Source organism: Pedobacter nototheniae (assembly GCF_032678625.1).
GTDB classification, from domain to species: domain Bacteria; phylum Bacteroidota; class Bacteroidia; order Sphingobacteriales; family Sphingobacteriaceae; genus Pedobacter; species Pedobacter nototheniae_A.
In genome coordinates, this window is record NZ_JAVTSO010000002.1 from 1 (window position 1) to 461373 (window position 461373).

The 461373-nt window shown below is 36.1% G+C and carries 406 protein-coding genes, 3 tRNA genes, 1 other RNA gene and 1 riboswitch (1 of these 411 only partly in view); of the genes, 206 read left to right on the forward strand and 204 right to left on the reverse strand.

What is annotated here, in order from left to right; translation table 11 throughout:
- Positions 1-578: 578 nt before the first annotated feature.
- The 4 genes from R2Q77_RS05675 to R2Q77_RS05690 all read right to left on the reverse strand — a co-directional run bounded on the left by R2Q77_RS05675 (position 579) and on the right by R2Q77_RS05690 (position 3614).
- Positions 579-1310 carry a hypothetical protein gene (locus tag R2Q77_RS05675; protein ID WP_316802751.1) on the reverse strand — a complete coding sequence of 244 codons (732 nt, stop codon included), beginning with the start codon at positions 1308-1310 and terminating at the stop codon, positions 579-581.
- Positions 1311-1389: 79 nt separating this feature from the next.
- Positions 1390-2241, reverse strand: a complete 852-nt coding sequence (locus R2Q77_RS05680) for a hypothetical protein (protein ID WP_316802752.1) — start codon at positions 2239-2241, stop codon at positions 1390-1392.
- A gap of 25 nt (positions 2242-2266) precedes the next feature.
- Positions 2267-3061 (reverse strand): hypothetical protein, encoded by a 795-nt coding sequence (locus R2Q77_RS05685; protein ID WP_316802753.1) that lies wholly within the window; start codon positions 3059-3061, stop codon positions 2267-2269.
- Positions 3054-3614 carry an RNA polymerase sigma factor gene (locus R2Q77_RS05690; protein ID WP_316802754.1) on the reverse strand — a complete coding sequence of 187 codons (561 nt, stop codon included), beginning with the start codon at positions 3612-3614 and terminating at the stop codon, positions 3054-3056. The genes R2Q77_RS05685 and R2Q77_RS05690 overlap by 8 nt, the downstream gene beginning before the upstream one ends.
- A 612-nt stretch (positions 3615-4226) precedes the next feature.
- On the opposite strand from R2Q77_RS05690, the gene R2Q77_RS05695 reads away from it, so the two are divergent.
- Complete coding sequence (locus tag R2Q77_RS05695; protein WP_316802755.1) at positions 4227-4631, forward strand: EVE domain-containing protein; 405 nt, start codon at positions 4227-4229, stop codon at positions 4629-4631.
- Positions 4632-4676: 45 nt separating this feature from the next.
- The gene (locus R2Q77_RS05700; RefSeq protein ID WP_316802756.1) at positions 4677-5255 is read left to right on the forward strand and encodes a hypothetical protein; all 579 of its coding nucleotides are present in this window, start codon (positions 4677-4679) and stop codon (positions 5253-5255) included.
- On the opposite strand, the gene R2Q77_RS05705 is transcribed toward R2Q77_RS05700, so the two are convergent.
- Both R2Q77_RS05705 and R2Q77_RS05710 read right to left on the reverse strand, forming a co-directional pair.
- On the reverse strand, positions 5245-6438 hold the full coding sequence (locus tag R2Q77_RS05705) for a sodium:proton antiporter (RefSeq protein ID WP_316802757.1): 1194 nt from the start codon (positions 6436-6438) through the stop codon (positions 5245-5247). The genes R2Q77_RS05700 and R2Q77_RS05705 overlap by 11 nt on opposite strands.
- Before the next feature lie 67 nt (positions 6439-6505).
- The gene (locus R2Q77_RS05710) at positions 6506-7027 is read right to left on the reverse strand and encodes an acyl-CoA thioesterase (protein WP_316802758.1); all 522 of its coding nucleotides are present in this window, start codon (positions 7025-7027) and stop codon (positions 6506-6508) included.
- Between the two features lie 216 nt (positions 7028-7243).
- Between R2Q77_RS05710 and R2Q77_RS05715 the strand changes: the two genes are divergently transcribed.
- Positions 7244-8734 (forward strand): alpha-amylase, encoded by a 1491-nt coding sequence (locus R2Q77_RS05715; protein WP_316802759.1) that lies wholly within the window; start codon positions 7244-7246, stop codon positions 8732-8734.
- A 1016-nt stretch (positions 8735-9750) separates the two neighbouring features.
- Here R2Q77_RS05715 and R2Q77_RS05720 read toward each other — a convergent pair.
- From R2Q77_RS05720 to R2Q77_RS05745, 6 genes are all read right to left on the reverse strand, one after another.
- Positions 9751-10680, reverse strand: coding sequence for a hydroxypyruvate isomerase family protein (locus R2Q77_RS05720; protein WP_316802760.1), 930 nt, complete (start codon positions 10678-10680; stop codon positions 9751-9753).
- Positions 10667-11698 carry an FAD:protein FMN transferase gene (locus tag R2Q77_RS05725; RefSeq protein WP_316802761.1) on the reverse strand — a complete coding sequence of 344 codons (1032 nt, stop codon included), beginning with the start codon at positions 11696-11698 and terminating at the stop codon, positions 10667-10669. The genes R2Q77_RS05720 and R2Q77_RS05725 overlap by 14 nt, the downstream gene beginning before the upstream one ends.
- A gap of 12 nt (positions 11699-11710) precedes the next feature.
- The gene (locus R2Q77_RS05730) at positions 11711-13033 is read right to left on the reverse strand and encodes a Gfo/Idh/MocA family oxidoreductase (protein ID WP_316802762.1); all 1323 of its coding nucleotides are present in this window, start codon (positions 13031-13033) and stop codon (positions 11711-11713) included.
- A gap of 94 nt (positions 13034-13127) precedes the next feature.
- Complete coding sequence (locus tag R2Q77_RS05735) at positions 13128-14093, reverse strand: formylglycine-generating enzyme family protein (RefSeq protein ID WP_316802763.1); 966 nt, start codon at positions 14091-14093, stop codon at positions 13128-13130.
- A 163-nt stretch (positions 14094-14256) separates the two neighbouring features.
- Positions 14257-15534 (reverse strand): DUF5103 domain-containing protein, encoded by a 1278-nt coding sequence (locus tag R2Q77_RS05740; protein ID WP_316802764.1) that lies wholly within the window; start codon positions 15532-15534, stop codon positions 14257-14259.
- 198 nt (positions 15535-15732) lie between these two features.
- The gene (locus R2Q77_RS05745; protein WP_316803604.1) at positions 15733-17640 is read right to left on the reverse strand and encodes an ABC-F family ATP-binding cassette domain-containing protein; all 1908 of its coding nucleotides are present in this window, start codon (positions 17638-17640) and stop codon (positions 15733-15735) included.
- Between the two features lie 178 nt (positions 17641-17818).
- Between R2Q77_RS05745 and nudK the strand changes: the two genes are divergently transcribed.
- The 5 genes from nudK to R2Q77_RS05770 all read left to right on the forward strand — a co-directional run bounded on the left by nudK (position 17819) and on the right by R2Q77_RS05770 (position 21700).
- Positions 17819-18403, forward strand: coding sequence for a GDP-mannose pyrophosphatase NudK (gene nudK / locus R2Q77_RS05750; RefSeq protein ID WP_316802765.1), 585 nt, complete (start codon positions 17819-17821; stop codon positions 18401-18403).
- Between the two features lie 66 nt (positions 18404-18469).
- Positions 18470-18880, forward strand: a complete 411-nt coding sequence (locus R2Q77_RS05755; RefSeq protein WP_316802766.1) for an Rrf2 family transcriptional regulator — start codon at positions 18470-18472, stop codon at positions 18878-18880.
- A gap of 55 nt (positions 18881-18935) precedes the next feature.
- Positions 18936-19820, forward strand: a complete 885-nt coding sequence (locus R2Q77_RS05760; protein ID WP_316802767.1) for an MBL fold metallo-hydrolase — start codon at positions 18936-18938, stop codon at positions 19818-19820.
- A 43-nt stretch (positions 19821-19863) separates the two neighbouring features.
- Entirely contained in the window at positions 19864-20514 is a 651-nt protein-coding gene (locus R2Q77_RS05765; protein WP_316802768.1) for an NAD(P)-dependent oxidoreductase, read from the forward strand.
- Between the two features lie 157 nt (positions 20515-20671).
- Complete coding sequence (locus R2Q77_RS05770; protein WP_316802769.1) at positions 20672-21700, forward strand: quinone-dependent dihydroorotate dehydrogenase; 1029 nt, start codon at positions 20672-20674, stop codon at positions 21698-21700.
- Between the two features lie 54 nt (positions 21701-21754).
- Here R2Q77_RS05770 and R2Q77_RS05775 read toward each other — a convergent pair whose 3' ends face one another.
- The 6 genes from R2Q77_RS05775 to R2Q77_RS05800 form a co-directional block, all read right to left on the reverse strand.
- The gene (locus R2Q77_RS05775; protein WP_316802770.1) at positions 21755-22213 is read right to left on the reverse strand and encodes a GyrI-like domain-containing protein; all 459 of its coding nucleotides are present in this window, start codon (positions 22211-22213) and stop codon (positions 21755-21757) included.
- Between the two features lie 46 nt (positions 22214-22259).
- Entirely contained in the window at positions 22260-22979 is a 720-nt protein-coding gene (locus R2Q77_RS05780) for a YafY family protein (protein ID WP_316802771.1), read from the reverse strand.
- Between the two features lie 20 nt (positions 22980-22999).
- Positions 23000-23800 carry a hypothetical protein gene (locus tag R2Q77_RS05785; RefSeq protein WP_316802772.1) on the reverse strand — a complete coding sequence of 267 codons (801 nt, stop codon included), beginning with the start codon at positions 23798-23800 and terminating at the stop codon, positions 23000-23002.
- Positions 23801-23966: 166 nt separating this feature from the next.
- The gene (locus R2Q77_RS05790) at positions 23967-24137 is read right to left on the reverse strand and encodes a spore protein (protein WP_131538159.1); all 171 of its coding nucleotides are present in this window, start codon (positions 24135-24137) and stop codon (positions 23967-23969) included.
- Between the two features lie 35 nt (positions 24138-24172).
- Positions 24173-24246, reverse strand: a tRNA-Cys gene (locus R2Q77_RS05795).
- An 82-nt stretch (positions 24247-24328) separates the two neighbouring features.
- A complete protein-coding gene (locus R2Q77_RS05800; RefSeq protein ID WP_316802773.1) occupies positions 24329-25075 on the reverse strand; it encodes an RNA methyltransferase in 747 nt (248 codons plus the stop codon).
- Here R2Q77_RS05800 and R2Q77_RS05805 point away from each other — a divergent pair.
- A complete protein-coding gene (locus R2Q77_RS05805; protein WP_316802774.1) occupies positions 25066-27483 on the forward strand; it encodes a BamA/TamA family outer membrane protein in 2418 nt (805 codons plus the stop codon). The two genes, R2Q77_RS05800 and R2Q77_RS05805, sit on opposite strands and share 10 nt — an antisense overlap.
- Here R2Q77_RS05805 and R2Q77_RS05810 read toward each other — a convergent pair.
- The 6 genes from R2Q77_RS05810 to R2Q77_RS05835 all read right to left on the reverse strand — a co-directional run bounded on the left by R2Q77_RS05810 (position 27480) and on the right by R2Q77_RS05835 (position 33626).
- Positions 27480-28055, reverse strand: a complete 576-nt coding sequence (locus R2Q77_RS05810) for a 2'-5' RNA ligase family protein (protein WP_316802775.1) — start codon at positions 28053-28055, stop codon at positions 27480-27482. The genes R2Q77_RS05805 and R2Q77_RS05810 overlap by 4 nt on opposite strands.
- A 67-nt stretch (positions 28056-28122) precedes the next feature.
- On the reverse strand, positions 28123-28653 hold the full coding sequence (locus R2Q77_RS05815) for a hypothetical protein (RefSeq protein ID WP_316802776.1): 531 nt from the start codon (positions 28651-28653) through the stop codon (positions 28123-28125).
- Positions 28650-30941 (reverse strand): patatin-like phospholipase family protein, encoded by a 2292-nt coding sequence (locus R2Q77_RS05820; RefSeq protein ID WP_316802777.1) that lies wholly within the window; start codon positions 30939-30941, stop codon positions 28650-28652. Before R2Q77_RS05820 ends, R2Q77_RS05815 begins: the two co-directional genes overlap by 4 nt.
- A 57-nt stretch (positions 30942-30998) precedes the next feature.
- The gene (locus R2Q77_RS05825; RefSeq protein WP_316802778.1) at positions 30999-31472 is read right to left on the reverse strand and encodes a TspO/MBR family protein; all 474 of its coding nucleotides are present in this window, start codon (positions 31470-31472) and stop codon (positions 30999-31001) included.
- A gap of 44 nt (positions 31473-31516) precedes the next feature.
- Complete coding sequence (locus R2Q77_RS05830; protein WP_316802779.1) at positions 31517-32866, reverse strand: M20/M25/M40 family metallo-hydrolase; 1350 nt, start codon at positions 32864-32866, stop codon at positions 31517-31519.
- A gap of 136 nt (positions 32867-33002) precedes the next feature.
- A complete protein-coding gene (locus R2Q77_RS05835; protein WP_316802780.1) occupies positions 33003-33626 on the reverse strand; it encodes an insulinase family protein in 624 nt (207 codons plus the stop codon).
- 272 nt (positions 33627-33898) lie between these two features.
- Here R2Q77_RS05835 and R2Q77_RS05840 point away from each other — a divergent pair, with 272 nt between their 5' ends.
- On the forward strand, positions 33899-34288 hold the full coding sequence (locus R2Q77_RS05840) for a response regulator (protein ID WP_316802781.1): 390 nt from the start codon (positions 33899-33901) through the stop codon (positions 34286-34288).
- A 76-nt stretch (positions 34289-34364) separates the two neighbouring features.
- Here the strand turns inward: R2Q77_RS05840 and R2Q77_RS05845 are convergent, their stop codons facing one another.
- Genes R2Q77_RS05845 through R2Q77_RS05855 form a run of 3 tightly spaced genes read right to left on the reverse strand, consistent with a single transcriptional unit; the run spans position 34365 to position 36264 of the window.
- On the reverse strand, positions 34365-34766 hold the full coding sequence (locus tag R2Q77_RS05845) for a DUF1634 domain-containing protein (RefSeq protein WP_316802782.1): 402 nt from the start codon (positions 34764-34766) through the stop codon (positions 34365-34367).
- Positions 34767-34769: 3 nt separating this feature from the next.
- A complete protein-coding gene (locus R2Q77_RS05850) occupies positions 34770-35603 on the reverse strand; it encodes a sulfite exporter TauE/SafE family protein (protein ID WP_316802783.1) in 834 nt (277 codons plus the stop codon).
- Positions 35604-35613: 10 nt separating this feature from the next.
- Positions 35614-36264 carry a FadR/GntR family transcriptional regulator gene (locus tag R2Q77_RS05855; RefSeq protein ID WP_316802784.1) on the reverse strand — a complete coding sequence of 217 codons (651 nt, stop codon included), beginning with the start codon at positions 36262-36264 and terminating at the stop codon, positions 35614-35616.
- A gap of 358 nt (positions 36265-36622) precedes the next feature.
- Here R2Q77_RS05855 and xth point away from each other — a divergent pair, with 358 nt between their 5' ends.
- Both xth and R2Q77_RS05865 read left to right on the forward strand, forming a co-directional pair.
- The gene (xth, locus tag R2Q77_RS05860) at positions 36623-37399 is read left to right on the forward strand and encodes an exodeoxyribonuclease III (RefSeq protein ID WP_316802785.1); all 777 of its coding nucleotides are present in this window, start codon (positions 36623-36625) and stop codon (positions 37397-37399) included.
- A gap of 187 nt (positions 37400-37586) precedes the next feature.
- A complete protein-coding gene (locus R2Q77_RS05865; protein ID WP_316802786.1) occupies positions 37587-37766 on the forward strand; it encodes a histone H1 in 180 nt (59 codons plus the stop codon).
- 98 nt (positions 37767-37864) lie between these two features.
- On the opposite strand, the gene R2Q77_RS05870 is transcribed toward R2Q77_RS05865, so the two are convergent.
- Entirely contained in the window at positions 37865-38062 is a 198-nt protein-coding gene (locus tag R2Q77_RS05870; RefSeq protein WP_316802787.1) for a hypothetical protein, read from the reverse strand.
- A gap of 234 nt (positions 38063-38296) precedes the next feature.
- On the opposite strand from R2Q77_RS05870, the gene R2Q77_RS05875 reads away from it, so the two are divergent.
- The 4 genes from R2Q77_RS05875 to R2Q77_RS05890 all read left to right on the forward strand — a co-directional run bounded on the left by R2Q77_RS05875 (position 38297) and on the right by R2Q77_RS05890 (position 41858).
- A tRNA-Arg gene (locus tag R2Q77_RS05875) sits at positions 38297-38368 on the forward strand.
- A gap of 195 nt (positions 38369-38563) precedes the next feature.
- Entirely contained in the window at positions 38564-39940 is a 1377-nt protein-coding gene (gene mgtE, locus R2Q77_RS05880; protein ID WP_316802788.1) for a magnesium transporter, read from the forward strand.
- Positions 39941-40134: 194 nt separating this feature from the next.
- Entirely contained in the window at positions 40135-41214 is a 1080-nt protein-coding gene (locus R2Q77_RS05885) for a class I fructose-bisphosphate aldolase (protein WP_316802789.1), read from the forward strand.
- Between the two features lie 26 nt (positions 41215-41240).
- Positions 41241-41858 (forward strand): HAD hydrolase-like protein, encoded by a 618-nt coding sequence (locus R2Q77_RS05890; protein ID WP_316802790.1) that lies wholly within the window; start codon positions 41241-41243, stop codon positions 41856-41858.
- An 86-nt stretch (positions 41859-41944) separates the two neighbouring features.
- Here R2Q77_RS05890 and ychF read toward each other — a convergent pair whose 3' ends face one another.
- Complete coding sequence (gene ychF / locus R2Q77_RS05895; protein ID WP_316802791.1) at positions 41945-43045, reverse strand: redox-regulated ATPase YchF; 1101 nt, start codon at positions 43043-43045, stop codon at positions 41945-41947.
- Positions 43046-43211: 166 nt separating this feature from the next.
- Here ychF and R2Q77_RS05900 point away from each other — a divergent pair, with 166 nt between their 5' ends.
- Positions 43212-43673, forward strand: a complete 462-nt coding sequence (locus R2Q77_RS05900) for a DUF5362 family protein (protein WP_316802792.1) — start codon at positions 43212-43214, stop codon at positions 43671-43673.
- Positions 43674-43676: 3 nt separating this feature from the next.
- Here R2Q77_RS05900 and R2Q77_RS05905 read toward each other — a convergent pair whose 3' ends face one another.
- The 4 genes from R2Q77_RS05905 to R2Q77_RS05920 form a co-directional block, all read right to left on the reverse strand.
- Complete coding sequence (locus R2Q77_RS05905; RefSeq protein ID WP_316802793.1) at positions 43677-44591, reverse strand: serine hydrolase; 915 nt, start codon at positions 44589-44591, stop codon at positions 43677-43679.
- A 71-nt stretch (positions 44592-44662) separates the two neighbouring features.
- Positions 44663-44986: a DUF3276 family protein gene (locus R2Q77_RS05910; RefSeq protein ID WP_131538137.1), complete on the reverse strand. Its 324-nt coding sequence runs from the start codon at positions 44984-44986 to the stop codon at positions 44663-44665.
- A gap of 78 nt (positions 44987-45064) precedes the next feature.
- Positions 45065-46855, reverse strand: a complete 1791-nt coding sequence (locus tag R2Q77_RS05915; protein WP_316802794.1) for an ABC transporter ATP-binding protein — start codon at positions 46853-46855, stop codon at positions 45065-45067.
- A gap of 144 nt (positions 46856-46999) precedes the next feature.
- A complete protein-coding gene (locus tag R2Q77_RS05920) occupies positions 47000-47200 on the reverse strand; it encodes a hypothetical protein (RefSeq protein ID WP_316802795.1) in 201 nt (66 codons plus the stop codon).
- Positions 47201-47452: 252 nt separating this feature from the next.
- Between R2Q77_RS05920 and R2Q77_RS05925 the strand changes: the two genes are divergently transcribed.
- From R2Q77_RS05925 to R2Q77_RS05960, 8 genes are all read left to right on the forward strand, one after another.
- Positions 47453-48541, forward strand: coding sequence for a Glu/Leu/Phe/Val family dehydrogenase (locus R2Q77_RS05925; RefSeq protein WP_316802796.1), 1089 nt, complete (start codon positions 47453-47455; stop codon positions 48539-48541).
- A 49-nt stretch (positions 48542-48590) separates the two neighbouring features.
- Entirely contained in the window at positions 48591-49541 is a 951-nt protein-coding gene (nusB, locus tag R2Q77_RS05930) for a transcription antitermination factor NusB (protein ID WP_316802797.1), read from the forward strand.
- A 92-nt stretch (positions 49542-49633) separates the two neighbouring features.
- A complete protein-coding gene (locus tag R2Q77_RS05935) occupies positions 49634-50095 on the forward strand; it encodes a DUF1573 domain-containing protein (RefSeq protein ID WP_316802798.1) in 462 nt (153 codons plus the stop codon).
- A gap of 41 nt (positions 50096-50136) precedes the next feature.
- A complete protein-coding gene (yajC, locus tag R2Q77_RS05940) occupies positions 50137-50466 on the forward strand; it encodes a preprotein translocase subunit YajC (protein WP_316802799.1) in 330 nt (109 codons plus the stop codon).
- Positions 50467-50730: 264 nt separating this feature from the next.
- Positions 50731-51678: a YbbR-like domain-containing protein gene (locus tag R2Q77_RS05945; protein ID WP_316802800.1), complete on the forward strand. Its 948-nt coding sequence runs from the start codon at positions 50731-50733 to the stop codon at positions 51676-51678.
- On the forward strand, positions 51678-52277 hold the full coding sequence (coaE, locus tag R2Q77_RS05950; protein WP_316802801.1) for a dephospho-CoA kinase: 600 nt from the start codon (positions 51678-51680) through the stop codon (positions 52275-52277). The genes R2Q77_RS05945 and coaE overlap by 1 nt, the downstream gene beginning before the upstream one ends.
- Positions 52277-53230: an exonuclease gene (locus R2Q77_RS05955; RefSeq protein ID WP_316802802.1), complete on the forward strand. Its 954-nt coding sequence runs from the start codon at positions 52277-52279 to the stop codon at positions 53228-53230. Before coaE ends, R2Q77_RS05955 begins: the two co-directional genes overlap by 1 nt.
- A gap of 58 nt (positions 53231-53288) precedes the next feature.
- Complete coding sequence (locus tag R2Q77_RS05960) at positions 53289-53432, forward strand: DUF5522 domain-containing protein (protein ID WP_162799929.1); 144 nt, start codon at positions 53289-53291, stop codon at positions 53430-53432.
- Here the strand turns inward: R2Q77_RS05960 and R2Q77_RS05965 are convergent, their stop codons facing one another.
- The 4 genes from R2Q77_RS05965 to R2Q77_RS05980 form a co-directional block, all read right to left on the reverse strand.
- Positions 53433-54200, reverse strand: coding sequence for a Uma2 family endonuclease (locus tag R2Q77_RS05965; protein ID WP_316802803.1), 768 nt, complete (start codon positions 54198-54200; stop codon positions 53433-53435).
- Positions 54201-54262: 62 nt separating this feature from the next.
- Positions 54263-54985 carry a ZIP family metal transporter gene (locus R2Q77_RS05970; RefSeq protein ID WP_316802804.1) on the reverse strand — a complete coding sequence of 241 codons (723 nt, stop codon included), beginning with the start codon at positions 54983-54985 and terminating at the stop codon, positions 54263-54265.
- 1 nt (position 54986) lies between these two features.
- Positions 54987-55550 carry a phosphatase PAP2 family protein gene (locus R2Q77_RS05975; RefSeq protein ID WP_316802805.1) on the reverse strand — a complete coding sequence of 188 codons (564 nt, stop codon included), beginning with the start codon at positions 55548-55550 and terminating at the stop codon, positions 54987-54989.
- Positions 55547-56278, reverse strand: a complete 732-nt coding sequence (locus tag R2Q77_RS05980; protein ID WP_316802806.1) for a class I SAM-dependent methyltransferase — start codon at positions 56276-56278, stop codon at positions 55547-55549. Before R2Q77_RS05980 ends, R2Q77_RS05975 begins: the two co-directional genes overlap by 4 nt.
- A gap of 239 nt (positions 56279-56517) precedes the next feature.
- Between R2Q77_RS05980 and glmM the strand changes: the two genes are divergently transcribed.
- From glmM to R2Q77_RS06005, 5 genes are all read left to right on the forward strand, one after another.
- Positions 56518-57900, forward strand: a complete 1383-nt coding sequence (gene glmM / locus R2Q77_RS05985; protein WP_316802807.1) for a phosphoglucosamine mutase — start codon at positions 56518-56520, stop codon at positions 57898-57900.
- Between the two features lie 18 nt (positions 57901-57918).
- Positions 57919-59067 carry a cysteine desulfurase family protein gene (locus tag R2Q77_RS05990; protein ID WP_316802808.1) on the forward strand — a complete coding sequence of 383 codons (1149 nt, stop codon included), beginning with the start codon at positions 57919-57921 and terminating at the stop codon, positions 59065-59067.
- 373 nt (positions 59068-59440) lie between these two features.
- On the forward strand, positions 59441-59644 hold the full coding sequence (locus tag R2Q77_RS05995) for a hypothetical protein (RefSeq protein ID WP_316802809.1): 204 nt from the start codon (positions 59441-59443) through the stop codon (positions 59642-59644).
- 170 nt (positions 59645-59814) lie between these two features.
- Positions 59815-60018, forward strand: a complete 204-nt coding sequence (locus R2Q77_RS06000; protein WP_316802810.1) for a hypothetical protein — start codon at positions 59815-59817, stop codon at positions 60016-60018.
- Positions 60019-60098: 80 nt separating this feature from the next.
- Positions 60099-60998 carry an MBL fold metallo-hydrolase gene (locus R2Q77_RS06005; protein ID WP_316802811.1) on the forward strand — a complete coding sequence of 300 codons (900 nt, stop codon included), beginning with the start codon at positions 60099-60101 and terminating at the stop codon, positions 60996-60998.
- Between the two features lie 2 nt (positions 60999-61000).
- On the opposite strand, the gene R2Q77_RS06010 is transcribed toward R2Q77_RS06005, so the two are convergent.
- A complete protein-coding gene (locus tag R2Q77_RS06010; RefSeq protein WP_316802812.1) occupies positions 61001-62218 on the reverse strand; it encodes a S41 family peptidase in 1218 nt (405 codons plus the stop codon).
- A gap of 194 nt (positions 62219-62412) precedes the next feature.
- On the opposite strand from R2Q77_RS06010, the gene R2Q77_RS06015 reads away from it, so the two are divergent.
- Both R2Q77_RS06015 and R2Q77_RS06020 read left to right on the forward strand, forming a co-directional pair.
- On the forward strand, positions 62413-63744 hold the full coding sequence (locus tag R2Q77_RS06015) for a cytochrome ubiquinol oxidase subunit I (RefSeq protein ID WP_316802813.1): 1332 nt from the start codon (positions 62413-62415) through the stop codon (positions 63742-63744).
- A 2-nt stretch (positions 63745-63746) separates the two neighbouring features.
- Positions 63747-64751 (forward strand): cytochrome d ubiquinol oxidase subunit II, encoded by a 1005-nt coding sequence (locus R2Q77_RS06020; protein ID WP_316802814.1) that lies wholly within the window; start codon positions 63747-63749, stop codon positions 64749-64751.
- Between the two features lie 89 nt (positions 64752-64840).
- Here R2Q77_RS06020 and R2Q77_RS06025 read toward each other — a convergent pair whose 3' ends face one another.
- The 5 genes from R2Q77_RS06025 to accD all read right to left on the reverse strand — a co-directional run bounded on the left by R2Q77_RS06025 (position 64841) and on the right by accD (position 69182).
- Complete coding sequence (locus R2Q77_RS06025; protein WP_316802815.1) at positions 64841-65236, reverse strand: immunity 22 family protein; 396 nt, start codon at positions 65234-65236, stop codon at positions 64841-64843.
- A 100-nt stretch (positions 65237-65336) separates the two neighbouring features.
- Positions 65337-66884 carry a M20/M25/M40 family metallo-hydrolase gene (locus tag R2Q77_RS06030; protein WP_316802816.1) on the reverse strand — a complete coding sequence of 516 codons (1548 nt, stop codon included), beginning with the start codon at positions 66882-66884 and terminating at the stop codon, positions 65337-65339.
- Positions 66885-67032: 148 nt separating this feature from the next.
- Positions 67033-67734 (reverse strand): hypothetical protein, encoded by a 702-nt coding sequence (locus tag R2Q77_RS06035; RefSeq protein ID WP_316802817.1) that lies wholly within the window; start codon positions 67732-67734, stop codon positions 67033-67035.
- 14 nt (positions 67735-67748) lie between these two features.
- Positions 67749-68213 (reverse strand): YciI family protein, encoded by a 465-nt coding sequence (locus R2Q77_RS06040; RefSeq protein WP_316802818.1) that lies wholly within the window; start codon positions 68211-68213, stop codon positions 67749-67751.
- Positions 68214-68336: 123 nt separating this feature from the next.
- Entirely contained in the window at positions 68337-69182 is an 846-nt protein-coding gene (gene accD / locus R2Q77_RS06045; protein ID WP_316802819.1) for an acetyl-CoA carboxylase, carboxyltransferase subunit beta, read from the reverse strand.
- A gap of 287 nt (positions 69183-69469) precedes the next feature.
- Here accD and fbaA point away from each other — a divergent pair, with 287 nt between their 5' ends.
- From fbaA to R2Q77_RS06070, 5 genes are all read left to right on the forward strand, one after another.
- Positions 69470-70549, forward strand: a complete 1080-nt coding sequence (gene fbaA, locus R2Q77_RS06050; protein ID WP_025143873.1) for a class II fructose-bisphosphate aldolase — start codon at positions 69470-69472, stop codon at positions 70547-70549.
- A gap of 130 nt (positions 70550-70679) precedes the next feature.
- Positions 70680-71162, forward strand: a complete 483-nt coding sequence (locus tag R2Q77_RS06055) for a low affinity iron permease family protein (RefSeq protein WP_316802820.1) — start codon at positions 70680-70682, stop codon at positions 71160-71162.
- Entirely contained in the window at positions 71162-71584 is a 423-nt protein-coding gene (locus R2Q77_RS06060; protein ID WP_316802821.1) for a GNAT family N-acetyltransferase, read from the forward strand. Before R2Q77_RS06055 ends, R2Q77_RS06060 begins: the two co-directional genes overlap by 1 nt.
- A 25-nt stretch (positions 71585-71609) precedes the next feature.
- Positions 71610-72191: a Crp/Fnr family transcriptional regulator gene (locus tag R2Q77_RS06065; protein ID WP_316802822.1), complete on the forward strand. Its 582-nt coding sequence runs from the start codon at positions 71610-71612 to the stop codon at positions 72189-72191.
- A 67-nt stretch (positions 72192-72258) separates the two neighbouring features.
- Positions 72259-73047 carry an SDR family oxidoreductase gene (locus tag R2Q77_RS06070; RefSeq protein WP_316802823.1) on the forward strand — a complete coding sequence of 263 codons (789 nt, stop codon included), beginning with the start codon at positions 72259-72261 and terminating at the stop codon, positions 73045-73047.
- Between the two features lie 48 nt (positions 73048-73095).
- On the opposite strand, the gene R2Q77_RS06075 is transcribed toward R2Q77_RS06070, so the two are convergent.
- From R2Q77_RS06075 to R2Q77_RS06105, 7 genes are all read right to left on the reverse strand, one after another.
- On the reverse strand, positions 73096-73956 hold the full coding sequence (locus R2Q77_RS06075) for a hydroxymethylglutaryl-CoA lyase (protein ID WP_316802824.1): 861 nt from the start codon (positions 73954-73956) through the stop codon (positions 73096-73098).
- Between the two features lie 101 nt (positions 73957-74057).
- Entirely contained in the window at positions 74058-74507 is a 450-nt protein-coding gene (locus tag R2Q77_RS06080) for a methylglyoxal synthase (RefSeq protein ID WP_316802825.1), read from the reverse strand.
- Between the two features lie 15 nt (positions 74508-74522).
- Positions 74523-75851, reverse strand: a complete 1329-nt coding sequence (locus R2Q77_RS06085; RefSeq protein WP_316802826.1) for an NAD(P)/FAD-dependent oxidoreductase — start codon at positions 75849-75851, stop codon at positions 74523-74525.
- A gap of 137 nt (positions 75852-75988) precedes the next feature.
- On the reverse strand, positions 75989-76522 hold the full coding sequence (locus R2Q77_RS06090; RefSeq protein WP_316802827.1) for a GNAT family N-acetyltransferase: 534 nt from the start codon (positions 76520-76522) through the stop codon (positions 75989-75991).
- Between the two features lie 99 nt (positions 76523-76621).
- The gene (gene secDF, locus R2Q77_RS06095; RefSeq protein ID WP_316802828.1) at positions 76622-79603 is read right to left on the reverse strand and encodes a protein translocase subunit SecDF; all 2982 of its coding nucleotides are present in this window, start codon (positions 79601-79603) and stop codon (positions 76622-76624) included.
- Positions 79604-79955: 352 nt separating this feature from the next.
- The gene (locus R2Q77_RS06100) at positions 79956-80465 is read right to left on the reverse strand and encodes a dihydrofolate reductase (RefSeq protein ID WP_316802829.1); all 510 of its coding nucleotides are present in this window, start codon (positions 80463-80465) and stop codon (positions 79956-79958) included.
- Positions 80466-80683: 218 nt separating this feature from the next.
- Positions 80684-81478, reverse strand: a complete 795-nt coding sequence (locus tag R2Q77_RS06105; RefSeq protein WP_316802830.1) for a thymidylate synthase — start codon at positions 81476-81478, stop codon at positions 80684-80686.
- A gap of 191 nt (positions 81479-81669) precedes the next feature.
- Between R2Q77_RS06105 and ispE the strand changes: the two genes are divergently transcribed.
- From ispE to R2Q77_RS06120, 3 genes are all read left to right on the forward strand, one after another.
- Positions 81670-82473 (forward strand): 4-(cytidine 5'-diphospho)-2-C-methyl-D-erythritol kinase, encoded by an 804-nt coding sequence (gene ispE, locus R2Q77_RS06110; protein WP_316802831.1) that lies wholly within the window; start codon positions 81670-81672, stop codon positions 82471-82473.
- A 5-nt stretch (positions 82474-82478) separates the two neighbouring features.
- Positions 82479-82895 carry an OsmC family protein gene (locus R2Q77_RS06115; RefSeq protein ID WP_316802832.1) on the forward strand — a complete coding sequence of 139 codons (417 nt, stop codon included), beginning with the start codon at positions 82479-82481 and terminating at the stop codon, positions 82893-82895.
- A 91-nt stretch (positions 82896-82986) separates the two neighbouring features.
- Positions 82987-84153, forward strand: a complete 1167-nt coding sequence (locus R2Q77_RS06120; protein WP_316802833.1) for a trans-sulfuration enzyme family protein — start codon at positions 82987-82989, stop codon at positions 84151-84153.
- A 153-nt stretch (positions 84154-84306) separates the two neighbouring features.
- On the opposite strand, the gene R2Q77_RS06125 is transcribed toward R2Q77_RS06120, so the two are convergent.
- Positions 84307-85050 carry a hypothetical protein gene (locus R2Q77_RS06125; protein WP_316802834.1) on the reverse strand — a complete coding sequence of 248 codons (744 nt, stop codon included), beginning with the start codon at positions 85048-85050 and terminating at the stop codon, positions 84307-84309.
- A 2-nt stretch (positions 85051-85052) separates the two neighbouring features.
- Positions 85053-85970: a hypothetical protein gene (locus R2Q77_RS06130; protein WP_316802835.1), complete on the reverse strand. Its 918-nt coding sequence runs from the start codon at positions 85968-85970 to the stop codon at positions 85053-85055.
- Positions 85971-86231: 261 nt separating this feature from the next.
- Here R2Q77_RS06130 and R2Q77_RS06135 point away from each other — a divergent pair, with 261 nt between their 5' ends.
- Positions 86232-86951, forward strand: coding sequence for a pirin family protein (locus R2Q77_RS06135; protein WP_316802836.1), 720 nt, complete (start codon positions 86232-86234; stop codon positions 86949-86951).
- Positions 86952-87014: 63 nt separating this feature from the next.
- Positions 87015-87314, forward strand: a complete 300-nt coding sequence (locus tag R2Q77_RS06140) for a hypothetical protein (protein WP_316802837.1) — start codon at positions 87015-87017, stop codon at positions 87312-87314.
- A 381-nt stretch (positions 87315-87695) separates the two neighbouring features.
- On the opposite strand, the gene R2Q77_RS06145 is transcribed toward R2Q77_RS06140, so the two are convergent.
- The 5 genes from R2Q77_RS06145 to tgt form a co-directional block, all read right to left on the reverse strand.
- Positions 87696-87977: a lipopolysaccharide assembly protein LapA domain-containing protein gene (locus tag R2Q77_RS06145; protein WP_316802838.1), complete on the reverse strand. Its 282-nt coding sequence runs from the start codon at positions 87975-87977 to the stop codon at positions 87696-87698.
- 5 nt (positions 87978-87982) lie between these two features.
- Positions 87983-90787: a hypothetical protein gene (locus R2Q77_RS06150; RefSeq protein ID WP_316802839.1), complete on the reverse strand. Its 2805-nt coding sequence runs from the start codon at positions 90785-90787 to the stop codon at positions 87983-87985.
- A gap of 1847 nt (positions 90788-92634) precedes the next feature.
- Positions 92635-93513 (reverse strand): DMT family transporter, encoded by an 879-nt coding sequence (locus tag R2Q77_RS06155; RefSeq protein ID WP_316802840.1) that lies wholly within the window; start codon positions 93511-93513, stop codon positions 92635-92637.
- The gene (locus R2Q77_RS06160; protein WP_316802841.1) at positions 93514-94617 is read right to left on the reverse strand and encodes an LptF/LptG family permease; all 1104 of its coding nucleotides are present in this window, start codon (positions 94615-94617) and stop codon (positions 93514-93516) included.
- Position 94618: 1 nt separating this feature from the next.
- The gene (gene tgt, locus R2Q77_RS06165) at positions 94619-95749 is read right to left on the reverse strand and encodes a tRNA guanosine(34) transglycosylase Tgt (protein ID WP_316802842.1); all 1131 of its coding nucleotides are present in this window, start codon (positions 95747-95749) and stop codon (positions 94619-94621) included.
- A 135-nt stretch (positions 95750-95884) separates the two neighbouring features.
- Here tgt and R2Q77_RS06170 point away from each other — a divergent pair, with 135 nt between their 5' ends.
- Both R2Q77_RS06170 and rsmG read left to right on the forward strand, forming a co-directional pair.
- Positions 95885-97012, forward strand: a complete 1128-nt coding sequence (locus R2Q77_RS06170; RefSeq protein WP_316802843.1) for a glycosyltransferase — start codon at positions 95885-95887, stop codon at positions 97010-97012.
- A 20-nt stretch (positions 97013-97032) separates the two neighbouring features.
- Entirely contained in the window at positions 97033-97668 is a 636-nt protein-coding gene (gene rsmG / locus R2Q77_RS06175; protein ID WP_316802844.1) for a 16S rRNA (guanine(527)-N(7))-methyltransferase RsmG, read from the forward strand.
- 2 nt (positions 97669-97670) lie between these two features.
- Here the strand turns inward: rsmG and R2Q77_RS06180 are convergent, their stop codons facing one another.
- From R2Q77_RS06180 to smc, 5 genes are all read right to left on the reverse strand, one after another.
- Positions 97671-99326, reverse strand: coding sequence for a M56 family metallopeptidase (locus R2Q77_RS06180; RefSeq protein WP_316802845.1), 1656 nt, complete (start codon positions 99324-99326; stop codon positions 97671-97673).
- Positions 99323-99694, reverse strand: a complete 372-nt coding sequence (locus R2Q77_RS06185; protein ID WP_316802846.1) for a BlaI/MecI/CopY family transcriptional regulator — start codon at positions 99692-99694, stop codon at positions 99323-99325. The genes R2Q77_RS06180 and R2Q77_RS06185 overlap by 4 nt, the downstream gene beginning before the upstream one ends.
- A gap of 200 nt (positions 99695-99894) precedes the next feature.
- Positions 99895-100839, reverse strand: a complete 945-nt coding sequence (locus tag R2Q77_RS06190; RefSeq protein ID WP_316802847.1) for a M28 family peptidase — start codon at positions 100837-100839, stop codon at positions 99895-99897.
- Positions 100840-101014: 175 nt separating this feature from the next.
- Complete coding sequence (locus R2Q77_RS06195) at positions 101015-101596, reverse strand: rhodanese-like domain-containing protein (RefSeq protein WP_316802848.1); 582 nt, start codon at positions 101594-101596, stop codon at positions 101015-101017.
- Positions 101597-101656: 60 nt separating this feature from the next.
- Entirely contained in the window at positions 101657-105190 is a 3534-nt protein-coding gene (smc, locus tag R2Q77_RS06200) for a chromosome segregation protein SMC (protein ID WP_316802849.1), read from the reverse strand.
- A 244-nt stretch (positions 105191-105434) separates the two neighbouring features.
- On the opposite strand from smc, the gene R2Q77_RS06205 reads away from it, so the two are divergent.
- Complete coding sequence (locus tag R2Q77_RS06205; protein WP_316802850.1) at positions 105435-106418, forward strand: aldo/keto reductase; 984 nt, start codon at positions 105435-105437, stop codon at positions 106416-106418.
- A gap of 165 nt (positions 106419-106583) precedes the next feature.
- Here the strand turns inward: R2Q77_RS06205 and R2Q77_RS06210 are convergent, their stop codons facing one another.
- The 5 genes from R2Q77_RS06210 to R2Q77_RS06230 form a co-directional block, all read right to left on the reverse strand.
- Positions 106584-108893 (reverse strand): ATP-dependent helicase, encoded by a 2310-nt coding sequence (locus R2Q77_RS06210; RefSeq protein WP_316803605.1) that lies wholly within the window; start codon positions 108891-108893, stop codon positions 106584-106586.
- Between the two features lie 376 nt (positions 108894-109269).
- On the reverse strand, positions 109270-109800 hold the full coding sequence (locus R2Q77_RS06215; protein ID WP_316802851.1) for a hypothetical protein: 531 nt from the start codon (positions 109798-109800) through the stop codon (positions 109270-109272).
- 23 nt (positions 109801-109823) lie between these two features.
- A complete protein-coding gene (locus R2Q77_RS06220; protein WP_316802852.1) occupies positions 109824-111332 on the reverse strand; it encodes a PH domain-containing protein in 1509 nt (502 codons plus the stop codon).
- On the reverse strand, positions 111325-111873 hold the full coding sequence (locus tag R2Q77_RS06225; RefSeq protein ID WP_316802853.1) for a PH domain-containing protein: 549 nt from the start codon (positions 111871-111873) through the stop codon (positions 111325-111327). The genes R2Q77_RS06220 and R2Q77_RS06225 overlap by 8 nt, the downstream gene beginning before the upstream one ends.
- A gap of 52 nt (positions 111874-111925) precedes the next feature.
- Positions 111926-112888 carry an SGNH/GDSL hydrolase family protein gene (locus tag R2Q77_RS06230; protein ID WP_316802854.1) on the reverse strand — a complete coding sequence of 321 codons (963 nt, stop codon included), beginning with the start codon at positions 112886-112888 and terminating at the stop codon, positions 111926-111928.
- Between the two features lie 351 nt (positions 112889-113239).
- On the opposite strand from R2Q77_RS06230, the gene R2Q77_RS06235 reads away from it, so the two are divergent.
- Entirely contained in the window at positions 113240-114610 is a 1371-nt protein-coding gene (locus tag R2Q77_RS06235; RefSeq protein ID WP_316802855.1) for a dipeptidase, read from the forward strand.
- Between the two features lie 269 nt (positions 114611-114879).
- Positions 114880-115860, forward strand: coding sequence for a glycoside hydrolase family 43 protein (locus R2Q77_RS06240; RefSeq protein ID WP_316802856.1), 981 nt, complete (start codon positions 114880-114882; stop codon positions 115858-115860).
- A 65-nt stretch (positions 115861-115925) separates the two neighbouring features.
- Here R2Q77_RS06240 and R2Q77_RS06245 read toward each other — a convergent pair whose 3' ends face one another.
- Positions 115926-117134: an MFS transporter gene (locus tag R2Q77_RS06245; RefSeq protein ID WP_316802857.1), complete on the reverse strand. Its 1209-nt coding sequence runs from the start codon at positions 117132-117134 to the stop codon at positions 115926-115928.
- A gap of 104 nt (positions 117135-117238) precedes the next feature.
- Between R2Q77_RS06245 and R2Q77_RS06250 the strand changes: the two genes are divergently transcribed.
- A complete protein-coding gene (locus R2Q77_RS06250; protein ID WP_316802858.1) occupies positions 117239-118123 on the forward strand; it encodes a glycoside hydrolase family 25 protein in 885 nt (294 codons plus the stop codon).
- Positions 118124-118171: 48 nt separating this feature from the next.
- On the opposite strand, the gene R2Q77_RS06255 is transcribed toward R2Q77_RS06250, so the two are convergent.
- On the reverse strand, positions 118172-119269 hold the full coding sequence (locus R2Q77_RS06255; RefSeq protein ID WP_316802859.1) for a dipeptide epimerase: 1098 nt from the start codon (positions 119267-119269) through the stop codon (positions 118172-118174).
- A 116-nt stretch (positions 119270-119385) separates the two neighbouring features.
- Here R2Q77_RS06255 and R2Q77_RS06260 point away from each other — a divergent pair, with 116 nt between their 5' ends.
- The 3 genes from R2Q77_RS06260 to R2Q77_RS06270 all read left to right on the forward strand — a co-directional run bounded on the left by R2Q77_RS06260 (position 119386) and on the right by R2Q77_RS06270 (position 122905).
- Positions 119386-121398, forward strand: a complete 2013-nt coding sequence (locus R2Q77_RS06260) for a thioredoxin domain-containing protein (protein ID WP_316802860.1) — start codon at positions 119386-119388, stop codon at positions 121396-121398.
- A gap of 138 nt (positions 121399-121536) precedes the next feature.
- A complete protein-coding gene (locus tag R2Q77_RS06265) occupies positions 121537-122169 on the forward strand; it encodes a porin family protein (protein WP_316802861.1) in 633 nt (210 codons plus the stop codon).
- Positions 122170-122398: 229 nt separating this feature from the next.
- A complete protein-coding gene (locus tag R2Q77_RS06270) occupies positions 122399-122905 on the forward strand; it encodes a peptidylprolyl isomerase (RefSeq protein ID WP_316802862.1) in 507 nt (168 codons plus the stop codon).
- Between the two features lie 76 nt (positions 122906-122981).
- On the opposite strand, the gene R2Q77_RS06275 is transcribed toward R2Q77_RS06270, so the two are convergent.
- From R2Q77_RS06275 to R2Q77_RS06295, 5 genes are all read right to left on the reverse strand, one after another.
- On the reverse strand, positions 122982-123419 hold the full coding sequence (locus tag R2Q77_RS06275) for a hypothetical protein (protein WP_316802863.1): 438 nt from the start codon (positions 123417-123419) through the stop codon (positions 122982-122984).
- A gap of 99 nt (positions 123420-123518) precedes the next feature.
- On the reverse strand, positions 123519-124787 hold the full coding sequence (locus R2Q77_RS06280) for a hypothetical protein (protein WP_316802864.1): 1269 nt from the start codon (positions 124785-124787) through the stop codon (positions 123519-123521).
- Positions 124780-125364, reverse strand: coding sequence for an RNA polymerase sigma factor (locus tag R2Q77_RS06285; protein WP_316802865.1), 585 nt, complete (start codon positions 125362-125364; stop codon positions 124780-124782). The genes R2Q77_RS06280 and R2Q77_RS06285 overlap by 8 nt, the downstream gene beginning before the upstream one ends.
- 129 nt (positions 125365-125493) lie before the next feature.
- Entirely contained in the window at positions 125494-126204 is a 711-nt protein-coding gene (locus tag R2Q77_RS06290) for a DUF4397 domain-containing protein (RefSeq protein WP_316802866.1), read from the reverse strand.
- Between the two features lie 164 nt (positions 126205-126368).
- A complete protein-coding gene (locus R2Q77_RS06295; protein ID WP_316802867.1) occupies positions 126369-127991 on the reverse strand; it encodes an ABC-F family ATP-binding cassette domain-containing protein in 1623 nt (540 codons plus the stop codon).
- Positions 127992-128230: 239 nt separating this feature from the next.
- On the opposite strand from R2Q77_RS06295, the gene R2Q77_RS06300 reads away from it, so the two are divergent.
- The 4 genes from R2Q77_RS06300 to R2Q77_RS06315 all read left to right on the forward strand — a co-directional run bounded on the left by R2Q77_RS06300 (position 128231) and on the right by R2Q77_RS06315 (position 130370).
- Positions 128231-128788, forward strand: a complete 558-nt coding sequence (locus R2Q77_RS06300) for a hypothetical protein (protein WP_316802868.1) — start codon at positions 128231-128233, stop codon at positions 128786-128788.
- Between the two features lie 108 nt (positions 128789-128896).
- On the forward strand, positions 128897-129472 hold the full coding sequence (locus tag R2Q77_RS06305) for a nitroreductase (RefSeq protein ID WP_316802869.1): 576 nt from the start codon (positions 128897-128899) through the stop codon (positions 129470-129472).
- A gap of 44 nt (positions 129473-129516) precedes the next feature.
- Entirely contained in the window at positions 129517-129861 is a 345-nt protein-coding gene (locus tag R2Q77_RS06310) for a DUF1801 domain-containing protein (RefSeq protein WP_316802870.1), read from the forward strand.
- 47 nt (positions 129862-129908) lie between these two features.
- Positions 129909-130370, forward strand: a complete 462-nt coding sequence (locus tag R2Q77_RS06315) for a 3-oxoacyl-ACP synthase (protein ID WP_316802871.1) — start codon at positions 129909-129911, stop codon at positions 130368-130370.
- Between the two features lie 4 nt (positions 130371-130374).
- On the opposite strand, the gene R2Q77_RS06320 is transcribed toward R2Q77_RS06315, so the two are convergent.
- The 3 genes from R2Q77_RS06320 to R2Q77_RS06330 are packed head-to-tail and all read right to left on the reverse strand — an operon-like array spanning position 130375 to position 133314.
- A complete protein-coding gene (locus R2Q77_RS06320; RefSeq protein WP_316802872.1) occupies positions 130375-131535 on the reverse strand; it encodes a DUF3298 and DUF4163 domain-containing protein in 1161 nt (386 codons plus the stop codon).
- A 37-nt stretch (positions 131536-131572) separates the two neighbouring features.
- Positions 131573-132424, reverse strand: a complete 852-nt coding sequence (locus R2Q77_RS06325) for a polysaccharide deacetylase family protein (RefSeq protein WP_316802873.1) — start codon at positions 132422-132424, stop codon at positions 131573-131575.
- Between the two features lie 5 nt (positions 132425-132429).
- Entirely contained in the window at positions 132430-133314 is an 885-nt protein-coding gene (locus R2Q77_RS06330) for a polysaccharide deacetylase family protein (RefSeq protein WP_316802874.1), read from the reverse strand.
- A 234-nt stretch (positions 133315-133548) separates the two neighbouring features.
- Between R2Q77_RS06330 and R2Q77_RS06335 the strand changes: the two genes are divergently transcribed.
- Positions 133549-136059 carry a S9 family peptidase gene (locus R2Q77_RS06335; protein WP_316802875.1) on the forward strand — a complete coding sequence of 837 codons (2511 nt, stop codon included), beginning with the start codon at positions 133549-133551 and terminating at the stop codon, positions 136057-136059.
- A gap of 143 nt (positions 136060-136202) precedes the next feature.
- Here the strand turns inward: R2Q77_RS06335 and R2Q77_RS06340 are convergent, their stop codons facing one another.
- Positions 136203-137042 (reverse strand): M57 family metalloprotease, encoded by an 840-nt coding sequence (locus R2Q77_RS06340; RefSeq protein WP_316802876.1) that lies wholly within the window; start codon positions 137040-137042, stop codon positions 136203-136205.
- Between the two features lie 642 nt (positions 137043-137684).
- On the opposite strand from R2Q77_RS06340, the gene R2Q77_RS06345 reads away from it, so the two are divergent.
- On the forward strand, positions 137685-140507 hold the full coding sequence (locus tag R2Q77_RS06345; protein WP_316802877.1) for a S8 family peptidase: 2823 nt from the start codon (positions 137685-137687) through the stop codon (positions 140505-140507).
- A 143-nt stretch (positions 140508-140650) separates the two neighbouring features.
- On the opposite strand, the gene R2Q77_RS06350 is transcribed toward R2Q77_RS06345, so the two are convergent.
- Positions 140651-141253 (reverse strand): outer membrane beta-barrel protein, encoded by a 603-nt coding sequence (locus R2Q77_RS06350; protein WP_316802878.1) that lies wholly within the window; start codon positions 141251-141253, stop codon positions 140651-140653.
- Between the two features lie 1268 nt (positions 141254-142521).
- The gene (locus tag R2Q77_RS06355; protein ID WP_316802879.1) at positions 142522-143076 is read right to left on the reverse strand and encodes an NAD(P)H-dependent oxidoreductase; all 555 of its coding nucleotides are present in this window, start codon (positions 143074-143076) and stop codon (positions 142522-142524) included.
- 104 nt (positions 143077-143180) lie between these two features.
- On the opposite strand from R2Q77_RS06355, the gene R2Q77_RS06360 reads away from it, so the two are divergent.
- On the forward strand, positions 143181-144386 hold the full coding sequence (locus tag R2Q77_RS06360) for an MFS transporter (protein ID WP_316802880.1): 1206 nt from the start codon (positions 143181-143183) through the stop codon (positions 144384-144386).
- A gap of 1 nt (position 144387) precedes the next feature.
- Here R2Q77_RS06360 and R2Q77_RS06365 read toward each other — a convergent pair whose 3' ends face one another.
- The 6 genes from R2Q77_RS06365 to pyrE all read right to left on the reverse strand — a co-directional run bounded on the left by R2Q77_RS06365 (position 144388) and on the right by pyrE (position 152763).
- On the reverse strand, positions 144388-144873 hold the full coding sequence (locus tag R2Q77_RS06365) for a cupin domain-containing protein (protein ID WP_316802881.1): 486 nt from the start codon (positions 144871-144873) through the stop codon (positions 144388-144390).
- 180 nt (positions 144874-145053) lie between these two features.
- Complete coding sequence (clpB, locus tag R2Q77_RS06370) at positions 145054-147651, reverse strand: ATP-dependent chaperone ClpB (RefSeq protein WP_316802882.1); 2598 nt, start codon at positions 147649-147651, stop codon at positions 145054-145056.
- Between the two features lie 107 nt (positions 147652-147758).
- Positions 147759-148493 carry a hypothetical protein gene (locus tag R2Q77_RS06375; RefSeq protein WP_316802883.1) on the reverse strand — a complete coding sequence of 245 codons (735 nt, stop codon included), beginning with the start codon at positions 148491-148493 and terminating at the stop codon, positions 147759-147761.
- Positions 148494-148828: 335 nt separating this feature from the next.
- Entirely contained in the window at positions 148829-151447 is a 2619-nt protein-coding gene (locus R2Q77_RS06380; RefSeq protein ID WP_316802884.1) for an alpha-L-rhamnosidase, read from the reverse strand.
- 226 nt (positions 151448-151673) lie between these two features.
- Entirely contained in the window at positions 151674-152072 is a 399-nt protein-coding gene (locus tag R2Q77_RS06385) for an SRPBCC family protein (RefSeq protein ID WP_316802885.1), read from the reverse strand.
- 31 nt (positions 152073-152103) lie between these two features.
- Positions 152104-152763 (reverse strand): orotate phosphoribosyltransferase, encoded by a 660-nt coding sequence (gene pyrE / locus R2Q77_RS06390; RefSeq protein WP_316802886.1) that lies wholly within the window; start codon positions 152761-152763, stop codon positions 152104-152106.
- Between pyrE and R2Q77_RS06395 the strand changes: the two genes are divergently transcribed.
- Positions 152762-153376, forward strand: a complete 615-nt coding sequence (locus R2Q77_RS06395; protein WP_316802887.1) for an NUDIX hydrolase — start codon at positions 152762-152764, stop codon at positions 153374-153376. The two genes, pyrE and R2Q77_RS06395, sit on opposite strands and share 2 nt — an antisense overlap.
- Before the next feature lie 138 nt (positions 153377-153514).
- Here the strand turns inward: R2Q77_RS06395 and R2Q77_RS06400 are convergent, their stop codons facing one another.
- The 5 genes from R2Q77_RS06400 to R2Q77_RS06420 all read right to left on the reverse strand — a co-directional run bounded on the left by R2Q77_RS06400 (position 153515) and on the right by R2Q77_RS06420 (position 156849).
- Entirely contained in the window at positions 153515-154120 is a 606-nt protein-coding gene (locus tag R2Q77_RS06400; RefSeq protein ID WP_316802888.1) for a hypothetical protein, read from the reverse strand.
- Entirely contained in the window at positions 154110-154616 is a 507-nt protein-coding gene (locus R2Q77_RS06405) for a sigma-70 family RNA polymerase sigma factor (protein ID WP_316802889.1), read from the reverse strand. Before R2Q77_RS06405 ends, R2Q77_RS06400 begins: the two co-directional genes overlap by 11 nt.
- Positions 154617-154942: 326 nt before the next feature.
- Positions 154943-155404 carry a pantetheine-phosphate adenylyltransferase gene (coaD, locus tag R2Q77_RS06410; RefSeq protein ID WP_316802890.1) on the reverse strand — a complete coding sequence of 154 codons (462 nt, stop codon included), beginning with the start codon at positions 155402-155404 and terminating at the stop codon, positions 154943-154945.
- 111 nt (positions 155405-155515) lie between these two features.
- Positions 155516-156052 (reverse strand): 16S rRNA (guanine(966)-N(2))-methyltransferase RsmD, encoded by a 537-nt coding sequence (gene rsmD, locus R2Q77_RS06415; RefSeq protein ID WP_316802891.1) that lies wholly within the window; start codon positions 156050-156052, stop codon positions 155516-155518.
- Positions 156043-156849: a DUF3822 family protein gene (locus R2Q77_RS06420; RefSeq protein WP_316802892.1), complete on the reverse strand. Its 807-nt coding sequence runs from the start codon at positions 156847-156849 to the stop codon at positions 156043-156045. The genes rsmD and R2Q77_RS06420 overlap by 10 nt, the downstream gene beginning before the upstream one ends.
- Before the next feature lie 207 nt (positions 156850-157056).
- Between R2Q77_RS06420 and R2Q77_RS06425 the strand changes: the two genes are divergently transcribed.
- The 3 genes from R2Q77_RS06425 to R2Q77_RS06435 all read left to right on the forward strand — a co-directional run bounded on the left by R2Q77_RS06425 (position 157057) and on the right by R2Q77_RS06435 (position 162050).
- Positions 157057-158196, forward strand: a complete 1140-nt coding sequence (locus tag R2Q77_RS06425) for a putative sensor domain DACNV-containing protein (RefSeq protein WP_316802893.1) — start codon at positions 157057-157059, stop codon at positions 158194-158196.
- 170 nt (positions 158197-158366) lie between these two features.
- Positions 158367-159800 carry an ATP-dependent RecD-like DNA helicase gene (locus R2Q77_RS06430; RefSeq protein WP_316802894.1) on the forward strand — a complete coding sequence of 478 codons (1434 nt, stop codon included), beginning with the start codon at positions 158367-158369 and terminating at the stop codon, positions 159798-159800.
- Positions 159801-161366: 1566 nt separating this feature from the next.
- Complete coding sequence (locus R2Q77_RS06435; RefSeq protein ID WP_316802895.1) at positions 161367-162050, forward strand: MCP four helix bundle domain-containing protein; 684 nt, start codon at positions 161367-161369, stop codon at positions 162048-162050.
- 54 nt (positions 162051-162104) lie between these two features.
- Here the strand turns inward: R2Q77_RS06435 and R2Q77_RS06440 are convergent, their stop codons facing one another.
- A complete protein-coding gene (locus R2Q77_RS06440) occupies positions 162105-162950 on the reverse strand; it encodes a S1 RNA-binding domain-containing protein (RefSeq protein WP_316802896.1) in 846 nt (281 codons plus the stop codon).
- Between the two features lie 172 nt (positions 162951-163122).
- On the opposite strand from R2Q77_RS06440, the gene R2Q77_RS06445 reads away from it, so the two are divergent.
- The 4 genes from R2Q77_RS06445 (at position 163123) to R2Q77_RS06460 (ending at position 168441) form a co-directional block, all read left to right on the forward strand.
- Positions 163123-163725: an LURP-one-related/scramblase family protein gene (locus tag R2Q77_RS06445; RefSeq protein ID WP_316802897.1), complete on the forward strand. Its 603-nt coding sequence runs from the start codon at positions 163123-163125 to the stop codon at positions 163723-163725.
- Positions 163726-163951: 226 nt separating this feature from the next.
- Positions 163952-165688 carry an ABC transporter ATP-binding protein gene (locus R2Q77_RS06450; RefSeq protein WP_316802898.1) on the forward strand — a complete coding sequence of 579 codons (1737 nt, stop codon included), beginning with the start codon at positions 163952-163954 and terminating at the stop codon, positions 165686-165688.
- Positions 165672-167432 (forward strand): ABC transporter ATP-binding protein, encoded by a 1761-nt coding sequence (locus tag R2Q77_RS06455; protein WP_316802899.1) that lies wholly within the window; start codon positions 165672-165674, stop codon positions 167430-167432. Before R2Q77_RS06450 ends, R2Q77_RS06455 begins: the two co-directional genes overlap by 17 nt.
- Before the next feature lie 109 nt (positions 167433-167541).
- On the forward strand, positions 167542-168441 hold the full coding sequence (locus tag R2Q77_RS06460; protein WP_316802900.1) for an SMP-30/gluconolactonase/LRE family protein: 900 nt from the start codon (positions 167542-167544) through the stop codon (positions 168439-168441).
- Positions 168442-168636: 195 nt separating this feature from the next.
- On the opposite strand, the gene R2Q77_RS06465 is transcribed toward R2Q77_RS06460, so the two are convergent.
- Complete coding sequence (locus R2Q77_RS06465; RefSeq protein WP_316802901.1) at positions 168637-169203, reverse strand: Crp/Fnr family transcriptional regulator; 567 nt, start codon at positions 169201-169203, stop codon at positions 168637-168639.
- Between the two features lie 202 nt (positions 169204-169405).
- On the opposite strand from R2Q77_RS06465, the gene R2Q77_RS06470 reads away from it, so the two are divergent.
- Positions 169406-170095: a type 1 glutamine amidotransferase domain-containing protein gene (locus R2Q77_RS06470; protein ID WP_316802902.1), complete on the forward strand. Its 690-nt coding sequence runs from the start codon at positions 169406-169408 to the stop codon at positions 170093-170095.
- A 28-nt stretch (positions 170096-170123) separates the two neighbouring features.
- Here R2Q77_RS06470 and R2Q77_RS06475 read toward each other — a convergent pair whose 3' ends face one another.
- Positions 170124-172127, reverse strand: a complete 2004-nt coding sequence (locus tag R2Q77_RS06475; RefSeq protein WP_316802903.1) for an ATP-binding protein — start codon at positions 172125-172127, stop codon at positions 170124-170126.
- A 379-nt stretch (positions 172128-172506) separates the two neighbouring features.
- On the opposite strand from R2Q77_RS06475, the gene R2Q77_RS06480 reads away from it, so the two are divergent.
- Positions 172507-172698, forward strand: a complete 192-nt coding sequence (locus R2Q77_RS06480) for a cold shock domain-containing protein (RefSeq protein ID WP_316802904.1) — start codon at positions 172507-172509, stop codon at positions 172696-172698.
- Between the two features lie 197 nt (positions 172699-172895).
- Here the strand turns inward: R2Q77_RS06480 and R2Q77_RS06485 are convergent, their stop codons facing one another.
- Both R2Q77_RS06485 and R2Q77_RS06490 read right to left on the reverse strand, forming a co-directional pair.
- Positions 172896-175283 (reverse strand): ABC transporter permease, encoded by a 2388-nt coding sequence (locus R2Q77_RS06485; RefSeq protein ID WP_316802905.1) that lies wholly within the window; start codon positions 175281-175283, stop codon positions 172896-172898.
- Between the two features lie 133 nt (positions 175284-175416).
- Positions 175417-176148, reverse strand: a complete 732-nt coding sequence (locus tag R2Q77_RS06490; RefSeq protein ID WP_316802906.1) for an NAD-dependent epimerase/dehydratase family protein — start codon at positions 176146-176148, stop codon at positions 175417-175419.
- Positions 176149-176247: 99 nt separating this feature from the next.
- On the opposite strand from R2Q77_RS06490, the gene R2Q77_RS06495 reads away from it, so the two are divergent.
- The 7 genes from R2Q77_RS06495 (at position 176248) to R2Q77_RS06525 (ending at position 183301) form a co-directional block, all read left to right on the forward strand.
- Positions 176248-176760: a DUF2975 domain-containing protein gene (locus R2Q77_RS06495; protein WP_316802907.1), complete on the forward strand. Its 513-nt coding sequence runs from the start codon at positions 176248-176250 to the stop codon at positions 176758-176760.
- A 2-nt stretch (positions 176761-176762) separates the two neighbouring features.
- Positions 176763-176975, forward strand: coding sequence for a helix-turn-helix transcriptional regulator (locus R2Q77_RS06500; protein WP_316802908.1), 213 nt, complete (start codon positions 176763-176765; stop codon positions 176973-176975).
- Positions 176976-177051: 76 nt separating this feature from the next.
- Positions 177052-177918, forward strand: a complete 867-nt coding sequence (locus tag R2Q77_RS06505) for an ABC transporter ATP-binding protein (RefSeq protein ID WP_316802909.1) — start codon at positions 177052-177054, stop codon at positions 177916-177918.
- A 10-nt stretch (positions 177919-177928) separates the two neighbouring features.
- Positions 177929-181111 (forward strand): M1 family aminopeptidase, encoded by a 3183-nt coding sequence (locus R2Q77_RS06510; RefSeq protein WP_316802910.1) that lies wholly within the window; start codon positions 177929-177931, stop codon positions 181109-181111.
- Positions 181112-181211: 100 nt separating this feature from the next.
- Positions 181212-181643, forward strand: a complete 432-nt coding sequence (locus R2Q77_RS06515; protein ID WP_316802911.1) for a DUF1801 domain-containing protein — start codon at positions 181212-181214, stop codon at positions 181641-181643.
- Between the two features lie 136 nt (positions 181644-181779).
- Positions 181780-182352 (forward strand): hypothetical protein, encoded by a 573-nt coding sequence (locus R2Q77_RS06520; RefSeq protein WP_316802912.1) that lies wholly within the window; start codon positions 181780-181782, stop codon positions 182350-182352.
- Positions 182353-182362: 10 nt separating this feature from the next.
- A complete protein-coding gene (locus tag R2Q77_RS06525) occupies positions 182363-183301 on the forward strand; it encodes a hypothetical protein (protein ID WP_316802913.1) in 939 nt (312 codons plus the stop codon).
- A 144-nt stretch (positions 183302-183445) separates the two neighbouring features.
- Here R2Q77_RS06525 and ssrA read toward each other — a convergent pair.
- The 3 genes from ssrA to R2Q77_RS06540 all read right to left on the reverse strand — a co-directional run bounded on the left by ssrA (position 183446) and on the right by R2Q77_RS06540 (position 185668).
- Positions 183446-183812, reverse strand: a transfer-messenger RNA (tmRNA) gene (gene ssrA / locus R2Q77_RS06530).
- Between the two features lie 202 nt (positions 183813-184014).
- The gene (locus R2Q77_RS06535; RefSeq protein WP_316802914.1) at positions 184015-185214 is read right to left on the reverse strand and encodes a pyridoxal phosphate-dependent aminotransferase; all 1200 of its coding nucleotides are present in this window, start codon (positions 185212-185214) and stop codon (positions 184015-184017) included.
- Positions 185215-185275: 61 nt separating this feature from the next.
- On the reverse strand, positions 185276-185668 hold the full coding sequence (locus R2Q77_RS06540) for a DUF1573 domain-containing protein (RefSeq protein ID WP_316802915.1): 393 nt from the start codon (positions 185666-185668) through the stop codon (positions 185276-185278).
- 175 nt (positions 185669-185843) lie between these two features.
- Between R2Q77_RS06540 and R2Q77_RS06545 the strand changes: the two genes are divergently transcribed.
- Complete coding sequence (locus tag R2Q77_RS06545) at positions 185844-188267, forward strand: thiamine pyrophosphate-dependent enzyme (RefSeq protein WP_316802916.1); 2424 nt, start codon at positions 185844-185846, stop codon at positions 188265-188267.
- Between the two features lie 227 nt (positions 188268-188494).
- Positions 188495-190780, forward strand: a complete 2286-nt coding sequence (locus R2Q77_RS06550) for a tetratricopeptide repeat protein (RefSeq protein WP_316802917.1) — start codon at positions 188495-188497, stop codon at positions 190778-190780.
- A 4-nt stretch (positions 190781-190784) separates the two neighbouring features.
- Here the strand turns inward: R2Q77_RS06550 and R2Q77_RS06555 are convergent, their stop codons facing one another.
- A complete protein-coding gene (locus R2Q77_RS06555; protein WP_316802918.1) occupies positions 190785-191534 on the reverse strand; it encodes a LytTR family DNA-binding domain-containing protein in 750 nt (249 codons plus the stop codon).
- Between the two features lie 402 nt (positions 191535-191936).
- Between R2Q77_RS06555 and R2Q77_RS06560 the strand changes: the two genes are divergently transcribed.
- Both R2Q77_RS06560 and R2Q77_RS06565 read left to right on the forward strand, forming a co-directional pair.
- Positions 191937-197876, forward strand: coding sequence for an MBG domain-containing protein (locus R2Q77_RS06560; protein WP_316802919.1), 5940 nt, complete (start codon positions 191937-191939; stop codon positions 197874-197876).
- Positions 197877-197888: 12 nt separating this feature from the next.
- Complete coding sequence (locus R2Q77_RS06565) at positions 197889-198779, forward strand: PorP/SprF family type IX secretion system membrane protein (protein WP_316802920.1); 891 nt, start codon at positions 197889-197891, stop codon at positions 198777-198779.
- Positions 198780-198832: 53 nt separating this feature from the next.
- Here the strand turns inward: R2Q77_RS06565 and R2Q77_RS06570 are convergent, their stop codons facing one another.
- The 6 genes from R2Q77_RS06570 to R2Q77_RS06595 form a co-directional block, all read right to left on the reverse strand.
- Positions 198833-199441, reverse strand: coding sequence for a DUF1684 domain-containing protein (locus R2Q77_RS06570; RefSeq protein ID WP_316802921.1), 609 nt, complete (start codon positions 199439-199441; stop codon positions 198833-198835).
- Positions 199442-199634: 193 nt separating this feature from the next.
- Positions 199635-200732 carry a chorismate synthase gene (gene aroC, locus R2Q77_RS06575; protein ID WP_316802922.1) on the reverse strand — a complete coding sequence of 366 codons (1098 nt, stop codon included), beginning with the start codon at positions 200730-200732 and terminating at the stop codon, positions 199635-199637.
- A gap of 105 nt (positions 200733-200837) precedes the next feature.
- On the reverse strand, positions 200838-202127 hold the full coding sequence (gene aroA, locus R2Q77_RS06580; protein WP_316802923.1) for a 3-phosphoshikimate 1-carboxyvinyltransferase: 1290 nt from the start codon (positions 202125-202127) through the stop codon (positions 200838-200840).
- Positions 202128-202325: 198 nt separating this feature from the next.
- The gene (locus tag R2Q77_RS06585) at positions 202326-203465 is read right to left on the reverse strand and encodes a chorismate mutase (protein WP_316802924.1); all 1140 of its coding nucleotides are present in this window, start codon (positions 203463-203465) and stop codon (positions 202326-202328) included.
- A 32-nt stretch (positions 203466-203497) separates the two neighbouring features.
- A complete protein-coding gene (locus tag R2Q77_RS06590; RefSeq protein WP_316802925.1) occupies positions 203498-203878 on the reverse strand; it encodes a nuclear transport factor 2 family protein in 381 nt (126 codons plus the stop codon).
- Positions 203879-203895: 17 nt separating this feature from the next.
- On the reverse strand, positions 203896-204729 hold the full coding sequence (locus R2Q77_RS06595; RefSeq protein ID WP_316802926.1) for a prephenate dehydratase: 834 nt from the start codon (positions 204727-204729) through the stop codon (positions 203896-203898).
- A 350-nt stretch (positions 204730-205079) separates the two neighbouring features.
- On the opposite strand from R2Q77_RS06595, the gene R2Q77_RS06600 reads away from it, so the two are divergent.
- Entirely contained in the window at positions 205080-205571 is a 492-nt protein-coding gene (locus R2Q77_RS06600) for a hypothetical protein (protein WP_316802927.1), read from the forward strand.
- 54 nt (positions 205572-205625) lie between these two features.
- Here R2Q77_RS06600 and R2Q77_RS06605 read toward each other — a convergent pair whose 3' ends face one another.
- Genes R2Q77_RS06605 through R2Q77_RS06615 form a run of 3 tightly spaced genes read right to left on the reverse strand, consistent with a single transcriptional unit; the run spans position 205626 to position 207842 of the window.
- Complete coding sequence (locus R2Q77_RS06605) at positions 205626-206576, reverse strand: sterol desaturase family protein (protein ID WP_316802928.1); 951 nt, start codon at positions 206574-206576, stop codon at positions 205626-205628.
- A gap of 1 nt (position 206577) precedes the next feature.
- Positions 206578-207636: a 3-dehydroquinate synthase gene (gene aroB / locus R2Q77_RS06610; RefSeq protein WP_316802929.1), complete on the reverse strand. Its 1059-nt coding sequence runs from the start codon at positions 207634-207636 to the stop codon at positions 206578-206580.
- On the reverse strand, positions 207636-207842 hold the full coding sequence (locus R2Q77_RS06615; protein ID WP_316802930.1) for an RNA-binding S4 domain-containing protein: 207 nt from the start codon (positions 207840-207842) through the stop codon (positions 207636-207638). Before R2Q77_RS06615 ends, aroB begins: the two co-directional genes overlap by 1 nt.
- A gap of 94 nt (positions 207843-207936) precedes the next feature.
- Between R2Q77_RS06615 and R2Q77_RS06620 the strand changes: the two genes are divergently transcribed.
- Positions 207937-209121, forward strand: coding sequence for a proline dehydrogenase family protein (locus tag R2Q77_RS06620; protein ID WP_316802931.1), 1185 nt, complete (start codon positions 207937-207939; stop codon positions 209119-209121).
- A gap of 58 nt (positions 209122-209179) precedes the next feature.
- Here R2Q77_RS06620 and R2Q77_RS06625 read toward each other — a convergent pair whose 3' ends face one another.
- From R2Q77_RS06625 to R2Q77_RS06660, 8 genes are all read right to left on the reverse strand, one after another.
- Positions 209180-209500 (reverse strand): DUF962 domain-containing protein, encoded by a 321-nt coding sequence (locus tag R2Q77_RS06625; protein WP_316802932.1) that lies wholly within the window; start codon positions 209498-209500, stop codon positions 209180-209182.
- Between the two features lie 9 nt (positions 209501-209509).
- Entirely contained in the window at positions 209510-210145 is a 636-nt protein-coding gene (locus R2Q77_RS06630; RefSeq protein ID WP_316802933.1) for an HAD family phosphatase, read from the reverse strand.
- A gap of 177 nt (positions 210146-210322) precedes the next feature.
- A complete protein-coding gene (locus R2Q77_RS06635) occupies positions 210323-213457 on the reverse strand; it encodes a CusA/CzcA family heavy metal efflux RND transporter (protein WP_316802934.1) in 3135 nt (1044 codons plus the stop codon).
- 33 nt (positions 213458-213490) lie between these two features.
- Positions 213491-214585, reverse strand: coding sequence for an efflux RND transporter periplasmic adaptor subunit (locus R2Q77_RS06640; protein ID WP_316802935.1), 1095 nt, complete (start codon positions 214583-214585; stop codon positions 213491-213493).
- Between the two features lie 5 nt (positions 214586-214590).
- Positions 214591-215859: a TolC family protein gene (locus R2Q77_RS06645; RefSeq protein WP_316802936.1), complete on the reverse strand. Its 1269-nt coding sequence runs from the start codon at positions 215857-215859 to the stop codon at positions 214591-214593.
- 56 nt (positions 215860-215915) lie between these two features.
- A complete protein-coding gene (locus R2Q77_RS06650; RefSeq protein ID WP_316802937.1) occupies positions 215916-217262 on the reverse strand; it encodes a HAMP domain-containing sensor histidine kinase in 1347 nt (448 codons plus the stop codon).
- 4 nt (positions 217263-217266) lie between these two features.
- Positions 217267-217944: a response regulator transcription factor gene (locus R2Q77_RS06655; protein ID WP_316802938.1), complete on the reverse strand. Its 678-nt coding sequence runs from the start codon at positions 217942-217944 to the stop codon at positions 217267-217269.
- A 454-nt stretch (positions 217945-218398) separates the two neighbouring features.
- The gene (locus R2Q77_RS06660) at positions 218399-219148 is read right to left on the reverse strand and encodes a DeoR/GlpR family DNA-binding transcription regulator (protein WP_316802939.1); all 750 of its coding nucleotides are present in this window, start codon (positions 219146-219148) and stop codon (positions 218399-218401) included.
- Between the two features lie 81 nt (positions 219149-219229).
- Between R2Q77_RS06660 and R2Q77_RS06665 the strand changes: the two genes are divergently transcribed.
- The gene (locus R2Q77_RS06665; protein WP_316802940.1) at positions 219230-219793 is read left to right on the forward strand and encodes a 5' nucleotidase, NT5C type; all 564 of its coding nucleotides are present in this window, start codon (positions 219230-219232) and stop codon (positions 219791-219793) included.
- A 64-nt stretch (positions 219794-219857) separates the two neighbouring features.
- On the opposite strand, the gene R2Q77_RS06670 is transcribed toward R2Q77_RS06665, so the two are convergent.
- Complete coding sequence (locus R2Q77_RS06670) at positions 219858-220811, reverse strand: M57 family metalloprotease (protein ID WP_316802941.1); 954 nt, start codon at positions 220809-220811, stop codon at positions 219858-219860.
- Between the two features lie 470 nt (positions 220812-221281).
- Here R2Q77_RS06670 and R2Q77_RS06675 point away from each other — a divergent pair, with 470 nt between their 5' ends.
- Together R2Q77_RS06675 and R2Q77_RS06680 are read left to right on the forward strand one after the other, a co-directional pair.
- A complete protein-coding gene (locus R2Q77_RS06675) occupies positions 221282-222178 on the forward strand; it encodes a LysR family transcriptional regulator (RefSeq protein ID WP_316802942.1) in 897 nt (298 codons plus the stop codon).
- Between the two features lie 70 nt (positions 222179-222248).
- Complete coding sequence (locus R2Q77_RS06680) at positions 222249-223217, forward strand: YeiH family protein (protein WP_316802943.1); 969 nt, start codon at positions 222249-222251, stop codon at positions 223215-223217.
- A 129-nt stretch (positions 223218-223346) separates the two neighbouring features.
- Here the strand turns inward: R2Q77_RS06680 and R2Q77_RS06685 are convergent, their stop codons facing one another.
- Entirely contained in the window at positions 223347-224828 is a 1482-nt protein-coding gene (locus tag R2Q77_RS06685) for a hypothetical protein (RefSeq protein ID WP_316802944.1), read from the reverse strand.
- Between the two features lie 295 nt (positions 224829-225123).
- On the opposite strand from R2Q77_RS06685, the gene R2Q77_RS06690 reads away from it, so the two are divergent.
- Positions 225124-225612: a hypothetical protein gene (locus R2Q77_RS06690; RefSeq protein ID WP_316802945.1), complete on the forward strand. Its 489-nt coding sequence runs from the start codon at positions 225124-225126 to the stop codon at positions 225610-225612.
- On the opposite strand, the gene R2Q77_RS06695 is transcribed toward R2Q77_RS06690, so the two are convergent.
- Entirely contained in the window at positions 225602-225775 is a 174-nt protein-coding gene (locus R2Q77_RS06695) for a hypothetical protein (protein ID WP_316802946.1), read from the reverse strand. The two genes, R2Q77_RS06690 and R2Q77_RS06695, sit on opposite strands and share 11 nt — an antisense overlap.
- Positions 225776-225791: 16 nt before the next feature.
- Between R2Q77_RS06695 and R2Q77_RS06700 the strand changes: the two genes are divergently transcribed.
- The 3 genes from R2Q77_RS06700 to R2Q77_RS06710 are packed head-to-tail and all read left to right on the forward strand — an operon-like array spanning position 225792 to position 227646.
- A complete protein-coding gene (locus tag R2Q77_RS06700) occupies positions 225792-226271 on the forward strand; it encodes a hypothetical protein (RefSeq protein WP_316802947.1) in 480 nt (159 codons plus the stop codon).
- Complete coding sequence (locus R2Q77_RS06705; protein ID WP_316802948.1) at positions 226259-227032, forward strand: sensor histidine kinase; 774 nt, start codon at positions 226259-226261, stop codon at positions 227030-227032. The genes R2Q77_RS06700 and R2Q77_RS06705 overlap by 13 nt, the downstream gene beginning before the upstream one ends.
- Positions 227029-227646, forward strand: a complete 618-nt coding sequence (locus tag R2Q77_RS06710) for a response regulator transcription factor (protein ID WP_316802949.1) — start codon at positions 227029-227031, stop codon at positions 227644-227646. Before R2Q77_RS06705 ends, R2Q77_RS06710 begins: the two co-directional genes overlap by 4 nt.
- A gap of 55 nt (positions 227647-227701) precedes the next feature.
- On the opposite strand, the gene R2Q77_RS06715 is transcribed toward R2Q77_RS06710, so the two are convergent.
- From R2Q77_RS06715 to R2Q77_RS06765, 11 genes are all read right to left on the reverse strand, one after another.
- Complete coding sequence (locus R2Q77_RS06715; protein ID WP_316802950.1) at positions 227702-229150, reverse strand: amino acid permease; 1449 nt, start codon at positions 229148-229150, stop codon at positions 227702-227704.
- Between the two features lie 165 nt (positions 229151-229315).
- Positions 229316-231076, reverse strand: coding sequence for a hypothetical protein (locus tag R2Q77_RS06720; protein ID WP_316802951.1), 1761 nt, complete (start codon positions 231074-231076; stop codon positions 229316-229318).
- A 7-nt stretch (positions 231077-231083) separates the two neighbouring features.
- Positions 231084-233900 (reverse strand): M16 family metallopeptidase, encoded by a 2817-nt coding sequence (locus R2Q77_RS06725; RefSeq protein ID WP_316802952.1) that lies wholly within the window; start codon positions 233898-233900, stop codon positions 231084-231086.
- Between the two features lie 7 nt (positions 233901-233907).
- Positions 233908-234372 carry a hypothetical protein gene (locus tag R2Q77_RS06730; protein ID WP_316802953.1) on the reverse strand — a complete coding sequence of 155 codons (465 nt, stop codon included), beginning with the start codon at positions 234370-234372 and terminating at the stop codon, positions 233908-233910.
- Between the two features lie 10 nt (positions 234373-234382).
- On the reverse strand, positions 234383-235831 hold the full coding sequence (locus tag R2Q77_RS06735) for a RagB/SusD family nutrient uptake outer membrane protein (RefSeq protein WP_316802954.1): 1449 nt from the start codon (positions 235829-235831) through the stop codon (positions 234383-234385).
- A 12-nt stretch (positions 235832-235843) separates the two neighbouring features.
- Complete coding sequence (locus R2Q77_RS06740) at positions 235844-239038, reverse strand: SusC/RagA family TonB-linked outer membrane protein (protein WP_316802955.1); 3195 nt, start codon at positions 239036-239038, stop codon at positions 235844-235846.
- A 242-nt stretch (positions 239039-239280) separates the two neighbouring features.
- Complete coding sequence (locus R2Q77_RS06745; protein ID WP_316802956.1) at positions 239281-240444, reverse strand: FecR family protein; 1164 nt, start codon at positions 240442-240444, stop codon at positions 239281-239283.
- Positions 240445-240507: 63 nt separating this feature from the next.
- Positions 240508-241059 (reverse strand): RNA polymerase sigma-70 factor, encoded by a 552-nt coding sequence (locus tag R2Q77_RS06750; RefSeq protein ID WP_316802957.1) that lies wholly within the window; start codon positions 241057-241059, stop codon positions 240508-240510.
- A 432-nt stretch (positions 241060-241491) separates the two neighbouring features.
- Entirely contained in the window at positions 241492-241680 is a 189-nt protein-coding gene (locus R2Q77_RS06755) for a hypothetical protein (RefSeq protein WP_316802958.1), read from the reverse strand.
- 16 nt (positions 241681-241696) lie between these two features.
- Positions 241697-242164 (reverse strand): DUF6428 family protein, encoded by a 468-nt coding sequence (locus R2Q77_RS06760; protein WP_316802959.1) that lies wholly within the window; start codon positions 242162-242164, stop codon positions 241697-241699.
- A gap of 66 nt (positions 242165-242230) precedes the next feature.
- Positions 242231-242560, reverse strand: a complete 330-nt coding sequence (locus R2Q77_RS06765; protein ID WP_316802960.1) for a metalloregulator ArsR/SmtB family transcription factor — start codon at positions 242558-242560, stop codon at positions 242231-242233.
- Between the two features lie 130 nt (positions 242561-242690).
- On the opposite strand from R2Q77_RS06765, the gene R2Q77_RS06770 reads away from it, so the two are divergent.
- Positions 242691-243638: a 2-dehydropantoate 2-reductase gene (locus R2Q77_RS06770; protein ID WP_316802961.1), complete on the forward strand. Its 948-nt coding sequence runs from the start codon at positions 242691-242693 to the stop codon at positions 243636-243638.
- Between the two features lie 161 nt (positions 243639-243799).
- A complete protein-coding gene (locus tag R2Q77_RS06775; RefSeq protein WP_316802962.1) occupies positions 243800-245329 on the forward strand; it encodes a TlpA disulfide reductase family protein in 1530 nt (509 codons plus the stop codon).
- Here R2Q77_RS06775 and R2Q77_RS06780 read toward each other — a convergent pair.
- Complete coding sequence (locus R2Q77_RS06780) at positions 245326-246747, reverse strand: PLP-dependent aminotransferase family protein (protein WP_316802963.1); 1422 nt, start codon at positions 246745-246747, stop codon at positions 245326-245328. The two genes, R2Q77_RS06775 and R2Q77_RS06780, sit on opposite strands and share 4 nt — an antisense overlap.
- Before the next feature lie 107 nt (positions 246748-246854).
- On the opposite strand from R2Q77_RS06780, the gene R2Q77_RS06785 reads away from it, so the two are divergent.
- The 10 genes from R2Q77_RS06785 to R2Q77_RS06830 all read left to right on the forward strand — a co-directional run bounded on the left by R2Q77_RS06785 (position 246855) and on the right by R2Q77_RS06830 (position 262359).
- Positions 246855-247727 (forward strand): DMT family transporter, encoded by an 873-nt coding sequence (locus R2Q77_RS06785; RefSeq protein WP_316802964.1) that lies wholly within the window; start codon positions 246855-246857, stop codon positions 247725-247727.
- A 116-nt stretch (positions 247728-247843) separates the two neighbouring features.
- Positions 247844-248452: an RNA polymerase sigma-70 factor gene (locus tag R2Q77_RS06790; protein WP_316802965.1), complete on the forward strand. Its 609-nt coding sequence runs from the start codon at positions 247844-247846 to the stop codon at positions 248450-248452.
- A gap of 75 nt (positions 248453-248527) precedes the next feature.
- The gene (locus tag R2Q77_RS06795) at positions 248528-249520 is read left to right on the forward strand and encodes a FecR family protein (RefSeq protein ID WP_316802966.1); all 993 of its coding nucleotides are present in this window, start codon (positions 248528-248530) and stop codon (positions 249518-249520) included.
- 188 nt (positions 249521-249708) lie between these two features.
- Positions 249709-252357, forward strand: a complete 2649-nt coding sequence (locus R2Q77_RS06800; RefSeq protein WP_316802967.1) for a TonB-dependent receptor — start codon at positions 249709-249711, stop codon at positions 252355-252357.
- 4 nt (positions 252358-252361) lie between these two features.
- Entirely contained in the window at positions 252362-253153 is a 792-nt protein-coding gene (locus tag R2Q77_RS06805; protein ID WP_316802968.1) for a DUF4249 domain-containing protein, read from the forward strand.
- A 188-nt stretch (positions 253154-253341) separates the two neighbouring features.
- On the forward strand, positions 253342-255726 hold the full coding sequence (locus tag R2Q77_RS06810; protein WP_316802969.1) for an outer membrane beta-barrel protein: 2385 nt from the start codon (positions 253342-253344) through the stop codon (positions 255724-255726).
- Between the two features lie 379 nt (positions 255727-256105).
- Positions 256106-257188, forward strand: coding sequence for an efflux RND transporter periplasmic adaptor subunit (locus tag R2Q77_RS06815; protein WP_316802970.1), 1083 nt, complete (start codon positions 256106-256108; stop codon positions 257186-257188).
- 21 nt (positions 257189-257209) lie between these two features.
- Positions 257210-260386 (forward strand): efflux RND transporter permease subunit, encoded by a 3177-nt coding sequence (locus tag R2Q77_RS06820; protein WP_316802971.1) that lies wholly within the window; start codon positions 257210-257212, stop codon positions 260384-260386.
- Positions 260373-261809 (forward strand): TolC family protein, encoded by a 1437-nt coding sequence (locus R2Q77_RS06825; RefSeq protein WP_316802972.1) that lies wholly within the window; start codon positions 260373-260375, stop codon positions 261807-261809. The genes R2Q77_RS06820 and R2Q77_RS06825 overlap by 14 nt, the downstream gene beginning before the upstream one ends.
- Positions 261810-262005: 196 nt before the next feature.
- On the forward strand, positions 262006-262359 hold the full coding sequence (locus tag R2Q77_RS06830; protein ID WP_316802973.1) for a hypothetical protein: 354 nt from the start codon (positions 262006-262008) through the stop codon (positions 262357-262359).
- A 51-nt stretch (positions 262360-262410) separates the two neighbouring features.
- On the opposite strand, the gene R2Q77_RS06835 is transcribed toward R2Q77_RS06830, so the two are convergent.
- From R2Q77_RS06835 to R2Q77_RS06855, 5 genes are all read right to left on the reverse strand, one after another.
- A complete protein-coding gene (locus R2Q77_RS06835) occupies positions 262411-262602 on the reverse strand; it encodes a hypothetical protein (protein ID WP_316802974.1) in 192 nt (63 codons plus the stop codon).
- Positions 262603-262842: 240 nt separating this feature from the next.
- Positions 262843-263349 carry a hypothetical protein gene (locus R2Q77_RS06840; RefSeq protein ID WP_316802975.1) on the reverse strand — a complete coding sequence of 169 codons (507 nt, stop codon included), beginning with the start codon at positions 263347-263349 and terminating at the stop codon, positions 262843-262845.
- A gap of 56 nt (positions 263350-263405) precedes the next feature.
- Complete coding sequence (locus R2Q77_RS06845; protein WP_316802976.1) at positions 263406-264113, reverse strand: LytTR family DNA-binding domain-containing protein; 708 nt, start codon at positions 264111-264113, stop codon at positions 263406-263408.
- The gene (locus tag R2Q77_RS06850) at positions 264110-265282 is read right to left on the reverse strand and encodes a sensor histidine kinase (protein WP_316802977.1); all 1173 of its coding nucleotides are present in this window, start codon (positions 265280-265282) and stop codon (positions 264110-264112) included. The genes R2Q77_RS06845 and R2Q77_RS06850 overlap by 4 nt, the downstream gene beginning before the upstream one ends.
- A 58-nt stretch (positions 265283-265340) precedes the next feature.
- Positions 265341-266078 (reverse strand): CPBP family intramembrane glutamic endopeptidase, encoded by a 738-nt coding sequence (locus R2Q77_RS06855; protein WP_316802978.1) that lies wholly within the window; start codon positions 266076-266078, stop codon positions 265341-265343.
- Between the two features lie 247 nt (positions 266079-266325).
- Here R2Q77_RS06855 and R2Q77_RS06860 point away from each other — a divergent pair, with 247 nt between their 5' ends.
- Positions 266326-267279 carry a polymer-forming cytoskeletal protein gene (locus R2Q77_RS06860; protein WP_316802979.1) on the forward strand — a complete coding sequence of 318 codons (954 nt, stop codon included), beginning with the start codon at positions 266326-266328 and terminating at the stop codon, positions 267277-267279.
- A gap of 179 nt (positions 267280-267458) precedes the next feature.
- Here R2Q77_RS06860 and R2Q77_RS06865 read toward each other — a convergent pair whose 3' ends face one another.
- Both R2Q77_RS06865 and R2Q77_RS06870 read right to left on the reverse strand, forming a co-directional pair.
- Positions 267459-267932, reverse strand: coding sequence for a thioredoxin family protein (locus R2Q77_RS06865; protein WP_316802980.1), 474 nt, complete (start codon positions 267930-267932; stop codon positions 267459-267461).
- 112 nt (positions 267933-268044) lie between these two features.
- Positions 268045-268779: a peroxiredoxin-like family protein gene (locus R2Q77_RS06870; protein WP_316802981.1), complete on the reverse strand. Its 735-nt coding sequence runs from the start codon at positions 268777-268779 to the stop codon at positions 268045-268047.
- 157 nt (positions 268780-268936) lie between these two features.
- Here R2Q77_RS06870 and R2Q77_RS06875 point away from each other — a divergent pair, with 157 nt between their 5' ends.
- The 3 genes from R2Q77_RS06875 to R2Q77_RS06885 all read left to right on the forward strand — a co-directional run bounded on the left by R2Q77_RS06875 (position 268937) and on the right by R2Q77_RS06885 (position 271313).
- Positions 268937-270244 carry a spondin domain-containing protein gene (locus R2Q77_RS06875; protein WP_316802982.1) on the forward strand — a complete coding sequence of 436 codons (1308 nt, stop codon included), beginning with the start codon at positions 268937-268939 and terminating at the stop codon, positions 270242-270244.
- A gap of 180 nt (positions 270245-270424) precedes the next feature.
- Complete coding sequence (locus R2Q77_RS06880; protein ID WP_316802983.1) at positions 270425-271021, forward strand: sigma-70 family RNA polymerase sigma factor; 597 nt, start codon at positions 270425-270427, stop codon at positions 271019-271021.
- Positions 271022-271031: 10 nt separating this feature from the next.
- Positions 271032-271313, forward strand: coding sequence for a hypothetical protein (locus tag R2Q77_RS06885; RefSeq protein ID WP_316802984.1), 282 nt, complete (start codon positions 271032-271034; stop codon positions 271311-271313).
- 126 nt (positions 271314-271439) lie between these two features.
- Here R2Q77_RS06885 and R2Q77_RS06890 read toward each other — a convergent pair whose 3' ends face one another.
- Together R2Q77_RS06890 and R2Q77_RS06895 are read right to left on the reverse strand one after the other, a co-directional pair.
- Entirely contained in the window at positions 271440-271859 is a 420-nt protein-coding gene (locus R2Q77_RS06890; protein WP_316802985.1) for a DUF417 family protein, read from the reverse strand.
- Positions 271860-272076: 217 nt separating this feature from the next.
- Complete coding sequence (locus R2Q77_RS06895; RefSeq protein ID WP_316802986.1) at positions 272077-272685, reverse strand: hypothetical protein; 609 nt, start codon at positions 272683-272685, stop codon at positions 272077-272079.
- A gap of 464 nt (positions 272686-273149) precedes the next feature.
- Here R2Q77_RS06895 and R2Q77_RS06900 point away from each other — a divergent pair, with 464 nt between their 5' ends.
- Positions 273150-273875 carry a hypothetical protein gene (locus R2Q77_RS06900; RefSeq protein WP_316802987.1) on the forward strand — a complete coding sequence of 242 codons (726 nt, stop codon included), beginning with the start codon at positions 273150-273152 and terminating at the stop codon, positions 273873-273875.
- Between the two features lie 63 nt (positions 273876-273938).
- On the opposite strand, the gene R2Q77_RS06905 is transcribed toward R2Q77_RS06900, so the two are convergent.
- A complete protein-coding gene (locus R2Q77_RS06905; protein WP_316802988.1) occupies positions 273939-274412 on the reverse strand; it encodes a DinB family protein in 474 nt (157 codons plus the stop codon).
- Positions 274413-274774: 362 nt separating this feature from the next.
- Between R2Q77_RS06905 and R2Q77_RS06910 the strand changes: the two genes are divergently transcribed.
- The 6 genes from R2Q77_RS06910 to R2Q77_RS06935 all read left to right on the forward strand — a co-directional run bounded on the left by R2Q77_RS06910 (position 274775) and on the right by R2Q77_RS06935 (position 279529).
- A complete protein-coding gene (locus R2Q77_RS06910; RefSeq protein WP_316802989.1) occupies positions 274775-275152 on the forward strand; it encodes a ribonuclease E inhibitor RraB in 378 nt (125 codons plus the stop codon).
- Positions 275153-275630: 478 nt separating this feature from the next.
- On the forward strand, positions 275631-276257 hold the full coding sequence (locus tag R2Q77_RS06915) for a DUF4145 domain-containing protein (protein ID WP_316802990.1): 627 nt from the start codon (positions 275631-275633) through the stop codon (positions 276255-276257).
- Positions 276258-276259: 2 nt separating this feature from the next.
- Positions 276260-276928: a hypothetical protein gene (locus R2Q77_RS06920; RefSeq protein ID WP_316802991.1), complete on the forward strand. Its 669-nt coding sequence runs from the start codon at positions 276260-276262 to the stop codon at positions 276926-276928.
- A gap of 7 nt (positions 276929-276935) precedes the next feature.
- On the forward strand, positions 276936-278039 hold the full coding sequence (locus R2Q77_RS06925) for a DUF4238 domain-containing protein (protein ID WP_316802992.1): 1104 nt from the start codon (positions 276936-276938) through the stop codon (positions 278037-278039).
- A gap of 321 nt (positions 278040-278360) precedes the next feature.
- Positions 278361-278861: a hypothetical protein gene (locus R2Q77_RS06930; RefSeq protein ID WP_316802993.1), complete on the forward strand. Its 501-nt coding sequence runs from the start codon at positions 278361-278363 to the stop codon at positions 278859-278861.
- An 8-nt stretch (positions 278862-278869) separates the two neighbouring features.
- The gene (locus R2Q77_RS06935) at positions 278870-279529 is read left to right on the forward strand and encodes a JAB domain-containing protein (RefSeq protein ID WP_316802994.1); all 660 of its coding nucleotides are present in this window, start codon (positions 278870-278872) and stop codon (positions 279527-279529) included.
- 193 nt (positions 279530-279722) lie between these two features.
- Here R2Q77_RS06935 and R2Q77_RS06940 read toward each other — a convergent pair.
- Positions 279723-279796, reverse strand: a tRNA-Ile gene (locus R2Q77_RS06940).
- 469 nt (positions 279797-280265) lie between these two features.
- Between R2Q77_RS06940 and R2Q77_RS06945 the strand changes: the two genes are divergently transcribed.
- The 5 genes from R2Q77_RS06945 to R2Q77_RS06965 all read left to right on the forward strand — a co-directional run bounded on the left by R2Q77_RS06945 (position 280266) and on the right by R2Q77_RS06965 (position 290649).
- Positions 280266-281486 carry a Pycsar system effector family protein gene (locus R2Q77_RS06945; RefSeq protein WP_316802995.1) on the forward strand — a complete coding sequence of 407 codons (1221 nt, stop codon included), beginning with the start codon at positions 280266-280268 and terminating at the stop codon, positions 281484-281486.
- 4 nt (positions 281487-281490) lie between these two features.
- Entirely contained in the window at positions 281491-283539 is a 2049-nt protein-coding gene (ppk1, locus tag R2Q77_RS06950) for a polyphosphate kinase 1 (RefSeq protein WP_316802996.1), read from the forward strand.
- A complete protein-coding gene (locus tag R2Q77_RS06955) occupies positions 283540-284451 on the forward strand; it encodes an SdiA-regulated domain-containing protein (RefSeq protein WP_316802997.1) in 912 nt (303 codons plus the stop codon).
- Positions 284452-284490: 39 nt separating this feature from the next.
- Positions 284491-288096 (forward strand): BamA/TamA family outer membrane protein, encoded by a 3606-nt coding sequence (locus R2Q77_RS06960; protein ID WP_316802998.1) that lies wholly within the window; start codon positions 284491-284493, stop codon positions 288094-288096.
- Positions 288097-288246: 150 nt separating this feature from the next.
- On the forward strand, positions 288247-290649 hold the full coding sequence (locus R2Q77_RS06965; RefSeq protein ID WP_316802999.1) for a GAF domain-containing protein: 2403 nt from the start codon (positions 288247-288249) through the stop codon (positions 290647-290649).
- A gap of 60 nt (positions 290650-290709) precedes the next feature.
- Here the strand turns inward: R2Q77_RS06965 and R2Q77_RS06970 are convergent, their stop codons facing one another.
- Positions 290710-292656 (reverse strand): LTA synthase family protein, encoded by a 1947-nt coding sequence (locus R2Q77_RS06970; RefSeq protein ID WP_316803000.1) that lies wholly within the window; start codon positions 292654-292656, stop codon positions 290710-290712.
- A gap of 141 nt (positions 292657-292797) precedes the next feature.
- Entirely contained in the window at positions 292798-293403 is a 606-nt protein-coding gene (locus tag R2Q77_RS06975) for a GIN domain-containing protein (protein WP_316803001.1), read from the reverse strand.
- 257 nt (positions 293404-293660) lie between these two features.
- Here R2Q77_RS06975 and R2Q77_RS06980 point away from each other — a divergent pair, with 257 nt between their 5' ends.
- From R2Q77_RS06980 to R2Q77_RS06995, 4 genes are all read left to right on the forward strand, one after another.
- Positions 293661-294023 (forward strand): two-component system response regulator, encoded by a 363-nt coding sequence (locus R2Q77_RS06980; protein ID WP_316803002.1) that lies wholly within the window; start codon positions 293661-293663, stop codon positions 294021-294023.
- Between the two features lie 282 nt (positions 294024-294305).
- On the forward strand, positions 294306-295160 hold the full coding sequence (locus R2Q77_RS06985; protein WP_316803003.1) for an HD domain-containing protein: 855 nt from the start codon (positions 294306-294308) through the stop codon (positions 295158-295160).
- Between the two features lie 71 nt (positions 295161-295231).
- Entirely contained in the window at positions 295232-295372 is a 141-nt protein-coding gene (locus R2Q77_RS06990; RefSeq protein ID WP_316803004.1) for a twin-arginine translocase TatA/TatE family subunit, read from the forward strand.
- A gap of 45 nt (positions 295373-295417) precedes the next feature.
- Complete coding sequence (locus tag R2Q77_RS06995) at positions 295418-295612, forward strand: hypothetical protein (RefSeq protein WP_316803005.1); 195 nt, start codon at positions 295418-295420, stop codon at positions 295610-295612.
- Positions 295613-295627: 15 nt separating this feature from the next.
- Here R2Q77_RS06995 and R2Q77_RS07000 read toward each other — a convergent pair whose 3' ends face one another.
- Positions 295628-296020 (reverse strand): hypothetical protein, encoded by a 393-nt coding sequence (locus R2Q77_RS07000; RefSeq protein ID WP_316803006.1) that lies wholly within the window; start codon positions 296018-296020, stop codon positions 295628-295630.
- Between the two features lie 297 nt (positions 296021-296317).
- Here R2Q77_RS07000 and R2Q77_RS07005 point away from each other — a divergent pair, with 297 nt between their 5' ends.
- Positions 296318-299881: a PKD domain-containing protein gene (locus R2Q77_RS07005; RefSeq protein WP_316803007.1), complete on the forward strand. Its 3564-nt coding sequence runs from the start codon at positions 296318-296320 to the stop codon at positions 299879-299881.
- A 2-nt stretch (positions 299882-299883) separates the two neighbouring features.
- A complete protein-coding gene (locus tag R2Q77_RS07010) occupies positions 299884-300897 on the forward strand; it encodes a type IX secretion system membrane protein PorP/SprF (protein WP_316803008.1) in 1014 nt (337 codons plus the stop codon).
- Between the two features lie 160 nt (positions 300898-301057).
- On the opposite strand, the gene rpoN is transcribed toward R2Q77_RS07010, so the two are convergent.
- Positions 301058-302530 (reverse strand): RNA polymerase factor sigma-54, encoded by a 1473-nt coding sequence (gene rpoN, locus R2Q77_RS07015; protein ID WP_316803009.1) that lies wholly within the window; start codon positions 302528-302530, stop codon positions 301058-301060.
- Between the two features lie 160 nt (positions 302531-302690).
- Between rpoN and mscL the strand changes: the two genes are divergently transcribed.
- Positions 302691-303080, forward strand: a complete 390-nt coding sequence (gene mscL / locus R2Q77_RS07020; protein ID WP_316803010.1) for a large-conductance mechanosensitive channel protein MscL — start codon at positions 302691-302693, stop codon at positions 303078-303080.
- A 52-nt stretch (positions 303081-303132) separates the two neighbouring features.
- Here the strand turns inward: mscL and R2Q77_RS07025 are convergent, their stop codons facing one another.
- Entirely contained in the window at positions 303133-304005 is an 873-nt protein-coding gene (locus R2Q77_RS07025) for a ChaN family lipoprotein (protein WP_316803011.1), read from the reverse strand.
- 129 nt (positions 304006-304134) lie between these two features.
- Between R2Q77_RS07025 and R2Q77_RS07030 the strand changes: the two genes are divergently transcribed.
- From R2Q77_RS07030 to tsaB, 8 genes are all read left to right on the forward strand, one after another.
- A complete protein-coding gene (locus R2Q77_RS07030) occupies positions 304135-304893 on the forward strand; it encodes a LiaF transmembrane domain-containing protein (protein WP_316803012.1) in 759 nt (252 codons plus the stop codon).
- A gap of 10 nt (positions 304894-304903) precedes the next feature.
- Entirely contained in the window at positions 304904-305239 is a 336-nt protein-coding gene (locus R2Q77_RS07035) for a DUF4288 domain-containing protein (RefSeq protein WP_316803013.1), read from the forward strand.
- A gap of 6 nt (positions 305240-305245) precedes the next feature.
- Positions 305246-306307, forward strand: a complete 1062-nt coding sequence (locus R2Q77_RS07040) for a sensor histidine kinase (protein ID WP_316803014.1) — start codon at positions 305246-305248, stop codon at positions 306305-306307.
- Positions 306285-307019 (forward strand): LytR/AlgR family response regulator transcription factor, encoded by a 735-nt coding sequence (locus R2Q77_RS07045; protein ID WP_316803015.1) that lies wholly within the window; start codon positions 306285-306287, stop codon positions 307017-307019. Before R2Q77_RS07040 ends, R2Q77_RS07045 begins: the two co-directional genes overlap by 23 nt.
- Positions 307020-307207: 188 nt before the next feature.
- Complete coding sequence (rpmH, locus tag R2Q77_RS07050) at positions 307208-307366, forward strand: 50S ribosomal protein L34 (RefSeq protein WP_090883778.1); 159 nt, start codon at positions 307208-307210, stop codon at positions 307364-307366.
- 68 nt (positions 307367-307434) lie between these two features.
- Positions 307435-307830 (forward strand): ribonuclease P protein component, encoded by a 396-nt coding sequence (rnpA, locus tag R2Q77_RS07055; RefSeq protein WP_316803016.1) that lies wholly within the window; start codon positions 307435-307437, stop codon positions 307828-307830.
- Entirely contained in the window at positions 307817-308047 is a 231-nt protein-coding gene (gene yidD, locus R2Q77_RS07060) for a membrane protein insertion efficiency factor YidD (RefSeq protein WP_316803017.1), read from the forward strand. Before rnpA ends, yidD begins: the two co-directional genes overlap by 14 nt.
- A 56-nt stretch (positions 308048-308103) precedes the next feature.
- Positions 308104-308790, forward strand: a complete 687-nt coding sequence (gene tsaB, locus R2Q77_RS07065) for a tRNA (adenosine(37)-N6)-threonylcarbamoyltransferase complex dimerization subunit type 1 TsaB (RefSeq protein WP_316803018.1) — start codon at positions 308104-308106, stop codon at positions 308788-308790.
- Here the strand turns inward: tsaB and R2Q77_RS07070 are convergent, their stop codons facing one another.
- Together R2Q77_RS07070 and R2Q77_RS07075 are read right to left on the reverse strand one after the other, a co-directional pair.
- Positions 308791-310200 carry a DUF5723 family protein gene (locus R2Q77_RS07070; RefSeq protein WP_316803019.1) on the reverse strand — a complete coding sequence of 470 codons (1410 nt, stop codon included), beginning with the start codon at positions 310198-310200 and terminating at the stop codon, positions 308791-308793.
- A gap of 26 nt (positions 310201-310226) precedes the next feature.
- A complete protein-coding gene (locus R2Q77_RS07075; protein ID WP_316803020.1) occupies positions 310227-311798 on the reverse strand; it encodes a hypothetical protein in 1572 nt (523 codons plus the stop codon).
- A gap of 91 nt (positions 311799-311889) precedes the next feature.
- Between R2Q77_RS07075 and R2Q77_RS07080 the strand changes: the two genes are divergently transcribed.
- Both R2Q77_RS07080 and priA read left to right on the forward strand, forming a co-directional pair.
- Entirely contained in the window at positions 311890-312276 is a 387-nt protein-coding gene (locus R2Q77_RS07080; protein WP_316803021.1) for a DUF423 domain-containing protein, read from the forward strand.
- Positions 312276-314756 (forward strand): primosomal protein N', encoded by a 2481-nt coding sequence (gene priA / locus R2Q77_RS07085; RefSeq protein WP_316803022.1) that lies wholly within the window; start codon positions 312276-312278, stop codon positions 314754-314756. Before R2Q77_RS07080 ends, priA begins: the two co-directional genes overlap by 1 nt.
- Here the strand turns inward: priA and R2Q77_RS07090 are convergent.
- Entirely contained in the window at positions 314753-315433 is a 681-nt protein-coding gene (locus tag R2Q77_RS07090) for a hypothetical protein (protein WP_316803023.1), read from the reverse strand. The two genes, priA and R2Q77_RS07090, sit on opposite strands and share 4 nt — an antisense overlap.
- A gap of 178 nt (positions 315434-315611) precedes the next feature.
- Between R2Q77_RS07090 and R2Q77_RS07095 the strand changes: the two genes are divergently transcribed.
- Complete coding sequence (locus tag R2Q77_RS07095; protein WP_316803024.1) at positions 315612-316268, forward strand: protein-L-isoaspartate(D-aspartate) O-methyltransferase; 657 nt, start codon at positions 315612-315614, stop codon at positions 316266-316268.
- Between the two features lie 78 nt (positions 316269-316346).
- On the opposite strand, the gene smpB is transcribed toward R2Q77_RS07095, so the two are convergent.
- Positions 316347-316796: an SsrA-binding protein gene (gene smpB, locus R2Q77_RS07100; RefSeq protein ID WP_131537335.1), complete on the reverse strand. Its 450-nt coding sequence runs from the start codon at positions 316794-316796 to the stop codon at positions 316347-316349.
- 222 nt (positions 316797-317018) lie between these two features.
- Between smpB and R2Q77_RS07105 the strand changes: the two genes are divergently transcribed.
- Positions 317019-317498, forward strand: a complete 480-nt coding sequence (locus tag R2Q77_RS07105; protein WP_316803025.1) for a TlpA family protein disulfide reductase — start codon at positions 317019-317021, stop codon at positions 317496-317498.
- Between the two features lie 5 nt (positions 317499-317503).
- On the opposite strand, the gene R2Q77_RS07110 is transcribed toward R2Q77_RS07105, so the two are convergent.
- Entirely contained in the window at positions 317504-319366 is a 1863-nt protein-coding gene (locus tag R2Q77_RS07110) for an Nramp family divalent metal transporter (protein WP_316803026.1), read from the reverse strand.
- Entirely contained in the window at positions 319353-320015 is a 663-nt protein-coding gene (locus R2Q77_RS07115; protein ID WP_316803027.1) for a metal-dependent transcriptional regulator, read from the reverse strand. Before R2Q77_RS07115 ends, R2Q77_RS07110 begins: the two co-directional genes overlap by 14 nt.
- A 126-nt stretch (positions 320016-320141) precedes the next feature.
- On the opposite strand from R2Q77_RS07115, the gene R2Q77_RS07120 reads away from it, so the two are divergent.
- The gene (locus tag R2Q77_RS07120; protein ID WP_025142637.1) at positions 320142-320612 is read left to right on the forward strand and encodes an Lrp/AsnC family transcriptional regulator; all 471 of its coding nucleotides are present in this window, start codon (positions 320142-320144) and stop codon (positions 320610-320612) included.
- 772 nt (positions 320613-321384) lie between these two features.
- Here R2Q77_RS07120 and R2Q77_RS07125 read toward each other — a convergent pair.
- From R2Q77_RS07125 to R2Q77_RS07135, 3 genes are all read right to left on the reverse strand, one after another.
- A complete protein-coding gene (locus R2Q77_RS07125) occupies positions 321385-321795 on the reverse strand; it encodes a GxxExxY protein (RefSeq protein ID WP_316803028.1) in 411 nt (136 codons plus the stop codon).
- 318 nt (positions 321796-322113) lie between these two features.
- A complete protein-coding gene (ung, locus tag R2Q77_RS07130) occupies positions 322114-322794 on the reverse strand; it encodes a uracil-DNA glycosylase (RefSeq protein WP_316803029.1) in 681 nt (226 codons plus the stop codon).
- Positions 322795-322895: 101 nt separating this feature from the next.
- Complete coding sequence (locus R2Q77_RS07135) at positions 322896-323414, reverse strand: thioredoxin family protein (protein WP_316803030.1); 519 nt, start codon at positions 323412-323414, stop codon at positions 322896-322898.
- 94 nt (positions 323415-323508) lie between these two features.
- On the opposite strand from R2Q77_RS07135, the gene R2Q77_RS07140 reads away from it, so the two are divergent.
- Positions 323509-324048, forward strand: a complete 540-nt coding sequence (locus R2Q77_RS07140) for a DUF2892 domain-containing protein (protein ID WP_316803031.1) — start codon at positions 323509-323511, stop codon at positions 324046-324048.
- A 46-nt stretch (positions 324049-324094) separates the two neighbouring features.
- Here the strand turns inward: R2Q77_RS07140 and R2Q77_RS07145 are convergent, their stop codons facing one another.
- Positions 324095-324595, reverse strand: a complete 501-nt coding sequence (locus R2Q77_RS07145; RefSeq protein WP_316803032.1) for a YdeI/OmpD-associated family protein — start codon at positions 324593-324595, stop codon at positions 324095-324097.
- 146 nt (positions 324596-324741) lie between these two features.
- Between R2Q77_RS07145 and R2Q77_RS07150 the strand changes: the two genes are divergently transcribed.
- Positions 324742-325293, forward strand: coding sequence for a pyridoxamine 5'-phosphate oxidase family protein (locus R2Q77_RS07150; RefSeq protein ID WP_316803033.1), 552 nt, complete (start codon positions 324742-324744; stop codon positions 325291-325293).
- A gap of 70 nt (positions 325294-325363) precedes the next feature.
- Here the strand turns inward: R2Q77_RS07150 and R2Q77_RS07155 are convergent, their stop codons facing one another.
- Both R2Q77_RS07155 and lysS read right to left on the reverse strand, forming a co-directional pair.
- Positions 325364-325570 carry a hypothetical protein gene (locus tag R2Q77_RS07155; RefSeq protein WP_316803034.1) on the reverse strand — a complete coding sequence of 69 codons (207 nt, stop codon included), beginning with the start codon at positions 325568-325570 and terminating at the stop codon, positions 325364-325366.
- 137 nt (positions 325571-325707) lie between these two features.
- On the reverse strand, positions 325708-327417 hold the full coding sequence (gene lysS, locus R2Q77_RS07160; RefSeq protein ID WP_316803035.1) for a lysine--tRNA ligase: 1710 nt from the start codon (positions 327415-327417) through the stop codon (positions 325708-325710).
- 252 nt (positions 327418-327669) lie between these two features.
- On the opposite strand from lysS, the gene R2Q77_RS07165 reads away from it, so the two are divergent.
- Together R2Q77_RS07165 and R2Q77_RS07170 are read left to right on the forward strand one after the other, a co-directional pair.
- Complete coding sequence (locus tag R2Q77_RS07165; RefSeq protein WP_316803036.1) at positions 327670-328911, forward strand: hypothetical protein; 1242 nt, start codon at positions 327670-327672, stop codon at positions 328909-328911.
- 65 nt (positions 328912-328976) lie between these two features.
- A complete protein-coding gene (locus R2Q77_RS07170; protein WP_316803037.1) occupies positions 328977-329666 on the forward strand; it encodes a DUF2461 domain-containing protein in 690 nt (229 codons plus the stop codon).
- A 69-nt stretch (positions 329667-329735) separates the two neighbouring features.
- Here R2Q77_RS07170 and R2Q77_RS07175 read toward each other — a convergent pair whose 3' ends face one another.
- The 4 genes from R2Q77_RS07175 to R2Q77_RS07190 all read right to left on the reverse strand — a co-directional run bounded on the left by R2Q77_RS07175 (position 329736) and on the right by R2Q77_RS07190 (position 334007).
- Complete coding sequence (locus R2Q77_RS07175; protein ID WP_316803038.1) at positions 329736-331652, reverse strand: long-chain fatty acid--CoA ligase; 1917 nt, start codon at positions 331650-331652, stop codon at positions 329736-329738.
- A 211-nt stretch (positions 331653-331863) separates the two neighbouring features.
- A complete protein-coding gene (locus R2Q77_RS07180; protein WP_131537349.1) occupies positions 331864-332190 on the reverse strand; it encodes a HesB/IscA family protein in 327 nt (108 codons plus the stop codon).
- An 80-nt stretch (positions 332191-332270) separates the two neighbouring features.
- The gene (gene iscU, locus R2Q77_RS07185; protein WP_316803039.1) at positions 332271-332684 is read right to left on the reverse strand and encodes a Fe-S cluster assembly scaffold IscU; all 414 of its coding nucleotides are present in this window, start codon (positions 332682-332684) and stop codon (positions 332271-332273) included.
- 111 nt (positions 332685-332795) lie between these two features.
- Positions 332796-334007 (reverse strand): IscS subfamily cysteine desulfurase, encoded by a 1212-nt coding sequence (locus tag R2Q77_RS07190; RefSeq protein WP_316803040.1) that lies wholly within the window; start codon positions 334005-334007, stop codon positions 332796-332798.
- A gap of 118 nt (positions 334008-334125) precedes the next feature.
- On the opposite strand from R2Q77_RS07190, the gene mce reads away from it, so the two are divergent.
- Positions 334126-334533 carry a methylmalonyl-CoA epimerase gene (gene mce, locus R2Q77_RS07195; protein WP_316803041.1) on the forward strand — a complete coding sequence of 136 codons (408 nt, stop codon included), beginning with the start codon at positions 334126-334128 and terminating at the stop codon, positions 334531-334533.
- 119 nt (positions 334534-334652) lie between these two features.
- Positions 334653-334946 carry a hypothetical protein gene (locus R2Q77_RS07200; RefSeq protein WP_316803042.1) on the forward strand — a complete coding sequence of 98 codons (294 nt, stop codon included), beginning with the start codon at positions 334653-334655 and terminating at the stop codon, positions 334944-334946.
- Positions 334947-334983: 37 nt separating this feature from the next.
- Here R2Q77_RS07200 and R2Q77_RS07205 read toward each other — a convergent pair whose 3' ends face one another.
- Positions 334984-335691, reverse strand: coding sequence for a DUF4377 domain-containing protein (locus R2Q77_RS07205; RefSeq protein ID WP_316803043.1), 708 nt, complete (start codon positions 335689-335691; stop codon positions 334984-334986).
- 250 nt (positions 335692-335941) lie between these two features.
- Between R2Q77_RS07205 and R2Q77_RS07210 the strand changes: the two genes are divergently transcribed.
- The 6 genes from R2Q77_RS07210 to R2Q77_RS07235 all read left to right on the forward strand — a co-directional run bounded on the left by R2Q77_RS07210 (position 335942) and on the right by R2Q77_RS07235 (position 340884).
- On the forward strand, positions 335942-336190 hold the full coding sequence (locus R2Q77_RS07210) for a type B 50S ribosomal protein L31 (protein WP_131537355.1): 249 nt from the start codon (positions 335942-335944) through the stop codon (positions 336188-336190).
- Positions 336191-336262: 72 nt separating this feature from the next.
- A complete protein-coding gene (locus R2Q77_RS07215) occupies positions 336263-337438 on the forward strand; it encodes a putative sugar nucleotidyl transferase (protein WP_316803044.1) in 1176 nt (391 codons plus the stop codon).
- A gap of 46 nt (positions 337439-337484) precedes the next feature.
- Entirely contained in the window at positions 337485-338246 is a 762-nt protein-coding gene (tpiA, locus tag R2Q77_RS07220) for a triose-phosphate isomerase (protein WP_316803045.1), read from the forward strand.
- Positions 338246-339085, forward strand: coding sequence for a 50S ribosomal protein L11 methyltransferase (gene prmA, locus R2Q77_RS07225; protein WP_316803046.1), 840 nt, complete (start codon positions 338246-338248; stop codon positions 339083-339085). Before tpiA ends, prmA begins: the two co-directional genes overlap by 1 nt.
- A 107-nt stretch (positions 339086-339192) precedes the next feature.
- Complete coding sequence (locus tag R2Q77_RS07230; protein ID WP_316803047.1) at positions 339193-340545, forward strand: UDP-N-acetylmuramate--L-alanine ligase; 1353 nt, start codon at positions 339193-339195, stop codon at positions 340543-340545.
- Between the two features lie 15 nt (positions 340546-340560).
- A complete protein-coding gene (locus R2Q77_RS07235; protein ID WP_316803048.1) occupies positions 340561-340884 on the forward strand; it encodes a helix-turn-helix transcriptional regulator in 324 nt (107 codons plus the stop codon).
- Positions 340885-340956: 72 nt separating this feature from the next.
- Here R2Q77_RS07235 and R2Q77_RS07240 read toward each other — a convergent pair whose 3' ends face one another.
- The 5 genes from R2Q77_RS07240 to R2Q77_RS07260 all read right to left on the reverse strand — a co-directional run bounded on the left by R2Q77_RS07240 (position 340957) and on the right by R2Q77_RS07260 (position 347024).
- Positions 340957-342075, reverse strand: a complete 1119-nt coding sequence (locus tag R2Q77_RS07240) for a GNAT family N-acetyltransferase (RefSeq protein WP_316803049.1) — start codon at positions 342073-342075, stop codon at positions 340957-340959.
- Positions 342076-342145: 70 nt separating this feature from the next.
- Positions 342146-342340 carry a hypothetical protein gene (locus tag R2Q77_RS07245; protein ID WP_131537362.1) on the reverse strand — a complete coding sequence of 65 codons (195 nt, stop codon included), beginning with the start codon at positions 342338-342340 and terminating at the stop codon, positions 342146-342148.
- 88 nt (positions 342341-342428) lie between these two features.
- On the reverse strand, positions 342429-342995 hold the full coding sequence (gene scpB / locus R2Q77_RS07250) for an SMC-Scp complex subunit ScpB (protein ID WP_316803050.1): 567 nt from the start codon (positions 342993-342995) through the stop codon (positions 342429-342431).
- Between the two features lie 251 nt (positions 342996-343246).
- Positions 343247-346231, reverse strand: coding sequence for a two-component regulator propeller domain-containing protein (locus R2Q77_RS07255; protein WP_316803051.1), 2985 nt, complete (start codon positions 346229-346231; stop codon positions 343247-343249).
- Positions 346232-346241: 10 nt separating this feature from the next.
- On the reverse strand, positions 346242-347024 hold the full coding sequence (locus tag R2Q77_RS07260; RefSeq protein WP_316803052.1) for a LytTR family DNA-binding domain-containing protein: 783 nt from the start codon (positions 347022-347024) through the stop codon (positions 346242-346244).
- Between the two features lie 207 nt (positions 347025-347231).
- Between R2Q77_RS07260 and R2Q77_RS07265 the strand changes: the two genes are divergently transcribed.
- Entirely contained in the window at positions 347232-347942 is a 711-nt protein-coding gene (locus R2Q77_RS07265; protein WP_316803053.1) for a ferritin-like domain-containing protein, read from the forward strand.
- A 19-nt stretch (positions 347943-347961) separates the two neighbouring features.
- On the forward strand, positions 347962-348819 hold the full coding sequence (locus tag R2Q77_RS07270) for a ferritin-like domain-containing protein (RefSeq protein ID WP_316803054.1): 858 nt from the start codon (positions 347962-347964) through the stop codon (positions 348817-348819).
- 86 nt (positions 348820-348905) lie between these two features.
- Here R2Q77_RS07270 and R2Q77_RS07275 read toward each other — a convergent pair whose 3' ends face one another.
- The 5 genes from R2Q77_RS07275 to R2Q77_RS07295 all read right to left on the reverse strand — a co-directional run bounded on the left by R2Q77_RS07275 (position 348906) and on the right by R2Q77_RS07295 (position 354236).
- Positions 348906-349961, reverse strand: a complete 1056-nt coding sequence (locus R2Q77_RS07275; RefSeq protein WP_316803055.1) for a hypothetical protein — start codon at positions 349959-349961, stop codon at positions 348906-348908.
- 162 nt (positions 349962-350123) lie between these two features.
- Positions 350124-351248 carry a CofH family radical SAM protein gene (locus R2Q77_RS07280; protein WP_316803056.1) on the reverse strand — a complete coding sequence of 375 codons (1125 nt, stop codon included), beginning with the start codon at positions 351246-351248 and terminating at the stop codon, positions 350124-350126.
- 122 nt (positions 351249-351370) lie between these two features.
- Complete coding sequence (locus tag R2Q77_RS07285) at positions 351371-352363, reverse strand: hypothetical protein (protein WP_316803057.1); 993 nt, start codon at positions 352361-352363, stop codon at positions 351371-351373.
- Between the two features lie 29 nt (positions 352364-352392).
- A complete protein-coding gene (locus R2Q77_RS07290; RefSeq protein ID WP_316803058.1) occupies positions 352393-353502 on the reverse strand; it encodes a hypothetical protein in 1110 nt (369 codons plus the stop codon).
- Between the two features lie 23 nt (positions 353503-353525).
- On the reverse strand, positions 353526-354236 hold the full coding sequence (locus R2Q77_RS07295; RefSeq protein ID WP_316803059.1) for a hypothetical protein: 711 nt from the start codon (positions 354234-354236) through the stop codon (positions 353526-353528).
- Positions 354237-354415: 179 nt separating this feature from the next.
- On the opposite strand from R2Q77_RS07295, the gene R2Q77_RS07300 reads away from it, so the two are divergent.
- Together R2Q77_RS07300 and R2Q77_RS07305 are read left to right on the forward strand one after the other, a co-directional pair.
- Positions 354416-355660 carry a pitrilysin family protein gene (locus tag R2Q77_RS07300; RefSeq protein WP_316803060.1) on the forward strand — a complete coding sequence of 415 codons (1245 nt, stop codon included), beginning with the start codon at positions 354416-354418 and terminating at the stop codon, positions 355658-355660.
- Entirely contained in the window at positions 355653-356924 is a 1272-nt protein-coding gene (locus R2Q77_RS07305; RefSeq protein WP_316803061.1) for a pitrilysin family protein, read from the forward strand. Before R2Q77_RS07300 ends, R2Q77_RS07305 begins: the two co-directional genes overlap by 8 nt.
- Positions 356925-357046: 122 nt before the next feature.
- Here the strand turns inward: R2Q77_RS07305 and R2Q77_RS07310 are convergent, their stop codons facing one another.
- The 3 genes from R2Q77_RS07310 to R2Q77_RS07320 are packed head-to-tail and all read right to left on the reverse strand — an operon-like array spanning position 357047 to position 361256.
- A complete protein-coding gene (locus R2Q77_RS07310; RefSeq protein WP_316803062.1) occupies positions 357047-357334 on the reverse strand; it encodes a pyrimidine/purine nucleoside phosphorylase in 288 nt (95 codons plus the stop codon).
- Positions 357335-357363: 29 nt separating this feature from the next.
- A complete protein-coding gene (locus tag R2Q77_RS07315; RefSeq protein WP_316803063.1) occupies positions 357364-359259 on the reverse strand; it encodes a DUF3857 domain-containing protein in 1896 nt (631 codons plus the stop codon).
- A complete protein-coding gene (locus R2Q77_RS07320) occupies positions 359259-361256 on the reverse strand; it encodes a DUF3857 domain-containing protein (protein ID WP_316803064.1) in 1998 nt (665 codons plus the stop codon). Before R2Q77_RS07320 ends, R2Q77_RS07315 begins: the two co-directional genes overlap by 1 nt.
- Positions 361257-361451: 195 nt before the next feature.
- On the opposite strand from R2Q77_RS07320, the gene guaB reads away from it, so the two are divergent.
- The 5 genes from guaB (at position 361452) to R2Q77_RS07345 (ending at position 367931) form a co-directional block, all read left to right on the forward strand.
- Positions 361452-362921 (forward strand): IMP dehydrogenase, encoded by a 1470-nt coding sequence (gene guaB / locus R2Q77_RS07325; RefSeq protein WP_316803065.1) that lies wholly within the window; start codon positions 361452-361454, stop codon positions 362919-362921.
- Between the two features lie 359 nt (positions 362922-363280).
- On the forward strand, positions 363281-365860 hold the full coding sequence (locus R2Q77_RS07330; protein WP_316803066.1) for a TonB-dependent receptor: 2580 nt from the start codon (positions 363281-363283) through the stop codon (positions 365858-365860).
- Between the two features lie 195 nt (positions 365861-366055).
- Positions 366056-366649 (forward strand): TIGR00730 family Rossman fold protein, encoded by a 594-nt coding sequence (locus R2Q77_RS07335; RefSeq protein WP_316803067.1) that lies wholly within the window; start codon positions 366056-366058, stop codon positions 366647-366649.
- A gap of 71 nt (positions 366650-366720) precedes the next feature.
- Complete coding sequence (locus R2Q77_RS07340) at positions 366721-367182, forward strand: MaoC family dehydratase (protein WP_316803068.1); 462 nt, start codon at positions 366721-366723, stop codon at positions 367180-367182.
- 191 nt (positions 367183-367373) lie between these two features.
- Complete coding sequence (locus R2Q77_RS07345; protein ID WP_316803069.1) at positions 367374-367931, forward strand: hypothetical protein; 558 nt, start codon at positions 367374-367376, stop codon at positions 367929-367931.
- Between the two features lie 26 nt (positions 367932-367957).
- Here R2Q77_RS07345 and R2Q77_RS07350 read toward each other — a convergent pair whose 3' ends face one another.
- Positions 367958-368419, reverse strand: a complete 462-nt coding sequence (locus tag R2Q77_RS07350; protein ID WP_316803070.1) for a DUF1801 domain-containing protein — start codon at positions 368417-368419, stop codon at positions 367958-367960.
- A 172-nt stretch (positions 368420-368591) separates the two neighbouring features.
- On the opposite strand from R2Q77_RS07350, the gene R2Q77_RS07355 reads away from it, so the two are divergent.
- The 7 genes from R2Q77_RS07355 to R2Q77_RS07385 all read left to right on the forward strand — a co-directional run bounded on the left by R2Q77_RS07355 (position 368592) and on the right by R2Q77_RS07385 (position 376778).
- Positions 368592-370220, forward strand: coding sequence for an acyl-CoA carboxylase subunit beta (locus R2Q77_RS07355; RefSeq protein ID WP_316803071.1), 1629 nt, complete (start codon positions 368592-368594; stop codon positions 370218-370220).
- 43 nt (positions 370221-370263) lie between these two features.
- Positions 370264-370806: a hypothetical protein gene (locus R2Q77_RS07360; RefSeq protein ID WP_316803072.1), complete on the forward strand. Its 543-nt coding sequence runs from the start codon at positions 370264-370266 to the stop codon at positions 370804-370806.
- 166 nt (positions 370807-370972) lie between these two features.
- Entirely contained in the window at positions 370973-372136 is a 1164-nt protein-coding gene (locus tag R2Q77_RS07365) for a dipeptidase (protein WP_316803073.1), read from the forward strand.
- Positions 372137-372255: 119 nt separating this feature from the next.
- The gene (trxB, locus tag R2Q77_RS07370) at positions 372256-373212 is read left to right on the forward strand and encodes a thioredoxin-disulfide reductase (protein WP_316803074.1); all 957 of its coding nucleotides are present in this window, start codon (positions 372256-372258) and stop codon (positions 373210-373212) included.
- Between the two features lie 338 nt (positions 373213-373550).
- On the forward strand, positions 373551-375461 hold the full coding sequence (locus R2Q77_RS07375) for a beta-N-acetylhexosaminidase (RefSeq protein ID WP_316803075.1): 1911 nt from the start codon (positions 373551-373553) through the stop codon (positions 375459-375461).
- Between the two features lie 59 nt (positions 375462-375520).
- The gene (locus R2Q77_RS07380; RefSeq protein WP_316803076.1) at positions 375521-376138 is read left to right on the forward strand and encodes a hypothetical protein; all 618 of its coding nucleotides are present in this window, start codon (positions 375521-375523) and stop codon (positions 376136-376138) included.
- Between the two features lie 253 nt (positions 376139-376391).
- On the forward strand, positions 376392-376778 hold the full coding sequence (locus tag R2Q77_RS07385; RefSeq protein WP_316803077.1) for a diacylglycerol kinase family protein: 387 nt from the start codon (positions 376392-376394) through the stop codon (positions 376776-376778).
- Here R2Q77_RS07385 and R2Q77_RS07390 read toward each other — a convergent pair.
- From R2Q77_RS07390 to R2Q77_RS07400, 3 genes are read right to left on the reverse strand one after another with little or no spacing between them, the layout of a single operon-like run.
- On the reverse strand, positions 376772-377317 hold the full coding sequence (locus R2Q77_RS07390) for a DUF922 domain-containing protein (protein ID WP_316803078.1): 546 nt from the start codon (positions 377315-377317) through the stop codon (positions 376772-376774). The two genes, R2Q77_RS07385 and R2Q77_RS07390, sit on opposite strands and share 7 nt — an antisense overlap.
- A 32-nt stretch (positions 377318-377349) precedes the next feature.
- A complete protein-coding gene (locus tag R2Q77_RS07395) occupies positions 377350-377949 on the reverse strand; it encodes a hypothetical protein (protein ID WP_316803079.1) in 600 nt (199 codons plus the stop codon).
- Positions 377936-378433, reverse strand: a complete 498-nt coding sequence (locus R2Q77_RS07400) for an RNA polymerase sigma factor (RefSeq protein ID WP_316803080.1) — start codon at positions 378431-378433, stop codon at positions 377936-377938. Before R2Q77_RS07400 ends, R2Q77_RS07395 begins: the two co-directional genes overlap by 14 nt.
- A gap of 159 nt (positions 378434-378592) precedes the next feature.
- Between R2Q77_RS07400 and R2Q77_RS07405 the strand changes: the two genes are divergently transcribed.
- The 5 genes from R2Q77_RS07405 to R2Q77_RS07425 all read left to right on the forward strand — a co-directional run bounded on the left by R2Q77_RS07405 (position 378593) and on the right by R2Q77_RS07425 (position 382926).
- On the forward strand, positions 378593-379978 hold the full coding sequence (locus R2Q77_RS07405; protein WP_316803081.1) for a dicarboxylate/amino acid:cation symporter: 1386 nt from the start codon (positions 378593-378595) through the stop codon (positions 379976-379978).
- A gap of 60 nt (positions 379979-380038) precedes the next feature.
- On the forward strand, positions 380039-380539 hold the full coding sequence (locus R2Q77_RS07410; RefSeq protein ID WP_316803082.1) for a hypothetical protein: 501 nt from the start codon (positions 380039-380041) through the stop codon (positions 380537-380539).
- A 119-nt stretch (positions 380540-380658) separates the two neighbouring features.
- On the forward strand, positions 380659-381021 hold the full coding sequence (locus R2Q77_RS07415) for a BlaI/MecI/CopY family transcriptional regulator (RefSeq protein WP_316803083.1): 363 nt from the start codon (positions 380659-380661) through the stop codon (positions 381019-381021).
- Positions 381022-381133: 112 nt separating this feature from the next.
- Positions 381134-382480 carry a M56 family metallopeptidase gene (locus R2Q77_RS07420; RefSeq protein WP_316803084.1) on the forward strand — a complete coding sequence of 449 codons (1347 nt, stop codon included), beginning with the start codon at positions 381134-381136 and terminating at the stop codon, positions 382478-382480.
- Between the two features lie 14 nt (positions 382481-382494).
- Positions 382495-382926 (forward strand): VOC family protein, encoded by a 432-nt coding sequence (locus R2Q77_RS07425; protein ID WP_316803085.1) that lies wholly within the window; start codon positions 382495-382497, stop codon positions 382924-382926.
- 143 nt (positions 382927-383069) lie between these two features.
- On the opposite strand, the gene R2Q77_RS07430 is transcribed toward R2Q77_RS07425, so the two are convergent.
- Both R2Q77_RS07430 and R2Q77_RS07435 read right to left on the reverse strand, forming a co-directional pair.
- The gene (locus R2Q77_RS07430; RefSeq protein ID WP_316803086.1) at positions 383070-385733 is read right to left on the reverse strand and encodes a carboxypeptidase-like regulatory domain-containing protein; all 2664 of its coding nucleotides are present in this window, start codon (positions 385731-385733) and stop codon (positions 383070-383072) included.
- A complete protein-coding gene (locus R2Q77_RS07435; RefSeq protein WP_316803087.1) occupies positions 385730-386650 on the reverse strand; it encodes a GLPGLI family protein in 921 nt (306 codons plus the stop codon). Before R2Q77_RS07435 ends, R2Q77_RS07430 begins: the two co-directional genes overlap by 4 nt.
- A 371-nt stretch (positions 386651-387021) precedes the next feature.
- On the opposite strand from R2Q77_RS07435, the gene rplU reads away from it, so the two are divergent.
- The 3 genes from rplU (at position 387022) to R2Q77_RS07450 (ending at position 388756) form a co-directional block, all read left to right on the forward strand.
- Positions 387022-387333, forward strand: coding sequence for a 50S ribosomal protein L21 (gene rplU, locus R2Q77_RS07440; protein WP_039476071.1), 312 nt, complete (start codon positions 387022-387024; stop codon positions 387331-387333).
- Between the two features lie 51 nt (positions 387334-387384).
- A complete protein-coding gene (gene rpmA, locus R2Q77_RS07445) occupies positions 387385-387789 on the forward strand; it encodes a 50S ribosomal protein L27 (protein WP_316803088.1) in 405 nt (134 codons plus the stop codon).
- Positions 387790-387934: 145 nt separating this feature from the next.
- Positions 387935-388756, forward strand: a complete 822-nt coding sequence (locus R2Q77_RS07450) for a hypothetical protein (protein ID WP_316803089.1) — start codon at positions 387935-387937, stop codon at positions 388754-388756.
- Positions 388757-388819: 63 nt separating this feature from the next.
- Here R2Q77_RS07450 and R2Q77_RS07455 read toward each other — a convergent pair whose 3' ends face one another.
- From R2Q77_RS07455 to R2Q77_RS07490, 8 genes are all read right to left on the reverse strand, one after another.
- The gene (locus R2Q77_RS07455; RefSeq protein ID WP_316803090.1) at positions 388820-389434 is read right to left on the reverse strand and encodes a hypothetical protein; all 615 of its coding nucleotides are present in this window, start codon (positions 389432-389434) and stop codon (positions 388820-388822) included.
- Positions 389435-389539: 105 nt separating this feature from the next.
- Complete coding sequence (locus R2Q77_RS07460) at positions 389540-390319, reverse strand: hypothetical protein (RefSeq protein ID WP_316803091.1); 780 nt, start codon at positions 390317-390319, stop codon at positions 389540-389542.
- Between the two features lie 240 nt (positions 390320-390559).
- Positions 390560-391534 (reverse strand): polyprenyl synthetase family protein, encoded by a 975-nt coding sequence (locus R2Q77_RS07465; RefSeq protein WP_316803092.1) that lies wholly within the window; start codon positions 391532-391534, stop codon positions 390560-390562.
- Positions 391535-391536: 2 nt separating this feature from the next.
- Positions 391537-392661, reverse strand: coding sequence for a carboxypeptidase-like regulatory domain-containing protein (locus tag R2Q77_RS07470; RefSeq protein ID WP_316803093.1), 1125 nt, complete (start codon positions 392659-392661; stop codon positions 391537-391539).
- 39 nt (positions 392662-392700) lie between these two features.
- Positions 392701-394833: a ribonuclease R gene (gene rnr, locus R2Q77_RS07475; RefSeq protein ID WP_316803094.1), complete on the reverse strand. Its 2133-nt coding sequence runs from the start codon at positions 394831-394833 to the stop codon at positions 392701-392703.
- A gap of 162 nt (positions 394834-394995) precedes the next feature.
- Positions 394996-396696, reverse strand: coding sequence for an ABC transporter ATP-binding protein (locus R2Q77_RS07480; protein ID WP_316803095.1), 1701 nt, complete (start codon positions 396694-396696; stop codon positions 394996-394998).
- Positions 396696-397409: a 3'-5' exonuclease gene (locus R2Q77_RS07485; protein ID WP_316803096.1), complete on the reverse strand. Its 714-nt coding sequence runs from the start codon at positions 397407-397409 to the stop codon at positions 396696-396698. Before R2Q77_RS07485 ends, R2Q77_RS07480 begins: the two co-directional genes overlap by 1 nt.
- Before the next feature lie 191 nt (positions 397410-397600).
- Positions 397601-398497 (reverse strand): DUF72 domain-containing protein, encoded by an 897-nt coding sequence (locus R2Q77_RS07490; RefSeq protein WP_316803097.1) that lies wholly within the window; start codon positions 398495-398497, stop codon positions 397601-397603.
- A gap of 218 nt (positions 398498-398715) precedes the next feature.
- Positions 398716-398815, forward strand: a riboswitch (SAM riboswitch).
- Between the two features lie 286 nt (positions 398816-399101).
- Here R2Q77_RS07490 and R2Q77_RS07495 point away from each other — a divergent pair.
- The 3 genes from R2Q77_RS07495 to R2Q77_RS07505 are packed head-to-tail and all read left to right on the forward strand — an operon-like array spanning position 399102 to position 404723.
- Complete coding sequence (locus tag R2Q77_RS07495; protein WP_316803098.1) at positions 399102-402284, forward strand: SusC/RagA family TonB-linked outer membrane protein; 3183 nt, start codon at positions 399102-399104, stop codon at positions 402282-402284.
- A 10-nt stretch (positions 402285-402294) separates the two neighbouring features.
- Entirely contained in the window at positions 402295-403722 is a 1428-nt protein-coding gene (locus R2Q77_RS07500; protein WP_316803099.1) for a SusD/RagB family nutrient-binding outer membrane lipoprotein, read from the forward strand.
- 11 nt (positions 403723-403733) lie between these two features.
- Positions 403734-404723, forward strand: coding sequence for a redoxin domain-containing protein (locus R2Q77_RS07505; RefSeq protein WP_316803100.1), 990 nt, complete (start codon positions 403734-403736; stop codon positions 404721-404723).
- Between the two features lie 52 nt (positions 404724-404775).
- Here R2Q77_RS07505 and R2Q77_RS07510 read toward each other — a convergent pair whose 3' ends face one another.
- A complete protein-coding gene (locus R2Q77_RS07510; RefSeq protein WP_316803101.1) occupies positions 404776-406164 on the reverse strand; it encodes an arginine decarboxylase in 1389 nt (462 codons plus the stop codon).
- Between the two features lie 295 nt (positions 406165-406459).
- Here R2Q77_RS07510 and R2Q77_RS07515 point away from each other — a divergent pair, with 295 nt between their 5' ends.
- On the forward strand, positions 406460-406693 hold the full coding sequence (locus tag R2Q77_RS07515) for a hypothetical protein (RefSeq protein WP_316803102.1): 234 nt from the start codon (positions 406460-406462) through the stop codon (positions 406691-406693).
- A 77-nt stretch (positions 406694-406770) separates the two neighbouring features.
- Here R2Q77_RS07515 and ctlX read toward each other — a convergent pair whose 3' ends face one another.
- Together ctlX and R2Q77_RS07525 are read right to left on the reverse strand one after the other, a co-directional pair.
- The gene (gene ctlX / locus R2Q77_RS07520; RefSeq protein ID WP_316803103.1) at positions 406771-407682 is read right to left on the reverse strand and encodes a citrulline utilization hydrolase CtlX; all 912 of its coding nucleotides are present in this window, start codon (positions 407680-407682) and stop codon (positions 406771-406773) included.
- 30 nt (positions 407683-407712) lie between these two features.
- Entirely contained in the window at positions 407713-409158 is a 1446-nt protein-coding gene (locus R2Q77_RS07525; RefSeq protein WP_316803104.1) for an arginine deiminase family protein, read from the reverse strand.
- Between the two features lie 186 nt (positions 409159-409344).
- Here R2Q77_RS07525 and argS point away from each other — a divergent pair, with 186 nt between their 5' ends.
- Complete coding sequence (gene argS / locus R2Q77_RS07530) at positions 409345-411117, forward strand: arginine--tRNA ligase (protein WP_316803105.1); 1773 nt, start codon at positions 409345-409347, stop codon at positions 411115-411117.
- Positions 411118-411191: 74 nt separating this feature from the next.
- On the opposite strand, the gene R2Q77_RS07535 is transcribed toward argS, so the two are convergent.
- The gene (locus R2Q77_RS07535; protein WP_316803106.1) at positions 411192-412319 is read right to left on the reverse strand and encodes an AI-2E family transporter; all 1128 of its coding nucleotides are present in this window, start codon (positions 412317-412319) and stop codon (positions 411192-411194) included.
- Between the two features lie 359 nt (positions 412320-412678).
- Between R2Q77_RS07535 and mnmE the strand changes: the two genes are divergently transcribed.
- Positions 412679-414037 carry a tRNA uridine-5-carboxymethylaminomethyl(34) synthesis GTPase MnmE gene (gene mnmE / locus R2Q77_RS07540; protein WP_316803107.1) on the forward strand — a complete coding sequence of 453 codons (1359 nt, stop codon included), beginning with the start codon at positions 412679-412681 and terminating at the stop codon, positions 414035-414037.
- Positions 414038-414122: 85 nt separating this feature from the next.
- Here the strand turns inward: mnmE and R2Q77_RS07545 are convergent, their stop codons facing one another.
- From R2Q77_RS07545 to R2Q77_RS07555, 3 genes are all read right to left on the reverse strand, one after another.
- Positions 414123-416825 carry an outer membrane beta-barrel family protein gene (locus R2Q77_RS07545; protein ID WP_316803108.1) on the reverse strand — a complete coding sequence of 901 codons (2703 nt, stop codon included), beginning with the start codon at positions 416823-416825 and terminating at the stop codon, positions 414123-414125.
- A 9-nt stretch (positions 416826-416834) separates the two neighbouring features.
- Entirely contained in the window at positions 416835-417860 is a 1026-nt protein-coding gene (locus R2Q77_RS07550; protein ID WP_316803109.1) for a FecR family protein, read from the reverse strand.
- Positions 417861-417950: 90 nt separating this feature from the next.
- Entirely contained in the window at positions 417951-418550 is a 600-nt protein-coding gene (locus tag R2Q77_RS07555) for an RNA polymerase sigma factor (protein ID WP_316803110.1), read from the reverse strand.
- Positions 418551-419886: 1336 nt separating this feature from the next.
- Here R2Q77_RS07555 and R2Q77_RS07560 point away from each other — a divergent pair.
- Positions 419887-420636 carry a sulfite exporter TauE/SafE family protein gene (locus tag R2Q77_RS07560; RefSeq protein ID WP_316803111.1) on the forward strand — a complete coding sequence of 250 codons (750 nt, stop codon included), beginning with the start codon at positions 419887-419889 and terminating at the stop codon, positions 420634-420636.
- Positions 420637-420854: 218 nt separating this feature from the next.
- Complete coding sequence (locus R2Q77_RS07565; protein ID WP_316803112.1) at positions 420855-421697, forward strand: GNAT family N-acetyltransferase; 843 nt, start codon at positions 420855-420857, stop codon at positions 421695-421697.
- A 110-nt stretch (positions 421698-421807) separates the two neighbouring features.
- On the opposite strand, the gene R2Q77_RS07570 is transcribed toward R2Q77_RS07565, so the two are convergent.
- On the reverse strand, positions 421808-422521 hold the full coding sequence (locus tag R2Q77_RS07570) for a LytTR family DNA-binding domain-containing protein (RefSeq protein WP_316803113.1): 714 nt from the start codon (positions 422519-422521) through the stop codon (positions 421808-421810).
- Positions 422522-422758: 237 nt separating this feature from the next.
- On the opposite strand from R2Q77_RS07570, the gene R2Q77_RS07575 reads away from it, so the two are divergent.
- The 14 genes from R2Q77_RS07575 (at position 422759) to egtD (ending at position 439792) form a co-directional block, all read left to right on the forward strand.
- A complete protein-coding gene (locus R2Q77_RS07575) occupies positions 422759-422938 on the forward strand; it encodes a hypothetical protein (protein ID WP_316803114.1) in 180 nt (59 codons plus the stop codon).
- A gap of 73 nt (positions 422939-423011) precedes the next feature.
- Positions 423012-424052, forward strand: coding sequence for a 2OG-Fe(II) oxygenase (locus R2Q77_RS07580; protein WP_316803115.1), 1041 nt, complete (start codon positions 423012-423014; stop codon positions 424050-424052).
- Between the two features lie 10 nt (positions 424053-424062).
- The gene (locus R2Q77_RS07585) at positions 424063-424458 is read left to right on the forward strand and encodes a hypothetical protein (RefSeq protein ID WP_316803116.1); all 396 of its coding nucleotides are present in this window, start codon (positions 424063-424065) and stop codon (positions 424456-424458) included.
- A gap of 70 nt (positions 424459-424528) precedes the next feature.
- Positions 424529-425791, forward strand: a complete 1263-nt coding sequence (locus R2Q77_RS07590; RefSeq protein ID WP_316803117.1) for a radical SAM protein — start codon at positions 424529-424531, stop codon at positions 425789-425791.
- 14 nt (positions 425792-425805) lie between these two features.
- A complete protein-coding gene (locus R2Q77_RS07595; RefSeq protein ID WP_316803118.1) occupies positions 425806-427086 on the forward strand; it encodes a radical SAM protein in 1281 nt (426 codons plus the stop codon).
- The gene (locus R2Q77_RS07600) at positions 427079-429274 is read left to right on the forward strand and encodes a peptidase domain-containing ABC transporter (protein ID WP_316803119.1); all 2196 of its coding nucleotides are present in this window, start codon (positions 427079-427081) and stop codon (positions 429272-429274) included. Before R2Q77_RS07595 ends, R2Q77_RS07600 begins: the two co-directional genes overlap by 8 nt.
- A gap of 9 nt (positions 429275-429283) precedes the next feature.
- Positions 429284-429820, forward strand: coding sequence for a hypothetical protein (locus R2Q77_RS07605; protein WP_316803120.1), 537 nt, complete (start codon positions 429284-429286; stop codon positions 429818-429820).
- 14 nt (positions 429821-429834) lie between these two features.
- Complete coding sequence (locus R2Q77_RS07610; RefSeq protein WP_316803606.1) at positions 429835-431139, forward strand: radical SAM protein; 1305 nt, start codon at positions 429835-429837, stop codon at positions 431137-431139.
- Positions 431120-433546 (forward strand): outer membrane beta-barrel family protein, encoded by a 2427-nt coding sequence (locus R2Q77_RS07615; protein WP_316803121.1) that lies wholly within the window; start codon positions 431120-431122, stop codon positions 433544-433546. Before R2Q77_RS07610 ends, R2Q77_RS07615 begins: the two co-directional genes overlap by 20 nt.
- A 209-nt stretch (positions 433547-433755) precedes the next feature.
- Entirely contained in the window at positions 433756-435141 is a 1386-nt protein-coding gene (locus tag R2Q77_RS07620; RefSeq protein WP_316803122.1) for a mercuric reductase, read from the forward strand.
- A 3-nt stretch (positions 435142-435144) separates the two neighbouring features.
- Complete coding sequence (locus R2Q77_RS07625; RefSeq protein WP_316803123.1) at positions 435145-436104, forward strand: ABC transporter ATP-binding protein; 960 nt, start codon at positions 435145-435147, stop codon at positions 436102-436104.
- On the forward strand, positions 436097-437665 hold the full coding sequence (locus R2Q77_RS07630; protein WP_316803124.1) for an ABC transporter permease/substrate-binding protein: 1569 nt from the start codon (positions 436097-436099) through the stop codon (positions 437663-437665). The genes R2Q77_RS07625 and R2Q77_RS07630 overlap by 8 nt, the downstream gene beginning before the upstream one ends.
- The gene (gene egtB, locus R2Q77_RS07635) at positions 437665-438813 is read left to right on the forward strand and encodes an ergothioneine biosynthesis protein EgtB (RefSeq protein WP_316803125.1); all 1149 of its coding nucleotides are present in this window, start codon (positions 437665-437667) and stop codon (positions 438811-438813) included. Before R2Q77_RS07630 ends, egtB begins: the two co-directional genes overlap by 1 nt.
- Before the next feature lie 7 nt (positions 438814-438820).
- Positions 438821-439792 carry an L-histidine N(alpha)-methyltransferase gene (egtD, locus tag R2Q77_RS07640; protein WP_316803126.1) on the forward strand — a complete coding sequence of 324 codons (972 nt, stop codon included), beginning with the start codon at positions 438821-438823 and terminating at the stop codon, positions 439790-439792.
- Here the strand turns inward: egtD and R2Q77_RS07645 are convergent, their stop codons facing one another.
- Positions 439793-440863: an aminotransferase class V-fold PLP-dependent enzyme gene (locus R2Q77_RS07645; protein ID WP_316803127.1), complete on the reverse strand. Its 1071-nt coding sequence runs from the start codon at positions 440861-440863 to the stop codon at positions 439793-439795.
- A 103-nt stretch (positions 440864-440966) separates the two neighbouring features.
- On the opposite strand from R2Q77_RS07645, the gene R2Q77_RS07650 reads away from it, so the two are divergent.
- The 5 genes from R2Q77_RS07650 (at position 440967) to R2Q77_RS07670 (ending at position 445558) form a co-directional block, all read left to right on the forward strand.
- Complete coding sequence (locus R2Q77_RS07650) at positions 440967-441440, forward strand: DinB family protein (RefSeq protein ID WP_316803128.1); 474 nt, start codon at positions 440967-440969, stop codon at positions 441438-441440.
- Between the two features lie 24 nt (positions 441441-441464).
- A complete protein-coding gene (locus R2Q77_RS07655) occupies positions 441465-441851 on the forward strand; it encodes a VOC family protein (RefSeq protein WP_316803129.1) in 387 nt (128 codons plus the stop codon).
- 178 nt (positions 441852-442029) lie between these two features.
- Entirely contained in the window at positions 442030-443088 is a 1059-nt protein-coding gene (locus R2Q77_RS07660; RefSeq protein WP_316803130.1) for a sensor histidine kinase, read from the forward strand.
- Positions 443085-443777 carry a LytR/AlgR family response regulator transcription factor gene (locus tag R2Q77_RS07665; RefSeq protein ID WP_316803131.1) on the forward strand — a complete coding sequence of 231 codons (693 nt, stop codon included), beginning with the start codon at positions 443085-443087 and terminating at the stop codon, positions 443775-443777. Before R2Q77_RS07660 ends, R2Q77_RS07665 begins: the two co-directional genes overlap by 4 nt.
- A 14-nt stretch (positions 443778-443791) precedes the next feature.
- Positions 443792-445558 (forward strand): CocE/NonD family hydrolase, encoded by a 1767-nt coding sequence (locus R2Q77_RS07670; protein WP_316803132.1) that lies wholly within the window; start codon positions 443792-443794, stop codon positions 445556-445558.
- Positions 445559-445868: 310 nt separating this feature from the next.
- Here the strand turns inward: R2Q77_RS07670 and R2Q77_RS07675 are convergent, their stop codons facing one another.
- Positions 445869-446156, reverse strand: coding sequence for a hypothetical protein (locus tag R2Q77_RS07675; RefSeq protein ID WP_316803133.1), 288 nt, complete (start codon positions 446154-446156; stop codon positions 445869-445871).
- Positions 446157-446380: 224 nt separating this feature from the next.
- On the opposite strand from R2Q77_RS07675, the gene R2Q77_RS07680 reads away from it, so the two are divergent.
- The gene (locus tag R2Q77_RS07680; protein ID WP_316803134.1) at positions 446381-447298 is read left to right on the forward strand and encodes a bestrophin family protein; all 918 of its coding nucleotides are present in this window, start codon (positions 446381-446383) and stop codon (positions 447296-447298) included.
- A 79-nt stretch (positions 447299-447377) separates the two neighbouring features.
- Here R2Q77_RS07680 and R2Q77_RS07685 read toward each other — a convergent pair whose 3' ends face one another.
- Together R2Q77_RS07685 and pta are read right to left on the reverse strand one after the other, a co-directional pair.
- Positions 447378-448577: an acetate kinase gene (locus tag R2Q77_RS07685; RefSeq protein ID WP_316803135.1), complete on the reverse strand. Its 1200-nt coding sequence runs from the start codon at positions 448575-448577 to the stop codon at positions 447378-447380.
- A 4-nt stretch (positions 448578-448581) separates the two neighbouring features.
- The gene (pta, locus tag R2Q77_RS07690) at positions 448582-450669 is read right to left on the reverse strand and encodes a phosphate acetyltransferase (protein ID WP_316803136.1); all 2088 of its coding nucleotides are present in this window, start codon (positions 450667-450669) and stop codon (positions 448582-448584) included.
- A 193-nt stretch (positions 450670-450862) separates the two neighbouring features.
- Here pta and R2Q77_RS07695 point away from each other — a divergent pair, with 193 nt between their 5' ends.
- From R2Q77_RS07695 to R2Q77_RS07720, 6 genes are all read left to right on the forward strand, one after another.
- Entirely contained in the window at positions 450863-451315 is a 453-nt protein-coding gene (locus R2Q77_RS07695) for a PA2169 family four-helix-bundle protein (protein WP_316803137.1), read from the forward strand.
- A gap of 68 nt (positions 451316-451383) precedes the next feature.
- Positions 451384-452145 (forward strand): DUF72 domain-containing protein, encoded by a 762-nt coding sequence (locus R2Q77_RS07700; RefSeq protein WP_316803138.1) that lies wholly within the window; start codon positions 451384-451386, stop codon positions 452143-452145.
- Positions 452146-452253: 108 nt separating this feature from the next.
- A complete protein-coding gene (locus R2Q77_RS07705; protein WP_316803139.1) occupies positions 452254-453456 on the forward strand; it encodes a DUF2252 family protein in 1203 nt (400 codons plus the stop codon).
- A 151-nt stretch (positions 453457-453607) separates the two neighbouring features.
- The gene (locus R2Q77_RS07710) at positions 453608-454051 is read left to right on the forward strand and encodes a hypothetical protein (protein WP_316803140.1); all 444 of its coding nucleotides are present in this window, start codon (positions 453608-453610) and stop codon (positions 454049-454051) included.
- A gap of 488 nt (positions 454052-454539) precedes the next feature.
- Complete coding sequence (locus R2Q77_RS07715) at positions 454540-455631, forward strand: helix-turn-helix transcriptional regulator (RefSeq protein ID WP_316803141.1); 1092 nt, start codon at positions 454540-454542, stop codon at positions 455629-455631.
- Between the two features lie 234 nt (positions 455632-455865).
- Positions 455866-461373, forward strand: partial view of a gliding motility-associated C-terminal domain-containing protein gene (locus R2Q77_RS07720; protein WP_316803142.1) — the 5' end (the start) only. It continues 9177 nt past the right edge of the window; only the first 5508 of its 14685 coding nucleotides appear in the window; its start codon is at positions 455866-455868; its stop codon lies off the right edge, out of view.

A 461373-nucleotide genomic window follows, 5' to 3' on the forward strand; every position in this document is an offset into this window, starting at 1 on the left:
TACAAGAAGGCCGCGGATCAATCCGCGGCCTTCTTGTGTTATCCGTCTTTGCGAACTGAAGCAGGGGGATTTGATTTCAGCATCTATTGACAATAAAGACCCTGAACTAAATTCAGGGTGACGGATGTATGAATAACTTTTGGTTGGTGTTATTACCAAACAAAGGAAGTTAGCTGGTGATAACACCAGCCAAGGGAAAATATTTAAGGCAAAGGCAAAGCAAACGATGTAACTAAACCCGATCTGAGTGAATGCCCCGATTTTTCATCGGGCAGCAACGGGAGCGGGGCAGGGCTGCCCTAAGTACTACTACACGTTTGTTTCTTAATATTTTTCAGGATATTTTAGTTATACTTTTCGTCCTGCTGAATTTATTTCAGCATTTATTGACAATAAAGACCCTGAACTAAATTCAGGGTGGCGGCTGTATGCGTAACTTTAGGTTAGAAACCATTTATTTACTGAAATCTGATCATCAAATATTTTTTTTTGCAGAATCCATCAAAAAAAAACAGGCTGGACGATCTTTTCGCACAGCCTGTTTGTTATGTTTGGCAATTATAACCGTGTTTCCTTATTTATTTACGGTTACGCACATAAATATTTCCATAATTGGAGCTAATGTCGTAATCCGGACCTTTGCCTGGCGAGGCCGTTATGGAAGTGAAAAAGTTCTTATCCGTTTGTTCAGTTGGTTTTAAGTTCAGGTCAGTATAGATTTTTCCATAATGATTCGTCAATTTTATTTTACCAATTTTTTGCTCGGTTAAACTGGCATCTACACCTCCATACTTCGCATTTGCCTTTATCGGACCGTCAAAATCTTTCAGCTCTATCATACCATATACAGAAACAATATCCGTATTGACATTTGAAGGCACTTTAATTTCTATTGTAATTTCTATATCTTTTTGCTGATAAATTGTGGTAACATTCGAACTGCCTTTTTCTTTTTTGTATTTTTCAAGGTCTTCTTTAGTACTAAACTTAGTTTTTATACCATGATCAACCAAAAAGTAGTCGTTAGGTATTTGATCCATATCCAGCTTATTGCCAATCGAAATTTTCTCGTCTACGCTGGAATCGGTAAGCGTGAAAGCCTGGTTACTTTGTCCATCGTTTATTTTAACAGTTGCTTCAACTAAAACTTCATTTTTATCCCAACTGCTAATCCGTACTATCTTCGGGTAATCAAATCGAAGTTCTATATTTTGCCCCTTCTTAACAGGATAAGTTCTTGTTATTTTAGTTTGAGAAAAGGCAATGCGTGGCACTAAGGCTATAAAAAGCCAGAACAATATTGATTTCATAATTTCTGCGATTTGAGTAAATAACTCCACTAAAGCATTGAACAATGAGCGGCAGGAGCTATTTAGGGTTTAAGAAGAATTACTTTTGTCTTAAGTAGACATTTTTATAGTTCGATTTTAAAATCAGGTCTGCACCACCACCGTTTATCTTACCCTTAAGGCTTTCTTTGTCATTTCTGGAAACGAACCTTTGATTAAATGAGTCGCTTTTCTCAGATTTGTTTTTTTGTAAAGGCTCTGCTTCAAATTCGGCTCCTTTTCCAGCTGCACTCTGATTAACTGCAATTTTGAAACCTTCGGCGGCATATAAATTGCCATAACTGGTACCAAGCTCAACATTAGCTTTTACAGTAGCTGGAAGAGAAACATCAACATAGCCATAAATAGATATAATCGATACCGGACCTTTAATCTCATTTTGGAAAATTGCATCAACTGAACCGTAAAGAGCTTTAATATTCATCGGGCCTGTATTGTTTTCCAATTTTATCTTATTATAGCTTGCGGATACTTCGATCTCATTATTTAAATTTTTGAGAATAATTTCATCATGTACCAGGTTGCTGCTGCTCACAAAAGCCACTTTAATATTTTGCGGAACTTTAATGGTAATAATGCCATTTTGGTTTTTACTTACCGGGTTTACGTTAATTTCTTCTCCCTTCAAAGAAACGTCTATTCCTAAACCCGAATTATCGGTAAATCCAGAACCAGATATTGACCTTAAACCTTTTGCTCGTTCATCAATTTCTTTATCCTCAGGCGCTGACGTGCTGAAAATGATTTCATTTCCGCTGTAACCCTCTACAATGGCTCCATTAAGGAAAAGATTTAACTTTCCTGAATTTTTAGCCAGTTTGTATTCTTTCTGTGCGGATACAGATAAAGAGACTAAAAAAAAGGTGAGCAGTACTAATAGTTGCTTTTTCATTTGTTTGATTTTTTAATGTATATTTTTATAATTTATCTTCTTTGAGGAGTAAAATGTATGCCTCATCTTTAACCGCGTTAAATGTATTTGGATTATTTGCAAGGGCATACAACTCATTATTAATGTCAAGGTTTTTCATTTTACCCAGTAAATTAACGAGCCCTAACTGAACCATTGGATCATTTTGAGTATTTAACGACCGTACTAAAAGGGCAGATACATGACTGTCATAACTGTATTTTTCCATCACACCCAATGCTGCAAGCCTTACATTACTGTTTCCATCTTCATTAAGCGTTTTGTACAACATATCAATTGTACTGTTATTTATTGCGCCGGTTTTTTCAATATCCAGTATCGCTGCAAGCCGGGTACTTGCAGAGGTACTGTCTGTAAGCCGGTTAAAAAGATCACTATGATCGACAGTAAAAGCCGGTTGTTTTACCGCAGTTTTATGTTTTGTTTTAGAAACCACCTGAATAAATTCAGAACTGGTTTTTAAAGGCAGGTTATTGTTTTCTTTTTGTTTTATAGCCAATGGTGCAGCCTGCTCTTGTACAGGTTTTATTTTCTGCACAATTTTGTGAGTCGCTACTGCGCTGTCGTCATTTTTCAAAAAGAAAAAAGTTGTACCAACAGCAATCAGTATGGATGCGGCAACCAACCATTTGGCATTTCCATAAAGAGAAAACACTTTGGTTTTTCTTTTTGGTTCAGGATTTATTCTGGCCTTAAATCCTTCAAGGTTAAAAACTGGTGCCTCAAGATCATCAAATGCTGACCTGTTTTGTTCTATAAATTCTTTTATCGGATCATTCATAATAAGACTTATCTTTTAATGATAATAAAATTTTCTTCTTCGCCCGATGGTATTGCGTCCTTACCGTGGCATGAGATAAACCCAACATGCCTGCAATTTCCTCCTGTGTCAATTTTTCAAACAGATATAAGTTTAATATGGTCTTAAAACCCGGGGCTAAGGCCTCAATACTCTTTTTTATATCTTCCACTTTGTTCTCAAATATTTCATTTTCATTTAGGTCATAATCCTCTTCAGCGGCAAATTGTGTATCGCCCAGTTCCGAAAAGACAATTTTCTTTTTGCGTAAATGAGAAATTGATCTGTTAATCGCCATTCTTCTAACCCAGGCTTCAAAATTATTTATGCCTTTTAATTTATCCAGATCGCCGAATACCGAAAAAAAAGTTTCCTGAAGAATATCCTCTGCTTCTGCGGTGTGGGATATAATACGGCTTATAGAATTGTAAATGCCTTTTGCATATTTATTGTACAATCCAGTATAGCCTGAATCTTTACCCTCCCGGCACATCGTAATTAATTCCTGATCAGTTATTTTTTCTGTCGGTTGCAAAATGAGCTCGTTATTTTTTAGGTTTATGCTATCTCTATATGCAAGTCGCAGGGTTGCCAATAATGTTGCATATTATTTTAAAAAATGTTAATGTCCTTTTTTATGAATTAAAATTAGTGGATTAATCTCCGCGTAATTTAAACTTGGTTTTAAAAACTCAAAAAGATTAATGCTTTTAGTTTTACTGCATTCTGAGCCTTTCTTGGGGTTTCTTTAAAAATTTGTAGGTTCTAAATAATTTTTTTCTTCCGTTAATGGCATAGATAAATGCAGTAACTATACTAACCATAATTAAGCCATAAGTCCACATAATTTTTTCGTTTGAACTAAACTTTTCTGATCTGTTTATTTCAACCAGACAAAGGATAATAAAAGCTAAAAGAAAAAAAGCGCTAACAGAACTGAGCACTTCGGAAAAAGGCAAATGAAAAACTTTAAAAATAAAGGCGGCTGCCAATATCGAATAAGTTAACAGGAAGATGGTGTTAAAATATCTCGGAATGTTCAAAATTTGAGGGTTAAGGTTAATCAAATCTAATATTTTGATTATATTTTACAAGAACCTGCGCCGTTATTTGGTCAATTTATTAGTTTTGCTGCAAATAAAATTCTATGAATCATTGGTTAGTAAAAAGTGAACCTTTTAAATACAGTTGGGATAAATTTAATGAAGATGGACGTACTTTTTGGGATGGTGTTCGTAATTATCAGGCTCGTAATAATCTAAAAGCGATGAAAGAAGGCGATCTGGTTCTTTTTTACCACAGCAATGAAGGTAAAAATGTGGTGGGTATAGCCAAAGTAGTCAGAGAATTTTATCAGGACCCCACAACAGATGATGCCAATTGGGTTGTAGTTGATCTTTCCCCGGTAGAAAGTCTGAAAAATCCGGTTTCGCTGGAGCAAATTAAAGCCGAAGAAAGTTTAAGTGATATTTCGCTGGTTCGTCAGGGCCGTTTATCGGTTATGCCACTAAAAGCTGAAGAATTTGATAAAATTTTGGAAATGGGAAGTTAGCCAGATAATGGCTTAATTTTTGCGCGAATTAATAAACCAAATTTTATGAATAGACGCTCCCTCATACTCCTTGCATTTTTATTTCTGGTTACCATCGGTTTAAAAGCTCAAACTATAAAACCTTATATTGCTATAGTTAAAACGAATTACGGCAAAGAGAAAGGTATTTTGCGCCAGGTACTAAATGACGTATTGATCTTAGAACAGGGCGATTCCTTAAAAACGATCAAAGCAACAGACATCAAAAATATCCGCATCAGGGTTACTAAAAAGCCGTACTCTATTATTACCCCTTTAAAGTACGAACCAATGGGCGAAAATGAATATACAAAAGATATTCAAGGAAACAAGGTTCGCAAAGACGGTAAGCAAGACCCTCCGCTTGAGGAACAAATTGCAGGGCATGTTTTTTTTACCATGGCAAATGTAGCTGTTAACATGTTTGCAGCGCCAATACATGCAATTAACCCAAGCATTAATGAGATCAAAATCAACCAGGATCTTAAAAAATATGCTGAATTTAGATATGAGTTAACACTTTATTCTATCTATTATCAATATAATCCCGATGATCAGGGTGAGCTGGCTAAAATGAAAGCCATCAGTAAAGGTTTTAAACCATAGGTATTTCTTTTTCCTTATTTCTTTTACTCAGCATTAAGCCTATGGTCATAACCAGGCTGGAACCCAATACCACTAAAAATAAAAATGATGGGCCTACCTGTGGTATTTTTAAGGAGCTGGGCAGATTAAAGTATAATAAAATACTAATTAAGCCTCTTGGTGCAATGTACAGTATGGGTGTTGGAAGACCTTCTTTAAAAAACTTTAGTCCTATCCATCGAATAGCATAAATAGAAATTAATATGAATAATCCATTGGCCAATACCGGTTTATCGTTTAATTCGTAAATGTTCATGGTAAAGCCGAAAATAACGAAGAAAAATGTACGTAAAATAAAGGCGCTTTCTGCTGATAACTGGTAAAGTTGAGACAAATCGGCGGTAAGGTTTTTATAAAGAAAAACACTTCTGAACCACGCATTTTGAATGGTATCGGCATTGTTCAGAAATAAGCCTGTACTTAAAATTAAAACCAAAGAAGATAAGTGGTGCGACTGCCCAATGGCATATACCAAAATCAGTATGGAAATGATCAGGAAAAATTTAATGTGGTGCACCAGTTTGCCCATAATATAAAGCAAAACAACGCAGGCAATTGCTGAAAAAAGAATAATCAAAAAAGTGCTTAAACCTAAACTTACAAATGAAGAATAGGAAACTGAAGGATTAGTAATGGCAAAATTGAAAATAATAATACCCAGAATGTCGGAGAAAGAAGATTCGTAAATTACAAATTCCTTATCCTTATTGCCCAAAGCGGCTGCAGATGGAATGGCAATAGCCGAACTGATTACACTAAAAGGAATGGCATTGGCTATGCAAACGTAAAGGCTTTGATGACTGATTTGGTAAATAATAAACGTAATCAGAACAACAGTAGTAAGCAAAATGAAAAATGCAGATAAGAAAGCACTCCTAATAACTTTATTCTTTTCCTTATCGTACTTAAGCTCAAGCGAACCCTCAAAAACAATTAAAATTAAACCCACTGTTCCTAAAGTTGGTAAAATGGATAAGAAATTAAATGTATGGAGTTGCAGGTTGTCAACCAGTAACCGTAGGCCAATTCCAAGCAAAAGTAATAATAAAACCGAAGGTATTTTGGTTTTACTGGCCACTAAATCAAACAGATAGGAAAATATTACTAATCCGCTTAAAATAATTAATATCGTATAAGTTGTCATATTTTTAGCGTATTAAACACCGCTAAAATAGCACAATCAATATAAGTAGTCGAAAAAAAATGTAAAATTATGCTTTAAAGAATAAAGCCTTTAGTTCGCTTGCATCATCAGGGCTCATCTTTCCACCTAAAACCAAACGCAACTGCCTACGGCGTAAAGCGCCATCAAAAAGCTCGATTTCCTCCGCACTTTCGGGAAGTAATTCTGGCACAGGAATAGTTCTGGCGCTTTGATCTACAGCTACAAAAGTATAGTAAGCCTCGTTGCTTTTTTGTCGGGCACCGCTTGGAATATTTTCAGCCCAAACATCAAGTCTAACTTCTACTGAGGTATTAAAAGCACGTGTAACTTTAGCCTCAATGGTAATCACATCACCTAATTTAATAGGGTGTTTAAAAGAAACATTATCTACAGAAGCCGTTACTACAATACGGTTGCAATGTTTTTGAGCTGAAATTGCTGCTGCAATATCCATCCAGTGTAGCAAACGACCGCCCATTAGGTTGTTTAGTGTATTGGTATCATTCGGTAATACCAATTCATTCATTATTGTAAAACTCTCGCGGGCAAATTTCTTTTTCAAACTCATAACTTGCCGCAAAAGTACATAAAATTGTAATAAAACGAGATCTAAATGAGAATTTGAAACGAACGATCTTTATTGAAATATTTGGTTTTAATAATGCAAACCATTAAGTAACCTGAAAAACAAAAAATCAATAACAACTTTAGGTGCAATTAATAGTTGTATAATTCATAAAACAATTGAAAAATTATCATGTTATGTTAGCATAAAACTCAATTAATGCAGAATCAAACCATTATCCAATATTTTCATTGGTACTACAACGAAGAACAAAATTTATGGGTTAAAGTAGCAGAAAATGCTGCACACCTCAAAGAAATTGGGGTTACATCAGTATGGTTGCCGCCAGCTTACAAGGCCAGTACTGGTGGTTATTCTGTGGGTTATGATGTTTACGATTTATTCGATTTAGGTGAATTTGATCAAAAGGGAAGTGTAAATACCCGGTATGGCTCTAAAGATGAGTATATTAAAGCGATAGATGCCTTACACGAGCAGGATATTTCTGTATTGGCTGATGTGGTATTTAACCACAAGGCAGGTGGCGATGAACTTGAAAAAATTCAGGTTAGAACGGTTAATGAAGAAGATCGAAATGAATTTACCAGCGATGTTTTTGAAATAGAGGCCTGGACGAAATTTACATTTCCTGGCAGACAAGGAAAGTATTCCCAATTTATTTGGGATCACCAGTGTTTTAGCGGGGTAGACTGGGCTGAAGATTTAAAACAAACGGCCATATATTCCATTCAAAACCATGCCGGCGAAAGTTTTGAAGAAGTACCCTCAACAGAATTTGGCAATTACGATTACCTGATGTTCAATGATATTGACTATCGGAATTCTGCTGTTGTTGAAGAACTTAAATACTGGGGAGAGTGGCTGGTTGAAACCACTAAAGTTGATGGTTTTCGTTTGGATGCCGTAAAACATATTAATCCCCAGTTTATCAACGATTGGATTGACCACTTGAATCAGAAATTTAACCGCAACTTTTTTATTGTGGCCGAAAACTGGGATGTGATCAGTACAGAAGGTATGGTTGAGTATATTGATATTACGCAGGGCAGGGCGCAGGTATTCGACTCTCTTTTACATCATAACTTTTACTTAGCCAGTCAGGACGGTAATAATTTTGATATGCGCACCATTTTTGATAATACCTTGATTCAGCTTCATCCTGAGCTGGCTATAACCTTTGTAGATAACCACGATTCGCAACCCTTACAGGCTTTAGAATCTTATGTCGAATTTTGGTTCAGGCCAATTGCTTACGCCATTATCCTTTTAAGAATTCAAGGTATCCCATGTTTGTTTTTTCCGGATTTATATGGTGGAATTTATGATGATAAAAATACGGAAGGAGAAGATATACACGTTGAACTGGCGATTTTACCGGGGCTGGAAAATATGAGTAAAATCCGTACAACATTGGCTTATGGAGCGCAAAGGGATTATTTTGACCATGGAAATTGTGTTGGTTGGATTCGGGAAGGAGATGATGAGCGTGAAAATAGCGGGCTTGCCGTATTGTTAAGTACCGGTGAGGAAGGTTTTAAGAGAATGGAAGTAGGTAAACGTTTTGCCGGCCAGAATTTTATTGATGCCATGGGCTATCGCGAGGGAGAGGTATTGATCGATGAAAATGGCTGGGGAGAGTTTCACTGTAATGCCGGAAGTGTTTCCGTGTGGATTCTGAAAACGGAATAAAAAAATCCGTCATTGCGAGGAGGAAGGACGAAGCAATCTTTCAAGGATAGAAAATTACTTTGTTATCAGGAGTTTCGTTTTTTTCTAATCTGGTAATATTTTATGTTTTTTGGAAAGCAGAGGCAGTGGTTCGTAGTCCGTCATTGCGAGGAGGAAGGACGAAGCAATCTTTCAAGGATAGAAAATTACTTTGTTGTCAGGAGTTTCGTTTTTTTCTAATCTGGTAATATTTTGTGTTTTTGGAAAGCAGAGGCAGTAGTTTGTAGTCCGTCATTGCGAGGAGGAAGGACGAAGCAATCTTTTAAGGATAGAAAATTACTTTGTTATCAGGAGTTTCGTTTTTTTCTAATCTGGTAATACTTTATGTTTTTTGGAAAGCAGAGGTTCGTAGTCCGTCATTGCGAGGAGGAAGGACGAAGCAATCTTTCAAGGATAGAAAATTACTTGTTATCAGGAGTTTCGTTTTTTTCTAATCTGGTAATATTTTGTGTTTTTGGAAAGCAGAGGCAGTGGTTCGTAGTCCGTCATTGCGAGGAGGACGAAGCAATCTTTCAAGGATAGAAAATTACTTGTTATCAGGAGTATCGTTCTTTTCTAATCTGGTAATACTTTATGTTTTTTGGAAAGCAGAGGCAGTGGTTCGTAGTCCGTCATTGCGAGGAGAAAGGACGAAGCAATCTTTCAAGGATAGAAAATTACTTGTTATCAGGAGTATCGTTCTTTTCTAATCTGGTAATATTTTATGTTTTTGGAAAGCAGAGGCACTGGTTCGTAGATAACTTTCTTCCTGCTTTGCGCTGTATCCCGATGGAAAAAATCGGGATGCCGCTGCAATCAGGTTTATAGATTTTGAACAGTGCAGGAAACTATAAAAAATCCATCATTGCGAGGAGGAAGTAAACACAAAAGTTGTCAGCATATTAACAACTAAACGTTAAAAGCTGACAACTTTATTTTTAAATATTCATCATTCGGATTATCACACAACCTTTACATGGGTAGAGAAATGGAAAAATCTAAGACAAAAAGTTATCCTCGTTTCTATAAGCACTAATTACAGCCAGTTCGCCGTCTTTTCCACCTTTAGAATTGCCATGTTCCATGCCCATAACTCCTTTGTAACCTTTTTTATATAGGTGTTTGAATAGGTTTTTGTAATTTATCTCCCCTGTGGTTGGTTCTTTCCGCCCAGGATTGTCGCCAATTTGAATGTATGCAATTTCATCCCAGCAACGATCTATAGTTTTAATTAAGTCTCCTTCAGTGCGTTGCATGTGGTAAATGTCGTATAATATTTTGCAGGAGGGACTTTTAACAGCCTTGCAAACGGCATAAGTTTCGTTGGTTTTTTGCAGGAAGAGTTCAGGTGTATCACTCAGGGTTTCTAAAACCATTATTAATCCATGAGGCTCAAAAATTTCAGCTCCTGCACGCATGGCATCAATTACATTGGCAAACTGGTTTCCGTAAGGTAAATTGCGTTCGTAAAATCCAGGTACAACTGTAAGCCATTTGGCATTACAACGTTTGGCTGCCTCCACAGATTTTTTGCAGGTTTCTATAAATTTATCTTTAAATTCTTTTTTTCCGGTGGTCAAAGATGTTTTCCAGTTATCGCCACCATCCACAACAAATACGCCCATGCGCATACCAAGTTTGGATAGTAAATTCCCTATTTTTTCCTGCTCTTCTACCGGACGGTTCAGGTAACCATTATCTTCTACAGACCTAAACCCATGCTCGTACATAAATTGGATCTGATCTGTAAAACTTTTGCCTGCATGATTTTCGAACATGCCCTGGTGCGGGGCATAATCAAGATTGAAAACTTGATCACCAATTGCTACCGTAAGCTTTTCTGAAGCAAAAGTATCGGTAATTCCAGCGCCTGCGGTAACCGCTCCTGCAGTTAATAAGCTATTTCTTATAAATTCACTTCTTTTCATCTGTTTGGTTTTTAAACTGGTTGTTAGAGATGATTAATTTTTTAAATCCCGTGGTCAGCGTATCGGTAATTGTTCCATCCTTTTTATGGTATACAAAATAGGCTTCAAGGTTTTTTCGGTTTTCAACAAAGGTTATGGCATCTTCAATGTGCATGGCCATCAATGCATTGTCATAACCATCCGCCGTAATGGCATCGTTGGCATAAACGGTTACGCTAATCATTTCATTGTTAAGCGGATAACCTGTTTTAGGATCAATAAGGTGGGAGATTTTCCTTTTTCCACTTTGATGGAATTTTCTATAATTACCCGAAGTGGTTATGGCGCCATTGTTAATGGCTGCAATGTGCCTGATTATGGGTGTACCATCTTCATCCGGTCCTTCAATACCAATTTTCATGGCTTGTCCGTTTGGCTTTGGACCCAAAATCCTGATTTCGCCACCCAGCTCGGCTACATACTGTTTTATGCCTTTTTTTTCTAAATAAGCAGCAATCAAATCAACACTATAACCTTGCGCAATTCCATTTAAATCAATCTGTACACAGGGTTTTAATTTACTCAGCCAGTTATCTTTTAATTTTAGATTTTGCATGCCCACACAGTTCAATATCGATTTAATGGTTGCGGGATTGGGTTCGTTTTTGCTTAAATCGGGACCAAAACCCCAGGCTTGTACCAAGGGCGCTACCGTAATGTCAAAAATACCTTTGGTATCCTGGTTAATTTCGAAACTTCTTTTAAGTACATCGTTTATAAAATGATCGGTCTTAATTCCATTTTTTGAAGCATTAAACTGATTTATCAACGATCCTTTTTTGTAAAGAGACATTGATAAATCAATTTCATTTAATAAACTGTCTATACCTTCTTTGCTTGCCAAAAAATCATCAGCATAATACATAATGCTGTAATCTGTTCCTTGTGCATAACCACTAATCTTGTATTGTTTAATTTCCTTTTTAATAGGAAAAATTAAAATCAGCGGAAAAAAGAGTAACAGAAATCTGTAAGGCATCTCGCTAAAATTTTAAAGCACTTTTGCCTGTCCGGGCATCGCTATAGGGTATAAACCTTTTTCATCGGGCATTAATTTCGGGTTGGCATCCCATGCAAAACGTTCGGGTAGTAAGCTATTATCTGCTGCCAATGCTTCATCCCATTTAATGGTTTGGCCTGAGTAAGTAGCGTAACGGCCAATTATTGAAGAAAATGTGCTGGTTGCAGCATATTCTACGTTATTGAATTTGTACTCGCCTTTAGAAATTGCTTCAAACAGTTCATCGTGCTCGGTTTGGTAAGGATTTGCATTTCCTTTGGTGTTGTGGTTATATAATTCTTTGCCACTGTAATTTTTCATAATGGCCTGGTTGCTTCCTGATAAGTAAATTTTACCTTTTGTGCCTTGAAAAGATTCATCAACACGGTTGCTGATGCCTTCAAAATGCCTGCACTGGCTATTAATTACTGCGCCATCGGCGTAAGTTAATTCGATAGAATGGTTATCATAAATTTCACCATAATCTTTACCAGTGCGCCATGCGCGGCTTCCAGTACCCTGTATCGATATTGGATGCGCATTTTTTACCCAGTTCGCAATATCTATATTGTGTACATGCTGCTCTACAATATGATCGCCACATAACCAGTTAAAATAATACCAGTTTCTCATTTGGTACTCCATTTCCGTTTGGCCTGCCGTACGCGGACGAACCCAAACGCCACCACTGTTCCAGTATACCTGTCCTGACATGATATCACCAATGGCGCCATCGTTAATGCGTTTAATGGCCTCGCGGTAATTGGTCTGGTAGCGTCTTTGTAACCCTACCACCACATTTAATTTTTTCTTTTTTGCTTCTTCGGCGGCAGCTAAAACTTTTCTGATTCCGGGTGCATCAACCGCAACAGGTTTTTCCATAAAAATCTGCTTGTTCTGTTTTACAGCTTCTTCAAAATGGATCGGGCGGAAACCCGGAGGGGTAACCAATAAAACCACATCAGCTAATGGAATGGCTTTCTGGTAGGCATCAAAGCCAACAAAACGACGCTCTTTAGGAACATCTACCTTATCAGGAAATTTGGTGAATAATGATTGGTAGCTGGAATCGAGTCTGTCTTGAAAAGCATCAGCCATTGCTACAAGTTTAATATTAAATTTGGTGCTTAATGCCTGAAATGCAGCGCCTGTGCCACGATCGCCACAACCAATTAAGGCAATTTTAATCGTGTCTGATCCTGAAGCATAGGCTCCCGCTAAGGGAATGCTACTTAACATTGCGCCGCCTGCAAGCATGGCTGTTGCCTTTAAGAAGTCGCGGCGTTCCTGTAAATTAATGACTGATTTTTTCATGGTTTGTTTTTCTTTGGTTAGGAAGTTGTTATGATTGGAAAGACTTTCTTACAGCCTTTTAAAAAATCATGACGGTTTTAAGATTCTGGTTATATTAATAGTCTTTTATAGGTTTTTTATCGTAATAAGCATCTATCTCGGCCTTAGAAGGTGTTTTTGCCGGTCGTACCAGGCGCATGCCCACAAATGGAGCTTCCGGAAACCACCAGTTGCTTTTTGGAATTTGTGGATCTAATTGTTTCCAGGAAGGATTTGAAGCTAATCTGACTGTGGAGGTTAAGTTTTCGGGTGTTTCATCATAAGAACCACCACGAACAGCATTTGGGTAAAGTTTTTCGGGGTTGGCAACCGGATTTTCTACCACTTTCCCCTGGCTTTTAGTATAAAAATCAGGGATGTATTGATCGTAAGTCCATTCACTAACATTGCCATACATATCGAACAAGCCCCAGGCATTTGGTTTTTTTTGCCCAACTTGATGTGTTTTATTTTCGCTATTGTCTTTATACCAGGCATATTCCCCCAGTTTGGATGCATCGTTGCCAAAACTATAATTGGTTTCAGTTCCTGCCTTGCAGGCATATTCCCATTCGGCCTCCGTAGGTAAACGGTAAAAAATACCTGTACGCACATACAGCCACTTACAAAACTGGATGGCGTTGTATTGGGTCATGGCTACCGCTGGTTGATGTTCTTTTCCCATACCGAAAGTCATATCAAGATAAGGTTTGGTTGGTCTGGTTACAGCGTCTACTTCTACCGGAATTGCACCTTCGCTGGCTTTTTTTTCATAATCCCGGTATAAAAAAGGCTCGAAAATATCCCAGGTTACTTCGTGTTTTCCAATCCAGAAGGCATCCAGTTTAACCTCGTGTACTGGCTGTTCATCGGGTTTTCCTGTTTTACTTCCCATTTTAAATTTGCCTGCTGGAATGGCCTGCATATCAAATTTTAATTTAGTGCCATTAATAGACTGGGTATACGGACTGTTTGTGCTTTGTGCAAAAATAGGAGCGGAAGGACAGGTTATTAACGCAACGGCAATTAATTTTTTGAACATAGTTTTTGGTTCGAAACGCTTATTTCTTAGGTGTTTATCTGGTTAATCTGATAACGCTAAAATAGATAACCTCAATTAAAACAAAGAAAAATAGTGTAACAATAAAGATAAATACGGAACATTAAAAGTCAGTATTTTATTTAGTACAAATGTTCAAAGATTATTATCTTCTGTCAGTGCCCTTATTGCTCAAGGTAGTGAAACCAATTAATGTATCCCATCGTGCCCCTGGTCTGCGGTAGTAAGCAAAAATTTGATAGGTGTTTTCGGTTTCAAAAAATGAGCCCTCAAAATACCTTGTTGTTGCCACATTTGTTGTTTTATCCAGCCAGGCATATTCGTAATCGTAAAGCCCTTGCTTTAGTAGAATATTGCCATAAAATTGTTTTTTACCGGCATCATAAATAAGCTTATTTTCGTTAGAGAGCGTATAGTTATTGAAACGCCCCAATACATATGCATCGCCATTGGCGGTTGGTGCAGGAGCATTCAGGGTAAACAACACACCGGCATATTCGGCCTCAGTACGGTCATCCCGTCCATCCGTATTGCGGACAAAGAAGTTTCCGTTTTCGTCAAACTGGTTCGCGTAGGCACTCGTATTTCTGGATGGATCCTGGAATAAAATAACATTCACAGCTTCATTGTCTCTATAAATACCCTTTACATTATCTGCTTTATAGCGTAAACTTCTGGTGTCAAACTTTCTGAATTCATTATCTCCCCAAAAATCATTTGTATTTATGTCGTTATAAACCAGTTGGTTTGGTTTAATAAACGAGGGTTTCGTGTTTAGTTGTGCCGTGTTGGTATTAAAATTCTGCATCACCACAACTTTTAAATCCTGATATGGATTGGGTATAGACATTTGATGGTTAATGGTGAAGTTAATTTTCTGCTTCGAATTACGATCAGCTACCTGATAGGAATTAGTTACCTCAGCAGCAATTGCAAATTGATTGTCAACTATATAAAAACGCTGAGAAATAACGGGCTTTTTTAAATCACCATCTTCATAAACTTTAAGCAGGTAATTGCCGCTTATTTTTGGCTTCACCTGGTCGTTGGGTAACGTTAATTCGTAGTGTGTATACTTTCTGGTGGTGTTAACAGAGTAGCGGTAATTGATAATTCTATCGTCGTTAAAGCTTTCTAAATAATCAATGCTCGAAATCCGTGACGATTGCCAGTCTGAAGTGCAATGCTCTACCGTATACCAGTAGTTTTTTGTTCCGGCGAGTAAATCATCAAAAGAAAAGTTTAAGCTTTCGTTAGAGTTTAAGGTAATAATCGGTAAAGATTGCTCTTTGTTGCCATTGTAGCAAAGCACCGTTTTAATGTTGGGTAAATATATTTTGTTTTCGTAAACGAAAGATGTATTGTTTTGGGCGAAGCTTATTGAGGTAATGAAAAATAATATAGGCAGTAGTATTTTTTGCATGGGCTAAAGCTACATTTTTGAAATGAAGAGACAAAATACAACTCTTTTCTTCCGGGTGATTTAAAAAATGTTAAAGCACTGCGTTATTTTTAGAAAAGCATCTTCCGGTTTAAATATAGCTGTACCTAAAAATCGGGTCATAAAAAAAGCCGAAGAATACCTTCGGCTTAAAATAATAAAATTTTGAATGATCGGTTTTTAGCCTTCAAGTTCCATGATCTCGGCAGCTAAACTTTCCCATTTGTTTTGGGTATTATCAAGATCGTTTTTAGCCGCTAAGTAACGTTTGTTGGTTTCAGCCAGTTTATCTGCTTTGCCATAAACATTTTCATCTGCCAATTCAGCTTCTATATTTTTTACAGATGTTTCCAGTTCTGTAATCAGTTTTTCTGTTTTCTGCAGCTCGTCATTTAACTTTTTCAATTGATTTGCTGTATTCGGAGCAGCAGGCTTTGGCTCTTCTTTTTGTTTTTCAGGTACTTTTACCGGTATGGGTTTAGAAATTGGAATTACCCTTTTACTATTCCATTCTTCATACTCGGCATAAGTTCCGGGATACTGTTTAATTTTTTCCTCTTCAATAAACCAGATTTTGTTGGCCACATTATCTAAAAAGTATCTATCGTGAGATACTGAAATGAATGTACCTTCAAACTGCTGTAAGGCCTGGATCAGGATGTTAACAGATTGTATATCCAGGTGATTGGTGGGCTCATCCAGTATCAAAAAGTTTGAATCTGTTGTTAAAGATTTTGCCAGTGCCACCCTCGATTTTTCTCCTCCGGAAAGAACTTTGATTTTCTTAAATACATCATCTCCGGTAAAAAGGAAGCAACCTAAAATGCCTCTTAACTCTGTATCGGTATGTTTTGGGGCGAAAGCCTGTAACTCACCTAAAATGGAATTATCTAAATGTAAAGACTCCAGCTGGTGCTGTGCAAAGAAAGTGGTCGTTACGTTATGGCCGGTTTCGCAAAAACCATCAAAACCTTCGGTGCCGGCAATCATCCTCAATAAAGTAGATTTACCTTTACCATTTGCACCAATCAGGGCTATTTTATCCCCTTTTTCAATTACACCTTCCGCATCTTCTAAAATATGTACGTTAGGATAACTTTTGGTTGCATGTTCAATTCTCACTACGTGCCTGCCAGATGGTTTAGTGAATTTAAAGCTGAAGTTAACCGTTGGGTTATCGTCATCCACATCATCCACGCGCTCCATTTTATCTAAGGCTTTCATACGCGACTGGGCCATTTTGGCTTTACTCGCTTTAGCCTTAAAACGCTCAATTAAACGTTCTTCCTGCTTAATTTTAGCCTGCTGGTTTTTAAATTCACCTTTTTGAATTTCACCGCGTAAAGCTTTCTCCTCTACATAAAAGCTGTAATTACCCGCATATACGTTTAATTTTCCCTTACGAGATTCTACCGTACGGTTTACAATTTTATCTAAGAAATATCTATCGTGAGATACAATTACGATAGCACCTTCAAAGCCCATTAAATAAGTTTCAAGCCATTTAATGGAAGGTAAATCCATGTGGTTGGTCGGCTCATCCAGCAAAAGGATGTCAGGGTTTTGAAGTAGAATTTTCGCAAGCATTACCCGCATACGCCAACCTCCGGAGAAGGTGTTAAGCGGTCTGTGCTGATCTCCAGTACTAAAACCTAATCCGGCCAAAATTTCATTAGCACGGTATTCTATATTGTAACCATCCAGGGCTTCAAATTCCTGTTGCTTATCGCTTAGTTTATATAAAACCTCTTCGCTATAATCAGTCTCGATTTTTTTCAGTAACTCCTCAATTTCGTCATGCAATTGGTTTTGACGCTCGAAAGCCTCCATTGCTACATGCAAAATGCTATGGTGCGAATCATAAGAAAGTAAATCCTGGTTCAGGTATCCAATTTTCAAGTCTTTAGACATTGAAACTGTACCAGAACTTGGGGCGTACTCGCCAACAATTATTTTTAAAAGGGTAGATTTTCCTGTTCCGTTAGCTCCAATTAAGCCGGCTCTATCGCCTGGTTTAATGTGCCAGTTCGCTTCATCATATAAGGCTCTTGAGCCAATCAGGAATGTTAAATTATTTATTGAAATCATTTCGGCTGCAAAAGTACGAATTTTAAAGGCTATTTTTTTGATAAATAAATTCATAACCAGCTTAAATCCTGCAAGTACTTATGTGTATAAGCATTGAGTAAACTTGTTCAAAACAAAATCGCCGTTTGAAGCTTTTGAATCGTTTAAATGCATAGGTTTGATTAAAAATTAATCTAAAATGAATAACGAAAACGTAAAAATCATTAACACGGAAATCCTTTCTGATAACTGGTACACCCTTAATAAAATTACTTTCCAGTATCAAAAAAAAGATGGTACCTGGGAAACCCAAAACCGGGAAGCTTACGACAGGGGCAATGGAGCAACTATTTTACTTTATAATAAAACAAATAAGACCGTTATTTTAACCCGGCAATTCCGTTTGCCAACTTATCTTAATGGAAATGAAAGCGGAATGCTTATTGAAACCTGTGCGGGTTTGCTCGATAAAGATAATCCCGAAACGGCGATTAAACGCGAAACAGAAGAAGAAACAGGTTACAAAATTACAGAAGTAAAAAAGGTTTTTGAAGCGTATATGTCGCCGGGTTCCGTTACAGAAATTGTATACTTTTTTGTTGCCGAATATTCAAAGGATATGAAAGTAAGTGAGGGCGGGGGGCACCACGAGGAGCAGGAGAATATTGAAGTGCTCGAAATTTCTTTAGAGGAAGCACTAAGTATGATTGCAAGCGGAGCCATTAAAGATGGGAAAACAATTATGCTGCTTCAGTACGCTCAAATTAACAATCTTGTTCAATAAAAAAGAAATAATTTGGAAATCTGATTTTTATCTCTAAATTTGTACTGTAATAAAAATAATTACAGAATGAACAGCAGTCGGTTTTCCATTTCTTTACATATACTCACGCTCCTCGATCAGGCGAAAGGAGCGTTGGTATCCTCTGATTGGATTGCCGGCAGTATTAACATTAATGCTGTTTTAGTACGTAAAGAGATTATAAACCTGCGTAAACATGGTTTTGTTCAAAGTAAAGAGGGGAAAGGGGGCGGAACGGCTTTAGCTAAAAACGCAGCTGATATAAATTTAGGTGATGTTTATTTGGCTGTAAAGCAAAAAAGTATTTTGGGCGAGAGTAAAAATGAACCCAATCCAAACTGTCCTGTTGGAAAACAAATTAATAAACATCTTGATCAATTATATAATGATGCAGAAAGCGCATTAATTAAAAGTCTTTCCGCACAAAATCTATTGGATTTTAGTGCGAAATTCAATTAAATTTTTTTTAGTATAAACTGTAATAAAATTAGTTACAATATAAAATAAATATCACATGAAATTAAAATCATTTTTAATCGCTTCGGCCTTATTTACAAGTGCAATGGTACAAGCACAAACTGTTAAAGTGTTTAATACACAGCCGCTTAGTTTAACTGTAATTACTGGTTCTGAGGCCGGGATGGGCGTAAATTCTGTTATTGTTGCTGGTAAAACAGATGCCATTTTAATTGATGCACAGTTTACCAAAACCAATGCTCAAAAAGTAATCGAAGCTTTAAAGGCAAGCGGAAAAACGCTTAAGCAAATTTACATCAGCTATGAAGATCCGGATTATTATTTTGGTTTAGAGTGGATTAAAAGCGTGTATCCAAATGTACTGGTAACAGCGAAGCCTGCAATCATTGATCATATTATTAAAACTGAACAAGCTAAATTAGAGGTGTGGGGAGGAATTTTTAAAGATGAAGCCCCAAGAAATATCGTTCTTCCGCAAGTTCAGAAAAGTGATACATTATGGGTTGAAAACACACCTTTGATTATTAAAAATGCAACTGAAACAGCTAAAAAGGGAACATTTATCTGGATTCCTTCTTCAAAAACAGTGCTTGGCGGTATAAGTGTAATGAGCGGAACGCATGTGTTTACAGCCGATGACCAGACTAAAATAAAACGCGAAAATTGGATTAAATCTTTAAATAACATTAGCAATTTAAAACCGGTTATTGTTATTCCAGGTCATATGGATGTGAACGGCGCATTCGATATTTCGGCTGTTTCATTTACGCAGCAATATCTTAAAGATTTTGAGATTGAATTGGCCAAACATAAAAATTCAAAGGACTTAATATTCGCTATGGAAGCTAAATATCCAAGCTTAAGTGGTAAAGAAAGCTTAAATTTAAGTGCAAAGGTAAATACCGGAGAAATGAAATGGTAAGGAGTTGAATTGATTAATAATTAAAAACATAATAATAAATAATATGAAAATAGCATTAATTGGAGCCTCAGGATTTGTAGGCACCGCAATTTTGAAAGAATTATTAAGCCGTGGCAATGAAGTAATAGCGATTGCCCGTGATGTAAATAAAATTGAAACCGAGAACGATAAATTAATTAAAAAAGAGGTTGATATTTTAGATACTGATAAACTGGCTGAAGCTGTAAAAGGCTCTGATGCAGTGGTAAGTGCATTTAACGCCGGGTGGACTAATCCTAACTTATATGCCGATACCGTTGCTGGAGCAGAAGCCATACAAAAAGGTGTAAAAGCATCTGGTGTTAAACGCTATATTTTTATTGGTGGTGCAGGTACTTTGCAAATTGATGGGAAGCAGATTGTTGATGGACCAGATTTTCCTGAAGCTTATAAACCAGGTGCCACAGCTGTGAGAGATTATTTTAACACCTTAAAAAATGAAAAGGAATTAGACTGGTTATTTTTTAGCCCGGCAATAGAAATGCACCAGGGTATAACAACAGGCCGTACAGGAAAATATCGCTTAGGCAAAACCAGCCCGGTTTTTAACGAAGAAGGCCGCTCTATCTTATCGGTAGAAGATTTGGCAATTGTAATTGCCGATGAGTTAGAAAACAATGCACACCACCAGGAGCAATTCACTGCTGCGTACTAAAACAAGGTGTAAATAGAAGGTGGAAAAAGAATAAAACGGGTTTGAGTTTTTCTTTTCTATGTGATTTATTTGAGGGATTTCGTGAATTTATTTAGTTTTTAAATATATTTTCGATTTCCCTTTTCTATTTTACATTAAGTTATTTTATCTTCGTTGCATGTATCGCCTTATTAAACCAATTTTCTTCAAATTTGATCCTGAAAACGTACATTATTTTGTCGTAAAGCGATTAAAATGGTTTAATGACCGCTTTCCTCTTGGAAAAACCATCATCAGAAGCAGTTTCGACTTTAATGTTAAAGGACTTGAAAAAGAAGTTTTTGGAATTAAGTTCAAAAATCCGATTGGTTTAGCCGCAGGTTTCGATAAAAACGGCGAGTATGTTGAAGCTTTAAGCAATTTAGGCTTTGGCTTTATAGAAGTAGGTACTGTTACGCCAATGCCGCAACCCGGAAATGATAAACCACGCATGTTTCGCCTCCCTAATGATGAAGCGCTGATTAATAGAATGGGTTTCAACAATAAAGGCGTGGATGTAATGGCCGAACGTTTACGGATTTTAAAGGATAAGCACCCTGATATTGTTGTGGGGGGGAATATTGGCAAAAATAAAACAACCCCAAATGAAGATGCTGTAAGCGATTACATCAAGTGTTTTGATCGCTTATTTGATGTGGTTGATTATTTTGTAGTAAATGTAAGTTCTCCAAATACACCAGGTTTACGTGAGTTACAGGAAAAGGGGCCATTAAAAAATATACTGAATACTTTACAACAGCGCAACCTGAAAAATGATATTTCCCGGCCAATTTTATTAAAAATTGCCCCCGATTTAACTGATGCACAGCTGGATGACATTATAGAAATTGTTTCGGAAACCAAAATTGCCGGAATTATTGCTACCAATACAACCATTAGCCGCGAAAACCTGGCAACAGAAAAAGAGCTTGCAAACGAAACCGGAGGTTTAAGTGGAAAACCGGTTAAAGATCGGTCAACAGAAGTTATCCGTTACCTTTCTGAAAAATCTAACCACGCATTTCCGATTATCGGTGTAGGAGGGATTCATTCTCCTGAAGATGCTAAAGAAAAACTGGATGCCGGAGCATGTCTTTTGCAGCTTTATACAGGCTTTATTTACGAAGGCCCCGGTTTGGTTAAGGATATTTGCAAAAGTCTGATTTAAGCGATCAGATTGGGTTTATGAAGCGCAAATAAATTGCGCTCCGGTATAATTCTGTTATTTTACGGCTATAAAGATATCAAGCTCGGCCTGTTCGGGGTTTTGAGCTTTTTCTCCATAAACTTCAAAATCTGCAGTGAAAATTCTTGGTAGGCCCGAATCCCATATTTTCATCCATTCGTTAATTACAGCGCCTTCTAAAAGATTTCCCTGCACGGGGTATTTTTTGTAATTCCCCTGCTCAATGGTTTTAGTAATCATGCCTTCAGGAATAATCTCCTGATTTGAAACTTTACAGCCAATAATTGTTGTATAAGGCCGGGTGTGATCTTTCTCGTAGTCAGTATAAATCACATAAATAGATTGGTCAATTTTGTTGGGAATTTTTTCCAGGATATTTTCTGTCATAAATTTATTCCAGAGTTGAGGAATATCCTGTGCTGCTTGTCCGTTTTCGTTTGTTGTTCTGATCGAAATGCCGGTGACATTAAATTTTTCGACGGTTTGATTGCTCATTTGATTATAGATTAAGGCTCAAAGATAAAATGGGGTTACGACAGCCTTATGTCAGGGGTAGCAAAGATTTTTCAAGGCAAATTCTAAAATATTCCTGAAGTGACATTTTCTGTGGCTCAAACTGCTCGCTAAGTAAACTTAGAGATTTTATCCTGTCAAGCCTGAACGATCTGAAGTCCGTCCTTAGTCTGCACCAGGCTATTAAAAGCCAGTTTTCCTGCGTGCTGTATAAAGCAAAAGGTTCAATTAATCTCTGTGTGGTTGCATCGCTATCAGGTACATAATATTCAATTTGGGTTAACCTGTAATTGGTTAAAGCCAACTGTAGATTGGCTAAGTGGTTACTGGTTTTATCTTCAGTTACGTTTTGCCTGAAAACAATCCGGTTGGCCAGCAGATTGGCCTTTTCCTTAGTATTATTCTTTAAAACAGATTTTATTTTAAAAATAGCTCCGATATATTCTTTTACAAAAGAAGCATCTTTGTTTTTTAAAACAAGCTGTTCGGCGGTAATTAATGCATTTGCCTCGCTTTCCGTAAACATTACTGGTGGTATGTTATAACCATCAATAATGGAGTAGCCTTTACCTTCTGCTGTCAAAATTGGAACGCCAGCCTGTTCTAAGGCTTTAATATCCCTATAAATGGTACGTGTACTGACCGAATATTTTTTAGCCAACTCAGTTGCAGTAATCAGTTTTTTGGTTTGGAGCTGGATTAAAATAGCGGTTAACCGCGAAAGCCGTTTAGTATCGTTGTCGATCATAAAAGTAAAAGTTGCATGGGCTAAAAGGATGCTTTTAAATAACGAATGTGGACTAAAATTTCTTTTCCATCCTTATAGTTCGTCCAGTCTATATATTTCTTGTCATACACTTTTAAAGCAAAACTATTTTCGCTTAACCAAACCGCTTCTTCAATTTGCCATTCCTTTGAATTATAGCCAATAAAGTCTTTATACATTGCATTTTTACCCTGTTTATCTATTTTGATTACAGAGAAGAAAGATATTTTATTTTTATAAATATTATTTACAAAAGCCATGAAATAATTTTTTCCTGGCGATGTAAGCACTTTAGTCATTCCGCCATCAAATGGAGAGGATATTGTGTAGACTTTATTCGAAACCTGGTCTATTGCAATTAAATCTCCCATTTCATTCTGACTGTCGGAATTGTACACCAAAAATAAATTTAATGGTTTTATAAAGCCATTGTAATACGAGAAATAACTATAATCGGATGTATCGCATTTAAAAGTATATAAACTATCAGCAGTTTTTATAGTAAAGGTTAATGATGTTCTTGTTATTTTGGAAGAAGAGGTATCGATTTGATTGTTATATTTCCTTCTCGCCACTAAAAAATCCTTTTCACTGATCGGTTTAAATTTTACCTTAAGAGAAGTATCGGTAAGCATAGAAAATCCTAAATTCAAACTTAAATTCAAGGTGTCGGTCTCTTCAATATGGAAGGAGGAGAAACGGGTCGTTTTTACCTGATCATTAATCTGGCCATATCCTTTTTTGACAGAAGTAATTTGGCACAGCAAAAATATTAGCATTAAGCATAGTTGCTGATATTTCATTTTCGAATTATTTAGGTTTCCGGCTTAAGTACATGTCATTCTGAGTTTAATTTCAGGGCGACAGTATAAAGACTAAAGATAGGGGATTGTTGTCGAAAACAGAAGACATAAAAAAAGCATCCTGTGATCAATAGGATGCTTTAAATTTTTTAGAAGATTCTAAAAACTATTTTGCCAATGCAGCTAAAACAGCGTTGTTTTTTGCTAACTGATCGTTTTTAGGTTGTGCAGAGCGACTTCCTAACTCAATGTTAGTTGCTCTTTTTAAGAAATCAACTTCCTGGTGAGCAAAGTTCTTATTTCTTCTATCTTTTCTTTTTAATCTGGTAACTGCCATGGTAATAACCTTTTATTATATTTTATTTGTACAAATGGAGGTCGAGAGCGGATTCGAACCGCTGTAGAAGGTTTTGCAGACCTCTGCCTAGCCACTCGGCCACTCGACCTGTTAAATTCAAGGCTGCAAAAATAGCAATTATTAATTAGCGAACAAATATTACAGCGTTTAATTTTAAATTAAATTGCTTGTTATTCGCTATCTCTCACTATTTCAGTGCAAAAAATTGCAGCACTAACCGCAACATTTAAAGATTCTGCCAGCCCAATTCTTGGAATCGTTACCGGATGATTGATCTTTTTTATAATTTCTTCAGTAATTCCTTTCCCTTCGTTACCCAAAATAACCAGTCCTTCTTTTTTCCATTTTGTTTTATAAATAGATTCACCATTTAGTAAAGCTCCATAAACCGGAATTTTAACTTCACTAATTAAGGAAGACAAATTTTCGTAATAAACATTTACCCGGGCAAGCGAACCCATAGTTGCTTGTACCGTTTTGGGGTTATAGGCCTCTACAGTATCTTCAGAACATATAATGTTTTGGAAACCAAACCAATCTGCCGTCCTGATTATAGTACCCATATTTCCCGGATCCTGTACGCCATCCAATACAAGTGTAAATGCTCCGTTTAAATCTTTAAGGTTTAACTTTTTATTTTCATTGAACTTTACCAGGGCTAAAAAGCCCTGTGGGGTTTGTAATGTACTAATCTTCGCTAACTCAGCGTTGTTTACTTCAAATAAGTTTATATTTGCAGCCAGTTTGGGTAACAAATTGTGTTGTTCGCTGGTGTAAAATATAGTGTGAATCTGGTAACTTGATGGTATAAATTCTTTTATGGATTTTATACCTTCAACAATAAATAGCCCATGTTCACGGCGATATTTTTTTTGATGTAACGATTTAATAAAACTAATCTGAGATTTTGAAAGCATACAAATACTTAATAAATTTTAAACTGAAAAGCCCTGCAATATTACTTATAATTATTGTTTTAATGCAGGCTTGTTCATCAACTAAATATATTGCAGACTATCAGTCTATTGTTAAGAAAGTTACCATAGACAGCGTTGATAAAAAATTTGAGGAACAGGCTTACAATTATGTTCAAAAGGATATCAGGCCAACTTCTCCCTACAGTATTAACGTTCCGCTCTATAATTTATTTAACACTAAAGATGGTCGTTATAAAACCAATAATATAAAACCTTTTGGTACACCACCCTCTATTTTAGACAGTACACTCGTTGAAATTTCACGAAATCAAATTCAGAAATTTTTAAGGGGAAAAGGGTATTTTCAGGCCAAGGTCGAATCTGATATTCAGGTTAAGGACAAAAAAGCAGAAGTTAAATTTAAGGCAATTCCTGGACCTGCTTCTTTCATAAATAACATTAATGATTCTATTTCTAACAAAAATATTAAAGGTATTTATGAAGCCCAAAGACCTGTTTTAACGCATTTACATAAAGGAATGCAGTACGATACAGATTCTTTAACTTACGAAAGGGAACAGATATACAAAATTATGAAGGAAAATGGTTACTTCTATTTTTTAAGACCCTTTGTAAATTTTGATGTTATTGAAACGGCGAAGGTAAGTGAGGTTGATTTACGCCTAAACATAACCAATCCACCAACAAAAGATGGCCACAAGCAATACAATATTGGTTATACGCATATGGTTATAGCGCCAAATCCGGATGGTTTTCCTGATTCTGCCCGTACAAAACTTAGTAAAGACACCGTTAACGGCATTATTTTTACCGATTTTTCCAAACGTTACAGAAGAAACCCGATTGTGCGTTATGACTTTTTAAAGCAAGGCGAGTTATACGACATCAGGAAGGAAAATTTAACGTATGATCGTTTATACGAACTGAATATTTTTAAAAATGTTAAAATCGATTATTATAACCGGGACAGTACTTCCAATAAAATTAACCCGATTATTTTATTAACTCCTCAAAAGGTAATGAGCAACCGTATAGAAGGCGAGGTGCCTTTTAATGGTGGTACAGTAGGATTTAACTTAAGTAATACCTATACCAATAATAATCTTTTCAGAGGAGCAGAGCGGTTTGAATTACAGGTTAAAGGTGGTTTGCAATCGCGTATTGGTAACGGAGCTTCACCATTTAAGGATATCTACCAGCGCGATTTCTCCATTAGTGCAAGTATAACCGTGCCCAGGTTACTTATTCCATTCTATAAGCCAATTTTAGGCTCTAATGGAATGCCACATACTACCTTCTCGTCGAGTTATATTTATGCCCTGCAAAAAGATATCTCGGTAAGGCGCATTTTTATCAATTCAGTTACGTACGATTGGGTAGAAACAAAATCCAAACTCCACTCCTTTACCCCGTTAAACTTTGAATATCGTTTTGGTAACCTCGATCCTAATGTTGATGCAATTACGCGGTTAAACAATCTTTATTATACGGCATTATTAGATCGTAAGGATTTAACACTGGGTATGAAATACACTTATACCTTGAATGCAGATAAATTAAATCAATTCAGAACTTTTGTTTATTTAAGGACTGGAATGGATATAGCAGGTAATATGTTGCAGGGAATATCTAAACTAACAGGCTCAAAAAGCGATCCTGCAAATGGAAATCCGGCCAAAATTTTAGGCTTACCCTTTAATCAATACATTAAGCCAGAGGCAGATCTTCGGTGGTATAAGCATTTAGGTGGCGAAAGACAATTTGTTGCACGTTTAAATGCAGGTATAGCCTATTCTTATGGCAATTCAATTTTAACTGGCATTCCTTTCGAAAAGCAGTTTTTTGCAGGAGGATCAAATGGTCTTAGAGCATGGCAAGCGAGAACAGTGGGACCTGGAAATTACAACAGGGGAGTACTTGCAACGGATGAACTCAGAAAAGTACTTTTTGGATTAGATCAATTGGGTACTATGCGCATTGAAACCAATTTTGAATACCGCTTTACCCTAACTAAAAAGTTTTTTGGAGGCGCCTTAAAAGGAGCGACATTTATTGATGCCGGTAACATATGGAATATTCGTAAAGGAGAATCAATCAGTTATGATGAGCCGACTTTAGATGATCTTACTGTATTTAAATTAGGTAAATTTGCACAACAAATTGCTATTGGAACAGGTGTTGGATTACGCTATGATGTTCAATATTTTGTATTCCGGTTTGATGTGGGCTTAAAGCTTAAAGATCCTCAGTTTTCGGGGGCAGACCAATGGGTAATCGGCAAATTATTATCTGGAGGCCGCGAATTCAAAAATACTTATAATGCAGCGCATGCCCCGGATACTTATCGCTTTTTTCAATACAATTTTGGTATAGGTATGCCATTCTAATCAAAAAGACTAAGCGGTTTGGGTTTGGTTGCACTGCCTTTAAAACTAAACTCTTTATAAGGTTGCCATCTCTTATCGAGGTGTTTGTATACACAGAAACTATTTACAACAAAAGTTCTTTTGAATTGCTTTTCCCTGTATTCGTGCGTGATGGATTCAAATACAGTAGGTTTAACATCTTTAAAGGCAATCGTTAAATGTGGGTTAAACTTAAAGTTATCTTTATCTGGCAGCAAAGCTAAAGGCCTGAGTTCTTTTTTAATCTGCGCCTGCAGGTTCATAATGCCTGCGTTTTGCAGTACATCAATGTAAACTGTATGCGGTGCAAAACCATTGAAGTTCTTTAAAATCTGCTCAAAAGGATCGGAAAAAATGCTTTGCTCCAAAGCGCTGAAAAATTTCTTTTCCTGTTGTTCAGCAGATAGTTTTACCGGATTATAAAGGGTGATGTGCGCAGGTCTTTTTAGAGATTCATGAACATTATATTTTAAAGAAATATCCTGTCTGATTTCATCAATATCTTCTACAATGCTAACGGGAGGGATTATACAGATTAAAAATAGATTTTCCATAGTTCAAATTTACTAAAAATTTTAGTAAATTTGAACTTGATTAAAGTAGGATTAAGTATTTATTTTTTCAGAAAAGATTTTTTAAACCATCAAATACACTTTCGAAAAATGTTGAGAGATTTAATCCGTTACTGTGGTTAAAATAAATAAATATTAAGAAAACAATCACCACAAATATGATGAGTTTCCTAAAGGCAAAAGCAATTAAAATCAGTACAATTGGAATAATAAATAACCATAGGCTGTTGATGGTGTAAGGGCTTAAATCTGTATCCTTTTTGTACACATAAACAAGCTTGCTGTGCGTGCCGGCATCGTTCTGATGTTTAAGGTACACAAACGTAGAACGTTCTATCGGTAAAGGTAATACAGCCACGCCATCGTTAAATTTTAAGCTTTGGGTAAAACCACTCACGCTAAAAGTATAAATGCCGTTGATGTTTTCGTTGGGATTGTTTAACGAATCGGCCGCAATAATAGCCAGTTTATTGTTTTTAAGCAGGTTTTCTTTAACAAGAAAATTATTGATAGCGGCTGTTTGTGCCGAGCTAAAAAAGCCGATTAAGCAGAGGGAAAATAAGATAAATAATCGTTTCATTCTATAGAACGTTTGTTGTAAATTAAATAGCCAATATGCAATAATACACCATTTCTTTTAACTGCATCATTATATAAATTATAACTTAAACTTACAGGCCCCAAAGGAGTATGGTAAACTAAGCCTGCAGTACCCGCATAACGTATTTTGGTGATGGCTTTGGCATAATCAATATCCTGAAAATTATTGAGTTCAAATTCTTTGTGCGGTAAGAAAAGATAACCTTCAAGACGGAAATCCAGATTCTTTTTAAAACTGTAAATGTTTTTTATCCCTCCGGCAATGTAGGTAGTTGCCCTGAACTTATCAAGAAAGAGCGACCGGCTGTCCTGAAGCGGGTAGAATGCCGGAGACATCAGCAGGGTAGAATAATAATTTTTAAATAAAGGCTGGTTGGATATGACACCTTCAACCAAATAACCAAGCGTATAATTTTTAAGGTGGAGAAAATAATTTTCCTGGGTTAACTTAATGCTTCCCCAATGCCTGATTTGTTGCTCTGGAAGACCTTTAATAAAACCAGGCGTATTTCTGAAAATATTGCCGGGATTATAATTTTCGCGCCCGGTAGTGTAATTAAAGCTTAATGAAAAACTTTGTCCACGGGTTGCATATTGCTTTCTGTTAAGCGAATTTTTCTCGAGATTTACGGAGCCCCTGAACCCGTTGAAAATGGTTTGATCCAAAATATCACCAACGGCAAATGTATTATTTGGACTGTACCGGTCGTTGTTGTTAATAAAAGTAGAATGAAGTACAATTTTGGTATTGTGATTGAGTGGCATTCCCATCATCAAATCGATTTTGCGATCAGATTGTTCAATGTAAATCGGGTGCGGGTTTTCAATAAAAATTTGGCTCGTATTGTAAAAATTCCAGTGGTTATAGGTAAGTTCAGCTGCTAAAAAAAGCGGTAAACGAGTGGGATAATCAACACGGCCATTTACTTGTACAGATTCATAAAAACGCCCCGAGTAAAAACTCGTACCAAAAGTATAGGCTTTTCTGTTTAGGTAATTGTACTCAGCACCTAAAAAAACATTACTAATGGGCCTGGTCGAAATATTGCCGCCCAGTTCAAGCTTGAAGCTTTTTTTCGGTTTGGCTATCACTTCAAATGTGTAACTGTCTGTTGCAGCCTGATAGGATATTCTTGGGTAAATGGTTTCGAAAGTTTGATCGGCTACCAGTTTATAATAACCACGTTTAATATCTTCCAGGTTAAACGTACTTTTGTCACTTTTAAAAAGCCTTTCAACATATTTTTTTTGCTGACTGTTTACTCCGGTTACCGTAACATTGCTAAATACCAGGTCTGGTTTTTTTTCATTAAACCGGGCGCGTTTTTTTTCCAGTTCTTCATCACTAACCCTTCTGCTGATTAAAGCTTTTATTTTAGGCATATCAGCCATGGTAGCTTCATATCCCTTTTGAATAAGTTGTTGCACCGGACTAAAGTTTGAAACACTGAAATCGGCTACTTCCGGCTGGATATAAACCCCGTTTTTGCCAATCATTGTCGAATCTGATTTGGATAAGAACATGAAAACTAAAAAACGGTTCATCAGGCGGTCATCAATATTTTTAGGGTATTCGTTATAGGTTTTTGAAGATACATTTGCCCCAATAATATAATTGGGCTTAAATTCTTTAGTCATTACATCCACCGGGAAGTTGTTGTAAAGGCCGCCGTCAAAAACATATTTACCATCCAGTTTAATGGGGCGATAAACAACAGGAACGGTCATGGTTGCCCTTACAGCTTCGGCTAAACTGCCTTTACTTACCGTAATGCTTTCTTGCGATAAAACATCAGATACCATACACCTGAAGGGGACAAAAAGGTTATTGAAATTATCTTTTGAAACTGCCGATGCCTGTGAAAAAAGCTCTAAAAAAGCAAAGTTTAAAGGAATATCGTTTATTAAGTTTGATCTGAAACTAAAATGGAAGCCCGTATCAATGGCTACTTTTGCAGCGATCATGGAGGCGTTAGGGGCATTTTTTTGAAAGAAAAAAGTGTAATCGCTGGTGTATCGGCCGTTTACCCAGTTTTGGAAATCATCACTCAGGGCAATTTTTTCTATTTGTGCAGGAGAATAACCTGACGCGTACATTGCCCCAACAATGCCTCCCATAGAAGTACCTGTGATGTAATCTATAGGGATATGGTTTTCTTCAAGGGCTTTTAATGTGCCAATATGGGCAAGGCCTTTTGCACCACCACCGCTAAATACAAGACCTACTTTTTGCGCGTGTAACTGGATACAGCACAAAAACAGAAGCATCAGCAAAAAATATTTAAAAGTTACCACTCTCTAAAAATAGGGTTTTACTTTTAAATTTTAGTTTAATATAAAGATGTTATATGTTAATAAGGAAGCAAAAGCTACCCAAAGAATGTATGGAATGAACAACAAACCCGCCCATTTATCAATTTTATAGAAGGTAAAGGCATTAATCATAATAAAAATGAACAGGAGGATAATTTCTGCCAGTGCAAAACCAATTTCGTGCAGGTAGAAAAATATAAAAGACCAACCTAAATTTAAAATTAACTGGATCAGGTAAATGGCCACGGTTCTGGGAAAATGAACAATTTTATCCCTTTTTACCCAAACTAAATAGGCGGCAATGCCAATAAGAACGTAAAGTGTTGTCCATGCATAAGGGAAAACCCAGTTTGGTGGATTAAAAGATGGTTTATTAAGAAACGGATACCAGGTTTTTACAGATTGTGCTGTTGCCCAACCGCCTAATGCGCCCACGCCTAAAGTTAGGACAATACTAAAGATAAAAGCTAAAGGTTTAAATTTCATGCCGCTAATTTGAGTTTAAACAATGATAAAACCTAAAAGTTTCCCTATCTGCCAATACCAGGAACTATGGGCAGGCTTTCATTGTCTTCAATTCCAACACTTTGCACGGCAAATAAATAATTATCTTTACTGTATGGCAAACGTAGTTCTGTAGCTGTGGTATAAAATTTCTTTTGCCAAACGGCACTGCTCGTTTCCCGCATTAATACGTAATAACCTTTAGTTGTGCCCGATGCAGGCGCTTTCCAATATAAAAAAGTAGAATTACTCAGGTTTTTAACATCCAGCTTAACCTCTTGCGGGCTTGAAGATGCCTTCGCTAAATTGGCAAGTACAGCAATGTTTACAGCGGTATTTTTTCTAAGGTATTCAAAATCCATATACTCGATTAAATCACCGTATTTAATGCCGTTTTCAGTTCTTAAATCCTGGTGCTGGTGTTCAAAATTTTCATTCATTTCGGTAATGCGGACTGCTGTGAAACCATTTTCTACAAATGGAGTATGGTCTCCGCCACGTAAAAAACGATCATTTCTATATATAAGTTTAATCTCCAGCTGATCTACATAACGTTCGCCTATTTCTTTTACATACCTGGCCAGCTGTCTGCTCTTGCCATCATTTTCTAATCCAAACTGGCGGATACTTTTAGCATTTTTATCTAAATCCAGCGCTGGTAAACCTTCGCTAAAAACCCTCAGTTTAGTGTTGTCTATAATTTGCGTTTCGTTACTGTTATTGCTGCCAATCATATCGTTGTTAAGCATTGCTTCAATATTCCAGCCTTCTTTTTTGGCTTTATTCGCCATAAAGCCTGAGCCGATTAAAGATTGCTCTTCGCCACTTACAGCTACGAAAATTACCGTCGCTTTAAATTTGTATTTACTCATAATCCTGGCAGCCTCAATTACCCCTGCAACACCACTACCATCATCATTTGCACCCGGCGCATCGCTGGTACGGTTCATTACATCCGTTACCCGACTATCTAAATGGCCACTAACCACAAAAACACGCTTGTCATTTGGATCGGTTCCTTTTAAAACAGCAACAGCATTACCGAGTAAAGTTGGTGCATCAACTCGTTTTCCATCGGCTTTTATCGTGGTGGTATCCAAAAAAGCAGACAAACGTCCGTCGCTTTGTTTTGCAAATTGATTAAACTTGTCAACAACCCAATTTCTCGCTGCGCCAATACCATTTTTTTTGCTTTTCTGATCGCTTAATGTATTTCTGGTTCCAAAAGAAACCATTTTGGTTATGTAGGATTTTAATGAATCCGCATGAACACTTTTTACCATGGTTTCAATGTCAGCATCGCGCTTAACAATTATTTGAGCACTTGCGGAAAGGCCAAAACAGATAGAAAATAATAAAAAGTAATATTTTTTCATAGTAAGTTGATTAAGAAAGCTAAAGTATTCAAAATGATTGTTGAATAGGGTACCTGATATCAGGAATGCTGTAACAATTTAGACATAAAAAAGCCTTCTTTAAATGGAAAAGAAGGCTTTTGCTGAAATATTTGAATTATTTCGTCTCCATAATAGTGACTGTTTTTTTTATTTCTTTATTCCAGTTCCCAAATGCTTTTTTAGCTGCTGTTTTTGCCTCATCTGTATTAATGTTTCCTGCAAGTGTTAAATAGGTGCGGTTAGGGGTAATTTGATTATAAAACTCCTGGACATCCATTAAAGAAAGTGCGGCAATTGATTTGGCAGTTACTGTTTCATCATAATCATAATCCTGGGTTTTTAAGCTCATTAAAAGTTTAGCCTTTGCAATATCGAATGTGTTTTTGGTAAGGTTTGTATTTATAATAATTTTAGCCATTACTTGCAAACTGTTTTCGAAATCAGTTTTCGATACAGATAACGCCCCGCTATTATCTCTAAAGCTAATGCCCCGGTTTTTTTCTAAACCTTCATTTAATACCGCATTTAAAAGCTCTACAATGCCATCTTTTTTGTTTTTAAATGCATTTTTATCTAAAGTGAAACTTGAATAGGCTTGTTCAGAATTATCATTTTCTGAAATGATAATATTCATTCCATTTTTGAGTTTATAACTTACTGGTTCTTTAAAACGGTTTTGGGCAAAACCAGTGTACAATGTTAAGGTGATGAGTGTGGTAAAAAGGATTCTTTTGATCATGAATTTTTTAATTGGGTAATAATTTGTTTGGTACCATAACTTTTGGCTATTTAAATAAAGCGGCATATACGTTATTAACAAGGCTTCAGTTTTATAATTTATTCATTTCGTTCATTTTTACAACTTTCCGCTAATTGAAAATGGTTATATCTAAATTTATTTAGATATGTTAATTTTGAGCTGTTAGCTGGAAAATCCGTAAATCTATTTCATCTAATTATTCTGTATATATCCAATTTATATGGAAACCAGAACCAACAATGAATGAAAAAATGATTTTAAATAAAAGCGCTTCCAAAGTGTTGTTAATTACCGATAATTTAAATACCGACGAATTGATTACAGAATATTTAACTGATGCCGAAATAGGGTTTACCGGTGTTCAAAATATAAATAAAGCTGCTAAATCATTAAAAGAGGAGAATTTCGAATTGATTTTATTAGACATCAATTTTAACAGTTTAAAAGAATATAATACCTTAAGAAGATTAAAAGAAGACCTTGATATTAAAGCCCCCGTTGTTGTACTTGTTAACGAACTGCGAGACGAAGAGGTAGAAAAATATTTCAATCTTGGCATTAAGGGATGCTTGTCTAAACCCGTAAGTAAAATGGATTTAGCTGGCATACTCACACAGTTTTTGCCGGATTTTAATAAATAGTTACCTTATGGTAGTTGCAATCGCATTTATAATCTGTTTTACAGTAAACAAATTATAAATGCTTAAAGAAAATGGATTACACTTTTAATCCGCCAAATATGCTCACCATAATTATGCAAAGCACAATAAAGGTGATGAAAATGTACAATTTGTCTCTTTCTTTAATAAAGGCAAAAAGAGAAAATACGATCCTCAATATAGGTGTGGCAATTAATAATAAAACACCAAATTGAATAATGCCCATTGCATTAAAACCTAAAATGCCCTCAGTAATACCTTTAAATGTTGTAAACCGATCACCTTCGCCTTTAAAGATGTGGTAATCTGGTCTGTTGATTTGGCCATTTTGAGCTAAATAAATAATTCCACCAATTAATACAACACCACTTGCTGTAATTACGCCTACTCTTAAAAGCTGTCCCACGAGTTTTTCAACATCCTGATCGGCCCAATAAGTTTTTGAGATTAACTTCTTCATTTTTTAAAATTTATGGTGATATCCGTTATAAATCATTTCAATAGCAACAAAAGTAATGGCGACGCAAAAAATAATCCTTAGCACCGATGGGTTAATTTTGGTCAGTAATTTCGCTCCTGTAAATGCCCCTCCCAATACACCAAGTACTACCGGAAATGCAATTCCCGGATCCATATAACCCCTTTGCAGGTAAACCACGGCACTGGCTGCTGCGGTTACACCAATCATAAAATTACTTGTTGTGGTGCTTACCTTAAACGGAATACGCATTGCTGTATCCATAGCCAACACTTTTAAAGCACCAGATCCAATGCCCAGTAAGCCCGAAACCACACCAGCAATGGTCATAATTGAAAACCCGGCACCAACATTTTTAAGTTTATATTCAACTTCTCCGGCAGGAGTAGGGTAGCTGCTGTTTAATTTAAGCAGGTAAGATAACTTACTGCCCTCGGTTAAGGCTTCCTGGTTTTTCTTTCTGAGTGTCATCGCGGCAGAGAATAATAAAATAGCCCCAAATAACATTGCAATTGTATTGGTGGGTGTGTAAATGGCTATTAAAGCACCTATTACAGCACCAATGGTCGTGGCAATTTCTAAAAACATACCCAGCCTGATATTGGTTATCCCTTCCTTAATGTAAGCACTGGCCGCGCCTGATGAATTGGCAATAGAGGCTAATAGCGCCGCACCAATGGCGTAACGGATATCGACATGGAAAACTAAGGTAAGCAAGGGGATTACCACAACACCGCCACCAAGGCCGGTAAGCGAACCAACTAAGCCCGCCAAATAGGCCCCTAATAATAAAATGAGGCTAAAAATAAGTATTGACATATTATTGTTTTTAATGATTATTATTCAGGATTGTGGAGAGTATTTCGAGGGCGAGTTCGGATTTTTTTTCTTTAATGGCAGTATAAAGTTGCTCGTGCAAATGATGGCTCATGGCAAAATGGGTAACACCCTTCGGTTCCCTTTTCGAAAAGAAATCACGGATAATAGAAGTAAAACTTTGATATAAATCGGCAAGTACACCATTGGCTGATGCATGTGCAATGGCCATATGAAATTCAATATCAGCATTTACACAATCTTCACGTTGCTCTGCCTGGATGGCTAACTTTCTCTTCTCTAAACTTTGCACCATAAGATTTAAATCAGCCTGCTGATGGTTTTGTAGGGCAAGTTTTAAGATTTCTATTTCGAGTAAGGATCGAACCGCATTTATTTCCTTAAATTCTGCACGCTGCAAACGCTGCTCTATGGGCTCCGTCAGGTTTGGGTTTACAACGGTTCCAAAGCCTTGCTGAACCTTCAAAATTCCCGATATGGAAAGCGTTTTAATGGCTTCCCGGATAGTAGATCGACCTACCTTATATAATGACATTAATTCGGGCTCGGCAGGGATTTTTTCTCCGGCGGGGAATTTACCTTCCGCAATGTCTTGCCTGATTTGCCTGGTTACCCGTTCGAAAAGTTTTTCTGAAGTACTCATGATTTTAAATTACAACACAAACATACGATGTTTAATTTAAACATCAGATGTTTGTGTGTCACGATAACGTCTGATTATAAAATGAGACTTGAAGTGGGTAGTTAGAGAAATAAAATTTACGGCATAAAAAAAGGGAACGAGGCTATTATGCCCCGTCCCCAATCTAAATTAACGCTCTCAGGGGACAAAACTGGATAAATTTTATGAAGATTTTATGAATTTGTATATCCCGGTTAAAATTTATTCAACTGATTTAAATTCTCTTATCCTAAAATAGTGTTGCTAAAGTTTATTTGAGCAGCTTAATTAATGCAAGTGATTAATTAAAAGCATAGCTTTATGTTAATAAATATACCGTATGAAAATAGCAACCTATAATGTTAATGGTGTAAATGGAAGATTACCTGTTTTGTTGCGCTGGCTCGAAGAAACGGCTCCGGATGTGGTTTGCCTGCAAGAGCTAAAAGCCCCGCAAGAAAAATTTCCGGAACAAGCAATAAAAGATGCAGGATATAATGCAATATGGCACGGACAGAAAAGCTGGAACGGTGTGGCTATTCTTGCCCGAAATGTAGAAATTAAGGAACTGAGAAGAGGACTGCCCGGAGATGAAGAGGATTTACATAGCCGTTATATTGAAGCAATCGTGAATAATGTAGTAATCGGGTGTTTATATTTGCCTAATGGAAACCCTGCACCTGGCCCAAAACTGGATTATAAAATGGCTTGGCTGGAAAGATTAAAAATCCATGCAGCATCACTTTTAGAGCGTGGGTTACCAGTTGTATTGGCTGGCGATTTTAATGTAATTCCAACAGAAAATGACGCTTATAAACCCGAACGCTGGGTAGAAGATGCTTTGTTCAGACCTGAAGTTCGTGAATCTTTTAGTGCATTGGTAGGACAGGGTTGGACAGATGCGATAAGAAAAATTTACCCCACAGAAAAGATTTACACTTTTTGGGATTACTTCCGTAATGCTTACGGCCGGGATGCAGGTTTACGCATTGATCATTTTTTGCTCAGTCCTCAACTAAGCAATCGCCTTACAGCGGCAGGTGTTGATAGGCAAGTGCGTGGCTGGGAAAAAACGAGTGATCATGGTCCCGTTTGGATTGAAATATCAAATTCTTAGCATTTTTTATACATAAAGTTGCAAATAAAGTCATTTTGTATCTATTTTGTTTCCACTTGATGGCATGCTTAACAAAATAGTGTTCTATATTTGGGTAAGGGTTTGCGGGTTTAATTACATTTGTTAATTTCGCGGCTCGTTTTTTGTAATGAAGAATGAATCAATTTAAAAATTTAAAATAAATAAAATGGACAAGTTTCAAAAAGTTAAAGATTTAGTTTCTGCAGTAGAAGCTGATGCAGCTAAATTTTATGATGGTGGAAATGCAGCAGCTGGTACTCGCGTACGTAAAGCAATGCAAGATTTAAAAGTTTTAGCTCAGGAGATCAGAGCTGAGGTAACTGAAAAGAAAAACGGCGCGAAATAATTTTTATAGCGTTTTGGGAAATAACAAAGCCCCGTCCATTTGGTCGGGGCTTTGTTTTAACTGCTATTTTAAGAAAAAGAAATGATTTCTTTTTTTGCTTACTTTTTTCTGGTTTTTTTGGTTTCTGTTTGTTCAGTAACTAAAAGCGTTGCCAGTAAATCAAACTTTCCAGGATTAGCATCGTAATCTGCTGATATCTCCTGCCATTTTTTAAGTTCTGACTGCGCATTTTCCAGTTCGGTATGCAGGGCTTCTATTTTATTGCTTAATAATTTTTGGATGTTACTTTGTGTCATAATACAAATGTAATTACTCTGATATTAATTTTTTATTAAACCTTTTAAGGATTGATAAAGGTATTTGTAGATCAGGGATTTAAAATTTTAACAATGCAAACTTTTAAATTAATTATAGCGGATAAAATTTATTAACCTCCTGATTATAAAGATCAGGTATTTAAAGCTGAAAAAAACGTAATAATTAATACGTTTATAAAGGTTTTTCTTCTATTTTTGCAGGCTAATACAATAGCTCCCGTAGTTCAATGGATAGAATTATGGTTTCCGGTACCATCGATATGAGTTCGAATCTCGTCGGGAGCACAAAAAGCCATTTCAGATTTTTGAAATGGCTTTTTAAATTTCAGTGCTTTCCCATTCCTGTCTTTGCTGAATACTTTACCATTGCGTTAATTTAATGTTTCGTGGCGCTTTATGTTGGTATTTTTAAAAATAAAAACGCACATTTGCAAACCGTTAAATAAAGGTTTAAGCATGTAATCATTTTAGTTTTTTGTTATGGAAGAATTGGTTGTAGATGAGATTAGAGAACTACTTGAAAAAGAGAACGATAAGGGCTTAAAGCAATATCTCGACCAGTTGAACATATCAGATGTTGAACAATTAATCGATGAGCTTCCGCAATATGCTGCTAAATTTATTGAAACCATTTCTTTAAACCGTGCGGTAAATGTTTTTCGTATTCTTGATTTCCCTACGCAGGAAAGAATTATCAAAAAACTTTCAGGCAATAAACTCAATCAAATCATAAAAGATCTTCCACCGGATGATCGTACCGCCTTATTTAGTGAGCTTAAGGGCGATGTGGTTAAAAAAATGATTACGCTTTTGCCTCCCGAAGAACGTAAGGAATCTTTAGCATTGCTGGGTTATAAAGAAGATAGTATTGGTCGTTTAATGACGCCTGATTATATCGCTGTTAAGCCAGAATGGTCTGTTTCCAGGGTTTTATCGCACATCAGGCGTTACGGCAAAAATTCTGAAACCATTGATGTGGTTTACGTAATTGACAAGGAAGGTGTTTTGCTGGATGACATCCGTATTCGTGAAGTTTTATTGGCAGATCCCGAAGCAATTATTGGCGAACTTACCGATAAACGTTTCATTGCTTTAAAGGCAAATGATCCACAGGAAGATGCCATCAATATTTTTAGGATGAACAACCGTGTGGCTTTGCCCGTAGTTGATGAAAATAATATTTTATTAGGTATTGTTACCGTTGATGATATTTTATGGATCGCCAACGAAGAATATACGGAAGATATGCATAAAATTGGGGGTACTGAGGCTTTGGATGAACCTTACCTTGATATTCCGATTTTAAAACTGGTTAAAAAACGCGCAGGCTGGCTGGTGGTTTTGTTTTTAGGCGAAATGCTTACGGCAACAGCCATGCAGCATTTCGAAGTAGAGCTGGAAAAAGCCGTTGTTTTATCGCTGTTTATTCCTTTAATTATGAGTAGCGGCGGCAATAGCGGATCTCAGGCTTCAACATTAATTATACAAGCTATGGCACTGGGCGAGGTTACCATTTCAGGCTGGTGGCGGGTTATGCGTCGCGAGTTGGTGTCAGGAGCTATGCTGGGGGTTATTTTAGGTAGTATTGGCTTTATTCGTATTATTACCTGGCAAAAATTGCATTTATACGATTACGGGCAACACTGGTTTTTAATTGCCACAACTATTTTCTTTACTTTAATTGGAATTGTACTTTGGGGAAGCCTAATTGGTTCAATGATGCCAATTATTATGAAAAAACTTAAACTCGATCCTGCCACATCTTCAGCACCTTTTGTGGCTACAATGGTTGATGTTACCGGAATTGTAATTTATTTTAGCGTTGCTGTACTTATTTTAAAAGGCGTATTGCTTTAAAATTTCTTATTAATGGATGCTAAAAATGAACATGGAGCTAAAAAAGCATCCCGGGGTTTCTGTGCCAAATAATTGAATACAGAGATTTGTTTGATCTTAATTTCGTTACTAAATATTTAATAACGATGACATTCTTTATCCAAATTTATACTTAGCTTGTTATTGAATTTAAACCATATCATAAATTCAATAACATGGACTACAAACAAATCAGTGCCCTGCTGGGTAAAGAAAATGAAACTTTATTAACGCACAGCTGCAATACGGTATCGGCAGACCTTTTACACCTGCCATCACCTGGTTTTGTTGATGAGGTGGTTTCAATATCCAATCGCAATCCGCAGGTTTTAAGAAATTTTCAATCTATATTTAATTCCGGGCGTTTAGCCGGGACTGGCTATTTGTCAATCCTTCCAGTAGATCAAGGTATTGAGCATAGTGCAGGTGCTTCATTTGCTGCTAACCCAATTTATTTCGATCCCGAAAATATTGTAAAACTTGCAATAGAAGGGGGATGTAATGCCGTGGCTACAACCTTTGGCGTTTTAGGTTCTGTATCCAGAAAATACGCACATAAAATTCCCTTTTTGGTTAAGCTTAATCATAATGAGCTGTTAACTTATCCGAATAAATTTAGTCAGATTATGTTTGGCTCTGTACAGGACGCCTGGAATTTAGGTGCAGCAGCGGTTGGGGCAACCATTTATTTTGGCTCTGATGATAGCGACCGGCAGATTATAGAAGTGGCAAAGGCTTTTGAAGAAGCGCATAAATTAGGCTTGGTTACAGTTTTATGGTGTTATTTAAGGAATAATGCCTTTAAAAAAGGGGGTGTTGATTACCACGTTTCGGCTGATTTAACTGCACAGGCAAACCACCTTGGGGTAACCATCCAGGCTGATATTATTAAACAGAAACTTGCCGAAAATAATGGCGGTTATAAAGCATTAAATGTTGATGGAGTTAGTTATGGCAAATTTGATGAACGTATGTACACGCAGTTAAGTTCCGATCATCCGATTGATTTGTGCCGTTACCAGGTTGTAAATTGCTACATGGGTAGGGCAGGGCTAATTAATTCCGGAGGTGCATCATCAGGTAAGGAGGAAGAAGATTTAATGGATGCCGTTCGTACTGCCGTTATTAATAAGCGTGCAGGCGGAACGGGTGTTATTTCAGGTCGCAAAGCCTTCCAAAAAACAATGGCCGATGGGGTGAAATTATTAAATGCCATTCAGGATGTGTATTTAGAGAAACAGATTACAGTAGCCTGATTTTAAAATATAAACAAGGATTTTCAATGAAAAAAAATAAAATAACCACGCTCTTTACAGATATTGGCGGTGTTTTACTAACCAATGGATGGGACAGGCAAGCACGGGCCGAAGCTGCAATCTTATTTAAATTAGATTCGGTAGAAGTAGAGGAACGCCATCACCTTACATTTGATACTTACGAGGTAGGAAAAATTACACTTGATGAATATTTAGAGCGACTTGTGTTTTACGAAGACCGCAGTTTTACGCCGGATGATTTTAAGGAATTTATGTTCAAAAAATCATTGCCGTACAATGATATGATTAAACTCATCTGCGATTTAAAGAAGAAGTACAATTTAAAAGTTGCAGTAATAAGTAACGAAGGGCGTGAGCTTAATCAATACAGGATAAATACATTTAAATTAAATGAATTTATCGATTTCTTTATTTCATCAAGTTTTGTGCATTTCAGAAAGCCTGATGCGGATATCTTCAAAGTAGCCATAGATATTTCGCAAAGCGATGTAAAAACCAGTATTTATATTGACGACAGGATGCTGTTTGTACAAATTGCGGAAGGACTGGGTTTAACCGGGATTTGCCATACCGATTACGAAAGTACCAGGTTAAAGCTGGCTGAGTTTGGATTGGAAGTGTAAATAGCCCTGCAGGCTTTTAAAATTTAGAAGGCGTTTACAAAAAAAAAGCTGCCTTTATGGGCAGCTTTTTGGCTCGTTATTATTAATTATACGTTAAATCTAAAGTGCATAATATCACCATCTTCAACAACGTAAGTTTTTCCTTCAACGCCTAATTTACCCGCATCTTTACAGGCATTTTCAGAGCCTAAGGTTACGAAATCATTGTATTTAATTACTTCAGCACGGATAAATCCTTTTTCGAAATCTGTGTGGATAACTCCGGCAGCTTGTGGCGCTGTAAATCCTTTGGTAATGGTCCATGCCCTAACTTCCTGTACACCTGCAGTAAAGTAAGTATAAAGGTTTAATAGTTTATATGCAGCTCGGATAAGCTTATTTACGCCTGATTCTGTTAAACCTAAATCGGCTAAAAATTCCTGGCGTTCTTCATAACTTTCCAGTTCAGCAATCTCAGATTCAATTTTAGCAGAGATTACTAAAACTTCTGCGCGCTCATCAGCAACATTTGCTTTAACTAAATCAACGTATTTATTGCCGTTTACAACTGAAGCCTCATCAACATTACAAACATACATAACAGGCTTTTGAGTTAATAAACCCAAATCTTCAATAAAATCGAAGTCATCTTGTTCTAAAGTCGCTGTACGGATAGATTTACCACCTTCCAGGTGTTTTTTAACGACTGTTAAAATTTCGTAAGTGCGTTTGGCATCTTTATCACCGCCGGTTTTAGCCATTTTCTCCACCTTTTGAATGCGTTTTTCAACAGTGTCCAAATCTTTAAGCTGCAATTCGGTATCAATAATCTCACGGTCTCTTATCGGATCAACAGAACCATCCACGTGAATTACATTTCCGTCATCAAAACAACGTAAAACGTGGATAATGGCATTTGTAGCACGGATATTTCCTAAAAACTGGTTACCTAAACCTTCACCTTTTGATGCACCTTTAACCAAACCGGCAATATCTACAATTTCAATTGTATTGGGTTGTACCTTATTAGGCTTAACCAGTTCAGCAAGTTTAGTAAGCCTTTCATCAGGTACTGTAATTACGCCAATATTAGGCTCAATAGTACAAAACGGAAAGTTTGCAGCTTGTGCTTTTGCGTTAGATAAACAATTAAAAAGAGTTGATTTACCAACATTAGGTAAACCTACTATACCACATTGTAATGCCATTTATATTTTTGATTTACGATTTACGATTTTTGATTTTCATTAGGTTTCATGCCTTCGGCTTAGCCCTAAAAGTCGGCAAAGATAAGCTTTTAAAACCTTTAATAAAACTTATCCATTTGCATCAAATCTATATTTTATCTAAGTTTAACCCAAAATACATATAAAGATGGAAGAATTAGATCAGCAAGTGCCACAAGAGGTAAAGTTAGTTGTAAGCGAAGAAATGCGCAGCTACATTTACGAATTAACAAAATGGGCAAGGTTTTTATCCATCGTAGGTTTTGTGTTTGCTGCTTTTTTAATTATTGGTTCTTTTGGTATTGGCGCTTTTTTGGCCAGTAACCCAGCCATGTTGGCGCAATTGGGTCCATTGGCAAAAAGTGGAAGCACTTTAATTACCATTGTATATCTTTTAATGGGTTTGTTCTATTTCTACCCAAGCTTGTTATTATTCCGTATAGCCCGTAGAGGACAGCAAGGTGTATTATTCGGTGATCAGGAAAGCCTGAATACAGCCATGTTAAACTTAAAATCTCTTTTTAAGTTTTGGGGCATTATGACTATTGTTATTATTGTAGGTTATTTTGGCCTTATATTTATAGCTGGGGCAAGCATGGCCATGCGCTAAACTTTACTTTAAATATTTTTGCATGCCTTCAGGCTGTTTCCAGTTATATTTTGGTTCGTAATAATTCCATAAGGTTTTACTCAGGTTTCTAATTATAGTCCAGCCTTCATTGCTGTAATTCCAGGAAGTATCTTTTTGGTTTTTTGTGGTTATGCAAAATACGTAGTCACCGTGTGGAGCATTTACAAGAGCAACTTCAGACCGTGCTGCATCTACCGCGCCTGATTTAGAGGCAACCTGTACGGTTGGCGGAATTTGTGATAATGCCTCTGTATCCCAATAAATTCGAATTAAATTTCTGTAAATGCGTTCAGAAGCGGCAGGATTAATCATTTTTCCCGCTCTGATTAAAGTTAGAAGGGTAGCCATTTCTCGTGGTGTAGTTTGTCCCCAGCCATATTTCTGCTGGTTTTCCCTTCGGCCGGGTGTACGCGAATTTACCCGGGTAAATTGCATCCCGTTATTGGCCATTACTTCATTAATGGTGGTGCCGGTTCCGGCCATTAACTGGCTCCACAAGCTGGCTGTATTGTCGCTTGTGGTAATCATTAACATTAAAACCTTACCAAGTTCTATTTTTTCACCATCCTTAAACGATCCCAATATATCTTCACCAGCGTAGAGCAAACTATCGCAATACGTCAATTTAGCATGATAATCCAGCTCACCTTTTTCTATTTTATTGAAAATTCCGCAAGTAATGGGCACTTTAACCATACTTGCTGTCGGAAAAATACTGTCTGCATTTACGCTCGCAACCCGTCCTGTTTTTAAGTTTTTAACATAGATCCCTACATCACCACCAAAACCTTTTACCATTTCATTTAATTTCTGTTGTAGCTTTCGATCGGTTTTTTCCTGTGCAGACAAAGAAAACAGAAGTAAACACAAGAGCGAGGAAGAAATAAATTTTTTCATAAGGATGAATTAAAGGCCATAAAAAAAGCCTTTGTAATAAAACAAAGGCTTTCATCATGTAAATATATTACTTAAAAAGAAAAATCATCTGATGATTTTGTAGAGTGTTCTCCATTTTCAGAGTACTCATAACGTTTTTCAACAACATCCTGGTGAGTTTTAATGTAGTCAACCGTTTCATTAAGACCTTCTGCAAATTTTTCAAAATCTTCTTTGTATAAAAAGATTTTATGTTTTACAAATACACCGTCTTCTAATCTTTTCTTGCTCTCGGTAACTGTTAAATAATAATCACCTGAACGAGTAGCCTTCACGTCGAAAAAATAAGTTCTTTTACCTGCCCTTACTTTCTTTGAAAAAACTTCTTCTCTCTCTTTGTTGTCAAATTCTCCCATGGTTGGTATTGATGTTGGTTTTTGGTTTCGGTAAATATAAAGCAAATATTTAAAGTTCAAAATAGAATTTAACACAAATTAAATGCTGCGGCTTTCCTCCTCCAATAATTGGTTATTATAAAGTTCCGTATAAGTTCCGTTTAAGTTAAGTAATTCGTTGTGTGTGCCTTGCTCTATAATGCTACCATTATCCAATACTAAGATTTTATCTGCATTTTTAATGGTCGATATGCGGTGGGCAATCAGGATGCTGGTTTTTCCAAGCATAATTTTACCCAGGTTATGTAAAATTTCTTCCTCTGTTTTAGTGTCAACAGCAGAAAGACAATCGTCGAATATTAAAATTTTAGGCGATTTAATAAGTGCTCTGGCTATAGATACACGCTGTTTTTGTCCGCCAGATAAGGTAATTCCACGTTCGCCCAGCATGGTTTCAAAGCGTTCTTCAAAATCCATAATGTTTTGGTAAACTGAAGCATTTTTTGCAGCCTGATGCACTTCATCATCCGTAGTGCTATCTAGGCCAAAAGCAATATTATTTTTAATGGTATCAGAGAAAAGGAAAACTTCCTGTGGAACAAAACCAATCTGCCCACGGTAGTTTTTTAGGTTAAGTGCTTTAATATTGTCATCATCAATGTTAATTTCGCCTTGCTCAACATCGTACATTCTCATAATTAAATTGGCTAATGTAGATTTTCCTGAGCCTGTTTTGCCAATGATGGCAACAAATTCGCCACTATTTATTTCGAAGTTTAAATTTTTTAAGGCCTGAATGCCAGTATCGGGATAAGTAAAACTTACATTTTTAAAGCTAATATTTCCTTTAATTTCCTGTTCCGTTTCATTGGTAGATTGTATATCAGAAGGGATTTCTAAAAATTCATTTATTCTTTTTTGCGAAGCAGCAGCCCTTTGAATAAGGGAAGTTACCCAGCCCAACATGGTTACCGGAAAAGTAAGCTGATTAATATATATAATAAATTCGGCAATGTTTCCAGCGGTAATACTGCCGTTCATTACCTGGATACCTCCAATATAAATGGTTAAGATGGTACTTAAACCAATAAGTAAAAGCATAGTAGGGTAAAATAATGCCGATACTTTAACCAAACTCATAGAGTCTTTTTTATACGCATTACTTTGGATTTCGAACATATTCCGGGTATAATCTTCTCTTACATAAGATTTGATAATCCTGATCCCAGAAAAACGTTCCTGAACAAAACTCGAAAGATCTGAAAGTCGCTCCTGTATTTTGCCGCTTTTTTTAAAAATTACCGTATTTACATAATATATAATAATAACCAAAAGCGGTAGGGGAGCAAGGCAATAAATAGCCAGTTTGGTATTCACATCAAACATGGAATAAATAATGAGTACCGATAATACCAGTGTATTGGCTGCATACATAATTGCAGGGCCAACATACATTCTTACCCGGTTAACATCCTCAGTAGCGCGCGCCATCAAGTCGCCGGTATTATTTTTACGATAAAAGCCTAAACTTAATGCCTGGTAGTGGGTGTAAATATCGTTCTTCATATCAAATTCTATGTGCCTCGACATTAGGATAATGGTTTGGCGCATAAAGAATAAGAATAAACCCCTGAGCAAATAAAGAGCAATAACTAATAAACCAAAGTATAAAAGGCTGTTGCTAAAAATATCGTAAATAATTTGCTGGCGGTTAAAGCCGTTAAACAGGTTATAAATCTGAATGTTTTCCGTAATCAAATCAAATGCATAACCAATAACCTGTGCTGGAATTACACCGAAAATATTAGAAATAACAACGAAAATGATTCCCGGAATAATCCACCATTTATATTTATAGAAATATTTATTTAAATGACGAAGATGTTTCATGTAAGGCAAACTTAGATAAAACTGAGCAGGAATATACAAACATCACATAAAAACAGGTAGAAAAATACCTTATCCTAACAAAACTAAGTTTGTAGATTATGAAGGGGCTGGCTTGGTTAGAATCAGCCCCATGGTTTTATTTTTTTAAACGGACTCACACCTGTAGCCGGTTTCTTTTGGCCCGCAAGCATATATAACGCATTGCTGGTTTGCCGGACAACTGGAAGATGGACCCTCAAGGTCATCAAAAAAGAAGCAATATGAAATACAAGATTCACCAACGCCACCAGCTACACTTTTCATTTCATTTCTGGTCATTTTCTGACCTTTGGTTAATTTTAACATAGTATAAAATTTAGGATGATTATTTGCCCGGTCTTAAGAGACATCCGGGGCTATGTCTGTTTTGTTGAAGTTAAATAAAGATATAAAATCCTTTAAAGTTCCAGCCATAATTTTAGAGAAGGGGAGTAAATTTAATTCGCACGAGATCAATGATTTTGTCTAAATCGTAAGTAATTTTGTTATAGTTTAGTTAAAAGCGTGTATTAATGGTTTTTTATTTTAATTTTGCAGCAGGTTAGCTCTACGTAAATTATGCCAGCGAATTCTTCATCAGAAACTTCAATTTTAGACCAGTTAAGTGCCTACGGACATAAGAAACTGGTTTTCTGTAACGATGCGGATACAGGTTTAAAAGCTATTATAGCCATTCACGACACCACATTAGGCCCTGCTTTAGGCGGAACCCGCATGTGGAGTTATGCTACAGAGGGTGAGGCTTTAGAAGATGCTTTACGTTTATCACGTGGTATGACCTATAAATCGGCCATAACCGGATTAAACCTGGGCGGTGGTAAAGGTGTAATTATCGGTGATTCCAGAAAGGATAAAACCGAAACTTTAATGCGCAGCTACGGCAGGTTTATTAAAAACCTGAACGGAGAATTTATTACTGCAGAGGAGATGGGGACCAATACACGCGATATGGAATACATCCGCATGGAAACCAGCTATGTTACCGGTGTACCCGAATCTATTGGTGGCGCCGGAAACCCCGCTCCATTTACGGCTCAGGGTGTTTATTTAGGTATAAAAGCAAGTGTAAAGGAAGTGTTTGGTACTGATATGCTTGCAGGTAGAACAATAGTTGTACAAGGTATTGGTAATGTTGGTGAGCATTTGGTTGCTTTACTGAGAAAGGAAAATGCTGAAGTACTGATTAGCGATATAAATCAGGAACAACTTACGTATGTTGCCCGTAAATATAAAGCTAAACCTATTGAGGCTGATAAAATTTTTGGAATTGATGCTGATGTATATGCGCCTTGCGCAATGGGCGCAACGGTAAATAATAAAACCATTGAAAAAATGAAATTTGCAATTATTGCAGGTTCGGCAAACAATCAATTAAAAGATGAACTTGCTGATGGCGAATTGCTGTTAAATAAGGGTATTTTATTTGCCCCGGATTATTTAATTAATGCTGGCGGATTAATTGCATGTTATTCTGAGTTAACGGGTTTTGGTAAAAAGAGAACCGTGCAACTTACCGAGAATATTTATGATGCAACCAGAAATGTAATTAAATTAAGCAAAGCCGAAAAAATATCAACCATTACAGCTGCAAACCGCATTGCCGAAAAGCGGATTGAAGACATTAAAAAAATTAAATCATCATATTAATTATTATTATAAAAAAAAGGTCTAAAAAACCGTATTCGTTCTTACATTCATGTTAAATAGAAGGCACCTAAGAATCAAAGCTTTGCAAAACATTTTTGCTTGGCACATGACAGAAAAAAAAGACATCAGAGGTTATCTGAAAACCTTGATGCAAAGTATCGACAGTGTATACGAAATGTATATTTGGATGCTTTCCTTATTGGTAGAAGTTACAGAGTTTACAGCTAACGATGCTGCTGAACGCGCCAATAAGCACATTAAAACAGCTGACGATATTAATCCCAATTTAAAATTACTGCACAACAAATTCAGTGTTTTAATGCAGCAAAACCCAGAGTATATTGCTGCAATAAAAAAATATAAAGTAGACTGGGGTTTCGATCCAGAAATTCGTAAAACAGTTTATAATTCATTAAAAGCTTCAAAAGAGTATGCTGAATATTTAGCTGATCCGAACGAAAGCTTAGAATCATCTAAGGACATCATCAAATTTATTTTCAGGAAAATTCTTTTAAAAAATCAGGCTATTATCCAGGTTTTCGAAGAGAAATTTATCAACTGGCAGGTAGATCATGAAGTAATGAAAGGCATGGTGGCTAAAACCCTTAAGAATTTTACTTCAGAAGATCCTTTCAAAAACAAACTGACTGAGATTAGTGCAGATTGGATTGAAGACAGCAAGTTTGTTCAGGATTTATTCTTGTACACATTGCAAAATGACGAGAAATACCAGGAAATGATCGCAGAACGTACTAAAAACTGGGAATCTGAACGTATTGCTTTAATGGATACGATTTTAATGAAAATGGCGATTTGCGAATTGCTTAATTTTACTTCAATTCCTGTAAAAGTAACGATAAACGAATACCTTGAATTATCAAAAGATTACAGTACACCGAAAAGTAATTCATTTATAAACGGTATTTTGGACAAAATTTTAGGCGATCTTAAGAAAAACAATACCATTAAAAAGATTGGCCGCGGTTTAATTGAAGAATAAAAAACATTAATGTAATGAGGTTATTATAAGCATATCGTTCAACAGGATAAGCTCATATTACTTCACAACCGATAAAAAACAATTATATACTGATGAAAAAAATATTTATCCTGGCTATAGCTGCATTATCATTTGGAGCTTGTCGCAATGCAAATACGAAGACTCAGGCAGAGGCAACAGGTGTATCGGTAGGTAACGATACTTCTAAATCAGCTTCAAAAATTGCGCCTGCTGATGCTCCTGTAATTTCTTTTGAACGCGAGATTTACGATTTTGAGAAAATCCAGCAGGGCGAAAAAGTTCAGCATGATTTCAAATTTACAAACACAGGTAAAAGTCCTTTAATTATTTCAAATGCAACGGCAACATGTGGTTGTACCATTCCTGAACCACCAAAAGAACCAATATTACCAGGTAAAGAAGGTGTTATTAAAGTAATTTTTAATAGCGAAGGTAAAATGGGGATGCAGGATAAAGTAATTACGGTAAGTTCTAATGCTAACCCGGGTACCAGTACCGTACATTTGGTAGGCGAGGTTTTAGCGAAGAAATAAGGCCTTAAAATAAAATTTAAAACAACACAAATAAATAAGAAATGACATCAACAGTAATTTTACAGGCAGCAGGTGGCAGCAGTATGCTAAGTACCATTGTGCCAATGGTATTAATCATGGTAGTTTTCTACTTCTTCATGATCCGTCCACAAGTTAAAAAAGCTAAAGACCATAAAAAATTGGTTGAAGAATTGAAAAAAGGTGATAAAATTGTAACTACTGCCGGTATTCACGGTCGTATTGCCGATATGAACGATACTACATTTTTAATTGAAGTAGAGGGTGGTGTTAAAATCCGTTTTGATAAAACCTCGGTATCTTTAGATGCAACCAAAGCTGTAGCTCCAAAAGATTTGGCACCTAAAGCTTAATTTAAATATTCTTTAAAAAAAGGTCATCTGAAATTCAGGTGACCTTTTTTGTTATAATTAGCTTACATTCAGGTTGATATTACAGGAAATCTTTTGCCGGAATCCCGTGCTGTTTGCCTGAAAGCCATTTCTGAAATTTTTTAATCTTTGGTGATCTCTTCCTCAAATAAGGCAGTTCAACCTATCTTTTAAAATTTTACTACATTTGGCTAAATTGTTGTGTGGTTATGTGCAAAATGCTCGATAATCCATTTTCATTAGCGTATGCCCTTTATTAAATTAACCCAAATTGAAAAAAGACGTGTTTTTAGCTTACTGGCTTGCCTGGTATTAGCTGTTGCCGCCTGGCTTTTTTTGGCATTAAACAATAAGTATGTGTATACGGCTAAAACCGTACTGATCTATAAAAACTTTCCTCAAAAACGTGCCTTTCATCCATTGCAGTCTGATACAGTTGATTTACAGGTTGAAGGTACAGGCTGGCAGCTTTTATTTGCCCGTTTACGCATTAACCCGCAATCTATTGCTGTAAGTTTAAATCAACTGAATTCAAAAGAGTTTATTGTATTTTCTGATCAGTTATACAATATTAATAAACAGTTAGAAAGCTCGCAAAAGGTTATTTCCGTGAAACCGGATACACTGTATTTCGATTTTACCAAAAGAACGGTAAAAAGGGTAGCCATTAAACTGATTCAGAAAGTTGATTTTACCAAGCAATACGGAATCTCAAGTGATATACAACTAAACCCAAAATATGTAACTGTAACTGGCCCGATTGAAGAATTGGATAAAATTACAGAATGGTCTACCGATACCTTGAAATTGGTTAAGCTACAAAACAATGCAACGGTGAGGGTTGCCATGCAGCATAGCACCCATAAAAATGTAAGCATTTTTCCATCTACAGTAGAGGTTAAGTTGCCCGTTGATGAATTTACAGAGAAAACAATAGAAGTTCCCTTAAAGATTATTAATAACCGCAATTACAATAGTATAAAGCTTTACCCTAAGAAAATAAAAGTAACGTTCATGGTTGCTTTAAGTAATTATGAGCAGGTTGACGAAAGTTTTATTCAGGCCAGCGTAGATGCAGATGAATGGCTGAATTTGCACCACAACCAGTTTACAGTTAAGATTACGGAATTTCCCGATTATTGTAGATTAATTAAGGTATTTCCATCTAAAATAGATTTTGTAGTTGAAAAATAATGTATAAAGTAGGTATAACTGGCGGAATAGGCAGCGGTAAAACAACCGTGTGCAAAGTTTTTGAAGTATTGGGTATTCCTGTTTTTTATGCAGATACAATTGCAAAAGAAATTATGGTTAAAGATATTGTGCTGATTGACGGGATTAAAAATACCTTTGGTCAGGATAGTTATTTTGACGATGGCAGATTAAACAATAAGCATATTGCAGCCATTGTGTTTAATAACGAAAGTGAACTAAGCAAGTTAAATGCATTGGTTCATCCGGCAGTTTTCAGGGCTTTTGATGAATGGGAAAAACAGATTGATCAAAAGGTGCCTTATACTTTAAAAGAGGCGGCTTTATTGTTTGAAAGTGGTTCTTATAAAATGTGTGACACGACCATATTAGTAACCGCACCATTGGAAGTAAAGTTAAACAGGGTAATGCAGCGCGATCATGTTTCTGCAGAACAGGTAAAAGCCAGGATGGATAAACAATTTAACGACGAACAAAAAAAGAAAATGAGCAATCATTTTATTATAAATGATGATGCACATGGAATTATTGAACAGGTTTTGGCATTGCATGAGATATTTTTAGAGGCAGGGAAAAAATAATGATACTGGAAGATTTTATTACAATTACCCCTATGGGATTGTATTGTGTGTATGGAGATTTTTATTTGGATCCTCAGCAACCCGTTAAAGAAGCTGTTATTTCTCATGCGCATGGCGATCATGCGGTGGGCGGCAATCAAAATGTTTATTGTACAGAAGGTACAATGGCGTTTATGAAACATCGTTACCGTAAGTTTGCTGGTGGCGATTTTCATGTTAAAGTTTATCATCAGTCTTTTAAATTAAATAACGTAACCATCACCTTTTATTCTGCAGGGCATATATTAGGTTCTGCACAGGTTATGATGGAATATAAGGGCATTAAATACTTATATACCGGCGATTATAAGATTGAACCTGACGTAACTTGTGAAGCCTTTGAGTTTGTACAGGCCGACGTGTTGATTACAGAAAGTACTTTCGCCGATCCGGAAACGAAACACCCTGAAGCGGCCGACGAAATCAGGAAATTAAATGCTACAACAGCCAATATTATGCTTGGTGCCTATGCCTTGGGGAAAAGTCAACGCATCATTCAGCTTATTAATCAATATTGCCCCGGAAAAAATATATTGGTTCACCACAGCATTATGCCTTTCGTTAAAATTTACGAAGAATATGGTGTGAATTTAGGGAAGTACCAGGTTTACGATCGTAAAGTAATGAAGCAAAATACCGAACATCAGGTTTATATTGTGCCACCCATGGTTTTTCACAGTTATTTTAAAGCGGTAAATGTAGTCAGGGCTTTTGCTTCAGGCTGGAAGAATCTTCAACAGCAAAATGGAATTTCTCTTTACATATCAGACCATGCTGATTGGGCTGCGATATTAGAAACCATAGAAAAAGTAAAGCCTAAAGAAGTATGGACCCTGCATGGAGATGGTAATCAATTAAAAAAGCACTTTGCCGGTCAATTGGAAGTTAAAATACTAAATGGTAAAAATGATTAATGATAATAACGGAAATCATTTTATATGCAAAAAATAATATAAAAATCAATCATTTCAAATGAAAGAAGGAGAGGATTTTTATTTTAATGAAGATGGATTAATGGTTTTTACAGAAGCTTACCATTTAAAAAGAGGTTATTGCTGTAAAAATAAGTGCAAACATTGCCCTTGGGGTTATGGAAAGAAAAAAGAAAAGAAGTAGCTATACCTTAATAGAAACTTTATTGTAAATATCAGACAAAGGGATTTCAAACCCCAATGAAGTAAACTGTAAAGCCTCGTTTATGTTTTTGTATTCTTTTAATTCCCAGTTTCGTTTTTCGTTAATGTAAAACGCTTCCACTGATATAGATTCAGAATCCACTAAAATATATTCTTTTAATGATGGAATATCCCTGTAAAGCTTAAATTTGTTTCCCCTGTCGTAAGTTTTAGTAGAAGCTGATAATATCTCGATAATGATTGATGGGCGGATAGCTGTATTTTCATCAGTAGTATGCTGAGCCATTTCATCACAATAAATAGAAATATCAGGGTATGTAAATAACGTGTTTTCTGGAATTTCCATACGTTTATCACTACCAAAAGGGCGACAAGATTTACCTTTGAGTTTTATGCCAATTTCAATAAAGAGATTACTGAAAATTTCGTTGTGTGCCTCACTTGCCCCAGCCATAGCGAAGATATCTCCTTGGAAATATTCGTGTTTTTCGGCAGATGAATTTTCCTTTTCAAGATATTCTGCAACAGTATATTTTTGTTTAAGATAATCTACAGCAGGTTCATTAACCTCGTTTTCCATACCATCTGAATTAATTAAACTTTGATCGCGTGCCTGGTTCATGGGGTAAATTTCTCCTTGGAAATATTCGTGTTTTTCGGCAGATAAATTTTCCTTTTCAAGATATTCTGCAACGGTATATTTTCGTTTAGGATAATTTACTTCAGGCTCATCAACTCTATTATTCATAAAATCAAGTTAATGAAAATAAATGGGTTAGCACAACAAAGTTCTCAACAGGGAAAAGCAGATTAATGTGAATGGCCTAAGAAAAAACCAATTAAGGCTACGCCAATTCCTAATAAAACGGCGATCATTTTTCTGATATTTATTTTATGATCGGCACTCGACTCAAACAATATCGTTGTAGAAATGTGTAAGAAGATACCAATAACAATACCCATAATTTTATTGAAATAAGCCTCTAGGCCACCAATGGAACCATTGCTTAAACCCATACTTACATAAAAGCCTAATGGAGCCATTATGGCAAATATAACCAGGTAAACCATAATACTGCCTTTTTTAAAATGATTTTGCATTAAAATACTGGCCAGGGCAAATGCTGCAGGAATATGGTGTAGTGATATTCCAAAAATTAATTCATTGTGTTGATCTTTTGCCAAGGGCATTCCTTCCAAAAAAGCATGTAAGCACAAGCTAATCATAATGCCATAAGGAAAGGCATGCCCGTCATGATGTTTATGTATATGCCCATGTTCTACACCTTCAGAGAATTGTTCAAGAAAAACCTGAAGCAAAAATCCAATCAGGATAAAAATTCCAATTTCTCCCTTATCCGGGCCACTGTAAGCATCAGGGATTAAATGTAAAACCGTAATGGCAAATAAATAAGCACCACTAAAAGATAAAATTAACTTTAAAAGTTTTGATTTATCGCTTTTTACTAAAAAGATAGCCGATCCGCCCAAGAAGGCGCAGAAAAAAAGTACACAAATTTTCCAGACTTCCATTTTAAAAATCGGGTTGAAGTTTTTTAAATATTCTTGAACAAATAAAGCCAATTAAACTACCCAGTAAGGCACCTGTGGTTACATCTACAGGATAATGTACCCCAACATAAACCTGAGCAAAACTTATAATAAAAGCCCAGAATAAACCAATAGGTAAAATGGGTTTCCACCGGCTGTAGAATACAAAAATGATGAAAACTGCAATAGCAAAATGATTTGTTGCATGTGCTGAAGGAAAACTCATTCCGCTGCCGCAGGGCACACGATGGATAATATCATTAACCAATGAAGGTTCGTTACAAGGCCTTAATCTGGCTACAAATGGTTTAATTAACCTTGAAGAAATTAAATCACCCATGGCAAAAGTAAAAAGAATCATGCCAATGATGTAATAGCCTTGCTTTTTGTACTGCTTTATGCAAAAAACAATAATAAAGAGGTAAAGGGGTGCCCAGAAAAAGCGGTTGCGCAATAAAGGCATCAGCCAATCAAAAAATCCATTGGATAATCCACGATGGATTTTCAAAAACAACTCTGCATCAAACTGCTGAATGCTTTCTATCATGCTTTTTTGCAAATTAAAATTAACCGGTCAGAATTTTCTTCGTTATACGGCTCAAGCGCATAACTGCCAAAGGTTTTTTCTATCACCATACCAGCTTTGGCTATCATTCTTTCAAAATCTTCTAAACTAAAAGCCTGCACACGCTCTTCAAAGTTGTAGGTTTTATGGTTATCTTCAAAATTTATCTTCTTGATAATCTTACCATCAACAACTTTTTTATCAATATTAAAACTAATTTGATCCAAAACTTTAGTTTCTGTAGAATTTAAATTTCTGATTATTTTTTCAGTATTAAAATAATCAATAACCAATATTCCGTTGGCATTTAAACTTTTTCTAAAGGTTTTTAAAGCGTTTACATGGTCTTTTTCCGTATCAAAATACCCAAAACTTGTAAAAAGGTTCAAGGCAACATCAAAATAGTTGATGTAGAATAAGCGGCGCATATCGTGCACTAAGAAATGCAGTTTTTCATTTTCAAACTGCTTTGCATATTTAATGCTTTGCTCTGATAAATCAATCCCGGTTACATTAAACCCTTTTTTATTCAGGTAAATGGAATGCCTTCCTTTACCACATGCAATATCCAGCATTTTAGAATCAGCAACCGGATTTAAAAAATCAGTTAGGTTGTCGATAAAAAATTCGGCTTCAGCATCGTTTCTTTGTTGGTATAGGATATGATAATAAGGAGAATTAAACCAATATTGAAACCACTTGCGTTGCATAAAAAGCCGTATTTATTTTTGAAAGGGGCAAATATAAGGTTTTGCAATGGCAACAAAACTTTTGAAGATCTATTTTATGCAATATTGTTGCATAATTATATTGTGTTTTAAGCTAAATCTATTAAATACATCGTGTAAATAGATATAAAGCGAATGTAAATTAAACGGTTAGCAAGTTTAAAACTTAAGCACAATCCTGAATTTTTTCTTATTTTTGGGCATATATAAAACGAACATAAGTGACTTTAATAAAATCGATTTCAGGCATAAGAGGAACCATTGGTGGACAAGCAGGAGATGGCTTAACACCTATAGATATTGTGAAATTTACAGCCGCATTTGGTAGCTGGGTAGTTCAGAAAACAAATAATAAAAGAATAGTTTTAGGTCGTGATGCCCGTATATCAGGCGAAATGGTTAATAATTTAGTTATCGGGACCCTTCAGGGGCTTGGTATTGAGGTTATTGATTTGGGCCTGTCTACCACTCCAACAGTAGAAATTGCTGTACCTGATGAAAATGCAGGTGGAGGCATCATTTTAACAGCCAGCCATAATCCAAAACAATGGAATGCGCTTAAGTTATTAAATAGTGATGGCGAATTTATTAGCGATGCTGATGGTAAGGAAGTTTTAGACCTTGCCGAAAGTGCCAGTTTTGATTTTGCCGATGTGGATAAACTGGGTAAAGTAATCAAAAATGATACTTATCTGCAGAAACATATTGATAAAGTTTTGGCTTTACCTTTAGTGGATGTGGAAGCCATTAGAAATGCCGATTTTAAAGTTGTTATTGATTGTGTTAACTCAACAGGTGGTATTTTTATCCCTGCTTTGTTAAAAGCCTTGGGTGTAAATAAGGTTGTAGAATTATACTGTACACCTGATGGGCATTTTCCGCACAATCCCGAACCTCTTCCTGAAAACTTAACGGAGATTTCAAAAGAAGTTCAGAAACAAAATGCTGATTTAGGTATTGTTGTTGATCCGGATGTGGATCGTTTATGTTTTGTAAATGAGGATGGCAGTATGTTTGGTGAAGAGTATACTTTAGTTGCTGTTGCAGATTATATCCTTCAAAATACACCAGGAAACACGGTTTCTAACCTTTCTTCTACAAGAGCTTTACGCGATGTGACCGAAAAAGCAGGATCAGAATATAATGCTTCTGCAGTAGGTGAGGTAAACGTTGTAAATAAAATGAAAGCGACCAATGCCATTATCGGCGGTGAAGGCAATGGCGGTATTATTTACCCTGAATCTCATTATGGTAGAGATGCCTTAGTTGGAATTGCCTTGTTTTTAACGCACTTGGCTAAATTTGGTAAGCCGATTTCAGTTTTAAGAAACAGTTATCCCGGGTATTTCATTTCCAAAAATAAAATTACCCTTACGCCAGAGATGGACATAGATAATTTATTAAAACAGGTTGAAGAAAAATATAAAAATCAGCCATATAGCACCATTGATGGTTTAAAGATAGAGTTTGATAAAACATGGGTGCATTTGCGCCGTTCTAATACTGAGCCTATTATCCGTATATACAGCGAAGCTGAAAATGAAACCGTGGCAGAAAGCCTCGCTAATAAAATTATCTCTGACATAAAAGAGATTTTAAACTAAACACATACAAACACACAAATGAAAAGGGTTTATTTAGATAATGCAGCAACAACGCCTCTTGACCCTGCAGTGATTGCAGAAATGACCAATGTAATGGAGAATTACTTCGGTAATCCATCTGCTATCCATGCTTTAGGGCGTGAGGTTAGAACGTTGGTAGAGAAGGCGCGTAAAAGTGTTGCAGGTTTATTAGGTGCATCGCCCTCCGAAATATTTTTTACGTCGGGAGGTACAGAAGCAGATAATACAGCAATAAGATGTGGTATTTCTGCTTATGGCATTAAACATGCCATTACATCTAAAATAGAGCATCATGCGGTAGAACATACGCTAAACATGATGTTAAAAGATGGACAAATTGATAAACTAAGTTTTGTTAATATTGACGAAAAAGGAAATATCGATTATGCGCACCTGGAAGAATTGCTGCAAAATAACGAACGTACATTTGTTTCTTTAATGCATGCCAATAACGAGTTAGGTACGTTAACGGATATGCAAAAAGTGGGAAACATTTGCGAAAAATACAATGCAATTTATCATGCGGATACGGTGCAGACGATGGGGCATTACCCACATAATGTTCGTGATTTAAAGGCGCATTTTATTGTTTGCGCTGCTCATAAACTGCATGGCCCTAAGGGAGTAGGTTTTTTATACGTAAACAGCAATATTAAAATTCCACCAATGATTTACGGAGGTGCACAAGAACGCAATATGCGTGGTGGTACAGAAAACGTATATGGAATTGTAGGATTGGCTAAAGCTTTAGAAATGGCTTACGCGGATATGGAAGCACATCAAAACCATATTCAGGGCTTAAAGGATTATTTAAAAGAACAATTAATTGCCGAAATTCCAGGTATCGGTTTTAATGGCGAAACAGATGCAGATAAAAGCCTTTATACGGTTTTAAATGTATCGTTCCCTGAAATGGACATGGCAGATATGCTGTTGTTTAATTTAGATATTAACGGCATTTGTGCCTCAGGTGGTAGTGCCTGTTCTTCGGGTTCTAACATTGGTTCGCATGTGTTAAATGGTATCCATGCCGATCCAAACCGTCCTTCGGTGCGTTTTTCTTTTAGTAAGTATACCACTAAAGAAGAGCTTGATTATGTAATCGAAAAAGTTAAAATGGTGGTAAAACAGAATGCTTTAGCATAAAAATATCATTAACCAAATAGGAGCGTCCCGGCATAAACCGGGACTTTTTTTGTGGCCTTGCCAATAGCCAATAATCTATAGTGTTCCATTCCAACCAGGTTTATATCCATGAACCAGTGCTACTGTTTATGCTTTACTGAATCTGGTTTGTGGTTTTTAGCACTAAACTGATTAAAAATCTCTTGCAAAATTCAAAAAATAAACTTACATTTAATTAACATAAAGGCAATTCACGCCATTTTACCTGTTGTTCCATAACGAAACCTTATCAAATATCCTATGGTATAAGGTTAAGCAAATTTTAAAAAGCTTTTTTATACGTATTAAATGTTAACCCTGGAAGCCCGGCAAGTTTTCAATAATCTATATCATCATGGAAAAGAACCACAACACTCAAAATCTGGAAAATGCTAAATTGGAAGAAAAGTTAAATGAAGAAAGAAAACATATTTATAAGTTCATCTTCAATCCTTTTTCTTTCGAATCTTCTAACCATTTTAATAAAATCCATAAAAGAAGGTTTCATTCTTTCGGGTGCATCCATGAGCTGGGAAAGCTACCTGGGGCTATGTTATAAATAAGCTATCCATATCTTTTATTTTAAATGTAAGGAGAGAATCTTTAAAATCTTGTTTGGTCGCTTATCAAGCATTAGATGATTCTTTTGCCTAATCCCATTCCTAAAACAACTAATAAAAACAATCTTGTTTTTTGCTTGTTCCTATAATAAATCAATTTACAATTACTATGGAAACGAATAAAGAAAAAGGTAAAGTTGTTGAGAACGATTTACTGGATAAAACCGCAGAGGACATTAAAGAAGATAGAAAATTGGATGAGAATAAGTCATCCAAGGTAACAACCAACCTGTTTAATAAAGATAAAGACCGTGAAAATAATTCCTTTGGTCCGGGGCACGAACCTGGTGCAACACCTGGTTCGGGAATATAATTATACTTACCGTTTTTTACCTCAAAAAACATTAAATTTAAACCACAGCAATTGCTGTGGTTTTTTAAGTTAACCCTATTATGGAAAGAAGAAATTTCATCAAAAACTCTGCATTAACCCTTGCCTTGTTGGCTATGTATAAAACAGATGTATTGGCCGGGCAAAATTTATTAAGGGCTTATAATTTTAAACCCATACGTAATAATGTAGGTGTATTTACGGAACAAGGTGGTACTATTGGCTGGTTAAACTCTTCGAGTGGTTTTGTAGTTGTTGATGCTCAATTTCCAGCTTCTGCACCCCATGTAATAGAGGAATTAAAAAAACTTGGCGAAAAACCATTTAAATATTTAATCAATACACATCATCACGGAGATCATACGGCCGGTAATATTGCTTTTAAAGGTTTGGCAGAAAAGGTTGTAGCACACCAAAATTCTTTAATTAATCAAAGAAAAGCAGCAGAAAAGGCCAATAACCTGGATCAGCAGCTTTTACCGGATACCACCTTTGGAACCGGTTGGAAAACGAAAGTAGGCGATGAAAAAATCAGCGCTTATTATTATGGATCCGGGCACACTAATGGCGATGCCGTTTATCATTTTGAAAATGCAAATATTGTACATGTTGGCGATTTGGTTTTTAACCGTAAATTTCCATATATAGACCGCGAAAATGGTGCGCATATTGGCAATTGGATTACCGCATTGGATAAAATCACTAATCAGTTTGATCAGGATACCGTATTTATTTGGGGCCATAGTTTAGATCCTGAAAAAGTAACCGGAAATAAGGCCGATGTAAAAGCTTACCAGAATTACCTTCAAAGTTTGCTTGCATTTGTTGGCAGCGAAATTAAAGCCGGTAAAAGTAAGGAAGATATTTTAAAAGCAACCAGCATACCTGGAGCAGCAGAGTGGAAAGGCGAGGGGATACAAAGGAGTATTACGGCCGCTTACGAAGAATTAAGGGGTACTTAAAGCTAATTGCCGCGTGATTGTTTATAAACGTATTCCATAGCTTCATCTTTGCCTTGTATAAAATTTTCGATTAAATAATTAATTTTTACATCTGGAAGGAGGGGACCCTTTTTGCCTTTCCAATTTTCCCAGTATTTGGTCGAATAGCCAACAACAATTTTTGTTTTTGGTAGTGTAAAACCTCTTACTTCGCCATAGTGATTGATGTTGCCACTTGTGCTTTCACCAATTAATTCAGCATTAGTATTTCTTTTTAGTTCAATAGCATTCATTAAGGCTGAAGAAAATGTTCTTTTTCCAATTAATACAAATAGTTTTCCTTTTTTATTGAGGTAGCTTGTTTTAATCGTGTCAATAAAAGGCGATAGTACTCCAGAATTTCCTCCACTGTTTGTTCTTAAATCTAAAACTATTTTATTTGGATGGTTTGTTTCAATTTCTTTAAATAAGCTCTCGTTAAATTTTGAAAATGGATTATTCTTGTCTTCCTGGCATCTCGAATAATTGAAATATAATGTACCCTTCGCTTTATTGTATTTGAACCAATAATTATCCTGGTTCCCCATCGAATAAGTTGTATTTGAGGCATTTGCCAACTCTATTTTTTTATTATTCGTTTTCAAAACTGATTTTAGTATAACTTCAGTTTCCTTTCCATTAGCGTTTTTAAAAGTGTATTGCGCTTCTTCATTAGAATTTAATATGCCCAGGCCTTTCAAAAAAGCCGGGTTATTCAGGAAGTTTAAAAGCCAGACCTCGAAATAAGATTTATTTTCGCTTTGTATAACTTGTTTAAAACGACCGATAATTGATTTTATCGGTTGGCCATTAATGCGGGTAAGTTCAAACGTAAGTTGGTTTGCATGGGCTGAATCAATGCCAACAACATAAATTCCTTTCTTAAAAATATCAAACTGCACAGGTAGAATTTTGGTGTAGGGCGGTTCTATTCTGGTGTGTTCATCACCTATGGAAACAATCAGTTTAAAAAGTTCTGCAGTAAAGGTTTCATAATTCAGCTCATTAACCTGGAGTTTAATGTTGTTGATTTTATTTTCGAAATCCGATTTGTTGATTTTTAAGAATAAATTTTTATGTTTTTGTGGTAATGTATCCTTCAGATATTCCAAATCACTCAAAAAATCACTCGCTGAAGGGGTTTGTGAAAAAGCAGGAGATATAAAAAATAACAGAAATATAAATAAGATGCACTTCTTCATTCGTTTTAGCAATTTTTTAATAGACAACATACGATTTAATAAGTTGCATCGAATACTAAATAATAATTCATTAGCATCTTTTTTTCTCAATTTATAAACGTTCTATATTTGAAATAACCTTTTTAGTACCACTAAATTACCATAAGCTTTAATCATTAACAGTTATATTTGTTACAATTCAAAAATCAGAATTTATGGATGATTTTATAGCTGCCCGTTCCCAAATGGCCCTATCATTGGGTTTTCATATTATTTTTTCCTGTATTGGTATGGTTATGCCGTTTTTTATGGCCGTATCGCACTACAAATGGTTAAAAACAAATAATGAAGTTTATAAGAATATAACCAAAGCCTGGAGCAAAGGTGTTGCTATTTTTTTTGCTACAGGAGCTGTTTCCGGTACCATGTTATCCTTTGAACTGGGTTTATTATGGCCAAAGTTTATGGAACATGCAGGCCCTATTTTTGGTATGCCTTTTTCTTTAGAAGGTACTGCCTTTTTTATTGAAGCCATTGCATTGGGTTTTTTCCTATACGGCTGGAACAAACTTAATAAATGGTTTCACTGGTTTACCGGTATGGTGGTTGGGGTTAGTGGTTTGGCATCGGGCATTTTGGTTGTTGCAGCCAATGCCTGGATGAATAGCCCTGCCGGATTTGACTTTGTAAACGGACAGTATTTAAATATAGATCCTATTCAGGCCATGTTTAATAAAGCCTGGTTTACGCAGGTCCTGCATATGTGTTTAGCTGCTTTTACGGCCACTGGTTTTGCTGTGGCTGGCGTACATGCCTTAATGGTATTGCGAAATAGCAATAAAGAGTTCCATTTAAAGGCATTCAAAATTGCAGCCATTTTTGCCTGCATAGGCGCTTTATTACAACCGTTAAGCGGCGATTTATCTGCCAAGGACGTTGCAAAAAGGCAACCTGCAAAATTAGCGGCCATGGAAGCGCTGTATAAAACCGAAAAACCTGCGCCTTTATTAATTGGTGGTATTGTTAACGAGCAGGAGAAAACAGTTAAAATGGCCATTCAACTTCCAGGCGCATTGAGCTTTTTGGCACATGGTGATTTTAAAGCTGAAGTTAAAGGTTTAGACCAGATTCCTGAAGATCAGCATCCGCCGGTAGCCATAACACATTATGCTTTTCAAATTATGGTTGGCATTGGTACGCTTCTTTTGCTTATTGCCATCATTTATTTTATAACCCTGTTTAAAAAGAAACCGCTTACTGATAAGCGCTGGTTGCTTAAATTATTCGTTTATGCAATTCCTTTAGGTTATATAGCCCTTGAAGCCGGTTGGGTGGTTACAGAAGTTGGGCGGCAACCCTGGATTATTTATGGCATTATGCGAACAAAGGATGCCGTTACACCTATGCCCGGTATTGCTTATTCTTTTTATATTTTCTCGGCTATTTATATTTCCTTAGGCATAATTGTGGCCTTTTTGTTGTACCGTCAGATTAAAATGGTACCCGTTTTATACAATAATTCACCATCAGAAACCCAAAAGAACTAATTATGGAATACGTGGTAATTATCTTTTTGTGTTTAGCCATTTTGCTCTACTTCTTATTGGGTGGGGCCGATTTTGGTGCAGGAATTATCGAACTTTTTACTTCTACAAAAAATAGGAGCAAAACCCGAAAAACCATGTATCAGGCCATTGGGCCGGTTTGGGAGGCCAATCACATGTGGCTCATAATTGCTATTGTGATTCTTTTTGTAGGCTTTCCTCACATTTACACCACCATGTCGGTTTACCTGCATATTCCATTGGCCATTATGCTTATCGGGATTATTGCCCGGGGTACAGCTTTTGTATTCCGTCATTATGATGCTGTTAAAGATGATATGCAGTGGTTGTACAACCGGATATTCAGGTATTCGAGTTTTGTTACCGCATTATTCCTCGGTATTATTGCCGGGAGTGTAATTTCAGGGCATATAGATACCAGCGCAACTGATTTTGTATCCGCCTACGTTTATAGCTGGTTAAACTGGTTTTCCATTTCAGTAGGTTTGTTTACGGTTGCTCTTTGTGGCTTTTTGGCTGCTATTTATTTAATCGGAGAAACAAAAGATGCACACGATAAAAAAAGGTTTATTAAAAAAGCAGAATTTATGAATATTGCTGCAGTTGTATTTGGAGCAATGGTCTTTATTGCAGCGCTAAAAGAAGATGTTCCGCTGGTGGATTGGGTTTTTAAAAATACCGTTGGGCTTTCGGCTGTTGTTTTAGCAAGTTTATCCCTTGTTTTACTCTGGTATTTGCTACTCAAAGGAAAAACTAAAATTCTACGTGTTTTAGCAGGCTTTCAGGTTACTATGATCCTTTTGGCGATAAGTTATGCCCACTTTCCTAATTTCATCCGCTTAAAGGGGGGAAATACAATTTCTTTATTTAATACCATCGGACCAGAGAAAACGATTTACAGTTTGGGTTTAGCTCTTTTATTGGGTAGTGTTTTGATTTTACCTTTCTTAGGGTATTTATTTTATAAGTTTCAGAAAAAGGAGGAGTAGGGGTTTTATTATCCTAAGGTATTTAGCGGCTACAGAGGTTTTTTTTGATAAACTCTGTATGCCTTTTCTCACTTTAAGCGTATATTTTTTTAAACCTCGTATTCAATTTCTCCAAGATAATGCAAATCGAAATTCTTTCTGTTTACACTTACAGGATTTTCAATCTCACTTTTGTTGATAAAAGCAATGGCATTTAAATCGGTTAAGTTAAGTGCATTAATTTTAGTTTCTAAGGCATCCATCCATTTCGCTGCATAAGAATACTTGCCAAACTTTTCGTTAACAGGTTTGGCATTATTTTCAAAACCGCATTCTAAAAAGTCAAAGTCAATCCAGTTTTCTGATTGTGACGCCGAAAATTCTGAAACATAGCCATCTGAATTTGATTCATTTTCATAAAATCGCTTGTCTTCTTCAAAAAAATCATAAAATAAATCTTCTGATTTAAAATTTCCAACCCAAAAATGGCAGATTTCAGTTTTCATACAGTAATAGTATTTTATTATAAAGAGGGCGAAATTAAACAAAAAAGAGGCTTTCCTAAAGAAAAGCCTCTTAATAATAAGATATTATAATGGATAGTCTTTATAATCCTCCTTTTCGGGTAGCTTTCTTTTGCTCAGGCCAGGTATTTGGTTTGCCTGTACGTTCGTTTACGCCCAAATCGGTCACCTTTTCATTTGAGGTCTTCTCAGGATCTTCGCAGGCCATATAAACCATAATCGCCGCTAAAATCACGTTGCTTCTAATTTCATCGAAAACTAATTTATCATAGCTATCGCGGTTTGTATGCCAGGTGTACGTGCCATAATCCCAGCTTGTAGAGCTTAACGAGAAACCAGGCGCACCAACAGCCACAAAAGATGCAAAGTCTGATCCACCACCGCCCGGAGCACCAGGAAAACTCGTCTTAATCTGGTTTTTAATCGTATCAGGAACCTTTGCCAGCCAACGTGTTAAAAAGTCTTTTGCTTTTGCAAATCCCTGTCCTGATAAATTTACGACTCTGCCCGTACCGTTATCCTGGTTAAATAAAGCCTGAAGGTTATTTACGATTTCCGGATGATCTTCGACAAAAGCCCTTGAGCCATTTAAACCTTGCTCTTCGCTGCCCCAATGGCCTACCAGGATGGTTCTTTTAGGGTTAGGATAAAATTTCTTTAATACCCTTAACGCTTCCATCATCATAATTGTACCCGATCCGTTATCGGTTGCACCACTTGCACCATCCCACGAATCGAAATGCGCAGATAACATTACATATTCATTTGGTTTTTCTTTTCCTTTAAGCTCTGCAATGGTATTAAAGGTAGGTACAACACCCATTTCTTTAGATTCTGCCTCAATTTTAATGGTAGGTTTCGAGCCGTATTGTGCCAAACGATAAACCAAGCCATAATCTTCAACAGATAAATCTACAGTAGGGATTTTAGTTGTATTTGCACCAAAAATTTTATCAACGCCAAAGCCCTGAGACCAATTATTGATGATGATACCTGCAGCACCAGCATTTTCTATCGCTAAAGCTAAGTTTTTAGCATTTAAGCCTGTTTTTGCAATTTTTGCTGCCCATGCTTTTGCTGCTTCAGTTTTTTCTTTCTTAAATTTATCAAACAGATCTTTAGTTGCAAATTCTTCCCAGTTTTTTTCAGGACGGCCTGAAATCTGATTCATAGAAATCATAACCAATTTTCCTTTTACAGCCGGCAACCATTTTTGAAATGAAACAGAGTCTGTAATTTCCGGTAAAATAATAGCTTCTGCATTGATGGCTTTTCCATTGGTTGATGGGCTCCAGGCCAGTTGTGTACCCTCTAATGATCGTACCCGCGGGCTAATTAAATCGATATGGGTAATGCCTCTTTGCCAGCCTCTCCATTCGCCCCATTTTTCATTTTTAGCAGAAATACCCCAGTCGCTGTATTTTTTTACAGCCCAGTCATTTGCTTGTTTCATTTGAGGGCTGCCAACTAAACGCGGACCAACAACATCTAAAAGTTCATGTGCCAGTTTTTCCAGCTGCGAATTTTCATTTACCTCTTTAACAATTCCATCAATTACCTTATTGTTTTGCGCAAAAGCAATAGAAGAGGTAAATAAAAGGAGTGAGGGCAATAGTAATTTTTTATTCATAATTTTTCCAGTTAATTGATTAAGCTAAATTAAGAATTAAGCTATGCTTAGCCGGAAGTTAATAGAAATGTTGCACTGGAGGATAAACTATAACAACCTTCCATTGAGAATTTACTCCAATATTGAACTTGAAATAACTTTGTTAGGTTTAATGTCTTTTGATAAGATGAATGTACTTATCACCACACTCTGATAATCGAGTATATTCATTCATGGAGTTTCCATAATTTTGAATTGCAATTTCACCATCATTAAATGCACCTTCCAAATCACCTTGGTTTTCATCGCCTGGTAAACCCGAAAAAGTAATGTAATTACCATCTTCCATTCTGGAAAAGTAAACTTTGCCTTTTTTTTCTCTTTTGGTTGTTTTAAGTAAATAAACATATTCACCTTTAACATAACTAATTTTGATGCTTAGTTTGCAATCATTATCAGATTCGGTTACACTGTAATTTCCAGTGATCACTTTTGGTAGCGGCTTATATTTTATGGGGGATATCCGGAGTTTAACCAGAAGTTCCTTTTGAGTGGTTAAATTTTTCCAGATTCCGATGAAAATTCCATTTTTTAAGGAGCCAGTTATTTTTGCAGTTTTATTGTTTAAATAATCGGTTTCAAAACAGGTAAGTTGATTGTTCTCGAGTTTACCATCCATTAGCTTGATCTCAATTCCTTTTCTTTCGTAAAAATAACTTCCAGAAAATGAGTTTCCATTATTCTTTAAGGTTACATAAACATCATAGTTTCCAATCTTTCCCTTATAGTTCTTTTCCGAATCTTGTTTGAAGAAACTGAAAGATTTTATGGATAAAAATAATATAATTGAAAGTAATAATATAGATTTCATGCAGAAGAGGTTATTTAGAAACTTGCTTTTTGAATTTTATCGTGAAAAGGTAAGTACTCCGATAATGCCGCCGAGCCATACCAATTAAATAACTCAAAATCTAACAGTTTGTTTTTAATGGCCGGATCAGTTTTTAGTAATTGTTTGGCTTCATCCTGCGATTTTGCATTGAGAATGAAAATACCACGATAGGAATGATCGTTCTTGGCAAGTGGTCCGGCTACAATTAGCTTATTAATTTCGACCAGATGACCAATATTTTTCATGTGACCAGCAAAAAGACTATCCGTTTGCACTTTTGAAGCTGTTGTATTTGTGCCCGTTTTTAAAATAACCAGCACATACATTTTCATTCCATAGTTATCAGCATCGAGTTTTTTAGCCAGTACTTCATCGTAAGCAACTTTTGGTTTTTGATCTTGAGCCTTTGCTAAATATCCTGATGCAAATAGGCAGATGAAAAGGAGTAGTTTCTTCATTTGGATTTTATTTATTTTAAAATTAAAATAATTCCTTAAAGAATAGATACAAAAAAAGCAGGGAAGGAGTAACCTAAACTCCAAAGCCCTGCTTTTTAGAAAAAATATAAAAAGTAATACTAATTAATTGTTCATCATTTTAATGAAGGCAGCCACTTTAGCCTTCATTGCCCTTCTGTCAACGATAAAGTCAAGGAAACCATGTTCTAAAACAAATTCAGAGGTTTGAAAGCCTTTAGGCAAATCTTTTTTAATCGTTTCTTTAATTACCCGCGGACCTGCAAAACCAATTAACGCACCAGGTTCTGCAATGTTAATATCGCCCAACATAGCATAAGAAGCTGTAACACCCCCTGTGGTTGGATCGGTTAATAAAGAAATGTAAGGAATTTTAGCCTGACTTAGTAAAGCCAGTTTGGCTGATGTTTTGGCCATTTGCATTAATGAGAATGCAGCCTCCATCATCCGGGCACCACCTGATTTAGAAATCATCAGGAAAGGAATTTTATGTTTAATGCTATAATCAATAGAGCGGGCAATCTTTTCACCAACTACAGATCCCATTGAACCACCGATAAAGGCAAAGTCCATACAAGCAATAACAAGTTCTTGTCCTTCCATTTTACCTACACCAGCACGAATTGCATCTTTCAGGCCTGTTTTAGCCTGGCTTTCAACAACTCTTTCTGTATAAGGTTTGTTATCGTTAAAGTTAAGCGGATCGCCGGAAGTTAAATTAGCAAAAAGCTCTTTAAACTCGTTATTGTCAAATAAAACCTCGAAATATTCTTTTGATCCTACCCTCAAATGGTAATCGCAATAGTGACAAACGTATTTGTTTTCCTGTAGTTCTGCCTGATGTAGCGGTTTTTTACAATTTGGACATTTATTCCACAAACCATCAGGTGCTTCTTTTTTCTCTTCAGTTGTGGTAATGATACCTTTATTTTCTCTTTTAAACCAAGCCATATAATTTTTTAAAGAATCGGATTGCAAAGAAACGAAAAATATAATTAAGATAAAGAATAACCAATCATCAAATCACAATAATCAAACTCGCCTGGTGTTTAGTATGGTTTGATTATTGATTATTGGAATTTGGTAATTTTTCATGGTGTGTAATATTTACACTATGGATAATGTAGTTTATACACTAAATAGGCCTTATTTTGATATTAAAGGTATAAAACTGTTGTTATAAAAGCTTGAAATGTTATTTTTTTTTATAACTTCGGACTTAATAAAATTAACAAGAAATGAGTTTAAAAGGCTATAAAGGCGTAATTTACGGAGATGCCGTTCAAGAATTATTTGAGCAGGCTAAAAAACATCAGTTTGCTTTACCGGCAGTAAACGTTACTGGTACAAATACAGTTAACGCGGTTTTAGAAACTGCAAAGGCAGTAAATTCGCCTGTTATGATTCAGTTATCAAATGGCGGTGCTCAGTTTTATGCGGGCAAATCGTTAGATAATGAGAAACTTCAAGCATGTATTTTAGGTGCTGTATCGGCGGCTAAACATGTACATTTATTGGCAGAACATTATGGTGTTGCTGTGGTTTTACATACAGACCACGCCGCTAAAAAATTATTGCCTTGGATTGATGGCCTTTTAGACCATGGTGAAAAATTCTTCGCTGAAACTGGAAAACCTTTGTTTTCATCGCATATGCTTGATTTATCAGAAGAGCCGATTGAAGAAAACATGGAAATTTCTGCTAAATATTTGGCCCGTATGGCTAAAATGAATATGACTATCGAAATCGAACTTGGTGTAACCGGTGGAGAAGAAGATGGTGTAGACAATAGTGATGTAGACAGCTCAAAATTATATACCCAGCCAAGTGAGGTTGCTTATGCTTACGAAGAATTAAGTAAAGTTTCTCCTCGTTTTACTGTTGCTGCAGCTTTTGGGAACGTACATGGTGTTTATAAACCGGGTAATGTTAAATTGCAACCGGTAATTTTGAAAAATTCTCAGGATTTCATTAAAGAGAAATTTAATTTAACGGCCGAAAAGCCAATTAATTTTGTATTTCACGGTGGTTCAGGTTCTTCTCAGGAAGAAATCAGAGAAGCAATTTCTTATGGTGCGATTAAGATGAATATTGATACTGATATGCAATGGGCATTTTGGGAAGGTATTTTAGAGTATTATAAAAAGAACGAAGCTTATCTTCAAGGTCAGATTGGTAATCCTGATGGTGATGATAAACCAAATAAAAAATATTACGATCCACGCGTTTGGTTACGTAAAGGCGAAGAAACTTTTGTAAAGCGCTTAACTACTGCTTTTGAAGATTTAAATTGCATTAATGTAAACGATAAGTTATAAAAAGCAGAAAGGTTTTTATGTTATAACGATTTTGACATTACACTTTTCTACTAAAAACAAAAGCGCCATAGGTATAAAAACTTATGGCGCTTTTCTTTGTTATGTGTTATATTTAAGCAAATGAAATATAATGAAGAATTCTAATCAAAAAGAGAAAAAAAATAGTTTTTTTGAGCGGTTTGCCAATGCGGCAACAAAATTTACAGGCAGCTCTGTTGCATTTATTGCTGCCACTGCAATTGTAATTATCTGGGCGGTAAGTGGCCCAATATTCAATTATTCTGAAACCTGGCAGTTGGTTATTAATACCGGAACAACAATTATAACCTTTTTAATGGTGTTTTTAATCCAAAAGGCACAAAATAAAGATGGGAAGGCCATTCAGTTAAAATTAAATGAGTTAATTGCAGCGCATGAAAGGGCAAGCAACCGCATGGTGGATATAGAAGACCTGACAGAAAAAGAATTAGATCAGTTGCATAAATTTTACGTTGCGCTGTCTACATTAGCCAAAAAAGAAGCCGATATTCACTGTTCTCACTCAATTGATGTTGCAACAGAACTGAATGAGTTAAAATTGAAAACAAATAAACACTTTAAAAGTCAGAAATAATGAGTTTGCTGGTTCAAAAGGTAAATCACCCTGAAGATTTAGAAAAGGTTTTTGCCATACGCAAAAAAGTCTTTGTAGAAGAACAAAATTGCCCGCCAGAGTTGGAATGGGAATATGAGGATGAGTCTATACATTTCTTGGCAACACACAACGGACAACCCTGCGGCGCGTGCCGTTGGCGTAAAACTGATGCAGGATATAAACTGGAACGTTTTGCAGTGCTAAAAGAATTTAGAGGCATGGGAGTTGGGCGTGCCTTAATTGCTGAAGCCCTGTCTGATTTGCCTGATAATGCACATTATATTTACCTGAATTCTCAATTGGATGCAATGAGTTTATATGCTAAATTCGGCTTTGTTGCCGAAGGCGATCAATTTGAGGAAGCGGGTATACAGCACTTTAAAATGGTTAAAAAAGTTTAATTGCTTTTGCTTTAAACTTACAATTATGGCCCATCACAAACTTTTAGATCTGATTGCTGCCCATATAAATTTAAATGAGGCGGATGTTAATTTAGTAAAAACATTATTTGAGCCTGTTAAACATAAAAAAAATGATTTCTTAGAAGTGGAAGATAAAATTCCACGAAATTTATACTTTATCAACAGTGGTTTTGTCCGTGTTTTTCATTATCAGAATGGCAATGAAATAACCACACATATTAACTGCCCACCTGGATTTATTACTTCATTTAATAGTTTTTTAAACCAAAGAATTTCATCGGATAATGTTAAATGCGTAACAGATTGTATTTTCCTGAAAATCAGTAGAAATAACCTTGATCTTCTTTATCAGAAAAGCGCAAACTGGGATGCTTTCGGCAAAATCATTTACGAAAAATCATTACTTTATAATGAGCAAAGAGCCTTGGACATGATCACACTTCCGGCAGATGAACGTTATTATAATTTGATGAAAAATTATCCAGAAATTATCCAGAATGTTCCTTTACAATATATAGCTTCTTATTTAGGTATAGAACCCCAGTCGTTAAGCCGGATAAGAAAAAAGGCCGCCTCTATTTCTTAACATTTGTTCAGTATTTTTTTTGTGCCGCTGTTGAACTTTACATCTTCAAAATAAGAATATTTTAAAGATGAAAAGTATTAAAGGAAAAGTTGCTTTGGTAACAGGCGCATCATCAGGTATTGGCAAAGCTTTCGCTTATAAATTAGCCGAAATGGGGGCAGATTTGATTTTAACGGCCAGGAGAGAAGATAAATTACAAGAATTAGCTGTAAAGTTGAATCATAAATATGGCATTAGGGTATTTGTTTTTGCAAACGATTTAGTTAGAAAAGAAGCGCCGGAAAAACTCTATGGCCAGGTTATAAAAGCAGGGCTGAGCGTTGATTTATTGGTTAACAATGCAGGCTATGGTAAATGGACTAACTTTTTAGATGAAACTATTGAAGCGTACGATGATATGCTGGAGCTTAATATTAATGCACTCGTTAAACTGACGCATTTATTTATTCCTGGCATGCTGGAAAAAGGAATGGGGGGAATTATAAATGTAGCTTCAACAGGTGCTTTACAGCCTTGTCCATATGTTGGCGTTTATTGTGCAAGTAAATCATTCGTTTTAGCATTTTCGGAGGCCTTGCATGGAGAATACTATAAAAAAGGGTTAACCATTACGGCACTTTGCCCGGGAAATACTACGACCGGTTTTCAGAGCATTGCAAAAGCAAATACGAAAGGAATGAGTGCGGATAGCGCCGAAACTGTAGCCGAAGCGGGAATTAAAAGTATGCTGAATGGAAAAAGCTTTAAAATTGTTGGTTTTGCAAACTATTTAACTTCATTTATTCCAAGAGTTTTCCCACGAAAAACAGTGATTAATATCGTAAGTAATATGATGTATAAAAGAGTTAACGGATAAAATTGGGTATTTCTTACATTATTCTTTTAAAAATAATGTAAGAAATATTTATCCAAAAATCTGACTGGATAAGGCCATTGCCTCATTCCATTTGTCCATATTAAGGTTTAAATTCTCACCTTTAGTATTTAAATAACGAATTACATCTTCAGTGGCAATATTCCCGGTAAGGTCATCAGCTGCCATTGGGCATCCTCCAAAACCTTTCAGGGCAGAATCAATCCTTTTTACGCCCGAATTATAAGCCGCTTCAATTTTTTCAAAACGTTCGGCAGGGGTTGAGTGCAGATGAATACCAATTTCAATATTTTCAAATTTTGAAATGAGCTTTGGTAAGATACTTTCAATTTTTTCAGGAGTAGAAACTCCTACAGTATCGGCCAAAGAAAGTATTTGAACACCCTTATTCACTAAAGTATCAGCCCACTGCTCTACGATTTCATAATTCCACTCATCGCCGTAAGGGTTACCAAAACCCATTGACAAATAAACTACAGCAGTTTTGTTATTTTTACCACAAAGCGAAATCATTTCTTCAACGGTATTTAATGATTGTAAGATGCTCGAATTGGTATTGCGTTGCTGGAAGGTTTCTGAGATCGAAAATGGGAAACCGAGGTAATGAACCTGCTCATGTGTTACTGCTTCTTCAACACCTCTTAAATTGGCTACAATAGCCAGCAATTTTGTATCTGTTTGTTCTAAATTTAAATTAGCAAGCACTTCTTTGGTATCTGCCAGCTGCGGAATGGCTTTTGGCGATACAAAACTTCCAAAATCTAACGTATCAAAACCCACTTGTAGCAATAAATTCAGGTATTTAGATTTAAGTTCAGTAGGGACAAAATCGTGTAAACCCTGCATGGCATCACGGGGGCATTCTACTAATTTAAATGGATTTTGGCTCATTTGGTTATTCTTTTATGATGATTTAAGCGTATGGGAGCAATGTTAAGTGAGGTGCTCTATAAAAAAGGAATTGCTTTTGTTCTGCCTATTACCCAATTTAATTATAAAGTTCTATTTTTATAAGCGTCGTAATCAGTCAGCGCTACCTGATAATTTCCCAGCATATAAGGCGAAGATATTAAAAAATCAGCTGTTGCTACATCGCAGGCCATTGGAATGTTCCAAACTATGCCAATGCGTAAAAGGGCTTTAACATCCGGATCGTGTGGCTGGGCTTCCATTGGATCCCAGAAAAAGATTAAAACATCAATTTCTCCCTGGGCAATCAAAGCGCCAATTTGCTGGTCGCCACCTAAGGGGCCACTTAACAACTTTCTAACAGGTAAGTTTAACCGCTCTTCAATCAGTTTGCCGGTTGTGCCTGTAGCGAGCAATTCATGACCAGCAAATGCATCACGATTTGTAGTTACCCAGTTTAACAGATCATCTTTGCGGTTATCATGCGCAACCAATGCAATCTTTTTATTTGGCGTTAATATTTTATAAGTCATTTATAAATTTTGAGATCAAACTTTTTTAACTTCTTCAACTTCCGCAACATCACGATAATCTATACTTCTGTCTTTAGCAAAAGTTCTGATAATCAGTCTTGCGCCTCTGTCATAACTAAAATAACACCAAAGCCAGTTTACAAATACGATAATTTTATTTCTGAAACCAACCAAAGTCATTAAGTGTACAAACATCCAGGTAAACCAGGCAAAAACGCCTTGAAAACGGATTTTACCTAAATCTACTACTGCCTTATTTCTGCCTACTGTGGCCATCGAGCCTTTATCAAAGTACTTAAATTTCTCTAAAGGTTTATTTTCTTTTATATTAATCAGGTTTTTAGCCAGCTGATGCCCTTGCTGAATAGCAGCGGGAGCAACACCGGGATGTCCGTTTGGCGTTTCTTCATCAATAATTGCGGCAACATCGCCAATGGCATAAATATTTGGGTAACCAGAGATTAAATTCTGTGTATCGGTTTTTAACCTTCCACCTCTAACAATTTCAGCTTTATCCAAACCCGGGATAACCTGTCCTTTAACACCAGCGCTCCAAATTACTGTAGAGGCCAGTATAGCCGGCTTATCCTGTAAAGTAAGTGTTTGCCCATCATAACCCAACACACGTGTGCTGTTCATCACATTCACACCCATTTCCAATAAAAAGTCTTTTGATTTTTTTTGTGCCTGGGGCGACATTACACCTAAAAGTTCGGGCGAATTTTCAATGAGGTAAATATTAACCTTGCTTAGGTTTAATTCGGGATAATCATTAGGAATGACATGCTTTTTAAGCTCTGCAATGGCTCCGGATGTTTCTACACCTGTTGGACCACCACCTACAACAACAAAGTTTAACAAAGCTGTTTTTTTATCCGGATTGGTTTCAATGAGTGACTTTTCGAAATTTTGTAAAATCATACTTCTTAAATCCAAAGCTTCCGGAATAGATTTCATAGGCATAGAGTTGTCTTCTATTTCCTGATTGCCAAAGAAATTACTGGTCGATCCGGTTGCCAATACCAGGTAATCATATTTAATTGAACCTATATCGGTTAAAATGCAGTTTTCTGCAGCGTTGATTTCGGTAACTTTTGTAACCCTGAAAATGAGATTTTTTTGGCCCTTAAAAATTTTTCTAAGTGGAAAAGCAATAGAATCAGGTTCTAAACCTCCAGTAGCAACCTGGTAAAGTAAAGGCTGGAACGTATGGTAATTGTGCTTATCCAGCATAACCACCTGAAAGGGTTTGTTTTTTAATCTTTTTGCTAACTCAATACCACCAAAACCACCACCAACTATCACTATTCTTGGGTATTCACTTTTAGGAAGTTCTAAATCCATTATTTTGGGTTTTATATATACAAATGTAAAATAATTATGCGCTTAAGCAGAACGTGGGGAGGATAGAATAGTTTGAATTTGTTAGAAATATGAAAGTAAAATTATATTAAATAAACATTAAAATGGAGGCGAAACTATTATACATCCAATTCGAGATGTATATCCAATGGTTCCAGTAAAAATAGTTCCTGATCTCTTTCTTTAGCGATACGTGCACCTTCTTTGAAATAAAAATCTATTGTGGCTTTGGTAGGGGTGGCAGAGATATAGAGTTTTTTTGCGCCCATTTTTTTGGCAATATTCCTGATTTCCAAAATTAAACGGTGCCCAATCTGCTTTCCTCGGTACCCTTTACTAACATACAAAATATCCATTTTGCAGTATTCGAGTTTTGAGCCTCTCTTTTTATTTTCAATGGAGCTTACTCCAATTAAAATTCCATTTGTAAATGCGCCTAAAATTTCTCCACCCTGAACCTTGATTTGGATCTGTTTTTGAATGAGATTGTTTATTTCTACAGGCTCAAAAGCTTTAACTACTTCGGGCGTAGGATGCAGCCGGAGTGCACCATTCTCATATAGATAAGATTGTTGTATGTCTTCAGCCCGGTCAATTTCAACGATCTTATGAAGTTCATCCACCGCCAATATTCTGTAAATAATGTTTTGCATCTGGTATCTAAATCTTTTCCGAAAGTAGATTAAGATTTTGGCTAAAACAAAAAAGGGCATCTTAAAAAGATGCCCTTTGCTTTTGAATATGTTTGAGATTTATTTCTTCTCAGCTGAACTACCCAAATCAATTACAATAGGAGTAGAGATGCATAATGATGAATAAGTACCAATAATACGACCGATTAACAATGCGAAGATAAACCCGCGGATGCTATCTCCACCGAAAATAAAGATAACCAATAACACGAAGAATACAGTTAATGAAGTTAAAATGGTACGACTTAATGTACTGTTCAATGCGAAGTTGATTAAGTGGTTACGTTCTTCTCCATGTAAATCTTCTTTACCAGACTCTTTTAATTTCTCACGGATACGGTCAAATACAACAACAGTTTCAGTCATGGTGTAACCCATTACCGTTAAAATTGCTGCGATGAAATCTTGACCAATTTCTAATGAGAATGGCATAATACCGTCTAAAATAGTATAGAAAGATAATACCATTAACACATCATGGAATAATGCAATTACCGCACCTAAACCATACTGCCATTTTTTAAATCGTACTACGATATAGATAAACATGAATAAACATGAGATCAATACAGCGTAGAATGCACCATTTACAATATCACTGGCAATAATTGGCGTAACTTTTTGCGAACTTACAATCTCGTATTTAGAACCGGCTAAACCTTTGTTTAAAGCATCTTCAACAACTTTATCTGTTTTAGGGTCCTGATCTTCGATGTGGAAAGTTGTGGTAATTTTAACCTGGCTGTCTTCACCTGCAGTTTTAACCTCAGGGGTTTCATTACCAAATACAGGGTTTAACTTCGATTTTAAATCTTCAGTATTTACTGCTTTATCAAAGTGAACTAAGTATGTTCTACCACCTTTAAAATCAACACCTAAGTTTAAACCACCATTTTTAAAGTACATTCCAATACCCGCAACAATAATGATGGTAGAGATTACGTAATAAATTTTACGACGGCCAACAAAGTTAAAGCTGATGTTTTTAAATGCGTTACGGGTTACGCTGTTATCAAAACTAACTTCAATTTTGCGGTTTAATAACGATTCGAAAACAACTCTCGAAATGGCTACGGCTGCAAATAATGAAGAAAGGATACCGATACATAATGTAGTTGCGAAACCTTGAACCGGCCCGCTACCGAAAACATAAAGAATACCACCTAAAATAAACAAGGTTACGTTTGAGTCAATGATTGAAGGCATTGCATGTTTAAAACCTTCTTTAACTGCAGCAGAAGTACTTTTGCCATGAGCAAGTTCTTCACGTACACGTTCAAAGATCAGGATGTTTGCATCAACCGATAAACCTATGGTTAGTACGATACCCGCAATACCTGGCAATGTTAGTACTGCACCTAATGATACCAAAATACCAATGATGAAGAATAAGTTTAACAACAAAGCAAAGTTGGCCACCCAGCCTGCACGGTGATAATACAAGGCCATGAAAACCAGGATTACAATAAACGCAATTACGAAAGAGATTAGACCATCGTGAATGGCCTGAGCACCTAAGGTAGGACCAACTACGAAACTACCAGCAATACGTGCCGGAGCAGGTAATTTACCAGCTTTTAAGATGTTTGATAAATCCTTGGTATCGTTTTGAGTAAAATTACCTGTAATGGAAGATACACCATTAGGGATTTCGTTCTGTACGGTTGGAGCAGAATATACTGCGTTATCCAATACAATAGCAATCGCTTTTAAGTTATTCCTGTCAGCAGAAGCTTCAGCAGTAATTTTTTTCCATTTTGCAGCACCTTCGCTGGTCATGTACATGGTTACTTCTGGTTTACCTTTCTGATCAAAGTCATTACGTGAATCGCTGATAGACTCGCCACCTAAATCTGGTTTACCATCAGCATTAACGGCTTTAATGGCATAAAGTTCGAAAACTTTAGTGCTTTCCATTGGCTTAACGCTCCACATAAACTTCATAGTAGAAGGAATAGATGCAGCAACCTCAGGAATTTTGAAATATGCATTTACTTTAGCCGTATCTTTTTGAGCTACCCAACCTACAATTGGTCCCGGACGTAATTGTTGTTGTCCGTTTTCTGCAGTATAAGTAGGAACACTTAATACCGAGAATAGAGGGTTAGATTTTGCTAATTCTGCTTTAACAGCAGTAGAATCTTTTTTACCTAAGCCTGCAAGTTTACCACCTTTATCGGTAGAATCTTTTGCTGCAGCTTTTTCTAAGCCCGCTAATTTACCACCAGCAGCCGGAGCAGCAGCAGTATCTTTAGCAGCAGTTTTAGTATCTTTTAAAGTAGCGGCTAAAGTTTTGTTAATCCCTTCTAATACCGGAAGAACTTCCTGTACCTGGTAAACTTGCCAGAATTGTAATTCGGCAGAACCCTGAAGCAATTTAGAAATACGGTCTTTATCCTGAACACCCGGCATCTCGATTAAGATGCGGTTGCTACCTTCTTGTTTTTGCATGTTAGGACTTACCACACCAAAACCATCAATACGTGAACGTAAGATGTAGAATGAACGGTCGATAGCGCTTGTTGCTTCTTTCTCTAAGAAAGATTGAACTTCACCATTGCTTGCTGTGGATTTTAACTGAGTAGCGTTATCCTGATTAGAAAAGTAATCTGCAAGTTTTACACCAGGGCTTAATTTTTCAAATTCATTAATAAATAATTTGATGTAATCTTTACCACCAGCATTCAGTTGGGTTTGCGCATTTTGCAATGCTTTGTTAAAATTAGCATCAGTAGGGTTGCCCGCTAAAGATTTAACTAATTCTGATAACGATATCTCCATCGTTACGTTCATACCACCTTTTAAGTCTAAACCCAAGTTAATCTCCTTAGATTTAACTTCTTGGTAAGTGAAGCCTAATAAAGGATAAACCTTAACTGTGCTCATCGAATCCAGATAAGCCTTTTCTTTGGCCATATCCCCTTTAGCATAGTTTTTAGCATCTTTCTCTACGCTGGATGATACCAGAGTAAAGGAAAGTGCGTACGCACAAACGATAGCCAATACTACCGCTATAAACTTAATAAAACCTTTTCCTTGCATTGTTTGTTTAAAATAATTTGTCTTTCGCTGTTTTTTAACAAGTCGGCAAATCTAATTAAATTTTTAAATTATAGAACCCCTTAATTGATAATTTATTAAGATTAATTTTTACGAAGCATTTATCATTGCTCCTGTTACACTCAGGTTTGCCAAAATTGCGGCATTTCGTGCTTGCTTTTTATTTGAAAAGCAGGGGCAGTGGCTTTTTATCTCAGTTCCGTCCCGCTAATGCTTCTGCCGGAGAAAACCGGCATCCACGAATATCGGGTTTAGGTGGCAAGGCATTTGCCTTAATCGGGATTTAGACATTGCCGGGTACGAAACTTCGGGCCGCAAATTGTAGTCATTTGATTTATTTACGCGCTAAAACCTCAAAAGTATAATCATACTTGTTTTTTTCGTCGGCTTTATGTGGTTCGCTACTCAATACTTTCCATTCGTTTCTATCAATTTCTGGGAAAAATGTATCCGCATCGAAGTTATGATGGATAGTGGTTAGAAATAAAGTATCTGTTTTGGGTAAAGCCTGCCTGTAAATTTCAGCACCACCAACAATAAATACGTCTTTTTCTTCATCCTTACTAATCGATATAGCCTCATCCAGACTATTTACCACCTCTACACCCTCAATTTTCAAGGTTGTATCACGGGTAATTACAATATTTCTTCTATTTGGCAATGGTTTGCCTACTGATTCAAAAGTTTTACGGCCCATAATAACAGTATGGCCACTGGTGGTTTGCTTAAAAAATTTTAAGTCGGCCGGCATATGCCATAAAAGCTGGTTGTTTTTGCCAATCGCATAATTTTCGCCAACTGCAACTGCAATAGAAAGCGAAGTTTTTTTTGGTTCACTGGTCATTAGTTATTTGTTAATGTGTTTCGCTAAAGTGCTCAAAAAAGTTCCATTTAGGTTGTAATGTCCAAAATTTCATTTGATAAATCCTCAGCAAGAATATAAACTTCCAAATCTTCAAGTTTGTTGTAACTCATAATTCTTCCATTATTTAATTATAAAGGATAATTGGAGATATATACCACTAAAATGAACAATTGAACCAAGGAACAGTTGAATTAACGTTAAACGGCTACAATCCCTTTAATGTGGGGATGTGCCTCATAATTTTCTAAGGTAAAATCCTCAAACTTGAAATCGAATATGCTCTTTACTGCAGGATTGATTTTCATCGTAGGTAAAGTTTTTGGCTCACGGCTTAACTGTAGGTTGGCTTGCTCAATATGGTTGTTGTATAAATGTGCGTCGCCCAAAGTATGGATAAAATCACCGGCCTCCAATCCGCAAACTTGTGCTACCATCAAGGTTAATAAAGCATAAGAAGCAATATTAAAAGGCACGCCCAAAAATATATCGGCACTGCGTTGGTACAACTGGCAGCTTAATTTTCCATCTGCAACATAAAACTGAAAAAATGCGTGGCAGGGCGGTAGGGCCATACTTTCAATTTCAGCCACATTCCAGGCAGAAACAATGATGCGGCGTGAATCGGGGTTGTTTTTTATGGTGTTGATGATGTTACTAATCTGATCAATGTGTTTTCCATCAGGCGTAGGCCAGCTTCTCCACTGCGATCCATAAACAGGGCCAAGGTTTCCATCAGCATCTGCCCATTCGTCCCAAATCCGAACCCCATTGTCTTTTAAATATTTAATATTTGTATCACCAGTTAAAAACCAGATCAACTCATGGATAATAGACTTTAAATGCAATTTCTTGGTCGTTACCATCGGAAAACCTTCTTGAAGGTTAAAGCGCATCTGGTAGCCAAAAACACTAATGGTTCCAGTTCCGGTTCGGTCATGTTTCTGCGCTCCGTTATCCAGCACATGCTGCATTAAATCTAAGTATTGTTTCATAATCTATACGCCGGGAGGCTTCCAAATTCTAAATAATTAATTCACTGCAAATATCTAAATTTAATCAAATGTAACCGTCATTAGTTTTCTACAATTCTCTTTTTTAAACATTTTGTATGTTTGCCCTTAGTGCCTGCAGTTGATTTTGCACCATAGGCCCAAAACTTAAGACTCACAACTCAAGATTTAGCATGTTATCTTTTCCAAACGCAAAAATTAATTTAGGCCTAAACATAACTGGGAAGCGTAATGATGATTACCATAACCTCGAAACTGTTTTTTATCCAATTAAGGTTAACGATGCCCTTGAAATAACGGATGCGCCTAAAACCAATTGTACGGTTAAGGGAATAGATGTTCCTGGAGATGCAACTGACAATATTTGCTTAAAAGCTTTTATGTTGCTTAAAGAAGATTTCAAAATTCCTCCGCAGCAAATTACGTTGTTAAAAAATATACCGGTTGGTGCAGGTTTGGGGGGTGGTTCTGCGGATGCTGCCTTTTTAATTAAACTGGCTAATGAAAAGTTTAATTTAGGTTTGTCTGTTGAGCAAATGCAGGTTTATTGCAGGCAATTAGGTGCAGACTGTGCATTTTTTATCGAAAATAAGCCCGTTTATGCTTTTGGTAAAGGCGATGAATTTGAAAAACTCGAGCTTGATTTGTCATCGCATTATCTTGTTTTGGTAAAACCACCTGTTCATGTAAGCACGGCCGATGCTTACGCCGGTATAAAAGCGCAAAAGCCTTTGCAATCCCTGAAAGAAATCATACATTTGCCCTTAACAACATGGAAATATAAGGTTACCAACGATTTCGAGCAATCGGTATTCGATAAGTACCCCCAAATTCGTCAAATAAAAACCAGTTTATATAATGCAGGCGCTACATTCGCTTTAATGAGTGGCAGCGGCTCGTCGGTATTTGCCATATTTAACCAACCGGTTAAATTGCCCGAACTGGAAAAAAATAACATTGTATATTATAATATTTAAAAGAGATGGAGATAAATCTCATCCGCAAAAGCGGTAAATTTAATTTTGAAGCAGAAAACGAAAGTGGTTTTACTGTGCAATTAGACGCGAAACCAGCCATAGGTGGCGAAGGTAAAGGCTTTAGGCCAATGGAAATGCTGCTGGTTGGCTTAGGTGGCTGTAGCGGTATTGATGTGGTTAATGTTTTAACCAAACAAAAAGAACCTTTAAACGACATTAAAATTAACATTAAAGCAACCCGAAAAGACGAAGAAATGCCACCTATTTTTGATGTAATTGACATTAACTTCGAATTATACGGAGATGTAAGCGAGGCTAAGGTGCAAAGGGCATTACAAATGACTTTTGATAAATATTGTTCTGTTTCCAATATCTTAGGGCGCTCTGCAACTATTAATTTTACATACACAATTAACAAATAATAACTTTAAAGTATCGAGAAAATTGTGGTGCCTATTTGATGTTTAAACAGCTCATGATGCTCGATACACCAATTCTGATAATAACAATACAATGAAATCCGAAAATTTTGAAACCATAGCCATTCGCACTCAAACCGAAAGAAGCGGGCATAAAGAGCATTCATCGCCAATTTACCTAACATCGAGTTATAAATTTGATGATGCCGAGGATATGCGTGCTTTGTTTGCCGGTGAGAAAGAAGGCAATGTATACAGCCGTTACGCAAACCCTAATACCTCAGAGCTGATTGAGAAAATGGCACTTTTAGAAGGAGCCGAAACCGGCTGGGCAACAGCAACAGGTATGGCAGCTATATTTACTACTTTTGGTGCCTTTCTTAAAAGCGGCGACCATGTTTTATCAAGTCGTTCCGTTTTTGGTTCTACGCACCAATTGTTAAGCAATGTATTTAGCAAATGGGGCGTAACTTATGCTTATGCTGATTTAGATAAACCGGAAGCATGGGAGGCCCTGATTCAGCCAAATACTAAAATGATTTTTGTTGAAACGCCTTCGAATCCCGGTATCGATATTATCGATCTTCAGTTTTTGGGCGATTTAGCCAAAAAACACAAGGTGATATTAGCCGTTGATAACTGTTTTGCAACTCCTTACCTGCAAAAGCCACTTAAATTTGGTGCCCACATTTCAATCCATTCTGCAACAAAATACATTGATGGCCAGGGACGTACTTTAGGTGGTGTTATCTTATCGACAAAAGAAATTATTGCAGAAATTGAAGGATTTGCCCGTCATAGCGGTCCGGCAATGTCGCCTTTTAATGCCTGGATTTTATCTAAAAGTTTAGAAACATTAGCTGTTCGTATGGATCGCCATTGCGAAAATGCGTTAAAAGTTGCCGAATACTTAGAAAAGCACCCTAAGGTTAAACTGGTTAAGTATCCATTTTTAAAATCGCATCCGCAATACGAAATTGCTAAAAAACAAATGAGCCAGGGCGGAGGCATTGTGACCATCGTTGTTGAAGGTGGAGTAGACGGTGCCCGTAAATTTATGGATAGCCTTAAAATGTTCTCTATTTCAGCAAACCTTGCCGATACACGTTCCATTGCTACGCATCCTGCAACAAGTACACACTCTAAATTAACAGAAGAGCAGCGTGTAGAAGTTGGTATAGAACAAGGATCAATTCGTTTATCGATCGGTTTAGAGCATATTAATGATATTTTAGAAGATATTGAGCAGGCATTAGCGTAAAAGCAACCACATATTTGATGCAATATTAAAAAGCAGGATGTTTATAGTAAGTTATAAACATCCTGCTTTTTAGATTAAAAATATAAATGATCTTCAGTTCATAATGATCAGCCTAAAGAGCTTAGGCTAAGTAAATTTTCTCACCCCTTTAAATTAATCCCGATTAAAACTCTTTAAACTTCCATTTGAGTTAAACTCGATTGAATAACGTTCGCGACTGCCAGAAATGCTTGAGGGGTACCATTTAACCGTACCATTCCTGACATAAAAATAAACACTTGTGGTTGGTTTTGCCCCTTCAATTTCTGCTGTTTTTTCATTATATGTTTTATTAACCCTTGCAGCACTGGTAAAGCTGATATTATTTAATGAAATTAGGTTGCTCTGGATATTGTCTCTTACTGAAAGTTGTTCAGGCTCAGGTTCAGACCATTTTCCATTTTTATAAGTATAATTATCAACGTATTTTGGATTTTTAGGATGCTGTAGTTTAATTTCAATGCTTCCGTTATCCCTAAAATGAGCAAGTTTATAAATGAAAATTTCCTTTCCTGCATATTGAGGCAGTTGTTTTAAAGCAGCTTCTGCTTTTTCCAGGCCAGTCGTATTGCTTAAAAAATCTTTAACATTTGATTCTATAGGAATGTTAATGCGCTTGGAAGTATGCATTTCTACCTGCTTCATTACATGCTGTATTTGTGAATCAATAACTTTTTTCATCCGGTCCGGACCATGGGAAGAGGTGATATCGTTTGGCTTAACCGTTTCTTTATGAGTGTTTGTGGTGGTGTCTTTCGGATTTAAAGTATCATCCATGCTTTTTGAAACTTGTTTGCAGGCAGAAAAAATTAAGGCCGCTAAAAAAATCTGAAATAAATATTGTGTTTGTTTTTTCATCTCTAACTTGTTTCGTTTAAATCGCTGGCAAATGCAATAACTTTAGGATCTTCCTTAAGGTAAAAAATATCTATATAAGGCTGTTTCGTAATGTCTAAATGGAGTAAGTCGACAACTTTTTTTAAACTGCTTCTATGCACCTGATGTTTATCATCCGTATACTCCAGTTCGAAACGAATCATAGGTTGCTCATTAATATAAGTGCCTGTTTGATTTGCCTCAATGAGTTTGGCCGTAGTTTTTATGCCTTTAAATTTAATAACGGCTGCCTGATCAATTCCCCTGATTTTTTTGAAAATGAGCGCCAATACGAAACTGTACAATAAAAGTATTGCGGGGCACAAAATTAAAGGATGGACAAGACTCAAAAATCGCCAGCCATAACCATAACTTTCTATGTGATACGAATAGGCGTAATAAGCTGCAACAATTGCACATAAGGCAAGCCAACCTAACAATCTTAAAAATAAAGTCGTTTTGTTAATGCTGGCCTCGGTACTGGCAAAAATAAAATACGGGACGCGTTTCATTTCCTGATCAATCAATAGATCAACCCTATGCCCAACAGCAAAGCGGCGTTCGTGCGGTTTTGCGTCATTTACACCTGCTATTTGGGTAATTTCAGTATCAACCAGATTTTTAAAGGAAAGATTAAGTTCGTAAGTGTCGTATTTAGCGTTATCTTTTGAAAGCTTGGTTGCATTCAGAATTTTAGCTTCTCTGCGTAAACCGTGGTTTTTAAGGTAATCTACATTTCTTTTTGATACAAAAACCGATAATATCCATTTTTTAAAATAACGAATTAAAAGAATAAACCATAATATAATGGAAACGCTGAGTATGCTTAGGGCGAACCAGGGGTTTTTATCAATTAATGCATTTAAATCGGATGGATTATTGATGTTGTAATATAGGATCATTGGGAATGGGATGGCAAAAAATAGCATGTACAACGCCCAAAATATTATATAGCCACGTTTCATAGGTTAGCGTTAGCGGTTTTAGATTTACGGTTTGGCTTAAGCACAGCAAATTACAGACCAAGCTTAAAAATGACCAGCGTTATTCTGAACAAATATTGATGCAGCCATCAAAAGCATTTTTAAATATTACTTATCCTACATCAATGTGCACAAAGCAAAACGTTGGTAAATTTGTATCATAAACAAGAAAGGAAATTTATGTCACAATTTATTTTGCACAAAGAAAACACCCGCGGTCATGCAAATCATGGTTGGTTAAATGCACATCACTCATTTAGTTTTGCTAATTATTACAATCCTGAAAGGATGCATTTTGGGGTTTTAAGAGTTTTAAATGATGACAGTATTGATGGCGGGATGGGCTTTGGCTCACATCCGCACGATAACATGGAAATTATTACCATTCCATTGGCTGGTGCAATTGCACACAAAGATAGTATGGGGAATTCTGCTGTAATTAAAAGCGGAGAAATCCAGGTAATGAGTGCCGGTACAGGTGTTAGCCATAGTGAGTTTAATGCTTTGCCTGATGTTCAGTTAAACTTATTGCAGATCTGGTTATTTCCAAACAAAAAGAATGTAACGCCACGTTACGATCAAAAAACTTTGGATGTTGCTGCCCGTCACAATAACTTTCAGCAAATCTTATCGCCAAATGCAGACGATGATAATGTTTGGATTCACCAGGATGCTTGGTTCTCGTTGGGTAAATTTGATGCCGGTTTCGAAACCGAATACAAAATCAAAAAAGCCGGAAACGGTGTTTACGCTTTTGTTATTAACGGTGAAGTAACTATTGATGGGCAAACGTTGAGCAAAAGAGATGGGCTTGGTATCTGGGATACCGATAAAATCAGTTTTAAAGCAGATTCTGCCGATGCAGAAGTATTGCTGATGGATTTGCCAATGGAACTATAGTATAAACCATAAAATGATGTGCCAGGCTTAGCTTGGCACATTATTTTTTTTATAAAAATTAAGATGTTACTTACCATACTTTATGTTGGCAGAGATGCCGAAATTACAACCGTAATGGAACGTTTGCTAAATGCAAGGCCAGAATGGACAGGTATAGCCGTTTGCAGCGATGAAGAAGCAATTTCAGTTTGCGAAAAATTGCACTTGGATTTAGTTTTGCTTGGAAATGGAATTGATGAAGAATGTGAGCAGGTTTTGAAGAAAAACTTAACGTCAATACGCCCGGACTTAAAAATTATCCAGCATTATGGCGGTGGTAGTGGTTTGCTGTACGGCGAAATTTTACAGGCTATTTTAAGTTGAAGTATATCAGTGTTTTAGCTGTGAATTTCCGGGCTAAATTGCACTTGGTCTTATGCCAAATTCTTTAAAAAATGACATGGAGAATGCCGCTGCATTATTATAGCCATAAATTAGTGCTACTTCGGTCACATTGTTTTTCTTATCCTGCAATCATCATAGGCTCTTAGTAGTATTTGTTTCCTTTAAAATTTAATTACCGACACATTAAAAATACTTTGAAAGCCAGTAGGGAGTTTATCGGTTAAGGCCAAACGACCTGCACAGGCCATCAACTGATGTTTCATTCACTTACCAGGCATGCAAGGGTGCTTAATAAAGTTAATGATAGCTTATTGTAAACGCAAAAAGTATAGTCGCAATACCAGTTGCGACTATACTTTTTTAACTGATATAATCTCTGTCTTCGTCGCTCAACGTTTTTTTATTTTCGATTGCCGAATGTTGTTTTTCTATTTCAACATCTAAGTTTTTTACCGTTTTTCTTGGGCGGCCAACTATAAACCCAATGATGAAACCAATAATAATACATACTCCAACAACCAGTAATTTTGATACTGCCAGTGTTGTAACCAGAAAATTAAAGTCTACGGGATCTGTATTTACCATTAAAAAAATAGTTAATAATGCCGTTAGGATGATGATGAAAATGGTTTTTGCGCTCATGTTTTTTAGAAGCTATAGTTAAATGAAAACTCTAATATCGGGTTTTGATTATACATTTGATTAACAAATACTAATCTTGTTCCAATATCAACAACAGGCTGATACCTCAAAATGTTTAAACTTGTATTCAATTCTACACCATAAGTTTTTGGCTGACCCAAATTGCTGTCTTTTCCAATGTTTTCATAATGACAAAATAATCCACCCCTAAAATTGCGAATATAAGCCAACGGTCCGATTTCCCAATCCGGAAAAGCAAACGGAAAACGGTAGTTAAAAAGCAAGCTGTTTTGAAGTTTGCTTTTTGCCAGGATATTGTTGTAACCATATACCGTTGCAATTTCTGTTGCATACTGGTTTACGCCTGTTGCTTCCTGGTAATTAAAGCTTGCCAGGAAAGAATGGTTTTTAGCAAAACCCGGGAAGTATAAAAAACTTTCCAGGGCTAAAATTTCACCTTTTAAATTTTTGTCGAAAGGCTGGTGATCATAAGTTACTCTAAAAACCTGCGCCCATTTTGGCGCAATATCTCTTTCGGTTGTTTGCACGCTATGGTTAAAAGTAAAATTATATTCCATCGGAAATTTAAGCCTTGTGATGAAATTAGTTGGCATATTTTCCGGCAGGTAACGTTGGGTAAAACTGGTTGCCGCATTTAAAGTAAACGAGTAGTTTTGGTTTCTTGCATTAAACGAAAGTGGGAGCGATGCATTAAGCTTAATATAGTTCTCGCGCCAATCGCCTTGCTGTATGCCGTTTTTAGCTCTGTAGAACGTTCTTTTTGGTCTGTTTCGATATAGAACACTAAATATTGGGTAAAGTGCCTTGTAGCTAATGTCTGCGGTGTACTCAAATCTTTTTAAATCACGATGGTATTTTACGCCGGTATAAAAATCCATTGTGTTGAGCAGGTTGTTGGATTGAAGTTCCAAACCAAAAGTATATTCATCATCAATGCTTGGAATAATACTATGAAAACTGAAAAGATTTAAAGCCTGGTGATAAGGTTTCGCTTTGTAAGCACTGTCTGGAATATTTTCAAAAACGGTGCCTGTATTTTCCTGCTTTTCGGCAGCAGCGGCAAAGTCTACAAATCCATCTTTCCCCACTTCTTTTTCTTCAATATTTTTTTCCGAAATTTCATAGCCATTAATTTTATAATCGTTAAAAACAATTTTTTCAGTTTCGGTTTTACTTGGGTTAAAAGCACCGTACTTAGAAGCCGTTAATGCATTAATTTTTCCAGAAGAAATGTTTAGGCCATAAATATTATCAATGCCATTGAAGTGCGCATTGAAAACAATTTGATCGCCAATAAAAATTGGTCTGCTCAATTGTTGCCGGCTGTTGCTGATGAGGTATGTTTTCTTTTCGCCGTTCAGCAGGATTAGATTTTTCCCCTTTTCATTAACCCCAATGTATGTAACCTTTTTTCCTTCCTCATCAAAAGAAGGCGTTTGAATAATCAGGTTTTCAGGGTTGGGGTAGGTTCTCAAAATTTTGCCTGTTGCCGTTTCAATTTCGACCAGGTTAAAATTGTTGTGCAAATCAACTTTTGACGCTATAATTTTCTTTCCATCAGCAGATAAACTTGGAGAAAATATTTTACTCCTGCTGCTTAATTTTTTAAACGTTTTTGTTTTAAAATCGTAACTGCAGATTACACTATAATTTCTTTGTTTGTATCTTGGGTCGTACCTGATTTCGTCCCAAACTAAAATGCCATTTTTAAAGCTAAACCAAGGCTGTTCCTGGTAGCCAATTCCAAATAACTTTTGTTCACTTTTATCTTCATTAATTAAGGCAAAATGCCTGGCCTCAGTTTTACTTTCTTTAAGGACCAGGATCTGGTTTTTATTAATCCTGACCGGAAGAAAATAATTTGTAGCATAGGTTGATTTCTGATTTAAACTTTGGTAGTTTTCTGTTGCTGAATTTTCTGCCTGGCTCTTCCACTTTTTCTCTATTTCATTTTGGGTGGATAAAAAAAAATGACGGGTATTTTCTCCGCTGAATTTTTTTAAGCTTGCAGAAAAAGGATAAGGCCGAACTGGTCTTTTTCTGATGTCATTTAATAAGCTGTCGGAAAAGAATTTTCCATGTTCCGCTTTCATTCTCGCAACCATCAGGTAGCCGGTTTGGTAATAGCCTGAAGTTACATCTTTATTAGATCCAAAATAAGCTTTGCTGTAACTGAATTTTTTGCCTTCCAAAATTGAAGCCCGATAAGGCATGATCCAATTGGGTTGTCTTCCCCTGCCCGAAAAGGTAAGGGCGGTTTCATTAACAACCGCATCTCCCTCAAAAAACCAGGTTGGTATGGCAGCTCCCATGTAGGCGAAGTAAACCAGTTCAGGAAAAGGTTTTGCTTGCCCGCCTGTCAATCTGTCAAATTGGGCAATGTGACGAAGCTCATGTACAGCCAGATTATTTAACCAATCCTGACTGTCGAAGTATTGCGGTGGGGTGGCGTAAAATTCAGATTTCTTCGGTCCCAATTGTACAAAGCCATTTGCAATGGTTCCCTGGTTTTGCAGCAACAGTGGAATGGAGGTTTTTTGCCTGTTTAATCCGCTTCCAATTTTTGGATAAATGAAGGGGAGGGTATTCGCCATTCTTTGTGCTTCTTTCTCCAGTTCGTCGGGATAGATGATTTTAAAGCCGCCAGATGAAATGTAATGCCATTTTACACTAAGTGGGTTCTGTGCAGTGCTGAAAATTTGTCCAAAAACCGATACTGATATAAAGCTTAATGTGATTGTTGATAAGTATCTGATAATTAATTTTTTGTGTGCTTTTATTAGATTCATCTTAGTGGTATGCTAAAATATTTAGTTTTTTAAATTTTACGATCATAATCTTTTGTACATTTTAACTTTATGTAAAAATCATAACATATTGATTTTTATATTTTTATTTGTTTTATTTAAATCAATTAAATAAGAGATTTATGTGTTTACTACCCGGTTTTTAAAATGCTTTTTTAGTGTATTGCGCAACAATTATTGACTGTTTATTTATTGCTTTAAATTACACTTATTATTCGATTTTCCTTGAAATTTTTTTGCGTTCTATGTGTTTTTGTACGCACGAAATTATTTTGAATCCTCTATAATTATTTAATTCTGTGAGCTCCTTTTTGCTTATTTACCAAAGTGCTTCTGATCGGTCAAAGAAACTACACTGATGAATGGATTAAATTGTTTGGACATTATCTTTTTTGGAAGGTTCTTCTTGGATACTTTCTTCAGTTTTTTAAGGCTAATATTTTTGCCTGAAGGAATTTTCTTTTCGACTTTTAAACACCAAAAACTTAATTTTCTTTTTGATTTTATTTGTGACATTAAGTCATGTTTTCTGTTTTAGAAGTAAGTGCTGATAGAATAAATAGAAGCATTAATCAAGGTTTTAGAATTTATAAAACCTCAGTTCTTTGAAAATACTTACTGAATACATTTTGAGATTTATTTAACTTTGGTAAGTTTCTCTTCGTTTTTTCTATGCTTTTGCGTGTTTGAATGAGACCTCTTTTTTATTTTCTGTATGCAAAATGGACTTGAAAAGGCCTTTAATTTTATAGAATTTTGCTTGTTAATGTAATTTTACGCCAATATTTGGCAGGTTTAACTGAAAATGTACTAAATATCGAAAAAATAGAAAATTGAGTTAAGTATTTGATTGTTAGGCATTTGATTGTTTGTTTTAGTGCGTTTGTTTATTCGTCAATTTATTAGCCTGATAAGTAAATTAGGTTGGTTTTTATTAATATCTGGTGAGCTTTCGTTTGGATTTCCACCTAAAATTAAGTTTAATTTTAGGGTTTTGTACTGGAATTATAACCCGAATTTATTTGTGTCTTTTTTCAATTGCACTGGCTGTTTTCTGACTTTTTATTTCTTTAGTTTAATGGAAATCTGCCGGATTATGGTTTGTTTTTTGATGGATTTAAATCCTGTAAAAAGCAATTAATTCGAGATTTATAGGCTTGTTTTTTTGTTAAATATAATATGATTGTTTCCTTACTTTTAACTTGATTCGATCAGGTTTGTTAATATGAAATCATTATCCTTTCGTTAAAAAAGTGCTTTATAATTTGGCCAGTTTTATTGGGTTTTTTGTATTATAAATTTCCAATTAAGCTTTGTTTTATTAACCAATATACCTGGCCTTATAGATTTGATTTTGTGCAAAATACAGTGTGCTTAATTTATATTTTTCAGCCAGCAATGATCGTCGAATTTGGCCCATTCAATTCGTGTTAATTTGCAAGGATTTGGCTTTAAGTTAAGTTGTATGTATTACGAACTTTTAACCTATTTGTGGCTTGGTTAAATAAGCTAAAATTTGAATTTAACTCAAGGATATTATGCTAAATTTCAGGCTTAAATCTTGCGTTATTTTTATCGTTTATACAAGGTAAGTTATATGCTCAATACAATGTAAAACAATAAATCTTGTGCACTGAAAATTGATGTTCCAAATGGCTGTCGAAACCTCGGAATAAGCTTTCTTTTTCACTGTTTATTATAGAAATCCTTGAAGTTTAAGTGGACTGGAAAACTCATTGATATGAATTGTAAGCGCAAATTTAATCACTACTTTAACCTTTGTCCCAATAAAGAATTGTTACAGGTTTTGCGTTTGCAGGTATGCTAAGTTAAGGATGATTTTTCCTGTTTTTGTAGATTGGGTAGAGAAATACAGAAGCTAAAATAATGACTGCTCCAATGTAAAAACCGCCTGTCATCTGCTCTTTGTTTTTGAAAAAAATGAAGGCTAATATTATACCATAAACAGGTTCTAAGTTAGTTACCAGTGCCACACGGAAAGCGGATAAAGTACGCATTACAGATACACCTGCAACATATGCAACCGATGTGCATAAGGTGCCCAAAATGGCTAAATAAAACCAGTCTTTTAAGCTTAAGTTAAAGTGGGTCTGTAGTAATGATCCGTCGTATAAACGGTATAAAGTAATCCAGAATAATCCACCAATGAGTTCGTAAAATCCAATAATCGAAGGTTCGCTTTTTTGAACAAGTGTTGAATTAATGGTTGAAAAAAGACTGGAGGCAACTGCGGCTAAAAGGCCAAAAATTATCCCTAAAGTGTACTGACTTTCGAATTTAAAGATGAGATAAATTCCTGCAATAATTAATAATCCCACAAGGATATCGCCCATAAATATGGGTTGCTTTTTTATTAGCGGTTCTAAAATTGCCGTGAATAAAGTAAAGGACGAGAGGCAAACCAGCGTAACAGAAACTGTTGAAACTTTAATGGCATGGAAAAAAAATATCCAGTGGATGGCTACAATTCCTCCGGTTAAAAAGAACTGGATAAATTGTTTTCGGGTAATTTTAAGATTGGTTTTGGTGATTAGAAACCAGGCTAAAAGTGTTGTGGTTGCAATTAAAACACGGTACCAAACCATGGGTACGGCATCAATTGAAATTACCTTTCCCAATACTCCGGTAAAGCCCCAAACAAATACAGTAAGATGAAGAATAAGCAGGTTTTTTTTATTCGCCTCCATTTATTTTGGCGCTTTGATCAGCAAGTAAACGCCCAGGATTCCGAAGAAGATTGTAGGTGCTAATACGGCTATAAAAGGAGGTAATCCGCCCTTAGTAGAGAACATTTGGGTAAACTGGTTAAATACGATATAAGCAAAGCTTAAAAATATGCCAATCCCGAGCGATACACCAACCCCTCCACGTACTTTTCGGGAAGAAAGCGCTACTCCAATTAAAGTCAATACAAATGCAGAAAGCGGATGTAAATAACGCTTGTATTGTTCAAACCTCAAATCGTTCATTACACCGGTACCCCTGATTTTTTCTTTTCTTATTTTCTCTGAAAGTTCAGCAGTTGTTAAGTTCTGTACCACATTATCATAAGCAGAAAAATCATCGGGACGCATATCCAGAATGGTGTCTTTAAGCTTTCCGTTTCCGTATATCATGGTTTCTTTAAGGCCATCAATTTTGCGGATAGAATAGTTATTCAATTGCCATTTGCGCTTTAAAGAATCCCATTTAATATTTTCTGCAATGATTTTTTTGGTCAGTACGTCACCATCAAAGTTATCTAATGAAAAACGGTAACCTGAATTGGTTTTGTTATCGAAATTATCAATATAAATATAAGTCTTGTCATCCAGTTTCATATGTATGTTAGACTTTGTTGATGGGTCATTTCGTTTAACGTAAGTGTTCTCGAATTTATTTTTTAAGGTATTTGTATAAGGTAAAAGATAAAGGTTTGATAATAAATTGGCCGAAAAAATAATAGTTGCCGAGATAAAATAAGGCCAAAGGAAACGATTAAAACTTACTCCACCACTTAAAATGGGCACAATTTCAGTTTGATCGGCCATTTTTGCTGTAAAAAATATAACCGCAATGAAATTAATTAATGGCGATAACATGTTGATGTAGAATGGTATAGAGCCAGCATAATATTTTGTTAATATGCCCCAAAAACTTAATCCGCTTTTCATAAAGTCGTCCATTTTCTCCGATAAATCGAAAACAACGATAATGATGACAAAAATGGCCAGTGCATATATAAATGTGCCTAAATATTTGCCTATAATGTAGCGGTCTATAATTTTTATGTTGCCCTTTATTATATTCATCTTATAGTTTATTGCCTAATACTTTAACCATTTGGTTTTTCCACTCATAAAACTCACCGGTTAAGATCTTTTCCCGAGCCTGTTTTACCAGCCAAAGATAGAAGTGTAAGTTGTGTAATGTCGCAATTTGCGCACCAAGCATCTCTTTGCTATGTACTAAATGCCTTAAATAAGCCTTACTTGTTACTAAATCTGCATGCAAATCGCTATCCGCTTCTAAAGGAGAAAAATCATTTTCCCATTTCTTGTTGCGAATATTAATAATACCATTTTTAGTAAATAACATGCCGTTTCTGGCATTTCTGGTTGGCATTACACAGTCAAACATATCAACACCAAGTGCAATATTTTCTAATATATTAATAGGTGTACCTACACCCATTAAATAACGCGGTTTTTCTGCTGGTAATATATCACAAACCACTTCGGTCATGGCATACATTTCTTCGGCAGGTTCTCCAACAGATAAACCACCAATTGCATTGCCCTCACGGTTCATGCTGGCGATAAATTCGGCCGATTTTATCCTTAAATCTTTATAAACAGATCCTTGTACAATAGGAAACAAGGTTTGATCAAAGCCATATTTAGGTTCGGTTTGGTCAAAATGCGTACAACAGCGTTTTAACCAGCGGTGTGTCATTTGAATAGACTGTGCAGCATAGGTATAATCACATGGGTAGGGCGTACATTCATCAAATGCCATAATAATATCGGCACCAATGGTTCTTTGAATATCCATTGCGTATTCAGGTGTAAACAAATGTTTCGAACCGTCAATATGTGAATGGAATGTAACACCTTCTTCTTTAATCTTTCTTACTTTACTTAAAGAATATACCTGATAACCGCCACTATCCGTTAAAATTGGGCGGTCCCAACCTATAAATTTATGCAATCCGCCAGCCTGTTCCAAAGTATCCAGTCCTGGCCTTAAATATAAGTGGTAAGTATTGCCTAAAATAATCTGGGCATCTATATCTTGTTTCAACTCACGCTGATGTACTGCTTTTACTGTCCCAGCAGTGCCTACAGGCATAAAAATAGGGGTTTGTATCTCTCCGTGTGCAGTAGTAACGGTTCCTGCCCTGGCTTTTGAAAGTGGATCGTTTGCCTGTAAAGTAAATTTCATATCGTGCTTTTCTCCTCGCTAAAAATCTGCCAAAAATAGCAAATTATGAGGTCATATTTTTGTTTAATTTTTTATCAACATAAAAGTGGATTACTGATTTAAAATGAGAAATTTGTGCCTGTTTATTTTAACATCGTGATATTAACCTTACCCGAACTTTGTTTGCTGGCTTTCCTGGCTTTTTGTTTAATTATACAATTGTATTATGTACTTTTCGTACATTTAAAATTAGCCCGTGTACGCATAGAAGAGTTGCCTCATATAGCTTTAAAGCCAATTAGTGTAATTATTTGTGCCCGTAATGAGATTGTTAACCTTAAAAAGTACCTGCCATCTGTATTTGCTCAGAATTATCCGGATTTTGAAGTCGTTGTTGTTAACGACCGCTCATGGGATGGTACCGAAGATTTTCTTGAGCAGCTGGAAAAGCAATATAAAAACCTGAAAGTAGTTAAGATACTGGATAACGATAAGTTTATTGCTGGAAAGAAGTTCGCCGTAACCATGGGTATAAAGGCTGCAAAAAATGAATGGTTGGTTTTTACCGATGCAGATTGTACCCCAGCTTCAGAAAATTGGTTAATGGACATGCAACAGCCTGCCGAAGACCAGACCGAAATTTTATTGGGTTACTCGCCTTATTTAAAGAAAAGAGGACTATTAAATGCTTTAATTCGTTTTGAAACGTTTTTTACCGCTGTAAATTACTTTTCGTTTGCTTTAAAAGGAATGCCTTATATGGGCGTTGGACGAAATATGGCTTATAAAAAAGCTTTGTTTTTTAAAAATAAGGGTTTTGCGGCACATATGCATATTCCTTCAGGTGACGATGATCTTTTTGTGAATGCCCATGCCAACAATAGAAATACTGCAGTCAGAATTAATAAAGACAGCCATGTTTGGAGTGAACCTAATACGAGTTGGTCAGGATATCTAAAACAGAAAAAACGACATTTTGGTGCTGGGAAGCTGTACAAGCCCGGGCATAAATTTATTTTAAGTGTTCAGATTATTTTTCAGTTCTTATTTTATGCTTCGTTTGCTGCATGCATGTTTTTTAGCAGGGAAACACAATACGTTGCAGGCGGGATTTTGCTGCTTAGCATCCTCATTCGTTGTTTTATATACCCAAAAATTTTAAAACGTTTAAATTATGGCGATTTACGTTGGTGGTTCCCAATATTAGATATACTTTTGTTCTTCTTTTTAACGCTTAATGGCTTTTTAGCACTGTTTGGCAAGAAAAAAGTAAACTGGAAATAAGATTCTCAATTCTTAAAATTATGCTTGAAGTTAAACCTGATATCATCTTAAAATACTTTACAAACTTAACTGAAAAACAGATAAGCCAATTTGGGCAGCTTTTTGAACTTTATAGCTTTTGGAACGCCCAAATCAATGTAATTTCCAGAAAAGATATTGAAGAATTATACGAACGCCATGTTTTGCATTCTTTAGGAATTGCGAAGATATGTACTTTTAAACCTGGAGAAGATGTTTTGGATGTAGGTACCGGCGGTGGTTTTCCTGGTATTCCATTAGCCATCTTGTTCCCCGAAACCAATTTTCATTTGGTGGATTCTATCGGAAAAAAAATTAAGGTGGTTAAAGAAGTAGCTTCTGCATTAGGTTTAGAAAACCTGCAGGCTGATCATTTACGTGCCGAACAAATTAAAAATAAATACAATTTTATTGTTTCAAGGGCAGTAACACGTCTTGGTGAGTTTTATCCATGGATACAAGGGAAATTTAAGAAAGAATCCATCAATGCAATTCCAAACGGGATTTTGTATTTAAAAGGTGGAGATTTAACGGAAGAAATTAAAGAATCAAAGCTGAAAGCAGAATTATACCCGCTTTCAGCTTATTTCGAAGAAGATTTTTTTGATACAAAATATGTGGTTTATGTACCGCAGTAATTTTAATTTGTGATATTAATTTGGCCTCTTTTATTTAGAAGTGGTTTTCCTGTTATTTTCATTAAATATTGATATTTACCGGCGGGAAGGACTGAAAGATATTTTCCGTAATTGCCCCTTTTGCCGTCCCAGTCATTTTGGTAGTCGGTTGTATTGTAAACAACTTTACCTTTTTCATTATACACAGTTAAGGTTTTATTTTCAAAATCCGAATCCGGAATCACCAACAAAGTACTTTTGCTTCGATCAAGAGACAATTTTGGAAATGGTGGTGGTGGAGCTATCGTAATTGTGTTTTTTTGTGGTATTGGTGCTGATTTTTGAGACATTGATTCCAAATCTGGCTTTACAATTGGTGGAGGAGGTGGTGGAAGTTTTTTGATAATCTTTTTAGCTGGTTTTGGTAGTGGTGAAGGTTCGATTGGAGGAGGCGGTGAGGGAATGTCTAAAGCCGTTGCTTGTTTACCGTACACTTCAATTACGCCATTTTTTCCTTTCTCGCCATATTTTTTAACTCCATTTTCAGGATCGAGTAATATAATGTGATCTAAATTTTTAGCCCCACCTGAAGTTCCGGCCTCAATTTCTTTTCCGTTGATAAGGAATAATCTTTTGGTTACCGGCATGGGCTTTTGTAATACCTCATTATACCTGTAGTCGAGGTGTAAGATATTTAAGTTAGGTATATTGATGCCATTTGCATAGAAAGTTTTCTTAATTGTATCTTGCTTAATAAACACTTTCGATTGGTTACTACCCGAATACAGATCTACAATTCCATAATCTTTTTTAAAGGCCATCGTGGATAAAGAAACTATTCCCATCACTAAAGGTAAAGCTAACAAGAACCTCAACCTGGACCATTTGCCTGATTTTTTCTGATTTAACATATTGATTCGTTTTTTTAATATGGATGTACTAAACATTTGATTGGTTAATTGGACAACATTTATGCCTTGCGAATTTTGAATCAGAAATATGGCATAATCGTATTTTTCAATGTTCTTTTCTATGGTTTCTTCATCAGCAAGGTATTCATGGATGGTCCGAATTTCTGTTTTAAATAGGTAGATAACAGGATTAAACCAGTTTATAATTTGGATTAACTCAAAAAATACAATGTCATAACTATGCTTCTGTTGAATGTGTGCCATTTCATGCTTTATAATGATATTTCTTTGTGGCAACTGAGGATCAATAAAGAGCAGATTAAAAAAAGAGAAAGCAAACTTTGAATTTTTTAATTCGACTATTGTTATACCATTTTCCGTCTTTCTGGTTGAGCTTTTTAAAATCTTAATGATTTTAAAAAGGCCGATTATGGTTTTGATGAGCAACACAAGGATTGCTAAACCGTAGATGGTGAGCAGGAGTTGTGGCAGGTTAAATAAGTTGGATTGTGGTTCTGTAATCTGTTGAATATCATATAGTTTATCCTGATGTTGAATGAGGTCTTCTTCCAGGATAAAATTAGGTCTCGCTTGATTAAAATAGCCTATTTTTAATAATGGGAAAATAAACGAAGCCATTGTACATAGGATCAGAAAATAGCGGTTTACAGCATAAAAGGTTTCTTTTTGCAAAAACAATTTATAAAATCCGTAAAATAGGATGAGGTATAAATTTGCTTCGAGTAAATAATATAGCCAGTTCATCATTTATCTTTTTTAAGTTTTTCTGCCAATTGAATAATCTCATTTAGTTCACTTTTGCTTAAACTTTTCTCTTTTACCAGAAAAGAAACCAAACTTTCATAAGAGTTTTCAAAGTAATTATTCATTACCTTATCAAAGGCAAAGTGTTTATAATCAGCTTCTTTTATAAGCGGGAAGTAAATGTGTGTATTTCCAATAGCCTTATGATCTACGAAGCCTTTACCTTCTAAAACCCTGATTACAGTCGAAACTGTATTGTATGCCGGTTTGGGTTCGGGCATTTTCTCAATCACCTCTTTTACCAATGCTTCGTTCAGTTCCCAAAGGATGAGCATAACTTGTTCTTCTGCTTTTGTAAGTTCTTTTATCATTGTAACTATTTTTGTAGTTTGCTTAATTGAATTTACTACTATATTTATAGTTTGCAAACTATTTTTGTAGTTTAATTATTAATCAATTGATTTTCAGATATTTAATTTTTTATTTTCACTGACGTTTAAAAAAAAAGACCTGCCGATAGGGCAGGTCTGATATAATTAATTGTCTTTTATTAATGATTAAACAAGCAGGGCTAATTTTTCATCATTGTTTTATTTTTAAGTGAAAGTTGTAATCCTGTTTGGCGATCAATATTTTTTGCTACATCCAAAACGGCGTTTGCAGCATCGTTAAAGAAAGACTGGGTAATGGTTTCAAATTTATCAGTAGATTGATGGTAGTCTTTATGATCTTCTACACCAAAATACAGGAAAGGAATATTTTTCGAATTAAAAGCGCCCTGGTCACTTTGGTTTGTCCAGTCTTCATGGCCCAGCTTTGGGTCATCGTGTCCTAACAGAACTTTTATTTTAGGATTATTGTTAACCACATATTTTTTAAGTTCGGGGTATTTAAAGGTTCCGCATACATATAATTCAGCTTTATCGCTATGACTGATCATATCCATGTTCAGGTTTATGCTAATGGTATTTATAGGAACAGGCGGATTGGAAACAAATGCTTTAGCACCTTGTAAGCCTACTTCTTCGGCATCAAATGAAGCGAAAATAATTGTATTGTTGGGTTTGTTTTTAGAAAAATAGGCCGCAATTTTTAGTAAACCTGCTACGCCAGAGGCGTTGTCATCTGCACCATTAAATACAACATCTTTCACTACGCCCAAGTGATCATAGTGTGCAGAAATAACCATTACATTATCACTTTTACCCGGGATATAACCTATTATATTTGTGCCGTTTATGGTAGCGCCTTTAGATTTAAATGTAAATTCCTGCGCATAATTAACATTAGCCGGGTAAGATTTTAACCCTAATTTGATAAACCTGTCAACAAGGTAAGCCCTGGCCATTTCAGCTCCTTTAGTTCCTGTTTTTCTACCTTGATATGCATCAGAAGAAAGTGTTTGCACATCTTTTAGTAGCTGATTATCTAAGTTTTGGGGTGTTCCGTTTTGATTTTTAACAGCTGAACAACAGCTTAGCATTAGGGCTAAGGGAATAATATAAAGGATTTTCATTTCAGAATTGATTTGGGCTTAAAGATATTAATTATTGTAAGAAAACGTGGTTTGTTAGGCTGTATTACATCTTTAAGAAATGTTGAAAGAAGTCTTCATTGCATTTAGAATAACTTAAATTTAAAATGCTGGTACTGTAAAGTACTAAAGCCGCTCGTTTAGGAGATGCGACGATCTATTTTACCGTTCCTTCAAATTTAATTCTTTGGTCTTTAATATTTACCAGTTCATCCAGTTCGTAAACGTTTCTATAACCATATCCATAAAGATTAATGTATGTAGGTACATTTAAGGCAAGCATAATTGGTTTTCTGTTTGATAGTATCTGGCTTTCAACAGGAGGTTTAGGTGCTGCAACCTTAGAGGCGAAATCTATTTGGTCTCCTTCAAAATTATTATTGCAATAAATCAATATTTTAGTATTCACATCTGGAATCAGCGCGTTCAGGTTTTGTTGGGTAAAGTCAGTAAAACTTAAAGATACGGCCCCTTTTAAATGCTTTCTTTTATATCGAAAAGTAGAACGCGCATCTAAAATAATTACATTTTTCTCTTTACTCATTTTTAGAAAAGTATCTAAATTAATTAAGCGTTGTTTGCGGTGATTTTCCACTTCTGAGACCAGACTTTTAAAATCATCATAATTAACCAGGGCTTTTTTGTATTTCTGTTGATTGGATGTACTTTCCTGGGAAATAGAATATTTAGCCGATAATAATAAAATCGCTATAAGGCAATATTTGAAAATGATTTTCATACTCATCTTTTATTAACTTAGTTAAAGTTAATAATATTTCCCAGGTACGAGATAAAAAGATTAGGCTGCCACTTCTCTTAAATCTACAGCTACCACTCTCGAAACGCCTTGTTCTACCATGGTTACGCCATAAATAATATCTGTACTGGCAATGGTTCGTTTGTTATGAGATACGATGATAAACTGCGACTGATCAGAAAATTTCCGGATAATATTATTGAATTTATCGATGTTTGTGTCATCCAAAGGCGCATCAACCTCATCAAAAATACAGAATGGAGCAGGTTTTAAAAGGTAAAGTGAAAACAAAAGTGCAGTAGCGGTTAATGTTTTCTCTCCTCCTGATAATTGATTAATGGATAAAGGTCTTTTTCCTTTCGGACGTGCAATAATATCAATATCTGCTTCTAAAGGGTTAGCAGTATCAGATAAAATTAAATCGCAACTGTCTTCATCATTAAATAAAGAACGAAAAACAACGATAAAATGTTCCCTCGCCTGGGTAAAGGCCTGCATAAATTTCTCTTTAGCCGTATCATCAATTTCCTTGATGGTTTGCAAAAGGTCAGTTTTGGCTGCAATTAAATCCTTTTTCTGATTTTGAATAAAGGTATAACGCTCCTCCATTTCTTTATATGCTTCCATAGCCATAGAGTTAATGGCGCCAAACTCATCAAGCTGACGTTTCATTTTTTCTACTTTTTGGCGAAGATCAAATTCACTTTCGTTTACTTCCGTTTCTGTTTCCAGAAGATCGTTAATGTCTATGTTGAATTCGACTGCAAGACGCTCCTTCAGTGCATTTAGATCAATTTTTAGCGCATTCTTTTTATCTTTCAATTCTGTTAAAAGAAAATCAGTTTCCTCTCTGTTTTTGCGTAGGGTTGTGAGGTTACCTTCAACTTCATTTATGTTGCCTTTACTTTCAAAATATTCTTTTTCAGCTTCGGCCAGTCCTTTTTCCATTTCCTCACGCTGCTGATACATTTCTAAAAGTGTGTCATCGTTTAAATCTGTATGTTGCAATGTTTTGGTGATTTCGGATAAGGTTTCCTGTAAGTCTTTATCATTTTGTTCAATCCGTTTATTCAGCGCTTCTTCCTGCACAAAACGGTAGTCTAAATCTTTTTCAAGGCTCGATAGCTTGTTTTGCTGCTGATGAAAACGGATGTTATCCTGATTGTATTTTCCGGCAGATTCATTAACCTGATCGGCAATTTCCTGATAATTAATTTGCTGTTCCTGCAAATTTACATGTGCTTCCTGCTGATTTTTTTGCAAAGCAACCAAAGCCGGAAGTTTTTCAGACAATCCTTTTTCTATCGAAACGATTTTCTGTGCAATGTCTGCCTTGCGGTTTTCGCTCGTCGTAATAAACTCATGGTACTGGTCGCGACGGGTTTGCACTGAAATATGCTCATTATTTAACTTGTTTAATTCCTGTTGTAAGGCTGTAATCTGGTTGATTTTAGAAGCCTCTTTCAGGTTGAAAATGTTGTCTGTTTCGGCTTTAATAGTTGTGTTGTATTGATTGATAAGGTTTTCAGTTGTCTTTATTTCCTTCGCTAAATTTTCTAAATTTTTTGCCCGGCCAATTCTTTTACCTTCAAATAAACCGACCGAACCGCCTGCAAGTGTAAATTTAGTTTGAGCATATTTACCGTTTTTGGCTAAAATTGTCAGCCCTTCTGTTGGTTTTTGCTTAAACAATTGCTCTTGTTCGCCGGTGGCAATGTATACGTTTTGAAGAAGTAAATTACAGAGGTGCTGGTATTTTTTATCTACTTCAATTACCTGTAACGCAGAAATTAATCCTTCATGGTCTACTATTGCAGGATTCTTATCCGGTACATTTTCAAGGATAAAAAAATTAGCGCGACCACGGCTTGCATCTGTTAACAAATTAATTGCCTGCACCGCATCTGCATATTGCTCTACTACATAATGATTCATTACAGGTTCGAGATAATTTTCGATTGCAATGCGATAATCCTCATTACAGAACAAAATGTCGGAAAGGAGTAGGGCACTTTTTGCAAAAGTATTGTTCTTTTTTAAAAAACGAATGGATTCCGGAAAGCCTTCAAGGCTATCTACAAGAGATTTTGTCAGGTTATATTCGTTCTGTTTCGCGTCTCTTTTGCGGTTTTCTGCATTGAGTTTTTCCTTGTTCGAATTTAGATTTAATTCTGCTTCTGCCAGCCTGGTTTTTAAAACCTCTTCAGCTTCTGTATATTGTTTAATATTGCCTTGCTTTTCCCGCACCTGAACATCCAGTTCGGCCAAAGCGTGATCAAAAGCCTTTAATTCCATGCTTTTGGTTTCGGTATCGTCTACATTCCTATTGGTTTCCTGAACCAAAGCATCCTTCTGAATGTTTAAAATGTCTATTTCTTTTTGCGATTGATACACCTGGTTTTGCAAGTCGTTAACCGATTTAACCAGGTTATCAGTTCTGTTTTTTTCGGTTTGTTGTTGTTCTCTTAATGTATCGAGTGTTTGTTTTAATAATTTTAAATCAGCTTCGAGACGGTTAAAAGCTTCAGTTTCCAGGAGCACTTCTTCGTTTAAGCGCTTAATGTTGTATTTAATGTGGTTAACCTGATTTTTATCTTTCTCAAGTTCTGTTGATAAACGATTTTCCTTTTCCTGAAGAAAACGCATCTGTTCATTTTTAACCTTTTTTTCACTTTCGTAAGCCCTGATTTTGGAAACAAATTCGTTTGTGGCTCTTTGCTGTACGGAAAGGTTTTTTTCCTGGTTAATACTGCCCAGTTTAAGCTTTTGTAATTCTGCCTCGCCCGTATCAATTTTAGTGCTCAATTCGGTTCTGTTTACCTGCTGAGATTGTTCCTGAGCTTCCAATGCATTTAAATCGGTACGAAAAAAAGCAATGCGATGTGTAGCCAGCTGAACGCTTAGTTCGCGGTACTGTTCTTTTAATTTATAATAGCGCTCCGCTTTTTTAGCCTGGTTCTCTAAGGTTTTGAGGTTTTTTTCGATTTCGAAAAGTAGATCTTCTACACGCTCTAAATCGGCTTCGGTATCTTTTAACTTATTGAAGGTTTGTTTTTTACGAAGTTTGTATTTCGAAATTCCAGATGCTTCTTCAAATAATGAACGGCGAGAATTTTCTTTATTGGAGATAATCTCGTCAACCATTTTTAATTCAATGATCGAATAACTGTCAGAACCTATACCTGTATCCAGAAATAAGTCGGTAATGTCTTTTAAGCGGCACTGAACATCATTTAAACGATATTCGCTATCACCGTTTCGATATAGTTTGCGCGTTATGGTTACCTGCGAGTAGGCCGTTGGCAATACATTTTTAGTGTTGTCAAAGCTTAATGAAACTTCGGCAAGTTGTGCCTGTTTTCTGTTTTTTGTACCATTAAAAATGATGTTTTCCATCTTTTCCGAGCGCAGTGCACGTGTACTTTGCTCGCCCAAAACCCACCGCATAGCATCGATAACATTGGATTTTCCGCAACCATTAGGACCAACAATAGCCGTAACACCCTCGTTAAAGTTAATGGTAACCTTATCGCCAAAGCTTTTAAAACCTTTAATTTCTAATCGGGTGAGTTGCATTTATATCAATCCCTGGAACGGGAACTCAATAATAAGGATAAAATTTCAAAATTTAGTGCCAAAATGTATAAAGAATTCAGATAAATAATCCTGTTGAATCACTGGTTTTATTCTTTAACTCCTGGAGTTGTCCATCATGTTTGTCATTTGTAAAAAATCCAATAACTAAAACATTCTGTAAATATTAATGGTAGTATTGAGTAATATCTTAACGAATAAATTTAAAATTTAAACAATCAATTATATGGAATATAGAAGATTAGGTAAATCGGGTTTGCAGGTAAGTGCTTTATCATTGGGCAGCTGGTTAACCTTTGGTGCTCAGATCAGTGATAAAGTTGCCGATGAATTGATGGGAATTGCTTATGATGCCGGCGTAAACTTTTTTGATAACGCCGAAGGTTATGCCGAAGGTAAATCGGAACTGGTAATGGGTAAAATTCTTAAATCAAAAGGCTGGAATAGAGAATCTTTTGTTGTATCGAGTAAAGTATTTTTCGGGACAGAAAATAAAGGCCCAAATCAAATGGGTTTGTCACGCAAACACGTTGTTGAAGCCTGCAATGGAGCTTTAAAACGTTTACAGGTAGATTATCTGGATTTATATTTTTGCCATAGACCTGATAAAAATACGCCCATTGAGGAAACGGTTTTAGCAATGAATACGCTGTTGCAACAAGGTAAAATTTTATATTGGGGCACATCAGAATGGAGTGCCGCAGAAATTACCGAAGCTATTGGTATTGCAAAGGATTATCGTTTAATTGGGCCAACAATGGAGCAGCCTCAGTATAATCTTTTTGAACGTAAAAAACTGGAAGATGATTTTTTACTGCTTTTTCGTGATCATGGGCTGGGTACCACAATCTGGTCGCCGTTGGCATCGGGTTTATTATCAGGTAAATATACTAAAGGTGATGTTAAAGATACACGTTTAGCAGATGTTAAATTAGGCTGGTTAAAAGACAACGTTTTACAGGCCGATCGGTTAAAGAAAGTAGAAGAACTGCAGAAAGTTGCAGATAAACTGAATGTTTCTTTAGCAAAATTCTCTTTGGCCTGGTGTCTTAAAAATCCAAATGTAAGTTCAGTTATTCTTGGTGCCTCAAAAGGAGAACAGTTGAAAGAAAATTTAACCGCTTTGGAAGTTGTGCCTTTGCTTACCGATAAAGTGATGGAGCAGGTAGAAGAGATTATGGGTACAAAACCAAAACTTCCACAGTTTTAGAAATTAGATTTTTTAGATGTTCAGCATTCCCCCACAATAAGCGCCTGGAGATGCCGAAATAAATTGTTTAGGATTTAAAAGGCTTATAATTATAATTTATTATGCTGAACTTGTTGAAGTTTAATGTACTCCAACAAGTTCAACATGATGTTTTTTTAACATCCTTTAATTTTTTACAATCATCAATTTGGCAAATTTTAGCAACAATTGCTTATTGCCCAATCCCTGGAAAAATACGGTTGCTTTAACATCAGGTAACTGACCTTCAAGGCTTATGATTTTTCCGAAACCAAATTTTTCGTGTTCCACTTCCATTCCTCCCTGAAATTCGTGTGGTTGCGATGGTGCAAAACCAGGTGTCGGAACATGGGCTTTCGCTAATAGTGATGTGGTTTTTGGGCGAACAGGCGGAGCGCATGTAGTTGCACCGGCAGCAGGTTTAGGCTTGCTAAAGAAATCACGCGGTTGTGAGGTCCATGTTTTGCGTTCATCGTCAAAGTTCCCATCCATAAAGCTACTTTTCGAGGCCGGTTTCACATCCAGTTCTAAAAATTTTTGGCTAATTTCATTGATGAAACGACTTGGTTCGCAGTTTGTTAGTGTTCCCCAACGATAACGTGAAGTTGAATAGGTTAAGGTAAGTTTTTTCTCTGCACGTGTTACGGCTACATAAAATAAACGGCGTTCTTCTTCCAAATCAGCACGGGAATTTACCGACATTTGTGAAGGGAAAAGGTTTTCTTCCAATCCCACAACAAAAACATTTTTAAACTCTAAACCTTTGGCAGAGTGGATGGTCATTAAAGAAACCGTGTCTTTATTTTTGTCGCCATCTTTATCGTCATTGGTTAATAAGGCAACATCCTGCATAAAAATGTCCAGCCCGCGTTCTTCAATATCCTCACGTTCGGCAAATTCTTTAATACCATTTAATAATTCCTGGATGTTTTCGTACCTGCTTCGGCCCTCCACACTATCATCGTTGTATAATTCTTTTAAAATTCCGGCATGTTGTGCAATAAATAAAGCAGTTTCGTAAGCATCGAGCTTTTTAGCTTCTGCGGCAAAACTCTGAATCATCATCGAAAAATCGTTCAACTGGTTTGCTAAACGACCGTCAACATATAAATGCGCATTGGAAATAACTTCCCACATGGTTTTATCGTGCTGATCTGCAGCAACAATAATTTTATCGATTGAAGTGTCGCCAATACCCCGCTTAGGATAATTAATTACACGTTTTACGGCTTCTTCATCGTTAGGATTAAAAGTTAAACGGAAGTAAGCAATTAAATCTTTAATCTCTTTACGCTGGTAAAAAGAAAGTCCGCCATAAATTCTATATGGAACATTAAGCTTGCGTAAAGATTCCTCCATGGCCCTGCTTTGTGCATTGGTTCGGTACAAAATTGCAAAATCGTGGTAATCGTAGCCTTTCGTGCTGCGTTCCTGTATAATGGATTCTACAACCAGTTTACCTTCTTCATTATCGGTAAAAGCACGGGTTACTTTAATGCGATCGCCAGATTCATTATCAGAGAAAACATTTTTTTCCAGCTGATTTTTATTATTTGCAATAATACTGCTGGCGGCATCCACAATATTTTGGGTAGAACGGTAGTTTTGTTCTAATTTATAGACCTTTAAGTCAGGATAATCGCGTTCGAAGTTTAAAATATTCTGAATGTTGGCACCACGGAAAGCATAAATACTTTGTGCATCATCACCTACAACACAGATATTCTGGTAAGCAGCAGCCAGTTTTTTCACAATGGTATATTGCGAAAAGTTGGTATCCTGGTACTCATCCACCATTAAATACCTGAATTTTTGCTGGTATTTATTTAAAACGTCAGGATGGTCTTTTAACAAAATATTGGTTTTGAACAATAAATCATCAAAATCCATAGCTCCAGCCCTGAAACAGCGTTTAGCATAAGTTTCGTAAATCTGGCCAATTAAGGGGCGTTTATTCTGGATATCTTCAGCCTGAATCTGATCGTTAGTGATGTATTCTGCAGGCGAAATAAGGTTATTTTTTGCCGAAGAAATGCGGTTAAATACAAAATTGGCCGCATATAATTTATCATCCAGCTGCATTTCCTTCAAGATACTGCGAATTACACTTTTGCTATCGTCGGTATCGTAAATGGTGAAATTGCTTGGGTAACCAATTTTTTCAGCTTCAACACGAAGAATTTTAGCAAAAACAGAGTGAAAGGTTCCCATCCAAATATTTTTAGCCTCAGCACCTACTACTTTACTGATACGCTCGCGCATGTCCTTACTCGCTTTGTTGGTAAAGGTTAAAACTAAGATGTTAAATGCATCGGTACCCGATTGGATGAGGTGGGCCACACGATATGTAATAACCCGGGTTTTGCCCGATCCGGCACCTGCAACAATCATTACGGGTCCTTTAGTGTTCTCTACTGCTGCTCTTTGTTGTGGGTTTAATCCTTCTAAATAATCCAAATCGGCTCCTGTTTTTTTGAAGTTCAAAAATAACAAATTATGAGCGCTTATTAAAAGGTGTTGGTAAATTGAGTGATTTTGATTTTTAGTGGGTTGAAATTCAGTTTTTTGTTGTTTTAAAAAAGCTTTATGTTTGCTGTATAGTAAAAACAGTGTGGAAATTAAAAGAGATGGTTTTATCCGCTTGCTGCAGGGGCTGTTTTCTTTTTGGCAGCAAAAAGAAACAAAAACTGCCGGCTCGCAATCTTTCTTTTAAAGTTAGTAGTTAGGCTTGTTCTGTGCCAGCCGGTTTAAAAGCTAACGGAGAAATAGTGGTTAGGCTTTGTTGGGTATCCCGTATTAAGCTAAACAAAAAGTGCGAAGGCCGTATAGCAAATTATATCTGTGTACAACTTTCACTAAGCTTTTCTTTAATATATTCATAAAGCCCCTCGTCAAACATACCCTGCGTTTGACTTCTTCCAAACCTTATGGTATTTAATAAGATGTCTTTTCCATCAAATAGTATGGTAACCTGTGTTTTCCAATTGGGGAGGGCGATCATGAGTTTATCATCATTATGCTGTATTTCCCAGTTTAATGGTTTAAATATATTTAATAAACTTTCTTTATTTTCAATTAAATCATTACCCTGAATGCGTTTTAACTTTCGTCCGCCGGTAAATAATTTAAACAAAAAGAAACCCAGCAATAGAGCGGTTAAATTAGCAAGTATAATGTATATGGAATAGCCCTCCTTAAAAAAATGAATATTTTTAATCGTAAGAATGATCGCACTCACCGGAATAATACCAATAATAAACATTTCAATATAAGAAATTAAGAAACGGCTAATTTTACTTCTTTTTAGGTATAATTTATTGTTTTTTAGGCTTTTTACTATATCTATTCTGTCTGCATCAATCATTTTATTGTTTATTAATTTATGTTCTACATCCAATCTTTATTTCCACTTTCAATTTGATACAACCAATAATTTACCAGCTGTTTAATTTGGGTGTAGTTGCCATATTTAAACCTGATTTGGCCTGCTGCTGTATGTAAACACAGGTGGCCCACATCAACACCTTTATGCCAGGGATATTGAAAGGTTGTAATTGCCTGTATCTTATCTGGTGAAATAATTTCAGTCGAAATATCCCAAATGCCACTTTTCTTAATAATAAATTCCTCGTTTACCGTTATGCGATGCCTTTTATAACTGATGTAAATCATAAAGATACCTGTTAAGAAATACAATACTGCTAATGGTAAATAAGGTTTAACCTGCGGAATCTTGAAACCGACAATTAAAAATATAGCCGTAGGTAAAACTAATCTAAAAAAAACCGGGAGATTTAAAAACCTCCAGTTGGGGATAAATTTTTTGCCTTCTGCAGGGATTTTGCCCAATATCATTTTAAGGAGTTCATTTTTTTCTACAGGATTGCACCCTGGAATTTCCAATGTACTGCCATGTAACTCTTCGCCGCTTTTGGCATGTCCGTTTTTAGCTTGTTTTAGCCATACATTAAACATACTGAGTTTTTTCTCAAAATAATTTTGGCTATAGGTGGTAACCTGCACTTTAATGGGGCTTACCAAGGTATTTTTCTTTGCAAATAATCCGGATGATATTAACAAAGAATGATGGTGTTTGCTGATGGTAAGTTCGAAGTACTTGTAAAAGGTTCTAACTAAGTTAAAAATCAAGAATAACAACAATAATGCAACAATTAAAATGGCGACAGAAAACATAGTGGCCATACCACTCATTACTGCCATGTAATGATTACTATCAATTTTAAAAGCTTTAATTATTTGTTGTCCTTCATGAATTAAAGAGCTTAAAAATAAGATTAATAAACCTAAGCTTTTTCCGTAATTAGAGGTTAAACCTACCTTAAATAAGGTCCAATTGCTGATTTTTAGAATTGAATGCTCCTGTAAAGCCGCATTTACCTCATAATGTTCTATACTGCCCGAAGCAGGATCAGTTTGCATGCTAAGCAAGTGTTCTTTTAAATTATAGGCCGAAGTTGCATCAATTGCCATTATACTTGCTTCCACACCATTGGAACCTGCTGTATCAATCTTCAATCCGTAAACACCAATAATTTTTTGGAGAATGGTTTGATCGATATTTACCTGTTGGATTTTATCGAGCTGGATAATAACCTGGTCTCTATTGAAAATACCTTTATTAACAATGAATTCTTGCTTTTGCGGATCTAAAAAGAAGGTAAATTTTAAATACCAGAGGTAGGCAATCAAAAAGCTGAGGAAAATAACAATGGCTAATCCTGTAATTAAAAAGATTATACTATTGGTTCGCATTTTAAATAGGGAAATAGCAAAAGGAATTATAAAAACTTTTGCTATTTGGAAAGCTGTGTGGCTTCCCATGACGATTATACCTGCTGCAGACTGGCGTTGTGGTTTGCTGAAATCGTTATTCATTATTCTCGGTAATGACTGAGTTTTCCGTCAGATTAAGTTTATTCAATAACAAATCACGAATATTTTTAGCTTCGTTGATGGGGATTCCTGTAATTTTTAAATGCCCGCTATCACCCCCAGCGGTAAAAACCTGTAGAGAGCCAAGTTTGAAAATCCTGGAAAAAAGCCCCTCATTTAACTCGATATGCTGAATCCTGTTTAAAGGAACAATTGTAGTGGATTCGGCTATTATGCCACTTTTATAGATCACATCTTTAGACCTGATTGCATAACCTCTTTTTTTAAAACTTGCTAACAATAGCAGTATAATTAAGGTCATAAATACCAGGTATATCGATAAAATTAAGATGGCTTTTGGTTTAAATTCATCTATAAAAGTAACACCTAAACCAATAAGGATACCGAAAATGATAAAAGATATGCTAAAGTTGATGCAAATGATTTTAAGATAATCCCGGTGAGGTTTCCTTAATAAAACGTCTTCATATTTGGGCAAAGAATCAATATCAATAATTTCGTTGGTAAAAGTTTCTGCGGGCATAATTAAAGATAAAACAATTGATCTACTAATAGATTACAGCTGCATTGTTTTGTTACCGAACGACAATGAATTTTTTAATAGCGGAATACTGACCGGAATCGGATGAGATTTTAAAAAAATAAACACCAGGATTAAAACTGGTGGTATTCACATCTAAAGTATGCTTCCCGGTATTCAGGTATTCATTCACAACAGTTTTAACCAGCCTGCCCATCAAATCATAAACCTGTACATTAATCTTATCCGTTTCTGGTAAAACAATGTCAATATAAGTTTGGTTTGCAGCTGGGTTAGGGTAGTTTTGCGAAACTACAAACATCAGAAATTTATCAAAAATAGCTTTATTAATTGCATCGAAAATAACATAACTCACTAACCTGTACCCACGGGCATTTGGATGAAAAGTATCCTGATAAAGTGTAAAATCTCTGCGCATAGCTGCATTTACATCCGCTAAGTATATTTTATATTCTGTTACTAATTTCCGGTAAATCCCATTCAAAGTTCTGATGTTATTGTTTACCGCAACCAAATCCTTATTTGTACGGTCATCAACATATTGTAGCGTACATAGAATGGGAATCAATTTTTGGTTTAAACTTGTTTGAATCAGCGAACGCATATTGGCTTCGGTATTGGCAATTTTAGATCTTCCGGCAGCGATCGCTATAGCATCATTAATACCCATATCAATCACAATAAATCCAGTTCTATTGGCAACAGATCTATCAATACGTAATAATCCTTGCGCAGTTGTTTGTCCTCCAATTCCCTGATTTGTAATGTCTACAATTTTGTTTCTATAACAATTCTGGAAATTATCATTTAACATCGTTTGAAATCCTAACCCATTAACCCCCTCAACGGTACTGGCTCCAAAGGTTACAATATTTATACTGTCTTTAGCATAATATTGGGCCGCTTCAGGGCAGCTTACACGAGTTTGCGCAAAGCTTGAGGCGTTAAAACAAAAAAGCAGCAGTAGAAAAGGGTAAACTATTGCGCTTAATTTCATTGTTAAAGTTCTTGCAGACAGGATTTCAGGATTTAAATATTGGGTCGCAATTTACTAATAAAATTAATTAAATCTGCTTGAAGGAACTCATGTTTTTAAAATAAATATGATAAAATAATATCACTGTTTAAAATCAGAAAATTAGTCGGATTTATACCCTTATTCAGTTTATACAATCTATTTTCTTAGAGTCGGACGAAATGCCCAAAAAGAATTAATCTACCATTAAATAATATCAATTGGATGCCTGAAAGTAGCAGATTGTCAAAACAGCTTAAATTAATTTCCGATTGAAGTAAAATTTAATGCCTTTTACCTTAAAATCCTATATTTGCCCAAATTCATTTTGTTATGCAAGAGATTAAAAATTATGTAGAAACACACAAACAACGTTTTTTAGATGAGTTGTTTGAGTTATTACGTTTTCCATCGGTAAGTGCCGATCCAAAATATAAAGCTGATGTTTTAAAAACGGCTGATTATGTTGCTCAAAAGCTAAAGGATGCAGGTGCAGATAATGTTGAGATATGCCCTACTGCAGGCTATCCAATTGTTTATGGCGAAAAAATTATCGATGCCTCTTTGCCAACGGTGTTAGTTTATGGCCATTATGACGTTCAACCGGCAGACCCAATTGAGCTTTGGAAAACACCTCCTTTTGAACCAACAGTACGCGATGGTAAGATTTATGCCCGTGGCGCATGTGATGATAAGGGACAGTTTTACATGCACGTTAAGGCATTTGAATTGATGATGGAAACCAATACACTTGCCTGCAATGTGAAATTTATGATTGAAGGTGAAGAGGAAGTGGGATCGGCCAATCTTGGTGTTTTTGTTAAAGACAATGCTGAAAGATTAAAAGCTGATGTTGTATTGATATCTGACACGTCGATGATTAGTATGGAAAACCCTTCTATCGAAACTGGTTTACGCGGTTTAGCCTATATGGAAGTTGAGGTTGTTGGTCCTAACCGTGATTTACATTCAGGTGTTTACGGTGGTGCGGTTGCCAACCCGGCAACAATTTTGTGTAAAATGATTGCTTCTTTGCATGATGAAAATAACCACATTACCATTCCTGCGTTTTATGATAAAGTTGTAGAATTGACGGACGAGGAAAAGAAAGCTTTAAATGCCGCACCTTATGATGAGGCCGAATACAAAGAAGATTTAAATATAGAAGAAGTTTGGGGCGAAAAGGGTTACAGTACTTTAGAACGTACCGGAACAAGACCCACTTTAGAAGTAAACGGAATTTGGAGCGGATATATTGGTGAGGGTGCTAAAACGGTATTACCAAGCAAGGCAAATGCGAAAATTTCTATGCGTTTGGTTCCAAACCAAAGTTCGGATGAAATCTCTGAAATTTTTGCCAGACATTTTGAAAGCATCGCTCCGAAAAATGTTAAAGTAAAAGTTACAGCACACCATGGCGGTGAACCAGTAGTTACACCAACAGATAGCATTGCCTACAAAGCTGCAGAAAAAGCCATTGAAGATAGCTTTGGTAAAACAGCAATTCCAACAAGGGGCGGGGGCAGTATTCCAATTGTTGCTTTATTCGAAGATGTTTTGGGAATTAAATCGGTATTGTTTGGTTTTGGTTTAGATAGCGATGCCTTGCACTCTCCAAATGAGAAGTACGACATTTTTAATTATTATAAAGGCATTGAAACGTTGCCTTTATTTCATAAATACTTTGCAGAACTGAGTAAATAATTAGTTCAGAAATTATTTAAATCCCTGTTTAAACAACTTAAACAGGGATTTTTTTTCGGAAATAAATGCTCCGTATTTTATTGGGAAATGATGTCCTGCGATATGCTGAATCCCGGTGAAAAATCAGAATGCCACCATCGGTAGGGTTTATTTTACAAAGCTTAGTGCCTTTTCAGAAGCCTGATTCTACGGTAACAGTATTCAATTTAAATTATACCGCTCAACAGGCATTAATTTTTTTAGACATATTTTTTTTCTAAATTGGTAGAATGAAACACTTTATCTCCTCCCTTTTACTTTTTGCTGCATTTCCTTGTTTTGCACAAAATACTAAAACGATTAACCAGTCTGGTAATCCTATTTTTCCAGGTTGGTATGCTGATCCTGATGCAGCCATTTTCAACAATAAGTACTGGGTTTATCCCACTTACTCTGCAAAGTATAAAGAACAAGTGTTTTTAGATGCTTTTTCCTCAGATGATTTAACCCATTGGAAAAAACATGAACATATTTTAGATACTGCGGCTGTTAAATGGGCTAATAAAGCCATGTGGGCACCAGCAATTGTACAAAAAGATAAAAAGTACTATTTGTTTTTTGGTGCAAACGATATTCAAAGCGATCAGGAGATAGGCGGAATTGGTGTAGCGGTTGCCGATAAGCCGGAAGGACCTTATAAAGATCACCTGGGCAAACCCTTAGTTGATAAATTTTATAATGGGGCGCAACCTATTGATCAGTTTGTGTTTAAAGATAAAGATGGACAGCACTACCTGATTTACGGCGGCTGGCAACATTGTAACATTGCTAAACTGAATAAAGATTTCACCGGTTTTGTTCCCTTTGATGACGGAAAGGTTTTTAAAGAAATTACACCCGAACATTATGTGGAAGGCCCTTACATGTTTATGCGTAACGGAAAGTACTATTTTATGTGGAGTGAGGGCGGTTGGACAGGTCCTGATTATTCGGTTGCCTATGCTATTGGAGATACACCTTTTGGCCCTTTTAAAAGGATTGGCAAAATTTTAAAACAAGATCCGCAGATTGCAACGGGGGCAGGCCATCATTCTGTTATCATGAACGAAAAGAAAAATCAATACTATATTATTTATCACCGAAGACCATTAGGAGATTCTGATGGTAATCATCGTATAACCTGTATTGACGAAATGAAGTTTGATGCTGATGGAAATATTCTCCCTGTAATTATAACTAAAGAAGGTGTAAATGCCCAAAAGGTTAAGTAGATTTTTAGCTCCAGAAGAATAAGTTTTTCTGGAGCTTTTTATTTAAACCGGAATTTTCTCGCTAACTAAGGAATGTGGCGCTTATTTAAAATATGGTATCCATAAGCGCAAAAGAATAAAAGTATAGCTACTCCGGCCCAAAGCCAGTTGTATCCAAATTGGTTGGCTATATAAAACCCCGCCAGCGGACCAACCACCTGGGCAAAAGACCAGCTTAAGGTATAACCTGCCGCATACAAACCCCGATTGTGCTGATTGCTTCTGCTAATAACTAAGGTGTTAATAAAAGGTAAGGCAAACATCTCGCCAATAGTGAGGGTAATGATTGCCAGTACGGCAACGCCAATATGGAAGATTAAAGGAACGCTTAAAAGGAGGTAAGAGGTTGCAAAAAACAAAGCGCCAATAATGATAAAAAACATGGGTGGTCGTTTTTTCTCAATCTTATTAATCATTATCATTTCAAATAAGGCAATTATGGCGCCGTTTAAGCCGATAATCATACCTATAGCAAATTCATTAATGTGCCACTGCTCTTTAAAAAAGATAGGAACCACCCTAAACATTAAAAAGGCACAAGTGATAAAAATTGTGGTTAATAATATAAACTGTATGTAAAAAAGATCTTGCCAGGGCTTTACAATTATCATTTTACTTCTGTTTTCTTTTGCTTGTTTAACAAAGCCCCTAACTTTTGGCAACAACAGTAAGATAGATAAACCTACCAGCATGCTCACTACTCCCTCAACTATAAACAGTAGTTGATAGTTAATGGATGCAATTAAACCTCCCAATGTAATACCGGCCGAAAAACCCATATTGGTTGCCAGGCGGTTTAACGAATAAGATCGTGTTGTAGTACCTTCTTTCGCATAATTTGCAATTGCAGTAAAATTTGCGGGCCTAAAAGCTTCCGAAAAAAAACTAATCACTACGGCTAACACGCAAAGGGTAGAAAAATGTGTAATGGTGGAAAATAATATAAAAAGAATCCCACTTATTGCTGATGATAAGATTTGAACCGGTCTAAAACCAATTACATCTGTTAATTTTCCGCCAGCTGCCGAACCTAAAATAGCACCAACACCAAATAAAGCAACTATCAACCCGGCATCCATTTCAGAGCGATGCAAACTTTGCGTAACATACAAGCCCATAAAAGGAACAGCCATGCTGCCGCAACGGTTTAAAAGCATAACAATACTTAACAGCCAGGTTTCGCGACTTAAACCACTAAAAGATGCTTTGTAAGTATTGAATATAAGCCTGAACATTGGGGAATGGGTTTGAGCTGCAAAAGTACTAAATGCTTTAATTTTATTGTTCAGATATTGGGTAAATTAAATTATGATGACCTGAATTTGTTTATTTTTGCTGCATGCCGGTAAGTAAACCCAAGGCTGCGGTTAGCAGGCCAAAAACTGACACGAATAAACCAAAGCGTGTTGTAAGGAAGAAAAAGAAGAATGGCTTAACTACCAAGTGGAAGGTTGTAATTGCAGGGATATTATTGATTTTGTTATCGCCACTTTATTATGGCTACATTTTAAAAGGCTTTGTTGCCACCTGGAGCTGGGTAAGAGATTGGGGGCAGGATCCAAATTATAGAACCTATAAAAGCTTTAACATTAAAATTCCTAAAAAGTATGTTATCCATGGTATTGATGTTTCTTACTATCAGGGTAAAATAAACTGGCAAAAGGTTAAATCGATGAAAGAGGATGAAGTAAACATTAAATTTGCCTTTATAAAAGCAACAGAAGGTATTTTACTTGTCGATCCTTATTTTCAGCGGAACTGGCGTGAAGCACCAAAAGCCGGAATTGTTTGCGGGGCATATCATTTTTTCAGGCCGAAAAAAGATGGCAAAACGCAGGCTAAATTCTTTTTGCAGGTGGTTAATATTGAAAAGGGCGATTTAGCACCTGTTGTTGATATTGAATCTCTTGATGGTGTTTCGCCACTTAAAATGCGTACCGAGCTGATGGATTTTTTAAATTATGTAGAACTTAAAACCAAAGTACGTCCGATTATTTATAGCGGACTAACCTTTTATAAAGATTACCTGGAAGATTATTTTGAAGGTTATCCATTGTGGATTGCACATTATTACCAACCCAGGTTAAACTTAGATAAAAGCAAATGGAGCTTTTGGCAACATTCTGATAAAGCCAGGATTAATGGCATTGGCCATATTGTAGATTTTAATGCATTTAACGGTGATAGTGTAGCCTTTGAAAAAATGAAAATTAACAAACTTTAATTTTAGTTTGGCATTTCAGTTAACCTACTTTTTAAGGAGCCAATCAACTTATATTGTCCAGCTTTCGCAGGTTTCCAGGAAAAACTCATCGGCTTCGGCACCAATTCCAGCCTCGTCAGGTACATCCAGAAAGTAACCATCATAAGTTAATCCACCCACAACAGGATCAACCAAATGGCCTAATAAACAGGTGTCTAAATCAAAAAACTCAACATTTGGACTGGCCAAAGCGAAGTGTAAATTTGCGCTTAAAGCAATGCGGCTTTCCAGCATGCTGCCAATCATGCATTTTACACCTTTTTGCAAGGCTTCTTCATGGATTTTTTGTGCCTCTAAAATGCCACCTGATTTTGAAAATTTAATGTTTAAATAACTTGCAGATTGGCTATTAATCAACTTCCTGGCATCATGATGGTTGTAACAGCTTTCGTCAGCCATTAACTTAATCGGCGAATTTACATTCAATTCCGGCAGTTGATCATCGTACCAGGTGCGCATCGGTTGTTCGCAAAATTCAATATTATACTTTTCAAGTTCTGTTAAAGCAAATAAAGCATCATCAAAACTCCATCCCTGGTTTGCATCTAAACGCAAAGTCATTTCTTCGCCAACCGCAGTCCTTATTTGTTTAACCCGCTCAATATCGTCATGTATTTTTTTTCCTAATTTAATTTTAATAATCCTGCATCCCTGATTTTGATATTTCAAGGCAGTTTCAGCCATTCCTTCAGGTGTATCAATTCCAATCGTCATATCGGTTTCAATGCGGCGCTTTTGTCCCCCTAAGAATTTATAAAGAGGCAAACCCGCATGTTTGGCTGCAATATCAAATAAAGCCATATCAAAAGCGCTCTTAATTGTACTGTTATGATCCGCATAACCCAATAAATCATTCATCCTTTCTGGTATATCCAAAGGATTTTTTCCCTTCCATATTTGAGCAAAATCTTTTGCCATAACCAAACAGGTATCTTGTGTTTCACCAACAATCATTGGAAAAGCAGAACATTCGCCAATGCCATGTATCCCCGAATCGGTATATACTCTAATGAGTACATTCTGGGCAAAATGCATGGTTCCTGTTGCAATTACAAAAGGTTCCATCGGAATGCTAAAGCGATATATTTCGGTATGGGTAATTATCATTTTCTTGATTTTGGATCTGGAACTAAAGGTATAATGTTCTAACATGAAATTAGAAATTTATGTCAACTTTATCAAAAAACCTATGCCTTAAAGTTTAAACCTTTTAACTTTACAGCATGGAAAATCAACCTAACAATTTAATTAAGGCTTCATCGCCCTATCTTTTACAACACGCTTATAATCCGGTTAACTGGTATGAGTGGGGTGCTGAAGCTTTAGAAAAGGCTAAGGCAGAGAATAAGTTGATTTTGGTTAGCATTGGATATTCGGCCTGCCATTGGTGTCATGTAATGGAACGCGAAAGTTTTGAAAACCATGAGGTGGCCGAAGTGATGAACCAACATTTTATTTGTATTAAAGTAGATCGGGAGGAAAGACCTGATATTGATCAGATTTATATGTATGCCATCCAATTAATGACGGGCAGCGGCGGATGGCCATTAAACTGCATTTGTTTGCCAGATCAACGGCCAATTTATGGAGGCACATATTTCCGTAAAGCCGATTGGATTAATATTTTAGAAAATGTGGCCAATCTTTGGTCAAATGAGCCTGATAAAGCGATTCAGTATGCTGAACGTTTGACCACGGGCATTCGCGATAGCGAAAAAATTATTCCGGCGATAAAAACCGGCGACTATACGGAAACCGATTTAACTGAAATTATTGATCCCTGGAAGCACCATTTTGATATTGGTTTCGGAGGGTATAACCGCGCGCCCAAATTTCCTTTGCCAAATAACTGGGTTTTCTTATTAAGGTATGGTTTCCTGAAAGATGATGAATCTGTTTTTACGGCAACGTGTAATACGCTTGAAGCGATGAGCCGTGGTGGAATTTATGATCAGATAGGAGGCGGTTTTGCCCGCTATTCGGTTGATGATAAATGGCATGTGCCGCATTTTGAGAAAATGCTTTACGATAATGCACAGCTTATTAGCTTATACGCTGAAGCCTATCAATGCACAAAATTCGATTCATTTAAACAAATTGTTGTAGAGTGCATTGAATGGGTATTTAACGAAATGACATCAGCCGAAGGATTATTCTATTCGGCATTGGATGCTGACAGCGAAGGTGTAGAAGGTAAATTTTACATTTGGGACAAGCAAGAGTTTGATCAGGTTTTAGGAGCAGATGCGGCTTTAATTGGAGATTATTATAATATCACGGAAGAAGGAAACTGGGAAGAGGAGCAAACCAATATTTTACGTAAAACCATTAGTGATGATGATTTAATAGCTAAATATAATATAGGGCTTGGGGAACTTTACGATCAAGTGAAAGCCTCAAAAGCAAAACTGATGGAGGTCAGGAATAGAAGGGTAAGACCAGGTTTGGACGATAAATGTTTAACCGCCTGGAATGCCATGATGATTAAAGCATTGGCCGATGCATCGCAGATTTTGAACCACGATTTATATTATAAAAAAGCTTCAGCAGCAGCAAAATTTATTTTAAAGCATTTAAAAACAGAAAACGGAAGTCTGCACAGAAATTATAAAAATAATAAAGCTTCTATAACGGCTTTTTTGGATGATTATGCTTTTTTAATTGAAGCGCTTATTGCCTTATACGAATGTGACTTTAATGAAAAATGGCTTTTAGAAGCTAAAAAATTGGCAGATTATGTGATGGCTAATTTTTCGGATGAAGAATCACCAATGTTTTTTTACACTTCCGCCCAGGCTGAAGATTTAATTGCCCGTAAACATGAGGTAATGGATAATGTTATACCAGCATCGAATTCGGTTATGGCTCAAAACCTTAAAAAATTAGGTTTGCTGTTTGATGAAGATATTTATACAAAAAAGGCTGCCGAAATGCTTGCTGCCGTACATCCAAAAATAAAAACCTATGGTTCTGCTTACGCTAACTGGGCAATTCAAATGCTTAATGAAGTGTATGGAATAAATGAGATTGCCATAACAGGTTTAGAAACAGATGTAATTAAACTGGAGTTAAGCGGACATTATATTCCGAACAAAATTACATTAGGCGGAACAGAAAGCAACCTGCCCTTGTTAGAAGGTAAGCAAAGCAACGAAACAAAAGTTTACATCTGCCGAAATAAAGTGTGCCAGTTGCCAGTTAATTCTATTGAGGAAGCATTAGAATATTTATTATAATTTCTATATGTCTGATTTTTAGCATTGTTCTATTAATTTAAAATGATCAAAGGCATATAAAGAGATTAATTATTTATCTGAATTTTACTAAATTTTAACATTGATAATTTATATTGCAGTATAAATTATCAATGCTCCATGAAAAGAATAATTAGTGCTTTAAGCTTAATGTTATTTACTTTTACAATAACATTAAGCCAAACCAGAACAACCCTTAAAGCGGGAGTTACTTTTCCTGCTATTTCAAGTAATCAATCGCAAGATTTGCAGGATGTCCCAAATGCAGTAGACTATTCAATGTCAACATCTTTTTACATCGGGGCAACATTAGACATCCCAATTTCCAATTCTTTTTACTTTCAAACGGGCGGTCTGTTTATAGGAAAAGGTGGTAAAAATGAGTTTTATGGGAATACCGAAAAAATTAAAACTTACTATGTTGAAGTACCATTGAATTTTTTATTCAAATTTCCGGTGGGGAAGCAACACGTTTTTTTAGGTGCAGGCCCATACTTTGCTATGGCGGTTACTGGAAAAAACAAATTAACCAATTCTTCAGGGCAGGCATATAATACAAACATAACCTTCGGAGAACGTTTTAAACGTGCTGATGCTGGTTTAAGTTTCATCTCAGGGCTTGAGTGTTCCAAACATTTAACACTCAATGTTGGCTATAGTATAGGCTTGTTAAATATTAGAGGGCAGGGTGCAGATTATATTTTTGATAGAAATAAAGTATTATCTGCTGGTTTAGGCTATAGAATTAAATAGTTGTTTGTAGTTTGTGTATTACTGGAATGATCGGTACATGGGTTGCTAATACTGAAATTTTCAATCTCTTTGAACAAATAGACTTACTTTTTTGTTAAACTAATAATTAGGTTATCTTTGCGCTACGAGCGCAAAATCAAGATAAAAAATATTTGCCGAAATAAAATATGCCAGTTACCGGTTAAAACTGTTGAGGAAGCATTAGCGTATTTACATTAAAACAATTTAAATGAATATTTCACCAAACTCAGTAGTAGCATTAACTTACGAATTGCATACTACTAACGAAGAAGGACAACAAGTTTTTGTTGAAAAAGCGGATGAGCAAAACCCGTTAGTATTTTTATATGGCGTAGGCATGATGTTGCCTAAATTTGAAGAGCATTTAACCGGTTTAACAACTGGTGCTGAATATAGCTTTGAATTATCAGCTGCTGATGGTTACGGCGAAATTGATCCAGGTGCTTTTGCTGATTTACCTAAAGCCATGTTTACTGAAGCTGGTGGCGAATTGCCAAACGTTGGTGATGTAATTCCTTTACAGGATAACAATGGTAACCAATTTAGAGCTGGTGTTACCGCCGTACACGATGAAACAATCTCTGTAGATTTAAACCACCCTATGGCTGGTAAAAATTTAGTGTTTAGCGGAACAATTTTAAATGTTCGCGAAGCAACGCAAGATGAATTGGCTCATGGACATGCTCATGGTGCTGATGGACATGCAGCTCACTAAGAATAAACGAATATCAAAAAAGGCTTCAAAATATTTTGAAGCCTTTTTTTTGCTTTAGCTTTTAGCTAAAATGCTTTTATAATTGTTTTGATGCGATTAAGGCAATTGGAGGATTATCCATCGCATTACCTTTATTTAATTTCAATGTGCCTTTAACGCTTATTGGTAAATACGTAAATTTTATAGGTTCAGTCATTTCTACTAAAACCATAATTGGAATTCCGTTTTTGCCACAAAAAAAACATTGATTGATGGGCAGGGTAGAAAGCATGAATTTAGTTTGTTTCATGCCATCTTTAATGGGTACAATATAGCCGGTAAGGTCAAATGATTTATTCTCGTATTTTTTAATGTTTGTGTTGTAAACCGCATACATTTCAGTGGGTTTGATGGTTTTAAATTCAACACCACCAATTACATCCCAGTTTGCAGATTCCATTTGGTCGCTGGGATCGTGCTGTGCTTTAGCCGCAAAACTTAAAAACATTAAAAATATAAAAGCAATTCTTACCATAATTTGTATTAAATGAGCTGTTTTCCAAATACAAATATAAAAAAGCAGAAACTTTTTAAGGGTAATTTATTTGCTACGCGTAGTTAGGAGCTCAGGATATTAAAAATCTATTTTCAACCTCAATCCACCATTGGTTAAATTTAAGTTGTCTTTTGAGAAATTTTTCATAGGCACCCTTAGAAAAGGTTCAACAGCAATATTTTTCTTCGGCGATATTTTCTGTTTATATCCTAAAGAGAAATTATAGAAGCCTAAATATTTTTCAGGCGCAATTACAGTTTCCGATTGCTGTTCAGAGACGCGTTCAGAAACCACAAGCATTCTTTGTTCAGCATAACCCATTGCGTTAACAACGGTTGTGTTTTGTGCCTGTGTAACCACATAATTGTTTTGTTGCTTATTATTTATAATTGCCATGGCAGATATACCAACTCCGGTATAAAACTTATTACTGATGTTATATTTTAATTCTAAAGGGATGCTGATTCCGCGTACACTGGCATCAATAGATTGCAAATTTTTACTTTTATTGTCGGTACTGGCAAATGTATTGGTTGCAGGAGCATCTGCAGCCATATTTCCATTCCCTTTATTTTGATTGGGATCGCTGGTAGAGCTCAACGCCGCATAAGATACACCTGAACTAAGCGATAATTTATCTGCAAGATTATAGGAAAGAGAGAAGCCATAATTCATGTTTACCTTATTATCATTTCCCATGGCTGGTGCTACAAAAATACCAGGTTCCCATTTATTGTTTTCTTTGCTGTTTTTAGTTTTACCATTTTGCTGTGCAATAAAGGTATCTTTCGCTAATAAATCTTCAAAACTGCTTTTCAAAGGAACTTTTTTCTTTTCTTTTACAAGTTCAAAATCTCTTTGTTTTTGCAATGGTAATATTGAAATATGGACTAATTTATTCTCTAACTGATTTGAATTTAAAATGCTTGATTCTGCATTATTTGCTGTTATAGTCGTGTTTTCAGCTTGCAGAGGCTGATTAGAGGTGTTGTCAACCGCTGTATCATTAGTGTAATTTAACGGATGGTTTTTTAATCCTCCCTGGTTTTCCACAAGTTTATTTTCCATGATTGGTGTGATCTCACCAGGTACAGAAGTGGTGGGTTTTACTTGTTCAGTAGCCGGTTTAGATTTAACAATGGTATTTGTCTTTTCGGTTTTGTATAAAGAGAAAAATAAACCGCCGAACACTAATATTAGTGCTGCAGCACTCCATAAGGGCCAGTAAACAAAACCTCGCTTTTTATCTTTTTCCTGAATAGAAAAGCGCTCCCAAGCCCCAGGAGAATAAGATTCTTCATGGTTATTGAGTTGCGTTTTGATATGATCAATTAACTCTTTATCCATTTTTTTTATATGAATTAACCAATGTGTTTTGGTAAAGGGTACGTAATTTGTTTTTTGCTCTCGTTAGGTAAACCCGACTTGAGTTTTCAGGAATGGTTAATAATTTGGAAATTTCATCATGGGCAAAGCCCTCAATTTCGTACAAGTTAAAAACCAGCCTTTGAGTATCAGGTAAATGATTAAGTAAATTTAAAATATCATTCACATGAAGGTCTGAAGCGATTGATACCTGTGTAACCGGATGTTCATCTTCACCCAAATCGTCTACATAAAACTGAGCTTTATTACTCCTTAATTTGTCGATAGCCGTTCTGGACGCAATTTGTGCAATCCACCCCTTAAAAGTCTTTTGTAATTCCTCAGGCCTTTTAGGAGGTTTAAAGCTTCCTACGTTTTTAAAAATTTTTATAAAGCTGTCATTTACAAGTTCTTCGCTATCTGAAATGTTTTTAGTGTACCTTAAAATAATACCCATTAAGTAGCCATAAAATGATTTATACATCATTTCTTTACAGCTGTTGTCGTTTTTTACACAGCCTTTTAAAATTTCCTCAAAACTGAGTATTTTTTTGACCACCCCTGGCGATTGTTTATTAAAAAGGTTGATTAGCTAAGATCAGTCAATTAACTGCAAGGTAAAATTAAGGAAAATAACACCATCCACAACTCTGGATGCAATTGGGATGATGCTAAATTCCAGGTAGAATTAGTTGTTTGACATCACTTTAAGTCCAAATTTGGTGCTGTCGGTTTTGCTTTTTAACCCTTTAGCCCAAATGGTGTAAATTTTTCCTTTTTCAATTTTAACGCTCTCAAGTGTTGTTTTTGCCGTTGGATTGGCACTTTCCTTTACTTCGAAAGTATAACTGTCAGAAGGTGTTACCGAAACAAAACTTGTAAATTCTTTATAAGCCTTTGTTGCAAATAATGCAGGCTGGCCTTGTATTGCCAAGTCTAACGCAGGTGCATCAGGGCTTAAATTTACAAAGCGAACTTTAGCTTTATCTGTTTCAGGTGCTTTTAAATCATCTTCCAAAATCAGGATGCTGTTCTTTTTTAGGGTGTCAATTACAAAAACTGAATAAAACTTACCCGATTTAAAGGCAGTGGTGGTTGTAGTCAGGTATTTTAAAGAATCTCTTTTGGTTACACCAATCAATCTTGATCCGGGGTAAGCGGCAAAATAACCCATATCGTTTGTATACGTAAATATTTTATTATTTACCCTGTTGTTATCCACTATAAAATCCAAAGCACCAGCACCCGGAGAGGCGTGTACAAAACCTATTCCGGCAGCTTCAACTGAATCATTGTTGTTCCAATCTTTTTTACAGGAAGAAAAAATTAATGTTATAGCGAAGAGCGAGAAGATAATTTTTGACGTGATGCCAAAGGATTTGTTCAGATTAGTTTTCATGTAGTTAAATCAATTTTATAAATAAATTGGTTAATGGCCATTAACACTTTTTTCTTAAAACGAGGCTCACTGCAAAAACGCTACAATGAAAGCGCTTTTTTTATTGTATAAAAAAAGCGTCTTGATTTAACATCAAAACGCTTTTAAATATAATTGAGCTCTTATTAAGAATACATGCTTTCGCGTAGTTTTGCAACTTCCTCGCTATTTATGTACTCATCGTAGGTCATTAACTTATCAATTGTGCCTTTTGGCGTAATTTCGATAATTCTGTTTGCCACCGTCTCTGTTAACTGGTGATCTCGGGATGTAAATAAAATTGTTCCTTTAAAATCCTTCATTCCATTGTTCAATGCTTCGATAGATTCAAGATCAAGGTGATTGGTTGGTTCATCAAACATCAATAAATTGGCTTGCTGCAACATCATTCGTGAAAACATACAACGCATTTTTTCACCACCTGAAAGTACTTTTACATTTTTTAAAACTTCCTCACCAGAAAATAGCATACGGCCTAAAAAGCTGCGTACAAATTGTTCATCTGCATCTGTACCAGAGTATTCACGTAACCAATCTACCAGATTTTCATCTTTACCGGCAAAGTATTCTGAGTTGTCATTTGGAATGTCAGCTGTGCTAATGGTTACGCCCCATTTAAACTCACCTTTATGGTCTGAATCACGACCTGCTAAAACATCATAAAATGCTGCAGTTGCTAAACTGTTTTGAGAAAGAACAGCAATTTTATCCCCTTTATTTACCATAAAAGTAATGTCCTGGAATAAAATTCCATCGTTACCGGTTTTGCTTAGCTTTTCTACCTGTAAAATTTGATCTCCGGCTTCTCTGCCTGTATTGTTAAAAATAATAGCCGGATATTTTCTGCTTGATGCTTTAATTTCAGAGATATCGATTTTATCTAATGCTTTTTTACGCGAAGTAGCCTGCTTAGATTTTGAAGCATTGGCACTAAACCTGCGGATAAATTCCTGCAGCTCTTTTACCTTATCTTCCATCTTTTTATTCTGGTCGCTGCGTTGTTTTAAAGCCAGCTGACTTGATTCGTACCAGAAGGTGTAATTACCAGAGTAAGTACTCATTTTAGCAAAATCAATATCCACAATATGTGTACAAACTGCATCTAAAAAGTGCCTATCGTGAGATACCACCAATACAATGTTTTGATAATCAGCTAAGAAATTTTCTAACCAGGCAATGGTTTCAATGTCCAAATCGTTGGTAGGCTCATCCAGCAATAAAATATCAGGATTTCCAAATAATGCCTGCGCTAATAATGCACGCACTTTTTGAGTATTATCCAGTTCTTTAAGCAGTTTATAATGGTTTTCTTCAGTTATACCCAAATTACTCAACATGGTAGCTGCGTTGCTTTCCATATTCCAGCCATCCATTTCGGCAAAAATGTTTTCAAGTTCGCCAGCACGCTCACCATCTTTTTCAGAAAAATCTTCCTTCATATAGATGGCATCTTTTTCTTTCATAATGGAATATAGCTCTTTGTGGCCCATCATTACAGTTTCAAGCACGGTAAACTCATCAAATTCATAATGGTTCTGTTTTAAAACCGCCATTCTCTCGCCCGGAGTAAAAGCTACACTGCCCGAAGTTTGATTGACCTCGCCAGATAAGATTTTAAGGAAAGTAGATTTACCTGCTCCGTTAGCCCCAATTACACCATAGCAGTTGCCTTGTGTAAATTTTAAGTTAACGTCTTCAAATAATGTGCGTTTGCCGTATCGTAATGATAAATTAGAAACTGAAATCATGCTGTATAGAAATAAGCCGCAAAGGTAAGTAAAAAGGTTGAGGGTAGAAAGACTGAAAACAAAAGCTTTAGGTTTAATAATTTGAAAACCAACTTTTTTATAAGCATTAAATGGCACTGCTTAATGTGTTGTTGTGAAAAAAAATGGTCGTTTAAATTTTATTTAACCAGGGATTCGCCTTTGGATAATTTTTAAAAGTGTACCGAATTATTTTCAATCCCATTTTCTATTTTTGAACTATGTACAGCCAACTCCTCAATGCCGTTAAAACAACGCTTTCTAAAGTAAAAGTAGAAAAGTTAGCTTTAATTGCAACGGATGACCGTTTCTCTATTAAAGATTTAATCGATTTAACTTTTCATCCGGATGAGCAAATTGGTTTTAGGGCAGCCTGGATATTGGAAAACATTTATACCAAATTCCCCGAAAGATTTTTGCCTCATGCCACGTATTTTTTTGAAAAACTCCCGCTACAAAATAATTTATCTGCCCGGAGGCACTACAGCAAAATTTTAGCTTTTATAACCAACAAAAAATCAATACCCGAAATAAAAGCGATTATTACCCTTTACAATACGGATAAATTGGTGGAAACCGTTTTCAACTGGTTAATTGATGAAGGGGTTCCCGTTGCCACAAAATCTCATTGTTTAAATGTGTTGGCTAATTTAAGTATTAAACATAGCTGGATCAAAGATGAGCTTTTACAAACGATGGATTACCTGGCAGATAAAGAAAGCATAGGTTTTTATGCGAAGGTAAAGCAAATTAGAAAACAATTTTCAGTCAGCGGTTAATGGTTTTTAGTTGTACTGTGCGCCATGAAAGCGTAAAATATTAATGTTTTTAGATTTTTGTTCTGGCTTTTAAGCCTGAGTCTTTCAGCTTTTAGTTATTTTTACCACATGAGTAGCACATATGAAATTCTATCAAAAGTAATTAAAGAACGCCGAAGCATTTTTCCGGCAAGCTATATAAAAAAAGAAATCCCTGTTGAAGTTATTCAGCAAATTTTGGAAACTGCAAACTACGCCCCAACACATAAATTAACGCAACCCTGGCGCTTTACCGTGATTAGAAAAGAAGGAAAAGCCAAATTGGGTGCAGAGCTGGGCCGGTTATATAAGAACCTGGTAACGGAACAACAATTTTTGCAAAAGAAATACGATAGTTTTGCCGAAAAAACCAACCAGGCAGATTGCATAATAGCTATAAATATGCAATTAAGCGGTAAAATACCAGAGTGGGAAGAACTTGCGGCAGTATCTTGTGCGGTTCAAAATATGGCTTTAACTGCCGAAAGTTTAAAGGTTGGAGCGTACTGGAGTTCGCCACCTTTAATTGATGATTTGGGCGATTTTTTAAGCTTAAATAAAAATGAAAAATGTATTGGTTTGTTTTATATGGGCTATCACAATGAAAAACCCTGGGAACCCAACCGTACCTCAATGGAAGAAAAAGTGCGCTGGATTGAAGGCTAATTTTTAACTGAGAATTTTGAATTTTTAGTATTAAAGTTTTTATTATGCTTAATCCTCTGGATCAATATTTTGAGCAAAAAGATACCCCGGTTAAACTTGCATTACAATATTTAAGAGCACTTTTAACCAGCTATGCAGATATAACAGAGCATTTAAAGTATGGAATGCCTTTTTATTACTATAAAGGTAAAATGTTCTGTTATCTTTGGATTCATAAAAAATACCTCCAACCTTATATTGGCCTGGTTGATGGTCATAAAATGAAACGTAAAGATTTGCTACAAGAAAAAAGAGCACGAATGAAAATCCTATTAATCAATCCTCATAAAGATATTCAAAAAGAGCAGATTTTAGCTGTTTTGGAAGAGGCTTTTAAGCTCCGAAGTTAATCACACCTGCCAATTACCTTTCTATTATTTATCAAATTTTATATTTAATGTCCAAACCCTCAAATATTAAGCCTGTTTTATATCAGCTTTGCCTAAATTTTATCGAAAAAAGAATTGAAAATATTGAATATTCTTTGCTTCAGGCCAGGCAGGCCTCAAATGATGATACGAAAAGCAGTGCCGGGGATAAGTACGAAACTACCCGCGAAATGATGCAGCAGGAAATGGATAGAAATAGTAAATTACTTTATGAAGCAGGGCAGCAAAAAATTGCCTTACAACAGATTGAAAATGTTGATGTAGCTAAAGAGGTTAAAAATGGCAGCCTGGTTTTTACTTCCGAAGGCAATTTCTACATCAGTATAAGTGCCGGCGAATTAAAAGCCAATGAACAAATTTTTTATGCTGTTTCTCAGGCGGCACCTATTGGGAAATTTCTAATCGGGAAAAAGGTTGGCGAAGAATTTAACTTTAACAATAAAACTTATCACCTTAACCAGATCCTTTAAATAATTATTTAAAGCCCATTCTTTCGGCGAAGGATGGCGTAATATACCTCTTTAACTGTTTGAAGGGAATAAATACGATAATTTGTCCTTGCGCGTAACTGGCCACTTCATAAGGGTTGTACAAAAAGGCCAGGCCATTATCATTAAAATAAAAGTTTTTACCAGGCTTTAAATAATCATCAAATAAAACCGTGCTAAGCTTATCACCGTTTTTAACGTTATATTGTTTTTTAAGGTTTTGTTCCAGCAATACCTGTAAAGCATTAGAATCTATTTTAATTACATCATCAAGTTTTAACCGCTTTAGGTTTTTGGTGTCGAGGCAATACATTGTGCTTCCATAATTACCATGTGCACCGCCTGAGTACGAACTATTTAGATGTTCGATAATGGTGTAATTTTTATCGTTGTATAAAATGTTTAAATCGTCGTCGCTGCTGTAATCTAAAGTCGCTGTTAAGCCACCTGCACCGTCAATAAGTTCCTTTACATCATTTTTATATTCGTTCAGGTATTCTTTTGCACCGTTTTTTATATTCTTAGCCCAGTCTGTTTCCTTCTCATTTAATTGGAGCATATTTTTAATCTGCTTGTTTATCCAATTTTCTGTCTCACCATTTCCTGTAGCTGTTAAATACCTATAAGATATAGTGGCAACAGGAGATTTTGCTTTGCCTGGAACAGCAGCGGCAGAGTCAGTATATTCAGCATATGAAAAAGCATAACTTCCGGCAGGATATTTTTCTTCAAGTAAAATAGGATAGGTTTTTACTGTTTTTCCACCTTTCCAGGTTCCGGTAAAACCATTTCCTGTCCAGTTTAACGAAAGTGTAGGTTGTTTTGCGTTTTCATCAGCATTATTATAGCCATCACTCTCTAAAAGCCTTACACTATCTTTGCTGATCAGCGTATCGGTTGATAAACCAAGCCAGGATCCATTATAGTAATAAGCGCCAGAAAAACTTGCGCCTAAACGTTGAAGATGCATAACAACGGGTTTACCTCCAACTGTTCCTTCAAATCTTTTATAAAAGGTTTCTGCTAAGGCTGTTTTAGGTTTAACACTGTCTATAACTTTTTCGGTTTCTTTATGATCAGCTTTTTGATTGTTACAAGCGGTTAATACAGTTAAACTTAAAAGAAATAGATAGATAAGATGCTTCATGTTTTTGGCGGTTAATTAATACATACACCCGGAACTGTTATTTTGTTTTATTAAAGCTTTTGTTTATGCTGTAATACAGATTTTTTGCAGTATATCTTCCCGGATCAATAATGCGCCTTATTGTGTATAATGGGTAGTTTTCATCCTGTTTTGTAGATAGAATGAAAGCTGCCTTAAAACCATGTTCTTTTAACTTATGAAGTGTTGAAGCTTTAGAAACACCGTAAGGAAAAGCAAAATATTCTACCTTTTTACCTGTAATCTGTTCTAAAGTTTTGGTTGGCTTATCAATTTGTGTCGTCCAGTCTTCATCGGTAAACTGGGCATAATTTTTATGGTCGTAAGTATGGCTGGCAATTACATTGCCATTATCAGATAATTCTTTAATCTGCGCTTTACTCATGTATCTTGGGCGACCGATAGAAACCGTCATAATAAAATAAACACCTTTAAAACCATACTTTTTCAACTCGCCGGCACCTGTTGTGTATTGATCCAGGTCAGTATCATCAAAAGTAATCATAATTGGTTTTTCAGGTAGTTTAGCTCCATAAACTAAGTAATTGTAAAGCTGATCGGGCAGTATGGTGTGGTAGCCACTGTCTGCCAGCATCTTCATGTGTGCTTTAAAGTTTGCAGTCGGAATAATATCGTCATGCGCACGTTTGGAATCCGTACTTTTCCAATCTCTGATTTGGTGGTAACATAAAACAGGTACCTCCCTGCGCGATAAAATGGTCTTATTATCTGCAGGTTTCTGGTTCACTGTATCTTTTGTTACCTGGTTTTTTGCTGCAACTTTTTCTTGATCAGTTTTTTCTTTTGAAGAATTAGCGGTGCAGGCAAGTAAAAATAAAGGAATGATCAAGCATAAGGGCTTGTACTTCATATCGTTTAAAAGCTAAGTTTAATGTTATTGCTTAATGTTTTTGGCGACCAGTATCCACTGGCTATAATTCTGCGGACCGTATACAGCGGGTCATTTTGATCACGTTTATCGGCTAATGAAAAAGCCATTCTGAAACCACGTTTCTTTAACTCAGGAAAACCTTGTGAATTCCATAAGCCAAATGGATAGGCAAATTCTGTCATTTTTTTACCGGTAATTTCTTCTAATTTTTTTGTTGGCTTATCCAATTGCTCTTCCCAATCTTTACCAGCGTATTTTTTGAAATTTTTATGGTCATATGTATGGCTTCCAATTACATTACCCTCATCAGAAAGTTGCTTAATTTGCTCCTTAGTCATATAATCAACAAATTTGCCCTTTCTGCCTATAGAAACCGTCATGATAAAATAAACGGCCTTGTAACCATATTTCTGTAAGGTAGGGCGCACAAAAGTAAACTGATCCATGTCAGTATCGTCAAAAGTTAACATTATTGGCTTACTTGGTAAAACTGCACCGGTATTTAGGTATGCATAAAGCTGATCAGGCAAAATGGTATGGTAACCGCTATCAGCAAGCATTTTAATCTGATCTCTGAAGTTTTGCTCTTCAACAATATAATCTTTTCCAACTTTACCATCTGTAGGTTTCCAGTTTCTAACCTGGTGATAACATAAAATAGGCACCTGTTTCCGGGCTAAAATGGTTTTCGCATCAGCTGGTTTAATTTTAGAAACATCTACCGTGCTGGTTGGCGTCGATGCGTCAGCTGTTTTTTCAGTTATGGCCGTAGAATCTTTGGTATTTTTAGATTCTGTTTGTGATTTGGACTGGCAGCCGGCAAATAATATTAATCCTGCTGAGATAATGGTTAAAAAATTGAATTTCATTCGTTTATTTATTGTTTTTGGGGAGGATTAAATGATTATCTAAATCATGGTATATTTAACATATCAGGATTATGGTACAAAACTAAAAAAAGCATTAATTAATCAAATATCAAATAAGATTCTGTTGATAACTATTTAAGAGCAGAATTTAATGAAAACTAACGCATTTATTACAATCTGTGCCACGTTTAATCATCTTTAATTAAATAATTTAGCCGATTAAACCACACATTGATGAATAAACTCTATAAACTCCTTTTATGTGCACCATTTTTGTCATTTACGGTTGCTGCACAAACCAAAACATTTACCATAACAGAAAGTGCACAACCCCAACCTAAAGCAAATTACCAGCTTGCTTCACGGTTTTCGCCTCAAAAATTAAAAAAGATGGTGTATTCTACTGCTGTAGATCCACACTGGTTGAAGTTGAGTAATCGCTTCTGGTATAATTTTGAAAGCCCGAAAGGGAAATTCTGGTACCTGGTTGATGCCAATACAAAAAATAAAAAAGTACTTTTTGATAATGCTAAATTAGCTGCAGATATTACTTTAATCGTTCGCGATCCATTTGATGCGGAGCACCTGCCTTTAGAGAATCTAAAATTTGCAGCCGATGAGAAAACGATTTCGTTTGAAATAAAAAGTTCAATTGAAGAATTAAAGCAAGATAGAAAAGATAAAAAAGCTGCTGATTCAATGCAGAAAAAAGTTTTCTCTTTCAAATACGACCTGGCTTCTGCTAAATTAACGGAAGTGCCAAATTTTAGTAAACCAAAACCTAAGCCTTCCTGGGGTTCAGTAGCGCCAGATTCTTCAGCCATAATTTTTGCCCGCAATTACAATTTGTATTGGATGGACAAGGAGAATTATAAAAAAGCGGTGAAAAATGAGGAAGACAGTACCATTGTAGAGCATCAGTTAACTAAAGATGGCGTTAAATTCTATTCTTATGGCAGCGATGGCGATGGAGAAAATAACGTTGAAAATGAGAAAAACAATAAGAAAAGAAGAGGTGCTTACGTTTTATGGTCGCCTAATTCGAAATACTTTGTTTTAGATAGAACAGATTCACGAAAAGTAAAAGATCTTTGGGTAATTAATAGTGTAACACCCGGACGCCCTACTTTAGAAACCTATAAATATCAAATGCCTGGCGAAGCAGAAGCACCTCAGGACGAAGTTTTGTTGTTTGATTTTTCGGCTAAAACCTATAAAAAAATGCCGGTATCATCGTTTAAAGATCAAAGTGTTTCGGTATGGAGTAAACCTGCTTTAAATAAAGATCGCGACAATGAGTTTCGACCTTCCATCTGGTTGGGGAATGACAGTAAGTTTTATTTTTCGCGCACCAGCCGCGATTTAAAACGCATTGATATTTGTACTGTCGACATTCATACCAACGTTGTTAAGCCCTTAATTGATGAGCGTTTTAATACCTATGTTGAAGTTAACCGTCCGGCATTAATAAACGATGGTAAAGAACTCATTCATTGGAGTGAAAGAGATGGTTGGGCGCATTTTTATCTTTTTGATGGCGATGGAAAGCTGAAAAACCAAATTACCAAAGGTTCTTTCCACTGCGAAAGTATTATAAATGTTGATGAAAAAAATCGTGTGCTTTATTTTACAGCAAATGGAAGGGAACTAAATGAAGATCCTTATTATTTGCATTTATACAGCATTAATTTTGACGGTTCTAATTTAAAACTTCTCAATCCAGGCGATTTTGACCATGCAGTGAGCATGAATGATAACAATACCTTCTTTGTAGATAATTACTCCAGGGTAAATACCATACCAAAATCTTTTTTATGTGATAAAACAGGTAAAAAGGTAATGGAGCTTGAAAGTACAGATTTATCTTTATTAATGGCTGCAGGCTACAAATTTCCTGAACCATTTAAAGTAAAGGCTGATGACGGAATTACCGATTTATATGGTGTAATGTATAAGCCATTTGATTTTGACCCGAATAAGAAATATCCGATTATAGAATATGTGTATCCCGGACCACAAACAGAGGCCGTAAATAAAGCCTTCAGTAAAAGCATGGATCGCACGGAGCGGTTAGCACAATTTGGGTATATTGTAATAACAGTTGGTAACCGTGGCGGAAATCCTTCACGTTCTAAATGGTACCATACCTATGGTTATGGCAACCTGCGTGATTATGGTTTGGCCGATAAAAAAGCGGCAATTGAACAACTGGCCGCAAAATATTCTTTTATCGATGATCAAAAGGTAGGCATTACAGGTCACTCGGGTGGTGGTTTTATGTCAACCGCTGCCATGCTGGTTTACCCTGATTTCTTTAAAGCGGCAGTATCGAATGCCGGAAACCATGATAACAGCATCTATAATCGCTGGTGGAGTGAAAAACACAATGGGGTAAAAGAAATTATATCAACAAAAGGCGATACAATCTTTAAATACAGCATTGATAAAAATCCTGATTTAGCCAAAAACTTAAAAGGACATTTATTATTAATGCATGGCGATGTTGATAATAATGTACATCCGGCAAACTCTATCCGTGTTGCAAACGCACTGATGAAAGCTGGTAAACGTTTCGATTTTCTAATTATTCCGGGTCAGCGCCATGGCTTTGGTGATATGACTGAATTTGCATTCTGGAAACTGGCCGATCATTTTAATAAATACCTGATTGGCGATTTCTCTGGTTCGGAGCAGGTTGATATTATTGAGATGGATCGCGACATAGAACAAAACGGCAAGAACTAATTCTTTATTCTTGCTGTTAAGAGGGGAAAGAGAGCGTCTTTCCAAACGATTCAAAAATAAGAAAGCCCGGATCATCCAGATTCCGGGCTTTTTAATGTAATCACCATACAAAGAAATTAGTTAGTTAATGATTTATGCTAATTTTAGTATAAGTAATCTAATGCAACTCTATCATTTGCATTAAAAGTACGGTTGCCACCGTTAGAGCAAGCCAGCATAAATGAAGCAGCATCTGGTGTAGAAGGTGTACCTGGAATTTGAATAGCACCAACGTTTGATTGGCCTTCGTTTCCGGCACCAGCTGATCCGCAACTAAATGCACGGTTCATATAATCTGTATGGCGTAAACCAATGCAATGTCCAACTTCATGTTGTATAACAGAAGCCAGGTACAATAAATTTGGGTTTGAACCATAAGCAGCAGCGTTGGTGTTCATTCTGATTTGATTAAATGGCTGACCAGAAGAAGTAGGGAAGCCTGCTGAACCTAATGTAATAAAACCACCGCTCGGACCTTCATTAAATCCAACAACATTGATGTTTCCTGTTGTTCCGGCAGCTGCTCTTTGAAAAGTGATACGTAAACCTAAGTTATTGTACCGGGTAATCATTTCATTTACTGCATTGCTATAAACTGTTGGTAAATTGGTTACAGAAACCGTAATTACCCTTGGTAGGGCAGTAACAGTATTTGTGGTTCTATACTGTTCTGTTTCTGCAATGTTTAAAGCTTTACTGTCATTTTTCTCAGATAAATTCTCTTGAGTTAGAAGAATATCTCCCTCAACTAAATATCCGCCATCAATTGTACGTGCATTTTCTGTGCTAAATCCTAAGCTCTTAATTTGAGCTAAAACATTGGCAGGAATGTCACTTTTAGTTTCCGTTTCTTGTGGTGTAGTAGAAACGTTTTTTTTACAGGCATAAATGCCCACCATTAAAGCGCATAACACGCTTAGCGATAAGATTCTTTTGTTTTTCATGAGGTAACTTTAGTTAGTTTGTCTTTGTAGGTGATTATTAAGACCAATTTATGGATTATTTTTATGTAAACAAATATTTACAAAGAAAATATTATAAACATCATGGTTTGTATAATATGTTATTAACAACTACAGGGAATAATTGTGTGTATCAGATCGATCTAAAATTTGATTTATAGTGTTTTATGTACACACTATGCTTTTTTATTTTTTATTTTGGAATAAAAAAGTGCCTCTTAAAGCCTTTTATAAACATTTTATTCCCAATAAATAGGATATTCAGCTAATCTCATAAATCGATTTAATTTGATAAAAAGAACTTAATCGTAGATTTTGCTTTCCACGATTAATTTTATAGTCTCTAAATTAATATTAAATATTTACAAGTAATTTTTTGTAGTATTAATAATGCTTTATTGATTTATATTGATGCAGTTTTTTTACTGTTGATTTAATGTTTTTAATGATTTCAGAAAAATGGTTAAAACTAAATTTATACATGAAAAAATATTTTTATTTTTTTTATGAAAAATAGATATGGCTATAGAATATTATTAGATTTTAATTATGTAATTTGTTATCATTGTTGAAAGCTAACTTATAATGCGCTTAACTTATACTTAAAATACAATCTACATCTGCGTGAAATTTATTTACTGGTACCTCACTATATTGCTTTTATGTTTAGCTAACTCGGTAATGGCACAGGTTGTACCTGGTAAATTGGATAAGAAATTACAAAAATACGTGCGTTTAGATAATGTCAGGTTGCTTAATCCAACTGATAGTTTGGTTTTAGTGGAGTTTAAGACCGCTCTTAGTGCCAAAGATATTGCTAAAATCAATCCTAAAAGGCAATTTTCAGCTTACCAGTTTATTGTTGATGCTAAAAACCTTAATCTGGTAGAAAAACAACCGCTTAGTAAAAATCAAGCTAATAATTTGTGGAAAGCAAGCGATAACCTTATTCAAAAGTGGGAACAGGGCAGTAAAAAGGGACAGGAACTACCGGTTAGGCTTGTTTTTAATGATACATTTAACGGAGTGCCCGATTACCTGAAGCAATACAAATTACTATCTGTAAATAATGTATATAAGCTCATTATAATTAACCTGCCCATTTCTGAGTTGCAAAATGTACTCAATCACAATGAAATTTTGTTCGCTGATGTGGTGCAAGCTGCCAAAGAAGAAATTATAATTAATGATCTGGATCTTTCTTCTGTGGATGTTTTTGCCGCACGCAATAAATTTCCGGAACTTGACGGTAAAAATATGGTACTTTCTTTAAAAGAAGGCGCATTTGATGTAAAAGACCTTGATCTTTTAGGTAAGGTTATACCGGGAAATAATAATTCGCCTGATAATGGCCACGCGGTAATTATGGCTACACTGGCACTGGGTTCGGGGAATTCTTTCTTGCGCGGATTAGGAGTGGCGCCTGCAGCAAAATTAATTACATCTGATTATATTAATTTATTGCCTGATGATATTAAAAAGCTATCAGCGGCCAATGTTTCCGTTCAAAACCATTCGTACGGTACTGTAATAGATAATACTTATGGCATTGAAGCGCAGGCTTACGATCAGCAGGTGTATGATGCAGATACAATTGTCCATGTTTTTTCTGCAGGAAATATTGGTACCACAAAAGCACCTTCTGGCCTTTATCAAAATATTGAAAACGCAGCAAACTTAACAGGCAATTTCAAGCAGGCAAAAAATGTTTTTGTAGTTGGAGGTATCGGACGTGAAAACATTTCGGAAGCATTAAGCAGCAAGGGCCCTGCCTATGATGGACGGGTAAAACCTGATGTAGTGTCTTCTGGTCAGGATGGTACCTCAGGTGCTGCGGCGCTAACTTCAGGCCTTGTAATTCTGTTGCAACAAAAATATCGCAGCCTATCGGGCAAGGGGGCATCTGCAGCGTTAATTAAAAGTATACTTGTGAACTCCGCCGATGATTTAGGTAATCCACATGTAGATTATTTCTATGGTTTTGGAAAAATTAATGCTTTAAAGGCTTTAAATACGCTTGCAGAAAACCGCTTTACAAAAGGAGAGGTGAGCCAGGGGCAGGATTTCTCCTTTCCAATATCAGTACAGCAAACTCAAAAAGAATTGAAAGTTACATTGGCATGGAATGATTTGCCAGCTTCCATTAATAGTGTACAAAGTATTGTTAACCACCTTGATCTTTCATTGGAAGATGTAAATGGTAAAACCGTATTGCCTTGGGTATTAAGTACTTTTCCGCTGGCTGATTCGCTAACGCAGGTAGCTGTTAGAAAGGTAGATCAGGTTAATAATGTACAGCAGGTTACTTTAGATAATTTACAGCCGGGAAAATATACTGTTCATGTTAAAGGCCGAAAAGTAACTCAGGATAAACAAGCATTTTATCTGGCTTACGAACTTGGCTTACCAAATCATTTTCAGTTTACGTTTCCAGATCAGGATGACTATCTATTTGCTACAGAAAGCAATTACATCAGGTGGGAAAATAGTTTTGAAAATAAAACAGGTAAACTTTCTGTAAGTTATGATAATGGGACAACGTGGTTTGTGTTGGCCGAGTCTTTAAATTTAAGCAACAAATTTTTCAATTGGCAACCCCCAAACCGTTTTACACGTGCCCGGTTTAAAATGGAAATAGAAGGGCAGGAATTTAAAGGAAATTCATTTATTATTTCAACGCCGCCAGCTTTAAAAGTTGGCTATAATTGTGAAGATGGGATTTTATTTCACTGGAAACCTCAGCCACTTGCAAAAAATTATACCCTTTACACCATTTTAGATAATAAATTAAGTCCGCTTGCAAATACAACAGATACCATGATGATCGTGAAAAAGGTTGCTGGTGCATCGCCTTATTTCGCCTTATCAGAGAATGGAACAGATTTTACCGGACTTAAAAGTTATACCCTTGATTACCAAACTCAGGGCGTATCATGCTACTTGGTTAGCTTAAATGGTGATATCGTAGGCAATACCGTTCAGCTGGCTTTAAACATAGGAACAACTTACAACCTTAAAAGCTTTATTTGGGAAAAGCAAATCGATGCAAATACTTTCGTGCCTGTAAAAGAAGAAAATGTAACAGCAGGGACATTAAATTATTCTACTGTTGATCCATCGCCCAGAACTGGTATTCAGCGCTATCGGGTTACCTTTTTAACCGAAAATGGCCTAAAAATTCAATCAGATATTATCTCAATAAATTACATTAAAGAGGATGATCTTATTGTTTATCCTAATCCCGTTAATACCGAGTTAAGTGTGTTAAATGGTGCCTTTGATAACTATTCTCTCGCCTTGTTTGATATGCTCGGGCGTAAGGTTTTTGAACAGGCATCGAGCGATAACAACCGATTTAATTTAAGCAGGCTAACCGCTGGCGTTTATGTTGGTGTTATATCTAAAAATAAACAGCAGGTTAAAAAGTTTAAAATTATAAAAAACTGATTTTTATTTCTTATAATTTTGGTTTGGAATTAAAAACAGGCATTAAGAATACCATTTTTAAAATCGATTAAAAAATAAATTTTGAGCATAAAAAAATGCCTTCTGATTAATTCAGAAGGCATTTTTTATGGAGTAAAGGTTTACTAAAAGTGAAACATTACACCTAATTTAGGAGCGAAAGTATTTGCTTCTAAACCGAATGAGTTAGTTTTTACTTTAATACCAGTTCCTTCTGCTTTAACAGAATAGTTTTCGTAACCTAAACCATTAACTGAAACTTCGATACCGATTCTTTTAGTAGGGAAGAAAGCGAAACCTGGAGCAACATTTACACCAATTGAAGTAGAAGTACCTACTTTAGCACCTGTATCGCCATTAAGATCAACAGCTTTAACTGTACCGAATGCCATTGGAACTGATAATTGTCCGAAGAATTTGAATTGATCAGATAAGTTAACATAGTAACGACCAAAAGGAGCAACTTCAAAAGCACCTGTTTGTTTTAATTTGCTTACTGCTTTATTATAAGTGTAACCAACACCTGTACCAATTGCAAAGTTATTTGCAACGAAATAACCAACTTGAGGTACAACTGTAAAATTTACATCAGCTTTGTTAGCGCCATCAACTTTTGTTGAGTTGAAGCCAACATTACCACCTAACATTAATTTTCCTTTTTCTGTTTGTGCATTTGCACCATAAACTAAACCTGCAACTGCAACTAATGATAATAATAGTTTTTTCATCTTTTTTATTATTTATTTTGTTAATATTATAGTCAAATTCTACCTTTTTAATTTCTGACTATATTTGGCTAAAAGTCAATGCTTGTGCCAAAAAACATTCCTAACGTCATCAGAAAATCAGTTTTTAGATAACTCGTTATATAATAAATAGATATAAATTTAATGTTAAATCAATATTATTTTAGTGTGACATAAAATTAATCGATTGATTAATTTTTAATGACTGACAAATTGCCAATCTGACTTTTTTTGTAAAAATGTCAGCTATTTTTATGGGCTTTTTGGCAGGTGAGGTGCTGAGTTTTTGTCTTGATCGTAATTTGCTATTACTACTATGCGCTGTGGTTGGTGATAACACCAACCATGTGGAGAGATCTAATTTTTGCTTAGTGAAAGTTGCACATAGATATAATTTCCTATACGGCTTCATACTTTTTTTGTTTAGTTTGATACGGCACATCCAACAATGCCTAACCACTATTTCTACGTTCAGCTTTTAAAACGGCATGGTCAATGTTTCGGTCGGCACTGAATAAGCCTAACTACTAACTTTAAAAGAAAGATTGCGAGCCGGCAACTTTGCTTCTTTGGTTGCCCAAAGAAGAGAAGCCTCCGTGGCCAGTGGAATAATTGTCTTAGCCAGACGGGCTTCGTACCTTTTTCTTAACAAAAAGGTACCCAAAAGTCAAGGCTTGCATCCTTTCTTGAATAGCAGCATCAGAATTCTTATTGTGGTAATATGAGGCTTAGCCCAATTCACAATGCTTACGCGCGCTGCATATTCCCTTGGTTATTCGAAGCACGAAAGCGAGTACAAGAATTCTAATGTCCTATTCAGCGAAATGCTGCTATGCCGGATGCGTGCTTGGGTTAAAACAATAGAAAATTTAAAGTTAGTTTAGCATGATGCAGGAATCTATATCCCAACAAGGCCTAAGCACTATTTCTACGTTCAGCTTTTAAACCGGCATGGTCAATGTTTCGGTCGGCACTGAATAAGCCTAACTACTAACTTTAAAGGAAAGATTGCGAGCCGGCAACTATTAATAGTTGTTTATGTTTTTATTTGCATTAATGAGCTCGCAGAAATGCTCGGTTTTGCTTCTTTGGTTGCCCAAAGAAGAGAAGCCCCCGCGGCAAGCGGATAGATAATATTGTCTTTGCTAAACAGGCTTGATCTCTGCTTGGTGATAACATCAACTAAGTAGAGAACACCAACGAAGTAAAGACGTTAATCCTAAAGTCGGTATTATCACTAACTTTAAATACTAAACACTGCAGGCTTTGCCTAAATTTTCAAGCTTTCTTTTAATTAAATCAACAGCTTTTTCATCTGTTAAGTTGCCCTCAGCATCAAATTTATTTTGTGCTTGTGCAACCAATACTTCAGGTTGTAAAACAGGGTTCATATTTAAAAAAGTAAATACAGGTAAAAACGCAGTTTGCATTCTAACAGTTCCCCACATGCCCTGAGTTGCGCCCATTAAAGCAACAGGTTTATGCATCAATGGCGAATCTTTACCACGGCTGGCCCAGTCTATGGCATTTTTTAATCCTCCAGGTATGGAATAGTTGTATTCGGGCGATACAATTACAAAAGCTTCTGCTTTAGCCAGGGCATCTCTAAATTTTGCAACGCTGGCCGGTCGCTCGGCAACTTCAGGTATATCATGGTCAGCATAATATATGGGCAAGTCATCAAAAGAAACGATTTCCATCTCCATGCCATCGGGCAACAAGCCGGTTACCGCCTTTAATAACATCGCATTGTACGATCCTTTTCTTAAACTGCCACAAAGGCCAACTATCTTTTTGTTTTCCATAATAGTTAAACTTTAACATTGTAATAAAAGTTTTAAAGTATTTAGAACTTTAATTTTAAGCGAACTTAGAGATAATTTATAACTTTGGCTTTAACCTCGTTTTTATGATTGATACCTCATCCCCAAAAAGTTTAGTCGAGAAAACCGTTTTTCCTATCCTTTTTGCATTAAGCTTTTCGCATTTATTAAATGATACCATCCAATCTTTAATTCCTGCCATTTACCCGGTTATTAAAACCAATTATCATTTAAATTTCTCTCAAATTGGATTAATTACCCTTACTTTTCAGTTGGCCGCCTCATTGCTGCAACCTTTTGTAGGTTTGTATACAGATAAAAAGCCTCAGCCATATTCTTTGGCTATCGGAATGGGTTTTACATTAATTGGGTTAGTTACCCTGTCTATGTCGCAACATTTTTATACCATGCTTATTTCGGTATGTTTTATTGGAATAGGTTCTTCAATTTTTCATCCTGAAGCATCAAGGATGGCGCATGCTGCATCAGGTGGAAAACGCGGGCTTGCTCAATCTGTTTTTCAGTTGGGTGGTAATGCAGGAAGTTCTTTAGGTCCTTTATTAGCGGCCTGGATTATTGTACCTTACGGACAGTTCAGCATAATCTGGTTTTCCATTATCGCACTTTTAGCCATTACGATATTAAGTTATGTTGGTAATTGGTATAAAGGTTTTGTTTTGGCCAAAAGTAAAAGTAAAGCCAATATTCAAACTGTAGTTAATCAGTTTTCTAAAGGGAAAGTAATTTTTGCGGTGAGTATTTTATTGCTGCTTATATTCTCTAAGTACTTTTATATGGCCAGTTTAACTAATTATTTTACTTTTTATCTGATTGATAAATTCCATATTTCAGTTCAAACTTCTCAAATTTACCTGTTTGTATTCCTGTTTTCAGTTGCTGCAGGTACTTTGTTAGGCGGGCCAATAGGCGATAAAATTGGGCGTAAATATGTAATCTGGGCTTCAATTTTAGGTACTGCACCATTTGCTTTATTGTTGCCACACGCCAATTTATTTTGGGTAGGCGTGTTAATTGTGCCCATTGGGATGATTTTAGCCTCAGCATTTTCCGCAATCCTGGTGTATGCGCAGGAATTAATTCCAGGTAAAGTAGGATTGGTAGCGGGCTTATTTTTCGGCTTCGCTTTCGGAATGGGCGGAATAGGATCTGCACTACTCGGAAAGCTTGCCGATGCAACAAGCATTGAATATGTATTTAATATTTGTGCATTTTTACCCTTAATAGGTTTGTTAACAGGTTTTCTGCCAAATATCGAGGCTAAAAAGAAATAATTTATTTTGTCTGATTCGCATCGATCAGGATGGCAAGCTGAATGCATGGCTCTTCTGATCGATTGCTCCAGGCATGGTTTGTACCCCTCTGCACAACAATATCGCCTGTTTTTAAAAGTGTTTCTTCCTGGTCCAGAATCAAATAAATTTCTCCTGACAGAATAATAATATAATCCAGCGTATCGGTTTTGTGCATCAATGGATGAGGTTTTCCTTTTTCCAATTCGATTCCCAGCTCACGATCTGAGGGAATACTTACGTACCTAAAGTAAGTGCCGCTTTTTGGCGTATTTGGGAATGGTGTATTGGGTATTGATACCGTTTTATCCAAATTCACAGGCATGGTATCTGTAGCCCAAATGTCGGAAATAACCAAGCCAGGTATGTCTTCAGAAACGTTAGTAACCACCGCGTCTTCTATAATAACAGATTGGCCATCTTTCAAACCTGTAACAATTCTCCTTGGAATTTTCGCTATTTTACTCATTGTATTTCGATTTTATTTTCTTGAATAGCTAAACTATTCATAAGAAAATAACTTCTGAACACGGGATAGTAATATTAAAAATTAAAGGGCCACAAATGCATGCATTTACGGCCCTTCTTAAATTGATGATAAATGGCTAATCTTCTTGTCCGGAAACAGGTGATTAGCCATTTATAAATTTTACGCTTCCTGATTGAGGAATACAAAATTATGATCGAACATATCTAACTTGATCTTGCTGTCTTTGTCAATTTTGCCAGCCAGTATTTCCTTCGATAATTCGTTTAATATTCTTTTCTGAATTACACGTTTTAATGGGCGGGCACCAAACTGTGGATCGTAACCCAACTGGGCAAGCCAATCTAAAGCTTCCGGAGATGCTTCCATTTCTATACCCATCTCTGCTAAAGTATCTTGTACCTGTTTAAACTGTAAACTCACAATATTCCTGATCTCGTTGCGGTTTAATGGTGTAAACATAATTAATTCATCTATACGGTTTAAAAACTCCGGACGAATGGTTTGTTTCAGCACCTCAAAAAGCTCATTTTTGGTTTTGGCAATTACTTCATCACGATTGTCATCATCCAGGTTTTTAAAATTATCCTGGATCAAATGTGCGCCAATATTTGATGTCATGATGATGATGGTATTTTTAAAATTTACGGTTCTACCTTTATTATCTGTTAAACGACCATCATCCAAAACCTGCAATAAAATGTTAAAAACATCAGGATGTGCTTTTTCAATTTCATCCAGCAATACCACCGAGTAGGGCTTACGTCTAACGGCTTCGGTCAACTGTCCGCCTTCATCATAACCAACATAACCGGGAGGCGCTCCAATTAAGCGCGAAACTGCATGGCGTTCCTGGTATTCACTCATGTCAATGCGGGTTAAAGCATTTTCATCGTTAAATAAAAATTCGGCCAGTGCTTTTGCCAGCTCCGTTTTACCTACACCTGTTGTGCCCAAAAAGATAAAAGAGCCAATTGGTTTGCGTTTATCCTGTAAACCTGCACGTGAGCGGCGAATGGCGTCAGAAATCGCTTCAATAGCTTCATCCTGTCCGGCAACCCTTTTATGTAATTCGGTTTCCAGGTTTAGCAATTTTTCTCTTTCTCCTGCAATTAATTTTGTAACCGGAATGCCGGTCCAACGCCCAACTACACCTGCAATATCATCGGCAGTTACTTCTTCTTTAAGCATCCTGCTATCGCTCTGCTGACTTTCTAAATCAGCTTTTAGTTTTTCTACAGTATCCTGTGCTTCTTTAATTTTTCCATAGCGGATTTCGGCAACCTTACCATAATCTCCGGCACGTTCTGCTTGTTCTGCTTCAAGTTTATAATGCTCAATTTGTTCTAATTGATTATTTACCGCATCAACTAAATCTTTTTCACCTTGCCACTTCGCTTTTAACTGATCGCGTTCTGCTGATAAATTGGCAATATCTTCTGATAGCTCCTTAATTTTACGATCATCTTTTTCCCGCTTAATGGCTTCGCGCTCGATTTCAAGGCGCATAATTTCGCGATCTAACGCATCTACATTTTCGGGAACACTATCCATTTCCATCCGTAATTTAGAAGCGGCCTCGTCCATTAAATCAATTGCTTTATCAGGCAAAAACCGATCGGAAATATAGCGTTGGCTCATTTCTACCGCGGCAATAATGGCTTCATCTTTAATTCTTACTTTATGGTGTGTTTCGTAGCGCTCTTTTAAGCCGCGTAAAATAGAAATGGCATCCTGTGTATCAGGTTCTTCAACCATTACCTTTTGGAAACGGCGCTCCAACGCTTTATCTTTCTCTAAATATTTTTGATATTCATCCAAGGTAGTTGCACCAATTGCCCTTAATTCGCCACGGGCCAAAGCAGGTTTTAAAATGTTTGCGGCATCCATAGCACCTTCGCCACCACCTGCACCAACTAAAGTGTGAATTTCATCGATGAAAAGAATAATATCGCCATCGCTTTGTGTTACCTCTTTAACCACAGCTTTTAAGCGTTCTTCAAATTCTCCTTTATATTTTGCACCTGCAATTAAAGCACCCATATCTAAAGAGTACACCGTTTTACTTTTCAAATTTTCGGGCACATCACCTTTAATAATTCTGAAAGCAATGCCCTCGGCAATGGCCGTTTTACCTACACCTGGTTCTCCAATTAAAATGGGGTTATTCTTGGTTCTACGAGATAAGATCTGGATTACACGGCGGATTTCTTCATCGCGCCCAATAACAGGGTCAAGTTTTCCGCTTTCCGCATACTCATTTAGGTTTCTGGCATATTTGCCTAAAGCCTGGTAAGTAGCTTCGGCATTTTGATCTGTTACCCGATTATCACCCCGTAATTCTACTATGGCTTTTTTAAGGTCTTTTTCGGTAACGCCCTGCTCTTTTAATAATTTTGAGGTATTGTCGTTAACCGCTAAAATGCCTAATAACAGGTGTTCAACCGAAACAAATTCATCTTTAAATTCCTTTAAAAAAGATTGTGCTTTTTGTAAAACGGTATTGGTATTTGATGACAGATAAACATTGCTTCCACTTACTTTTGGAAGTTTGGCAATCTCCTGGTCTAAATTTTGATTTAATACATTCAGGTTTACATTTAATTTCTTTAGTACATAAGAAACCACATTCTCATCAACAGTAAGCAAACCTTTTAACAGATGTACCGTTTCAATAGCCTGTTGCTGGTTGCCTTGGGCTATTTCGGAAGCCTGTTGAACAGCTTCCTGGGCTTTGATTGTAAAATTGTTGAAGTTCATATTCCTTTTAAGTCAAAACAAATGCCACGGCAAATTGCTTTAAGTAATTCGGAAATTTCGTCAGGTGTGTTTTAATTTAGATGTCTAAACGTCTGTTTTTTAGTCAGTTATGCTGAAATTTTGTCTGCTTTATTTAAATAAATATATGAGCCAAGCCATGCAGCTATTACAGATTCTACAATTAAAAAGGAAGCCGTGGTTAATATATAGGTAATGCTAAACCACTCGAGGTTGGAGAATTGAATAAATAAGCTGGCTAAATTCCATAACTGAGCAATTACGCTGATCGTAAAAACTAAAAGGAAACTTTCGGCAAGCATACTTTTTAAAACCGGTAATGGAGTTGTTGTTTTGAAATAGCGAAAAATTACAAGGCTAAAAAAAGTGCTATATATTAACATGCTAATGCCCGACAATATATAAGAGGTGATTTGTCTGTTTTGAGGTTTATCTAAACCGAAGAATTCACCGGAATAGGCCGCTGATATTCCAAAAGACATGAATACGCTTAAAATTTGAACTAAACAAAATGATTTTAGCAGGTAGAAAACCCTGAATGTCTGGATGTCTTTTGCCTGGTTGCAACGGTACTGGAGTAAAAGAAATAAAACAGCGTAAATAGGGACGGAGAGTGCCTGACTCTCTGATATACCCATTGGAAAAATACCTAAAGAGGACGAATTGAAAGATAAAATGGTATTTGCAATAGCAAGAATGAGTATACAAGCCCAGGCGATAACTTCTAAAGTGAGTTTTTTAGCTTTAAAATTTATAATGGCTAAAACCAATCCTAAAATAAAAATAAAAAAGGGGATGGCAAAGAGTATAAGATAAATTTCCATGATTAGCGAATTAGATTAGATCAAAATACAGTAAGTTGCTCGTTTAACTGCGATTTATAATGTATTATATTAATTACAATTGGTACATACTTAAAATGGTTTTTAGTTTAACGTGCTGTTTAACAGTGTTTTGTGATTTATTTTTCAGGTGGTTAATGTTAAATTTTGTAAAAGAACAAAACAGACGTTAAACCATAGTCATTCTCAAACGTTCTAAACCGTATGAAAATATTGGAAAACTTTGTATATGGAATTTTAGCTGTATTTAGTTTGGTTGTACTTTTTATTGTTGATTTTTTTAACAGCGAAAAAGATAAAAATTAAGGTCTTTCTATTTAATTCTTAATCCAGTTAAAAATATAATGCCCTGAAGGTAATTCCTGCTTAAGGCTCGTAACTGCCTTTCCATCCAAATAAACCTTTAAGTTTTTCTCTGCAGGCAGAATAACTGTTGCTGTAGAATTTGCAGGAATAGTAACGCTATAGTTTATGGCAGATTCGTTCCTTTTCCATGCAGACGTAATTTCTCCGTAGGGCCCTGTATGCTTCGCTTCATAAAAAGATAAATCTTTAATAAAATGAGGTTCGAGGATAACATTTTTAAAACCAGGTTTGTTCTCATCCGGTTTAATGCCTGCTATGCCTTTATATAACCAGGCTCCAATTTCTCCAAACATAATGTGGTTCATTGAAATATCTGATTTTGCATCTATTGGCCAATTCTCGTATAAAGTGGTGGCTCCGTTTTCCATCCACCAGCCCCAGCTTGGATAGGTTTTTTGAGCAGCAACTTTATAAGCTACCTCTGCATATCCGTTTTCGCTCAAGGCATTTAGGATGGCTTTTGTTCCCAATAATCCAACATCAAGATGAAATCCATCTGTTTCTACACGTTTGGCTAAATTGGCAGCCACTTTAGCTTTATATGCTTCAGGTACAATGCCCCAAAAAAGAGGTACACTTAATTCAGTTTGTACACCTTTATTATAAATTCCGGTTTCTTTGTTCAGGTATTTTGAATTGAAGGCGTCTTTAATTTTTCCAACTAAAGCGGTGTACTTTTCAAAATCCTGATTCTTACCCAAAATTTTTGCTGCTTTGGCTAATATTAAAGCATCTGCATAGTAATAGCAGGTAGAGGTGAGTTCAACAGGTGTTGTTGATTTAACAGGCACCCAATCGCCCAAACCCCAGCTTGTTAATCCGGCTGGATAGGTTTCATCAATGTGGTTCACGTATTTTTTGATGTTTTCGTAGCAGTCTGCTAATAATTTTTTATCCCCGTAAAAAAGGTACACATTCCACGGAATAATGGCAATTGTACTGGTCCAGTCAGGCCCATTTCCCCATTCATAACCCCAGCCATCTGTAGGGATAATTGATGGTAAAACACCATTAGGCTGCTGCTCATCGCGATGATCTGCAAGCCATTTTTCATAAACTGTGATTCCATCAAATCCATACAAGCCTGTTTCTATCGCAATCTGTGCATCACCAGTCCAACCATTTTTTTCCCTTTGCGGGCAATCTGTTGGATAACCAAATAAGTTTGATAAATAAGAATTATTGGTTGCCTCATAGATCTTATTTAAAATATTGTCTGATGATTTCATGCTTCCAGCTACCGGAACATCGCTGTGCATAAAATAACCAACCAAACTTGCTTGAGTTAATTCAATAGGTGCAGAGCTGATGACTTCGACATACTGAAAACCTTTGTAATTAAAATGAGGCATAAAAGTTTCCTGGTCTTTTCCACTGAGCGTTAAAATATCGGTTTGAAAAGGGTCTAAATTATCTGTAGGACGATAATGCACATCAATATTTGATAAATCGACATGTCCGTTTGGATAAAGACGTTCTGCATGTTTTAGTTTTAGTACAGTTCCGGCCGGTCCTTTAAGCGTAATTTTACTTACGCCAGAAATATTTCGGCCAAGATCAAAAAGGTAAGTGGTATCATTAAATTTCCGAATACTTTTACTTGCAACTTCTTCAACATTGCGGATAGGGTGTAATGCTTGGGCCACGATATTTTTAGATGGAGCAGACCGAAACATTACCTCTTTCCATTTAGAATCATCAAAATTAGCGGTGTTCCAGCCTTCTTTTTGTAATCGGGCATCGTAATGTTCGGCGGTGTAAATGCTGTTAAATACAATAGGACTTAGGGCTGTTTTCCAATCTTTGCCTGATTTTATGATTTCAACAGTTCCATCGTCGTATGTAATTCTTAAATCAAGGCAAAAAGCAGGTCGGTTGCGCCAGGGTGCCCGATCGAAATACCATACTGCAGTAGATTGATGATTGTACCACCCATTTCCCAAGAGTACACCAATGGCATTTTTACCTGAAATTATGGCCTGGGTTACATCATAAGTTACGTATAAAGTTCGCCTGTCAAAGCGGGTATACATGGGGTCGAGGCGGTGATTACCAATTTTATTACCATTGATTGATAGTTCATATAAACCAGCAGCAGCTATATAGGCCCTTGCCGATTTTATTTTTCTCGAAATAGCAAAGGAACGACGGAAATAGGGGGCAGGTTTTAATTTTATATTTTCGCTATCCGAAATCCACGCACCTTGCCAGTTTTCGGCATTCATCATCCCGGTTTCAAAACTGGAAATTGTAATTTTATCGTTTTTCTTTTGCTTGTTATTGGTAACATCAAGTTTCCAGAAATATTTGGTAAAAGGTTTTAGTAACTGACCCGAATAAAAGGCAAGGTTAGCATCCGATTTGATCCAGCCTGTATTCCATAGTTGACCAATATTGTTACTTAAAGCAATTGAATCTGTACTCACTAAAATACGGTAGTTTAATTGTTTTGCACCTTGATCAGCATTAGCCATTCTCCAGGTAAAGCGAGGATTTGGGCTATCTAAACCAATTGGATTTTCGAGATATTCTGTCTTTAAGCCCGTTAAAATTGGAACTGACTGTGCCATTAAGGGTAAAACCGGCAAGCTGCAGAGTAAAACGGCGGAAATTTTTAAGGATTTAAATAGCATGGCTGGATAGGGTTGTACCAACTAAGATATTAAAATTAAATGCTTTGCAGAAGCGCGATTAATTTTTTGCGAATAAAAAAACACTTCCCGTATTTGGCGAAGTGTTTATATATTATTTAAAGCAGAGCAACCTTAATCATTGCATCTGATTTTTTAGATGTGACTATCCTAAAATTTCTTTTAGCTTTTGAGTTTGGTGATCGGCCAGTTTTTGTAAAGGACCTGATGCAAGCATCTTCATCATCATATTTAAATCGGCAGAAATGATGTGTTTGGCCGTTGTAGTACCATTTCCATTATCGGTAACTGTCCATTTAAGTTCTACATCAAAAGGCGCTTTTTCAGTAGGGATTGCTGTTAATTCCTGATTTTCGACCCTGTTAGAAATTTTTATAGCAAGTTTTGCCATATTCTGTATTGTAAAACGGGCTTCATCTTCAGTAGATGACCAGTTATAAATATTTTCAGGCATCAGTTGCTCATGATTGTTCATGTTTGCTAAGAAAGCATAAACTTGATCAACAGGCAGATTAACCTCTGTTGCGCTCTCAATAATTGTCATTATCTATTTATATTTAGTTCGTATTCTATAATTAAGAATTTTGAGTTTCGTTTTGTCCCCATTCTGAAGGGCTTAAACGCCATTTACCCAGCATTTCCATTTCGCTTTTGGCAATGATGCTGTGTTCTGCAGCATAATCAATTAATGCGCCATAATTTGAAAGGGTTTGATAACGACATTTTGCTGCGGTGAAGTTTTCGTCAGCCTGTGCAAAGCCGTAAGTAAAAATTGCAGCTAAACCAGCGACAGAAAGCCCTGCATTTCTTAAGGCTTCAACAGCTTGCAAACTGCTTTTTCCTGTCGAAATTAAGTCTTCAATAACCACTACACGTTGGCCCTCTACCACTTCACCTTCAATAAGGCTGCCAGTACCATGTTCTTTGGCTTTTGATCTTACATAGATAAAAGGTAAGCCCAGTTCTTGCGCAACTAACACGCCTTGAGGAATACCTGCTGTAGCTACGCCAGCAATTACATCAACGGCTCCAAATTCTTCCTGGATAAGTTGAGCAAGTTTTTGACGGATGAATGTTCTAACCTGTGGATGGGATAGGGTAATTCGGTTATCGCAATAAATTGGCGATTTCCAACCAGACGCCCAGGTAAAAGGATTATTAGGTTGTAATTTAATTGCCTTTATTTGTAATAAAAATTCCGCTACCTTTAATTCAATATCACTTTTATTATACATGGCCCAAAATTACAGAATATTTATTAACGATAACACTTTGTTTATCTCAGATGTTTTACCTGATGTAACAGAAAAGATTCAACAACTTGAAATACAGGATTTTGATTTAGAAATATTTTACAAAAAACTGAAAAATGGTAGTAAAAGGAACTACATTTTCTTATCGAAAAAGCCGCAGGAAACCTTTAGGAAACTTAAAAAGGATTGTGTGATGATTAAAGCGGCGGGTGGCCTTGTGGAAAGTTCAAATGGTAATTTTCTGTTTATTTTCAGAAATAAACGCTGGGATTTGCCAAAAGGAAAGCTTGAGGATGGAGAAAATATGAAAGAAACTGCCGTTCGTGAAGTTGAAGAGGAATGTGGAATAAAAGTTTTAAAACGCGAAGAAAAATTATGCAAAACTTACCACGTATATCCTTTTAACGGGAAAATGGCCCTTAAAAAAACCAACTGGTACAAAATGAAGGTAAAAGGCGAACCTAAATTAATTCCTCAAAAAGAAGAAGGGATAGATAAAGCGGTTTGGTTACATGGCAAAGAAATAGGACCTGTACTAAAAAATACTTACCCTTCTATTATGGATGTGTTGAGGGCAGGCAAACTAATTAGTTAAATTGCGGCTTTTATAAGGAGCTAAGAAAGATTTTAAAATCTTTTTTATCAATTCTGTTTATTAAGCCTGTTGAAATGCTAAAGCAATCCTTCAACAGGCTTAACTTTTAAATCCCTTTTTATTTAAAGCTTTAAGGTTTTACTCATTGTCGAGTTTATCGATAATTTTTTTAAGCACTTTAACGTATTTTCCATAGTAAAATTTAGCCCACAATTCCGTTATCACACCCACAATTAAAATGGTGAAAAAACAGTTCAAAATAATGTATATCATTGAAACCTTATCCAATACCTGTTGTAAAATACTACCCTTAACCATTAATAAATAAACGGTAACAAAAGAAAGCGCAATAAAACCAAGGATATAAGTAAGTGCTTTGTAAAGTTCAATATTCAGTTTCATTTCATAGTAAAACCATAAAAGATTTTTCCTGGTATCCAGGCTTAAATCGTAAGAATGTTTGTAGAAGGTGTAAAATTTGAAGAAATAATATGCTGTAAAACCACACATCACAGCATAAAAGACAAAAAATACAGGTCTTATTTCAAGCGGAAAATTAAATATTGCAGGTGTAAATGCAATGAAAAGCATGGAGGCCAGTTGAACAAAAAATTCGCATTTCATTTGTCTCCTTATTTTATCTATAGGCGTATGGGCTTCTTTCATATCCAGCATATCCTGCGAGATCCCAGCTTCTTCTGCTTCCGGTTTATTCCAGTCATTTTTTATTTGATCAAAATTCATAACCATTCTTTTTTATAATGAATTGTAATTTTTCTTTAGTTCGGTTTAATTTAACTCTTGCATTTACTTCTGTAATACCAAGGTTTTGGGCAATTTCTTTATGAGATTGACTTTCTAAAAAGAGAAATATCAATGCTTTCTCGATTGCGTTTAACTCCTGTACAGCTTTGTACAGGTAGGCGAGCTTTTCTTCTTTATCGTAGCTGTAATTTACATCTGCGATATCTATATTTTCGGTAAGTGGTGTTTTATCTACTTTTCTGGTTTCCTTTTTTAAAAATAAAAGTGCTGTATTTAATGCAACGCGGTACATCCATGTGGTAAATTTGCTGTTGCCTTTAAAACCTGGGTAAGCTTTCCATAACTGCATTACAATTTCCTGGAATAAATCCCTGCGGTCTTCCTCATCATCCATATACATTTTAGAAACCTTATGTATAATGGCTTTATTATCATTAACCAGCTTTAGAAATACCTGCTCTATTGTTTGCTGCATGTTTTTATAGGCGTTTGAACAGTTTATTTTAAATCATGCACCCAGGTAATGGCATATGCATTCTCTTTAGCAAATACACTACATCTCCGGTAATTAGTAAGCGTGTTGTTAGCCATGCGTGTTCTTGGTTAGGCTGTGTAAAAACAGAGGAGCTTATAAATACGCAAAGGGTAATTAATGATGTAAATAATTTCGATCGTGGTAATGTCAGGGTTTTCATATCAAATAATTTGATTTACCCCATTAGTAATGGATTTGACAATCCGTTACATTAAAAAGCGATATTTTTTTATTTAAATTTAAGTTATTGACGGATAGTGGTTTGGCTACAGGAAAGCCAGGGCTTCTTGTGGCACAAACGGACTTACATCGCCATGGTTTCTTAATATATCACGAACGATGGTAGAGCTGATGGCTGAATATTCGGGTTTGCTTAATAGTAAAATGGTTTCTACTTCAGGCATCATGGTTTGGTTTATTTGGGCAATGGCTCTTTCATATTCAAAATCGGCTGCCGAGCGGATACCACGAACCATATATTTTGCATTAATTTTACGGCAAAAATCAACGGTTAAACCTTCGTATGTTTGAACTTCAATATTGCTGTACCCTTTAAAAACAGTATTTAAAATTTGTTCACGCTGTTCTGCACTTAAAAAATTCTGCTTAGAGCTGTTTAATCCAATCCCAACCACAATTTTATCAAAAAGCGGTGTAGCACGTTGTAAAATGTTTACGTGAGCAATCGTTATCGGATCAAATGAACCTGGGAATAGCGCTATTTTCATAATTCAAATATAGATGTTTAAGCGGAAAGTGTTAACTTTTATGGCGATGTTAAAGCAGTAAGGCGGAAAAAGTTAAAAAGATTTGATATTCAAAACGGTTAAACCATCAAACTAAGTAAACTCAAAAAAACTGAAAGATGAGTTTCCATATTTGCGGGTTTCGGTATATCCGGGTTGGTTATCGAGTTTCATATTGCTTTGGTGTTCTACCACAAGCAAGCCGCCGGGCTTTAAAAGCTGTTGTTCTTTTACCAGGGTCGGAATTTGAGGTATGTTAGGCAGGTTATAAGGTGGATCGGCGAAAATTAAATGATAACTGCCTGTAAGCTGTTTTAGCAATTTGAAAACATCACCTTTTCTAACTTCAACCTGCTCAAATTCATATTGTTTAGCTGTATTTTTAATCCAGTTTACGCAACCAAAATTTAAATCAATAGCCAAAATACTTTCCGCATTGCGGGAAGCAAATTCGAAAGTAAGATTGCCCGTGCCGCTAAATAAATCCAAAACATTGCAACTTTCGAAATCGAACTTATTATTCAAAATGTTAAACAGGGCCTCTTTGGCCATATCAGTAGTTGGCCTAACCGGTAAATTTGCAGGGGGCTGCAAACGAATACCTTTTAATTTACCTCCAATTATTCGCATAAATTTAAAGCAAGCAGGCCACTGAAATAATGCTTAGGCATATCGGCCAGTAATTCACTGTTTTTGTTTCCGGTTGGAAAAAAGAAATAGAGTTGATTAAAATATTTCAATAAACAATTATAAAGATCATCATCTTCATTTATGATGCCTGCCAAATAAACAGATACTGTATCGTTTAAATTTAATTGTTCAATAATGAGCAATAAAAAATAGTTAAATTCTTCTGTTGTTTCTGATTGATAATGATTTTGAAAACTTATTTTTTTATCCTTAACATATAAAACGTTAAAGGAAGATGCTGTGAAATCAATCAGCAAAGCTTCATCAGTTAAATGGCCAGATAAAGCCAATAATGGCTCTGATTGTGCAAAAAGGGCAGCTTCGCTGGGTAAGGAATTTTCAAACTTTTCATCAAGTGAGAAAAAAGTATTAAAACCTAAATTTTTATTATGGCGGGTATAAACTTTACCATCTAAACCTAAATATTTGGAATAAACCGCTAAATTATCAGCATCAAACCATTCATCAGGTACAAAAATGAAATTTGAAGTATGTACTGCAACTTTTATGGCGCCATAATTAAGAGCAAGATAACGGTCGTTTTCAAAAGCTAATTTTAAGTCCTGTTCAATATTTGTACAAGCCTGTTTATCAAAAACTAAATTAATCTGTTCATCGTTTTTGTTTACTACAGCATAAGAAAAACTATCATTTGTTATCTTTAATAATAAATGGCAATTCACTGATGCATCAGCTTTAAAATTCGGATCGACTAATAAAAGACTGTTGTTACTCATTAAAACAAAAGTAAAATTTTTTAAGGATTAACCGCAATGGATTTACGATTTTAGAGAGGAGATAGGATATTTGAGGGATTAAGTATCGGATATCAGGAGATAAGGTTAGGATATTTCCTTTTGACTGAATGGTCTTTCAGTTCTTTTTTACCTAAATCAAACTATTTTCATATTAGATATTAGAAATTTTCGGCTTAAATTCGGAACATGAGTTATAAACCTACTTATAAAGCTGCCAATACCATTGCAGCTACAATTGAGCAGCATTTTATTAAGCTTCACGCTACGGCAATTGCACAGGGCGAGATTGATTTGGCTACGCAGCCGGATAAAAAAACAATTGAAGCCATAATTGATGTTGCTTTCTGGAGTAGTTTACGAAAAGAAGAGGGCCATTCGCCGCGCATTTCTATTGCTTTTATGCCGCCCTCACAAACTTCTAAACCTTTACTTTTTGCAAAAAGAATGGCCCTAAACGCCAATACATTAACTAAAGTTGCGCCAGGTATTGAAAGATCAGGGATACACTTGGGCGTATGGGAAGAAGATGGAGAACTTTACATCTGGGGGACAACATTAAATATCCCAAATTTTTGTTTTGTGGTTGATGTATCCGAACCAGGCCTAATTGTAATTAAACACCGCCGTATTTATGGCATTGGCAAATATACCAATGTTGCGGTTTTAAAAGGTGAGCAAATTAGAATAGTTGATGATACAAGTTGCAAAAACCGCGATTGTCCGCCTATTTTAAAAGCCTTGCTTGATTTGACGGTATTGGCCAGCTGGAACGACCCGATTAATATTTTAATCCAGTTTGCTGTTTCCATGCGTGGCCACGGGCGGGGAGGAGCGCTCCTTATTGTTCCGAAAAGTGATGGTAAATGGGAAGAATCTATTATACATCCAATTCAATATTTAATAAAACCACCTTTTTGTGGCTTATCCAATCTTGCAAAACAAGGCGGCAATCAAAGTGAAATCTTCTCGCAAGGTGCATTAAGAAGAGAAGTAGAGCATTTGGCAGGTTTAACAGCTGTAGATGGGGCAACTATTATTAATGAAGAATTTGACCTGATTGCCTTTGGTGCAAAAATTGGCCGGGCAAAAGGAAAACCAACAGTAGAGCAAATTGCGTTTTCAGAACCGATTGTTGGCGGAGAAGATAAAATTCTATTTCCAGGGCAATTGGGCGGGACAAGGCATTTCTCTGTTGCTCAATTTGTTAACGATCAACCGCAGGCCATTGGCTTAGTGGCGTCTCAGGATGGTCATTTTACGATATTTAGCTGGAGTAAACTGCAAAATATGGTTATGGCACATCGTATAGAAACCTTACTTTTGTAATCTGTAAATTGTAATTACCGGAAAAAGCAAGCATAGTGTAATGGATTTTAAAATGCATGGTCTTATTAACCGGCTTTTTTCTAAATATAGAATGGTATTTATATGGCCTTTTCTCTCTGATTTTGCACTACAGCCCAAATAATTAACTACAAAACAATTTTATCATACCCATGATTCTCGACAAAAGTCATCTTATTGCTCAAGCCTATCAGCATACACCAACTAAAGAGCAATTGCTTTTTTGCGAACGCATGTCGGTATTTTTGCAGCAAGAAGATGAGTACCGTTGTTTCGTGTTAAAAGGGTATGCCGGTACCGGTAAAACCACCTCTGTAGCAGCGCTGGTAAAAGCATTACCAAAATTTGGTTTAAAAAGTGAATTGCTGGCACCTACAGGTCGTGCTGCAAAGGTAATGAGCCAATATGCATCGAGAAAGGCACTTACGGTACACAAAAGAATTTACAGAAAAAGGTCTGCTACATCGCCTGAAATGCTTTTTCAAATTGCACCCAATCTTTCGGAGAATACGCTTTTCATTATAGATGAGGCTTCAATGATTGCTGATGAATGGAATGACGCAGGTTCATCTATTCTGAAAGATCTTTTAGAATTTGTGTATAATGGTAAAAATTGTTTTTTGCTGTTTGTTGGGGATACCGCTCAGTTACCACCTGTCGGCAGTTTAGATAGCCCAGCTTTAAATGAGGAATACCTTAAAGATAAATTTGCATTAACGATTAGTGCCGTTGAGCTAAAAGAAGTGGTACGCCAGGAGAAGAAGTCGGGTATTTTGGCAAATGCCACTATGCTTAGAAAGCAAATTTCACAAAATCCTGAAAATCCATTGCCAAAGTTTTTAACTAAATCCTACAAAGATATTTTTAACATGGGCGGAGCCCGTTTGGTAGAAGGTTTAGAGTACGCTTATCGTAAATATGGAATGGAAAATACATTGGTGGTTTGCCGTTCCAATAAATCGGCCAATGTGTACAATCAGCAAATCAGGGCCAGATTGTTGTACCGCGAAGAAGAATTAACCGGTGGCGATCAGATTATGGTGGTTCGTAATAACTATTTCTGGTTGCCTGATAATGAGGAAACAGCTTTTATTGCCAATGGCGATATGGCAAAGGTTGTACGGGTACGTGGAGAAGAAGAGCGTTATGGATTTCGTTTTGCAGAAGCAACACTGGAGTTTATGGATTTCCCTTCTGCTGGCGCCATAAGCTGTAAAGTAATGCTGGATACTTTAAATATTGAAACGGCAAACCTGCCTTACGAACAAAATAAACAACTATTTGAGGGATTAAATGAAGATTATTCGCATATCGCGAATAAAAGACAACGTATGCTTGCAATTAAACAAGATCCATTTTACAATGCCCTGCAAATTAAGTTTGCTTATGCGGTTACATGCCACAAGGCACAAGGTGGACAATGGGATGCTATTTTTGCCGATCAGGGATATTTGACGGAAGAAATGATTGACCTTGATTTTTTGCGCTGGTTATATACTGCAGTAACAAGGGCTAAAAAGGAATTGTATCTGGTTAATTTTGCACCACAGCTTTTTGCAACAACAACAGGAGAAGATTATTTTTAAAATAATATTATTTATCCGCTTGCCGCGGTGGCTGTTTTCTTTTTGACAGCAAAAAGAAACAAAAACTGCCGGCTCGCAATCTTTCTTTTAAAGCTATTGGTGAGGCTTTTTCAGTGCCTGCCGAAATATTGACCATGCCGGTTTAAAAGCTGAACGTAGAAATGGTGGTTTGGCCTTGTTGAGTGGTAATGCTAAACCAACTTTAAATTTTCTACTGCTTTAACCTAAGCACGCATCCGGCATAGCAGCATTTCGTAGGAGAGCATATTAGAATTCTTGCCGAAACTTTGATATTCCGAATAACCAAGGGAATATGCAGCGGGCGTCGGGTCGTGAATTGGGCTAAGCCTCATATTGCCGCTATTGGAATTCTGATGCTGCTATTCATGAAAGGATGCAAGCCTTGAATTTGGGTACCTTTTTGTTAAGAAAAGGTACGAAGCCTGTTTAGCTAAGGCAATATTCTTTATCCGCTTGCCGCGGGGGCTGTTTTCTTTTTGACAGCAAAAAGAAACAAAAACTGCCGGCTCGCAATGTTTCTTTTAAAGCTATTGGTGAGGCTTTTTCGGTGCCAGCCGAAATATTGACCATGCCGGTTTAAAAGCTGAACGGAGAAATCGTACTTTGGCCTTGCTGGGAGGTAATTACAGTTGCTAAATCATGCTAAACAACTTTAAATTTTCTACTGCTTTAACCCAAGCACGCATCCGGCATAGCAGCATTTCGCTGAATAGGACATTAGAATTCTTGCAGAAATTTTAGTGTTACGAATAGCCAAGGGAATATGCAGCGAGTGTTGGATTGTGAAATGGGCTAAGCCTCATATTGCCGCAATTGGAATTCTGATGCTGCTATTCAAGAAAGGATGCAAGCCTTGATTTTTGTTTCTTTTTATCAAGAAAAAGAAAAGAGCCCGTCTGGCTAAGACAATACTATCCAGCCGCTCGTTGCGGGGGTTTCTCTTCTTTGGGCAACCAAAGAAGCAAAGTTGCCGGCTCGCAATCTTTCTTTTAAAGCTATTGGTGAGGCTTTTTCAGTGCCACCCGAAACATTGACCATGCCGGTTTAAAAGCTGAACGGAGAAATGGTGGTTTGGCCTTGTTGAGTGGTAATGCTAAGCCAACTTTAAATTTTCTACTGCTTTAACCTAAGCACGCATCCGGCATAGCACCATTTCGCTGAGTAGGACATTAGAATTCTTGCAGAAATTTTAGTGTTGCGAATAGCCAAGGGAATATGCAGCGGGCGTAGGCATTGTGAAAAGGGCTAAGCCTCATATTGCCGCCATCAGAATTCTGATGATGCTATTCAAGAAAGGATGCAAGCCTTGATTTTTGTTTCTTTTTATCAAGAAAAAGAAAAAAGCCCGTCTGGCCAAGACAATACTATCCAACCGCTCGCTGCAGAGGGCTCTTCTTTGGGTAACCAAAGAAGCAAAGTTAAACTTCATATTAATTCCTGTCGGGTATGCCATTTAAGAAAACATTTGTAATGTTACAGTTGATTTATCAACCTGTTTTCGCGTTAAACTTTTTAATGCTTACATTTAAAGTTTAACCGCTTATTATGAAATTTGCTTTTAGTCTTAAGAACAAAATAAAAATCGCATTCCTGCTTTTCTGTATTATGTGTTGTTCTCTTCTTATTCGTTTTTTAGAGGACAAAAGCGTTAAAAAAATTAATGAATCTTTTGTTTCAATGTATAACGATAGGTTGGTGCCGGCCACAGATCTTTATTTTATTGCCGAAAATTTATATCAGAAAAGCCTGGTTCTACAAAATATATTAATATTCACCGATCATCAGATTACACCGTCAACAGGTATTTTGAAATTAACCCAGCACAATAATAAAATAGATTCGATTATTAATAAATACCAGCTTACTTTCCTGGTAAAACAGGAGCAACGTTTTCTAAATGATTTAAAAAATACATTGTTTATTCAAAAAGAATTTGAAAATAAGATATTGGCTATTGCCAGTCAGGATTTGGCAAACGGACGTAAAATTTATGAGTCGGCAGGCCGCGATATTTCGGCTAATACACTAAATAAGCTATCAGATTTAATTAAAATCCAATCCAATGTGGGAGATGAGTTGATTAATGATTCTAAAATTTTTGTTTCAGGAACTAAAATTTATTCCACTTTCCAGGTTATCCTGGCCATTGCGATTGGAGTTTTAATTGTTGGAATTGTCTCCGCATCTAATGCCGTAAAAGTTCAGAACAATAAGTTTAACTTAAATTAAGTAAAGAAAAAGCCCCTGACTGTTTAATCGAACTCAAGGGCTTTTAAATTTTATTTAATCGGCATCTTCATCCGTTAGAAGCTTAATTTCATCATCAGATATGCTAATTAAACGTTCTTTATATAAGGAACCGATGGTTTTTTTGAATGCACTTTTGCTGATTTGAAATCTGTGGTAAATTTCATCGGGAGAACTTTTATCACCCAATTCAATTATACCTCCGCTTTTTTTCAATTCTTTAATGATCATTACTTTCGAATCCAGAATATGGCCATATCCACTGGGTTGTAAGGTTAAATCAATTTTACCTTCTACCCGTATCTTTTTTATCCAGCCTTTTCTAACATCACCGGGTTGTACATCAACAAAAACTTCGTTAAAGTATAATAAACCAATATATTTATTGTTAATTATGGCATTAAAACCCAAATCTGTCTCTTCGGTAATCAATAAGTTTACTTCATCACCTTCCTCAAAATCAAAACCTTCTTCTTCTACAAAGTCGTATAATTTTGATGAAGCCAGTAAACGGTCATTACCTTCATCAAGAAAAACATAGACAACATATTTATATCCCTTTTGCATGGGCCTTTTTTGTTCGCGTTGCGGAACATAAATATCCTTATCGATCCCAAGATCCATAAAAACACCATCTTCACCATCAGAAACCACTTTAAGAAAAGCAAAATCGCCTACTGAAGCGTATGCCTTTTGAGTTGTTGCCGTTAATCTACCATCTTTCTGTACAAAAACAAATACGTTTAAGTTGTCGCCAATTTCAGCACCCGTAGGTACATGAACATATGGCAGCAGAACCAATTTATCGCCATCAGTTAAATTTAGTCCGGCTTCAGTTTTACTTAAAATCCGTAATTCATTGTATTTTCCTATCTCAATCATGTTCAATGTTTAGCCATTACCTTCAATGGCAGTTTTTTAATTTTGCAAAGTTAACAATCTTTAACTGGTAAATGGGATGTAAAATTGAAGGCTGTATTAACAATTATCAACAAAAAATAATCTGTTTAGAAAAAATAACTATTTTCGGACTTAACCTAAGGAAATTAAAAAAATGAGTAAACAAATCCCAACGTTCTTTCTAAGTGACGAGTATTTTATTGATGAAAAAGTAAATTTCTTAAAATTTGCTAACGAATATAAGGTTTATAACGACCAGGGCGCGCAAATTGGCATTATTAAACAACGGATTAGCGGCTGGCATAAAGCACTAACATTGTTAATTAATAAAGCAATGATGCCATTCAAATTAGAGATTACAGATGTTAACGGCCAGTTGCAGGCAACGATCAGCAGGGGCTGGACTTTCTGGATGTCTAAAATTACCGTTACCGATCCACTGGGTGCAGAAGTAGGAATAATTAAACAAAAGTTCAAATTTTTTAAACCAACCTTTACCATTAGCGATCCTGTTACAGGCGCAAACATTGCACAAATTTCGGGTGACTGGAAAGCCTGGAATTTTACCATTACCAACAATGCAGGTGCTGAAATGGGGAAGATCAGTAAAAAATGGGCGGGTGCCTTAAAAGAGGTTTTTACTACCGCTGATAAATATAACGTATCAATTGATCCCAATTATGCAGAAAATAGTCAAAAAGTAGCCATTGTAGCTACGGCTATTACCATTGATATGGTACTTAAAGAAGGCAAATAATATTTTTATCCACGCATGTATAATCATTCATTCTTGCTAAGCAGGGTAGAAGATGATACACAGCTGTAAAGCCATTTTCGTGTTTAATTACATTTAGAAAACCCGGAAATGGCTTTTTTCCTTTCTTTAAGGCATTTTTTATTGGATAAAACCGGTTTTTCAATACTATTTTAATTCGTTTCAAATAAATCAGTTAAATTTGAAGAATACAAAGTATCTTCAATAAATGGACAAAACAAAAGAAGCCAAAAAAAGCAGTATTTTTAGCTTGTTAGGCTCTTACAGAGGTTTAATTTCCTTACTCATACTTTTTGCACTTTTAAGTAACGGCATAAATTTGCTATTACCTAAAATTATTGCACACGGAATTGATGCCTATACCAATAAAACTTTTCGTGCAGAACCGATTCTTATACAGTTTTCTGGCGCAATAATCCTGGTTTTTATTTTTACATACCTGCAAAGTATTGTACAAACTTACGCTTCTGAAAGGGTAGCAAGGGATTTAAGAACAAAACTTTCCGATCAGATTTCGAGGCAAAGCCATGCTTTTATAATTGAGGCTAACCCATCAAAACTGCTTACAAATCTAACTTCAGATGCAGACGCAATCAAAATGTTTGTTTCTCAGGCTATCGTTTCCATTGCTTCTTCTATTTTTTTAATTGTAGGTGCCAGCATTTTATTATTAATGATTAACTGGAAACTGGCACTATGTGTAATTGCCATTGTACCCATTATTGGTGGCGCTTTTTTCTTTGTGCTAAGCAAGGTAAAAGTATTATTTAAGAAAAGCCGTGAGGTAATCGACTGGTTAAATAAGGTAATAAACGAAAGTATTTTAGGTTCTGCATTAATTCGGGTTATTAATTCGCAACAGCTTGAATACAATAAATTTATGGATGCCAATTCTAAAGCCAGAGATCTTGGTTTATCCATTTTAAGGCTTTTTGCTGGCTTAATTCCTATAATCATATTTGTTTCTAACCTTGCCGGATTAACCATTTTAGTATTGGGTGGCCATTATGTAATTACCAACAGCATGAGTTTGGGTGAGTTTACTGCTTTCAGCAGTTACCTTTCCATCTTAATTTTCCCTATCCTGGTTATTGGTTTTATGAGTAATGTAATTGCGCAGGCATCAGCCTCGTACCAAAGGATAGAAAGCATATTAAATGCTGCTGAGGTAAAACATGATGGCTCTATTATGGAAAAACTGGATGGTGATTTAGAAATGAAAAACATTTCCTTACTATTTGGACAAAAACCAGTTTTAAAAGATGTTTCCTTTAAGGTTAAAGCAGGATCAAGAACAGCGGTTATCGGCCCAACAGCAGCCGGAAAAACACAGTTATTGTATATTTTGACCGGTTTAATTGAGCCCAACAGCGGCGAGGTACTTTTTGACGGTCAGCTAATTAAAAATTACAACCAGGAAAATTTCCATAAACAAGTTGGCTTTGTATTTCAGGACAGTATCATTTTCAATATGAGCATTCGCGAAAATATTGCATTTAGTGATACCGTAACGGATGAATCTTTAGAAAAAGCAATTGAAACTGCCGAACTGAAAGATTTTGTGGATGCCCTTCCCGAAAAATTAAATACCATTGTTTCGGAAAGAGGAAGCAGCCTTTCTGGTGGACAGAAACAGCGAATTATGCTGGCAAGAGCACTTGCTGTAAACCCGAAGGTACTATTGCTTGATGATTTTACCGCAAGGGTAGATAATAATACCGAGAAAAGAATTTTAGAAAATATCCAGCGCAATTACCCGGGTTTAACTTTACTTTCAGTAACCCAAAAAATAGCCTCTGTGGAGCATTATGAACAAGTTGTTTTATTAATGCAAGGAGAAGTTCTTGCAAAAGGAACGCATCAGGAACTTTTAAAAACCAGTCCGGAGTACGTTCAGATTTATACTTCACAACAGAGTACCAGCAATTATGAATTACAATCTTAACGAGCTTAGCCCACAACAGGAAAAGCAATCTACATATAAGGCGCTTAAACGGTTATTGAAATTAATTTCTGCAGAGCGGAGAAATCTCTGGCTTGCTTTAATTGCCATTTTAGTTAATTCAGGTTTATTGCTTTTAGGGCCCCTAATTTTCGGGCATACCATTGATGCCTATATCCGTACCAAACAATATCATGGGGTATTAATTTTCGGCGCTATTTTGTTATGTATGTACCTCTTAGCTATGGTTACCGGATATACGCAAACCAAATTAATGGGAGGAGTGGGCCAAAGAATGCTGTACACGCTACGCAACGCCATTTTTAATAAACTACAGGAATTGCCTGTTTCTTTCTTTAGCCAGAATAAAGCCGGGGATTTAATTTCGAGGGTAAATAATGATACGGATAAGCTCAATCAGTTTTTCTCTCAATCTTTAATGCAGTTTATCGGCAGTATTGTAACCATGATTGGTGCCGGAATTTTTCTGCTGTCGATCCATATTGATTTGGGCGCGGCAACTTTAGCACCCGCTGTTTTTATCGTATTGTTTACTACGATTTTATCTCCTTGGGTAAAAAGAAAAAATGCAAAAAATCTTAAAAGTGTTGGCGGAATGAGTGCTGAAATTCAGGAAAGCCTGAATAATTTTAAAGTTATTATTGCCTTTAACCGTCGTGATTATTTTAGAAAACGTTTCGACGAAGCGAATAAAGAAAATTATAAAACGGCTATTGGTGCAGGTTTGGCAAATAATATTTTTGTACCGGTTTATGGCTTGTTTTCAAGTGTTGCACAGCTTATTGTATTGTTGTATGGTATTTACTTAATTTCTATTGGCCATTTTTCTATAGGTTTGCTGGTAAGTTATATTGCTTACAGTACTAACTTTTACAATCCTTTAAGGCAGTTGGCCGCATTGTGGACGAGTTTTCAGGTGGCTATGGCCAGTTGGGACAGAATCTCTCAGATTTTATTGCTTGAAACCGATTTAAATCAAATTAAAAGTAATGAAACTGCTACTTCGGATGCACTGCTTGAATTTAGAAATGTGCATTTTTCTTATGATGAAGGCAAGGAGATTTTACACAATATTAATCTAACCTTTGAAAAAGGTAAAACCTATGCCTTGATTGGACCAACAGGTGGAGGAAAAACAACTACAGCTTCGCTAATTGCGCGCTTATACGATGCCACCAGTGGAACAGTTTTGCTAAATGGTAAAGATATCAGGACTTTTAGTGCCGAAGAAAGAACCAAAAAAATTGGCTTTATTTTACAGGAACCTTTCTTGTTTACCGGAAGCGTGAAGGATAATATTTTGTACGGCAACAGTCAGTACAAAGATGTAAGCGATGATGAACTGAAGAAAATTATCGAAGACGCCAATCTTAATGCACTTTTAGCCATTTTTGATGAAGGTTTAAATACCCAGGTTACTTCAGGATCAGACAGTATCAGTTTGGGTCAGAAACAGCTTATTGCTTTTATGCGCGCCGTTTTACGCAATCCGGATCTGTTAATTTTAGACGAAGCTACTGCCAATATAGATACCATTACCGAGCAATTATTGGGAACTATTTTGAATAAACTTTCAAAAGAAACTACATTGGTTATTATTGCACACCGATTAAATACAATAGAAAATGCAGATGAAATCTATTTCGTAAACGAAGGTGAGGTTCAAAAGGCCGGAACACTTCAGCACGCCCTGGATATGCTGCTAAAAGGTAAGCGGATAAGTTAGTGTTCTGGTTTTTGTGCTCAATCAGATTTATAAACCGACGCAATTCAAACAAAATTATTACTTGCATGCTGCCTTATAAATAGGCACATTGCAAGCCTATTGATTTTTTATGAAGATGCGTTTTAGCTTATTGATTTTATTTTTTACGTCGACTTTTTCTGTTGCTTCTGCACAGTCAGGCCAAACCCCAATATTTGTTCAGGACAGTTTAAAACTGATTTCCTCCCAATTTAAATTTACCGAAGGTGCTTCTGTAGATCGTGAAGGCAATGTTTTTTTTACAGACCAGCCCAACGATAAAATATGGAAGTATGATACAGCCGGAAAACTAAGTTTGTTTATGGATAAAACCGGAAGGGCAAACGGAACCTATTTTGACCGAAAAGGGAATTTAATTGTTTGTGCTGACGAAAATAACGAAATATGGTCTGTTAACCGGCAGAAAAAAGTTAAGGTTTTGTTCAGTAGCTATGAAGGTAAGAAAGTAAACGGACCTAACGACATTTGGCTGGATGCTAAAGGCGGTATTTATTTTACAGATCCCTACTATCAAAGAGATTACTGGACGCGTAAATCTTCTGAGATAGTGGGAGAAAAGGTGTATTATCTGCCAAAAGGGAAAAAGAATGCTGTAATGGTTGCTGATGATGTTGTAAAACCGAATGGGATTGTAGGTACGCCTGATGGTAAGTTTTTGTATGTGGCGGATGCAAAGGCGGGGAAAACATATAAATATAAAATTAATCCCAGCGGCGCACTGAGCGATCAGCAATTGATTTTAAACCAGGGATCTGATGGTATGACACTGGATAATCAAGGTAATATTTACGTAACAGGTAAAGGCGTAAATATTTACAAACCAAACGGAGATAAAATTGCACACATAGATATTCCTGATAACTGGACTGGCAACATTTGTTTTGGCGGCAAAAACAGGGATTTTTTATTCATTACAGCATCAACGTCTGTATATGTTTTACCCATTCAAGGGGTAAGAGGGGTAGAATAAAGACTTAATTGCTACAACTAAAAGGAATGAATAAACGCACTTAATTTCATTTGTTCAGTTTATTCAAAGCCCAAAAATGTGTAAAGCAATAATTACATTTACTTTCCTATTTATATAGGGATAGACAACTAAAAAGCCCTCTCAGGATTGAAGGGCTTTTTATTTTAAATGCTTTTTGTTAAAAGCAGATTTGCTTCAGGATAATTTCAATCTGCTTAAAGTTTCGCGCGAAACACCTAAATACGCCGCAATCATGGATTTTGGAATCCTTTGAAAAAGGGTTGGATAAAGATCAAAAAGCTGTTGGTATCTCGCCTGTGCATCGTTAACCAAAAAAGATAATACTCTTTTTTGCATGGCTACATACCCAGATAATGTTTTTTGTCTGAAAAAGTGCTCCATTTTATGGGAAGCACTACAAAGCTTTTCCTTATTTTCTGCACTAAGCACAAGTATTGTTGTATCTTCAATACAATCAATGTCATAACTTGCTTTGGTTTGATAAATTAAGGCCTGGTAATCAGAAATCCACCAATTTTCCATAGCAAATTGTATAATGTGCATTTTTCCGTCGTCCTGGTTCACATAGGCTTTTAATAAACCATTAAGTACAAAAAACTCTTGATTAACAGGATCACCTTCCTGAATTAGGAATTGATGTTTTTTATATTTCTTTTGTTGAAAATGACTTGATATAAATTCAAATTCATCATCAGAAATTGGAATAATCTGCTCTATATGTTGCCTTAAGGCTGTGTTCATGCTATAATGTATGTTGTAAATTACTGAAGTGATGTACATCACCAATTAATTGTGATGTACTTCCTTGAATTGACTGCTAATTTACGAGCATCTTTGAATATAAATTATATGAATGAAAGCTAATTTATTATTTACCATAGTTTTTAGTCTGATGGCAATTTGTAGCTACGGACAAAAAAGCTTAATAAACAACCAGAAAAAAATGAAAACAAAAAGAATTTTATTTGTGCTTACTTCTTTTGATGAAGTTAAAACAACAGGCCATAAAACAGGGGTTTGGATAGAAGAGTTTGTGGCTCCATATTATTTATTACGTGATAAAGGTTTAGACATTACCATTGCTACACCAAAAGGAGGGAAGGCGCCTATCGATCCTAAAAGTTTACTGCCTGATTTTGCAACTGCTGCGGTACAAAAGTTTACTGGCGATAAGGAAACAGCAGAAAGGTTAAATAACACAGTAAAACTTACCGACCTTAATCTTGATGACTACGACGCTGTATGTTATCCAGGTGGCCACGGTCCGATGTGGGATTTGCCGCAGAATAAGGAATCTATTCATATTATTGAAAGTTTTTATGCCAAAGGCAAGCCTGTTGCTTTAGTTTGCCATGCACCGGCAGCCTTGCAAAATGTTAAAGCAGCCAATGGAGATGCATTGGTAAAGGGAAAAAAGGTAGCAGGTTTTACCAACAGTGAAGAAATTGCTGGAAAATCTGTAGCAGAAGCCCCGTATTTATTAGAAGATATGCTAAAAGATAAAGGCGCAGAATATGTGCGTGGCGAAGATTGGAAAGGTTTTGCAATTGCGGATGGAAATTTAATTACCGGACAAAACCCGGCCTCATCTGAGCTGGTGGCTGAAAAAATATTGGAAGCTTTAGGTATTTAGATTCGGTAGTGGACAAATAAATGCATGCTTATAAAGGAAGTGTAAACCAAAATACACTTCCTTTATCCACGGTGCTTTCTACGCCAATTTTTCCGCCATGCCTTTGAATAATTTCTGCGCTTAGGTAAAGTCCGATTCCAAAACCAGAAATATTCTTTTTAGTTTCTACACGATAAAAGCGGTCAAAAATAAAAGGGATATCTGCAGGATCGATACCCATTCCGTCATCCTTTATGCTCACATAAGCTACATGGCCTTCAAGTTTACAATTAACGAGTATTTCTGTCTCCAGTTTTGAATATTTTGCTGCATTGCTGAGCAGATTCGAGATTACATGGCCAATCTTATCACGGTCTGCCTCAACAGTAACAGGTTCGCTCAGTTGCATCTTGATTTTATAACTGGGATATAACAACTGGTTATCCTCAATGGTTTCTTCAACCAGTTCATCAAGTTTAAATTCACTTTTCTCCAGGAATATTTTACCAGATTCTAACCTCGATACGCTCAAAAAGCCATTAATCATGGTGTTCATTTTATGAACCTGCAAATCTGCTTTGGCTAAAGAATGCTCTGTAACTTCGTCTCCATTTTTTGCGGCTTTAAATTGCAACATCTGGATATATCCTTTTAAAGAGGTGAGTGGCGTTTTAAGTTCATGGCTTACCATACCAATAAAATCATTTTTTCTTAAATCATCCTTGCGCTGATCGGTAATATCAAAGGTTACCCCCGTAATTCTAACTGCTTTTCCATCATGATTATAATGAGGTTTTCCAGAAGCCCTGATCCAATGCTCTGTATCATCAGCCCATTTTATTGGATACTCTGCCTGGTAAATCGCGTTCTTTGATAAAGCATTCGTAATTTGTTTTTGCACATAATCCCTATATTCTGGTAAAATAAGGGCCATTAACTCAGGGTAATTAAGTGGCTGATCTGGTTTAAGTCCAAAGTTTTTCTTGCACTGTTCTGAGCAAGCCATTATTCCACTGTCCAAATCAAGGTCATAAGAACCCAACCTTGCAGCATCTAAAGCAATTTGAAGACCTAAAGTTGTATCTCTTAAAGCCAGTCTAATTTTTTCCTCTTCTGTTATATCCTGTAGCGTTCCACTAAAACGGGTTACTTCCTGGTTTTCGTTAAAAAGAGCTTTACCTTTTGCCCGCACCATTCTTTCAATATGTGTTGACGGACTCAGAATGGTATAATCAATATCAAAGGAACCGCCAGAATTAAAGGTCATGGCGGTTGAAATGGCATTGATAACCTTTTCACGATCTTTATCTATGATAACATCGGTTGCCTTATTCAGGTCAATTTTTTCATCCGACTGCAGCCCAAACCATGTTTTTAGTCTTTCATTGCCTTCAAATTTATTGGTGTTTGGATCTAAATCCCAGGTACCTAAATTAGCGGCATCAATGGCAAAATTGAGCTGTAATTCGCTGTCTGTAACGTTTAGGTTAAGTGATTGTATCTGTTCAAACGAGTAAATTAAATCTTCATTCGTACTTCTAAGTTCCTCATTCATGGCGGCAAGTTCTTCATTCATCGCTGCCAGTTCCTCGTTTGAAGCTGCAAGTTCTTCGCTTAATTCCTGTTCTCTTTCTTCTGCTTCTTTAATCGCAATCAGGCTTTCATAACGTTTTGTTACGTCAATAGCGGTATTTAATACACAATAAGTTTCTCCTACAGCATTTTTAATTGCCTTGTATTTGAAATCGAAATAATAAAGTTTACGTTTGCCATCAACCTCTAACTCGGCAGGCATATTATCAGACTGGTAAGTTTCTCCCGTACGCATTACCTTTAAAAAAATCTCTTTAAACGGTTGATCAGCCAATTCAGGGAGCGCTTCTTCGATCGTTTTCCCAATTACACTACGATCTTTTCCCCATAAACTTATAATGGCATCGTTTGCCGCCTGAATAATCATCTGCTCTGAACTGTAAATGGCAGTTGGGTTTTCGGAAAGGGCTAACACGTCCAGAATCTGTTCGTTGGTAAAACGTAAGTTATTGTTGTCCATTAATAATCGGTATAGAGCTAAGAAAAAATGAATTTTAATTAAACGATAAAGTTAAGCCTTTTAGCATTCAATGTAGAAGGAACAATGAAAATGATGAATGGTTTGGCAACATTGCAGCATTATTAGGAATATTTTAATAAAATTTAAACTCTAAAATAAATCTTCTTCTACCTTATAAAATCGGGGTGATGGGCAGCTAAGATAAAAGCATGCAATTCCATATATTTAAAAAATAATTGCGCGTTATAGTAAGGCAATGTGTGCTAAAACAGGTTTATATACACCGTTAATATTTTTTTAAGCTAAAAAAAACTACATTATAGTAAGTTTAAATAATAATCATTTATATTTAAACTATAAAATCAAAAAAAAGAATAAAATGAAAACAGGTACAGTAAAATTTTTTAATGAAACAAAAGGCTTTGGATTTATCATTGATGACAGCACCAGTGAGCAAATTTTCGTTCACGTGTCAGGATTAAAAGACGGAATTAAAGAAGGAGATAAAGTGACTTTTGATACTCAAGACGGTAAAAAAGGTATAAACGCAGTTAACGTAAGAATTGCATAAATTATTCAATCATCCCAATCAACCGACCGAAAAATGCAGATAATAGGAATTATCTGCATTTTTTTTGATCTTTTTGAAAAGTTTATATTCTATTATCAGGTCTGCTGAACAAATATACTCGCCACGCGCTGGTTTAAAACTTACAATAAAGTTGGTGTTAAGAATTTTGTACGCTTAGTTTAAGCGCACAAAATATTTTATTCATATTTAAGGGCGTTTATGGTATTGGCCATCGCTGCACGGTAAGATCGTATGCTTACGGTAAGCAGTGTAATAAACATCGAAATAGCCATTGCAAATAAAAATGGTCTTATTCCAATATCTATCCGATAGGCGTATCCGGACAACCATTTCGAAACAAACAGATAGGCTAAAGGCCAGGCTACAATATTGGCAATGAAAACCATCATCAGAAATGATCCGTTTAACATTTTAACCAGTTCTATTGTGGTTGCACCAAGTACCCTACGTATTGCAATTTCTTTGGTTCTTTGAGTGGCAACAAAAGAAATAAGTCCGAAAAGTCCGATAAAGGAGATGAAAATTATTACGCTGGCAAAAGTTTTGAATAAAATACCCATAATCTTTTCGCTGTTGTAATAACCATCAATTTGTGTATCTACAAAATTGGCGTCATAAACTTCAGTAGGGTAGGTTTCATTCCAAATGGCTTCAACCTGTTTCATTACCTCAATAATCCTTTTACTATCCATTCTTATGGCGGCTTGATAATATTGTCGCGCTTCAGGATATATCAGCATAGGTGAGATGTTTTCTTTTAATGAAACATCATTAAAGTCTTTTACCACACCAATTATAGGTGCCCGTCGTCCATTTTGGACCACAATTTTACCCAAGGCAGTTTCAGGGTTGGTAATGTTTACCTTTTTAAGAAAGGTTTCATTTACAATATAGCCGTTTGCTGTATCGCTTTTTTGGTAAATTTTTCCGCTAATTATTTTAAGGCCGAATAGATTAATGTAATTTTCATCTGAGGGTGTTAACCTCACTTCAAAATCTTTATTATCCACACCATCCATTGTAAAATTGGTGGTATTCATCTGTTGCGACAGAGGTTCTCTTACACAATAACTTAAAGCTTGTATGCCTGGTATTTGCATTATCCTTTGCGTAAAACCTGTTCTTTTGGTTTTATTCAAACTATCGGCAGGCGCTTTGATCATAACAATGGCTTTGGTGTCAAATCCAAGTGGTTTTTCCCTTACATATTGCATCTGCCGTATAATAACCAAAGTAGAAATGATCAGGATAATGGTAATGGCAAACTGCACGATAACCAATATTTTTCTGAGCGAAAGATTGCCTGAATTAACGGTAACCTTATTTTTTATAGCCAGTGCGGGGCTAAAGCCCGACATGATCAAGGCAGGATAAAAACCTGCCAGAAAGCTTACCAGTAACACCAGCAAAAACATAAACAGAAAAATAATCGGATTGGCGAAAAGGCTAAAGGCTACTTTTACATTAAAGAGATTCTGCATCATTGGAATGCTTAATTCTGAAATTACACAGGCAATTAATAAAGCAATTATAGTAATGGTAAATGTTTCTGTAAGGAACTGAATAACCAGTTGCTTTCTGCCCGATCCCATTACTTTTCTAACGCCAACCTCTTTTGATCGGTTTATGGCCTGAGCCGTAGCTAAATTTATAAAATTAATACAAGCCGTAAGCATTAAAAACAATCCAATAACAGAAAGACCAATTATTTCTTTATTGCTTGCATGAGCACCGGCAAAATTCCCATACTTTTCTGAAAAATGAATATCGTATAAAGGCTGTAAGTTAGTGGATTGTTTGCCTGGTAGGTTTTTAAGAGTGAAGTACTTATCGTTAAAAGCTTTTAAAGGTTTTTGTAAATCGGCTAATGAAACACCTTCCTTAGCAAGTACATAACACTGATTTAAGGAGCCTACTGATTCCCAGTCAGCGTTATTTCTATTCTGAAAATTTGAATAACTGGCCACTATTTTTAATGGGAAACTGCTGTTTTCGGGTTGATCGGCAAATACACCAACCACTTTCAGATTGGTACCGTTATTATAAATCATGTTTTTACCCATGGCCGATTTAACATCACCAAAATACTTTATTGCAGCCGATTCATCTAATAAAACCGTATTTGGCTCTGCTATCTGTGTAGGGCTGCCCGCTACCCAGTTAAAATCAAAAATGTTGAAAAAGTCAGCTTCAGCATAATAAACAGATCGATCTTCTTTTATTTTGGCTTTACCAGCTGCATCTTTAATTAAAAATGTACCGCCACTTTTTACAATCATTGCTGTTTTCTCAAATCCTGCAAAATCATTTTTGGCTGCTGCGCCTAAGGGAATTGGAATTCCTTCAGAAGTATCATCAAAACTGTTGTATTTCCAATCGCTCACAAAACGATAAATGCGATCTCCCTTTTTTTCTTTTTTATCAAAACTAAGTTGAAAATTAATAAAGATAAAGATCAAAATACAGCTTGCCATACCAATAGATAAGCCAAGGATGTTAATGGCGGTATACCCTTTGTTTTTCCAAAGGTTACGGAGTGCAATTTTGAGATTGAGCCTGAACATAATAAAAATTTATTTCTGTTGTGCTAATGTTATGCCAATGGATTTAATGTAAGTAAAATACCTATTTAGAGTGTTTATAGGATTTTGCTGTTCGTTTACGAACATAAGATGTACGATTTTGAACAGCAGCCATTTAATGTTTTTTCACGGTTTCTGCAGCCAACAATTTAATATCCTGAATTTCCAGTATTTGCTTTGGATAGCCTTTTAATACACTATTAATCATCGCCAAGCCTACCTGTTTTAATGTGCTGGTTTGGTTTGGAAATAGAAAATGAAATACCGGGTACAGGCCGCTAATAATTTTATAATAACCTTTAATATTTTTCTGGCCTGCCGTTGGTTTCATTAAGCCCGGGCGAAAATTATATTCCTTTTTAAAAGGCAGTTCCATCAAAGCGTTTTCAGTTTTTCCTTTCACCTTTGCCCACATTATTTTGCCCGAAGCATCTGTGTGGCTGCCGGAGATAAAGCCAAATATCAACTCAGGGTTTAAATCCAATATTTTTTTCGCAAAATGAAGGGTGATATCATAGGTAATATGACTGTAAGCTTCTTCATTTAATCCCCTTGAACTGATTCCTGCACAGTAAAAGCAAGCGTTATAACCACTTAATTGTGCTGAATAGATTTCCAGGTTTAAGAAATCAGAAACTAAGCATTCTTTAAGCTTAGGGTGTTTTAATAGATAAGGCTTCCGGTTTACCATCAGCACTTCTTCAACATTTGGGTGCTCCAGGCATTCGAGCAGCACGCCTTCGCCAACTAATCCGGTTGCTCCGGTAATAATCACTTTAATTTTCATATCAATTTCAATCAACTTAGGGTAAAGGTAAGCGTAAAACCGGCAGATTGTTTTGTTCAAAAGGCCTGGTTTTAGATAGGAATGTTTTTTTTATTGATTAATTATTGTTTTACGATAATTAATTTCTAATTTTGAGCTATTAATTAAAAATTAGCATAAATGAAGCGTGCAAGAATAATTTCCAGAATCCTTTTTTATTTTAGCAGAACCATGGGTTTAGGCTATTTAGTAACAACTTTATATTCCATACTGTGTTTGCTTACAGGTTGGTTCATTTTGCCTTATAAGGACAATTATATACACATTAATCTTCCTTTTACACAAACAGCTTTTTTAAACCTGGAACTTAATATGCCTTATATCATTTTCTCGTTTTTATTGCCATTAACGCTATATAGTGCTTTTTTTTGGCTGGCCTCTAATGTTTTTAGGGTATTTACCCAGCCTAAATTATTTACCGAAGAAAGTTTAAAACAACTGAGGTTGTTTTACATATTTAATCTTTTTCCGCCAATTGTGTTGGCCATAATTGCCAGTTTCTTTGTATCTGTTGAAAGTGCTGTTTGGATTTTGGTTGTGGTGCACTTTGTTCTTGGAATATTCGCATACTTTTTAGCCGCAATTTTTAAACAGGGTTTGGATTTACAAAAGGACCAGGATTTATATATATAGTTATGCCAATTATTGTAAATGTAGATGTGATGCTTGCTAAACGCAAAATGCAGAGCAAAGAATTGGCAGAGAAATTAGGAATTACACCAGCCAATTTATCAATTTTAAAAACAGGGAAAGCCAAAGGTGTTCGTTTTGATACGCTGGAGGCGATATGTGAAATTCTCGAATGTCAACCGGGCGACATACTGGAATACGTACCCGAAATTAAATAGAAATCTGATTTAAATACCAATTGAAAAAAAGCACCTGAAAAGGAGCATGGAATTTTATTGCCCAAAAATTAAGCATATGAATACACTACAAATTAATCAATTAAACCTTTCTTATAAAAAAGGCGTTAAAGCAATCAATAACATTTCCCTGGAAATAAGCAATGGTATGTTTGGTTTGTTAGGACCAAATGGTGCAGGGAAATCTTCATTGATGAAAACCATTGTTGGTTTACAAAAGCCTGATGATGGACAGATCCTGTTTAACGGTATCGACGTGGTAAAACAACCCGATGCCATAAAAAAATACTTAGGTTTTTTACCCCAGGATTTTGGTGTTTATCCAAAAGTATCTGCATATAATTTATTGCAGCATTTAGCTTTACTTAAAGGGGTAAATAATGGAGTGGAGCGTAAGCAACAAATTTTGGATTTACTTGAAAAAGTAAACCTGAGGGCTTTTAAAGATAAAGAAGTTAACACTTTTTCGGGTGGCATGAAACAGCGTTTTGGTGTGGCCCAGGCTTTATTGGGTAATCCAAAAATTATTATCGTTGATGAACCCACTGCCGGACTTGATCCCGAAGAGCGCAATCGGTTCAATACTTTACTAAGTGAAATCAGCGAAGACGTGATCGTTATTCTTTCTACCCATTTAGTAGAAGATGTTCGTAATCTATGTTCTCAAATGGCTATTATGCAAAAGGGTAGTTTGCTGGCCCTGGGCAAACCAGCTGAAATGACGGCTGCTTTAAAAGGTAAAATCTGGACCAGGCAAGTAACCAAGCATGAGCTGGGCCAATATCAAACCAATCACCAGATCATCAGTCAGCAATTAATTGAAAAAGTAATGCACATTACGGTATATGCCGATACGCAGCCAGGAGGTTTCGTTGGTACGGTACCCACATTAGAACATTGTTATTTTCATCAGTTAAACCGTTAATACTACGACAATGAACCTCATTTATTCATTCGAACTTAAGCAGTACTCAAAAGGATTTTTTTCATACTTCAGTATTGTATTCCTGCTTTCCATAGGTTTTTTTGCTGGCAATCAGTTTAACCTTGCAATTGGTGAAGGTGTGTTCTTAAATGCACCTTATACTGTGGGTTTTATGATTGGACTGTTAAGCCTGTCCATTATATTTATAGCCACTTTTTTTGCATCTCAGCTATTATTTAAGGAATGGGACAGCCGTTTCGATAGCATTGTTTTTGCAACACCAATACCAAAAAAAAGCTTTGCATCAGGGCGGTTACTTTCGCTGGTAACCCTTACTTTTTTAGGGTTTTTGTGTTTAATGGCAGGTTTTACATTTGGACAGAATATGCGTTCAGGAGTAGAGATTAACCCGGATTTTCGACCTGTTCACTATCTGTATCCGGTAATTATTTTTGGCTTTATTAATACCTTATTTGTTTGCAGCGTATTAGGATTAGTTGCTTACAGTACTCGCAATAAGTTATTGGTGGCCGTAACAGGCTTAATGCTTTATGTGTTGTACATGATAACCTTGTTGTTTTCCAATTCGCCATTTATGGCTCAAAGTATGCCACAATCCATGCAGGCACAATTAATTTCTGCAGTTGCAGATCCTTTTGGTATATCAGCCTATTTTACAGAAAGCCAAAACTTTAGTATACAACAACGAAATATAATGCTGGTACCGCTTTCAGGTTATTTTTTATTTAACCGGTTTTTGGTGCTGTTAATTTCTTTAGTCTTTTTTGCCGTGAACATCAGGATATTCTCTTTTACTAAAAAAGAAGGCCGTAAAAAAGATGTAAAATATGCGTCTTCAGATGAAATTAAAACTTATCAATCATCAGGCTTTTCATACCTGATTGTAAACACTAAAGAAGATGGTAAAGCTTTCCTGAAAGCTGTTTTTTCATTTATTAAAATTGATCTGACCTATCTTTTTAAAAGTACGGTACTTATCCTTACAGCCATTGTATTGCTTTTTGCCGTGGGTATGGAAATGTATGCAGAAATTGAAAAAGGGATTCGTTTGCCACAGAAATACGCAAGTTCGGGCTTAATGGCAACTACCATTATCGAAAACTTTCATGTATTGGGATTATTGCTTGTTGCTTATTTCTTAAATGATATGTTTTGGCGAAGTTCGGCTTCTAAATTTAATATGATAGAAAATGCCACGCTGTTTTCAAAATCAAAATGGCTGGGCCATTGGATAGGTATAAGCATTTTGCTGGTTTTATTTTCGCTATTGCTGATTGGTTTGGGGATAGTTTTTCAAGTTGGATACCAATACCCGTATTTTGATTTAAAAGCCTATGGCGGAGTTTTTGTTTTTAATACCAGTCCATTCATCCTGTTTTCAGGCTTTATATTATTCATTAATCAACTGATTAAAAATAAGTATGCTGCCCTCGGCATTTCAATTTTATTAGCCGTAAGTGTATCGGGAGCATTATCCAAAAAATTAATTGCCTATCCCTTATTACGTTTCTTTTCAGGGTTTAATGGAACATATAGTGATTTTAATGGCTACGGAATTTATTTACCGTCTTTTGCATTTCGTTTGTTATTCGGTTTTAGCATCATTGGTTTAGCCTGGATTATATTTTTTATCCTTAAAAATAAAAGAATAAAACTTCAAACCCTTGTAGCTTCCTGTATTTGGATTGGTTTGGCATTTTTTTCTGGTAAAATGTACATGCGGGGTTATATACCGGTCAATAAAAATAAAAACTTGGAATCAGCTGCTAATTACGAAAAACAGTATCGTATCTATCAAAATCTGGCGCAGCCGACCATAACTGATGTAGAAACTAAAATTGATTTGTACCCTTCAAAAGAATCTTATTCCATTGCAGGTAAATACATCATTAAAAATTTAAGCAATACAGCTATTGATAAAATTCTGATAAATTTTGATGAACATTTCAAAATAAACAATGCAACTTATTCTTCTGAAAAGGAGCGTATAAATTTTGATAAAAGCATCTCGGTACTTCAATTAATACATCCTCTGCAACCCAATGATACCGCTCATATTACCTTTAAAATGGCTTACCAATGGGAAGCCGTAAATGGTCATCAATCGTTTAATGCCATTATCGAAAATGGTTCTTTTATGCGCATCAGCAGGTATTTTCCTCAAGTTGGCTATCAATCTGGCAATGAATTACAAGATGAAGAGGAGCGTAAAATTTTTTCGCTGGGTAAGCAAACACCATTGAAAAAAATAAATGCGCCCAAAATACCGGATAACGATTTTATTAAACTGGATATGACCGTTTCTACCGAAGGCAATCAAACTGCTGTTGGTACAGGCGAATTGGTAAGGCAATGGAAACAAGGCAGTCGAAATTATTTCCAGTACAAACCCAATCAGCCAGTGCCCTTCCGTTTTGCAATTTCGTCTGCTGCTTACGCAATGAAAACCACAATGTATAAAGGTGTTCAGATCAATATCTGTTATCACCCCAAACATGCAGAAAATGTACAGCATCTCCTCAATAACATCAAATTGACGCTGGATTATTGCCAGGATAATTTTGGGATTTATCCGTTTCGTACCATCACTTTTGCTGAAGTTTCTTCCTTTACAAAAGGTTTTGCAGCCACAGCCTATCCTGCGGTTATATTTATGACAGAAGACCTTATTTTTCATGCCAATATAAAAGCCGATAAACAGCAGGATGTGATTAATGAATTGGCCGGACACGAGCTGTCGCATCTTTGGTGGGGCAATAATCAAATTGCACCCGATGATAGGGAAGGTGCTGTTATGCTTACCGAAACCTTAGCCATGTACACGGAAATGATGTTGTACAAAAAAATGCATGGTAAAGAAAAAATGATGGAAAGGGTAAAAATGCATGAGCAGATTTATAATAGTGAAAAAGGCTTTACTGAAAATCAACCTTTGTACAAAGTTACCGGAAACAATACCCACATTTCCTATTCAAAAGGAGCAATGGTTATGGTAAAATTAAGCGATTTGATTGGTGAACAAAAAGTAAATGAGGCCCTCCGGAATTTTCTTGCTGAAAATAAGTATCCCAATCTGAAACCTATTTCTACAGATTTAATTGCTGCTTTTTTTAAGGTGAGCGATCAAAAATACCACAAAGAGATTAGGGAATTATTTATGGAAAAAAATTAAAATGGAATACGCAAACAAATTATTTGCCTTGAACTGATGATAAAAGAATAAACTGAGATTTGAAAAGATTAAATTAGCATTTCATCATTCAATATTTCAGATGGATATACAAGAACAAATCGAAAAGTATATTGCGAGCCAACCTGAGCCAAAACGTACTGAGTTGCAAGCTTTGCACAATAGCATTATGTTGGTTATGCCTGCCTGTAAATTATGGTTTCTGGATGGCAAAAACGATGAAAATAAAACGGTTTCTAATCCTAACATAGGATATGGCTTTTACAACATAAAATATGCTGACGGAAAAAGCAGGGCATTTTATCAAATCGGTGTCAGTGCAAACAAAACCGGAATTTCTGTTTATATCCTCGGTATTAAAGACAAGAAATACTTAGCTGAGGCCTATGGAGAGAAACTGGGCAAAGCGAGCATAAGCGGCTATTGTATCAAGTTTAAAACGCTGAATGATATAAATATTGAGGTACTAAAAGAAGCAATAAGATACGGGGTTGAGGTTACAAGTGAAAATTAAATTTAACTAAGGCACTTCGAATATGATTATTGTGTGAGCAAAGATTTGGACGTATATTTCAACTAAAATTTTATGATGGCGCAAAATATCAATTGCTACCCCGGGTAACGCCCAAATAAAAATTAAAGAAATAAAAATGAAATACTACACCACCTTCTTGTTCCTCCTATTAGCAAACATTGCTTTCGCACAAACCACCCGTAAAATTGTAAAAGATTTCGACGGAGATGGAAAAAAAGACAGTGTATTTATTGATAGCGATAAAGACATTCTGATGCTTTGGCTATCTACACAAAAATATAAACGAGTAGAAAGCAAAGAGATCACACACCTAAATTTCGGTAACACATTGGTGGCAACGACAAAAGGTTTTGAGTTTTGGAACGATTACGATCGCTCGGGTTTTATCAGTGTGTTTGCGTACAATAAAACAGCTAAGAAAATGCAGTTGGTACAAATGCGCAGAAGCGATGATCAGTTGGGAAGAGATAATCCTAACGAAGGACTGTACGAATCGAATGTAAACCTACTTACCAATAAGTACGTGGGTGTAATTAGAACCAAGGTTAAGGGTAAAGTTGTTAAGACAATCATTAATGCTGAACTAATTTTTCCGAAAACCTATTTGGAAACTTTTAGCGATTTGATAAATTTTGACTACCAAGCTAAATGCATTGCACTTTACAATAAAAACAAATCAAAAAAATAAAGATTAAAGAATGAAGTATTTACCTGTTTTAATTGCCATTCTGTTTTTTACAAGTTGTGGCAAAGGCCAAATAAAAGAAGAAGTAGGTTTAACCAACAAGCTTGTTTACAATAAAAACGTTAGTACTTATACCGCAACTATTTATAATGCCTACCAAGCACAAATTTTAATCAATGGCTTCCCAATTCATCCGTTATTAATATCGCAAGGGATAACTTACTTGGACTTGGGAATTGAAAAAGTTGGAACCCAAAAATTACAAGTGATTTTAGACCTGAGTTCCTTCGCAATGAAAAATTATACCCCAAAGGACAACGACAAAATTTTGACCATTAAATTGGAAGAAGACAACCCTAAGGACGATGGAATTTACGAGGAATTTAATATTCTGTATTCAGATTTAAAGGAAGAGGATTTAAAAAAACATTACTACGTGAAGGAAATAGAATTTGAAGCCAAGCCAGCTTATCATTTTTTTAAAGAACAAGATTATAATGATTTACGAAAGGAAAAGAATCTGAAAGACACTTTGTATGCTCGGTATAAAGCAATTATAGATGATGTAAATGATAGAGATGCAAAGGCGTTTGTAAAGAAAATTGAGTTAGCAGAATATCAATCTTCACAATTAAGAAATATGGAAAAAGATTGGGTGATAAAGGAAAGAGAACGTTTTTTTAATAATAAATTAAAACTATACCCAATAGATAGTTGTAAAATCATATTCACGCCAAATTACAAGATGGCCACTTTAGCACTTATTTATAATCCCATAACAAAAGAGCAAAATGCTTTAATTAATTCGCCTGCATTGGTCGGCATTTGGGAGAAAGGAAGTATTCCTAAATTTATTACTTACCTGCATAGTTTCTACTTTGCCAAACCAAAAAACAAAAACAATTTAGAGTTATTGAGGTGGAAAACTTTTACCTACGACATGGATATGTAAGTTTGAGACCGCAATTTGTACTATCAAGAGGGTGCCTATCGAGCCCCGACAATGCTGCCTTTATATCTTAACAACTTGATAATGAGGGATAAAAAGTTGTTGATTTATGAAAAAAAATAGGGATTTCCGATTGGAAATCCCTATGAGTGGAGCCGAAGGGAGTCGAACCCTTGTCCAGTTGTGAGATAAATTATACCTTCTACATGCTTATTTTTCAATTAATTGTCGGGAAGTAAACGGGCTGAAAACCGACCTTGTTTAAATCCTTAGATACTTTATCTCACCTCACGTCGTACCTCCGTTAAGGCCAGCTTTGTTGTTTCGATGCCCCAGATTCTAACCCAACAATGCAGCAGTTAGAGGGACAAAAGCTATTTAGTTCTAAACTAAGCAGCTAAGGCGTAAGTATTTTCGCCAACTAAAATGTGAACGTTCACTTTAAGTGCTCTCCGTACAACGCACTGCATGCTAACATAACCTTCGCCACCCCGTCAAATCCAAGAACGGCCCCGGTTTTCAGTTTTGCAATTATCAATTATCAATTATCAATTATCAATTATCAATTATCAATTATCAATTATCAATTATCAATTATCAATTATCAATTATCAATTACAAAATAGAACTACAAATATACAAATTTTAAGCCAATCTTATTTAGAAAAATGAATGATGGATTGATAAACTTCCATCATTCATTTTCCATCTTACATTTATAACGTCCTGCCTGGATATTGTTTTAAAGCAACTTCCAAACAATCCATTGCTGTATTTAAATCATCGGTATTTAAAACATAGGCCATACGCACTTCATTTTTACCCGATCCAGGCGTAGAATAGAAGCCTGTAGCAGGTGCCATCATAACCGTTTGATTGTTGTGGTTAAATTCTTCTAAAATCCACTGGCAAAACTTATCTGCATCATCAATCGGAAATTTAGCCACCACATAAAAAGCACCACCCGGATTTGGGCAAAAAACACCTTCAATATTATTTAAACGCTTCACTAATGTATCTCTACGTAAAGTATATTCGGTATTTACTTTTTCAAAATAGCTATCTGGCGTATCAACAGCGGCTGCGCCGGCAATTTGTTCTACCATACCCGGACTTAATCTGGCCTGGGCAAATTTTAATCCTGAAGCAATCACCTCTGCATTTTTGGTAATTAAGCAACCCAAGCGGGCACCGCATGCACTGTAACGTTTAGATACCGTATCCATAATCACAACGTTTTCGTCCAGTCCATCCAAATGCATAGGCGAAATAAACTCACGTCCGTCATAACAGAATTCACGGTAAGCCTCATCAGAGAATAAGAATAAATCGTATTTTATGCAAAGCGATTTCAAAGCCTCTAATTCTGCTCTGGAGTATAAATATCCAGTAGGATTATTAGGGTTACAGATAATAATGGCTTTGGTTTTTTCGGTAATTAATTTTTCGAATTCTGCGATAGGGGGTAAAGCGAAGCCATTTTCGATGTACGATAAAATGGGTTTAACGACTACATTACTCATGCAGGCAAAACCATTGTAATTTGCATAAAAAGGTTCAGGAATGATTATTTCGTCGCCTTCGTTTACACAAGTTTGCATGGCAATGGTAATGGCTTCCGATCCACCAACCGTTACCAATATATTTTCGGGCTTAATGTTGTAGCCTAATTTATTATAGTATTCTGTTAATTTGGTACGATAGCTTAACGTCCCTTCGGATGGTGTATAAGCCCAAACATTAAAATCAATGTTTTTAATGGCATTCAACATTCCTTCTGGGGTTTCAATATCTGGCTGACCAATGTTTAAGTGGAAAACCTTTTTACCATCCTGTTTAGCCTGATCGGCAAATGGTGTTAACTTTCTGATTGGCGATGCAGGCATCTGCAGGCCTTTTTGTGAAATCTTTGGCATGGTACAAAAATAAAAAAGTCCCGATGAAAATCGGGACTTTTTAAATATTATCGGTTAAAAATTATTTTGAAGCAGCAGCTACAGTTTCTCCTTTGATGTAAAGCACTTTAACAGGTGTTTTTGCATTAGAAGTAATGGTAACCGTTTTAGTAAATGGCATTGGACTGCCAGCAGGGTTAAATGTAACTGAAATAGTACCTGTTTCACCTTGTTTTAAAGGTGTAGTAGTATATTTAGGTACCGTACAACCACAGCTTCCTTCAGCTTTGGTAATAATTAAAGGCTCTGCACCAGTGTTGGTGTATTTGAAATCAAAAGAAACCGGTTTGTTTAAAACAACCTTACCAAAATCGTGAGTTTCTGATTCAAATTTAAATTCTGCAGGTTTAGTTTGTGCTTTAGAAGCTAAACCAAAACCCATTACAAAAGCGAATAATACTAAGATCTTTTTCATGTTATGTTTTTGAATGTTTTTTTTAAAACTTTTTTATTAAAACAAATTTAATTGTTTTCATTATAAAACAAAAACTATTCCAGTAATATTTTAATAACCAATATATAATTTTACAGTTTAGTATAAAGGCAAACTTTTAATTTTGTTTATATTTGCCGGCAACCAATATTAGATCATGATGCAGAATGAAAAACTTATTACCAATTCTATTGATGCTTCTGAATTAAGTTTCAACGATTTTAAATCTATCGTTACAAACGATTATAAAATTGCTTTTGAGAGTAGGCAGGCCAGTGTTTTAGGGCGTAGAGAAGTATTAACAGGTAAGGCTAAGTTTGGTATTTTTGGGGATGGCAAGGAAGTGCCTCAAGTGGCTATGGCCAAGGCATTTAAAAAGGGCGATTGGCGTTCTGGTTATTACAGAGACCAAACCTTTGCATTTGCAACAGGCATATCAACCATCAAAGAATTTTTTGCCCAATTATACGCAAATCCTGCTACCGATGCCGATCCGTTTTCTGGTGGCCGACAGATGAATTGTCATTTTGCAACTAAATCTATTAATGAAGATGGAAGCTGGAATGATTTAACCCAAATTAAAAACAGTTCTTCAGATATATCGCCTACAGGTGGGCAAATGGCCCGTTTAGTGGGGCTTGCCTATGCTTCTAAATTGTTCAGGAATAATAAGGAACTCGATTATTTAAAACACTTTTCTGTGGGTGGCAACGAAGTAGCCTTTGGTACCATTGGCAATGCATCTACATCTGAAGGTGTTTTTTTTGAAGCCATTAATGCTGCGGGCGTTTTACAGGTGCCTATGGCCATTTCCATTTGGGATGATGCCTATGGAATTTCTGTGCCGGCAAAATATCAAACCACAAAAGAAGATATTTCTGAGGTTTTAAAAGGCTTTCAGCGTGATGCCGATAACCTGGGTTACGAAATTTATAAGGTTAAAGGCTGGGATTACCCTGCTTTATGCGAAGTTTATGAAAAAGCAATAGAGGTATGCCGAACAGAACATGTACCGGTTTTAATCCATGTTACGGAGCTTACCCAGCCACAGGGGCACTCTACTTCGGGCTCGCACGAACGCTATAAATCAAAAGAAAGGTTAACCTGGGAAACTGAGCACGACTGTATTTTGAAAATGAGGGAATGGATGCTCGAATCTGCAATTGTAACAGAAGAGGAAATTGCTGAAATAGAGAAAAATGCAAAAATATTAGTTCGTAATGCTCAAAAAGAAGCCTGGAATGAATTTTTAGAAAGCATTAAGCCTGAACAAAAACAGGTTGTAGATTTTATAGGCGGACTGGCAAAACACCAGCCCGAACTGGCTAAAATTGCAGCACATTTAGCTTCAACAGCTGATGCTCAGCGCAGGGAGGTATTTTCTGCTGCACGCAAAGCCATTCGTTTATCAGCACAATTTAATACACCTGAACGTGAAGCATTTTTAACGTGGTACGAAAGCCAAGATGCCTTAAATTACGACCGCTACAATTCAAAGTTACATACAAACGGCAAAGATCGTCCGGATAACATTCCTGTAATAGCGCCTCAGTATGATGATTTATCTAAAATGGTTGATGGCCGCGAAGTTCTAAATGCTTGTTTCAATGAAAATTTTGCCCGCGACCAAAGATTAGTCGCTTTTGGAGAAGATTTAGGAAATATAGGTGATGTAAACCAGGGCTTTGCAGGTTTACAGGCTAAATATGGAGAGTTAAGGGTAACGGATACCGGTATCCGAGAAATGACAATTATGGGGCAGGGAATAGGTTTAGCCATGCGTGGATTAAAACCAATTGCTGAAATTCAATACCTTGATTACCTGATTTTTGCTCTAAATGTATTAAGTGATGATCTTGCTTCTTTATCTTACCGCACAAAAGGTATACAGAAAGCCCCGATGATTGTTCGCACAAGAGGGCATCGTTTAGAGGGTATTTGGCATTCAGGTTCGCCGATTTCTATGTTGCTTGGTTCTTTAAGAGGTTTGCATTTATGTGTACCACGCGATATGACACAGGCTGCAGGAATGTACAATACATTATTCAGGGCAGATGAACCGGCCGTGGTGATAGAATGTTTAAATGGTTACCGTTTAAAAGAAAAATTGCCAAATAACGTAGGCGAATTTACAATTCCGTTAGGACAGGCAGAAGTTTTGGAAGAGGGAACGGATATTACTGTAGTTTCTTATGGCTCTACTTTAAGAATTGTGCAGGAAGCTGCCGAAGAATTGCTTCAGATGGGTATTTCAGTAGAAATTATTGATCCGCAAACTTTATTGCCATTTGATACCACACATGTTTGTGCCACTTCTTTGAAAAAAACAAACAAACTTTTAGTTGTGGATGAAGATGTACCTGGAGGCGGATCAGCATATATTTTACAAAAAATATTAGAAGAGCAGAAAGGCTATTTTTACCTGGATGGACAGCCTAAAACCATGGCTGCAAAGGCACACCGCCCTCCATTTGGTTCGGATGGTGACTATTTTAGCAAACCGTCTGTAGATGATGTTGTGGAAACAATTTATCAAATGATGCACGAAAGCAGGCCAGATCAGTACCCTGCAATTTTTTAACTCAAAATTAGCTTAAAATGAAAAGACTTGATTGCGTATGCGGTCAGGTCTTTTTATTTATATCCATTTCTGAAATTTCTGTTTTTTTATTTCCGGTATATTATTGTGTAATAAAAATATTATCTTCAAATCCTCAAATCATCCCTAATGCAACTTAAACCGCTTCATCCTTATAATTGGGACATTCCTGATCGTGTATTTTCTGTTAAGCCCAATTTTGACTGTTAATGGGTAAACATTTTATACTCGCTTTCATTTTTTTATTTGCTGTCGGAAATTTACTTGCACAAGCGCCTCAAAAGCGATTGGACAGTCTTTTGCTGGTTAACAAAAACTATCTTAAACAAGATTCTGTAAAAGTATTGAAACTTGAAGGTGTATACAGGCAGTACTTGCGGCTAAAAAATATAGAGAAAGCAGAGCAATTTGCAGACGAGACAATTGATTTGGCTCAAAAACTAAGTCTTTATAATCTGGCTGCAATGGCTTATTACAGAAAAGCCCTTTTTTACCATGGTTCTTCCAATTATCGTAAGGCACTTGAAAATTATGAAATTGCTTTGACTAAGTTTAGTCTGGCGAACAATCAGGATATGGTTGCTGGTACTTATTTAAATATGGGTGCGATGTATATAAGCATTCCTGATTATGCAAAATCACTTGAAATGAATCAAAAAGCTATCGCTATTTATTTGAAAATGAATAATGATGCTGATCTGGCCAGTTGCTATGCCAATATTTCCGAAATTTATAAAGACATCAAACAGCATAGTAAGGCCCTTGATTATTTACAAAAAGCATTGAAAATTTTTATTGCCAACGGGGAAAGCGAGAGAGGGGTAGCCGTTGTTTATAATGGTATTGCAGGTGCTTATTTAAATGCAGCTAATACTGAGCTGGTTAAAATGGGTATTATACCCGAACAGAAATTTAGCCTTGCGCTGACCAATCTCCATAAAGCACTAAAAGTTGCTGAAATTATAAAGGATGATGGTGTTTCTGCAAGTATTTATTTAAATCTTGGTAAAACTTACGAAGGCATTTTGCAAAATGATATGGCTTTGGCCTCTTATCAAAAAGCATTAGCATTTAGTAAAGGAGATGACGATCAGAATCTTAGTGCATCGGTTTTACAATCTTTATCAGATTTTTATTTTAAAACCGGAGATGAGCAGAAAGCTCTTGAGTTTTCGAAGAATGCGCTTAAAATAGCCACTGACAATGAGTTGCTTGATGAGCAAAAAAATGCACTTTATAGCCTGAGTTTAATTTACGAAAAGTTAAATTTATTTGATCAGGCGCTAAATTATTATAGAAAGTATGTCGAAGTTAGTCAGCAAATTTTTGATGAAGAGAAAGAGAAAGAAATTACACGTAAGCAGTTGCAAATTGATTTTGCAATAAAGGAAAAGAATTATCAGATTAAACAAAATTTAACGTCGGCCGAATTGCAAAAACAAGTTTTATTGGCTGAGCAACAACAACAACAGCTCATTTTAAGAAAACAGGAACTTGCTTTGAGCGATAAGGAAAAAAGCCTTCAACGACTTACTTTTTTAAAAAAACAGGCTGATTTAGAGAATGAACAAAAACTTCAAAATTATAATTTTCAAAAAAAACAATTAGAATCCAGGTATATAACTTCGTTAAGGGACAAACAAATTTCTAAACAAAAGCAACAAATTGCCTACGATCAGAAGATTAAAATATCGTTAATCGTATCGGTGCTGTTATTGTTGTGTATTGCCTTTTTGATTTATTATAATCAGCGCAAAACGTCTAAACTGAATCAAATTATCAGTACACAAAAGAAAGAGCTGGAACATTTGGGTAATGTTAAGGATCGCATTTTTAGTATTGTGAGCCATGATATGAGAACACCTGTTAATGCTTTAATCTCTTTTATCCAGCTGCTCGAAAATGGAAACATCAGCCCAGAAAAATTGTATTCTTATGCTGAGAAACTAAAGAGTCAGCTTACGCATACCTCGGCCCTGATGGAAAATCTTTTAAACTGGGCAGGCAGCCAGATGCAGGGATTTGTACCGATAATAGAGACCGTAAATTTATCAGAAGTAACAGATGAAATTATTAACATACTTTATCCGCAACTTTTAAATAAGAACATAAAAATAAGTAAAGATTTTTCTGAAAAATTATCAGTAAAAACCGACCATAACATGCTGGCACTCATTTTAAGGAATCTGATGAGTAATGCAATTAAATATACACCAAATGCGGGCGAGATTATTTTAAGTGCCAATATAAATGATTATTATGTAGAATTACACATTGGAGACAATGGAATTGGCTTAACACCGTTGCAAATAGAAAAAATTAACAGTAAAGATTATTTCCTGGCCGAAAAAAGCAGGCCAGGAACAAATAATGAAAAGGGTACAGGTTTAGGTTTGTTGCTTTGCAGAAGTTTTATGGCCATTTTAAATGGGAATATTACTGCATTGGAAGCAAAGGAAAAGGGCAGTACCTTTATTGTTAAACTGCCGGCATAATCAACTATTTTAAAAACCTGGTAATTGTTTTTTCATTCATCTGATCTAACAATTGCTGTCTTACGGTAATGCTTACTGGCACAACAAAATTATGATTTAAATGAATTTCGTGATTGGTAAGGGTAGAAATATGTTTCAGGTTAACAATATATTGTTTGTGAACCCTTAAAAAAGAATTTGAAGGGAATTGAATCTCCAGATTTTTTAAATTAACCAGGGTTACATGCATCCCTTTCTGGGTATAAATCTTTGAAAAATCGCCCATGCTTTCTACATAAACCACGTCAGAATAATATAACTTACTGATGCCTTTGGTTTCTTTAAAAAAGAAAAAATCATCTGTATCTGCTTCAGCTTTATTGCTTTCTGTCAGTTCACGATTTAAAATATTTTTTAGCGTTAAATATTCTATCGCTTTATTGGCAGCCTTTAATAATCTTTCAAAAGATGCTGGCTTCACGATAAAATCAAGTGCATCCAGGTTAAAACCTTCTACAGCGTATTCTGTATAAGAAGTAATAAATATAAAGGCGGGTTTATTTAAGGTGCTTTTAAGTAAATCTAATCCCGAAAGTCCGGGCATATCAATATCAGAAAATACAATATCAATTTTTTGGGTTGCTAACACTTGCATCGCCTCCAAAGCATTTTCACATACGGCAATAATGTTTAAGGAGGGGATTTTACGAAGTTGCATTTCAATAGCATCTCTTTCTATTTCATTGTCGTCTATAACGAGGCAATTATAATTCATGAATAATGGGATGGATAAGGATTTGATGTAAAGATACGCGTTTAAAGGAAATTAAAATGGTTTTAAGTTAAAATCTATAGATATTATGGAATATAGGGATAATTAAATGATTACAAATATTTAATATTCCAAAAAAGAGTATTTATAGTAGGTAAATAACTACAAAATGGATTATTTATGTCTTTTCTATTTCGTGCTGTTCTTCTAAAAGTAAGTATTCATCTACTTTTTTAGGGCTTTAGTATACAATTCAGAATTATCATTTTTTTTAATCTAAAATTTGATGATTAGGATTTATTGTAAAAGTACGCTCTGCCATTTTTAATGGTGCAAAACCCACTAAGTAGGGTTTAAGTCTCTTCACCATTTCCTATACTAAACCGTAACTATTTATTTCCCTATATGATTAAAAATCTACATTTAACCCGATGGTGGTTTAAGCCGATTTTACCCTTGCTCATTTTATTTACATGGCTCGGGGCAGGTGCTCAAACTTTTAATTTTACAAATGCTGGTGCAAGCGGAAGGCTGGGCCCAACACAAGCGCAAATTAATAGCAGTTACAGTGCAACCGCACTGAATGGCAAGGTAACTTCCAATAATGGTATTCAGGCATGGACAGTTCCGGCAAATGGAAAATATACAATTACGGCAAAAGGTGCGCAGGGTGCTGCAAATGGAGGAAAGGGCGCAACTTTAAGCGGAGAATTTAATTTGCTGCAAGGCCATGTAATCAATATTGTAGTTGGTCAAATTGGTACAGGAAGCGGAGGTGCAGGTGGGAGTTTTATTTTTGATGCAACAAGTTCCACTTTATTAATGGCCGCCGGTGGTGGCGGTGGTGGTGCTGATAACGTAAATACACAAGGACAGATTACAACCAGTGCTTCAGGAGGATTTGCCACAGGTGTATATAATAATAATTTTGCTGGAAAAGGTGGTATAAATGGTGGCGGTGGCGGTGCCGGATCGGCCTCAGATAACAGTACTTCAGGTGGGAATGGTGGAAATGGAGCAGATGGAGGCAATACCGTTGGTATTAGTTCAAATGCTGGTGCTGGTGGAGCAGGCTTTTTGGGTAAAGGGGGTAACAGTGCTTCAAATGCAGTTCAGGGTGGAGAAAAATGGGCAAATGGTATGCTTGGTGGCATTGGTCCTGGTAATGGTGGCTTTGGTGGCGGTGGTGCTTCGAGTTCAGGCCTTGGCGGCGGTGGCGGTTATTCCGGCGGTGGTGGCGGCGGCTGGACAGGGGACTGGAATGGCGCATACGGCGGTGGCGGCGGATCTTTTAATGGGGGCAGCAATCAGGTAAATTCAAGAGGAACAAATCCTGGTGATGGCTCCGTAACAATTGATCAAATTGCCGGACCTAATGCACTTTCTTTTTCTGGCCCCATTGATCGGGTCGATGTTCCCACATTGGCAACCGTATCTGGCAGTTTTACAGTAGAGGCATGGGTAAAACCAGAAGACCTTTCTGATATGGTTATTTTCAGTTCAAGGATTAATAATGGAAATGCATTCGATATTCAGTTTAACAGTAACGGTTTTCATGGCGATATTGGTTATGGTGCCAATTGGCTAACAACCAATGCAGATGCGCCCTTTGCTCGTGTTCCAGGAAGGTGGCTACATGTGGCATATGTGGTAACACCTACAGGCTATACCATTTATGGAAATGGCGAAATAATCGGCAGCGGCAGCTATAGCGGTCCTGCACCTTTACTTTTTAATAGTGGTACTGACTTTCAGATTGGTTATAATGCGTACAACCAGTTTACAAAAGGATCTATTGACGAACTCAAGATATACAACGCTGCTTTAACGCAAGCCAATGTTCAGGCCGATATGTTAAGTACAACAGCATCGGTTCCGGGTAATTTAGTGGCTTATTACAGCTTTGATCAGGGTAACCCTGGTGGAAATAATGCAGGTATAACGACATTAAATAATGATGCTGGTGCAAACTATAACGGCACGCTCTACAATTTTGCACTAAACGGAACCAGTTCTAACTGGGTAGGCAGTTATGCTATGATTGTGCCAACAAGTGTGGCAGCTACACCAATAACAAATACTGCTTTTACAGCAAAATGGACTGCGCCAGCTGCTGGAATAGTGAATAAATACTATCTGGATGTAGCTACCGACGCTAATTTTACAAGCTTTGTAACAGGTTACAATAATCGGGATGTGGGCAACGTACTGCTATATAATATTACTGGTTTAAATCCCGCAACCAATTATTTTTATCGGGTAAGGGCTTATAATACAGCTTTAAATGCACAGGGTGCAAGTTCTAAAACCATTCAGGTTACTACGTTAAAAACCGATCAGGTAATTACTTTTGCAGCAACCGATTCTAAAATCTATGGCAATATAGATTTCACCGCGGGAGCAACCAGCAATAATGTTAGTTTACCAATAACTTATGCATCCAGTGATCCTACTGTTGCAACCGTAACATCGGGTGTGGTTCATATTTTAAAAGCGGGTACTACAACAATTACAGCCAGTCAGGCAGGTGACGGAACCTATAATGCTGCTGTAAATAAGCAACAGGTTTTAACCATATTGCCCAAAGCGATTACGGTAACAGCAACCACCGGGCAAACTAAGGTTTACACCAACGCTGATCCTTTATTTACGTATACCTTATCTGCACCATTAGTAGGTAGCGATGTTTTTACAGGCGTATTAGGCAGAACGGCAGGCGAACGTGTTGGAAGTTACGCCATTAACCAAAATACATTGGTATTAAGTGGAAGCTACAGTTTAACTTTTGTGGCTGCCAACTTTACCATTACGCCAAGAGCATTGCTGGTAACTACAGCAGGCGTAAATAAAGTGTATGATGGATTAACGGGGGCTACTCTTACATTGAGTGATAATAGATTGGCTGGTGATGCATTTACAATTGGCTATACGGCTAATTTCGATACTAAAGATGTTGGCATAGGAAAACCTGTAGACGTAACAGGTATTGTGCTTACCGGTACCGATGCATTAAATTATACACCAAACTTAACTGCAACGACTACTGCAGATGTTACGCCAAAAATTATAACCATTAATGCAACGGCAGGCCAAACCAAAGTTTATGGCGATGCTGATCCTGTTTTTATTTATACAACTTCATCTCCTTTATTTACAGGTGATGGTTTTACGGGTGCTTTAAGCAGAGTTGCAGGCAATAATATTGGAAGTTATATGATTAACCAGGGGTCTTTAACTGCTGGTACCAACTATGCTTTAATTTATGTTGGCAACAACTTCAGCATTACTAAAAAGCCGATGACTGTTATTGCTGATGCACAAAGTAAAACGTATGGCGATGCTGATCCGGCATTCACCTATACTTTATCAACTCCTTTAATTGGCGGTGATGTGTTTACAGGCACTTTAAACAGGGTAGCAGGAGAAAATATTGGTGCTTACACCATTAATCAAAATACACTGGCCTTAAATGCAAATTATACTTTAAGCTATACTTCAAACAATTTAAGTATTGGTAAAAGAGCTTTATTAATTGCTGCAGCCGGTATTAATAAAATTTACGACGGCAATACCAATGCTACCGTTAGTTTAACAGATAACCGCGTAACAGGTGATGTATTAACAACAAATTATGCAACTGCAACTTTTGCAGATAAAAACGTTGGAACCGTTAAGCCTGTAAGTGTTAGTGGTATTACATTAGGGGGAGCAGCAGCTGCCAACTATACTTTTAACACAACTACCAGTACAACTGCAGACATTACAACTAAAACATTGATGGTTAATGCCACAGGTATTAACAAAGTTTACGATGGTACAACCAATGCTACGGTTACTTTAACCGATAATCGATTGAGCGGAGATGTATTGACAGCAACGTATGTTACAGCAGCTTTTGTAGATCCAAATGCGGGTACGGCAAAACCAGTTTCAGTAAGCGGCATCAGCATTACAGGTACCGATGCTTCTAATTACTCGGTTAATGCAACCGTAAATACTACGGCTAATATTACAGCTAAAAGTGTTACAGTTATAGCCGACGCACAAAGTAAAACGTATGGCAATGCTGATCCGGCATTCACCTATACTTTATCAACTCCTTTAATTAGTGGTGATGTATTTACAGGTGCTTTAAACAGGGTAGCAGGAGAAAATGTTGGTACTTATACCATTAATCAAAATACACTGGCATTAAACGCAAATTATACTTTAAGCTATACTTCAAATAATTTAAGTATTGGTAAAAGAGCTTTATTAATTGCTGCAACCGGTATTAATAAAATTTACGACGGCAATACCAATGCTACCGTTAGCTTAACAGATAACCGCGTAACGGGTGATGTATTAACAACAAATTATGCAACTGCAACTTTTGCAGATAAAAACGTTGGAACCGTTAAGCCTGTAAGTGTTAGTGGTATTACATTAGGGGGAGCAGCAGCAACCAACTATACTTTTAACACAACCACAAGTACAACTGCAAACATTACAACTAAAACATTGATGGTTAATGCCACAGGTATTAATAAAGTTTACGATGGTACAACCAATGCTACGGTTACTTTAACCGATAACCGATTGAGCGGAGATGTATTAACAGCAACGTATGTTACAGCAGCTTTTGCAGATCCAAATGCGGGTACGGCAAAACCAGTTTCAGTAAGCGGCATCAGCATTACAGGTACCGATGCTTCTAATTATTCGGTTAATGCAACCGTAAACACTACGGCTAATATTACAGCTAAAAGTGTTACAGTTATAGCCGACGCACAAAGTAAAACGTATGGCGATGCTGATCCCGTATTCACTTATACTTTATCAACTCCTTTAATTAGTGGTGATGTATTTACAGGTGCTTTAAACAGGGTAGCAGGAGAAAATGTTGGTGCTTATGCCATTAATAAAGGTTCGTTAGCATTAAGCAATAATTATAACATGGGTTATACTACAGCTAATTTGTTGATTAATAAAAAAGCACTAACCATTACTGCCGATAACAAAAGCAGATTGCAAGGTGCTGTTAATCCTGTATTTACAGCAAGTTACACTGGTTTTATAGCTGGAGATAATAGTACAAGTTTAACGGTGCAGCCCGTGTTTACAACAACAGCTAACACCGGTTCTTTACCTGGTGCTTATCCAATAACGGTAAATACTGCAGCATCTAATAATTATACTATCACTTTCAATAATGGTATATTAACGGTTCAGGCTTCAGTTATTACGGATGTTATTTTAACCGCAATTCCGCTATACGAAAATAATGCAGCAAACACACCGGCTGGTACATTAAATACTGTAGCAAACGATCCGGCAGGTACTTATACCTACACATTGGTTTCAGGTACAGGATCTGATGATAATGCTAAGTTTAATTTATCTGGTAACACCGTTCGTGCAACAGCAGCATTGGATTTTGAAACACAATCTCTTTTCAATATCCGCGTTAGGGCAACTTCTCAATTCGGAGTAAGTTTCGAACGCAGTTTGAGCATCAATTTATTAGATGTAAATGAGGTGCCAACTTTAGCAGCAATTAACAATCAAAGCATCTGTTATACCTCGGTAGCTCAAACAGTAAGTTTAAGCGGAATCACTGCAGGACCAGAAACTACACAAGCAACAACCATTTCAGTAAGCAGCAATAACCCTGCATTATTCGAAAGTTTAGCGGTAACGAAGGCTGGTACTGCCGGAACATTAACTTACAGGGTTAAAGCAGGTGCAGCTGGTACGGCAACCGTTACGGTTACTGTAAAAGACAATGGCGGCACAGCCAATGGTGGAGTAGATACTTTTGTGAGAACATTTACAATAACTGTTTTCGAGCTTCCGGTAATAACCATAAACAGCGACAAAGGAACGGATGTAAGTAAAGGCGAAACCATTAAATTAACCGCTACGGGTGGTGTATCTTACGTGTGGAAAGCAGATAACAGTATTCTTGCAGGACAAAATACAGCTGTATTAACTGTAAGGCCAAGTGTAAACACCACTTATACAGTAACAGTTACCAATGCAAATGGTTGTGTACAAACCAGCAGCTTTACCATAAATGTGGCTTCAGATTTTGCCAAACTTAAAATTACAAACTTGCTTACACCAAACGGCGACGGATTTAATGATAAGTGGGTAATCGAAAACATCGATTTATATCCTAATAATGAAGTGAAAGTATTTGACAAGGCCGGACGTATTGTTTATGCTAAAAAAGCATATGATAACAGCTGGGACGGATCTTTTAACGGAACACCTTTAAAAGAAAATACTTATTACTATATCGTTGATTTTGGACCTGGATTTGGAAAATTGAAAGGCTTTATTACCATTGTTAGAGAACAATAAAAGGCATTAAAAATGAAAAAAATAAATAAAATTATAGCAATACTGCTTTTTATAACAGTTTCTGCAACAATAACAAAAGCACAATTAAACCCCAACGGCGCACAGTATTATGTAAACCAGTACCTGGCAAACCCTGCTTTTGCAGGATCGGTAGAAGGGTTTAGAATTAATGGTGGTTACCGTGCACTCTGGAATAATATTCCGGGTGCACCGGTATCGCAAAGTATAACCGGCGAATATGGTTTTAACCGGGTAGGATTGGGGCTTAATGTAGCCAACGAATCTTCAGGCCTATTAAGGCAAACCCGTGTAGTGGCCACTTATGCTTACCACATTAATTTAGATGGCGAAGGCAATCAACTTAGTTTTGGAGTTTCAGGTGGTTTTATGAGCCAAAGGCTTGACCAAACGGATCTGCAGGGAAACCCCAACGATCCGATGATTGGGCTTTATAACTCACGTAAGACCTATGTTGACGGCGATTTTGGAGTGGCCTACACCAATAAAAATTTAACTATACAGGCTGCTATTCCGAACCTTAAGAGTTTCTTTAAAAAAGATGTGGTTAAACTTGCCGATGAATCAACATTTTACTCGGCTATTAGTTATAAACTAAGCTTAGGTACAGGTATGAATACTGTAATAGCAGAACCGAAGTTTGCTTATCGGGGTGTTCGTGGTTTCGATAACATGTGGGATGCAGGTGTGCAGGTTGGTATTGCTGATCAGCAACTATTCTTTACAGGATTATACCACAGTACAGAAAGCGCTACGATGGGCTTTGGCATGGATTTCAAGAAAAAATACTTGATTAGTGGTTTATATACCACCCAAACTTCAGCACTATCTGGTTATACCAATGGTAGTTTTGAATTAAATTTAAGATTATCGTTAGGTAAATAAAAACGAAACCATTTAAAGTAAAAGGGCTGTGTTTATTCGAACACAGCCCTTTGTTATTTTTTATGCTTTTTTTCGCCGGTATAAAGTTTTTCACCAGCTTTTATTTCTAAAGCAAGATCATTTTCTTCAGGCGGTACCGGGCAACGATAACCATCGCTGTAGGCACAATAAGGATTATATGCTTTATTGAAGTCAATCTCAATTTTTCCATCTTTTATATCTGCTGAACTTAAATCTATATAACGGCCACCACCGTAAGTTTCTTTATTATTGGTTTCATCAGTAAAAGGCAAAAAAAGTAAATTTTTATAAGCAGGATTAGTAGACAGTGCAATGCTTTTATATAAAGTCATTTTAACGGCGTTTCCATTTATAATGAAATTAACATGCGCAAACCGATAAAATTCTTTGCTCGTTCCATCGTAGGTTGGCATTTTGAAAATCTTTTCGTTTTTGAGTATATCCACCATAGCCATTACTTTATAAGTGCTATCTGTATCATAGAAATGAAGATCTTTTAAATCAGCTTCCTTTAAAGGAGAATGACTTTCTTTAATAAAATCCTGCTTGTAATTTTCGCGGTGTAGTGCAATTTGGTCGTTATAAGATTGGCCAAAAGCAGTTACACTAATTAAGAGTAGAAAAGGAATAAAATATTTCATGTTCCAAAATTACATCAAATATGCAGAAATCATAAAGATCTGTGTCAGTATAAAATGATCTTTCGGCTAAGGCTTGAGGTTGGTGATAACACCAACCTCAAGATAATATGCAGAAATCATAAAGATCTGTATCAGTATAAAATAATCTTTCGGTTAAGGCTTTTGGTTGGTGTTTTCACCAACCAATGAAGAATTAAAGTATACTCGTTTTGTTTCTTAAAAACTGATCGGCTAATACCAGCGCTGCCATAGCCTCTACAATAACGACTGCTCTTGGTACTACACATGGATCGTGGCGGCCTTTACCCTTAATTTCGGCAGCTTCACCGGCCGCATTTATGGTTTGCTGGTTGTGCATAATGGTTGCGACTGGTTTAAAAGCAACCTTAAAAGTAATGTCCATTCCGTTAGAAATGCCACCTAAAATGCCGCCGGCATGGTTGGTAATGGTCTTAAAAGCTTTTGCATCTGCCGCTTTTGGTTGAGGAATATCATTATGTTCTGATCCCCTTAATTCACTTCCGGCAAAGCCCGATCCGTATTCAAAGCCGTGTACAGCATTAATGCTCAACATGGCCTTACCCAAATCAGCATGCAGTTTATCAAAAACAGGTTCGCCTAAACCAGCCGGACAGCCTTTAATTATGCAGGCAATTTTACCACCCACAGTATCGCCATCTTTTCTAACTGAATCTATAAATTCAATCATCTCGTGTGCGGTAGCGGGATCAGCGCAACGCACAATATTATCTTCTCTTATGGCTAATAAAGCGGTTAAATCGTTACTTTCCAGGTTTGGTGCATCAATGGTACCAACCGCGGTTACGTGTGCAAAAATTTCGATCCCATGCTGCTTTAAGAATAATTTAGCAATAGCACCAGCAGCAACGCGGGCTGCGGTTTCACGGGCCGATGAACGTCCGCCACCGCGATGGTCTCTAATGCCATATTTAGCATCATATACATAATCAGCATGACTTGGGCGGTAAACATCAACATTATGCCCATAATCTTTAGAGCGCTGGTCTTCGTTTGGAATTAACAATGCAATCGGAGTACCGGTGCTTTTTCCTTCAAAAACACCCGATAAAATCTGAACCGTATCACTTTCTTTTCTCTGTGTGGTTATTTTAGATTGACCGGGGCGACGTTTATCCAGTTCGGATTGTATAAATGTTAAATCAATATTTAATTGTGCCGGACAACCATCAATAATTACCCCAATAGCAACGCCATGAGATTCGCCAAAGGTCGTGATGCGAAAAAGTTGTCCGAATGAGTTTCCTGCCATATTTATTTTGATCTTAGATTTGAGGTTTTTCTTAAATTCTACTCAAACCTGATTAGGTTGTTATTATTTTTATTTTGCTGAGTCTCAAATTGAGCCCATCAAATCTCACTTCTCTTTTACATTAAAGCCAGCCTTTTTCAGATCGTCCCAAAAGCAAGGATAAGACTTTTCAACCACCTGCATTTCTTCAATCTCTACTTCATCAATTAATAAAGCTAAAGGTGCAAATGCCATCGCCATACGGTGGTCCTCGTAGGTCGCAATGGTAATTTTATCCGGGAAATGAAGGTTGTCGCAATTTAAAGTATAAACCAGGTTATCCTCATTTAAGGTTACCCCAATCTTAGCCAATTCGTTTTGTAAAGCAGCAATACGGTCAGTTTCCTTAATTTTTAAAGTTTCTAAGCCTGTAAAAGACATGTTTTTGCCTAAAGCCGCTGCAATTACTACAATGGTTTGTGCCAAATCGGGGCAGGTTTTTAAATCTAAAACTTCTACAGTATCTAAAGATAAACCTAAATTACTGATCGAAATGCCGGTATTGGTTTTAGTGGTTGCAATGCCAAAAATCTTCATGATTTTTTGAATCTGGCTATCACCCTGTAAACTTTTGTCTTTTAATGCTGGTAAACTAATTTCAGCTTCTTCTGCTAAAGCTGCAATACTATACCAGTATGATGCTGCGCTCCAGTCTGGCTCTACAACTAAAGTTCCGGCTTTAAAAGTTTGTGGCTCAATGGTAATTGAATTTCCGTTCCACGAATGTTCAATACCCACAGATTTTAACATATCTAAAGTCATATCTACATAGGGCTTAGAAGTTAATTCACCTTCAATTTCTAAAGTTAAGCCTTGAGGGAGGATAGGTGCAATCATCAGCAAAGCTGAAATGTACTGACTGCTTACATCGCCTTTAATTTTAACTTGCGAAGTGATTTGCTGTAATGGCCCGTTAATATTTAATGGCGGAAAACCATCATTTTCGGCGTAAGAAATATCAGCACCGATTTTTTTTAAGGCTTCAGTTAAAATACCAATCGGGCGTTGTTTCATTCGCTCTGTTCCTGTTAACAGGAAATTTCCGTTTTTTGCAGAAAGATAAGCTGATAAGAAACGCATTGCTGTACCTGCAGGGCCCACATCCACCAGTTTGGAGTTCTCAGTTTCCAGCCTTGAATTTTCATCCAGCTCTAAACCCTCCATCTCCAATTTATTTAATATTCCATTTAAGGTAACGGTATCGGCTGCGTTAGATAGATTTTCTACTTTAACCAGCCCTTTACTTAGCGCACTAATAATCAAAGCCCTGTTGCATTCACTTTTTGAGCCCGTTAAAAGGATTTCCGTATCAATGTTCTTATTTCCTGTAAAAGAAACTAAGGCGTTTTTTGACATTTTATTCTATTTTATTCTCAAATGCAATTGTCAGATGTTTCCACCTGACAATGCATTGTAATTTATAATATCATTTCGATTTTTGTCGCCATCTTGGTAAGATTGCTTCGTACCTCGCCATGATGTGGGGCAGAAAGTTGTTAAGCTTAATATCAGGGTTTTACCCACCACCTTAAACTTCCAGGCCCTCTATCTTTATTATGCTTTAACTTCATTATGTTGTTCAGCGGCAATTCCTTTTTCAGCTTTGCCGGCATTCATAATCTCAGTTTGCTTGCGAATAGATTCGCCGTGTACCAATTCTAAGAATTTTTCGGTAAAATTCAAATCTAATTTTAAAGCTTTAGCAAAAGCATGTCCTTTTTTAATGATGGCATCCCAACGGTTTACCTGTAAAATTGTAACCTGGTTATCGCGTTTAAATTCACCAATTTTTTCAACAATAGCCATACGCTCGCCTAATTTTTGCAATAAAATATCATCAATTTTATCGATTCCTTTACGTAAATCAGCTAATTTATCTGCGAAAGCTTCATTTGGTGCTTCTGGTTCGCGTACAGTTAAACGATCAACCAATTCTGCCAAAGCAGCAGGCGTTACTTGTTGTTTAGCATCTGTCCAGGCAACTGAAGGATCAACGTGCGATTCGATCATTAAACCTTGCATATCTAAATCCAAAGCTTTTTGAGAAATGTAAGGAATTAACTCACGGTTACCACAAATGTGACTTGGATCGTTGATGATCGGTAAATCCGGGCAAAGTGTTTTTAACTGGATGGCAAGCTCCCACATTGGTTCGTTACGGAAAGAACTTTTCTCGAAAGAAGAGAAACCACGGTGAATTGCACCAATTTTGGTAATTCCAGCACCATTGATACGCTCAATTGCACCAATCCATAATTGTAAATCAGGGTTAACCGGATTTTTAATTAATACCGGTACATCATGTCCTTTTAAAGCATCAGCAATTTCCTGAACAGTAAATGGATTTACAGTAGAACGTGCGCCAATCCATAAAATATCCACTCCGGCTGCTAAAGCCTCTTCAACGTGTTTTGCATTTGCAACTTCAACAGCAGTTGGCAAGCCGGTTTCTGCTTTTGCACGTTTTAACCACTCTAAACCAATGCTTCCGATACCTTCAAATTCTCCCGGACGGGTACGTGGTTTCCAGATACCTGCTCTTAATACAGATACTTTTCCGGTTGCAGCCAATAAATGAGCTGTAGTTAATAATTGCTCTTCAGTTTCTGCGCTGCATGGGCCTGAGATCAATAATGGTTCGTTGTTGGTATTTAACCAAGTGTTTAATGGCTGAATGTTTAAATTAAGTTTCATGTTTTTATGGATTGTAATATTTTTAAATTCTGTTAACTAATGTCTTGTATTTTGATAATTCTATTTTCCTTGTTGAAATAAAAAATTGATTGTCCTTTAAGTTTAATGTTTGCTCCTTTTTTTAAGCTTTGTAAATCCTGCGCCAACGTGGCATTGTAGTTTATATTTACTTTAGTTGTTAACTCAAATGCTTCAAATGCTGTTATCTTTTGTTCTCTTTCTGTAAAGAATAAAGCCGCCTGTTCTGCTTGGTTTTTAAAGGCATCTAAACCTTTTAAAGTTAAATCTGTTGTATCGTTTGTTATGTTTTCAAAGACGATTTCTTCATCTAAATCTTTTAGCATCGCACTAATATCAAAGCTATTGTAAGCGCTGATGTAGTTTTCTATGATTTGAATGTGAATATCTTTCATCTTACATTTTCTAATCGCTATACTTTATCATTCTTTTGGTATTCGCCAAGGATATTGAAGTTCGACGTATATTTTAATGCTTTTCTAACGGCTTTATCATATTTATCTGTGCTTGGCCATTCTAAATCGACATAAAAGTAATATTCGTTCCTTTTTCCAAGCACCGGCATGGATTGTATTTTTGTTAAGCTTACTTCTTGCTCGGCAAAAATATTCAGCACGGTTGCAAGCGAGCCTGCCTTATGCCCAACCTGGAAACAAATGGAAGCTTTGTTAATTTTCTTGCCTTCATCTGTTTTGTCTTTTTTAAGGATCAGAAAACGGGTATAGTTTTTCTTATTTGATTCTACGCGGCGTTCTAAAATGTTTAAACTGTATAATTCAGCTGCCAGGCTGTTGGCAATAGCCATTGTATCGGTTAATTTTTCTTCCTGAATGCGTTTTGCGCAGGCGGCCGTATCATTACTTTCTACAATTTTAATGTGTGGGTAATCGTAAAAGAAATCAATGCATTGACGGATGGCAATAGGATGGGAGGTAACCACCTTAATGTCTTCAAATTTTACACCAGGCAAAGCCATAAGATGCAGTTGTATCGGAAGGTAAACCTCACCCACAACAGAAAAACCATAGTCGCGGATTAAGGTGTAATTTGGCAATAAACTGCCTGCGATTGAATTTTCAATAGCCATTACAACAAAATCAGCATCGTTTTTTTCAAGTTTATCGCAGGTTTCTTTAAAAGAATTACATTCTAAAGTTTCAATATCCTTGCCGAAGAATTTGTATGCAGCCTCTTCGTGAAAAGATGCTTTAATACCTTGAATTGCTACTCGTTTTTTCGTTTCCATTTTTTGCGTAAACAAAAAAAGTCCCGGCTGTTTGCCGGGACTTTCTTATACAATTTAATATTTTGTTATATATCTTTTTGCATATTAGCCCCGGCTCTCACTAAAATAGTAAAAGTAACCAAAGCTGTAATATGTATTTTTATTTTGCATTTTTTCTTGTTGAGCCAAATGTACAAACAAAATTTAATTTGTCAATAGGGAAATGAATTTTTTTTAAACAAAATTTAATTTTCTTTTAAATGACCTTTACCCTGAGGGTAAAAACAAGGATGAAAAGATGGATTAGTGTAATTAAAAATTTATAGTTTAGTGCCGAATTGGTAATTCCACTGATTCATTAAATCAAATAAATGAAAAAATTAATGCTCATCATGCTCGTATTCACGATGGTTTCCTGTAAATCAAATCTTTCTAAAAAATTTGACACCAACAACGCGGCGAAGGATTTAGAGGAAATTAAAGCAAGCGGAAAAATATCTGCTACTGATTATGAATTGCTGTTAACTAAAATAATGAAAGGGGCAATGTTTAGTAAAGAAGTAAATCTTAATGGTTTAACTTACGAAGAAATTTTAAACCAGGCAAAAGCTGAAAATAAGAAGAGAGAAGATAGTGCAAATGCTTTTTTAAACCAAAAGTTTTCAGAAGACGAACAAGCCAGAATGAAAGGATTGGAAGAAAACTATACCTATATTACAGAAAAAGAATGGAGCGTGGGTTGTTTTAGCTTTTTTATAGGTTATAAAAGTAAAGAAGACATTAATAAATTAAAGCAGATGACATACCGACAAATATTTGAACAATCGGGTGCTTTTTGTAAAGAAAAAAAATACGAGGAATAGGATCTTTTAAACAAAAAACGGTTTGTAAATTTTACAAACCGTTTTTTGTTTTGATTAACCTGTAGAGCTTAGCTCTCGTGGATGTTTGTTCATCCCTTTTATTTTTTCCTGCGCTTCAGCATCGCGTAATTCCTGTTGCATAATTTTAGCAATTTTGGTGCTGCCATCATGGCTCCAGCCCGGAGGGTTGAACACGTATTTTATTTTATCTATAAAAGTTGGTGCTTTTTTAACATCCGCTTTTAAGGCAATAAATTCGTGGAAAATGATATTAACCGGCCCAATGTCTGTTGGTTGTGTAGTTAAACCATATTTAACCTCATCTTCTGGCAATTCTTCCTGAAAAGTACCAAACCACCTATCCCACAGAATTAAAACCATGCCCATGTTTTTGTCTAAATAACGAACATTACTGGCATGATGTACGCGATGATGCGATGGGGTTACAAAAACATATTCGTACCATTTCGGAAACTTAATTTTGTACTGTGTATGAACCAAATTACCATAGATTTGAGTAACCAGGTATGCAAAAAGAATGTCCAATGCGCTAAAACCCATAAAAGCTAAAGGCAAGTAAAAGAATACACGATATAAAGGTTCAAACACGGTAGAACGGAAGCCCGTTGTGAGGTTAAAATGCTCTGACGAGTGGTGCGTAACATGCATTGCCCAAAAAAAGCGCACATAATGACCTACAGTATGTAAAAACCAGTATAAAAAGTCTTGTGCAAGAATTAGAACAATCCAGTAAATCCATACATTGGAAATTTGAAATAACCTGAACTGATAACAATAATCAAGCAGAAAGAATGTTGCTGTTTTCATGGTTAAATTAATCACCACAGCAACCGTCATTAAATAAATATTGGTCCAGGTATCTTTTTTGGTGTATAATTTTTTATCGTGTTGATAGCTGAAATACATTTCAACGATGGTAAGCACAATTACGAAACCGAAAAGTGCACCAACAGAAATATCTCCGCTTGAAAAACTCGTTGTCATTTTATAAACTGTTATAGTAATCTAAACTGCCTAAAATATCAGCGGTACTTACACGGCAGTTGAAAGTGCATGTACCAATATTTTCTAATAATGAGAATAAAATGTTGCCATCCTCATTTTTCTTATCGCTTTGCATTAAGCCCAGTAATGCATCAAAACTTTCTTTTTTAATGTTGTATTTAGGATATAACGAAAGTATATATCGACTAATATCTGCCATTTCAACCTCAGTAAGGCTGCTGTTTTTAACAGATAAATAAGCTTCGGTTACAAAACCAATTGCAATTGCCTCTCCATGCGTTAAAGGTTTTTTGTCATTTGCAAGCGAATAACTTTCTACCGCATGCCCGATTGTATGGCCATAATTTAAAATTTTACGCAGATTTTTTTCATGCGGATCAATGGTGACAACTTCATTTTTTATCTCTACAGAACGATAAATGTCTTCAGCAGAAGGTGTTAAGTGATTACTTTTTTGCAGTTTCTCGTAATAAGCTTTGTCAGCAATTAAGCCATGTTTAATCATTTCTGCAAAACCCGAAAGCAATTCTCTGTCTGGTAATGTTTTTAAAAATTCTGTTTCAATATAAACCGCTTGCGGAAGGGTAAAAGTGCCTACCATGTTTTTAACGCTGTCTATATCAATTCCGGTTTTACCACCAACAGAAGCATCAACTTGCGAAAGCAGGGTAGTAGGTACATTAATAAAGTCGATACCACGTTTATAAGTAGAAGCAATAAAACCACCCATATCGGTTACTACGCCACCACCCAGATTGATCATTAAGCTTTTACGGTCTGCTTCAAAATCCAATAAGGTTTTCCATATACCAATACAGAAGTCAATATTTTTATTTTCTTCACCGGCAGAGGTTTCGATCAGATCAAAATTACTGTAATCCTCTAACAAGGCCTGAAATACAGGTAAACATTGTTCGCTGGTGTGTTCATCAGCAAGCACAAAAACTTTGCTGTACTTATTCTCGTCCAGTAAAGTTTTTAAAGTAGCTAAACCACTTTCAAAATATAAGCTGTGTCCTGCGCTGGTTAATGGTTCCATTAAATTATTTCAATTTTATGTTCGGCAAATTCTACTACATCTCCTTTTTTTACTTTCAGGCGTTTGCGGTAATCTACAACGCCATTGTATTTAACAAGGCCGTCTATAACCACCATTTGTGCATCGCCACCACTGCCAACCAGGCCAGTGGCTTTTAGCAACTGTATTAAGGGAATAAATTCGCCTTCTAATTTAAATTGTATCATTTTGTGCAAAAATACAATTATTTACAGGTTTTTGGTTTTAACAAGCCAATGCTTTTTATAATTTTGCATCCGTTTGACTAAATGAACACACAAAATGGATATATCCCCCGATAAACAACCAAATTTTGATAATACTGAAGTAGCCTTTAGACAAAAATCTAACGGAGAACTCAAAAAAGCATATTGGTTATTTAAAATTATCAGTAGTAATTTCTTAACAAAGGTGGGCCCGCCGGTTACTAATTTTTTCCTGAATATTGGCTTGCCTATTCAGGGCGCAATTAAATCCACCATCTTTCAGCAATTTTGCGGTGGCGAAACCATTGCCGAATGTGATCGGGCTATTGAGCAATTGAATAAAGGCGGAGTAGGTACTATTTTAGATTATTCGGTTGAAGGTGAAGAGGAAGAAAAGGTTTTTGATGAAACTTGTGAGGAAATTATCCGTACCATTTTAAGGGCCGACGGGGATAAAAGAATTCCGATTACAGTTTTTAAAGTTACCGGAATTGGTCGTTTTGCTTTATTACAAAAAATAGATGCTAAAGAAACTTTAAGCACCGAAGAAACTGCTGAATTTGAAAAGGTAAAATTACGTTGTGAAATGATCTGCCGCACGGCCTATGAGCGTAAAGTACCCATTATGGTTGATGCAGAAGAAACCTGGATTCAGGATACTATTGATGAACTGGCATTGGATATGATGCGTAAATTTAACCAGGAAGCCATTATTGTTTACAATACCTACCAGATGTACCGCCATGATAAGCTGGCCGATATGAAAGCCGACCATTTAATTGCAAAAGCTGCGGGATTTATTTTGGGTGTTAAAATGGTTCGTGGTGCTTATATGGAAAAGGAAAGGAAGAGGGCTGCAGAAATGGGTTATCTTTCGCCAATTCAGGCAGATAAAGCGGCCTCAGATCACGATTATAACGAATCCCTTAGATATTGTGTGGATCATATAGAAGATATTGCAATTGTTGCGGGCACACATAACGAAGAAAGCAGCCGTTTATTAACGTATTTGCTTGAGGAGAAAAAAGTTTCGCACAACCACCCGCATGTTTATTTTGCCCAGCTTTTGGGTATGAGTGATAACCTGAGCTTTAACCTTGCAGATTCGAATTATAACGTAGCAAAATATGTGCCTTATGGACCTATTAAGGCTGTAATGCCTTATCTATTTAGAAGGGCACAAGAAAATACTTCGGTTGCCGGACAAACAGGAAGAGAACTGGGTTTAATTGAAAGAGAACTTAAAAGAAGAAAGATATAAGTAATTTTAGATTTAAAGTTTTCAGTTCAAATTGCTTATTAAAATGAACTGAAAACAATTATTTAGTGACTTTAAACGGCTGTTTGCCGGTTAAAAGGTCATAAAATAAGATGAAATCGCTTACCAAGCTATAGCCCGGATACTGAAAAGTAGCGGGCTTATTTTTTTCAAAGAAAAAATGACCTACCCAGGCAAAGCCGTAACCTAAAACCGGCATAGCTAAAAAGAAACGCCAATCGTGAAAAAGGAAACCTGTAAAAAATGTAAGTGCAACCAATCCTGTTCCGATAAAATGTAAAATTCTTGAAGTGGTATTGGTATGCTCAGTCAAATAAAATGGATAAAACTCCTTTAACGATTTAAATTTTTTTTCGTTCATTTTTTAAATTTATAAAATTCCGTTCTTTACTAAGAAATCTTCCAGTTGAGCCGGTTTTTCAGTCATTAATAAAGTTTGTAAACCTACCTTTTTTGCTCCTTCAATGTGCTGTGGACTGTCGTCAATAAACAACGTTTCGGCCGGATTTAGGTTATTTTCTTTAATTACCTGCTCAAAAATAGTTGTATTTGGCTTACGTAATTTCATGTGTTGCGAGAAGTAAGCGCGTTCAAAATAATCATCGTAATTGTTAATCTTAAAAGTAGTTTTAAGGTAGTTGATGATCCAGTTGTAATGAATTTCGTTGTTGTTGCTTAAAAGGAAGGTGCGGTATTTTTCTTTAACCTTTAAAAGCAAATCGTGGTTTTCCTGTATTGTTCCAATTAACAAACTGTTCCAGGCGTCGTCAATCTGCTGATCTGTCAGGTCGTTATTGTTTGCGGCTTTTCTAATTGCTGTCCTGAATTCGGCAGGAGAGATGGCACCTGTTTCAAGATCATCAAAAATTTGATTGTGGCCTTTATGAGCGAAGAAACTTTCTATATCTGTAACACCTAACTTTTGAAAGGAACTTTGAGCAATTCTAAAATCAATATCAAATATGACGTTTCCGTAATCGAAAATTACATTTTTTATATTCTGCATGGGCTATCTGTAAATTTGCTGCAAATATCCTCAATAAATTTAAGGCTGTATAATTATTTTGCTAAATCTTTTTTGCTGATGACCGATCAATGATCAACAAAACCAGAAATCGCCATTCTTACCTAAGAAACAGGAGAGAATGGCGATCCAATTTAATTATGAGTTTTTATAAACCAATTATTTTGTAACCTGCACGGCGATTATTTTTTCAACCTTTTTACGGTATGACCAATAAAAAACAATTGGGTATACAAACAAGTTAAATAGGGTATTGGTGATTAAACCACCAATTACAACGATGGCTAAAGGTTTTGACGCTTCAGAGCCTATTCCTGTTGAAAATGCTGCGGGCATTAATCCAATTGCAGCCATCATGGCTGTCATTAATACTGGTCTAAATCTACTCGCAATACCATCCCGCATGGCATCTGTAAAGGTCCAGGTTTGGTGGTGTTTAAGCTCTGCAATATTAGATTTAAAGCGGGTGATTAAAATTACGCCGTTTTGTACGCAGATTCCAAAGAGTGCAATAAAACCAATTCCTGCAGAGATATTGAAATTTACACCAGCGATAAGTAAAGCTAAAATTCCGCCAATCATCGCAAAAGGTACATTGTTCAACACCAATAAAGCATCTTTTATGTTTCCAAATAGTACAAACAGGATAAAAAAGATCAGTAATAAACTAATAGGAACTGCCTGTGTTAAACGTGCAATGGCACGTTGCTGGTTTTCAAAATCACCTGCCCATTCCAGTTTATAAGCTTTTGGAAGTTTTATTTTTTCATTTACCTTCTTTTGTGCCTCGGCAATTACGCTACCCATATCCCTTCCCCTGATGGAAAATTTTATGGCGCCGTACCGTTGGTGTTTATCACGATAGATCATACTTGGTCCGGTAATTTTCCGGATGGAAGAAATTTCGCCCAACTGCACATTGGAACCCGAAAGGGTAGGGATCCGCAATCTACCAATCGAACTTTCATCGTTCCTGAAATCTTCAGGATAACGGATAATCAAATCAAATTTACGTTCGCCTTCATAAATCTGGGTAGCTGCTTTTCCTCCAATGGCCATTTCAATCACCGCATTGGCATCAGCAGTACTTACCCCGTAAAGGGCCATCTTTTTCTGGTCAAGGTTAATTTGAAGCTCCGGTTGACCTAAATTTCTTAAAATACCTAAATCTTCAATGCCATTAACGGTTTTTAAAATTTCTTCTATTTTTTCTTCTTCTTTCTCTATAAAATGAAAATCTTCTCCAAACATTTTTACGACAATGGAACCCTTAACACCCGAAACGGCTTCTTCTACATTATCAGAAATGGGTTGCGAAAAATTTAGACTGATTCCTGGAAATCCATTCAGCTTCTGCTGCATGCGTTCTATAAGCTCTTCCTTGGTTTCCTTTCTTTTCCAGTCTTTTTTAGGGTAAATGTCAACATGAAATTCCATGTTGTAGAAACCTGTTGCATCGGTTCCATCATTTGGCCTTCCGGTTTGCGACATTACCTGTTTTACCTCTTCAAAACTTAAAAATATCTTTCTGATGTCGTTAGATAGCTTTTTTGTTTCATCAAGAGATATGCTTAAAGGGCCAGTTGCGCGTACATAAATAGAACCTTCATCTAAACTTGGTAAAAACTCAGTACCTAAAAATTTAAAACTAAATGCACCTGCTAATAAAATAACGATTGATAAGGTAAAGACAAGTTTTTTGCTTTTAAAACAGGCGTCGTAAATTCTTAGCGTTTGTTTTGTGGTCCATTCTAAAAAAATATTGTGTTTTTCTTTTACATTCTTTTTTAACAGCAAACTGGCCATGGCTGGTACTAATGTAAAAGTGAGAATTAACGCGCCTAATAAGGCAAAGCTTAAGGTCCAGGCCAATGGCGAAAACATTTTTCCTTCTACTTTTTCAAAGGTAAATATGGGTAATAACCCGGTAATGATAATCAGTTTGGCAAATAAAATGCCTTTACCGTTTTCTAAGCATGCTTTTTTGATGAAACCTAACTTGCTCATTTTATTAAAGCGTTCCATACCGAATTTCTTTGCCCGATGATCGAGTGTAACGAAAATCCCTTCTACCATTACAACCGCGCCATCGATAATGATTCCAAAATCTATAGCACCCATCGAAAGTAAATTGGCGGGCATACCTTTTAGTTTGAGGCAAATAAATGCAAATAATAAAGCCAGTGGAATAATGATAGAAACAATTAAAGTTGTTCTCCAATCGGCCATAAATAGGAATACGATTAAGGTTACAAATAAAATTCCTTCCAGCATATTGCCCATCACAGTGTGAACAGCATAGTTAACCAGGTCTTCACGATCATAAAAAGGATTGATTTTTACATCTTCCGGAAGTACATTTTCATTTACGTAGGTAATTTTCTCTTTTAGTCTTGCAATTACTTCACTTGGGTTTCCACCTTTACGCATCACAACAATGCCTTCTACAACATCTGGATCGTTATCACGTCCAACTTGTCCTAACCTTGGCAAAGCAGATTCCGCCACATCGGCAATCGTTTTTACATAAACAGGCGTGCCATTCACATTATCAACCACCACATTCCTGATCTCATCTATATTGTTTAAAACACCAATTCCACGCACCACGTATGCCTGTCCGCTTTGAATAATCACATCGCCACCTACGTTAATATTACTTTTGGAAACAGCCTCAAACAATTCGGTTGCACTTACGCCATATTGGATGGCTTTTTGTGGATCCACGGTAATTTGATAAGTTTTAACTTCTCCTCCAAAACTTACCACATCAGCAATGCCCGAAACCGATAATAATTCGCGCTGGATAACCCAATCCTGTAAGGTTTTAAGTTCCCGAACTGATTTTTTATCACTGCTTAACGTATATCTGAAAATTTCGCCCGTTGGCCCATATGGAGGCTGTACCTCTGGCTGTATGCCTGAAGGAAGATCGGCTTCTTCCAGGTGGTTGTTTACCTGAACCCTGGCTTCGGCATAATCTACATCGTCCTCAAAAGTTACTTTAACAATAGAAAGTCCAAATAATGAAGAAGAACGGATGCTGGTTCTCTTTTCAGTAGGGTTCATTGCTATTTCGAGCGGCCTGGTTACAAATTTTTCTACCTCTTCGGCACTTCTTCCAGGCCATTGTGTAATAATGGTAATGTTGGTATTGGTTACATCCGGAAAAGCATCTATAGTGGTGTTTTTGAAGCTTAAATAGCCCGCAAGAATGAGTATAAATGTGGAAAAAAATATAAAGTATTTGTTTTTTAAAGCAAAGCCGATGATGTTTTTAATGAATTTATTCATTACAACAGAATTATATAGAAGTAAAAAAATAGGTTAGTTTTTCAGGCTTTCGAACAGGAAAACCTGTTTAGAGGAAACCACCTGTTCGCCAGGGTGCAAGCCTTTTTTAACGTAAATTTTATCGGCTGCTTTTCGTCCGATTTCAATTTCCCGTATGCTTACCTTTCTTTCCGGGCTGAGTACTAAAACGTAATTTTTATTTTCATCAAAAATAACCGCACGAGAATTTACTACAGGTAAGTTAGTGCCCGAGGTAGCTGCAACTTTTACAGTGGCCAGCATGCCTGGTTTGAGCATAAAGCCAGGGTTGGAAATGGTAACGCGAGCATTCATCACCTTGCTGTCCTGATCAATCATATTGTAAATTTTATCAATTTTACCTTTAAACTCCTTGTCAGGATAAGATAAGATGGAGATGCTAACTTCATCTCCCTCATGAATTCTCGAAATGTCTGATTCATAGATATTAATCATAGCCCAAACCGTCGAAAGATCAGCCACTGTAAATAGATTTTTATCATTGTCGCCTCTAAGCTGCATATTACTGGTTACATTTTTCTGAATAATGAACCCGCTTATCGGCGATTTGATGTTATATGTTCCACTGTTGCTGCCGCCATTTAGCTTAAGTACCGAACTGGCCCTTTTTAGCTCTGCTTTTTTAACCTGGTAATCGTTTTTAGCTTCTTCTAATTCTTTGGCAGACGATATACCACTTTCAAATAGCTGTTCGGCTTGTTTTAAAGTGCGTTCTGCATTCTTAAGTTCGGCGGATGCAGAGGTGGCTTCTTTATCAAAACCTGCCATTTCAGAACTTGAAAGTGTGGCTAAAGTTTGCCCTTGCTTAACCTGGTCGCCCAGTTTAACATTTACCTGGTGCAAAGTTCCGCTTACCATAGGGAAAATATCAGATTTATGCTCTTCATCAGCCGTAATTTTGGCAGAGAATGTCAAATCTGTTTTGCTGTTGGCCTGCTGTACGGTATCCATTTGCAGGCGGTTGAGTAAAGAATCTGTGATGACAAATTTTTCTGCTGTTACAGGTACTTTGTGTTTGTTGCAGGCAAAACTTAAACCAACTGTAGAAAAAAGTAAAACTGCTGCTATATTTTTATTTTTAATCAACATGTTATTTATTTGAAAATGTTAGAACCGGTTACATAATTAATTTCTTCCCTGGTGCTCATGCGTTCATATTGAAGATTATTGAGCTGAATCGTACTTTCTTTGTAAGCATCGTACAGGTCGATAAATTCCATTAAGCTTACGTTTCTATTACGGAAGTTCTTGATCAGACCAGTAATCAGAAGGTCAAAATCTGCACTAAACTTTGGGTCTATATCTGCATGCTGTTGCTCTACCCTGAGCGCTGTTTTATAGCTGTTGTATACTTCGTTTTCTAAAAGCGATTGAGATTTTTTGATGTTGATAGTTGCGGCGTCTATCCCGATGCGGGCTTTTTTAATTTCTCCCTGGTTTCTGTTGAACAGTGGAAGCGGAATTTTAACGCCCAAACCAGTATATTTTTCAGGGTAATTACCTTTTAAATCATAACTCAGCGATACTTCTACATCTGGTATAGCCATTGCTTTTTGCAGCTTGAGGTTTGTTTCGTTGTATAAAAGAGTAGCTTTTGCCAGTTTTAAATCAGCCCGATTGGTTTGTGCAGAATCTAACAGCACCGCATAAGGGATTTTTTCTATCAGAGATTCGTGATCAAACGGAGTTACCATTAAGCTAATGGCTTGATTTGCCGAAATTCCGCACAATAGTTTAAGGTCTTTGTAATTATCTTCTAAATTATTTAACAATTCAGTTTTTTCCGCTTTAAGTCCAATTACTAAAGATTTGATCCTGAGAATGTCTTTCAGGGCAACATTTCCCATCGCCAGCTGTTGTTCGTATGCTTTTAACAATTGCTGGCCCGAACCAATTTGCTGTTCATATACTTTTAGCGTTTGCTCCGAATAATAGGTTTTATAAAAGGTGCTTCTTAACTGGAAACGCAACGTTCTGATGAGGTCAAAGTATTCAAATTCGGCAAGTTTAACGCCGGTTTGGGCCAGCTTAATGTTTTTATTTCTTTTGCCGGCAAGTTTAAATAACTGCGCAATTTGCGCACTATATTGCCCAGTTGCATAAGAAGTTTCTAAGAATTTTTTAGTCTCATGGTTATAAAAAAGATTTTCATAACTCAGTTCAGGGTTATCAAATAATTTTGCAGTAATAATTTCTGCTTTAGCCTGGTCAATTTCATAGTTAGATGCAATAAGGTCGAAATTGTTGGATAAAAAAAGGCGCTCTGCTTGCAGTAAATCCAGTTTTAAAGGATCTCTTTGTGCATAGCCTGCCTGTGCGGTCAGTAAGAATAAGCAAGCAAAAAGTATTCGGATGATCTTCATCCGGCAAAGCTATTTGCACGGAATTAAAGTGAAATTAAATGCAGATTAAAACGGGATTAAAGTTTGGGGAAACTAATCGTAAATGTGCTTCCTGTGTGCTTCGAAGAGTTTACTTCTATTTTTCCTCTGAATAACGAAATTATTTTAGAAGCCATGTATAAGCCCATTCCTTCTCCTCCTTTTTTATCCGAACGACTGTAAAATGGCTTAAAGATTTCCTCTTTTTCAGTTTCAGTAATGCCAATACCACGGTCTATGATGTTTAATTTCCAATTAGCTGAATCGTTTTCGAGGACGCATTCTACAGGCTGATTGTCGGAAAATTTAAAAGCATTTGAAATTATATTATTTAGCGCAATTTTAAGCAAAATGGGATTAGCTTTAATAATGGACTGAGTTTTTCGATGATGATTTACATGGATAATCAGGTTAAAACCATAATTATTTTTCCAGTCTTCTTGCAGGTTTTGAAGGGTGTCTTCAATCGATACTTCAATAAGCTGCGAAGCGGCAAATTCTAAATCCATGCGGGCAAGCGTAAGCAAACCGGTAATAATATGGCCCATATTACCTGAATCTTCCAGGATTGACTGAAGCACTTTTTTATACTCCTCTTTTTCCCTTTCTTTGGATAGAGCAAGTTCTGCAGTCATTATTACCCGGGTAATTGGTGTTCTTAATTCATGTGAAGCATTGGCTACAAAAGTTTTCTGAAGGGTAAAAGCTTGTTCCAGTTCTTCCATTAACTGGTTAAAGCTGTGTGCCAGCAAGCTTATTTCATCTTTATTACTTTCTTCACAAACCCTGAATTCCATATTGCCCGAATTAGCCATTTTTACTTCCTGCATTAACCTTTGTAAAGGCAAAAGCATTCTGCTCGCCACCCAACGCCCTGATAATAATAAGATGACCGAAATCAGTAAAAATACCACGACCATGATTTTGAGTAATTTATCCAGCCGGTAATGACTGCTTTGATCAATTGCCGATGCAAGGATTACAAAATCGCCTTGATTATCCTTGTAGTAAATTCCAACAACTTGTTTCTGCCCATCCCTAAACCGGATTTTGCCTGCTTTCCGCACTTTATTAATTGTTGCACTGGTCCAGTATTGCGCTGCATCTCCGATAAAAGTTGCTTTGTTCTTAGAGTCATATACCCTAATAATCTCGCCATTTAGTTTTTCGAGGTATTGATGCCTTACCTTATTAAGTGCATCTCTCGAAATTTCATCCGCTTCGAGGTATAATTTTGCCGTAACCATTGTTCTGTCGGTCAGGCGTGTAAAAAAATCAGCTTCTAAAAATTTTAAAAAAGTAAAGTAGATTGTGCACAATACGGCCAGGAGCATGGTTGTGCTAATTAGCGTAAAATAAAGTGCCAGCCTGTCTTTTATCTTCATCCGGTTATTTTAAAATATAGCCCATATTAATTTTGGTATAAATCAGCTTCCGGTTAAAACCTTTTTCTATTTTTTTACGTAAAAAATTAATATATACATCAATAACGTTGGTGCCTGTTTCAAAATTAATCTCCCAAACCTGTTCGGCTATAAATTGCCGGGAAAGTAAACGATTGGGATTGCGGAGGAAAAGTTCGAGCAGTACATATTCTTTGGCCGTTAACTCTATTAAAATACCAGCCCTTTTTACTTCTTTGTTATAAGTATTAAGGCATAAATCTTCAAACCAAAGCTCATGTTCCGTTTCTGGTGCATTGGGTTGATGGCGCCTCAACAAGGCCGCTACCCTTGCCAATAATTCTTTTAAATGAAATGGTTTTACCAGGTAATCATCGGCGCCGTTTTCTAAACCCGTAACTTTATCATCTATAGTACCCAGCGCGGTTAACATTAAAATAGGGGTATGCTGGTTCGTTTTTCTGATTTGTTTGCAAAGATCCAGCCCGTTTAAGCCAGGCATCATGATGTCTACAATCAACAAATTAAAATCTTGATTAGAAAATAGTTCCAGCGCATTTAATCCGTTGTTTTCAACGGTTGTTATATAGCCATTTTCTTCCAGAGCAGATTTTAAAAGCAATGCAATTTTGATGTCATCCTCTGCAATTCCTATTTTCAGCATAGCAACAAAAGTAATTATCTATTTTAGAAAAGCTAAAATATATCTATTCGGTAGCATTAGGATTTTAAATTAAAAAACTGTTTTTTATAGATTGGAAGAAGGCCAGCTCTATTTATTTTCTTACAACGTATAGCGATAAATTTTTTTAATAACCCATTTTAATCGGTTATAAACGATGATTTTCGATTTTTGATAAATTTATTTTGAAATTAAATCAGCAGAATGTAATTTTTTTTAAAATGGATTTCCTACCTTACAGCATGGGAGATACAGTAAATTTTGTTCTTGGAGTGGTGTTTATTCTTGGTGGTTTTAGCGTTTTCTGCGTTATTTTTGGCAGTAAAAAAGGATAGAATTTCTGGATTTTAGGTTTTAAAAGATCAACCGGATGGAATTTTTTCCTGCCGGATAACTTTCTTTTGGGTGGGTTTTACAAGTTGAAAATGGATTTCTATTATCGAATTTCAATGCCTGCACCTATATATGCACTTAAATTAACCGATTTAGGATCTGCCTCAGTAATAATGATATTGAGCGAGTTGGCTGCGCAGATGTAAAAAGAATCAGAAGTACCTAATTTGTCGGAAGTAGAAAGTGCAATGGTACATTTTGAAGTTTCAACCATTACCCGCTTAATTAAACTGTCTTCATATTCCGCACCGGTAACACCTAAATTTAAATCTATACTGCAAATTCCAAGTAAACATAAATCAGCCCTGATGTTTCTGATGGCCTGGATGGTTTCATATCCTGTGGTAGAAAATGAAATTTTGTTTAACATACCACCAATAAAAAGCACCTCGATCTTTTCATGATCTTCCAGAATAGATGCAACCGGAAAACTATTTGTTACTACTGTAAGTGCAATGTCTTTTGGTAAGTTGGATACCACTGCGAGGGCGGAAGTCCCTGAATCGACCAATAAAACCATTCCCGGTTTAATATATTCCAATACTTTTTCGGCAATTATTTTTTTATGGGCAACATCAATATTTTGGCGGTCTTTGAAATGAATTGGCATCGAAGATCTTTGTATGGCACCGCCACGTACCGCTTTAAGCAAGCCTTTATCCGACAGTTCTTTAATGTCTCTTCGCACGGTATCTTCAGACACCTTTAGCACCTTACTAATTTGATCTAATAATACCTTTTTATCTTTTAATAAATGTTCGAGAATTAAATCCTGTCTTTCTGCCTTTATCATTAAGCAAATATAAAAAATAATTTTTGCGATATAATGCAATATTTTGCAATAATTAATATATTTGTTGCAAATAATTGCAAAATGAAAAATACAAAACCAACAATTGCTATAGACATGGACGGTGTTTTAGCAGATATAGAAGCACAATTTATAAAATGGTACCAAAGAGATTATGGTGTTTTAATTAGCCGGGAAGATATGCTTGGTAAGCCTGAGCCTGAGGCTTTTCCGGATAAGGATGCGGTATGGAGATTTGTAAATACAGCTGGATTCTTCCGTACGCTGCCCGTAATGCCCAATGCAGTTGAGGTAGTAAAAGAACTTATGCAAGATTTTGACGTTTATATTGTAACAGCTGCAATGGAGTTTCCGCTTTCTCTTTTGGAAAAATATGAATGGTTAAAAGAGCATTTTCCTTTTATCTCCTGGAGAAATATCATCATGTGTGGAGATAAAAGTGTGATTGATACCGATTACTTAATTGATGACCATTGTAAAAACCTCGATTTTTGCAAAGGGCGAGCCATTATGTTTAGCGCTGCACACAACAGCAATATAGACCGGCATGAAAGGGTGAGTAGTTGGAATGAAGTTAAAACTTTATTTAGCAATATTCAGCATTTGGCCGAAAGTACAAGTGCTTAGTTTTTAATAATAAAGGGTAACTGATGGTTCAGTTACCCTTTTATAAGATCAAATGTGTGGTTAATTATTTTACAGGATAAAGTCCTTTGATTGCAACAAGATCGTAGGTTGTAAATGGACGGTTGGTTCCATCAGAACAAGCCAACATCCACGATTTTGGATCAGGAGTTGAAGGTGTACCTGGTATTAATATTGCACCCGGACTAAGATCGTTTGTTATAAACGCAATATCTTCCTCGTTTTCTAAACTGCGGGTTGGATATAATTTTTTATAGTACCTTACTGTTGCCGCGCTGAAAGAAGATCCACAGCTATATGCTCTGTTCATATAATCTGTGTGTCTGAACCCAATTGCATGGCCTACTTCATGTGCAATTACAGTAGCCAATAAATTATTATTGGTGTAATTGGCATTATAAACCACGCTACTCAATTTAATTGGTGAGGCTGGGTTTCCATTAGTAGGGAAACCAGCAGATTGACCTAATATTGTGTTTCCGTTTTCAGTTGTACCAAGGTCTGCTCCATTAATCACAATATCCGCAGTCTCTGTAGAGGCAGCCGCTAAAAGCCTAAAAGTTAATTTAAGTTTAAGGTCATTGTAACGTTTGATGGCCTCTGTTGTTGCTTTTGTAAATACGGTTTGAGAAGTACCGGCATCGACCTTTATTTTTAACTCTCTTGAGGTATTTACACTCACAATATTGGTTGAACGGTATTGTTCGGTACTTGGTTTATTATTAATTAAATCACTTACAACGGCTTGTTGTGCTGCAAGGTTTTTTGCATCTAAGAAAATATCACCTTCAACAAGGTAGCCACCATCTTTTTTTATTACGTTAAAAGGAGAAAAACCAGCTTTGGCAATCGCAGATAATTCGCTTTTGGTTATTTCTGTTGTTTCTTCCGTAGGTGGAGTAGTTGTATTGTTATTTTTTTTACAGCTGATGGCAATTGCTGTCCCGGCCAGTAAAATAAGCGCATAGCTTACTTTAGATTTTAAAAAAATGGTTTTCATAGGTTAGTAGTAAGTTAGAAATTTATAGTTATTTGATCTTATGCGTATAGGCAAACAATGGCTTAAATTTTTCGCGAAAAAAATAATAAATTGTTTTGTGGCGAACTAAGACTCGTCCGTTTTTGTGATATAAATAATATGGTTAATATTATTTAAAAGCCGTAATTATCCCTTTCATATTTAAAAATTAAGTTAGACAACATTTTAAACGGGATGATTGCTCAAATATATGGTAACAGTTTAATTACGAAATATGAATTTTGTTTTTTTACACGAAACTATATTTGTATTTGTTTTAAATCGCTAATTGTATGATTTAGTGTTGTTTTTTTACATGAAAAATAATACGCTGATTTGGGCCTGACCTTTTAAGCGATTGTTTGGCATCCTTCTAATCCATAAAACACCCCACAACTTAAAAGAATTAATATCTTTATAAACTTGTTTTTATTTTAATCCAATCTTTATCAATGGCAGATTTTCGGTTAGAGGTTTTTTATAGAGTTGCTAAAGAGCTGAGTTTTACCAGAGCTGCAAATCAGTTGTTTATTACACAACCAGCAGTTACTAAACATATAAAGGAATTAGAAGAACAGTATAAAAACAAACTGTTTGAGAGAAATGGAAATAGAATAAAATTAACTGATGCAGGAAAAGTTCTTTATAAACAGGCTGAAAATCTTTTCGCCATATACAGAAATATAGAATTTGAAATGCTTGCATTGGTCAAACAGCAAACTGGATTGCTGAGATTGGGTGCCAGCTCTACCATTGCGCAATATGTGATTGTGCCTTTAATTGCCGATTTTAAAAATCACTTTGAACAAACCAGGATATTGCTTATTAACGGCAATACACAGCAAATAGAGCAAGCTATTCTGGATAAGGATATTGACATTGCAATTGTTGAAGGGCATGTTAAAAATCAACAAATCAGCTATACTGAATTTATAAAAGATGAAATTGTTTTAGTTTGCAGCAAAGCACATCCTTTTTCCGAAAAAACGGAAATTAAACCTGAGGCTCTTCTTAATCAAAGATTTGTATTAAGGGAACCAGGTTCTGGTACACTCGATGTAATCGACCATGCTTTAAAAGATATTGGCCTAAAACTTTCGGAACTTAATGTTGATGTTCATCTGGGAAGTACCGAAGCCATTAAAACCTATCTGTCCTTTTCGCCATGCCTGGCCTTTATTTCTGTGCACGCCGTTAGTAAGGAACTGCATGACGGCGATTTAATTGTTGTTGATGTTAAGGATCTGAAATTGGAACGCTATTTTTACTTTATTCATTTGCACGGCATGCAGGATGCTTTGAGCCAAAATTTTCTAAAGTTTGCGCGGTCGGGCTATAACTTAAAGTAATTTGATATTAATATTTGTCATTTGATTGGTTATTGAAGATTCATGTCCTTTGTATTATAAAACAAAGAATATGAAAATAATTAAATACACTACCGGCCATAAATTTGTTCAGCGGTTTGGCCGTTTCAATAAAGTTATATTTTTAATAGGAGTGGGTATATGCCTGTTTCCGATCGTTACGGCGCCGGTTGCATTGATTATGGGATTGGTTTATGCCCAGTTAATGGATCATCCTTTCCCGGCTTACAATCACAAGGCAACGAATTTTCTTTTAAAAATATCTGTAGTGGGATTGGGTTTCGGAATGAATATTAATACAGCTTTGCAAGCAGGTAAATCAGGTTTTTTACTTACAGTGTGTTCAATTGTATTGGTATTGGTTGCTGGCTATTTATTAGGGAAGTTTATGAAAAATGATCAGAAAACTTCATTTCTGATAGCTGCCGGAACGGCAATTTGCGGTGGAAGTGCCATTGCGGCCTTATCACCTGCAATTAACGCTCAGGAAAAACAAATTTCAGTAGCGCTGGGCATCGTGTTTGTTTTAAACTCAGTTGCCTTATTTATTTTTCCCGTTATAGGGCATGCCTTTAATCTTTCGCAAACGCAATTTGGCATGTGGTGCGCAATAGCCATTCACGATACCAGTTCGGTAGTGGGGGCGGCAAGCAGGTATGGCGCACATGCCTTAGAAATTGCAACCACGGTAAAACTTGCCCGTGCTTTGTGGATTGTGCCTTTAACATTTTTAGCAGTTGTGTTGTTTAAAGGCAACCAATCTAAGGTGCAATTTCCTTATTTTATTGGCTTTTTTATATTGGCTTTGTTTGCAAATACCTATATTTCATCAAGCCATTTATTTGCGCCTTATTTGGTGTATCTATCAAAAATAGGGTTAACCCTAACCTTGTTTTTAATTGGAAGTGGTTTATCTTTCCGTATTTTAAAAAGTGTAGGTTTAAAGCCATTATTACAAGGGCTTATGCTTTGGGTAATGATTTCTGTAACGGCTTTAACAGCCGTATTTTATTTGTTTTAATGTTGGAAATATACTCATCTGTTTTATGGGATAATAACCTTATTTATTAACTTTTTAAACGCGCAATTCATTAAAAAACCGTTGGATAAATTCCAGCGGTTTTTTAATTTTTAAAATTTGCGCGCTGTGCTAAAATTTATATTGCAGGGCAATGTAAGGTTTGGGGGGCCAGGTAAACTGAAATTGTAAATCCTTTTCTATATCATCTGTTCCTGATACCTTATCGCCAACCTTAAGTTTATCCAGTTCTTTAACCCAGGTCATAGCGATACCGCCTGATATAGCCAATCTTTTAAGTCCGTTTGAATTGATGCGTATACCTGCACCAGTTAAAAAGTCGGGGATGCCAGTATTAATACCTGCGCCGATCTGAAAAAATGGATGCAAATCTGATTTCTCAATAAAATAATTAAAATTGATCATGGTAACCACGTTAAAGTTCCGCAGTTTATTCTCCGTAGGTGTGCCAATGTATTGCTGTCCGGCTGCATCTGTAGTGGTGCCGTAAGTATTATACTTTATAAATGTAAAAGCAGTACCCACGTAAACCTCTGGTATAAAACGGTTAAATGCTCTGATCCTTAAGGTCTTTTTTAATTTGTCTTTGGTTTCTGAAGCTACAATTTCCTGATGATCAGATAATTTATATCCGGTTTCTTTTAAAGAGATATCATAAATGGAAACTTTACCAGCTGATGGTGTTGCATTGTTTAATTTAAAGCACCAGCCTAATCCTGCTGCATTACCTCCCTTGCTTGCAGTTTGTTGTGCCTTTTTAACCAGGTTAAATACAGAGGTTGAATTATCGAGCCTTTTTTTCTGCTCTGTGTAGGCGGCTAATAATTTGTCTAAAATATCATTGTAGATATATTTTGAGATATAAAGATCTTGATTCGGACATTCGTAATTTTTAATTTCTTCCCGTAAATTATTAATTCTTTTTATAATTAATGAATAGTGGTTTTCAATAGTATTAAGCCTTATGCCAATACTTTTAACGCTGTCCACGGTTTCCTGCTCATCTATAAAATCAAGTGCTTTTAAATCTTTAAAAATGATTATTTGATTGGTTTTTTTATCTATTTCCAGTAATTGCTTTATTGAATTAAGTTTTGATTTAATTGTATCAGATTTCTCGCATGAAAGATTGCTATTTTTAGCAGCATCTACCTGTAAAGTTGTTAAGCCCCAAATTTTTGCAAATTCTTTTGAAATAATAGTTTTATCAGGCTTCATAGCTGCAGTAATAACATCACCAATGGAACTCAGTGCTTTAGTCGCCGCTTCTCTTACAGGGTCTATCACCAGTGTGCTTACACCTGTATAACTATAGTTTAAAGGATTCACGGGGCGCATGTAGAGGTTAATGCCATTGTCTTGTATTAAGTAAATGGTCGAATCTTTAACGGGCAAAAAATTAGCCGAATTGGTTTTGTCTTCAAGGCTTTTTCCAATGTAAACCTTAAAGTCGTCCTGGTCATAGTAAAAGAAAATTTTCTTGTCAGATTGAATCTTAATGCCGTGTTCAAGCACATCACCAGCGGTTTGTGCCATTAACAGGTTACACCAGCCTATTGCCAGTATAATCATAATTGAGCGTAGTGTTTTCATTTGTAAAGTGATTTTGAGTTTGTTTATCCAAAATTACTGGCATCCGTAGCCTCTAAACAATACCCCGCAGGGGTGATTTTTTTAAATAGGGGTGGTATTGTTTAATAAAATGTATATTTTTATAAGTGAGGGGGTTACCTGGTTATTTTATGGGATGCTTAAATGAAATATACCACCCGGGCGGTATTGCAGGGATTCATTTTTAGCTGGAGTTTTGGGTATGCAAATGATTTGTGAAGATGAAGCGGATTCTAAACATTTAATACATTAATCATACACCATAAAATAAATTAACATGTCACACTCAATCAAAAAAGCAGTAGGCGAAGAACGCTGCAGCAGAATGCCCGTGAACCTTAAAAATGCGGGCAAATTTATTAAGCAAAACGAGGCCATAAAATCTTTAGAAGCCTACTTCGTGGATGCAAGAATTCCAGATCCTACCGCTAAAGAAATTATTTTTGGACATACATTCGGCTTGAATAAAGTAAGAAAACTGCTCGACAATATCGATGAATACAACAATAAAGTAGATCAAGAGGAAAAGGAAATAAAAGGAATCCGTATTTATTATGGCTATGGTTTACGGCATGATCCTGAATTTGGTTTGGAACCCAAAGACGGGCCCTTCAGGGATGTGTTTCTAATGCCGGTTTTAGCTTCAGGTGAAGATTTGTACGGGGTTTACAGGCTTGTAGAAGAGGACCTTATTTTAAGTGAATCGCGCCCTTGCCCAAATCAGTGCGGTTTAACCATTAGTTCAACAGATTTGGTTATAAAATAACGGGTATGGTAAGCTTTAAAGAAATCATCTTTTCTATATCATCAATATCTGATATTTCTGAATGCTTACCCTTAATTTGTTGGATTTTTTTCGCTCCGAAAAAGATGCCTTTTAATATAATGGGCATCTTTTTTTTAATTTCTGCACCGCTTAAAATTTTCACTTTAATGCTCGCAGAAATGTATTTCAACAGTATGCCAGTGTATCATTTGCTGGCTTTTATAGAAATATCAATGGTTTATTGTTTTTACAGTTATCTCATTCATCAACGCATAAACTATTGGGCAATTGTGGTTCTGTTTATATTTAATAGCATTAACTCGGCCTTCATACAAAACATCTATATTTTTAATTCAGTGGCATGGACCTTAAATATGCTTTTGCTTATCGTTATGGGCCTGCTTTATTTTTATAAATTATATCAGGATGATGAAGACTATACACCTTTAGAGCGCAGGCCGGCTTTTATTATTGCCGCTGCCTGGTTATTTTATGCATCAGGTTCGCTGTTTACTTATTTAATGGGCACCGAAATATTATCAGGTAAACCGGAAGGCTTTTTTAATAATGCCTGGGTTTTTCAATCGGTATCTAATATTTTAAAAAATATAATCATCAGTTATGGTTTGTTATTAACCCGTTTACAATGTCAGATCTGATTTATCTCATCCTGGGTACGTCATCGATGGTGCTGATGATGATTGCCATTATTTATTTTGTGTACATCTATCAGCGAAAACTTGCTGTTAAAGCCAACGCTTATCAGGAAATAGAAAAATTAATGCAGCAGCAGGAACTTCAATCCGTTTATTCTTTAATTAAAGGACAGGAGCAGGAAAGGAAGCGAATTGCCGAAGAACTGCACGACAACGTTGGTGGTTTACTGGCCACACTTAAAATTTACAGCGATTTATCTGTGGCGAAGAATGATTTTGACGAGGTTAAGAGGTTAAATGGCAAAATTAATGGATTAACAGAAAGCCTTGGCAACGAAATTAGAAAGCTTTCTCATGCACTTGATTTAAGAACCTTATCGGGTTTTGGTTTAAAGGTTGCTGTTGAGCAGCTTTGCGAGGCCATTACCGATTCGGGTAAAATAAAAGTGACGACTATTGTTGACCTGGCGCAGCCTGTGGCCGAAAGTATTTCTATACAGTTATACCGGATTATCCAGGAACTGTTTACCAATACCTTAAAACATGCCATGGCTACAGCAGTAAGGCTGGAAGTTACCTTGATAGAGAATGAAATTACTTTAATATATGAGGATAATGGTAAAGGTTTTGAAATAAATACAATTACAAATGCAGGGATGGGTATTGATAATATCCATTCGCGGGTTGGTTACATTAAAGGTAAGCTTACATTCGACTCGACCAGTAAAGGCACTACTTACATTATAGAACTGAGTAATTTATGAACGAGATTTCTGTTTACATAGCCGACGATCATGCCATAGTGGTAGATGGATTAATTGAAATTTTAAAAGCACAGCCATGGCTAAAAATTGAAGGCAAGGCTAACGATGGTCAGGAACTGATTGATTTAATGGTAAATAAGCCTGCGGATGTAGTGATAATGGATATAAATATGCCCAGGATGAACGGTATTCAGTGCACCGAATGGATTAAAAAGAACCACCCGGCAACAAAGGTGATTATTTTAACCATGTTTCCGGAGAAAACCTATATAAACCAGTTGATTAAAGTTGGGGCCGATGGTTGCCTGCTTAAAAGCCGCGGGAGTAAAGACCTTATTGATGCAATTGAAAGGGTATTAAACAGTAAATCTTATTTTGATAATATTAACGATTTTCTTGAACCAAACAATCACCCGGTTTATAACTTAAGTGAGCGGGAAATTGAAATTATTAAATTAATTGTGAATGGATTAACCAGTGCTGAAATTGCGGATAAGCTTTTTATATCCGAACATACGGTGAAAACGCATCGAAAAAATATTTTTAAAAAAATGGGCATCAACAGCGTTAGCCAGCTTGCTACATTTGCAATTAATAATAAACTTTTACCTTAAAAGCCTGTGATTCTGGTAGAAATACAGGTTTTTAATTTAATGCAGACTTGATATTTTAAGCCTGTTTATTTTGGTTTTTTTGCTTTCTTTTATCTACCACAAGGTAACACAAGTACAAGAGCACTAACCATCCTGGAATTAACTCTACTGAAATTTTTAAGCCCGTAATCCACATCATAACCAATATGCCAACTAAAAAAACAAGGCAAATGTAATTTGATATTGGATATATAAAAGAAGGGAACCTGGTGTTAATCCCAGCAGCTTGCTTTGCTTTTTTAAATTTTAAGTGTGTAATACTAATCATCAGCCAGTTAATAATGAGTGATGAAACCACTAAAGACATTAAAATTTCCAGTGCTTCTTTTGGGATAAGTTTATTTACAATAATACAGATGGCTGCAAATAAGCCAGATACTAAAATGGCTTTTACGGGCACGTGGCTTTTGTTGAGTTTGGATAAAAAGGCTGGTGCATTACCTTGCTCAGCCAATCCATAAAGCATGCGGCTGTTACTGTATACGCAGCTGTTGTAAACTGATAATGCCGCAGTTAAAACAATTAGATTAAGTACATTGGCAATAATGCTGGTAAAATAAATGGTTTTGCCAGCTAATGTAAACTGAAAGCCTTTTAAGCTTTCAAAAACCATAACAAAAGGGCTGCTATCGGTTGTAATATTTTTCCATGGTGAAAGGGAAAAAAGAATAACCAATGCACCAACATAAAAAATGAGAATTCTGTAAATTACCTGGTTGGTGGCTTTAGGAATTGTTTTTTCAGGTTGCTCGGCTTCAGCTGCTGTAATTCCGATAAGCTCTAAGCCACCAAAAGAAAACATAATTAAGGCTATGGCTGCAAATAAACCCTGGTAATGGCCTTTTCCATCGCCATTTAATAAACCTTTAGCAAAAAAGCCTCCATCATTCCATAGGTTGGATATAGAAGCTTGTTCTCCGCCGGTTCCACTTAATAATAAATAAATACCAAAAATTATCATCGCAATAATGGCCACTACTTTAATAATAGAAAACCAGAACTCGGCTTCGCCGTAAACTTTTACCGAAGTTAAATTTAAAGCGTTTATGGCAACAAAGAAAAATAAGCTTGAGGTCCACAAGGGAACTTCGGGCCACCAGAAATGTACGTAAATGCCAATTGCAGTTAACTCAGACATGCTGACCAAAATATACAATACCCAATAATTCCAGCCTGAAGCAAAACCTGCAAAAGAACCCCAATATTTATATGCAAAATGGCTGAAACTGCCTGAAACAGGTTCTTCTACAACCATTTCGCCCAACTGGCGCATAATAAAAAATGCAATTACCCCGGCAAGGGCATAACCTAAAATTACAGATGGACCAGCAAGCACCGCTGCAGGACCAATGCCTAAAAATAAACCGGTGCCAATGGCGCCACCAAGTGCAATTAACTGGATATGCCTGTTTTGTAAACCCCTTTGAAGTTTTTGTTTTTCGGGTTTTTCGTTATCTTCCTTCAATGTCTTATGAGTTGATCTGATTAAAATTTCAACAAAAATGTAAACTTATATCCATTCCTGCCATTAAAAAGCAAAAAATATTCTTTTTAAGTTTTTATCCTGATGAAATAAAAAACCCACCATAAATTTCTTTATGATGGGTCGAGCTTTAATTATTAAAAAAATCTATTTCGCGTATTTGTAAACCACGGTTTTATTATCGGAAGCGATACTCGCCACTAAATAAATAGTTCCATTAGGAGCTACCTGCATATCAAATTCATTAACCTTTTCTTTAATTACCTTACGTTCTGTATTCCAGTTGTTGGTTTCTTTGTTAAAAGTTTTAACCGAAACTGAAGATGCATTGGCATAAGCGAAATAAAGTATACCGTCCTGATCTACAATAAGTGCAAATTTATCCTTCTCGCCGCCGCTTGATACTGCATTGCCAAGTTCCTGCCAGGTTGATGTTTCCTTATTAAACTTCATTACGTGGTTTAATCTTCCTGATGATGGTGCAACCTGAAATGCAAGGTAGGCCTCACCATTTTTATCTACTGCAACGCTTACCGTTTGGAAACCAACCAGGCCATCAGGTGCCGTAAAAGATGTTGGGCCAACAGCTACCCAGGCATTATTATCATATTTATATAAGGATGGCTTGTTTACACCTGTGCTTCTATCCATTATACCTACATAAATTTTTCCATCCAGACCTTTGATAATCTGGTCGTAAAAAATAGTAATACCTCCTGGAGGGGTAATGGAATTCCATGACGAACCATAATTGGTAACATATAAACCCCTTGCCGGAACGCCTGATGCATCGGTGCCATTTTTGGCCATGGCAATTGTTGGAACATCCGTTGAGGATAATGCAAGTGATAAATAATCCACTTTAATAGGGGTAAATCGACTGCCGCCAACAACTGTCCAGGCAGAGCCATTATATTTTTGTACGGTTGCTTTCTGATCTCCGTTTAAATAATCTTTATATGCGATATAGGGCGTACCTTCACTACTGAAGGCGATTCCGGGTACATCGGCCCTGAATTCAGAAATGCCGGTTACAGCGCCAATATTAGACCAGGAGGAACCTGAAAAACCTATCACTGCTATTTTTTTATTATCTGTAGGAATGGATACGCCCGACTCGTCTTTTCCACTGCGCTGATAAATAAAATATGGAAAGTTATTAATTGGATTAACCGCCATTTTAATGCCAGTAGCCGTTACCAGTCCGGTAAGATCAGTGCCCATTAAACTCCACTGACGGCCTAAAATTGAAATAGAAACTGTATAATCTAACGGGGTAGGTAAAGAAGCCTGGGTGAAAGTATAGGTTACCGGGTTTGTGAAATCATTAAGAGTTTTCTTACTTTCCTGGAGGGTTGTATTTACTTTCATACTTGCACCGGCAGAGGTTTCGAAACGGGCAACCAATGTAGTTAGGTTAACGGTTTCGGGTAAGCTTACCTGTACGGCCAATCCTCTGATAATACCCACGTAATTTGTGGATAAGGCCGGGTTATCTTCTTTATAAAAGCCAAAAGATTTTAGTGAAACTTGCTTGTCTACACGTACAGAATAACTTTTGATGCTTTTATCTTCTGCCTTCACATTATATTTTACAGGTGTTGTAAAATCCTGTTCAGAAATGCCACTTTCCTGCACTTCACTTCCTACCATTACAATAGTACGTTCATTATCTACTGCAAAGCTGGCTTTTAAATTGGTTACATCTACATTAATGGGTAGGTTTACTACAATCTCTGCATCAGAAATTACCCCATTGTATTCTTTTTCTGCACCAAGATCATCCTTAATAATAAATTTAAAGGTTACCATCTCTTTGCTATAAGACAGCGGATTTTTTTTACAGGCACCGAATATTCCGGCCATAATCAGCAGGAATAAAGTTGTTTTGAATTTAATATTTTTCATCGGTTGCTTAGTTTATGGGTTTAGATTTTTCGGGCATTAGTACAGCTTTAATTACCGGAGTTTCAATCAGGTATTTTTTTGCGTAAGCAGAAACCATTTCCGGCGTAATTTTATTGATCATGTTTTCATAATCATTGAAATAGCTAAAGTCTTTAAAGCCAAAATAGAACTGATTTCTTAACGATGAACTCCAGAACAGGTTTTTATCGGCCTGTTTTTTATATCCGTCAATTTGCTGTACCTTAATGTTGTTTAAATCACTTATAAAATAGGTTGGATCTTCGGCTACTTTCTTAACCTCTATTTGCGCTTGTTTAATTAGAAAATCTGCTGATTCCGGTGCGCAACCAAATGTAATTCTTGAACGGATTAAAGGTGAAGGAATGCTGGTTGAAGATATGGATACGCCCACGCCATAAACACCCGAATTTTCTTCGCGAAGGTTTAAACGAAGTTTTACTTTTAATACTTCCTGTAAAAGCGTTTGTACTAATATTTCCGGATAATCATAATTAACCTTATTGCTTTGGTAAAATAAATTTACAGTACTTTTTGGTGCAGCTCCGGCAAAAACTAAAACATCCTTAGCCGAATCGCTGGCAACAGGACCTTTATATTCGAAATTTTTATTGTAATTACCCGCTGGCATACCACCCAGATATTGCTCTACAAAAGGTTTAATACTGTCGGGGTTAAAACCACCAACAATTACAAACTGAAAATCTTTGGCTGAACCAAAACGACTTTTAAAAATCGGTATGATTTCATTAAAGTTAACTTCCTTATTGATGCGTTCAACAGAAAAGTCAGAAGTATAATCATCGTCGCCTTTTAACAATTCTGCCAGAGCTTTATTGTAAGCATAACTTGGAGATTGCTTGTTGTTTTCGAGCGTTTCGATACTTTTTCTTTTACTTTGCTCAAAAGTTACCGGATCCGCATTAGGGTAGTTCCATTTCAAATAAAGCAATTGGAACATGGTTTTAGCATCTTTCCAGTCAGCACTTCCAACCACACCTTCGCGGGTACTGGATAATACCAAGGTTGCTGAAGCCGAATTTCCTGAAAGATATTGTGTTAAAGCCCTGCGGCTAAATTCTCCGGCACCACTTAAACCCGTTACAGGTTTAACGAATTGTGCAGTAATAAATTGAGTAGAATCTAATGCGTAAATACCACCACGTCTGAAGCCCGAAAGAGAGATGTAATTCTTTTTCTCTGTAGTTGGTTTAAGATAAACCGTGGTACCATTGGATAGTGTCCATTTGGTAACGCCTACAGCAGAAATCATTTCTTCTTTAATCACTTTTCCCGCTAAAGGCTCTTTTGCTAATAATTTGGCCGGAACGGTAAGGCTATCAGTCCAGGGAACGATTTTTTCTGATTCAGCCTTTGCAAACATTACTTTTAAAGCAGCCTGGTTAGGTAAATTTGCCGCATCCTTTTCTGGCGCGGTTAACAATACAACGGTGTTGCCCGGTTTATTAACCGATTTAAAGAAATTAATTAAGGTTGTTGAATCGATTTGGTTCGCGTATTTTAAAGCTAATTTATTGCGTTCTGATCTGGATAACATCACATTTCCATTGTAAAAAAGATCATGAATATCATTTGCATAAGCTTCTGGCTGTGTTTTGTCATCCGCTGCGGCTGCGCGTTTAATAATGGAAAGGTATTCTGCTTTAAATTTATTTACTTCATCACTGGTAAAACCATAACGTGAAATGCGTTGCGCCTCTTTTAAATATTGGGCAATACCTTCATTAATCTGATCGTGATATAAAGAAACACTTCCCGCCACAATACCATTTTTCAATACGATATTGCTTACAGAAATGCCACCATCATTGTAAGTGTTTTGAAGCTGGGCAATTCTGCTGAAACGGTTTTTTGCAAGTGCATTAAAGAAAGACCTGGTTAATTGTGTTTTGTAATCCTGTTCTGTTTTAATGGGGCCAAAAGATTTAATTTTATTAAACATGCTTAAATCAATGGACCGTGCTTCCTTATCGGTAATAATAGAGAAAAGAGTATCGCGGTGTACGGGCAACTCGTAATAAACCCTTGGGGCTTTGCTTTTGCTTTGATACTGATTAAATTCGGCCTGAATGTACTGCTCTACTTTTTTTGGATCAATATCGGTTACTACAGCAATAGACATTAAATCCGGGCGGTACCATTTTTCATAAAAATCGACAATGCGCTGGCGGTTAAAAGTTTTTAAAATATCCACCTTACCAATCGGTAAACGTTCAGCATATCTCGATTTATTGAATAAAACCGGCAGATATTGTTCTCTTAAACGGTTTTCAGCCCCTTGTTTACTTCGCCACTCTTCAATAACAACCCCTCGCTCTTTGTCTATTTCGTGGCTGTCAAAAGTAACTCCGAAAGCCCAGTCGCCCATAATGTCGATAGATTTTTCAAGGTTTTTTTCATCCTTAGTATTGATGCTGATTTTATAAACAGTTTCATCAAAACTGGTGTGGGCATTTAAATCTGCGCCAAATTTTACGCCTTTAGATTCCAGAAACTCAATCACATCATTTTTAGAATAATGTTTGGTTCCATTAAAAGCCATATGTTCTATAAAGTGGGCCAATCCAAGTTGGTCTGGATCTTCCTGAAGTGATCCTGCATTTACAAACAGTCTTAAAACCGAATTTCCTTTTGCCTTTTCACTTTTATAAATGTAATAGGTAAAGCCATTTTTAAGTCTTCCTGTTAGTAAAGCCGGATCTGACGTTAATTGTTGTGCAAATGTACTAATGGCTGTTAATGAGGTGCCAAGTACCAGTAACAGTATAAATTTTATATTCTTCATCTATTCTTTATTTTTTAGTAATTACCAGCCTTTTCTGTAATTGATCAGGGCCCGGAAGCCCCATGGTGTAGTTTTTGCTGTTGCTGATCAGGGAAATGGTAATGGTATTGTTTTTTGTAACGTCCAATGCAGATTCTTTCCAGGCAATTTGAACAGGGCGTTCAAATATTCCCTGTGGAAAAGTAAGGGCAGTACCTTTGGTTAGCAATTCAAAATCCCGACCTTCTTTTAATCCGTCGCCAATGGTTACCTGATACTGGACATTTATAGGGTCAAATTGTAATTCTGCACTTAAATAAACCGTATAGTTTACCGTGTCTTTACGATTAGAGAGCACTTCAACTTCACTTTTGTTATCCACCATAATGTGAAAAAACGGGGTATTGTAAGGCGTCGTCTCTTTCTTGCAGGAAGTTATTATAATGGCCAGGGTAAAACCCAGTACCATTAAACCAATTATTTTATTTTTCATTTTCTTAATTCTAATATCCAGGGTTTTGAACCATTGCTTTGTTTGCCTCAACCTCTTTAGAAGGTATTGGAAGCACAAATTTGTTATTTGGGTAATTAAGGCTGCAGGTGGTTGCATTACAATCGGTGCCCCGTAACAGGTTTTCTTTTCGCCTCGCAAGATCAAAAAAGCGATGTCCTTCAAAGCAAAGTTCACGGTTTCTTTCATTGGCAATTTGTTTATATAAATCGTCATTTGAAACATAATTTATAGTTATGGTTCTGTTGGGATGTGCACGCTGAGAGATTATCCGAATATCTTCTGCTGCTTCCGCATATTTTTGCAGATTCCATTTAGCTTCCGCGCGGTTTAAATAAACTTCTGATAGGCGAACTACCTGAATGAGTTGTGGTGTAAGTGTGGTTACACTACCATCGCCGTATTTTTTAGTGAAGGTTTTTCCTGCATTATCGCCAGTAGTGGGATTGGTAAACATGGTTGTAAACCTGATATCGTCGCTATCAAAAAGTGTTTTAATTTTTACTGAAGCTGCATATTGAGCAGCAGTAAAATCAGAAAAAATGGAGAATAAGCTTGAAGTAGAAACGTTAAAGCCGTTATTGGTTAATTGAAAGATACCTTCAGTTTTTTGGCTTGTATTACCGAAATAGGTATTAAAAGAAGCTTTATAGCCAGTGGCATCCGCAAGTTTATAGGCAGAATCGTTGATTATACGATCTGAATAATTGATACATTGAGCCCAATCGCCTTTATACAGATATACCCTCGAAAGTAAAGCCAGGGCAGCCTGGTAGGTTATTCCAGTTTGTGTATTGTGATTGGCGTATTTTTGTAAAAACGGGAGTGCATCCGTTAAATCTTGTATAACCTGATCGTAAGTTTCTTTCATGGTTTTTCTGGCAATGAATTCACCTGGCGCCGGAGTTTTAGTTAATACGGGTACACCATTGTGCGATGCATCCGTAGTAAAATTATAGGGCTGCGCATAAACACGGCTTAAATCGAAATGACCCAGTGCCCTTATAACCAAAGCCTGCCCGTAAATAGAATCCAAGGTTGCGGTTTGGTTAGGAAACTTTGTTTTAAGTGCAGGTACAGCGGCTAAAATGTTGTTGGCATTGTTAATGGTTTCGTAAATATTTAACCAGATGGTACCAACGGCTAAAGCATCATCGGTAACGTTACTCTGAAAATTAAACTGCGCCAGGAGGACAGAAGTTCTGCTTGCAGCAACCAGGTTATCTGATGCCACATCTCCGTACATACCAAAATTATTTTTGTAGTAGGTAAGCATTAAATTATAAGCGCCAAGGGTGGCCATTTTTGCACCATCTACTGTTTCAAAAAGGGTTTCTTTCCCTGTTTTTCCAATGGGTTGTTTTTCGAGGAATTTTTTGCAGGAAACTAAGGTGCTGCAAAATATTACGAGTAAGGCTATTGTATAAATAATTTTTTTCATCTCCATTTTAAATTATAAACCAACGTTTAAACCAAATGAAAGAACAAGTGGTTGCGGGTAAGGATTAAATGAGTTTTTGTAATCGTTTCGGTCTGAAGAGCTGCTGTATGGTGTCCAGAAACCTACGTTATCGGCTTGTAAATAAACACTGGCACGCGCAAGTTTGATTTTTTTAACGAAAGAAGTGGCCAGGCTATAATTTACACTTACATTTTGAAGGCGTAAGCTTGTTTTTTTGTGCAAAAACCGGGTTGAATTACGGGCATTGTTTTCATTGGCATTTAGTACCGTTTTTGGAATATTGGATAAATCACCGGGTTCTCTCCATCGATCTAACAGGTTGGCGGATTGATTATTATCTAATAAATTCCGGCCATCTGATTCAGAATCCCTTTGCAAATCGCTAAAAGCGTATCCACCTATGTTATAAATCATAAGCGCAGAAAGAGAAAAGTTTTTATACTGGATGGTATTGGTCATGCCCCCAAAAACATCAGGCGTGGGCGAGCCTATGGCAACCCGGTTGTTTAAATCAAATACCCTGGTAATATTGCCTTTGGCATCGTACCAAAGTGGGTTACCATCGCGCGGATCAACACCAGCCCAACGTACCAGGTAAAATGTATTGGCATCTTCTCCAACTCTTCGGATTACTTTATCCAGGATTTTATCATTGCCATTGTACAATTTTAAAATCTTGTTTCTATTGTGTGCAATATTGAATTTCGTTCTCCACTCAAAATCTTTTCTAATAATATTTTGTGTATTTAGGGTTACTTCAATTCCGCTGTTTTTTACCGAGCCGATATTTTGTAAAATTCTGGTAAATCCAGTGGTACGCGTTACATCAACCGCATCGAGCATGCCTTTTGTAATGTTCTGGTAGAATTCTACTTCCATGGATATTCTTTTGAAAAAACCAAGACTAAGCCCGCCATTTACAATGTAAGTGGTTTCCCAGGATAAAAGCGGGTTTTCTCCCGAACTCATTACAGCACCTTGTAAACCATTGTACTGATCGCTCGTTAAAAAGTCGTAAATTCCTTTGGATTTATAGGCGCCTATTCTCGAGTTTCCATTGGTACCATAACTCAATTTCAGTTTGGCAAAATCAATCTGTTTAACTTTCCAGAAATTTTCGTTACTAATGGTCCAGGCACCGCCAATAGAGTTAAATGTTGCCCATTTAACATCAGAACCGAAATCGGAACTCGCATCTCTCCTAAAACTTCCTAAAAGGCTGTATTTGTTTGATAATGTGTATCTAAACTGGCCATAATAAGAGATGCCGGTTTTTTCATCACCAGTATAGATATATTTAATTACTTTGGCCAAATCCACATCCCGGATGTCGTCGGAAACATATCCCGAACCATTACTGCCGTATGTATCACGATCCTCACTTTTAGCTTCTGCACCTAATAATGCAGAAAATTCATGCTGCTTAATGGTTTTATCAAAATTGAAGCGTTGCTGAGAATTCCAGTTGAAATTTTTGGTTTTCGATTTAGATGCGTAACCAACACCTCTGTCGCTATAAGCAAATATAGAGCTGTAAATATTTTCTCTAATTTTTGTATAATCAATTCCATTGGTACTGGTAAAGCTAAGTGAAGGCAAAATTTTAATAGTACCTCCAATATTTCCCTCAATAGCCGTTGCTTTTTGCCTGTTGTCGTTATATTCAGCGTCAGACAGTTTATTGTAGAACGCTAAAACATACGTTCCATCCGGGTTGTACGGACTATCAATTGGTCTGTTAATATAATAACTGTTGCCAGGGTTAAAAAGATTGTTGATGTTATATGATGCTCCTAAACGGAAAAACATATTGATGGATTTATTAATTTTCTGGTCTATATTAATCCTACTCGAAAACCTTTGTGTTTGATTTTTAATCATAATTGGTTTTTCATTAAAATAGGCTCCAGATATATAATAACGGGTTTTTTCTGTACCGCCAGAAAATGAAAGATCATGTTGTGTGGTAATTCCATTTCTAAAAAACACATCATACCAGTCGGTATTGGTGTTGCCAAGATCTGGCATTTTACTTTGATCAAACGAAGTATTGTTTTGATAAGATTCAGTAAATAATTCCCTGTACTGATCACCGTTTAAAACATGAAATTTGTTGTTGGTAATCAGGTTAATTCCAGTTCTGAAACTATAATTAACCGAATTTTGATGGGCAGTTCCTCTTTTTGTGGTAATTAAAATTACACCATTTGAGCCATCGGCACCATAAATAGACGTTGCTGTAGCGTCTTTTAAAACCACTACAGATTCTATATCATTAGGGTTTAAATAAGTAAGCGGACTAATGCTTGTGTTTGTACCTAAAGTCTGGTTGGTTTCGTTCCCTGTTTTTATGGGGATGCCGTCTAAAACCCAAAGCGGCTCGTTTGAAGCACCAAAAGAAGCCTCACCCCGTATTCTGGTCTGAAATCTTGGCCTTGCACTACTTGCTGTTCCTTCCTGCACCTCATACTGTAAACCAGGCACAAGTCCTTCTATAAGCTGATCAATTCTATTGGTTGGTTTCCGTTCCAAATCTTTGCTTGTAACCAGGGCGGCACTGCCAATCTGATTTTCTTTTTTTTCAAATGTGCCGTATGCGGTTACAATTACCTCTTGGAGTTCACTTGCCGTTTGCAGTAATACCACATTAATAATTTTATTTCCGTTTACAGGAATTTCTTTTGTTCCGTAACCCAGCATGAAAAATACCAGTGTAGCATTGGCAGGTGCCTGAATGGTAAAGGAACCATTGTTATTGGTAGAAACCACGTTTTTTGTACCTTTAACGGTAACGATTACGCCCGGCAGGGATAAATCGGGGCTCCCCGGTGCTTCTTTTGATTTTACAGTACCTTTTATGGTAATGTCATCCTGCTGCTCTTTTTCATTTGGTTTAGCCTCACTGATGATAACTGTTTTATCAATAATCCGATAATTTAAAGCTTTACCGTTGATAAGCTGTTGCAAGGCTTGGGTAAGGTTGGCATTTTTAAGTTCCATGCTAACCAATCCTGATTTTTTTAGTACGTCTGCATCATATAAAAAGAAAAAGCCACTTTGCTTTTTTATGTCTAAACATACACGCTCCATATCTGCATTACGAACAGATAGGGTCACTTTTTGGGCGTATCCTGTGGCTCTTACCGCCAGTGTGCCGACAATTAATAAAAAAAGAGTTAACCTCATAACTAATAGCGTGTTTCTATTAAATGACCTGTATATTCCCATGCATTTGCCGGGAAGGAAATGTTTCATATTTTTGTACGTGTTTGTTTTTTAATTGGTTGAATTAGAAATCATCAAAACAGAGCAGCACATTATCATTTCCGGAAACATTGCAGTGTTTCCGGATTTCTTTTAAATGGCATTCTGAAAGTTTAGGGGGAGTATTGGTTTATTACATAGTTGCTTGGTTTAGGTTGTGTATATTAGGGTAAAGAATTAACGGTTACGGTTCTTTCTGATAAACTGAAACTGGCACCACTTACGGCATTAAGCATTTCAAGCACCTGATTTAGGGTAGCTTGCCTGCGAATGTTTCCGCTGTATTTTTTACTGCTCGTATTGCCCTTATATTGGATTTTAACATCGTACCACCTGGCTACCTGATCAAGAATACTGGCCAAATCATCATTGTTAAAATAAAATATACCTTCTTTCCAGGCGATGGATTTATAAGTATCTACTTTAACAATCTCAAACCTATTATCGGTAATGTTTGCTTCTTCTCCGGGTTTTAATATGGTTTGATGCTTGCCCTCTCGAATTTTAACAGCACCTTCAAGCAAGGTAGTTTTGCTAACCTTATCGTAAGAATTGATGTTGAAATGTGTTCCTAAAACTTCAACTTCGGTTTGGTTAAAGCTTACTATAAAGGGAAGTGCTTTATTGTGTGCCACTTCGAAATAAGCTTCACCATTCAGTTCAACCCTTCTTTCATTTTGGTTAAAACTTCCCGGAAAGGTTAGGGTTGAGGCAGCATTTAGCCATACTTTGGTGCCATCAGGCAAAATCATTTTATATTCTCCGGCTTTCGGCGTTTTTAACTGATTGTATCCTTTTTGTTGATTGCCATTTTTAAAAGCCAGTACGCCGGATTTGGCATTAATATTTGAACCATCTTTTCCGTTGATTTGCATAGTTGCAGCAGTCAGATTTACAGAGGAACCATCACTCATGCTTAGGGTGGCTTTTGAATGCCCAGGCATAATATCATAAACCTGCTCAAGCCCGGCGATTTTTATTTCCTGGTTGTTTTTCACGGTATAGGTATAAATGCCGACTCCAACAGATAGCAATAAAATTGCAGCAGCACTATAACGTAAAAATTTGTTCCATTTAAATGGTTTGGCAGGTGTAGCCGCAATTTTGGCCGTAAGCGTTTCCCAGCCGGCGTTAACATTTACAGAATTAAAGTAATTGATCTCTTCCTGTACCGCTTTGGTATTGCGGAACGATTCTACTAAAGCCTCATGGTCTGGATGAGCCGCGCGCCACTGTTCAAATTCTTGTTTTTCTGACTCGTGGAGTTCGTTCTTTAAAAATTTTAAAATGAGGGCAGCCGTTTGCGGAGCGGATTGTTGCTTTTCCATAGTCTATTATAATAAACCCGAAAAAGAAAAAGGGGTGAAACGAAATGAAAATATTTTTACTGATTAACGGATATTAATCAGCAAGACCGAAATCAGTGCGAAAAAATCAGGGTTCAGACGGACCCTTAAAAGATGTAGTCCCCGTTTTTTCTGCGTTTTTACGGTGTTAATGCTAATGCCGAGTTCGTCTGCAATTTGCTGGTTCTTAATCCCTTCCAGATAACCCATTTTAAATATGCGCTGGCAATTTTCAGGTAGAGTGGCAATTAATAACGCCAACTCTGCAATTACTTCTGTACGGATTATTGCATTTAACGCAATTGCTTCTTCGGCTGGCTCTTCTTCCTGCTTGTTTAAAAAAACAGTTTCAAGTTTTTGTCTGCGAAGTTTGTTCAGGCAGGCATGCCTAATCGATGAATACAAAAAGCCCATTACCGGAACACCTTGCGCATCTATCTCTTCTTTCCTGTTCCAATAAGTTACAAAGGTTTCTTGTACAATATCTTTCGCCGTGTCATCATCTTTCACAAATTGCATCGCAAAATGGCACAGCTTCGCATAGCTATTGCTAAACAATTCTTCAAAAGATTGAGTTATCGGTGTAGTTTTCGGCAAAAAGTTGATAATAAGGATTTACGTATTTCAAAAATAGTATTTATCTATATGGAATACAAGTTTTTAGAATATTGTATTATAACGATTACAATATTCCGAAAATAATTTATCCGCTATACCTGATGAAAGCGCTTTGCTTTAAATACCTGCAACTTAATTTAGTTTCAATAATTGTTGTTCTGCTACAATTGTTTGGTGTCATGTTAAATTTTTACATAGGTATTTATAAAGTTTTCAGCATAATTTTTAATCAGCATTCGAACTTCTGAAAATTGAAGATTGATTTCTTCTTCCGTTCCAATTGCTTTTGCCGGATCGGGAAAATTATAATGAAATTTTATTGCTTTGGTAGATAAGGAGGGGCAACTTTCATTTGCGTAATTGCATACGGTAATTAAATAATCAAAATCAATATCCAAATACTCATTAATATTATTGGATGTGTGCAGAAATATCTATGCCATCGGTTTTCATAGCCTCAATTGCCTTTGGGTTTACACCATGAGTTTCTATTCCAGCGCTGTAAACTTCAGCTAAATTGCCGGCAAAATGCCTTAAATAACCTTCAGCAATTTGACTGCGGCAACTATTGCCCGTACAAAGCACGAGTATCTTTTTCATTTTAGATATAATTAAATCAGCAACATCCACTACCTGGTGTACAACTTGAGCCCGACGAAAGATTAACCAGATTAACTTTTTGTTTCGATAGGGGTATGCCGCATTTATCCATAGCGAGGCAAGCGGTTTTCTTTGATAATAAAATGAAATTTTGACCGTCGTAATCCAGATCATATTTACCTATAGTTTCTGCTTGATATTCAACTTCAATTTCAAGATCTTCCATGCCTAAAACTTTTTCCGACAAGGCAATAATTTGGAGTAATTTATTGGGTTTTAAACGGTGTTCGTAATCATTTGCATCCCAAAGCTGAAAATTGGCTACTTTTTCATGGCGTACAGTTCCTCCGCAATCAATAAAATCTTTAGTAACAACGCCAACCTCCGTTATGTGGAAGTTTTCTGGTACCGTAGTTCCATTTTCTAATTTAAAGTTTACACCCTCTGCGGCATGCAAGTAATTTTTAATTTCTGACAGTTTCATTTTTGTTCTTTTTAAATAAGTCTCTATATCAATCGTAATTTTACGATTGATAGGGGTAAATTTTTTTTAACAGCAGTTAACTTCGCCCTTATAAGAAGAAAAGAAACTACCCAATCGACTTTGAAGTAATTTCCAGGTTGAAGGATCAATGCAATAACAAATACTTGCACCTTCAATAGTGCCTTGTATAATCCCTGCATTTTTCAATTCCTTTAAGTGTTGCGATATCGTGGCTTGTGCAAGACCAAGTTCGTCAACCAAATCACCACAAATACAGGTATTAGATGACAAAATACGTTGTAGTATGGCAATCCGCGCAGGATGAGCCATCGCTTTTAAAAGCTGTGCAAGTCTATTTTGCTCTTCTGTAAATATTTCTGTTTTGCTAAGTCCCATAATTATATCGCAATATTACGATTAATAATTTAATCCCAAAAAATTAAAATTCATTTTTATACGGTTAAAGTATTTCAGGCAAATCCAATATTATTTCTACATTCGTCGCAATAATTAAAAAAATACAACAATGAAAATAAAAGGATTAACCGTAATCGGACTGGGAGGTGTTGGGGGTTATTTTGGGTTTAAGCTGGCTCAAAAATATGCCAATAAGGAGGGTATTCATATTTCCTTTGTAGCCAGAACCGAAACTTATGCGGTTATTAAACAAAATGGATTGACTTTACTTTCATCCGAACACGAAAATTCGACCACAAATCCTAATCGTTTATACCAAAATATAGCTGAAATTGAGGATGCCGATGTGTTTTTAATTTGTGTAAAAGAGTATGATCTGGAAAATATTTGCTTGCAGCTAAAAGCGAAGGTTAAAACCGATACTATTTTATTGCCTTTAATGAATGGCGTTGATATCTATGAAAGGATTCGAAAAATTATTCCTCAAGGAATTGTGTTGCCATCTTGTGTATATGTAGCCTCGCATATTAAAGAAAAAGGCATTATAGAACATAAAGGAATTGCTGGGAAAATTATTACCGGTAATGATCCGCTTCATTCTAACTATTCTGCTTTAGAACTCATTGATGTTTTAAAGAGTGCGGGCATTGACATTACTTATAAAACGAATGCATTACCAGACATCTGGACGAAATTCTTTTTTATTGCGGCTTTTGGTTTGGTTACTGCCAGGTACAATAAATCAATCGGGCAGGTTAACGAAATGCCTTTGCTCCGGGAGCGTGCAAGGTTAATTATGGAGGAAATTGAAAACATTTCTAAAGCCAAAGGAATCTTAATTTCAGAAAACATAATAGAAGAAACCTTTAAAAAAGCGGCAACATTTCCGTACCAAACGCCAACATCACTGCAACTGGATATTCAATCAGGGAAGGAAAATACCGAACTTGAATTATTTGCGGGTGCTATAATTGGATACGGAAAACAATTGGGGATTGCTACTGCCGAAACCCAAAAAATAGACGAAGAAATAAAAGAAGGTTTGTTAAGTTTATAATTACTGAGTATAATTCTCTAAGTTTTATTTAGTCTTAGAAAAATCATACTAAATATAATGGTGTTAAAAATTTATATTTCATAATGATCATTGCTAATTCAGTAGTGAGGTTACATTATTGTATATTTAATCTAATATTTGCCATTTGTTAATTCTATTCCATGAATAAGTATATAGGTATAATTTTACTTTTTTTTATACTTATAGGTTGTAAAGCCCCTAATTTAACTATTAAGAAGTATCGCGAAATGGATACTCTTTCTAATAGCGCTAAAACCGATGTTTTAAAGAATATCATTGAGCATAATCCTAAAGACATGATGGCTCATTACTGGTTTATTAGAGAAAGCAGTAATGATACTATAGAATTAGAAAAGCAATACAAGGCCTGGATGAAGAAATATCCTAAGGTAGCAGAAATACCTTACTCTTTAGGTAATGCGCTTAGCGAATCGGATAAATATAAATCAAATTTATATTTAAATAAGGCTGTAGAAATCAATCCCCATCTAATTCAAGGGTGGAAATCGTTATACCTGGATGCTTACATGAAAAGTGACTCCCAATTAATGGAAGGATATTTAAGTGCAGGTATAAAGGCAAATCCAAATAATGATGAACTGGCTTACATCAATACTTCTTCTTTAAAGCAGGTTAATGATGTAGAATATCGCAAGCAATTACTTGAAAATTTTAAAAAATTTTCAAAGCAAGATAAAGGAGCAAATTTTCTCCTTTTATTAGCTATCGCATCAACTACTCCTGAAGATAAAATTAAATATTTCGATTTACTAAAATTCAGCTACGATCCAGAAAAAAACAGAACCTCCTCTGATGGAATGATCGTCTATTTTAATTATTTACTTAACGATAATTTTAATGGGGCTATGAAGTTGGTGAAAGAAATGAATCAACTGAAAATTAAATTTGAGCACTGGGACCATCTACTTTATGAATTGGAGAAAATAGATTCAGCTAAAAATTTAATATATCAAAAAAAAGGCAAAGAGGCCCTAAATATTTTGCAGGATGTTAAGTTTCCATTATTTGTTGGATCTGACCATAATATTATTTTTATTTTAAAAGCTAAGGCTATTGCTTTGGCTGTGAATGATAAATTAGCTTATGATAGCTTAATTACATTTTTTGTTAAAAAACCTTCTTTAACTTTATTCAGTGAATTATCGGTCTATAATAATAGAAATAAGTCTGTTATTATGAAAGATATTCTGACCTATATAAATGAACATGCTATTCAGGCGAGTGCCCTTACTTTAAAGGAACTTACTTCAAAAGATTCTATCTCGCTTAACACTTTGAAAAACAATGTTGTATTGCTTACCTATTGGTTTCCAGGTTGCGGGCCCTGTAGAGATGAGTTTCCGTATTTCGAAAGTGTGTTAAAAAAAGTCAAACCCGGCTCAGTAAAGTATGTTGCAATAAATATTGACCCTAAACAGGATTCGCTTGTTTTACCAATGGTAAAATTGCGCGGTTATAGTTTTATTCCACTAACCGAAACCAAATATAGAAATAAAGGGAATTTAGATAACATGGGGTTGGCTCCATTTAATTTTTTGATTACGGCTAATGGCTTAATTGCATTTGAGAATTTTAGAATTGATGCCCATAATGAGGAAGACCTTAAGCTCATGATCGATATCTTGTTGAGTAATGAAGAAGTTATTTAATTTTTCCCAATCATTTTGGCAAGATTTCCAAGCTGCCTGAGTTTAAAGCGGATATCTTCAGACCAGGGTAGGCCTATACAAAGCCTCATGCAGTTTTCAAACTGGTTTTGCACCGTAAACATACGCCCAGGAGAAATGCTGATTTTCTTTTTGATGGCCAGGTTGTATAGTTCATTGGTATCAATTCTTTTATCAAACTCAACCCAAAGCGATAATCCACCCTGCGGTCTGCTTGTTTTGGTTCCTTCAGGAAAATATTCGGCTATTGCCTGTACATAGTTTTGGTAATTGTGTTGCAAAGTACGACGAAGACTGCGGATATGGGTTTCGTAGCCACCTGTTTTTAAAAAGTTTCCAACAGCTTCATGTACAATGGAAGGAGAAGATATGAAATGGACAAGTTTTAATTTTAATACTTTTTCTTTGTATTTGCCGGGGACAATCCAGCCTGCGCGATAACCTGGTGCCAACGTTTTAGAAACAGCACTGCACCACAATACATTTCCGTCTTCATCAAAAGATTTACAGCATTTAGGCCGGTGTGCTCCGAAATATAAATCGCCATATACATCATCTTCAATAAGCGGAATGCCATGCTTGGATAAAAGTTTTACAACTTCTTTTTTATTTTCATCAGGCATACAACTGCCTAAGGGCGAATTAAAATTTGGGATTAATAAGCATAGGTTAATTTTAGAAAGCACTTGCTTCAGCGCATCTATTTCTATTCCGGTAATGGGATGGGTAGGAAGTTCGAGTACTTTTAAGCCTAAACTTAACGCGAGTTGAAAAATCCCGGGGTAACAAGGGCTTTCTATGGCAATGGTATCGCCGGGTTTTCCCAAAGCCATAAGTGCCAGCGACAATGCATTTATACCTCCATTGGTTGTAATTACATCATTTTCATGCAAATTACCGCCCCAACTTAAAGATCGTACAGCAATCATCCTGCGCAGTTTAACATTTCCCTGTAAAGGTTCATATTCAGTTCCACCTTCTTTAAGGGCGCGTGTAGCCAACACAATTTCTTTTTTTAGTTTGGCCAGTGGCAACAAATTTCCCGAAGGTACGCCTATAGAAAAAAGTGTAAGATCGTTTTGGCCTATGTTGGAATAAACTTTTGTAATGAGTTCATTAGGTTCTTGATCCTTAGTGCTTAACGAAGGTTTACTCACTGCCGGAAGCGGGAGCTTTAAGTAAAGTAATTTACTAACAAAAAATCCCGACTGGGGTTTCGATTCAATCAGCGATTGGGCTTCTAACTCCAAAAAAATACGTTTGGCTGTGTTCATGCTGATGCCATGCTCCTGGCACAACATTCTGACCGAAGGCAACCTGTCGCCCGCTTTTAAAACCCCATTTCTAATCTGGTTGGCCATTCCATTTGCGATTTCATTATAGATAAAAATTTTGCTCATTTATAATTGATAACTGTGTCCATTCAAATGTATAAAATTGATACTGTATTTGCTTTAAACTACTTCGCATTTTTGTATTGCAATTACATTTATAAAAGAAATAGATTATGAAATCCATAGAAAATACATCCGCAGGCTGGATAAACGGTTTTATCGGCGTATTAATATTCAGCGGTTCAATGCCTGCAACGCGATTAGCCGTTTTAGATTTTAATCCTTTTTTTTTAACCATGGCCCGTGCTGCTATTGCAGGTTTACCCGCGCTTTGCGCACTGCTTATTTTTAAAGAAAAGCGTCCTTCCCAAAAACAGTTATCCTCCTTATTAATTGTTGCGGCAGGGGCGGTGCTGGGTTTTCCGTTGCTTTCTTCGCTGGCTTTGCAATACATTACCTCAGCACATTCGCTTGTTTTTCTGGGTTTGTTGCCAATGGTAACGGCTATATTTGGTGTACTGCGTGGTGGTGAACGCCCAAAGCCAGTCTTTTGGCTTTTTTCGATTATGGGAAGTCTGTTAGTAGCAGGTTATGCTATAGCTCAAGGTATTAACACTTCTCCTGTTGGCGATGTACTTATGTTACTGGCCGTTATATTATGCGGACTTGGTTATGCAGAAGGGGCTAAACTTTCCAAAACCTTGGGCGGCTGGCAGGTTATTTCCTGGGCATTGGTACTATCGTTACCAATAGTACTTCCGCTGCTGTTTTTTTTACGTCCGGTATCTTTTGGAGGAGTAAGCATAAATGCCTGGATTGGTCTTGCTTATATCGGCTTATTCAGTATGTTTATTGGTTTTATATTCTGGTACCGTGGTTTGGCCCAGGGTGGTATTGCAACCGTTGGACAGTTACAGTTGCTGCAACCCCTTTTCGGATTGGCGTTGGCCGCTGGCTTACTTCATGAAACGGTGAGTATAGGTATGCTTGGGGTAATGGCAGGGGTAATAATTTGTGTAGCAGGAACTAAAAAGTTTGCTAAATAAATTAAATGGAAGGCGCAATATTTGGGCAGAGAAAAGGAGCGCTGTTGTATTTTTTGTGGTTAAGATAATTTTTTTAAACAGAAAAAAATCTCTAACATTGGGTACAATAGCTTTTCATGCACATAAAACGATCAGGGCCGCTACAGGATATTGAGCTATTGCTTAAACTTAAAGATGGTGATCCATCAGCCTTTGCCGAAATTTACAATCAGTACAGAAGCAAAATATTAGTTTATGCCGCTGCATTATGCAAATCAGCTGATCTTGCAGAAGAAATTGTGCAGGAAGTATTTATAAAAATCTGGCAGAAGAGATCGCAGATCAATACGGATAGGCTATTTAGTGCGTATATTAAAAAAATAACACTCAATCACGTCCTTAATCACTTAAAAAAGGTATCAAGAGAAAAAGCCCTTCAAAAAGAGTTGTTTGGTTATATAGAAGTTTTAAGAAACAGTACGGAAGAAAAGTTATTTGAAAAAGAACTTCTTAAAACCTATGATGAAGCGATAAGCAATTTGCCGCCTCAAAAGAAACTCATCTATCACATGAGCCGAACGGAAGAGTTGAGCCATGATGAAATTGCCAAAAAACTCAACATATCTAAAAACACGGTAAAAAACCATATGGTTGAAGCCACCCGTTTTATCAGAAATTATGTAAGTAAAAACGATAGTGTGGTTTGCTTTCTTATGGTGGCTTCAAATTATTTTCATTCCAATTAGTCCTATAGCCTTTCACAGTTGTATTAGATATAAACAAACCAGGCAGCACCGCCCGTTTTGATTTATTTAAACGCCGTGAACGATAAGCAGCAATTAGAAAACCTTTATAATTTATACCTGAACAATGCCTGCAGTGAGGAAGAACTCGGACAGTTTTTCGATTTATTAGCCCGTCAGGAAGATGATAATGAAATTTTAGCCTTAATGTCGGCCAGCTGGGAGAGCACCAATGCCCTGCCCGATATTGGACTTGTACCCGATTTTCTTCCGGTTGAAACCAAGCAAGTTAAGTTAGAACCTCAACGGTTTGCCGGCATAAATTTGCGCAGGTTTATAACTTCAGTTGCGGCCATATTGGTTGTAGCAATTGGCTTGTATTTTTTCAGTTCGAGGATCGTTCGTTTCATTAATCCGGTTCACCAGCAGGAAACCTGGAGCCTTGCAGGAGAAAGAAAAAAAGTACAGTTGGCAGATGGTTCGCAAGTATGGCTTAGCCCAAACAGTAAGCTAAGTTATCCGGATAAATTTAATGAAAAACAAAGAATTGTAAAGCTGGATGGAGAAGCTTTTTTTGAAGTAGCTCATGATACAAAACATCCTTTCATTATTAAAACAGGTAAAGTTAATACCGTTGTATTGGGAACAAGCTTTAATATTTCTGCATATCCTAAACAAAATACAATTAATGTTACACTGGTAACGGGTAAAGTGTGTGTGGCACTGGCCACTAAAAGCAAAACATACACTGAAGTTATATTACCCAATCAGCAGGTTATTGTAGAAAGAAATGGTGAAAAAATAAGCAAAATCAATTATCCCGATGCCGGTTCTTTCTTAAACAAAAGATTAGGTAGTTATGAATATAAAGGCGCTGTACTACAGCAGGTTGTTGGGGATATAGCGTTGCAGTATAATGTGCAGATTACACTGGATAACAGTATGCTGGAAAAAACATTTTATGGCAATTTAAATATGAACGATTCCATTACACAAACCCTAAATAAGTTGTGTACGGTTATGGAAATTACATGGAACAGGAAAGGGGATCAATATGAAATTATAAAATAAATGCCTGTCTCTGTAAAACAGAATCCAGGCAAATATCCAATCAACTTAAATGTCTTAGCCTTGAGAACTATCAGACATTGTAAATTAATATATTAATGATAAAGTTATGAAACCTGCTTGAGCTTATTGCCAATAATTAGAAAAATTATACCAATAAACCAGGCTTCATAGCGCCAAAAGTAAAAAAAATGAAAAAAATTGGACCTGTAAAGATCCTAACGGCAATTGCTTTTATCTTGTTTTTAGTTGCTTTAATGCAATCGCAAGCACATGCTCAAAATCCGTTTGACAAAAAAATAAGTATAAATTTAGATCAGGAGCCACTTAAAAGTGCACTTGATAAAATCACAAAAGTTTCGGGGGTTAAATTTACCTACAATGAGCAAATTGCAAACAGTCCGATAAAGGTAACGGTTAGTGCCACCAATAAAAGTTTAAAAGAAGTTTTGGCTGTTGCACTTTCAGATAAACCTGTACAGTTTAGTGTTTTGGATAAAGATATATTCATCCGCCTAAATGCCGAAACGGTAAAAAAGCAGGAAGCCGGTCCGGCGGCAAACCCAGTTTCGGGCAAAGAAAAATATACCATAAGCGGAACGATTAAATCTAAAAGTTCGGGCGAAACATTGATAGCAGCTTCCATTAAGGTTGCCGGCACTAATCAGGCTACAATGAGTAATGAGTATGGCTTTTATTCACTTACCCTAAACAAAGGCCATTATACCATAGAAATTAAGGCTGTAGGTTTTAAACCTTACCAAACTTTGATCACCTTGGATCAGGGTATTAAACTTGATATGGCCCTCGAGGAGGATGAAAACCAATTAGAAACGGTTACCGTTAAGGCCAGCGCCAATAGCAGTCAGAACCTCAAAAGCACACAGATGGGAATGGAACGTTTCAGCATTCGCGAAACTAAAGAAGTGCCCATTTTATTGGGCGAGCCCGATATCATTAAAACGCTGCAATTGTTGCCAGGAGTTAAAACAGCAGGAGAGGGCAATGGTGGTATGTTTGTTCGTGGGGGCAGTTCCGATCAGAACATCATTTTGCTTGATGAGGCACCCGTATATAATGCCAGCCATTTACTCGGTTTCTTTTCTACGTTTAATTCAGATGCCATAAAAAATGTTACCCTGTACAAAAGCGGTATGCCTGCACAGTATGGCGGTGGTTTATCATCAGTACTGGATGTGAAAATGAATGATGGAAACAACCAGAAGTTTGGTGTAAGCGGTGGCGTTGGTATGATTGCCGCGCGGATTAATGTGGAAGGACCAATACAAAAAGACAAATCTTCTTTCCTGATTTCGGCACGAAGAACCTATGCTGATCTGTTTTTAAAGCTCTCAAACGATACTTCAATTAACAATACACAATTGTATTTTTATGATGTTAATGTAAAGGCAAATTATATTTTAGGCCAAAAAGACCGCCTGTTTGTTTCGGGGTACTTTGGTAAAGACGTGCTGGCTTCAGAAAATTTAACAGGTATAAACTGGGGGAATGCCACCTCAACCTTACGCTGGAACCATGTTTTTAACAATAAACTATTTTCCAACACTTCCTTAATATTCAGCAACTACAATTATAAGGTAAAGGCAAACGAAGACGAAAGCTCGCTAACCCTTTTTTCACAAATCAGGGACTGGAGCTTTAAAGAAAATATGCAATGGTACCTCAATGAAAGAAACAGCCTTACCTTTGGTTTAAGCTCAACCTACCATACCATAAGACCTGGAGATGTGCTGGCTTCAGGTAATTCTGGTCTTATTTCTCAGAAATTTCAAAACCGGTATTCTTTAGAAAATGCGGTATACGCCAGTAATACCTGGAAAGCAAGCGATGCCTTAAACCTTACCTATGGTTTAAGGGTATCTGCATTTAGCATATTTGGTAAAGGCGATTTTTACAATCTGGATAACAATGGCAATGTTGATGGAATCACTACTTACAAAAGTGGCGAAATGGTCAAAACCTATATTAATTTAGAGCCACGTATTGCCCTTGCTTTACAGCTTAACGAATGGTCTTCAGTTAAAGCATCGTATGTAAGAAACGCTCAGAACCTGCACCTGATTTCCAATGCAAATTCGGCATCGCCTACCGATAGATGGGTAGCTTCTACCAATATTATAAAACCAGAGCTTAGTGATCAGGTATCCATTGGTTATTATAGAAACATTAGCGACAACGTATACGAATTTTCGGCAGAAACCTATTATAAATCACTTCAAAACCAGATAGACTACCGCAACGGTGCTGATATATTTACCAGTAAACCTATAGAAACGCAGCTGTTGTTTGGTAAAGGACGTGCATATGGACTTGAATTATTAATTAAAAAGAAAAGCGGAAGATTTACCGGTTGGCTGGGTTATACATTGTCAAAAACGGAAAGAAAAATAGATGGAATAAATAATAACGAATGGTATAATGCCCGTCAGGATAAAACACACAATATTACCTTCGTAGGCATGTACAAACTTAGTCCTAAATGGACAGTTTCTGCCAATTGGGTTTATTCTACCGGGAGTCCGGTTACCTATCCAAGGGGGAAATATACAATGCTGGGACAAAGCTATTTTTATTTTTCAGACCGCAATGCCGACCGTATGCCGGCTTACCACAGGCTTGATTTAGGTGCCACACGTTTATTATCACAAAGCAAGCGCTACTCTTCTGAACTTAATTTTAGTTTGTATAATGCTTATGGCCGCAAGAACCCATTCCGCATTACTTTCCGTGATAGTGAGACCGATCCAAGTCAAACTGAAGCGGTAAGAACCACTTTATTCAGGTTTATTCCCTCAATTTCTTACAACTTTAAATTTTAACCCAATGAAATCCATACCATATATTATCCTGATGTGTTTGTTCCTGTCATCCTGCGAAGATGCCATAGACCTTAATTTGAAAGATCTGCAAATTAAATATGTTATAGAAGGCGTAATTACCAACGAACCTGGTGTTTGTAAGGTAATGCTTAGCCAAACAAAAGATTTTAAAGATAAAAATACCTTTAACGGTATAAGCGGGGCCATAGTAAAGATAGAAAGCGATGGGATAACCACGGTACTGCCTGAAGGTAATAATGGAATTTACCAAACCGATAAAATAAACGGCACACCAGGCAAAACATATCGTTTAACTGTGAGCATAAATGACCAGGTTTTTACTGCCAGCAGTACGATGCCACAGCCCGTTCCGTTTTTAGATTTTACGCTTAAAGCTATTGATTATGAGCCAAAAAGAGTGAGGCCAAAGGTTAAGTATAAAGATGTAGCTTCGGTGGCTAATTACTATTGGTTTCAGCAATATGTTAATGGTAAACTACAACAGCGATATAGTGTTTCCAATGATGAATTTACAGCTGGACAGGAAATAAACGAGTACCTTTTATTTGAAAATACTACTGATGATGAAAGTAAGAATATTGTTAAAGGTGATAAGCTGATGGTTGAGATGCACAGCATTGATGCACCAGTATATACTTATTTATTTACCCTGTATAATGCAAACGGTTCTGCCAATGGTCCGGCACCTGCAAATCCCATCAGTAACATTAGTGGCGGTGCATTAGGCTTTTTTAGCGCGCATACTGTTGAGCGTAAAACGATTGTAATTCCATAGTTTTTAATAAAGATTGATTACGTTCAGGAGCAGTTTAAGCTTCTGAACGTGTTTGTTTAAGAATAAAAAATTGCCAGTTCATCCTGTAAAATGGAAAAATAAAAATTGGGCCTATTTTTTTTAACCAAAACATTCTCTTAAATTTCAAAAGAAATAGTCTGCATTTATAATTAACAGCTCTTGATCCCATGTTTAAATTAATCTCCATCGTACCCTTAATTCTCGTTTCTCATATTGCTTTAGCACAGGTCAAAATCAAAGGAAGAATCACAGACGAATATAAAAAACCGGTTGAATTGGCTATTGTCAGCTTAAAACAGGGTTCTGCAAATGCAATAAGTGCAATTACCGACAGTACAGGTTATTATGTTTTGAAAGACGTTAAAAAAGGAAACTATAACTTGTCTTTCAGGTTTATTTCTTACCAGGACACCACCCTGAAAATTTCAGTTACTGCAGATACACTAATTGATATGCAGTTAAAAAACATCCGCATGTTATCAGAGGTGGTTGTGAAAGCCAAAAAGCCTATCTTTCAAAGAGAGATAGACCGGTTTAGGTTTAATGTTGCGGAAACAGGTTTGGGCATCGGAAATAACATTTGGAATGTGCTGGAAAAAACGCCTTTGGTTACAGCATCCGATGACGGCGCAATTCAAATCAGTGGAACAACAGGGGCCGTGGTTTACATCAACAACAAGAAAAAGATACTTTCTGGAACTGCACTTAAAGCCTATTTGAGTAGCGTGCCAGCCGATAACCTGGAAGCTATTGAAGTTATTACCACCCCGCCAAGCCGTTATGATGCTGAAGGTGGTGCAGGTATAATTAATATCGTTACTAAAAAGAGTAAAGAAGAAGGTTTTATTGGCAATGCGGTATTAAGTGCAAGGCAAACGGCTGTAAACTCTCAGGCTGGCAATATTAACCTTAATAACCAGCAAGGTAAGTGGAATCTATATTCTACTTTGTACATGGGAAATAAAAATCGTGAGCCGGAGAGCCGGAAAGATATTTTTTATCCTGCCGGAAACCTTAGTGGTTTAACCCAGCGAACCATTAATTCTGCCAGTAAATATAGAGAGCTATATCCGGGTGCAAATATGGGTGCCGATTATCAGATTAATCCAAAACACGTTGTTGGCCTCTTATTTGATTATTCGGGTAACTGGCATAAAGAAACACGAAATGCAAGGAGTGCAGATTATTACCCGGGCAACGAATTGTTTACCCAAACCGATAATAAGGATGATATAAATTCGCAAACCTATTCACTAAATTTAAATTATGCAGGCAAGCTGGATTCTGCAGGTAAAACGTTGAGTATCGATTTTGATGCGCTGAAATACCAGTCGGCTTACCATTCTATGAGTATTACCACTGCGTTGGCTGCCGTGAAAAATAATTTCAGAACATCATCTCCACAGGATATTAATAACCAATCGATAAAAGCCGATTTCGACTGGCCGGTAAACAAAAACACTTCCTTTAGCTTTGGTTTAAAATCTTCATTTTCAAAAATCGATAATAATTTTTTATTCGAAAACACAATTGGTGCCGATATCTGGATGGCAGATCCTAACCAAAGCAATGCATTTAAATACAATGAAAACATCAACTCAGTTTATGGCATGTGGAACTATAAGGCTAACCTGAAATGGTCTTACCAGCTGGGACTGAGGTTAGAAAATACAATTGCCAAAGGTTGGCTGGACAGTAAAAAAGTAGTAGATAACAATTATGCAAACCTATTTCCAACTGCATTTTTGAAGTATACAAATAAGAAAAAGCAAAGTTATGTATTGGCCTTAACCAGCAGGATAACACGTCCGGGTTACTGGGATTTAAACCCTTTCAGAACTTATACCACAGATGAGGCATATTTTTCTGGAAACCCATTATTATCTCCCGTTAAATATTATCGGGAAGAGTTAAGCCATAGCCTTAATGGTAAGTTTGGATCGCTAACAGTGCAGTTCGCAGCAAGCCAAACTATTGGCGAAATTTATGCACTTCCTTACAATGCCGGCGATACCATTATTAACAAAAAAACAAACTATGGAAATAAATACAGTTACACGAATGCCATAAGTTATTCTAATCAATTTAACCCCTGGTGGAGATTTTCAGGCACTATTTTAACGGGTTATGTTATTTCAAGGGGCGAATATGGAAATGATATTAGCATTGATAACCATACCGCTCTTTTAAGCCTTTCTACCAATCAAACTTTCACCTTATCTAAAAAATTCGGTTTTTATGGTACGCTCGTTGCAAATAATACTTTTCCGGCAACCATTGTAAATACCCGAATAGGAAACAGGCTCGATACCGAAGTCAGGCTAAGAAAATCAGCAGGCCCTTTTAATATAACACTTGCTGCCCAGGATTTATTTAAGAGCAATAAAGATCGTTACCATATTCAATTGGGCGATTTGCAAATACGCGACAACTATTATAACGATACAAGAAGTGTTTACTTAGTGCTGAGTTATGCATTCGGTAAACAAAGTGTTAAAGATAAACGCGATCGGGATACTGGTGCTGAGGATGTAAAAGGCAGGTTAATGTAGCTGCCATTTAATTCCTGACGAATAAGCCGTTGATAGCAGGCAAACCCATTGTTTTTATTTAATAAAACAATGGGTTTTTTCGTTTAAAAAACCTCATTTGTCATAGCTAAGCAACAAGGATTTTCTTTCCAGCATTACTAAAATCAGGATGCCGACTCATTTCAGCATCTTTCCGGTAATATCAGCATAATTCGCTTCAAAACTGAATTTCAACTTCATTATAACTTCATAAATCTGTAGTTATTTCGTATCAGTAATAATCAAATAGGGTACTGTAATTTATTGAAATGTAAGTGTAAACCCGCTCTGCCGGAAACAATTATTAGATGCATTCCCCTGTAAGTTAGAAAAGAAAACAAATCAGATAAACTATTCAACGATGAAAAGAAACGTCATATGCCTCGGTTTGAGTGCTTTGATTTACGTAACAGGTTGTACATCAAAAAAAGAAGAGAAAGCAGAAGTTGTAACTTATGCAGTTACCTCGCCATTACAAATGGATACTTCCTTTACTAAGGAGTATGTTTCGCAGATTAAATCTGTGCGGAATATTGAAGTCAGGGCGCAGGAAAAAGGTTATCTGCAAAAAATTTATGTAGATGAGGGGCAGCATGTTCGTGCTGGTCAGGTTTTATTCAAAATTATGCCTAAAATGTTCGAGGCAGAAGTACTTAAAGCACAAGCAGAAACCAAAGCTGCTGAAATAGAACTTCAGAATACAAAATTACTTACGGATAAAAATGTAGTTTCTAAAAATGAACTTGCAATGGCTAAGGCAAAATTGCAATCGGCGAATGCCGAAACTACACTTGCTAAACTTCATTTGGCTTTTACTGAAATCAGGGCACCATTTGACGGTACAATTGATCGGATTCCGCTGAAGCTTGGAAGTTTGGTTGATGAAGGTGCATTATTGACTACTTTATCTGATAACAGCCAGGTTTTTGCTTATTTCAACGTTTCAGAACCTGAATACCTGAATTACCAAAGTGCCGTGAAAGCAAAAGGTAAGCAGGAGGTGAGTTTATTGCTTGCCAATAATGAGTTGCTAAAATCAAAAGGTGAGGTAGAGGTTATTGAAAGCGAATTTAACAACGAAACCGGAAACATTGCTTTCAGGGCAAGATTCTCTAATGGAGATAACTTACTTAGAAACGGGCAAACCGGCAAAATACAGATGGTAGTTCCCTTAAAAAATGCATTGGTTATTCCACAAAAGGCAACTTACGATGTACAAGATAAGACTTATGTTTTTGTGGTTGATAACAGGAATATGGTACACTCCCGCGTAATTACGATTGCCGATGAGTTACCTGATCTTTATGTGGTTGCAAGCGGACTAAAAGCAGGGGATAAAATATTGCTTGAAGGCGTTCAAAACGTAAAAGACGATGATAAGATTACTTTCAAGTTCCAGCAGCCGAAAGAAGTAATCCAGCAATTACGATTAAAAACAGAATAATCTAACTCTTACACTTATTTTATGTTTGGCAAATTCATACAAAGGCCCGTCCTTTCTATCGTTATATCTCTTATAATCGTATTTCTGGGTGCCTTGGCAATAACATCGCTTCCGGTAACACAATTCCCTTCCATTTCGCCGCCCAAAGTAAACATTACGGCAGAATATCCTGGGGCCAATAACGAATTATTGATTAAATCAGTAATCATTCCTTTAGAACGTGCACTTAATGGTGTACCGGGAATGAAATACATTGCATCCGATGCCGGTAACGATGGCGAAGCAAGTATTCAGGTGGTATTTAACTTAGGTACCGATCCTAACCAGGCTTCTTTAAACGTACAAAACAGGGTTGCTGCGGTTACCAATAAACTTCCACCATTGGTGGTGCGCGAAGGTGTTAAAATTACCCGCGAGGAATCCAATATGTTAATGTACATCAATTTGTACAGTAAGGATCCTAAACTAAATGAAAATTTCCTATATAATTTTGCAGATATTAATTTACTGTCGGAATTAAAACGTGTTGACGGGGTAGGCTTTGCCGATATTTTAGGTAACCGGGATTATGCAATGCGTATCTGGCTTAAACCAGACCGTATGCAGGCCTATAAAATTTCTGTTGATGAAGTGATGAAAGCACTTGATGAACAAAGTTTAGAAGCTTCTCCTGGAAAAACCGGCGAGAGCTCCGGGCGTCGTTCACAGGCATTTGAATATGTTTTAAAATACTCAGGAAGATACAACACCAAAGAAGGTTACGAAAATGTTGTATTGCGTGCCAATGCAAACGGCGAAATGCTAAGGTTAAAAGATGTGGCCGATATAGAGTTTAGCAGCTCCATGTACGATTTATATTCTAATTTAAACGGAAGGCCTTCGGCAGCAATTGTACTGAAACAATCTTATGGCAGTAATGCCAGCCAGGTAATTAAAGATGTTAAAGCGAAAATGGCTGAAATTAAAAGCAGTTCATTTCCAAAGGGATTGGATTACGAAATCAGTTACGACGTTTCAAAGTTTCTTGATGCTTCCATCGAAAAGGTAATCCACACGCTGGTAGAAGCCTTTATTTTAGTGGGTTTAGTGGTGTTTTTGTTTCTTGGCGATTGGAGATCAACACTTATTCCAGCCATTGCTGTACCAGTATCACTGATCGGAACCTTTATGTTTATGCAATTCTTTGGCATCAGTCTTAACCTGATTACCCTGTTTGCACTTGTACTGGCCATAGGTATTGTGGTAGATGATGCCATTGTGGTTATTGAAGCTGTACATGCCAAAATGGAACACAATCCTAAACTTTCGGTATTGAAAGCCACGCAACTGGCCATGAAAGAGATTAGCGGAGCCATTATTGCCATTACCTTTTTAATGGCCTCCGTGTTTATTCCGGTGGCATTTATGTCGGGCCCTGTTGGTATTTTTTACAGACAGTTTTCCATTACCATGGCCACTGCAATTATTTTATCGGGTATTGTTGCGCTAACCTTAACACCAGCATTATGTGCCATTATGCTTAAAAATAATCATGGTAAACCCAACCGAAAAACGGCTATTGACCGTATTTTAGATGGTTTTAACCGTTGGTTCGGCAGGCTTACAGGCAAGTATGAAAATGTATTAAGCAAAGTGGTTAGCCGTCGTTTCTTTACTTTTGGTGTACTTTTAGTTTTTTGTGCTGGCATTTGGGTTTTAAACGGAAGTGTAGCATCGGGTTTTATTCCCAATGAGGATCAGGGAATGGTTTATGCCATTATTCAAACCCCTCCGGGTTCTACTTTAGAGCGTACAAACCAGGCTGCAGAAAAACTTCAGCAAATTTCCGAAGGCATTGAAGGTATACAATCCGTATCCTCTTTAGCAGGCTACGAAATCCTGACGGAAGGTACTGGCTCAAACTCCGGAACTTGTTTAATTAACCTGAAAGACTGGAGCGAACGTAAAAACTCTTCGCTTGATATTATTAAGGAGCTGGAAGAAAAAGCTAAATCTATTCCGGGGGCCACGATAGAATTTTTCCAGCCACCAGCTGTACCAGGATATGGCGCTGCGGGTGGTTTCGAATTGCGTTTGCTGGATAAAGCGGGTAGCGGCGATTATAAAAAGATGGAAACTGTGAGCAGGGATTTTGTACGCGAACTTAATAAACAGAAAGAATTATCTTCTGTATTTACATTCTACAGTGCCAGTTTCCCACAATACATGCTGCATATTGATAATGATATTGCACAACAAAAAGGCGTAACCATTGATAATGCCATGAGCACGCTTTCTACCTTCGTAGGTAGCGATTATGAAACCAGTTTTATTAAGTACGACCGACAATATAAAGTGATGGTGCAGGCGTTGCCACAGTACCGGGCCTTGCCAGAAGATATATTAAAACTTTCGGTTAAGAATAACCGGGATGAAATGGTGCCGTTTTCTGCCTTTATGAAAATGGAGAAAGTATATGGTCTGTCGGAAATTACAAGACATAATATGTATAATTCATCCGAAATCAGTGGCCAGGCCGCACCAGGTTACAGTTCGGGAGAAGCCATAAAAGCCATTACAGAAGTAGCGAAGAAGACCTTACCACGTGGTTTTGGTATAGATTGGGCCGGTATTTCTAAAGATGAGGTATCCAGAGGAAATGAAGCGATTTATATTTTCTTAATTTGTTTGGGCTTCGTTTATTTAGTATTAGCTGCGCAGTACGAGAGCTTTATTTTGCCACTTACTGTTATCCTTTCTTTACCTGCCGGTATTTTTGGAGCATTCTTATTCCTGAAAGTGTTTGGCTTGGAAAATAACATTTATGCCCAGGTTGCAATGGTGATGCTGATTGGTTTATTGGGTAAAAATGCCGTATTGATTGTGGAGTTTGCAACCCAGCGGCACAGTCAGGGCGCTACTGTACTTAAAGCAGCAATGGAAGGTGCAAGTGTACGTTTCAGACCAATTTTAATGACTTCTTTCGCTTTTATAGCAGGTTTAATTCCATTAATGATTGCCTCGGGGCCCGGTAAAATTGGCAACAGGACCATTGGTACTGCCGCTGCAGGGGGGATGCTTTTCGGTACGCTTTTCGGGGTGGTCATTATCCCTGGTCTGTATTATATTTTTGGTAAAATAGCCGAAAAACACAAACTGGTTAAGATTGAAGAAGAACATCCGTTAACTGAAGAAATTGAAGACAATGTTAAAAAATAGCATTTATAAAAGCCTGGGTTTAGTTCTTATATGCGCTGCATATACAGCTTGTAAATTGCCAGAGGTTGCACAACGTACAGAAAATAAAAATGTCCCTGCGAGTTTTAATACTTCGCAGGATACATTAAACAGCGCTAACATTCAGTGGCGACAGTTTTTTACTGATCCTAACCTGATTAGCCTGATTGATACTGCGCTAAAAAATAATCAGGAATTAAATATTGCATTGCAGGATATTGAAATTGCAAAGAACGATATTAAGGCAAAAAAAGGCGATCTTTTACCGAGCGTAGGTTATAAAGTTGGCGCTGGTTTTGAAAAAGTTGGCCGTTACACAAGTTCGGGCGCAGGTGATGCTTCAACCGAAATTACGCCTGGAAAAGAAGTGCCTGATGTACTACCTGATTATAATTTTGGACTGCAGGCCAATTGGGAAGCTGATATATGGCATAAATTACGGAATGCGAAGAAATCAGCGGTAACCCGGTATTTATCTACCGTTGAGGGCAAAAACTTTGTGGTAACAAACTTAGTTGCTGAAATTGCAAATTCATATTACGAATTATTAGCCCAGGATAATCAGCTTGAAATTGTTAAAAAGAATATTGAGCTGCAAAACAATGCTTTAGAGTTGATGAAGATTCAGAAAGAAGCTACACGAGTTACTGAACTCGCTGTACGTAAGTTTGAAGCAGAAGTACTAAGCTCGAAAAGTCTGGAATATGATATTCAGCAAAATATTACAGAAACAGAAAACAAGATAAACTTTTTACTTGCCCGCTTTCCACAACCAATTGTTAGAAATAAAGGCAGTTTTACTGATCTTGTGCCGCCATCGGTTGCCTCAGGTATTCCATCGCAGTTGCTGGCTAACCGCCCTGATATTAAGCAGGCAGAATATGATTTGGCTGCTTCTAAATTAGATGTTAAAGTAGCTAAAGCGCAGTTTTATCCATCATTAGGGATTTCGGCTACGGTGGGCTACCAGGCTTTCAATCCATCTTATTTGCTTCGTACACCAGAATCGTTGGTGTACTCATTGGCAGGCGATCTTGCCGGACCGCTTATTAACCGGAATGCCATAAAAGCAGAATATTTAACGGCTAATGCCAAGCAGCTTCAGGCAGTTTTCAATTACGAAAAAACCATACTGAATGGTTATATAGAAGTGGCGAATCAAATGTCGAACATTACTAACCTGCAAAAGAGCTATGATTTGAAAGCCAAACAAGTAAAAGCGCTTACTGAATCAATTGAAATATCAAATGCTTTATTTAAATCAGCAAGGGCAGATTATTTCGAAGTGCTGATGACCCAGCGTGATGCTTTACAATCAAAATTAGAACTTATTGAAACTAAGAAACAACAACTAAATGCAGTGGTAAATATTTATCATGCTTTAGGTGGCGGATGGAATCAATAAAATAATATCCTTATTAATCAATTTAAAGCTTGTCTTACCGACAGGCTTTTTTTGTGCCATTTATACCTGTACGCCTGCGAACAACAATTGTTCAATAACGAACAGTTGACTTGTTTAAATAACCCATAGAAAGATTATAAGGCATTATTTTCAATTGGCATGGTTATTCTGATAGCAGCAATTAAAAAACATAATCATGTATATTAAAATCCTCTTTTTACTAACAACAATCTTATTCCAGAATTATACTAAAAACTGGAATGGAAGCGATACTCCCGGACATTCTTATGCAACATTTATAGATTTTAATGGAAAGCAGGATTTTAAGATTAAACTTTCTAAACCCGAAAGTTTTAATTTTAAATATTCAGCCACTTTAAAAAAGGGTACCCTTCACCTGGCAATTAAGTCAGGTTCGAAAACCATTTATGAAAAACAAATAAGCGGATCGACAACCGATGAAGTAAAAATTGATTACACGGAAGGTAAAAAATACACCTTTACTTTTAAGGCCAGCCATGCAAACGGTAGCTTTGATGTTCGTTATTAGGTTAAATTAATTTTAGGTAAGCACCTGTACTTGCAGGTGCTTACAGATTCCTTAAACAGGATGAATAACGATTGGTGTTTCTCCACAGTTTCTTGGAGTAAGGCAATCATCAGCTGAGTGAACAGTAATGCAGCAGTTAAAACAGGTTAAAAATCCTTGATTTCTCCAGCTTTCACAATTGTAAGCTAATCCGCCACTGATTTTTTTCATGTCAGTTCTGCTCAGTAAATTCTCTTTTTTCATGACTTTAGGTTTAGATTTGGTTAGATTTTACAGTCCTTTACGCCGGCCTGTGTATAGCGGTACCGATACACTAGCAATTGTTTTTAGCATAATATGACGTAATCATATTACTGATTAATTTGCTGTAACCGGTTACTAATATGTAAGTTAACTTAAATAAATGAGTGAAACAAATCATTCCTAATTAATCCAGATTAACTTTCAAAATAGTTTTTTGAATCAGAGTAGGACAAGAATTTATTATTTCTGTTTTAGTTTATCAACAGGGACCGTTTTTCTCGTAAAACTTTCAACGAAATCGGTATTAATGGTGTTATTGGGATCACCAATTTGAGCTGTTTTGACTTTTGGGTTACCTACTGGTACATACTTGTGTTTGTACTTTTTCCAGCCATCATAAAAAATAGGGGTGTAACTTCCCGAAAGATCATCGGCCAATTGGATACACAGATTTGTTTTTACCGGCGGTAAGGCTTTATTGTTTTTATACTTTAAATAAACAGTTTTTGTAGCTCCATCGTAATAATAAGTGCCCTCGTATTTATATCTCCAATACGCGCCTCCTGAATACCAATGGGTTGCTGTAAAAGTATTATCCTTAGAAAAAAGCCAGGTCGTACCGCTACCTGCGGCTTTATTTCCAGTTACCCAAGTCCATTCTTCATTGTTTAAAGCATGAATATCAGATTGCTTAATCGAATTTTTGGAGCCAAAAAACATGATAGATAAGAGGATCAGAAGTTTCATTCTAATTTTTTACCAATTTATTTATTTTTTGCCACATCAAAAAGAAGTATGGGTTATTATTTTATTCCTAACAGGCTAAACAACTCTTCCTTTTTATTTAGGGCAATAGAAATGGCTTTTCCATTAATAAGTTCTACCATGTTACCGTTAACACTTCTTACCGCTTCAAGGTTTAAAATAAACGAACGCTGGATTCTAAAAAAAACAGGCAAGGAAAGTGTTTCCTCCATCGATTTAAGTGTGGCCTGGGTGGTATAAGTTTCTGCTGCAATAACGATTTTTAAATAATCGCCCTGCGCTTCAACATATAAAATTTCATTCAGTAAAATTTTAATTAACTTCCCCTCTGACTTTATAAATATCCGGTCTGAATTGACTTGTTGTATTGATGAAGATGCTTTTAACTCGAGGTAGTCTTTAGCTTTATTTACAGCTTTTAAAAAGCGATCGAACCTCACTGGTTTAACAAGGTAATCCGTTGCTCCCGCATCAAAGCCATCTAAAGCAAAATCGCGGTATGCAGTAATAAAAATGGTAACGATAGAATTTCCTAAAGCACGAACAAACTCTAAACCATTTAATTTTGGCATTTCTATATCACTGAAAACAACATCTACATCGTTATCCTTTATAAATAAAAGTGCCTCGACTGGATTTTCATAGGTGGCCAAAACATTTAGAAAAGGAACTGATTTTGCAAAAGATTCAACAACATCCCTGGCTAAAGGTTCATCATCTATAATGACACAATTTAATTTTTTCATTCGTTTTTTAAATCTAATTTTAGGGATACTTTAAAAAAATGACCATAATTCTGAATTTGCAAATCATGCTTTTCAGGGTACAGTAATTGCAAGCGTTTTCTGGAATTTTCGAGACCTATCCCTCCAAAAGTTTCCTTTTTTGTAGTGTCATCTATATCATTTTCAATTTCAAAATAAAAACTGGCTTCCTTAAGCTTTATACTTAACCTTAACAAAGCGTTTGTTTTAGATTTCAAACCATATTTAAAAGCATTTTCGATAAAGGTAAAGGTTAAAAGCGGAGCGATGTATAAGCCCAAACATTCCGATTCAGGAGGAAATTCAAATTGAATGTTTGTATCACCCGCATACCTCATTTTTTCAAGCTCAACATAGTTCTTTATAAATTCCATTTCTTTTAAAATCGCTACTTTTTCCGTGTTTGATTCATACAACGTATAACTCATCGTATCCGAAAGGTTAAGAATAACTTCAGGAGCGAGGTCATCTTTTTTAAGACTCAAACTATAAAGATTGTTTAAGGTATTGAAAAGAAAATGTGGGTTGAGCTGGGCCTTCAAAAAGTCTTTTTCAATGTTAATGTTCTGAATTTCCAGAGCGGCTTTTTGTTTCTGTATATTTAAAGTTCGGTTGTAAAGCCTGGAAATTTCAAAAAGTATTTTGGCAAAAAAGAAAGGGGATAATATAGAAATGATAATTATGGCCTGCGATATTATTCTTTTTACAGATATTGCTTCGAAAAAGGTTTGACTTGCACTTCCTTTAATCGCTCCTTTTAACTCCCCGGTTAAAATTTCGAAACCGAGCGAATGGTAGCTTATAGAAAATAAGTAAGTCACTAAAAGCCATATCACTGTAAACAGCGGAAAAGCAATAATCAGCATTAAAATTGCCATGCCAACACTTCCTTTGAAAATTGCGGGTAATGCAGCATAAAAAAATAAATAAAAAACAGCTATATTAACCATTACCATTCTTAACGTTAATATGAAGCTGTTAAAATAGTTAAGGTGGTAGGCAATTGTATAGCTCAGAAATAAAAGGAGTGCAAAACCAAGCCACATTAAACTGTGAAGTAAGAACTGGTTTCTTTTGGTATAGAATTTTTCGAAATCAAATTCTGCAATCTTATCTGTAAAGTAATCGGAGAAAACCCTTGTTTTTTGCATGTAATATATCTTGGCGCAAGTCAAAATTAGTTTTTTTGACTTGCTTGTACTTATTTATTTATAAAATCCGGATAATGGCGTTCATGATATTGATGGCGTTGTGGCCAAGAACAGAATATATAAGATTTCCGGATAGTTTTCTGAGTACGCCAACGCTCAACGATGAAATTAAGGCTAAGTAGACTATTGTAATTAAATCAAATTTAAGTTGATAATCATTTGTTAAAAATACGCCATGTGCAATACCGAATAAAAGCGTTACAATAATAAATCCCCAGCCAAATCGAATTCCTTTAATTGTCCATTTTGGTATAAAAATTTTATCTAATAACCATAAACTTATCCCTCTAAAAGCAATTTCTTCAGTTAAACCTGGCATAGTTGCCTGGAAGGCGAAGGTTTCTAAATCAAAGTGGCCTCCTTTTGGGAATAAAGCCATTTTGAAAATGAAATCGAACAGCAAAAATCCAAGGAAAAATAGAATCCCAAATTTAATCTGCTTTTTCGAATTGGCTTTGGTCGTAAATCCAATTTTCTCCCGTTCTGTCTTAGAAACGGAATAAATGATTATTAAAGACATTATTAAACTTAAAATCTTACCAATCCAGGTAAACTTAAGTCCTAAAAAGTTCAGGTTAAAATAGGTTATAGACAATTGTTGAATGTAGCAATCTGCCAAAAAATACAGAATAAAGAACGCAAAGTACTTTAGTTTTCCTTTTTCTGATTTAATGAATGCTAAGATAATAATTGGCAGAATGATGAGAATCCAAATAAGTGGTGTTAATAATGACATATCTTTTATAATTTTTATCAAAACTATGCAGCCACTAATTAAGTTAAAAAGCTTACCGATGAAAGTATAACTTTTGCCGGCGGAAGATTAAAAATTATAGATGAGTAGAATATTTTTTTTGAGTTTGATTGAAGAATTTCCTTCCTGAATTACGATTGATGAGAGGAGATGGTCTCCTTTTTTATAACCCATAAAATAAATGTATTTTACATTCAAATGTTTAATATTGACCTGTAAATAAAAGCAAATGGTATACCTTATCCGTCAAAAGCCTACAGAAATACTGCTCATAAAAATTTTAGAAATAGGTGAAGGAAAGATAGATCCATTAATGAAAGGTTTTCGTGTTTTAGCAGGCTCTATTGAAACCTGGGAAAAAGAGGATCATATTTTAGCAAAAGGCTTTGTGGAAAGATTATTGAAAAATGGATATAGCTTCATAACGGAAATTGAATATCAAACCTATCTGGAAAAAGCCGTATCCATATTATTGCCCGATAGGCAGAAACCCACAACGCAGAGGTATAGCATGGTTTCCTGGAAAACCATTAAAGCGCAATTTAATCCTGGGTTTCTGAATGATGTAAACGAATATTTGCCCGATCCTGTATTCAGTAATTTTTGTTTTTATAACAACAATACGGTTATTTATGACGATTTGGTAATCAATTTTTCAGAACTGGGCTCAACCGACCAAACTGAAACCAGGAATATTGTTGTAAATGGTAATCTGGTCATCAATGGAAATTTCGATGCAGGCAATGATGTGGAATCCTTACCGCAGTTTGTTTATATTAAAGGAGATCTTATTGCCTATAATTTAATATTATCGGGTTGGTTGGATATTGTTGTGGAAGGGAATGTAATTGTAAAAAACACGGTTTTAGGGTATTATGGCGAACCTGGCGGAAGACTCCTGGTTAAAGGCGATTTGAAAGCAACAAATTTACTCAATGGTTTTATGTATTTGTTTGATGTAAATGGAATTGTGAGTGGTAAATGTTTTGCTTTTGATGCTATGGCAAGTGGAAATGGGCATCAGGCTATCGGAATACAAGCTGGTTTTACACAGGAGGCAGAATTAACGCAATCTCCGTTGGTAGCTGAGGTATTTCCGTATGATAAGGATATGAAAGAATATAATTTCCGTTTTGAAGAAGCATGTTTAAGGCTTCGGAATAGCCAATCTATTTTTAAATAATTACTGCTTAAAAATACTATTCACTACTTGCTATTTCCATATCCGCCAGCGTAAAAATCCGGTTAAGGCCACAGGCCACAATAAGCATAAAAGCAAAAACAATTCGAAGTTTGTTTCAGGAAATTTAGCGGATAGTCTTATTTTTCAATAGTCGGAAACGCTGAAAGGGTTCAGCTTAGTTAAGATTTGTTTTTTTCGGATACTTTGTAACCTAATTCCAATAGTTCCTTAGCCTCGATATAGCCGATTTTACTAAACACTATATTTCCATCAGTATCTAAAACTATAAGCGTTGGATAAGCTTCAACGCCCCATTTCTCTGCCAGCATTAAGCCTTGTCCTTTTTCCATGTCTATAGAAAGGTTTACAAAATTTGTATTAAAAAAATCTGCAACCTTTTTGTCTTTAAAAGTTGTTGCTTTCAAAAGCTTACATGGGCCGCACCATACAGCATATGCATCTACAAAAATATATTTGTGTTCTGATTTGGCCTTTTTTAGGACCAGTTCCAAAGAGTTTTCAATAAAATTTATTTGGTTTTTTTCTTTTTCAATCTTGCCTTTTGTCTTTGTTTGAGCTGTTACAGAGGATGTAAATAAATTCAGTAATAAAAACAGGCCAAATAAAACGGCACAATAGGTCAGGTTTTTCATCGTATTTTAAAAGAAGAAGTTGGTTTTATTTTGATATAGATGGCTTCATTTGCAGTTTTGCCATCAATCTTTTAAAAAGGTTCAGCACATCACTGAACCCGGTTAGTATAATTTATATTTCCTCGCGCAGTGCCATTGCAGCTGCTTTAAGTAAAGAAGCACTCAGTCTTTGAGTAATATTTGGATTAATGTATTCAAAAAGGATATTGCCCTTTTTTCCAAGAATAAAAACGGAAGGAACAGGTAAGAGCTTATCCACATTCTTTCCCCCCGAAGTTTCAGGCAGAAACTTATCATAGCCTTTCGGGCTTTTAAAGGCAATACCAAATTTTTTAGAAGCATTCAGGTCTGCATCTGATAGAAGAGTATAGGATAACTTTTGTTTATCCATCGATTTCGTCAGATTTTCAGGACTGTCTGTACTTATTGCAATAACCTGATAACCCATTCCTGCAAGGTCTTTCTCAATTTCCTGTAAGCCACTAAGCTGTTTTGAACAATAAGGACACCAACCTCCACGGTAAAAAACTAAAATTGTAGGTTTTTCAGCAACAGACTTATTCAGGTCGAAACTTTTTCCTGAAGCGGAAGGAAGATTAAGTACGGGAATAAACTCTCCAATGAGTAAAGGACTTATGTCTTCTGGTTTCAGCGGAACCCCAACAATCATTTTTACCGTATCGGTCTTAACTATGCCATTTTTTTTTGTTAAGCCGGTAGCCGAAGGCATATTCATTGCAAAAGCATTTAACTGCATACCGGCTAAAAGATTGACCAGGAATATAATTGCCAAGAAATTTTTCAATAATGGCTTGTGAAAATAATTTTTAATTTTTGTTTCCATCATGTTTTTACCGCTTAGTCGGGCAAATATTAAACTCCTTACAAAAAAGATTTTTTATTTGCGATAGCTAAAGCACGTGTCCATCTCAATCGCAGATTTTATTTTATTTTTTTTTGTAAGGAACTAAAGGCCTTTCCGACAAAGGAAGAAAAATCAACATATGAGATACCATAAAAACATCACGACCTGGACTGCTATTGCACTTCTGCCATTTACATTTTTAGCCTGTAAAAAGGATCGTTCAGATCCTTCAGAGGCCTCAACTGAAATGCCTACCGTTACCGTAGAAAATGTACTAAATTCTCAGCCATTAGTAGAGTCTGGTACTTTTCAGGGTTCAGGTTCACCTGCGCTTATTTTACCTGGCCAATCAATATCAATTCAGTTTTCTGCCGCAAAGGGAGAAGCAATAACATTTGCCACGATGTACGGTGCATCAAACGATCTGTTTTTTGCACCAGATAACCCTGGTATTCAGGTTTATACCGGAGAAGGATTGCCAATTGAAGGCGATGTTTCCACGCAAGTAAAGTTATGGGATAATGGTACCCGCATCAACCAGAAGCCGGGTACATCAGTAACTCATCCTGGTACGGCCGACAGTAAAAATATTACTGAAGTTACGGGAGTTGATGCACAGGGCAATACTTATTTGGGTGCCTCTAAGCTGGTTAAAGCTACGTTGAAATATAATGGCAATTCCCTTTTCACACTTACCTTGCAAAACACATCAGGCGGTACAGCAAACGAAACACCTTTAAGCCCGGGCGTATGGGCGGTATCCTATATTGCTGGAGGAAATCTGCTCAATCCATCTCCTTTATTTGTTAAAGATAAGCTTACCGCAAATGGCTTAACCTCAATCGCTGAAGCGGGAGACAATACTGCACTCAGTGCTTATATAAAAAGCATTACAGGAATATTTACGCCATTATCGCCAATTCTGGTCGTTATTTACAACGGAATCGATAATCCATTATATAAACTTGGTGAGAATGATCGTAATCAAGGGTTGAAAGATCTGGCACAGAAAGGCGATGCAAGTGTATTAGCCGCATTTCTGAAAGGAAAAACAGGCATTAAATCGGTATATGTACTTCCTGCTGCTACAACAAACATATTGCTGCCCGTAATTAATGGTCAGCCGGGAGGTAACGTTTCTCAGCAAATCTCCGTTACTCCAGGAGATAGATTAGCGATTGCAACGATGTACGGCTTTTCGAATGACTGGTTTTTTGCGACTGGAGCCGATGGTATAGATCCGTTTAAAAAAGGAGATGCTTCCACCAGTATGGCACTTTACAATAACGGGACAGCCATTGATCAGTTTCCAGGTGCAGGAATTACTCAATTTAATCTGGCCGGAACACCACTTGCAGAAAGTAAGCCCATCACGGTCGTTCCGAATCCAAATCCATTCACTACCTTGCCAGGAATACAGGGGCTTATAAAAGTGACAATTAAATAGTTATCTTATAATTGTAAATCACTTTAAAAGAATAATCATGGTGAAATTACAATCAGAGGCTTGATATTTTGATCACATTATTGAAAAGATCGATTGCTGGCCTTAAAGTAATCCTTAAACCATAGAATACAATGCGTTTTAATGCATTGTATTCTTATATATTGTCTTTATAATGAACAAATGAAAAGCATAAAGAACCAGAGTACAAATAACAAGAATTTAACCTCTCCTCATTTATGGGTTGCCAAATATGCTGATTACCTGTTTACTTACGCGGTTTCGCGGCTGAACGACGAAGAAATTGCAAAGGATCTCGTTCAGGAAACGTTTTTAGCAGGCCTTGAACGAATAGAAAATTTTGAAGGTCACAGTTCGGAAAAAACCTGGCTAACGGCAATCCTTAAATATAAGGTAATAGATGTTTACCGTAAAAAATCAAGTAAAATAACGAAGGACAAGGTTATTGCATTTGATGAATATGATCGGGAAGACTTTTTTGATCAGAACGATGGGCACTGGAACGACCCGCACAGGCCAAAAGAAATGGGTATTGAAGAACCGGATGCATTAATTAGCAAGGAGTTTACGGAGACTTTGCAGAAATGCATGAAAAAGCTGCCTGCGTTATGGCTTGCCGTTTTTACGATGAAGCATATGGACGAAGAAGAAACAGCTGTCATCTGTAGCGAGCTGAAGGTTACGTCTTCCAATTTTTGGGTAATTATTCACCGTACGAAGGTAAACCTTAGGGCTTGTCTTCAAAAAAACTGGATTTAAAATAATGGAAATGAAAGAATCTGAGGTAAAGAAAATAGCTTATAACTGCCGTAAGGCAACCTTTTTGATAGAGAAACAGCAACTTACCTCTATCACATTGAGGGAAAAAATGGAGCTGAAGATACATTTGGCAGGTTGCATCATCTGCCAAACATTTATGCAGCAAAGTATTACGATTAATAAAATGGTACATAACCTGTTTCATTCTTCAAACCGCACCGATTTAAAACTTGATAAGCAGTTTAAAGAAGATTTGCAGGAAGTAATTAACGAGCGTATAAATAAAAAGTAATGGTATTTGAAAGCGAATTAGGAGGGGAGAATTCAAAATAATAGCCGGATTTCTCTTCCTTAGTTTCGAACAGAAAAACAAAGGAAGAGATTATCAGAAAATTTTCTGAAACCAAGCTACCTTATTTTAAGTGCGATGTTTCCCAATTACCTGAAGTGATATTGCTAAAAAAGCCAAGTCCTTTAGTACAAAATAATCAGTTACTAAGATTCCATCAGTTATTTTCCAGATGCCTGGTGTTGTAGCTAAAAAGCTAAGTGTTGTTAGAAATATTACAGCAGTAAGGTACCCCGCAATAAGACCTGCTTTTCTATTCCAGAAAGAGCCAATTAATAAAACTCCGGTTACAATTTCGTAAATGCCAATAATGTTGGATACGCCCTGTACAGAAGTAACATTATAAAGCCAGCTCATTAAAAAGCTGTTCGCTACGTACCCTTTAATCGCAAGCGCTTCGGTTGGTGTAAATTTGAGAATGCCAATCCACAATAGTGTGATGATGGTTGCGATAACGCCTAAGGTATAACCTGTTTTTTTTAAATCCATGATATTTCGATAAATGATAAATTGAGATCCTTAAAAAGATACCCAGCAGAGCCGGTAAACAATTTAGTTCCTCATTGTACATTTAGTCGAATTGGATTCTCTTTCCTTACAATTTTATTTTAAATTCTGATACAACACGGTCACAGGTTCAATTCACTACATTTTTTTAATTATGGCTTCAAGCCTAATGATTTTGAGAATGGCGCGGTTAATCTGGTTATTTAAGTACATCTGGATACATCATGTTATAGTATTCTTTAATGGTGATGATTTTAGAATCGGTACTATTCGACATTCGTGTTCCTTTTTTTACAAAGATAAAATTGGTGCTAAAAAAATTCTTACCGCTCTTGTCTCTTGAGATTCCCTGATCCATAAAAATCCATGCATTAAGCTTTGGTATATCCCAAAAAAAAAATTCACCATTTCCTCTTGTGTCTCTCCGCTCATAACTTGGGTAGGTTTTTTTTAAATAATCTGCAATAATCTTTGTTTCGTCTTGATTAACAGTGCTATACTTAAAGCCTAAATAATTTGTTTTATCCTTACCGGTAATAAACACAGATAAGTTATTATAATCAGCAAGATTTCCATTAGGAAATGAATAGGTACTAAGCTTAACTTCGCCAAGGACATAATTACCTGGTTTATTTGTGGTATAAGCATTCAATGCAAGGTTCGGATCCTCATCCTTTTTTAATTGCTTATCTCCCTGAACAATGCTCAATATATTTTCATCAAATTTTAAGGCTAAGAGGTCTGTCTTTGTTTGTGATTTACACGAAATGACAGTCATTCCTAACAGGATTAAAAAGAAATATTTCATACAGTTACTTTTAATTGATGGTTCTATTCTGCTAACAAATAAGGATTCATATTTGCTTCTAAATTAAGAAAATCTACCAGATATATTCTACGCTCAAAGTAGTCGAGAAACCATCCAAATTAGAAAATAATTTAACGGATTTAAGTAATGCATTCATAAATTACGGAAAATTGCTTACAAAATTTAGAGAAAAAGAACAAGCAACCAACAGGCATAAAAAAGCACTTAATGAACTTCCGTTTACTGCTCATTTTAAAACAAGATTGCAGGCTTTGTAAATTTGCATGGAGGTGTAGCATCTCCAACCGGACCCGAAATTTTTAGACCAAAATGGGATTCGGTAGTAATTATTGCCGGAATTATTTGGAGATCATTTCCTGGATTGTCATGGTTAATATTGCTATATTACCTATCTTTAACAAAGTAACGTAAAGCATTATTTAATCTATGAAAAACTGGTTTCTATGAAGTTTTGGAATCTTTTGATTACATTTTGGATCATCTATTTGTTGTTTTTTGCGATTGGACTGCCACTTATTCTCCATTACGCCGGAGGTCTTCATTCAAGCGATTATGAGATGATTCATACATCTGCCGGCAAAGCATTCTTTTTGCTTGGCCTGGGCACGGCACTTTGGTTCATCGTATTTATTTATTACATCAGGCGATTTTTAATTAATCTTTTTTTGAAAAAAAAGGGCATTACTCAGTTGTTCGAACGTGGTGAAAAAAGAAAAGGAACCGTTCTTGAAAAACAAGTAATCAGTGAAAAAAATGATGCACAGCACTTGCAACTGAAAGTATCGTTCTACAATTTTTTCAGTTCTTTGGTTTCGGAAGAGTTTGAGTTTGTAGACTCAAAACCGGATCAACGCCGCTTTGAAGTAGGCAATAGCATTGGGATTGTGCTGGATAGAGAGCGGAAACCTCCATATATTGGAATAGACGGGGTGGTGGTGAAATGGAATGCCAAAGCCATAGTTCTTACGGTGATTGGGCTACTACTATTGATTGCTTTTGCAGTAGGAATATTGGCGTATACCTATATAAATGAAAGCCATGGCTATGGTTGGCGGTATCTGTATTTTTGGCATCCTTACATTATGATTCCCGGCTTTTTTATCTTTTTTTCAGCTTTTTCATTTGACCTTACCAAAGGTCTTTTTAAAAAAATTGGGATAAATCCTTAAAACCATATATCTTACTTTTCGGGAAAAGAACTATAGAATCTGTATGACAAGTGATTTGCTGCCTCATTCTTTGAGTAGCAGCTTCAAATACGTAAAAATCTTCCCACTATGCTCCGCTTCATGGTAGTTAGCGGCTTGTAGCGCCTGAACATGATTTTTCACTTGAAATCCTATGGGTAACTCAAAGGGGGTATAGTTCACAAATAATCCAGATTCTAAATCTGATTCGAGGTGGTTAACGGTATCAATCAATAGATGTTTCACCTCATTAACCTCTGGCGTAATTTTCCAGGAACCTGGAGAGGAGCCAATTTTGAAGGATTCCATGAATTCATTAGATATATACATTGGTAATCCGCTACGCATATACATATGTCTCTGTTGAGAAGTAATACAATGACCAATTTGCCAAATTATATTATTGTTAAAACCCTCTGGAATTTTAAATAATGTTTCGTAATTACTCGTTTCTATTAATTGTAATAGCCTAATCCTGCTCGCTCTTAAAATTTCACATTCGAAACGTTCATTATTCATTTAAGTTGGTTTAAGTCCATAGCAACAGAAGAAGCCGTAATATTCTCTAAAGTAAGCTTTTCGCATTAAAATTCAAACTTTACCTTTTTTTAGGAATCTACTTACAAAAATTATATTAACAGATTGTTTATGATGCATTTCACAAAGCCCAGTAAGGCTGTTTTAAAGGCATACCATTCTTTAGTACGACCAATGAAGACGTATGGCGTTTCTTTCACTAAAGAAATGCACCAAAATGCAGCTCCAAGATGTACGGAGTATAACATCCGATGACTAACCGAAGGAAAGATAGATTCTTCTTTTACTAAGGGTAATGCAGGGATTCTAATATTAATTCTGCTCGTTTTTACTAACTTAGTGGTATGGCTAATATCGTGAACACCTTTTTTACAACAGACGTATATAATTCTGAAATCCATTTGGAAATAAATGAGGATATATTGAACAACATACATGCTGATGGAATAAAACCTAATGATAAGTTGCAGGTAGAATTCGTCTTTATTACAGATAATGAAGATAAAGCCGTTCAATTCAAAAACAATCTCTTATTACAATTTCCTTTCTATAGTAAAATTTTTATAGAGAAAGCTGATGATTTCTGGGATATTCATGGCGTTACTAATGATATAGAGATGTCTTTAAATGAAATTAATAATTGGAATCAAACAATGTGGGACTTCGGTTATCAATACGATTGTCAATTAGATGGTTGGCAGGTTGGAGTTGATAAAAATTGATTAGACGCTTCTATACAAAGCCTTTTACTCCTTTGCTACTTACGCAGTGGTAGCCATTTGTTTTGCTCATGATGGTGCTGTAGTGCACTGCGTCTAACTTTTATTATAGTAGTTATTAGCATCAAACAGAGTTAACATGAGTAGGAAGATCGGTGCTATGCCATGTCTAATACCACTTAAAACACACGCCATCACATTCGTTCTGTCATGGTTTTAATTTTGGCAAAGCGAATGTCTTCATGAACCTTCTCCCTATCTTCATTTAGGATTTGCTTCGCTTCATCCTGGATAAGCCCAAACGCATTCCACTTTTCAGCTCACCTTCGTAATCGAAAATGCTGCGCTAACGCTTGTGTTAAAACATAGATCGAATCCCGTTGCTTTGCAACTGCTGATTCTCACACATTTTCTCAGTTCGCAAGCGTTGAGCATAAGTTCCAATAGATTTCTATATTTGAATAATATTAACTATTCTCATATGAAATTTATAACGCCTAGTGTTTTAGAAAAGTCTTTTACTTGTCCCCATTGCGAGGCCATTTCCCAGCAAACTTGGTGGCTACGAAGATGGGATGGTGGTCAAAATCCTAATAATTTAACAAACCCCATTAGAGTTGGCACTTGCGCACACTGTAGCCTCAGTACGATCTGGGTTGAAGATATAATGTATTATCCAGATAATGGAAATGCTCCCCTTCCAAATGATGATATGCCAGAGAATGTGAAACAGGTATATCTTGAGGCAGGCTCTATTTACAAAAAGTCCCCACGTGGTGCAGCGGCATTGTTAAGATTAGGCATTCAAATCTTGTGTAAAGAGCTTGGAGAGTCAGGAACAAATATTAATACTGATATTAAACACTTAGTCGCAAAGGGCTTACCGCCAATAGTTCAACAATCTTTAGATATAGTGAGAGTAACTGGTAATGAGGCAGTACATCCAGGTCAGATTGATATAGATGACCCCAAGGTAGTAGGTAGCTTATTTGAACTTACTAATATCGTTGTGCAATACATGATATCATTGCCAAAACAAGTTGGTCGCCTCTATAACTCATTACCGGATGATAAAGTAAAAGCAATAGTAAACCGTGACACTCAATAGCCATGAATTTCAACAACATTAAAACTAGAATTGACGAATTGATAAGACTTGCGGAAGAAGTCCTCGAAACGAAAACAGTCAGTAAGGCATCTGGTAAACCATCTGTAGACGTTGAGAAGTTTAATGAACTTCGATCAGCGTCCCTCTCGTTTTTGCGTACCATATTTAATAACTCCCATCCAATCTACCTCGAGTTTGATTCAAAAGCTAAACTCAGTACGCCACATAATACTATAACAGCTATTGGGATATTAAAGGCGGCTAAGAGTGAAATTGATGGAGGGTGGCTTTTTACATTAAAAGAACTATTATCTGCCGAGATCTTTTCTGACTTCTTAGAGATGGCCGAACATTTATTAGCTGAAGAATACAAAGATCCTGCTGCAGTTATGATTGGTAGTGTTTTAGAGGAACATTTAAGACAGCTGGCCATTAATAATAGCATTGCATTGGAAATTCAAAAACCTGACAGAATAATACCCAAAAAAGCAGACACGCTTAACAGCGAACTAGCATCGCAAGGCATATATAATAAGCTAGATCAAAAAAGTATTACGGCATGGTTAGACCTCAGAAACAAGGCTGCTCATGGCAAATATGAAGAGTATTCAAAGGAGCAAGTTGAATTAATGTATCAAGGTGTGGTGAATTTCATTGCTAGAATTAATTGATTTTATTATGAGTGCGTCAAAGCATCAACACTTTATACCGAAGTCCTATTTGAAAAATTTTGCGTTAATAGATGGAGATAAGGCATTTGTTGAAGCGAAACAACGTAAGGATGATGTGGTAAAACCGAACTTACTGAGCATTAGGGATATTTGTGTAGATAAGAACCTTTACACTTTACCTTACGGAGAAATAGACAAAAAATATGCACTTGAGACATTCTACGCAAATGAAGTAGATGCTGTATTTCCTGAGGTTTATGGCTGGCTTACCGATCCAAATTTAAAAACTATAACACTTGTTCAACGAGCAAAAATTGTAATGACTTGTATGAGTCTATATTTTCGGACACCGAAGTTTTTAAATCAAAACACTAAACTCTCCAACAGAATACTTGAGTACGCAACTAAGTATCATCAAGATGCGAATGGGCATGTTTTGTTCAAATTCCGGAATTATGAATTTGATTTCGACATTAAAGACCTAGAAAGTGTTAAAAATCAAATGAAACTGAAAAGAAAGTTTGAGTTTCTCCAATCACATTTAAAAGAATGGCACCAGTTCATACAGTTTAAAATCCATGCAGGAATTGGTGTTGTTAAGGTCACTGATGAGGTCAGGCTAATCACTTCCGATAATCCTGTTATCATTCATAATGGTCATAACGCATTAAATCTTTTTGACCTAAATAACATTATTCAATTGCCCCTTGATCCAAACCACTATTTGATAATATATCCAAATTCAGAAGAGGCTATGTTAGATACAGTTTATCGTTCGAACCATGATAAATGGTGGGCTTTGACTACAAATCTACAAGTGGAACAAAATTGTGAGGACTGGATTTTGGGTTTGCCTGGCTCTGTCATTGCGCATCTAGAAGACCAGCAGAAGTACGGGAAATGGAATGATGAGAATATTCAAAATGTACTAAATCTTGAGCATAGAGCTACAAAAATGAAAACTTTGACCGAATTGATGTCAATTCATGGGTTATATAGTGAAGTTGTTGCTGAAGAGGTAAGAAGTCAAAAACAAGATCCCCTAATCAATAATGATGGTCAACTCTTAGAAATCATAAACTTACTAAAAGCCAATGGTTATGATGTGTAAAAATAAATTTAGATGGCAGCAAACCATCAAAGGAAGCAATTTATTTACTATCCTCAATATTTTTCAGCCTGAGTTATAAACAGATGTGCAATAGCTAATCTATTGGAAAACATTCAAATGCGTATATGGCACATTCCAAAGCTAATCAATTGTGTTAAATTCATTAAATGAGCTAATACCACATCTACACTTAAGAAGGCGAACATCAAGCCAGTCTTTTGGACTCTTTTAAATACCTACAAATGATAAAACCTAATGGTTAAAGTAGGATGTGGATAAATACACACCAAAACAAACTAGTTACTTAACTATATTAGTTCAATGATAGTAGGCAATTCATTAAATCACATCCAACAATTTAAAGAACTCATAAAATTACACAATCACTATGAAGAGAATCCTAATTCGCTACAACGAGCATTAGCATTTGCAAGTGCATCATGGCATTTAATTGAATGGGTATTGAAAGAGGTCAACCCTAAACCATCGAGTGCGCAATTAGAAGAGTTTAGGAAAACATTGTACCCTAAATGCCCCTACCTTGAGCTGATGCATGATATAGCTAATACCAATAAGCACAGATTTCTTTCAAAGCCTAAGTCAAATTTAAGTTTAGTAATAAAACAAAATAGTCCGTTCAACAATGCCTTCACTAAACAGTTCGGGGTAGATTCATTGATTCTAGAAATGGACAATGGTAGCAAGCTAAAGTTTACTGAAGTTGCTAACCAAATATTATCTTTCTGGCTGACCTATTATCAGGAAGTGTTAAATATCCCAAATGACCAGTTGACTATCAAAATGGATGACTACTTTATCTAGCGTATCTTATGAGTAACGAAGAATTAAGGCTGCTAACGGAAATCAGTAACTCACTGAAAGCGATCAACGCAAGGCAAGAAACACAAGAGTTATTCGCTGAATCAAACAAATTGTTTGATCGATCAGATGCTAGAGTTGAGAATGCAACTAGTCAAATACAAAATACGTTTGACCGCATACATGATAAAGTATTTAACTTCAACAACGGTTTAATTGCGGGATATCTTCTACTAGGCTCTTACCCAAGTGAACGACCTAAGCCAGATTACAACATCAATGAACGACCCCGGATTACATCATCTCAACAGATGTATTCACTTTTAAAACAGAAGTGGGATACGGGCAAGATTAACTTCCTCGAAGAATTTAAAGTGATCCTACTCAATCGTAGCAATCGAGTGTTGGGGATAGTTGATATATCAATGGGTGGAGTGAGTGGAACTTATGTTGATCCTAAGGTAGTGTTTGCTACTGCTTTAAAAGCTAACAGTTCATCAATAATATTGGTGCATAACCATCCGAGTGGATCAGTTAGGCCAAGTGAGGCTGATATTAAGCTTACAAAGAGACTGACTGAGTGTGGGAAACTTCTCGATATTATTGTGTGGGATCACATCATTTTAGCTGACAATAACTATTATAGCTTCGCCGATGATGGCATGATATGAATTGGCGCGCGCCAAAACGCGCCAAATGTTTACCGAAATGAAATGCAAAACAGAGTTTCAAGTGTAAATACAAATACTTAACTTTAAATCGGCAGCAGTAGCCTGCCATCATAAAACAGCCTTTAAATGGGCTATAACATTTTTTGAGCAACAAAAAACCCCTTCAAGTTATCCTTAAAGGGGTTTAAAGCAGTGGGCCCACCTGGGCTCGAACCAGGGACCAAAAGATTATGAGTCTTCTACTCTAACCAGCTGAGCTATAGGCCCGGAAAAAACATTTGTTTTTTGCGAGTGCAATGTTACAAATTTGGATTCAATTTAAGAAAAAGTTTTGTCTTTAAATTTCAAAAAAAAGTAAGATTCACTCATTTTCAATTAAATAAATTTCAATTAAAAACTTTAGACAAAACCATAATAGCTACTTTTTTAATTTATAACCACTTTATTTATTCAATTCTTATCTAAGATCAATGTCTGTTTTTTTTATGTAATTTAACTTTGTACATGTTTAGATGCCCAGGTTGGTTGCAGAAATTAAAATATTATGAACTATTTTCAGAAAGGGAGTTGAATGTAAACGAGCATGTTTCAACAGGCATTATTATTGTTAATGAGGCAAAGTGCGAGAAATCTGAAATTTAGCTTATTTTTATAGTGATTATCGGTTTAAAATTAGATATAGCCATAATAGAGTTAACAGATTTTTAAAATACCTGAACCATTTTACCAGACAAAAATGAATTATATAAAACTGCAGGAGGATGTAGAACAACACGTTAGCAATTATTTTAATACACATCACGATCCCCGATTGGTTTATCACAATTTACAACACACAGAAGATGTTGTTCATGCGGCGAAACAAATTGCTAATCATTACCAATTAAATGAGCAGGATTTTTTTGTTGTAACAACTGCAGCCTGGTTTCATGATACCGGTTATTTTGAAGATGCTTTACATCATGAGGCAAAAGGAGCAGCGCTTGCTGAACATTATTTAGCGAAACATAATGTTGATCCACAGGTTATAAATTTGGTATCTGGTGCAATTTTAAGCACAAAAATCCCTCAAAAACCCCTTAATCAACTTGATGAAATTTTATGCGATGCAGATCTTTTTCATTTAGGGTTGGAAGACTTTAGAAAAAAGGGCAAACTGATGCATAAAGAGGTCGAATTGATTCATAAAACAGACATTAGTAAATTAGATTGGCGCAAAAGAGATATTCAGTTTATGGAATCTCATCATTACCACACTGATTATGTAAATTTATTGCTTGGCGATCAAAAGGTGAAAAACATAAACAAACTTAAATCAAGGTTAGCTGAAGATCTTGAAAATGAAGAGGAAAAAACACCGGTTAATGTTGAAGAAAAACCGATGACCATTATAGAAAAAGAGACTAAAAGCAATAAAAAAGATCGGCCTGAAAAAGGAATTGAAACGATGTTTAGAATTACATCTGCAAATAACCAGCGATTGAGTGATATGGCAGATAATAAGGCTCATATTCTTATCACAGTAAATTCCATTATTTTATCTTTAGTAGTGAGTTTGCTTTTGAGGAAACTTGATAGCAGTAATTTTTTAATGATCCCGACCTTTATATTGTTGATGGTCAGCTTGTCATGTGTTGTGGTTTCCATCCTTTCAACGCGCCCTTCTATACCGGCAGGTGTTTTTACAACAGAAGATCTCGATAAAAAAAGTGTAAATCTTTTATTCTTTGGCAATTTTTATAAAATGTCTTTAGAAAATTATACCGAAGGCATGGTTAAGGTAATGAACGATAAGGATTTTTTATACGGCACACTTATCCGGGATGTATATTCGCAGGGGGTGGTATTGGGCCGTAAATATAAGTTGATCCGGTTGGCCTACAATATTTTTATGTTTGGTTTAATCGCATCTGTATTATCATTTATGATTGCTTTTTTACTTTTTGGTAAGGATTAAGTTTATGGTAGAAATACAAAATACCACTACTTTTTTTAACAGAGATTTAAGCTGGTTAAAATTTAACGAACGGATTTTAATGGAAGCCGGACGTAAAGAAGTGCCGCTTTTAGAAAGAATAAAATTCTTATCGATATTTTCTTCCAACCTGGATGAATTTTATCGGGTAAGAATGCCTGTTTTATTGGCTTTAGAGAAATTAAGCAATAAAAGTGATAATGATATTCAGATTGAAGCAGATTTATTAAATACCGCCAATGCTTTTATTTTAGCACAGCAGCAGCGTTATGGTAAAACGTTACAGGAAGATATTATTCCTGAATTAAAACAAAATCACATCAATCTGGTGTATGCCTCTGCTTTTCCGGATGAAATAAAAAAAGAACTTACGCGATATTTTCAAAGTCAGGTTTTAGCCTTTTTGCAGCCAGTTTACATCCATAAAAAAACAGATTTCTTTCCATCCAATAACGAGCTTTATTTTCTGGTTACACTCAAAAAAAATGGAGAGGATAAAGGCGTGATTTTAAATATTCCATCAAACCAGTTGCCTCGTTTCTATAAAGTGGTGCATGGCGAAGAAACTTCAATTGTTTTTTTAGATGATATTGTAAGAACGCATTTAAATCTTGTTTTCGGACCAGTTGAAATTACGGGCTGTTTTAGTTTTAAAATTACCCGCGATGCAGAGATTGACCTTACCGACGAATATTCTGGTGGATTATCAGAACAGATAGAAGCCCAGCTCCTAAAACGCGATTCGGGTTTGGCTACCCGTTTTCTGCACCAGCCAGGTATTTCTGAAAGAGGTTTGGAACTCATTAAAAAGTTATTTAACCTGAAAAAAGCCAATATGGTAGAGGGTGGTCGATACCACAACCTTAAAGATTTGATGGCTTTTCCGGTAAGTTCGGGTGCCTTATCCAACCCATCCTGGGCAAAAATTTATAGGGATATTACCGAGGGTACCCTAATTGAAGAAATTCATAAAAAAGACCTGATTTTTCATACACCCTACCAAAGTTATGACCCGGTTTTAAGGTTTTTTAATGAAGCAGCGATTGATCCTGCGGTTTGCGAAATCTACATTACCCTGTACCGTGTAGCCAGCGATTCTAAAATTGTAAATGCTTTAATCAGTGCAGCAAAAAACGGTAAAAAAGTGGCTGTTTTAGTGGAGCTTAAAGCCAGGTTTGATGAAGCCAATAACATCAAATGGGCAAAAAAAATGAAAGAGGCCGGGGTTGATATTATTTACAGTGTTACGGCTTTAAAAGTACATGCAAAAGTAGCGCTTGTTAAACGTAGAGTGGGCGAACGTACCGATTATACAGGCTTATTTGCAACGGGGAACTTTAACGAAAGTACTGCTGCTTTTTACACTGATCATATTTTAATGACAGCCAATAAAGAAATGTTGCGCGAGGTGGAACTTTTATTTATCTTTTTGGCTAAACGTGAAAAACCAGTCAAACCTGACTTAATTAACTTTAAACACTTACTCGTTGCCCAGTTTAATCTCCAAAGTGCTTTTCTTCAATTGATAGATCGTGAAATTGAACATGCAAAAGCAGGAAAAGAAGCTTCCATTACCATAAAAATGAATAACCTTGAAGAGAAAACTTTAATTAGTAAACTCTACGAAGCATCGGAGGCAGGGGTAAAAATTACCATGATTGTACGGAGCATTTGCCGGCTCGTTCCTGGTGTAACAGGTTTAAGCAGCAATATTAAAGTAATTCGTATTGTCGATCGTTATTTAGAGCATGGGCGGATTTTTATCTTCAATAATTTGGGTAAACAAGATATGTACCTTGGCTCAGCCGATTGGATGAACCGAAATATCTATAGAAGGATAGAAGTTTGTTTTCCAATTTACGAGGAGAACATTAAAGCCGAATTGCTGGAAATAATCAATCTTCAAAAACAAGATAATGTTCAGGCGGTTGTTATTGATGAAGAGATGAACAATGTACCCGTTTTAAAAGAAGGAAAAACCATTCAGTCTCAGTACGAAATCTATCAATTTTTAAAATCAAAACAGAATACCTAAATGAAAACCAATAAAAACACCATATTATTATCATTCCTGGCTTTAGGGTTTGGGTTTTTGACAGTTGCCTGTGTAAATGGCAGCCATAAAGAAAATAAAACCGAACAAAGAGATACCTCCAATGTTGCAACACCATCGGATTTTGCCTACGATCTTAAAAATCCGGTTCAGTATAATATGCCACAAAACCTTTTTGAAATTTCGGGTATAGTATTCCATAATGGAGATGCCAAAGAAGTTTTTGCCATTCAGGACGAGGATGGCGATCTATTTCATTTAGGTTTAAGCGATAAAGAAGCCAGATTTACCAAGTTTGGTGGCAAAGGTGATTATGAAGACCTTACAATTTATAAAAACCTGATTATCGTGCTAAAAAGTAATGGAGAGTTGCATACTTTTCCCATTTCAGAAATTAACAAGCCAGAAGTGTCAAACGTAATTAAAACAAAGGGTATTGTGCCGAAAGCAGAATACGAAGGATTATTTGCAGATGAAAAAGCAGGATTGCTCTATATTTTAACAAAGGAGAACAAAGAACAGGCAAAAAATAAAGAAACAATTGTATATTCTTTTAAAATTGCTGACGATGGAAGCTTAACCAAAAGCGATGAGTTTAGTTTGCCTTTTAAAGATATTGCTGCGGTTTCAGATAATTCAAAAGTGAAATTCCGCCCTTCAGCATTGGCTAAAAACCCCGCTACAGGCGAATGGTATATTCTTTCATCGATTAATAAAATGATTTTAATTACGGATGCAAACTTTAAAATTAAATCGAGTCAGCCGTTAAACGGAACATTATTTAACCAACCAGAAGGAATTGCATTTGATAAAGACAATAACCTCTATATTTCTAATGAAGGCGGAACATTAGCCGCAGGTAATATATTGATGTTTAAATACAAAAAAGGATAACAAACCCGCCATAAATTTTTGAATGCCAAAACGCCCGATATGATTAAGAAATTTACCCTGATTACAACCCTGTTACTGCTTAATTTAATTGTCCTTGCACAAAAGGAAGTTAAATATCGGGTAATCTTGTTTGGTGATGCCGGAGAAATGAATTCAGGACAAACACAGGATTTAAAGAATGCAGCCAAACAAATTATACCCAATAAAACCACTGTTTTTTACCTGGGCGATAACATTTATCCTACGGGTATGGGGCTTCCAGGGAGCGTGGAAGAGGAAGACACTAAAAATATTCTAAAATCACAGTTTGAGCCTATGCGAGCAATGGGTGCGGCTGTTTATTTCCTTCCGGGCAACCACGATTGGGATAAATCGGGGCCAAAAGGGCTGGCTAAAATTAAAGCACAGGGTGAGTTTTTGCAGGCTCAGAATGATCCTTTGCTAAAATTAATTCCTGATAATGGCTGCCCCGATCCGGTTGCTATTAACTTAACTGATCATTTAACGGTTATAGCATACGATAGTGAATGGTGGCTTTTTCCTTACAATAAAAAAAATCCGGTTGCAGAATGCGATTGCAATACAAAAGATGAGGTTCTCATCCGTATGGAAGAACTGCTGCAGCAAAATAAAGGCAAGGTAATTCTTTTAGCTTCACACCATCCTTTTCAAAGTTATGGCCCGCACGGTGGATATTTCAATCTCAGAAACCACCTTTTTCCATTAACCTCATTAAATAAGAATTTATATATTCCAATGCCGGTACTCGGATCGGTATACCCACTTTTGCGTTCTACATTGCTAAGCCCCGAAGATTTAAACCATCCGGCTTATAAAGACATGATTAAATCGGTAACTGATGTTTTTGGCGATTACCCCAATGTAACCTATGTTGCCGGGCACGAACATGGTTTACAATTAATTAAAAGCAAGCAGTTGCAGATTGTAAGCGGCTCTGGTTCTAAAATTTCTCCAAATAGAAAAGGAAAAAATTCCTTATTTCATGAAATGAAACAGGGATATGTAGTGGCAGATCAACTGATGAATAATGATATGCGCTACGAATATTATGTTTATGCGGATACCGGCGTACAAAGGGTTTACAGCTATACAAAACCTTTCGAGAAAATTACTTTGAAGGAAAGGCAGAAGGCCAAGCCATTAACGGTTGATAGTGTTATGGTAAGTATAAAACCTGAATATGATAGTGTAGGACGTTTTCACCGTTACCTATTTGGCGACAATTACCGTAAAGAATATGTTGTGAAAACCAAAATGCCTGTGATCAGGATTTCTGAAATAGCGGGTGGTTTAAAGGCAACCAAGCGGGGCGGAGGTAACCAATCACGATCCTTGCGTTTAGAAGATAAGAATGGTAAAGAATGGGTTTTAAGGAGCGTAGAAAAATACCCTGAAGTATTATTACCTGCCCAGTTACGCGAAACTTTTGCTAAAGATGTTATCCGCGATAATATGTCGGCACAACACCCTTTCTCTGCGTTAGTGGTGCCCGATTTGGCAAAAGCTGCAGGCATTCCACACACCGAGCCAATAATTGGTATGGTGTCTCCCGATGATAATTTAGGCGAATTTGCAGCCGCTTTCGCAAATACGGTTTGTTTATTGGAAGAAAGAGAGCCTTTGGGAGATTCAGATAATTCGGCTAAAATGTATAAAAAGCTGAATGACGATAACGATAATACTTTTGATGGGCCAGCCTGGGTAAAGGCCAGGGCTTTTGATGTTTTACTTGGAGATTGGGACCGTCACGATGATCAATGGCGCTGGAAAGATACCAAGAAAAAAGGTGGTAAATATTATATACCAGTGCCGAGAGATCGTGATCAGGTATTTTACAGATCTGATGGCTTTTTACAACGTTATACGCAGTCATCCTCTTTACTGCCGATGATGCAAGGCTATGAAAGGAATATTAAAGATATAGATTGGTTTTTATGGGAAGGAAGAGAGCTCAGCAGCAGGTGGACGGCAAATATTGGTGAAGAAGAATGGAACAAAATTGTAAATGAGTTTTGTGGCTATTATACTGATGAAATTTTTGAAAAAGCATTAAGAAAACTTCCTGACCCGGTTTATGCCATACATCATGATGTTATATTGGCCGAATTAAAAGAGCGTAGGGCAACTTTACCAAAAATGATGAACGATTATTATCATTTCTTCAATCGTATTGTAGATATTGAAGTATCTGATAAAAATGAGCTTGTACAAATAAATGATGCAGAAAACAAAGGTCTGAATGTTAAAATCAATAAAATTTCGAAAGAAGGAAATATAAAAGCCGAATTATTTAACCGTGTTTTTGATCCTAAAGTAACCAAAGAGCTTCGCATTTACCTGCATAATGGCAATGATAGTTTAATTTTAAATAATAAAACATCAAATATTAAAATCAGGATTATTGGCGGAAAAGGAAAAAAAGTATATGATTTTGAAAACAGCAACAGCAATGTAAGGCTATACGACAGAAAGGGCAAAGCCGAATTTAAAGGTGAGGATGCAAATAAAATAACCAAAACCTTATCAAATGATACATCCAATGTAAGTTACATAGCTAAAGATATGTACCGCCGAAATTCAATATTGCTTAATGCCGGTTATAATAGCGATGATGGTTTACTGTTGGGCTTAATTTATAAACAAACCAACCCGGGCTTTAGGAAATTGCCTTATGGCAATTCGCAAACCATTTCATTTTTACACTCTTTTCAAACTTCTGCCTTTAAATTTGATTATAAAGGCGAATGGTTAAAAGCCATTGGTAAGGCAGATTTTACCCTAAAAGGAAGTGCAAATGCACCAAATTACTTGCAAAACTTTTTTGGATTGGGTAACGAAACGCATTTTGATGAACATGCCGATGATGTACATTATTATCGTACAAGATTTAACCTGTATCAGGTAGATGCTGCGTTAAGATGGCGCAGGCCTAAATCAACATTCAGTATTGGTCCTTCCTATCAGTATTATAAGTACAATGAAGGAGGAAATAATGGTCGTTTTATCGAAAATCCGGCCCAGTTGCATTCTTCTGATAGTTTAACGGTACGGAATGAGAAGATGTTTGCCGGTGCCATTGTTAATTTTACCAATAATACACGGGATAACGATTTGTTGCCAACTTTAGGAAGTTATGTAGATTTTAAACTCGTAGGCTATAAAGGGATAAATAAAAATTCAAATTCCTTCGGACAGTTTACGGCCAGCATTGCATTATATAAAAACCTGGATGGTCGGAAGAACTTTATTCTTGCCGATCGTTTTGGTGGTGGTGTAACTGTTGGAAAGCCTGCATTTTACCAGGTACAGTATTTAGGCGGACAGGGTAATTTACTGGGTTACCGCCAATATAGATTTGCAGGTGAGCAGAGTTTTTACAATAACCTGGAGTTAAGGGCTAAACTTGGTGATTTAGTAAGTTATGTACTGCCCGGACAGGTAGGCTTGCTCGGATTTTATGATGTTGGACGTGTGTGGAAAAGAAATGAACCATCAAATATATGGCATCACGGAGTAGGGGGAGGTGTGTATTTTGCACCCGCTTCTTTGACTGTTTTCAGCTTTGTTATGGGGCATTCTACAGATGGATGGTATCCTTACGTATCAATGAATTTTAGGTATTAGAATACTTGCAAAAAACGTTAACGCCAATATTTTCGTAAATAGTATTACGTTAAGAAGACTTTGTGTAACTTTTTCAATTCATATCTTTGCAATTGATTAGTTATGAAATACATAACGCTAATTAAGAAAAACATATAACTAACATATACAATGAATACCAATGTAATTAAAATACATAAAAATGAATGTATTGGTTGCCAGGTAAAATCAAGCTTGTCATTTGGCCCCCTTGTGGCTTATTTAAAAGGCAGGTTAGTTACTGAGAAATCTGTAAAATCAGAATTTTATAGGTTTTTATTAGAAAAAATTGAGAAAGAAGACGCGCTGATGGGTAACATCAATGCACAGCAACTATCAAAACATAAAGATACACTTGAATTAATTTTTACAATACTTACGCCATTAATGGCGAACGAGAACGACATGTTCTGGGCATTAAGCACACCAGTGCCCGATGAAATATTTTTTAGTACCAATGCCTTTTATAATTTCTTTAAAGACCACGATCCAAATAATAAAGTTAAAAAAGACGATGAACCAGTAGAAAAAAAGCAGATGAAATTCATCTACAATTTAATCCTGGATCGTTTTTATAACTTTAATTCGGTACTTAAAAATGAAATTATTTATGCCCATGTTAATGCCGATACAGGTTTAACACAGTACTATAATATTCAAACGGATGTACAGTTTGTAGATATTTTTTACAAAGGTGATTTACCTGAGCTTAATTTTGAAGATCTTTCGCAAAACTTCCAGGAAGGTACTGAACTCGAATATCTGATTAAAAAACTTCCTTTAAAAAATGTAAGTTTTGAAGGTTTTACCGTAATCTCCATAACTGATGTTACCTTGCAGCATGCCATTGATGGCATACGTGATGCGTTGGTTAATCACAATTATCAAAAAGAAGCTTACAGCCACGTAATTCATGCTTTAAAAACACTTGGCGGTAATGGTCAGCTCGAATTTGGTTTAATGCCATTTTTAACGGTCAACAATAAACTTGTTTTTAACAACAAGGATTTCTCGCAAAGTATGCTGATTAACTCAGCTAAAGCATCTAATTTGGAGGAAGAAATTTTTTACTCGCTGGTTGATAAGTACAAAGAAAATCCAAGATCAATTTTTGTAACCTCAATAAATGACGACCAGATTAAAAAAGATCCTTTTTTGAGGGTTTTAAAAGAAGCAGGCGTAAATTCCTGGTCTATTTTACCAGTTTACTACAATACACAACTTGCAGGTGTACTGGAAATTTATTCTAAAAAAGAGGTTGTGGTTGATGATAAACTATTATCTCGCTTACGTCCGGCAATTCCATTAATTGGTCAGCTGTTTCAATACAGTATTGAAGAGTTCGATTCAAAAATGGATGAAGTACTTATGGATAAATTTACGGCCCTGCAACCCTCCGTACAATGGAAATTTAATGAGGCTGTTTGGCAGTTTTTACAACAAAAAGAAAGCTACCATAAGTTAAAAGAAATAGAAACGGTAACGTTTAAACACATGTACCCGCTTTTTGGTGCAATTGATATTCGTAATTCTACAATAGAAAGAAACAAGGCCTTAAAAGATGATATGGATGTACAGTTGGGCAGCTTAATCCGTACACTGAAAGAACTTAGGAAATTTGTTTATTTAGAACTTACAGATAAGCTGCTTTTCAATTGTAAAGACTGGATTAAACGCATCAGTAATTTTGCTTCATCTAATGAAGAAATGTTGTTAAATGAGTTTTTAGAAAGCGAAGTGTATCCATTTCTGTCGATCATGAAAACAAATTATCCAAATACTGCTGAAACTGTAGACCAGTATTTTGAAGACATTAGCGCTGAGGCCGGGGCGGCATTTGAAAACAGGAGAAAGCTTGAAAATTCTATGCAGTTAATCAATACAGAGGTTAGCCAGTATTTAGAAAGAGCACAACAGAACCTGCAAACTTCATATCCTTGTTATTTTGCAAAATTCAGAACAGATGGTGTAGAGTACGATATTTACATCGGACAAGAGATTGCCCCTGATAAACCTTTTGATTTATTGTACCTCAAAAATATTCGTTTATGGCAGTTAACCTCGATGGTAGAAATCGCCCGTCTTTCTAATAGCCTAATAGGAGAAATGCCAAGGCCATTACAAACCACACAGTTGATTTTTATTCATTCCAACGCAATTGATATTAGTTTTAGGAATGATGAACGCAGGTTTGATGTAGAAGGCGCTTACAACATCCGTTATGAAGTTGTGAAAAAAAGAATAGATAAGGTGCTGATTAAAGGTACAACAGAGCGTTTAACACAGCCGCATAAAATTGCTATGGTGTATTTTAATGCAGAAGAGGCAAAAGAATATACAGAATACATTGAGTACATGCAGGATCAGGGCTTTTTAAGTGATGATTTGGAGCACCTCGATTTAGATGAATTGCAGGGCGTTTCCGGATTGAAAGCTTTGAGGGTTGGTGTGAAGTATTTAGAAGAGAAAAAAAATAAGGTTAAAACAAAAGAAGTTTCAATCAAAGCAGAGGAAATTTTACAAGCCTCTGTTTAACAAAAAAGTTCCCGGTTTAAGCGGGAACTTTTTTGTTTTCTGCAGAAAAAAATATATAGATTACTTAACCTTTAATTTTCCACTCTTAAACATATCATAAGCAGCCTGGTAACTTGCAATTCCCTGATCTGTAATGTTTTTTGGAAATTTAGCCGGCTTCTGTTCATTTTTAGCTTTATTGTAAAGGTAGGTGTCTACTTTATGCTGCGGACTTAAAATAACCAGGCTATCGCCCCTCATATAAACCAGTTTTTGATAAGTTCCTAAAAACACCCTCGGTTCATATTTGTTGTCAAGTACGTTTTTCCCAAAAAACTCACTGGTATAATTCCAGCCCAATAAACTCCATAAAGTTGGGAAAAGATCGACCTGAGAAGTCATTTTACTGATATTTGTTTTAGCAACATCCTTCAGGTTTAATATCATGCAAGGAATTTGGTATTTAGAAATATCAATTTCATTTTTCCCAGCGCTGCTGGCACAATGATCAGCAACAATAATAATGACGGTATTGCTAAACCATGGCTTGTTTTTAATCTGATCAATAAAACTTCCAATGGCATAATCAGTGTATTTTACTGCAGCTTCTCTGCTTCCTGCAGGTAAATCAATTTTATTGGCAGGAAAGGTAAAGGGCCGGTGGTTAGAAGTAGTCATAATGAAATTATTAAACAGTTTATGCTGTTTGTATTTTTCATCCGCATCCTTAATTACAACATTAAAAATGTCTTCATCGCAAATTCCCCAGGCATTTTCAAAAGTTACTTCATTATCCTGAATAACCGTTCTTTTTCCTCCATAAGTTTCGTTAAGCAATTTGCGTCCGCGATCTACAATATCATATCCATTGTTTCCAAAAAAATGGTTCATGTTATCAAAATAACCATCACCACCATAAAAGAATGTATTGGTATATCCGTTTTGCTTAAATACATGACCAACCGTAAACAGGTTCTCATTATCTGTTCTTCGTACAATACTATTGCCTGGTGTTGGGGGGATGGCTAAGGTTAGGGCTTCCATTCCCCTAACTGTACGGGTTCCTGTGGCGTACATATTGCTGAAAAATACACTGTTATTTGCAAACGAATCCAGCCTGGGCGTAATGTGTTGTGTATTACCAAAATGTGCTAAAAAATCGGCACTTAAACTTTCAACCGTAATCATAATTACGTTTGGCTTATAAGGCTTGCCTGTAGATTGAATGGTTCTTTTAATCGTGTTACCGTTTTCGAAAGTACTTCCGTTTTCGTCAAGTTCTTTTTTAACTAAATCGTAAGCTTTTGTGCTGTCAATTAAACTGTAAAAGTCTAAATAGTTAAGCTCGTTATTTTTAAAAGCAGCAAAAAATGAATAAATCCCAGCTTTACTCAATTCATTGGTATACCGGTTATTACCGCTTTCTGCCCAGCTATTTTTAACAATTACGGCAAAAAGTATTGCAGGGATAATAATTAATGAAGAGATGACAATGCGACTTTTAAATGCAATTTGGCTCTTAAAGCTGTTGCTAAATAATTTGAATTTGTAAAAAACAAAGGTAACGCCAACAGCTAATAATAAGATACCCGAAATTAATAAGGGCAATGGATAAGATTCGTTTATATTGTGGATTACTTCGTAAGTATAAATTAAATAATCTACAGCTATAAAATTAAAACGACTTTCAAATTCCTGCCAAAAGGTTAATTCGGCAAAGAAAGAAAATAATGTAATTAACAGGAATATAAAAAATAGAATGTAGGTAAACACTTTATTCCATTTTTTATGATAAAGCCGGTTTGGAACCAATAATAGATAAAGTGCATAAAAGGAAACTAAAAGCAAGCCTGTTCCGAGATCAAAAAATAATCCTGTAAAGTAAAACTTAACAATTTCCAATATTTTAAAGTCAGCATGCTGGCAGGCAGCAATAAATAAAATACTTCGGATAATAAAAGAGAATAAAAGAAAATAAGCTAAATATCCCCAAAGAATGGAATATCTGCCTTTAAATAATTTGGTCATTTTTGCGTAAGAAATTTACGCAAGATAATTAGATATTCTGAAGAAAAACTGAAGTTTAGTATTAATCCGGGAATTCTGATTTTTTTGCATAAAAAAAGCGGTCAGTAAATGCTGACCGCTTTTGATGTTTATTTGTGTGTTTTATTTATTTGAAGCAATTTCTTTATCAATTATAGTGATGGTTTCAGCAGGACTAACATTTGTTTTTAGTGCAGCAAACTGTTCCATTGAAATGGTAGGTGTTTTATCCATAATCAAGGTGTGATTATCGGTAGAACCACTTAATTTTAAATCTGATTTGCCTTTAATTAAAGTGTATAAACTTTCAGTACTGGTATTTATTTCTGCATGGGCGTTGCCATTTAATATAATTTGAAGGAATTGTGTTTTTAACTTACCTTCTGTTTTTACAAAGGCATTATCAGTGGCCTCAATTCTGTAAATATTGTCTACATAAACCACAAGTTTAACAAGGCCTTTTCCTTCGGAGTTAATTCTAAGGATATCTCCTTCCTGCAATACTTTAGCTTTTCCTGTATTGTCATCTGCATAATTTACACCGCTGGTAGATCTTTGTACCAATAAAACTTCTACATTTCCTTTAACATAAACTCTTTTTACATTAGCAGGGGACGAAATTTTTGCAGGTTTTGTATCCATTGCAGAAACATTTGTAGTAATTAACGCTGTTGATAAAACGATAGCTGTTAATGATGATGCGATTAGGGTTTTGAATGAGGTTTTCATAATATTTTAATTTATAATTAACTGTAATTTAATAATTTAAGTTTTTTGTAATGCTTTTGTAGATAAGACGCAACTTCCCTCAAAACGTTGCAACACAAGCCGTACTTTTATACTATCCCTATAATCTAATCGACGAACGGGCGTAATTAACAGACGAAAAATTTAGAAAGTTAAATGAATTGTAAAATAATTTTGGATTTATGGTACAATTATTCTTTTTCTTATCTTTATGCAGAAATTTAAAATGAACTTATTTCATGAAAAAAAAGGTTGTTCTTGTTCAGGATAATGAAGATATCTTAGAGATTATGGATCAGGTGTTAGAAGATGAGGGATTTGATGTAACTTCATCTTTAACAACAGAACCGATTAAAAATCTTGATAAGATTGATCCTGATGTAATTGTAATCGATGATCATATCAAGGGAAATGTTAAAGGTTCTAAAGTTGTAAAAGAACTTAAAGAAAATCCTGAAACAGAAGATTTATCTGTCGTTTTAACTTCAACTTCTGATAAACTGCCCCAACAGGCAAAAGAATGTAATGCGGACGACTTCATTGAAAAGCCATTTGATATCGATCATATGGTAGACGTGGTTAAGCGTAACGCTGAAGCGTAAATCTTAAAATGCACAATGCTGTAAAATAAAAGCTGTAGATTTTATACGTAAGCTATTCTCTTATATTTTAGGGCTGCGGCTCCTTCAGCTTTTAGTATCTTGAAAGCTTTCTAATTAAGCCTTCGGTTTTTTAAATGTAAATCCGAACTAAATTGCTTTTTCATATATAATATGTTAATAAATCAATGCACTCTATCTAAGTATTTTAGCTTTTTTAGTATTAATTAAGCACGAAATTACTAATTATTTTAGTAATTTCGTGCTTAATTAAAGCATGGTGTTATGATAAAGGTAAACGATTTTTTATATGGCAAAATGGAATTTCCACAGGTAATTGCAGATTTGTTAGAAACAGATGTATTAAAACGTTTAGCTGGTGTACATCAAAGTGGAGCCATTTTTTTAGTAAACCCAGATATTTGCCACTCGCGTTTGGAGCATGCTACAGGTGTGATGATGCTCATTAAAATACTTGGAGGATCGGATTTAGAACAAATTGCTGGTTTATTGCATGATGTATCACATACTGCTTTTTCTCATGTTGGTGATTATGTTTTCGAAAATACCAATGAAGATTATCATGAAACAATCTTTAATGAGGTTATCGAAAATTCTGATATTCCCGCTGTTTTAATGAAACATGGTTATCATTCAGATCAGATTATCAATGGCGAATTTAACATTTTAGAACAAGATTTACCTTCACTCTGTGCTGATCGTTTAGATTACACTCTTCGGGATGGGATTTACGGGGGAATTATAAGTAGGCAGCGGGCTAAGGAATTTTTGAATGGCATTATTTTAAAGGATGGAAAAATAGCTGTTACCATTGAAAAAGAAGCACTTTGGATTAATAAAACCTTTGAAAGATTAAATAAAGAAGTATTTAAACTGCCCTTACATTTATATGCAAATGGAAAAATGGCAGAATTAATTAAGGAATTTTTAAATAAAGGATTATTGGTTAAAGATGATCTGTTTAAAACGGATACTCTTTTATTAAATAAAATCAGGAGTAATTACGAGGGCTATGAAGCTGTAAAATCAATTAAGCAACTCAAAGGATTTGCCGAATTTATGCGGCATGGCGCTGTACCTAAAGTAAAAGCAAGAAGTTTAAAGGCACTTTTAGCTTAAATAATTGGTTTTTTTAGCAAAAACGAAAACGCAATTCGCTTTTTTAGCGTACATTGTTGAAAAAACAAAAAATGTCTGCAATAGAAATTATTTTAATAGGAGTAGTTATTCTCTTAATATTTGGCGGTAAAAAGTTGCCTGAAGTAATGCGTGGAATAGGGAAGAGCGTTAAAGAATTTAAAAATGCTAAAGACGAACCTCCTGTTAGTTAGTTTAGGGTTTTAAAACCTTCTTTAAATTTTTCTGTTTAATTTAAGATGGAAAGTAAAAAAGATAAGGCAAGGCCAAATACTGGTTTTGCTAAAAATAAAAAAGGAGATACTGATCTCGATCGCTGGAATGACCGTTTGGATGAAAACTTAGAACCGGAAAACCATAGCGATGTGCTTGCTGATGAAAAAGCAAAAGATTTTTCTGAAAAATTCAATCAAGGTAAATCACCAGATCAATAATTTGAACAGTAACAGCTAAGCTGATTTGCTAAGAATTAAATAATGTTGTTCATTTAAGGTTAATTCGTAAGCTGATATAATGGTGTTTATGGAGCTTATAATATTCTCAAGTTCGTTAATGTCGTAAAACGAATTGCTAAGTTTTTCAATGTGATAAGCAAATTGTTGCTTATCAAAATCATCCATTTGACACGCTAATACTCTATAAGCATCATTTACACAATTGTAAAGATGTTTTCTTAAGAAATAGAATGCATTTCTAAACTCCAAATTCAATACTTCATGGTTCAAATCCGAATTTTGAAGATTAAAAAGTGCCTTTTCAGCATTAAAGTAAATTAATAAATCAGGCTGTTCTCCAACTCTGGCTGGATATATCTTATTGAGCAAACATTTATACGCATTCATAGAATATAGAATTTGAATTTATAAACCAATGATTTTGTTTTCGCGAAAATGAGAGGATTTGATTTATATGCCGACGTACATAAAAACCTTATTTTTAGAAACAATAATAAATTAAGAATATTAAAAATAATTAACGCTTTTTTTACACCAACCTGCTGGTTTTTTACACAAAATCCTGTTTTCCTGCATAAATTATGTTAAATTTTATTTGAAGGTGTTTTTGTTACTTGTGTTTAATAGTATATTGCATTTGTAATAATCTGAATAATGAGTTGTTTTTTTATAAGCTAATGGTCGATGAATAAAATTGTATTATTAGTTTTAGGTATTGTTTTTTTGCTCTCTGCCCGCGTTTTTAGTCAAAATATTTCAAATGAAGGAACTGACTTTTGGGCAGTATTTCCTACGCATGTTCCAAGTGGAACCAATGCTGAAATTGCTATTTTTGTTACTTCTAAAACAAGTTCTGAAGCGACCGTTTCCTGTGGAACTTATACCGATACTAAGTTAATTCCTGCAAATACGGCTGTACAGTTTAATGTGCCCCGTGCTAACGCTTATATTGCCTTTGGTGAAGCAAATAGCTCTACACCGCTGGTAAATAGAGGGATACGTATAAAAGTGCCAAATGGAAAACCTAAAGTTTCGGCCTATGCGCATATCTATGGCAATGCTCGATCTGCAGCTTCTCTAATTCTGCCTTACGAAACATTAGGGCAAACATACTATTCTATGAATTATACCCAGGTTGATTTTGGGAGTTCGTATGGGAATAATTTCTTAGTACTTGTGGCTGCTGATGATAATATGGATCTGATCATACACGAAAGCAATGGTAATCCAAAATCTATTCATTTTAACAAGGCAGGTGATGTTTACGAATATATGGCCGGGCAAACAGATTTTACAGGAATATCTGTAAATACTGATCCAGCAACTTCCTCCTGTAAAAAATTTGCTGCTTTTTCTGGTAATTCCATGATTCGTCTGGAAAATTGCGGATCGCCAGGATCATCATCATCTTTTGATCCCTTATATCAACAACTTTACCCAACGGTAAGTTGGGGTAAAAATTACGGGGTGGTTCCGTTTAAAGACAGGACTTACATTTTAAGAATTATTGCTCAGGAAGATAATACTACGGTGAAATTTAACGGAGAATCGTTTGTGGTTAACAAAGGGCAGTATATAGAAAGTGCAACACTTTCTGCACCAACTTTTGTAACTGCCGATAAATTGATTTGCGTTGCACAATTTGCAATGAGCCAAAAATGTACATCTGCTATTGGTAGCGCCTTGGTGGGCGATCCTGATATGGTTATATTAAATCCCATCGAATTTAATATAAAATCAGTTACTGTATTTTCTTCAACATTGCAGAATATTACTGAACGTTACATTAATGTTTTAATGGCTACCAATAAAACATCAACTTTTAAGGTTGATGGTGTTGCACCAACAAGCCCTTGGGTGGTGATGACGAGTAACCCGTTATATTCTTACAATCAAATTCCTGTTCAGGGTACAAGTGGTGGTTCAACCTTTAAAAGCCTGACTTTAACAGCCGACGATGGTTTTAATGCAACGGCTTATGGCTTTGGTAATGCAGAGTCTTACGCGTATTCTGCCGGTACCAATCTGGCTTCAAATAATTACCTTACACTTATAAAGGAAGCCAGCCAAGAGGAAAGCGTTAATGGTTGTGTAAATGAGACTACCAGTTTTAAAGTAAGTTTGCCATACGAACCGGATCATGTAACCTGGGTTTTAGATGGGGGAACGCCTATAGAATCGGGACCTTCTCCTGCACATGAGGTTAAAACGGTTAATGGTCAAATAACTTATGTATACACTTATCCTAATACTTTAAACTTTCCCACTGCAGGTTTGCACAACCTAACTATAACGGCTCATTTATTGCCTAATGCTTCTACCTGTCAAAGTGGTGATTATACCATCACTTATCCTTTTAATGTTTATGATCCGCCAAAGGCAAATTTTGAACCAGTTGCCGCAACTTGCGAAAACTCAGAAATTGCTTTTATCGATAAAAGCATTTCTAATGTCCCTGATTTCTCCGTTACAGAATGGTTATGGAATTTTGGCGACGGCACAACTGCTTCAACAGAACAGAATCCGAAGCATACTTATGCGCATGAAGGGAAGTATACCGTAAGCTTAACCGTAAAATCGGGAACGAGTTGTTCTTCTGAAGTTTTCTCGCAAGAAATTACCATTAATCCTTTACCGGTTTCTCATTTTGAAAGCTTGCCGAAAGCTTGTATCAATACAGCATATTTAATTACGGATGGATCAACCATCAGTAATGCTAAGGCGCCAAATAAAATTGTAAAATGGCATTGGGATTTTGGAGATGGTTCTACACCAATCGATAAAACAGATGGCATGCCTTTTACTTATGTGTTTACTACTTTGGGTGAAAAGAATATTACTTTAACAACGACTTCTGAAAATGGATGTATAAATGTATCTGCCCCAAAATTAGTTACTGTATTTGCTTTACCTCAGGCCAGTTTTAATTTACCTGATGTTTGCTCTTCGGATGGTATGGCAACTTTTATTAATACGTCTACGGATGCAACTGACGGAGATGGAAATTTCACTTATAAATGGGATTTCGGAGATCCAACAAATACAGCATCAAGCAATACTTCTGCAGAAAAGGATGGGAAACACCAATATATAAATCCGGGTTCTTACACGGTTACTTTAACGGTAACGAATAGCAATGGTTGTGAATCAAAAAAGGTGGATAATTCTTTTGTGGTAAATGGCAGGATAGATGAGGCTAAAATTACAGTTCATAATCCGGATAATTTATGCAGCAATACGGATGTAGTTATTACAAACGGTTTTACCGCATTAATTGGTAAGGTTGTTAAAATTGAAATTTATAAAGACTATAAAAGCGGAGAAGCGAATGAGATCACCAAAACAATTTTATATCCAAATAATACAGATGATATCAACTTAAGCTATGATTCGTTTGGTGGGGTTGAGCCTAAAAAATATATAATTAGGGTTGTAGGCTATACCGGCGATAATGATGTTTGTATAAAAGAGTTTTCACAGGAAATTACCTTAAAGCCCGCACCACAATTGTCTTTTTCTGATATTGGATCTTTATGCGATAACCAGGCTATGGTAGTCATTACAGAGGCAAGTGAAACTTCCGGTTATCCGGGGCAGGGCGTGTTTACCAGTGATGGCGATGGAATGTCGGCCGATGGAAATTATAATCCAAAAATTGCGGGTACAGGTACTCATAATATTACCTTTACTTATACAGGTGATAATGGATGTGTTTCTTCAGTTACCAAAAGTGTACAGATTTTTAAATCTCCAACAGCAGATGCCGGCAGTACACTTTATGTTTTAGCAGGAGGAGAAATTAAGATTCCCGCAATCGCAGAAGGTTCTGACTTAACATATAAATGGACACCATCGGCAGGTTTAAGCAATGATGCAGTGTTAAATCCAATCGCTTCTCCTGAAAAGGATACAGAATATCAGCTGGAGGTAAGAAGCAATGAAGGGTGTACTGCAATAAGTACCGTATTGGTTAAGGTATTGGAAGCTTTAAGCCCTCCAAATACTTTTAGCCCAAATGGAGATAATGTTAATGATGTTTGGGTAATCAAGTATCTGGACAGTTATCCAAATGCTACTGTTGAAATTTTTAATAGAAACGGAAACCGTGTTTTTTTTAGCAATGGCTATAAAATACCTTTTGATGGAAATTACCAGAATGAACCACTTCCCGTAGGTGTTTATTATTACGTGATAAATCCTAAGAACGGAAGAAAAACTATAAGTGGACCATTGACCATAATTAGATAAAATTGAAAAAATATATATTCATATTCGCAATATTAATTGTTTGGTTTTCAGGTTATGCCCAGCAGAAACCTCAATATACCCAGTATATTTTTAATCAGTATTTGCTTAATCCTGCATTATCGGGAATAGAGAATTATGTAGATTTTAAAATGGGTTACCGGAAGCAGTGGGCAGGAATAAATGATGCACCACAAACCTCATTTGCCTCTGCAAATTGGGCGCTTGGCGATAATCAGTTGTGGAGTAATGCGTTAACTTCTTTTCCTGAGCAAACAGGAAATCCGATGGACCGAAGTTATATGCAAAACTATATGTCCTCTCCATCACATCATGGAATGGGGCTTACGGCAGTTTTGGATAAAACAGGTCCTTTATCAAGATTTGATGCAAATGTTACCTATGCTTACCACATTCAATTGAGTAATAATTTTAACCTTTCGGCAGGAGTTGCCGCAGGGATCTCAAGTATATCGCTTGATGTTAATGCTTTAACTTTTGATAATCCAAATGATCCCGCACTTTCCAGGGCTTTGGTAAATCAGGTAAAACCTGATTTAAGCATTGGTTTATGGTTGTATGGAGCAAGGATATTTGCAGGACTTTCAGCTCAGCAGATTTTGCCACAGAAATTACGGTTTACAAGTGATAATGTATATAACCAGGGAAAAGAAGTGCCTCACTTTTTTGGTACTGTTGGGTATAAATTTTTTGTGGATGACGAAATTGCAGCCATCCCATCCATTATGGTTAAATATGCACAACCTGCACCTGTATCTGTAGATTTGAACGTCAAATTTGCTTTTAAAGATAGGGTATGGCTTGGTGGTAGTTATCGTAAAGATGATTCTTTTTCGGCTATGGCAGGATTTAACATCGGCAAATTGGTTAACTTAACCTATTCGTATGATTTTACCACTTCCGAATTGAATCAGGTAAGCAATGGAAGCCATGAAATTGTTTTAGGCTTATTGCTGAATAATATTTATAAAGTACCATCAAGTATTAAAATGTGGTAAGTTGTTTATTATGTAATTGCAAAGTTTAATCCTGTAAGTTCTCCAAATAAGGCCGTAGCCATCAATCTGCAAATGGGTTTACCTTATTGTAGTAAATTAAATGTAAGGCCTTTGCCAGATCCCTGCAATTAGCCTATAATTACTGAAAAACAGATTTTAATTAAAGTTCTTTTCTTAACCTGGCAACCGGAATATTCATTTGCTCACGGTATTTGGCAACAGTTCTTCTGGCAATATTATAACCCCTGTCTTTTAAAATTTCGGTTAACTTCTCATCAGCAAGTGGTTTGCGTTTATCTTCATTGCCTATGCAATCTTCAAGAATTTTTTTAACCTCTTTATTGGAAACTTCTTCACCATTTTCGGTTTGAATGGCTTCAGAAAAGAAAGATTTTAATAAAAATGTGCCAAATTCTGTCTGAACATATTTTGAGTTGGCAACCCTCGATACAGTAGAAATGTCCATATCAATTTTATCTGCAATATCTTTTAAAATCATCGGGCGCATTTTACGCTCATCTGCCGTTAAAAAATATTCGTACTGATAGTGCATAATGGCGTTCATGGTTTTAAGCAAAGTTTGTTGCCTTTGTTTAATTGCATCAATAAACCATTTAGCCGAATCTAATTTCTGCTTAACAAATTGTACCGCTTCCTTTAGTTTTTTATCTTTTGATGAAGCTTTATCATAATGCTCAAACATTTCCTGGTAAGATCTGCTTACTTTTAGTTCAGGAGCGTTTTTTGAGTTTAACGTTAAAATTAAAACACCATCGTTATTGCTGATGTGGAAATCAGGAATAATTTGCATTTGCTTGGTTGTTACCTGGTTCGCGTCGCCCGGTTTAGGGTTTAAACGCAAAATTTCATTCACAACCTCTTTTAATTCTTCACTATCCAATCCCAGGCTTTTTTCAAGCTTATCGTAATGTTTACGTGTAAACTCATCAAGATAGTTTTCTACAATATTAATGGCTTTAACAATGATTGGATTTTGAACATCCTTTCTTTTTAATTGTATAAGCAAACACTCTTTTAAATCTCTTGCACCAATACCAGGAGGATCGAAACTCTGAATCAACCTGAGCATTTCCAATACATCTTCTTCCTCAACCATAACATTTTGAGAAAAAGCCAAATCATCAATCATTGAACTTAATGGACGGCGTAAATAACCATCATCATCTAAACTGCCAATAATTTGTTTACCCACTATAAAATCCTGGTCGGATAGAGGAATAAGATCTAATTGTTCTTGTAAACTTTCAAAAAATGTACTTTCAATCGCAATCGGAGTTTCTTTTTTCTCCTCATCGTCGTCGCCGTTATTGTAATTGGTACTGTAATCGTTGGTGCTGTCGTCCTGTAAATAATCATCTACATTAAACTCATCCATACCTGTGTCTTCTGAAGATTTTTCATAATCATCAGGACTATCGTTTAAGTCATCATATTCGCCTTTTGGTTCATCCTGAGTCATTAAACTGGGATCTTCCAGTGCCGGATTCTCTTCCAGCTCTTCTTTAACGCGGGTATCTAAAGCAACGGTTGGCACTTGCAGCAACTTAATAAATTGTATTTGCTGAGGTGATAACTTCTGTAATAATTTTTGTTGTAAATGTTGCTTTAGCATATTTAATTCGAAAGTATTTTGCAAAAATAAACAAATGATCTCAGATATTCCCCAGAATTAATTTAAATGCTTTTGATAAGGTTATTTAAAATATGTTGTAAACATTTGTAATCAATTTTATGTTTGTTACTTTCGTAAATAAATGATAAAAAAATAAACTATGGGATTTGTAAAAGAATTTAAGGATTTTGCTGTAAAAGGCAATGTTATCGACTTAGCTGTCGGTGTAATTATTGGTGCTGCATTTGGAAAAATTGTTAGCTCACTTGTTGAAGATATCATCACTCCAGCTGTATTAGGGCCTGCACTTAAAGCCGCAGGACTTGAAGATTTAAGTAAACTTACCATTGCAGGTACTGCAATTAAGTATGGTAACTTTTTATCGCAGGTAATTTCATTTATTATTGTTGCATTAGTTTTATTCATTATTATTAGAACTGTTAATAACATGAAGAAAAAAGAAGTGGAAGCGCCTGCAGCTGCCCCAGTTCCAACAAAAGAAGAGGTATTATTAGCTGAAATTAGAGATTTGCTTAAAGCAAAAGCCTAATTCTTTATACAGTAACTATAAAGAACTTCATCCCCTCTTTATAGTTACTTTTTTAATAACTCCTTTTTACATCCGGGTTGGTGATGATGATGTAATCGCCTAAGCTTGAGAATTTATTCCAGTCAGGATTATTAAATCCGGCATCAGAGAATGAAGAGATATTTAATACGCGTAACTTTGGCGTATATTTCTGTAGTTTGGCCGCAGTGCCGAGCTTTTCATCACTGTGAAAACGTCCGTTTAATTGCAGTACTTTAAAACCTTTATTTTCTTTTAAAAATTTAGCAATAGACCAGGCCATTGTTGCATCCCAAAGATTTTGAGTCTGATAAATTTTCATTGTGCCCATATTGTGCCCACCTAAGGTTTCGGTAAATTTATCGTTGTACCTTCCAACAGCAGTATCAATTGGCAAAGGAGGTAAGTATTGCATCGATGCTTTTGGGAAGTTTTTTAATGCATCTAAGCCATCTTTCGTTACCGCATTGCTATACCTTGTTGCCACATTTCCGCCTACAACCATTAAATTATTTTGCTTTGCATATTCAATTAATGGTTTATAATCTTTGTAATTGCCCCAGGCCCGGCTCTCTTTAATAAAGTTTTTTTCTGAAATTGACCCAGTGAGATATTCATTTAAAATCGGCTGAACATCTGTATGAAACATTTCCATGGTCAAAGCTGTATGTTTAGGGTATTTTTCATTCAATTTTTTTAATAACTCGGCTTCCAGGTAATGTCCGATAGAATCGTTATGCTCCTCACCAAAAAATAAAACATCTGCTTTTTCCATATCCGCTATGATGTTATCGACGGAAATAATTTGATGTTTTTTTACATCGTATATTTTATACTGTGTATTAATATCCTGTGCATAAATTCCAGCAGGAATTAAAAAAGTAATGATCAATAATAGAAATTTCATGCCGTCAAAATAGTAAAATAATTTTCACCGATGAAATTACGTGTTTTACCGCTATTTGTTTGTGCCTTGCAGACTGTGTATCGTTTAATGTATACTTTATAAATACATTTGAATATTAAAATTACACTAATGGAAAATTCAAATAGCAACAATAGCAATCGTTCTGGCAGGGCAATAAGCGGGGTAATTATCATTTTTATAGGGCTTGCTTTCCTGCTTGATAATATAGGCCTGCACATTCCTCATTGGGTGTTTAGCTGGCATACTCTTTTAATGGTTATCGGTATTCTTGTAGGAGTAAGACATAATTTTAGAGGTACGGGCTGGTTAATTATGGTCCTAATAGGAGGTTATTTTACCATAGATGATATAGTAGGCGCAGATTTCGATTTTTCTAAATATGCCATGGGAATCGGATTTGTAATTCTCGGGGCTTATTTAATTTTCAGGCCTAAGCATTCTATAAGAACAAGACGCCGGTTTAGAGATCGTTTTAATTCCTCTACGAATGATATGGATACTGTTCAGGGAGCTGAAACAATTAACAACAACGACCTGATAGATGTGGTTTCAGTTTTTGGGGGAAGCCATCAAACGGTTTATTCCAAAAGCTTTAAAGGAGGGGATATCACCGCCGTTTTTGGAGGAGCAGATATTAATTTAACACAAGCAGATTTTATTGATACAGTTAGACTGGATGTAACCGCAATTTTTGGGGGAATAAAATTAGTCGTACCGCAAAACTGGGCAATTAAATCAGATGTAACTGCAATTTTTGGAAGTGTTGAAGATAAAAGATCGCATATAATGCCGGATGGAGAAATTCAGAAAATATTAGTGCTCGATGGTACAGCAATGTTTGGAGGCATCGAAATAAAGAGCTTTTAAATCCCAAATCATGAAATGGTTCGCCGTAAATTATGTTTATCAGGTTATATGTGGATCGGGTAAACATACACCCCAGTTTAATGAGCAGGTGAGGTTAATTAAAGGAATTGATCTTCAACATGCTTTTAAAAAAGCTAAAATATTGGCTACAGAATACAACAGTTCATTTAAAAACTTCTTAAATGAAAACGTAAGCTGGGAATTTGTAGGTGTGGCGGGCATAGTAGAGATTGTTGAACCTGCAGAGGGCGTGGAAATAAGTTCGGTAATTTTAGAGCCTCTATCGGTTAAGGATTACCTGAAAAAAATAAAGCATAGAAATAAATTATTAACAGAAACTAACTAGACCGCTTTGACAACGAGACCGCTATCTGTACCGCAGATAAAAAAAATATCTACATCATTTGCCATTGCCTGGATTGTTCTGTGTGGTGTAGGTTTACATTATTTTATCAATTTTTCCTGGCTAATTTCCTTTACAGATAGCTTTATAAGCAACTTTTTGCTCGCAATAGCTTGTATTAGCATCAGCAATATGCTGGGCTATTACCAACCTAAAAACGAACGGATTTTATATGTCCTCATTGTAAGCCTGGCCTTAACATTTGTAATTCTTTTTGCTGCAAAATATACCCTGCTTTACATTTTTGCAGATTATAAAAACTATATTAATTTTTATAATTTCTCTTTCTCATTCAGGGGATTAATTTCTTTTATGTGTTTAGGATGGTGCGCTTTAGCTAATATTTTATGGTACCGGCTGGAAGAACAATCAGAAACCCAATCGCGCCTTTTAGCTGCTCAAAACCTTGCAAAAGAGGCCGAGTTAAATAAGTTAAGGCACCAGCTACAGCCACATTTTCTTTTCAACAGTTTAAACTCCGTTTTTGCCTTAACCATGGTAAACCCTAAAGAGGCAGGTGTTATGATTACTAAATTAGCTTCTTTTTTAAGGGGAACTTTAAAACGGGATGACGAGTTATGGGTATCAGTAGAAGAAGAAATGGAATATATTCAGCTTTATCTGGATATTGAAAAAGTGCGCTTTAGCCATCGTTTAAATATAGAGGTTAATGTTGCCGAGGATACACTTAAACTCCGTTTGCCAGGGACATTGTTGCAGCCCATTGTAGAAAACGCCATAAAATTTGGTCTTTACAATACCTCAGCCGGGATAACCATCCGGGTAGATGTAAGCGTTCAGCAACAAATTTTAAAGGTTAGGGTACAAAATCCTTTTGATCCTGAAATGAAAGCAGCCGGAGGAACAGGTTTTGGCTTGACGGCGATAAAAAGAAGATTATATTTGCTTTTTGCTAACCCTGATTTGCTGCAAACCGAAACAGAGGCAAATAATTTATATATTACCACTTTAAAAATTCCTCAAAATAATGATCAGAACCATACTAATTGATGATGAACCTTTAGCCAGGGATATTGTAAAACATTATCTTTCTGATTATAAAGAAATAGAAATAATAGCCGAATGCAATGATGGTTTTGAAGGTTTAAAGGCAATTGCTCAACATAAGCCTGATCTTATTTTTTTAGATATTCAAATGCCAAAAATCAGTGGTTTTGAAATGCTTGAACTTGTTGAAAGTAACCCCGCGGTAATTTTTACCACAGCGTTTGATGAGTTTGCAATAAAAGCCTTTGAAGTAAATGCCGTCGATTATCTGTTAAAACCGATAGATAAAAATCGTTTTGATCAGGCGATGCAAAAACTGCCATCCAGATTAAATCAATCAGAAAATACTGAAGCGGTTTTAGATGCAGCCGCTTTAAGCCCAGCACAAAACAACAGGGTAGTGGTAAAAAAGGATGGCGTAATTAAAATTATTCCCGTTGCCGATATCAATTACCTGGAGGCTGACGACGATTATGTGAAATTAAGTACAGCTGACGGTGCTTTTTATAAAAATAAAACAATGTCTTTCTTTGAGCAAACCCTCAATGCAGATCAGTTTATAAGGATACACCGTTCTTATATTATTAACCTTGCGCAGGTAACTAAAATAGAGCTTAAGGAAAAAGACAGTTACGTGGTGTTGCTAAAATCAGACATCTGGTTACCGGTGAGTAAAACCGGATATGTAAAACTTAAAGCTGCACTGGGCATGTAGCCAGCCTTAAAATGCCTTTGAAATCAAAATTTACTCACATAGATTAAGGTTAGGCTGGGAGGTTCGATAATAATTACTACATTTGCCTTTCAATAAAAAATAAAAACAAAAGAGACTTGCATTTATAAACGAATAACTTTATATTTGCACCTCTTAATTTTAAAAATTACAACAGATAATATACAGTCATGAAAAGAACATTCCAACCTTCGCAAAGAAAGAGAAGAAACAAACACGGCTTCCGCGAAAGAATGGCAACAGCTAACGGCAGACGAGTATTAGCATCACGTCGTGCTAAAGGAAGAAAAAGATTAACAGTTTCTGACGAGCGTAAGCACAAAGCATAATTTTTGATTGCTTTTCCGGATTAACCGGAATCGGCAGATCAGATTCTGCAATTATCAATCAAAAAAATATGTACACATTTCGAAAAGAAGAACGGTTATGCAGCAGAAAGCATTTAGATCTGTTGTTTAAAAACGGTTCTTCTTTTTTATTATACCCATTTCGTATTTCCTATCTTTTTATTGATCAGCCTGCTGAAGTTCAGGCACAGGTTGTGATCAATGTTCCTAAAAAAAGATATAAACGGGCAGTAGACCGTAATCTGTTAAAACGTCGTATTCGGGAAGTTTACCGTTTAAATAAACAAGAAAATTTTTATACCCAGTTGCCGGCAGATAAAGGCTTATTGTTATTTTCTATTCAATTTGTAGGTAAAGAGAAGTATAATTATGCTTTCTTAGAGAAAAAACTACTCGCTACTTTTAAACGATTTAAAACGTTGATTCAACCAAATGAAGATCATTAATAAAATTTTTGGCTGGTTTTTTTTAGGTTTAATCAGAGTTTACCAATATGCAATTTCCCCAATGCTGGGTGCAAATTGCAGGTTTACACCTACTTGTTCACAGTATGGAATGGAGGCAATAAAAAAATACGGACCATTTAAAGGTGGTTGGATGGCGCTTAAAAGAATAGGTCGTTGCCATCCTTGGGGAAAACACGGACACGATCCCGTGCCCTAATAATAAAATTTTAAGCCTTCTACCTTAAAACCATCCAGCTTTTTTATCTTTGCCACATGGCTAAAATACTTCAGATTGAAACAGCTACCTCAATTTGCTCTGTTGCATTATCTATTGATGGAAAAACAATTGCTTTAAAAGAAGAGAGCGGACAAAACCTTCATGCCAGTAATTTAACTTTGTTTGTTGAAGAGGTAATTAAAGCCGCAGGTTTAACCTATAAAGATTTGGATGCTGTTGCAGTAAGTAAAGGGCCAGGTTCTTATACAGGGCTTCGTATTGGTGTTTCTACAGCTAAAGGTTTGTGTTATGCCTTGGATATTCCATTAATTGCAGTAGAAACGCTTAAAATGATGGCAGCAGGTTTTCTTTTTGAAAACCCCGATTACGGTAATTTGGTTTGCCCGATGATTGATGCAAGAAGGATGGAAGTTTATACAACCCTTTTTGATGCTGAATTAGCCGTTTTAGAACCTACAGTTGCAAAAATTATTGATGAAACGAGCTTCAAATCCATTCTTGAGCATAGCCAGGTTACTTTTTTAGGTGATGGTGCTGCAAAATGCGCCGAAACATTAGCTCACGCCAATTCAAGCTTTAGCGAAGTTAATTTCAATTCGGCCAGTTATATGTCTGAACTATCTTTTAATGCCTTTAGGAGCGGTGATTTTGAAGATGTAGCCTACTTTGAACCTTTTTATCTGAAGGATTTTGTATTGACTCAACCCAAAAAGAAAGCCTGATTATTTTCTTTTGAAAATTGAAAACAGGTTCTTAAAAAAACTCCCGCCTTCATTATCATTGATGCCTGGCATGACGTCGCTAAATTGCGGATGGTTTACAACATTGCCAAACTTAATGCCTACACCCATATAAAATGAAGCGCCATTAGGTCCGCTGCCAATACTTGCATCACTTTTTATAAGTCCGTTTACCTGGCTGGCCGTTGAGACTAAATTATCCGTTCCTAAAAAAACTTCGAAATTAGGTGTTTGGTACTTTCCCTGTAAGCCCACCATGAAAATATTGTTTAGATTGTACAAAGGGGTAACACTTGCCGAAAAATCATTGTAACTAAATGTATTCACTAAAGCAACATCTCCTCCTTGATAAAATAAATTTTTTGAGAGGATTAAACCAGGTTTGTAAAAGCCATACACTTTAGAAATGTATACATCTGCTTTAGCGTTTGTTGGACTTAAAAACTTTTTTGATTGCTCCGAAAGCAAAAAGATGTCCTTAATTTCCTGATTTGTATTTTTTTGGTTAAAAGCAAGGTCTTCAATAAGTTTATCAGTATTAACAGAAGTTCTTTGAGCGCTGTTACGCCACCATATAAAACCTAAATCTTTAATGTTAGCCATTAAAAACAAACCTTTTTTACTTGTATAATTTGTTCCGAAGCTAAATGATAATCCAGGGTTTTTAAAATTAGGAAAGAAGGTTTTTTTATCGATTTCTTTTGTGTCTCTGAAATTACTTGAATAAACACCATTTAAACCAATAGCTAAAGAGTTTTGTGCTTCGTTTATGTAAAGACTTGAATTATAGATATTAAGTTTGTTGTATAAAATACCGCTCAGTAAACTGGCCTTTAATCCAAAAGCCAGTCGTTTATTATAGTTTTCTCGATAGGTAAAACTAAACTGGTGATAAGTTTGCTGGTAGCCACTGGTGTTAAAAATATTGTTGAGTAAAGTATTGGTTGGAAATCTTGTGTATGAATCAAAAATGGCTAAAGTTTCGTTGGTATAATCTATATGAGAATCTGATCTAATCTGCCAGGAAAAGCCCATTTCCTTTTGATATTTATAAGATTTGAACATGCGGAAGGCTGCAATGTAAACATTACTGTTTTCATAAAAGTTATTCAGTTTGCCCGTTCCAATATCCAGTGATCTGGTGTCATTTATGCCTTCCTGAGTATATTTTCTAATGGTATATTCTGCAGGACCTTTGTTTGCTCCATTTACGCCAAAATAGGGCATAAAGAAGTTGGAAGAAAATTTTCTGGAAGAATCCAATGTGAACGATTTTTGTGATGGATTCTCAAAGGCATCAAACATTGTTTTCGTCCCAAATAACGAATATTGCTGTGCATGCAGGGTGCTAACACCCAATAAGATGATTAAGGCAAGTAAAAGTTTCTTCATGAGGCGAGGTTACAGCTTGTTTTGTATTAACGGTTGCTTGTTGAATCTGGTATTTCTGTTTTTAAATATTTGTTTAAAAGCATGTTAGTGATAAATTTATTTTTATCTGCACTCATTTGATAGTAAAAAGTATCAAAACTTTTTAATGCACTGTCAGCCCTTAAATGTTTGTAAAATGGTAATAAAATATTGTTTCTGAAAATATCAGAAGAATTTTTAGTGTTAATATAATAACTGATGTTTGAAGTATTCGAAATTTGGTTTAACGCATCAATATACTGTGGAGTTTGCATTAAAAGCCTGTTGTTTTTATAATGGCTAAGAAATGATTGTATCGTACTCGCATTATTTGCGGCGATTAAATTGTTATCAATAATGGTATAATAAGGCCTGCTGAATTTTTTAAAGGGCTCACCAAAATAAGAATATAAAATGTCAGAAGATTTAAAAAGCTTAATATTTTCATCATAATCTGCACTAACATCCAGCAAAAGCTGCTTAACCTTTTCTCCGTTGCTTAAAGAAATTGCACCTAATTTTTCTGTGGTACTTAACTGAAAAATAATGAATTGATTTTTAGCATATACAGGAAATATAGTATTTAAATCTGTTCTATATTCATTTTTTATGCTCTTTATAATTTTTGATACTTTCTCAGCTTCATTTTTTTCAGTGAGCCAGCCGTTTAATTTCTTAAACCACACTTTGTAATCGTCAGTAGCATACAAAGTGTAATTTGCTGTATTATCCGGAAGTAGGTTGGTGATAGAAATGTTTTGAGGTGGTGTGTTTTCAAAAAGTTTAAGGTAATTATCTGTTGATCTCAGTTCGGTATTACCATTGAATAAAATTTTCTCCTTGCTGAAATTGTAGTTTAGCGATGCGAAGCTATTTTGTTTATTGAATAAAGAAATTTCGCCATTGATATTTCCCGCAATTATATTTTTAAGTAGAAGAGGAGCCTGATTAAAATTAACGTAAATATGGGCAAGTACATTTTTATTATACCGGTTATTCTCTTTAATATATTCTGTAAATGGGTTTTCGGCCAATCTTATTTCTGCATCTTTTACTAACTTTAAAGAAGTAGATGCAGTTACAACTTTATTTTCAATACCAAAAAAAATAGATGTACTATCGCTTAGTTTTAAAATGAAAATATTTTGTTCCCCGCTTTTAGCAATAACACCATTGGTTTTTAATTGATTGTAGAATTGTTTAATGTTTTTTTCTGACTGGATTTGAACCGTTAATAAGAAATTAAGTGTTTTATTAGAATCAGGCAAAACACTCAGGTAAATCTGCTGATCTTTAATAAAACCGTTCAATGCAGGTATGTTAATAATACGATCTTTTAAGTCGATTAATAGGTTAGTTTTTTCTTTTCCTAATACCTGTTGTATAAGCCCTTGTCCGGCAATAATATCATAAAAGCCCTTGTCATTTTGAAAAGAAAAGATCAGAGCTGCATTATTAGTTGCAGATTGTAAGGCCAGGTCCTTAGCGTTATTATCCGTACTTAATTTTGTAAAATACAGATAAGCCATAAAGGCTACACCCAGCAGCAGTGAACTTATTAAAATTATTATTTTTTTCATGTGTTTATGCAACAAATTTAATTTATTACATCGATTAGTAAGAAGTTCTTTACCATTTTATTAATTTAGCGGTTGCTTTAAGCAAAGTTTTATGAATAAACGAATTATCCTTACTGCTTCTTTTTTTGGTGCTGTTGCTGTTTTGTTAGGCGCTTTTGGTGCCCACGGTTTAAAAAGTTTAATAGATGCACCTTCGCTTGAGATTTGGCAGAAAGGTGTAGATTATCAATTCTATCATACATTTGCGCTTTTATATCTTTCTACATTTGCCCGTTACAGAAATAAGCTTATAAATATTGCATATTTCTGTTTTACTTTTGGCATTATATTATTCTCCGGTTCTTTATATTTGCTTGCCACCCGTAGCATTTTAAATTTAAGCTTTACCAATTTAATAGGCCCTATTACTCCAATAGGAGGCTTGTTGTTTGTATTAGGTTGGATTATGCTATTTTTTGCAGCAATAAAAGATAAATAATGAACACATCCGAAGCCGATTTTTTTTCAGAAAGAGAAACACTTTTTGTTGAAGTTATTTTGCCATTATCTTTGGCTAAAAACTACACATATCGGGTACCCTTTGATTTAAATAATCAAATTGAAATTGGGAAAAGGGTTGTTGTTCAGTTTGGTAAACACAGAATTTACACAGCATTGATCAGTGCGGTAAGTACTAATCCTCCAATTGCATACGAGGCCAAATATATCATTGATGTTATAGATGCCGAACCAGTGATTACCTCCAACCAACTTAAATTTTGGAACTGGATGACACAATATTATATGTGTAATGAAGGTGATGTAATGGCAGCGGCGCTGCCTGCAAGTTTAAAACTGGCAAGTGAAACCATCCTGATCCTGCGGGAAGATTACAACGAGGATACCACTTTAACAGATAAAGAGGAATTAATTATTTCGGCTTTAAAAAAGCAGCAAAAGCTTACTGTTAATGATGTTTCAAAGCTTTTAGGACAAAAAACCATATATCCAATCATCAATCATTTGTTGGATAAAGAATTGATATATGTTGCTGAAGAGGTGGTTCAAAAGTATAAGCCTTTACTGAAATCATTTATTTTACTAAACGATTTTTATACTGAGGAAGAAAACTTAAAACAACTTTTTGAGATTTTAGAACGGGCGCCGAAACAATTGGATGCTTTGCTTACCTATCTTAAACTTAATAAATCGGGTATACCCATTTCTAAACAACAACTTCTTGATGAAAGTAATTGCGGGCAAGCTGCATTAAAAGCTTTAACCGATAAAGATATTTTTGTTGTTATGAAACGCCCGGTAAGCAGGCTTGCCGCACACGATGAAGAGTTTAGTGTAAACTTTACTTTGAACGAGGGGCAACAGAAAGCTTTAGAAAGCATTAACCAATCTTTTTTGGAAAAGGATGTTGTGCTTTTACATGGGGTTACTGCATCAGGCAAAACCCAGGTTTATATAAAGCTGATTGAGAAAATTATACAGGAAAGCAATGGACAGGTTTTGTTTTTATTGCCCGAAATTGCTTTAACCACCCAAATTGTTGAACGCATTAAACGCTATTTTGGAAATGCTATTGGTGTTTATCATTCTAAGTTTAACAATAGTGAACGGGTAGAAATCTGGAATAAAGTTAGAAGTGGCGCTTATAAAGTGATTTTAGGCGCGCGCTCGGCTGTTTTTTTGCCCTTTCAGGATTTAAAGTTAATTGTAGTTGACGAAGAGCATGAGCCGTCTTACAAACAATATGATCCTGCTCCACGTTATCAGGCCAGAGATGCCGCTATTTATCTCGGGCATTTACACCAAACCAAAGTAATTCTGGGTTCGGCAACACCTTCTCTGGAAAGTTATTTTAATGCTTTAAGTGGGAAGTACGGTCTTGTAGAAATGAAAGAACGTTTTGGCGGCGTTCAGTTGCCAAACCAACAGGTTGTGAGCATCGCTGAAGAAACCAAGAAGAAAAAGATGGTTTCTTATTTTTCAAGCGTGCTGATTAAAGACATTGACCTGGCCCTTGAAAAGAAAGAACAGATTGTACTTTTTCAAAATCGCAGAGGATATGCCACCATTTTAATATGTGCTACCTGTGGTTATACACCCAAATGTGTAAACTGCGATGTGAGTTTAACTTACCACAAAAGTAGTGGCAAATTGCATTGTCATTATTGTGGTTACTATCAAAGCAGCGTAAATATATGTCCGGCATGTGGTTCGGTACATGTGGAGCAAAAAGGTTTTGGAACCGAAAGGATAGAGGAAGAACTTAAACTCCTTTATCCCGAAGTTAGTATTGCAAGACTGGATATGGATAGTACCAGAACTAAAAATGGTTTGCAGCAGATTCTTAATGATTTTCAGGATAAAAAAACCGATATTTTGATTGGTACACAAATGGTTGCAAAAGGTCTGGATTTTGACAATTTAAACCTGATTGGTGTTATTAACGCAGATACTTTACTTGGCTATCCGGATTTTAGAGCATATGAAAGAAGCTTTCAATTACTTGCGCAGGTTGCGGGTAGGGCAGGAAGGCGGGCAGACCAGGGAAATGTGTGTATACAAACTTATGATGCCGAAAACCGGATTATAAAACAGGTTGTAAATAATGATTACCTGGGCATGTACAATGATGAAATTGCGGAGCGGGAAAGATTCTTGTACCCGCCCTTTTCGAGAATGATTTTTCTGTATATCAAACATAAAGATCAGCATGTACTTGACCGTGCTGCAGGCGCACTCGCCAATACACTTAAAAGTAAATTCGGCCAGCGTGTATTAGGGCCAGAGCAACCGTTGGTTAGCCGTGTAAGAAACCTTTACATTAAACAAATCATAATTAAGGCTGATAAGCACACCGCAATTCAAAAGGTTAAAAATGCACTAAGAGAAACCCTTACTGAATTTAACGTCACTAAAGATTTCAAAAGTGTAATTACACAAATTGACGTAGATCCGTATTAGTTTTTTCTGTTTAAATTAAATTGTAGTCCGGCAGAAATTGGATTTAACAAAAACTCCCATTTTCTATAGGTATTTACAGTACGGGCAACGCCGTTTGGATCAGCAATATCCTGTTTTTCATAAGAATAGTAAAAATCAAGGTTGCTTTCTGCAAAGAAAGCAAGCTGAGAGATAATATTTACTTTTAAACCGATAGCAGGAGTTAAAACCAGCCCATTTTTAGTAACGTCTGCTGTTTGATTAACGCTGCTTGCAGATTGGATTTTAGGCGAAACTATACCCGTAAAACGATTGGAACGATAGCCTAAATCAAAAGCGAAATAAGGCTGAATTCTTGAATAGTTGAAGTTTTTTTCAAAACCAATTTTAAATGAATAATCTGTTACTTTACCACTACCAATTTCACAGGTAGCACAAGTATTATCAAACTTAACATCATTGCGAAAGTAATTTCCACTAATTCTATAACTAATCTGGTTATCGTTGAATTTCAGCATAAGTCCGTTTGCGTATGCGTTAGTATAATCCTGCGTATTGGTTTGATTTAATATTTTTGGCAATTGCATTAAACTGAAAACTCTTAATCCTACTGAATAATTATAATCGGCACTGGTCGATTGTGCAAAGGATGCCAATGTTGTAAGGGAAATAAATAAGCTTAGCAGAGTTCTTTTCATGTATTATGGTAGTTTTTTAAAGATTTCAAAAGTAAAAATAATTATTTACTAAACTTACAATTATTATTCTTATGTCTGAATTAAGGAAAATGTTTTTAGTTTTGATTTACTGTTACTTATATGATTAGAATGATTTTAGCCTTGTTTCCCCGTTTAAAAAAGCTAATTTTGGCATCAAATGGCCTATAAATTTGTTGATAATTATCGTGAGCGTGGTGCAAGGAAGAAACTTGTAGAGTTATTAAAATCTCGTGGAATAGAGGACGAAAATGTATTAAAAGCAATAGGCAAGGTGCCACGTCATTTCTTTTTTGATGAAACTTTCTGGAACCAGGCTTATAAGGATATTGCTTTTCCGATAGGAGATGGGCAAACCATTTCTCAGCCTTATACCGTTGCCTACCAAAGCGAGTTGCTGCACATTAAAAAAGGGGATAAGGTTTTGGAAATCGGAACAGGCTCCGGCTATCAAACTTGTATTTTAATGGAACTGGGCGCAACGGTTTTTACTATAGAACGACAAGAAAATATTTTTAACAGAACCATTCAGGTTTTACCGGGCATGGGTTATAAACCAAGTTTTTATTGTGGTGATGGTTCTAAAGGTATAGCTGAAAAAGCCCCTTACGATAAAATTATTGTAACTGCGGGTGCACCGCTTGTTCCTGAAATATTATTGAAACAACTTAAAGTAGGTGGTATATTGGTTATTCCTGTGGGTGATGAAAACACACAAAAGATGGTAACGGTGATTCGTGTAAGCGATACAGATTATGAAAAAATAATTTTGGATACTTTTAGATTTGTTCCTTTAGTTGGAGATCAGGCCTGGTGAAATTAGTTTAGAATTTAGACTGTGGCCATAAGCCTTTTTGAACTAAAACCCGAAACACCCAACGTAAAATACTCAGATTTACCTTTTCATTGCCCTATCCAGCTCGCGTTTGCTGTCCCGGTCTTTAATGCTATCGCGTTTGTCAAATTCTTTTTTACCTTGCGCTAAAGCAATCTCCATTTTGGCAAAACCCCGTTCGTTTATAAATATGCGTAAAGGAACAATGGTATAACCTTTTTCTTCACCTTTTACCCTTAACTTTTTAAGTTCTTTCTTTTGAAGCAATAAGGCACGGTCTCTTTTAATATCGTGATGATAAAATGAACTGTGGCTATACTCCGAAATATGAAGATTTCTTACATATAAAATATCGCCTATAAACATGCAAAAAGCATCGGTCATATTTGCTTTACCTTGTCTGATTGCTTTTATTTCTGTACCTAAAAGCGCAATTCCGGCTACATATTTGTCAATTAAATTGTAATCAAAATAGGCTCTTTTATTTTTTATATTAATATCGTTTTTCAAAATTTATCTCTTTCTGTTGACGGGTTTAAACCTCCGCTACGTTTTAATGCTGGCCAAATAGCCGGGATGCAAATATCTTAAAAATTAATGTTATACCTATTTTTAATTAAATCATCTTGAAGATATTTAACAAGATTGTTGTTCATCTGTTTGTAAAACCTCAATTTTAATTGTTTCTTAAAGAATTAATTGAGGTATGTTTGAAAGGTAATCTATATAATAATGAAATTAAAAAACTTTCTTTTCGTCTTTGTTTTATTTATTGCTGTACAGGCAAAAGCACAACAACCAAGTTTATTACCGCAGTTTACATTTTTTAAACTGGATGGAAAAGCTTTCTCCAATAAGGATATGAAACAAGGCAAGCAAAACTTATTTATTCTTTTTGATTGTACTTGCGAACATTGCCAGAGAGAAGCGAAAGTTTTAAAAGAAAATTATACCCAGTTTAAGAATATAAATATTTATATGGTTACCCTGGATGAGGCCTACATTGTTCCTCAGTTTTTCACTTCTTATGCTCCGGGATTAGATGCCAAAGCTAATGTTACTGTACTTCAAGACAGAAATAAAACCTTCATTCCGGCATTCTTACCTTCAAAATATCCAGCGATGTACCTTTATTCTCCAACCGGAAAATTATTGGTTTACAACAGTGGCGATGGAGGCATTAAAGCAGTCCTTAAATCGGTTAAAAAATAATTTTGTTACCTGATAATTAGCACCGGAATCGTAACTTTATGTCTAACGGAATCTACTGTCGTACCAAAAATTAAATCTTTTAAGCCTTTATGCCCGTGGGCACCCATTACCAGTAATTCTAATTCATTCTTATTGCTAATGTCAGCAATGGCTTTGGCTGTACTTCCAAAACCAATAAAAGTGCTGGAATCATAGCCTAAATCGGCTAAGTTATTTTTGTATTTTTCCAGGTTTTCTGCATCACTTTGTGTTTCATGGTCCATAACTATATCTCCATGGTAACGTGCGGCAGCAGTTTCAACCACATGCATTAAATAATAGTGTGCATCTTTACCGCCCTGGATTAACGCATGTCTGATTGTATTTCGGTCATTTTTAGAAAAATCTATCGCTATGCCTATTCTTTCGTATTTTATTTTTTCAATATTACCGATTGATAAGGCATTACCATGGGGAACTACTTGTTTTTCAAGATTTCTTTTATCCAGTATGGGGTGTAGAAATACATAAATTAAGAATAGCACTGTTAAAATTACAGCAGGAAAAATAATCACATAAATCCACCAGCCACCGGAATCTTTGGTCCAGGTACTAATCTCCTCAATAACCAGTTTTACATTTAAAGCAATAATTCCTGCAGCACTGGTCCAAGCCAAAATTTTAATCCAGGGTTTAATTGCAAAATCCTTCATTAAATTTTTGTCAGACGTAAAATGAATTAATGGGATAATTGCAAATCCTAACTGCAAACTTAAAACAACCTGACTTAAAACTAATAAGCCACCCAATGCATCATCGCCATAATGTAGAATAGTGAAAAATGCAGGTATAATGGCCAGTAAGCGTGTAATTAAACGCCTTAACCAAGGCTGGATCCTTAAACTAATATGTCCTTCCATTACAATTTGTCCGGCCAATGTGCCTGTTACTGTAGAGCTTTGTCCGGCAGCAATTAAGGCAATAGCAAATAGGGTTGGAGCAATATTTCCAAAGATGTTGGATAATAATTTATGGGCATCCTGAATTTCAGCCACTTCATGTAATCCATTTTTATAAAATGCGGCAGCAGCAAGAATTAAGATGGCAGCGTTAACAAAAAAAGCAAGGTTTAATGCAACAGTGGTATCAATTAAATTAAATTTTAAAGCTTCCTTTATTCCTTTGTTTGTACGCTCTATTTTTCGGGTTTGGACCAATGATGAATGTAAATAAAGATTGTGCGGCATTACGGTTGCACCAATAATACCAATGGCAATGTATAAAGCATCACCGCTTAAAAGCGAAGGTTCAAAACCTTTAACCACCTCCTTTATTGAAGGTTCTACAATAAACATTTCTGCTAAAAAAGAGATGCCTACAATAAACACCATTGATACAATAAAACCTTCCATGGCCCTCATTCCTTTGTTTAATAAAAACAACAAAAGAATGGTATCGAAGATTGTAATGGAAATCCCCCAGATTAAAGGTAAACCAAATAGTAACTGAAGGCCAATAGCCATACCAATAATTTCGGCTAAATCGCAGGCTATAATTGCAGTTTGTGCCAGTCCAAATAAGGGAATATTTGCCCATCTGGGATACGCGTGTTTAGAAGCTTGCGCTAAATCCAATCCACGTACAATGCCCAGGCGTGCACTCAGTGATTGCAACAATAGCGCAATAAGGTTAGACATCAGTAAAATCCAAATGAGCTGATAGCCAAACTTACTTCCTCCAGCTAAATCGGTTGCCCAGTTGCCGGGGTCCATATAACCTACGCTAATTAAATAAGCGGGCCCAATAAAAGCTAAAATTCTGCGCCATCCTTTGCGCTTATCAGTGGCAATGCTTTGATGAACTTCACTCAGTGATTCAGATTTTGCCATTTTCTGTTGTTAATATATGTTTTGCCACTTCTCTGCTTATGTTAATTTGTTTATCACCAACTATAATTTCTACTGAACCATCGAAATCGGTAACATCAGAAATTTTAATTTGTTTGCCAAGTGTTAGGCCCAGCTTTTCCAAATGTTTTAGAAATGCTGAACTATGCTGGCTTACGCCTGTGATGGTACCGCTCTCTCCAATTTTTAATTCTATCAGTTTAATAAATTGAGTTTTTGCAAAGCGACCATTTTTATCTGGAATAGGATCACCATGAGGATCTGATTTTGGAAATCCTAAAAACTCATCTAAACGTTCGATTAAATTTTCTGATTTAATGTGTTCCAATTCTTCGGCAACATCATGCACCTCATCCCACTTAAAATTAAGTTTATCAACTAAAAAAACTTCCCATAAACGATGTTTACGCACAATATTAATGGCAGCCTGTTTTCCTTTTTCTGTTAACGTTACACCTTGATATTTAATGTAATCAACTAAACCTTTCTCCGCTAACTTTTTAATCATATCAGTTACCGAGGCTGGCTTGGTTTGAATTTGCTCAGCTATTGCGTTGGTTTGAACAGCATTTGCACTTTCTGATAAATGATAAATGACTTTGAGGTAATTCTCTTCGGTGAAGCTTTGCATTTATGTGTCTCTAATTTTATTTTTAGGTAAATCTAAAAAAATAAAATTAAAATATATAAGATAAATTATGTTAAAATTTAGAATATAATTTGGTTATGTTTGTATTCTCAATACCTTTGAAACTATATGGCATCAGAATTAGATAAAATTGATTTTAAAATCTTAAGAATTCTACAAGAAAACGGAAGAATCACCAACCTGCTTTTATCACAGGAAATCGGTTTATCACCGGCTCCAACTTTAGAGCGTGTACGTAAGCTTGAAATGGCGGGCTACATAAAAAGTTATCACGCTTTAGTTGATGAGGAAAAACTGGGCTTAGGTATAAAAACCTTTATTCAGATTCAACTTGATTTTCATAAAAACAATACGATTCAAATTTTTCTGGACGAGGTAAATCAAATTAAAGAAATTACGGAATGTCACCATGTGACTGGCCAGGCAGATTTTTTATTAAAAGTTTATGTAAAGGATATAAAGGCCTATGAGCGTTTAATTATGGATAAAATCAGTAAAATATCGGTAGTAAAAACTTTTCAAACGATGATGATCATGTCGACTACGAAGAAAGAACCGATTGTGCCGTTGGAATACTAAGGTTTTTTAAATAATTTACCACCTAAGACATGTAAGTCCACCTAAGCTGGGCGATTAAAATTGCTTGCTAAAAACCCTAAGGTGATCTCAGGTGCTTAAGGTGGTTTATACCATATAGAATGGCTTTATAGATTTTGCTTTTCGAATAGTTTTACCACCAAAGACATGTTAGTCCACCTAAGTTGGGCGATTAAAATTGCTTGCTAAAAATACTAAGGTGATCTCAGGTGTCTAAGGTGGTTTATACCATATAGAATGGCTTTATAGATTTTGCCTTTCGAATAGTTTTATGACCTAAGACATGTTAGTCCACCTAAGCTGGGCGATTAATGTTGCTTGCTAAAAATACTAAGGTGATCTCAGATGCCTAAGGTGGTTTATACCATATAGAATGGCTTTATAGATTTTGCTTTTCGAATAGTTTTACCACCAAAGACATGTTAGTCCACCTAAGTTGGGCGATTAAAATTGCTTGCTAAAAATACTAAGGTGATCTCAGGTGTCTAAGGTGGTTTATACCATATAGAATGGCTTTATAGATTTTGCCTTTCGAATAGTTTTATGACCTAAGACATGTTAGTCCACCTAAGCTGGGCGATTAAAGTTCCTTGCTAAAAACACTAAGGTGATCTCAGGTGCCTAAGGTGGTTTATACCATATAGAATGGCTTTATAGATTTTGCTTTTCGAATAGTTTTACCACCTAAGACATGTTAGTCCACCTAAGCCGGGCGATTAAAATTGTTTGTTCAAAAACTAAGGTCGTGAAAAATTTATGCTCCAAAATCGTACATAAACTCACTTACATAACTCCTCTTTCCATTTTGAACAATGTTTGTCGAATTAAAGTTTATTAAAAGCCCTTTAGGTATCTTTAATAATTTCATATAGGTCAAAATTTGGGCTTCGCGAATCGGGTGTAAACTCTCTACAGATTTCAATTCCAGGACCATACAGTTTTCAATAACCAAATCGGCTCTAAGGTCTGTATCTAAAAGCACATCTTTATAAGCAAGTAAGATGGAATGTTCAGCTGTAAAATTTATATTTTGCAACTGTAATTCCCGCATCAGGCATTTTTGATAAACGCTTTCGAGTAATCCTGGCCCAAGTATTTTATGCACTTCTATACAAGCACCAGTAACTTTATATTCTAAATTGTCGAGAAAAGTTTTGTTCATCATAAAAATCAGTTCATTAGTTAAATGTATTTTTGAGATGATTTTTTGAACAATTCGCTAAAATATCCTAAGTAGGATCAGGTAAAGGAATTACATAAGTAATTTATTAATAATTTCTGAAATTTCCTCAGCATTTTGATAAACCATAAAATGGGTTCCATTATTAATTTCAAAATCTAAATTTTTTCGCATAACTTTTCAAGCTATCCTTCAATGAATATTTAATCCATTCTATATGAATAATTTCTAACCCTTTATCTAAGTTAATTTTAGAAAATATACGTTTGTCAGCACCGAGGCCACTAATGAAATATACTTTCATTAAGCTGGTAATTGCCAGTCAATAGGTTTTAAGTTATTCTGAATGAGGAGCTGATTCGTTTTAGAAAAATGCTTGCTCCCAAAAAAGCCGTTGTAAGCAGAAAATGGAGATGGATGAGCAGCAGTTAAGATATAATGTTTTTTCTCATCAATCAGACTTGCTTTCTGCTGTGCATATTTACCCCACAACAAAAAAATAAGATGTTCTTTTTTCTGAGAAAGGGCTTTAATAATTTCGTCTGTAAAAATTTCCCAGCCTTGATTTTGATGTGAACCTGCTTCTGATGCCCGGACGGTTAAGGTCGCATTTAAAAGCAATGCACCTTGCTCTGCCCAATGAGTCAGGTTTCCGTGGTTAGGTGTTTTAAACCCCTCCACATCAGTTTCCAACTCCTTATAAATATTCTTTAAGGATGGAGGAACTGTCATGCCTCTCTGAACAGAGAATGATAGTCCATGTGCTTGTCCAACACCGTGATAAGGATCCTGGCCTAAAATTACAACCTTAACTTTGTCAAAAGGGGTAGTGTTTAATGCGTTAAAAATATCAGTCCCTTTAGGATAAATAATTTTACCATTTTGTTTTTCATCTTGCAAGAATGCTTTTAGCTTAATCATGTAGTCTTTTTCAAACTCCTGATCCAATACAGCTAACCAACCTGGTTCTAATGATGCAGACATATTTTTAATGTAAAGTGTGATTAGTATAAATACAAAAAAGTCAGACTTATGGTTGATGTACAATCAAGGCTTAAGCCATCACCATTATCTACAAATAACTGTTACGATTTCTTTTGTAAAATAGCTAACAAATCTCCCTCAAGTGTTGTTTTAGGATGTTCAACAATTCTACCTAATTCTCTCCCATTTTTATCATAAACTATAAAAGTAGGCACACTTACAATATTAAGTCCGTCTATAATTCCGTTTTCAGCTTTTTTATGGCCATCAACGGCAATAATATCAATATTTTTTTCTTTAAAGTGAAGCCCGTCCAGTACTTTAAAAAAGTTAGGAACATTTACTTTACTGTCGCCGCACCAGGTACCCAAAACAATTTTGATTCTTTCCTTTTTAATTACTTTTTTAAGCTCAATCATGGTTGCAGTTTCCGGAACATAAGCTTCGTAAAGTGGATCATACATTTCCTTAAACTCCGGAAAAGTAGTAATACCTTCCCGCGTGCAATTGTTAATTAAAATATCTTTATTGTGGGCCTGGTCGTGGATTTTTTTGTTTACTTCTTGTGCGGAAAGATTCATGGCAAGTACGATTAGAGTAATAGAGAAGAAGGTTTTCATGGTTTTGAAATTTTTAATGAAATTATTGTTTTAAAATCTAATTTCTGCTATTTAAACACGATATTTGCAAAAAAAAATAATTAGAATAAAATTTATGCCAAATATTATCAGATTAATTGCGGGGTTTGCATTATTGGGTGGCGCAGTAGCTTTATTTGTTTTTGGTTTCTGGCCATGGGGCATAGTAGCCATCTTATTAGGATTAATTGTACTGGTTACTTATTTCTTTAACGAAAATATGCTTTTAGCACAATGGTTTTTACGTAAAGACAATATGCCAAAGGCTGAAATGTTTTTAAAACGCATTACCAATTACGAGAGCCAGTTAATTAAAGTTCAGCACGGATATTATAATTTATTAGTAGGCTTAATTGAAAGCAGAAGAGCACCAATGCAAAGTGAAAAGTACTTCAAGAAATCACTTGCTTTAGGAATGCATATGGACCATAATATTGCTTTAGCAAAATTAAGTCTTGCAGGTATTGCCATGGCTAAAAGAAATAAAAGAGAAGCTACAATGTATCTTGCTGAAGCGAAGAAAGCAGATAAAAATAAATTACTGGCTGATCAGATTAAACAAATGAAAGATCAGATGGGGATGATGGATAAGCAACAGCAAGTTCGTTACAGATAAAATATTTAAATTTTAGTACAAGCCATTCTTAATTGAATGGCTTTTTTTATTTTGGATAGTCACGGCCAATAAACCTACCCTCGCCTAAAAGAAACTGAACGGCCCGTTTTACATTTTTCGCTATCGATGCTTCAGTTTTTAAGTTCGCAATATATCTGATTACTTCTTTTCGCAGATAGGGAGCTAGTTCGTTGAAAATTTCTTTAGCCTCTTTATTTTCTTCCAATGCCTGGATGAGTTTTGGATGTGTTTCAATTTCTCTTATTTCAGGATCAAATTCTATTTCAAATCTTGCTGTATCACCAACATCTTTTCCTGCAGCTTTTCGCATACCTGTATTTAAGTATAGCCGCCAGTTGCCCGCATATTTTATAAGCGTTTGATTAAAGGCATGACCATCTATTTTTATTCTGACCGGAATTGTACCTCTATCTTTTTTTGCCTGTTTAAAAAGATAAGTTAAATAAGTTTCCGGAATGTATACATATGGGTTTATTCCAATGATATAAATTTCGGCTTTAAATGGCTTTGGTTTACTATTCTGCATAATAAAACGATTACTTTAAAGATAGCTTTTTAAGTTTATTACAGAAAGTTATGGCGCCTGAGATTGGCTCTGGTTAGATACTTGCTTTTCAAAATATTAAAACCAAACAGATTTTTTAATTGTAGTGTATATAAAATCTTATACCTATGGAAACATCACAAGAAGGAAGTACAAACAATACTCAGGAAGAGAATATTAAAGATTTAGGCGGGAAAGAAGCCATTGAAAAGCTAAGAGGTTTAGCCGAAAAAGCTGAAAGTTGCTTTTTTTGTACCAACATTAAAATAGGTTTACCCTTATCAGTAAGGCCTATGGCTATGCAAGAGGTGGATGACGAGGGTAATATTTGGTTTATGAGTATGAAAGACAGCACAAAGAATGATGAAATTGCTGCTGACCCTTTTACGCATCTATTATTTCAGGCTGGGGCGCATTCAGGATTTGTAAATATATATGGCATTGCAGAAATTAGCAGGGATCAGGAAATGATAGATAAGTTATGGAGCCCTTTTATAAAAACATGGTTTCAGGGTGGAAAGGATGATCCAAATATTACCTTAATAAAAGTAATCCCGTCTGAAGGTTATTATTGGGATACTAAACACGGTACTGCTGTTGCATTTTTAAAAATCGCAGCTTCAGTAATAATGGGTAAAACGATGGATGATTCTGTTGAAGGAACTTTAGATATTGATTAAGGGGATTTAAAACCCAATTTATTTCAATCATACAGAAGAAGATATTAAACAAATTGAATTTGATGGCTGATTATTTATCTCCTAAATAATCAAAGCCTTCAAATTCTTCTCTTTTAGCCCTACGGCTGATGATGTCCTCTTCATCGTTTGCTTTTTTAAAGAAAAAGGCTTCAGCCTGTATTCTTTTAATTAACTGGTGAACCAAAGAAAGATCAAAAGTATCCTTATTTAATTTTATGCAGTATTCGCTTTCTGTAATTTCTAAACTTGAGTTCATAGCAGATGTTTTTTTGTTAACTACTGCTGTAAATATAGAAAAGGCTTGCTAAATGTTTATTAGCAAGCCTTTTAAGTTTTTGTTATGTTTTTGTTAAGATGAAACTCTTCTTATTTAAAATTAAAGAGTCAGCTTAACTATTTATGCGATAAAAACAGGCCATCATCAGTTTTGGTAACCTTCAAAATGCCTTTTGATGTTAAAGCTTTTAATGTGGTGTCCCATTTTTTGTTACTCCAGTCCGTCAATTTTCCTTTTACATCAGATAAAAGATCTTGTGCTTCTTCAGAAATCAGCGAAAATAATTCTGTTTCTTCAGCAGTCATTTCAATTTTCTTTTTCTCTGGGCGCATCTGCGGGAAGAATAGAACTTCCTGTATAGTGCTTTGGTTAGTCATTAACATAACAATACGGTCTATACCGAAACCTAAACCTGAAGTAGGAGGCATACCATATTCTAAAGCACGAACAAAGTCATCATCCATTGCCATAGCTTCTGCATCGCCACGATCAGCCAATTTCAATTGATCTTCAAAGCGTTCTTTCTGGTCAATCGGATCGTTTAGTTCTGAATAGGCATTTCCAATTTCTTTACCATTTACAAATATTTCGAAACGCTCTACCAGTCCTTCAGCAGAACGGTGTTTTTTAGCAAGCGGCGTCATTTCTATCGGATAATCAGTAATAAAAGTAGGCTGAATTAAATTTGCTTCTACTTTTGCACTGAAAATTTCATCTACTAATTTACCACGGCCCATTGTAGAATCAATTTCAATATCTAAACTTTTGCAGGTTTCCGCAAGTTCCTCTTCGGTCATTGCCGAAACATCAATACCCGTATATTTCTGTATCGATTCATACATGGTTAACTTTTCGTAAGGACCTTCAAAGTTGATGTCGTTTTCGCCAACTTTAACCACTGCAGAACCATTCGTTGCAATTGCTACTTTTTCTAAACACTCTTCAACCATAGCCATCATCCAGATATAATCCTTATAGGCTACATAAATTTCCATTGAAGTATATTCTGGGTTATGCGTGCGGTCCATACCTTCATTACGGAACATTTTACCGAACTCATAAACACCATCAAAACCTGCAACAATTAACCTTTTTAAATATAATTCATTTGCAATACGCAAATAAAGAGGCATATCTAAAGTATTATGGTGCGTAGCAAAAGGCCTTGCTGCTGCACCCCCGTGGATAGGTTGAAGAATTGGTGTTTCTACTTCCATCCATCCCTGCTCATCAAAATAATTACGCATGCTGTTAATTACCTTGCTGCGTTTGATGAAAATTTGTTTGTAATCCGGATTTACCGTTAAATCTACATAACGCATGCGGTAACGTAATTCCGGGTTCGTAAAACCATCGTATACATTTCCTTCATCATCGCGTTTTACAATTGGTAAAGGGCGTAATGATTTAGCGAGAACTTTAAATTCTGTAACGTGAATAGAAATTTCTCCCGTTTGCGTGGTAAAAACATAACCTTTAACACCGATGAAATCCCCAATATCTAAAAGTTTTTTAAATACAGTATTGTATAATGTTTTATCCTCACCCGGACAAAGTTCATCTCTTTTTAAGTAAACCTGAATACGGCCTGTAGAATCCTGAATTTCAGCAAAAGAAGCGGCACCCATAATGTTACGGCCCATAATACGACCAGCTAAACTAACGGTCTTATAAGCAGTTTTGTCCTTTTCGTAATTTGCTAAGATATCTGCAGCGCTTACGTTAATTTCATAAGATTCTGCAGGATAGGGCTCTATACCCAATTGGCGTAGTTGTTTTAGCGACTCGCGTCGTAATATTTCTTGTTCTGATAATCCTATACTCATTTCGGGTATTTTTTGCAAAAGTAATGATTTTGCAATTGTTATGTAATTATAATTAACAGCAATAGTTGTTTAAATGCTGATGGCTACAAAGATAAGAAAGGAAAAGGAATAACTAAATGCTTTGGATGATATAAACGATTTTAAAAGTGCAACAGGTAAAGGAATTAGCAGAATTTCTACATTTAATTTTACCTTAGCAAAGATTGTTTCTGAAAATAGAAAAATAACCAAAATCCATATCATCCAAGTTAAATGAAATTTAAATTAAAGCCTTTACAAAAGCAATTCTTATTAACGCTTTCCATCGCATCATTATGTTTAGCTTCGTTTAATGGTTTTGGCCAGATAAAGGATAGTGTAACTTTAAACAGCTTGATTAATAAAAAATCTTTTACTTACAATAAAGATGTGTTTAACGGTGTGGGATGGGAGTTATTAAAAAATGAAATCGAAAAAGTGCAGTTTGTTATGATTGGGGAGCAGCATGGCGAAGCTGAAATACCTGTTTTTACCGAAAAAATTGCCACTCTATTTAAGCCGAAAGCTTTTGTTGCGGAAATAGATCCTTATTCTGCAGTGCGATTAAAGAAACTGGCAATTGATCCGGCAGGGTATTCGGCGCATTTTAAAAAGTGGCCTTACGATCTGGCATTTTATTGCTGGGACACAGAAATGAAACTTGCTAAAAAATTGAGTGAAGATCATGTAGATATCTGGGGGCTTAACGAAATTACCTTTATGTCTGCAGGCTTGTTTTTTGAAGAACTGGCCAATGTATCTAAAATACCAGCCAATAAGGCCCTTGCGAAAAAAATAGCTGTTGAATATGGAAATAACGACCGTCCAATGTATTTTGACTCTAAGAAATGGGACAATCTAAGTTTTTCCAAGTTAACTACAGGACACATTGATACGCTGTTAACCGTTTTTAAAGACGATAATGTACAGGCTAAGAAAATGTTATTTGATTTGAAAGCAAGCCGACCGCTTTTATGGGCTAATTATTCGCTCCGCATAAATATGATGAAGAAAAACCTTTTAAATTATGTTGCACCATATATAGGAAAGGACGCTGTAAGCATTCCTAAATTGCTATTTAAATTTGGAGCCAATCATGTTACACGTACAAATGATATCACCGGTTTATTTGAAGTAGGTAACCTTGCAGATCATTTAGCTGCTGCATCAAATAAAAAAACATTACACATTCTAATTTTTGGAAAAAACGGAACAATTAACTCGATGATTTCTCCAGATAATAGCAAAGCAATTCAACCTTATAAAATAGAAAATGATAAAGATTTATCCATATTTACGCCATTTTACAACCAGTTAAGTGATCAAGAATGGGCTTTCTTTGATTTGAGACCTATACGTACGGCCATACTTAAAGGAACAATTAAGGGCGTTAATACTAATCTGGAGGCTTTTATTAAAGGTTATGATGTACTTGTTTTATTTTCGCCAACCACCGGAAATAAATTTATTGAATAATTTAATTTTTACAGATGTTATATTTGTTTTGAATGACGATTATTCCGGATTAATAAAAAAATGCTATGGCTGATATAAATAAGATACAAACTTCAAATTTTGATTTTTTACAATTATTAAAGCAGAATAACGATCGGGAATGGTTTGCCGCACATAAAACTGAATTTCAAAAGGAACAAGGAATTATAGAATCCTTTGCGCAAACGCTCCTGGATTTAATGAATACCCACGATGTAATTGAAACGCCTTCAGGAAAGAAGAGTTTATACCGGATTTATCGGGATACCAGGTTTTCGAATGATAAAACACCCTATAAAACGCATTGGAGTGGGAGTTTTAAACGTACGGGAAAACAAAGAAGAGGTGGGTATTACTTTCATATAGAGCCGGGAAATAGCTTTGTCGCCGGAGGTTTTTTTGGACCGTCGCCGCAGGATTTGAAATTAATAAGAGAAAATATTTCTTTTGATGCGCAGCCGCTTAGAGCTATTTTAAAAGATAAAATGTTTGTTGCCTCCTTTGGAACTTTAAAAGGAGAACAATTAAAAACCACTCCAAAAGGCTTTGCTGCCGATGATGAGGCAATTGATTTACTCCGTTATAAACAATTTTTACTGGTTAGTAAATTTACAGATGATGAGGTTTTAGATAAAGGTTTTTTAGATAAGTGCAATCAGGCATTTAAAAATATGCGTCCGTTTTTTGATTATATGAGCGAAATTTTAACAACGGATGCGAATGGACTGGATGTATAGATAAAATTGAGATTGGATTCTAAATAAAAAGGGTGATAATTACATTAATAATTTATCACCCTTTTTTAATTATGATTCGGCTTCTATGCCTTCTTCATACATATCGTTAATGGCTTCAGCATATTTCTTTTCAACAATACGGCGTTTAACCTTCATTGTTGGTGTAATTTCACCTTCATCAATATTAAATGGATTACGCTTTATCTTAAAGTTTTTAATGCGTTCAAATTTAGCCAGCTCGCCTGAAATCTTTTTAATGTCTTGCTCTATCCAATCCACAATTTCTTTATTCTGAATAAAAGGGTCACTTTCTTCAAAGAAAGAAGGTTGAAGCTTAAATGTTTCTTCCATGGTTTCTTTATTCGGAATAATAATAGCTGTAATAAATTCACGCTTATCACCTATTAAAAATAACTGGTCTATTTTTGGGCTTTTAAGGTAAATATTTTCAACGGGTGTAGGGTAAACGTTTTTGCCGTATGCATTTACGATCATGTTTTTCAAACGATCTGTAATTTGCAGGTTACCCTTATAAAAACGACCAATATCGCCCGTATGGAACCACATATCTTTATCAATGGCCTCAGCTGTTTCAGCAGGTTTGTTAAAGTAACCTTTCATTACGCAGTGGCCGCGAACTATAATTTCACCTTCAGCACACTCAAATTCTTCATTAAAGGTTTCATGTGTTTGTACATTAATAATGGCTTTACTTTCTACATCCTGTATACCAACTTCTATTCCCGGAATAACTCGACCAACTGTTCCATAAACCTGTCTGTGGTATTCGGTTACAGACATTACCGGCGAAGTTTCCGTTAAGCCAAAGCCTTCTAATATTTTTATGCCCAAATCGCCAAAGAATTCGCCTACATTTTTAGGCAGTGCCGCACCGCCTGAAATCATAAATTTTAAGCGCCCACCGGTTTTTTCTTTTATTTTACTGAACACTAATTTTTCAGCAATTCCTTTCTTTGCAGATAGAATTAATCCCGGGCTTTTGCCCGCTTCTTTTAGTACACGGTAGTTTTTTCCGGTTTCTAAAGCCCAGGTAAATATTTTCGCTTTTGCACCACCAGCGGCTGTACCAGATTTTATTGCCTTATCATGAATGCGCTCGAGCAAACGCGGTACGCAGCTCATTACTGTGGGGCGAACCTCGCCCATGTTTTTCGCTAATAATTCTAAACTTTGAGCAAAGGCAATTTTACAACCCTGCGCACAACATACATGGTAGGTTGCAGTACGCTCAAATACGTGTGATAGTGGTAAGAAAGATAAAAATGTTTCTGTCTGGTCAATCACCGGTATTTGCTGCAAACAAACTTTTACATTTTCAACGAAATTGCTGTGCGTAAGCATTACGCCTTTTGGTGTGCCGGTAGTGCCAGAAGTATAAATTAAGGAAGAAACATCTTCAGGTAAAACTAAGTTTCTGGCTTCGTCAATTGCTGCCTTTTCTGCTGCTGTAACCTGATGTTTTAACGCTAAGATATCAGCAAAGCTAAACACTTCTACTTTTACATCTTCAGGTATAACTACTTTTTCGTAATCTTTAAAAGCAGGAATAATATATTTTAATTCTTTACAGTTTGCAGCAACTTTTAATACTTTACGGTACAGGAAATTATTGCCAACTAAAATGGCCTTAATACCCGAATCATTTATAATGTAAGCAACTTCTTGTTCAGACAAGGTTGGATAAATGGAAACATTAATGGCGCCAATTTGCTGAATGCCCTGATCGTAGTAAACATACTCAGGTGAGTTTTCGATCATTAAACCTAATCTGTCGCCTTTCTGAATATCTTTTTCAAGAAAAAAAGCAGACACTGCATCCGCTCTTTTTAAAGTGTCTTCGTAAGAAATTTCAGTCCATTCGTTACCTTGTTTATGTATCAAAAAGGTATCTTCCTGTTTATGAATGTTTTTTACAACATTACGTAAAAGGGTAGGAACCGTTGAAAACTCATTTATTAATGGCATGCTCGTAATAGTGTGTTTGTTATAATTAACAATTATAATGCTTTTTGGTTTAATAATACAAAACAGCCAATTTTTAATCTACTGTTTTAAAAATGGCTTAATTAATTTGTTGGCATTATAAGTACGATTTAGAAAACAAAATCGATTTCAGCATTCTTTTAAACGCAAAAAAGGTTCCATAAAATGGAACCTTTCTAATTTGTAAAATATTTTATACAGAGAAGCTTTCGCCACAACCGCAACTGCGGCTTGCATTTGGGTTAATGAAGTTAAATCCTTTTCCATTTAAACCATCAGAGAAATCTAATTCTGTTCCGGCTAAATAAAGAAATGATTTCATATCAAGGGCGATTTTAATGCCTCTATCCTCAAAAAACTGATCTCCGGTTTTAGATTCGTTATCAAAATCTAAATTATATGATAAACCTGAACAGCCTCCTCCTTTTACAGAAACACGTAAAAAATAATCAGAACCCAATTCAGAATCCTGCATCAGGTGGTCTATTTTATCTTTTGCTTTATCGGTTATAGTAATCATGTTATTTACGATTTTAAACTTAGGTTTTTAGATTAGCTGAAATACGATGGTAATTCATCAATCTAAAATCTAAATTCTTTTTAGTGATGTGATTTTTCTAATACTAATGCATCTAAACCATTTTTAACGCGGTAATCGTTAATAGCTGATTTAATTGCATCTTCTGCCAATACAGAGCAGTGGATTTTAACAGGAGGTAAAGCCAGTTCTTCAACAATATCCATATTGTCAATAGTTAAAGCCTCATCAATGGTTTTTCCTTTTAACCATTCTGTAGCTAAAGATGATGATGCAATTGCAGAACCACAACCAAATGTTTTAAATTTAGCATCCGTGATTACGTTATCTGCACCAACTTCAATTTGTAAGCGCATTACATCGCCACACTCAGGTGCGCCAACTAAACCTGTACCTACATTTTTCTCATCTTTATTTAAAGTACCCACATTGCGGGGGTTGTTATAATGATCAATTACTTTTTCTGAATATGCCATTTTATTTTAGATTGCAGATTTTAGATTTACGATTTCTAAAATCTATTTCTATTAAATATTTTAAATTGTAAACTGCTAATCGTAATTCGTCAATCTACAATTGTAATCTGCTTAGTGTTCTGCCCACTCAATTTTACTTAAATCAATTCCTTCCTTAAACATCTCCCAAAGTGGAGAAAGTTCTCTTAAGTGATTTACAGCTTTTTGAGTAATTTCAATGGCATGGTCTATATCTTCTTCTGTTGTAAAACGACCTAAGCCATAACGAATAGAAGAGTGTGCTAAATCATCTGATAAACCTAAACTTTTTAGTACGTAGGATGGTTCTAAAGATGCCGAAGTACAGGCAGAACCAGAAGATACAGCCAAATCGCTCATAGCCATCATTAAACCTTCGCCTTCAACATATTTGAAAGAGATATTTGCTACATGTGGTAAACGGTGTTGTGTATTACCATTAACATAACTTTCTTCCATTTTGTTTAAAGTAGACTCTAATCTGTCGCGCAATGCAGATAGACGGGCTGCTTCACTTTCCATTTCTAAACGGCAAAGTTCGCAGGCTTTACCTAAACCTACAATACCCGGAACGTTTAATGTACCAGAACGCATTCCACGTTCGTGGCCACCACCATCCATTTGTGCGGTTACTTTAACTCTCGGGTTTTTACGACGAACATAAAGAACACCAACGCCTTTAGGACCGTACATTTTATGTGCTGAAAAAGCCATTAAATCAATTCCGTCTGTATTTACATCCACAGGAATTTTTCCAACCGCCTGCGTTGCATCAGTCATAAATAAAGCGCCATGTTTGTGTGCAATATCAGAGATTTCTTTAACCGGTTGGATTACGCCAATTTCGTTATTGCCATACATAATAGAAACCAGGATGGTTTCTGGTGTCATAGCAGCTTCTAATTCAGCTAAATCAATTAAACCGTCTTCTTTTACGCCTAAATAAGTTACTCTTGCACCATTTTTTTCAAGGTGTTTACAAGTATCTAAAACAGCTTTATGTTCAGTAACTGCAGTGATAATGTGGTTACCTTTTTCTTTATACATCTCAAATACACCTTTAATAGCAAGGTTATCTGCTTCTGTAGCACCAGATGTAAAAATAATTTCTTTATCAGTACAGCCGATTAATTTGGCTACCTGCTCACGAGCATAATCCACTCCCTCTTCTGCCACCCAACCAAAAGCGTGATTGCGGCTTGCGGCGTTTCCAAATTTCTCGGTAAAGTAAGGTAGCATTGCTTCCAGCACCCTTGGATCAAGTGGGGTAGTCGCATTATTATCTAAATATATCGGCTGTTTCATTTCAGTTACTATTATTTGTAATACAAAGATACAAAAAAAGTTTTCTAACAATTATAAATAATAGCTATGAGGTTATAGTTAAAACCTGCATTTTTACATTCAACAAACCTTTTAAACCATGAACAAGATAGAACACGTTGGAATTGCCGTAAAAGACCTTGAAAAGGCAGTTTCCATTTACGAACAATTGTTGAATACTTCTTGCTATAAAACGGAAACGGTGGACACTGAATCTGTAAATACTGCATTTTTTAAAGTTGGCGAAAATAAGGTAGAATTGTTGCAGGCAACTTCAGAAGATAGTGCCATCGCTAAGTTCCTGGAGAAAAAAGGAGAGGGCATACACCACATTGCTTTTGCTGTTAATGATATTTTAGCAGAAATGGAACGTTTAAAAGCCGGCGGATTTGTTTTGTTAAACGAGGTGCCTAAAAAAGGAGCCGATAATAAAATGGTCTGTTTCGTTCATCCAAAAAACACTACTGGCGTTTTAATTGAGCTTTGCCAGGAAATTAAATGGACGTAGCTTAATAAAAAAAGTACGAACTAAGATTTTTTTAGAAATTAACGGATTGTGTTTCTTTTGATAATATAGACCTTACTTACAACGTGTCTTTTCCCTATCGCAGAAAAATAATAATATAAATGAGTGATATTCAATCGCTAATCAAAATTATAAATAAAGATTTTGATTTGGAGCAAAACCTGTCTGAAAGTCAATTGCGGCATACAATGATTGATGCTTTTGCTTATCTGGTGGATAATGATTTTCCTAAACTGATTCAGATTTTATACAAAGCTGATGTTGATCAATATAAGCTAAAGGAATTGCTGGAAAATACAATGGGGCTAAGTTCGGCTGAAGTGATTGCAGATGCTTACATCAATCGCCAGCTTGCTAAAATAGAAACCTGGAAAAAGTATAGTAAACCAGCATAAGGGTTTTAATGCTCCTTACGCTGGCTTTATAATTTATTTATTTATCTAAAGGAGCCATTCCAAACATCAGTACCAATTTATTGTCTTGGTAAAAGTTTAAAGTCTGGTCAGCAACATCGAATTTAAAACTATTGTTTGTTAATAGTTTCACAAAATCACCCTCCAGTTTGCTTTTGTCCGCATCTATGCAAGCCATCATGGTACTTGCTATATTTTTAAAAGAAATCTGATCGTTTTTCAATTCATAAGCACCAAATATGCGGTTACAGCCTCCAGAGCCACTCATTGCATTTTTATCGCTTTTAAAAGTTAAATAAGCAGAAGTGTTGTTTTGCGTAATACCATTGATTTGAATTAATTTCCAGTTGTGTTTCGTTACAAAAGTCCAGCTGTCGGGTTGTTTGTCAAAAATCTGTGTTTTCTTAATTACTTTCTTTAATTTATAAGTGTAAATGGAAGCATCTGCCGGAACATTTTTTCTTTTGGTTCTGATTACGTCAATAACATATCTGTAACCAGGTTTATAATCAAAACCTTTAATCTGGCTATAAAAAAGCGTCCAGTCTTTACTGTTTTTATATTTTACCTGATAGCAGGTTTGCGGCGCAACTCCAGTACAATTTGCTACATCTTCTTTAACTGTTAATCTAATGGTATCTGCTTTTGCACCCATTGTAAGGGTAATAAGTGCAATAATTAAAAATGCTGATTTGTACATTGATTTTAAATTTAATTTAAGTTTCATTTTCTTTGTGTTTTAATTAAGATGCCAGGGCATGCGTTTTTCCATAACAAATTTGTGCCCAACAAGCATTTTTATTAAATATTTTTTATTAAAAGTTATTGAAGCTTGATTTTTATAAAATATTTCAATACATTTGCATCCTCTAAAATAGAGGTAGAAAGACTAATAGGAAATGTCATAAGCGTTGTTGCCAGCAAATTGCAAAAATGTTCTTGATGCTTTCACACAAATAACTAAAATAATATTTCAAATGAAAAAAGATTTGCACCCAACAAGCTACAGACCAGTTGTTTTCAAAGATATGTCTAACGAATATGCTTTTTTAACAAAATCTTGTGTAGAAACTAAAGAAACGATCAAATGGGAAGATGGTAATGAGTATCCTCTTTATAAATTAGAGATTTCTCACATGTCGCACCCTTTTTATACTGGTAAAATGAAATTGGTTGATACAGCAGGACGTATCGATAAATTCAAAAACCGTTACGCTAAGAAATAATTTAGCTGCAAAAAAGCATTTTTTGAAGTCCCTTTGCCAAAAGCATCGGGACTTTTTTTATTTTTGTGGCTTATGACAATCAATCTGTTTGATGATTCCAGTTGGGAATCATTACGTCCACTTACTTATACCAGGCCGGTAGCTGATTTAAGAATTGGTATTTTAACCATAGCCGAGAAGTGGGCCAAGTACCTCAATGCCAGTTTTGGCTTCATTACCAAAGATTACCTTACAGCTAAATACCCATCTTTACAAGTAGCTGATGTTTTTATTAATGGATCTATTTGTCCTGATGAAGGTTTGCTGGGAGCCATTACAGCGTTAAAAAGCGGAGAAGCTTTAATTCAGGGAGATTTGGTGCTGGCTTATAAAGCCGATTCGACTACAGCGCATAGTTTAACCTTAGCCAAATCTTTAAAACCAATAGCCTATCATTCTAAATTTGTCCGCATTGTTTATCCGGATAATATTTTCACTTATAACGGCGAAGAGTTGAGAAAAGATTTTGCTTTGTTAACTAAAGGACGCAGTTCTTCATCATTAAGCTCAACAAATACATTTTTAGGAGATGATATTTTTGTTGAAGAAGGTGCAGAAGCAGAGTGCTCGATTTTTAACAGCAGACAAGGGCCTATTTATTTAGGTAAAAACAGTCAGGTTTGGGAAGGGAGCATCATTAGAGGATCGTTTGCACTTTGCGAAGGTTCTTCGGTTAAAATGGCTGGTAAAATTTATCCCAATACAACCATTGGGCCTTTTAGCCGCGTTGGTGGTGAAATTAATAATGCTGTAATCTGGGGTTATTCTTCAAAAGGACATGAGGGTTATTTAGGAAATGCTGTATTGGGGCAATGGTGTAATATTGGTGCTGATAGCAATAACTCCAATCTTAAAAATAATTATGCTGAAGTGAAATTATGGGATTACGAAGAACAAAGTTTTCGTAAAACGGGATTGCAGTTTTGTGGGTTAATTATGGCTGATCATGCTAAATGTGGTATTAATACCATGTTTAATACCGGTACAGTTGCCGGGGTAAGTGCTAACGTTTTTGGTGCTGGTTTTCCACGCAACTTTATTCCCGACTTTGCCTGGGGCGGGGTACATGGTTTTGATGTATACAGCCTGGATAAGATGTTTGAAACAGCAGAAAAAGTTTACGAAAGGCGCCATTTGGAATTTAACAAAATAGAAAAAGATATTTTAAATAAAGTATTTGAAATGACAGCGTTACATCGTCATTTTTAGTTTAAATAATAGAAAAAAGATAATAAGCAATCCATAAATCATAATCATGAGAAAAAAAATAGTAGCCGGTAACTGGAAAATGAATTTAGATTATAACGAAGGTATTTCGTTATTCAGTGAAATTGTAAATATGGTTAAAGATGAACGCAAGGGCGATCAACTGGCTATTATTTGCTCACCGTTTATTCATTTAAATAGCTTAGCGAAATTGGGGGGCAACGATGTTAAAATTGGTGCACAAAATATTCACGATAAAGAAAGCGGTGCTTACACAGGCGAAATTTCGGCAAAAATGGTGAAATCTGTTGGTGCTGAGTATGTTATTTTAGGTCACTCTGAGCGCAGACAATATTTTGCAGAAAGCAATGAATTATTGGCAGAGAAAACCAAAATTGCTTTGGCAAATGGTTTAACACCAATTTTTTGTATTGGCGAAACATTAGACGAGCGTAACAACGGCAGTTATTACGAAGTACTTAAAAAACAGCTGATAGAAGGTGTTTTCAGTTTAAGTGATGCAGATTTTTCTAAAATTGTAATTGCTTACGAGCCTGTTTGGGCCATTGGAACTGGTTTAACGGCTTCACCGGAGCAGGCACAGGATATTCATGCATTTATCCGTTCTGAAATTGAGGCCAACTATGGTTTTAATATTGCGGATGATACGACAATTTTATACGGAGGAAGCTGCAACCCTGGAAATGCGGCAAGCTTATTTGCCCAAAAAGATATTGATGGTGGCTTAATTGGTGGTGCATCATTAAAATCACGTGATTTTACAGACATTATTAAAGCTTTTAACAGCTAATGCAATATATTAAAGCAATATTCACTTTCAATAGTATTGAAGAATATCAGCAAGATTTGCTTATTGCAGATCTTGCTGATTTAGGTTTCGATACTTTCGAGGACAGCGACAAAGGTTTTACGGCTTTTGTTATTAAAGATAATTTTGAGGAATCTGCACTGAAGGTTATTTTATCTGCCTACGCTGACGATTTTACAACCGGATATACATTGGAAAATATTGCCGATGAAAACTGGAATGCAGAGTGGGAAAAGAATTTTAGTCCGCTTATAATTGATGATGTGTGTTATGTAAGGGCAACTTTCCATGAGCCACAGCCATCTTATCCGTACGAGATTATAATCGATCCTAAAATGGCTTTCGGTACCGGGCATCATCAAACTACAACCATGGTGATGCAGTATATTCTTTCTGCCGATATTAAAAACAGAACTATTTTAGATATGGGCTGCGGAACAGGGATTTTAGCCATTCTTGCCGCTAAATTAGGCGCTAAAAGTTTAGTCGCTATTGATTATGATGAAATTTGTTACGAAAGCACTTTAGAAAATGCAGCCTTAAACAACATCAATAATTTAACAGCTTTATGTGGCGGTAAGGAGGTAATTCCTAATGATGTTTTTGATGTTATTTTTGCTAACATTAACCGCAACATCCTTTTAGATCAGATTCATCGCTATGCGGAAGTTTTAAAGTCTGAAGGAAAAATTTTCTTTAGTGGTTTTTACCTGGAGCCTGATTTGGAGATGATTAAAGAGGAGTGTGCTAAGTTTAATATTGAATACATCGATCATAAGCAAAACGGAGATTGGATAGCCGCCCAGTTTGAGAAAAAATAATTAGGGATTCTGGAAGGTGTAAATGATTGGTTTTCGGGTTATTATCGTTTACCTGTCCAAAACTTAACTATTAAAATTAATTAATTCACTCATTCAACCATTAACAAATGCGTGTACATTTTATTGCAATTGCAGGTAGTGCCATGCACAATCTGGCTATTGCCCTACATAAAAAAGGATTTCAGGTTACTGGTTCTGACGATGTAATTTTTGAGCCGGCAAAATCAAGACTGGATAAATATGGCATTCTTCCGGCTGAACTTGGCTGGAATGAAAACCGGATTACGACTGATATTGATGTAATTATTTTGGGTATGCATGCCCGAATTGATAATCCGGAATTGTTAAAAGCGCAGGAACTTGGCCTAAAAATCTATTCTTATCCTGAATACATTTACGAGCAAAGTAAAGATAAACTTCGTGTAGTTATTGGTGGTAGCCATGGTAAAACCACCATTACCAGTATGATTTTACATGTATTGAATTATTACAGCCGTGATTTTGACTATCTGGTAGGTGCACAACTTGCTGGTTTTGAAACCATGGTTAAAGTAACAAATGAGGCGCCTGTAATGATTATTGAGGGCGATGAATACTTAGCTTCTCCAATAGACAGAAGACCCAAATTTCATCTTTATAAGGCTAATGTTGCTGTAATTAGCGGTATTGCCTGGGATCACATTAATGTGTTTCCAACTTATGCAGATTATACCAGTCAATTTGATCAGTTTATTAATACAGTTGAGCCTAACGGAAAACTAATTTATTGCGAGGCAGATGCTGATTTGAATGAAATTGTTGGCAATTCAAAAGCGCCCGTTGAAAAAATTGGTTATGCCATTCCGGAACATGAAATTAAGGATGGAGTAACTTATTTATTGCCTGATCATACCGCTTTGAAAATATTCGGAGATCATAATTTAATGAATTTAAACGCAGCTAAATTGGTTTGTGCACAGCTTAACCTTTCAGAAGTTGAATTTGATAAAGCCATTTCTTCTTTCACCGGTGCAGCCAAACGTTTGGAAGTAATTTCTGCTGATGAATTTACGAATGTGTATAAAGATTTTGCACATTCTCCATCAAAGCTTAAAGCTACAATTGAAGCGGTTAAATTGCAGTTTACAGCACGCAAATTAGTTGCCTGTATTGAGCTGCATACGTTTAGCAGTTTAAATAAAGATTTTCTACAGGAGTATACCGGAAGTATGGACATGGCTGATGAAGCCATTGTTTTTATAGATTTAAAAAGCTTTGAACAAAAAAGAATGGAACCTTTTACGGAGGATGATGTGCAGCAGGCATTTTCAAATCCCGATTTAAAATTCTTTAATGATGCATCTAAGTTAAAAGCTTATTTATTGAGCCTAAATTACAAAAATGCCAATTTATTAATGATGAGTTCTGGCAATTATGCGGGTTTTGATTTACCTGAACTGGCAACAGAATTAAAAAGATAATCCAGGTTACCTGAAATGAAAAGTATTGGTGAAAATATTAAGCAAAGTAGGGTTGCCCTTGGGTTAAGTCAGGCTGATGCCGCTAAAAAGCTTAATATTTCTACACCAGGGTTTTGCAAAATTGAAACAGGACAAACTGATTTAAATGTTTCCAGGTTATTTCAGATTTCAAAAACATTTAAAGTTTCAGTTATAGAGTTACTCTCTGGTAAACCAGAAGAACCTACCTCCTCATCAGAAGAGGTTAGTGCTTTAAAGCAAACTCTTCTTGAAAAAGAAGAAGAGATCAATAAACTTAGAAAAAAGGTTATTGATCTCTATGATAAATTAGGAATGTAGATTTTTTGATTTATGGTTACGGCAAGCTAAAATTTCCAGTTTGCAACAACAAAATGCCGGTAATTTTATCTATTAAAAAATCTTCCGCATGGTTAAATGTCTTTTGCCAAATGTTGCGCCGGTAGCTTTGTGTATGGAAATCATTTGTTCATTAAAATCACCAACCCAACTTAACTCCAGCTCCTTGTATTGATTTTTAGGCAATACATATTCGCCCAACTGGATAAACAGTACAGATTCTAAGCCATGTTTCTGGAATTTGTGTTTAGTTCCCATTACAATGGCCCTCATACGGGTTACACCAACCCAACGCCTGTAAGCAAACTTTAATTTTTCTACAAGACCAAGTTTACCATTAAAACCTTTAATCATCTGGTTTGCATCCGGAATAAGTACAACAAACGAAGCCGGCTCGCCATTAAAATAGGCAAATTGGATTAAATGCTCGTCCATAATAGGCTCCATGCTTTTAAAACTTTCCTGTAGGGTTTCTTTTTTAATGGGTACAAAATTTTCAAAGTCCTGCCAGCCGTCATTGTATATTTCCATTAAATCAGAAATGTACTTATCCGCATTTTTCTTACTAAAATATTCAAAAGTATAGCCAGGTTTTTTTCTTACCCAATTGGCAATTTTTGTGAAACGTTCGGGAAATGGGATGGTTAAATTAATGTGATTGGTCAGCTGTTCGTATTCCGTTTTAAAGCCATAAGTTTCGAACAGGTTTTTATAATAAGGGAAATTGTAATTCATACCGAAAGATGGTGGTGTAAAACCTTCAACCAGCAAACCCCAGAAACTATCGTTTTCTCCAAAGTTAATGGGGCCATCCATAGCCTTCATGTCATTTTCGGTTAACCAGGCTTTTGCCGTATCAAAAAGCAGGGCAGAAGCCTTTAAATCATCTATACATTCAAAAAAACCAATGCCTCCGGTTGGTTGCTCATAATTAAAAGCCTTTTTTTCATTTATAAATGCAGCAATGCGTCCAATTAAGTTCCCTTTATCATCTTTTAAAACCCAACGTGTGCATTTACCATATTCAAAAAATGGATTTTTATCGGAGTTAAACACATTTTCAATCTCTGAATCCAAAGGGCAAATCCAGTTTTTATCGTTTTTATAGAGCGTTTTGGCAGTATTTAGAAAGTCTTCTTTTAAAGAGGGAGTGGTTACAACTGTAATTTGCATGGGCAGGTTTAAAAATTAAAAAGCATCCTGCCAGTGGGCGGATGCTTTTTCAAATATATATCTTTAAATATTAATAATCGTCGTCGTCGTCATCAAAATTGTCGAAGTTATCAAGATCATCCAATGGAAGATCAAAATCATCTTCATCATCATCCTGAGGCTTCTTTTTGGTGGTTTGAACCTCATCATCATCTTCTAATTCATCTTGATCATCTACCTGCTTCTTGGTAGTTGGTTTTGCTGGGGATTTCTTCGGGGTTTTCATTACACAAAAATAAAAATTGCTTTTATAGTTTAAAAATACAAAAAAACTTTTTTTAATAACAAACTGAATGCAAACAAATTAAAATATTTTATTCAATCGTTTCTCCAACTGTATTTTCTTCTTTGGCGATGTCTTTTAACTGTGGCAGTTGTGTTAAATTGTTTAGGCCGAAGTAATCCATAAACAAAGCACTGGTGCTGTATAAAATTGGCCGTCCCGGTGTTTCGGCCTTACCGTTAATACTGATCAGCTCTTTTTCCAGTAACCTTTGAACGGAGTAATCAGAGTTTACTCCTCTTATTTGTTCGATTTCCAGTTTTGTAATGGGCTGGCGGTAAGCGATAATGGCTAATGTTTCCATTGCCGCCTGACTTAACTTTTTCTTTGAGCGGTGCAGCTGGAGCTGGTTTACGGTTTCGTGATATATTTTTTTTGTTAAAAACTGGTAACCATTATTAAGATGAATAAGTTCCATAGCATAATCATCCTGTAAATAACGATCTTTTATCAGCAGTATATTTTCCTCAATTAATTTTTCTTCGTAGGGTTGGTCAAACACAGCGCTAAGTGCTGCTGCAATTTCCTGTACGCTGATGCTTTGTACGGATGAAAAGATAAGGGCTTCAATGTGCCTGATGATATTGGTTTGTGGCATATACAAAAATATAATTTTTGGGCATAAAAAAAGCGGTCTCGCTTTTTAAAAACAAGACCGCTTTCAACACACAAATGAAACCTGAATTAAGATATAGTTTTAGGTTAGGTTGTTAAATATCTATATCAATTCTATAAGAACGTTTTGATAAACACTATCGTTTATTTCTAAGACAAGTTTAAGGCTAAAGCTTCAATCTTTCAGGTTCTATTTAGTGAGTGGTATTAATAATTGAGTAAACGGTAAATAATCTATTTTAATGGTATAGAAATGAACACGGTTGTACCATTTACTGCATTTTGTTTTACGCTCAGGTGTATAGGTTTTGCTCCAATCTGACCTAAAAGGTTTAATCTCTCTTGGGTAAGTTGCATGCCTTTACTAATATGTGTTTCTTTTTTATCTTTTAATGAGTTATCTATTCCAATTCCATCGTCAATTATTTCAATATTTAAATGCGTTTCGCTTTCAATGCGCATTTTGATCTGAATTTCACCTCCCGTTTCTTTGGGCATAATGCCATGCCATATTGCATTTTCTACATAGGGCTGTAAAAGCATAGAAGGAATAAAGGTTTCTTCCAATTCAATTTTTGGATCTATAGAAAAAAGATATTGCAGTTTATCACCAAAACGGTTTTTTTCCAGTTTTAAATATAAATTCAAATATTCAAGCTCTTCCTCCAATGAAATGTAACTCTTGGTACAAATCTCCAGGTTCTTTCTAATCAGGCGCGCAAACCCCGTTAAAACCTTATTAGCTGATGCCGTATTCTGCGTATTGATGTAGTGCTGGATAGAGTTCATCACATTAAACACAAAATGTGGATTCATCATGGCTTGTAAAGCTTGCTGCTCGAGCATTAAAACTTTATTTTTTAATCGCAATTGTTCCTGTTCCTTATCTTTTTGCTTTCTGGTAATGTAAACAGCAACCTTATAAAAAATATAACCAACCAACAATATCAGGATGGATAAAAACCATAAGCTTTGCCAGAAATGTTTCTTAATGGTGAACGCAATTTTTGCCGATGGCCCCCAATTGCTGTTCTGGCTTTTGGCACTTACTTCAAAAACATAATCTCCAGGTTGTAATGCCGAAAAATCCAACCGTCTTGTTCTGGTTTCTACCCAGCTTGTATTTTCATTCAATCTGTATCGATAAGTAATGTCGCTGGTGGTAAAATCTACAGCACTAAAAGTAAAAAGAATGGTATTGTTGCCGGTTTCAAAGGTGAAATTGGTTTTATTTAAAGGTAAACGTTCTTTATCCTTAATAATAGAAGTTACATAAACCTTGGGTAAATTGCGGCTAATGCTATTATTATTGTATTTAAATAATATTAAACCTCGGTTGGTCCCAAAATAAGCGGTGCTGTCGTCTATATATAAACTATTAATATCATCACTTAAAAGGTCTTTTCCATAGTCAAAATTTAATACGGTTGGCAGGCTCGGGTAATTGGTTATTTTATTTACACCCTTACTGGTTAGTACCCAGATTTCGTTATTTTTTACAAACACTTTTGTGCAAACATTGCTTGTTAAACCTGCATTTTGTGTGATCTGACGGGTGATGCGGTTATTTTTATAAAAGATCAGGCCATAACCATCAGTTGCTAAAATCAGGGTTCCATCTGCCAGTTGCTGGATATCGTTTATCCTTTTGGTTAGCAAAACACTATTTTCGTAATGCTTGATTAGCTTTCCGTTAGAAAACTGCGATAATCCATTAATATTTGAAAACCATAAATTTCCTTCCCGGTCATAAAATGCGTGGTAGGAGCGGTCTTTAAAAAAATCTTCTTTTTCTCTATATTTTAAGGAATTAAATTCCAGTTTTTTAATCCTGTCTGATAGGAATACAACGCCCGAAGATAAGGCCAGGGCCAAATGGTTGTCTTTTTCGCTTAGGCTAAAGTGTTTAACCACAAACATGGAGTTGTTTACTTCTTTTAAGTAGGAAACTTCATCGTAGGTGTTGTAAATATTTTTAAATACGCCCATGCCGTAATCAGAGGCGAAATAAATAGATTCATTTTTCGGATCATAAGTGATTTGTTTAACAACCCTGTACTTTTTAAAATCTGTTAGCCCGATTTCCTGTACATTATAATTGCTGATGTTTAATACATCTACTACAGCATCATCAGTTCCGAGCCAAAGTCTGTTTTTACCATCCTTAGTAATGCTTTTAATCACATTACTGCTCAACCCTGATTCGGCATCAATTATAGATAAACGGGCATTTACATTAGGTAACATATAAATCCCCTGGTTGGTGGCAAACCACATATTCTGATTGCTGTCTTTTATGGCTTGATTAACCGGAATATCCTGTAAATACTGGATGGTTTTTCCACTTTGGTTCATGGCCAGTACACCATTTGAATTGGCCAGCCAAACCTCTTTGGCAATTTTATCATAATAAAAATAGCCAGACATATTCTTAATCAGGTTTTGTGGAACATTAATTAAAGATTGAATGGTGCCATTTTTAAATTCCTTTACTCCGCTTTGATCCAGGTAAATTAAAGATTGATCTGGCCTGTTGCACGCGCTCATGTAAGAAAGCGGTTTAACATTGGAACTAATCAGGTTAAAAGTTTTTCCATCAAATTTTTGAACGCTTGAATCACTGTAAGAAAAAATATTTCCTTTTTCATCCTCATGAATAAAAGCATTGGTAAACTGATTTTTAGGGTGTGGAGATACAAATTTTTTAACCGATTTTCCATCCCAAAGTGCAATCAGATTAGCGTTTGTACCCAACCATATCCTGCCTGTTTTATCTTCTAAAAAGGAAACCACAACGGTATTAAAGCTCAGTTCCTTTAATAATTTATTGTTGTCTCTGTTGTAAAATTTACCATCCTGAAAATAGCTTAGCTGTCCGTTTAATGCCAGAAACCATAATCTGCCTTGTCTATCTTCCCTGATCTGAAGAATCTGTGTATCGGGCAAGCCATCTTCAATAGAGAAATTCTGGAAATTTGTCCCATCAAAACGGCTCAGGCCACCGTCTGTCGCAATCCAGATAAAACCCTTTTTATCCTGAAGGATATAATAACAATTGTTGCTGGCTAAACCATTTTTTGAGGTGTAGTGAGGCAAATAAGTGGTTTGCGCATGGGTATTTGCAGCAGAAAAGATAATAGAGAACAATATCCAGCAAAAAAGTAAGACCATTCTGAATCCCGTATTAACTTTAATATTTAACGGTAAAGTACTGGTCATTTTTATTGGATTAATGATCGTTATTGGATTTGGTAAATAGTTTTATTTTTTCAAAAAAATCACTTGCTCTTCTTCTGGAAACGTTTATGCTGTCGCCATTTTTTAAAAAGGCCTGTAAACCATTTTTCGAGTTGTATTCTTTTAAATGGTTTAAATTGATAATACTTGATTTATGGATCCTTACAAACTGATCGGAGGGAAGCAGTTCTTCAAACTCGCGCAGTACTTTAGAAACAGCAATTTTATCCTGATTGTTTAAATGGAAAACAGAATAATTACTATCGGCCTCAATATAAATAATATCGTCAACATCAATCATTTTAAAGCCCTGACCATGCGGTAAAGTCAGTTTTCTGATCTCTGATTTGCTGTTTAAGCTCGAAGCTAAGTTGCTGATCCGCTCGTCTGTTTCGTTGTTTTGGTGCAGTTTAATGTGTTGGGCTACTTTATCAACCGCAATTTTAAGTTCGTCAATATCAATAGGTTTTAAAAGATAGTCGAGCGCATTGGCCTTAATGGCTTTAAGCGCATACTGATCATAAGCTGTGGTGAAAATAACTGCAGCATGATGCTTTTGTGCATCAGGAATAAGTTCAAAACCATTTCCTCCAGGCATGGCAATATCCAGAAAAATCAGGTTAATGGGGTGATGAGCCAAAATTTCCTTCGCTTCGGCCACAGAGCGGGCAATGCCGGTAATTTCTACATCAGGACAATTTTGTTGTAGCAGAAAAAATAGAGATGATCGGGCAAACTCCTCATCATCAACAATAATGGCTTTTAATACGGTCATAATTCCAGGTTTGTGAATGTATTAAAATCGATTTATAAAAAAAAATGTAATTGTAGAAAACTGTATGTAGAAATGTCACGTATATATCACCAAACGAAATCAAAAACTCTAAACATAAGGTATATGGAACTATCGTGCAGCAACTTACAAAAATTACAAAGTGTTTGCTCATTATACATTCATAACCACTAAAAACAATTAAGACTTATGAAAAACAATGAACTAGAAACACAGAATGAACTTCAGGACGAAAGTTTATTTAAAGCTAGACTTGGTCGCAGATCATTTCTTCAGTTTGCAGGTGCTGGCGCAGCAGGTGTTGCATTAGTTGCAGCGGGTTGCCGCAAAGATAGAATGACAACCATTCCTTCCGGTACAGGTACCACATTAGATTTTAAAGATGATTTTGGTGTATTGAATTACGCTTATGCTTTAGAACAATTAGAAGCCGCATTTTATATTCAGGTTGCTTCAAACCCACCATCAGCCTTTAGTCCAGCAGAAAGAGCTTATTTTCAAGATATTCAATTCCATGAAATTGCACACAGAGAATTTTTCAAAAATGCTTTGGGAAACAATGCAATTGGAAGTTTAGAGGTAGATTTTTCGAGCATTACGTTTTCAGACCGTTCGAGTGTTTTAGGTGCTGCAAAAGCATTTGAAGATTTGGGTGTTGCTGCGTATAATGGTGCGGGTGTTCGCATTCAAACGGATGCTTATTTGGTTTTAGCGGGTAAAATTGTATCAGTAGAAGCACGCCATGCGGCTTACATCCGCGATTTAATTACACCAGGTAGTTTTTCTGGAAGTGATGTAACCGATCCAACAACAGGGTTAGATAAAGCTTTTACGCCTGATGTTGTATTAGCTGCTGCTGGTAAATACATCAAAACAAAAATTAACGTAATTAATTTATAATCTCCTAAAATCAGAAAACATGAATATCTTAAATATAATAGAAGAAATTGAAAAAGTTGACGGCGAAATCTATGAAAGACTAAGCCCGCGCAGATCAGCTATGAAAGATTTTTACTCAATGGGTAAAAAAATTGCACTTGCAGCTGCGCCATTAGCTCTTGGATCAATGTTTCAGAAAGCATATGGCCAAAATCAAACTCCAGCTGCTGTAGCGGATGTACTTAATTTTGCATTAACATTAGAATATATAGAGTTTCATTTTTACAACCATGGAATTGAAGCTGCTCCCGGTTTAATAACGGATGCAACTGCATTGGCAGCTTTAAAAGTAATCCGTGATCACGAATCTGCTCACGTAACCTTATTAAGAGGAGCTTTGGGTTCGTCTGCAATTGCGCCAATTACTTATGCACAGTTAGATTTTACTGCTAAAGGTACTTTTCCAACTGTTTACTCTGATTATGATACTTTCTTAGCTGTTGCACAGGCCTTTGAAGATACTGGAGTAAGAGCTTATAAAGGACAGGCAACTGCTTTAAAAAGAAATGCTGCATTAACTACAGCGCTTCAAATTCACTCAGTAGAAGCACGCCATGCTTCGCACATCAGATCTATGCGTGCTGCCCGTGGTGCTAAAAAACCAGATGGTACACCAATTAAACCATGGATTGGTTTAGGCGCAAATAACTCTTCAAATGATACAGGTATTGCAGCTGTAGATGGAAATTATGCAGGAGAAAACCTGGATGTTCAGGCTAATATTACCATTACTGGTATTAATGGAACCGCAGTAACAAAACTGGCTGCTGTAGAATGCTTTGATGAGGCATTAGATAAAGCAGCTGTATTGGCTTTGGTAACTCCATTTATAAGATAGACTAATAATTTTTAATTATTTGATTTAGTAATGTTTGTTTAAGGTAGGGAGGCAGAATTTAGGTTCTGTTTCCCTTTTTTTATTAATTATTTTCGTTTATACATTTTATACAACCTGCCTTCAAAGGTAAAAGCAAGTGTATCTGTATCATTTTGCGGAATATTAAATTGTGTAAAAGAATAGGAATCGCCTTTGAAATGGGTAGCTATATTTTTAAGCTTTAAAGTATTGTAGTATCTATAATCTTGGGAAAAATGAGGTTTGAAATGACCTGCACCACCATTACCCGTTGGTGTACCTGTTGGATAAAAAGCCATATTAAGATTAAAGTCATTACGTTTTATAGTTGATGAATCCGCAACAGATAAGTTTTGTCCTTCTTCCCGGTTTCTATTTCTATACTTGTCTTTATAAAAACCTGGGCATAAAATTTCAATACTCTGCTGGTCATCATAACTAAAGATATATAGATTGCCCTCCTTACTACATTTTATATAGCTTATATTTTGGTAGCCGTCTGTATTTTCATTAAAATCGTAAACATCGCCCAGGCTGTTTAGAAAAGTAGAAAATTTAGTATATTTAGTTTTGTATTTCTCCTTAAGGATTTCTTTCGTTTCGCCAGACTTATATTCAATAATCCTGTCAGTGCCGCCTTTATAATTGTTTTTGTCTATACCTCTTTCTCGATCTAAAAAGACATCAAAACTTTGAGGTACACCAAATTTAAATGTACGTATTGGCACTGGTTTAAAAGTTTTACTGTCGTACGCCAGGTATTTTGTAGTGTCATTATTTACAAAATGTGCCGTTATTAAAAGATTGTGCACCGTATCGATGACTATTCCGCTGTTAAAACTTCCAAAATTATGTTTGATTTTACCCGTTTTGGTCATGACCGAGTACTGGTCTACAGATTTTTTATCCCTATAATAAATAAGAAAGTTTTCCGTGCCGGGAATTTCGGTGTAATGAGTTATCGATAGGTTATTACTTTCTATCATTAAGCTGGCATTCGTGTGTTTTGGAAATTCTGGCCAATCGGGATGGGTATCTTTTTGTGGAATTTTATATCCTATGCAAAAGCAGATTATAATAAACAATCCAATAAGTATGACCGAAAATATAATAACTTTCTTCATTTTTATAGTAGCATTATATTAAATGATAATTCAAATTATGCTTTCAGAGGACGCTTAATAATCAACAAATTGATGTTAAATTTTCTAAAATAAAAATGTAAATCGAAATTATCACGTAGAAGGATGAACAAAAAAGGGTTCTAATCAGAACCCTTTTTAATCTTAGTAAGTAATTACCTGTTCTTCTAAATGTTCAGGCAAATCTCTGTAGTTATATTTTTGTCCACGTAATTGTGGCTCAAAACCTGCTTGTTTAATGGATTGTTGAATGCCATTAGCTGTAAAACGGTGAGGTGCACCAGCAGCCGAAACTACATTTTCTTCGATCATAATCGATCCAAAATCATTGGCGCCTGCATGTAAACACAATTGCGCTGTAGCTTTACCAACTGTTAACCAGCTGGCTTGAATATTTTTAACATTAGGCAGCATAATACGGCTTAGGGCAATCATCCTGATGTATTCATCTGCTGTAACATTATTGCTTATTCCTCTTAATCTTTTTAATAACGTACCATCATCCTGGAAAGGCCATGGAATGAAGGCTAAAAATCCATTTGCATCAGCAGGTTTTTCACTTTGTACCTGTCTTATCCAAACCAAATGCTCAAAACGTTCTTCAATAGTTTCTACGTGGCCAAACATCATTGTTGCTGAAGTGGTGATATCCAGCTGGTGGGCCGCTCTCATTACATCGAGCCATTCCTGACCGCCACATTTGCCTTTAGAAATTAAACGACGAACACGGTCATTTAAAATTTCAGCACCCGCACCCGGTAAAGAGTCCATACCTGCTTCTTTTAAAGCTTTTAAAACCTCTGTATGGCTTAAACCTTCAAGTTTTGCAACGTGAGCAATTTCCGGTGGACCTAAAGCATGTAATTTTAAGTTGGGATATAATTCTTTTAATTTTTTGAAAAGATCAGCATAAAAAGCCAGGCCCAAATCTGGGTGGTGCCCACCTTGTAACAAGAGCTGATCGCCACCTAAACGAAAAGTTTCTTCTATTTTTACTTTATAGGTTTCAATATCAGTGATATAGCTCTCGTCGTGCCCTGGCCTGCGAAAGAAATTACAGAATTTGCAATTGGCAATACACACATTTGTGGTATTTACATTGCGATCGATTTGCCAGGTTACTTTACCGCTTGGTACCTGAATTTTTCTGAGCTCGTTGGCCACAAACATAAGTGATGCCGTATCAGCATTATGGTATAAATGGACACCTTCTTCAAGACTTAAAAACTCAAAATGTAATGCCCGTTGCAGTAAATCGGCTGTATTCATATTGCAAAAATACTAAATTGTTTATACAACAGTGCGCAGTTATTATGGCAGAAAAGTAAATTTTTGATATAAAAAAAGAGCGGTTGTAATTAAACAACCGCTCCTAAATGATGTTTTAGTTTTTATTTCAAGGCTAATAAAAAACCAATGGTAAAGTTTGCGTCCCAATCAAATACAAAAGTATCGCAGTTGGTTGCATCTTTAATGGCTTTGTAAATGTTTACACCGCTCTTGATTTTAATTTTATCCGTATTGTATTTATCCGGATTGTTTAAAACAGTAAATCTTTCTTCGCCTGCACGAGTTTGCTTTGCAAGTTCGAACGGAACACCGCCAATGATAAAACATACTTCGCGTTTTCCTGAAGGAATTTTTGAAGCGATGGATTTAACCACATTGTAAACGGCATCGTCCTTTAAATTTTTCTCATAATATTTAGCACCCGGTGCTTCAGCAGATTTAATATCGCCGTCCATCCACGAAACTTTTGTATTACCCGAACCAATATCTACAACAAAAGAATTGTCGTAGTATGAAGGTGGCAAAACGCATTTTAAAGCGAGTTTACCTTCTTGCTCTGCTGTAACTAAGTTAACAACAAACCCCATTTTCTTTAATTCGGAAACAATAGCCGTTGTTTTAGGCTCTTTTTGTGCGCCTGAGCTGATTACAAAATGAATATTTTTGGATTTTACGCCTTTATCAAACATTGCGCCTATATAATCTTTTAGGCCGGTTCTAATGTCGGCAGTGCTGGCCATTCCTTCGTAAACAAAAGATTTACCGAAATCTTTAGAAATAATTTCCCAACGTTTTTCTTTATCTATATTGACTACAAAAGAGTTAAAACCAGAAGCACCTACTTCAACAACACCTTTGTACTCACCATTTACTGGTTTTTCGGGGGTGTAGTTAAAAGTTCTTTTGTCGTCACTTTTTACAGCAGGAGACGATGATACCTGCTCGGTGCTGTCTTTTTTACTTCCGCCGGGATTTGATACGGCATCAATTTTTCCCGATTCAAAAGCCCAGTAACCTAAGCCAATGATTGGTATTGCAATAACAATTGCTTTTATAGGCCAGCGTAATCTTGCCCAGATCGATTTTTCTTCCATTTTTTGGTATGTTTTAATTTAAATGTTGATTAGTCTAATAATGAAAATCCCTTATCTACTTTTTCTTCAGGTTTAAGTTCGTAAGAAGCATCGGCCATTCTGCTCACATTAAGCATTTTAAGGTTACGGTCGTCTACTTTTTTGATAAACTCTTCTAATTCACTTTGTGATGGGGCACCACCAACGGTAATGTTATTATTTTGGTCTAAGAAATCTAAATTGGAGCGGATAGAGGCTATGTTTTGGCTTATGGCACCGGTAGCTGCATTCATAGCCTCCTGGAAAGCCCAGCCATCTTTAATGTTAAATACTTCTGCAAGTCCTTCAGTAGCATTTTTCATTTTCTGAGTAGCCTCTAATTTTTTAGATATAATGGAAATGCTGCTGTCAAGCGTACTTACATAAATGCGGGCAGCACTTTCGTTATCTTTTAAAACTTCTAAAACCTTGGCAAACTGATTGGCATATTGTACATAACTTCTGGCATTTTGCTCTTCGGCTTCGCCTTCCTTACCTAAAAGAAATGCTTTGGTGCGTGTTTCTTTTGCATCTCGGTTTAAATCGTTTGCTTTTTCAACATTATTATTTGTGGTTTCCAGTTTTGCCTTTTCATCTAAACTTGCAGCTTCAACTGTAAAACGTTTGGCATAAGTATATTTTTCTTCGGCAGTTTTTTGGGCAGTTTCTCCGCTTTGAACCATATCAATGCGCACGCCATCAACATTTGCAATTTTATCTTTTACTCTTTTTAAAGTGTCTTTTGCATCTTGTGATAACAGTTGAAGCGTTTCAATAGGATTGCCTCTGATGATGGCTTTTTCGCCTTTAAAAATCAGAATTGTACCTAATCTGTTTAATAAAGCAATAATTTTTGGAGCCAATAAAAGCAATACAATTAGTATAATGCTAAAAATGACTAACAATATACTCTTAGCTGCATAAACGAGCATAATTGGAAGAAATTTAAAAAATGCGAAAGCACCTCCTAAAATTAATGCCCAAAAAAAGATATTGGAGATTACCTTTTTACCTTCAGGTGTTTGTACCTGGCTTGGAAGATGATCGCCGAGAACCTGGAATATAGGCAGCTGGCTTTTAATTTCAGCCGGAATATTTACATACTGATTTTTGTTTTCCATTACTTGTCGTTAATTTTAGTCGTTTAATTTATGTTTGTTTCAATAATATTTAGTGCTTTTTCAATATCAGCAATTACCTCATCAACGGCCGCATTACCAAGGGCAATTTTTTGGTCAATATCTTTTAGCTGCGGATCGTATTTAGCATTGATGCTCTTTAAATCCTGTTCTTTAGTTTGCAGTTTAGCTTTAAGATCTGCTATGTTCTGCTCAATTGATTTAATTTCATTTACCAAACTTTCTTTCTCATCAACCAGGCTGTTTTCTATGTTTTGTTTTTGCTGTTGTTTCTGGCTGCTTTCCTGATCTATAACTTTCTTTAACGCTGTAGCATAATTGCGTCCGGTGGTTAATAGTTTCTGTTTATTTAAGTCTTTTTCTACATATTTTAACGATGTAAAAGCAGCTTTAATGGTTGTTGCATCAATACTGCCCATTTCTGCGGCGGCATTCCAAACTTCAAAAAAGTCAAGCCCGGGTTCGTTCATTTTTTCAAGTATGCCCAAAACTTTTACTTTCATCTGCTTAACATCGGTAGCCCCAACTACAGTTACATTATCTTTTAGATTACCCTGTGCTTGGTAAGTTACAGGTTCGGGCGCTTTTGTATTAACGGGTGCAGAAGTTTGTTGCTCATCTGGTACTGCAGCACCTGTTTCCTCGCTATCTTCGAAAATTAATTTTTTTAAGCTGTTTAAAATTCCAAAAGAATTTTTTGCTGTTTCCTCGCCCATATTTAATGATTATCCGTTGCTAAAATAATAAAAATTGAATTGGTTAATGGGCAAAAAATATGTTTTAGCTTGAATAATTATAAAAGATTAGAAAAAACATCTGATGCGGCTGTCATAATTATCAATCGCTTTCTACTAAATGAATTATTAAATTATCTTTACCCCTCTAAAAATAGATAATGGTAGATTTTAATCGTTTTACACTAACCAATGGTTTAAAGGTTTTGGTACATGAAGACCCAACCACACCAATGGCTGTTTTAAATATTTTATATGATGTAGGTGCTCGTGATGAGGATGCCGATAAAACCGGCTTTGCACACCTGTTTGAGCATTTAATGTTCGGCGGCTCTGTAAATATTCCAAGTTACGATGAGCCATTGCAAAGGGTAGGCGGAGAGAATAATGCGTTTACAAGTAATGATATTACCAATTACTACATTACGTTGCCTGCTGAAAATATAGAAACGGCTTTCTGGCTGGAAAGCGACCGTATGTTAAGTCTTGCTTTCTCTGAAAAAAGTTTAGAAACACAAAGAAACGTGGTGAGCGAAGAATTTAAACAGCGCTACCTAAACCAACCTTATGGTGATGTTTGGTTAAAACTGCGTCCGCTTGCCTATAAAAAACATGCTTATCAATGGGCAACTATCGGGAAAGAACTGTCGCACATTGAGGATGCAACCATGACGGATGTTAAGGCTTTTTTTAAAAAGCACTATACCCCTCAAAATGCAATTTTAGTTGTTGGAGGGAATGTCAAGACAGAAGATGTTAAAAAGCTTGCGGAGAAATGGTTCGAGCCTATCCCTGCAGGGGATAAGTATAACAGAAACTTAGTCCAGGAAGAACCTCAAACAGAAGCCCGTACAGAAACCGTTAAAGCCAAAGTGCCTTTAAATGCCATTTATATGGCCTTTAAAATGCCTGGCCGTTTAAGTGAGGATTATTACGCATACGATTTATTATCTGATATTTTATCCCGCGGACAATCATCGCGTTTGTACAATAGCTTGCTAAAAGAGCAACAACTTTTTAGCGATATTAATGCTTACATTTCGAGTAGTTTAGATCCTGGATTATTTATTGTTGAAGGTAAGTTAATTGAAGGCATAACCGTAGAAGCTGCAGAAAAAGCAATTTGGGCAGAACTGGAAAAAGTAAAAACTGAACTGGTTTCGGGTGATGAATTAACTAAGGTGAAAAATAAGGTAGAATCTGTTTTGGTATTTTCTGAAATGAGTTTGCTTGATAAAGCCATGAATCTGGCGTATTACGAATTGCTTGGTGATGCCGCTTTGTTGAACCAGGAAACCGATCAGTTTTTGAAAGTTACGGCAGAAGATATCAAGAGGATATCTAATGAAACTTTTACTGAAAATTCATCATCTACTTTATATTACTTAACAGAAGAAAATGCTTAACAGACAACAGGCGCCTGATTTTAAACAGGTTTCGACCATAAATTTTATACACCCTGAAAAAGCAGAACTGGACAATGGTATTCCTGTTTTTACAATTTATTCAGGAGAGCAGGATTTAGTGCGTATTGAATTTATTTTTAACAACGTAAACTGGAATCTTGAAAAACCTTTGCAGGCTATTGCTACAAGTACCCTGCTTAATAATGGAACCAAAAAATTCTCCGCTAAAGAAATTGCAGAACAGATTGATTTTTATGGCGCATTTTTTCAAACTGAATATGCGCAAGATCAGTCGTCAGTAACCCTTTATACTTTAAATAAACATTTGCCATCTGTTTTACCTATTGTTAAGGATATTCTTTCTAACAGTGAGTTTCCGCAATCAGAACTGGATCTTTATATCCAGAACCAGAAACAGAAACTTATGGTTAATCTCCAAAAGAATGATATTCTTTCGAGAAAGGAATTTGCACATGCCTTATTTGGTGATACTCCTTATGGTGTAGATATTCAGCTGCACCATTACGATGCATTAAAGCGAGAGGACCTTTTAGCCTATTTTAAAGCAGCTTATGTACCAAACAACTGTATAATTGTAGTTTCAGGTAAATTTGATGAAAAGAGTTTCAGCTTATTAAATACTGTAATGGGCAGCAATTGGGAAAAAAGCGAAGCGACAAAAAATGTCTTTAGTTTTAGCAAGGGTGAAAAAATAGCTGTTTATAAAGAAAAACCCGAAGCTATTCAGTCTGCCATCAGAATAGGAGGGCTGGCTGTAAATCGCAAGCATCAGGATTTTCCAGGTTTACAGATTTTAAACTGTGTTTTAGGCGGTTATTTTGGGTCACGTTTAATGGCTAATATCCGCGAAGATAAAGGCTATACCTATGGCATTGGTTCGGGGATATCTTCTTTAAAAGATGCAGGATACTTTTTTATATCGACTGAAGTTGGTGCTGATGTTTGCAGCAGTGCCCTGACCGAAATTTATAAAGAAATTAATACGCTTAGAAACGAACTTGTAGGCGAAGAAGAACTTAACCTGGTTAGAAACTATATGTTAGGCTCGATGCTGGGTAGCCTTGAAAATGTTTTTTCTCATGCCGATAAATTTAAGAACATCTATTTTTCTGGTTTAGAGTATGATTATTATGATAATTACATCCATACGGTGAAGAATATTAGCGCTGAAGAAATTAAAGCGATGGCTAATAAGTATTTAACAACCGAAAGTTTTACCGAGGTTGTAGTCGGGAAAAAATAGACAATAGTTATCATTAAAATACAAAGCATCTGTTTATAAACAGATGCTTTGTATTTTAATTCAATATTTTTTGTAGACATTCGTCATCCTGAACTATTTCAGAATCTTTATAGCCTAACGATTTAACTATTCCTGTATTGGCATAAATAAGCCGTTTGAACGGCTGCCTTTACTTTAAAAGATGCATTTGCCGCTACTTCGAAAGAACGACCAGCTGGAATAAGTTCCCAATTTGTTTTATTGGGAAGTAAAACAGATAATGTACCTTCAATAACATGCATAATTTCTTTAAGTGCCGTGTTAAACTCGTATTCTCCGGGATTAATTATACCAACGGTTGATTTGCCCGCTGAAGTTTCATAACCCAGTGATTTTACGTTTCCATCAAAGTATTGATTTTCTATTATCATAATTTCTTTCTAAATTAAAATATAAACGGCTATAATCCTTTTGTAAGTACGGCTTTTTGTTTATCAGCCTGATAGATTTTCTTGCAAAAATCTACATATTCATTATATTTTTCTGGCTGGTATTTTTTGTCATTTGTAACCTGTGTACGAATATAAGTTATCGTATTATCTTTTGTTGCAAATTTCGCTGTGTATGTACCAAATTCAGATGTAATATTAATGTCTTTAGGAATAAATTCAACTGCGTAACCTTTTGGCAGGATATACGTAATTTCATCCTCATCATTATAACTGAAAGGAACAGAAAAGTATGTTTTTCTATTTTCTACTTTAAGCGGAACGCTTTCTTTCCTGTTGGTTTGATTTAATGTTAAAAATGCTTTATTACCACCGTTTGTAAGTAATTGACTGGTTTTAAAATTTAACTCTTCAGTCATTACCGGCAAACTTTTATTGGTTTGTTCAAATTTATAAGTAAGGAGTTCTGCACCAGGAATATCATTGTTTTCTATGATTGTTTTACGTTGTTCTGATGGCTCTTTTAGTAGCATTGAAAAGTTATTTTCGAACTGTGCATTTCCATATAAAGATTTAATTACAATATTTGCTGCTCCATTTTCATCGAATGTTATTTTAGCTTTTCTTAGCTGATAATTATCTTTTGCATTATAGCTTGGTGTACGTATAATTTCGCCGCCTGCATCGGTAACCATCAAAACATTTCTATCTGCATTGCTGTAACCGATAAATCCCATCGGTTTATACTGGCTGGTACATTCTAAAAAAGTAGTGTCTTTAGCCATAGGAACGCATAAAATCATATGGTTTGCCTGCCCGATACTGGAATAAACAGGATTCAAACTTGGCATATCATTTCCTATAATAATCAGGTTCGATTTAATTCCTGCTTCATTTAACAAAGCTTTCATATAGTTTGATAATGCTTTACAATCGCCATAGTTTACCTGAGCTACTTTTTCGGCAAGGATTGGCCTAAAGCCCCCAACGCCAAGCTGAACACTAACATAACGAGTATTTTGCTGCAGATAATTATATAAAATCGCTATCTTTTCTTTTGAAGTTTTTGCATCTTTTGTCAGGTTTTGAATCTGGATTTTAGTTGCTTCCGGCAGTTTGTTTCCACCTTCATTTAAATTATACAACCATAAACCGAAATTTTTCCAGTTGTTAAAATTTCCAGTTGTTCCGTCATACTCAAATTGATTTGGAGAAGCCTTTACCCATGCGCAAACATTATCAATACCCATACTTAAGGGCTCGCGAATTAAGGCCGCAACATTAGTGCTGCTCCATTTATACTGAATTTTATCCCCTACAGCAACTGAATCTGTTTTTACGTTTTTGCTGGTTAAATATTTGAGCTGGTAATCTTTGTTTTTTTGAATGGTATAAGCAGATTTCTCAACCGAAACTGCGAAACCTTTTAAATCGCGCCAGGATGGAAAATAAAGTAAACCTTTAAAATCCTGACTATAGCTATATTCAATCGTGTAAGGGTAGGTGAGGTTTACAAATTTTAATCCTTTTAGCCTGTTGTCATCAAATATTGAAAAATCAGAAACTAAGCTTTGGTCTTTAATATCAGAAGATTTGTAATCTTTAACCTTTTTTCCTGTTGCGTCATATAAAGTGGCTTTTATATTCGAAATGTTCGAAAATTTATCATATCCTTCAGCCATTTCGCTATAACCATCGCCTGCTTTATTTAAAATTGTAATGGCCACTTTATAATCATAATGAGCCGATCCTAATGATTTTATGTCAAAAAATTGCTCCTCATTACGAATAACCACATTCGCATTGGCTTTTAGTTCTTCTGGTATTTTAGCAACATCATAAGTACCCTGCGCATAACTTTTCGCAAATGAACAGAATATTAAAATTAGACTTAAATAATGCTTCATTACGATTTCTTTTTGAATACAATTTGCTCTGCCTGTTTTTCTACAATCGCTTTAAAAAGTTCTTTTAAATCGAAATATTCTTCCGGCGTATAAAGTGATTTGTTCACATTAATTACACTTTTAACCATTAATGCTTTACCCTCGTTTACAAAGTTTATGCTAAATGTTCCCTTATCTTCAGGTATTTTATAAATTCCACTTTTGGGTAGTTTGTCAATTTCATATTCTTCGGGGAAATTCAAGGATATTCTATAGGTTTCTTTAAAAGGATAGGCAAAATCAACCGGGAATTTACGTTCTTCGAGCTTAAAAAGATTTTCTTTTGTTCTTTCGAAAAGAAGTGGGGTAAAGTAAACTAAGTTACCAGCCTCTTCTACATTATCCTCAATTACAACGTCCATAGATTCTGTCAAAAGCTCATCCAGGTCATCCAGCGCAAGGATTTTATAATTAGAAATTTCAAGACCGTTTTTATCTTTTTTAAAGTTCTTTAAAAACTCTGCCTCATTTGTTTTTCTATATTTATCACGCAGATTTAAAGCAGAGTATCCGGTGGAGTACTGACTTATCTGTCCCTTTAATTTATTCTCTTTATCCAGCGTAAGGTTATATGAAAATGTTTTTTCGGTTTTAATACTTGGTTCAGTAGAAAGCCATTGCCCGATTTTTCCAGGTAAGTCCATATAATAGCCTTGATGACTCAGGTTTTCATAATCCAACATACCCAGCGGTAAATCTCTATCTGTAGCATCCATATAATACAATTGATCGCCAATTTGGGTAACGGCTACCACATTGTTGAATGCTGATATAACCGGATAACCAGGGTGTTCGCCATTTTCTCTGGTACTGATTAATACAGGATAGGCCAAAATCTTAGCTTCTTTTAAAAGGCTTAATAAAGCCAGGTTAATATCGGCAGATGAACCTGTTTTCTTCTCAAAAATGGTTTTTGGATTGGTTTCTGAAGTATATTTTGAATATTTATTATTCCATTTTAAGTTATTTTTAACATAATTGAAGATAAGTTTAGTGATTGCTAAAGAATCTTTTTCTCCTTTTAATATGCCTGGCAATATGGTTTTTGCATAACTGTTTTTATTAATATAAGCGCCAAAATTTTCTTCACTGGCTAAGCCGGTGATAATTTTATTCCACGATCCATTAAAATCCTTATAAATTTCTCCAGGAAAATGAGAAGCCCTTAACTCAAATTCTATTTTAGGCGTATAATCATCCATAGTCGTTACATATGGTTCTTCTTTCAGTGCAGGAACGTTTTCGGCACAGTATTTATCGTATGCGGCATTAGAATTAACGCCTGTTACATAAATGGCATTAACACTTTCGTGTATAGGATGATCTATTTTAAAGTAACCACCTAAATTATTTTTATAGGTTAAATACTCAGGGATTTTAACATTATATTCAGACCAAAGGGTAGGTACACTGGACTGGAATCTCCATCCTCTCAAGGTGAAGATAAAATCGGATTTAATTTTATACTTAAATTCTATAATAGAACCCTCTTTGATATTAGGTAGTGCAAATTTTTTGATAATGTTATTTTTATCAAACTCTTCTGTGAATTTGGCATCCTTATTTAATTTGCTTACAACCAGCTTACCATCAACCATGTTGTATGTTGCGGCATCCATAAAGTTCAGCTCTTCTTTAGCTGAATTGTTGCTTTTATAAAGTTCTATTTTAAAATTACCAAGGTCGTAGCCATTCTTGTTTAAAATTTTGTAACGAACATGTCTTTCGTAAACATAAATAAAGCTCTGTGAGGATGGGCTTATTTCGAAGTAGCAATCTCCAACGTCGAATAATTTTATGGCTGATGCGGCAGAATCTACTCCTGTGGCTTTTACATCAAATTCGGACGGCAAAATCTTGCCAAATTTAAATTCTCTTTTTACTTTAGTTTGGGCACTAACTGATCCAACTCCAATGCATAGCATTAGAATCAGAAATTTGAGAGCTGTTTTCTGCATTTAAAATATTATTGTTTGGTAACGCAAATTAAAACAATCTATCCTTGATTTAAAAGCGTTTAGAAATAAATAAAGCGTCTATACTATTTTAGTGTATAGAAAATGTAATTTCTGAAGAGAAGCAAGTCCTGTTTTTGATTTTGATAAAACTTTCTTATCTTTGCCCGGCATATAATAAATCCTAATTTATTTGCCATGCAACTCGATTCCACAAAATTTATTGCCACAGGTTTAACATATGACGATGTACTTTTAGTACCCGCATATTCTGAAATTTTACCTCGTGAAGTAAGCACAGCATCATTTTTAACGAAAAAAATCAAACTTAATGTTCCATTGGTTTCTGCCGCAATGGATACCGTAACAGAAGCCGAACTTGCCATTGCCATTGCGCAAAATGGTGGTTTAGGGATGTTACACAAAAACATGACGATTGACCGACAAGCTGAAGAAGTTCGTAAGGTTAAGCGTTCAGAAAGTGGAATGATTCAGGATCCGGTTACTTTATTGGAAACTGCAGTTGTTGCCGATGCCTTCAAAATTATGAAAGAACATAAAATTGGTGGTATTCCGGTTGTTAGCAGCGATAATAAGTTAGTAGGCATTATTACCAACCGCGATTTGCGTTTCCAAAAAAATATGCAAAGACCAATTGCTGAAGTGATGACTAAAGAAAATTTAATCATTGCTCCGGAGGGTACAACTTTAGTACAGGCAGAGGAAATTCTTCAGAATCATAAAATAGAAAAACTTCCAGTTGTAAGTAAAGATGGTTATTTAAGCGGATTAATCACTTTTAAAGATATTTCTAAGGTTAAAAATTATCCTGCTGCCTGTAAAGATGAAAGAGGTCGTTTACGTGTTGGTGCTGCTGTTGGTGTTACGGCCGATACACTTCAACGTGTTGATGCTTTAGTTAAAGCTGGCGTAGATGTAATTACCATTGATACTGCTCACGGTCACTCAAAGGGAGTGGTAGATAAATTAAAAGAAGTTAAAGCAAAATACCCTGATTTACAAGTTATTGTTGGTAATATTGCTACAGGTGCAGCCGCGAAATTTTTGGCTGATGCAGGTGCGGATGCAGTTAAAGTGGGTATTGGTCCGGGTTCTATCTGTACCACCAGGATTATTGCAGGAGTGGGCGTACCTCAATTATATGCCGTATACGAATGTGCTAAAGCATTAAAAGGCACTGGTGTTCCGGTTATTGCCGACGGTGGAATTAAACATACTGGTGATATCGCAAAAGCGATTGCATCGGGCGCAAGTGCAGTTATGGCAGGTTCATTATTTGCAGGTGTAGAAGAATCGCCAGGCGAAACCATCATTTACGAGGGACGTAAATTTAAATCTTATCGCGGCATGGGTTCAATTGAAGCCATGGAGCAAGGTTCTAAAGATCGTTACTTCCAGGATGTAGAAGACGACATTAAAAAATTAGTTCCCGAAGGTATTGTTGGTCGCGTACCATTTAAAGGTACTTTAGCCGAGGTAATGTACCAATATGTTGGCGGTTTACGTGCAAGTATGGGTTATTGCGGAGCAGCTAACATTGAAGCTTTACAAGAAGCACAGTTTGTACAAATTACGGCTGCTGGTATGCGCGAAAGTCATCCACACGATATTACAATTACTAAAGAAGCACCAAATTACACGAGGTAATCATCATTATTTCAAAAAAGTATAAAGGGTTAATTCTCTTTTTTAGATATTCTAAAATATTTAAATCCAACGGGGCATCGTTTACGATAGCCCCGTTTTTTGTATCCTTGGTATAACCCCAGTACCAGGTTTTAAGCTGTTAGGAATTAATAAATATTGAAAATTCACAAAATAAAATTTGGCGAATACTTTTTTTTAATATATTTGCCTACTAAATCTATAGATTTAATATAAATAATTATGAAGACCTTCCAGAATACTTGTAGATGTTGTTGTTGCAGCCAGTTTAAATCCATGTTAATGTTCCAACGAACGGGTAGTTAATCAACAATACAAATCAAACACAAACAAACTAAATCATGAAAAAAAGTTTACTTATTCTCTTTTTACTTATAATTTCTACAAGTTTTATTTTTGCACAAACGCCGATTAAAGGTATAATTAAAGGCACAAACGGAGTTACTATACCGCATGCAACAGTTAAAATCAGGGGCACTAACATAACCGCGGTGGCAGATGCAGATGGTGCATTTGTTATTACTACAAAACAAGAACCTCCATTTTATATTCAGGCCAGTTCAGTTGGTTACAAACCACAGGATTTCCAGGTTCTAAAATTTCAGGAAAGCCCTATTGAGTTGGTGCTGGTTGAAGATGCACTTCTTGATGAAATTGTGGTCACCTCAAGAAGACGTTCGGAAGTTTTACAGGATGTACCAATTCCAATTACGGTTATTGGTGGCCAGGCAGCAGAAAATGCCGGTGCTTTTAATGTGAATCGTTTAAAAGAGCTGGTTCCTTCGGTACAATTATATGCATCAAATGCAAGAAATACAACGCTCAATATCAGAGGGCTGGGTTCTACTTTTGGTTTAACTAATGACGGTATTGATCCTGGTGTGGGGTTTTATGTGGATGGAGTTTACCACGCGCGTCCGGCAGCAACATCAACCGATTTTCTTGATATAGAACAAATAGAAGTGATAAGAGGGCCGCAGGGTACTCTATTTGGTAAAAACACTACGGCAGGTGCTTTTAATATTACCACAACAAAGCCAACTCAAACCCCATCGGCAAAAGTAGAAATGAGTTTTGGGAACTATAATTTTATACAGGCTAAAACATCGGTTTCGGGCGGGGTAGCCAAAAATCTTGCAGCCAAGATATCCATTTCAGGTACCCAGCGCGATGGTACCATCTGGAATACCAGGGAAGAACGCAAGTACAGCGGACAAAATAACCTGGGATTTAAAGGTCAGTTGTATTATACGCCATCAGATAAATTACAGGTTTTGCTGAGCGGAGATGTAAGCATTCAGCACCCGGCAGGTTATCCGCTGGTAATTGCAGGCGTAACCACAACTGAAAGAAGTGCTTATCGCCAGTACGCTAAAATTGTTTCTGATTTAGGTTATCAACAACCTAAAATAGATCCTTTTTCAAGGGAGATAAATACCAATACGCCATGGCGACATAACCAATCTATTGGTGGCTTATCGCTGAATGTGGATTATAAAATTGGTAACGGAACACTTACTTCTACAACTGCGTGGAGATTCTGGAACTGGGACCCGACAAACGACCGGGATTTCTCTGAACTGGCAGCGCTTACCAAATCGCAAGGCAATTCCCGTCATGATCAATATTCTCAGGAAGTTAGATATGCAGGGAACATTACTGAAAAATTAAGCGGTGTAATTGGTTTATTTGCGCTTGCCCAGAATTTGAAAGGATTAGATCAAACAGAGGAAGTAGGTAAAGACCAGTGGAGATTTGTACAAACGGCCAGCACTGGTGCACAGGCATTGTATGCAACACCAGGTTTATTGGATGGTTTTGGTATTAAAACCAATTCAACTATTAAATCGTTAAGTGCCGCGGTATTTGCACAAGTTGACTGGGAATTTTTAGAGCATTTTCATGTTTTACCGGGCTTAAGGTTTACTTACGATAAAAAAGATGTTGATTATGATAGGGTTACCTATGGTGGTTTACAAACTACAGATGCTGCTTTGCTTGCGCTTAAAGCTGCTGTTTACAGCAATCAGCAATTCTCTACAAGTACAAAAAATAATAACCTCTCTGGTAACCTGACATTTTCTTACCGTCCTAATACCAGGTTAAATGTTTATGGAACTTTCTCTACAGCTTATAAACCAGTTGGTGTAAACGTAGGAGGTTTGCCAACTACCTCAACCGGGGCGGCAGATTTATCTTTGGCTGTTGTAAAACCAGAATATGTTGAGCATTATGAATTAGGTGTTAAAACAAAACCAGCAAAAGGTTTCTTATTAAACGTTACTGCTTTTAATACCGACATTAAAGATTACCAAACCAATGTTCAGTCGCCTCAATTGGGTGTAAACAGGGGTTATCTCGCAAATGCGGAAAAGGTTAACGTAAAAGGCTTGGAAATTGACGGAACCTATCAGCTAGAGCGATTTTTGACTTTAAATGCAGCCTTAGCCTATCTTGATGGTAAATATGTGAAATTTACCAATGCACCCTTGCCTTTAGAGGAAACAGGGCATACAGAAGTGGTTAATGGAGTAGCTACTCAAGTTGCATTTAAAGATGCTTCGGGTGGCAGATTGCCAGGAATATCGAAATGGAATATTTCGGGCGGGGCAGAATTTAGTACACCTGGTAGCTTAGCAACCAAATTAGGACGGTATTTTATAGCTGGAGATGCGAGTTACCGTTCGCAATATTCATCAAACCCAACCCCTTCAAGTGTTTTAAATGTTGCTGGTTATTCTTTGTTAAACGCCCGGTTAGGATTTAAATCTGATAAATTCTCTGCATTTGTTTGGAGCAGAAATATTGCCAATACCAATTATTACGAACAATTGCAGGCTGCGGCAGGTAACTCTGGCTTATATGCTGGTGTACTTGGCGATCCACGAACTTACGGTATTACATTTCGTTATACATTTTAATCTTTTCTCTCTTTTATATTTGGTTAGAAGGCGTCGGTTTATCCGGCGCTTTTTTGTTTTTAACCTTGCCTGAGTCAAAATAATAAGCTAAATTATGGCTTCTGTCCGTTAAGAAATACATCTGTAACAGTTTTGTGCAGAATTAAAATTTATATAGAAGGGATAAAATCTTAACTTCGGTCAAATTTTGACTTAATGAATAAGCTTAAATCAGTTTGTGTATATTGTGGCTCAAACTTTAATGGCGATGCGGCGCTGAGGAGTGCAATCAAACAACTGGCGCAAACGCTGGTTAAACAAAACATCCGTTTGGTTTATGGTGGTGGCAGTGTAGGGGTAATGGGCGTTTTAGCCAATGATGTTTTGGAAGAAAATGGCTTGGTTACCGGGGTTATACCGCAGTTTTTAATGGATAAAGAAGTGGGGCATAAGGGAGTAACAGAAATGATTATTACCAAAGATATGCATCAACGCAAGCAAAAAATGGCCGATTTAAGTGATGGCTTTGTGATTTTGCCTGGCGGCTTTGGTACACTTGAAGAATTTTTTGAGGTATTAACCTGGCTGCAACTGGGATTACACAATAAACCCATCGGCGTATTAAATGTAAATGGATTTTACGATCCCTTATTTGCGCAAATGGAAATGATGGTACAAAGTAAGTTTTTGAAACCAGCCAACAGGGATTTGGTTTTTAACGAGGCTGATGCCGAAGTACTCATTGATAAAATGGATAACTTTTCTGCCATACCTGATGAAGTTTGGTTCAGGGAAAGAAATCTAATCTGATGATCAATTTAAAGACTGATACAATTAAAATATATAAAGCAATTCATTTTAAACCGCTCTAACTTTATACAATGCAAATTATTTCAAACCACGCAGAATTTGAACAATACCTTGGCAAGGAATTAGGCCTTTCTTCATGGCACACCATTACCCAGGAGCAGATTAACAAATTTGCCGATGCTACATTAGACCATCAATGGATTCATGTGGATGAAGAGCGCGCTCAAAACGAAGGACCATTTAAATCAACCATTGCACATGGTTATTTAACTTTATCACTGATTCCTTTTTTATGGAAGGAAATTGTAGATATCCGCAACCTTAAAATGGAAATTAACTATGGTATAGAAAACTTAAGGTTTGCCCAGGCGGTAACGGTTAACAGTAAGGTAAGATTAAGGGCGAAATTAGCTTCAATTATTAATTTACGTGGCGTAACCAAAGTTAATATGGGTATCGAAATGGAAATTGAAGATCAGAAAAAACCTGCCTTTACGGGCGAGGTTGTATTTTTGTACCACTTTATATCATAGCTTTCGGATAACTTCTAACACTTAATCAAGGCAGAAAATTAATGATGAGCTTACAAGGGTTTTAATTGGTTTTCTGTTTTTTTATGCGCGAATAAATCTTTATAGCTAAAACTTTATTGTGTGTATCGTGTTCAGGCTGTAGCGTTTAAGTATATATATGCGTTTTAAGAGAAAATCTAACCAAATTAACTATGAAAAACTTAAAAATGACCATGCAGAATATGATTGCCGGTTCTTTTGCGCTTATGTTTTTAATGTCTTCATCCTGTAAAGAAAAAATGGCAGCAGATAAAAATTCATCCGATTCCTTTCTTCCGATGCAAATAGGGAATTATTGGAGAATGTCGCCCACTTCATATACTGAAATACAAGATACCCTAAGAATAGATGGTAAGTTATATTATAAATTTTACTCATTAGTTGGCGGTGATGCAGTAAGTACAAATTATTACCGTATTGATGAGCAAAACAGGCTGGTAGAAAGCTATGTCGATGATCCTAAAAAGATATATGTTAAAGCCGATTTTAATGCCAAACCAGGAAATGTTTTTTATACATTAAATGATAAAACCGAAAACGATTATCAGGTAAAAGTACTGAGCAAAACAGATTCGGATATGGTTTTTGAATTTGATATGGTTTATCATCCCAATTTAAAAGGAAATAAACACACAGAAAAGTACCTTAAAGGTAAAGGCTTGGCAGAAAACTGGAAAGAAATTAAGATTAATGGCGTAGTTTATAAATAGGAGTTTATTCTAAAATAAAAACAATATTATTTTCTGTTTTCCTTCATATGCTCATATTGTTCTATCCATTGTTGAGGGCTAATTTTTCTGGATAATTCAGCAATGAGATTGTAAGGGATGTCATCAATTTTTTTAAATCTAACACAACCTTTACCCATATCTAATTTGTATTTACAGTGTTTTGGGTATTCCGTTTTAAACCAATCTAATAAATCAGGATAAGAATAAAGCCCTGTGTGGTACATGGCAATAAAATTCTTTTGCGAAGCTATATTTATAAAAGACAAAGGTAGATCAGGCGTGCAATGGTAGCCAGCCGGATATAAACTGTGTGGCACCACGTATCCAATCATACCATATATAATTCTTTCCTCAAAACCTTCAGGTAGGTTATCGGTAAAAATTTTGCGAAGTTTTGAAACGGCTTCCTTCCGTTCTTCCGGAATACTCTCGATATATTCAGCTACCGTATCTACAAATATTTGCATGCCTGTTCTTATATTTTATATTAAAGTTTTTACCAAAAATATTGTTTTAAACGGAAATACAAACATAAAGATCCGGCATTTTTGAGATAACAAAATATGAACAAACTATTTAGTAGACCGGAAACCAAAATGGTTAATACGCTTTTTGTAAAATTAAATTTAAATTGCCTCCATGAATATCGAATTCAACAAAAATGAAGATGTAAATAAGCAGTTGGTTTATGAACTAAAAACTAAGCTTAAGAAAATATATTTAGGAGGCGGCGAAAAAAATGCAGCCAAACAAAAGGAAAAAGGAAAATTACTTGCCCGCGAACGCATTGAATATCTGATTGATAAAAACACTGAATTTTTAGAAGTTGGTGCTTTTACGGCTGATGGCATGTATAAAGAGCAGGGTGGTTGTCCATCGGCAGGTGTGGTATGCGGCATTGGTTATGTAAGCGGCAGGCAATGTATGATTGTTGCCAACGATGCAACCGTAAAAGCGGGTGCATGGTTTCCGATGACGGCCAAGAAAAACCTCCGTGCACAGGAAATTGCCATGGAAAACCGCTTACCTGTTATTTACTTAGTGGATAGTGCCGGGGTTTATCTGCCAATGCAGGATGAAATTTTTCCGGATAAAGAACACTTTGGTCGCATGTTTAGAAATAATGCAATCATGTCTTCAGAAGGTATTGTTCAAATCTCGGCCATTATGGGTGCCTGTGTTGCCGGAGGCGCATATTTACCCATTATGAGTGATGAAGCAATGATTGTGGATGGAACAGGCTCTGTTTTCCTGGCAGGATCCTATCTGGTTAAATCAGCTATCGGCGAAGATGTAGATAACGAAACACTCGGTGGTGCCACTACGCATTGCGAAATATCTGGTGTAACCGATTATAAGCATCCGAACGACCAGGCTTGTCTGGATAGTATACGCAACATTATGAGCATGCTTGGCAAACCTCAGGATGCAGGTTTTGACCGGATTAAACCTGAACCACCTAAAGAAAAAGAAGAAGAATTGTATGGCTTGTTTCCTGAGAACAGAGAGAAACCTTACAACATGATGGATATTATAAACCGCATTGTGGATGGATCTGAATTTGAAGAATACAAGCAAGGTTACGGCCAGAGTATTATTTGTGGTTTAGGCCGTGTTGATGGATGGGCAGTTGGCATAGTAGCCAACCAGCGTAAAGTAGTTAAATCTAAAAAAGGCGAAATGCAGTTTGGAGGAGTAATTTATTCGGATAGTGCCGATAAAGCCGCTCGCTTTATTATGAACTGTAACCAAAAGAAAATCCCATTGGTTTTTTTACAGGATGTAACTGGTTTTATGGTGGGTAGTCGTTCAGAGCATGGAGGCATAATTAAAGATGGGGCTAAAATGGTTAATGCTGTAGCCAATTCAGTTGTTCCAAAATTTACAATTGTGGTGGGTAATTCTTACGGCGCTGGTAATTATGCAATGTGCGGAAAAGCTTACGATCCACGTTTAATTTATGCATGGCCATCGGCAAAAATTGCTGTAATGGGTGGTTCGCAGGCTGCAAAAACACTTTTACAGATTCAGGAAGCTTCTTTAAAAGCAAAAGGAGAAGAAATTACAACGGAGAAAAAAGATGAACTGCTAAAAGAGATTACAGACCGGTACAACAGTCAAACTACACCATATTATGCCGCATCAAGACTTTGGGTAGATGGTATTATAGATCCTTTAGAAACCCGTAAAGTAATATCCATGGGGATAGAAGCCGCAAATCAATCGCCAATAAAAAAACAATTTAGCGTAGGGGTGATCCAAACCTGATTTTAGATACCTTTAAAATCAAACCACCTAATTCACAGTTATTATGTTCGGATTATTCAGTAAAAAAAATAAAGGAATAAAAGTTGTCGATAAAATTTGGATATCAGATGAAGCTAAATTTGGTGCTTGCCTCGAATTTAACCGATCAAATCCAAACGTAACCTTTGTTGCCTGGTTTGAAGAGACGAGAAGTAAACTTCAGGCCTATTTTCACGAAAACAATTTGGAAGAGAAGGTTTACTTAGCTGATTATTTAAATACAGCCCAAGCTAATAAAGAACTTGTTTTTGTTGAACACCATCCTTTGGCAAGTGAGGAGCAGCGAAAAGCCACTGAATTTGGAAAGGATGAAATAACTGTTTTATCATCCTTATCTGAACCTATTTTCCAGCTATTTGGTGGCGGACGCATCGTAGATCTCATGCGGAAGATGGGCGTAAAAGAGGATGAAATGATTGAACATACCATGATCAGCAATTCGATTAAAAGTGCACAGGAAAAAATAGCTTCAAAAACCTTAATCAGTGGATCAGCAAGATCGCAAGCCGATTGGTTGCTAAATGCAGGGTTAAATCAGCAATTTTAATTAGGTTTTAGGCTCGTATAACCACCACAATGAATTTATTTCAGGGCCATTGTTGCTATAAGGATGCTGAATAAATTATTAATCACCTCAAGTTATCCTTTTCAATAAGTTTCATAAAAATTAAGCATTTTCCCATAAAGTACGGGTAAATGCTTAATTTCATTTTATGAAAAACTTTAACTTCTTACTGCTGTTTCTGCTATCCAATACCTTTGTTTATGCACAATCTGCCACCGATATTCATCGAAAAGCGATCGTTATCGATACCCACGGAGATGTTTTTTATGCGGCGCTTAAAACAGGTTTTGATATTGGCAAACTTCAAACTAAAGGCAATTTTGATCTGGTAAGGGCAAAGCAGGGTGGTTTAGATGTGCAGTTTTTTTCAATTTGGTGCGATGAAACAGGAAACTATGCATACGCAAACCGGGAAATTGATTCGTTATACAGCTTAATTAAACGTTACCCGGATAAGATACAATTGGTTAGAACCGGGGCCGAATTGGAGCAAGTGGTTAAAAATAAAAAACTTGCAGCTATGATTGGGGTTGAAGGTGGGCACATGATCGATAACCGCTTGGATTATATAGATAGTTTGGCTAAAAGAGGAATGGCCTATCTTACTTTAACCTGGAATAACAGTACATCTTGGTCAAGTTCGGCTGCAGAAGAAACTTCGGGGAAGGTTAAACCTGAAAATGCAGGATTAAATAGCTTTGGACGTGATGTAGTTAAACGCCTGAATGCATTAGGCGTTTTGGTGGATTTATCCCATGTTGGGGAAAAGACTTTTTACGACGCAATTAAAGTTTCCTCAAAACCGATTATCGTTTCTCATAGCTGTGCCTATAGTTTAAACCCTGTTCCAAGGAATTTAAAAGACGATCAAATTAAAGCGGTGGCTAAAAATAATGGCGTAATCTGCATCAATTTTTACAGCGGTTTTCTTGATTCTACTTATAATACCAAGCAGGCTGCCTTTTTTAAAAGGTACGACGGTGAGCTAAAGGTGCTTGCTGATCGCTATGGAAAAGCTGCAGCTATTGATTCTTTACTGGCAAATCATCAGGCAGATTTAGAAGCATTGCGGCCGCCAATTTCTTTATTGATTAAACATATTAATTACATGGTAAAACTGGCTGGGATAGATCATGTAGGCTTAGGTGCCGATTTTGACGGGGCTGAATCTTTCCCGATTGGCTTAAATAGCGTAGCCGATTATCCAAAAATTACCGGAGAACTGGTAAAAAACGGATATAGTGAAAAGGATATAGATAAAATTTTAGGCGGAAATGTAATCAGAGTAATTAAAGCAAATAAAGGAAAATAATTCGCTATAAAATTAGGTGCAATGTTAATAAGTAAACTATGTTGACAATGCGGTGTTGTCCATAATTATTTAAAGAATTATCTTTGTATTTAGGTAATACATTTCAATACACAAATATAATGTCACAAGAAAACGAGCACGTTCAGTGTTTAATTATAGGTTCTGGTCCTGCAGGTTATACTGCAGCAATTTACGCTGCCAGAGCTGATTTAAAACCAATTATGTATACTGGTATGCAAGCTGGCGGCCAGTTAACACAAACTACTGATGTAGAAAATTTTCCGGGCTATCCACAAGGAATTATGGGGCCAGAAATGATGGAAGATTTTAGAAAACAAGCAGAGCGTTTCGGTACCGATATCCGTTTCGGTTATGTAAGTTCAGTTGATTTTTCATCTACCCCGCATAAAGTTGTGGTTGATGAAATCAAAACCATTACAGCCGATACCGTTATTATTGCAACTGGCGCTACAGCCAAATGGTTAGGCCTGCCAAGTGAGCAGCAATACAATGGTTTTGGGGTTTCGGCCTGTGCAGTGTGTGATGGTTTTTTCTTTAAAGGACAGGAAGTGGCAATTGTTGGGGCAGGAGATACTGCCGCAGAAGAAGCAACCTATTTAGCCAAGCTTTGCAGTAAAGTTCATTTGTTGGTTCGTAGAGACGAATTCAGAGCTTCTAAAGCGATGGTTAGCCGTGTTTTGGCTACACCTAATATTGAAGTTCACTACAATACAGAAACACAGGAAATTTTAGGTAACGGTAAAAATGTTACTGCAGTTAAAGTATTAAATAATAAAACTGGTGTAGAGTCTGAAATTCCGGTTGAAGGTTTCTTTGTTGCGATTGGCCATAAACCCAATACCGATATTTTTAAAGGACAATTGGATATGGATGAAACGGGTTATCTTTTAACCAAACCAGGATCAACATTAACCAATATTGAAGGTGTTTTTGCTTGCGGAGATGTGCAGGACATGTATTACAGGCAAGCTGTAACAGCAGCAGGTTCTGGTTGTATGGCCGCATTAGATGCTGAACGCTTTTTAGCTGCAAAAGAACATCCGGTAGAAGCATAGGGCTTATAATTTTATAATATTTAAAAAGGCTTTCTGATCAATTCAGAAAGCCTTTTTTTGTATGCTTTAATTGTCAATTCTTTTTTATAATCCGGAAGCTCGGTTGCAAAATTGTATAAATCAGTTCTCTTAAAAGGTTATCAAGGTATATTCTCGAAAACAATTATTAAAATGGCTTTTCAATCTTTAAACTTAAAAAGCCAATAATTAAACAATATAAGCAAAAAGCACTTTGCGCAAACGTTTGATTTGGTTGGTAACAAAAATGTGGTAAAAGAGGTATTTCCTTTATCTTTATATTAGGGGTAATTTAAACCGTAAAACACACAATTCTAACCATGAACAAAATTTTTCCAGTTCTATTTTGTGCCTTACTCAGCACATCAGTCTTTGCGCAAAGCGATCCCAATCTGGGTATTATCCCAGCCCCGTTCTCCATTACCAAAAATAGTGGCAGCTTTGTTCTTGATAAAACCGTAGTACTCATTAACGAAGGCCCTGATGGGGCTAAAATGGCTGATTTATTAAATGCCTTTATTGTTACTAAAGCCGGCTATGCCTTACGCGAGGCAAAGGCTACACAACCTAAGCAAAAATCAATATTGGTTACATCAAACGGAGCCGATAAATTACCCGCAGAAGGTTATACCATTAAAGTTACCCCAACACAAATTATTTTAACCGGAAAAGGTGCGGGGTTATTTTATGCAGTTGAATCTGCTATGCAGATGATGCCAGATAAAGTAGCCGATAAAATTACCATTCCTGCTGTTGATATTAATGATTACCCGCGTTTTAGCTACCGTGGAACGATGCTGGATGTATGCCGTCATTTTTTTTCGATCTCTTTTATCAAAAAGTATATCGATCAGTTGGCTTATTACAAAATCAATACCTTTCACTGGCATTTGACAGACGATCAGGGCTGGAGATTAGAGATTAAAAAATACCCTAAATTAGTAGAGATCGGATCATCTCGCAATGGTTCAATTATTGGCAATTATCCGGGTAATGGCAATTACTTAACACCAGTTAAGGGCTTTTATACACAGGATGAGGCCAAAGAGGTGGTAAGATATGCCGCTGAAAAATACATTACCGTTATCCCCGAAATTGAATTACCAGGCCATGCATCTGCTGCAATTGCCGCTTATCCCGAATTAAGCTGTTTCCCAGATCGTGATACTTTTGTGAGCGATAAAACACCATGGGCCGGTAGCAGAAAAGGTAAACAGGTACAGCAAACCTGGGGCGTTTTTGATGATATTTTTGTTCCCTCAGAGAATACTTTTACCATGCTCAACAATATTCTTGATGAGGTAATAGCTATTTTCCCATCAAAATACATCCATATCGGTGGCGATGAAGCACCAAAAACTTATTGGAAAGAATCGCCGTTTTGCCAGGCTTTAATGAAAGAAAAAGGCTTAAAAGACGAGCATGAGTTACAGAGTTATTTTATTCACACGATAGAAAAACATGTAAATAGCAAAGGCCGTTCTATTATCGGGTGGGATGAAATTTTAGAAGGTGGTTTAGCGCCTAATGCAACTGTAATGAGCTGGAGAGGCGAAGATGGTGGTATTGCAGCTGCACAACAGAAACACGATGTAATTATGACGCCGGGTTCGATGGGATTGTACATAGATCATAAACAATCCAATTCTCCTGATGAGCCCGTTACCATCGGTGGATTTGCTCCTTATCAAAAAATCTATGCCTACGATCCGATTCCAAAAGTATTGGCTCCCGACGAAAGAAAATACATTAAAGGGGTGCAGGCAAACATGTGGACAGAATACATTAAAACTGCTGCAAAGGCCGAAAATCATGCTTTTCCACGTTTATTGGCGCTTGCCGAAATTGCTTGGTCGCCAGTTGAACGTAAAGATTTAAAGAATTTTTCTGAAGAGCGTTTGCCAGTACATTTGGCGCGTTTAGATAAAATGGGTATTAATTTCTGGGTACCTACACCAATTGGCCAGAGTGATAAGCCTTTAACCGGTGGCGATTTTACCATCGATTTAAAAGTGCCTGTAGTAGGTGGAAAGATCTATTATTCAATTGATTTATCACGCCCGTCTGAAAATGCATTTTTATACACCGGCCCGATTAAAATTACGGTTCCACAAGGTGAGAAAAGAACATTAAAAACAATTGTAATTGCACCAAGTGGAAGAAGAAGTGTAGTGGCTGAAACCATACTTAATAATGGCGCCCCTGAAGCAAAGACAGAAGCCAAGAAATAAAAAATCTTTGATTTAAAAAGCTAAAATTCTTATTTTGGTGCAACCAAACACACTAAATAATGAATTATAGAAAATATACTTTACAGCATCTTTTGCTTATGGCAGGGGTGCTGTTTTGTTTTGCCTGTACCGAGGCCGAACCAGTAAAAGAAGTTAGAACAGGGCTTAGCCAGGTAGTTAAAAGTCCCTTTAAATTTTATAAAGATATTGAAGTAAAACCTGGGCTAAATTTCGAAATTATCAGCTGGGGAAAGGGCGTAGACTCACTTGGTGGTTATCAGATTTTAATGTCTGATTCTGTGAGGAACAATTATAAATCTCTTGCGGCTGAGCGGAAAGGCATAATCACTGATTTCTGGAATATGGACTTGGATAATGATGGTAATCCTGAATTTTATGTTCAGTTGTTAAGCAAAAAAAATATTTCCGACCTTAATGTTTATGAATACGCTGGCGGAGATTTTAATAAAATTGCTTTTCCCTCATTGAGTTCAGGTCAGAAAAAAGGCTATGTCGGGAATGATAAGTTTTTTATTAAAAACGGAGACTTATTCAGGTCTTTCCCGGTTACTGATGTAGCGGACAGTACTAAAAAAATGATTAAAACTTATCAGTATAAATTAAGCGGGAATAGTTTCTCTACAAGTGAAGTAAAGCCCGAAGAGGTTAAAAAGTAAAAGGTATAGATAAACCGTTATTTCGAGCGCAGCCGAGAAATCTTTGAATAGAATTTCCTGGTTTGTTTATTTAAAGATCTCTCCGTTCCGCTTTGCTGCAGTCGAGATGACGATGGGGCGTTGACAAGAAATCTTTGAATAGAATTTCTTGGTTTGTATCTGTAAAAGATCTCTCCGTTCCGCTTTGCTACAGTCGAGATGACGATAGATTATAATTGTTTCAGTACCTTTAACGGCAATAGTGCATTTAATAATGGGTAAAGAATCTCAAAAGTTTTCATTTACAGATCGTATTAAGAGTTTTAAATACGCTTTTAATGGTTTGAGGCAATTTTTTGTATCTGAGCATAACGGACGCATACACCTGATTGCCGCTATTTTTGCCATCGGAATATCTTTTTGTCTTCACCTTTCTACCTTTGAATGGATTGCCATTTTAGCGGTTATTGCTGCGGTATTTGTTGCAGAAATATTAAATACGTCTATAGAAAAACTTGCAGATGCCGTTACAACAGATTTTCACCCCAAAATTAAACTTGTAAAAGATTTAGCAGCTGCAGCCGTTTTAGTCGCTGCAATGTTAGCTTTTACGGTTGGCTGTTTAATTTTTATTCCAAAAATTTTTGGTGGGCTTTACTGATTCGCGGTGGCTTCATCCATTTTCTCCTGGATAATATCGTCCCAGCGGGCCTGCATTTTATGATTACTTCCATGTTCGGTTTCTTCGTCATAGTTTTTTTGCATGGTATCGTAAAAATTGCTGATGCTGTTGGCAAGTTCAGATATTTCAGCTTTATAATTTTGAACAGAATAGGTTCTGCCTTTTAAAACCCGATCGGCTTCTTTAAGTAAAATAAATTGAATATTTACGTGGCCCTGTTCATGGTGCAGCAAACTATTTCTAATATCCTCATTTTTGATCTTGTCCCATCTTACCCAAGATCGGCTTTTATCGATGCTGATTTCATTTTTAAGCTTAATGGTTACTTTATTGCGGTAAACGGTAGATTCGTAGCTGTAGCGCCAGGTCATGGCAGTAAGCGCATAAAAAGGGGAGCCAGGTTCAGGTTTGCCTTTAAAATAAGTTTCCCAGTTTAGCTGAACAGGTTTTGTGAAACTTTGGCAAAGTGAAACAAATGGCAAAGAAAGAATAAGAAAGGCAGCAAATAGTTTTTTCATTGATTTTCTACAATGAAAAAACCATGCCGAAATTATTCTGGTGTAGAAATCTGTCCGCTGATGCGTTCAAACTTTTCAATCAATAAAGCAATTCTTTCTTTTTCTCTTTTAATTACAGCTTTTCTTAAAATGGTTGAGCAGAATATGATCCAGGAAAAAGTTAATACAATGGCTGCAACTTTTTGAAGCGTATTAAAATAAGTGAAAATCTCTACAAAATAGAAGATTATACCTAAGGATAGGGCAATGGCATAAAACCAGTAAAGCGAATTGTAAAGCTTATACCTGTTTAATTGATAGGTTTTTAAATTGTTTAAATACGCACTTGGATGAGCCGTAAAATCGTTTTTAGCAATTAAACGATAGTCACGGTAAAGAATTACTGTATATACAGCAATTGCAGCTATAATAATGCTTATGCCGAGGTGCGTTGTCCAGGATTCGAAATGCATAAATATCCACAAAGCAGCAATGGCAATAAAAGACACCAGCATCCCTAAAATGTTTAAAGCAGATTTTAACTTTAAACCATTCACCTCTTTTTTGGCTTGTTGCAGCATTTCATCAGCAGAAACTTTTACTTCTACCTCGTGCTTTTGCCACAACTCCTGTATTTGATCAAACGCTTGCATACTGGCTATATAGTTCTGTTAATTTTTGTTTAATACGGTGAATTTTAACCCTTAAATTGCCTTCGCTAATTCCGGAGATATCAGCAATTTCGTGGTATGGTAATTCATCAAGTACCATGGTAATAATTAAACGATCATTTTCTTCAAGTTTAGAAATACACTTATAAAGTAAGGCAACCTGCTCATTTTTTTCTGAAAATTCTTCTACTTTATTCTCAATGATATTTTCCGTTAGTTCATCTTTTGCCTGTCTTTTTTCAGATCGGAGGTAAGTTAAACAGGTGTTTACTGCAATTCTGTAAATCCAGGTAGAGATTAAAGATTTGTTTCTGAATTTATCCAGATTTTGCCAAACTTTTAAAAATGTTTCTTGAAGGAGATCGTTTGCAGCATCAGTATCGCCTGTATAACCATAACATAAATGGAATATCTTTTTGGAATTCGAATCGAAGATTTGCTTAAATAACTTGTCTTTTTGTTCCATTTAAGGGTGATAATTGCTTTTTAGATGGTGAATAAGCCCTTTTGTTACAGTTTAAGTAAAAATTTAGTTCAATTTAAACTACTCTATAAATCAAAATTTGTTACACGCCGTAAATATCGTAGTTTTACCAAATTAAAAAAGCCAAATACTATTTTATTAATGAAGAAAAACAAACTCACGTTATTTATTTTTATTGCATTGGTTGCAGGTATTGCTTTGGGCTATATTCTAAACGTTAATTCTATTGATGTTTACAATCAGAATATCCTCACTGCCGACGCAAAAGTTAAAAATATAGAAGTTAGTATCGCTAAAACTACCGATACAACCACCACGCAGTTTGCTCAACTGAAAGCAGAACGGAAGATAAACGCAAAAATTAAAAGGGATAATGAAGAAATCCGCGAAAAAAAGCTTGAATACTTTACGCTTTTAAGTGATATTTTTCTTCGTTTAATTAAAATGATCGTTGCACCGCTGGTATTTACAACGCTGGTTGTAGGTGTGGCAAAAGTAGGCGATATTAAGGCAGTTGGCAGAATCGGGGTTAAAACACTCGGCTGGTTTTTAGCTATGTCATTAATGTCGCTCGTTTTAGGGATGATTTTAGTGAACTGGTTCGAACCTGGTAGGCATATGAAATTACCGCTGCCAGATCATCTGGTTAATACCGGCATTCAGAAAGCTGCTGTAAGTGTTAAAGATTTTATAGCCCACGTTTTTCCTAAAAGTATTGCCGAATCAATGGCGAATAATGAAATTCTGCAGATTGTTGTATTCTCGTTGTTTTTTGGAGTAGCCACGGCCGCAATAGGCCCCGCAGGCGCCATTGTTATTAAAGCTTTTGATGCCATTGCACACGTAATTTTAAAAATGACAGGTTATGTAATGAACTTTGCACCTTTAGCCGTTTTTGGTGCAATGACAGCCATTATTGCCAAACAAGGCTTAAATGTTTTAAATACCTATGCCATTTTTATCGGAGAGTTTTATTTGGGATTAGCCATTCTTTGGGGAGTTTTAATTTTCTTAGGCTTCCTGGTGCTTAAAAAACGCATTTTTGGTTTGGTAAACGACATGAAAGAACCCGCTATTTTGGCTTTCAGTACAGCCAGTAGTGAAGCTGCGTATCCAAAAACCATGATGCTTTTAGAACGATTTGGCTGTAAAGACAAAATTGTAAGCTTTGTATTGCCTTTAGGTTATTCTTTTAACCTGGATGGTTCTATGATGTACATGACTTTCGCTTCGTTATTTATTGCACAAGCCTATGGTATTCATTTAAGTTTCGAGCAACAAATTTCCATGTTGCTTATCCTGATGCTTACCAGTAAAGGAATTGCCGGCGTTCCAAGGGCATCCCTTGTTGTTATAGCAGGTACCATTGCTTCATTTAACATTCCCGAAGCTGGTTTAGCCTTGTTAATCGGTATAGATCCATTGCTGGATATGGGACGTTCTGCAACCAATGTTGTCGGTAATAGCATTGCAACGGCGGTGGTAAGTAAATGGGAAGGCGAACTAAAGCCCGAAGGTTCCGTTTAAGTTAATACCTTTGCTGCAAATAACATTATAATTCATTCACCCATTCAATTATTAAAATCAGTGTCAAATAGAGGAAAAAAGATATTTTTAGCGCTTTCCATCATCGTTCCGATGATTATTTACTGTTACATTTATTATAAACCCATTATACAAAATGCGCCATTTCGCAAAGCAGATTTTGTTTCCATGCAATATACCTGGGGCGTAAAAGATACTTTAGAAAATCAATACAATTCTAAAGATGGCCATTACCAGTATGTAAATAGCCGTGATTCTTTAGTTAAAAAAACAGTTTTCCTGAAAAGTGACGATATTCTTTACATCCACAGTAAAGCAAACGAACTGGGGCTTTGGAATTTTCCGGATACGATAGGGGTAAAAAGTGCCAAATCAATGGCTATACCACGTTACGATTTGCAGTTTAATTACAAAGAGAAGTCTAAACATGTTGTTATTTATGGCGATTTTGACGGGAATCCGAAATTATTGGATGCCGCCATGCAAATGCGTAAAGTAATAGAAGAAACCATAAACCAGGCTGAAAAGAGAAGCGGAAAGTAATTTCCAAACCATTCATTAAATTTATAAAGACTTTATTAAAGTACTCGTTGTTAGTATTTTGATAAAGTCTTTTTTCTTGTTAAGAGAATTTCGTATGTTTACGATATATTCGTAATATAATGGAGAAATTAACTTTACAGGAAGAAGAAGCAATGCTTGCCGTTTGGCAGATAGGTAAAGGCTTTATAAAAGATTTTATGGATGTACTGCCCGAACCCAAACCACCATATACCACACTCGCATCTACCATAAAGAATTTAGAACGCAAAGGTTACCTTTTAAGCGAAAAGTTTGCCAATGCCAACCGATACAGTGCAAAAGTGAAAGAGGTTGACTATAAAAAACGCTTTATGAGTGGTTTTGTAAATAATTACTTTCAAAGTTCTTATAAAGAATTGGTTGCGTTTTTTGCAAAAGATAAAAAGATAAGTGCTGAAGAATTAAAAGAGATTATTAATCTGATCGAAAACCCTGAAAAGTAATGCTATGCCACATTTCTTCATTCTGCTGTTTAAGATAAATTTAGTGCTCATTCTTTTTGCAGCAACCTATTACCTTGTTCTACGAAGATTAACTTTTTACGCTATAAACCGAATGTTTTTACTGTTCGGTATCCTGTTTTCATCGTTATATCCATTTATTAATTTAACCGAATTTTTAGGACAATATTTTTCCGTTCAGGCAATTTTGCCGAGGCTAAATGAAAGTGTGAGTCGCCTTGCCCAGCCTGGTAACGGACCTTTTTACTGGCAATTGGTTACCATTTTATTTTATGCCGGCGTTATTATTATGGCTTTGAGGTTGGCGATCCAATTTATATCGTTGCGCCGGATGCATAAAAACTCGGTACCTGGAAATTTAGAACAATATAAAGTAAGGATTCTGAGCGATCAGGTAAGTCCCTTTAGTTTCTGGCAAACCATTTATATTAATCCCCAGATTCATAAAAAGCATGACCTGCAAAATATACTTGAGCATGAGAAAGTACATGTTGAGGAATTGCATACGCTGGATATTATACTCGCAGAAATTTGCGTGGTTTTTTATTGGTTTAATCCAGGTGTATGGTTGATGAAAAAAGCAGTAAAGGAAAACATAGAGTTTATAACAGATGCTAAAATTTTAAAAAGAGGTATTGATAAGAAAGCCTATCAATACAGCTTGCTTGATGTTGGTACTTTAAAGCCATCAGTTGCTATTGTAAACAATTTTAACCTATCTGACCTAAAAAAGCGGATTAAGATGATGAACGCAAAAAAATCTTCATCATTAAATTTAACGAGATATTTACTTGCTATACCCATATTAGCCATTACATTAGCCTTCACCATTAATAAAAAAGAAATCCAGCAGAAACTTGTTCCATTTTCGAAATTTGTTGATCGGGTTTTGCCTGGTACTAAAGCAGAACCTGTACAAGCAGCAACTGTATTGCAAAAAACAATTGTTAGAAAGAAGAAACCGGTTGTAAATAAGCCCCTTGAGAAAGATAGTTTGAAAAAGACAGTATGGGTTATGCATCAAACATTTAATTTTAAAGATTCTACTGATAAAATTTTAAAGGTTATTGTAAACAACTTTGAAAATAAAGCAATTGGTGGACTACCTGCTAAAGGAGCTGAAATATCGAATTTTTCAAGCACATTTACCTTTACAGATTCTGCTACGAATAGTAAGAAAACAACCATAAAGAACATTACGATTATTACACATAGAGGAACCGGGGAGAAAAAAGAAACGCGTAATGAGTTTAAAACTTTTTCTGAAACAGGAGATATTAAAATTGCCGCAGACAGTACCGTAGCCCCTAAAAATATTGTTTATTTTTTTAATGGGAAGAAACTTACAAAAGACGAATTGAATAAACTAAATCCGGGCATGATTTCAGGAATATCAATTAAACAGGATAATGAGGTGAAAATTACGGCTAAACAAAAATAACTTTTTGACTTACCATGATCCCAATAATTGATCATATCCAAATCACGGTAAAGGATTTAAGTATTTTTGAACCTTTTTATGATCAGCTAATGCCTATTTTAGGTTTTGATATCAATCGTAAATCCAGGGGGCAAGTTGCCGCACATGAATTTGAGGTAGTAGAGTATATCCACCCGTTGCCTATTTTTGCTATTAATTCGCCGCGTTCGGTATTTAAAGATGAAATTATTCATCGGAGAAAACCCGGGGCAATTCATCATTTAGCCTTTAAAGCAAATTCTATCCAAGAAGTTGATGCTTTATATTTAAAAGTAAAGGAAATAGGCGCGAAGATTGTAAATGCGCCTAAGTTCTATCCCCAGCATGGTGCAGATTATTACGCACTTTTCTTTAAAGATCTGGAAGGCATTAAATACGAAATCGTTTTTGAAAAGAGGGAAGTTTAGCATTTAAGAAAAGGTACATATCCTAAATAGGGGTTTGCCATTCTGAGCCTGTTGAAAATATATTTAAATTTATTTTAAAGCTTTTCAACAGGCTCAATGTGACAGAATTTGATCTTAATTGAATGTATAATACAACTTTTTGCTTAAAAATTAAACCTTGCTTTTAGCATAGCTACTCTGCCTGGAATTAAATAAGTGCCTGAAGTTAAAGCATTGGCAGATAAATAAACAGCATCAAAGGTTTTAATGTTGGTTAAGTTGGTTAATCCAAATTCTAAATCTGTTTTTAGTTTGTTTAGTTTATACTTAATGTTTGCATCAGCAAATAGATATTTTAAGTTAGGCTGTGATGCCTGGTGCGTAAATAAATGCTCACCCGATAGATTAACAAAAACATTTTTGAACGTTGTAAAGGATACTGTAGATTGCTGTCTTAATTGCTGAAAACTGGTGTTTATGCTTTGCGCGGTTTTTGTTTTATTGTTGCTTACGGCGTAGGTTGCAAGGTAAGACCAGGTTATAAAACTGGCAATTCTGGCTTCAATTCCGGCTTTATAAGAAATGCTTTGCGAGGTAATGGGTAATAAATCATTATTCTGTAATTGCTGATATTGGCTTTGCGAAGCGTTAACACCCAGCGTTACTGTGCTTTTTAAGGCAAAAACATATTTACTGGCATTTGCATTAAAGAATACGCTTTTTTGGTAATTCTTTAGCGGCAATACCACCCGTTGCTGGATGTTATTGTTTAAAGTAAAAGATGAAATGGTATTTAATTCTGTGTTGTTGTATCCAATGTTTAAATTAAGGAAAAACATTTGCATGGCTTTCCTGAAATTAAATCCAACATTAGCGCTGTGCGTTTTACTCTCCGCAACGGGTGCATTGTTGGCAAAAAGCGAACGGTAATTTCTTAGAACCGTACCACGATAAACATCATCAATACCGCCAAGGTCATTCCTGAATGAATAATTTGCCACTACATAGTTCTCAATTCCGGTTTGATACTTAAAGTTAAAGGATGGGTTAAGGAATACCTTTTTTAAATCTTTATCCAAAGCATTCACAGGATCATTATAATTAATGGTATTATAGCTTAAAGGCAAACTTATCCCAGCTTTTATTTTCTCACCTGCATAATCATAAACTGCTTCTGTATAAAACTTGGTTTTTAACCAGTTGAGGTCATTTACCGCATTTACTGAAACCAGCTCGGTTGTTTGATTATTTTGGATACGATATAAGGATGAATTCAATTCCTGGTTTTGAATATTAAAACCTGCCCTGTAAGTTTGTGTAAATCTATTTTGGACTAAAGCAAAAGAAAAATAATTATTGGTATACCAGGTTGGCAAACTCAGGTATTGGCTTAAACCTGCATATGGAATTCCATTATTCAAAAGGTCAGCATTTAAGCCTGGCGTAACATTCAGTTCTTCGGGCTGGGTAGTTCTGTTTAAATAAGAATACAAATTGATTACATTTTCAGATTTTAATTTTCTGCGGTAATTAAACTCATTGGAGAGATCGAACGTTTGTTGTTTAAGGAATTGGTTTGCCGGTACCTCATTAATGTTAATGTTTGACCTGGTTTTAAATGGGATGTAGTCTATAACTAAATTGTTATTCAGATAATATCGATCTGCGTTGCCGTTTAAGTTAAATTGTCCACGTAATTTTTGAGGGTTTATTTCATTGTTTTGAAATTCTGTATAACGAATGGTTTCTCCTGGTAAGTACGTTTCCGAAAACTTGTTGTATTGCTGTTTCCTTTCGTCATATAAATAATAAAGATTAGCCCTTAATTGCAGGTCGGCATTAAACTTATATAGGTTGTTTAAATTAATCAAACCTGCTTTATTAAAAAGATACCTGCTTTGAGGTAGAGATGGAACGCCGGCAGCACCTGTAGAAAGCAAGCCGGCTGGTTTATCATTATCCAAGCGTTTAAGGTAATCGGCTAAATTATGAGCGGTTAAGTCAATACCAGGATCAATCCCAATATTATTGCCCTTAATATTGTTGATAAATTTGAGTTTTTTATTAAACATCATGGCGGTTAAATTTTCGTCAAAACGATCTGGCGTTCCTGCACCAACTGTTGCATCGCCCATAATTTTTAGTTTTGCTTCATCTTTTAAAACCAAATTTAAAGCTACATCATCGCTCATGTTGTTTTTGCGCATCATTTTAATGGGCTGATCGTTTTGAATCACCTGAACTTTATCCACTGCATCTTTAGGAATGCTTTTGGTGCCAATATTATATTTGTCGTCCAAAAGGTTATCACCATCTACATACAGGTTGGAAATTGATTTTCCGTTATAACTGATTTTTCCATCTTCTGCAACTTCAATACCCGGCATTTTTTTTAATACATCGCCAATACTTCGGTCTTGTTTATCGGCAAAATCTGAAGGACGATAATTTAAGGTATCGCCTCTGGCAGACAATGACGGACGATTTTTAACGGTAACGGTTTCCAGGTTAGTTTCGCTTGATTGCAAAACAATTTCAGGTGCATTATTTATATCTGCAATTTTGAATGCCGATTTTTTATAACCAATACTTGAAGCTTCAATACTGTAGCCAATTACATCATCGCTCTTCAGCTGTATGGTAAATTCGCCCTTTGAATTGCTCCTGGTAAAATTGATTATATTACCTTCTGTATCTTTTAAGTTTACATTAACCGATTCAACACCTTTGCCATTGATATCTTTAACTTTTCCTTTGATTTGTTTCTGGGCAAAGGCAGATGCAGTGCCCAGAATAAAGAAAACCATTAATATATATAGCTTTCTCATTTTTTCTCAGGTAATTCTATTGGATTGTTAATTTCTTTTTTAACTGTTCCAGGCGTTCTAACAGTGTTGGATTTGAAAGAGCCATTAATTCCGTTTGCAGCCATTTGAGCCTGCATAAAACCCTGTGGGTCATTATCCCTTGCTGCTTTAAGTTTATCTAATTCTTTTCTGGTTGTTTTAATGGCATCTGTAGGGAGCTTAATTTCGCCGCCTAAATAATTATCAGTTTCAATACCCACCATTTTAATGGTTGTTCCTGCAACCGCTGATTTTTCAGTTTTATCTGCTTCCTCTATAACTTTTTCAAGGCCCGCAAACTGAAACTGAACCTCTTTTTTTTCGTCATAAGCCTCTACAATTAAACCTGGTAAGCCATTAAGCATCCACGGGCCACTTTGAAAAGGAATTTCTGTAGCAAACCATGCAATCCAGTTTCTGCCTTTAAAATGTGTAGTGGCTTTCTGACAGTGTACACCCGAAAAGCTCATGGTATCTTTGGTTATTTTCCAGTCTATGGTAGCAGCAGGCTCTTCTACCAGATAGCTGTTAAATAAACGCTCTTTGGTAATCATTTTATTTTCGTTCGCAAAAAAGAAGTAATCAACCTGTGTAATGGGCTTACTTGATTTAGATTCTACTTTAATGTTTTGTGTAGTATTTCCTGCCTGATTTTTCACCTGTTCCATAATTTGATTTCGCATATTGGCCATTTGATTAATCTTATCATAACTGGTGTATACAGAGGCATTGTTGCCGGTAACGAGCAGCATATTTTCTGTACTTGGCTTATCTCTTTGGGTGGTATCTTCTATATGGCTAAAGGTATACCTTACTCTTGCTAAGGCTTTATCAGGATTTTGTGCAAAGGCAGATACCGCAATCATTGCTGTACAGCAGCTTAATAAAATACATTTCATAATTATTTAAGTTTAGGTTGTCTATTTAATTTTCGTAAATCTACGAAATATTCGTAATACAAAAGATCGAATTTAACAATTTTTAACAAAGCTGCGCCGAGTCAGGCTAAAATGAGTGATTGGGGTTTTGAAGAATGCTGCAATGCATGGGAGGGAATAGGGGAACATATAATATTGAGCTTATAGAACGAAAACGTTTGGTTATTCTCCAAATAACAGGGCTTTAATAAGCTGAAATTGATAACAAATGAGGTTATGTTTAATGGGCTTAAATTATATCTTCAAATATTTTCAATATGTGTTTGTGTGTTAATAGTATTTGTTCTATATTTGCACCTCGTTAAATAAAAATTAAAAACAAATTTTAAACAATGTACGCAATAGTAAATATAGCAGGACAGCAATTTAAGGTTGCTAAAGACCAGCACCTTTTTGTACACAGATTGCAAGGAGATGAAGGCGCTAGTATTGAATTTGATAATGTATTGTTGGTTGATAATGGTGGTGCAATCACTGTAGGAGCTCCTGCAGTTAAAGGTGCTAAAGTTTCAGCTAAGATCGTATCTCATTTAAAAGGTGATAAAGTAATCGTTTTCCACAAAAAACGTAGAAAAGGTTATAAAAAGAAAAATGGTCACCGCCAGTTTTTCACTAAGATTCAGATCTCTGACATCACGTTATAATTAATTGTTAACCCAATAATTCGCTTTTAGCGAGTTAAAAAATATAAAATCATGGCACACAAAAAAGGAGCCGGTAGTTCGAAAAACGGACGTGAATCGCATAGTAAGCGTTTAGGTATTAAAATTTTCGGTGGTCAGGAAGCTATCGCTGGAAACATTTTAGTACGTCAACGTGGTACAAAACATCATCCAGATAAAAATGTTGGTTTAGGAAAAGACCATACTTTATTTGCTTTAATTGATGGTACAGTAGTTTTCAGAAAGAAACAAGATAACAAATCTTACGTTTCTATTCTTCCTGCTGTAGCTAAAGAAGTTGTTGCTGAGCCAAAAGCTAAAAAAGCACCTGCTAAAAAAGAGGCTGTAGCTAAAGAAGTTGAAGCTGCTCCAGTTAAAGCTAAAAAAGCACCTGCTAAAAAAGTAGAAGCTTCTGAAGAAGCTGCATCTGCAGAATAATCAGTCGTAAAAATAATATTGAAAAGCTCGTGGTTTTAACCTCGGGCTTTTTTGCGTTATAAATATTTTACATTGTTAAACTCTGTTAAATAACACTTTTTAACAAGTCTGTATTTTACATTCGTGCATTCAAAATAGAATAAGAATGCGACTGATAAAAATATCTCTCCCAGCTTTATTGCTTATGGGCAGTTTTGCTGTAAATGCACAGGAAACCGAAACCAATATGAGAATGCTTAAACCTTTTAAGGCAGATGGCATATCGAACGAATGGAATGAGCCCCTTAACGAATTTAATTCTGATACAAAATTGGCTTTTGCACTTGCAAACGACGATCAGAACTTATACATCGTCATTGAATCGCTCGATCCTGAAACAACCATGAAAGTACTTTCTGGGGGCATTACTTTAAACATTAATACTACCGGTAAAAAGAAAACCGGAGTGGAATTAACATTTCCTTTAAGGGAAAGGCCGCCAATACCTGCTGAAGGTGATAAAGCGACTGTTATCCCAAATGATGGGAAGCATGAACCGGATGAGAAGATAATGGGAAAAGGGATAAAAGTGAGTGGCTTTAAAAATATTGCTGATGGGATTGTAGCACCTGAAAATAATTATGGCATACAAAGTGGAATGGTGGTAAAACCAAATCGTGATCTTATTTATGAGCTTGCAATTCCACTTTCACAATTGCAGGTAGATTTAAATTTAAAAAAGCCAATTGCCTATAATATTAAATTAAACTCTTTTAAAAGAGGAGCTGGAAAACCAGGCGGTATGCGCGAAGGTGGAGAACATGGAAAAGGCGGTGGCATGGGTGGCGGAAGAGGCGGCATGGGTGGTGGTGGTAAAATGGGTGGCGGTGGTGGTGGCGGTCGTGGCGGACAACGTCCATCAGGCGGTGAAAATGCTGTTGATCAGAAGTCCGATTTTTGGATAAAATATTTGCTAATAAAATCTTAATCCCTACCTAAAATTAACAATTGGAAGCCGGCAGAAATTATCTGTCGGCTTTTTTAATTTATATTATTTTTTCGAAATCAAATTGTTTGCTGTATAACGTAAGGCTATAGCTTCTAAATCCATCTGTGAAAGCTTGTTGCTTTCAAATTCAATAAATAATTTATATTCTTCATCGCCCATCAGGCATGCTATTCCTTTAAATGTTGCTGCTTTTTTTCGGATAGAATAAGATACAAATTTGGAGGTTTTTCCAAGTTTAATAAAATCGCGGAAATTACGAAGCTGTGCATCTCCTTTTAAGCTTTTAAAAGCATCATTTAGGGTGCTTTTGCCTTCCACACTGTGGATAAAAATACTAAGGTTTTGAGGCGTCTTAACGGCATATCTCAGTGTATTATCGTGGGTGTTCTGTAGATACGAATTTTTTAAAACTTTAAATTTTGTGGTAAAATCAATATTTACTAAAGAATCTTTATCCAATTTTACCATTTGGTAAATTTCTTTTTGGAATTTACTGATGGTGTCTAAATAATTATATCCGAAATAAAATACATCGCTATAGTCTTGATTTGCTGTAGCAGTACCCGGATTGTAGGGCTGCCGACTAACGTTGTTGCGAAACTGATCTAAAGCAATATCATTTTCGTTTCTACTTTTATTGTGTTTTCTATCGTCCATTTTTGAACAATAAAAACCAAATCTGATTAATGCAAACAGAAACAGGCAAATGGTGAGAACACTTCTCCAGACTGGCCTTTCGTTATATTCGTCACTCATGGCTAATTAAAAATCCCTTTCTGATAAAACAACCTCGTTTAATGCATTTCCCTTCTCATCTTCATACTTGTATTTTATGGTGTTGATGCCAAGGTCTTTAACGCCTGTTAAAAGTTGTTTTGTTTTCCCGCTTCTTAAAATATCATCTTTTAGTACTTCAGCAGCATCTTTCCCTTTAATTTTATCGGCAAGGATATTAGGGACACTGATGTTATAGATTAACTCATTGGCCGCGTTAATATCGATTTTTAAAATGGTTAAACCTGTGTTTTTATCCTTAATTGGTAAATTTTGATTCAACGCAGATAACATGCTCTTAATTTTTGAATTACTTGTATTACCTGCACTATTTAATAAACCGTCTACATTTATTTTACCTTTAGCATCTTTTTCAAGTTCTGCAAGTTTCTTTTTATCAACAACAATGTTCGAAAATTCTGAAAGCCTGAGGGTGAAAAAACTCACCTCGAAATTAACGCCTTCTTCGTTAATTAACTCTTGCGCCAGGTCTTCTCCTGCCAAAAGCTGGATAAATAAAGTCGGGAGAAACTTATCTACAATCCCATCCTTAACATCCTCAAGTGAATAGTTGGTTACAATTTTTATTCTGATAATCTTTTTGTCGTAAAGTGCCTCTGCATTTGAAGAGTATACAATAGAGTTGGGCTTAGCAGATGCATTATAAGAAAGTACAAAAGAATTCATTTTACTGGAGGTACTTTTGCAGCTTACCAATAAAATTTGGAGGAAAGCGATTACTAAAATCGCTGATCGAAAGCGGGTCATGATAGGGAGCGTTAAATTTGGTTACTGTTTCGAAGATAGTAAAAATATTTACGACTATATCATCAGAATCAATTAGGCGAATTTGTTTTAACTTAAAATGGGAGCGGGGAATTGATCTTCCGAAGTGATTTTGTTAATTGAATGCAAAAGCAATGGCTAACAAAAGCTTTGCTTAAGCCTTTAAAAAAGAATTTTTATCCCGATTTACAGGAATCCGGGATAAAAATAATGGATTGGGATTTAATATTCTCTTGCCATTAACTGTGTTGTTAATGTAAGCAAATTGAATTTTGCTTCTTCGCTCGCCTCAATTTGTTTAAATAAAGCCAGGGCCTTGTTTAAGTATTCGTCCATACTTGCCTTGGCTATATTTTGGATGTTGAGTGCATCGTAAACTTGTTTTACTGCATTTACCTTTTCGCGTACATCAAACTTTTTATAACTGGTCCAGTTTTCTAAAGCATCGAGATTTTCAGCGTTAGCCAGCTCAAAAGCTTTTAACAAAAGGAAGGTTTTTTTATTGGCAATAATATCGCCGCCTACTTGCTTGCCAAATTTATCAGGATCGGCGTATACATCTAAAATATCATCCTGTAACTGAAAAGCAATTCCAATATTTTCTCCAAACTGATAAATTAAATCGGCATCTTTTTCACTTGCTTTTCCAATAATAGCACCCAATTTAAGCGCGCCACCTAATAGAACTGCCGTTTTTAACCTGATCATGTTAATGTATTCTTCGATACTTACATCATCCCTTTGTTCAAATTCCATATCCAGCTGCTGGCCTTCGCAAACACCCTGCGCAGTTGTATTAAAAGTATCAAGTACATCTTTTAAAAATACAGGATTTACTTTTGCAAGGTTTTTATTGGCTTCAACCATCATCACATCTCCACTTAAAATGGCCGTGTTGGTGCTCCATTTTTCATGTACGGTAGCTTTTCCTCTTCGCAATGGCGCATTATCCATAATGTCATCATGTACTAATGTAAAGTTATGGAATACTTCTATCGCCATAGCTGCATGGATAGCTTCTTTAGCATCAGTGCCGAAAAGCTCTGTAGCCATTAAAACCAATAGCGGACGAACTCTTTTACCTCCAAGGTTAATGATGTACTTTATTGGTTCGTAAAGCTGCTTTGGCTGCGCCGGAAAGGTAAGGTTTTGTATTGCTTGATCGAGTATATTTTGTAATTGTTCTGTAGTCTGCATTTTTACTTTTTAGCTTGCGGGGCTTGTTCTAAAATTTTAACGGCCTCTTCTTCTTTGGCAGTACGTTTTATGGTTTGATTTTCCTGCCAAAATTGAGGATTATAACTCATACTTTGAGTCATTTTAACATCATCAGTTTTAACCTGAAGTTGTTTTAAACCTTTATTGTAAATGTTATTATAATCGATCATATAAAGGGTGTTCGATAATTCGGTCGTTTTTGTACCTATTCCAAGTACTGTAACTTTACTTTTAAAAATTAATGAAGAGAAATCTAAAACTGTTTTTTCTATACCATTAGTGCTATATTGACTAACTAAATTAACACTTTTAAGTTTAATACCCATTAAGCCTTTTGAGGTTAGATTGAAATTTTTTAAAACTCCATCTAATTTTAAAATTTCAAATGTTTCTGTGTTAACATAGTAGTCGCCTTCAAAATAAACTCTATTGGTTTTTATCTTTAAGGCACAGCTAATTATTGCAATTTCCTCGTTTCCGAGTTTGTAAGTGTTTTTTATTTTGAATGAATAGGCCGAATCTAATTTAGGGGAAAGTGGTTTAATGCAACGATCATTAGATAAATATCCTGAAAAAATTAGTGTAGAATAACTCAGATTAGAATAGGAAATATGGGTATCGCCTTTTAAGTATCGACTTTCTGTAGGTACCCATTTAAGTAAACCGTAGGTTTTCCATTCTGCATTGAAATAAACTTCATTCAAATAAGTCGGTTTATCATTTTCGTAGGCTATTTGCCTTAAAAAAGCCATAGCATAATGTGGTTCTTCCAAGTTTATTTTAACTCTGTTATAAGCACTTTGCATAATTGATAAAGCATAATTGCCTACCACTATATCGTTTAACGTTAATGTAACCGCTTTAAGCTTTATGTTTAGTAAACTTTCGTCGTTAATATTAACCGTTAATGGCTGATAGCTTACATGTGAAATGTTTATTGCACATGGCAAAGCCGATACTTTAAGCTCAAATTCGCCATTTTCATTCGTAATGGTTTTATGGTTTGCATCAGTTTGAACAGTGACGTATGCAACTCCAGAATAGGTATCCTCATCTGTTATTTTTCCTTTTATTTTCTGAGCTAAGCCTAATAGAGGTATGGTCATTAAAATTAAAAAATAAAGAACCGAGCGTTTTCCCATCTTTTAGTCAGGAATTAAAGTGAAATCGATTTGACGCTTGGACAAATCTACTTTTTTAACCCTAATCATTACCTCATCGCCCAACTGATACTTTTTCTTCTTGCGTTGTCCGATAATACAATAGTTTTTTTCATCAAGTACATAAAAGTCATCCGAAATATCGCGTAAACGAATCATGCCTTCACATTTGTTTTCTTCTATTTCTACATACATGCCCCATTCAGTAACACCAGAAATAATGCCTTTATATTCAGTGCCAATGTTATTTTCAAGGTATTCGGCTTGTTTATATTTAATGGATGCTCTTTCTGCTTCAGCTGCCCTTTTTTCCATAGCTGAAGAATGTACGCTGGCCACTTCATAAAATTCTGCATCTGCAGATTTTCCATTTTGCAGGTAGTTTTGTAATAAACGATGTACCATTACATCGGGGTACCTTCTTATTGGAGAAGTAAAATGTGTATAATAATCGAACGCCAAACCATAATGACTGGTTTTTTTAGTCGTATAAATGGCTTTAGCCATTGATCTGATGGCTAATGAAGTTAAAATATTTTGTTCCTTTTTTCCTTCCACATCATTCATCAAATGATTTAAAGACTTTGCTATCTCCTTATCTGATTTTGTATTGATTTTATAACCAAAGCGAGAGGCAAACTGGGCAAAGGTATTTAAGGTTTCCATATTTGGAGAATCGTGAACCCGATACACAAAGGTTAATTTAGCCGTACCTTTTACTTTTTTTGCAATAAACTCAGCCACTTTTCGGTTGGCTAAAAGCATATAATCTTCAATCAGTTTGTGGGCATCTTTACGTTCTTTTACATACACTCCAATTGGTTTTCCAGCCTCATCAAGTTTAAACTTAACTTCAGTACTTTCAAAACTAATGGCGCCATTTTTAAATTTACGATCGCGTAAAATATAAGCAAGCTCGTTTAGTTTTTGAATTTCTGTGGCATAATCGCCTGTTTTAGTTTCGATAACTTCCTGCGCTTCTTCGTAACTAAATCTCCTGTCGGAGTGAATGACCGTTTTGCCATACCATTCTGACTGGATGTTTGCTTCATCATCTAATTCAAAAACGGCTGCAAAGCATAATTTATCTTCATTTGGACGCAGAGAACAAACGCCATTACTTAAACGTTCTGGTAGCATCGGAATCACCCGATCCACCAGATAAACAGAAGTTGCCCTGCTATAGGCCTCCTTATCTAATTCTGTACCCTGGATTACATAATGAGAAACATCGGCAATGTGTACCCCAATTTCATGGTTTCCATTTGGTAGTTTCTGGTAGGAAATGGCATCATCAAAATCTTTTGCATCTGCCGGATCAATTGTAAAGGTTAAAATATTTCTGAAATCTTTTCTATTGGCGATTTCATCTGCCGGAATTTCTTCAGGAATTGCATTCGCCTCTTTTTCTACCGCTGGGGGAAAAGAAAGCGGGAAACCATACTGGGCAAGTATGGCGTTCATTTCGGTATTGTTTTCTCCCTGATCTCCAAGAACGTGTTTTACCACACCAATTGGATTTTTGGCACCTTCGGGCCAGTCGGTTAAAGAAACCAAAACACGCTGCCCGTTTCTTGCACCCAGGATATCTGCAAGCGGAACAAAAATATCGTGCATCATTTTTTTATCATCTGCTATAACGAAAGCAAAACGATCTGAAATTTTTATAACGCCGGTAAAGTCTGATTTTGCCCTTTTGATGATCTCAACAACTTCTCCATCATTTTTACGGCCATTCTTTTTTGCAAACACATATACTTTAACGGTATCGCCATGTAATGCATTTTTTAATTTTCTTGGCGCTACAAATACATCTTTTTCAAATTCATCATCGGGTACAATATAAGCCGATCCATCGGCCGTCATATCTACTTTTCCAACAATAAAATTCTGAAGCTCTTTAAGTTTATATTTCCCTTTTTCAGGTTCTAAAAAGGTACCGTTTCCTTTACCTTCTTTTAATATTTCTAATATGGTTTCTCTCGATTCCTGGTCTGTAAGGTTTAATTTGGCCGAAACTTGTTTGTAATTGAGCAATTGATTTCCATTTTTCTCAAAAACATCACTAATTAACTGATTGAGCACCAATTTTATATTCGCCGATTTTTTCTTTGCCATACGCTAAACTGAATTTACCGAATATACAGAAAAGATGCAAAAGGAGGATAAAAAGGGTTGTAATATGTAAAAGAGATGATGTTTGATACCTGTTGCGAAATATTTTTTACCTCTTTCATTGGGCGGGAGAGGAAAGATATTTAAACTGCCGGCTACTTTTTGTTAGCCTGGAATTGCTTCAATAAGTTTTTGAGTATAGGCTGCTTTTGGAGCGTGAAATATTTGTTCAGGAAAACCTTCTTCTTCAATTTTACCTTTATTCATCACCAGGATGCGGTCTGAAATGTGTTTTACTACAGCTAAATCGTGTGAAATAAAGATATAAGTTAAGCCAAATTCGGTTTGAAGTGATTTAATTAGGTTTAATACCTGTGCCTGAACGGAAACATCAAGCGCCGAAACCGATTCGTCACAGATAATAAACTTAGGTTCGAGCGCTAAAGCACGGGCAATTACAACACGTTGCCTTTGGCCACCACTAAACTCGTGCGGATAGCGGTTAAAATGTTCGTCTTTTAGGCCAACCTTATCCATTAAGGCTAAAACTTTCTGTTTTCTATCGGCATCGTTACTGTAAAGTTTATGTACCTGTAAAGGTTCCATAATGGATTGGCCAACGCTTAATTTTGGATTAAGCGAAGCATAAGGATCCTGAAAAATGATCTGTATATCTTTTCTAAGTTTTCGCAGCTCGACTTTATTAATTCCGGTAATATCCTGACCGTTAAAAATCACCTTTCCGGATGTTGGTTTAATTAATTGCAAAATGGTACGGCCGAGCGTGGTTTTTCCACAACCAGATTCGCCTACCAAGCCTAATGTTTCTCCAGGAAAAACTTCAAAACTAACATGGTCTACAGCTTTAACGTAATCAATTTTTTTACTGAATAAACCACTATTTGAAGGGTACCAGGTGCATAAATCTTCTACTTTTAATAAGGGTTTTGCGGCATAAAGCTGATTCCTTCTTAAGTTAATTTCATCTTGTGTGAGTTGATTTGAAGCCTGCAGGTGTGCTGAAGCGTCATCTAATTGGCCCGTCAAAAAATCGGCAACTACCGGAAGTTTTTTAAGCTGTAACGCAGGCGATGGGCGGCAGGCGAGCAAACCTTTGGTATAAGGGTGTTGTGGATTGTTAAAAATAGATTTCGCAGGTCCTTGTTCCACAATTTCTCCTTTATACATTACGGCAACTTCGTCGGCAATTTCATTTACCACGCCTAAATCGTGAGAGATGAAAATCATCGCCATATTACGCTCTTCTTTTAATTTAAGAAGGAGTTGCAGAATGGTTTTCTGAACAGTTACATCAAGGGCTGTTGTAGGTTCATCGGCAATCAGTAATTTGGGGTTGCAGCTTAAAGCCATTGCAATCATTACCCGCTGTTTTTGCCCTCCCGAAATTTGATGGGGATAACTTTCGAATATTTTTTCAGGCCTTGGTAGCTGCACCTCATTAAAAAGTGCAATGGTTTGCCGTTTAGCTTCGGCTTTATCTACTTTCTGATGTAATATAATGGCTTCTGCAACCTGATAACCGCAAGTAAAAACAGGGTTTAAAGAGGTCATGGGTTCCTGAAAAATCATGGAAATCTGATTTCCACGGTACTGCCTGATCTCGTGCGTACTTAAGCTGAGTAAGCTGGTTTGTTCAAAATTAATGTTGCCTGTAATACGGGTTGAGCGTTCATCGTGCAAACGCATAATAGAGAATGAAGTTACTGATTTACCGGAGCCAGATTCGCCAACAATGCCTAAAACGGTTCCTTCTTTTACATTAAAGTTAATCTGTTTTACAGCTTTAAACCAGGTTTTTTCTTCCTGGTTAAAGAAATCGATACTTAAGTTCTCTACATTCAACATCAGGATACAATGGTAACGTTTTCTGCTGAAATTATTTCCATGCCTTTAAATTTTAATAGAATCTGAGCGGTGGTAATCACATCTTTTTGACAATAGTTTACAATGCGATCTAAATTTTGTTCTTCATAATAAACCGTTCTAACCATGTTGCCATCAATATCATCTTTTGGTGTGGGAATGTTAAAAATGGCAGCCAGCAAGTTTAATGAGGTGTAATGTTTATGATCTCCAAATTTCCACAGCTCCATGGTATCCAGGTGGTTTATTTCCCATGGTTTTTTTCCTGCAATTTGTAATGTTTTTGGAATTTCGACGCCGTTTACCAACATTCTGCGACACAGATAAGGATAATCAAATTCTTTTCCATTGTGTGCGCACAGTTGGAGTGCTGGAACTTGTTTTTCAAGCAAAGCAGAGAACTGGTTTAAAATTTCAAGCTCATTATGGCCCGAAAAGGATTTTATACGTAAGAACTGTTTATTATTCTGCACGCTGAAAATCCCTAAGCTGATGCAGATAATTTTGCCAAACTCAGCTAAAATACCTGCCCGCTCATAAAACTCTTCAGCACTTTGTTCCGGCTTTCGCTGAAAATGGGTTTTTTGCGCCCACAAATCCTGAAAATGAGGAGGCAATTCTTTAAACGATGGGGATTGTGGAACGGTTTCGATATCGATAACCATTACCTGAGTGAGATCTAACGCCTTTAGCATACATAAATAGTTTTCAGTTAACAATTTACAGTTTTCATTTCGAAAATATTGTAAATAGACTATATTTTATAACTTGTTTATGCAGAAAAATAAATTCAGGCGATTTCTTATACAAAGTTGAATTAAGGGATTCAGTTTATGTGTTTAAGTATAAAACCTTGCAGATTTAAATCTCTGCAAGGTTTTCACATTTAAAATAAAGAAGGTGGGGTTTGATTGGCCATTACCGGAATTTTTAAATCTGTTCCAATGGCATCATTTAGTTTTTGCGTAAAATAAGCCGAAAATAAAGGGGAAGACAATTCAACATTTTGATGCACAAAAAAGTATAGGTTCTGTAATCCTTCCTTTTTCCAGGTTACAATTCTTTCAATCCAGTCGTCAAGGCGTTTTTTATCAATATCATCTACATTGGCACCAACAAAGCGAATAAATGCAGTAGGCGAGGTTAAGCGCATGTGCATCATATCCCTGCGCCCGGCTGTATCAACAATAATGTTTGCAACGCCATGTTCCTGAAATAGCTGGGCAAACTCGCTGGCAACCGCGGGGTTAGAAAACCATTCTTCATTTCTTACTTCAACGCCTAAAGGAATTACTTTTGGAAATTCTTCAATCACCGTTTTTAAACGGCTAAAATCTTTAGGCTTAAAGTTATCGTGTAACTGTAAAAAAGCCATTCCAAATTTGTCTTCAAAGTTGCTTACGGCATCACAAAATTGTTCTACAGGTTCTTTAACGTTAATTAACCTCTTAAAGTGGCTGACGGTATTGGTCAGTTTAGGAAAAAATTTAAAGCCATCAGGTGTTTTTTCTTTCCAGGTTATTACCTGTTCCCTCGAGGGCATTCCATAAAAGGTTGCATTTAGTTCAATAGAATTAAATTGAGTCGAATAGTACGACAATTCGTCTTTCGTGCCTTTTGGATAAAAACCTTTTAAATCAGCTTTATTCCATTTAGCGCAGCCAACATAAGCCTGAAATGACTGCTTTGGTTGGTTTGCTTTTAATATGGATGTTGTTTCCGGGGCATCGGCCGGAATTTTAAAATCTATGGTGGAGGGATCTTCTACTTGACCAAATTTCATGTGGATTGGTTTTAAGGTATTAAAAATAGACTCAAATATAAAACGCTTTATTCTAATTTAACTGTTTAGTAACGATAAAATATAAACATATGTTTTAGTATAATTTAAAGCCTTGATTCATCACTAAAATGTAAGGATTAATTTATTTTAAAATAAATTCTATTAAAAAGGTAGATATTATCTACATTTGCCGAACCAAAAATTGGTAGTTCTTTAGATACTTATCCAGAAAGACGGAGGGAAAGGCCCTGTGAAGTCTTAGCAACCCCAGCAATGGTAGGTGCTAAATCCTGCTTCTGCAAAGAAGAAAGATAATGAGTTTGCGCTTTGCAAATTATTTAAAGGACGATCTGATTTACATAAGTATCAATTGAGCCAGAATTTTAATTGATTATTTATTTTTTTATGAAGAATTTATCCTTACGTATTCAAGTACAACCACAGTCATTTTCGAATGACAAAATCTTTAGTCAGCACCAATTCCTGATGTGCTGTTGCTGTAGTTAACCTACAGTTTTCTTATCCATTCCATTTTTTAAAGAATACCTGTTTTTTTAACGGGCAGGGGATTCTATTGTTTCAAAAATCATTAACACAAGAGCAAATGTTTAAAAACAGACTTTTACTATCCGGCCTTTTTTGGCTATTTACAATTCTCAGTCTCCATGCGCAGGGGCAAAGTAAGTTATCAGGCGTAATAATAGATAAAGCAGATGGCTTACCAATACCTGGTGTCAGTATTCGTATTGAAGGAAAAAACACAGGTGCCATCAGTGATACAAATGGCCAGTTTAATATCCAGGCCGCTACGGGTGATGTATTAATCATCAGTTATATTGGCTACCAAACGCAAACTTTTAAAATTAACACAACCGATAAAATTCAGGTTACTTTAGAACAGGCAAAAAACAACCTTCAGGAAGTTGTAGTAACAGCCTTAGGCATTAATAAAGAGAAAAAATCTTTAGGTTACGCCATTCAGGAAGTTAAGGGTTCTGATTTGGCCGAAGCAAAAGAAAGTAACCTGGTAAACGCGCTGGCAGGGAAAGTAGCCGGTGTAAACATTACCAATAGCCAGGGTAATATGGGGTCATCTCGTATTGTAATCCGCGGCGAAACTTCTATTTCAGGTAATAACCAGCCTTTATTTGTGGTTGATGGGGTACCTGTTGATAATTCTCAATTAGGGGCAGGTGGTTCTCGCGATTTTGCAAATGCCATTTCTGATATTAACACTGAGGATATTGAAACGATCAGTGTTTTAAAAGGGCCTAATGCTGCGGCACTTTATGGCTCAAGAGCTGCAAATGGAGTAATCATCATTAAAACAAAATCGGGTAAAAGGGGTAAAGCAAGTAGTATATCAATTAATTCAAGTATCACATTTGAAGATTTATTGGTTCTTCCGGAATATCAGGATGTTTTCGGACAGGGTTCTAATGGAGAATTTAGCTATGTAAATGGTAAAGATAAAGGTGTAAATGATGGTGTAGATGAAAGTTGGGGACCAAAAATGGATGGCCGGTTAATACCACAATTTAACTCTAACGGAGTGGCTGTTCCTTTTGTACCACATCCAAATAATGTTCGGGATTTTTTTGAAACGGGTCACACTCTAAATAATGGGGTTTCTTTTACTGGTGGAGGTGATGCTTATAACTATCGTTTCTCTTACAACAACAGTTCTCAAAAAGGTGTTATTCCAAATTCAGGGCTGGATAAAAACAGTTTAGGCATTAATACGAGCTTTGATTTATTGCCGAAATTGAAATTAGATTTAAGTGCCAATTATGTGCGCACATCTTCTGATAATTTACCAGGTGCAGGTGGCAAACGCCCAACCAGTACCATGCTACAGTTTTTATGGTTTGGCCGCCAGGTAGATGTAAGCGCACTTAAAAACTACATTGGTGCCGATGGGCAACCATTTAACTGGAATAACAGTTATTATAGTAATCCGTATTTTATCGCTTACGAAAATACTGTTGCGCAACGCCGCGATCGTTTAATTGGTACAGTGGGTTTAACTTACCAGATTAACAGTGCCTTTAAAGCAAATTTCCATACCGGAAACGATTATTATAACGACAGGCGTAAATCAAAGGTTGCCTATGGAACCAATGGTGTGCCACTGGGTTCTTATCAGGAAACGGCCTACACGGTAAACGAAAACAATACCGAAGCTACTTTGAGCTTTAATAAACACTTAAATGCCGATTTTAATTTAGATGTTTTGGCAGGGGGTAACTTAAGAACAAAGTTTTATGAAGAAAATAACCAAATGGCCCAAAACCTGGCTGTTGCCGGAATTTATACTTTAAAAAATTCGCGAGATCCTTTAATTTCTTCAAATAGTTTTAGCAAATTAAAAGTATACAGCTTATTCTCGTCTGCCCAGTTAGGCTTTAAGGATTATGCTTACTTAAACTTAACGGCCAGAAACGATTGGTCATCTACCTTACCTGTACAAAACAATTCTTACTTCTACCCATCGGTAAATGGAAGTTTTATTTTAACTGAAGCCTTTAACTGGAAAAGTGACGTACTTTCTTTTGCTAAACTTCGTGGTGGATGGTCAAGGGTAGGTAAAGACACCGATCCTTATCAGTTAATTAACACTTATTCATTTAACCCTGTTTTTGATAAATATCCATTACTTACATTAACAGACAGGTATTTAAATCCTGATTTGAAACCCGAATACACCAATTCCAGTGAACTTGGTTTTGAGCTGGCTTTTTTCAAAAGTAAATTACGCTTGGATGTTAGTGCCTACAATACCAACAGTTTTAACCAGATTTTTAATGCCGATGTTAGTTCGGGAACTGGTTTTACCCAAAAATTAATCAATGCAGGTAAAATTAACAACAAAGGCCTGGAGGTTCAATTAGGTTTTACACCAGTTAAACAAGTAGATGGTTTGCAGTGGGATGTAAACGTAAATTATTCTTTAAACAGAAGCAAGGTAGTAGAGCTTGATCCTGAAGGTAATTTTCAAAATGTAATTTTAGGTTCGGGCGGTGTGCAGGTTTTAGCTTCTGTTGGTCAACCTTACGGAACATTATTCGGAACAGCTTATCTGCGTAATGCAAATGGCGATATTCTTGTAAATTCAAGTGGTTATGCACAGGTAGATCCAACCAAAAGGGTATTGGGTGCCTATACGCCAAAATGGATAGGAAGTATTAACAACGATTTCAGTTATAAAGGTTTTACACTTGGTTTTTTAGTTGATGCTAAAGTTGGAGGTTCTATTTATTCGGGTACACATGCCACAGGTTTTACAACAGGTGTTTTGGCCGAAACTTTACCAGGCAGGGATGAGGAACACGGCGGGCTGGCCTATTATTATCCTAACAATGATAAAGCAAAAGTACCTGTTCAGTTGGCTTCTAATGGTGGTGCGCCTGCTTCTGAAACCGTTTACCATGATGGGATTGTTTTTGATGGGGTACGCGCCGATGGTTCTAAAAACACAACCATTTTACCTGCACAACAATATTATAAAGCCATAGCAAATGTAAATGAGGCACATGTATTTAGTGCAACAGCCATCCGTTTACGCGAAGTTACTTTGGGGTATAATTTACCAAAAAACTGGATTTCAAGAGTTGGTTTATCAAAAGCCCGGTTTACGTTAATTGGCCGTAATTTATGGATTATCCATAAAAATGTACCCAACATCGATCCGGAAACGGCTTTTGCGACCGACAATGCACAAGGATTGGAGTCGCTGCAATTGCCAACCACCAGAAGCTATGGCTTTAGTTTAAACCTTACTTTTTAATTTAATAATCATGATCAGAAAATCCAATATAATTGCCTTGGGCTTAACCGTTTTAACCTTCGGAGCCTGCAAAAAAGATCTTCAGGACACTAATAAAAATCCAAACGAATCTGAAACCGCACCATCAGATTATTTATTAGCCAATGCCATAAAAAGTGCTGCCGATAATTATTACAGCACAGCAAATACAATGGATGCCAGTTTATTGTTTGTACAACATTGGTCTAAAATCCAGTACACAGATCCCGACCGGTATATTTTTACAAACGGAAGTTTTGAAAGCGGATGGAAAAACTTCTATACCCAAAGTTTAGCCGATTTAAATGTACTGGTTAAACAGGGACAGCAACAAAATAACCCTAATTATACGGCGGTTGCTTTAACCTTGCGCAGTTGGGTATTTTCATTATTGACAGATGCCTATGGGAATGTTCCTTATACAGATGCACTGGATATTTCTAAAATTACGCCAAAGTATGATGACCAGCGCAGTGTATACATTGGTTTAATTGCTGATTTAAAAACAGCAATTACAACCTATAATCCTTCAGGAAATCCAATAGGAGGCGATCCTGTTTTTAGCGGTAGTATTAATAAATGGCAAAAATTTGCAAATGCACTTCGTTTTCGTTTAGCACTGCGAATTGCAGATCGCGAACCGGAATTAGCTAAACAGGTTATTGCAGAAGCATTAGCAAATCCGGCAGGTTTAATTAGTGCAGAAGCAGAAACTGCGAAGCTCGCATATATCAATTCTCCGAACCAAAATCCAATAGCAAAAGTTTTCGAAACGCGTGACGATTACCGCGTTTCAAAAACCCTGGTTGATAAATTAAAAAGCTTAAGCGATCCGCGTTTGGCTGTATTTGCCAATAAAACAGCAACAATAACACCAGGGGTATACGTTGGGCTTCCAAATGGCTTAACCAATGCCAGTAACTATGGCTTTGATTTAACCTCAAAGCCGGGCGATTTTTTTACCAGAGCCATTGCACCTGCGATTATTTTAAGCTATTCAGAATCTTTATTTGATCGCGCGGAGGCTGCTGCAAGGGGCTTTACAACTGAAAGTGCACCCGATTTATACAACCAGGCCATTACAGTATCATTACAATATTATGGCGTTGCTTCTGCTGATATTCAAACTTACTTAGCGCAGACTGCGGTACAGTACAATGCGGCAAATTATCGGAAATCTATAGGCGAGCAAAAATGGATTTCGCTTTTTGGGCAGGGATTAGAGGCTTTCGCTGAATGGCGAAGATTAGATTACCCACAATTACAACCAGCAGCAGAAGGTGTATTGGGTGGCAAAATTCCAAGCCGTTTTATTTATCCTGGTGGAGAACAATCTGTAAATAAAGCCAGGTACACAGAGGCGGTTGCAAAACAAGGAGCCGATCTTTTAACAACTAAACTATGGTTTGACGTAAATTAAAATAATAAAATATGAAATTATCACTAAAATTAATTGCTGCTATAGGTCTTGGAGGCCTTGGCAGCGTTTCGGCTCAAACCAAACTAAACCTGCAGGGTACAGTTGCGCATGCCGAAACCGGTAAAGTTTATTTGCAGAAATTCAGCAATAAAATGTTTACCACTATCGATTCTTCTCAAATTATTAATGGCAAGTTTAGCTTTAATACAGGAGTAGAATTACCCGAATTATATGGTTTAACTTTTAGTAAAGACAAAAGTCCTTTATATGTTTTCTTAGATAATAAGGCTACAACGGTTAACCTCGATTCAGCAAAATACTATAGGAGTAGTGTAGTTTCAGGCTCTGCCGGACAGGATTTATTTAATCAATACCGTAAAACAAAAGACGTTAAGATAATTGATTTTATCAAAGAAAATCCTTCATCTATAGTTTCTGCTTATGTTTTATATCGTGAATGGTCTTACCGCTTAACACCGCAGGAAATTGAGCAAAATATTGCAGCCCTGGATAGAGCATTGGATAAAACGCCCTACGTGCAGGTGCTGCAAGGTTTGATTCCGGTTTTAAAATCCGTTCAACCAGGCAATCGCGCATTAGATTTCGAACTCCCTGATGCCAATGGAAAAAGTGTTAAACTTTCCGATCATTTTGGAAAATACCTTTTAGTCGATTTTTGGGCTTCATGGTGCCCGCCTTGTCGCGCAGAAAACCCAAACGTGGTTAAGCTATTCCAAAAGTATAAATCAAAAGGTTTTGATGTATTTGGTGTATCATTAGACAAGAGCAAAGAGAATTGGCTAAAAGCTATAAAAGACGATCATCTGAATTGGACACAAGTATCTGATCTTCAGTTCTGGAACAGCGCCGGTGCAAAAGTATATGGGGTTAGAGCCATTCCGGCCAATGTACTTATCGATCCGAATGGGGTAATTGTTGCCAGAAATTTATATGGTGCAGAATTAGAAAAGAAACTGGAAGAAATTTTCAGCGCGAAGTAAAAGCATAAAAAACCGGCTTAATTAATTAAGCCGGTTTTTTTATGAATAGGTTTTAGTAACCCAGAATTTTTAATACCTGTTTACTATTCTGCTCTTCTCCAAAAACCTCAAAGTTAAAACTCTCATCGCGGTTTCTGCGGATTAAAACATGCTTAGGGCTTGGTAATAAACAATGGTGAATGCCACCATATCCACTTAAAACTTCCTGGTAAGCGCCAGTATGGAAGAAACCTAAATACTGTACTTTACGGGTTTTAGGCATAAACACACTATTCATGTGTGCTTCCTGGTTGTAGTAATCCTGCCCATCGCAGGTTATACCCCCTAAGTTTACACGCTCATATTCAGCATCCCAGTTATTAACGGGTAAAAGAATATATTTTTGGTTTAAAGCCCAAACATCAGGCAGGTTGGTAATAAAAGAACCATCCAGCATCAGCCATCTTTCGCGATCGTTTTGTTGTTTACGGCCCAGTACCTTGTATAAAATGCCAGAGGCTTCAGCTACTGTATATTTTCCAAATTCGGTAATAATATCTGGTTCCATTACTTCGTGAATGGCACAGATTTCTTTAATCCTTTTTACAATTTCGTTTACCATGTACTCGTAATCGAAATCAAAAACCAATGAATCCTTAAATGGCATACCGCCACCAATATCCAAAGTATCCAAATCAGGATTAATTTTTTTGAATTTGCAGTATAAGGTTACATATTTCTCCAATTCGTTCCAGTAATATGGAGAATCGGTAATACCCGAATTGATGAAAAAGTGTAATAATTTAACCCTGAAATTAGGGTTGGTAACGATTTTATTGTTATAAAAATCAATTACATCTTCCATTCTAACCCCTAAACGCGAAGTATAAAATTGCGAATCTGGTTGTTCTTCAGCCGCAATACGAATACCCAAATTACAAGGCGTATCCATTTCTACCTCATCATCATAAAGATTAAATTCTTCTTTATTATCCAGTACGGGAATAATGTTTTTATACCCGTCGTGCAACATATCTATAATATATTGCTTGTATTGGTAGGTTTTAAAGCCATTACAAATAATGGTTGTATCTTTAGTTAAGTGCCCTTTTTTCTCCAATGCATCAACCATTGGCATATCAAAAGCAGAAGAAGTTTCTAAGTGGATATTATTTTTTAAAGCCTCTTCAACGATGTGCCTAAAGTGCGAACTTTTTGTACAGTAACAATATTTATAATCGCCACGGTAATTGTTCTTTAAAATAGCAGTTTGGAAAAGGATTTTAGCCTGTTGTATTTTTTTACTAACCAAGGGTAAATAGGTGAAACGTAGGGGAGTACCGTAAGTTTCAATCATTTCCATCAGGTTTAAATCCTGAAAATATAATTCATCATCTATAACGTCAAAGCCTTCCTGAGGAAAGCCAACACTTAGATCGAGAAATTCTGAGTAACTCTGCATTTATGGTCTGAATAATTTTTGCAAAAATGTAATTTTAAATCGAGAATTAAACGTTATTGAAAATATTTTTACCGTAGAGAAACGCTTGGAGTAACTACAAAGTTTATATGCGAATTGTTTTTGCAAAATTGAAGGCCGGGAATAAGGTTTTAACTTAACTGTAGAGGTTTAATTCGGCTTTTTTGAGTTCACTAAAAAAAAAATCATTTTTTTTAAAGTAATTCCGGGTTTCATACGTCTTACATAAAAGTAAACCCTAATAAAAATCATTGTCGAACAATAAACTGTTGTTATTATGATCTCGATCTTTAAAACCAATATTCAATCAGGTACTGAGTTGAAAAAAATAGCAAGTCACCTTAATCATTTACTTTTAGGTGCTACCTGGAGCATTGACTTGTCAGATTGTGATAAGATTTTAAGAATAGATTCGCCGGCAGACAAAAGTGAAGATACGGTTTCGCTTTTCACCAGGCTTGGCTTCGATTGTGAAAGTTTACAGAATTTTTATGCACCTCCTGTTTGGTAGCCGTAAAAAAAAATCGTCATGCGGATTATTCCGGCATGACGAAAGTTAGTTAAATGCGACTACGATGTTTACCTAAATTATTTTTCAGGGAGGTGAACTTCTGCGAGCATACACCTTGCACTACCACCACCATTTTTTTCGATGGTATATAATGGTGCATAAATAATTTTGTTAAATTGTTCTAAAGCCGCAATCTGCTCAGGCTTTAAGGATAAATATGCTTGTTCGGACATGACCAAAAGATTTTCTTCATTGGCATTTTTAACCTGTAACATGTTACCGGCAAAATGGTTCATCTGATCAAGGCTAATTTCTATAATTTTTTTACCACTGTCAATTAAGCTCAAAGCTACTTTTTCTTTTTCTATTGGATCTGGAATAGATTCCATGCAAATTACAGCAAACTGATCGGCCACACACATCATTACGTTGGTATGGTAAATTGGAAAGCGTTCTGCATCTATCGCCTGAAAAGCAACGGCTTGATAACCCGTTAAGTGGCAGAAATTATTCAACACTTCTTCGTCAGTACGGACGCTTAAACATGCATAGGCAATTTTATTTGCCCTGTCTAATACCATACTTCCCGTACCTTCTAAAAAGAGATGCTGTTGTTCATAAAAGCTTAAATCGCTAACATGATTTACCTCAAACTTAATTTTTAGCTGTTCCAGTATATCTTTTCTTCTTTCTAACCTGCGGTTTTCAGAAAACATTGGGTATAAATAAACTGATCCATCTTCGTGAAAAGATACCCAGTTATTCGGAAAGATAGAATCAGGTTTTTCAGGCGTTAAAGTATCATCAACTATGGTAACATCTACTCCGTTTTTGCGGAGTAAATCTACAAAACCATCAAATTCTTTTAATGCTTCAGCCTGTACATGCTCCTGTATGCCGGCTTCCTGAAATTTGTTATTTCCGGCCGTTTGCTCATTGAACTTAAAATCAACCGGGCGGATCATTAATATGTGGTTGGTTGTCTGCATGCTAAATATTTGGTATTTAAGCCTTATCGTCTATAAATTATCTCTTAAAATTGGCAAACTCATACAATGGAAACCACCTCTGGCTCTTGATAATTCGGCCGAAGGCATTAATATGAGTGTATCTGTAATGGTATTGGCATCAACTTTACCACTTTCTAAATCCTGTATTAAATCTTTAACGTTAACCACATCAAAACCACTGGCTTTAAATGCTTCAACGGTTTTATCGTTACGGTCGTAACCCAATACAACACCTTCTTTAATGGCTAAAAGGTTGCACGAATCCGTCCACTGTTCTCTCGAATCGTAAGGAAACTGATTGTTGCCGCTATAAATAATCTTTGTTGGCGCTGTACTTTGTAAATCGTTCTGGCTAATGTCATTCAACAAAGCCTCAACATGTTCAAAATGTTTTGGCTCACCCGGATTACTTTTGCTAAACTGAATGGCGGTTGTAGCCTCCAGTCTTTCAGGCTCTTTTAAAAAGTTAATCGGCTCGTGCGGATTGTATTTCGGCGAGTGCGCAATTGAATTTAAAATTACCCAGGTATTGCGCTTAACCTGTGTAAAAACAGTATCTAAGTGCATATAATCGCGTTTACTCGGGATTTTTACCACAGTTACCTTCTCTACAACGTTGTTGTCAAATAATAATTTAATGGCCTCATTAGCCCCTTCCTCCGATGTTCTTTCGCTACAGCCAATTAAAACATGGTTAGGGCTCACCATCATTACATCGCCGCCTTCTAAGGTGGTGCGAAATTCTGGTTCATCGCCAGGTCTTAAAAAGTGCTGGGTGGGATCAGGTATTTCCAGTACATTATTGCGATAAGATTCAAAAATAGGATGGTTAAAAAAGATATAGCGCATTAAAAGCGTTTCGCGCACACGGGCCTTTTTTGCGGGTTTATTAAGTAAAATATGGTTGTTTATTGTGGTGCCCACATCCCTGGTGAAAATTAAATTAGGAATTGGTGCAAAAATCATTGTATCATTTGCCAGCGTTCCTGAAATAAAAATTTCGGCCAGTTCCTGTGGCGGAGTTGCTGTTAGTTGCATTTGTAATTTATAAGTGCAACCCTCAATGGCACATACTGCTGCAACTAATTTTTTGCGGATCGATTCGTTCTCCAGCATTTGACTCAAAAGGTTTTGAACCTCGATTACAGCACCTGAATTATGAAAATCGGGATGATTGGGCTTGTAAAAACTACGGCTGGCTTCTTCCGAATCTATTTGATTAAGCTTTCCTTTAATTTTATCCGGATCAAGAAAATACATTAGTAATTTAATGTAATAATCATATTCATCTTTACGGATGGTATCCAGGTGTACAATATCTTCGAAAAGCCAGTCTTGAGCTTTTGAGGGCACTACTTTGCCTAAACCGCTATCGGGGCTATGGACTAATAATTTGCGTAACCTGCCGATTTCGGTGTTAACACCGACTTTAAAATTTTGATTCTGCTCGCTCATATATAAATTAGTTATTGCAAATCTATCATTTTTTTTATAGTCCCGAAGTCTTGAGTTTAGCATCGGTAGTTTCAACGTGTGCCAAACCAAAAAGGCAACACAGCTTTAAAGTTGGGTAAAAATTATAACACTGTACTTCTTACTCAGGGCTTTCTGACTCCCGACTTTTTTATATATTTTTGGCACATGAATTTTATTATTTCCAAGGCGCAGCAGGCAATTAAAGAACTTTATAACGAAGAAGTAGCTGAAAGTGTAATTAATATACAAGAAACCCGTAAAGAATTTGAAGGTCAGGTAACTATCGTAGCCTTTCCAATTATACGCTACTCTAAAAAATCTCCGGAGCAAACGGCAAATGAAATTGGTGAATATTTAGTGGCAAACGTAGCTGAGGTAACAAAATTTAATGTAGTTAAAGGATTTTTAAATCTAAGCATTGCCGAAAGTTATTTTCTTAATCAATTTAACAACGAAATTCTAAGTCCCGAATTTGGCGTATACCAACCAAATGGCAAAAAGGTAATGGTAGAATATTCATCGCCAAACACCAACAAACCTTTGCACTTAGGGCATGTGCGTAACAATTTATTGGGTTACTCTGTAGCCGAGTTGCTTAAAGCGTATGGTTACGATGTGGTTAAGGTAAACCTGGTAAATGATAGGGGAATTCATATTTGTAAATCAATGCTGGCCTGGCAAAAATGGGGCAATGGCGAAACACCGGAAAGCAGTGGCTTAAAAGGCGACCATTTGGTTGGCAAATACTACGTAATTTTCGATAAAGAGTATAAAAAAGAAATTGAAGCCTTAAAAGCTGAAGGACAAACAGAAGAAGAAGCCAAAAAGAATGCCCCATTGATTAAAGAAGCACAGCATATGCTGCAGCAATGGGAAGCCGGCGATTCAGATGTGATTGCCCTTTGGGAAAAAATGAATGGTTGGGTTTATCAGGGATTTGATGTAACCTATAAAAACCTGGGTGTTGATTTTGATAAATTCTATTACGAAAGTAATACCTATTTATTAGGAAAAGATACCATTAAGGAGGGGCTTGAAAAAGGTGTATTCTTTAAAAAGGACGATGGATCAGTTTGGATAGATTTAACTGCTGATGGATTAGACCAGAAACTGGTACTGCGTGCAGATGGAACTTCGGTTTACATTACCCAGGATTTAGGTACAGCCGAAAAGAAATTTGAAGATTTCGGTATGGACGAATCCATTTATGTGGTTGGAAACGAACAGGACTACCATTTTAAGGTTTTATTCCTCATTTTAGAAAAATTAGGTAAAACCTGGGCTAAAGGTCTTTACCATTTATCGTATGGTATGGTAGATTTACCAAATGGTAAAATGAAAAGCCGCGAAGGAACGGTGGTAGATGCTGATGAATTAATCAGTGAAATGATAACCACCGCCCGCGAAAAAACAGAAGAGCTGGGTAAAACCAACGATTTTACAGATGCAGAGAAAGACGAATTGTATAAAAATATAGGTTTGGGTGCATTAAAATACTTCCTTTTAAAAGTAGAACCTAAAAAACGTTTGCTGTTTGATCCGAACGAAAGTATTGATTTTCAGGGGCATACCGGTCCATTTATTCAATATACACACGCCCGCATAAAGTCGCTGCTGAGCAAAGCCAATTATAAATTTAAAAAGGGTAGCGCCGATTTTGCCAATATATTACCTGTAGAACTGGAAATGATTTTGCAACTGGCCAAATACCCTGCCGAGCTGGCTATAGCAGCCAAGGCACATAGTCCGGCAAGTTTAGCCAATTACCTTTTTGAGCTGGCAAAATTATTTAATAAGTTTTACCATGATGTACCGCCGATTATAAAAACTGAAGAAGGTGAGGAGAAGCTATTCCGTTTAAACCTTTGCAAAAAAACAGCTGATATTATTAAATCAGGTATGCTTATTTTAGGTATTGCATCGCCAGAACGTATGTAATAACCAAACGTTAATTTTAACTACAAAGGCACAAAGAATACTAAAAACTTTGTGCCTTTGCTGTTTATCTTCTATTACAATTCCTTTTCAACGCCAGGTTTAAGCGGCGAAGGTTTTTTCTTTCTAAAAGAAGAAAACGACATTGGGCTTTTGGCCGGTCTTTCGTCACCCAGTAAAACACCCCATTGTTTAAACATTTCAGTACGGTCGAAAATAACTTTTAGTACCGCTACAATTGGTAAGGCAAGGAACATGCCCGATACGCCCGCTACACTTCCACCAATAAAGACCCCTAAAATTGCAAATAGTGCGTTTATTTTCACTTTAGAACCTACAATTCGAGGCATCAGAATGTTGTTGTCCAAAAACTGAACAAATGCAATAACACCTAAAACGGTTATAACAGGCCACAACTCCTGCGATGAAGTTAAGGTAAGCAATACCCCTATAATGTTTCCAATTAAAGCCCCAACGTATGGAATAAGGTTTAGTATGGCGAAAATAACGCCTATTAATAAGGCATGTTTTATGCCAATCAGCATTAAAATACCACCCAATAAAATGGTCATGTAAGAAATCTGGATCAGCAATCCAATCAAGTAACTTTTAATAATCGATTCGGTTTCATATATGGCCTCTTTAACCTTTGGATGATGGTCGGTTTTAAACCACATAAAAATAAACTTCAATAAAATGTCTTTATAAAAAAGCATCAAATAGATGTAAATTGGCAACAGGCCAATAAAAACAAATACCCCGCTTAGGGTTAATGCTGCACCACCGGCAAGCTTACCACCCATGTTAAGCAGGTCGTTACTCTTATCATCAATAAACTTTAACTGCTCGGTAGTAGAGTAGTGGGTTAACTGGCTCACCCATTCGCTTAGCGATTTTAAATGTAAGGCAACATTTTTTTTAATTTGTGGAAAATCTTTAACTAAAGCACCAATCTGGTTAGAAAAAAACCAAACAATAAGCCCAACAAAAAGCGCCACTAATACAATAGGTAAAATGATGGATAAACTCTCAGGGACCTTTTTTCTTTTTAAAAAACGGTAAACCGGTAAAAGCATAATGCTGATAAAGAAAGCCATCAGGATGGGCATTATAATATCCCGGCCAATTACAATTACGGCTATCAAGGCCATAAGGCCAAGTAATTCTATCGATCGCTTAACCGTTAGAGGAAAGTTGTTGGTCATAATTCGCTTATTTGATTTTCAGGTTTAAACAGCATTAATATAAAAATGTTTTCCCAAATCACAATAGAAAGCGATTTAATTTATTGGAAAAGCAGGTTTCATTACTTCAGCAAGTCTCGCGATCGTTGTAGCTCCATTACAATATTTACAATAGCTAAGCCTATGCAAAAACATAAAAATAGGATTTAAACAGAGACGCTATTTTAAACTACTCAGTATCTTTTAAAATACCCAGCTAAAAATCTGTTTAACCTTTACAATAGGCAACATCAAATCCCCTATAATTTTTAAAAAATTACCTTCTATAAATGATAAAGCCATTGATAAGACCTATTTTTACAGCTTTCAAAAAAAATAATATGAATCATCAAGATACCATTATTGCCTTATCTACACCTCCAGGCTCGGGTGCCATTGGCGTAATCCGCCTTTCAGGCCCGCAAGCCATAAGCTTAACCAATGCGGTTTTTGCAGGTAAAGATTTGGAAAAACAAGCCACCCATACTTTACATTTTGGCCTGGTAAAAGATGGCGATCAGATTATTGATGAAGTTGTTGCAGGTTTATATGTATCCCCAAAATCGTACACTAAAGAAAACGTAGTCGAAATTTCCTGTCACGGTTCAAACTACATTATTCAGCAAATTATAAACCTGTTAATCAGCAAGGGTGCAAGAGCGGCCAAACCTGGCGAATTTACTTTGCGCGCATTTTTAAATGGTGCATTTGATTTAAGTCAGGCCGAAGCGGTAGCCGATTTAATTGCCTCCAATTCAAAAGCATCACACGATGTAGCGATGCAACAAATGCGTGGCGGTTTTGCAAACGAACTTAAGGCGCTGCGGGAACAATTAATCCATTTTGCCTCTATGATAGAGCTTGAACTTGATTTTGCTGAAGAAGACGTAGAATTTGCCAACCGCGACCAGTTGCGTAACCTTGTGACTAAAATCAACTATGTTTTGCAGCGCTTAATATCTTCTTTTGAGCTGGGTAATGTAATTAAAAACGGAGTCCCCATTGTAATTGCCGGTAAACCCAATGTAGGTAAATCTACCCTGTTAAATGCGCTGTTAAATGAAGAAAGAGCCATTGTATCCGATATTGCTGGTACCACCCGCGATACCATTGAAGATGAATTAACTATTGGCGGCATTGTTTTTCGCTTTATAGATACTGCCGGGATTAGGGATACTGCCGATATTATTGAAGCATTAGGCGTAGAGCGTACACTCGAAAAAATGAAACAGGCCAAGTTAATTATTTATATGGCCGATGTTGCACAAACACCAGCAGAAATAGAAGAACAGCTTACAGGCTTAAATAAATTAGAAATTCCTTATTTAATTCTCCTGAATAAGGCTGATTTGCTGAGCCCACAACAACGCGCAGATTTTGTTAAACTCAATGTCGTGTTTATTTCAGCTAAAGAAAAGTTAGGCATAGACGAATTAAAAGAAACCCTTTTGGAACAGGTTAATCTGCACCACATTAACACCAGCGAAACATTGGTTACCAACATTCGCCATGTAGAAGCCTTAAAACAAACCGAAAATGCCCTGCAAAGGGTGCTCGCTAATGTAGATAATCCGGTAACTTCTGATTTTTTGGCCATGGATATTAAGCAGGCCTTACATTATTTAGGTGAAATTACAGGAACGGTTACTACAGATGATTTGCTGGAAAATATTTTTACTAAGTTTTGTATCGGTAAATAATCGCTGATAATACTGCATAATTACAAAAAAGCCATCAGGAGCAACCTGATGGCTAAATAGAGGAGACTTACGATTTTGTCAATTTTTAAAGTCTTTTCATGGCGTCTTCATTACCTAATTTCGAATTTGGCTTTCCAATGCGGGATTTTCCAAACTTATAAGTAAAGCCTACTAACACGCGCCTGCTATCGGTATGTATCCGCTCAGCAGATCTGAATGTTCCGTAATCACGTTCCAGTAAATAATCATTTCTTTTGAAAACTAATTCATTTCCACCAACCCTCAATTGTCCGCTTCCTTTCCATAAATTCAACATGAGTGAGGCATCGATGTTTTTATTCCCTTGATAGCTGCCAAGATCTTGTGTATACTTTGTCCAGAAATAGGCATCTACCTGTAGTTTCAAATCTTTGGTGATTTTGAAAATATGAGCAGTTCTAAAATCAGAATAGAAAGCTGAAAGTTTATGATCGAGCCCAAGAACGACTCCCTCTGCACTATTGTGGCCAATAGGGGTTCCACTATTCATGGTTTCCCACCATTGATTGATCTGATAAGGGTAGAAAAGATTTAAAGCTACATTCGAGGCCTTTTTCAGATTTTGACGTTTAAAATAGGTCACTTTAGTGGTATAATCCTGTTGTGAGGGGAATAAACCAATCATTCCTTTAGTGTCTGTATAGCTAAGCGATACATTTAACTTATGGATGTTTGCTGTTAAGGTATAAATATCGTCAAACTGTGGGACCATTTCGGGGTTTCCCTGTTCAATACTATATTGATTTAGAAACACGGAATAGGGAACCAATTCACGATAAGGTGGCCTGCTTATCGTTTTCTTAAAAGATGCTGATAAGTTAAAGTTTTCATTGATTGTGTGTTGGTATAATAAAGTCGGAAAAAAATTATGTTTTTCCTGTTTAAAGTTGCCCACAAAATTCACATTTGATGTCTCTGCTCTCATTCCAACCTGGATCTTGTTATTTTTCCATTCTTTAGTTAAAATCCCGTAAACACCCGCAATTGACTCTTTTAAAAGGTTGTTATTTGAAAACAAAGGATCTGCTTGTAACTGGCCTGTTTTATAATCCTCGTAAATAACTAAGGTTTCAGAATTGGTACTTTGGTATTTAAGCCCGGTTTCAAATGTCCATTGGTTTTTAAACTGATGAGCGTAATCCAGCTGTGCAATGAACACATTAATTTTTCCTTTGTTTTGCGTCTGGTAAAGCGCTGGGGTTTTGATCACAGATCCATTACCATCGTAAAGCGTAGAAGGAAAGGATTGCCGCAAATCCCTTTGCCATGGCGTAAAAGTTCCTAAAACAGTTAACTCATTTTTACCTGAATCGGATAGGAGGTGGTAGTTTAAATTATAAGTTTGCGAATTCCCTTTCTGGTTAAAAGACCCGTCAGTGAATAATACAGAATCGATCTTATCATTTTTCCTTCCAAAGCTATTAGTGGTAGTCCATGGACCTTTAAATCTAACATCACTTAAGTCTACAAACAGCCCAATAGTTTGGTTTTTATCCAACTGTAATTCTATGTTGGTTTGGAAAGTGTACATTAGACTGTTCAACAACCGTGTCCAGTTATTCGTTAAAAAGTAAAGCGGATCTGTAGGATCCTGAAATCTTTCCGATTCAATACTGAAATAATTGTTTCCTTTATTTATTCCGGCATTGGCATAAATAGTTAGTTTTTTATGTTTGTAAGTAGCGCCTGCATTTACACTACCAGTGGCATAGTTTCCAGCAGAACCATCCGTTCTTAAATTACCTGTGATTCCTTCAATCTGGCTTTTTTTAGTAATGATATTGATCACGGCCCCATAGGACGCATCATATTTGGCAGAAGGTTGTGTAATCAGTTCAACTTTAAGGATATTCCCTGCTGGCATGGTGAGTAGAATGTTTTCCAATGCGGCGTCTGGTACCGGCTTATTGTCGATGAGCACCATGGTTTTCTTGCCTTGAAGACTTAATACATTATCAGCAGAAACCCTAACAAAAGGTGCAGATTTCAATACCTGCAAGGAATTACCAACGGCCATTGCACTATTGTCTACATTGAAAATAAAACGGTCACTTTTGGTTTCTACAATAGGTTTACGGCCAATAACCTGAACTTCTTTTAGGGTTTTATCGGCCACTTTCATGGCAATGGGTTCCAACGGAATAACTGCCGCTCCGCCACCCACTTTGAAGGCTTGTGTGATATAGGCCTGATAACCCATCGACGAAACTTTGATTTTATACGTGCCGGTTTTCACTTCTGGAAAAGCGAAAATGCCCGATAAATCCGTTAGTGCATTGACAACAAAAGCGGAATCTATAGCCATCAATAAAGTAACGGTGGTGTATACTAAAGGTTTTCCATTCTCATCCAATATGGAACCGGTTACTTTCTCGGGGTTTGAGGAGTCAGATCCAATGGATTTCAGCTCTTTTTCCTTATCTATTGGTACTATTTTTTTTTTAGGTGTTAAAAATATGGAGTAGTTTTTTGCATCAACTTTATACCAGGATAGGTTTAAGGGTAGCAGCAAGCTATTTAGGATGTCAGAAATTGTTTTCCCTTTCTGATCAGCAGCATTGTAACTAACCATTTTTTGTTTAAGATTAACCTCTTCATATAAAAAATTGATTTTATATTGATTAGTTAAATCGATTAGTATTTTGGTTAATAGTTGTTTTTCTGTTGGTTTGACTTGTCTTGCAATTGCTAAGGGATGTAGCATTAGCATGCAGATTAAGCCCATTAGGCCTGTTTTTAAATTTTTCATCGTCATGCTTTATTTAGCGGTAATCATCAATTCCTTAGTTTCTTGATTTGGAGTAATATTGAGGTTTAAAGACATTCCGAATGCTTTAAATAAAACCTGCTCATTTCGAGTGCTCAATGATCCTGAAACTCTTCTTTTAAGTAAATCCTGATCATCTACAACGACTTTATAGCCATATATATCTTCGAAATAATTGAAAACTTTAGCTACAGGAACATCTTTGAAATATAATCTTCCGTCTTTCCATGAAGCATATTCGGCTACGTTGATCATTTTTTTAATCAATTTACCTTTTTCAACCTCAGCAATATCTCCGGGAACTAAAATCAATGGTTTACCATCACCACCATTTAAACCTAAACTAATTTTACCTTCCAATAAAGCAACTTCAGTATGTCCACGTCTGTCATTAACATTAAAAGAGGTACCCAATACTTCAACGTTCACATCACCGGTATGAACTACAAAACGCTCTCTTTGCTGAACTTTTCCTATCGTATGTAAATGTTTTACCTTTAAAAATGCTTCCCCTTCAATCCAAACTTCTCTGATTTCATTTTTACTCCAATTTTTATCATATTTTATTGTTGAGTTCGCGTTTAAGGTCACCAAAGAACCATCGGGTAAAGTAATGGTTTTCAACTGTCCATATGGTGTGTTGATGGCAACGGGTTGATTTGCCTGGTAAAATATACCAATACCCACTAAAATACCGGCCAGCACTGCAGCTGCAGCATAACGATACCAAAGTGGCAGTTTCTTACCTGATTTCCTGTTTAATGTCGTTTTCACCTGTATGGCGCCCCAGATTTCATCCTGTTCAATTGTACTAAGATCCTCCCTTTCGAAACGCATCGACTTAACGATCGTTCTTGCCTGGCTAATAGGATCACTGAGTTGAGGATAAGTATTTTCGATACTTTGCCAATGGAGTTCTGATTGTTCATCTGGATGTAGTACCCATAACAGGAAATCTTGATCATTGATCAGATCTTCTAAGGTATGGAACTCATATGCGTTAATTTTTTTCTTCATGTCAAGCTTTTGATCCTATTAGCCGGTAATGAGGTAGATTACCCCATGTTAATGAATGAAAAAATAAAATAATTGCTATTGATTTGATAATCAGCTTAATAATTTTAGATGAAGTAGGAGAGAGAGGAGCATTAAATCATCCTTCGATAGGTTTTCCTTCAGAAAGCCCAGTGCCCTTGCCATTATTTTATAACTGGCTTTTACTGAAATGCCCATAACCTCTGCAATCTCTTCATAACTAAGTTGCTCATAAAACTTCAGAAACACGGCCTCCCTTTGCCTGGCAGTAAGTTTAGCCATAACGAGATTTAATTGTTCAGTTACTTTAAGCTTATGCTCTCCATCTATAATGGCTTCTTCAACATTTAAGCTCACATGAAAAGAATAGTTTTCCGTTTCCTCTTCGTATACCTCAAAATTCTGCAGCTGAAAAGTCTTTTTAAATAATAGGTGCCGAAATGATTTATACAAATAGTTTTTGAGGTGGTCAGGATTTCCAAGCGTTGTTCTTCTTGTCCAAATCCCTATAAAAAGATCCTGAATACACTCTTTAATCAGGTCTTTATCCTTACTAAATTTCGATCCATAGTTGTATAAACCAGCAGAATAGCTTCTGTATAGGTACTCGAAAGCGTCCGCATTATCGGCTTTAAAAGATTGCCAGTAATGTTGTTCAGATGGTTCAGGCATAGGGTATTTTTTGGCTAAGTTATAAATATTTAACACTTTTTCCAGCCGTTCGAAATTGCTCGCATATCCTTGGTTGCTACCAATTCCTCTTAGGTTATTAATGTTCGATCGGAATATCAAAAGGCGCTAAATTGTATGCTATGTTTATAATGCGTAGTATAATTGCTTAAGCTTGTGCATATTGTATTAGCCTTGACTTAATATATTTTAAAATTTAGATTTGTATCATTTGGTTTAGTGAATGATTTTTCACTCTTAAGTATTAAAAGACAAATGTGATTAATGACACACTTTCTTTTAAAAATTTTAAAAAATGCCCTGAAAAATAAGAGCATTCATCTATCATTAGATATCTACCAAAAAAATCACAAAAATTTTAAGGTTATAAAATGCACGTGCTCAGGGCAGCAGAACTGTTACGAGGAGAGATATTGAAGAACCGAATCCCGATAGCAACAGCCGTGTATGGGGTGCAAGCGGTAGAAGTAGCGCCAAAAGGTTAACAGCGGTCATTACTATTGAGAGGATTAGAAAGCGGCGCCGTGCGAAAGCGTACCATAGTCCGGTGAAATGCAGGCCGACGATCACCCCAACTACGGGAAAGATTAGCTGATCCAAGCCCCGCGCAGTGAGCCATGTTTGCGAAAGATTGATGGCAACGACCTCTGCGACGACGGCGATTACGTAATAATTCCAACGCGGCTTACGGCGAGGCGGCAACGCTTGGCGCTTGAAAATCCAGATACCCGTTGCGGCGAAAATTAAAACGCCAAGCGTTTGGAGAACGGTGCCGGGTAATCCAGCCACAGCGCCTGCACCAACCCACCACCAAAGTAGGCCGAAGCCGAGTCCGATTAGCGCGCCTGTTCTCATATCGTGCGCCCTGTTTCAACCTTAACCACCGGGATCGCCATCATTTCGGCTGGCGAAGCGTTCTGTAAATGGCTCTGCATGTCCCACCAGATAAGAGAGAAGACGGGAGCAAGAACGGTATGTTTTTTATTTAAAGCCATCAGCTGAATTGCAATTATTTAATTTTTGAATAAAACAGTAAAAACTGGTCGGTAGTTGTGACACAATTGTCTTCATATCCTCCGTTAATATACAATTCACAAAAGTCACAATAAATCATTCATATTTTTTTCTAATAACAATGTTAATGAATTTATCTACATGTCGTATTTATAGATACACCAATTTATAGAAAAAGCAATTGAGGACAACGAAGAAGCAATATATGCTACATAACCAGCCTTCATTTTATTTGCATTTTTGGGTAATTAATTTCAGATAAAGCTCGTTTTTTACCCTAAAAAAGCTTATTTTAAACAGAAATATGGAGTTTATATATATATACATTTTTGTCGTAAGTTTTGCTGCCACACTCGTTCGTTCAACATTTGGTTTTGGAGAATCCTTAGTCGCTGTTCCGTTATTTATTCTTTTTATCCCAATAGAAATTGCTGTACCACTTTCTGTTTTAATTTCAATTTTTGTTGCTTTGGTTGTCGTTATCCAAGATCATCAGCAAATACATTTAAATAGTGCAAAATGGCTCATCATATTTGCTGTTTTAGGTATACCGATAGGCGTAATTATTTTAATTTATGGTAATGCATTTTGGGTAAAGATCGGTTTAGGAGTGCTTATTGTATTATACTCCCTTTATGCCATTTTTGGAAAAAATCGTATTTCGTTAAAAACAGATAACATGCTATGGTTATTTTTTTGCGGATTTGCTTCAGGTATACTTGGTGGTGCATATGGTGTAAATGGACCGCCCCTTGTTGTATATGGTAATATGAGAAACTGGAGCGCTAAGCATTTCAGAGCCACACTGCAAGCGTATTTTTTACCGGCAAGTTTTATTGCTGCGTTGGGATATTTCGCAAAGGGCCTGATTACATTGGAGGTTTTAGAATACTTCTTAATTTCCTTGCCTGCCGTGATTCCTGCAATATTTTTAGGAAGGTACCTTAACCATAAGATTAAAGACAATTCTTTTTTTAAATATGTTTACTTTGGACTGATAGTCATCGGTATTTTTTTAACTGTCAATTCGCTATTAACGTTAAAAAAGTTATAACGATTTTGTGGCCAAGCAAACACGAAATAGGAAAAATGGTCTTAATGAACCGATGCAAGTCATTTCCTCAGGCTTGAACGAATGGCAAAAAATAATAGATTGTAAGAGCTATTATTTAATAATTCTGATTACTTTTTACATTACAAAGAAATCTTATTCTAATTTTACGGTAATTACTGCTTTACATTAAAAATTAGCTATCTGTATAAAAAATAGAAATGAAGATTAACACTTTAGAAAACATTGAAATTGGCCGCATACTGGATGTCCTAAATCTATCATTTTCTGATTATATCGTTCCATTACAACTAAATTTAGAACAATTACAGTTTAAAATTTTAACCGAAAATATAAAATTAGATTTATCAATAGGGGTTTTTGCTTCAGGTAAATTAGTTGGTTTTATGCTTCATGCTTTAAATAGTTTGGATGGAAAAATCGTGGCATATAATGCTGCTACAGGGGTAGTTCCAGGTTATCGCGGACAAGGTTTGGTTGCTAAAATGTATGATTATTTATTGCCCAGGTTAAAAGCTTTTAAGGTGGAACAAATGGTGCTGGAAGTGATTGCCGGAAATAATTCGGCCATCCGTGCTTATGAAAAAATAGGCTATAATGTACATCGGACTGTAAATTGCTTCGGCGGGCACATACAAACAACAGGAAGTAAAAATGTTGCTGTAATTAAAGAGTTGAACGATTTTCAATGGAATACTTTTACAACCTTTTGGTCTACTCAACCTACCTGGCAAAATTCCATTAAAACTGTTGAAAATAGCAAGCGTAATTGCCATGTTTTTGGGGCCTATATTAAAAATGAAGTTGTAGGGTATATTGTTTATAATCCTACTTCAAGGAAAATTCTGCAAATCGCTGTTGCAACTGAACATAGGCGTAAAGGGATCGGTTCTCAATTGGTAAATAAAATGCTGGAAGCTATAAACCCCAAAGAAATTCTTATTTATAATATTGATAATGGTTTAGCAGAAATGACTTCTTTTTTAGAGCGTTTAGGACTCTCATTTAGGTTGGCGCAGTTTGAAATGAAAAGAGAAATTTAATTTATCCATAAAGCTTCAAATGGCGGGTAAATTGAAGGCTGGATTTTTACAATGCTTAGGGACTTATTTGCATGCAAGCTATGAACAAATTCAATTCACAGTTAAGTATTTCAATTTCCATCAAAAACTCTGCTGTAAATTTCTTTGTAGGTTCTTCCAATTGGGATTTTTATATTATTGCTCAGTAAAACCTGTGCACGGTCAATTCCCTTAATATGGTTTTCGGAGATTAAAAAAGACCTGTGCACCTGGGTAAAGTTTTGATAACCCTGAAGGATCTTAAACATTTCTGTTAGTGTTGATGCTGCTAAAATTGCTTCATTTGTTAGGTACACCTTAATGTGTTTGTTTTGAGCCTCAACCGCTACAATATCTTTAACTTTTATTCTTATTAACTTGTTTTTTTGCTCAGTACTTTTAAGCATAATAAAGTCTTTATTTTGTGGGGCTGGGTTTTCCTTAACAGGGATAGAAAAAACTTTTCTTAATATTTCCGAAAATTTAGAAAATGTAAATGGTTTTAACAAAAAGGCATCAGCCTCTAACTCATAAGAATTAAAGGCATATTTTGAATGAGCGGTGGTGAAAATCAATTTTTTCGTTTTGTGCCTGATTAAGTTAGCAAAATCAATTCCATCGATTCCCGGCATTTCAATATCTAAAAAAATAACATCAACCGGTTGGTGAATTTTGACAATTTCTTTTAACGCCAATAGAGGGTCGTTATAGCTCTTTAACAGCTTAAAATCTTGATGATCTTTAATGTAATCTGCAATTAATTGTAATGCCGCAAACTCATCATCTATAACGAAGCAAGTGTACATATTAGATTAGTTTATGATTAGTTAGTTGTTTTAATGCGTTAGTAGTATATAATAATTGTAATGTTATTATTGTTCTAAATATATTAAAAATAATACATAATTATAGTCAAAAAAATGGCGTTCGCACTGGTTAAATTGTAATTCGCGCTAATAGTTGTGTTGTTCGCACCTAAATTTCCATTTGGTTTAGGCAAGAAATAACTTTACTCAAGTTAAATTCTTTAAACACTAAAAATTATGGAAAATTTCACAATTAGTCCTGAAAAACAGGATGTGGCAAAAAAAGTTTTTGCAGCCTTCGAAAACGAAACGCTAAGAGATCTTGGTGAAAAAGTAGTAGGCGGTGCATGGTTTGAAGCTTCATGGGGTAGTGGTACTAAACCAACTAAACCAAAAGAAGTTGAAGCTGCACAGTAAGAACCACACTAAGCAAGGCCAATTTATTGGTCTTGCTTTTTAAAGTGATTTTAAATAAACTAATCTCTATCCCATGTCAGCTAACTCTGAAGTAATCCTAAACCACTCTGATATTATTTTTAATGATACTTATGTAGCCATTAATAAGCTATTGGGTTTATGTAATCGTAATATACCAAGGTATGTAATCAGAAATTACATGGTAGAGTTGCCAGGTTTTCCTAATATTTCCCTTTATGGCATGGTGGAGTTAATTGTTAGGTGTAATGGAATACCTAAAGTAAGAAAAATTACTGCTTACGAGATTACATCTAATTCAATGCCTGCAATAGGACATATTTCTTGTAATGGAAAAGATGGGGTTTACATTACATTGATTAAAGCAGATGGCTTAAGTGTTACTTATTTAGGGCCTGATAACCTTATTAAAACTGAAACAATTGCTGAATTGGCTGAAAGATGGTCGGGATTTATTATTGACTGCGAATTTGAACCAAGTTATTCCAATGGAGATGAATTTAGAACTGGCCCGGGCTTTGAAGCTCAAAAAAACTACATAGATACAATCAGGGTACAGGATAACTTTATAAGTGCCCAGGAATGTGATGAGATTATTCGAATCTCAGAGGAGCAGTCGGTTTATGAAAGAAGTTTGGTAGAGCTATTGAACGAAGATAGCACAGCAGAAAAATCTGCGCTGAGAACCAGTTTTAGTGCCGTATTAAAAAACGACCATAAGAATGCGGTTATCAATTCAATTTACCATAAGGCTGCTCAGCTTGCTCAGGTCTCGATTAATCAGATGGAGGCTATACAATGTGTACGGTATGCAGCCGGACAAGAATACAAAGCCCATTTTGATGGAGATCAGGTAAATAAAAGGATAAAAACGATACTGGTATATCTTAATGATGATTTTGAAGGAGGAGAAACTTCCTTTACCGAAATAAATGTAAATATAAAACCTAAAAAAGGTTCTGCCCTGATTTTTTATAATCTGGATGATAACGACAATCCATTAATAGAATCTGCCCATTGCGGTATGCCGGTTACTTTAGGCATAAAGTACGCCATGAATATCTGGATTAAAAATACAATAGTAAATAAAGATTAAATACAAACACATGAAATATATGCTCACACTACTAAATATTTTTGGGTTCTTCTTCTTTGGTTACGGGCAAAATAAAACCATTCATGTAAGTAATTATTCGGGAAGCAAAATTGAAATAAAATCAACCGGAGAAAAGCCTGGCGGCAATTTAAATGTGGCTTTACAATGTTTCGATATAAAAACGAAAGATTCTATCGGAAATTATAGCCTGTTTGTTAACGGAATTAAAATTAATGACGGATATGGGCACTCAAACAGACTGCTTTCCTGCAAGGGCACAACATCTATATCCGTATCTGCCGAAGGGTATAAAACAGCAATTATAGAAGATAAGTATTTGGAAAGTGGAGTGCTATCACATATAAAAGTGTCTTTAGCCCGGATTCCAAAGAATAAAGCTGAATAACATTCTAACGAGTAACATACAGTAAGCATGTAAATAATTGTGCTTGTTAATAACCAATAAACGCATTTCTATGAAAACTTTAGATAGTTCAGTTGCAACAAAATGCTCCTTACTTGTATTGAAAATAGCCAGTAGATGTAACCTAAATTGCACCTATTGTTATATGTATAATCTGGGCGATAGTACTTATCGTAACCAACCTAAAGTAATGTCAGACGAAGTGGTTGATGCACTTTTGCAAAAGGTGAAAAATCATTGCATTAAACACAGTATTGAAGTTTTTGACTTTAATTTTCATGGTGGAGAGCCCTTGTTGGTTGGTCATGATTTTTTTAAAAAATTTGTGCGTAAAGCAAACCAGATATTGCTTCCGTTTACTACACCGATATTTTCTATTCAAACCAACGGTACGCTGTTAGATCATGAATGGTGTAATTTATTGGGCGAGCTAAATATTCACTTAGGGATAAGTTTGGATGGAACGGCGGAAATTAATGATATGTATCGGGTAGATCATGCCGGAAAAGGGTCTTATGCGGAGATTATAAGAGGAATTGAGACTGCTATGGTTTCAGAAAAATTATTAAATCCACCCGGGCTGTTATCGGTTATTAATATAAAATCTAATCCTGTTGAGGTATATAATCATTTTCTGAAAATCAATCCACATAATGTAGATTTTCTAATTCCCGATGCAAATTACGATAGTCCACCGCTAAAACCTGAACATCTTTCAGATCGGCCTTATGCCGATTGGCTTATTCAGATTTTTGATTTATGGTTTGCTGAAAAAAAACCATTTGGGGTTAATCTTTTTGAATCTTTGGTAAGCGCAATTTTGGGTAAAGGCGACCAGTGCGATATACTTGGGGGTACCAATAAAGAATTATTAGTTATTGAAACCAATGGAGGCATTGAGCCAGTTGGGCAATTAAAGATTTGTAAAAATGGTTTTACTAAAATTGGAATCAATGTAATCGGAAATGAGCTTGATGAAGCATTTGATAATGATTTGGGCTTGTTGTTCCACCTCAGTGGACAAAAAATATGTCAATTTTGCAAAGCCTGCCCAATCTTAAATATTTGTGGTGGTGGCTACCTCCCGCACAGATTTAGTAAAATAAATGGATTTAATAACCCATCGGTATATTGTAAGGATTTACTAAAACTAATTACACACATTCAAAATAAACTGTTTGACGCTGTTCCGCAGGCGTTGCTAACCGAAGCTGGTGTTACCCGTTTAAGTTTTGAAAAAGCAAAAGAAATGCTAAAAGCCAATGAGCATTTGCTTTCTGCAGAAGATAAAGAACTCGAATTATTTGCAGGTTAATTGAACAGATAGTTATGATCAACTCCGGAAAATTGATATGCAAGCATCTCGTGGTAAAAATTGCCAGCAGATGCAATTTAAATTGCAGTTACTGCTATATGTATAATATGGGCGATAATACATATAAAAATCAACCCAAATTTATGAGTAAGGAGGTTATAACGGCACTCCTTCAGGAAGTTAAAAAACATTGCGAAGAACATAACCTTGATGAATTTACTTTTGTGTTTCATGGTGGAGAACCTTTGTTGGCCAGCCCTAAATTATATGAGTTTTTTGTTAACAGTACTTTCGAAATATTGCATTCCTCAATAAAGGTTAATTTTAAGCTCCAAACAAACGGTATGCTCATAACAAAAGCATGGTGCGAGCTTTTCGAAAAATTAAATATTGGTATTGGAATAAGCTTAGATGGTAATAAAAATGAGAACGATAAATACAGGCTCGACCATAAAGGAAACGGATCGTTTGATGCTGTAATGAAAGGCTATCAAACGGCGAAAACCTATTTGAAAAATAAACCTGGGATCGTAACTTTTATTAATATAGGAACCGATCCGCTTGCTACATATGATTTTTTAAAATCTATTGAGATTGGATATGTTGATTTTATCCTTCCGGATGCTACCCATAATACGCCTCGGTGGGATTCATTATTTGAAAGCCAAACACCTTACGCAGACTGGCTTATCAAAATATTCGATCTCTGGTTTTTTGAAAAAGGCCAGAAACCAAAAATACGTTTTTTCGAAACCATTATGATGCTTATTCTGGGTAGAGGCACAGATGAAGGAAATGATGCACTTGGAGTAGGAAACCATCAGGTATTAGTTATCGAAACAGATGGCGGTATTGAACCTATAGATTCTTTAAAAGTTTGTGGCGATGGATTTACGAAAATGAATGCGAATATATTAACCAGCAGAATAAGCGAAGCATTTAATAAGGAACTGGCACAGCTTTGTAACCTAAGCCATAAGTTGCTTTGTAAACAATGCATGAATTGCCCGGTTAAAAATATATGCGGAGGTGGTTATTTAGCACACCGGTTTAGTAATGAAATGGGTTTTAATAACCCGTCTATTTACTGTAACGATCTAATGAAATTAATTACACATATTCAAAATGTAGTTTTTAATGAAATACCTGCACACCTGCTTGAAGAGTTTGATTTGAAATTGGTAAAATACGAACAGGCTCAGTTAATGATTAAACAGGAAATTGTTTCATCAACAGAACCAGAATGGACTGATTATTTAGAAGGTTTCCGGCCTAAAAGCAAAAAATATGCTTAGATATCGTTTCCCATTCTATAAACAATTTGACTCTAAAGATTGCGGGCCTACATGCATAAGGATGATCGCCAAGTTTTATGGTAAAGATTATTCACTTCAAACTTTGCGCGAAAAAGGCAATTTATCAAAAGAGGGTATATCCATAAATGGTATTAGTAAAATAGGGGAACACATTGGTTTTAGATCTTTGGCCGTAAAGGTAGATTTCGAAAAGCTCAAAGCAGAAGCACCATTACCGGCTATTGCCCACTGGAATCAAAACCATTTTATCGTTATATATAAAATAACAGATAAAAAGGTATATGCTGCTGATCCTTCGTTTGGTTTGATCTCTTACAGTCACGAAGAGTTTTTAAGAGGTTGGGGTTGCGATATCGTACAAGGAAAAGAAAAAGGAATTCTGCTGTTGCTTGATCCTACACCAGATTTCTTTTCGCAAAAAGGAGAGGCGACAGTAAATAAGGCTAACATTAGCTTTATTCTTAAATACTTAATGCAGTTTAAGAAATCGCTAATGTATGTTTGCATAAGTCTTTTAGTAGGCTGCCTGTTGCAACTGGTATTTCCATTTTTAACACAATCCATTATAGATTATGGAATTGGCAATAAAAATATTGGTTTTATCAACCTGATTTTGTGCTCCCAACTCGTATTAATCGTCAGTTTAGTATCTGTAGAGTATATCCGGTCGATTATTATGGTGCACATTAGTGTAAGAATCAATATTTTCATCATTTCAGATTTTCTTTTTAAACTGATGAAACTGCCAATCTCCTTTTTTGATGTAAAGCTTACGGGAGATTTAACCCAGCGGATTAGGGACCACAAACGGATTGAAGACTTTTTTACCAATTACCTGTTAACGTCTATTTTTTCATTTTTTTCAGTCCTGGTTCTTGGGGGCACGCTTTTATATTATAACTCAACTATTTTTCTGATTGTATTTTTAGGTACTGCCATTGAATTTGTATTGGTACTAAGCTCTTTAAAAAGAAGACGATACTTAAACAATAAACTATTTTCAAGATTAACATCGGAACAGAATATCTTAATTGAGCTCATTACCGGCATGCAAGAGATTAAGTTGAATAATATTGAACGCATGAAGCGCTGGCAATGGCAAAAAATTCAGGCAGCAATATTTAAAACCAATTTAAAAATAGTATCGCTTAAACAGTTACAACATGGGGGCTCGAGGTTAATCGGTCAGCTCCAAATTATACTTACAACGTTTATAGCGGCTAAAGCAGTAATAGATGGAGATATGACCATTGGTGTAATGATGGCAATTATATACATTCTCGGACAAATGAGTGCTCCAATCTACGATCTTATTGATTTTATTTACGCTTTTCAGGATGCGAAAATAAGTCTTGAAAGGTTAGGAGAAATCCATCTTAAAAAAGATGAAGAAGATGAAAATCTGCCATCTATATTCAGTTCAGATATTGAAAATAAAGAAATAACTTTTAACAATGTTTCTTTTTGTTATCCCGGGCAAACAAGATCTGTGCTTGAAAACCTATCCCTAAAAATTCCATCCGGAAAATTAACAGCAATTGTGGGTACCAGCGGAAGTGGAAAAACAACTTTACTTAAATTGATTTTAAAATTTTACAGTCCTCAAAAAGGGTTGATTACCATTGATAAAAATAACCTTGATGATTTGGATAGTGCAGAATGGAGAAGCAAATGTGGGGTGGTTATGCAGGATGGATTTATTTTCGCCGATACCATTGCACGCAATATAGCCCTTGAAGAAAATATCAATGAAAATCATTTAAGAAACGCCATAAATCTGGCCAATTGCAATGATTTTATCTGCGCACTTCCATTAGAGCATAATACAAAAATTGGTCAGGATGGGATAGGACTTAGTCAAGGGCAAACCCAACGTTTGCTTATTGCCAGGGCCATTTATAAGCATCCCGATGTGATTTTATTTGATGAGGCAACAAATGCCCTGGACGCCAACAACGAGAAAGTAATCATAAATAATTTGAATCAGTTTTTTAAAGGTAGAACCGTGGTGGTTGTAGCACACCGTTTAAGCACGGTTAAAAATGCCGATCAAATCATCGTTATGGAAAAAGGAAAAATTATAGAACAAGGAAATCATGCTTCATTAACCACAAAACGTAGTGCATATTATGAACTCGTCAAAAATCAATTAGAACTGGCCAATTAACTTAACGATATGGAAACCGCAAAACTTAGTTTTACTACCCATGAAGTGAATGAGCTTATTGGAGGTGTACCCAAAAAAATCTTATGGTATTGTTTGGGAATTTTATTGGCGACGATTGTAGGGGTGTGTTTAATGATTTCCATTACACCCTATCCTAAAAATCTTACTGTAAAAGCAAGTATAGTGCAAGAAGCCGATAATCAGGCGGTAGTAAGTTCGGGCATTTTAAGTAAAAAAAATGGAAGCCTGATCTGTAAGCTACAGTTTGATAAAAACAGTCTTAACGAACGTTATCTGAATAATATTAAAACCATAACCATTACATTTTATAGCGCCTCTAAAAAGTACAGGTTAATTGGAACTGTTTATAATGTTTTTAGAAAAAAAGAATATATAGTAGCGGATGCAAAACTTAGCGACAACGATGAATTACGGAAATTTTTAAACTCCGATAATAAATTATTAAGACAAGAATTATCAGTTGAATTAACAAACGACCGGTTCTCGATTAAAGATAAACTTGAATCAAATTTTAGCATAAAATAATGGAGGGTGTAATTATGGAACAGGCAGCAAAATTAAAATGTAATTTCGTGGTTTTGAAAATCGCGAGCAGATGCAATTTAAATTGTTCTTATTGTATCATGTATAACGTTGGAGACGATACTTACAAAAAGCAGCCTAAAGTTATGTCGGATAAAACAGTTGATGCACTGTTAAATCGAATTAAAACCCACTGCCTTGAACACAAAATCAATGTTTTTGATTTTAGTTTTCATGGGGGAGAACCGTTATTGGCTGGCCCGGAATTCTTTATTAAATTTACTCAAAAAGTTAAAGAAATTTTACCTCCGCATATTCAGGTATCCTATACACTGCAAACAAATGGCATTTTGATTAGTGATGAATGGTGTGATTTATTTGCACGGCTTGACATTTTTATTGCGGTAAGTTTAGACGGTACGCCCGAAGCAAATGATAAATTTAGAGTAGATCATGCCGGAAGAGGATCTTATAATGCAATAGTAAATGGTTTAAAAACAGCCCAAAATTCCAAAACACTCAATTATTCGCCAAATATCTTGTCCGTAATTAACGTCGAATCTGATCCGATAGAAGTATATAATCACTTTAAAAGTTTGGGTGTGCAAAGTGTCGATTTTATTCTTCCTCATAAAGTTCACGATAGTAAACCTTTAAGCCTTTATGAAAGGAATTTAAATGCAGAAGAAACTCCTTATGGAGACTGGCTGATTGCAATTTTTAATCAATGGTTTTATGAAAAAAAACCCAGACCCGAAATCCGGTTTTTTGATGTAATTATAGCCTGTATTTTAGGAATGGATGTGCCATTTGAATATTTGGGCGGTCAAAAAAATGAAATTTTAGTGATCGAAACTAATGGCGGTATTGAAGCCGTAGATTCGCTAAAAGCCTGCGGTAACGGATTTACAAAAAATGGAGTTAATGTACTAACACATGATATTGACGATGCTTTAGAAAATGAACTGGCCCAGGTATACAGTATGAGCCACCAGCTTTTATGCAAACAGTGCAGTTGTTGCCCAATTAAAAATGTATGCGGTGGCGGTTTCTTACCCGACCGTTACAGTAAGGAAAATGGATTTAATAATCCCTCTGTATATTGTCAGGATTTAACAAAAATTATCACTCATATCCAAAATGCAATTATTGGTTGTCTTAAACCTGCGGATAGAGCAGATTTAGAAATAAAACAATTAACTTATCTTGATGTCCGAAATAGCATCATAAACAAAATGAATGTAACTGCTGATCCAATATATCTGCCGATCCTGGAACAATTTAGACAACTCGATCCAGCTTATGAAAAGAATATTGCATAAATTATTATTCATCCTTTTTATTTTATTTTATTCATTTTCAGGTTATACACAAACAAAAATTATTAAAGGTCAGGTACTCGATGGAGCAGGGATAGCCTTAGTTGATGTAAATGTAGCCATTAGAAAAACAGCTGATTCAACCTTAATTGCTTATGGTGCTACCGATAAATCGGGTAATTTTCAGATAAGCATATCCGATAGTTCAACGGATGAAGCTTTTTTAATTGCTAAATTGATAGGTTTTAAGAATTACATTTCCAGTACCTGGGTAATTTCCAAACCGCTTAATTTCGAAAGCATCATTTTAGAAGAAGAAAAAACAAATTTAAAAGATGTTCAAATAACAGCCAAAAAGCGTTTTATTGTTCAAAAGAATGACAGAATCACTGTTAATGTAGAGAATAGTATTGTAAGCAACAGTGGCAATGTTCTTGATATGCTTCAAAAACTACCAGGCCTTACTGTTGATGCCGGTGGGAATATTTCGTTAAGAGGGAAGCAAGGCGTTCGGGTATATCTAAACGGGAAACAATCTTATTTATCTGCTTCCGACCTGGCCAATATGCTAAAATCTATGCCCAGTACCAATGTAAGCACTGTTGATATTATAGCCAATCCATCTGCAAGATTTGATGCTGCGGGAAACTCAGGGATTATTATAATTAACACAAAGAAAAATCTGAAAGACCTTTATTCCGCTTCAATTAGTTCAAGTGTTGGTGTCGGTAAATATTTCTTAACCAATGACGGGATAAATCTATCTGTCAATAAAAAAAATGTGAGTCTTTCTGCATCTTATTTTTACACCAACAATAAAACCTTTCGATTCTCGGATTTAAAAAGGAAAGTAACTAACGATGAAAACATCTATAACTTTAGCCAGTTGAGTGAAGGCCAAATTAAAGATGCTGGCAGTGCATACAATGTTAATGGCATAATCGATCTGAACAGTAAAAATAAGATTGGTTTCTCTGCAGATGGTTTTTCCAATAGCAATAAAGTAAATGAACTTAATACTACCCGGATTGCTACGCCACCAAGTCAATTAGATTCATCTTTGGTGGTTAACAATGCAGAACGTAATAAAACAAGGTTGTTTAGTAGTGGACTAAGCTACGAACTAAAAACAGATACTGCTGGAGGTAAATTGCATGCCGAAATTAATTATTCTACTTACAACCGGGATGGATTAGGTAATCTGCTCAATAATTATTACGATTTTAATGGCAGGGTTAAAAGAAACCCAGATTTACTACGCAATATAACGCCAACTAAAATTAATATTTTCAGTACTCAGATAGATCTTAATGGTGCGCTTTTCTTAGCCATTGATTATGAGGCCGGGCTTAAATATTCTAATGTTGAATCTGATAATAATTATCAGTTTGGTTCTATCACTAATAATGAATTTATCTTAAATACAAACCGTTCCAACTATTTTAAATATAAGGAAGACATTTATGCAAGTTATCTGAATTTTTCAAAGAAGATTTCTGAATATACAATTCAGCTGGGTTTTAGATTAGAGCAAACAAAATCTGCCGCCAACTCAGTTACGAATAATGTTATGGTTAACAGGTCTTATACGAACCTGTTTCCAAGTTTGTTTATTCAAAGGGAAATTAATGCCAATAATCAAATCAATCTGAATTATTCCCGAAGAATAGACAGGCCCGACTATCAAGATCTTAATCCATTTGTTTATTACAACGATCAGTATACGTATACCGTTGGTAATTCATTTTTAAAACCTCAGTTTACGGATAATTTTCAGCTGAGTTATACCTATAAAGAATTTACTTTAACAGCAGGTTTTAGCAATACGAAGGATGTAATTACCCAAATAACCCAACAGGATGATGAAACGAAGATTACCTATTCAACCCTTGAAAATCTTAACAAGCTTAAAAATTATAGCTTGAGTATTTCTGCACCGGTTACTTTTACAAAGTGGTGGGATAGTTATACGTATTTAGAAGGTTATCAGAATACTTATCAATCCGAACTTTCCGGGCAAAGATTAGATAATAGTAAATTTACAGTGAATGTTTTTACTGAACAAAATTTTAAAGTAATAAAAGATCTTTATGCCACCATATCATTTAACTACAGATCTTCTGCCTACAATGGCATTTTTTATTTCAAACCTGTTTATTTTATTAATACAGGCCTCCAAAACAAGTTTTTTTCCAATAAACTAAATGCTAAACTTTCTTTTGATGATGTTTTTAAAACCAGGAAAACCCGTGTAATTACTGATTATGCCAATATGGATTATCAACTGGAAAGTGGACGAGATACCAGACGTGTATTGCTAAGTTTATCGTACACCTTTGGTTCAAAAAAAGGCAAACCTAAAAGTATTAATGGTATGAATAAGGAAGAAAGAAGAAGGATAAAAAATTAAAGCAGTGAAGATCAATGTATGGTTGGTGTTCTCACCAACCAACTTAAAGTAGTTAGTGGTTTTTAATTTAATTTTTAGTTATTGTCACCAGCCAACTGAGGTAATTAATACGCATTATTTTATTCATACTTTCCAAACATTGACTTGATATTTTGGTTGTTTTAATGTACCGGAAGTTTTTATGATTTACCCGGGTTAATTATGAAGCAATGAAACATTATGATGCAATTATTATTGGTGCCGGGCAAGCCGGTGTTCCATTGGCTAAAAAGTTGGCATTAGCGGGTAAAAAAACTGCGATTATCGAAAAAAGATTTATTGGTGGCACTTGTATTAATGATGGCTGTACACCAACAAAAGCCATGGTTGCATCGGCTAAAATGGCTTATCAAGCCGGAAAATCTGCTCAACTGGGTATAGATACAGGAGCGTTAAAGGTTAATTTAAAAAAGATTAAGCAACGCAAAGATGAAATTGTTAAACAATTCAGAACTTCAGCAGAAAAAGGAATTGCATCAACCAAAGGCTTAAAGCTTTATATGGGAACAGCCAGGTTTAGTGGACAGAAAGAAATCACCATTTCTTTGGCTGATGGAAAACAAGAAATAATTACTGCAGACTGGATTTTTATTAATACAGGCGCTAAAACCGCAATTCCGGAGATAGAAGGAATAAACGAAACAAATTTCTTAACTTCAACAAGTATCCTTGATTTAGAGAAAGTACCAGAACATTTGTTGGTTATCGGTGGTAATTATATTGGGTTGGAGTTTGGCCAAATGTTTAACCGCTTTGGTAGCAAAGTGACGATTCTGGAGAAATCGGCCTCTATTTTATCCAAAGAAGATCAGGATATTTCTGTAGCATTAACCGAAATACTGGAATCAGAAAAAATAGAAATTATTACAAATGTAGAGGTGAATAAGTTTACTTCGAAAAAGAAAAATGAATTCGAGGTTGAACTAAAATCTGGTGCAAATGCGAGGCGTATAAAAGCCAGTCATGTATTAATTGCTGCAGGAAGGATACCGCAAACCAAGTTGCTGGATTTAGAGTTATGCGGTGTAAAAACGGATGATAAAGGATATATAATTGTTAATGAAAAACTGGAAACCAATGTAAAAGGAATTTATGCATTGGGAGATGTAAAGGGCGGACCTGCTTTTACCCATATTGCTTATAACGATTTTACCATTGTTTACCGAAATTTAATGGAAGGAACAAATTATAATATAAGCGACCGGCCAATACCTTATTGTATGTTTACTGATCCACAACTGGGGCGGATAGGAATTTCGGAAAGAGCGGCAAAGGATAAAAAACTGAACTATAAAGTAGTGGTTTTACCCATGTCATCTGTTGCACGAGGTATTGAGACTGGCGAAACACAAGGTTTAATGAAAGCAATTGTTGATGTGAAAAGCAAGAAAATATTGGGTGCTGCAATTTTAGCTTCAGAAGGGGGCGAAATTATGTCGGTACTTCAAATGGCTATGGAAGGCGAAATTACCTATGATAGAATACGATATTGCGTGTTTGCACATCCAACATATTCAGAATCGCTGAATAATCTTTTTATGAAAATTGAAGATTAAAGAATGATTGAACTCAAAGGTGTAAGTAAAAAATATGGTGAAACCACTGCTGTAAATCAAATTTCTTTTGAAGTAAAAGAAGAAGAAAACCTGGTTTTATTAGGTACAAGTGGTTGCGGTAAAACCACAACGCTTAAAATGATTAACCGTCTTATTGAGCCGGATGCGGGCCAAATTATCATTAACGGACATAATATTAAGCAGCAAAATGCCGAAGAACTGAGAAGGGGGATTGGTTATGTAATGCAAAATATTGGCCTCTTTCCTCATTATACCGTAGAAGAAAATATTACTGTTGTACCCAGATTATTAAACTGGAATAAAAATAAAACAGCAAGCAGGGTGCAGGAACTTGTAGAAAAACTTCGCCTTCCTGAAAATAGCCTTAAACTTTTCCCTAACGAACTGAGTGGCGGGCAGCAGCAAAGAGTAGGTTTGGCCAGGGCCTTGGTTGCAAACCCCGCGGTTTTATTAATGGACGAACCTTTTGGCGCACTCGACAACGTAACGAGGGCCAGCATTCAGCAAGAGTTTAAAGATTTAGAAGAACTGAAAAGGAAAACCATTGTAATGGTTACGCACGATGTGCAGGAAGCTTTTGAACTTGCTGACAGAATATGTTTGATGGATAAAGGCGAGATTATGCAAATTGGTACGCCTGCTGAATTGCTTTTTAATCCCGCGAACGCGTTTGCAAGAAAGTTTTTAGATGGGCAGCGATTAGCCTTAGAATTTAAAGTCATCCAAATTAAACACATTTGGTCTAATCTTCCTGATGCAACCCAGCAAGATGTTAAAGGTTTAAACCCCGATCTCAGTGTATGGGAAGCAATGGAAAAACTTCATTTAATACCTACTGGTACGCTTACATTTTCTAATTGTAAGGGCGAAATTAAATTGGTAGGTTTTAATGATTTAACAAAGGCTTTTAATCTGTACAAAAACGCTGGAAATCATGGATGAGCAACAAACACTATGGCAATTCATCTCCATGGAATCAGACAAATTGCTTAATCAAACCTTGCAGCATATTGGCTTAACCTTTATATCGCTGCTTTTAGCCATTGCAGTAGGGCTGCCGCTGGGTATTTTAATCGCCAGAAAACGTAAATTAGCTGGAGTAGTTTTAGGCATAGCGGGCATTTTACAAACCGTACCCAGTATTGCGCTTTTGGGTTTTATGATCCCGGTTTTAGGTATTGGAGCAAAACCTGCAATTGTAGCCTTGTTAATTTATGCATTGCTTCCCATTATCCGCAATACTTATACGGGTATTATCGGCATTGATAAACACATTACCGAAGCTGCAAAAGCTTTAGGCATGAGCAGAATCCAGATCCTGTTTAAAATAGAACTACCATTGGCAATGCCCGTTATCCTGGCTGGCATCCGTACAGCAACTGTTATTAATGTTGGCGTAGCCACTTTGGCATCTTACATAGCAGCCGGGGGGCTGGGCGAATTTATTTTTGGTGGGATTTCTCTTAACAACACAAATATGATTTTGGCCGGCGCCATTCCTGCGGCCTTGCTTGCTATTATACTCGATGGTTTACTTTCTTTTATTCAAAAACTTAATGTTAAAAAGCTCAGGAAAGTTTTAATTGCTTTTCCGGTTGTACTTATTGTTTTAAGCACGCTTTACATTTTACCATCTGCCTATGGTTCGGGCCTAAAGGCTGGTTTTACACCCGAATTTATGGGGCGGCAAGATGGAGATTTGGGACTGAAATCGGCTTATGGGTTAAAAATCCAAACGGTTGTAATTAGCGACGCAGTGATGTACAAAGCTGCTTTTTCCAAAGAACTGGATGTCGTTAGTGGTTACTCTACTGATGGAAGGTTAAAAGCCTTCGGGCTTAAAATTTTAAAAGATGATAAAGGAATTTTTCCTCCGTACTATGCCGCGCCAATTGTACTTCAATCCTCGTTAGAAAAGTTTCCTGCATTAGAGCAGGTTTTAAATCTTTTAGCAGGAAAAATTACAGATTCAATTATGACAGATCTGAATTACCGCACCGATTATCTTCATCAAACACCAGGTAGGGTAGCTAAAGATTTTCTGCTTAAAAATGGTTTATATAAATCACCGAAAAACGGTAATGCAGGAACGGTTAAAATCGGCTCTAAAATTTTTGGTGAACAATATATTCTTGCCGAAATTTATAGCATGTTGATTAAAGGGAATACCGATTATGAGGTAGAAACTAAAACAGGTTTAGGCGGTACTAAAATTTGTTTTGATGCTTTGATAAACAACCAGATTGATTTTTATCCTGAATATACCGGAACAGGATTACTTGCAATTTTAAAACCCAATGCTAAATTAATTGCAAACATTGTGCACAATAAAGATGCAACCTACAAGTATGTACAGGATGAATTTCGAAGGAAATATAAAATTAGCTGGTTAAAACCTATAGGTTTTAATAATTCTTATGCTTTAATGATGAGGGAAAAACAATCTGCAGAAATAGGTGTTAATACGATTACAGACCTTAAGAACTATCTCGATAAAAATTAATGAACCTTGCTGAAAAATACCTGAACATCCGAAAGTATTCTGAACAACTTTGTTCACCATTACAAACCGAAGATTATGTAGTTCAGCCAGTAGCAGATGTAAGTCCGCCGAAATGGCATTTGGGGCATACCACCTGGTTTTTCGAAACATTTATTCTGAAAGCATTTTCGGCCGCCTATGTTGTTTACAATGAGGATTACAATTTTGTATTTAACAGTTATTATGAAACGGTTGGGAATCGGGTAATCCGTACAGATAGGGGAAACTTAAGCAGACCCAGTGTAAACGAAGTTTACCAATACAGAGCTTATGTGGACGAAGCGATGGTTAAGTTTCTGGCAAATGAGGTTACAGCAGAAGTACAGGAGCTGATTACGCTTGGCTTTAATCATGAACAACAACATCAGGAATTGCTGCTAACCGATATTAAGTTTATTTTGGGTAATAATCCATTGTTCCCGGTTTACAGTGATTCTAAAATGGAAACTTTTTCATTTGCAACAGCTGAAAATATGCTGACCATTGCAGAAGGAATTTACGAAATTGGTTATGGGGGAAGTGATTTTTGTTTTGATAATGAACTCAACAGGCATAAGGTTTATTTGAATGAATTTTCGATAAGCGAATCGCTTGTTTCCAATCGGGATTTTATTGCATTTATTGAAGCCGGCGGTTATCAAAATTTTAATTTCTGGCATGCTGAAGGCTGGGATTGGATAAACACAAATAAGGTTGAAACACCAATGTACTGGTATAAGGTTGAAGGTAAATGGATGAATTATACCTTACAGGGTTTAAAGGAAATTGACCTGGAGCAGCCGGTAACACATATTAGTTATTACGAAGCCTATGCATATGCCAGTTGGAAAGGCATGCGTTTACCCACTGAGTTTGAGTGGGAAATTGCGGCTAAAAACTTTAATTGGGGCGAACGATGGGAGTGGACGGAGAGCGCTTATTTACCATATCCTGGTTTTAGTAAAGCACCCGGCGCCATTGGCGAATACAACGGGAAATTTATGGTTAATCAAAAGGTGTTACGTGGCGCATCAGTAGCAACGCCTGAAGGACATGGCCGCATTACTTATAGAAACTTTTTTCATCCACATTTAAGATGGCAATACACTGGTATTCGCCTTGCTAAATAGAATTTTTATGATTATTTCTACCGAAAAAACAACCGTCAGCAAAACTCAATTTCTTCAGGAAACCTTGGAAGGATTAAATGCCCGGCCCAAGCGCATGTCGTCAAAATATTTCTACGATGAAACAGGCGACCGCATTTTTCAGCAGATTATGAATATGGAAGAATATTACCTGACCAATGCCGAAATGGAAATTATGAAACATCAGGCAGATGCAATTGTTAAAACCATATCGGGTGATGGAAATGCTTTTGATTTAATTGAATTAGGCGCTGGTGATGCTACGAAATCTATTCATTTACTGAAAACACTGATCGATAAAAATCTAAATTTTAAATATTTTCCAATTGATATTTCCGAGCATGTAATTTCTGATCTGGAAATGAATCTACCCCAGAAATTACCGGCTTTGAATTTTCAGGGCTTAAATGGCGATTACTTCGATATGTTGAAAAAAGCTGCGGCAATTTCAGACAGAAAAAAAGTGGTTCTTTTTATGGGGGCAAATATTGGTAATATGAACACTGATGAAGCGAAGGAATTTTGTACCAGTTTGAAACAAATACTCTCGCCTGATGATATTTTGATTGTTGGCTTTGACCTTAAGAAAAATCCACAACAAATATTAAATGCCTACAATGACAAAGCGGGGATTACCCGGGCCTTCAATTTAAATTTACTGAACCGGATAAATCGTGAACTTGATGGTAACTTTGATTTAAATACTTTTGAACATTATGCAAGTTATGATCCTGAAACCGGTGCCTGCAAAAGTTATTTAATCAGTTTGAAAAACCAAACCGTAGAAATTGGCAATTCTACTATACATTTTTCAAATGGAGAATATATCTACATGGAAATTTCGCAGAAGTATTCTTTAACAGAAATTGATGAACTTGCCCGTTTTACCGGCTTTAAAGTTGTGCAATACTTTTCCGACCAGCAAAAATATTTTGTGGATGCGGTTTGGAAAGTTGCCTAATTAGCGTAGCACTTCAACTAAACGATTCAGGTCTTCTTCCGTATTGTAAAAATGAAAAGATATTCTCGTTCCGGTTCCTCTTGGTGAACAAAGAATTTTTTCCGCTTTCAGTTTACTTACAATTGGTTTTTGCAGAGGCATACTCATAATAGTCGATTGTTCTTTTCTTTTCATTACCCAATCTTCAAGTAAGCCTTTTTCGTGCAAAGCTACCCTTGCTTTATCGGTTAGTTTCTGCGTTATTTTTTCAATAAAATCAAAACCAATGCTTTTTAAATAGTTTATTCCCTGATTTAGGGTGCCAAAACTTAAACTATCCAAATGACCTGGTTCTAAACTAAGCGATAAATGATCCCTTCCACTTAAAAACGGGGCCGTAGGCAAAACCGACTGTTTTCTGTTGTCATAAACACTATTTTTCATCGCATCAGATAAGAAAATATAAGCGTTTCCATAACCACCTAAAAGCCATTTATAGCCACTTCCAATCAGAACATCTAAGCCTGATTTTTCGAAATCAAACACGCTTGTTCCTAAAAACTGTGTACCATCAGCAAACAGAATCAAATCAGGAAAATTTGCCTTTAAATTTTTTATAAAATCACTTTGCATCTTGATTCCGCTAATGTACTGAACCAGGCTAAAGGCAAAAACAGTAGGTTTAAATTTTTCAATAGAACTTAAAATATGCTCTTCCAGGTTTGCATCGATTGGAATTTCTAAAAACTCAAAACCTCTGCTTGTAACCGGATAACTTACAGAGGGATAATCCTCTTTTAAGAGCAGAAATCGATGCTTTTGATCAATACCATCCAAAATGGTATTAAATCCGATCGAAAAATTTGGACTTAAAAATATATTTTCCTTTTGTAAAGAAAAAACATCAGCGAGATTAATCCTCAGTTCTTCCATAATATTCAGGCTATCCGCTCGGAAAAGGCTGCCACCTTGAACAAAATCCGCATCATGTTGCTGGCGCCAGTTTGCAATACTGGTGGATAATAAACCCGAATTTGCTGTATTTAGGTAAGTATAGTGATTAAGAATTGGAAAGGATTCATGGAAAGTCATTTCCAAAAATAACACAATTGATTTTACAAATCCATAGTTTAATAAGCAAATGAAAAAAACAGAAGTCAAATACGTTTGTTTATAAGGGAGTTATAGGTTTGATATGGAGAATAAAGAAATATTGATTGCCGAATTGAAAAAAGTATTAAACGGTGGTACTGCACACGTAGGCTTGAAAGATGCAGTTGCCGGTTTACCATTTAATTTGCTAAGTGAAAAACCACACCAACTTCCTTATAGTATCTGGCAATTGGTTGAGCACATTCGAATTGCCCAATGGGATATGCTGGAATTTAGTAAAGATGGCAATCATAAATCACCAAAATGGCCTGATGAATATTGGCCTGAAGATCCTGCACCGAAAAATGAAAACGACTGGAAAAACTGCCTGAAGCAGATTGAGGATAACTTAAATGAATTTATAAAGCTTATAGAATCAAAAGATGTTTTTGAGAACATTGCCAATGGCAGCGGACAAAACATTTTGCGGGAAGCTTTGCAAATAGCAGATCATAATGCCTATCACATTGCCGAAATTATTGTAATTCGTCGCTTGCTAAATGCCTGGAAATCTTGAAGAAAATATTAATTAAAAAAAATAATGATGTTAAAAAACGCAAAAGCTTTTAGCTCGTTTGCAGTAAACGACATAGCACAAGCAAAAGATTTTTATCAGAATATGCTTGGTTTAACCGTTAAGGATAATCCAATGGGTATTATAGAACTTAATCTTGATGGAACTTCAAACATTATGATTTACCCAAAACCGAACCATGAACCTGCAACTTTTACGGTGCTTAATTTTCGCGTTGCAAATATAGATGATGCGGTAGATGGTTTGATTAAGAAAGGCATAACCTTTGAACAATATGACGAAGCATACCTGAAAACGGATGAAAAGGGCATTTTTAAAGGAGATAAAGGCCCTCACATAGCTTGGTTTAAGGACCCATCCGGTAATATTTTATCCGTTTTGGAAGAAAAATAAATGCAAGGTAAATAGGTTAATGAACAAATAAGGCTTGTGAACGGATACATTTTTATAGGATTTCTTTTCACAAAGAAAGGGCTACAGCAATAACGTTTATCCCCGTAAATCTGCGTTCCTGTATTTTATTTTTTTTCTTCAGATTAGATTTCGTTGTTTTGTTTTCAATCAAAAAGCATTGAAAAAGAAACTCAATATATCTCTTTACTGGCAGTGCCAGATTATAGGATGGTCTGTAGCCTCCTTATACTGGTCTTTACAGGGCTGGGTAAACGCTGGATTCAGGTGGGATTTAGCTGTGGTATATTTTGCTTCTGACTTGGGTATTTATATTTTTATTACGCATTTGTACCGTAATTTTGCCCAAAAAAACCAATGGCAAAATTTGCCTCTACAACATTTAATTCGAAGACTGGTTATAGCAATTCCAGTAATGGCCATTATTTATACGGCGGTTACCATTTCAAAAATTTATTTAATCAGATCTCTATTTTCTATCCTAAGTGATTCGTTCTTCCCTGATTTTTTTATAGCAAACTGGGGAAATATTTTTATTGCGGGTATACGTCTGATGGCTATATGGCTTTTAGCTTACCATTTATATCATTATGCCAAAAGGGAAATAAGACTATCGGTAGAAAATGCAAGGCTTGAGTTGAGTTTCAAACAAGCGCAGCTTGATAATCTTTCGGCACAACTCAATCCTCATTTTTTATTTAATGCACTAAACACCATTAAATCATTGGTTTTTTCAAATCCAGATTCGGCAGGGCGGGGCATAGATTTATTAAGTGAACTTTTAAGAAATGGCCTTTACAGCGGCGATAAAATGATGATACGGTTAAACGAAGAAATTGATCTGGTAAGAGACTATTTAGAACTTGAACAGCTAAGAATGGAAGAGCGGTTGAGTTATGATTTGGACTTTGATGTATCACTTTCGGGAATTAAGGTTCCAAGATTGTCCATTCAGATCCTGGTAGAAAATGCAGTGAAACACGGGGTTTCATTAATAAATGAAGGCGGAAAAATCGAGATTTCTGTATCCGAGCAATCTGGCTTTCTCAATATTCTGGTATCCAATCCTGGATTGTTGTTGCCAGAATCTAACTCAATTGGTATAGGCCTGCATAATTTGAAAGAACGTTTAGATATAGGATATAATGGCAAGGCCTCTGTTTCAATTCATGAAAATGAAGGTCGTATTGAAGCGATGATTAAAATTCCTGCACAATGAAAACAATCAGAACAATAATTATAGATGATGAGCGTGCAGCCCGGCAGGAGATTATCCGCATGCTGGCCAATTATCCGCAAATAATAGTTTTAGCAGAAAGTGCCAATGCAGATGAAGCAGAATCCATGATCGAGTTGTTAAAACCTGACCTGATTTTTTTAGACATTCAGATGCCAGGACGTTCGGGCTTTGAGTTACTGGAAACATTACAGTTTATGCCCCAAGTTATATTCATCACGGCATTCGATCGCTATGCGATTAAAGCATTTGAGGTTAATGCAATGGATTATCTTTTAAAACCTGTAAGAATTGAACGTTTTGCAAAAGCCATTGATAAAGTAATCGAAAATTTAAACCACGCACCGCAACCCTCAGTTTTTGTTAGAGACAAAGGTGATTACCATCTTGTAAAATGGAAAGACATTTATTTGATAAACTCTGTTGAAAATTACGCCAGCCTTCATTTTGGTGAAAAGACTTTACTTATTAAAAAATCCCTTAATAAAATAGAAGCCGATCCCGATTGCCAAATGTTTTTTAGGGCAAGTCGTGGGCAAATGTTCAATATGGATCATGTTAGTGAAATTAAAAAAGATAATACAGGCATGTTTGTTCAGCTAAGATCGGGAGATGTGGTCAGGATTTCCGAACGACAGGGAGCCAAATTCAGACAACTAAAAAAAGGATAATCAAAAAAAATATAATGAATAAATTAAACTTAATGAAAATTGGTATGGCCGCGCTATGCCTGCTTATTGGCACTAAAATAAGGGCACAGCAACTCACACTCCCCGATAAACAAAATTATATTATTGAGGACAGTGTAATGATAAAAACCCAATATGGAGTAACATTGTCTGCTGTGGTTGTTAGAAAAAAAGGAGTAATACAAAAGCTTCCGGCGGCATTGATGTATTTTATCTATTCAAACACCAACAGAAGTTTGACAGAAGCTAAATATGCTGCCGACCATGGCTATGTAGGAATTGTGGCAGATTCAAGAGGCAAACGGTTAAGTGAGGATCAGGCCGTACCTTATGAACATGAAGCTAAGGATGTGAATGCGGTTATAAGCTGGATTACCCACCAAAACTGGAGTGATGGCCGGGTGGCGATGTATGGAGGTAGTTATTCGGGATTTGCACAGTGGGCAGCTACCAAATACCTGCACCCTGCACTAAAAACTATGGTGCCATATGTTGCAGCAATTCCCGGTTTAGGGCTGCCAATGGAAAACAATATTTTTTTGAATGCTAATTATCAGTGGGCCTTTTACGTAACCAATAACAAATTCACCGATAATGTAGTCAATAACGATCGAGAACGGTGGAGGAGGATGAGAATCAACTGGTGGAAAAGTGGTGCAGCCTATAATAAGATAGACAGTATAGATGGAACGCCCAATCCCTGGCTGCAGAAATGGCTTTCCCATCCAGATTATGATGCCTACTGGCAATCTATGGTGCCCTTTAAAAATGATTTCAAAAATATTAATATACCTGTACTCAGCATAACAGGTTATTATGATGACGGACAGATTTCGGCACTTGAATATTTGAGAGAACATTATAAATATAATCCGAAGGCCAAACATTATTTAATTATTGGTCCTTATGATCACATTGGCGCTCAAAATGGAGGAGTAGCTAATTTAAGAGGATATCAGGTAGATCCTGTAGCACTTATTAACACGCGTGAAATAACATTTCAATGGTTTGATTACATCCTTAAAAATGGAAAAAAGCCTGAATTGTTAAAAGATAAGATAAACTTTCAGGTTATGGGTGCGGGCGTTTGGAAACATGCTCCGGCTTTGGATAAAATGGAAAATGAAAAGGTACGTTTCTATCTGGATACCGAAGCTGGAAAATCAAAGGTATTGGTTGCACAGAAACCCAAAAAAGCAACTTTCATGGAACAGGTTGTTGATATGAAAGACAGAAATTCTTCAAATAATGATTATTACCCTTCTCCAATAATAAAAAAGGAAATCGACCGGGAAAACGGCCTGTTTTTTATCAGTAAACCATTTAATAATGCCGTTTCCATATCAGGTGCTCTTCAAGGCGAATTGAAAGCCATAATTAATAAAAAGGACATGGATGTTGGCGTTGTACTATATGAAATTACCCCAAGTGGAACATACTTTCAGCTTTCATACTTTATGGGAAGAGCAAGTTATTCGAATGATATGACCAAAAGAAAATTACTTGTTCCGGGCAAGCTTGAAACCATAGCATTTTACCGATCGAGGATATTTAGCAAACAATTGCAAAAGGGGAGCAGGTTGCTCCTGGTTTTAAATATTGATAAAAATTCTTTTGCTCAGATTAATTATGGAACTGGGAAGGATGTAAGTAAAGAAACCATTTTGGATGCCGGAGCACCTTTAAAAATAAAATGGTCTACAGAAAGTTTTATTGATTTGCAAATATCTAACTTATCAGGAGAAAAAAAGATTCGAAAATAATGATAATCATTTAGGTAATTAGTAATAAGGTTTGTTCCGGTTTAAATTACTTTCTTCTTTCTAACTTCAACATTATAACTGTCTTTCGCCTGGTTGTTTTGTGCAACTACACATAGTTGACTTAAAATTAGGGTCAGGATAACCGTTATGAATATTTTTTTTCATGTTTCATTTTATGAAAAACCTTAAAGTATGCAATATATATGCTTAAACGATATAAAGGAGATCTGAAATAAACGTACTTCATTATATTCGTACATTAGAATTAACTAACAGACAAATGAAATCAGCTTTTGAAAATTACCTTTATTTACTTTCCGGCAGGTAACATTTTCACATTACAAATACATTCCAATTTCTGAAAAACTAAATAATTAATATAAGCTTCCTTTATTTCCAGCTGAAAATCGTGCAAAGTATCATTAATAAATTGTGCAAATGATTTTTCGCTGTATTCAAAATTATAATCAGAAGGTATAAAAAATATAATAGTATTGTCTACGCCAAAATATACTTTCCAGTTTAAGTCTTTAAATAAGATTTCAAACCGTTTGCCTACGGCAAATACATAATCATTGGCTTCATTTTCAATTGTCATAAGGGTGGGATATATTTGCGTCAAATATAAGTTTTATTGTGCTTATGTATTATAAATTAGTAAATAATTTACGTGTATTTGTGGGTTATATTTTGTTGTTTATGATGCATGTGTTGTATTTTTACTAAATCAGGATTTATTAAGCAATAGGAGCGTTCTCCATTTTGTTTTTAAGTTTCGGCTGCGTTCCTGTGCCATTGAAAAATAATCCGGATATTTACGCAATGATCATAAGGAAAAGAGAACACTGGTTTCGGTTGCTTTTTGTTTGGCATGGTTCCGTACTTCCGAGGCTGTTACCCCGTTTGGCTTTGCTTTTTATATTTGCATTAGGTGTAGTTTATTTACATGGTGCAGTTTTTTCGTTCAAAATACCACTTAATCCGGCTCCGTTTACACTTTTTGGCATTGCATTAGCACTTTTTTTAGGCTTTCGTAACAATGCCAGTTATGAAAGATTTTGGGAGGGAAGAAAACTTTGGGGTGCATTATTAAATGATACACGATCATTGGCCCGGCAGGCCATTACGATAAGCGGGTATACCACTGAAAATCAGGAAGTAAATAACTTTGTACGTTTATTAATTGCCTTTACTTATGCTTTAAAACACCAGTTGCGCGGCACAGAAGCTAAGGCAGATATGGAGCAAAGATTACCTGCCAATGTAGTGGCTGAAATTTTGCCAGCACAATATAAGCCTATCCTGTTATTAAAAAAGATGGGCGTTTGGGTACAGGATGCAAAGTTGTCCGGAAAGATTGATTCAATTATACAGGCTACGTTTGAAGAGAATTTTAATAAACTATCTGATATTGTGGGTGGGTGCGAAAGAATTGCGTCAACACCGATTCCATACAGTTATAGGGTATTGCTCCACAGGACTGTTTACCTGTATTGTTTTTTGCTTCCATTTGGACTGGTTGATAGTTTGGGCTGGTTAACGCCTTTGATAGTGGTTTTTATAGCCTATACTTTTGTAGCCTTTGAAGCCATTGCCGATGAAATAGAAGAGCCTTTCGGAACAGAAGCCAATGATTTGGCATTAAATTCAATGTGTGAAATGATAGAATCGACTCTTTTAGAAATGGCAGGAGAACCCTTACCTAATTTTCCGCAAAAGACAGGGTACATCACTGATTAAAAGAGGAGATGCCAAATGAAAAGGGCTGGAGAAGAACCAAATTGCTTGTCCTGGAACCAACCCTTTTGATTTAATAAGGTTACTTTTGTAAAAGTGTAAAACACTGATTTGCAATTTCGTACTCTTCGTTTGTTGGGATAACAAGTATTTTAACCACTGATGAATCTGTACTTATATCAGTTAATTCTCCTTGATATTCATTGTTTTTATTGGTATTTAACTCAATACCCAGATAATTTAAGTCTTCACAAACGGCTTTACGCATTTCTGAATCGTTTTCTCCAACTCCGGCAGTAAATACAATTGCATCAACACCGTTTAAAACGGCAACATAAGCACCAATAAATTTCTTAATACGATAGGCGTAGAGTTTTAAAGCCAGATGGGCAGCTTCAACATTTTCTGCAGCTAATTTTCTAATGTCGCGCATATCACTCGAACCTCCAACACCAAGCAAACCCGATTGTTTATTTAATAAATTACTAAGCTGATCCAGCGTATAACCAGAATGCTCCATTAACTGGAAGATAACCGAAGGGTCAATATCACCTGAACGTGTGCCCATCATTAAACCACTTAACGGGCCAAAGCCCATACTGGTTTCAACCGATTTCCCGTTTCTAATTGCCGTAATGCTGCAACCGTTACCAAGGTGAATACTGATTATTTTTGAATTTTCTTTACCTAAATAGCCAATTGCCTGCTCACTTACATATTTATGACTGGTGCCATGAAAGCCGTATGCACGAATGCCATGCTCTTTGTAATACCATTCAGGAATGGCATAACGATAAGCTTTTTCAGGAATGCTTTGGTGAAAAGCGGTATCAAAAACAGCAACCTGTTTAGCATTTGGGAAGGTTTCCTCGGCAACCTCAATACACTTATAATTAACCGGATTATGAAGTGGAGCTAAAGAAAAAAGCTTTTTAATTAACTGTTTAACTTCGCTGGTAACCAATGCCGGGCCAGCAAAGTTTTCTCCACCATGTACCACCCGATGCCCTACAGCATGGATATCATCAGGGCTAACCATTACAGCATCTTCTCCTTCGCTTAATAAGGTCAGTATTTGTTTTAATGCTTCGCCATGATTAGAAATGAAGCCTGCTTTTTCTACGGTATACTTTTGATTTTGTTTAAAAAAAGTATGTTTTATAAAAGAACCCTCAATTCCAATACGCTCGGCCATACCATAACAAACCGGAGTTTTTTCGGGCATTTTAAACAATTGGTACTTAAGGGAACTGCTTCCGGAGTTTATTACTAAAATGTTCATAAATCTATTTTTCCTGGCTTTGGATAGCCGTAATTACTACTGTATTAAAAATATCATCAACCGTGCAGCCGCGGCTTAAATCGTTTATTGGTTTATTAAGCCCCTGTAACATTGGTCCAATGGCTAATGCCCCGGTTTCTCTTTGTACTGCTTTATAGGTATTGTTGCCTGTATTTAAATCCGGGAAAATAAGCACACTCGCCCGTCCGGCCACAGTAGAATCGGGAAGTTTTTGCTTGCCTACTAATGGATCTACGGCAGCATCGTACTGGATGGGGCCTTCGATTTTTAACTCCGGATGCCTTGCTCTAACAATTGCAGTGGCTTCGCGTACACGTTCTACATCTGCTCCTTCACCCGATGTTCCGGATGAATAAGAAAGCATGGCCACCCTGGGCTCAATACCAAACTTTGCGCTGCTTTCTGCTGATGATATGGCAATTTCGGCCAGTTGCTCGGCGGTAGGATTGGGGTTTACTGCGCAATCGCCAAATATGGCAACACGCTCAGGCAAACACATAAAGAATATGGAGGAAACAACAGAAACACCAGGTTTGGTTTTTACAAACTGAAGCGCCGGTCTTATCGTATGCTGGGTAGTGTGTACCGCACCCGAAACCATTCCATCGGCATCACCCTTATATACCATCATGGTTCCAAAATAAGATACATCCGTCATCATATCTTTAGCCATCTCATGATTTACATTTTTTGCTTTACGAAGCTCGTGCAGGGTTTCTACATAATTATCATAATGATCTGAATGTGCAGGATTATGAATGTGAATAGCCGCCGGATCCAGGTTTAACCCCAATCGTTTAATGTTTCCGGTAATTTCTGCAGGATCGCCCAGTAAAGTAATTTCCACAATATCCTGTGCAACCAGCTTTTCTACGGCCTTTAAAATCCTATCATCGTTTCCTTCGGGCAATACAATATGTTTTTTCTGGCTTTTTGCCCACTTTACCAACTGATATTGAAACATATGTGGTGTAATTCCTTCATAATTAAAGGTTACTATTTTAGTATCAAGGGCATTAAGATCTACATACTTTTCAAAAAGATCAATCGCCAGCATAATCTTTTTTTTGTTATCAATCGTAATTTTAGAGTGGATGGATCCAATGGCTGTTGTGGTTTCGAAGGTACCCCGCTGTACAGAAATTATAGGAATAATGGTTTGTAATCCTTCAATCAATTTAATCATCGGTTCGTCTGGCAAACTGCCGGCAGTTAAAACAATACCTGCAATTTTTGGATAGTTAGCCGATAGATTTGCCTGTAAAGAGCCTATAATGATATCGCCTCTATCTCCAGGCGTTACAATAAGTAAATTATCCTTAATGTGCCTTAAAAAATTAGGCAACATCATAGCCCCTGTTACAAAATTGTCGACCTGGTTATCCAGCAAATCGCCGCCAAAAAGAACTTCGGCACCCAGTGCATCGGTAATTTCTTTCATGGTTGGACTTTGCAGTCCGCTTTCAATTGGAATTACTGCAATTAGTAATTCTGCGGGTAGCTGGTTGGTTAGGGCCTGTTTAATTCTTTCAGCTTCATCAGGGTTAACCATATTAGCCACAACACCCAATACCTGTACATCACGAAGTAAAAAATTACGGTAAATGTTAATGGCTGTTTTAAAAAGCTGACTTGCAGTTTTGTTTTTTCCTGATACCACGATTAAGACGGGTGCCCCCAGGTTTCTGGCCATTAAAGCATTGGATTCAAACTCAAAAGCCATGCCTTCGCCTTGAAAATCACTGCCCTCAATAACTGTAAAATCGTAATTATCCTCTAATTTTTTATACTTGCTGATGATCGTGTTAATGATGTCGCCACTATTTTCAGCTTCTTGCAACATATCCTGCCTGGTGTAGGCAAAGGCATCTTCATATTGCATGGGCAATGAAAAATAATCCAGCATGGCCTGTACGTGTTCATCCTTTCGGTTCGGATCATCCTGCGCAATTATGGGTTTAAAATAACCAACTTTCTGGGTTTTGGTCAGGAGTGCATTTATTAATCCAAATGCGATTACCGATTTTCCGGCATGGGGTTCAGCTGATGCAATAAAGATGTTTTTCGTCATAAAAAGGCAACTATTATAAGATAATCGAATTGCACCGAATATAGTCGGAAAAATTTAATTTAAAGATTTAAACAATTTCAAAAAGCCATTTTAAATTAAAAAGAAAGAAATAAAATCCATTGGATGCAATTAAAATAATTTTATCCAAACTTTTATACAATTAAATGGGTTAACTCTTAAACTTATGAATACCATGGAAAATAACAATGAAATTATTTCAGATCTTAAAGGTTTGATATCCATCATAAACGATGGTAAGGAAGGTTACCAGTCTGCAAGTGAAGCAACAGATAACCTGGAACTAAAAGCAATTTTTTTAAAATATGCTGCAGAGCGTAAAGCTTATGAACTCGAGCTAAAAGCACACCTGAAAAGTCATGGTGCCGAATCTGAAAATGAAGATGGCGGGCTATTAGGTGTTTTACACAGAACATGGATAGATATAAAAGAAGCATTAAGCAGCAAAGAAAATGCGGCTATTCTTGGTGCCATTGAAATAGGTGAAACAGCGGCAGTAGAAAAATATGATGCCGTATTAAAAGATCCAAAAACACATGCAGATCATCTTGATTTATTGAACAAACAACGCGATGGAATACAGAATGCGTTAACTGAAATTAAATCTTTAATACAAAGTTATAAATAATGAAATGCCCCCGGTTTAGGGGGCATTTATTTTACGTACCCATATCTATTTGGGTCTATTATAATTAAATGGATATTCAACTCAATCATTATTATTCAGGTACCAGCGGTTTATTGCTGCCTGTTCCAAATAAGCAGTTTTATCCGGAAGAATTTAAGGAAAAATCCAGGCTTTGTTACTATGCTTCTTTAATGAATTCGATTGAGATTAATAGTTCTTTTTATAAAATTCCCCAAGCCCAAACCATTAAAAAATGGGCAGCAGATGTACCCGAAAAATTCTGCTTTACTTTTAAATTATTCAAAGGCATAACGCATAACCGCGATTTGGCATTTAATTCACACGATGTTGCCCATTTTATGCAAGCAATATCGCAGGCAGGGAATAAAAAAGGATGTTTGTTGGTTCAGTTTCCACCAGGGGTAAGGATTGGTCAGATTAACCAGTTAAAAAGGCTTATGGAAGTATTACGCGCCAATGATCCTGATCTGGAATGGAAGATTGCCCTGGAATTCCGACATCCATCATTGTATACTGAACCTATATATGAATTATTGGAAAACTTTAAATTTGGTATGGTTTTTCATGATAAAGGCATAGCAAGCAGTCCTATTCAGGAAAGTCAGGCAAATTTTGTTTACCTGAGGTTTCATGGTCCAGACGGTAATTACAAAGGCAGTTATACGGATGATATTCTCTACGAATATGCGACCTATATTGCTGGCTGGTTAGTAGAACGAAAGCAGGTATTTGCTTATTTCAATAACACAATGGGCAACGCTTATGGCAACCTCAAAACCCTGCTTCAGATGGTTGAAAATGGGGTTTGAAAGGCTTCTGCTAAAGATTGAAAGTCGTTTCTAATTATTTCTATCCTCCGCTTTAACTATTTTAAAACTTTAGTGTATTTATACCTGTTGTTGTGAAAAACTCCCGCTATGTCTAAATTTTCTGATGCAATAAAATCCTTTAATGTTACGCGTTTAAAAGAAATATTACCACTCAAATATGAAGCGATGAGCGAAAATTCATTTCGTTTTTATCGCGGAACTTGTCACTTATTCTATCAACGGCTCTCCACGCTCAAAAACTTCCCAAAATCACCTATTGGTTGGATCTCCGGAGATCTTCATCTCGAAAATTTTGGTAGTTACAAAGGAAATAACAAACTGGTTTACTTTGATTTAAACGATTTTGATGAGGCGGTGAAGGCGCCGGTACTTTGGGAGGTAATCAGGCTTTTAACAAGTATTTTTATTGCCTTTCAAACCCTTGAAATCGATTTTGAACAAGCCATGAACATGGCACTGCTTTTTGTGAGAAATTATTCTTCCACACTTCAAATAGGTAAAGAAGTAGACTTTGACCCCCGAACCTCGAAGGGGATTGTGTGCGATTTTTTAAACAGTGCCGAAAAAAGTACTTATACGGATCTTTTAAAGAAAAGAACCTACAAAAAGGGACATAAACTTGTTCTGGATATTAAAGATGAGCGACATTTTAAACTGAAAAAAAAGAAACGTGAAGAACTTAAAAATATGATGACCGACTGGCTTGCAGTGAATAATGACAGCCCCTACAATTATAAGGTGAAGGATGTAGTATACCGGCTTGCCGGAACCGGTAGTATTGGACAAAAGCGCTATCTTTTTTTACTGGAGAGTACCCGTGTAAAAGAAGATTATTTACTTGTTGATATGAAACAGGCTTTTCCATCATCTTTAATTCCCTTTGTTAAGGTAAAACAGCCACTCTGGGAAAATGAAGCCAGCCGGATTATTACGGTACAGAAACGGATGCAGCATGTTTCGTCGTCCTTGTTAAGTACGGCAACATTCCGTGGGGAGGATTACGTTATTCAAGAATTACAGCCGGTTAAAGATACCATCAGGTTTAAGTTAATTAGAGAGGATTACCGCAATATTTACCAGGTAATAGGGGATATGGCTGTGTTAACAGCATCTTCTCAATTGCGCAGTGCCGGCATAGACAGATCAGCAACAAAGGATGCATTGATGAAATTTGCATCAGATGATTACTGGCAACAGCATGTTGTAGATATTGCTGCAGAGCAGGCAGCTTTGGTGTTTACAGATTATGCCGTTTTTTTGAAGGAATATAAAGAAGGCGTTTACTGTTAATCTTTTCTTGATAGAAATATTTTTTTTTGAAACCAGGCGCAGCATAATGCCATAAATAGTTTGTTGGAAACGGCAAAACAAGTATGTTTATATACAGATAAATTTATTACCGGAAATTCCAAATAACGAAACACGTAATTAGCATAGCATAATGCAAAACCGACCTACCAATAAACTATTGTTTGCAGGCATTGTTATAGCCAGTATTGTTGTGTTTACCCTTTTGCAAGGTTATTGGGCATTGTGGGATTACCACGACGGGCTGTCGTCAAGCTGCATAGAATGTAGTTTTTTTGGCGATTTATTTTGCGCTTCGTTACTGCCTCTTTCAGTTATAGGGATTTTACAGTTGATTTATTACCGGCTGAAACCCAGGCTTATTTACCAAACGGTTTTTTGCATGCTTGCGCTGATGTTTTGCTGGTACATCATTGATACCATAATTTTCGATGAAAGAGAAGCGTCCTGGAGTACTTACAGCAACATTTGGAGCATTGGAATTATAATATGCTGGCTACAAGTTGCTGTTTTTGGACTGGTTTTCGGGCTAATTTATTATATTTTCCATCCTCAAATACAGCATAAAGCAAGGTAGAATATAGATTTTTTTTAAAAAAATATATGCCCTAATGAGTATGTTGCTGGTCGCCGATCTTCTTGCTTATTACTTTTTTAAAACAAGCCTGAGAGAATCTGTTTCTTATGTAATTGATTTTAACGGTTTCATTTGTCAGCTGAACTGATATACCTTAACTGCAAAATTCTCGGTTCCTTAAGGTTTTTCACGTCATTTGGAGGAATAAATTAATGACGGCTTTTTAAGATAAGAGGTGAGCATTTATAATTCAACTAAAAGATAGACTTGATGATAGGTATTGAATTTATTTGTTGATCATTGTCAAAAAACAAAATTAAATTCTGCATAAAATATTTTTTATCTGTAGTTTTGAATCAAATATCCCAATACGCCCTATTATTTTGCATCCTATATTTATCACCGTTATCGGCGCAATTTTCATGTTGTGCATGGTTGTTGTTAAGCTATTTTTTTACGGCCGCAAAAAACCTTATCTAAGCATTTTAATGTCTATTTCAGTAACGGGCATTATCTGGTACGCACTCATTTATATGTTAACCAATTCTGGATATATTAAAGATTATCCTGGCCTGTATAACAAAGGGCTTCCCTTATATTACCTTATAGCCCCCTGTTTTTACCTTTACATCAGAGGGTCATTAACCCCGGCTTATGCCGTTTTCAGAAAAATTGATTTGCTTCATTTCCTAATCGCAATTCCAGGTGTTATCTCTATAATTCCTTACACTTTTTTAAGTGCAGTAGAGCAACAAATAATTGTAAATCAAGTGGTTGCTGATGTTGGTTTTGCTTTTGGCGACAGTAAATATATAGTTGGCCCCTGGCATTGGTTTGCTTTTCCAATAAGTGCATGTATTTATACATTTGTACAGTTTTTAATCACATTTAAGCAGCGTAAGCAACATCAGGATACACAAACCATAAAATGGATTTATCTGTTTACAGCCATTTGCGGCCTCCTTTTTATAGGGATGTTGATTGTAAATTTTACGATTTTAAATAATTTGGGTAAAACCTGGACTATTCTACATTCCAGTAAAATTGTTTTTGCAATCTGTTTTTGTTTGTTAATACTGAGTGCTTTGTTCTTTTTAAATCCCGAATTTCTTTATGGTTTTGTTCCGCAGGAAAAAGTAGCAGGTTTAAGTAGGGCAATGCCAGAAAGCAAGGCCTCATTAGAAACGAAAGATAAACCATCCTTTGATGAAATTAAGATCAAATTAGTAGATATTAGCTTAGTAGAACAGTTTGAAAATTTTATAAAGAACAGCCAGATTTTTAAAAAAACGGGCTTAACATTAAGCGAGTTGGCTTCGGTTATTGAGGTTCCAAATCATAAACTTTCTGATCTTTTTAACAACCATTACAATCTTAATTTTAACACCTACATTAATAACCTGCGCATTAATTATGTTAAAAACAGGTTGGATACGGGAGACTGGAAACAATTTACTTTAGAAGCAATTGCTAATGATGCCGGCTTCTCTTCGCGCAATACTTTTTTTGTGGCCTTTAAAAAAGTGATGGATGTCACGCCATCAGCATACCTGTCTACACTAAAAGATAAGGCCGCTTAATTTTAATGTACTGATTTACGAAATCGATACATCATAAGCCCTTGTAAAGGCCATAAATGCAGAATAATTGGTGAATTTTTGCGCCCCGGATAACGGAGAATTACCTCCTTTGGACATTGAAAAAGCGGTATGAAATGTAGGATTTCAGAACAGAATCCAGTTTCAGTACGGCTTAAATGCCTGAGACAGATTTTTCCCGGAATCTGAGGAAAGCTTAAATCTTCTCAATTGTTTATGACTAAACGTTTACTTCTATTTTTTGTTGTCCTGTTATTTGGATTTTCAAAAACTTTCGCTCAATTTACCTTATCAGAAAATTTTAAAGGAAGCACCGCCCCAAGTATTAAACTTGGTAATGATGCCGGTCTTACTTCTGGCGGGGCAGATCCCGTTAATCAAGGTTGGCTCAGGTTAACTACTGATGCTGGCGACCAACGTGGCTATGCATTTATCGATAAATCGTTTCCATCTACCCTTGGGGTACTGGTAGATTTTGAGTACAAAACCTATCATAACGCAAGTGAGGGCGCTGATGGAATTGTTGTGTTTCTTTTTGATGGGAGTCTTTCGCAAAGCGATTTTCAATTGGGCGGAACCGGCGCCGGACTTGGTTATGCCCCTCGTGGCAATCAAGGCTTAGCAGGGCTAAAAGCAGGCTATTTAGGTATCGGGCTTGATGAATTTGGGAATTTTTCTTCAAATTTTGCCGGAGGTGATTATACGGAAAATACGCCCAGCACAGGACTTACTTTGGGGCGATATCCAAACAGTATTACGCTTCGCGGACGAGAATCTGACAAGTACAGGTTATTGGCTAAGAAAACCCTGCCAATAGAAGATAATAATACCGTTCAATATACCATTGGAGGTACCACTACACGGCCAGGTGATGGTCTTTTTTACCGTAGGGTACAAATTGAGGTTAAACCTAATGCCAGCGGGCGTTATGATATTGTTGTAAGATGGGCAACAACGCCTGGTGGTGCCTTTACCCAGTTATTTACTTATTCACTGGTGGATCAGGGCGGTGTTAGTTACGCGCCACCCGCTACGCTTAAGCTTGGTTTTACATCGGCAACAGGTGGATCGTACAATAAACATGAGGTTAGAAATGTAACCGTAACTACTCCAGGTAACCTTAGGGTAAGTAAGCGTGCGGATAAAGATTTTTTAAGAACAGTTACTACCGCTAATGCGAACAAAGTAACTTACACCATCGATGTGGTTAACGATACTCAGGAGGCTGTAAATAATGTTCAGTTTAAGGATATTTTAACTGATGGCGCCGGAAATTTGTTAAGCAATTCGGCTTTTACCATCAGCAGTATAAGTTTCGCAGGTTTCAAAACCGGAACAAGTATTCCGCTTCCAACTACGAATCAAATTACAGGATCGTTAAATATGGCCCCAAACTCTACCGGAACAGTAACCGTAGTTGGAACCATTAATTCAATTCCTGCCGGAAATACCCTAACCAATACCGTAAATGTTACACCGACTGATATTACAGATGTGGATATTGATAACAATACCGCTGTGGTAAACACACCTGTGCTTGCCGAAAATGTTGATATTACCGTTCAGAAAACCGTATCTAATCCTTGTCTTTCTACCAGTGGAAATGTTTTTACGGCAATTGTATCCAATGTTGGTACTTTGCCAACTACGGCGGCTGGCAACAAAATTGTGCTCACCAAAACCTATCCAACAAGTTATACTTTTACACCCGGTTTAAATGATGGATGGACAAGAAGTGCCCGAACAACCAGCGGAAGTAATTATGTTTATACCTACACCTATACCGGAGTATTAAACTCTGGTTCCAGTACGCCTCCAATTGTATATACCATAGCTGCACCAGCTGGCGCCAGTACTTATGTAGATGATATTCAGGTGAAATATGTAAACTCTTCGGATGTAAATATCGAAGTGCCGGCCAACCTGAATAACAATAGTGCTGCCAATACCATTGCAACAGTTTCGGGTAAACCAACTGTATCGGCAACGCCGGTTACCTATTGTTTAGGATCGGCTGCAACAGCACTTTCTGCAACGGCCACTAATGGCAATACTTTATTGTGGTATCGTACCAAAGGTGGGGTTTCTTCGGTAAATGCACCTATACCAACAACTACCACAGCCGGGAATACAAGTTTTTATGTTACCCAAACCAATGGGAATTGCGAGAGTGATTATGCTGAAATCGTTGTTACCGTACAGGCAGCTGTTGTTGCGGGTAATATTGCTACCAATCAAACCATTTGTAATGGCTCATCCTCGGCTGCATTAACTTCTACCACTTCAGGCAGTGGAGGAACAACGGGTGCCACAACATCTTACAGATGGGAAAAATCTACAGATGGTGGCACAACATGGTCGGCCATTTCTGGTGCTATAGCTACTACCTATGCGCCAGGTGCACTTACTGCCACTACCCAATTTAGAAGGGTTTACATTTCTACATTAAACGGGGTAGCTTGCGAAGCGGCTACACCAGCGGTTACAATTACCGTTCAAAATGTGCCAACGCCAGGAACAATTGGTGCTGACCAAACCATTTGTACAGGTACTTTGCCGGCAGCTTTTAATTCTGTTACCAACGGAAATGGAACAGGTTCAGGAACAATTGCATACAAGTGGGAGAGTTCTGTAAACGGTAGCACCTGGACAGCAATTAACGGTGCCGTAACGGCAAGTTATGTGCCTAGCGTAGCCTTAACAAGTACTACGCAGTACAGACGATATACCATTTCTACTTTAAATACAATTCCTTGTACTTCAGTAGCCTCAAATATCGTTACCGTAACGGTTAACCAAAATCCAACCGTTGCAAATGCAGGTGCAGATATTTTGCAATACAATTCAGGAATTTTTACCCTTCAGGGCAATGCTCCTGCAGTTGGTACCGGAACTTGGTCGATAGTAAGCGGAACAGCAACTATAACCAATCCATTAAACAGGAATACTACGGTTACGATTGCTGAAAATACAACGGCTACCTTAAGGTGGACCGTTAGTAATGGCCCTTGTGCAGCATCAGCTGATGATGTGAAAATTACTTATACCAAACAGGCTAACCTGCAACTTAGCAAAACTGTTGATAAAACATCACCAATAGTAGGCGATCAGGTAAGCTTTACACTTACAGTTAAAAATAACGGACCAAGTGATGCCAGTGGCGTTAAGGTTATTGATGCTTTAAAAGCAGGATATAATTTTGTGAGCAGTTCATCTGCCAGCTACAGTGCTTTAACTGGCGAATGGTTAATTGGAACGCTTGCCAATGGTGCAACGCAAACCCTTACCATTATTGCAAGCGTTAATGCAAATGCGCTTGCTACAGATTACGTTAACTATGCCTCGGTTACCGGAACAGAAACAGACCCGGATTTAACGAATAATACAGCTGGTTTAAGTACCATAACACCGGTACCATCAGCTGATATAGAAGTAAATAAAACGGCTTTGCCTAAGCCCGCAGTTGCTGGGCAGGCCCTTACTTATACCATTACTTTAAAAAATAATGGTCCGAGTACATTAAAAACAACAGATGCATTTACGGTTACAGAAAATCTTCCTGCAGGATATACGGCCAATAGCTTTACTGCTTCATCCGGAACATTTAACAGCACCAGCGGAAACTGGAATGGACTAAGTTTAGCAACTGGCCAGCAGGCTACCTTAACCATTGCAGGTACAGTGGCTTCATCTGCCAGCGGAACATTAAGTAATACGGTTTCGGTTGCAGTTCCATCAACCATTTCAGATCCCAATTTAAGCAATAACAGTAAAACTGATAATACAACAATTAACCGGGTGGTGGATTTAGGCATCACTAAAACTTCCAGTCCAAAACCTGTTATTGCAGGAAATAATTTAATTTATACCATTACCCTAAGCAATAATGGACCATCTGCTTTAGTAACGAGTGATGTTGTAAAAATCAATGAAAGCTTCCCAGCCGGGTATACAGCTTCAACTTTTACACCATCAACCGGAGTTTATAATAAAATTAACGGCAACTGGACGGGGTTAACCCTTGCGCAGGGGCAAACCGCTACACTGGTTATTACAGGAATAGTGGCTCCAAATGCAACAGGTACTTTAAGCAACACCGTAAGCGTAATTGCGCCAACGGGTACTACAGATAACAATACGAATAACAATACAGCTACCGAAACCACAGCGGTTAACCGCCAGATTGATTTTGAAATTGCAAAAACAGCTTCGCCAAAACCTGCCGTAGCTGGAGAAACTCTAACGTATACCATTACAGTAACCAATAAAGGCATCAGCGCAATGAATGCTGCCGATGTATTAACGGTTACTGATCCTTTACCAGCTGGTTTTACAGCATCTGCTTATAACGTATCTTCAGGTACCTATGATGCGGCTACCGGAAATTGGAATGGTTTAAAATTAGCCAATACCGAAAGTGCGACCTTAACCATTACAGGTAAAGTAGCTTCAGGTGCAAATGGTATTTTAGTAAATAAGGCAACTTTAATTGTACCTGCGGGAATAACTGATCCAACGGTTACAAATAATGAAGCCACAGATAATACCACAATTGTTGCGAAACCAGTTTTGGCAATAACCAAATCAGGTGCTTCTGGATTAACGGCTGGTTCTATTGTAAATTATACCCTTAAAATTGTAAATACAGGAAGCAGTGATGCTGTAAATGCAGCCATTAATGATGCCGTACCAGCGGGTATTGAAAATGTAAGCTGGATTGCAACCGGAATTGGAACCGCAACAGTTACTTCAGGAGCTACAGGCACTGGAAATGCAGTTGCTTTAAAAGCAAACCTTCCGGCAGGAAATGCTGCCAATTTTATTAATGTAAGCATAAGCGGAACCCTAAATCCGGCAGCTACGGGCAGTGTAAACAATACCGCTTTAGTTGTTCCGGCAGAGCCACAAGGTTCAGGAAGTAACTCATCCGTTAATTCTAATGTAACCAGTTCATCAGGAATTGTAATTTCTAAAGAAGGTGCTTCATCTGCTGCGGCGGGTGATGCAGTTACCTACAGAATAGAAGTTGGCAATAACGGACCAAGTAACGCAACGGCTGTTCAAATTGCAGATGCGGTACCCACAGATTTAACTAATGTAAGCTGGACTACCCAAATACAAGGCGGCGCTACAATAACAAGTGGTGCAACTGGGAGTGGTAATGCCATTAACCTCATTGCAAATGTTCCGGCAGGTGCACAACATAAAATAATTTTAAATGTATCGGGCACAATAAAACCAGATTTTGTTGGTACATTAACCAATACAGCCGTTGCTACACCACAAGAAACGGGCAGTACACCTGTTAGTGCGCAAGCGGTAACCAATATAAACAGTAAACCAGTATTTACCATTACGAAAACTGGTCCGGCCAATGTAACGGCGGGTAACAGTATTGCCTATACTGTTACGGTAAGAAATACAGGGCCATCAAATAGTATCAATACCATCATTACGGATAATATTCCGTCGGGTATTACCAATGTTAGCTGGACGAGTACTGTAACCGACGGCATAGCAAATATTACTGCCGGTGCAAGCGGAACAGGGAATGCGTTAAGCTTAACTGGTAATTTTAAAGCAAACAGTACTGTTCAGATTAATGTAACAGGAAAAGTAAATTCGGGTGTACTGGCTAATATCATAAACACTGCAACAGTAACCCCTTCAGAGGCTGGAGTTACTCCGGTTAATTCTAATGAAGTAAGTACTTCTGTAATTACT

What these genes read in the sequence shown, in the direction of transcription:
- R2Q77_RS05725 (WP_316802761.1), bottom strand. Translation starts at nt 11,698, where the DNA reads ATGCCTTACAGATTTCTGTTACTCTTTTTTCCGCTGATTTTAATTTTT.
- R2Q77_RS06770 (WP_316802961.1), top strand. Translation starts at nt 242,691, where the DNA reads ATGAAAATAAAAGGATTAACCGTAATCGGACTGGGAGGTGTTGGGGGT.
- R2Q77_RS05790 (WP_131538159.1), bottom strand. Translation starts at nt 24,137, where the DNA reads ATGGCAGTTACCAGATTAAAAAGAAAAGATAGAAGAAATAAGAACTTT.
- R2Q77_RS06310 (WP_316802870.1), top strand. Translation starts at nt 129,517, where the DNA reads ATGCTTAATCCTCTGGATCAATATTTTGAGCAAAAAGATACCCCGGTT.
- R2Q77_RS07385 (WP_316803077.1), top strand. Translation starts at nt 376,392, where the DNA reads ATGGGTAAAGAATCTCAAAAGTTTTCATTTACAGATCGTATTAAGAGT.
- R2Q77_RS07645 (WP_316803127.1), bottom strand. Translation starts at nt 440,863, where the DNA reads ATGACTTTCCATGAATCCTTTCCAATTCTTAATCACTATACTTACCTA.
- R2Q77_RS06260 (WP_316802860.1), top strand. Translation starts at nt 119,386, where the DNA reads ATGGAAAATCAACCTAACAATTTAATTAAGGCTTCATCGCCCTATCTT.
- R2Q77_RS07605 (WP_316803120.1), top strand. Translation starts at nt 429,284, where the DNA reads ATGGAAACCGCAAAACTTAGTTTTACTACCCATGAAGTGAATGAGCTT.
- R2Q77_RS06970 (WP_316803000.1), bottom strand. Translation starts at nt 292,656, where the DNA reads ATGACCAAATTATTTAAAGGCAGATATTCCATTCTTTGGGGATATTTA.
- R2Q77_RS07670 (WP_316803132.1), top strand. Translation starts at nt 443,792, where the DNA reads ATGAATAAATTAAACTTAATGAAAATTGGTATGGCCGCGCTATGCCTG.
- R2Q77_RS06920 (WP_316802991.1), top strand. Translation starts at nt 276,260, where the DNA reads ATGAATTTCAACAACATTAAAACTAGAATTGACGAATTGATAAGACTT.
- R2Q77_RS07300 (WP_316803060.1), top strand. Translation starts at nt 354,416, where the DNA reads ATGGTAGATTTTAATCGTTTTACACTAACCAATGGTTTAAAGGTTTTG.
- R2Q77_RS06305 (WP_316802869.1), top strand. Translation starts at nt 128,897, where the DNA reads ATGAGTAGCACATATGAAATTCTATCAAAAGTAATTAAAGAACGCCGA.
- R2Q77_RS05885 (WP_316802789.1), top strand. Translation starts at nt 40,135, where the DNA reads ATGGACTACAAACAAATCAGTGCCCTGCTGGGTAAAGAAAATGAAACT.
- R2Q77_RS06010 (WP_316802812.1), bottom strand. Translation starts at nt 62,218, where the DNA reads ATGAAGAAGTGCATCTTATTTATATTTCTGTTATTTTTTATATCTCCT.
- R2Q77_RS06055 (WP_316802820.1), top strand. Translation starts at nt 70,680, where the DNA reads ATGAAGAATTCTAATCAAAAAGAGAAAAAAAATAGTTTTTTTGAGCGG.
- R2Q77_RS07200 (WP_316803042.1), top strand. Translation starts at nt 334,653, where the DNA reads ATGAGTGATATTCAATCGCTAATCAAAATTATAAATAAAGATTTTGAT.
- R2Q77_RS06890 (WP_316802985.1), bottom strand. Translation starts at nt 271,859, where the DNA reads ATGGATTTAAAAAAAACAGGTTATACCTTAGGCGTTATCGCAACCATC.
- R2Q77_RS06185 (WP_316802846.1), bottom strand. Translation starts at nt 99,694, where the DNA reads ATGATAAAAGAACTTACAAAAGCAGAAGAACAAGTTATGCTCATCCTT.
- R2Q77_RS05820 (WP_316802777.1), bottom strand. Translation starts at nt 30,941, where the DNA reads ATGCTTCTGTTTTTGTGCTGTATCCAGTTACACGCGCAAAAAGTAGGT.
- R2Q77_RS06895 (WP_316802986.1), bottom strand. Translation starts at nt 272,685, where the DNA reads ATGAAATATTTCTTTTTAATCCTGTTAGGAATGACTGTCATTTCGTGT.
- R2Q77_RS06615 (WP_316802930.1), bottom strand. Translation starts at nt 207,842, where the DNA reads ATGATACAATTTAAATTAGAAGGCGAATTTATTCCCTTAATACAGTTG.
- R2Q77_RS05710 (WP_316802758.1), bottom strand. Translation starts at nt 7,027, where the DNA reads ATGAGTTTGAAAAAGAAATTTGCCCGCGAGAGTTTTACAATAATGAAT.
- R2Q77_RS05695 (WP_316802755.1), top strand. Translation starts at nt 4,227, where the DNA reads ATGAATCATTGGTTAGTAAAAAGTGAACCTTTTAAATACAGTTGGGAT.
- R2Q77_RS07395 (WP_316803079.1), bottom strand. Translation starts at nt 377,949, where the DNA reads ATGCAAGCGTTTGATCAAATACAGGAGTTGTGGCAAAAGCACGAGGTA.
- R2Q77_RS06740 (WP_316802955.1), bottom strand. Translation starts at nt 239,038, where the DNA reads ATGAGGTTAACTCTTTTTTTATTAATTGTCGGCACACTGGCGGTAAGA.
- R2Q77_RS06460 (WP_316802900.1), top strand. Translation starts at nt 167,542, where the DNA reads ATGAAGATGCGTTTTAGCTTATTGATTTTATTTTTTACGTCGACTTTT.
- R2Q77_RS06650 (WP_316802937.1), bottom strand. Translation starts at nt 217,262, where the DNA reads ATGAAGATAAAAGACAGGCTGGCACTTTATTTTACGCTAATTAGCACA.
- nusB (WP_316802797.1), top strand. Translation starts at nt 48,591, where the DNA reads ATGTTAAATAGAAGGCACCTAAGAATCAAAGCTTTGCAAAACATTTTT.
- R2Q77_RS07215 (WP_316803044.1), top strand. Translation starts at nt 336,263, where the DNA reads ATGACAATCAATCTGTTTGATGATTCCAGTTGGGAATCATTACGTCCA.
- R2Q77_RS06235 (WP_316802855.1), top strand. Translation starts at nt 113,240, where the DNA reads ATGCAAGAGATTAAAAATTATGTAGAAACACACAAACAACGTTTTTTA.
- guaB (WP_316803065.1), top strand. Translation starts at nt 361,452, where the DNA reads ATGCAACTCGATTCCACAAAATTTATTGCCACAGGTTTAACATATGAC.
- R2Q77_RS06985 (WP_316803003.1), top strand. Translation starts at nt 294,306, where the DNA reads ATGATAAAGGTAAACGATTTTTTATATGGCAAAATGGAATTTCCACAG.
- R2Q77_RS07485 (WP_316803096.1), bottom strand. Translation starts at nt 397,409, where the DNA reads ATGCTAAAGGCGTTAGATCTCACTCAGGTAATGGTTATCGATATCGAA.
- R2Q77_RS07555 (WP_316803110.1), bottom strand. Translation starts at nt 418,550, where the DNA reads ATGCCTGAACCATCTGAACAACATTACTGGCAATCTTTTAAAGCCGAT.
- R2Q77_RS06900 (WP_316802987.1), top strand. Translation starts at nt 273,150, where the DNA reads ATGAAGTTTTGGAATCTTTTGATTACATTTTGGATCATCTATTTGTTG.
- R2Q77_RS06375 (WP_316802883.1), bottom strand. Translation starts at nt 148,493, where the DNA reads ATGGAAATTTATCTTATACTCTTTGCCATCCCCTTTTTTATTTTTATT.
- R2Q77_RS06685 (WP_316802944.1), bottom strand. Translation starts at nt 224,828, where the DNA reads ATGAAAACACTACGCTCAATTATGATTATACTGGCAATAGGCTGGTGT.
- R2Q77_RS06925 (WP_316802992.1), top strand. Translation starts at nt 276,936, where the DNA reads ATGAGTGCGTCAAAGCATCAACACTTTATACCGAAGTCCTATTTGAAA.
- R2Q77_RS06670 (WP_316802941.1), bottom strand. Translation starts at nt 220,811, where the DNA reads ATGAAAACCATTTTTTTAAAATCTAAAGTAAGCTATGCGCTTATTTTA.
- aroC (WP_316802922.1), bottom strand. Translation starts at nt 200,732, where the DNA reads ATGGCAGGAAACTCATTCGGACAACTTTTTCGCATCACGACCTTTGGC.
- R2Q77_RS05720 (WP_316802760.1), bottom strand. Translation starts at nt 10,680, where the DNA reads ATGAAAAGAAGTGAATTTATAAGAAATAGCTTATTAACTGCAGGAGCG.
- R2Q77_RS07315 (WP_316803063.1), bottom strand. Translation starts at nt 359,259, where the DNA reads ATGAAGCATTATTTAAGTCTAATTTTAATATTCTGTTCATTTGCGAAA.
- R2Q77_RS05955 (WP_316802802.1), top strand. Translation starts at nt 52,277, where the DNA reads ATGATACTGGAAGATTTTATTACAATTACCCCTATGGGATTGTATTGT.
- R2Q77_RS07345 (WP_316803069.1), top strand. Translation starts at nt 367,374, where the DNA reads ATGAAAAACTTAAAAATGACCATGCAGAATATGATTGCCGGTTCTTTT.
- R2Q77_RS05870 (WP_316802787.1), bottom strand. Translation starts at nt 38,062, where the DNA reads ATGACACAAAGTAACATCCAAAAATTATTAAGCAATAAAATAGAAGCC.
- aroB (WP_316802929.1), bottom strand. Translation starts at nt 207,636, where the DNA reads ATGGAACCATTAACCAGCGCAGGACACAGCTTATATTTTGAAAGTGGT.
- R2Q77_RS06080 (WP_316802825.1), bottom strand. Translation starts at nt 74,507, where the DNA reads ATGACTTATAAAATATTAACGCCAAATAAAAAGATTGCATTGGTTGCG.
- smc (WP_316802849.1), bottom strand. Translation starts at nt 105,190, where the DNA reads ATGCAACTCACCCGATTAGAAATTAAAGGTTTTAAAAGCTTTGGCGAT.
- R2Q77_RS06935 (WP_316802994.1), top strand. Translation starts at nt 278,870, where the DNA reads ATGAGTAACGAAGAATTAAGGCTGCTAACGGAAATCAGTAACTCACTG.
- R2Q77_RS07115 (WP_316803027.1), bottom strand. Translation starts at nt 320,015, where the DNA reads ATGCAAAGCTTCACCGAAGAGAATTACCTCAAAGTCATTTATCATTTA.
- R2Q77_RS07600 (WP_316803119.1), top strand. Translation starts at nt 427,079, where the DNA reads ATGCTTAGATATCGTTTCCCATTCTATAAACAATTTGACTCTAAAGAT.
- R2Q77_RS07270 (WP_316803054.1), top strand. Translation starts at nt 347,962, where the DNA reads ATGAATATCTTAAATATAATAGAAGAAATTGAAAAAGTTGACGGCGAA.
- rpoN (WP_316803009.1), bottom strand. Translation starts at nt 302,530, where the DNA reads ATGCTAAAGCAACATTTACAACAAAAATTATTACAGAAGTTATCACCT.
- R2Q77_RS07240 (WP_316803049.1), bottom strand. Translation starts at nt 342,075, where the DNA reads ATGCAAATTACAGTTGTAACCACTCCCTCTTTAAAAGAAGACTTTCTA.
- R2Q77_RS06445 (WP_316802897.1), top strand. Translation starts at nt 163,123, where the DNA reads ATGAGTAAACAAATCCCAACGTTCTTTCTAAGTGACGAGTATTTTATT.
- R2Q77_RS06295 (WP_316802867.1), bottom strand. Translation starts at nt 127,991, where the DNA reads ATGATTTCAGTTTCTAATTTATCATTACGATACGGCAAACGCACATTA.
- R2Q77_RS06655 (WP_316802938.1), bottom strand. Translation starts at nt 217,944, where the DNA reads ATGCTGAAAATAGGAATTGCAGAGGATGACATCAAAATTGCATTGCTT.
- R2Q77_RS07685 (WP_316803135.1), bottom strand. Translation starts at nt 448,577, where the DNA reads ATGAACATTTTAGTAATAAACTCCGGAAGCAGTTCCCTTAAGTACCAA.
- R2Q77_RS07460 (WP_316803091.1), bottom strand. Translation starts at nt 390,319, where the DNA reads ATGACCCGCTTTCGATCAGCGATTTTAGTAATCGCTTTCCTCCAAATT.
- R2Q77_RS06380 (WP_316802884.1), bottom strand. Translation starts at nt 151,447, where the DNA reads ATGGCACAGTCAGTTCCAATTTTAACGGGCTTAAAGACAGAATATCTC.
- aroA (WP_316802923.1), bottom strand. Translation starts at nt 202,127, where the DNA reads ATGTCAAAAAACGCCTTAGTTTCTTTTACAGGAAATAAGAACATTGAT.
- R2Q77_RS07080 (WP_316803021.1), top strand. Translation starts at nt 311,890, where the DNA reads ATGAATAAACGAATTATCCTTACTGCTTCTTTTTTTGGTGCTGTTGCT.
- R2Q77_RS05770 (WP_316802769.1), top strand. Translation starts at nt 20,672, where the DNA reads ATGTATCGCCTTATTAAACCAATTTTCTTCAAATTTGATCCTGAAAAC.
- R2Q77_RS06855 (WP_316802978.1), bottom strand. Translation starts at nt 266,078, where the DNA reads ATGTCATTATTAACACCACTTATTTGGATTCTCATCATTCTGCCAATT.
- R2Q77_RS07075 (WP_316803020.1), bottom strand. Translation starts at nt 311,798, where the DNA reads ATGAAAAAAATAATAATTTTAATAAGTTCACTGCTGCTGGGTGTAGCC.
- R2Q77_RS06060 (WP_316802821.1), top strand. Translation starts at nt 71,162, where the DNA reads ATGAGTTTGCTGGTTCAAAAGGTAAATCACCCTGAAGATTTAGAAAAG.
- R2Q77_RS06335 (WP_316802875.1), top strand. Translation starts at nt 133,549, where the DNA reads ATGAATAAACTCTATAAACTCCTTTTATGTGCACCATTTTTGTCATTT.
- argS (WP_316803105.1), top strand. Translation starts at nt 409,345, where the DNA reads ATGAATTTTATTATTTCCAAGGCGCAGCAGGCAATTAAAGAACTTTAT.
- rnr (WP_316803094.1), bottom strand. Translation starts at nt 394,833, where the DNA reads ATGGCAAAGAAAAAATCGGCGAATATAAAATTGGTGCTCAATCAGTTA.
- R2Q77_RS07025 (WP_316803011.1), bottom strand. Translation starts at nt 304,005, where the DNA reads ATGAAATTTCTATTATTGATCATTACTTTTTTAATTCCTGCTGGAATT.
- R2Q77_RS06150 (WP_316802839.1), bottom strand. Translation starts at nt 90,787, where the DNA reads ATGAATCTAATAAAAGCACACAAAAAATTAATTATCAGATACTTATCA.
- R2Q77_RS07205 (WP_316803043.1), bottom strand. Translation starts at nt 335,691, where the DNA reads ATGAAACTTAAATTAAATTTAAAATCAATGTACAAATCAGCATTTTTA.
- R2Q77_RS05840 (WP_316802781.1), top strand. Translation starts at nt 33,899, where the DNA reads ATGATTTTAAATAAAAGCGCTTCCAAAGTGTTGTTAATTACCGATAAT.
- R2Q77_RS06760 (WP_316802959.1), bottom strand. Translation starts at nt 242,164, where the DNA reads ATGAAACTGTCAGAAATTAAAAATTACTTGCATGCCGCAGAGGGTGTA.
- R2Q77_RS06830 (WP_316802973.1), top strand. Translation starts at nt 262,006, where the DNA reads ATGTATATTAAAATCCTCTTTTTACTAACAACAATCTTATTCCAGAAT.
- R2Q77_RS06910 (WP_316802989.1), top strand. Translation starts at nt 274,775, where the DNA reads ATGGCTAATATCGTGAACACCTTTTTTACAACAGACGTATATAATTCT.
- R2Q77_RS06550 (WP_316802917.1), top strand. Translation starts at nt 188,495, where the DNA reads ATGGGTAAACATTTTATACTCGCTTTCATTTTTTTATTTGCTGTCGGA.
- R2Q77_RS06265 (WP_316802861.1), top strand. Translation starts at nt 121,537, where the DNA reads ATGAAAAGAATAATTAGTGCTTTAAGCTTAATGTTATTTACTTTTACA.
- R2Q77_RS07350 (WP_316803070.1), bottom strand. Translation starts at nt 368,419, where the DNA reads ATGCAAATATTTGTAGATACGGTAGCTGAATATATCGAGAGTATTCCG.
- R2Q77_RS06365 (WP_316802881.1), bottom strand. Translation starts at nt 144,873, where the DNA reads ATGAGTAAAATAGCGAAAATTCCAAGGAGAATTGTTACAGGTTTGAAA.
- R2Q77_RS06880 (WP_316802983.1), top strand. Translation starts at nt 270,425, where the DNA reads ATGAAAAGCATAAAGAACCAGAGTACAAATAACAAGAATTTAACCTCT.
- R2Q77_RS06585 (WP_316802924.1), bottom strand. Translation starts at nt 203,465, where the DNA reads ATGAAACTTAATTTAAACATTCAGCCATTAAACACTTGGTTAAATACC.
- R2Q77_RS06800 (WP_316802967.1), top strand. Translation starts at nt 249,709, where the DNA reads ATGAAAAAAATTGGACCTGTAAAGATCCTAACGGCAATTGCTTTTATC.
- R2Q77_RS06515 (WP_316802911.1), top strand. Translation starts at nt 181,212, where the DNA reads ATGGATATACAAGAACAAATCGAAAAGTATATTGCGAGCCAACCTGAG.
- R2Q77_RS05890 (WP_316802790.1), top strand. Translation starts at nt 41,241, where the DNA reads ATGAAAAAAAATAAAATAACCACGCTCTTTACAGATATTGGCGGTGTT.
- R2Q77_RS05755 (WP_316802766.1), top strand. Translation starts at nt 18,470, where the DNA reads ATGAACAGCAGTCGGTTTTCCATTTCTTTACATATACTCACGCTCCTC.
- R2Q77_RS06955 (WP_316802997.1), top strand. Translation starts at nt 283,540, where the DNA reads ATGAAAACCAATAAAAACACCATATTATTATCATTCCTGGCTTTAGGG.
- R2Q77_RS07285 (WP_316803057.1), bottom strand. Translation starts at nt 352,363, where the DNA reads ATGGAAGAAAAATCGATCTGGGCAAGATTACGCTGGCCTATAAAAGCA.
- R2Q77_RS07420 (WP_316803084.1), top strand. Translation starts at nt 381,134, where the DNA reads ATGTTTTTACTGTTCGGTATCCTGTTTTCATCGTTATATCCATTTATT.
- R2Q77_RS07560 (WP_316803111.1), top strand. Translation starts at nt 419,887, where the DNA reads ATGGAGTTTATATATATATACATTTTTGTCGTAAGTTTTGCTGCCACA.
- R2Q77_RS06135 (WP_316802836.1), top strand. Translation starts at nt 86,232, where the DNA reads ATGTCACAATTTATTTTGCACAAAGAAAACACCCGCGGTCATGCAAAT.
- R2Q77_RS06180 (WP_316802845.1), bottom strand. Translation starts at nt 99,326, where the DNA reads ATGATGAACTGGCTATATTATTTACTCGAAGCAAATTTATACCTCATC.
- R2Q77_RS05675 (WP_316802751.1), bottom strand. Translation starts at nt 1,310, where the DNA reads ATGAAATCAATATTGTTCTGGCTTTTTATAGCCTTAGTGCCACGCATT.
- R2Q77_RS06030 (WP_316802816.1), bottom strand. Translation starts at nt 66,884, where the DNA reads ATGAATAAAAAATTACTATTGCCCTCACTCCTTTTATTTACCTCTTCT.
- R2Q77_RS06730 (WP_316802953.1), bottom strand. Translation starts at nt 234,372, where the DNA reads ATGAAAAATAAAATAATTGGTTTAATGGTACTGGGTTTTACCCTGGCC.
- R2Q77_RS06155 (WP_316802840.1), bottom strand. Translation starts at nt 93,513, where the DNA reads ATGGAGGCGAATAAAAAAAACCTGCTTATTCTTCATCTTACTGTATTT.
- R2Q77_RS06810 (WP_316802969.1), top strand. Translation starts at nt 253,342, where the DNA reads ATGTTTAAATTAATCTCCATCGTACCCTTAATTCTCGTTTCTCATATT.
- nudK (WP_316802765.1), top strand. Translation starts at nt 17,819, where the DNA reads ATGAATAACGAAAACGTAAAAATCATTAACACGGAAATCCTTTCTGAT.
- tsaB (WP_316803018.1), top strand. Translation starts at nt 308,104, where the DNA reads ATGGCTAAAATACTTCAGATTGAAACAGCTACCTCAATTTGCTCTGTT.
- R2Q77_RS07190 (WP_316803040.1), bottom strand. Translation starts at nt 334,007, where the DNA reads ATGAAACAGCCGATATATTTAGATAATAATGCGACTACCCCACTTGAT.
- R2Q77_RS06400 (WP_316802888.1), bottom strand. Translation starts at nt 154,120, where the DNA reads ATGAATTTTGATCAAATAAAAAATGACTGGAATAAACCGGAAGCAGAA.
- R2Q77_RS06425 (WP_316802893.1), top strand. Translation starts at nt 157,057, where the DNA reads ATGAGTTATAAACCTACTTATAAAGCTGCCAATACCATTGCAGCTACA.
- R2Q77_RS06885 (WP_316802984.1), top strand. Translation starts at nt 271,032, where the DNA reads ATGAAAGAATCTGAGGTAAAGAAAATAGCTTATAACTGCCGTAAGGCA.
- R2Q77_RS07035 (WP_316803013.1), top strand. Translation starts at nt 304,904, where the DNA reads ATGAAATGGTTCGCCGTAAATTATGTTTATCAGGTTATATGTGGATCG.
- scpB (WP_316803050.1), bottom strand. Translation starts at nt 342,995, where the DNA reads ATGCCACAAACCAATATCATCAGGCACATTGAAGCCCTTATCTTTTCA.
- coaD (WP_316802890.1), bottom strand. Translation starts at nt 155,404, where the DNA reads ATGAAAATAGCGCTATTCCCAGGTTCATTTGATCCGATAACGATTGCT.
- R2Q77_RS06040 (WP_316802818.1), bottom strand. Translation starts at nt 68,213, where the DNA reads ATGAAGAAACTACTCCTTTTCATCTGCCTATTTGCATCAGGATATTTA.
- R2Q77_RS06665 (WP_316802940.1), top strand. Translation starts at nt 219,230, where the DNA reads ATGAAAAATACAAAACCAACAATTGCTATAGACATGGACGGTGTTTTA.
- R2Q77_RS06765 (WP_316802960.1), bottom strand. Translation starts at nt 242,560, where the DNA reads ATGGGACTTAGCAAAACAGAAATATTTACAGAAGAGCAAAATAGACTT.
- R2Q77_RS06780 (WP_316802963.1), bottom strand. Translation starts at nt 246,747, where the DNA reads ATGAGCAAAATTTTTATCTATAATGAAATCGCAAATGGAATGGCCAAC.
- R2Q77_RS05900 (WP_316802792.1), top strand. Translation starts at nt 43,212, where the DNA reads ATGGAAGAATTAGATCAGCAAGTGCCACAAGAGGTAAAGTTAGTTGTA.
- R2Q77_RS05960 (WP_162799929.1), top strand. Translation starts at nt 53,289, where the DNA reads ATGAAAGAAGGAGAGGATTTTTATTTTAATGAAGATGGATTAATGGTT.
- R2Q77_RS07095 (WP_316803024.1), top strand. Translation starts at nt 315,612, where the DNA reads ATGGCCTATAAATTTGTTGATAATTATCGTGAGCGTGGTGCAAGGAAG.
- R2Q77_RS07265 (WP_316803053.1), top strand. Translation starts at nt 347,232, where the DNA reads ATGAAAAACAATGAACTAGAAACACAGAATGAACTTCAGGACGAAAGT.
- R2Q77_RS05945 (WP_316802800.1), top strand. Translation starts at nt 50,731, where the DNA reads ATGCCCTTTATTAAATTAACCCAAATTGAAAAAAGACGTGTTTTTAGC.
- R2Q77_RS06870 (WP_316802981.1), bottom strand. Translation starts at nt 268,779, where the DNA reads ATGATGGAAACAAAAATTAAAAATTATTTTCACAAGCCATTATTGAAA.
- R2Q77_RS05735 (WP_316802763.1), bottom strand. Translation starts at nt 14,093, where the DNA reads ATGTTCAAAAAATTAATTGCCGTTGCGTTAATAACCTGTCCTTCCGCT.
- R2Q77_RS05830 (WP_316802779.1), bottom strand. Translation starts at nt 32,866, where the DNA reads ATGAAAAAATATTACTTTTTATTATTTTCTATCTGTTTTGGCCTTTCC.
- R2Q77_RS06195 (WP_316802848.1), bottom strand. Translation starts at nt 101,596, where the DNA reads ATGAAAATCATTTTCAAATATTGCCTTATAGCGATTTTATTATTATCG.
- coaE (WP_316802801.1), top strand. Translation starts at nt 51,678, where the DNA reads ATGTATAAAGTAGGTATAACTGGCGGAATAGGCAGCGGTAAAACAACC.
- mce (WP_316803041.1), top strand. Translation starts at nt 334,126, where the DNA reads ATGAACAAGATAGAACACGTTGGAATTGCCGTAAAAGACCTTGAAAAG.
- R2Q77_RS06835 (WP_316802974.1), bottom strand. Translation starts at nt 262,602, where the DNA reads ATGAAAAAAGAGAATTTACTGAGCAGAACTGACATGAAAAAAATCAGT.
- R2Q77_RS05765 (WP_316802768.1), top strand. Translation starts at nt 19,864, where the DNA reads ATGAAAATAGCATTAATTGGAGCCTCAGGATTTGTAGGCACCGCAATT.
- R2Q77_RS07630 (WP_316803124.1), top strand. Translation starts at nt 436,097, where the DNA reads ATGGATGAGCAACAAACACTATGGCAATTCATCTCCATGGAATCAGAC.
- rplU (WP_039476071.1), top strand. Translation starts at nt 387,022, where the DNA reads ATGTACGCAATAGTAAATATAGCAGGACAGCAATTTAAGGTTGCTAAA.
- R2Q77_RS07170 (WP_316803037.1), top strand. Translation starts at nt 328,977, where the DNA reads ATGGCTGATATAAATAAGATACAAACTTCAAATTTTGATTTTTTACAA.
- R2Q77_RS06675 (WP_316802942.1), top strand. Translation starts at nt 221,282, where the DNA reads ATGGCAGATTTTCGGTTAGAGGTTTTTTATAGAGTTGCTAAAGAGCTG.
- rsmD (WP_316802891.1), bottom strand. Translation starts at nt 156,052, where the DNA reads ATGCGAATAATTGGAGGTAAATTAAAAGGTATTCGTTTGCAGCCCCCT.
- R2Q77_RS07480 (WP_316803095.1), bottom strand. Translation starts at nt 396,696, where the DNA reads ATGTTGAATGTAGAGAACTTAAGTATCGATTTCTTTAACCAGGAAGAA.
- R2Q77_RS07275 (WP_316803055.1), bottom strand. Translation starts at nt 349,961, where the DNA reads ATGAAGAAAGTTATTATATTTTCGGTCATACTTATTGGATTGTTTATT.
- R2Q77_RS06595 (WP_316802926.1), bottom strand. Translation starts at nt 204,729, where the DNA reads ATGGAAACGAAAAAACGAGTAGCAATTCAAGGTATTAAAGCATCTTTT.
- R2Q77_RS05845 (WP_316802782.1), bottom strand. Translation starts at nt 34,766, where the DNA reads ATGAAGAAGTTAATCTCAAAAACTTATTGGGCCGATCAGGATGTTGAA.
- mnmE (WP_316803107.1), top strand. Translation starts at nt 412,679, where the DNA reads ATGAATCATCAAGATACCATTATTGCCTTATCTACACCTCCAGGCTCG.
- R2Q77_RS07340 (WP_316803068.1), top strand. Translation starts at nt 366,721, where the DNA reads ATGCAAATTATTTCAAACCACGCAGAATTTGAACAATACCTTGGCAAG.
- R2Q77_RS07400 (WP_316803080.1), bottom strand. Translation starts at nt 378,433, where the DNA reads ATGGAACAAAAAGACAAGTTATTTAAGCAAATCTTCGATTCGAATTCC.
- R2Q77_RS07465 (WP_316803092.1), bottom strand. Translation starts at nt 391,534, where the DNA reads ATGCAGACTACAGAACAATTACAAAATATACTCGATCAAGCAATACAA.
- R2Q77_RS07330 (WP_316803066.1), top strand. Translation starts at nt 363,281, where the DNA reads ATGAAAAAAAGTTTACTTATTCTCTTTTTACTTATAATTTCTACAAGT.
- R2Q77_RS07365 (WP_316803073.1), top strand. Translation starts at nt 370,973, where the DNA reads ATGAAAAACTTTAACTTCTTACTGCTGTTTCTGCTATCCAATACCTTT.
- R2Q77_RS06845 (WP_316802976.1), bottom strand. Translation starts at nt 264,113, where the DNA reads ATGAAAAAATTAAATTGTGTCATTATAGATGATGAACCTTTAGCCAGG.
- R2Q77_RS06990 (WP_316803004.1), top strand. Translation starts at nt 295,232, where the DNA reads ATGTCTGCAATAGAAATTATTTTAATAGGAGTAGTTATTCTCTTAATA.
- R2Q77_RS06495 (WP_316802907.1), top strand. Translation starts at nt 176,248, where the DNA reads ATGAAGCGTGCAAGAATAATTTCCAGAATCCTTTTTTATTTTAGCAGA.
- R2Q77_RS06555 (WP_316802918.1), bottom strand. Translation starts at nt 191,534, where the DNA reads ATGAATTATAATTGCCTCGTTATAGACGACAATGAAATAGAAAGAGAT.
- R2Q77_RS06840 (WP_316802975.1), bottom strand. Translation starts at nt 263,349, where the DNA reads ATGAAACTTCTGATCCTCTTATCTATCATGTTTTTTGGCTCCAAAAAT.
- R2Q77_RS06220 (WP_316802852.1), bottom strand. Translation starts at nt 111,332, where the DNA reads ATGAATAACGATTTCAGCAAACCACAACGCCAGTCTGCAGCAGGTATA.
- R2Q77_RS07070 (WP_316803019.1), bottom strand. Translation starts at nt 310,200, where the DNA reads ATGAAGAAACTTTTACTTGCCTTAATCATCTTATTGGGTGTTAGCACC.
- R2Q77_RS06825 (WP_316802972.1), top strand. Translation starts at nt 260,373, where the DNA reads ATGTTAAAAAATAGCATTTATAAAAGCCTGGGTTTAGTTCTTATATGC.
- R2Q77_RS07310 (WP_316803062.1), bottom strand. Translation starts at nt 357,334, where the DNA reads ATGATAATAGAAAATCAATACTTTGATGGAAACGTAAAATCACTGGGT.
- R2Q77_RS06275 (WP_316802863.1), bottom strand. Translation starts at nt 123,419, where the DNA reads ATGGTAAGAATTGCTTTTATATTTTTAATGTTTTTAAGTTTTGCGGCT.
- R2Q77_RS06105 (WP_316802830.1), bottom strand. Translation starts at nt 81,478, where the DNA reads ATGAAACAATACTTAGATTTAATGCAGCATGTGCTGGATAACGGAGCG.
- rnpA (WP_316803016.1), top strand. Translation starts at nt 307,435, where the DNA reads ATGTACACATTTCGAAAAGAAGAACGGTTATGCAGCAGAAAGCATTTA.
- R2Q77_RS07255 (WP_316803051.1), bottom strand. Translation starts at nt 346,231, where the DNA reads ATGACCAGTACTTTACCGTTAAATATTAAAGTTAATACGGGATTCAGA.
- R2Q77_RS05800 (WP_316802773.1), bottom strand. Translation starts at nt 25,075, where the DNA reads ATGCTTTCAAAATCTCAGATTAGTTTTATTAAATCGTTACATCAAAAA.
- R2Q77_RS06130 (WP_316802835.1), bottom strand. Translation starts at nt 85,970, where the DNA reads ATGATCCTATATTACAACATCAATAATCCATCCGATTTAAATGCATTA.
- R2Q77_RS07090 (WP_316803023.1), bottom strand. Translation starts at nt 315,433, where the DNA reads ATGAAAAGAACTCTGCTAAGCTTATTTATTTCCCTTACAACATTGGCA.
- R2Q77_RS05680 (WP_316802752.1), bottom strand. Translation starts at nt 2,241, where the DNA reads ATGAAAAAGCAACTATTAGTACTGCTCACCTTTTTTTTAGTCTCTTTA.
- R2Q77_RS06485 (WP_316802905.1), bottom strand. Translation starts at nt 175,283, where the DNA reads ATGTTCAGGCTCAATCTCAAAATTGCACTCCGTAACCTTTGGAAAAAC.
- R2Q77_RS07565 (WP_316803112.1), top strand. Translation starts at nt 420,855, where the DNA reads ATGAAGATTAACACTTTAGAAAACATTGAAATTGGCCGCATACTGGAT.
- R2Q77_RS05910 (WP_131538137.1), bottom strand. Translation starts at nt 44,986, where the DNA reads ATGGGAGAATTTGACAACAAAGAGAGAGAAGAAGTTTTTTCAAAGAAA.
- R2Q77_RS06250 (WP_316802858.1), top strand. Translation starts at nt 117,239, where the DNA reads ATGCCGGTAAGTAAACCCAAGGCTGCGGTTAGCAGGCCAAAAACTGAC.
- R2Q77_RS07610 (WP_316803606.1), top strand. Translation starts at nt 429,835, where the DNA reads ATGGAACAGGCAGCAAAATTAAAATGTAATTTCGTGGTTTTGAAAATC.
- R2Q77_RS07140 (WP_316803031.1), top strand. Translation starts at nt 323,509, where the DNA reads ATGCCAAATATTATCAGATTAATTGCGGGGTTTGCATTATTGGGTGGC.
- R2Q77_RS06115 (WP_316802832.1), top strand. Translation starts at nt 82,479, where the DNA reads ATGGAGATAAATCTCATCCGCAAAAGCGGTAAATTTAATTTTGAAGCA.
- pta (WP_316803136.1), bottom strand. Translation starts at nt 450,669, where the DNA reads ATGACGAAAAACATCTTTATTGCATCAGCTGAACCCCATGCCGGAAAA.
- R2Q77_RS07105 (WP_316803025.1), top strand. Translation starts at nt 317,019, where the DNA reads ATGAAATTAAAAAACTTTCTTTTCGTCTTTGTTTTATTTATTGCTGTA.
- R2Q77_RS05975 (WP_316802805.1), bottom strand. Translation starts at nt 55,550, where the DNA reads ATGATAGAAAGCATTCAGCAGTTTGATGCAGAGTTGTTTTTGAAAATC.
- R2Q77_RS06680 (WP_316802943.1), top strand. Translation starts at nt 222,249, where the DNA reads ATGAAAATAATTAAATACACTACCGGCCATAAATTTGTTCAGCGGTTT.
- R2Q77_RS07120 (WP_025142637.1), top strand. Translation starts at nt 320,142, where the DNA reads ATGGCATCAGAATTAGATAAAATTGATTTTAAAATCTTAAGAATTCTA.
- R2Q77_RS06815 (WP_316802970.1), top strand. Translation starts at nt 256,106, where the DNA reads ATGAAAAGAAACGTCATATGCCTCGGTTTGAGTGCTTTGATTTACGTA.
- accD (WP_316802819.1), bottom strand. Translation starts at nt 69,182, where the DNA reads ATGGCTTGGTTTAAAAGAGAAAATAAAGGTATCATTACCACAACTGAA.
- ispE (WP_316802831.1), top strand. Translation starts at nt 81,670, where the DNA reads ATGTTATCTTTTCCAAACGCAAAAATTAATTTAGGCCTAAACATAACT.
- R2Q77_RS07165 (WP_316803036.1), top strand. Translation starts at nt 327,670, where the DNA reads ATGAAATTTAAATTAAAGCCTTTACAAAAGCAATTCTTATTAACGCTT.
- R2Q77_RS07355 (WP_316803071.1), top strand. Translation starts at nt 368,592, where the DNA reads ATGAATATCGAATTCAACAAAAATGAAGATGTAAATAAGCAGTTGGTT.
- R2Q77_RS06605 (WP_316802928.1), bottom strand. Translation starts at nt 206,576, where the DNA reads ATGACAACGAGTTTTTCAAGCGGAGATATTTCTGTTGGTGCACTTTTC.
- R2Q77_RS06190 (WP_316802847.1), bottom strand. Translation starts at nt 100,839, where the DNA reads ATGAAAATCCTTTATATTATTCCCTTAGCCCTAATGCTAAGCTGTTGT.
- R2Q77_RS06790 (WP_316802965.1), top strand. Translation starts at nt 247,844, where the DNA reads ATGCACATAAAACGATCAGGGCCGCTACAGGATATTGAGCTATTGCTT.
- R2Q77_RS06590 (WP_316802925.1), bottom strand. Translation starts at nt 203,878, where the DNA reads ATGAAAGATATTCACATTCAAATCATAGAAAACTACATCAGCGCTTAC.
- mgtE (WP_316802788.1), top strand. Translation starts at nt 38,564, where the DNA reads ATGGAAGAATTGGTTGTAGATGAGATTAGAGAACTACTTGAAAAAGAG.
- R2Q77_RS07655 (WP_316803129.1), top strand. Translation starts at nt 441,465, where the DNA reads ATGATGTTAAAAAACGCAAAAGCTTTTAGCTCGTTTGCAGTAAACGAC.
- R2Q77_RS07150 (WP_316803033.1), top strand. Translation starts at nt 324,742, where the DNA reads ATGGAAACATCACAAGAAGGAAGTACAAACAATACTCAGGAAGAGAAT.
- R2Q77_RS06430 (WP_316802894.1), top strand. Translation starts at nt 158,367, where the DNA reads ATGATTCTCGACAAAAGTCATCTTATTGCTCAAGCCTATCAGCATACA.
- R2Q77_RS06570 (WP_316802921.1), bottom strand. Translation starts at nt 199,441, where the DNA reads ATGAAATATTTTATTCCTTTTCTACTCTTAATTAGTGTAACTGCTTTT.
- R2Q77_RS06340 (WP_316802876.1), bottom strand. Translation starts at nt 137,042, where the DNA reads ATGAAAAACAAAAGAATCTTATCGCTAAGCGTGTTATGCGCTTTAATG.
- pyrE (WP_316802886.1), bottom strand. Translation starts at nt 152,763, where the DNA reads ATGTATAATAAAAGTGATATTGAATTAAAGGTAGCGGAATTTTTATTA.
- R2Q77_RS06505 (WP_316802909.1), top strand. Translation starts at nt 177,052, where the DNA reads ATGAATACACTACAAATTAATCAATTAAACCTTTCTTATAAAAAAGGC.
- R2Q77_RS06640 (WP_316802935.1), bottom strand. Translation starts at nt 214,585, where the DNA reads ATGTTGATTAAAAATAAAAATATAGCAGCAGTTTTACTTTTTTCTACA.
- R2Q77_RS07145 (WP_316803032.1), bottom strand. Translation starts at nt 324,595, where the DNA reads ATGCAGAATAGTAAACCAAAGCCATTTAAAGCCGAAATTTATATCATT.
- ctlX (WP_316803103.1), bottom strand. Translation starts at nt 407,682, where the DNA reads ATGCAGACAACCAACCACATATTAATGATCCGCCCGGTTGATTTTAAG.
- R2Q77_RS06480 (WP_316802904.1), top strand. Translation starts at nt 172,507, where the DNA reads ATGAAAACAGGTACAGTAAAATTTTTTAATGAAACAAAAGGCTTTGGA.
- R2Q77_RS06725 (WP_316802952.1), bottom strand. Translation starts at nt 233,900, where the DNA reads ATGAAGAATATAAAATTTATACTGTTACTGGTACTTGGCACCTCATTA.
- R2Q77_RS06315 (WP_316802871.1), top strand. Translation starts at nt 129,909, where the DNA reads ATGTCCAAACCCTCAAATATTAAGCCTGTTTTATATCAGCTTTGCCTA.
- R2Q77_RS06015 (WP_316802813.1), top strand. Translation starts at nt 62,413, where the DNA reads ATGGATGATTTTATAGCTGCCCGTTCCCAAATGGCCCTATCATTGGGT.
- R2Q77_RS07175 (WP_316803038.1), bottom strand. Translation starts at nt 331,652, where the DNA reads ATGCCATTAATAAATGAGTTTTCAACGGTTCCTACCCTTTTACGTAAT.
- R2Q77_RS06965 (WP_316802999.1), top strand. Translation starts at nt 288,247, where the DNA reads ATGAATACCAATGTAATTAAAATACATAAAAATGAATGTATTGGTTGC.
- R2Q77_RS06320 (WP_316802872.1), bottom strand. Translation starts at nt 131,535, where the DNA reads ATGAAGCATCTTATCTATCTATTTCTTTTAAGTTTAACTGTATTAACC.
- R2Q77_RS07505 (WP_316803100.1), top strand. Translation starts at nt 403,734, where the DNA reads ATGAAATTATCACTAAAATTAATTGCTGCTATAGGTCTTGGAGGCCTT.
- R2Q77_RS06645 (WP_316802936.1), bottom strand. Translation starts at nt 215,859, where the DNA reads ATGAAGATCATCCGAATACTTTTTGCTTGCTTATTCTTACTGACCGCA.
- yidD (WP_316803017.1), top strand. Translation starts at nt 307,817, where the DNA reads ATGAAGATCATTAATAAAATTTTTGGCTGGTTTTTTTTAGGTTTAATC.
- R2Q77_RS06565 (WP_316802920.1), top strand. Translation starts at nt 197,889, where the DNA reads ATGAAAAAAATAAATAAAATTATAGCAATACTGCTTTTTATAACAGTT.
- R2Q77_RS06720 (WP_316802951.1), bottom strand. Translation starts at nt 231,076, where the DNA reads ATGAAAAATATTAAATTCAAAACAACTTTATTCCTGCTGATTATGGCC.
- R2Q77_RS06755 (WP_316802958.1), bottom strand. Translation starts at nt 241,680, where the DNA reads ATGAAAAAGATACTCGTGCTTTGTACGGGCAATAGTTGCCGCAGTCAA.
- R2Q77_RS06330 (WP_316802874.1), bottom strand. Translation starts at nt 133,314, where the DNA reads ATGAAATTCAATTTTTTAACCATTATCTCAGCAGGATTAATATTATTT.
- R2Q77_RS06470 (WP_316802902.1), top strand. Translation starts at nt 169,406, where the DNA reads ATGAAAACAAAAAGAATTTTATTTGTGCTTACTTCTTTTGATGAAGTT.
- lysS (WP_316803035.1), bottom strand. Translation starts at nt 327,417, where the DNA reads ATGAGTATAGGATTATCAGAACAAGAAATATTACGACGCGAGTCGCTA.
- R2Q77_RS05780 (WP_316802771.1), bottom strand. Translation starts at nt 22,979, where the DNA reads ATGATCGACAACGATACTAAACGGCTTTCGCGGTTAACCGCTATTTTA.
- R2Q77_RS06540 (WP_316802915.1), bottom strand. Translation starts at nt 185,668, where the DNA reads ATGAAAAAGATCTTAGTATTATTCGCTTTTGTAATGGGTTTTGGTTTA.
- tgt (WP_316802842.1), bottom strand. Translation starts at nt 95,749, where the DNA reads ATGAAATTTACTTTACAGGCAAACGATCCACTTTCAAAAGCCAGGGCA.
- trxB (WP_316803074.1), top strand. Translation starts at nt 372,256, where the DNA reads ATGTCACAAGAAAACGAGCACGTTCAGTGTTTAATTATAGGTTCTGGT.
- R2Q77_RS07430 (WP_316803086.1), bottom strand. Translation starts at nt 385,733, where the DNA reads ATGAGAAAGCTATATATATTAATGGTTTTCTTTATTCTGGGCACTGCA.
- R2Q77_RS07245 (WP_131537362.1), bottom strand. Translation starts at nt 342,340, where the DNA reads ATGAAAACCCCGAAGAAATCCCCAGCAAAACCAACTACCAAGAAGCAG.
- R2Q77_RS07715 (WP_316803141.1), top strand. Translation starts at nt 454,540, where the DNA reads ATGTCTATTTCAGTAACGGGCATTATCTGGTACGCACTCATTTATATG.
- R2Q77_RS07045 (WP_316803015.1), top strand. Translation starts at nt 306,285, where the DNA reads ATGATCAGAACCATACTAATTGATGATGAACCTTTAGCCAGGGATATT.
- R2Q77_RS06300 (WP_316802868.1), top strand. Translation starts at nt 128,231, where the DNA reads ATGTACAGCCAACTCCTCAATGCCGTTAAAACAACGCTTTCTAAAGTA.
- R2Q77_RS07390 (WP_316803078.1), bottom strand. Translation starts at nt 377,317, where the DNA reads ATGAAAAAACTATTTGCTGCCTTTCTTATTCTTTCTTTGCCATTTGTT.
- R2Q77_RS06625 (WP_316802932.1), bottom strand. Translation starts at nt 209,500, where the DNA reads ATGAACGAAAAAAAATTTAAATCGTTAAAGGAGTTTTATCCATTTTAT.
- R2Q77_RS05775 (WP_316802770.1), bottom strand. Translation starts at nt 22,213, where the DNA reads ATGAGCAATCAAACCGTCGAAAAATTTAATGTCACCGGCATTTCGATC.
- R2Q77_RS05740 (WP_316802764.1), bottom strand. Translation starts at nt 15,534, where the DNA reads ATGCAAAAAATACTACTGCCTATATTATTTTTCATTACCTCAATAAGC.
- R2Q77_RS07510 (WP_316803101.1), bottom strand. Translation starts at nt 406,164, where the DNA reads ATGCAGAGTTACTCAGAATTTCTCGATCTAAGTGTTGGCTTTCCTCAG.
- R2Q77_RS06710 (WP_316802949.1), top strand. Translation starts at nt 227,029, where the DNA reads ATGAACGAGATTTCTGTTTACATAGCCGACGATCATGCCATAGTGGTA.
- R2Q77_RS06875 (WP_316802982.1), top strand. Translation starts at nt 268,937, where the DNA reads ATGAGATACCATAAAAACATCACGACCTGGACTGCTATTGCACTTCTG.
- R2Q77_RS06960 (WP_316802998.1), top strand. Translation starts at nt 284,491, where the DNA reads ATGATTAAGAAATTTACCCTGATTACAACCCTGTTACTGCTTAATTTA.
- R2Q77_RS07650 (WP_316803128.1), top strand. Translation starts at nt 440,967, where the DNA reads ATGGAGAATAAAGAAATATTGATTGCCGAATTGAAAAAAGTATTAAAC.
- R2Q77_RS06440 (WP_316802896.1), bottom strand. Translation starts at nt 162,950, where the DNA reads ATGATTGAGATAGGAAAATACAATGAATTACGGATTTTAAGTAAAACT.
- R2Q77_RS06465 (WP_316802901.1), bottom strand. Translation starts at nt 169,203, where the DNA reads ATGAACACAGCCTTAAGGCAACATATAGAGCAGATTATTCCAATTTCT.
- R2Q77_RS06405 (WP_316802889.1), bottom strand. Translation starts at nt 154,616, where the DNA reads ATGCAGCAAACAATAGAGCAGGTATTTCTAAAGCTGGTTAATGATAAT.
- yajC (WP_316802799.1), top strand. Translation starts at nt 50,137, where the DNA reads ATGACATCAACAGTAATTTTACAGGCAGCAGGTGGCAGCAGTATGCTA.
- R2Q77_RS06820 (WP_316802971.1), top strand. Translation starts at nt 257,210, where the DNA reads ATGTTTGGCAAATTCATACAAAGGCCCGTCCTTTCTATCGTTATATCT.
- R2Q77_RS07700 (WP_316803138.1), top strand. Translation starts at nt 451,384, where the DNA reads ATGGATATTCAACTCAATCATTATTATTCAGGTACCAGCGGTTTATTG.
- ychF (WP_316802791.1), bottom strand. Translation starts at nt 43,045, where the DNA reads ATGGCATTACAATGTGGTATAGTAGGTTTACCTAATGTTGGTAAATCA.
- secDF (WP_316802828.1), bottom strand. Translation starts at nt 79,603, where the DNA reads ATGCAAGGAAAAGGTTTTATTAAGTTTATAGCGGTAGTATTGGCTATC.
- R2Q77_RS06000 (WP_316802810.1), top strand. Translation starts at nt 59,815, where the DNA reads ATGGAAACGAATAAAGAAAAAGGTAAAGTTGTTGAGAACGATTTACTG.
- R2Q77_RS06350 (WP_316802878.1), bottom strand. Translation starts at nt 141,253, where the DNA reads ATGAAAAAACTATTATTATCATTAGTTGCAGTTGCAGGTTTAGTTTAT.
- R2Q77_RS07450 (WP_316803089.1), top strand. Translation starts at nt 387,935, where the DNA reads ATGCGACTGATAAAAATATCTCTCCCAGCTTTATTGCTTATGGGCAGT.
- R2Q77_RS06075 (WP_316802824.1), bottom strand. Translation starts at nt 73,956, where the DNA reads ATGAGCCAAAATCCATTTAAATTAGTAGAATGCCCCCGTGATGCCATG.
- R2Q77_RS05730 (WP_316802762.1), bottom strand. Translation starts at nt 13,033, where the DNA reads ATGAAAAAATCAGTCATTAATTTACAGGAACGCCGCGACTTCTTAAAG.
- R2Q77_RS06635 (WP_316802934.1), bottom strand. Translation starts at nt 213,457, where the DNA reads ATGAATAAATTCATTAAAAACATCATCGGCTTTGCTTTAAAAAACAAA.
- R2Q77_RS05850 (WP_316802783.1), bottom strand. Translation starts at nt 35,603, where the DNA reads ATGTCAATACTTATTTTTAGCCTCATTTTATTATTAGGGGCCTATTTG.
- R2Q77_RS07305 (WP_316803061.1), top strand. Translation starts at nt 355,653, where the DNA reads ATGCTTAACAGACAACAGGCGCCTGATTTTAAACAGGTTTCGACCATA.
- R2Q77_RS07425 (WP_316803085.1), top strand. Translation starts at nt 382,495, where the DNA reads ATGATCCCAATAATTGATCATATCCAAATCACGGTAAAGGATTTAAGT.
- R2Q77_RS07595 (WP_316803118.1), top strand. Translation starts at nt 425,806, where the DNA reads ATGATCAACTCCGGAAAATTGATATGCAAGCATCTCGTGGTAAAAATT.
- R2Q77_RS07415 (WP_316803083.1), top strand. Translation starts at nt 380,659, where the DNA reads ATGGAGAAATTAACTTTACAGGAAGAAGAAGCAATGCTTGCCGTTTGG.
- R2Q77_RS07375 (WP_316803075.1), top strand. Translation starts at nt 373,551, where the DNA reads ATGAACAAAATTTTTCCAGTTCTATTTTGTGCCTTACTCAGCACATCA.
- priA (WP_316803022.1), top strand. Translation starts at nt 312,276, where the DNA reads ATGAACACATCCGAAGCCGATTTTTTTTCAGAAAGAGAAACACTTTTT.
- R2Q77_RS07585 (WP_316803116.1), top strand. Translation starts at nt 424,063, where the DNA reads ATGAAATATATGCTCACACTACTAAATATTTTTGGGTTCTTCTTCTTT.
- R2Q77_RS07550 (WP_316803109.1), bottom strand. Translation starts at nt 417,860, where the DNA reads ATGAAGAAAAAAATTAACGCATATGAGTTCCATACCTTAGAAGATCTG.
- R2Q77_RS07295 (WP_316803059.1), bottom strand. Translation starts at nt 354,236, where the DNA reads ATGGGCGAGGAAACAGCAAAAAATTCTTTTGGAATTTTAAACAGCTTA.
- R2Q77_RS06660 (WP_316802939.1), bottom strand. Translation starts at nt 219,148, where the DNA reads ATGATAAAGGCAGAAAGACAGGATTTAATTCTCGAACATTTATTAAAA.
- R2Q77_RS06270 (WP_316802862.1), top strand. Translation starts at nt 122,399, where the DNA reads ATGAATATTTCACCAAACTCAGTAGTAGCATTAACTTACGAATTGCAT.
- R2Q77_RS06225 (WP_316802853.1), bottom strand. Translation starts at nt 111,873, where the DNA reads ATGCCCGCAGAAACTTTTACCAACGAAATTATTGATATTGATTCTTTG.
- R2Q77_RS06690 (WP_316802945.1), top strand. Translation starts at nt 225,124, where the DNA reads ATGTCACACTCAATCAAAAAAGCAGTAGGCGAAGAACGCTGCAGCAGA.
- R2Q77_RS07515 (WP_316803102.1), top strand. Translation starts at nt 406,460, where the DNA reads ATGATCTCGATCTTTAAAACCAATATTCAATCAGGTACTGAGTTGAAA.
- R2Q77_RS07360 (WP_316803072.1), top strand. Translation starts at nt 370,264, where the DNA reads ATGTTCGGATTATTCAGTAAAAAAAATAAAGGAATAAAAGTTGTCGAT.
- R2Q77_RS05760 (WP_316802767.1), top strand. Translation starts at nt 18,936, where the DNA reads ATGAAATTAAAATCATTTTTAATCGCTTCGGCCTTATTTACAAGTGCA.
- R2Q77_RS06325 (WP_316802873.1), bottom strand. Translation starts at nt 132,424, where the DNA reads ATGAAGTACAAGCCCTTATGCTTGATCATTCCTTTATTTTTACTTGCC.
- R2Q77_RS07210 (WP_131537355.1), top strand. Translation starts at nt 335,942, where the DNA reads ATGAAAAAAGATTTGCACCCAACAAGCTACAGACCAGTTGTTTTCAAA.
- R2Q77_RS06945 (WP_316802995.1), top strand. Translation starts at nt 280,266, where the DNA reads ATGAATTATATAAAACTGCAGGAGGATGTAGAACAACACGTTAGCAAT.
- R2Q77_RS07230 (WP_316803047.1), top strand. Translation starts at nt 339,193, where the DNA reads ATGCGTGTACATTTTATTGCAATTGCAGGTAGTGCCATGCACAATCTG.
- R2Q77_RS05990 (WP_316802808.1), top strand. Translation starts at nt 57,919, where the DNA reads ATGAAAAGGGTTTATTTAGATAATGCAGCAACAACGCCTCTTGACCCT.
- tpiA (WP_316803045.1), top strand. Translation starts at nt 337,485, where the DNA reads ATGAGAAAAAAAATAGTAGCCGGTAACTGGAAAATGAATTTAGATTAT.
- R2Q77_RS06450 (WP_316802898.1), top strand. Translation starts at nt 163,952, where the DNA reads ATGGACAAAACAAAAGAAGCCAAAAAAAGCAGTATTTTTAGCTTGTTA.
- R2Q77_RS06865 (WP_316802980.1), bottom strand. Translation starts at nt 267,932, where the DNA reads ATGAAAAACCTGACCTATTGTGCCGTTTTATTTGGCCTGTTTTTATTA.
- R2Q77_RS06090 (WP_316802827.1), bottom strand. Translation starts at nt 76,522, where the DNA reads ATGCAAAACATTATTTACAGAATATTGGCGGTGGATGAACTTCATAAG.
- R2Q77_RS07125 (WP_316803028.1), bottom strand. Translation starts at nt 321,795, where the DNA reads ATGATGAACAAAACTTTTCTCGACAATTTAGAATATAAAGTTACTGGT.
- R2Q77_RS06975 (WP_316803001.1), bottom strand. Translation starts at nt 293,403, where the DNA reads ATGAAAACCTCATTCAAAACCCTAATCGCATCATCATTAACAGCTATC.
- rpmH (WP_090883778.1), top strand. Translation starts at nt 307,208, where the DNA reads ATGAAAAGAACATTCCAACCTTCGCAAAGAAAGAGAAGAAACAAACAC.
- R2Q77_RS05685 (WP_316802753.1), bottom strand. Translation starts at nt 3,061, where the DNA reads ATGAATGATCCGATAAAAGAATTTATAGAACAAAACAGGTCAGCATTT.
- R2Q77_RS07005 (WP_316803007.1), top strand. Translation starts at nt 296,318, where the DNA reads ATGAATAAAATTGTATTATTAGTTTTAGGTATTGTTTTTTTGCTCTCT.
- R2Q77_RS06360 (WP_316802880.1), top strand. Translation starts at nt 143,181, where the DNA reads ATGATTGATACCTCATCCCCAAAAAGTTTAGTCGAGAAAACCGTTTTT.
- R2Q77_RS07705 (WP_316803139.1), top strand. Translation starts at nt 452,254, where the DNA reads ATGTCTAAATTTTCTGATGCAATAAAATCCTTTAATGTTACGCGTTTA.
- R2Q77_RS07680 (WP_316803134.1), top strand. Translation starts at nt 446,381, where the DNA reads ATGATCATAAGGAAAAGAGAACACTGGTTTCGGTTGCTTTTTGTTTGG.
- R2Q77_RS05865 (WP_316802786.1), top strand. Translation starts at nt 37,587, where the DNA reads ATGGACAAGTTTCAAAAAGTTAAAGATTTAGTTTCTGCAGTAGAAGCT.
- R2Q77_RS05935 (WP_316802798.1), top strand. Translation starts at nt 49,634, where the DNA reads ATGAAAAAAATATTTATCCTGGCTATAGCTGCATTATCATTTGGAGCT.
- R2Q77_RS07000 (WP_316803006.1), bottom strand. Translation starts at nt 296,020, where the DNA reads ATGAATGCGTATAAATGTTTGCTCAATAAGATATATCCAGCCAGAGTT.
- R2Q77_RS07625 (WP_316803123.1), top strand. Translation starts at nt 435,145, where the DNA reads ATGATTGAACTCAAAGGTGTAAGTAAAAAATATGGTGAAACCACTGCT.
- R2Q77_RS07335 (WP_316803067.1), top strand. Translation starts at nt 366,056, where the DNA reads ATGAATAAGCTTAAATCAGTTTGTGTATATTGTGGCTCAAACTTTAAT.
- R2Q77_RS07535 (WP_316803106.1), bottom strand. Translation starts at nt 412,319, where the DNA reads ATGACCAACAACTTTCCTCTAACGGTTAAGCGATCGATAGAATTACTT.
- R2Q77_RS07155 (WP_316803034.1), bottom strand. Translation starts at nt 325,570, where the DNA reads ATGAACTCAAGTTTAGAAATTACAGAAAGCGAATACTGCATAAAATTA.
- R2Q77_RS06785 (WP_316802964.1), top strand. Translation starts at nt 246,855, where the DNA reads ATGAAATCCATAGAAAATACATCCGCAGGCTGGATAAACGGTTTTATC.
- R2Q77_RS06005 (WP_316802811.1), top strand. Translation starts at nt 60,099, where the DNA reads ATGGAAAGAAGAAATTTCATCAAAAACTCTGCATTAACCCTTGCCTTG.
- R2Q77_RS06420 (WP_316802892.1), bottom strand. Translation starts at nt 156,849, where the DNA reads ATGAGTAACAACAGTCTTTTATTAGTCGATCCGAATTTTAAAGCTGAT.
- R2Q77_RS05715 (WP_316802759.1), top strand. Translation starts at nt 7,244, where the DNA reads ATGCAGAATCAAACCATTATCCAATATTTTCATTGGTACTACAACGAA.
- R2Q77_RS05915 (WP_316802794.1), bottom strand. Translation starts at nt 46,855, where the DNA reads ATGAAACATCTTCGTCATTTAAATAAATATTTCTATAAATATAAATGG.
- R2Q77_RS07615 (WP_316803121.1), top strand. Translation starts at nt 431,120, where the DNA reads ATGAAAAGAATATTGCATAAATTATTATTCATCCTTTTTATTTTATTT.
- egtB (WP_316803125.1), top strand. Translation starts at nt 437,665, where the DNA reads ATGAACCTTGCTGAAAAATACCTGAACATCCGAAAGTATTCTGAACAA.
- rsmG (WP_316802844.1), top strand. Translation starts at nt 97,033, where the DNA reads ATGCTTGAAGTTAAACCTGATATCATCTTAAAATACTTTACAAACTTA.
- R2Q77_RS05855 (WP_316802784.1), bottom strand. Translation starts at nt 36,264, where the DNA reads ATGAGTACTTCAGAAAAACTTTTCGAACGGGTAACCAGGCAAATCAGG.
- R2Q77_RS06475 (WP_316802903.1), bottom strand. Translation starts at nt 172,127, where the DNA reads ATGGACAACAATAACTTACGTTTTACCAACGAACAGATTCTGGACGTG.
- R2Q77_RS06600 (WP_316802927.1), top strand. Translation starts at nt 205,080, where the DNA reads ATGAAAAAATTAATGCTCATCATGCTCGTATTCACGATGGTTTCCTGT.
- R2Q77_RS07710 (WP_316803140.1), top strand. Translation starts at nt 453,608, where the DNA reads ATGCAAAACCGACCTACCAATAAACTATTGTTTGCAGGCATTGTTATA.
- egtD (WP_316803126.1), top strand. Translation starts at nt 438,821, where the DNA reads ATGATTATTTCTACCGAAAAAACAACCGTCAGCAAAACTCAATTTCTT.
- R2Q77_RS07500 (WP_316803099.1), top strand. Translation starts at nt 402,295, where the DNA reads ATGATCAGAAAATCCAATATAATTGCCTTGGGCTTAACCGTTTTAACC.
- R2Q77_RS05980 (WP_316802806.1), bottom strand. Translation starts at nt 56,278, where the DNA reads ATGCAACGCAAGTGGTTTCAATATTGGTTTAATTCTCCTTATTATCAT.
- R2Q77_RS05835 (WP_316802780.1), bottom strand. Translation starts at nt 33,626, where the DNA reads ATGATCAAAAGAATCCTTTTTACCACACTCATCACCTTAACATTGTAC.
- R2Q77_RS06805 (WP_316802968.1), top strand. Translation starts at nt 252,362, where the DNA reads ATGAAATCCATACCATATATTATCCTGATGTGTTTGTTCCTGTCATCC.
- R2Q77_RS07405 (WP_316803081.1), top strand. Translation starts at nt 378,593, where the DNA reads ATGAAGAAAAACAAACTCACGTTATTTATTTTTATTGCATTGGTTGCA.
- R2Q77_RS07135 (WP_316803030.1), bottom strand. Translation starts at nt 323,414, where the DNA reads ATGAAAACCTTCTTCTCTATTACTCTAATCGTACTTGCCATGAATCTT.
- R2Q77_RS06025 (WP_316802815.1), bottom strand. Translation starts at nt 65,236, where the DNA reads ATGAAAACTGAAATCTGCCATTTTTGGGTTGGAAATTTTAAATCAGAA.
- R2Q77_RS06915 (WP_316802990.1), top strand. Translation starts at nt 275,631, where the DNA reads ATGAAATTTATAACGCCTAGTGTTTTAGAAAAGTCTTTTACTTGTCCC.
- R2Q77_RS06705 (WP_316802948.1), top strand. Translation starts at nt 226,259, where the DNA reads ATGTCAGATCTGATTTATCTCATCCTGGGTACGTCATCGATGGTGCTG.
- R2Q77_RS06215 (WP_316802851.1), bottom strand. Translation starts at nt 109,800, where the DNA reads ATGATTGATGCAGACAGAATAGATATAGTAAAAAGCCTAAAAAACAAT.
- R2Q77_RS07665 (WP_316803131.1), top strand. Translation starts at nt 443,085, where the DNA reads ATGAAAACAATCAGAACAATAATTATAGATGATGAGCGTGCAGCCCGG.
- R2Q77_RS07580 (WP_316803115.1), top strand. Translation starts at nt 423,012, where the DNA reads ATGTCAGCTAACTCTGAAGTAATCCTAAACCACTCTGATATTATTTTT.
- R2Q77_RS07280 (WP_316803056.1), bottom strand. Translation starts at nt 351,248, where the DNA reads ATGAATACAGCCGATTTACTGCAACGGGCATTACATTTTGAGTTTTTA.
- R2Q77_RS06520 (WP_316802912.1), top strand. Translation starts at nt 181,780, where the DNA reads ATGAAATACTACACCACCTTCTTGTTCCTCCTATTAGCAAACATTGCT.
- R2Q77_RS07320 (WP_316803064.1), bottom strand. Translation starts at nt 361,256, where the DNA reads ATGCAGAAAACAGCTCTCAAATTTCTGATTCTAATGCTATGCATTGGA.
- fbaA (WP_025143873.1), top strand. Translation starts at nt 69,470, where the DNA reads ATGAGTTTAAAAGGCTATAAAGGCGTAATTTACGGAGATGCCGTTCAA.
- R2Q77_RS06280 (WP_316802864.1), bottom strand. Translation starts at nt 124,787, where the DNA reads ATGGATAAAGAGTTAATTGATCATATCAAAACGCAACTCAATAACCAT.
- R2Q77_RS07570 (WP_316803113.1), bottom strand. Translation starts at nt 422,521, where the DNA reads ATGTACACTTGCTTCGTTATAGATGATGAGTTTGCGGCATTACAATTA.
- R2Q77_RS06065 (WP_316802822.1), top strand. Translation starts at nt 71,610, where the DNA reads ATGGCCCATCACAAACTTTTAGATCTGATTGCTGCCCATATAAATTTA.
- R2Q77_RS06560 (WP_316802919.1), top strand. Translation starts at nt 191,937, where the DNA reads ATGATTAAAAATCTACATTTAACCCGATGGTGGTTTAAGCCGATTTTA.
- R2Q77_RS05925 (WP_316802796.1), top strand. Translation starts at nt 47,453, where the DNA reads ATGCCAGCGAATTCTTCATCAGAAACTTCAATTTTAGACCAGTTAAGT.
- prmA (WP_316803046.1), top strand. Translation starts at nt 338,246, where the DNA reads ATGCAATATATTAAAGCAATATTCACTTTCAATAGTATTGAAGAATAT.
- R2Q77_RS05785 (WP_316802772.1), bottom strand. Translation starts at nt 23,800, where the DNA reads ATGAAATATCAGCAACTATGCTTAATGCTAATATTTTTGCTGTGCCAA.
- R2Q77_RS06775 (WP_316802962.1), top strand. Translation starts at nt 243,800, where the DNA reads ATGAATAAGTATATAGGTATAATTTTACTTTTTTTTATACTTATAGGT.
- clpB (WP_316802882.1), bottom strand. Translation starts at nt 147,651, where the DNA reads ATGAACTTCAACAATTTTACAATCAAAGCCCAGGAAGCTGTTCAACAG.
- R2Q77_RS06700 (WP_316802947.1), top strand. Translation starts at nt 225,792, where the DNA reads ATGTATTTCAACAGTATGCCAGTGTATCATTTGCTGGCTTTTATAGAA.
- mscL (WP_316803010.1), top strand. Translation starts at nt 302,691, where the DNA reads ATGGGATTTGTAAAAGAATTTAAGGATTTTGCTGTAAAAGGCAATGTT.
- R2Q77_RS06980 (WP_316803002.1), top strand. Translation starts at nt 293,661, where the DNA reads ATGAAAAAAAAGGTTGTTCTTGTTCAGGATAATGAAGATATCTTAGAG.
- iscU (WP_316803039.1), bottom strand. Translation starts at nt 332,684, where the DNA reads ATGGCATATTCAGAAAAAGTAATTGATCATTATAACAACCCCCGCAAT.
- R2Q77_RS06930 (WP_316802993.1), top strand. Translation starts at nt 278,361, where the DNA reads ATGATAGTAGGCAATTCATTAAATCACATCCAACAATTTAAAGAACTC.
- R2Q77_RS06435 (WP_316802895.1), top strand. Translation starts at nt 161,367, where the DNA reads ATGAAATTTGCTTTTAGTCTTAAGAACAAAATAAAAATCGCATTCCTG.
- R2Q77_RS06905 (WP_316802988.1), bottom strand. Translation starts at nt 274,412, where the DNA reads ATGAATAATGAACGTTTCGAATGTGAAATTTTAAGAGCGAGCAGGATT.
- R2Q77_RS07675 (WP_316803133.1), bottom strand. Translation starts at nt 446,156, where the DNA reads ATGACAATTGAAAATGAAGCCAATGATTATGTATTTGCCGTAGGCAAA.
- R2Q77_RS07525 (WP_316803104.1), bottom strand. Translation starts at nt 409,158, where the DNA reads ATGAGCGAGCAGAATCAAAATTTTAAAGTCGGTGTTAACACCGAAATC.
- R2Q77_RS06630 (WP_316802933.1), bottom strand. Translation starts at nt 210,145, where the DNA reads ATGCAGAATATAAAAAATGTAATTTTCGATTACGGAAACGTCATATTT.
- R2Q77_RS06240 (WP_316802856.1), top strand. Translation starts at nt 114,880, where the DNA reads ATGAAACACTTTATCTCCTCCCTTTTACTTTTTGCTGCATTTCCTTGT.
- R2Q77_RS06160 (WP_316802841.1), bottom strand. Translation starts at nt 94,617, where the DNA reads ATGAATATAATAAAGGGCAACATAAAAATTATAGACCGCTACATTATA.
- R2Q77_RS05995 (WP_316802809.1), top strand. Translation starts at nt 59,441, where the DNA reads ATGGAAAAGAACCACAACACTCAAAATCTGGAAAATGCTAAATTGGAA.
- R2Q77_RS07455 (WP_316803090.1), bottom strand. Translation starts at nt 389,434, where the DNA reads ATGGACGATAGAAAACACAATAAAAGTAGAAACGAAAATGATATTGCT.
- R2Q77_RS06620 (WP_316802931.1), top strand. Translation starts at nt 207,937, where the DNA reads ATGGATATATCCCCCGATAAACAACCAAATTTTGATAATACTGAAGTA.
- R2Q77_RS06145 (WP_316802838.1), bottom strand. Translation starts at nt 87,977, where the DNA reads ATGAGCGCAAAAACCATTTTCATCATCATCCTAACGGCATTATTAACT.
- R2Q77_RS06545 (WP_316802916.1), top strand. Translation starts at nt 185,844, where the DNA reads ATGATGCAGAATGAAAAACTTATTACCAATTCTATTGATGCTTCTGAA.
- R2Q77_RS06290 (WP_316802866.1), bottom strand. Translation starts at nt 126,204, where the DNA reads ATGAAAACTAATCTGAACAAATCCTTTGGCATCACGTCAAAAATTATC.
- R2Q77_RS07695 (WP_316803137.1), top strand. Translation starts at nt 450,863, where the DNA reads ATGGAAAATAACAATGAAATTATTTCAGATCTTAAAGGTTTGATATCC.
- rpmA (WP_316803088.1), top strand. Translation starts at nt 387,385, where the DNA reads ATGGCACACAAAAAAGGAGCCGGTAGTTCGAAAAACGGACGTGAATCG.
- R2Q77_RS06995 (WP_316803005.1), top strand. Translation starts at nt 295,418, where the DNA reads ATGGAAAGTAAAAAAGATAAGGCAAGGCCAAATACTGGTTTTGCTAAA.
- R2Q77_RS05810 (WP_316802775.1), bottom strand. Translation starts at nt 28,055, where the DNA reads ATGGAAAATCTATTTTTAATCTGTATAATCCCTCCCGTTAGCATTGTA.
- R2Q77_RS05700 (WP_316802756.1), top strand. Translation starts at nt 4,677, where the DNA reads ATGAATAGACGCTCCCTCATACTCCTTGCATTTTTATTTCTGGTTACC.
- R2Q77_RS07470 (WP_316803093.1), bottom strand. Translation starts at nt 392,661, where the DNA reads ATGACCATACCTCTATTAGGCTTAGCTCAGAAAATAAAAGGAAAAATA.
- R2Q77_RS06455 (WP_316802899.1), top strand. Translation starts at nt 165,672, where the DNA reads ATGAATTACAATCTTAACGAGCTTAGCCCACAACAGGAAAAGCAATCT.
- R2Q77_RS06850 (WP_316802977.1), bottom strand. Translation starts at nt 265,282, where the DNA reads ATGCAAAAAACAAGGGTTTTCTCCGATTACTTTACAGATAAGATTGCA.
- R2Q77_RS06035 (WP_316802817.1), bottom strand. Translation starts at nt 67,734, where the DNA reads ATGAAATCTATATTATTACTTTCAATTATATTATTTTTATCCATAAAA.
- R2Q77_RS07590 (WP_316803117.1), top strand. Translation starts at nt 424,529, where the DNA reads ATGAAAACTTTAGATAGTTCAGTTGCAACAAAATGCTCCTTACTTGTA.
- R2Q77_RS06020 (WP_316802814.1), top strand. Translation starts at nt 63,747, where the DNA reads ATGGAATACGTGGTAATTATCTTTTTGTGTTTAGCCATTTTGCTCTAC.
- R2Q77_RS05745 (WP_316803604.1), bottom strand. Translation starts at nt 17,640, where the DNA reads ATGATTTCAATAAATAATTTAACATTCCTGATTGGCTCAAGAGCCTTA.
- R2Q77_RS06860 (WP_316802979.1), top strand. Translation starts at nt 266,326, where the DNA reads ATGGTATACCTTATCCGTCAAAAGCCTACAGAAATACTGCTCATAAAA.
- R2Q77_RS06525 (WP_316802913.1), top strand. Translation starts at nt 182,363, where the DNA reads ATGAAGTATTTACCTGTTTTAATTGCCATTCTGTTTTTTACAAGTTGT.
- R2Q77_RS07260 (WP_316803052.1), bottom strand. Translation starts at nt 347,024, where the DNA reads ATGACCGTATTAAAAGCCATTATTGTTGATGATGAGGAGTTTGCCCGA.
- R2Q77_RS06500 (WP_316802908.1), top strand. Translation starts at nt 176,763, where the DNA reads ATGCCAATTATTGTAAATGTAGATGTGATGCTTGCTAAACGCAAAATG.
- R2Q77_RS07290 (WP_316803058.1), bottom strand. Translation starts at nt 353,502, where the DNA reads ATGGAAAACAAAAATCAGTATGTAAATATTCCGGCTGAAATTAAAAGC.
- ppk1 (WP_316802996.1), top strand. Translation starts at nt 281,491, where the DNA reads ATGGTAGAAATACAAAATACCACTACTTTTTTTAACAGAGATTTAAGC.
- R2Q77_RS06510 (WP_316802910.1), top strand. Translation starts at nt 177,929, where the DNA reads ATGAACCTCATTTATTCATTCGAACTTAAGCAGTACTCAAAAGGATTT.
- R2Q77_RS05705 (WP_316802757.1), bottom strand. Translation starts at nt 6,438, where the DNA reads ATGACAACTTATACGATATTAATTATTTTAAGCGGATTAGTAATATTT.
- R2Q77_RS06255 (WP_316802859.1), bottom strand. Translation starts at nt 119,269, where the DNA reads ATGATAATTACCCATACCGAAATATATCGCTTTAGCATTCCGATGGAA.
- R2Q77_RS06245 (WP_316802857.1), bottom strand. Translation starts at nt 117,134, where the DNA reads ATGTTCAGGCTTATATTCAATACTTACAAAGCATCTTTTAGTGGTTTA.
- R2Q77_RS07620 (WP_316803122.1), top strand. Translation starts at nt 433,756, where the DNA reads ATGAAACATTATGATGCAATTATTATTGGTGCCGGGCAAGCCGGTGTT.
- R2Q77_RS07110 (WP_316803026.1), bottom strand. Translation starts at nt 319,366, where the DNA reads ATGGCAAAATCTGAATCACTGAGTGAAGTTCATCAAAGCATTGCCACT.
- R2Q77_RS07380 (WP_316803076.1), top strand. Translation starts at nt 375,521, where the DNA reads ATGAATTATAGAAAATATACTTTACAGCATCTTTTGCTTATGGCAGGG.
- xth (WP_316802785.1), top strand. Translation starts at nt 36,623, where the DNA reads ATGAAAATAGCAACCTATAATGTTAATGGTGTAAATGGAAGATTACCT.
- R2Q77_RS06230 (WP_316802854.1), bottom strand. Translation starts at nt 112,888, where the DNA reads ATGAAATTAAGCGCAATAGTTTACCCTTTTCTACTGCTGCTTTTTTGT.
- R2Q77_RS06385 (WP_316802885.1), bottom strand. Translation starts at nt 152,072, where the DNA reads ATGACAATTATTGAGAGCGCAACAGAGGTTAATCTGCCTGTTGATCAA.
- ung (WP_316803029.1), bottom strand. Translation starts at nt 322,794, where the DNA reads ATGTCTGCATCATTAGAACCAGGTTGGTTAGCTGTATTGGATCAGGAG.
- R2Q77_RS07030 (WP_316803012.1), top strand. Translation starts at nt 304,135, where the DNA reads ATGGAAAATTCAAATAGCAACAATAGCAATCGTTCTGGCAGGGCAATA.
- R2Q77_RS06140 (WP_316802837.1), top strand. Translation starts at nt 87,015, where the DNA reads ATGTTACTTACCATACTTTATGTTGGCAGAGATGCCGAAATTACAACC.
- R2Q77_RS06735 (WP_316802954.1), bottom strand. Translation starts at nt 235,831, where the DNA reads ATGAAAAAAATTATTTATACAATAGCCTTACTCGTAATATTTTGCAGC.
- R2Q77_RS06745 (WP_316802956.1), bottom strand. Translation starts at nt 240,444, where the DNA reads ATGGAAAAGCAACAATCCGCTCCGCAAACGGCTGCCCTCATTTTAAAA.
- R2Q77_RS07180 (WP_131537349.1), bottom strand. Translation starts at nt 332,190, where the DNA reads ATGATTACTATAACCGATAAAGCAAAAGATAAAATAGACCACCTGATG.
- R2Q77_RS05825 (WP_316802778.1), bottom strand. Translation starts at nt 31,472, where the DNA reads ATGAAATTTAAACCTTTAGCTTTTATCTTTAGTATTGTCCTAACTTTA.
- R2Q77_RS06355 (WP_316802879.1), bottom strand. Translation starts at nt 143,076, where the DNA reads ATGGAAAACAAAAAGATAGTTGGCCTTTGTGGCAGTTTAAGAAAAGGA.
- R2Q77_RS06120 (WP_316802833.1), top strand. Translation starts at nt 82,987, where the DNA reads ATGAAATCCGAAAATTTTGAAACCATAGCCATTCGCACTCAAACCGAA.
- R2Q77_RS07490 (WP_316803097.1), bottom strand. Translation starts at nt 398,497, where the DNA reads ATGAAATTTGGTCAAGTAGAAGATCCCTCCACCATAGATTTTAAAATT.
- R2Q77_RS07435 (WP_316803087.1), bottom strand. Translation starts at nt 386,650, where the DNA reads ATGAAATGTATTTTATTAAGCTGCTGTACAGCAATGATTGCGGTATCT.
- R2Q77_RS06395 (WP_316802887.1), top strand. Translation starts at nt 152,762, where the DNA reads ATGGCCCAAAATTACAGAATATTTATTAACGATAACACTTTGTTTATC.
- R2Q77_RS07545 (WP_316803108.1), bottom strand. Translation starts at nt 416,825, where the DNA reads ATGAAAAATTTAAAAACAGGCCTAATGGGCTTAATCTGCATGCTAATG.
- R2Q77_RS06085 (WP_316802826.1), bottom strand. Translation starts at nt 75,851, where the DNA reads ATGGATTTAGAACTTCCTAAAAGTGAATACCCAAGAATAGTGATAGTT.
- R2Q77_RS05905 (WP_316802793.1), bottom strand. Translation starts at nt 44,591, where the DNA reads ATGAAAAAATTTATTTCTTCCTCGCTCTTGTGTTTACTTCTGTTTTCT.
- R2Q77_RS05970 (WP_316802804.1), bottom strand. Translation starts at nt 54,985, where the DNA reads ATGGAAGTCTGGAAAATTTGTGTACTTTTTTTCTGCGCCTTCTTGGGC.
- R2Q77_RS07235 (WP_316803048.1), top strand. Translation starts at nt 340,561, where the DNA reads ATGAAAAGTATTGGTGAAAATATTAAGCAAAGTAGGGTTGCCCTTGGG.
- R2Q77_RS07495 (WP_316803098.1), top strand. Translation starts at nt 399,102, where the DNA reads ATGTTTAAAAACAGACTTTTACTATCCGGCCTTTTTTGGCTATTTACA.
- R2Q77_RS06125 (WP_316802834.1), bottom strand. Translation starts at nt 85,050, where the DNA reads ATGAAAAAACAAACACAATATTTATTTCAGATTTTTTTAGCGGCCTTA.
- R2Q77_RS05920 (WP_316802795.1), bottom strand. Translation starts at nt 47,200, where the DNA reads ATGTTAAAATTAACCAAAGGTCAGAAAATGACCAGAAATGAAATGAAA.
- R2Q77_RS05815 (WP_316802776.1), bottom strand. Translation starts at nt 28,653, where the DNA reads ATGAAACGATTATTTATCTTATTTTCCCTCTGCTTAATCGGCTTTTTT.
- R2Q77_RS05965 (WP_316802803.1), bottom strand. Translation starts at nt 54,200, where the DNA reads ATGAATAATAGAGTTGATGAGCCTGAAGTAAATTATCCTAAACGAAAA.
- R2Q77_RS06535 (WP_316802914.1), bottom strand. Translation starts at nt 185,214, where the DNA reads ATGCCAAAGATTTCACAAAAAGGCCTGCAGATGCCTGCATCGCCAATC.
- R2Q77_RS06100 (WP_316802829.1), bottom strand. Translation starts at nt 80,465, where the DNA reads ATGACCAGTGAACCAAAAAAAACTTCGCTTTCTATTGCAGTTGCAGTT.
- R2Q77_RS06070 (WP_316802823.1), top strand. Translation starts at nt 72,259, where the DNA reads ATGAAAAGTATTAAAGGAAAAGTTGCTTTGGTAACAGGCGCATCATCA.
- R2Q77_RS07575 (WP_316803114.1), top strand. Translation starts at nt 422,759, where the DNA reads ATGGAAAATTTCACAATTAGTCCTGAAAAACAGGATGTGGCAAAAAAA.
- R2Q77_RS06205 (WP_316802850.1), top strand. Translation starts at nt 105,435, where the DNA reads ATGGAATATAGAAGATTAGGTAAATCGGGTTTGCAGGTAAGTGCTTTA.